General features: G+C 37.3%; 407 protein-coding genes and 8 tRNA genes (2 of these 415 only partly in view). 221 read left to right on the forward strand and 194 right to left on the reverse strand.

Annotated elements, in window-relative coordinates; translation table 11 throughout:
- Positions 1 to 1244 carry the 3' portion of a T9SS type A sorting domain-containing protein gene (locus tag IPH66_08570; protein ID MBK7129399.1) on the forward strand. It extends 1060 nt beyond the left edge of the window, so 1244 of the gene's 2304 nt are visible here — the last part of the coding sequence; its start codon lies beyond the left edge, outside the window; it ends in the stop codon at positions 1242 to 1244.
- A 9-nt stretch (positions 1245 to 1253) separates the two neighbouring features.
- Here IPH66_08570 and IPH66_08575 read toward each other — a convergent pair whose 3' ends face one another.
- Complete coding sequence (locus IPH66_08575; GenBank protein MBK7129400.1) at positions 1254 to 1958, reverse strand: hypothetical protein; 705 nt, start codon at positions 1956 to 1958, stop codon at positions 1254 to 1256.
- Positions 1959 to 2051: 93 nt separating this feature from the next.
- Positions 2052 to 2738: a hypothetical protein gene (locus IPH66_08580; GenBank protein MBK7129401.1), complete on the reverse strand. Its 687-nt coding sequence runs from the start codon at positions 2736 to 2738 to the stop codon at positions 2052 to 2054.
- 286 nt (positions 2739 to 3024) lie between these two features.
- On the opposite strand from IPH66_08580, the gene IPH66_08585 reads away from it, so the two are divergent.
- The 6 genes from IPH66_08585 (at position 3025) to ubiE (ending at position 9438) form a co-directional block, all read left to right on the forward strand.
- Complete coding sequence (locus IPH66_08585; GenBank protein MBK7129402.1) at positions 3025 to 3981, forward strand: arginase; 957 nt, start codon at positions 3025 to 3027, stop codon at positions 3979 to 3981.
- 3 nt (positions 3982 to 3984) lie between these two features.
- The gene (locus tag IPH66_08590) at positions 3985 to 5868 is read left to right on the forward strand and encodes an arginine--tRNA ligase (GenBank protein ID MBK7129403.1); all 1884 of its coding nucleotides are present in this window, start codon (positions 3985 to 3987) and stop codon (positions 5866 to 5868) included.
- Positions 5869 to 5925: 57 nt separating this feature from the next.
- Positions 5926 to 6381: a PaaI family thioesterase gene (locus tag IPH66_08595; protein ID MBK7129404.1), complete on the forward strand. Its 456-nt coding sequence runs from the start codon at positions 5926 to 5928 to the stop codon at positions 6379 to 6381.
- 122 nt (positions 6382 to 6503) lie between these two features.
- Positions 6504 to 7700 carry a pyridoxal phosphate-dependent aminotransferase gene (locus IPH66_08600; GenBank protein MBK7129405.1) on the forward strand — a complete coding sequence of 399 codons (1197 nt, stop codon included), beginning with the start codon at positions 6504 to 6506 and terminating at the stop codon, positions 7698 to 7700.
- On the forward strand, positions 7697 to 8683 hold the full coding sequence (locus IPH66_08605; protein ID MBK7129406.1) for a D-glycero-beta-D-manno-heptose-7-phosphate kinase: 987 nt from the start codon (positions 7697 to 7699) through the stop codon (positions 8681 to 8683). The genes IPH66_08600 and IPH66_08605 overlap by 4 nt, the downstream gene beginning before the upstream one ends.
- Positions 8684 to 8703: 20 nt before the next feature.
- Positions 8704 to 9438, forward strand: coding sequence for a bifunctional demethylmenaquinone methyltransferase/2-methoxy-6-polyprenyl-1,4-benzoquinol methylase UbiE (gene ubiE / locus IPH66_08610; GenBank protein MBK7129407.1), 735 nt, complete (start codon positions 8704 to 8706; stop codon positions 9436 to 9438).
- Positions 9439 to 9458: 20 nt separating this feature from the next.
- Here the strand turns inward: ubiE and IPH66_08615 are convergent, their stop codons facing one another.
- Positions 9459 to 10505 carry an acyl-CoA reductase gene (locus IPH66_08615; GenBank protein MBK7129408.1) on the reverse strand — a complete coding sequence of 349 codons (1047 nt, stop codon included), beginning with the start codon at positions 10503 to 10505 and terminating at the stop codon, positions 9459 to 9461.
- Positions 10506 to 10554: 49 nt separating this feature from the next.
- Between IPH66_08615 and IPH66_08620 the strand changes: the two genes are divergently transcribed.
- From IPH66_08620 to IPH66_08635, 4 genes are all read left to right on the forward strand, one after another.
- Positions 10555 to 10905: a 4Fe-4S dicluster domain-containing protein gene (locus tag IPH66_08620; GenBank protein MBK7129409.1), complete on the forward strand. Its 351-nt coding sequence runs from the start codon at positions 10555 to 10557 to the stop codon at positions 10903 to 10905.
- A gap of 63 nt (positions 10906 to 10968) precedes the next feature.
- On the forward strand, positions 10969 to 11733 hold the full coding sequence (locus IPH66_08625; protein MBK7129410.1) for a 2-phosphosulfolactate phosphatase: 765 nt from the start codon (positions 10969 to 10971) through the stop codon (positions 11731 to 11733).
- Positions 11734 to 11770: 37 nt separating this feature from the next.
- Entirely contained in the window at positions 11771 to 12553 is a 783-nt protein-coding gene (locus IPH66_08630) for a hypothetical protein (GenBank protein ID MBK7129411.1), read from the forward strand.
- A 53-nt stretch (positions 12554 to 12606) separates the two neighbouring features.
- Positions 12607 to 13425: a hypothetical protein gene (locus tag IPH66_08635; GenBank protein MBK7129412.1), complete on the forward strand. Its 819-nt coding sequence runs from the start codon at positions 12607 to 12609 to the stop codon at positions 13423 to 13425.
- Between the two features lie 60 nt (positions 13426 to 13485).
- Here the strand turns inward: IPH66_08635 and gyrB are convergent, their stop codons facing one another.
- The 3 genes from gyrB to IPH66_08650 form a co-directional block, all read right to left on the reverse strand.
- On the reverse strand, positions 13486 to 15438 hold the full coding sequence (gyrB, locus tag IPH66_08640; protein ID MBK7129413.1) for a DNA topoisomerase (ATP-hydrolyzing) subunit B: 1953 nt from the start codon (positions 15436 to 15438) through the stop codon (positions 13486 to 13488).
- A gap of 256 nt (positions 15439 to 15694) precedes the next feature.
- Positions 15695 to 17674 (reverse strand): DUF3857 domain-containing protein, encoded by a 1980-nt coding sequence (locus IPH66_08645; protein ID MBK7129414.1) that lies wholly within the window; start codon positions 17672 to 17674, stop codon positions 15695 to 15697.
- Between the two features lie 12 nt (positions 17675 to 17686).
- Positions 17687 to 19648, reverse strand: coding sequence for a DUF3857 domain-containing protein (locus IPH66_08650; protein MBK7129415.1), 1962 nt, complete (start codon positions 19646 to 19648; stop codon positions 17687 to 17689).
- A gap of 181 nt (positions 19649 to 19829) precedes the next feature.
- Between IPH66_08650 and IPH66_08655 the strand changes: the two genes are divergently transcribed.
- Genes IPH66_08655 through IPH66_08665 form a run of 3 tightly spaced genes read left to right on the forward strand, consistent with a single transcriptional unit; the run spans position 19830 to position 22244 of the window.
- Positions 19830 to 20897 (forward strand): 2Fe-2S iron-sulfur cluster binding domain-containing protein, encoded by a 1068-nt coding sequence (locus IPH66_08655; protein ID MBK7129416.1) that lies wholly within the window; start codon positions 19830 to 19832, stop codon positions 20895 to 20897.
- Positions 20898 to 20899: 2 nt separating this feature from the next.
- Entirely contained in the window at positions 20900 to 21595 is a 696-nt protein-coding gene (locus IPH66_08660) for an SDR family oxidoreductase (protein ID MBK7129417.1), read from the forward strand.
- 25 nt (positions 21596 to 21620) lie between these two features.
- A complete protein-coding gene (locus IPH66_08665; GenBank protein MBK7129418.1) occupies positions 21621 to 22244 on the forward strand; it encodes a hypothetical protein in 624 nt (207 codons plus the stop codon).
- A 23-nt stretch (positions 22245 to 22267) separates the two neighbouring features.
- Here the strand turns inward: IPH66_08665 and IPH66_08670 are convergent, their stop codons facing one another.
- The 5 genes from IPH66_08670 to IPH66_08690 all read right to left on the reverse strand — a co-directional run bounded on the left by IPH66_08670 (position 22268) and on the right by IPH66_08690 (position 28783).
- Positions 22268 to 22984: a LytTR family transcriptional regulator DNA-binding domain-containing protein gene (locus tag IPH66_08670; protein MBK7129419.1), complete on the reverse strand. Its 717-nt coding sequence runs from the start codon at positions 22982 to 22984 to the stop codon at positions 22268 to 22270.
- On the reverse strand, positions 22981 to 24039 hold the full coding sequence (locus IPH66_08675) for a histidine kinase (GenBank protein ID MBK7129420.1): 1059 nt from the start codon (positions 24037 to 24039) through the stop codon (positions 22981 to 22983). Before IPH66_08675 ends, IPH66_08670 begins: the two co-directional genes overlap by 4 nt.
- A 98-nt stretch (positions 24040 to 24137) precedes the next feature.
- Positions 24138 to 25238: a redox-regulated ATPase YchF gene (gene ychF / locus IPH66_08680; protein ID MBK7129421.1), complete on the reverse strand. Its 1101-nt coding sequence runs from the start codon at positions 25236 to 25238 to the stop codon at positions 24138 to 24140.
- Between the two features lie 126 nt (positions 25239 to 25364).
- The gene (locus IPH66_08685; protein MBK7129422.1) at positions 25365 to 28445 is read right to left on the reverse strand and encodes a gliding motility-associated C-terminal domain-containing protein; all 3081 of its coding nucleotides are present in this window, start codon (positions 28443 to 28445) and stop codon (positions 25365 to 25367) included.
- A 26-nt stretch (positions 28446 to 28471) separates the two neighbouring features.
- Positions 28472 to 28783, reverse strand: coding sequence for a hypothetical protein (locus IPH66_08690; protein ID MBK7129423.1), 312 nt, complete (start codon positions 28781 to 28783; stop codon positions 28472 to 28474).
- Between the two features lie 207 nt (positions 28784 to 28990).
- On the opposite strand from IPH66_08690, the gene IPH66_08695 reads away from it, so the two are divergent.
- The 7 genes from IPH66_08695 to IPH66_08725 all read left to right on the forward strand — a co-directional run bounded on the left by IPH66_08695 (position 28991) and on the right by IPH66_08725 (position 35152).
- Positions 28991 to 29833 carry a transketolase gene (locus IPH66_08695; GenBank protein MBK7129424.1) on the forward strand — a complete coding sequence of 281 codons (843 nt, stop codon included), beginning with the start codon at positions 28991 to 28993 and terminating at the stop codon, positions 29831 to 29833.
- Positions 29834 to 31192 (forward strand): VWA domain-containing protein, encoded by a 1359-nt coding sequence (locus IPH66_08700; GenBank protein MBK7129425.1) that lies wholly within the window; start codon positions 29834 to 29836, stop codon positions 31190 to 31192.
- Positions 31193 to 31194: 2 nt separating this feature from the next.
- Positions 31195 to 32148 carry a transketolase family protein gene (locus tag IPH66_08705; protein MBK7129426.1) on the forward strand — a complete coding sequence of 318 codons (954 nt, stop codon included), beginning with the start codon at positions 31195 to 31197 and terminating at the stop codon, positions 32146 to 32148.
- Positions 32149 to 32180: 32 nt separating this feature from the next.
- A complete protein-coding gene (locus tag IPH66_08710; GenBank protein MBK7129427.1) occupies positions 32181 to 32717 on the forward strand; it encodes a sigma-70 family RNA polymerase sigma factor in 537 nt (178 codons plus the stop codon).
- Positions 32718 to 32752: 35 nt separating this feature from the next.
- Positions 32753 to 33364, forward strand: a complete 612-nt coding sequence (locus IPH66_08715) for a hypothetical protein (GenBank protein ID MBK7129428.1) — start codon at positions 32753 to 32755, stop codon at positions 33362 to 33364.
- A 143-nt stretch (positions 33365 to 33507) separates the two neighbouring features.
- Entirely contained in the window at positions 33508 to 33981 is a 474-nt protein-coding gene (locus IPH66_08720; protein MBK7129429.1) for a hypothetical protein, read from the forward strand.
- The gene (locus tag IPH66_08725; GenBank protein MBK7129430.1) at positions 33959 to 35152 is read left to right on the forward strand and encodes an aspartate aminotransferase family protein; all 1194 of its coding nucleotides are present in this window, start codon (positions 33959 to 33961) and stop codon (positions 35150 to 35152) included. Before IPH66_08720 ends, IPH66_08725 begins: the two co-directional genes overlap by 23 nt.
- Before the next feature lie 9 nt (positions 35153 to 35161).
- On the opposite strand, the gene IPH66_08730 is transcribed toward IPH66_08725, so the two are convergent.
- Entirely contained in the window at positions 35162 to 35953 is a 792-nt protein-coding gene (locus IPH66_08730) for an RNA methyltransferase (GenBank protein MBK7129431.1), read from the reverse strand.
- A 94-nt stretch (positions 35954 to 36047) separates the two neighbouring features.
- On the opposite strand from IPH66_08730, the gene IPH66_08735 reads away from it, so the two are divergent.
- From IPH66_08735 to IPH66_08760, 6 genes are all read left to right on the forward strand, one after another.
- Positions 36048 to 36212, forward strand: a complete 165-nt coding sequence (locus tag IPH66_08735; GenBank protein MBK7129432.1) for a hypothetical protein — start codon at positions 36048 to 36050, stop codon at positions 36210 to 36212.
- Positions 36209 to 36799, forward strand: a complete 591-nt coding sequence (locus tag IPH66_08740) for an N-acetyltransferase (protein ID MBK7129433.1) — start codon at positions 36209 to 36211, stop codon at positions 36797 to 36799. Before IPH66_08735 ends, IPH66_08740 begins: the two co-directional genes overlap by 4 nt.
- Before the next feature lie 147 nt (positions 36800 to 36946).
- On the forward strand, positions 36947 to 37840 hold the full coding sequence (locus IPH66_08745) for a toxin-antitoxin system YwqK family antitoxin (GenBank protein ID MBK7129434.1): 894 nt from the start codon (positions 36947 to 36949) through the stop codon (positions 37838 to 37840).
- Positions 37841 to 37886: 46 nt separating this feature from the next.
- Complete coding sequence (gene bioB, locus IPH66_08750) at positions 37887 to 38981, forward strand: biotin synthase BioB (protein ID MBK7129435.1); 1095 nt, start codon at positions 37887 to 37889, stop codon at positions 38979 to 38981.
- Positions 38982 to 39062: 81 nt separating this feature from the next.
- The gene (recF, locus tag IPH66_08755; GenBank protein ID MBK7129436.1) at positions 39063 to 40169 is read left to right on the forward strand and encodes a DNA replication/repair protein RecF; all 1107 of its coding nucleotides are present in this window, start codon (positions 39063 to 39065) and stop codon (positions 40167 to 40169) included.
- Between the two features lie 19 nt (positions 40170 to 40188).
- Complete coding sequence (locus tag IPH66_08760) at positions 40189 to 40455, forward strand: DUF721 domain-containing protein (GenBank protein ID MBK7129437.1); 267 nt, start codon at positions 40189 to 40191, stop codon at positions 40453 to 40455.
- Positions 40456 to 40652: 197 nt separating this feature from the next.
- Here the strand turns inward: IPH66_08760 and IPH66_08765 are convergent, their stop codons facing one another.
- The 4 genes from IPH66_08765 to IPH66_08780 all read right to left on the reverse strand — a co-directional run bounded on the left by IPH66_08765 (position 40653) and on the right by IPH66_08780 (position 44634).
- Entirely contained in the window at positions 40653 to 41852 is a 1200-nt protein-coding gene (locus tag IPH66_08765) for a cation:proton antiporter (protein ID MBK7129438.1), read from the reverse strand.
- 132 nt (positions 41853 to 41984) lie between these two features.
- Positions 41985 to 42377 carry a hypothetical protein gene (locus IPH66_08770; GenBank protein ID MBK7129439.1) on the reverse strand — a complete coding sequence of 131 codons (393 nt, stop codon included), beginning with the start codon at positions 42375 to 42377 and terminating at the stop codon, positions 41985 to 41987.
- Complete coding sequence (locus tag IPH66_08775) at positions 42374 to 43873, reverse strand: DUF839 domain-containing protein (GenBank protein ID MBK7129440.1); 1500 nt, start codon at positions 43871 to 43873, stop codon at positions 42374 to 42376. Before IPH66_08775 ends, IPH66_08770 begins: the two co-directional genes overlap by 4 nt.
- A 383-nt stretch (positions 43874 to 44256) precedes the next feature.
- Entirely contained in the window at positions 44257 to 44634 is a 378-nt protein-coding gene (locus tag IPH66_08780) for a hypothetical protein (protein ID MBK7129441.1), read from the reverse strand.
- Positions 44635 to 44869: 235 nt separating this feature from the next.
- Between IPH66_08780 and IPH66_08785 the strand changes: the two genes are divergently transcribed.
- Complete coding sequence (locus tag IPH66_08785; protein ID MBK7129442.1) at positions 44870 to 46090, forward strand: T9SS type A sorting domain-containing protein; 1221 nt, start codon at positions 44870 to 44872, stop codon at positions 46088 to 46090.
- A 4-nt stretch (positions 46091 to 46094) separates the two neighbouring features.
- Here IPH66_08785 and IPH66_08790 read toward each other — a convergent pair whose 3' ends face one another.
- From IPH66_08790 to IPH66_08820, 7 genes are all read right to left on the reverse strand, one after another.
- Positions 46095 to 47114, reverse strand: a complete 1020-nt coding sequence (locus IPH66_08790; protein ID MBK7129443.1) for a toxin-antitoxin system YwqK family antitoxin — start codon at positions 47112 to 47114, stop codon at positions 46095 to 46097.
- Between the two features lie 134 nt (positions 47115 to 47248).
- Positions 47249 to 47653 (reverse strand): acyl-CoA thioesterase, encoded by a 405-nt coding sequence (locus IPH66_08795; protein ID MBK7129444.1) that lies wholly within the window; start codon positions 47651 to 47653, stop codon positions 47249 to 47251.
- Positions 47650 to 49524 carry a polysaccharide biosynthesis protein gene (locus tag IPH66_08800; protein MBK7129445.1) on the reverse strand — a complete coding sequence of 625 codons (1875 nt, stop codon included), beginning with the start codon at positions 49522 to 49524 and terminating at the stop codon, positions 47650 to 47652. The genes IPH66_08795 and IPH66_08800 overlap by 4 nt, the downstream gene beginning before the upstream one ends.
- 77 nt (positions 49525 to 49601) lie before the next feature.
- Positions 49602 to 50483, reverse strand: coding sequence for a hypothetical protein (locus IPH66_08805; GenBank protein MBK7129446.1), 882 nt, complete (start codon positions 50481 to 50483; stop codon positions 49602 to 49604).
- A 3-nt stretch (positions 50484 to 50486) separates the two neighbouring features.
- Positions 50487 to 51128, reverse strand: a complete 642-nt coding sequence (locus IPH66_08810; protein ID MBK7129447.1) for a hypothetical protein — start codon at positions 51126 to 51128, stop codon at positions 50487 to 50489.
- A gap of 37 nt (positions 51129 to 51165) precedes the next feature.
- Positions 51166 to 52632 (reverse strand): aminotransferase class V-fold PLP-dependent enzyme, encoded by a 1467-nt coding sequence (locus IPH66_08815; protein ID MBK7129448.1) that lies wholly within the window; start codon positions 52630 to 52632, stop codon positions 51166 to 51168.
- A 36-nt stretch (positions 52633 to 52668) separates the two neighbouring features.
- Complete coding sequence (locus IPH66_08820) at positions 52669 to 54171, reverse strand: sodium:solute symporter (GenBank protein MBK7129449.1); 1503 nt, start codon at positions 54169 to 54171, stop codon at positions 52669 to 52671.
- A 277-nt stretch (positions 54172 to 54448) separates the two neighbouring features.
- Between IPH66_08820 and trxA the strand changes: the two genes are divergently transcribed.
- Positions 54449 to 54766 (forward strand): thioredoxin, encoded by a 318-nt coding sequence (trxA, locus tag IPH66_08825; protein MBK7129450.1) that lies wholly within the window; start codon positions 54449 to 54451, stop codon positions 54764 to 54766.
- Positions 54767 to 54888: 122 nt separating this feature from the next.
- Here trxA and IPH66_08830 read toward each other — a convergent pair whose 3' ends face one another.
- From IPH66_08830 to IPH66_08840, 3 genes are all read right to left on the reverse strand, one after another.
- Positions 54889 to 55434 carry a hypothetical protein gene (locus IPH66_08830; GenBank protein MBK7129451.1) on the reverse strand — a complete coding sequence of 182 codons (546 nt, stop codon included), beginning with the start codon at positions 55432 to 55434 and terminating at the stop codon, positions 54889 to 54891.
- Between the two features lie 116 nt (positions 55435 to 55550).
- Complete coding sequence (gene dnaX / locus IPH66_08835) at positions 55551 to 56669, reverse strand: DNA polymerase III subunit gamma/tau (protein MBK7129452.1); 1119 nt, start codon at positions 56667 to 56669, stop codon at positions 55551 to 55553.
- Positions 56670 to 56836: 167 nt separating this feature from the next.
- Positions 56837 to 57208 carry a CoA-binding protein gene (locus tag IPH66_08840; GenBank protein MBK7129453.1) on the reverse strand — a complete coding sequence of 124 codons (372 nt, stop codon included), beginning with the start codon at positions 57206 to 57208 and terminating at the stop codon, positions 56837 to 56839.
- A gap of 230 nt (positions 57209 to 57438) precedes the next feature.
- Between IPH66_08840 and IPH66_08845 the strand changes: the two genes are divergently transcribed.
- The 11 genes from IPH66_08845 to IPH66_08895 all read left to right on the forward strand — a co-directional run bounded on the left by IPH66_08845 (position 57439) and on the right by IPH66_08895 (position 69434).
- Positions 57439 to 58677: an outer membrane protein transport protein gene (locus tag IPH66_08845; protein MBK7129454.1), complete on the forward strand. Its 1239-nt coding sequence runs from the start codon at positions 57439 to 57441 to the stop codon at positions 58675 to 58677.
- A 10-nt stretch (positions 58678 to 58687) separates the two neighbouring features.
- Positions 58688 to 60079: a hypothetical protein gene (locus IPH66_08850; protein MBK7129455.1), complete on the forward strand. Its 1392-nt coding sequence runs from the start codon at positions 58688 to 58690 to the stop codon at positions 60077 to 60079.
- A 116-nt stretch (positions 60080 to 60195) separates the two neighbouring features.
- Complete coding sequence (locus tag IPH66_08855; GenBank protein MBK7129456.1) at positions 60196 to 60777, forward strand: hypothetical protein; 582 nt, start codon at positions 60196 to 60198, stop codon at positions 60775 to 60777.
- A gap of 18 nt (positions 60778 to 60795) precedes the next feature.
- Positions 60796 to 61785, forward strand: coding sequence for a T9SS type A sorting domain-containing protein (locus IPH66_08860; protein MBK7129457.1), 990 nt, complete (start codon positions 60796 to 60798; stop codon positions 61783 to 61785).
- Positions 61786 to 61838: 53 nt separating this feature from the next.
- A complete protein-coding gene (locus IPH66_08865; protein MBK7129458.1) occupies positions 61839 to 62393 on the forward strand; it encodes a DUF998 domain-containing protein in 555 nt (184 codons plus the stop codon).
- Between the two features lie 2 nt (positions 62394 to 62395).
- The gene (locus IPH66_08870) at positions 62396 to 62896 is read left to right on the forward strand and encodes a hypothetical protein (GenBank protein ID MBK7129459.1); all 501 of its coding nucleotides are present in this window, start codon (positions 62396 to 62398) and stop codon (positions 62894 to 62896) included.
- Between the two features lie 227 nt (positions 62897 to 63123).
- On the forward strand, positions 63124 to 63939 hold the full coding sequence (gene panB, locus IPH66_08875) for a 3-methyl-2-oxobutanoate hydroxymethyltransferase (GenBank protein MBK7129460.1): 816 nt from the start codon (positions 63124 to 63126) through the stop codon (positions 63937 to 63939).
- 3 nt (positions 63940 to 63942) lie between these two features.
- Positions 63943 to 64641 carry an RNA pseudouridine synthase gene (locus IPH66_08880; protein ID MBK7129461.1) on the forward strand — a complete coding sequence of 233 codons (699 nt, stop codon included), beginning with the start codon at positions 63943 to 63945 and terminating at the stop codon, positions 64639 to 64641.
- Entirely contained in the window at positions 64641 to 66080 is a 1440-nt protein-coding gene (gene rlmD, locus IPH66_08885) for a 23S rRNA (uracil(1939)-C(5))-methyltransferase RlmD (GenBank protein ID MBK7129462.1), read from the forward strand. The genes IPH66_08880 and rlmD overlap by 1 nt, the downstream gene beginning before the upstream one ends.
- A 1367-nt stretch (positions 66081 to 67447) precedes the next feature.
- The gene (locus IPH66_08890) at positions 67448 to 68476 is read left to right on the forward strand and encodes an agmatinase family protein (GenBank protein ID MBK7129463.1); all 1029 of its coding nucleotides are present in this window, start codon (positions 67448 to 67450) and stop codon (positions 68474 to 68476) included.
- 55 nt (positions 68477 to 68531) lie between these two features.
- Complete coding sequence (locus IPH66_08895; GenBank protein ID MBK7129464.1) at positions 68532 to 69434, forward strand: hypothetical protein; 903 nt, start codon at positions 68532 to 68534, stop codon at positions 69432 to 69434.
- 6 nt (positions 69435 to 69440) lie between these two features.
- On the opposite strand, the gene IPH66_08900 is transcribed toward IPH66_08895, so the two are convergent.
- Together IPH66_08900 and IPH66_08905 are read right to left on the reverse strand one after the other, a co-directional pair.
- Positions 69441 to 70721, reverse strand: a complete 1281-nt coding sequence (locus tag IPH66_08900) for a replication-associated recombination protein A (protein MBK7129465.1) — start codon at positions 70719 to 70721, stop codon at positions 69441 to 69443.
- On the reverse strand, positions 70718 to 71587 hold the full coding sequence (locus IPH66_08905; GenBank protein ID MBK7129466.1) for a lysophospholipid acyltransferase family protein: 870 nt from the start codon (positions 71585 to 71587) through the stop codon (positions 70718 to 70720). Before IPH66_08905 ends, IPH66_08900 begins: the two co-directional genes overlap by 4 nt.
- 363 nt (positions 71588 to 71950) lie before the next feature.
- Between IPH66_08905 and IPH66_08910 the strand changes: the two genes are divergently transcribed.
- The 3 genes from IPH66_08910 (at position 71951) to IPH66_08920 (ending at position 75729) form a co-directional block, all read left to right on the forward strand.
- A complete protein-coding gene (locus IPH66_08910) occupies positions 71951 to 74062 on the forward strand; it encodes a WG repeat-containing protein (GenBank protein MBK7129467.1) in 2112 nt (703 codons plus the stop codon).
- 93 nt (positions 74063 to 74155) lie between these two features.
- On the forward strand, positions 74156 to 74833 hold the full coding sequence (locus IPH66_08915) for a hypothetical protein (protein MBK7129468.1): 678 nt from the start codon (positions 74156 to 74158) through the stop codon (positions 74831 to 74833).
- Positions 74830 to 75729, forward strand: coding sequence for an AAC(3) family N-acetyltransferase (locus IPH66_08920; GenBank protein ID MBK7129469.1), 900 nt, complete (start codon positions 74830 to 74832; stop codon positions 75727 to 75729). The genes IPH66_08915 and IPH66_08920 overlap by 4 nt, the downstream gene beginning before the upstream one ends.
- A gap of 34 nt (positions 75730 to 75763) precedes the next feature.
- Here the strand turns inward: IPH66_08920 and IPH66_08925 are convergent, their stop codons facing one another.
- Positions 75764 to 77320 (reverse strand): GH3 auxin-responsive promoter family protein, encoded by a 1557-nt coding sequence (locus IPH66_08925; protein ID MBK7129470.1) that lies wholly within the window; start codon positions 77318 to 77320, stop codon positions 75764 to 75766.
- 293 nt (positions 77321 to 77613) lie between these two features.
- Between IPH66_08925 and IPH66_08930 the strand changes: the two genes are divergently transcribed.
- Complete coding sequence (locus IPH66_08930; GenBank protein ID MBK7129471.1) at positions 77614 to 78633, forward strand: hypothetical protein; 1020 nt, start codon at positions 77614 to 77616, stop codon at positions 78631 to 78633.
- A gap of 192 nt (positions 78634 to 78825) precedes the next feature.
- On the opposite strand, the gene IPH66_08935 is transcribed toward IPH66_08930, so the two are convergent.
- From IPH66_08935 to xerD, 6 genes are all read right to left on the reverse strand, one after another.
- The gene (locus tag IPH66_08935) at positions 78826 to 79128 is read right to left on the reverse strand and encodes a hypothetical protein (protein MBK7129472.1); all 303 of its coding nucleotides are present in this window, start codon (positions 79126 to 79128) and stop codon (positions 78826 to 78828) included.
- A gap of 2 nt (positions 79129 to 79130) precedes the next feature.
- Positions 79131 to 79367, reverse strand: a complete 237-nt coding sequence (locus IPH66_08940; GenBank protein ID MBK7129473.1) for an addiction module protein — start codon at positions 79365 to 79367, stop codon at positions 79131 to 79133.
- A gap of 202 nt (positions 79368 to 79569) precedes the next feature.
- Positions 79570 to 80337, reverse strand: a complete 768-nt coding sequence (locus IPH66_08945) for a hypothetical protein (GenBank protein ID MBK7129474.1) — start codon at positions 80335 to 80337, stop codon at positions 79570 to 79572.
- Positions 80338 to 80340: 3 nt separating this feature from the next.
- Positions 80341 to 81207: a DMT family transporter gene (locus IPH66_08950; GenBank protein MBK7129475.1), complete on the reverse strand. Its 867-nt coding sequence runs from the start codon at positions 81205 to 81207 to the stop codon at positions 80341 to 80343.
- The gene (gene ribD / locus IPH66_08955) at positions 81200 to 82237 is read right to left on the reverse strand and encodes a bifunctional diaminohydroxyphosphoribosylaminopyrimidine deaminase/5-amino-6-(5-phosphoribosylamino)uracil reductase RibD (protein MBK7129476.1); all 1038 of its coding nucleotides are present in this window, start codon (positions 82235 to 82237) and stop codon (positions 81200 to 81202) included. The genes IPH66_08950 and ribD overlap by 8 nt, the downstream gene beginning before the upstream one ends.
- Before the next feature lie 34 nt (positions 82238 to 82271).
- Entirely contained in the window at positions 82272 to 83183 is a 912-nt protein-coding gene (xerD, locus tag IPH66_08960; GenBank protein ID MBK7129477.1) for a site-specific tyrosine recombinase XerD, read from the reverse strand.
- A gap of 69 nt (positions 83184 to 83252) precedes the next feature.
- Here xerD and aroQ point away from each other — a divergent pair, with 69 nt between their 5' ends.
- From aroQ to IPH66_08985, 5 genes are all read left to right on the forward strand, one after another.
- The gene (aroQ, locus tag IPH66_08965) at positions 83253 to 83666 is read left to right on the forward strand and encodes a type II 3-dehydroquinate dehydratase (protein MBK7129478.1); all 414 of its coding nucleotides are present in this window, start codon (positions 83253 to 83255) and stop codon (positions 83664 to 83666) included.
- A gap of 14 nt (positions 83667 to 83680) precedes the next feature.
- Positions 83681 to 84253 (forward strand): hypothetical protein, encoded by a 573-nt coding sequence (locus tag IPH66_08970; protein ID MBK7129479.1) that lies wholly within the window; start codon positions 83681 to 83683, stop codon positions 84251 to 84253.
- Positions 84254 to 84263: 10 nt separating this feature from the next.
- Positions 84264 to 85148, forward strand: a complete 885-nt coding sequence (locus tag IPH66_08975; protein MBK7129480.1) for a hypothetical protein — start codon at positions 84264 to 84266, stop codon at positions 85146 to 85148.
- A gap of 91 nt (positions 85149 to 85239) precedes the next feature.
- The gene (locus IPH66_08980) at positions 85240 to 85632 is read left to right on the forward strand and encodes a hypothetical protein (GenBank protein ID MBK7129481.1); all 393 of its coding nucleotides are present in this window, start codon (positions 85240 to 85242) and stop codon (positions 85630 to 85632) included.
- 28 nt (positions 85633 to 85660) lie between these two features.
- Positions 85661 to 86026 carry a hypothetical protein gene (locus tag IPH66_08985; protein ID MBK7129482.1) on the forward strand — a complete coding sequence of 122 codons (366 nt, stop codon included), beginning with the start codon at positions 85661 to 85663 and terminating at the stop codon, positions 86024 to 86026.
- Positions 86027 to 86061: 35 nt separating this feature from the next.
- Here IPH66_08985 and smpB read toward each other — a convergent pair whose 3' ends face one another.
- Positions 86062 to 86508, reverse strand: coding sequence for an SsrA-binding protein (smpB, locus tag IPH66_08990; GenBank protein ID MBK7129483.1), 447 nt, complete (start codon positions 86506 to 86508; stop codon positions 86062 to 86064).
- Between the two features lie 94 nt (positions 86509 to 86602).
- On the opposite strand from smpB, the gene IPH66_08995 reads away from it, so the two are divergent.
- Positions 86603 to 87193 carry a YqgE/AlgH family protein gene (locus IPH66_08995; GenBank protein MBK7129484.1) on the forward strand — a complete coding sequence of 197 codons (591 nt, stop codon included), beginning with the start codon at positions 86603 to 86605 and terminating at the stop codon, positions 87191 to 87193.
- Positions 87194 to 87398: 205 nt separating this feature from the next.
- Here the strand turns inward: IPH66_08995 and IPH66_09000 are convergent, their stop codons facing one another.
- The 5 genes from IPH66_09000 to IPH66_09020 all read right to left on the reverse strand — a co-directional run bounded on the left by IPH66_09000 (position 87399) and on the right by IPH66_09020 (position 90875).
- Entirely contained in the window at positions 87399 to 87599 is a 201-nt protein-coding gene (locus IPH66_09000) for a membrane or secreted protein (protein ID MBK7129485.1), read from the reverse strand.
- A gap of 205 nt (positions 87600 to 87804) precedes the next feature.
- Complete coding sequence (locus IPH66_09005) at positions 87805 to 88167, reverse strand: signal peptidase I (protein ID MBK7129486.1); 363 nt, start codon at positions 88165 to 88167, stop codon at positions 87805 to 87807.
- Between the two features lie 124 nt (positions 88168 to 88291).
- Positions 88292 to 88708 (reverse strand): hypothetical protein, encoded by a 417-nt coding sequence (locus tag IPH66_09010; protein MBK7129487.1) that lies wholly within the window; start codon positions 88706 to 88708, stop codon positions 88292 to 88294.
- Between the two features lie 69 nt (positions 88709 to 88777).
- Positions 88778 to 89590 carry a DUF2807 domain-containing protein gene (locus IPH66_09015; GenBank protein MBK7129488.1) on the reverse strand — a complete coding sequence of 271 codons (813 nt, stop codon included), beginning with the start codon at positions 89588 to 89590 and terminating at the stop codon, positions 88778 to 88780.
- Between the two features lie 196 nt (positions 89591 to 89786).
- A complete protein-coding gene (locus IPH66_09020; GenBank protein ID MBK7129489.1) occupies positions 89787 to 90875 on the reverse strand; it encodes an acyloxyacyl hydrolase in 1089 nt (362 codons plus the stop codon).
- A 44-nt stretch (positions 90876 to 90919) separates the two neighbouring features.
- Between IPH66_09020 and mazG the strand changes: the two genes are divergently transcribed.
- The 5 genes from mazG to IPH66_09045 all read left to right on the forward strand — a co-directional run bounded on the left by mazG (position 90920) and on the right by IPH66_09045 (position 97569).
- Positions 90920 to 91693, forward strand: a complete 774-nt coding sequence (gene mazG / locus IPH66_09025) for a nucleoside triphosphate pyrophosphohydrolase (GenBank protein MBK7129490.1) — start codon at positions 90920 to 90922, stop codon at positions 91691 to 91693.
- Positions 91694 to 92020: 327 nt separating this feature from the next.
- Entirely contained in the window at positions 92021 to 93643 is a 1623-nt protein-coding gene (locus IPH66_09030) for a CTP synthase (GenBank protein MBK7129491.1), read from the forward strand.
- Between the two features lie 135 nt (positions 93644 to 93778).
- Entirely contained in the window at positions 93779 to 95716 is a 1938-nt protein-coding gene (gene yidC, locus IPH66_09035; GenBank protein ID MBK7129492.1) for a membrane protein insertase YidC, read from the forward strand.
- Positions 95717 to 95832: 116 nt separating this feature from the next.
- Positions 95833 to 96939 (forward strand): fatty acid desaturase, encoded by a 1107-nt coding sequence (locus IPH66_09040; protein ID MBK7129493.1) that lies wholly within the window; start codon positions 95833 to 95835, stop codon positions 96937 to 96939.
- 72 nt (positions 96940 to 97011) lie between these two features.
- Complete coding sequence (locus IPH66_09045) at positions 97012 to 97569, forward strand: DUF4199 family protein (GenBank protein MBK7129494.1); 558 nt, start codon at positions 97012 to 97014, stop codon at positions 97567 to 97569.
- A gap of 53 nt (positions 97570 to 97622) precedes the next feature.
- Here the strand turns inward: IPH66_09045 and IPH66_09050 are convergent, their stop codons facing one another.
- Positions 97623 to 98981 (reverse strand): peptidoglycan synthetase, encoded by a 1359-nt coding sequence (locus IPH66_09050; protein MBK7129495.1) that lies wholly within the window; start codon positions 98979 to 98981, stop codon positions 97623 to 97625.
- A gap of 254 nt (positions 98982 to 99235) precedes the next feature.
- Between IPH66_09050 and IPH66_09055 the strand changes: the two genes are divergently transcribed.
- From IPH66_09055 to tnpA, 7 genes are all read left to right on the forward strand, one after another.
- Positions 99236 to 100363 (forward strand): acyloxyacyl hydrolase, encoded by a 1128-nt coding sequence (locus IPH66_09055; GenBank protein MBK7129496.1) that lies wholly within the window; start codon positions 99236 to 99238, stop codon positions 100361 to 100363.
- A gap of 148 nt (positions 100364 to 100511) precedes the next feature.
- The gene (locus IPH66_09060) at positions 100512 to 101459 is read left to right on the forward strand and encodes a hypothetical protein (protein ID MBK7129497.1); all 948 of its coding nucleotides are present in this window, start codon (positions 100512 to 100514) and stop codon (positions 101457 to 101459) included.
- 44 nt (positions 101460 to 101503) lie between these two features.
- The gene (locus IPH66_09065; GenBank protein MBK7129498.1) at positions 101504 to 102355 is read left to right on the forward strand and encodes an MBL fold metallo-hydrolase; all 852 of its coding nucleotides are present in this window, start codon (positions 101504 to 101506) and stop codon (positions 102353 to 102355) included.
- Positions 102356 to 102422: 67 nt separating this feature from the next.
- Complete coding sequence (locus IPH66_09070) at positions 102423 to 103937, forward strand: SPOR domain-containing protein (GenBank protein ID MBK7129499.1); 1515 nt, start codon at positions 102423 to 102425, stop codon at positions 103935 to 103937.
- Positions 103937 to 104530 carry a hypothetical protein gene (locus IPH66_09075; protein MBK7129500.1) on the forward strand — a complete coding sequence of 198 codons (594 nt, stop codon included), beginning with the start codon at positions 103937 to 103939 and terminating at the stop codon, positions 104528 to 104530. Before IPH66_09070 ends, IPH66_09075 begins: the two co-directional genes overlap by 1 nt.
- Before the next feature lie 19 nt (positions 104531 to 104549).
- Positions 104550 to 105095, forward strand: coding sequence for a hypothetical protein (locus IPH66_09080; GenBank protein MBK7129501.1), 546 nt, complete (start codon positions 104550 to 104552; stop codon positions 105093 to 105095).
- 279 nt (positions 105096 to 105374) lie between these two features.
- Entirely contained in the window at positions 105375 to 105836 is a 462-nt protein-coding gene (gene tnpA / locus IPH66_09085) for an IS200/IS605 family transposase (protein MBK7129502.1), read from the forward strand.
- A 445-nt stretch (positions 105837 to 106281) separates the two neighbouring features.
- Here tnpA and IPH66_09090 read toward each other — a convergent pair whose 3' ends face one another.
- The 5 genes from IPH66_09090 to IPH66_09110 form a co-directional block, all read right to left on the reverse strand.
- Complete coding sequence (locus IPH66_09090; protein MBK7129503.1) at positions 106282 to 106812, reverse strand: hypothetical protein; 531 nt, start codon at positions 106810 to 106812, stop codon at positions 106282 to 106284.
- Positions 106809 to 109166, reverse strand: coding sequence for a choice-of-anchor B family protein (locus IPH66_09095; protein ID MBK7129504.1), 2358 nt, complete (start codon positions 109164 to 109166; stop codon positions 106809 to 106811). The genes IPH66_09090 and IPH66_09095 overlap by 4 nt, the downstream gene beginning before the upstream one ends.
- Positions 109167 to 109246: 80 nt before the next feature.
- Positions 109247 to 109834: a transferase hexapeptide repeat family protein gene (locus IPH66_09100; protein ID MBK7129505.1), complete on the reverse strand. Its 588-nt coding sequence runs from the start codon at positions 109832 to 109834 to the stop codon at positions 109247 to 109249.
- 33 nt (positions 109835 to 109867) lie between these two features.
- A complete protein-coding gene (locus IPH66_09105) occupies positions 109868 to 110581 on the reverse strand; it encodes a hypothetical protein (protein ID MBK7129506.1) in 714 nt (237 codons plus the stop codon).
- 26 nt (positions 110582 to 110607) lie between these two features.
- Positions 110608 to 111567, reverse strand: a complete 960-nt coding sequence (locus IPH66_09110) for an acetyl-CoA carboxylase carboxyltransferase subunit alpha (protein ID MBK7129507.1) — start codon at positions 111565 to 111567, stop codon at positions 110608 to 110610.
- A 93-nt stretch (positions 111568 to 111660) separates the two neighbouring features.
- Between IPH66_09110 and IPH66_09115 the strand changes: the two genes are divergently transcribed.
- Both IPH66_09115 and IPH66_09120 read left to right on the forward strand, forming a co-directional pair.
- Positions 111661 to 112461, forward strand: a complete 801-nt coding sequence (locus tag IPH66_09115; protein ID MBK7129508.1) for a 4-(cytidine 5'-diphospho)-2-C-methyl-D-erythritol kinase — start codon at positions 111661 to 111663, stop codon at positions 112459 to 112461.
- Positions 112462 to 112463: 2 nt separating this feature from the next.
- Entirely contained in the window at positions 112464 to 113543 is a 1080-nt protein-coding gene (locus IPH66_09120) for a DNA alkylation repair protein (GenBank protein MBK7129509.1), read from the forward strand.
- A 2-nt stretch (positions 113544 to 113545) separates the two neighbouring features.
- Here the strand turns inward: IPH66_09120 and IPH66_09125 are convergent, their stop codons facing one another.
- Complete coding sequence (locus IPH66_09125; protein MBK7129510.1) at positions 113546 to 114610, reverse strand: glycosyltransferase family 2 protein; 1065 nt, start codon at positions 114608 to 114610, stop codon at positions 113546 to 113548.
- Positions 114611 to 114859: 249 nt separating this feature from the next.
- On the opposite strand from IPH66_09125, the gene IPH66_09130 reads away from it, so the two are divergent.
- The 4 genes from IPH66_09130 (at position 114860) to IPH66_09145 (ending at position 124293) form a co-directional block, all read left to right on the forward strand.
- A complete protein-coding gene (locus IPH66_09130; GenBank protein ID MBK7129511.1) occupies positions 114860 to 118624 on the forward strand; it encodes a gliding motility-associated C-terminal domain-containing protein in 3765 nt (1254 codons plus the stop codon).
- Between the two features lie 57 nt (positions 118625 to 118681).
- Positions 118682 to 120058, forward strand: coding sequence for a type IX secretion system membrane protein PorP/SprF (locus IPH66_09135; protein ID MBK7129512.1), 1377 nt, complete (start codon positions 118682 to 118684; stop codon positions 120056 to 120058).
- Positions 120059 to 120319: 261 nt separating this feature from the next.
- The gene (locus tag IPH66_09140) at positions 120320 to 123529 is read left to right on the forward strand and encodes a PD40 domain-containing protein (protein ID MBK7129513.1); all 3210 of its coding nucleotides are present in this window, start codon (positions 120320 to 120322) and stop codon (positions 123527 to 123529) included.
- 5 nt (positions 123530 to 123534) lie between these two features.
- Positions 123535 to 124293, forward strand: coding sequence for a leucine-rich repeat domain-containing protein (locus tag IPH66_09145; protein MBK7129514.1), 759 nt, complete (start codon positions 123535 to 123537; stop codon positions 124291 to 124293).
- On the opposite strand, the gene IPH66_09150 is transcribed toward IPH66_09145, so the two are convergent.
- From IPH66_09150 to IPH66_09160, 3 genes are all read right to left on the reverse strand, one after another.
- On the reverse strand, positions 124261 to 124824 hold the full coding sequence (locus tag IPH66_09150) for a lamin tail domain-containing protein (protein ID MBK7129515.1): 564 nt from the start codon (positions 124822 to 124824) through the stop codon (positions 124261 to 124263). The genes IPH66_09145 and IPH66_09150 overlap by 33 nt on opposite strands.
- 126 nt (positions 124825 to 124950) lie before the next feature.
- Complete coding sequence (locus IPH66_09155) at positions 124951 to 125577, reverse strand: hypothetical protein (protein ID MBK7129516.1); 627 nt, start codon at positions 125575 to 125577, stop codon at positions 124951 to 124953.
- Between the two features lie 129 nt (positions 125578 to 125706).
- Positions 125707 to 126348, reverse strand: a complete 642-nt coding sequence (locus tag IPH66_09160; GenBank protein ID MBK7129517.1) for a protein-L-isoaspartate(D-aspartate) O-methyltransferase — start codon at positions 126346 to 126348, stop codon at positions 125707 to 125709.
- Positions 126349 to 126547: 199 nt separating this feature from the next.
- Between IPH66_09160 and IPH66_09165 the strand changes: the two genes are divergently transcribed.
- Both IPH66_09165 and IPH66_09170 read left to right on the forward strand, forming a co-directional pair.
- Positions 126548 to 130129 carry a SpoIIE family protein phosphatase gene (locus IPH66_09165; GenBank protein ID MBK7129518.1) on the forward strand — a complete coding sequence of 1194 codons (3582 nt, stop codon included), beginning with the start codon at positions 126548 to 126550 and terminating at the stop codon, positions 130127 to 130129.
- A gap of 324 nt (positions 130130 to 130453) precedes the next feature.
- Positions 130454 to 131932 carry an oligosaccharide flippase family protein gene (locus IPH66_09170; protein ID MBK7129519.1) on the forward strand — a complete coding sequence of 493 codons (1479 nt, stop codon included), beginning with the start codon at positions 130454 to 130456 and terminating at the stop codon, positions 131930 to 131932.
- 12 nt (positions 131933 to 131944) lie between these two features.
- On the opposite strand, the gene IPH66_09175 is transcribed toward IPH66_09170, so the two are convergent.
- Together IPH66_09175 and IPH66_09180 are read right to left on the reverse strand one after the other, a co-directional pair.
- Entirely contained in the window at positions 131945 to 132481 is a 537-nt protein-coding gene (locus IPH66_09175; protein ID MBK7129520.1) for an ATP-binding protein, read from the reverse strand.
- Positions 132475 to 133077 (reverse strand): nicotinamide mononucleotide transporter, encoded by a 603-nt coding sequence (locus tag IPH66_09180; GenBank protein MBK7129521.1) that lies wholly within the window; start codon positions 133075 to 133077, stop codon positions 132475 to 132477. Before IPH66_09180 ends, IPH66_09175 begins: the two co-directional genes overlap by 7 nt.
- 260 nt (positions 133078 to 133337) lie before the next feature.
- On the opposite strand from IPH66_09180, the gene IPH66_09185 reads away from it, so the two are divergent.
- Positions 133338 to 133410 (forward strand) — tRNA-Gly (locus IPH66_09185).
- 140 nt (positions 133411 to 133550) lie between these two features.
- Positions 133551 to 133624, forward strand: a tRNA-Arg gene (locus IPH66_09190).
- A 647-nt stretch (positions 133625 to 134271) separates the two neighbouring features.
- Here IPH66_09190 and IPH66_09195 read toward each other — a convergent pair.
- From IPH66_09195 to IPH66_09210, 4 genes are all read right to left on the reverse strand, one after another.
- Positions 134272 to 134355: transfer RNA gene (locus IPH66_09195), tRNA-Leu, on the reverse strand.
- Positions 134356 to 135380: 1025 nt separating this feature from the next.
- Positions 135381 to 135453, reverse strand: a tRNA-Gly gene (locus tag IPH66_09200).
- Between the two features lie 521 nt (positions 135454 to 135974).
- Entirely contained in the window at positions 135975 to 136436 is a 462-nt protein-coding gene (locus IPH66_09205; GenBank protein MBK7129522.1) for a DinB family protein, read from the reverse strand.
- A gap of 299 nt (positions 136437 to 136735) precedes the next feature.
- The gene (locus IPH66_09210) at positions 136736 to 137185 is read right to left on the reverse strand and encodes a DUF2452 domain-containing protein (protein ID MBK7129523.1); all 450 of its coding nucleotides are present in this window, start codon (positions 137183 to 137185) and stop codon (positions 136736 to 136738) included.
- A gap of 92 nt (positions 137186 to 137277) precedes the next feature.
- Here IPH66_09210 and IPH66_09215 point away from each other — a divergent pair, with 92 nt between their 5' ends.
- A complete protein-coding gene (locus tag IPH66_09215; protein ID MBK7129524.1) occupies positions 137278 to 139482 on the forward strand; it encodes a TonB-dependent receptor in 2205 nt (734 codons plus the stop codon).
- A gap of 4 nt (positions 139483 to 139486) precedes the next feature.
- Here the strand turns inward: IPH66_09215 and IPH66_09220 are convergent, their stop codons facing one another.
- The 5 genes from IPH66_09220 to IPH66_09240 all read right to left on the reverse strand — a co-directional run bounded on the left by IPH66_09220 (position 139487) and on the right by IPH66_09240 (position 143647).
- Positions 139487 to 140731 carry a 50S ribosome-binding GTPase gene (locus tag IPH66_09220; protein MBK7129525.1) on the reverse strand — a complete coding sequence of 415 codons (1245 nt, stop codon included), beginning with the start codon at positions 140729 to 140731 and terminating at the stop codon, positions 139487 to 139489.
- A 331-nt stretch (positions 140732 to 141062) separates the two neighbouring features.
- Complete coding sequence (locus IPH66_09225; protein MBK7129526.1) at positions 141063 to 141953, reverse strand: sulfate adenylyltransferase subunit 2; 891 nt, start codon at positions 141951 to 141953, stop codon at positions 141063 to 141065.
- 51 nt (positions 141954 to 142004) lie between these two features.
- Positions 142005 to 142697 (reverse strand): phosphoadenylyl-sulfate reductase, encoded by a 693-nt coding sequence (locus tag IPH66_09230; protein MBK7129527.1) that lies wholly within the window; start codon positions 142695 to 142697, stop codon positions 142005 to 142007.
- A gap of 73 nt (positions 142698 to 142770) precedes the next feature.
- Positions 142771 to 143190 carry an Rrf2 family transcriptional regulator gene (locus IPH66_09235; protein ID MBK7129528.1) on the reverse strand — a complete coding sequence of 140 codons (420 nt, stop codon included), beginning with the start codon at positions 143188 to 143190 and terminating at the stop codon, positions 142771 to 142773.
- Between the two features lie 19 nt (positions 143191 to 143209).
- Positions 143210 to 143647: a GNAT family N-acetyltransferase gene (locus IPH66_09240; protein ID MBK7129529.1), complete on the reverse strand. Its 438-nt coding sequence runs from the start codon at positions 143645 to 143647 to the stop codon at positions 143210 to 143212.
- A gap of 219 nt (positions 143648 to 143866) precedes the next feature.
- On the opposite strand from IPH66_09240, the gene IPH66_09245 reads away from it, so the two are divergent.
- On the forward strand, positions 143867 to 144733 hold the full coding sequence (locus IPH66_09245; GenBank protein ID MBK7129530.1) for a sigma-70 family RNA polymerase sigma factor: 867 nt from the start codon (positions 143867 to 143869) through the stop codon (positions 144731 to 144733).
- Here the strand turns inward: IPH66_09245 and IPH66_09250 are convergent.
- Positions 144725 to 146527, reverse strand: a complete 1803-nt coding sequence (locus tag IPH66_09250) for an ATP-binding cassette domain-containing protein (protein MBK7129531.1) — start codon at positions 146525 to 146527, stop codon at positions 144725 to 144727. The genes IPH66_09245 and IPH66_09250 overlap by 9 nt on opposite strands.
- A 158-nt stretch (positions 146528 to 146685) precedes the next feature.
- Between IPH66_09250 and rpmH the strand changes: the two genes are divergently transcribed.
- Positions 146686 to 146847, forward strand: coding sequence for a 50S ribosomal protein L34 (gene rpmH, locus IPH66_09255; GenBank protein MBK7129532.1), 162 nt, complete (start codon positions 146686 to 146688; stop codon positions 146845 to 146847).
- 73 nt (positions 146848 to 146920) lie between these two features.
- Here rpmH and IPH66_09260 read toward each other — a convergent pair whose 3' ends face one another.
- A complete protein-coding gene (locus IPH66_09260; GenBank protein MBK7129533.1) occupies positions 146921 to 149566 on the reverse strand; it encodes a CHAT domain-containing protein in 2646 nt (881 codons plus the stop codon).
- 116 nt (positions 149567 to 149682) lie between these two features.
- Positions 149683 to 150156 (reverse strand): C40 family peptidase, encoded by a 474-nt coding sequence (locus IPH66_09265; protein ID MBK7129534.1) that lies wholly within the window; start codon positions 150154 to 150156, stop codon positions 149683 to 149685.
- 273 nt (positions 150157 to 150429) lie between these two features.
- On the opposite strand from IPH66_09265, the gene IPH66_09270 reads away from it, so the two are divergent.
- Positions 150430 to 150939, forward strand: a complete 510-nt coding sequence (locus tag IPH66_09270) for an efflux RND transporter permease subunit (GenBank protein ID MBK7129535.1) — start codon at positions 150430 to 150432, stop codon at positions 150937 to 150939.
- Between the two features lie 8 nt (positions 150940 to 150947).
- Here IPH66_09270 and IPH66_09275 read toward each other — a convergent pair whose 3' ends face one another.
- Positions 150948 to 151328, reverse strand: a complete 381-nt coding sequence (locus tag IPH66_09275) for a RidA family protein (GenBank protein ID MBK7129536.1) — start codon at positions 151326 to 151328, stop codon at positions 150948 to 150950.
- Between the two features lie 220 nt (positions 151329 to 151548).
- On the opposite strand from IPH66_09275, the gene IPH66_09280 reads away from it, so the two are divergent.
- The 4 genes from IPH66_09280 to IPH66_09295 all read left to right on the forward strand — a co-directional run bounded on the left by IPH66_09280 (position 151549) and on the right by IPH66_09295 (position 155019).
- Positions 151549 to 152121 carry an aminodeoxychorismate/anthranilate synthase component II gene (locus IPH66_09280; protein ID MBK7129537.1) on the forward strand — a complete coding sequence of 191 codons (573 nt, stop codon included), beginning with the start codon at positions 151549 to 151551 and terminating at the stop codon, positions 152119 to 152121.
- A 39-nt stretch (positions 152122 to 152160) separates the two neighbouring features.
- Positions 152161 to 152865 carry an outer membrane beta-barrel protein gene (locus IPH66_09285; protein MBK7129538.1) on the forward strand — a complete coding sequence of 235 codons (705 nt, stop codon included), beginning with the start codon at positions 152161 to 152163 and terminating at the stop codon, positions 152863 to 152865.
- Positions 152862 to 154436, forward strand: coding sequence for an FAD-binding protein (locus IPH66_09290; protein MBK7129539.1), 1575 nt, complete (start codon positions 152862 to 152864; stop codon positions 154434 to 154436). Before IPH66_09285 ends, IPH66_09290 begins: the two co-directional genes overlap by 4 nt.
- An 82-nt stretch (positions 154437 to 154518) precedes the next feature.
- Complete coding sequence (locus IPH66_09295; GenBank protein ID MBK7129540.1) at positions 154519 to 155019, forward strand: hypothetical protein; 501 nt, start codon at positions 154519 to 154521, stop codon at positions 155017 to 155019.
- A gap of 40 nt (positions 155020 to 155059) precedes the next feature.
- Here the strand turns inward: IPH66_09295 and IPH66_09300 are convergent, their stop codons facing one another.
- From IPH66_09300 to IPH66_09315, 4 genes are read right to left on the reverse strand one after another with little or no spacing between them, the layout of a single operon-like run.
- Complete coding sequence (locus IPH66_09300) at positions 155060 to 155380, reverse strand: antibiotic biosynthesis monooxygenase (protein ID MBK7129541.1); 321 nt, start codon at positions 155378 to 155380, stop codon at positions 155060 to 155062.
- A 6-nt stretch (positions 155381 to 155386) separates the two neighbouring features.
- On the reverse strand, positions 155387 to 155776 hold the full coding sequence (locus IPH66_09305; GenBank protein MBK7129542.1) for a hypothetical protein: 390 nt from the start codon (positions 155774 to 155776) through the stop codon (positions 155387 to 155389).
- Between the two features lie 42 nt (positions 155777 to 155818).
- Positions 155819 to 157291 carry an outer membrane protein transport protein gene (locus IPH66_09310; protein MBK7129543.1) on the reverse strand — a complete coding sequence of 491 codons (1473 nt, stop codon included), beginning with the start codon at positions 157289 to 157291 and terminating at the stop codon, positions 155819 to 155821.
- A gap of 2 nt (positions 157292 to 157293) precedes the next feature.
- Positions 157294 to 158586, reverse strand: a complete 1293-nt coding sequence (locus IPH66_09315; GenBank protein MBK7129544.1) for a hypothetical protein — start codon at positions 158584 to 158586, stop codon at positions 157294 to 157296.
- Positions 158587 to 158749: 163 nt separating this feature from the next.
- Here IPH66_09315 and IPH66_09320 point away from each other — a divergent pair, with 163 nt between their 5' ends.
- From IPH66_09320 to IPH66_09360, 9 genes are all read left to right on the forward strand, one after another.
- Entirely contained in the window at positions 158750 to 160222 is a 1473-nt protein-coding gene (locus IPH66_09320) for a proline--tRNA ligase (GenBank protein ID MBK7129545.1), read from the forward strand.
- A 6-nt stretch (positions 160223 to 160228) separates the two neighbouring features.
- Entirely contained in the window at positions 160229 to 160924 is a 696-nt protein-coding gene (locus tag IPH66_09325; GenBank protein MBK7129546.1) for a hypothetical protein, read from the forward strand.
- 234 nt (positions 160925 to 161158) lie between these two features.
- A tRNA-Glu gene (locus IPH66_09330) sits at positions 161159 to 161230 on the forward strand.
- Between the two features lie 114 nt (positions 161231 to 161344).
- A tRNA-Glu gene (locus IPH66_09335) sits at positions 161345 to 161416 on the forward strand.
- Positions 161417 to 161447: 31 nt separating this feature from the next.
- Positions 161448 to 161699, forward strand: a complete 252-nt coding sequence (locus tag IPH66_09340) for a 30S ribosomal protein S20 (GenBank protein ID MBK7129547.1) — start codon at positions 161448 to 161450, stop codon at positions 161697 to 161699.
- A 71-nt stretch (positions 161700 to 161770) separates the two neighbouring features.
- The gene (gene ung / locus IPH66_09345) at positions 161771 to 162436 is read left to right on the forward strand and encodes a uracil-DNA glycosylase (protein MBK7129548.1); all 666 of its coding nucleotides are present in this window, start codon (positions 161771 to 161773) and stop codon (positions 162434 to 162436) included.
- A gap of 13 nt (positions 162437 to 162449) precedes the next feature.
- Entirely contained in the window at positions 162450 to 163484 is a 1035-nt protein-coding gene (gene hemE / locus IPH66_09350; GenBank protein MBK7129549.1) for a uroporphyrinogen decarboxylase, read from the forward strand.
- A gap of 12 nt (positions 163485 to 163496) precedes the next feature.
- Positions 163497 to 164636, forward strand: a complete 1140-nt coding sequence (locus tag IPH66_09355) for an OmpA family protein (protein ID MBK7129550.1) — start codon at positions 163497 to 163499, stop codon at positions 164634 to 164636.
- A gap of 111 nt (positions 164637 to 164747) precedes the next feature.
- Entirely contained in the window at positions 164748 to 166067 is a 1320-nt protein-coding gene (locus IPH66_09360; protein MBK7129551.1) for an MFS transporter, read from the forward strand.
- Between the two features lie 142 nt (positions 166068 to 166209).
- On the opposite strand, the gene IPH66_09365 is transcribed toward IPH66_09360, so the two are convergent.
- Genes IPH66_09365 through rfbA form a run of 6 tightly spaced genes read right to left on the reverse strand, consistent with a single transcriptional unit; the run spans position 166210 to position 173952 of the window.
- Positions 166210 to 167202, reverse strand: a complete 993-nt coding sequence (locus tag IPH66_09365; protein ID MBK7129552.1) for a metallophosphoesterase — start codon at positions 167200 to 167202, stop codon at positions 166210 to 166212.
- 41 nt (positions 167203 to 167243) lie between these two features.
- Positions 167244 to 169670 (reverse strand): CotH kinase family protein, encoded by a 2427-nt coding sequence (locus IPH66_09370; protein ID MBK7129553.1) that lies wholly within the window; start codon positions 169668 to 169670, stop codon positions 167244 to 167246.
- A complete protein-coding gene (locus IPH66_09375) occupies positions 169667 to 171013 on the reverse strand; it encodes an O-antigen ligase family protein (protein ID MBK7129554.1) in 1347 nt (448 codons plus the stop codon). The genes IPH66_09370 and IPH66_09375 overlap by 4 nt, the downstream gene beginning before the upstream one ends.
- Positions 171010 to 172635 carry a CotH kinase family protein gene (locus IPH66_09380; protein ID MBK7129555.1) on the reverse strand — a complete coding sequence of 542 codons (1626 nt, stop codon included), beginning with the start codon at positions 172633 to 172635 and terminating at the stop codon, positions 171010 to 171012. The genes IPH66_09375 and IPH66_09380 overlap by 4 nt, the downstream gene beginning before the upstream one ends.
- A 4-nt stretch (positions 172636 to 172639) precedes the next feature.
- Positions 172640 to 173047 (reverse strand): hypothetical protein, encoded by a 408-nt coding sequence (locus IPH66_09385; GenBank protein ID MBK7129556.1) that lies wholly within the window; start codon positions 173045 to 173047, stop codon positions 172640 to 172642.
- A 23-nt stretch (positions 173048 to 173070) separates the two neighbouring features.
- Positions 173071 to 173952: a glucose-1-phosphate thymidylyltransferase RfbA gene (gene rfbA / locus IPH66_09390; GenBank protein ID MBK7129557.1), complete on the reverse strand. Its 882-nt coding sequence runs from the start codon at positions 173950 to 173952 to the stop codon at positions 173071 to 173073.
- A gap of 303 nt (positions 173953 to 174255) precedes the next feature.
- On the opposite strand from rfbA, the gene IPH66_09395 reads away from it, so the two are divergent.
- The 3 genes from IPH66_09395 to IPH66_09405 all read left to right on the forward strand — a co-directional run bounded on the left by IPH66_09395 (position 174256) and on the right by IPH66_09405 (position 177032).
- Positions 174256 to 175404 carry a toxin-antitoxin system YwqK family antitoxin gene (locus tag IPH66_09395; protein ID MBK7129558.1) on the forward strand — a complete coding sequence of 383 codons (1149 nt, stop codon included), beginning with the start codon at positions 174256 to 174258 and terminating at the stop codon, positions 175402 to 175404.
- Between the two features lie 127 nt (positions 175405 to 175531).
- On the forward strand, positions 175532 to 176371 hold the full coding sequence (locus IPH66_09400; protein MBK7129559.1) for a toxin-antitoxin system YwqK family antitoxin: 840 nt from the start codon (positions 175532 to 175534) through the stop codon (positions 176369 to 176371).
- Between the two features lie 139 nt (positions 176372 to 176510).
- Positions 176511 to 177032 carry an ATP-dependent zinc protease gene (locus IPH66_09405; GenBank protein MBK7129560.1) on the forward strand — a complete coding sequence of 174 codons (522 nt, stop codon included), beginning with the start codon at positions 176511 to 176513 and terminating at the stop codon, positions 177030 to 177032.
- A 23-nt stretch (positions 177033 to 177055) separates the two neighbouring features.
- Here IPH66_09405 and IPH66_09410 read toward each other — a convergent pair whose 3' ends face one another.
- Together IPH66_09410 and IPH66_09415 are read right to left on the reverse strand one after the other, a co-directional pair.
- Entirely contained in the window at positions 177056 to 177586 is a 531-nt protein-coding gene (locus IPH66_09410; protein MBK7129561.1) for a hypothetical protein, read from the reverse strand.
- Positions 177586 to 178980, reverse strand: a complete 1395-nt coding sequence (locus IPH66_09415; GenBank protein ID MBK7129562.1) for a hypothetical protein — start codon at positions 178978 to 178980, stop codon at positions 177586 to 177588. Before IPH66_09415 ends, IPH66_09410 begins: the two co-directional genes overlap by 1 nt.
- 90 nt (positions 178981 to 179070) lie before the next feature.
- Here IPH66_09415 and IPH66_09420 point away from each other — a divergent pair, with 90 nt between their 5' ends.
- Entirely contained in the window at positions 179071 to 179490 is a 420-nt protein-coding gene (locus IPH66_09420; protein ID MBK7129563.1) for a TerB family tellurite resistance protein, read from the forward strand.
- 28 nt (positions 179491 to 179518) lie between these two features.
- Here IPH66_09420 and IPH66_09425 read toward each other — a convergent pair whose 3' ends face one another.
- Positions 179519 to 180358: an arsenite methyltransferase gene (locus IPH66_09425; protein ID MBK7129564.1), complete on the reverse strand. Its 840-nt coding sequence runs from the start codon at positions 180356 to 180358 to the stop codon at positions 179519 to 179521.
- A gap of 375 nt (positions 180359 to 180733) precedes the next feature.
- Between IPH66_09425 and IPH66_09430 the strand changes: the two genes are divergently transcribed.
- The 3 genes from IPH66_09430 (at position 180734) to IPH66_09440 (ending at position 182276) form a co-directional block, all read left to right on the forward strand.
- Positions 180734 to 180901, forward strand: a complete 168-nt coding sequence (locus IPH66_09430; GenBank protein MBK7129565.1) for a hypothetical protein — start codon at positions 180734 to 180736, stop codon at positions 180899 to 180901.
- A 98-nt stretch (positions 180902 to 180999) separates the two neighbouring features.
- Positions 181000 to 181836, forward strand: coding sequence for a GntR family transcriptional regulator (locus tag IPH66_09435; GenBank protein ID MBK7129566.1), 837 nt, complete (start codon positions 181000 to 181002; stop codon positions 181834 to 181836).
- Complete coding sequence (locus tag IPH66_09440) at positions 181833 to 182276, forward strand: type I restriction enzyme HsdR N-terminal domain-containing protein (GenBank protein MBK7129567.1); 444 nt, start codon at positions 181833 to 181835, stop codon at positions 182274 to 182276. The genes IPH66_09435 and IPH66_09440 overlap by 4 nt, the downstream gene beginning before the upstream one ends.
- Here the strand turns inward: IPH66_09440 and IPH66_09445 are convergent.
- The gene (locus IPH66_09445; GenBank protein MBK7129568.1) at positions 182266 to 182916 is read right to left on the reverse strand and encodes a hypothetical protein; all 651 of its coding nucleotides are present in this window, start codon (positions 182914 to 182916) and stop codon (positions 182266 to 182268) included. The two genes, IPH66_09440 and IPH66_09445, sit on opposite strands and share 11 nt — an antisense overlap.
- A 139-nt stretch (positions 182917 to 183055) precedes the next feature.
- Between IPH66_09445 and guaB the strand changes: the two genes are divergently transcribed.
- The 4 genes from guaB to IPH66_09465 all read left to right on the forward strand — a co-directional run bounded on the left by guaB (position 183056) and on the right by IPH66_09465 (position 188922).
- Positions 183056 to 184528 carry an IMP dehydrogenase gene (gene guaB, locus IPH66_09450; GenBank protein ID MBK7129569.1) on the forward strand — a complete coding sequence of 491 codons (1473 nt, stop codon included), beginning with the start codon at positions 183056 to 183058 and terminating at the stop codon, positions 184526 to 184528.
- A gap of 58 nt (positions 184529 to 184586) precedes the next feature.
- Positions 184587 to 186629 carry a peptidylprolyl isomerase gene (locus IPH66_09455; protein MBK7129570.1) on the forward strand — a complete coding sequence of 681 codons (2043 nt, stop codon included), beginning with the start codon at positions 184587 to 184589 and terminating at the stop codon, positions 186627 to 186629.
- A gap of 72 nt (positions 186630 to 186701) precedes the next feature.
- Positions 186702 to 187547, forward strand: coding sequence for a hypothetical protein (locus IPH66_09460; protein ID MBK7129571.1), 846 nt, complete (start codon positions 186702 to 186704; stop codon positions 187545 to 187547).
- The gene (locus tag IPH66_09465; GenBank protein MBK7129572.1) at positions 187519 to 188922 is read left to right on the forward strand and encodes a peptidylprolyl isomerase; all 1404 of its coding nucleotides are present in this window, start codon (positions 187519 to 187521) and stop codon (positions 188920 to 188922) included. The genes IPH66_09460 and IPH66_09465 overlap by 29 nt, the downstream gene beginning before the upstream one ends.
- 147 nt (positions 188923 to 189069) lie before the next feature.
- Here the strand turns inward: IPH66_09465 and dnaE are convergent, their stop codons facing one another.
- The 5 genes from dnaE to IPH66_09490 all read right to left on the reverse strand — a co-directional run bounded on the left by dnaE (position 189070) and on the right by IPH66_09490 (position 196670).
- A complete protein-coding gene (gene dnaE, locus IPH66_09470; protein ID MBK7129573.1) occupies positions 189070 to 193437 on the reverse strand; it encodes a DNA polymerase III subunit alpha in 4368 nt (1455 codons plus the stop codon).
- Positions 193438 to 193560: 123 nt separating this feature from the next.
- Positions 193561 to 194322, reverse strand: coding sequence for a hypothetical protein (locus tag IPH66_09475; protein MBK7129574.1), 762 nt, complete (start codon positions 194320 to 194322; stop codon positions 193561 to 193563).
- A 143-nt stretch (positions 194323 to 194465) separates the two neighbouring features.
- On the reverse strand, positions 194466 to 195098 hold the full coding sequence (locus tag IPH66_09480; protein MBK7129575.1) for a peroxiredoxin: 633 nt from the start codon (positions 195096 to 195098) through the stop codon (positions 194466 to 194468).
- Positions 195099 to 195237: 139 nt separating this feature from the next.
- Positions 195238 to 195936: a ZIP family metal transporter gene (locus IPH66_09485; protein MBK7129576.1), complete on the reverse strand. Its 699-nt coding sequence runs from the start codon at positions 195934 to 195936 to the stop codon at positions 195238 to 195240.
- Positions 195933 to 196670, reverse strand: a complete 738-nt coding sequence (locus IPH66_09490; protein MBK7129577.1) for a class I SAM-dependent methyltransferase — start codon at positions 196668 to 196670, stop codon at positions 195933 to 195935. The genes IPH66_09485 and IPH66_09490 overlap by 4 nt, the downstream gene beginning before the upstream one ends.
- A 113-nt stretch (positions 196671 to 196783) precedes the next feature.
- Here IPH66_09490 and IPH66_09495 point away from each other — a divergent pair, with 113 nt between their 5' ends.
- From IPH66_09495 to IPH66_09510, 4 genes are all read left to right on the forward strand, one after another.
- Entirely contained in the window at positions 196784 to 197329 is a 546-nt protein-coding gene (locus tag IPH66_09495; protein ID MBK7129578.1) for a hypothetical protein, read from the forward strand.
- A gap of 13 nt (positions 197330 to 197342) precedes the next feature.
- Positions 197343 to 197726, forward strand: coding sequence for a DUF1987 domain-containing protein (locus tag IPH66_09500; GenBank protein ID MBK7129579.1), 384 nt, complete (start codon positions 197343 to 197345; stop codon positions 197724 to 197726).
- Positions 197727 to 197728: 2 nt separating this feature from the next.
- Entirely contained in the window at positions 197729 to 198331 is a 603-nt protein-coding gene (locus IPH66_09505) for a dephospho-CoA kinase (protein MBK7129580.1), read from the forward strand.
- A 77-nt stretch (positions 198332 to 198408) separates the two neighbouring features.
- On the forward strand, positions 198409 to 199869 hold the full coding sequence (locus IPH66_09510) for an NAD(P)H-hydrate dehydratase (GenBank protein MBK7129581.1): 1461 nt from the start codon (positions 198409 to 198411) through the stop codon (positions 199867 to 199869).
- Here IPH66_09510 and IPH66_09515 read toward each other — a convergent pair.
- A complete protein-coding gene (locus IPH66_09515) occupies positions 199866 to 200666 on the reverse strand; it encodes an outer membrane beta-barrel protein (GenBank protein MBK7129582.1) in 801 nt (266 codons plus the stop codon). The two genes, IPH66_09510 and IPH66_09515, sit on opposite strands and share 4 nt — an antisense overlap.
- Before the next feature lie 104 nt (positions 200667 to 200770).
- Here IPH66_09515 and IPH66_09520 point away from each other — a divergent pair, with 104 nt between their 5' ends.
- From IPH66_09520 to IPH66_09625, 22 genes are all read left to right on the forward strand, one after another.
- A complete protein-coding gene (locus IPH66_09520) occupies positions 200771 to 201322 on the forward strand; it encodes a rhomboid family intramembrane serine protease (GenBank protein MBK7129583.1) in 552 nt (183 codons plus the stop codon).
- A 74-nt stretch (positions 201323 to 201396) separates the two neighbouring features.
- The gene (locus IPH66_09525) at positions 201397 to 202362 is read left to right on the forward strand and encodes an AAA family ATPase (GenBank protein ID MBK7129584.1); all 966 of its coding nucleotides are present in this window, start codon (positions 201397 to 201399) and stop codon (positions 202360 to 202362) included.
- 277 nt (positions 202363 to 202639) lie between these two features.
- Positions 202640 to 204655, forward strand: a complete 2016-nt coding sequence (locus IPH66_09530; GenBank protein ID MBK7129585.1) for a 3-hydroxyacyl-CoA dehydrogenase/enoyl-CoA hydratase family protein — start codon at positions 202640 to 202642, stop codon at positions 204653 to 204655.
- A gap of 151 nt (positions 204656 to 204806) precedes the next feature.
- The gene (locus tag IPH66_09535) at positions 204807 to 206933 is read left to right on the forward strand and encodes a hydantoinase/oxoprolinase family protein (protein MBK7129586.1); all 2127 of its coding nucleotides are present in this window, start codon (positions 204807 to 204809) and stop codon (positions 206931 to 206933) included.
- A 66-nt stretch (positions 206934 to 206999) separates the two neighbouring features.
- Positions 207000 to 208685: a hydantoinase B/oxoprolinase family protein gene (locus IPH66_09540; GenBank protein MBK7129587.1), complete on the forward strand. Its 1686-nt coding sequence runs from the start codon at positions 207000 to 207002 to the stop codon at positions 208683 to 208685.
- A gap of 2 nt (positions 208686 to 208687) precedes the next feature.
- Positions 208688 to 209089: a RidA family protein gene (locus IPH66_09545; GenBank protein MBK7129588.1), complete on the forward strand. Its 402-nt coding sequence runs from the start codon at positions 208688 to 208690 to the stop codon at positions 209087 to 209089.
- A gap of 12 nt (positions 209090 to 209101) precedes the next feature.
- Positions 209102 to 210379, forward strand: a complete 1278-nt coding sequence (locus tag IPH66_09550; protein MBK7129589.1) for a pyridoxal phosphate-dependent aminotransferase — start codon at positions 209102 to 209104, stop codon at positions 210377 to 210379.
- 18 nt (positions 210380 to 210397) lie between these two features.
- Positions 210398 to 211528 (forward strand): acyl-CoA dehydrogenase family protein, encoded by a 1131-nt coding sequence (locus tag IPH66_09555; GenBank protein MBK7129590.1) that lies wholly within the window; start codon positions 210398 to 210400, stop codon positions 211526 to 211528.
- Positions 211525 to 212895, forward strand: a complete 1371-nt coding sequence (locus tag IPH66_09560) for a hypothetical protein (protein ID MBK7129591.1) — start codon at positions 211525 to 211527, stop codon at positions 212893 to 212895. Before IPH66_09555 ends, IPH66_09560 begins: the two co-directional genes overlap by 4 nt.
- Positions 212892 to 214064, forward strand: coding sequence for a hypothetical protein (locus IPH66_09565; GenBank protein ID MBK7129592.1), 1173 nt, complete (start codon positions 212892 to 212894; stop codon positions 214062 to 214064). The genes IPH66_09560 and IPH66_09565 overlap by 4 nt, the downstream gene beginning before the upstream one ends.
- Positions 214065 to 214099: 35 nt before the next feature.
- Complete coding sequence (locus IPH66_09570) at positions 214100 to 214498, forward strand: cobalamin-dependent protein (protein MBK7129593.1); 399 nt, start codon at positions 214100 to 214102, stop codon at positions 214496 to 214498.
- A gap of 44 nt (positions 214499 to 214542) precedes the next feature.
- Positions 214543 to 216177, forward strand: a complete 1635-nt coding sequence (locus IPH66_09575; protein MBK7129594.1) for an acyl-CoA mutase large subunit family protein — start codon at positions 214543 to 214545, stop codon at positions 216175 to 216177.
- Positions 216177 to 217382 carry a CoA transferase gene (locus IPH66_09580; protein ID MBK7129595.1) on the forward strand — a complete coding sequence of 402 codons (1206 nt, stop codon included), beginning with the start codon at positions 216177 to 216179 and terminating at the stop codon, positions 217380 to 217382. The genes IPH66_09575 and IPH66_09580 overlap by 1 nt, the downstream gene beginning before the upstream one ends.
- Complete coding sequence (locus IPH66_09585) at positions 217383 to 220778, forward strand: FAD-dependent oxidoreductase (protein MBK7129596.1); 3396 nt, start codon at positions 217383 to 217385, stop codon at positions 220776 to 220778.
- Positions 220775 to 221368 carry a 2-oxoacid:acceptor oxidoreductase family protein gene (locus IPH66_09590; GenBank protein MBK7129597.1) on the forward strand — a complete coding sequence of 198 codons (594 nt, stop codon included), beginning with the start codon at positions 220775 to 220777 and terminating at the stop codon, positions 221366 to 221368. The genes IPH66_09585 and IPH66_09590 overlap by 4 nt, the downstream gene beginning before the upstream one ends.
- A gap of 15 nt (positions 221369 to 221383) precedes the next feature.
- Positions 221384 to 222046 (forward strand): hypothetical protein, encoded by a 663-nt coding sequence (locus IPH66_09595; protein ID MBK7129598.1) that lies wholly within the window; start codon positions 221384 to 221386, stop codon positions 222044 to 222046.
- A complete protein-coding gene (locus tag IPH66_09600; protein MBK7129599.1) occupies positions 222034 to 222627 on the forward strand; it encodes a hypothetical protein in 594 nt (197 codons plus the stop codon). Before IPH66_09595 ends, IPH66_09600 begins: the two co-directional genes overlap by 13 nt.
- Before the next feature lie 2 nt (positions 222628 to 222629).
- Positions 222630 to 223139, forward strand: coding sequence for a (2Fe-2S)-binding protein (locus IPH66_09605; protein ID MBK7129600.1), 510 nt, complete (start codon positions 222630 to 222632; stop codon positions 223137 to 223139).
- Between the two features lie 202 nt (positions 223140 to 223341).
- Complete coding sequence (locus IPH66_09610; GenBank protein MBK7129601.1) at positions 223342 to 225645, forward strand: xanthine dehydrogenase family protein molybdopterin-binding subunit; 2304 nt, start codon at positions 223342 to 223344, stop codon at positions 225643 to 225645.
- Positions 225646 to 225649: 4 nt separating this feature from the next.
- The gene (locus tag IPH66_09615; GenBank protein ID MBK7129602.1) at positions 225650 to 226546 is read left to right on the forward strand and encodes an FAD binding domain-containing protein; all 897 of its coding nucleotides are present in this window, start codon (positions 225650 to 225652) and stop codon (positions 226544 to 226546) included.
- Positions 226547 to 226579: 33 nt separating this feature from the next.
- The gene (hisC, locus tag IPH66_09620; GenBank protein ID MBK7129603.1) at positions 226580 to 227581 is read left to right on the forward strand and encodes a histidinol-phosphate transaminase; all 1002 of its coding nucleotides are present in this window, start codon (positions 226580 to 226582) and stop codon (positions 227579 to 227581) included.
- A gap of 175 nt (positions 227582 to 227756) precedes the next feature.
- Entirely contained in the window at positions 227757 to 228302 is a 546-nt protein-coding gene (locus IPH66_09625; protein MBK7129604.1) for a four helix bundle protein, read from the forward strand.
- 746 nt (positions 228303 to 229048) lie between these two features.
- On the opposite strand, the gene IPH66_09630 is transcribed toward IPH66_09625, so the two are convergent.
- The 4 genes from IPH66_09630 to IPH66_09645 all read right to left on the reverse strand — a co-directional run bounded on the left by IPH66_09630 (position 229049) and on the right by IPH66_09645 (position 239254).
- A complete protein-coding gene (locus IPH66_09630) occupies positions 229049 to 231196 on the reverse strand; it encodes a tetratricopeptide repeat protein (GenBank protein ID MBK7129605.1) in 2148 nt (715 codons plus the stop codon).
- A gap of 218 nt (positions 231197 to 231414) precedes the next feature.
- A complete protein-coding gene (locus IPH66_09635) occupies positions 231415 to 232734 on the reverse strand; it encodes a hypothetical protein (protein MBK7129606.1) in 1320 nt (439 codons plus the stop codon).
- 25 nt (positions 232735 to 232759) lie between these two features.
- A complete protein-coding gene (locus tag IPH66_09640; protein ID MBK7129607.1) occupies positions 232760 to 233980 on the reverse strand; it encodes a VWA domain-containing protein in 1221 nt (406 codons plus the stop codon).
- 225 nt (positions 233981 to 234205) lie between these two features.
- Complete coding sequence (locus IPH66_09645; protein ID MBK7129608.1) at positions 234206 to 239254, reverse strand: gliding motility-associated C-terminal domain-containing protein; 5049 nt, start codon at positions 239252 to 239254, stop codon at positions 234206 to 234208.
- Between the two features lie 323 nt (positions 239255 to 239577).
- Between IPH66_09645 and IPH66_09650 the strand changes: the two genes are divergently transcribed.
- The 5 genes from IPH66_09650 (at position 239578) to purB (ending at position 242921) form a co-directional block, all read left to right on the forward strand.
- Complete coding sequence (locus IPH66_09650; GenBank protein MBK7129609.1) at positions 239578 to 239982, forward strand: DUF1987 domain-containing protein; 405 nt, start codon at positions 239578 to 239580, stop codon at positions 239980 to 239982.
- A 115-nt stretch (positions 239983 to 240097) separates the two neighbouring features.
- Positions 240098 to 240454, forward strand: a complete 357-nt coding sequence (locus tag IPH66_09655; protein MBK7129610.1) for a DUF1801 domain-containing protein — start codon at positions 240098 to 240100, stop codon at positions 240452 to 240454.
- A 27-nt stretch (positions 240455 to 240481) separates the two neighbouring features.
- The gene (locus IPH66_09660) at positions 240482 to 240985 is read left to right on the forward strand and encodes a hypothetical protein (protein MBK7129611.1); all 504 of its coding nucleotides are present in this window, start codon (positions 240482 to 240484) and stop codon (positions 240983 to 240985) included.
- A gap of 39 nt (positions 240986 to 241024) precedes the next feature.
- The gene (locus IPH66_09665; protein ID MBK7129612.1) at positions 241025 to 241465 is read left to right on the forward strand and encodes a hypothetical protein; all 441 of its coding nucleotides are present in this window, start codon (positions 241025 to 241027) and stop codon (positions 241463 to 241465) included.
- 106 nt (positions 241466 to 241571) lie between these two features.
- Positions 241572 to 242921, forward strand: coding sequence for an adenylosuccinate lyase (purB, locus tag IPH66_09670; GenBank protein ID MBK7129613.1), 1350 nt, complete (start codon positions 241572 to 241574; stop codon positions 242919 to 242921).
- Positions 242922 to 243063: 142 nt separating this feature from the next.
- Here the strand turns inward: purB and IPH66_09675 are convergent, their stop codons facing one another.
- The 3 genes from IPH66_09675 to nadA all read right to left on the reverse strand — a co-directional run bounded on the left by IPH66_09675 (position 243064) and on the right by nadA (position 247406).
- Complete coding sequence (locus IPH66_09675; GenBank protein MBK7129614.1) at positions 243064 to 243705, reverse strand: hypothetical protein; 642 nt, start codon at positions 243703 to 243705, stop codon at positions 243064 to 243066.
- A gap of 120 nt (positions 243706 to 243825) precedes the next feature.
- Positions 243826 to 246195 carry a TonB-dependent receptor gene (locus IPH66_09680; protein MBK7129615.1) on the reverse strand — a complete coding sequence of 790 codons (2370 nt, stop codon included), beginning with the start codon at positions 246193 to 246195 and terminating at the stop codon, positions 243826 to 243828.
- A gap of 215 nt (positions 246196 to 246410) precedes the next feature.
- Entirely contained in the window at positions 246411 to 247406 is a 996-nt protein-coding gene (gene nadA / locus IPH66_09685) for a quinolinate synthase NadA (protein MBK7129616.1), read from the reverse strand.
- Positions 247407 to 247612: 206 nt separating this feature from the next.
- On the opposite strand from nadA, the gene IPH66_09690 reads away from it, so the two are divergent.
- Entirely contained in the window at positions 247613 to 248710 is a 1098-nt protein-coding gene (locus IPH66_09690) for a hypothetical protein (GenBank protein ID MBK7129617.1), read from the forward strand.
- 93 nt (positions 248711 to 248803) lie between these two features.
- Here IPH66_09690 and IPH66_09695 read toward each other — a convergent pair whose 3' ends face one another.
- Complete coding sequence (locus tag IPH66_09695; GenBank protein ID MBK7129618.1) at positions 248804 to 250129, reverse strand: carboxypeptidase regulatory-like domain-containing protein; 1326 nt, start codon at positions 250127 to 250129, stop codon at positions 248804 to 248806.
- A gap of 259 nt (positions 250130 to 250388) precedes the next feature.
- Between IPH66_09695 and xseA the strand changes: the two genes are divergently transcribed.
- The 4 genes from xseA to IPH66_09715 all read left to right on the forward strand — a co-directional run bounded on the left by xseA (position 250389) and on the right by IPH66_09715 (position 259404).
- Positions 250389 to 251786 carry an exodeoxyribonuclease VII large subunit gene (gene xseA / locus IPH66_09700; protein ID MBK7129619.1) on the forward strand — a complete coding sequence of 466 codons (1398 nt, stop codon included), beginning with the start codon at positions 250389 to 250391 and terminating at the stop codon, positions 251784 to 251786.
- 105 nt (positions 251787 to 251891) lie between these two features.
- Positions 251892 to 252893, forward strand: coding sequence for a hypothetical protein (locus IPH66_09705; protein MBK7129620.1), 1002 nt, complete (start codon positions 251892 to 251894; stop codon positions 252891 to 252893).
- Positions 252894 to 253022: 129 nt separating this feature from the next.
- Positions 253023 to 253385: a hypothetical protein gene (locus IPH66_09710; GenBank protein ID MBK7129621.1), complete on the forward strand. Its 363-nt coding sequence runs from the start codon at positions 253023 to 253025 to the stop codon at positions 253383 to 253385.
- A 463-nt stretch (positions 253386 to 253848) separates the two neighbouring features.
- Positions 253849 to 259404, forward strand: a complete 5556-nt coding sequence (locus IPH66_09715) for a hypothetical protein (GenBank protein MBK7129622.1) — start codon at positions 253849 to 253851, stop codon at positions 259402 to 259404.
- A 105-nt stretch (positions 259405 to 259509) separates the two neighbouring features.
- Here IPH66_09715 and IPH66_09720 read toward each other — a convergent pair whose 3' ends face one another.
- Complete coding sequence (locus IPH66_09720) at positions 259510 to 260958, reverse strand: O-antigen ligase family protein (protein ID MBK7129623.1); 1449 nt, start codon at positions 260956 to 260958, stop codon at positions 259510 to 259512.
- A gap of 11 nt (positions 260959 to 260969) precedes the next feature.
- Positions 260970 to 261959 (reverse strand): hypothetical protein, encoded by a 990-nt coding sequence (locus tag IPH66_09725; protein ID MBK7129624.1) that lies wholly within the window; start codon positions 261957 to 261959, stop codon positions 260970 to 260972.
- 357 nt (positions 261960 to 262316) lie between these two features.
- Between IPH66_09725 and IPH66_09730 the strand changes: the two genes are divergently transcribed.
- The 4 genes from IPH66_09730 to IPH66_09745 are packed head-to-tail and all read left to right on the forward strand — an operon-like array spanning position 262317 to position 266260.
- Positions 262317 to 264887, forward strand: a complete 2571-nt coding sequence (locus tag IPH66_09730) for a T9SS type A sorting domain-containing protein (protein ID MBK7129625.1) — start codon at positions 262317 to 262319, stop codon at positions 264885 to 264887.
- Positions 264872 to 265276, forward strand: a complete 405-nt coding sequence (locus IPH66_09735) for a hypothetical protein (protein ID MBK7129626.1) — start codon at positions 264872 to 264874, stop codon at positions 265274 to 265276. The genes IPH66_09730 and IPH66_09735 overlap by 16 nt, the downstream gene beginning before the upstream one ends.
- Positions 265276 to 265740 (forward strand): cytochrome c, encoded by a 465-nt coding sequence (locus IPH66_09740; GenBank protein MBK7129627.1) that lies wholly within the window; start codon positions 265276 to 265278, stop codon positions 265738 to 265740. Before IPH66_09735 ends, IPH66_09740 begins: the two co-directional genes overlap by 1 nt.
- A 34-nt stretch (positions 265741 to 265774) precedes the next feature.
- Complete coding sequence (locus IPH66_09745) at positions 265775 to 266260, forward strand: hypothetical protein (protein MBK7129628.1); 486 nt, start codon at positions 265775 to 265777, stop codon at positions 266258 to 266260.
- A 111-nt stretch (positions 266261 to 266371) separates the two neighbouring features.
- On the opposite strand, the gene IPH66_09750 is transcribed toward IPH66_09745, so the two are convergent.
- Positions 266372 to 266869 carry a hypothetical protein gene (locus IPH66_09750; GenBank protein ID MBK7129629.1) on the reverse strand — a complete coding sequence of 166 codons (498 nt, stop codon included), beginning with the start codon at positions 266867 to 266869 and terminating at the stop codon, positions 266372 to 266374.
- Between the two features lie 498 nt (positions 266870 to 267367).
- Here IPH66_09750 and IPH66_09755 point away from each other — a divergent pair, with 498 nt between their 5' ends.
- Positions 267368 to 268783, forward strand: coding sequence for an AAA family ATPase (locus tag IPH66_09755; protein ID MBK7129630.1), 1416 nt, complete (start codon positions 267368 to 267370; stop codon positions 268781 to 268783).
- Positions 268784 to 268994: 211 nt separating this feature from the next.
- Here IPH66_09755 and IPH66_09760 read toward each other — a convergent pair whose 3' ends face one another.
- The 4 genes from IPH66_09760 to IPH66_09775 all read right to left on the reverse strand — a co-directional run bounded on the left by IPH66_09760 (position 268995) and on the right by IPH66_09775 (position 275459).
- Positions 268995 to 270359: a T9SS type A sorting domain-containing protein gene (locus IPH66_09760; GenBank protein MBK7129631.1), complete on the reverse strand. Its 1365-nt coding sequence runs from the start codon at positions 270357 to 270359 to the stop codon at positions 268995 to 268997.
- 55 nt (positions 270360 to 270414) lie between these two features.
- Positions 270415 to 271632 carry an OB-fold nucleic acid binding domain-containing protein gene (locus IPH66_09765; GenBank protein MBK7129632.1) on the reverse strand — a complete coding sequence of 406 codons (1218 nt, stop codon included), beginning with the start codon at positions 271630 to 271632 and terminating at the stop codon, positions 270415 to 270417.
- Between the two features lie 71 nt (positions 271633 to 271703).
- A complete protein-coding gene (locus tag IPH66_09770; GenBank protein MBK7129633.1) occupies positions 271704 to 272921 on the reverse strand; it encodes a choice-of-anchor J domain-containing protein in 1218 nt (405 codons plus the stop codon).
- 12 nt (positions 272922 to 272933) lie between these two features.
- On the reverse strand, positions 272934 to 275459 hold the full coding sequence (locus IPH66_09775) for a TonB-dependent receptor plug domain-containing protein (protein MBK7129634.1): 2526 nt from the start codon (positions 275457 to 275459) through the stop codon (positions 272934 to 272936).
- 208 nt (positions 275460 to 275667) lie between these two features.
- On the opposite strand from IPH66_09775, the gene IPH66_09780 reads away from it, so the two are divergent.
- Both IPH66_09780 and IPH66_09785 read left to right on the forward strand, forming a co-directional pair.
- Positions 275668 to 276720, forward strand: coding sequence for a hypothetical protein (locus IPH66_09780; GenBank protein MBK7129635.1), 1053 nt, complete (start codon positions 275668 to 275670; stop codon positions 276718 to 276720).
- Between the two features lie 6 nt (positions 276721 to 276726).
- Positions 276727 to 277494: a 5'-nucleotidase C-terminal domain-containing protein gene (locus tag IPH66_09785; GenBank protein ID MBK7129636.1), complete on the forward strand. Its 768-nt coding sequence runs from the start codon at positions 276727 to 276729 to the stop codon at positions 277492 to 277494.
- Between the two features lie 24 nt (positions 277495 to 277518).
- On the opposite strand, the gene IPH66_09790 is transcribed toward IPH66_09785, so the two are convergent.
- From IPH66_09790 to IPH66_09825, 8 genes are all read right to left on the reverse strand, one after another.
- Positions 277519 to 278448, reverse strand: coding sequence for a T9SS type A sorting domain-containing protein (locus IPH66_09790; protein ID MBK7129637.1), 930 nt, complete (start codon positions 278446 to 278448; stop codon positions 277519 to 277521).
- On the reverse strand, positions 278445 to 279959 hold the full coding sequence (locus IPH66_09795; protein ID MBK7129638.1) for an AhpC/TSA family protein: 1515 nt from the start codon (positions 279957 to 279959) through the stop codon (positions 278445 to 278447). The genes IPH66_09790 and IPH66_09795 overlap by 4 nt, the downstream gene beginning before the upstream one ends.
- A 15-nt stretch (positions 279960 to 279974) precedes the next feature.
- Positions 279975 to 280226, reverse strand: a complete 252-nt coding sequence (locus IPH66_09800) for a hypothetical protein (GenBank protein ID MBK7129639.1) — start codon at positions 280224 to 280226, stop codon at positions 279975 to 279977.
- A complete protein-coding gene (locus IPH66_09805; protein MBK7129640.1) occupies positions 280223 to 281707 on the reverse strand; it encodes a hypothetical protein in 1485 nt (494 codons plus the stop codon). Before IPH66_09805 ends, IPH66_09800 begins: the two co-directional genes overlap by 4 nt.
- Before the next feature lie 15 nt (positions 281708 to 281722).
- Positions 281723 to 281878 (reverse strand): hypothetical protein, encoded by a 156-nt coding sequence (locus IPH66_09810; GenBank protein ID MBK7129641.1) that lies wholly within the window; start codon positions 281876 to 281878, stop codon positions 281723 to 281725.
- Positions 281866 to 283170 (reverse strand): WG repeat-containing protein, encoded by a 1305-nt coding sequence (locus IPH66_09815; GenBank protein ID MBK7129642.1) that lies wholly within the window; start codon positions 283168 to 283170, stop codon positions 281866 to 281868. Before IPH66_09815 ends, IPH66_09810 begins: the two co-directional genes overlap by 13 nt.
- A 108-nt stretch (positions 283171 to 283278) precedes the next feature.
- On the reverse strand, positions 283279 to 285735 hold the full coding sequence (locus IPH66_09820) for a patatin-like phospholipase family protein (protein MBK7129643.1): 2457 nt from the start codon (positions 285733 to 285735) through the stop codon (positions 283279 to 283281).
- An 18-nt stretch (positions 285736 to 285753) separates the two neighbouring features.
- On the reverse strand, positions 285754 to 288756 hold the full coding sequence (locus tag IPH66_09825) for a hypothetical protein (GenBank protein MBK7129644.1): 3003 nt from the start codon (positions 288754 to 288756) through the stop codon (positions 285754 to 285756).
- A 678-nt stretch (positions 288757 to 289434) separates the two neighbouring features.
- Here IPH66_09825 and IPH66_09830 point away from each other — a divergent pair.
- The 3 genes from IPH66_09830 to IPH66_09840 all read left to right on the forward strand — a co-directional run bounded on the left by IPH66_09830 (position 289435) and on the right by IPH66_09840 (position 291577).
- Complete coding sequence (locus tag IPH66_09830; protein ID MBK7129645.1) at positions 289435 to 289635, forward strand: hypothetical protein; 201 nt, start codon at positions 289435 to 289437, stop codon at positions 289633 to 289635.
- 65 nt (positions 289636 to 289700) lie between these two features.
- Positions 289701 to 290621 (forward strand): metallophosphoesterase, encoded by a 921-nt coding sequence (locus IPH66_09835; GenBank protein ID MBK7129646.1) that lies wholly within the window; start codon positions 289701 to 289703, stop codon positions 290619 to 290621.
- A gap of 314 nt (positions 290622 to 290935) precedes the next feature.
- Positions 290936 to 291577, forward strand: coding sequence for an MOSC domain-containing protein (locus IPH66_09840; protein ID MBK7129647.1), 642 nt, complete (start codon positions 290936 to 290938; stop codon positions 291575 to 291577).
- A gap of 188 nt (positions 291578 to 291765) precedes the next feature.
- On the opposite strand, the gene IPH66_09845 is transcribed toward IPH66_09840, so the two are convergent.
- From IPH66_09845 to IPH66_09870, 6 genes are all read right to left on the reverse strand, one after another.
- Positions 291766 to 292077: a nucleotidyltransferase domain-containing protein gene (locus tag IPH66_09845; GenBank protein ID MBK7129648.1), complete on the reverse strand. Its 312-nt coding sequence runs from the start codon at positions 292075 to 292077 to the stop codon at positions 291766 to 291768.
- A complete protein-coding gene (locus tag IPH66_09850) occupies positions 292074 to 292475 on the reverse strand; it encodes a nucleotidyltransferase substrate binding protein (protein MBK7129649.1) in 402 nt (133 codons plus the stop codon). Before IPH66_09850 ends, IPH66_09845 begins: the two co-directional genes overlap by 4 nt.
- Positions 292476 to 292495: 20 nt before the next feature.
- Entirely contained in the window at positions 292496 to 294496 is a 2001-nt protein-coding gene (locus IPH66_09855; protein ID MBK7129650.1) for a dehydrogenase E1 component subunit alpha/beta, read from the reverse strand.
- An 84-nt stretch (positions 294497 to 294580) separates the two neighbouring features.
- Complete coding sequence (locus tag IPH66_09860) at positions 294581 to 296371, reverse strand: hypothetical protein (protein MBK7129651.1); 1791 nt, start codon at positions 296369 to 296371, stop codon at positions 294581 to 294583.
- 104 nt (positions 296372 to 296475) lie between these two features.
- The gene (locus IPH66_09865) at positions 296476 to 297189 is read right to left on the reverse strand and encodes a PspA/IM30 family protein (protein MBK7129652.1); all 714 of its coding nucleotides are present in this window, start codon (positions 297187 to 297189) and stop codon (positions 296476 to 296478) included.
- A 26-nt stretch (positions 297190 to 297215) separates the two neighbouring features.
- A complete protein-coding gene (locus IPH66_09870) occupies positions 297216 to 297611 on the reverse strand; it encodes a YbjN domain-containing protein (GenBank protein MBK7129653.1) in 396 nt (131 codons plus the stop codon).
- A 188-nt stretch (positions 297612 to 297799) separates the two neighbouring features.
- Between IPH66_09870 and IPH66_09875 the strand changes: the two genes are divergently transcribed.
- The 5 genes from IPH66_09875 to IPH66_09895 all read left to right on the forward strand — a co-directional run bounded on the left by IPH66_09875 (position 297800) and on the right by IPH66_09895 (position 303446).
- Positions 297800 to 298372 carry a TlpA family protein disulfide reductase gene (locus IPH66_09875; protein ID MBK7129654.1) on the forward strand — a complete coding sequence of 191 codons (573 nt, stop codon included), beginning with the start codon at positions 297800 to 297802 and terminating at the stop codon, positions 298370 to 298372.
- On the forward strand, positions 298369 to 299736 hold the full coding sequence (locus IPH66_09880; protein MBK7129655.1) for a 3'-5' exoribonuclease: 1368 nt from the start codon (positions 298369 to 298371) through the stop codon (positions 299734 to 299736). The genes IPH66_09875 and IPH66_09880 overlap by 4 nt, the downstream gene beginning before the upstream one ends.
- Positions 299737 to 299812: 76 nt before the next feature.
- Positions 299813 to 300883, forward strand: a complete 1071-nt coding sequence (locus tag IPH66_09885) for a bifunctional 3-deoxy-7-phosphoheptulonate synthase/chorismate mutase type II (protein MBK7129656.1) — start codon at positions 299813 to 299815, stop codon at positions 300881 to 300883.
- On the forward strand, positions 300873 to 302114 hold the full coding sequence (gene aroA, locus IPH66_09890) for a 3-phosphoshikimate 1-carboxyvinyltransferase (protein ID MBK7129657.1): 1242 nt from the start codon (positions 300873 to 300875) through the stop codon (positions 302112 to 302114). The genes IPH66_09885 and aroA overlap by 11 nt, the downstream gene beginning before the upstream one ends.
- Before the next feature lie 150 nt (positions 302115 to 302264).
- Positions 302265 to 303446, forward strand: coding sequence for a sensor histidine kinase (locus IPH66_09895; GenBank protein MBK7129658.1), 1182 nt, complete (start codon positions 302265 to 302267; stop codon positions 303444 to 303446).
- Here the strand turns inward: IPH66_09895 and IPH66_09900 are convergent.
- The 7 genes from IPH66_09900 to IPH66_09930 all read right to left on the reverse strand — a co-directional run bounded on the left by IPH66_09900 (position 303441) and on the right by IPH66_09930 (position 311807).
- The gene (locus tag IPH66_09900; GenBank protein MBK7129659.1) at positions 303441 to 304757 is read right to left on the reverse strand and encodes a glycosyltransferase family 2 protein; all 1317 of its coding nucleotides are present in this window, start codon (positions 304755 to 304757) and stop codon (positions 303441 to 303443) included. The two genes, IPH66_09895 and IPH66_09900, sit on opposite strands and share 6 nt — an antisense overlap.
- A complete protein-coding gene (locus IPH66_09905) occupies positions 304754 to 306178 on the reverse strand; it encodes a hypothetical protein (GenBank protein MBK7129660.1) in 1425 nt (474 codons plus the stop codon). Before IPH66_09905 ends, IPH66_09900 begins: the two co-directional genes overlap by 4 nt.
- Complete coding sequence (locus IPH66_09910) at positions 306178 to 307284, reverse strand: hypothetical protein (protein MBK7129661.1); 1107 nt, start codon at positions 307282 to 307284, stop codon at positions 306178 to 306180. The genes IPH66_09905 and IPH66_09910 overlap by 1 nt, the downstream gene beginning before the upstream one ends.
- Positions 307284 to 309275: a hypothetical protein gene (locus tag IPH66_09915; protein ID MBK7129662.1), complete on the reverse strand. Its 1992-nt coding sequence runs from the start codon at positions 309273 to 309275 to the stop codon at positions 307284 to 307286. The genes IPH66_09910 and IPH66_09915 overlap by 1 nt, the downstream gene beginning before the upstream one ends.
- Before the next feature lie 116 nt (positions 309276 to 309391).
- Positions 309392 to 310366: a glycosyltransferase family 9 protein gene (locus tag IPH66_09920; GenBank protein ID MBK7129663.1), complete on the reverse strand. Its 975-nt coding sequence runs from the start codon at positions 310364 to 310366 to the stop codon at positions 309392 to 309394.
- The gene (locus tag IPH66_09925) at positions 310363 to 310761 is read right to left on the reverse strand and encodes an acyl-CoA thioesterase (protein ID MBK7129664.1); all 399 of its coding nucleotides are present in this window, start codon (positions 310759 to 310761) and stop codon (positions 310363 to 310365) included. Before IPH66_09925 ends, IPH66_09920 begins: the two co-directional genes overlap by 4 nt.
- A 2-nt stretch (positions 310762 to 310763) precedes the next feature.
- Positions 310764 to 311807, reverse strand: coding sequence for a glycosyltransferase family 4 protein (locus tag IPH66_09930; GenBank protein MBK7129665.1), 1044 nt, complete (start codon positions 311805 to 311807; stop codon positions 310764 to 310766).
- Between the two features lie 39 nt (positions 311808 to 311846).
- Here IPH66_09930 and IPH66_09935 point away from each other — a divergent pair, with 39 nt between their 5' ends.
- The 4 genes from IPH66_09935 to IPH66_09950 all read left to right on the forward strand — a co-directional run bounded on the left by IPH66_09935 (position 311847) and on the right by IPH66_09950 (position 314713).
- Entirely contained in the window at positions 311847 to 312569 is a 723-nt protein-coding gene (locus IPH66_09935; protein ID MBK7129666.1) for a 16S rRNA (uracil(1498)-N(3))-methyltransferase, read from the forward strand.
- On the forward strand, positions 312530 to 313213 hold the full coding sequence (locus tag IPH66_09940) for a DUF4159 domain-containing protein (GenBank protein MBK7129667.1): 684 nt from the start codon (positions 312530 to 312532) through the stop codon (positions 313211 to 313213). Before IPH66_09935 ends, IPH66_09940 begins: the two co-directional genes overlap by 40 nt.
- Entirely contained in the window at positions 313191 to 314231 is a 1041-nt protein-coding gene (locus IPH66_09945) for a hypothetical protein (GenBank protein ID MBK7129668.1), read from the forward strand. Before IPH66_09940 ends, IPH66_09945 begins: the two co-directional genes overlap by 23 nt.
- Positions 314232 to 314338: 107 nt before the next feature.
- Positions 314339 to 314713, forward strand: coding sequence for a hypothetical protein (locus IPH66_09950; protein MBK7129669.1), 375 nt, complete (start codon positions 314339 to 314341; stop codon positions 314711 to 314713).
- Here the strand turns inward: IPH66_09950 and hemB are convergent.
- The gene (hemB, locus tag IPH66_09955; GenBank protein MBK7129670.1) at positions 314710 to 315690 is read right to left on the reverse strand and encodes a porphobilinogen synthase; all 981 of its coding nucleotides are present in this window, start codon (positions 315688 to 315690) and stop codon (positions 314710 to 314712) included. The genes IPH66_09950 and hemB overlap by 4 nt on opposite strands.
- A 202-nt stretch (positions 315691 to 315892) precedes the next feature.
- Here hemB and IPH66_09960 point away from each other — a divergent pair, with 202 nt between their 5' ends.
- The 4 genes from IPH66_09960 (at position 315893) to IPH66_09975 (ending at position 320617) form a co-directional block, all read left to right on the forward strand.
- Positions 315893 to 316810, forward strand: coding sequence for a hypothetical protein (locus IPH66_09960; GenBank protein ID MBK7129671.1), 918 nt, complete (start codon positions 315893 to 315895; stop codon positions 316808 to 316810).
- Between the two features lie 4 nt (positions 316811 to 316814).
- Positions 316815 to 317243, forward strand: a complete 429-nt coding sequence (locus tag IPH66_09965; GenBank protein ID MBK7129672.1) for a hypothetical protein — start codon at positions 316815 to 316817, stop codon at positions 317241 to 317243.
- A gap of 29 nt (positions 317244 to 317272) precedes the next feature.
- Positions 317273 to 320392, forward strand: a complete 3120-nt coding sequence (locus IPH66_09970; GenBank protein ID MBK7129673.1) for an ATP-binding cassette domain-containing protein — start codon at positions 317273 to 317275, stop codon at positions 320390 to 320392.
- Between the two features lie 151 nt (positions 320393 to 320543).
- Positions 320544 to 320617 (forward strand) — tRNA-His (locus IPH66_09975).
- Positions 320618 to 320786: 169 nt separating this feature from the next.
- Here IPH66_09975 and IPH66_09980 read toward each other — a convergent pair.
- Genes IPH66_09980 through IPH66_09995 form a run of 4 tightly spaced genes read right to left on the reverse strand, consistent with a single transcriptional unit; the run spans position 320787 to position 324097 of the window.
- The gene (locus IPH66_09980; protein ID MBK7129674.1) at positions 320787 to 321524 is read right to left on the reverse strand and encodes a hypothetical protein; all 738 of its coding nucleotides are present in this window, start codon (positions 321522 to 321524) and stop codon (positions 320787 to 320789) included.
- A gap of 3 nt (positions 321525 to 321527) precedes the next feature.
- On the reverse strand, positions 321528 to 322331 hold the full coding sequence (locus IPH66_09985) for an SDR family oxidoreductase (GenBank protein ID MBK7129675.1): 804 nt from the start codon (positions 322329 to 322331) through the stop codon (positions 321528 to 321530).
- Positions 322328 to 323077, reverse strand: a complete 750-nt coding sequence (locus IPH66_09990; GenBank protein ID MBK7129676.1) for a CPBP family intramembrane metalloprotease — start codon at positions 323075 to 323077, stop codon at positions 322328 to 322330. Before IPH66_09990 ends, IPH66_09985 begins: the two co-directional genes overlap by 4 nt.
- Positions 323078 to 323083: 6 nt before the next feature.
- A complete protein-coding gene (locus tag IPH66_09995; protein MBK7129677.1) occupies positions 323084 to 324097 on the reverse strand; it encodes an NAD-dependent epimerase/dehydratase family protein in 1014 nt (337 codons plus the stop codon).
- A 348-nt stretch (positions 324098 to 324445) separates the two neighbouring features.
- Here IPH66_09995 and IPH66_10000 point away from each other — a divergent pair, with 348 nt between their 5' ends.
- Positions 324446 to 324646: a hypothetical protein gene (locus IPH66_10000; protein MBK7129678.1), complete on the forward strand. Its 201-nt coding sequence runs from the start codon at positions 324446 to 324448 to the stop codon at positions 324644 to 324646.
- A gap of 17 nt (positions 324647 to 324663) precedes the next feature.
- Here the strand turns inward: IPH66_10000 and IPH66_10005 are convergent, their stop codons facing one another.
- The 5 genes from IPH66_10005 to IPH66_10025 form a co-directional block, all read right to left on the reverse strand.
- The gene (locus tag IPH66_10005) at positions 324664 to 326331 is read right to left on the reverse strand and encodes a T9SS type A sorting domain-containing protein (GenBank protein ID MBK7129679.1); all 1668 of its coding nucleotides are present in this window, start codon (positions 326329 to 326331) and stop codon (positions 324664 to 324666) included.
- Between the two features lie 11 nt (positions 326332 to 326342).
- Positions 326343 to 327323 (reverse strand): T9SS type A sorting domain-containing protein, encoded by a 981-nt coding sequence (locus IPH66_10010; GenBank protein MBK7129680.1) that lies wholly within the window; start codon positions 327321 to 327323, stop codon positions 326343 to 326345.
- Positions 327324 to 327349: 26 nt separating this feature from the next.
- Positions 327350 to 329245, reverse strand: a complete 1896-nt coding sequence (locus IPH66_10015; GenBank protein MBK7129681.1) for a T9SS type A sorting domain-containing protein — start codon at positions 329243 to 329245, stop codon at positions 327350 to 327352.
- 26 nt (positions 329246 to 329271) lie between these two features.
- The gene (locus tag IPH66_10020) at positions 329272 to 330612 is read right to left on the reverse strand and encodes a T9SS type A sorting domain-containing protein (GenBank protein ID MBK7129682.1); all 1341 of its coding nucleotides are present in this window, start codon (positions 330610 to 330612) and stop codon (positions 329272 to 329274) included.
- Positions 330613 to 330759: 147 nt separating this feature from the next.
- Positions 330760 to 331707 (reverse strand): hypothetical protein, encoded by a 948-nt coding sequence (locus tag IPH66_10025; protein ID MBK7129683.1) that lies wholly within the window; start codon positions 331705 to 331707, stop codon positions 330760 to 330762.
- Positions 331708 to 331949: 242 nt separating this feature from the next.
- Between IPH66_10025 and IPH66_10030 the strand changes: the two genes are divergently transcribed.
- On the forward strand, positions 331950 to 332477 hold the full coding sequence (locus IPH66_10030; GenBank protein ID MBK7129684.1) for a hypothetical protein: 528 nt from the start codon (positions 331950 to 331952) through the stop codon (positions 332475 to 332477).
- Complete coding sequence (locus tag IPH66_10035; GenBank protein ID MBK7129685.1) at positions 332474 to 332635, forward strand: hypothetical protein; 162 nt, start codon at positions 332474 to 332476, stop codon at positions 332633 to 332635. Before IPH66_10030 ends, IPH66_10035 begins: the two co-directional genes overlap by 4 nt.
- Before the next feature lie 199 nt (positions 332636 to 332834).
- Here the strand turns inward: IPH66_10035 and IPH66_10040 are convergent, their stop codons facing one another.
- The 12 genes from IPH66_10040 to IPH66_10095 form a co-directional block, all read right to left on the reverse strand.
- Positions 332835 to 333578 (reverse strand): response regulator transcription factor, encoded by a 744-nt coding sequence (locus IPH66_10040; GenBank protein ID MBK7129686.1) that lies wholly within the window; start codon positions 333576 to 333578, stop codon positions 332835 to 332837.
- 292 nt (positions 333579 to 333870) lie between these two features.
- Positions 333871 to 336744, reverse strand: coding sequence for a histidine kinase (locus tag IPH66_10045; GenBank protein MBK7129687.1), 2874 nt, complete (start codon positions 336742 to 336744; stop codon positions 333871 to 333873).
- A 197-nt stretch (positions 336745 to 336941) separates the two neighbouring features.
- Positions 336942 to 338126, reverse strand: coding sequence for an MvaI/BcnI restriction endonuclease family protein (locus tag IPH66_10050; protein ID MBK7129688.1), 1185 nt, complete (start codon positions 338124 to 338126; stop codon positions 336942 to 336944).
- Positions 338123 to 338425 (reverse strand): hypothetical protein, encoded by a 303-nt coding sequence (locus tag IPH66_10055; GenBank protein MBK7129689.1) that lies wholly within the window; start codon positions 338423 to 338425, stop codon positions 338123 to 338125. The genes IPH66_10050 and IPH66_10055 overlap by 4 nt, the downstream gene beginning before the upstream one ends.
- Before the next feature lie 337 nt (positions 338426 to 338762).
- A complete protein-coding gene (locus IPH66_10060; GenBank protein MBK7129690.1) occupies positions 338763 to 339197 on the reverse strand; it encodes a hypothetical protein in 435 nt (144 codons plus the stop codon).
- A gap of 3 nt (positions 339198 to 339200) precedes the next feature.
- Positions 339201 to 340331: a hypothetical protein gene (locus IPH66_10065; GenBank protein ID MBK7129691.1), complete on the reverse strand. Its 1131-nt coding sequence runs from the start codon at positions 340329 to 340331 to the stop codon at positions 339201 to 339203.
- Between the two features lie 6 nt (positions 340332 to 340337).
- Positions 340338 to 342563 carry a DNA cytosine methyltransferase gene (locus IPH66_10070; GenBank protein MBK7129692.1) on the reverse strand — a complete coding sequence of 742 codons (2226 nt, stop codon included), beginning with the start codon at positions 342561 to 342563 and terminating at the stop codon, positions 340338 to 340340.
- Positions 342564 to 342887: 324 nt separating this feature from the next.
- The gene (gene mltG / locus IPH66_10075) at positions 342888 to 343919 is read right to left on the reverse strand and encodes an endolytic transglycosylase MltG (GenBank protein MBK7129693.1); all 1032 of its coding nucleotides are present in this window, start codon (positions 343917 to 343919) and stop codon (positions 342888 to 342890) included.
- Between the two features lie 32 nt (positions 343920 to 343951).
- A complete protein-coding gene (locus tag IPH66_10080; GenBank protein ID MBK7129694.1) occupies positions 343952 to 344476 on the reverse strand; it encodes a GNAT family N-acetyltransferase in 525 nt (174 codons plus the stop codon).
- The gene (locus IPH66_10085) at positions 344451 to 344960 is read right to left on the reverse strand and encodes a hypothetical protein (protein MBK7129695.1); all 510 of its coding nucleotides are present in this window, start codon (positions 344958 to 344960) and stop codon (positions 344451 to 344453) included. Before IPH66_10085 ends, IPH66_10080 begins: the two co-directional genes overlap by 26 nt.
- A complete protein-coding gene (locus IPH66_10090) occupies positions 344944 to 345726 on the reverse strand; it encodes a diaminopimelate epimerase (protein ID MBK7129696.1) in 783 nt (260 codons plus the stop codon). Before IPH66_10090 ends, IPH66_10085 begins: the two co-directional genes overlap by 17 nt.
- Complete coding sequence (locus IPH66_10095) at positions 345719 to 346336, reverse strand: hypothetical protein (protein MBK7129697.1); 618 nt, start codon at positions 346334 to 346336, stop codon at positions 345719 to 345721. Before IPH66_10095 ends, IPH66_10090 begins: the two co-directional genes overlap by 8 nt.
- Before the next feature lie 200 nt (positions 346337 to 346536).
- Here IPH66_10095 and IPH66_10100 point away from each other — a divergent pair, with 200 nt between their 5' ends.
- The 4 genes from IPH66_10100 (at position 346537) to IPH66_10115 (ending at position 352188) form a co-directional block, all read left to right on the forward strand.
- A complete protein-coding gene (locus IPH66_10100; protein ID MBK7129698.1) occupies positions 346537 to 347328 on the forward strand; it encodes an enoyl-CoA hydratase/isomerase family protein in 792 nt (263 codons plus the stop codon).
- 2 nt (positions 347329 to 347330) lie between these two features.
- Positions 347331 to 348482, forward strand: a complete 1152-nt coding sequence (locus IPH66_10105; protein ID MBK7129699.1) for an NAD(P)-binding domain-containing protein — start codon at positions 347331 to 347333, stop codon at positions 348480 to 348482.
- Positions 348483 to 348595: 113 nt separating this feature from the next.
- Positions 348596 to 351511: a WG repeat-containing protein gene (locus IPH66_10110; GenBank protein MBK7129700.1), complete on the forward strand. Its 2916-nt coding sequence runs from the start codon at positions 348596 to 348598 to the stop codon at positions 351509 to 351511.
- A 113-nt stretch (positions 351512 to 351624) separates the two neighbouring features.
- Positions 351625 to 352188: a hypothetical protein gene (locus IPH66_10115; protein ID MBK7129701.1), complete on the forward strand. Its 564-nt coding sequence runs from the start codon at positions 351625 to 351627 to the stop codon at positions 352186 to 352188.
- 139 nt (positions 352189 to 352327) lie between these two features.
- On the opposite strand, the gene IPH66_10120 is transcribed toward IPH66_10115, so the two are convergent.
- The 4 genes from IPH66_10120 to IPH66_10135 form a co-directional block, all read right to left on the reverse strand.
- Positions 352328 to 352693, reverse strand: coding sequence for a hypothetical protein (locus tag IPH66_10120; protein MBK7129702.1), 366 nt, complete (start codon positions 352691 to 352693; stop codon positions 352328 to 352330).
- Positions 352694 to 352776: 83 nt separating this feature from the next.
- Positions 352777 to 353817: an o-succinylbenzoate synthase gene (locus IPH66_10125; protein MBK7129703.1), complete on the reverse strand. Its 1041-nt coding sequence runs from the start codon at positions 353815 to 353817 to the stop codon at positions 352777 to 352779.
- A 46-nt stretch (positions 353818 to 353863) separates the two neighbouring features.
- Positions 353864 to 354997 carry a glycosyltransferase family 4 protein gene (locus IPH66_10130; protein ID MBK7129704.1) on the reverse strand — a complete coding sequence of 378 codons (1134 nt, stop codon included), beginning with the start codon at positions 354995 to 354997 and terminating at the stop codon, positions 353864 to 353866.
- Positions 354998 to 355017: 20 nt separating this feature from the next.
- Complete coding sequence (locus IPH66_10135; GenBank protein ID MBK7129705.1) at positions 355018 to 355557, reverse strand: hypothetical protein; 540 nt, start codon at positions 355555 to 355557, stop codon at positions 355018 to 355020.
- 98 nt (positions 355558 to 355655) lie between these two features.
- On the opposite strand from IPH66_10135, the gene recR reads away from it, so the two are divergent.
- Positions 355656 to 356276 carry a recombination protein RecR gene (recR, locus tag IPH66_10140; protein MBK7129706.1) on the forward strand — a complete coding sequence of 207 codons (621 nt, stop codon included), beginning with the start codon at positions 355656 to 355658 and terminating at the stop codon, positions 356274 to 356276.
- Between the two features lie 13 nt (positions 356277 to 356289).
- On the opposite strand, the gene IPH66_10145 is transcribed toward recR, so the two are convergent.
- Positions 356290 to 357057, reverse strand: a complete 768-nt coding sequence (locus tag IPH66_10145; GenBank protein ID MBK7129707.1) for a YdcF family protein — start codon at positions 357055 to 357057, stop codon at positions 356290 to 356292.
- A gap of 146 nt (positions 357058 to 357203) precedes the next feature.
- Here IPH66_10145 and IPH66_10150 point away from each other — a divergent pair, with 146 nt between their 5' ends.
- From IPH66_10150 to IPH66_10160, 3 genes are all read left to right on the forward strand, one after another.
- Positions 357204 to 357611, forward strand: a complete 408-nt coding sequence (locus IPH66_10150) for a hypothetical protein (protein ID MBK7129708.1) — start codon at positions 357204 to 357206, stop codon at positions 357609 to 357611.
- A 35-nt stretch (positions 357612 to 357646) separates the two neighbouring features.
- A complete protein-coding gene (locus IPH66_10155; GenBank protein MBK7129709.1) occupies positions 357647 to 358204 on the forward strand; it encodes a hypothetical protein in 558 nt (185 codons plus the stop codon).
- Positions 358205 to 358579: 375 nt separating this feature from the next.
- Positions 358580 to 360478 (forward strand): von Willebrand factor type A domain-containing protein, encoded by a 1899-nt coding sequence (locus IPH66_10160; protein MBK7129710.1) that lies wholly within the window; start codon positions 358580 to 358582, stop codon positions 360476 to 360478.
- Between the two features lie 251 nt (positions 360479 to 360729).
- Here IPH66_10160 and IPH66_10165 read toward each other — a convergent pair whose 3' ends face one another.
- The 9 genes from IPH66_10165 to IPH66_10205 form a co-directional block, all read right to left on the reverse strand.
- A complete protein-coding gene (locus IPH66_10165) occupies positions 360730 to 361035 on the reverse strand; it encodes a hypothetical protein (GenBank protein MBK7129711.1) in 306 nt (101 codons plus the stop codon).
- Positions 361036 to 361200: 165 nt separating this feature from the next.
- Positions 361201 to 361800 (reverse strand): WbqC family protein, encoded by a 600-nt coding sequence (locus tag IPH66_10170; GenBank protein MBK7129712.1) that lies wholly within the window; start codon positions 361798 to 361800, stop codon positions 361201 to 361203.
- Between the two features lie 12 nt (positions 361801 to 361812).
- Positions 361813 to 362421: a TIGR04282 family arsenosugar biosynthesis glycosyltransferase gene (locus IPH66_10175; GenBank protein ID MBK7129713.1), complete on the reverse strand. Its 609-nt coding sequence runs from the start codon at positions 362419 to 362421 to the stop codon at positions 361813 to 361815.
- A 39-nt stretch (positions 362422 to 362460) separates the two neighbouring features.
- Complete coding sequence (locus IPH66_10180) at positions 362461 to 362793, reverse strand: carboxymuconolactone decarboxylase family protein (GenBank protein ID MBK7129714.1); 333 nt, start codon at positions 362791 to 362793, stop codon at positions 362461 to 362463.
- A 107-nt stretch (positions 362794 to 362900) separates the two neighbouring features.
- Positions 362901 to 364874 carry a SpoIIE family protein phosphatase gene (locus IPH66_10185; GenBank protein ID MBK7129715.1) on the reverse strand — a complete coding sequence of 658 codons (1974 nt, stop codon included), beginning with the start codon at positions 364872 to 364874 and terminating at the stop codon, positions 362901 to 362903.
- Between the two features lie 7 nt (positions 364875 to 364881).
- The gene (locus IPH66_10190) at positions 364882 to 368262 is read right to left on the reverse strand and encodes a methylmalonyl-CoA mutase family protein (GenBank protein ID MBK7129716.1); all 3381 of its coding nucleotides are present in this window, start codon (positions 368260 to 368262) and stop codon (positions 364882 to 364884) included.
- 314 nt (positions 368263 to 368576) lie between these two features.
- Entirely contained in the window at positions 368577 to 369110 is a 534-nt protein-coding gene (locus IPH66_10195; GenBank protein ID MBK7129717.1) for a methylated-DNA--[protein]-cysteine S-methyltransferase, read from the reverse strand.
- Positions 369110 to 369661 (reverse strand): HutD family protein, encoded by a 552-nt coding sequence (locus IPH66_10200; protein ID MBK7129718.1) that lies wholly within the window; start codon positions 369659 to 369661, stop codon positions 369110 to 369112. The genes IPH66_10195 and IPH66_10200 overlap by 1 nt, the downstream gene beginning before the upstream one ends.
- A 2-nt stretch (positions 369662 to 369663) precedes the next feature.
- Positions 369664 to 370422, reverse strand: coding sequence for an SDR family NAD(P)-dependent oxidoreductase (locus IPH66_10205; protein ID MBK7129719.1), 759 nt, complete (start codon positions 370420 to 370422; stop codon positions 369664 to 369666).
- A gap of 76 nt (positions 370423 to 370498) precedes the next feature.
- Here IPH66_10205 and IPH66_10210 point away from each other — a divergent pair, with 76 nt between their 5' ends.
- Both IPH66_10210 and IPH66_10215 read left to right on the forward strand, forming a co-directional pair.
- Positions 370499 to 371743 carry a permease gene (locus IPH66_10210; protein ID MBK7129720.1) on the forward strand — a complete coding sequence of 415 codons (1245 nt, stop codon included), beginning with the start codon at positions 370499 to 370501 and terminating at the stop codon, positions 371741 to 371743.
- A gap of 196 nt (positions 371744 to 371939) precedes the next feature.
- A complete protein-coding gene (locus IPH66_10215) occupies positions 371940 to 374153 on the forward strand; it encodes a T9SS type A sorting domain-containing protein (GenBank protein MBK7129721.1) in 2214 nt (737 codons plus the stop codon).
- A gap of 106 nt (positions 374154 to 374259) precedes the next feature.
- On the opposite strand, the gene IPH66_10220 is transcribed toward IPH66_10215, so the two are convergent.
- Complete coding sequence (locus tag IPH66_10220; protein MBK7129722.1) at positions 374260 to 375060, reverse strand: murein L,D-transpeptidase catalytic domain family protein; 801 nt, start codon at positions 375058 to 375060, stop codon at positions 374260 to 374262.
- A gap of 215 nt (positions 375061 to 375275) precedes the next feature.
- On the opposite strand from IPH66_10220, the gene IPH66_10225 reads away from it, so the two are divergent.
- A complete protein-coding gene (locus tag IPH66_10225; protein MBK7129723.1) occupies positions 375276 to 376871 on the forward strand; it encodes a peptide chain release factor 3 in 1596 nt (531 codons plus the stop codon).
- Positions 376872 to 376975: 104 nt separating this feature from the next.
- Here the strand turns inward: IPH66_10225 and IPH66_10230 are convergent, their stop codons facing one another.
- Positions 376976 to 377422, reverse strand: coding sequence for a hypothetical protein (locus tag IPH66_10230; GenBank protein ID MBK7129724.1), 447 nt, complete (start codon positions 377420 to 377422; stop codon positions 376976 to 376978).
- Positions 377423 to 377738: 316 nt separating this feature from the next.
- Positions 377739 to 377824: transfer RNA gene (locus tag IPH66_10235), tRNA-Ser, on the reverse strand.
- Positions 377825 to 377998: 174 nt separating this feature from the next.
- Here IPH66_10235 and IPH66_10240 point away from each other — a divergent pair.
- Positions 377999 to 379441: a GWxTD domain-containing protein gene (locus IPH66_10240; GenBank protein MBK7129725.1), complete on the forward strand. Its 1443-nt coding sequence runs from the start codon at positions 377999 to 378001 to the stop codon at positions 379439 to 379441.
- Positions 379442 to 379462: 21 nt separating this feature from the next.
- On the forward strand, positions 379463 to 380494 hold the full coding sequence (locus IPH66_10245; protein MBK7129726.1) for a glycosyltransferase family 2 protein: 1032 nt from the start codon (positions 379463 to 379465) through the stop codon (positions 380492 to 380494).
- A gap of 55 nt (positions 380495 to 380549) precedes the next feature.
- On the opposite strand, the gene lysA is transcribed toward IPH66_10245, so the two are convergent.
- The gene (gene lysA / locus IPH66_10250) at positions 380550 to 381716 is read right to left on the reverse strand and encodes a diaminopimelate decarboxylase (GenBank protein MBK7129727.1); all 1167 of its coding nucleotides are present in this window, start codon (positions 381714 to 381716) and stop codon (positions 380550 to 380552) included.
- Between the two features lie 88 nt (positions 381717 to 381804).
- Between lysA and IPH66_10255 the strand changes: the two genes are divergently transcribed.
- The 6 genes from IPH66_10255 to IPH66_10280 all read left to right on the forward strand — a co-directional run bounded on the left by IPH66_10255 (position 381805) and on the right by IPH66_10280 (position 387674).
- On the forward strand, positions 381805 to 382479 hold the full coding sequence (locus IPH66_10255; GenBank protein MBK7129728.1) for an aspartate kinase: 675 nt from the start codon (positions 381805 to 381807) through the stop codon (positions 382477 to 382479).
- Between the two features lie 91 nt (positions 382480 to 382570).
- Positions 382571 to 383509, forward strand: a complete 939-nt coding sequence (locus IPH66_10260) for a glycosyltransferase (protein ID MBK7129729.1) — start codon at positions 382571 to 382573, stop codon at positions 383507 to 383509.
- Between the two features lie 4 nt (positions 383510 to 383513).
- The gene (locus IPH66_10265) at positions 383514 to 384653 is read left to right on the forward strand and encodes a glycosyltransferase (protein ID MBK7129730.1); all 1140 of its coding nucleotides are present in this window, start codon (positions 383514 to 383516) and stop codon (positions 384651 to 384653) included.
- Positions 384654 to 384934: 281 nt separating this feature from the next.
- Positions 384935 to 385243, forward strand: a complete 309-nt coding sequence (locus tag IPH66_10270) for a helix-turn-helix transcriptional regulator (GenBank protein ID MBK7129731.1) — start codon at positions 384935 to 384937, stop codon at positions 385241 to 385243.
- 2 nt (positions 385244 to 385245) lie between these two features.
- Positions 385246 to 386607 (forward strand): DNA (cytosine-5-)-methyltransferase, encoded by a 1362-nt coding sequence (dcm, locus tag IPH66_10275; protein ID MBK7129732.1) that lies wholly within the window; start codon positions 385246 to 385248, stop codon positions 386605 to 386607.
- Between the two features lie 2 nt (positions 386608 to 386609).
- Positions 386610 to 387674, forward strand: coding sequence for a hypothetical protein (locus IPH66_10280; protein MBK7129733.1), 1065 nt, complete (start codon positions 386610 to 386612; stop codon positions 387672 to 387674).
- A 94-nt stretch (positions 387675 to 387768) separates the two neighbouring features.
- On the opposite strand, the gene IPH66_10285 is transcribed toward IPH66_10280, so the two are convergent.
- The 5 genes from IPH66_10285 to IPH66_10305 form a co-directional block, all read right to left on the reverse strand.
- On the reverse strand, positions 387769 to 388788 hold the full coding sequence (locus IPH66_10285; GenBank protein ID MBK7129734.1) for a hypothetical protein: 1020 nt from the start codon (positions 388786 to 388788) through the stop codon (positions 387769 to 387771).
- A 131-nt stretch (positions 388789 to 388919) separates the two neighbouring features.
- Positions 388920 to 389882 carry a glucosaminidase domain-containing protein gene (locus tag IPH66_10290; GenBank protein MBK7129735.1) on the reverse strand — a complete coding sequence of 321 codons (963 nt, stop codon included), beginning with the start codon at positions 389880 to 389882 and terminating at the stop codon, positions 388920 to 388922.
- Between the two features lie 128 nt (positions 389883 to 390010).
- Positions 390011 to 390466, reverse strand: a complete 456-nt coding sequence (locus tag IPH66_10295; GenBank protein MBK7129736.1) for a peroxide stress protein YaaA — start codon at positions 390464 to 390466, stop codon at positions 390011 to 390013.
- A complete protein-coding gene (gene yaaA, locus IPH66_10300) occupies positions 390439 to 390792 on the reverse strand; it encodes a peroxide stress protein YaaA (protein ID MBK7129737.1) in 354 nt (117 codons plus the stop codon). The genes IPH66_10295 and yaaA overlap by 28 nt, the downstream gene beginning before the upstream one ends.
- A gap of 40 nt (positions 390793 to 390832) precedes the next feature.
- The gene (locus IPH66_10305) at positions 390833 to 391813 is read right to left on the reverse strand and encodes a bifunctional methionine sulfoxide reductase B/A protein (protein MBK7129738.1); all 981 of its coding nucleotides are present in this window, start codon (positions 391811 to 391813) and stop codon (positions 390833 to 390835) included.
- Between the two features lie 179 nt (positions 391814 to 391992).
- Between IPH66_10305 and IPH66_10310 the strand changes: the two genes are divergently transcribed.
- From IPH66_10310 to IPH66_10320, 3 genes are all read left to right on the forward strand, one after another.
- Complete coding sequence (locus IPH66_10310) at positions 391993 to 393333, forward strand: DUF2157 domain-containing protein (GenBank protein MBK7129739.1); 1341 nt, start codon at positions 391993 to 391995, stop codon at positions 393331 to 393333.
- A 27-nt stretch (positions 393334 to 393360) separates the two neighbouring features.
- Positions 393361 to 395208, forward strand: coding sequence for an AAA family ATPase (locus IPH66_10315; protein ID MBK7129740.1), 1848 nt, complete (start codon positions 393361 to 393363; stop codon positions 395206 to 395208).
- Between the two features lie 259 nt (positions 395209 to 395467).
- The gene (locus tag IPH66_10320) at positions 395468 to 396661 is read left to right on the forward strand and encodes a hypothetical protein (protein ID MBK7129741.1); all 1194 of its coding nucleotides are present in this window, start codon (positions 395468 to 395470) and stop codon (positions 396659 to 396661) included.
- Here the strand turns inward: IPH66_10320 and IPH66_10325 are convergent.
- The 8 genes from IPH66_10325 to IPH66_10360 all read right to left on the reverse strand — a co-directional run bounded on the left by IPH66_10325 (position 396621) and on the right by IPH66_10360 (position 404535).
- Positions 396621 to 397409 carry an ABC transporter substrate-binding protein gene (locus tag IPH66_10325; GenBank protein ID MBK7129742.1) on the reverse strand — a complete coding sequence of 263 codons (789 nt, stop codon included), beginning with the start codon at positions 397407 to 397409 and terminating at the stop codon, positions 396621 to 396623. The two genes, IPH66_10320 and IPH66_10325, sit on opposite strands and share 41 nt — an antisense overlap.
- A 3-nt stretch (positions 397410 to 397412) precedes the next feature.
- Positions 397413 to 398774 (reverse strand): pyridoxal-phosphate dependent enzyme, encoded by a 1362-nt coding sequence (locus IPH66_10330; GenBank protein MBK7129743.1) that lies wholly within the window; start codon positions 398772 to 398774, stop codon positions 397413 to 397415.
- Positions 398775 to 398881: 107 nt separating this feature from the next.
- Positions 398882 to 399751 carry a hypothetical protein gene (locus tag IPH66_10335; protein MBK7129744.1) on the reverse strand — a complete coding sequence of 290 codons (870 nt, stop codon included), beginning with the start codon at positions 399749 to 399751 and terminating at the stop codon, positions 398882 to 398884.
- Between the two features lie 39 nt (positions 399752 to 399790).
- The gene (locus IPH66_10340; protein MBK7129745.1) at positions 399791 to 400285 is read right to left on the reverse strand and encodes a hypothetical protein; all 495 of its coding nucleotides are present in this window, start codon (positions 400283 to 400285) and stop codon (positions 399791 to 399793) included.
- Positions 400286 to 400424: 139 nt separating this feature from the next.
- Positions 400425 to 402113, reverse strand: a complete 1689-nt coding sequence (ettA, locus tag IPH66_10345; GenBank protein ID MBK7129746.1) for an energy-dependent translational throttle protein EttA — start codon at positions 402111 to 402113, stop codon at positions 400425 to 400427.
- A gap of 400 nt (positions 402114 to 402513) precedes the next feature.
- A complete protein-coding gene (locus IPH66_10350; GenBank protein MBK7129747.1) occupies positions 402514 to 403068 on the reverse strand; it encodes a hypothetical protein in 555 nt (184 codons plus the stop codon).
- Between the two features lie 164 nt (positions 403069 to 403232).
- On the reverse strand, positions 403233 to 403784 hold the full coding sequence (locus IPH66_10355) for a hypothetical protein (GenBank protein ID MBK7129748.1): 552 nt from the start codon (positions 403782 to 403784) through the stop codon (positions 403233 to 403235).
- Positions 403785 to 403908: 124 nt separating this feature from the next.
- The gene (locus tag IPH66_10360; GenBank protein MBK7129749.1) at positions 403909 to 404535 is read right to left on the reverse strand and encodes a hypothetical protein; all 627 of its coding nucleotides are present in this window, start codon (positions 404533 to 404535) and stop codon (positions 403909 to 403911) included.
- 177 nt (positions 404536 to 404712) lie between these two features.
- Between IPH66_10360 and dapB the strand changes: the two genes are divergently transcribed.
- From dapB to IPH66_10375, 3 genes are all read left to right on the forward strand, one after another.
- Positions 404713 to 405435 (forward strand): 4-hydroxy-tetrahydrodipicolinate reductase, encoded by a 723-nt coding sequence (gene dapB, locus IPH66_10365; protein ID MBK7129750.1) that lies wholly within the window; start codon positions 404713 to 404715, stop codon positions 405433 to 405435.
- 8 nt (positions 405436 to 405443) lie between these two features.
- Positions 405444 to 407105, forward strand: a complete 1662-nt coding sequence (gene lepB, locus IPH66_10370; GenBank protein MBK7129751.1) for a signal peptidase I — start codon at positions 405444 to 405446, stop codon at positions 407103 to 407105.
- Between the two features lie 423 nt (positions 407106 to 407528).
- Positions 407529 to 407906 carry a type II toxin-antitoxin system VapC family toxin gene (locus IPH66_10375; GenBank protein MBK7129752.1) on the forward strand — a complete coding sequence of 126 codons (378 nt, stop codon included), beginning with the start codon at positions 407529 to 407531 and terminating at the stop codon, positions 407904 to 407906.
- Positions 407907 to 408092: 186 nt separating this feature from the next.
- Here the strand turns inward: IPH66_10375 and lpdA are convergent, their stop codons facing one another.
- From lpdA to IPH66_10390, 3 genes are all read right to left on the reverse strand, one after another.
- Complete coding sequence (gene lpdA, locus IPH66_10380; protein ID MBK7129753.1) at positions 408093 to 409484, reverse strand: dihydrolipoyl dehydrogenase; 1392 nt, start codon at positions 409482 to 409484, stop codon at positions 408093 to 408095.
- Positions 409485 to 409582: 98 nt separating this feature from the next.
- Complete coding sequence (locus IPH66_10385) at positions 409583 to 411241, reverse strand: AarF/ABC1/UbiB kinase family protein (GenBank protein MBK7129754.1); 1659 nt, start codon at positions 411239 to 411241, stop codon at positions 409583 to 409585.
- A 62-nt stretch (positions 411242 to 411303) separates the two neighbouring features.
- The gene (locus IPH66_10390; GenBank protein MBK7129755.1) at positions 411304 to 411678 is read right to left on the reverse strand and encodes a hypothetical protein; all 375 of its coding nucleotides are present in this window, start codon (positions 411676 to 411678) and stop codon (positions 411304 to 411306) included.
- A gap of 157 nt (positions 411679 to 411835) precedes the next feature.
- Here IPH66_10390 and IPH66_10395 point away from each other — a divergent pair, with 157 nt between their 5' ends.
- The 6 genes from IPH66_10395 (at position 411836) to IPH66_10420 (ending at position 417277) form a co-directional block, all read left to right on the forward strand.
- On the forward strand, positions 411836 to 412246 hold the full coding sequence (locus tag IPH66_10395) for a CBS domain-containing protein (GenBank protein MBK7129756.1): 411 nt from the start codon (positions 411836 to 411838) through the stop codon (positions 412244 to 412246).
- A 112-nt stretch (positions 412247 to 412358) separates the two neighbouring features.
- Entirely contained in the window at positions 412359 to 412952 is a 594-nt protein-coding gene (locus IPH66_10400) for a hypothetical protein (GenBank protein ID MBK7129757.1), read from the forward strand.
- Entirely contained in the window at positions 412953 to 414014 is a 1062-nt protein-coding gene (meaB, locus tag IPH66_10405; GenBank protein ID MBK7129758.1) for a methylmalonyl Co-A mutase-associated GTPase MeaB, read from the forward strand. It begins immediately after the preceding gene.
- Positions 413995 to 414216, forward strand: a complete 222-nt coding sequence (locus IPH66_10410) for an RNA-binding S4 domain-containing protein (GenBank protein ID MBK7129759.1) — start codon at positions 413995 to 413997, stop codon at positions 414214 to 414216. The genes meaB and IPH66_10410 overlap by 20 nt, the downstream gene beginning before the upstream one ends.
- Before the next feature lie 24 nt (positions 414217 to 414240).
- Positions 414241 to 415266, forward strand: coding sequence for a LemA family protein (locus IPH66_10415; GenBank protein ID MBK7129760.1), 1026 nt, complete (start codon positions 414241 to 414243; stop codon positions 415264 to 415266).
- Entirely contained in the window at positions 415256 to 417277 is a 2022-nt protein-coding gene (locus IPH66_10420; GenBank protein ID MBK7129761.1) for a TPM domain-containing protein, read from the forward strand. The genes IPH66_10415 and IPH66_10420 overlap by 11 nt, the downstream gene beginning before the upstream one ends.
- Positions 417278 to 417328: 51 nt before the next feature.
- Here the strand turns inward: IPH66_10420 and IPH66_10425 are convergent, their stop codons facing one another.
- From IPH66_10425 to IPH66_10465, 9 genes are all read right to left on the reverse strand, one after another.
- The gene (locus IPH66_10425; protein ID MBK7129762.1) at positions 417329 to 418069 is read right to left on the reverse strand and encodes an SAM-dependent methyltransferase; all 741 of its coding nucleotides are present in this window, start codon (positions 418067 to 418069) and stop codon (positions 417329 to 417331) included.
- Positions 418029 to 418490: a low molecular weight phosphotyrosine protein phosphatase gene (locus IPH66_10430; protein ID MBK7129763.1), complete on the reverse strand. Its 462-nt coding sequence runs from the start codon at positions 418488 to 418490 to the stop codon at positions 418029 to 418031. Before IPH66_10430 ends, IPH66_10425 begins: the two co-directional genes overlap by 41 nt.
- 116 nt (positions 418491 to 418606) lie before the next feature.
- Positions 418607 to 419437, reverse strand: coding sequence for a DNA damage-inducible protein D (dinD, locus tag IPH66_10435; protein ID MBK7129764.1), 831 nt, complete (start codon positions 419435 to 419437; stop codon positions 418607 to 418609).
- Positions 419438 to 419490: 53 nt separating this feature from the next.
- The gene (locus IPH66_10440; GenBank protein ID MBK7129765.1) at positions 419491 to 420759 is read right to left on the reverse strand and encodes an asparagine synthetase B; all 1269 of its coding nucleotides are present in this window, start codon (positions 420757 to 420759) and stop codon (positions 419491 to 419493) included.
- Positions 420743 to 422287 carry a replicative DNA helicase gene (dnaB, locus tag IPH66_10445; GenBank protein MBK7129766.1) on the reverse strand — a complete coding sequence of 515 codons (1545 nt, stop codon included), beginning with the start codon at positions 422285 to 422287 and terminating at the stop codon, positions 420743 to 420745. Before dnaB ends, IPH66_10440 begins: the two co-directional genes overlap by 17 nt.
- 94 nt (positions 422288 to 422381) lie before the next feature.
- A complete protein-coding gene (locus tag IPH66_10450; GenBank protein MBK7129767.1) occupies positions 422382 to 423383 on the reverse strand; it encodes a hypothetical protein in 1002 nt (333 codons plus the stop codon).
- A gap of 170 nt (positions 423384 to 423553) precedes the next feature.
- A complete protein-coding gene (locus IPH66_10455) occupies positions 423554 to 423955 on the reverse strand; it encodes a hypothetical protein (protein MBK7129768.1) in 402 nt (133 codons plus the stop codon).
- Between the two features lie 117 nt (positions 423956 to 424072).
- The gene (locus tag IPH66_10460) at positions 424073 to 426205 is read right to left on the reverse strand and encodes an insulinase family protein (protein ID MBK7129769.1); all 2133 of its coding nucleotides are present in this window, start codon (positions 426203 to 426205) and stop codon (positions 424073 to 424075) included.
- Between the two features lie 44 nt (positions 426206 to 426249).
- On the reverse strand, positions 426250 to 427746 hold the full coding sequence (locus tag IPH66_10465; protein ID MBK7129770.1) for an insulinase family protein: 1497 nt from the start codon (positions 427744 to 427746) through the stop codon (positions 426250 to 426252).
- A gap of 316 nt (positions 427747 to 428062) precedes the next feature.
- Between IPH66_10465 and IPH66_10470 the strand changes: the two genes are divergently transcribed.
- From IPH66_10470 to IPH66_10485, 4 genes are all read left to right on the forward strand, one after another.
- Positions 428063 to 428902 (forward strand): nuclear transport factor 2 family protein, encoded by an 840-nt coding sequence (locus tag IPH66_10470; GenBank protein MBK7129771.1) that lies wholly within the window; start codon positions 428063 to 428065, stop codon positions 428900 to 428902.
- A gap of 20 nt (positions 428903 to 428922) precedes the next feature.
- Positions 428923 to 429921, forward strand: coding sequence for an amidohydrolase (locus IPH66_10475; protein ID MBK7129772.1), 999 nt, complete (start codon positions 428923 to 428925; stop codon positions 429919 to 429921).
- Between the two features lie 158 nt (positions 429922 to 430079).
- A complete protein-coding gene (locus tag IPH66_10480) occupies positions 430080 to 430505 on the forward strand; it encodes a VOC family protein (GenBank protein MBK7129773.1) in 426 nt (141 codons plus the stop codon).
- A gap of 12 nt (positions 430506 to 430517) precedes the next feature.
- On the forward strand, positions 430518 to 430826 hold the full coding sequence (locus tag IPH66_10485) for a hypothetical protein (GenBank protein MBK7129774.1): 309 nt from the start codon (positions 430518 to 430520) through the stop codon (positions 430824 to 430826).
- Here the strand turns inward: IPH66_10485 and dnaA are convergent.
- Positions 430823 to 432259, reverse strand: coding sequence for a chromosomal replication initiator protein DnaA (dnaA, locus tag IPH66_10490; protein MBK7129775.1), 1437 nt, complete (start codon positions 432257 to 432259; stop codon positions 430823 to 430825). The genes IPH66_10485 and dnaA overlap by 4 nt on opposite strands.
- Before the next feature lie 372 nt (positions 432260 to 432631).
- Here dnaA and IPH66_10495 point away from each other — a divergent pair, with 372 nt between their 5' ends.
- Entirely contained in the window at positions 432632 to 433036 is a 405-nt protein-coding gene (locus IPH66_10495; protein MBK7129776.1) for an acyl-CoA thioesterase, read from the forward strand.
- Between the two features lie 8 nt (positions 433037 to 433044).
- On the opposite strand, the gene IPH66_10500 is transcribed toward IPH66_10495, so the two are convergent.
- On the reverse strand, positions 433045 to 433344 hold the full coding sequence (locus IPH66_10500; GenBank protein ID MBK7129777.1) for a hypothetical protein: 300 nt from the start codon (positions 433342 to 433344) through the stop codon (positions 433045 to 433047).
- 31 nt (positions 433345 to 433375) lie between these two features.
- Here IPH66_10500 and mnmD point away from each other — a divergent pair, with 31 nt between their 5' ends.
- From mnmD to hemN, 16 genes are all read left to right on the forward strand, one after another.
- Positions 433376 to 434053: a tRNA (5-methylaminomethyl-2-thiouridine)(34)-methyltransferase MnmD gene (mnmD, locus tag IPH66_10505; GenBank protein ID MBK7129778.1), complete on the forward strand. Its 678-nt coding sequence runs from the start codon at positions 433376 to 433378 to the stop codon at positions 434051 to 434053.
- Between the two features lie 35 nt (positions 434054 to 434088).
- The gene (locus IPH66_10510; protein MBK7129779.1) at positions 434089 to 434838 is read left to right on the forward strand and encodes a TerC family protein; all 750 of its coding nucleotides are present in this window, start codon (positions 434089 to 434091) and stop codon (positions 434836 to 434838) included.
- The gene (ligA, locus tag IPH66_10515) at positions 434819 to 436831 is read left to right on the forward strand and encodes an NAD-dependent DNA ligase LigA (GenBank protein MBK7129780.1); all 2013 of its coding nucleotides are present in this window, start codon (positions 434819 to 434821) and stop codon (positions 436829 to 436831) included. The genes IPH66_10510 and ligA overlap by 20 nt, the downstream gene beginning before the upstream one ends.
- The gene (locus tag IPH66_10520; GenBank protein ID MBK7129781.1) at positions 436828 to 437343 is read left to right on the forward strand and encodes a hypothetical protein; all 516 of its coding nucleotides are present in this window, start codon (positions 436828 to 436830) and stop codon (positions 437341 to 437343) included. The genes ligA and IPH66_10520 overlap by 4 nt, the downstream gene beginning before the upstream one ends.
- Positions 437330 to 438244, forward strand: a complete 915-nt coding sequence (locus IPH66_10525) for a 4-hydroxy-tetrahydrodipicolinate synthase (GenBank protein MBK7129782.1) — start codon at positions 437330 to 437332, stop codon at positions 438242 to 438244. The genes IPH66_10520 and IPH66_10525 overlap by 14 nt, the downstream gene beginning before the upstream one ends.
- 159 nt (positions 438245 to 438403) lie before the next feature.
- Positions 438404 to 439291: a hypothetical protein gene (locus tag IPH66_10530; GenBank protein ID MBK7129783.1), complete on the forward strand. Its 888-nt coding sequence runs from the start codon at positions 438404 to 438406 to the stop codon at positions 439289 to 439291.
- A 6-nt stretch (positions 439292 to 439297) separates the two neighbouring features.
- Complete coding sequence (locus tag IPH66_10535) at positions 439298 to 439828, forward strand: hypothetical protein (GenBank protein ID MBK7129784.1); 531 nt, start codon at positions 439298 to 439300, stop codon at positions 439826 to 439828.
- A 78-nt stretch (positions 439829 to 439906) separates the two neighbouring features.
- On the forward strand, positions 439907 to 440944 hold the full coding sequence (locus tag IPH66_10540; GenBank protein ID MBK7129785.1) for a bifunctional oligoribonuclease/PAP phosphatase NrnA: 1038 nt from the start codon (positions 439907 to 439909) through the stop codon (positions 440942 to 440944).
- 17 nt (positions 440945 to 440961) lie between these two features.
- On the forward strand, positions 440962 to 441537 hold the full coding sequence (locus IPH66_10545) for an FKBP-type peptidyl-prolyl cis-trans isomerase (GenBank protein MBK7129786.1): 576 nt from the start codon (positions 440962 to 440964) through the stop codon (positions 441535 to 441537).
- Positions 441534 to 442406: an FKBP-type peptidyl-prolyl cis-trans isomerase gene (locus IPH66_10550; GenBank protein ID MBK7129787.1), complete on the forward strand. Its 873-nt coding sequence runs from the start codon at positions 441534 to 441536 to the stop codon at positions 442404 to 442406. The genes IPH66_10545 and IPH66_10550 overlap by 4 nt, the downstream gene beginning before the upstream one ends.
- A gap of 261 nt (positions 442407 to 442667) precedes the next feature.
- A complete protein-coding gene (locus IPH66_10555; protein MBK7129788.1) occupies positions 442668 to 442979 on the forward strand; it encodes a hypothetical protein in 312 nt (103 codons plus the stop codon).
- 40 nt (positions 442980 to 443019) lie between these two features.
- On the forward strand, positions 443020 to 443583 hold the full coding sequence (locus tag IPH66_10560) for an RNA polymerase sigma factor (protein ID MBK7129789.1): 564 nt from the start codon (positions 443020 to 443022) through the stop codon (positions 443581 to 443583).
- The gene (locus IPH66_10565; protein ID MBK7129790.1) at positions 443567 to 445063 is read left to right on the forward strand and encodes an outer membrane beta-barrel protein; all 1497 of its coding nucleotides are present in this window, start codon (positions 443567 to 443569) and stop codon (positions 445061 to 445063) included. The genes IPH66_10560 and IPH66_10565 overlap by 17 nt, the downstream gene beginning before the upstream one ends.
- Before the next feature lie 196 nt (positions 445064 to 445259).
- Positions 445260 to 446555, forward strand: coding sequence for a T9SS type A sorting domain-containing protein (locus IPH66_10570; protein ID MBK7129791.1), 1296 nt, complete (start codon positions 445260 to 445262; stop codon positions 446553 to 446555).
- A gap of 131 nt (positions 446556 to 446686) precedes the next feature.
- Positions 446687 to 447130, forward strand: coding sequence for a 6-carboxytetrahydropterin synthase (locus IPH66_10575; GenBank protein MBK7129792.1), 444 nt, complete (start codon positions 446687 to 446689; stop codon positions 447128 to 447130).
- Positions 447131 to 447132: 2 nt separating this feature from the next.
- Complete coding sequence (gene hemN, locus IPH66_10580; protein ID MBK7129793.1) at positions 447133 to 448497, forward strand: oxygen-independent coproporphyrinogen III oxidase; 1365 nt, start codon at positions 447133 to 447135, stop codon at positions 448495 to 448497.
- Positions 448498 to 448501: 4 nt separating this feature from the next.
- Here the strand turns inward: hemN and IPH66_10585 are convergent, their stop codons facing one another.
- On the reverse strand, positions 448502 to 449227 hold the full coding sequence (locus tag IPH66_10585; GenBank protein MBK7129794.1) for an FkbM family methyltransferase: 726 nt from the start codon (positions 449225 to 449227) through the stop codon (positions 448502 to 448504).
- A gap of 105 nt (positions 449228 to 449332) precedes the next feature.
- On the opposite strand from IPH66_10585, the gene IPH66_10590 reads away from it, so the two are divergent.
- Positions 449333 to 450454, forward strand: coding sequence for a glycosyltransferase family 4 protein (locus IPH66_10590; GenBank protein ID MBK7129795.1), 1122 nt, complete (start codon positions 449333 to 449335; stop codon positions 450452 to 450454).
- Position 450455: 1 nt separating this feature from the next.
- Here IPH66_10590 and aroB read toward each other — a convergent pair whose 3' ends face one another.
- The 4 genes from aroB to IPH66_10610 all read right to left on the reverse strand — a co-directional run bounded on the left by aroB (position 450456) and on the right by IPH66_10610 (position 456575).
- Positions 450456 to 451538, reverse strand: coding sequence for a 3-dehydroquinate synthase (gene aroB / locus IPH66_10595; GenBank protein ID MBK7129796.1), 1083 nt, complete (start codon positions 451536 to 451538; stop codon positions 450456 to 450458).
- A gap of 23 nt (positions 451539 to 451561) precedes the next feature.
- A complete protein-coding gene (locus IPH66_10600; protein ID MBK7129797.1) occupies positions 451562 to 454633 on the reverse strand; it encodes a gliding motility-associated C-terminal domain-containing protein in 3072 nt (1023 codons plus the stop codon).
- Positions 454630 to 454881: a hypothetical protein gene (locus IPH66_10605; GenBank protein MBK7129798.1), complete on the reverse strand. Its 252-nt coding sequence runs from the start codon at positions 454879 to 454881 to the stop codon at positions 454630 to 454632. Before IPH66_10605 ends, IPH66_10600 begins: the two co-directional genes overlap by 4 nt.
- Positions 454882 to 455222: 341 nt before the next feature.
- The gene (locus IPH66_10610) at positions 455223 to 456575 is read right to left on the reverse strand and encodes an AAA family ATPase (protein MBK7129799.1); all 1353 of its coding nucleotides are present in this window, start codon (positions 456573 to 456575) and stop codon (positions 455223 to 455225) included.
- A gap of 272 nt (positions 456576 to 456847) precedes the next feature.
- Here IPH66_10610 and IPH66_10615 point away from each other — a divergent pair, with 272 nt between their 5' ends.
- The 6 genes from IPH66_10615 to IPH66_10640 all read left to right on the forward strand — a co-directional run.
- Positions 456848 to 457771, forward strand: a complete 924-nt coding sequence (locus IPH66_10615) for a hypothetical protein (protein ID MBK7129800.1) — start codon at positions 456848 to 456850, stop codon at positions 457769 to 457771.
- A gap of 3 nt (positions 457772 to 457774) precedes the next feature.
- On the forward strand, positions 457775 to 458539 hold the full coding sequence (locus IPH66_10620) for a DUF3822 family protein (GenBank protein MBK7129801.1): 765 nt from the start codon (positions 457775 to 457777) through the stop codon (positions 458537 to 458539).
- Positions 458530 to 459066: a 16S rRNA (guanine(966)-N(2))-methyltransferase RsmD gene (rsmD, locus tag IPH66_10625; protein ID MBK7129802.1), complete on the forward strand. Its 537-nt coding sequence runs from the start codon at positions 458530 to 458532 to the stop codon at positions 459064 to 459066. Before IPH66_10620 ends, rsmD begins: the two co-directional genes overlap by 10 nt.
- Positions 459067 to 459086: 20 nt before the next feature.
- Positions 459087 to 459551, forward strand: coding sequence for a pantetheine-phosphate adenylyltransferase (gene coaD, locus IPH66_10630; protein MBK7129803.1), 465 nt, complete (start codon positions 459087 to 459089; stop codon positions 459549 to 459551).
- A 37-nt stretch (positions 459552 to 459588) separates the two neighbouring features.
- The gene (locus IPH66_10635; GenBank protein MBK7129804.1) at positions 459589 to 461025 is read left to right on the forward strand and encodes a TlpA family protein disulfide reductase; all 1437 of its coding nucleotides are present in this window, start codon (positions 459589 to 459591) and stop codon (positions 461023 to 461025) included.
- A 137-nt stretch (positions 461026 to 461162) separates the two neighbouring features.
- A protein-coding gene (locus IPH66_10640; GenBank protein ID MBK7129805.1) for a T9SS type A sorting domain-containing protein crosses the window boundary here: on the forward strand, positions 461163 to 461373 show its 5' portion. Its footprint extends 1082 nt past the window's final position; only the first 211 of its 1293 coding nucleotides appear in the window; it begins with the start codon at positions 461163 to 461165; the stop codon falls past the right edge of the window.

Consider the following 461373-nt stretch of genomic DNA (forward strand, 5'->3'; position numbering starts at 1 on the left):
CCTCATCAAAAGTAGGTTCTGAAAATAGAACGGCAACGTGGTACTACTTCAACACAGGCACTGATCTATCACCCGTATTCATTTATCAGCAAGATGATTTTATGCAAGATGGAATGATTGATGTCGGATCTCGTTCATTTCCTGTTTTTTTTGATCACAACGGAGACGGTTTGAAAGATTTAATTGTGAGCTCACAAGGCCATTTTGATTCAGGAACAGGAAATCAGATTTCATCTATTTATTATTATGAAAATACAGGTACGCTGGCTAATCCTGAATTCACTTTTGTTACTGATGATTATATGAATATTTCAACTATGGGCATAGGGCTGAGTCTCTACTTCTACCCTACGTTTGGTGATTTAGATAATGATGGTGATGAGGATATGGTGCTGGGTGAATATTCTGGATATTGTTATTACTTTGAAAACACGGGAGGTGCCGGTAACCCTGCAATCTTCAGTACATATATCATGTTGAATGATTACATGAGCAATCCGTTGGTTACACCTACTAATGCAGGCATTTATATTGTTCCGGTACTGGTTGATCTTGATCGTGATGACGATCTTGACTTGGTGCTTGGAAGAAGGAATGGGCAAATAAATTATTATGAAAATATTGGCAATGCATCAGCGTATAGTTTTATGTATCTTACCAATAATTTGGGAGGCATAAATGTTTCTGAATGGTGGTCTATTGAAGGCTTTGCTGTACCGCAGTTTGTTGATGTAAACGGAACGTACAAAATGATCATAGGTGCAAAAAATGGATATCTGCATTTATATGATTCTATTGAAGGAAATATTGGAAATTATTTTCACCTGGTTGATTCAACATTGGATAATATTCAAACCGGAACATACGCAGCGCCGGCAATTTATGATTTGAATAATGACGGGCGCTACGAAATGGTAGTAGGCAATGAACGGGGTGGTTTAGTTTTATTTAAATCTGCTGACACTTCAAATATTGGAGTGAAAGAAATTGCCTCGACCGGTGAAATAAAAGTATATCCAAACCCCGCTGAAAATTGTGTAACTATTGATTTCTCAAATGTCTATGCCAACAATAATCAAGCAATACACATTGAGGTAATTGATATCACCGGCAGAAAATTCATGGAATTACCCATATCAGAAAGCAAAGTTCAACTCAACATTTCTCAGTTGCCAAAGGGAACTTACATACTGAAAATTACCAGTGGTGATCTAGTATTCACAAAAAGAATAGTCAAGATATAGAGACTGATCTTAGTCTCCGGTTATGGTGTTGAACAAATCAGTTAATTTGGCATTGTAATCATCGTAATCAATTTGATCAAGTTCATTTGAACGTTCAAATTCTGAGTCTTTCACTTCACGCTCTTTAAATCCGCTGATCTCTAAATGCATGCGCACACCGTACTGGTCAATATCATAAATCAGCGGCACACCAACTACATTATTATAGTTAGAGAACCAGGTAATATTTTGTAATGAAAGATCTTCAGTGAACCATGATTCAAATTCAGGCACCGTATCACTGTCATATTTAACGGTATATTTTTTTGCCCACAAACCTTTTAAGCTATCAGCTGTTGATGTTGGAGTAACAGTATAGTTTGGCAAATTTTTTCTGAATGTATTCTGGTCATTTTGGTCAAGTACGGTGTAAAATAAATCAGAGCCAAAATCCAGTCTCATTTCTAATTCTTTCGTTGCTTCATCAGCGTAAATGTCTGTTCTGAACATTCTGCCGCGCTTAACAATGGTTAGCATTTTTGAACCTTTAAAAATAAGGGTTGCTTCTTTTGGTAAAATTGCCTTCATACCAATTGATAAATCTGTATTGTAGGGATAGGTAATATCAAATGTAATCTCACCCTCTTGGATATAACTTTTTCCACAACCGGTAATAACGAGAGTCAACGTCAGTATAACTGAAACGTGAAGAATAATTTTTTTCAGGGTTTTCATGGTTAATTTTTTTCGGTTGCACGCTTGTCAGTCAAAGAACAGGCGTTTAATATTTCTCGTTCAGATGTAGTAGCAAACTTTTTAGTGATGTTTCTATTCCATTAAAATATCAAATAACTCTTGCGCAATGGCTTCATATTCCTGAAAGCTCACTTCTTTCAATTCAGGATTTCTATCAAACTCTTTATCCTGCACTTCACGTTCAGAAAATTTCACGGCAGACAATCGCATAAGAACATCGTAGCGCTCAATATCATAAATCAAGGGCATCCCTTCAATGCCACTGTACGACGAAAACCAAAAAGGATCTTTTGGTGTCAAGGCAGTAGTAAACCAAGATGTCTCATGATTTGCACTATCTGTTTTGCAAGTCACAACATATTCTGAAGCCCATAATCCGGCAACACTGTCTTCATGATTGGCTTTCACCACATCGTATACTGGTTGAGAATTTTTTAATTGAGTAATTTCTTCAGCTGTCAGGATGGTGTATATAGCATGCTCACTTCCAAACTCCAACCGCATTTCTACTGACTTGGTTGATTCATCTGTAATGATTTGCGTACTAAATAATTTACCACGTTTAATTGATGTCATCACTTTAGTTCCCTTGAAAACACATGTCATTTCATCAGGCAACATGGATAGGGTGAATCCTGAAACCTGAATACCCGGATACGTTATGGTATACTCCAATTGTCCCTGTTCAATTTTGTCGGCACCACATGCAGTAAGCAATGATAGCGCAGGTAACAGGATGTAAAGAAGTCTTTTTTTCATGCTGATTCTCATGGTTTCTTATTCAATTGTTTTATTCTTTGCCTTATCCATGTTTTCATTTGGGCGCAGTGAAGTTTTTAAAACTGAATACTTGCAATTAATCAGACAAATATATCATTTTCCCTGAACGCAGTAACTTGTAAAACGTATTATACCTATCATATTTATAATTTAAGCCCTATTGCACTGAGGCATTAGCTATTCAGATCAATCTGTTTGATCATCTGCATGGATACTTTCTGTATTCCCATTGAAATTGATTAACTTTGCAGGCTCTTACAAGATTATGTCAGAAATAAAAATTATTGAAAATACGTCAGAAATTGCAGCAGGTACCAGAGGTGCTAGTCTTGGTGTGGCAGCATTAAAAGTTGCATCATTCAAAGCTGACAGCGATTATTTTGAACGTTATGAACGCTTTAAAGTAAATTCTGACAATGATGTGCTCTTTGAAGCCACGCCCTTTCGCACTGCAAAAAGAATAGATGCGCTCGTAAATATTTATCAAGATGTTTGTGATCAGGTATCCTTCATCCTATCCAACGGTGATTTCCCTATTGTTTTGGCAGGTGATCATGCAAGTGCCGGGGGAACCATTGCCGGAATTAAAAAAGCATTCCCTTCAAAAAAACTTGGCGTAATTTGGATTGATGCGCATGCTGATTTACATACTCCCTACACCACCCCATCAGGTAACCTGCATGGTATGCCGCTTGCAACAGCTTTAGGTATTGATAACCTTAAAGATAAAATCAATGAACCTCTTGCTGAAACTATTGAGTTTTGGAACACCCTTAAAAAAATAGGGAATATTTGTCCCAAGTTAACACCTGAAGACATTGTATTCATTGGGCTTAGGGATTTTGAAAAACCGGAAGAAAATTTAATTGCTGAAAATAATATTTCAGTATTTACCGTTGACGATGTCAGAAATCTCTCCCCGGATAAAGTTGCTGCAGCCATTGAAAAAAAATTCAGCAAGCATGATTTGGTCTATGTGTCTTTTGATGTAGACAGCATGGATCCTGAACTGGTATCAAAAGGAACAGGCACCCCGGCAGAGCACGGCCTCAGTCCTGAAGAAACTTCTCAATTGATTGATATTTTTGCCCGATGGGACAAAACCTGCTGCATTGAGGTGGTTGAAATTAATCCATGTCTTGACAACAAGATCAATAAAATGGCTGAAACCACTTTTGATATTTTGGAGAATTTCACTCACACCATTGAAAAACGAATTTAATTTATGAGCCCTGATTCACTGCTGCAACCTGCTATTGCAGGTATTGTAAATGATTTATACCATATTCAACCTGAAGCTTCTCTCATTCAATTACAAAAAACCAAAAAGGAATTTGAAGGAGATACCACGCTGGTTGTTTTTCCAATATCAAAAATTGCAAAGAAATCTCCGGCTGATACAGCAGAAGAAATTGGCCGCGCTTTGTGTGAAAAAATTGCCGAAGTAAAATCGTATAATGTTGTTCAGGGTTTTCTCAATATTTCTCTCAATGATAATTGGTGGCTCAATGTATTGAAGGATATTCAAAACCAGCCTGATTTTGGAATTTCTTCAGAAAAAAAATCACAAATCATGGTGGAATATTCTTCACCAAACACCAATAAACCTTTGCACCTTGGTCACTTGCGGAATAATTTTTTGGGATATTCGGTCAGCCAGATTTTATCAACTAACGGACATGATGTAATTAAAACACAAGTCATCAATGACCGCGGCATACACATTTGCAAAAGTATGCTTGCCTGGGAAAAATTTGGCAAAGGTGAAACGCCCGAAAGTTCAGGTTTGAAAGGTGATAAATTAGTAGGCAAATATTATGTTGAGTTTGACAAAGCCATGCGTGAACAATCAACGCAACTTCAACAGGCTTGGAATAGCGGAAATTTTACCGATACCCCTTCAGATATTGCGGCAGAATATCGCAGATTAAATCAGGCCTTGGAAGGTAAAGATGATAAAGCACGCAAAGGCATTGAAGGAAAAATAAAAGAGCTTGCAAATAGTCAAACACCCATCATGGCTGAAGTAAAAACCATGCTAAAAAAATGGGAAGATGGAGATGAACAAGTCACATCACTCTGGAAAAAAATGAATGGCTGGGTATATGACGGCTTTGCGCAAACCTATACCACCATGGGCGTTGATTTTCATAAATTGTATTACGAATCAGACACCTACATTTCAGGCAAAACCATGGTTGAAGAAGGCATTGCCAGAAAAATATTTTATAAAAAAGAAGACGGTTCAGTTTGGGTTGATCTCACCAAAGAAGGGTTAGATGAAAAAATTGTGCTGCGCTCAGACGGAACTGCGGTGTATATGACGCAAGACATTGGCACAGCACGTCAACGTTTTATTGATTTTCCTGATTTGAATGGCATTATTTACACCGTTGGTAACGAACAAGATTATCACTTCAAAGCCCTCTTTCTGATTCTGGAAAAACTGGGATTCAGTTGGGCAAAAAACTGTTATCATTTATCTTATGGCATGGTTGATTTGCCTTCAGGTAAAATGAAATCACGTGAAGGTACCGTGGTTGATGCAGATGATTTGATGCAGGAAGTCATTGACAAAGCCCGTGAAATAACCTGTGAACGCGGACATATTGAAGGCATGAGTGACGATGAGAAACAACATCTTTACCGCATCATTGGCTTAGGCGGATTAAAATATTATCTGCTCAAAGTAGATCCTAAAAAAAGAATGTTGTTTGATCCGGCTGAATCAGTTGACCTCAATGGTAACACCGGTCCGTTTATTCAATACGCACATGCACGCATTGCTTCTTTGTTGCGTAAAACTGATCATATTGAAATGCCATCTTCATTGTCAGAAATGCACAGCGCTGAAAAAGAATTGATCAAACAATTGATTCAATATCCTGATGTAGTTTCTGAAGCGGGCACCACCTTTTCTCCTGCGCTCATTGCTAACTACGCGTATGATTTGGTAAAACTATACAATCATTTTTACCAAAGTGTCAGTATTTTTAAAGAAGAAGACGAAGCTAAAAAACAATTCCGCCTGGTATTGAGCCAACAGGTAGCCGGGGTCATCAAATCAGCCATGTCATTGCTGGGCATTGAGGTGCCTGAGAGAATGTGATGGGCTTGCTGCTTTTTTATCTACAAAAGACATAATTTTACTTTTTAAAGAGTTTTCATGACTGATTTCAGATCCATCTTAATAAAAATTTACGAGCAAACCAATGAATACGGCAAGCTGCATGGTATGCAATTACAAAAATTTGAAGACGATGAAATTATATACCGGCTTGAAGTAAAAAAAGAACATCTGGCAACACCAACTACAGCGCACGGCGGACTCATTGCAGGGTATATGGATGGAGTACTTGGGCTTGCCGCATTGCACGCTTCATCAGCAAACGCTTGCCTGGTATCAACCGTTGAATTCAAAATCAATTATTTGAAACCCGTGAGGCTTGGAGATATTCTAATTGGGCGCGGTTACGTTATTTCAAACGGAAAACGCATCATCATTTCACAAGGAGAAATAACCTGTGAACAAACCGGTGAAAAAGTTGCTGTAGGCACTGGCACGTTTAACGCCTATCCTTACGAGAAGAGCGGAATGAACAGAGATTATTTTGGAATTTAGCTCAACAACCTCAGGTGAGCGGAATTGTTTAGATTTGTAAAACAGAATTTGCATAAAACATATAGGCTGATTTCAGCATTGAATTCAACCAACCCGAGAAAGAAAACTGAAAATATTGACACATGATCAAATTGTCTGACCGCGTTAACGCACTTGAAGAATCTGCAACACTAGCCATGGCAGCACGCAGCAGGGCTCTGAAAGCTGAAGGAAAAGATATCATCTCACTCAGCTTGGGTGAACCTGATTTCAATACGCCTGATTTTATTAAAGAAGCTGCCAAGAAAGCTATTGATGACAATTTCTCAACCTATATGCCGGTGCAAGGATATCAGGATTTGCGTGAAGCCATTTGTCTGAAATTTAAACGTGATAATGGCCTCACGTATACCCCTGACCAAATTGTAGTGTCAACCGGAGCCAAACAAAGTTTAATCAATGTAATTCTTTGTCTGGTTAATCCGGGTGACGAGGTAATTATTCCTGCACCTTACTGGGTAACATATTTTGAGCAAGTGCGCATGGCTGGCGGAATACCGGTTGTGATCAATACAACCATTGAAAGTGATTTTAAAATAACCGCGGCACAATTTGAGAAAGCTATTTCACCTAAAACCAAACTCATGGTTTTCAGTAATCCATGTAATCCAACCGGGTCACTTTATACCCGTGATGAATTGCGCGGACTGGCAGATGTAGTTGCAAAAAACCCTGGCATGTTTGTGATTTCTGATGAAATTTATGAGCACATCAATTTTGTTGGCAAGAATGAAAGCTTTGCTCAATTCCAAGATGTATATAACCAAACCATCACCGTGAATGGAGTTGCCAAAGCCTTTGCCATGACCGGTTGGCGCATTGGATACATTGGTGCACCAAAAGAAATTGCAGCAGCTTGCACAAAATTACAAGGTCAATATACCTCAGGTACCGGTTCAATTTCACAACGTGCTACCAAGGCAGCCATGGAGGCTGATCCGTCAAAAATAAAATTCATGGTTGACGCTTTTCATAAAAGACGTGATCTGGTAGTTGGTCTTTTGAAAGAAATAAAAGGTCTCAAAGTAAATCAACCACAAGGTGCGTTTTATGTTTTTCCTGATGTATCGTATTTCTTCGGTAAATCATACAACGGACGCACCATTAAAACAGCTGAAGACCTCACCATGTATTTATTAGATGAAGCGCTGGTTGCCCTTGTCACCGGAGAAGCATTTGGTGATGGAAACTGTGTGCGTATTTCCTACGCAACAGATGAGAACACCTTGAAATCTGCCATTGCAAGAATAAAAGCAGCACTTGAAAAATTAAACGGATGATTGATTTGCAAAATACCTTTGCTGATTTTTCAGAAAAAAAGATTTTAGTTCTGGGAGATGTGATGGTTGACACCTATCTCACAGGATCAGTTACGCGCATTTCACCTGAAGCACCTGTTCCGGTGGTGCGTTTTAAATCACGTGAAAGCAGATTGGGTGGCGCTGCCAACGTGGCAATGAACATCAAGGCGCTTGGTGCTGAAGCCATCATTTGTTCAGTGATAGGGCAAGATGAAGAGGGCGATAATTTTTTGCGTTTGCTTGACCAAAACAAGTTAAGACATGAAGGCATTTTGCGCTCAGCTGATTTGATGACTACTGTTAAAACGCGAATCATTGGAAACAACCAACAACTCCTGCGTATTGATCATGAAGAAATTATTCCGCTTAATGCAACCTTATCTAAACAATTAGTGGAGCGTATACGTTCTATTATTCAAAAAGAACAAATTGCTGCCATCATTTTTGAGGATTATAATAAGGGGGTACTGGTGCCTGATGTCATTCAGCATATTATTCAACTTGCTAATGAAAAAGGAATCATCACCACAGTTGATCCGAAAAAAGAAAACTTTTTTGAATATAAAAATGTGACCCTGTTTAAACCAAATTTAAAAGAGTTGAAAGAAGGAACAAATACAGAATTTTCAATCAAAGATAAATCCGCATTTCTTAACGCAGTTAGCTTGCTGAACACGAAACTGAATCCAAAACACACCTTTGTTACCTTGTCAGAACATGGGGTATATATCAATGATGAAAAGCAAGATCATTTTATACCTGCACATTACCGGTTGATTACTGATGTGTCTGGCGCAGGAGATACCGTGATAAGTGTAGCTACCCTATGTTTGGCATGCGGCTTAACAGCAAAATTATCAGCAGAAATTGCAAACCTGGCAGGAGGTTTAGTTTGTGAAAAAGTGGGAGTAGTTTCAGTAGATAAAGAACAACTCATGAATGAAGCATTAAACCTGCTTTAGTTTCATGTAACCAATTCAAGATGGGAACACCGGTAAAACCATACAACAAAGCAGATAGTACTAAGAAAGAAGAAGTAGCGGAAATGTTTGACAGCATTTCAAAACGCTATGATTTTCTGAACCATTTTCTTTCACTTGGAATTGATAAAGTGTGGAGAAAAAAAGCCATTCGCATTCTGTCTAAAGAACAACCCAAATCAATACTTGATATTGCAACCGGCACCGGAGATTTTGCGCTGGCCGCTTTAAAACTTAAACCCGCGAGAGTTGTTGGTCTAGATTTATCTGCAGGCATGCTTCAAGTAGGCAGAGAAAAAATGATCAAGAAAAAGGTTGATCACATTATTGAAATGATTCAAGGTGATTCTGAAAATTTGCCTTTTGATGATAATACATTTGATGCATTTACCGTTGGATTTGGAGTGCGCAATTTTGAAAATCTTGAACGTGGCTTGAGTGAAATGCTGCGCGTGTTGCGCCCGGGCGGAACAGGCATCATTCTGGAGTTTTCAAAACCAAAAAAATTTCCGGTGAAACAGTATTATAAATTTCATTCCAAATACATCATTCCAAAATTAGGTTCTGCTATCTCAAAGGACAAAGCTGCCTATAGTTATTTACCTGAATCAGTTGCCGCATTCCCTGAAGGAAAGGCGTTTTTAGATATACTGACCAAAGTAGGCTACGTGAAGTTGGAATCTAAATTAGTAAGCGGTGGAATTGCCACTATCTACGTTGGCAGGAAAAAGGATTAAGGATTGCTGACTAAGTACCTCTACAACTTCGCTAAAAATTTCATGGTATCAACACCATCTGCATAATCAGTAAGACCCGGTTTTTGTGACATGCCAAAGGGAATATAATTTTTACCCACAATCACTTGTATTCGATCTTTATTATCCGCTAAAAAATGTTCGGCATCAATTGAATCTTGATAACGCACATAGTGAATCATACCCAATGGAGAATTTAAATTAAAATCTTCTTTCAAGAGCAGAAAACCATTATCAAGCAAATTAGCTTTGTTCATCAAATACACTGCCTTGTTATAATCATAATTGTTAGCGTATTTGTTATGATGAATAATGGGATTGAATTGATAGATAGCTTCAAAAAAGCGGTTGAGATCAAAGTCAGTTGGCATCCATAGTTGAGATACATTTCTGCAACCCATACCAAAATAGGTAAAAATATCTTTGCCCAATTCAGTCAATTCTTCTTTGGTTTCAGACCCGTCAATAACAGCAACTGAAGTACGATTGCGTCGAATGATATGAGGATGTTTTCCAAAATATGATTCAAAATAACGTGCACTATTATCACTACCGGTTGCAATCACGGCATCAAATTCACCCAGAAAACGTTCTTTTATTTCAACAAGGCCTTTGATGCGTTCATCCATCACACCTAAGTAATGCATGATGGCTTTAAATAGATGTTGATCTGTTGAAGACAATTTAATGACTGAAATATGTCCGCTCAGGAATACTGATAAAAAATCATGAAAGCCCACCAGAGGGATATTTCCGGCCATTACAATAGCTACCCGCTTTGGATTTTGCGGTTGCAATAAATATTGATTTGTCCAAGCATTGAGTGCATCTTCAGTTAACCAAGCCGCAATACCTTTAAACGCCGTTTGAACAGATTCTTTGGTAAACCAGCCGTTGTGAACATGCACTCGTTCAATCAGCTTTTCAAATTCTTCATATTCAGTTTTACTCAAACCAACTTGAAAACCCGGCCAAGGTTTTGATTCAGCCAAATGATCTAGAATATTTCCCAGGCCTGACAATAATTTTATCTTTTCTTCAAGATTCATGTGACAGTATCTATCTTTGCAAAAGTAAATATTGTAAATTGAAGTAGCAATGGCAATTATTATCACTGACGAATGTATTAACTGCGGGGCATGTGAACCAGAATGCCCAAACAACGCAATTTATGAAGGAGGCGCAAACTGGAGATACTCAGACGGAACCTCGCTTACCGGTTTATTCAAACTGCTTGATGGCTCTGAACAGAACGCTGACAATGACAATGAACCTGTGAATATGGACAATTATTTCATTGTACCAAATAAATGCACTGAGTGTAAAGGATTTCATGATGAACCACAATGTGCGGCGGTATGTCCTGTTGATTGCTGTGTAGAAGATCCTGCTCATCGTGAGCCGGCTGAAACCCTGTTAGCAAAAAAAGATATCATGCACCTTGGCTAGTACCCGAGATCGTGAATGTTGCATTTTTTCAAGCATCAATGAAATTTTTGTTAATTTAGAGTTATGGAAGGAGGACCACTAATAGATCCGGAAGAGACCAGAAAACGGGTTGAAGTTTGTTTTTCACCTTATCTGTTCCCTCTTTACCGTGATGAGTTTGACATCATTGTTGTTATTGATGTATTGCGCGCAACCTCTGCTATTTGTGCGGCTTTTCATTATGGCGTGAAAGAAATTATTCCAGTTTCAACTATTGAAGAAGCTAAAGCATTTCAAGAAAAAGGATTTTTGGTTGGAGCTGAACGAGGCGGGCAAGTTGTTGAAGGTTTCAACTTTGGAAATTCACCTTACGCCTACATGGTTCCTGAAGTAAAAGATCAAACCGTTGTGCTAACAACTACCAATGGTACCAAGGCAATCAATTTGGCAAAAGAATGTGGTCAGGTAGTTATTGGTGCTTTGTCTAATCTTGAAGTGTTGCAACATTGGCTTGCCAAACAAGAAAAAAATATTCTCTGTCTTTGCTCTGGTTGGCAAAATAAATTTAATCTGGAAGACACCATTTGTGCAGGCGCAATTTGTGATCACTTATTATCTACCGGAAAATTTCACTCAGTTGAAGATGCATCTATTGCGGCAAAATATTTATTCCTCAGTGCAAAAGACAATATGCTTGGATATCTAAAAGCATCATCGCATCGCAGACGATTAAAAAATCTGAATCTCAATGTAGATATCAAATATTGTCTCAATCCTAATTTGGCGCCTGTTATTCCGGTATTACAAGGTGACCGCTTGGTAGCCATTGAGACAGATGTTTTGATTTGAACGTTTTCTGGTGAACAAGGTATTTAAACTAAAAACTATGAAATGTTCACACAGTAAAATCTCATTTTTCTTCCTTTCAGTTTTTGGTTTATTTTCATGTGCCGGCAGTGGTTTGATTGCTCCGCAAATTGATTTGCCTGAAAATCCTGATAAGATAATCATAGAATGGTATGAAGGAGGAGGCATGGAACCGGAATCAGAATGCATTTATCTTTCAGTTGACAGTTCATACTGGAGTCACTGGCGCAGCCCCGGAGAACAAAAAGTGTATTTCAACACTTCAACCGAAGAGCTCAAAAAATTGTATCAGACACTTGTGGAATTTAATTTCGCAAACATACGACTGATTGAAGAGCATGAGGTTTATGACCGTGGTGGTACCTCAATCAGACTTCAGGCAGATGGAAAATTCTATGATAAAAATAATTCAGGTATGACATTTATCCATCAAAGTGATGTGGATAATTATTTTGAAATTGAAACAGCCATTTATGATTTTGCCAAAAACAAAACCGCTTTATTGAAGAAGTCTTTTGAATTGGTCATTGCTGAAAATTTACTGCGCTCTAAATATAAATTTAATTTAATGATCAATGGTCAATCTGTTTTGTATGTCAAAGATTCAATATATCCTGGTTTAATTGATACCCTGCTTTACCCAGGATTTAATGAGTTCACTTTTGGTATTTATGATTCAGATACCGTAGATTACTACGGCTACCCTACCCGTATTCAAGAAATTTCAGCCGTTAGATTTGTATCTGATAGCATTTCAAAAATTAAATTCTCCATGAAATCAGGTACAATTATTGCTGAGTAAAATTTAGCGAATGATTAACCAATTTATTGTTTCACCCTATAAACAAAAAAGCTATGCCAACAAATTTTTCAAAACTGATATCATTGTATTGTGTGCTGTTTGTGCTGCAGTTTTCTTTCGCACAAGCAACAGACTACAGTAATCTGCAAGCTATACTCATTGTTGGGCATCAGGAGGATGGCACCCAAAGCGCCATTGAAGACATGGATGAAATTGCATCTGTATTTGAAGAGCATAAAATTGGCGTTCATAAATTTTATGATAATGAGGCCGTGTGGAGTGAAATTATAAAGGTGTCTCCTGAATGTAATTTTCTTGTTTATTCAGGACACGGCAGCACATTGGGTATTGATGGAAAAACAGGTGGAATTTGTGTTGAGCCCAACAGTGTTTCAACGGCGACAATTCTCAAAGAACTGAGGTTGAAAGAAAATTCGCTTGTACTTTTTAAATCAGTTTGCCGTGGTGCCGGATCATCAGCAAGTGACAATGATGACATTGGGATTAAAGTAGCAAAAGAACGAGTTACAGGTTATGCGTATCCATTTTTTGAAATTGGTGCTGTCGGTTATTACGCTAATAATTTTGGAAGTGGCGTTTATAATTTTTTGAAAGATTTTCTTGCCGGAAAAACCTTGAAAGAAGCGTATGTAAACTCAACCTCTCCCTGGACAACCATTGAATTTGAGGAACCATTCCCTAAAGACAGCACTAAGTCCTACAGTATTGCAAGTACTCCGGGGGGAGGAACATCAACCAGAACTACGTACACCAATGGGGTAAAAAAAGTTGAAAAAGTACCTACGCCAAAAGAATATGAAATAGCTTATGTGGGCAATACCACTTTTTCAATAAAAGATATGCCAAAGTAAAAAAGGAACTATGAAGCAAAAAAAAAACCGGATGTTTTCCGGTTTTTTTTTGTTAATTTTTTAAATATCAATGTTCGCGTATTTGGCGTTCTTTTCAATGAACTCTCTGCGAGGCGGAACTTCATCTCCCATCAACATGGAGAAGGTTCTGTCAGTAGCAATATCATCTTCAATTTTCACCTGACGTAATGTTCTTCCTTCAGGCGCCATAGTGGTTTCCCAAAGTTGTTCGGCGTTCATTTCACCTAAACCTTTATAGCGTTGAACCGTAACAGAAGAGTCAGCACCTGCGCCTTTCATTTCCATGATTAAACGATCACGCTGATCTTCATTCCATGCATATTCTGCACGTTTACCCTTTTTAACCTGATATAAAGGAGGCGTAGCAATATAAATATATCCATGTTCAATCAGCTTACGCATATGACGGAAGAAGAAAGTAAGAATCAACGTTTCAATGTGAGAACCGTCTACGTCGGCATCGCACATGATAATGATTTTGTGATATCTTAATTTTTCAATATTCAACGCACGATCATCTTCTTCAGTTCCAATGCGCACACCAAGAGCAGTGTAAATATTTTTGATCTCTTCGTTTTCAAAAATTTTGTGCTGCATAGCTTTTTCAACGTTCAGAATTTTTCCACGCAGCGGCATGATAGCTTGAAAATGTCTATCTCTACCTTGTTTTGCTGTACCACCCGCAGAATCACCCTCAACAAGATAAATTTCACTTTCAGCAGGATCTTTTGAAGAGCAATCAGCTAATTTACCAGGCAGGCCTGTACCGGTTAATACACTTTTTCTTTGAACCAATTCACGCGCCTTGTGTGCAGCATGACGTGCTTGTGCAGCCAAAATCACTTTCTCAACAATGAGTCGAGCATCTTTTGGATGTTCTTCAAGATAATTGGCAACCATTTCTCTCACCGCCTGAGAAACCGGGGCAGTAATTTCTTTATTTCCAAGTTTAGTTTTAGTTTGACCTTCAAACTGCGGTTCAGCAACTTTAACTGAAACCACCGCTGTTAGTCCTTCACGAAAATCATCTCCATTAATATCAAATTTCAACTTGCTCAACATGCCACTGTCCTCAGCATATTTTTTAAGCGTATCGGTAAGTCCGCGTCTGAAACCTGAAAGGTGCGTACCGCCCTCATGCGTGTTGATATTATTCACATAGGTATGTAAATTCTCAGCAAATGACGTATTGTATATCATGGCAACTTCAACAGGAACGCCATTTTTTTCACCTTCAATATGAATTACTTTTTCAATGAGGGGAATTCTATTTTCATCAAGAAATCTGACAAATTCACTTAATCCTTCTTTTGAGAAAAAAGTTTCTTTTCTGAAATTTCCCTCATCATCTTTACTGCGCTCATCAGTAATTGAAATGGTGAGACCTTTATTAAGATAAGCCAACTCGCGCATGCGTGATGCCAGAGTATCATAACTATATTCCAGATCTTCAAAAATTTGTGGATCAGGGAAGAAAGTCACTGTGGTACCATTTGAAGTTGCTGTTCCGTTTTCTTTCACCGGATACATTGCTTTACCACGTTCATATTCCTGAACATAGGCTTTTTTATCACGATAGACATCAGCTCTCAGATGTCTTGATAATGCATTCACTACAGATACCCCAACCCCGTGCAAACCACCAGATACTTTATAAGAATCTTTATCAAACTTACCACCTGCACCAATTTTAGTCATTACCACTTCAAGCGCTGATACACCTTCTTTTTTGTGCATATCAACCGGAATACCTCGCCCGTTGTCAACGACTTTAATTCCGTTACCTTCCAGAATAGCTACCTCAATATGGTTACAATGACCGGCCATTGCTTCATCAATGGAATTATCAACTACTTCATAAACCAGGTGGTGTAAACCTCTTAAACCAATGTCACCAATGTACATGGAGGGACGCATACGCACGTGTTCCATCCCTTCAAGTGCCTGAATACTGTCGGCTGAATACGCTTTACTTTTGTTTTCTTCGCTCATAATAAAATGATCAGATTTTTTTGGTAAATATTTTGCCCTTTTTATTGGGCTAACAAAGATACAAAAACGACTGCCTTTTCAGGCTATAATAGCTAGAAAGAAGGGTATTTTTTCAACATTCAAAATCATACGGAAAACCCAATAAAAACAAGGGTTTTCAATAAATTAAAAAGTATAGTCAACCAAAGATGTTGATAACCCCCGTAAAATTGAGATTTTTTAGCGCAATCAAATGAATAAAAAAGTGGCAAATAATCTACCCTTTTTGCAGCACAATATTCATTTTTTGCAAGCCGTTCCAGAATCGGAAAATATCCATCATGATATCTTTTGTTTCTATCGGATAGTGATTTGATTCAAAATATGATCCGTATATATATGTCACCTTGGTTCCTTCTTGTTTCATGTGAGAAGAAATCACAATGCCATCATGCGGACACAAATCATCAGATTCAACAACATTGGCAGGCAAGGTAATGATAGATCCGGTTGGGAAATTAATTTCAATTACTTCAACAGAATATAGTGCACTGCCAAAAGTGAAATCTGTTTTTTTCTTTTCAATTTCCTTCAACGCTGCATACTCACCAAATAAACTGCCCAGTTTAAATATCATCTTTTCACCTGCGTAATCAATGAGCGGAATATGAAGCTCTGTTACAATGCCTTTCACAATAAGTGGTTTGACGTAAGCATCTTCAGGATTAACGTTGGCAATGTAAGTCACTTTATAGGTTGAATTATCATTTAACACATTGAGCAGTGCCTCTGATTTTAATTCTTTTTTTGCCGCATTATACAAATGATAATACGACTGAAATTCTCCCGCTTCATATCCGGTGAGATGAACTTCAACTTCAATTTCAAACGTTGCATAATCATCCAATACATTTATTCTGATAATGGTACTGTCAGCATTGTCTTTGCCTGAAACTGCAGGCACAGGTTTTACTTTTCCTGTTGTTACAGGTGTTGGATATTGTTTCATCGTAAACAACAGGGCATTGTTTGGAATCCAGTCTTTATCCAGATATCCTAAACGGGTTGAAAAATCAAGTGGAGCGAGATACATCTCAATGTCAGGGAAATAAAAAATATAACTCTGCAAAAAGTACATTGATTCAATTTCATTGCTGAAATGTGTATCATACCGATCAGAAATAAAACCATATTCAAACCTGATATCATACTCATTAAATAAGGCCATATATAACAAGATACATCCGATAGATCCTGCGCGTTCAGTTTCAATTACGTCAGCCATTGGCGTTGACATTGGTATATCATTATTCAGCGCGATATTAGTTTTGATGAAATTTTCAACGAGGCGTACATTATCTTCAACCCGTTGACGAGGATTTAAGCCAAGACGCTCACCTAAGCCCTGAATACTTTTCAAATCTTTACCTTTCCATACTTTATTGTAAACTGAATTAAGATCAACTTCAAAATTATCGTAAGGAGAATAACTTCTGTCAGCTTCAGAACCAAAACCACGCAGGGTAACGTCCAATTTCATGGTCACGTTATTATACTCTGAAAAATACTCAGCTTTAAATGCAGGAATGGTGTCAAGATGCGAAGTCCATTGATGTCTATGAAGTATGGTATCAACTAAATCAGGTTCCGGAAAATTATTATGCGCAAGAAAATCAAAATACGCATCATTAGGTCCAATAAAATAAAAATCAAAATTATACACCGGATATTCTCCCTGGAAATAGAATTGATCACCATCAACTGCTGATTCCATTTTTAGTGTATAGAGAATTTCAATTTCATCACCCAGTTCAATCCCTTCAACCGGGAAATAATAATATTGTTCTGATTCTTCATCACTATAAAATTCTTCAACAGCGGGTTTGAAATCTACAACTTTGTCAGGTTTAATTACCCGAGCTTTTACGCTTTTAAGGTTTACTACATCTTCCATTGAAATGTAAATTTTGTTGAACTCTTCAATAGCTATATCTGAATTCAGTTTGATGCGATAATGTTCAGTTTTATATTTGAAGTAGCGCCCGTAATACTCATCATACTCATACTCAATTGCCATGGTATATTTGGTGTAATAATAGAGTGCATCATGTTCGTGAATATCACTCATTACAGGGCTTTTTTCCCATTTATAGTGTTCAAAGAAAGGATATTTTTGTGCATGGGATGTCAAGCAGAAAAACGCAAATAGTAAAGTCCAGAAATATTTCATGCGAATGTTTTTTAAAATCTGATTCATGATAGTACGCTATTAAATTTTTTGAAGAATAATATTTTGAGCATCGGATTTGTTCATTGCGTCAGAGAAGGCGTTCCATTCATCAAACAGATCAGGAGTAACTGCCAGCGTGCGATAGAGATAACCCGCCTTAATCACCAGTGTATTGCCTTCAAGTGCATACGAAGAGTGGAACTCAAACAAATCATGAACGTGATCAACGCCTTGCGGAATATATGTCAACTTAAATCCGGCAGGAATATTAAAGTGGTATTCATACTGTACCGTGCGGTGATGATTTTTTTTCCGTTCTTGTTTATAATCTTCTGCATTGAATTGAGTAACCCTAGGCTTGAATAATAAAGGATTCATGATGTAATCATTCTCGTGTTTAGTAAAAAGATTATCTACTGAAAAATCGTATCGTAGAATTAGTTCCTTGTTATTGTCATCAACATTTTCCATTTGATATTTCAACAAGGTATATCTGTTTCTTCCACCCAAGGTCATGTCTTTTATGTAATCGTATAAATCTTCTTGTTCCAGATTTTTGAGACTGTAACTTTCAGATTCACGTTCATAACCTCCGAGGTAATCCACACCACTTCCGCGCAATGAATCATTTTCATCAAAGGTGTAGGTGATGACCGTTTTGAAATAATTAGTTTCTGCAGCCACAGCAGGCACTTTATAGAGTTTGAATTTTCCGGGACCCATGTGAACCAGAATTTCTTTTTCCTGAATTCCTGAAGGTGGTAATTCATGTCCCATTTCAGAACCGGTAGCGTCTAAATAGTAATATGATCCATCCTCTTTTTCAACTACACAAATTACATGGTTACAGGTGAGCGGTGAAGGAATTTCACTCATTTGATAAGGAATATCACGTGTACCAACCCAAGCAATAAACGCATTTTTAACACCGGCAAACGTCAACATTTCAACCAACAGATTACTCATGTCTTTGCAATCACCGTAACGATTTTTCATCACCTCACTGCAAGCACGGGGCACATAACCATTGATACCATCTTCAAATGCAATGTATTTGATATTGTCTTGTACCCATTTATATATAGTATCAATTTTTTCTTCGTCAGTTTGTTTTTCTTCAATTAATTTGGTGGTTACTTCATTGATTTCTTTTCTGTTTGATTCATCGTCTTTCTGCAAAAGAAATTCTTCAAAAAAAGCATGTAGTTGTTCAACATTTCCTATGAGCTCTTTTGTTTGTCCATTAAATTGATAAGAAGTGATTTGCGCAAGAATATGCGGAATGTGATTGCTGATTGCCGTGCTGCCTTCTTCACTTTTATAGGCAGGAGTTTCGCCCATTTCCCAAACAACTGTGCGTATTCCCTTCACTGTTGTATCTGATTTTTTGATATTATACTTACCAAACGCACGCTCATAAAAATTGATATTCACTGACTGTGGAAAAGATATGCTGACTGTACTTTTTACAAGTGGAAATCCGGAAATAAGATGAAACGAATCAAAAAACTCAGGCTTTTTTAATTTTTTAGTATGGCTGATGATAGAACGATATCCGGCTCTTAACTCTACTAAATCAAAAATCATTTCTTTATCATCATCATGAAATACCCATGAACTTGGTTCTGAGTCAATGGTTCTGAAATCTTCAGGTTTTAGTTTTCGTGTTTTTCCTTCAGCAGTGATGACTGAAGCGCTCACTGAAATAACTGATTCAAAAAACTCAGATAAAGAAATACTCTCATTGGTATAAAATCGTGCTGAATTTTTCAAATACAAAATATCTTCATAATTAGTTTCAAGAATAATTAGTTCGCCTGTTTTTCCGACTGAAATTGAAACTGTCTGTGAGTGATCAAGAATAACTCCGAGATCATCCGGATATTTTTCTTGATAAGCGCTTACATTTATTACATCTTTGGCAAAACTAAGGTGTGCAAAAAATAAGGCGATAAAAACAAAGATTCCTTTGCGGATGTTAAGATTTGGGTAATTTCTCATAAAAATGTGCAATGCAAAAATCAAAAATAACCATTCTTTGATTCAATTCACTAAATAATACATGACATTTAAAAAGATTTATTCACAAAAGTCAAGGAGTGAAAAGCAACACAGAGATGATATTCACAAATAAACAGATAATTCGTATTTTTGCCCCTCAAATAAGCAGAATTGACAAACCATGAGCAATCAATTTTACCCGTTAACGGTGCAAGAAGTTCGCAGAGAAACTGCCGATACCGTTTCAGTATCATTCAATGTACCTTCAGCGCAGCTCAACCTCTTTGAGTTCAAAGCCGGACAATATCTCACATTAAAAAAAGATTTAAACGGAACTGACACTCGTCGCGCGTATTCAATTTGCAGTGCACCACATGAAAATGAATTGCGTGTAGCCATTAAAAAGGTACATGATGGCGTTTTCTCAACGTTTGCAACCACACAGCTTCAAGCGGGTGATACGCTTGATATCATGCCACCCAAAGGACATTTTTGCGTGACACCTGAAAGTCAAAGCATGAAAAATTATGTATTCTTTGCTGCCGGTTCAGGCATTACACCGGTCATTTCAATGGTCAAGGCCTTATTGCAAACTGAAACAGGAAGTACAGTATATCTTTATTATGTAAACAAAACAAAAGCTGATACAATTTTTCAAAAAGAATTAGATGAGCTTGCAGAAAAAAATCTCAATCTCAATTTGTTCTATTTGTTAACCCGAGAAGATTCAGGCAATGCGCTCACCAACGGAAGATTAGATCAAAACAAATTGAACACACTATTCAATACACATCTTGCACATTTTTCAATTGGCGCAATTTATTCATGCGGACCAAAAGAAATGGTTACTAACATCAAAGAATTTTTTATTACCAAAGGTGTTCCAACTGACCGCATTCATTTTGAATTATTCACAGCTACACCAATTTCAGATGAGAAAAAGGCTACTACCAATCAAAAAACTTTTACAGCAGATGTAACCGTAATCATTGATGACGAAAAATATAAATTCCAACTTGAATCAACAGGAAAATCAATTTTGCAAGCAGCTCAGGATGCCGGTGCTGATGTGCCATTCTCATGCAAAGGCGGTGTATGTTGTACCTGCAAAGCAAAAGTAATGGAAGGTTCTGCAAAAATGGATTTAAATTATGCTCTTGAACCGGATGAAGTTGATGCAGGTTTTATTCTCACCTGCCAATCTCATCCAACTTCAGAAAAAATTGTGGTCTCATTTGATGAGTATTGATTTTGCAAAACAGCCAAAAAAATATCATCATCACCGGAGCAAGCAAAGGAATTGGCTTTGCGCTGACAAAACACTTGAGCAAACATCATCGTGTTTTATCAATTGCAAGAAATACCAAATCATTGATATCCTTAGCCAACGAAAATGCGAATGTTACCGCCTTAAATTTGGATATAACGGATGAAAACCTGGTAAGTAAACTTGAGAAAGAAATAAAATCACATTTTAACTCCGTTGACATACTCATCAACAATGCGGGATTTTTGGTGAATAAACCTTTCACTCAAATTACCCGAAAAGAAATGATGGCTGTTTACTCCACTAACGTTTTTGGATTAATGGAGCTATGTCAGGCTGTTATTCCGTTTATGTCAAAAGGTGCACATATCGTGAATATTGGTTCAATGGGAGGTTTTCAGGGCAGTACCAAATTTTCGGGCTTAAGTGTTTATAGTTCATCAAAAGCTGCTGTTGCAGGTTTTACAGAATGTTTGGCTGAGGAATTAAAACAAGATCAAATTTCAGTTAATTGCTTAGCGCTTGGCGCTGTTCAAACTGAAATGCTTTCTGCTGCTTTTCCTGAATTCAAAGCACCTGTTACCGCAACAGAAATGGCAGCATTCATTGCAAATTTTGCCCTTACCGGCAATCAATATTTCAACGGAAAAGTTCTCCCAGTATCATCTACAACACCTTGATTATTTTTGAACTTTTCACCAGTTTATGTGTACAGAGATTAAACTTACCGGTATGCGTTTTAGTGTGATTCTTTCATTGGTCATGATACTTTTTCTAAGTAAAAGTATTTATGCACAAAAAGAAAATAAAGTCAGAAATAAAAAAGTGAAAACTGAAATAGTTCAGGATACATTGAAGATTGTAACTGAAGACACTATTACTGATGACTTCAATGTTTCTATCAAATTCATGCATTACTATCCTTACTGCGGAGGCGCTTATCCTGATGAATCAGAGCTAAACAATTACTTCATATTCACGAACACCACCTATAATTTGATCAACCTGACAGACAAAACAAAAATTCAAGTCAAAACAGATTCACTCGGCTATTTGAATATATTTCTTCCTCCGGGAAAATATGGTATTCAAGAATTATTCAAGGATTGTACGTTTGATGAATTTTATGAGCGATATAAGAGCAAAACTACAGATCAATACACAGAAGATCAAGGAACAATTTGTTATCGTTCATGGTGGTCATCTATGCTTGTGGAGTTTGAAATTACAGACAGCACCACAGTATTCACCTGGGAGGCCACAACTTTCTCAGCTTGTTTTACAGGAGAAAATCCTTGCCTAAATTATTTTGGACCTTATCCTCCGTAAAAAAAAATCAGAATAACAGTTGCTTAAATACTAAACTGGTCTTTGAAACGAATTGTCTGCCGACGTGAAATTTCAATTTTAGTACCACAGGTTAGTTCTACTTGTAATCCTCCGTTAAACCAACTTTCAATATTAACAATGTGTTGCAGATTGATGATGAATTTGCGATTTGCTCTGAAAAATAATTTTTCATCCAACCGCTCTTCCAAACTATTCAATGAACGCAAAATGAGCGGGCGGAATTTTTCAAAATGTACTTTTACATAATTTCCTTCAGACTCAAAATATCTCACATCATCAATTTTTATAAACCAAACTTTGTCACCGTCTTTAATTAAAATGCGATCACCTGAGCAAAGTTTATTGTTGTTTGCTACACTTTCAGGAGTTTTATTTTCTTCAGAAATTCTTTTGAAAACCTCAGCCAATCTTTCAGGATCAACCGGCTTCATCAAATAATCATACGCCTTCAATTCAAATGCCTTAATTGCATGTTCGTCATAGGCAGTTACAAAAACTGTGCGCGGTGGATTTTGAATCTTCTCTAATAATTCAAGTCCTGTTTCACCCGGCATTTGAATATCCATAAAAACAAGATCAGGTGCATCTCGCTCAATAGCAATTCTTGCTTCAGCCGTATTTTTATATTCTCCAATCAAATCAACATCTGAATAATTTGAGAGAAGACTTTTTAATTCTTCTCTTGCCAGCCGTTCGTCATCTACAATAATGGTTCTCATGAGTACGAGATATTTATTTTTACACTTACCAAATCACCTGGTTGTGAAATATCCAGATGCGCTTTATCACCAAAAAGCAATTTTAATCTTTTTCTTGAGTTCACTAAACCCACTCCATTTTTAGGTGGATTTTGAGCAGCCAGTTTCCCGGTGTTATTTATTATTAGTTCAAGTTTGTTATTCTGTTTGTTACTGATGATGATGATATCACCTCCCGAAACCGATTTTGAAATTCCATGTTTAATTGCATTCTCAACAATGGTTTGCAACATCAAGGGCGGAATTTCACAACCCAGTGCGCTTTCTGACACTTCAAATTTCACACTCAGCCGCTCTTCAAATCGCATTTGCTCCAATCTTAAATAATTCTTCACTAATTCAAGTTCATCGCGCAGCGGAACTAGTTTTTGTTTACCCAAATTGATAGAACTTCTGAGTAGAAAAGATAATTGCGTGATGGCATCCTTAGCTTGATCAGGATTTAAACCAACCAAAGCTCTGATAGAATTGAGTGAATTAAATAAAAAATGAGGATTTAATTGTGCGCGTAAATTTTTTAATTCAATTTCATTTTTAGATGCTTCCCACTGCAGGTTTAGCATTTCTTGCTTGCGTGATTTTTCAATGATAACAAAAACATAATATGAACCACTCCACAATAAAAACAAGATAACAGATCTTAAGATGGCGAGCAGAAATTCAGAAAAATTAAATTCAGTTGACCATGCCTCTTCCAGCGGAAAAAAATCTTGTGTAATACAAAATGTCATGAAATGCTGAAAGGTTTCCAAAAGCGTTGCGCTGATAAAAGAGAGTATGAGCGTATAAATAATGAGTAGGTGTAATTTTTTTGAAAGCAAATCACCACGAATGATAACCCAGCGCATACCATGAGACACAGCAACTGAAAAGAGCATCCAAGTGAAAAGCGACAGCCCAAGATTAAACGTAGGAAAAAAGATTTCACTGGAGATGAGCAACAAGGCAGAGAAACCGTAATAGGCACTCCAACCTACAAATTGCGCAATCCAATAGAGAATGACTTTTCTTTCCATGAATCAAACATACTAAATCTATAAGTTGCGTAGAAATTTATTGGATCGGTGGAAAGAAAACCGCTTGAATGAAAAAATTGCCTGATAGATGGACAGGCTCAGACATTGAAACGGAAATGCATGATGTCACCATCTTCAACCACATAGCCTTTTCCCTCAACACCAAGTTTTCCTGCTTCTTTCACTGCAGCTTCAGAACCAAGACGAATAAAATCTTGGAATTTCATAACCTCAGCACGAATAAATCCTTTCTCAAAATCAGAGTGAATCACACCGGCTGCCTGAGGGGCTGTTGCTCCAACGGGAATTGTCCAAGCGCGCACTTCTTTCACCCCGGCCGTAAAATAGGTTTGCAAATTCAGCAATTTATATGCAGCCCGTATGAGACGATTTACGCCTGCCTCTTCTAAGCCCAACTCTTCTAAAAATAACTGTCGCTCATCATACGTTTCTAACTCTGCAATGTCGGCTTCTATTTTTGTTCCTATTACTAATACTTCTGCATGCTCATCTTTCACGGCTTGTTTCACTGATTCAACGTAAGCATTACCGGTTTTAACAGATGACTCGTCCACATTACATAAATACAGTACCGGTTTAGAGGTTAGTAGTTGTAAATCTTTCAGAATTTTCTCTTCACTTTCATTTGAAGCCGGAACGGTACGTGCAGATTTCCCTTGCTCTAGTACTGTTTTAATTTTCTGACAATATTCTAGTTGTTTTAATACTTCTTTATCGCCTGATTTTGCTGCTTTGTTGAGCGAATGAATTTTACTTTCTACTGATTCAAGATCTTTCAATTGCAATTCAAAATCAACTACCTCTTTATCACGCACGGGATTTACACTGCCATCAACGTGTACAATATTTGGATCATCAAAACATCTCAATACATGAATAATTGCATCTGTTTCTCTGATATTTGCTAAAAATTTATTACCCAATCCTTCTCCTTTTGAAGCGCCTTTCACTAATCCGGCAATGTCAACAATTTCAATAGTTGTAGGAACAACCCGTTCAGGAATAACAATTTTTTCAAGTTCAGTCAAGCGGTTGTCCGGCACTGTGATCACCCCAATATTGGGTTCAATAGTGCAAAACGGAAAATTTGCAGCTTGCGCGCGTGCATTAGACAAACAATTAAAAAGTGTTGATTTTCCTACATTGGGTAAGCCAACTATTCCGCATTTCAATGACATCAGTATTTTTTTTTGTGGTGCAAAGATAATAGCAATTTGAAAGATTCAGCGCTTGCAAAATCAATAGGATATGATAACAAAAAGAGGCAACCTCTCGATTGCCTCTTTTCTTGTCAAATTTTTTATCTAGTTCCTTATCAAATGCACCGTACCTTGTCCTTCAAACTCAGTTCCGTTTGATGCTACTCCGTGATAAATGAAGAAGTAGACACCATCAGTTGCCGGTTTTCCGTTTTTGGTGGTGCCGTCCCATGCATCAGTGATACTAGTGAACTGGAACATCTCTTTACCCCAACGGTCAAATACTGTACACTCAAATTCAACAATTGCAGTTTGACGATTTTCAAAAGTGAATAAAGGGTTAGCTGCATCATTGCCCGGTGTGAACACGTTAGGTGCAACCAAAGTTGGGTAATCATAAATTGTCAACACCTTGCACGTTGTATCTGAACATCCGTTTTTATTTAATGCAACCAAACAAACTTCATATTGCCCTTCAGAATAATAACATGTATCAAATACTTCATTTACATCATGACTGATTTGCCAAGGCAAGCCATATCCCATTTCCCAGAAGAAGGTGGTATCAGCCAAAGGATCATATTCATTAGCAAAATATTGTGATGTATTTTCAAATTCAGTACATACAATTGCAGTTCCTGAAAGTGAAGGAATATCTAATGATGCATCAGCAGATAATACATTGAAATTGGCAATTGGATTAACTGAATCTAACTGAATAGTTTCAACCAAAGTACAACCTACATCATCAGTCACCGTCATTTGATATGTAGCAGGATTCAAGCCTCCCCATGTTGTAGCATTTGTAGTTGCTCCGGTTGATAAATTCACCCATTCATATTCATAATCAGGCACACCACCACTTGCTGATGCATACACAACACCATTACCTGATTGATATGAGAACATACGACAAAAAGCAGGGTGTGAACCAAATTCTGCAAACACGATTTCAGGATTTTGTGTCAAGGTAAATTCATATTGGTTGTAGCACATCGCATCTTGAATAGTTAAAACATAAGTACCAATTGGTAATCCATTTGCTACGTTTGACGTTGAAGGTGGATTTGGCACCACCCCTGAAAGATTCCAGAAATAGCTTACGGTTCCAACTTCATTCACCACATCATCAACAATAATTGCTCCTGTGCTGTCTCCGTAACACAAAACATCTTTCACGGTAAACACTCCATATAAAGAATCAGGTTGACCTAAATCAATCATCACAGAATCTTCACATCCGTTTTGGTCAGTAACATATGCCCAGTAAATTCCGGCTTCAAGGTTATTAAATGTATTTCCCGGAACGCCGTTAACAGGATTCCACGAGTATACAAGTCCACCTGATCCACCAGTTGATTGAACAGTGATTGAGCCATCAGAGTATGCATAACAGGTAGGTTGATTAGAATTTGAAACATATAAATCTAATGCTTGCGGAGAAGTTATTTCAATTGGAATACTTACTTCACAACCCAAATCATCTACAATAGTTACAATCCAGTTTCCTGGCTCCATGGCTGACTGACTATTATTAGCCGGTCCACCCGGATCACCGCCAGGATGTTGTCCTGATGGACCTGTCCAAGTGATGCTGGTAACATTTCCTGAAGGCGTTGGAATTGCACTGATTTGTGCTGATCCTTGGTTGTCTCCGTAACAATCTTCACCTGTTACGCTAATTATATCAACATCAATAAAGTGTCCGGCAGAAGTTATGGTCACCGTTGAATCAGAAATACAACCTTCATCATCAGCAATAACAATGTAAACCGCAGTACCAGCTCCATCAGAATAAGAATCCGTAGTTCCGGTAGTTGGAGGATCACCTGCCATGATGATAGTATAAGGAGCTCCATTTCCTGACGTTCCATTTACTGTAACATCCACCTGACCATTCGAAGCTGACGGACATGTTGGCGCTGGAGTAATAGTTATGTTCTGAAAAACAGGTGCAACAAATACACCAGATGCTGAAGTTGTGCAACCTTGTGCATCGGTGATATCAATTTCCCAACCTTCATTGTTTTCCAAATTATTGATATTTGCTGTTCCACCATTTGGAACAGAACCAGATACAAGATTTCCATCACCTTGATTCACTACAGTGTAATTCCCTGGTGCACCGCCTGTAATCTGAACGTCAATTCCGTTAATGGTAGTTGGAGGATTACAATCTAATGAAACCGTTGTTTGCATTTCGCAAGCGTAAGTCACCTGAATTGGTGTTCCCAACAAAAAGCAATCATTATTATTTTTATCCCAATGTAAACCACCGTTATCATTCACCCCATTGGCTACGTTATTATTTCCTCCAACACCGTCATCACCGGCAACAGGTACAAACCAATAAGTACCGCAACCTAACCCACTAACGATTGGACTTGTTCCATTATTAATATCAGACAAATCTTCACTTGGAATAATCATATTTAAAAATCCGGGGTCAGTTGCAGGATCACCACTAGTTGGAGCGGCATCATACACAAGCCACATAAGTTGAGCAGAGTAAACTCCGTCACCTACCGGCAAAGGAATAGTATCGTTTGGTAAAATATAATTTCCATCAGATATGGCTTCAAATGATTCACCTTGACACAAATAAACAGGGCTTGAACTTAGCGTCCCATTTTTTTCAACAGTATAAGTTCCGGGATCAGATACACATGGATCAGGCGTAATGATTGAACAATCTGTTGATCCGGTACCGCCTACTTGAGTCAATGTTACATCCTGAACAACGGATGCGTAGTTTGTAATCAGCATCACATACACATCACCGGTAACAGCACTTGGAATTGAAGGATACTCATCATTGGTACCGGAATAACTGCAATCAACTTCAGGTGCATTTGGACTCACTCCCATTTGACCACAGTAGGATTGAGCCTCAGCTAAATCATCAAACGGACCCCAAATAATGAAGTCAATATCAGATGGTGCCCAAAGGTTCATGTCAATATTTCCATCAGTTGCAATCTCAAAATAATACCAAGTTGGATTAGGTTGAGAAAATAGACAACCATAATCATTAGGATCAGGTCCAATGCTCACACCTGTTTGAGCTGTAAAACTCAAACCGGCATCAGTACAAATTGGTTCCATCTCTGAACACTCATCATTTGTCTGAGCCATTGCTCCTATTCCGGTCAGAAATAATCCTGAAATCAGAATTGTTTTTTTCATGTCTAAATACATAGTTCTGGTTTGTATTATTTAGATTCTAATTCTTCAATACGAGCTTTTAAATCAGCTCTGGTTTTCTCAGCATTTTCAAACCATCCCGAATCAATTGCTTTTTGCAATTCATCAGGATTTGATCTTATCCACGCTTCTTTTATATCCAATGCTTCCAGCAAATTTTTACAATTTTCAATTTCCTGCTCTTTGGTGAGTTCAGGCTTTTGTTCTGACTCAGGCATTTTATAAATTTTCATTGGAGAAACCTGATTGCCGTTTTGTTGGGCAAAACTGCTCATTCCGGCACCTACCAGGAATGAAATGCAAAGAAAAAGTCGTTTCATTATTTTTTGGTTTTATAGCTTTACAACGACCATGCAGACACATAAGTTGCATGATCAACCACAAATTTGTGATTTTTTTTTCAGACAGTCGCTACAACCGTTAATAAACCTATTAAATGTGCAAAACTTTGGGGATAACTATTTTCCCGAACCCCGTTATATACCTGCATTTTGCGCTAATTTCGCCGGCAAAATCAAATTTTTCCTATGGCCATTGCTAGTTCAGAAAAAATCAGTTCTCAAGTTAGGCGTGACATCATTCGTATGGTTACCGATGTACAATCAGGGCATCCGGGTGGATCATTGGGTTGTGCAGATTTTATGACACTGCTCTACTTTGAAATCATGGATATTAAACCTGAAAACTGGCAAATGGATGGCAAGGGCGAGGATATTTTTTTCTTGTCAAATGGACATATTTCACCCTGTTTATATAGCGTGCTGGCTCACAAAGGATATTTTGATATAAAGGAACTGAGTACATTTCGTAGATTAGGTTCAAGACTACAAGGTCATCCGACACCTGATAAAGGATTACCTGGCGTGCGCATTGCTACAGGTTCATTAGGTCAGGGATTATCTGTGGGAATAGGAACTGCATTAGCAAAAAAACTAAATGGTGATCAAAAGTTAGTATTCACACTGCATGGTGATGGAGAATTACAGGAAGGTCAAATATGGGAAGCAGCTATGTACGCAGCCGCTAATAAAGTTGACAACCTAATTGCCACCATAGATTACAACCATAAACAAATAGACGGTGATATTGATGATGTGCTGCCAATGGGTGATCTAAAACAAAAATGGCAGGCTTTTGGATGGGAGGTTCTTGAAATGAACGGACACGACTTTGCAACCATGCGTTCTGTCTTAAAATCTGCAAAGGATAAGACAGGAAAAGGCAAACCTGTAGTGATTGTGATGACTACCATTATGGGTAAAGGGGTTGATTTTATGGAAGGCACTCATAAGTGGCACGGTTCACCACCAAGCAAAGAACAGGCAGAAAAAGCATTGTCCGCAATAGTAGAAACAACAGGAGATTATTAATTGAAAAAGATTCTTTTTATATTATTACTTGGGGGCATATTTCAGCCTTTGTCAGCGCAACAACTTACACGCATTCTCTTTGTATTTGATGCTTCAAATTCAATGAATGGAAAATGGGAAGGGGCAACAAAAATTGAACATGCACGCCGGATTTTTGCTGAAACCATCAACAAATTGGAAGGCATTCCTAATCTTGAAATTGCCCTGCGCGTGTATGGACATCAATCACCTATCACGCCAACGTTTCAAGACTGCAATGACACAAAGCTTGAGGTGCCTTTTGGACCAGATAACTTTGCAGCCGTGAAAGGATTTGTGCAAACAGTAGAATGTAAAGGTACCACTCCCATTGCACGCTCTCTTGAAGCATCTGCAGATGATTTCCCGGATGCCAATGCTAGAAATGTAATCATATTAATTACCGATGGCTTAGAAGCGTGTGATGAATTCCCTTGCGAATCAGCACGCAAACTGAAAGAAAAAGATATCGCAGTGACGCCTTTTGTAGTTGGGCTGGGTATAGATCTTGCCTATCTTAACAATTTTGAATGTATCGGACGAGTTTACGAAGCATCCAACCTGCAGTCATTTGAAAAAGTAATGAACTCAGTAATCATTGATGCGCTATTTGCAACCTCAGTACAAATTGATTTAAACGATATTAACGGTGATCCCATACATACCAATTCAACTGTGTTTTTTTATGAAGCAGGAACAAAAAATCTGAAATATACTTTCATGCATACGCTAAATATCAAAGGCAATCCTGATACAATTGTGGTTATAGATCCAACCATGAAATACGACATTGTTGTAAATACCTTACCTAAAGTTGAGTTAAAAAACATTAGTATTACCAAAGGGATACACAATATTATTCCCGTTGATTGTCCACAGGGCATGATTGCAGTGCGCATTAAAGGTCCCACAAAAAGTTCAAATGTTCAGGTGAGAGTAACGCAAGATGGGGTATCAGTCACTTTGAATGTGCAACAATTAGATGAAATACAAAATTATTTGGTTGGGACATACGATCTTGAAATTCTCACATTGCCCCGCATTTATCAGAACGATGTCAAGGTGAGCCAGAGCGAATATACCTACATTGATATACCCGGTTCAGGTTTATTGAAATATACATCTGCAAAAGCTATTGTAGGGCAAATATTTGTTGTACATGAAGGAGAAAAAGATGCATGGGTTTGTGATCTTGATCCATTAAAAACAACTGACCAGTATTACCTACAACCTGGGAATTACAAAATAGTTTATCGTCTCAAAACAGCTGTTTCAACTGATTATACACTTGTTAAACCATTCCAGATATTATCAGGAGAAAATACCATTATTACCCTTTAACCATGACTGAAATAAAAATCATTGATGAAAAAGACACCCGCTCAGGCTTTGGAGCAGGACTTTCCGAACTTGGTAAAAAAAATCCAAATGTCGTAGCGCTTTGTGCTGATTTAACCGGCTCATTAAAAATGGATGAATTCCAAAAAAATCATCCTGATCGTTTTTTTCAAGTGGGTATTGCCGAGGCAAATATGATTGGAATTGCAGCGGGATTAACTATTGGGGGTAAAATTCCATTTACCGGAACGTTTGCGAATTTTTCTACCGGAAGGGTATATGATCAAATAAGACAATCAGTTGCCTACTCAGGTAAAAACGTAAAAATTTGCGCATCACATGCAGGTCTAACATTAGGAGAAGATGGAGCAACTCATCAAATTTTAGAGGACATTGGTTTGATGAAAATGTTGCCAAACATGACTGTTATTTCTCCTTGTGATTATAACCAAACTAAAGCAGCAACCATTGCAATAGCTGATTATAAAGGTCCGGTTTATTTGCGTTTTGGGCGTCCCAAAGTACCAAATTTTACTCCGGCTGACAAACCATTTGTAATTGGCAAGGCCGATATTCTTTCAGAAGGAACTGATGTGACAATTTTTGCAACCGGACATTTAGTTTGGAAATCTATAGAAGCAGCAAGGGTTTTGGAAGAAAAAGGAATACGTGCAGAAATAATAAATATTCACACTATTAAACCTTTGGATGAAACCGCAGTCTTAAAGTCAGTTGGAAAAACAAAATGCGTAGTAACAGCTGAAGAACACATGCGCCACGGTGGATTAGGAGACAGCATTGCACAAGTACTCAGTCTTCATCTGCCAACACCTATTGAAATGGTTGCGGTAGATGATAAATTTGGTGAAAGCGGACAAGGCGAAGAACTCTTGAGCAAATATCACATCAACACCGCAGATATAATTGCTGCAGCAGAAAAGGTTGTAAAACGAAAATAATGTTTATTCCAACTGATAAAACATGAACGCGCATGACATTATCAGACGAGGAAATTTTAGCTCATTACAAATCTAATCCTGAAAAGGGTTTTCAGATTTTGGTTGAACAATTTCAGGAGAGAGTTTACTGGCAAATCAGACGCTTGGTTAAAAATCATGATGACACCGCAGATGTCATGCAAAATGTATTTATCAAGGTATGGAAAGCCCTACCTGAATTCAGGGGTGATGCGGCTTTGTACACCTGGCTTTATCGGATTGCTTTTAATGAAACGCACACTTTTTTGAGTAAAGCTGCCAAACGGCAGACAGTAGATCTGGATCCTCCATTATTTGAAAATAGCATTGAAGTAGACGGAAAAAATTATTCTCCTCAAGAAATTGAAAACATCTTCAACAAAGCTATTGAGACCTTACCTGAAAAACAAAAACTGGTTTTTCAACTCAAATATTTTGACGAATTAAAATTTACCGAAATTGAATCAATGCTTGGAACCAGTGTGGGCGCATTAAAAGCCTCGTATCATCTGGCAGTAAAAAAAATAGAAGAATTCCTGAAAGCAGGTTAAACCTTGTTTGCGCTTTAGAGTCTAATAGATGTAAAATGGAAAATCAAGTGCATAACATATCAAACATCATCAAAAGAAAAAAACCGGACGTGCCTGTTGATTTTTTTCATGATTTCCCAAAAATTATCTTGGATAAAATTCAATTGGTATCATCTTCAACTAATGAAGATCAAAAACCAGGTGTACCTGCAGATTTTTTTAAAAATTTCTACCATCAGGTTGCTGATGAAATTGCCGCTGACGAAGTTTTTGAAAAATACGGAATTAAAAAATCAGTAAAACCTGAAGTCCCTGTTGAATATTTTGATCAAAATATTTCGTCTCCAGCAACAAGTCAACCCATCAGAAAATCAAGAGGTCGTGTATACAAAATCACGTTCTGGGCATCAGTTGCAGCTGCCGCCGCCGGATTATTACTCTTGCTTTTACCCGGCCAAAACACACCATCAATTGAGCCGGTAATACCAACAGAAACTGCAAAAACTGAAATATCTGATGAACATCTTGATACCTATGCTGACTTTATTGATGAAGAAAGTATGGTGGAATATATTGTTGAAAATGATGTTGATTTAGGAGAATCAGAGAATGATGAAGTGTATGATTTTGTCGAAAGTGAAATTGAAGAAACTTATCTTGATTTGTAGGGGTTAGGGGTTAGAACTTAGGGATTAGGGATTAGGGATTAGGAATTAGGGATTAGGGATTAGGGATTAGGACTTGGGGATGATAATTTTAGAGAAAAAATATAATTGAAAACATAGAATATTAAAAACTTAAATACGTATTTATGAAAACCCGCATTAGCATTTTTACTCTCACTTTGCTGGCATCCTTGCAGAGTTTTGCACAGCCTGACGACAAACCTAAACAAGATAAAGAGGAGTATATCAAAACGCAAAAAATTGCTTTTATCTCAACCCAGTTGGAATTAACAACTGAAGAGGCTGAAAAATTCTGGCCGGTGTACAATGAATATGATGCCAAAATGGAAGCCATCCGAGATGAAAAAAAAGGATATATGAAAGAGTTAAAAACCATCAATGATCTTTCAGAAGAGAAGGCATATGAATTGACTGAAAAGATTTTAGATGCTGACGTGCGAGAAGCCAACCTCAGAAAAGAGTATTTGAGTAAATTTGCAGATGTGATCGGCAAAAAGAAAGCAGCCAAAGTATTTTATGCTGAAGAAAAATTTAAACGTGAGCTGCTAAAAGAAATCCGTGATCATGAACCACATGATGGACCACCTCCGGGAAAATGATTTTCTAAAATTTCAGGGACAAACTAATCAGTCTCCTTACCTAATTGATATAGATAGCGCAGAAGGCATTTATATCTGGGACAAAACAGGAAAACGCTTCGCAGATATGATTGCAGGTGTTGCAGTTACCAATATTGGACACCGGCATCCACAAGTCATTGAGGCTATACAATCACAATTAGAAAAACATCTTCACGTCATGGTGTATGGAGAATATATTCAAGATTCTCAACTTGCACTTGCAAAAAATATTGCGTCATTACTACCTGATTCACTAAGTTGCACATACGTTGTGAATTCAGGAACTGAAGCAAATGAGGCCGCATTAAAACTAGCTAAACGCTGTACCGGACGACACGAACTGATTGCTTTCAAAGGATCATACCACGGCAATACACACGGGTCAATGAGCGTATCATGGAATGAAATCAAAAAAGCAAAATTCAGACCGCTGCTTCCCGGGGTGAAATTTATTGAGTTAAATAATTTTGATGATCTGCAAGAAATCACACATCAAACTGCAGGCGTTATTCTTGAAACTATACAAGCAGATGCAGGAGTAAGAAAACCAACGCAAGAATATCTCAATGCCTTGCGCAAACGATGCACTGAAGCAGGTGCTTTTCTTATTCTTGACGAAGTACAAGTTGGCATGGGACGCACCGGCACCTTCTTTGCGTTTGAACAATACAACATTGTACCTGACGTACTCACCGTTGGAAAGTCGTTAGGCGGAGGAATGCCTATTGGCGCTTTTATCTCTTCACATCAAAACATGCAGATGCTTACACAAGATCCAATTCTTGGACACATCACAACCTTTGGCGGACATCCTGTAATTTGCGCTGCTGCCAATGCTTGTGTTGATGTTTTAAAAACTGAAACCTGGATTCATGATACAGAAATGAAAGGCGCCTTGCTTGAATCTATTCTGGCGCAGCATGATGAAGTAATTGAAATTAGACGAGCAGGATTATTGTTTGCTATTGAAATGAAATCACCTGAACGTGTTCAGCGCGTTGTTGAAAAATGTCTTGAAAAAGGAATCATCACATTTTGGTTTTTATCTAATCCAGATAGTTTCAGGTTGTCTCCCCCACTCTGCATCACAGTGCAGGAAATTGAAATAATCGGAAATCAGATTTTAGATGCTATACGTGAAACTGAGTAAAGTACTTTTTTATTTCACACTTCTTTGCCGAATAGCTTCAAACAATAAAATTGCGGCTGCGTTTGACACGTTCATGGAATCAATTTTTCCTTTCATTGGAATTAATATTTGCTCGTCTGCCTGCTTCAGCCAAAATGTTGAAAGTCCTTCTGATTCTGATCCCATTAAGATGGCTGTGCTATTTATAAAATCAGCTTCATAACAAGATTTTTTTGCAGTTAATGCAGCTGCAAAAAGTTTGATTCCGCCCTGATGACACCAAGCTAATACTTCATCATTAGATGCCGCAGCTACCGGAACAGTAAACAAACATCCAACACTTGAACGCACTACATTAGGATTAAAAAAATCTGTTGATTGATCACAAATAATTACACCATCCAATCCTGCGGCATCTGCGGTGCGTAACATGGCGCCCATGTTGCCGGGTTTTTCAACTCGTTCCAGTATCAAATACAAACCATTTGACTTTGGTTTTATATCATCAAGTAACAGGGCTTTCATTTTTGCAACTGCGATAATTCCCCCTGAATTTTCACGATATGCAATATGGGCAAAAACATCTTCAGTCACATGTAAAATATCATCAGCTGTTAGCTCAATGGGATATTGTGCATCTGGCACATACACCGCTTCACAAACATAGATGGCAGTGAATTCATACCCGCTTTGTTGAGCCAGAGAAATTTCCCGTATTCCTTCAATCATGAAAGATTGACTCTCTTTTCTGTCTCTGGATTTTTCCAACGATTGGAGAAATTTAATTCGCGGATTTTTTATACTCGTTATTTCCAGCGCCATATTTGATTGGTGTAATAAGGGTCAAATTTACGCTTTGACTGAGATAGCGCACTATTGAGTACAAAGGTTTTTTTTTGTACCTTTGGATTTCAATATGGCAATTGAAATTAAACGAACACCGGTACTACATGATGAAGCAGCTCAGATTTTCCTAAAAAAAATCAGCAGCAAAAAATCGCGTGCCTCTTCAAAAAAGGTGAAAAATTCTATGAAAATAGCAGCAAAAATCCTTTTTTCATACAAGAGTGCAGAAGAATGATTAGTTTAGAAAGTGATTGCACTTTACACGTTATTTCTGCCAAGCACCCAATTAAAAAATTTGATTGCAGCAACCCTGATCTGAACGATTTTTTCTGCAATGAGGCACTAAAGTATCAAGACCAACTTTTGGGTGAAACCTATTTTTTCAGATTAAAAACTTCAAACAAAATTGTCTGTGCATTCACTATTGCAAATGATAGTATCAAAGTGTTTGATCTACCTAACAGCAGAAAGAAGAAGGTTAGTAAATCTGTTCCTCGTGAAAAAATAATGCGATCATTTCCAGCTTTGTTGATTGGGCGTCTGGGGGTTGACTCCGAATTCGCCTCGCAATCGGTCGGCACACAGTTATTGGATTTCATCAAATCATTTGCCCTCATTGAATTTAAAAACAGATGCAGGTTCTTGCTGGTGGATGCTTACAATAACGAAAAAGCATTAAATTTTTACATCAAAAATGAATTCTGGTTTGTGTTTTCAACTGAAGAACAAGAAAAAGAATATTACAGTCAAATAAATTCAGGAGAATTAAAAACCAGATTCATGTGTTTTGATCTTCTAACCTGGAAAAATGCATTAAAATAAGTTGCCTGAATTTTCAGTATTCATTGCATCATCAAAATAAATCTTGATTTTATTTAATTAAAAATCCTCTGAATCTCACTGAGATAATGCCTATTATCCCTCTTTCTCAGCAAATGATTAATTTTAGGCCGTAATATCAAACTTTCAATGCAGCAAGAAACCAAAAATAAAAAAACGTCAGTTCAACTTGTTTTTATTCTCATGATACTATTCATGATACAAGGTTGTGGTGACTCCAACAGGCATCCTGTGATTGGTGGAGGTTACGGCATTGGAGAAAAGGTGAATGAAAAACGTGAAGGCTACTGGAAATTTTATGGTGATAATGATTCGCTAAAGGCTGAAGGAAATTATATAAACAACTTGGCTCAAGGCGAATGGAAATTTTATCACTCCAACGGAACGCTGCAAGAACAAAGTATTTGGACCAATGATTTAGTCAATGGGCCTATCACCACTTGGCATGAAAATGGAAAAATTCATTACAAGGGCAAATTCATCATGAATAAAAAAGATGGTTATTGGGAATATTATTATACTGATGGAAGTTTGATGCAACAAGAATATTACGTAAACGGACGCGAAGATTCAACTTGGACGTGGTATTATCCAACCGGTGGTATTGAGCAAATTCAAACTTTCAGAGATAGCGCTGTCAGCGGACCCTTCGTAAAATATTTTGAAAATGGCAACAAGCAAATGGAAGGTAATTATTTTTTCAACCAGCAAGATGGTGACTGGTACACCTATTATGAAGACGGCACCCTGCAAGATCACTCAATTTATAAAAACGGAAAACTTAACGGGCACGCTATCGGATATCACGCCAACAGCATGACACGCTTTGAAGGCAATTATATCAATGATTTAGAAGAAGGAATTATCACCTGGTATTATGATAACGGAAAAAAACAAGTGGAAGGAAATTATACTAAAGGAATGGAAAACGGTACCTTTACCTACTACACCATAGAAGGTAAAGTGAATTATACCCGAACCTATGTAAACGGAACTGAATTACTTGATAATACCGTAGAGTAATTAAATTCCGCGTTAATTAGCATTAATAAAAAACAAGATACATCACATGAAAATCAATCGTGAATTTGCAACACAAGAGGCAGCGCTTAAATTATACCATAGCCCATTGATGGATTTAATATATCAGGCCGCTACCATTCACAGACAATATCACAACCCTAACGAGGTGCAAATGAGTTCACTCATTTCAATAAAAACCGGAGGCTGCGCTGAAGACTGCAGTTATTGTCCGCAATCAGCAAAATACCATACTGATTTAGATGTAAAACCACTCATGACAGTTGATGAGGTATTAGGTCTTGCTGCCAATGCCAAAGCCAACGGCTCATCCCGCGTATGCATGGGAGCCGCCTGGAGAAACGTGCGTGATAACCGCGATTTTGACCGTGTGCTTGACATGGTAAAAGGCATCAACACCATGGGCATGGAAGTGTGCGCAACCTTGGGTATGCTCACGGCACAACAAGCTGAAAAATTAAAAAACGCAGGCCTCTACGCTTACAATCACAACCTTGATTCATCGCGTGAATTTTATAAAGACATTATTTCAACGCGTGAATATGATGAGCGTATTGAAACCATTCATCACGTGCGCAAAGCAGGCATTGCAGTTTGCTCGGGCGGAATCATAGGCATGGGTGAGCGCGTTGAAGACCGCATCGGCTTATTACTTACCTATGTGTTAATGGAGCAGCCACCTGAATCAATTCCAATCAACGCACTGGTAGCTGTTGAGGGCACACCACTTGAAAATCAACAAGAGGTTCCGGTATGGGAAATGGTGCGCATGATTGCAACTGCACGCATCCTTTTTCCTCAATCCATTATTCGTTTATCAGCCGGTCGCACGCAAATGTCTAAAGAGGCGCAGGCACTCTGTTTTATGGCAGGTGCATCATCTGTTTTTGCAGGTGATAAATTGCTTACCACTCCTAATCCGTCGTTTAATGAAGACCAGGAACTCTTCACTATTTTAGGCATGAAACCCAAAGCACCTTTTGTTGATGGTGAACAACCTAAAATTATAGATGACAAAAATGAAAAAGAAAACGCCTGTGAACAAAAAATAAAAAGTTCTTCATCATCTGCTAACAAAGGTGAAAGCGGCAGTTTTCAGCCTCGCAAAATTGTTGTTGAGTAAATACCTCTATCAAACATTGTGTATCTTTGGTAAGCTTGTCGCTCATATTTATTTTGGCAGGTTTACTTTGAGTTATTATACATGCATCTTGCGCGCATTTCATTAGTTAATTTTAAAAATTATCTGCAGGCTGATTTAGAGTTTACAGATGGTATCAATGTATTTACCGGTGATAATGGCGCAGGCAAAACAAATTTGCTTGATGCTATTTATTATCTCTGCTTCTGTAAAAGTTTTCTCAATCCAATAGATAGTCAGAATATTCGCAACAGTGAAAAGTTTTTTTTAGTGCAAGGCCTATTCCAATCATCAGAAAAAGAAACTGAAATATCATGCAGTGTTCAGCACGGTCAGAAAAAAAAAGTAAAACGCAATAAAAAAGAATACGATAAACTGGCTGATCATATTGGTGCTTTTCCTGCGGTAGTTATTTCACCTTATGACACCAATTTAATCAGTGAAGGCAGTGATACCCGCCGCCGTTTTATTGACAGCATCATTTCACAATTTGACAAAACTTATCTTGACACCTTGTTGCGTTATAACAAGGTGCTTGATCAGCGCAACGCATTGCTCAAACAATTTTATGATCAGCGTTTGTTTGATGCTGAAAGTATTGATGTGTGGACCCATCAATTGGTTGAACTTGGTCAGGTCATTTATGAAAAACGACAACATTTTTTATCCGCTTTCATCCCTGTTTTTCAAAAATATTTTGATCTTATTTCCAATCACCGTGAAGAAATTCATATTGAATACCGCAGTCAGTTAAGTGATCATGATTTTACATCTGAATTAAAAAACAGTGAACGGCGTGATATGCAAAGTGGCTACACGTCTGTAGGCATTCATAAAGATGATCTTATCTTTCTTATTCACCAGCAACCCGTTAAAAAATTTGGTTCGCAAGGGCAGCAAAAATCTTTCTTAGTTGCACTTAAATTAGCCCAATTTGAACTCATCAGTCAACTCCTTGGTATGAAACCACTCTTGTTGCTTGATGATATTTTTGATAAATTAGATCATCAACGCGTAACACACCTCATGCAGTTAGTATCTGACCACGCATTTGGGCAAGTATTTGTAACTGATACTGACCTTGATCGCATTAAAAAAGTATTTTCATCCAGCGGCTTTACGCAGCGTATTTTTAAAGTAGAAGGAGGCAACATTGAGCAGACGATCTGATAAAGAAGACGGCGTTTCTATGAAAATAGCCATTGAACAATACCTCAAAGCCATGGGCATTGATCGTAAATTGTTTGAAACTTCCATACTTGCCAAATGGCCTCAATTAATGGGTGATGCCGTAGCACAGCGCACTGATTCAAAAGAAATTCGTGAAGGCATTCTTTACCTAAAAATAAATTCCTCTGTCATGCGCAATGAACTTTTTCAAATGCGTTCAGTCATCATCAAGCGGGTGAATGAGGCTGCAGGTTTTGAATTAATTACTGACGTATATTTCAGTTAATCAGGTTATTTTTAATTTGGGCGTGCCCCATCCCCAATGGGTATGGGTCGGGCTTTCCGCTACAAGTCCTCTGCTGCGCATGCGGGCTTTTCACTGCAATCCCTCACGCAGCAATTATACAACTTGAAATTTTGATGCTGTCATGCGTTGCGCAATACTAATCAACTTGGTAATATTGACCGTGATTAGCAAAAAACTCAGTGACTTTTCTTTTTCTCAGTTTCTGAAATATCTACATTTTTTCTTGCCACCATCAAACCAAACATCATAATAAGTGCTGTTAAAATAATCACCTGAATTATTACTGATCGGTTGACAATAGGTATTTGTTGTGCCTGGTCAATTGATAAAAAAAGTAAAATAGTAATTAAGCCTCTCGGCGAAATAAATAAGGCCGGGTTCAGCGGCATACCTGACAATTTGAGTTGAATCACCCTGATGGCAAAAATAATTCCAACAATACCAAACGACCACATAAGGGTTTCCATATTTAATATTTCAGCAGTTTCAATCAAATATCCAAACAGTAAAAAAAACAGGGCGCGCACCAAAAATGTTGCCTCACCGGTGAGCTCTTTAAACCGCTTAACCTCTTTGTTTAATTCTGCCGGGTCTAGCCTTTTAATCCATTTGAATTGTTTCAGTTCATCCAAATTGCCAATAAATAATCCAAACAACAAAATAAAAATCAGTGATGGTAAATGAAATGATTTTGCAATGGCATAAATTAATATCACCAATAATATAATGGGCACAAATTTAATGTGGTGTTCAATGCGCTTCAGCAATATTGCAAGCCCTAATGTTGCAATAAATGAAACAATACCCATAATCAACACCTCTAGTCCAAAATAACTAAAAGCAGCAAAATCATACACCTCATTCAGTGCAATAAAATTGAAAAGTAGTACACCAAAAATATCTGAGAAACTACTTTCATACACAATGAATTCACGCTGTTTTTTATCCAAATTGCGTACACTGGGAATTGCAATAGCACTGCTGATTACAGCAATAGGAATAGCATTTATCAAACTAAGTCTAAATGAAAAATTCCCGTAATAATAAAATAAAAATGCCATTAAAAAAGACATAGCAACCAGTGAAAGCAATGCACCAAAAACTGATTTACTCATCAATCTTAATTTAGATTTGTTCATCTCAACTTCCAATGATCCTTCCAACACAATTAAAATCAAACCAATAGTACCAAGCACAGGTAATACTTCAGTAAAATCAGGTAATTCTAAATAAAAAAATGAAGTAACCTGCCTAACAAACCAACCTAACAAAAGCAATAAAATAACTGACGGCACCTTAGTTTTTGATGCAGTTAAATCAAAAATATAAGCAATTAGCAGTAATGAACAAATGGCAATTATGATAGTCTGAGTCATTCAGTATTTCAGCATTCGTTTGAAAAAAAAAACAGGGATGAATTTTCAGAATTAACACCCAAACTGCGAGGTAAATTTACAGATAATAAGCAATGTAAAAATTGTGCTTAGTCAATTTATATTCACAGTGACTTATTCAAACACGTTGAGTTGGTAGGTGTCATAGGTGCCGTCACTCAAATAGAACTTGTACATGTAGGTACCGGCCGTGTCATGACTTATTGGGTAATATGATGAGTCCTCCTTGAATTCAAGATTACAACTGCAACCCTCATACATAAGTTTTACTTTTATTTCTGTCAAAGCGCCGGTTTCAACAGTTTCAAATTCAAGAAAATTGCCGCATGAATTTTCAATAATGTATTTAACTTTTAGCTCATGCATTACACCGGCCTGCAGGCTGTCCGGAAAATCACTCACCAGGGCTGACCCATATTTTTCTTCATCACATGCGTCATCAATTTGATCACAAGCCACTGCAACCAAAACTACCAGAAATATTATTGTCCAAATTTTAAATTTCATTTTCTGAATCCTTCAATCAATACGGTGCATGATCTGTTAAACGGTGCCGGGTTTGCTTTGTCCGGATGCATGATATTCAAAATCATAGATCCGTCAGGTAAAAATATCACCCCGGTTCCTTCAGTTCCTTTGGGCGTAACCGCAAAACGCATCAAATCATCAACCGTTGGATTTTCAATACTCATATCTAAAAAATACAACTCGTTGAAAAAAGTTTTGTTGTCAGCACCTGCCCTTCCTCTGTCAGCGCCATTGATATCTTCACAAAATACCAAATACGTTCTTCCTCCCAGAGTAACGGACGTAATGCAATCAGGGTTGGAAAAACAGCCGGAAGAATCAGAAAAAAATCCGCCTTCAAGATATGATCTCATGCTATTTGTCTGTGGGTCAAACGCTAAAATACGACCAAACGGATCATCAAATTCATTGCCTTGTCTATGTAAACCCGTCATCACATAATCTGGTACCGTACCTCCTTTGCTTATTCCATCTGTCCAGTCAAACATATCTTCACCTGTTTCAGTGATATAAATTTTACCATTCACTTCCTGCATCCATTCATGACGAATGAACATAGAAGCGCCTTTTTCCATGGCAATTTTTGTACAGTTAATAAGTGAAACGGTGTCCATTGGTAAGGCTATCCAATCTCCACCTTGCCCGTCAGCACTTTGTTTATAGGCATACAATTGCCCGTCTTCATATTGATTTGGTTTGGTTGCAATAAATTTCAAAAACACACCCGGGCTGTTGTCATCAGTCAAATAAACCGTTGTGCCATCACTCATAAACTGAATATCTTCATGTACGTAACGTCCCATTTTCCAATGTTTTTTAATTGCCTTACCGGTATGCGGATCCACTTCAACCACATATCCCATGTTTTGCCAAAGTGGTCTTCCGTTTTGAAATGAAGTATCGGTATGACCTTGTCCGTTTGACCAAAGCACACCGGTGTTTGGTGCCCACACCTCTTCACAGGTAAATACCGTTCCGTTGGGTGAAATACTTCCGCCGCAATTTCTATCTGTTCCTCCAACGCCTGAAAAATCAACATGTTTAAATTCACCGGTTACTTCCCAACTTCCATTTTTAAGTTCAATGTCAAAAACTGTTGCGCCTCCTCCATCTCCCAGATCAGCATTAGCGGCGCGTGTTTCATGTGATATGTATAATTTTCCTTTAGTATCAGGTGATGATTTATCCGGAATAAAAACTGACAAATCAAAACTTCCTTTAGCCGGGAATTGTTTTCCATCAGCGCGGGTAACCAAATCAAATTCTTCTCTGAATAAAATTTTATACCTGAATCCATCTGGTAATAAAAGTGAATCCGTTGTAAAATTTGATTCAAGCGACGTGAACTGCGGAACGGTGTCAACAGTTACAGTTACCGCAGACGTGGTATCTTGATTAGAATTATTGTTTACATTTTTTTCTCCGGCGCAGCCAAAAAATAAAACTACAATCAGACTTAAAATAAATTGTTGCATGGCTTTTTCTTTAGGGGATGTAAAGATAAAAAACTCTTTGGTGTGCGGTGTTAATAAACAGAGTATTGATATATAAGAAATATCCGCTTATTACAATTTAATGTAATATCACAGCTATCAGCCCAATACACTTTGATGAAAACACATGGACACTTGTTGAAGATTAGTTCAAGAGACAATCTGCTGTGGACATATCAATGTATTCAATCACAATGTTGCCAACTTCACCTACAACACAAACTTAATAGACACATTAAATCTGCATCTTGTCACTGCGCCTTCATGATACGCCGATGACCATTTTGGAAAAATTGAAACCAGTCTGATAGCCTCAGCATCCAAACTTGGTGACTAGATTTTTATATTAATCGTACTTAATAAACTTATTGCCTATACCCAATATATGCTGCGCTGTCTCCATCATGGGCATAAGTAAAGGTCAGTTTTTCAGTTTCGCCTTGATACAAGAATTCATAGAGGCCATCATACGATCCTACCAACTCAACATTCAAGCCATTGTTAGCAACAACTGGAGTAAAAGTAGAAAACAACGAGCCCATTACTTCAACCGTACTTTTATCTAATCGGGTAACAGAGACAACGTAACCAGAATTTATAATGGTATCATTTCCGTCAACTAAACCTTGAAAATTTCCACTGAAATTTCCCTCCATCAAAGTAGAAGGTTGATTTTTTTTACATGAGATCATCAAGCATGATCCGGCAAGCAATGCACCTAAAATAAATTTCATTTTTTTCATACAGAGATTCGTTTTTTTCAATTCATTATTACCAAAGCATTATCCTTTTTTTATCGTGAGATAATTCTTTGCGTACTTCTATTTACCGAGCTAAAGGTAGCGAATTTTAATTTTTCAGCCATTTGATCTATAAATGATTGATTTTAAAAGTTTATGCCATTCAATTTATAAAGAACTTTAAAGAGGCACAGGAATTGTAACAGCAGAGCAAAGAAAAAACAGGTAAATTTGACCTATGCGTAAATCAATTCTAACCCTCATCATCAGTTATCTATTTTCCATGAGTTTGTTCGCGCAGCTCACGGATACCTTGAGCGTGATGTCTTATAATCTATTGAATTTCCCAAGCGCTTCACCTGAACGAATTGATACATTAAAAGGAATTTTGCAATATGTTCAGCCCGATATTTTAATGGTTTGTGAACTCACCAGCGGAGCAGGCGGAGACGATATTTTATTTAACGCATTAAATGTTGGCGGCATCACCAGTTATGAATCAGCAAGTTTTTCAGACGGACCTGATACGGATAATCTGGTCTATTATAATTCAGACAAACTTGGATTGAAAGAGCAAAACGTAATTTCAACTGCCTTGCGTGACATCAATGAATATGTATTGTACTACAAAAGCACTGACATATCAACTACTACAGACACCACATTTTTTTACATTTACGTATGTCACCTTAAGGCAAGTTCAGGTTTTGAAGCAGAACGTAATGCAGAAGTACAGCAATTAAAAAATTATCTGTCAACACGCACAAACAGGCAAAATGTGTTAATTGCAGGTGATTTTAATTTTTACGGAAGCGATACTGAACCAGCGTGGAATACTTTGCTGAGCGGTTCAGGCGTTACGATTGTTGACCCTATTAACAGCCCGGGACACTGGAATTCTAATTCATCTTTTGCATCTATTCATACACAAAGCACGCGCACAGCAAGCTTTGGTGGTGGTAGCACCGGAGGTATGGATGATCGGTTTGATTTTATTTTCATTTCGCCTGATCTCACTAATTATGGCAATGATGCCAAATACGTAACAGGCACTTACAAACCTATTGGTCAGGATGGATTACACTACAACGATGCACTCATTGATGCTCCTCTTAACACAACAGTTCCCTTAAGTGTATTATATAATTTATACAACATGTCTGACCACCTACCCGTGTTTATGAAAATTTCTGTTGCAACAATTACCAATGATTTACCGGAATCATTGAACGGAATTAAAATATGGTATGATCAGTCAACCGATAAAATCAGATTTCAAACTGAACAGCAGCATGAACTCAATGGTCCTTTTTCAGTATGTGACCTGAGCGGAAAAATTGTTTTACAACAAGATTTTTTAAATGCTGATCAAACACTCAGCACTGAACTCCTTGATTCAGGATTATACATTTTACAAATGGAAAAATACCAATATCGCTTTAAGTTTTTGGTACCGTAAAAGTTTATTCTTTTTTCTTCTTTTTACCGCCATCCTGATTTTCTTCACCTTCACCGGTATCCGTCTTTTTTTCTTCTTCAGGCGCAGCAACTTCTTCACCAAACTCATTGTAATAATGCTCTTCAACTACCACACCTTTTTTATAGATAGCGCTGTATTTTAGCGTGTTTTTATCATCATCATAGTATTCTTCAAAAATTCCCCAGCGCACCCCTTTTTTATAATTTTCTACTGTCCATTTTCTGCCGGTCATGTAAAAGCGTTTGCACTCTCCTTCCAATACACCGTTTTCATGATTTTCAGTATAAAACAATACCCCTGTTTCATAGTAATAAGATGAGGGGCCGGTTTTTTTATCATTGATATATTGTTGTTCTGATTCTACCTTTCCATCCAAAAAATAGGTACGATACATGCCATCAAATTTTCCGTTTTTGTATTCAATTTCTTTTTTCAAAGCGCCGCCCGGATAAAACTCTTGTTTTTTTCCATTGAGCTGACCCATTTTCCACATTTCAATTTTTTCGATGGTGGAGTCAGCAAAATAATATCGTTGTTCACCATCAGCAGCACCCATTACAAAAGTTTTTTCCCATTTGAGAGAACCATCTTCGCGGTAAAATTTCCAGGTACCGTTTTCTTTTCCTAAACCTTCAGTATCATGGGCGCGAATCAGGTTAATATTGCCATTTTCATAGTACACGGTATCAATACCAAACGACCACCCATTTTTATATTCAAGATACATCCATACATTTCCATTGTTGTGACATACTTTACAACGACCACTATATACGGCCTGTGTCTTTTTATTATACACAATATCTTTGTCTTCACCGTTGATATTTACCTTGTCAACGTAGACCAAATTTTCACAATCAGGCACCATTCTGAAACGGGGATCTCGGCACAAAGGCGGTTTCACTTCATTGGTTTGTTTATTTTCACCAGAATCAGGCGTGAGATTCTGTGCAAAAGCAATTCCTGAAAAAAATATCCAGGCTAAAATTGAAATATGTTTCATACAACAAATTATAAATGAAAGAGACTACAATGCAAATATCATGAGGCATTCAGATTGGTAAAAATCAACACCAAAAATCTGCCGGCAAATAATTACAGGGCTTAAATTAATAAAAATGCTTTCAATTAGTGTGCCTAAGCTGAAATTCGGCGATGTTTGTTCAAAACTTCACGCACCTTTTCAGGCACGGGTATAGTTTTACCAATGGTGTAGTCAAGACAAACCACCACTGATTCTCCATAGGTTTTCAGCACATCATTCTGATCTTTCACCTCATACGAAAGGGTGAAACTTTTTTCACCAATGTGAGCACAACTCACTTCAATTCTGATTTGATCAGTGAGATAAACCGGCACATGATATTCAATGGTGTTTTTTTTCAAGATAAAACCAAATTTTTTCCAATCCCAATCAGTGCCTAAATCTGTGACAAAAAATGTCATGCGAGAAGATTCAAAATAATGAAGGTAAGCAGCGTTGTGTACGTGACCTCCCATATCGCAATCAGCATATCTGATTTGAATTTTTGTTGAAATCATTTGTCAAGGTTTTCGTAGATGGAGTTATTGCTTTTAAATTCAGGCACAATCTCTTTCATCAAACGCACAATTTCAGTATTGTTTTGTCCGTCAAAGAGACTGGTAAGTTTTTCAATGGATTTTGAAATTTCATTAAAGTCATATTCTCTGACACGTGCAATTAAAATTTGCGGATGGTGTGTTGGAATGGTATTCTCTTCATTAGTGAGTAATTCTTCATACAATTTTTCACCCGGGCGCAAGCCGGTAATTTTTATGTAAATGTCTTTATTTGGTTCAAATCCTGACAGCTTGATCATTTTAACTGCCAGATCATAAATGCGCACAGATTCTCCCATGTCAAACACAAAAATTTCTTTCCCCTGCCCCATCATGCCTGCCTCAAGCACCAGCTGACAAGCCTCAGGTATTGTCATAAAAAACCGGGTAATGTTTTTATCGGTAACCGTGATTGGTCCGCCTGATTCAATTTGTTTTTTGAAAAGCGGAATTACAGATCCGTTTGAACCCAGCACATTTCCAAAACGCGTGGTAATAAATTTTGTAGCACCAATTGCGTTGGCAGACTGTGCGTATATTTCAGCAATACGTTTTGAACAACCCATCACATTAGTTGGATTCACTGCTTTGTCAGTAGAGATGAGTACAAATTTTTCAACCTTATATTTCACCGCTAAATCAACCATGTTTTTTGAACCTAATACATTGGTTAAAATGGCTTCTGACGGATTATCTTCCATCAAAGGCACATGCTTGTATGCACCGGCATGAAAAACATACTGCGGTTTAAAAGTACGAAACACATTTTCAAGCCGATTGACATTTCTGATATCGGCAATAACAGATTCAGTAAACTGCTTTTGCCTTTTCTCGGTGAGCTCCATTTCTAATTCGTACAAAGGAGACTCAGCCTGATCAAGCATGATGATTCTTTTAGGGCTGTATTCAACTAATTGTCTCACTAACTCACTGCCAATCGAACCTGCTGCACCGGTCACCAAAATAATCTTACCAACAAACTCTTGTGTCAGCTGATCCTGATCTAATTTAATAGATTCACGTCCTAACAAATCTTCAATACGTATTGGTGTGATTTGTCCTGAAGTAAATTCACCATTCATCCATTTGCTTGGTGAGGGCACATTTAACACTTCTACATTATTTGCAAGACAAATATCTATGACGGCTCGTTTATTTCGGTTATCCGGATTTTTAATAGCAAGAATAATTTTGCGGATATTTTTTGTCTTGATCACCTGTTCTAATTTTGATGAATGAAAAATCGGAATTCCTTCCATCATACTTCTATCTTTCAATTTATCATCATCAATATAGCATACTACGTGTCCGTCTACATTTGCTTCTTTATCAAGTGTGTGTTTAGTGATCAAACCATATATACCGGCACCATACACCGCAACAGCAATTTCAGATTTTGAGCTTTTGATATCTTGTATGTATAATAGTTTTATTGCAAATCTGAATACCAAAAGAAAACTTATACTCACAAAAAATTCAACCACTAAAACAGAAATGGGGAATAAAAAAGTACCGGCAATCCAGTAGAATTTTATCACCGAATAAACAGCCAGCAAAAAAGTACCTGAGAGCATGGCATAAATCACCCGTTTGACATCTTGTGAACCCGTATGCCTTAAAATACTTGTATGAATTTTGAATGTGAAAAAACAGATGCCCCTAATTACTAAAAACACGGGTAAACCATTCAGAAAAATATCCAACTCTTCATCAAACGGGATATTCACCACATCAAACCGAATGAGGTAAGCAATGATCAGTGAAAAGAATACCAGTACAAGGTCAATACTTAAAATGACCCAGCGAGGAGTTATGCGTTGTGGAATATGAATCACGCTACAAAATTAGTGATTGTCTTGCATCATACGTAAAACAACAGAAAAGTAGACAAGATTTATGCCTTTTTTTTTCAGAATACATGAAAGCGCTCACGATTATGATCAAACTTAGCCATTATATCCTCTGCTTCTTTTCTAGTAATTGGAAAATTATTCAGTACAATATCCTGATGCTTATTGCCTTTGCCTTGTCCTTCAAAATAAACTTTTTCAGCAGTGAGGTATGCCTGTTCTTCTTGCTTCAAATAGAACAGATGAAATTTTGTGAACCTATTTCCTGTGCCTTTACCAATACTCTCAAGTGCCAACACCGGATTAATTCTGAGACTTTCAACCAAATCAGTGGTTACTACAATACTCTCAAAATCTCGGTGTAAGGTAAATTTTGGAAACCATTGATTGGTGTTTTCTGAAAAAGGATATTCTTTCGTTTTTAATGTGGCAATGACAGGACCACTTAACATAATTGCAGCTTCAATAATCCAAATTAACAGGAGTTGCCAACCATTGATAACGCTACCAAATACTGACCACATGCCGTAATCCAAAGCATATCCCATGGCGCTGAAAGACTCTTTAGGCTGTAGTATCCAAGGAACCATAGAAAGGTATGATGTAAAATCTTTATCACCTGGAAATAAAGCAATAGACAAATAAGCTGTCCAGGCAAAATAAACACCAAAAAAACCTATCACAAGGGCATGAATAATGCGTGCTTTTCTATTCCTGTTTTTAGCTAGCCTGGCAAGCAAAAGAATAATAATACCAATGATCAATGAATATCCAACACAAATAACAATATTCAGATAAACAACCGGAATGAGAAAAAGTAAAATGGCGTAAATAAACGCAAGAAACCAAATGACGACTAGGGCAATCAGCGTAGTGAGAACCAAGCCCGGTACGCTCACTTTACCTGATTCTCTGTAGTATCCGGTTTCAGTTAACAGCATATTTTATCCACGTCTGCGTTCAAGTAACACCATCATCATTAAGGCAAGTAGCATGCGTTCACCATCTCCCGGTTCAAGTTCTTGCAACTTATCTAATTTAAATCGGCGACCAAAAAATGATTTCATTTTTGACAATCGTGCCACAGTGGTACCGTCAGGTTTTACTACAATATAACGCGGATTGAACATGTAACCGCTGAACAAGCCAAGTAATGGTACTTCACAAAGCAATGCATCAAATACTTTGCTCCATGGATTTTCTTCACGAATAGAATATTCAATTTTTCCTTCGTTATCAAAAATATCATAATTCGCTTTCCAAAGAGACTTCATTCCCTTTCTTCCCAATTTACCAATCACTTGATCCTGATTATCTGTGAACGAATAACACGCGTTAAAATCAATAATTCTGTCAGCTGCAATTTTGTAAATGACGTTGGTTTTATCTTCATTGTCATAAATCTGAATTGCTTCTTTTAGTTTAAACATTTTTTGCCTCACGTAGGCCACAAGCGCACCGCTTGCATCATGTGCAAGAAAGTCATTTGAAAACGTAGAAATTTTGAAGGTAAATGTCAGCGGAAAATCGTATTCTTTAAATTCTCTTTTTGATTTAAATGAAGAGTCAATTGTTTCAATAGCCATGATTTTAATTTTTTATAAAGGTGATAAAATTATTGGGTTAAATTTCGTTGAAATATTTTTTTGTTTTGATTAGACAACGATCAATCATTGCAAGACAATCATCAATGGTTTTGCGCTTTGTTCTGAATGATAGAATTGCCATACGAATAACTTGTTTGCCATTAATTTTGGTAGAACTCAAAAATATTTTTCCGTCGGCATGAATCAGTTCCGTCAATTTTTGATTGAAAGCATCCACATCTGTTTTAGTTGATGGCCAATAAAAATAACTGACAGATAAATCAGGTTCAGGCCCAAGCCTAAAACCTCGCTCAGCCAGTTTTAATCTGAAATATTGTGTGAGAATTAATTTTTCATCTAAGCAGGCAATAAACGGTTCAATTCCGTGCATTTGCAACGGGAACCACATGCGTAATCCACGAAAATGTTTTGTCAATTCAGGTGAAACATCAGCCGGATTTAATGGTAAATCAGGATTTGTTGCATCCTGCATGTAGTTGGCGGTGTAGTGATGAGAATGAAACAAAGCATCTTTATCTTTCACCAACACAGCACCCAAACCATAAGGTAGAAACAACCCTTTGTGCGGATCAACAACTAAAGAATCAGCTTTTTCAATTCCCCTGAATTTATCTTTTACTTGATTTGAAAGAATAAAAAATCCACCATAAGCAGCATCTACATGAAACCACATTTGGTGTGAATGTGCAATATCTGCAATTTGATCAAGCGGGTCAACGGCACCGGTATCCGTTGTGCCGGCTGAAGCTATAATCATAAAGGGGTGCAAGCCTGATTTTTTATCTACTTCAATATGTTTTTTGAGTAGCTCAGCATCAATGCGAGAGAATTCATCCAGTTCAAGTTCTCGGATCACGATATCTTCAAGCCCTATAATCCTTAACGCCTTATGAATACAATGATGCACTTGCGGACTCAAATAAATGACTGCGTTCTCAATTTTTTCATTTTTAATTCCATGTTTATCTCTTGCCGCAGTAAGCGCAATAAGGTTGGCAATAGAACCACCGGATGTAAGATTACCAACAGCTGAAACCGGAAAGTGGAAAACATTTTTCAACCAGTTGATCAGTTCATTTTCAATAGTCACAGCGCCCGGTGAACCAAAATACATGCCCGCATATTCATTAGAAACAGCTGCCAAAAAATCACCCAGTGCAGCAGTGTACAAACCGCCGCCAGGTATATAACCAATGTGCCCTCCCGAAGCAGGAATCAAACCATGATCAACTACTTCATCAGAATAAATTTTCAAGAGTTGTTCAAGATTTTTTTTCTTGCCATCAATAGCCAACTTTTTTGCATTTGCTTTTGATTTAGAAAAAGTATTTCTTGAATCCAGTGATTGAATGAAATCACTGCTGTACTCATTCAACTGATTGAGATAAGCTGTGCGTTGGTTTTCTGTTGGCTCAAGTGCTGACGACGCCTGTTCAAGTGTTTCAAGCTTTGCCAGTAAATCATTCAAAGTATCTTGTTGCATGTGCAGTATAAAAAGGAATGATAAAATTAAGTAGGATTACGATAATTTTGCGGATGAATTTTTCAACTTATGTGTTGACGAAGAAAAAATAGTCAAACCAATAAACGTGAACAAACCATTCACCAGCAACAATTCATAACCAAACGTATATCCCATTAAAATTTCCGCTGAAAAATAGTGGAGCAAAAAAGTACATATAACAGAAATGATGCTGATAACCGGAACCAAATTATCACGGGTACGAAGCTTGGTGAATAGTCCAAAAACAAATAGTCCAAGCAAAGGCCCGTAGGTGTATGTCGCTGTTGTAAAAATTAAATCAATCACAGCAGTTTTTGGCAAAAGTTCAGACGCCAGAATGGTGAGAAGTAGCAATACAGCAAAAGAGATATGCACGATGATGCGAACCTTGGTTCTTTTCTTTTCATCATAATTTTTATTGTCATTTGTCCGTAAAAAATCCAAACAAAATGATGTAGTAAGAGTTGTCAGAACAGAATCAGCACTAGAAAAAGTTGCAGCTGTTAATCCAATAATAAAAATCACCGATGCAAAAATTCCCAAATGATTCAGTGCCAAAAAAGGGAAAACCTGATCTGTCACCACCTTCTGTGTTTCAGCATTAATGGGCAGTTGAATACCGGCCTGAGCAGAATAAATATAAAGCAAAGCACCTAAAGAAACAAAAAGTAAATTCACAAAAACAAGCACGATACTGAACCAGTATAAATTTTTCTGCGCCGATCTAAGATCAGGACAACTGAGACTTTTTTGCATCATGTTTTGATCAAGACCTGTCATAACAACAGCAATAAAAGCACCACTTAAAAACTGTTTTGGAAAAAATGATTTTTCTTGCCAATCCCAGAAAAATATTTTAGACATTTCAGATTGCTGAATTTCAGAGATAGCTTTTCCTAAACTCCAATCAAGTTGAGAAAGAATAGCTGTGATCGACAACACAACACCACCAAGCAGCAAAGCAGATTGCAAGGTATCAGTCCATACCAAAGTTTTTATTCCACCACGGTAAGTATATAACAGCATGAGTAAAATTATAATGGCCACCGTTAATGGAAACGGAACATTATAATGATCAAATAAAAAGAGTTGTAAAACAGCCGCAGCAAGATACAAGCGCAGAGCAGCGCCAATTAAACGAGAAATCAGAAAATAAAATGAGCCGGTCATTTGAGCGCTGCGTCCAAAACGCTCTAGTAAATATCCATAGATTGAAGTCAGATTCAACTTATAATACAGAGGCAATAAAACACGGGCAATTAAAAAATACCCCAGCAAATAACCCAGTACCATTTGCATGTAAGAAAACTTTGCGCCTTCAACTGTGCCCGGTAGAGAAATAAACGTAACTCCAGAAAGAGAGTCACCAATCATACCAAACGCCACAGCAAACCACGGCGATTTTTTATTCCCTAAAAAATAGGCGTCATTCCCTGCATTGCGTGATGTAAACAGCGAAATACCGAAGAGAATACCAAAGTATCCAAGTATGGTAAAACCGATGATGGCGGGACTCATAAGATTATTTTATTCGTGCATCAAAAAATACAATACAAAGTAAACGCAAAGCATGCTGGACTTTGCGCAAGCCCAGTAAAATCAATTAACAAACTTTGCACAATACAGGTAAACAATCAGGCCAATTGATATGAAAAATGCGTGCTTTGTCAAGAATGCGAAAAAGAAAAACTTGAAAAGCAGAAAAAAATAATGAACTTTGTATTCGCTTATGAATCTGTTTTAAGAAAACGTGAACATAAGCAAGAAAATAAATTGACAAGCAAAACAGACAATTATGGCATTAGAAGTAACAGATGCTAACTACGAAGAGGTAGTTGGAAAAGCAGACAAACCCGTTGTATTAGATTTTTGGGCAGCGTGGTGCGGACCATGTAAAATGATTGCACCTATCATTGATGAATTGCACAGTGAATACGCCGGTAAAGCAATTATTGGAAAAGTAGATGTTGATAACAATCCTGGCATTGCCGGAAAATTTGGTATCAGAAACATTCCTACCGTTGCATTTATCAAAGGTGGACAAGTAGTTGATAAATCTGTTGGTGCTGTTCCAAAAGCACAACTGGCATCTAAATTAGATGCTATATTATAAGGAAAATTATTTCATTTTGAAAAAGCCGAGCAGTTATTGTTCGGCTTTTTTTTTAATTTTTTAAAGAAGACTTCAATGACTGTAGAGACTTCATGCCAAAACAAAATGAATTAAATCATACCCTAAAAATCAATATCAAGGTTGAAGAGTTTTCTGAATTTATGGAGTGAAGGATTTTCCTCTGCCAGTTTTTCAAAAGTTGATTTAGTATCAGTTGAGAAGGATTGTTTTTTCTCTGAGATTTTATAGTTAAAACTTATTTTGTAATTCCGCAACTGACTTCTTAGATGCGCCAAAAGATTTACTTTTTCACGCTCAAGATCCAAGGCTTGCGCACTGTTTGCAATATCAAGCGTTATGGCAAATTCTGAATTGAGATGCGGTTCTGAACTGGTGAGCGTTGCGTACAAACTATCTTTTTTCTCGCGTCGAAGATTTAACGCGTAACCGTTCCATACCGCCATCAAGTCAGTATGCGTGAAGTGCTCAGCCAAATCAGGCAACAAAGCAGCTTCATTTTCCATCTGTTTATTTTTTGGCGGATTCAGAATGCTTTTTATTCCAATGGTACGTGCAACAATGTGTTGACCGTTTTGCGTTGTGTTTTTACGATCAATGCTTGCTTGCGTATTGATTGTTGTGCCAACATTCACTAAAGGTTTTTGCATTGTCTCAGTTGCTCCTATATCCGTATTGGAATTTACGGCTACAGTTTTCTCTGCAGGTTTATCTGCTACTTTAACCTGTTGCCCTTCATAAGGGAGAATTTCTATGTTTTTAAAATTTAAGATACTGCCTGTTTTTTTAATGAAGATAAGATGGATGTAAATTTCATCAGAGAAATTTCAACGATGAGTCGTTTGTTTTTTGCCGACTTGAATTGGATTTCAGCATCGCGCAGCAAATCTAAACCAACCAATAAAAATTCAGTTTCAGCAGCACTTGCCTGTGCCTGATATTGCGCTTTGATATCAGCCGGAACTTCAAGTAATGAAATAGTGGTATCATCTTTACACACCAATAAATTTCTTAGATGTTCAGCCAACCCAATTAAAAATTGTCCGCCGTCAAAACCTTTAGCAAGAATGTCATTATACACTAATAAATTGGCCGGAATATTTCCTGAAAGTGCTGCATCAACAATTTTGAAATAATATGCGTAATCCAACACATTCAGATTTTCTAAAACAGATTGGTAAGTAACATTTCTATTGCTGTAGGAGACAATCTGATCAAAAATGGAAAGTGCATCACGCATGGCGCCATCTGCCTTTTGCGCAATGATATGCAAAGCCTTTTCTTCTGCCTGAATATTTTCTTTTGACGCAATGCCCTGCAATTGTTTTACGATATCCGCAATCTGAATTCTATGAAAATCAAAAATCTGACAACGGGACAAAATGGTAGGAATAATTTTATGTTTCTCTGTAGTAGCTAAAATAAAAACAGCATGTGCCGGCGGCTCTTCCAACGTTTTTAAAAAAGCATTAAACGCCTGCGCTGAAAGCATGTGAACCTCGTCAATGATGAAGATTTTATGGTTACCAATTTGCGGCGCAATGCGCACCTGATCAATCAAATTCCGGATATCATCAACTGAGTTATTTGAAGCAGCATCTAATTCAAGAATATTAAATGAATGTCCTTCATTAAATGATTTGCACGATTCACAGGTATTGCATGGTTCAATATCAGTTGATAAATTCAAACAATTGATAGTTTTTGCCAGAATACGGGCGGTGGTAGTCTTACCCACTCCTCTTGAACCGAAAAATAAAAACGCCTGCGCAAGTTGTTTATTCCGGATAGCATTTTTAAGAGTCACCGTAACTGACCCTTGTCCAACTACAGATTCAAATGTTTGCGGCCGATACTTACGTGCTGATACAACAAAATTACTCATAACATGTGATGATCAACAAATATACATCAAAGGATGCAGTGATAGCGACATGAATTATTAACAAACAAGGGGTGTTATAAAGGGGACTTTTAAGTTAGGCACGGGACGCTTCCACCTTTCGGAAACTATACACAGCAATCTACCAAATTTAATTCAAAACATTTTTCTCAAAACACCCCCAACCGAAGCATTACCAATGTACACGCCTCTTCTGTTTGAATTTGATGCTCTCTGAGTAATTTTTCAAAAGCAGGATTTTCAGCTCCCGGATTGAAAACTACTCTGATCGGTTTGAGTGACATAATATAATCCATCCACTCCGTTTGATTTTTTGCGCTGAGATATAAAGTAACTGTATCCATTGATGTTGGATAAATTTTTTCCTTTGAAATTTCTACTCCTCTCACCTGCCCGGTTTTATTACCAATGGCAAATACTTCAAATCCGCAATCAAGTAATAAGTGAATGGCCTTATTGGAATATCTTTCAGGATTTGTGCTTGCGCCCAGTACGAGGACTTTTCTTGTTGATGGAATCATAGTTTGGTTAATTTTTTTTGCGTAGGCGCAGGTCGTGACCTGCGCCTACGCAATTCGTGGCCTGCACCTGCACAATTCGAATGTCTCAGGGTATATTTATTTCATGTTATAAATATTTTACTAAATTAGTGCAAACTCAATTAAATAGCAGAATTGTCTGGGAGAATAAAAACTTTACAAGAATTGATTAAGTCTCAAAATTCAGGTTATTTGCAAAAACATAAAACACAATGAAAAAATTATTAAGTTGTATTATGCTCACCTTCGGAGCCAGTCAGCTATTTGCCGGCGGTTTCCAGCTCAATGTTCAAAGCGCAAGATCACTAGGTTTGGGAGGTGCTAACACTGGGTTCTCGTGGGGAACAGAATCAGTATTTTTCAATCCCGGCGGAATGTGCAATCTCAAAGGGCATAATTTTACTTTTGGCGGCTCCTATATTATGCCTCTGGTTTCTTTACAAACTCCATCAACTGACAATATCAATCAAACCTCACCTAATTCTACCCCCATTCACTTTTATTATGGCGGAGAAATCATAGAAAATTTATACGCCGGTCTGAGCATCAACAATCAATTTGGCTCTTCATCATCTTTTGATGACGACTGGGAAGGACGATTTATTGTACAAAATATCTCATTGAAAACATTCACGTTTCAACCAACAGTAGCTTATAAAATTCATGACTACATCAGCATTGGCGCCGGCTTTATGTACACCACCGGAAATTTTGCGATTGAAAAAGCTGTACCCGTTGGTTCAACAGAATTTGATTACGGAAAAGCAAAATTATCAGGGAAAGGCACAACGTACGGATTCAATGTAGGTATCTTTTCAACCCTGCTTGACAATGATCATTACCGCATTACATTTGGCGCCTCATACCGCAGTGGACAAACCCTTTCACTAAAAAGTGGTCAAGCAGAATTTTCTGATATTCCGGTTTCATTACAAGGCACTTTCCCAACATCAACTGCTTTTACCGGTGAGTTGAAATTACCATCTGTAATCACAACAGGAATATCTGCACAATATAAAATCAATGATAAAAATAAACTAACTCTGGTGTATGATTTTAATTACACCGGATGGTCATCTTATGATACGCTTGCATTTGATTTTGACAATACAGACACGCCTGATTCAAAAACTACCAAAGCATGGAAAAATACACCAACACATCGTTTTGGACTTGAATACGCGTTGAATGACATGTTCTTTTTTCGCCTAGGTGGATACTACGATATCACTCCAATTCAAGATGGGTTCGTGAGTCCTGAACTGCCTGATCAAACTCAATTTGTACCAACTTTTGGATTTGGAATGATGATTAAAGATCACGTTGGTTTTGACATTGCATGGATACATCAGGATGCTGAGCGCGAATCAGATTTAACTGATGCAGGATTTACAGCAAAATATCACCGCGTTGCAGATGTAATAACTTTTAGTGCAACTATAAAATTTTAAAAAAACGACCATGAAAAATTCACACTATTTATTTATTGCGACAATCATTGCTGGCAGTGTATCATGTCGTAAAACAGAATTTGCAGAAGTAGAGCGCACAAACGGTGAAGCAGATTTCACCCATTATATTGCCGTTGGAAATTCGCTCACACAAGGATATCAAGACGGTGGTGTATTTGAAGAAGGGCAAGAAAATTCATACCCTGCTATTATAGCACGACAAATGAATTTGGTGCAAAATGACATGGATGATTTTGAGCAACCAATGTTAAATGCTAACGGTTCAGGCTATATGCATCTTGAATATATCAATGGAGAAATTGAAGTCATTTCACCGGGTGATACCCTTGGTACGCCAACTGAAGAAGACGCATCATGGGCTGACTGGGGCACTTCTATGAAATCAATCAAGTATAATAATTTGGGAATTTCAGGCATTACGTTGATGCAATGTGTTGCACTGAATGATGAAGAGATGATTGTAAACAACGGAATTTTGGGAGGATTTTCATTACAAATTCCACCGTTTATTGATTATGAAGTGCCGGGAAATCCGTTTGCGCGCTTTATGGATTTTGGTGGAAACCCACATATGCTCATTGGCGGAACACCTATTCAATACATTGATCATATACGCAACAGTGAAGCAACTTTTTTCACCAGCTGGCTTGGTGATAATGATGTGTTAGGCTACGCTACATCAGGCGGAATACCTACAGAAATTGACGGTACCCTTTTAGGACTTGGTGTAATTCAATATGGAAATCTTTCTGATCCGGTTGCATTTAGACAGAAATATGATTCTGTACTCACTGCATTCAGTTCAATTGGTGCACAAGGTGTTTGCGCAACAATTCCTGATGTAACGGTAATACCTTACTTCAATACATTTACCGTAGCAGGTATCAAAGAAGATTATGGTTATGCAGATGTTTGGATTGAAGAAGGAGATGGCAATGGAGGCGTTGTACAAACGCGTGTTGCAACTGATGAAGATTTGATTCTACTTACCGCATCTGATGATATTGAAGCAGGCGCAGGAAGCTCAGAAACCAATCCCCTGACCAATGGTCGTGTGCTTGATAAAAATGAAGTGATTGCTTGTCAAAACAGAACGATTGAATTCAATAATGCCATTAAAGCATCAGCAGCAAGTTTTGGATATCCTGTAGTTGACATGTATGATTTTCTTGACAGAATAAAACCCGGCATCATGCTTGAAGGCATAGGCATTTCACCTGAATATATTGGCGGTGGCGCTTTTTCATTAGATGGTGTACACCTGAATCCACGCGGGTATGCTATAGCAGCCAACGAATTTATCAAGGTGATCAACGAGCATTACGGATCTAACATTCCGCTTGCGCAGATTGGATCTTATCGTGGGGTGATTTTTCCGTGAGAAGTTGAGAGAAAAATAGAATCACCAAATGTATTTTTGTACTGGCAAAAAATACGTGTTGTGGTGTCGGTGAAATAGATTAATGCATTCTATAGGTTAATTTTTTAAGTGTACCCATGACTTCTGATACAACGCGGACAGGCAACAATCATTTACCGACTGACCCACTGCTTTTAGTCCGTACAGGAATAATTCTCTACATTGCAATAGCCGAAACCATTTGGACTTTCGGTATGTTTATGCGTGAAATTTATATTTCCGTCGGTACAGAACCTAAAAATATTGAGTTATACACACGATGCACTGAATTGCTTGTTCTACTAATCAGCGTTCCTTTTGTAGCGCGATTTGTAAAAAATAAAATTAAAAAAGCATCCAAAACCAGCATAGAAAAACTTCTGATGTATATAATCTTTGTTCTAGCCGGAACCGTGCTATTAACACTACTTCATAATCATTCTTTAATCTATTTATATCCAAAGAAATATTGGGATAATTTGACTGCTTACCAAACGCATCTTCAATCCATTAAAAATTCACCATGGTTACAATACTACTTTGAACTCGTGAAGTACATAATATGGGTATCCTGTTTATGCCAAGTCGAAATAAATCAACTTAAGACACGTTACAAAATAGAAATAATAAAATTATTGCGTTATTTTGGTGGTACTAATAATGGTTTCCGACATTCCTAACAATTAAAAATGATAAGAATGAAAAAGCATTTACTCATCTCAGCAATTTGTATTGGACTGACAACGGTTTTTAACTTGACAAATGCCCAGACGACAAATTATGTTTTAAACTTCAACGGTGGCAATAATTATGTTGATTTAGGCAATGCCTTTGGAAGTAATATCCGCAGTATTGAATTTTGGTTCAAGCCCAATATAAACACCTGGAACAGACCCTTAGTTATAAGAGCAATGAATATGGCTTATAAGAGGGGAATGGACAGGTTGGTTGGGGCAATTTATTTTGTGCGTGACCATGGTGTCCTTCACGAAATAAAAACCAATGACATTTTTTGGGATGCTGGCACCTGGTATCACGTTTGCGGAACAATTGATGAAAGCACAGGAATGAAACTTTACATAAACGGAATTTTACAAAGCCAAACCGACCCTACATGCACCAATCCAATCCCATCAAGCGGAGAAATTACCGCAATTGGAACTTGGGGTGATGCTTTTGTCCGCAATTACAATGGACAAATTGACGAACTCCGTTTTTGGAACCGCTCATTATCTCAGACAGAAATACAATCTAAAATGTGTTACTGGCTAACGCCTGCAAATGAAACTGGACTTGTCGGCTACTGGAAAATGAATGAGGGTAGCGGTTCTACAATTATTGATGCTACTTCTGGCTCTAACAATGGCACAGTAATAAGCGCAACTTTCATTCAAGACAGTCTTTGCTTTAGTGGATATTTTTCCGGCAATGAAGAAAATAATCAAACGAATACCTCCATTTTCCCTAACCCATTTTCCTTGCAGACAACTCTGTGGACATCGGACCAGTTGCAAAACGCAGCGCTCTATATAGTGAACGTTAACGGACAGACAGTAAAAGAAATAAAAAACATCAACGGGCAGACAGTCATTCTCTCTCGCGAAAATCTCGCAAGCGGGCTGTATTTCGCAAGGTTGACACAAGACAATCAGGTAATCGCAACATTCAAAATCGTAATCACCGACTGACAAATTGTAATTCGCACAGTGTAGAGTTGAGCGTATAAATATACAACAGAACTATGGATTATTTAAAAAGCAATTACAATATCATCTCAACAATAATGTTCTTGTTGGCAATTGTACTTGCTCACATTTTTGCAACCAATAACTACGACTGGACAAAAAATACAATCAGCGACTTGGGGTCGCAAGGTTATGACAGAAAGTATATCATGCAGTTTGGCTTTTTAGCTTTTGGACTGACATTATCAGCGGGTATTTTATTCAACGGATTGACATGGCGGACAGCCCCATTATTATTTTATGGACTTTGTATCGCCTTAACGGGTGTATTCTGTAGCAAACCATTTTCTGATCTTGATACTTATTCTGAAACACAATCAACAATCCATTCTATTCTTGCACAATCAGCCGGCGTGGCATTTAGTGTTGGCATTTTAACGCAAATAATTTTTTCGGCTGATAATAATTTAAAATATGTTCACCTTACCTTCTTTATCCTTGTAATTGCCCTTTCAGCAAGCTTTGGACTATTTAAAAATTACCAAGGAATTTCACAGCGATTTCTATATTTAATAAGTTTTATTTGGCTAATAAAATATTATAAACCTTGACGATGAAGCAAAGCTTATTCAAAAAATATTTGCTTAATTGTTTCCTGTTGACAATACCTATTTTAATTTGGAACATTGTCTTAACGAACAAACTACCCAAGGATTTTCAGCCTGAAGTATTTTGGAATGACATCCCAAATTATTTGACTTATGGAGAAAATATTTCAAGGATCATGGTGTTCATTCTAACATTTCTGATGCCTTTAAATATTTTAACTCATACACAGAAGAAGGGGTTGATATTATATTTAGTTGGGACAATCTTTTACTTTGCCTCTTGGATTTTCTTGATATATTTCCCTGAAAGTTGGTGGAGCAATCATATCATAGGTTTCATGGCTCCTGCATATACGCCAATATTATGGCTGGCGGGAATTGGATTAATTGGAAATTCCTATTTATTTAATTTGCCATTTAACCGCTGGATATTTTTTTCAGTAATAATTTTTTTCATGGCTTTTCATAATTATCATGCCCTGATCGTTTATTTGAGAACTCATTAATCAAGAGAATGAGTTTTAAATAAATAAAAAACAAGGCAATCACATTTGCAAAAAAATATCACAGCAAGCAGAGAACAAAAGCTCTTAAATCAACAATGGCAAACGCCAAGTACTTGGTGTGGGTTAATGATACTTAAGTAGCTTCCTCATCTTTATAGTACGAGCATACACCAAAAAAACACCCAATAATAAACCTGAATACCTACCTTTGGGCCAAAATCAATTTTATGTCAGTTCATAGTGATGTTAAAAAAGTGACCACGCACACCTTGCTTGAAATGAAATTCAAGGGTGAAAAAATTTCAATGCTCACAGGGTATGATTATTCCATGGCGCGCATTCTGGATGAAGCGGGTATTGATGTGATACTTGTTGGAGATTCAGCATCCAATGTGATGGCGGGTCATGAAACCACTTTGCCTATTACGCTGGATCAAATGATTTATCACGCGGCATCCGTTATCAGAGCAATTAACAGGGCACTAGTTGTGGTAGATCTTCCATTCGGATCATACCAGGGAAATTCGCGGTCAGCACTTGACAGTGCAATTCGCATCATGAAAGAAGCAGGAGCTCACGCTGTGAAATTAGAAGGCGGACGTGAAATCAAAGAATCCGTTGAGCGTATTCTTACAGCCGGTATTCCGGTAATGGGACATTTGGGATTAACGCCACAATCCATTTATAAATTTGGCACATACAGTGTTCGTGCGAAAGAGGAAGAAGAAGCGAGAGTATTAATTGAAGATGCAAAAATTTTAGAGGCAGCCGGATGTTTTGCCTTGGTGCTTGAAAAAATTCCTGCAAAACTTGCAGCTACTGTCTCACAGGAAATTAAAATTCCCGTGATTGGTATTGGTGCAGGTTCAGGTGTTGATGGTCAGGTATTGGTAAGTCATGATATGCTTGGTATCAACAATGAATTCAATCCCCGATTTTTGCGCAAATACAATAATCTGCACAATGAAATGCTCAAATCATTCAAACAATATATTGCAGATGTGCGCAGCCGTAATTTTCCAAATGAGAACGAACAGTATTAGCACATGTCATTGGAAATTCTTTACGAAGACAATCACATCATAGCAGTAAATAAAAAAGGCGGTGACATTGTACAAGGAGATAAAACCGGTGACCGCACGCTGGGTGATGATGTCAAAGCCTATATCAAAGAGAAATATAAAAAGCCGGGCGATGTTTTTCTCGGCACGGTGCATCGCATTGACCGGCCAACAACAGGTATTGTTCTGTTTGCACGCACCAGTAAAGCATTGGAGCGTTTGAATAAAATGTTTCAAACCAAAGAAATTCAAAAAACTTATTGGGCTGTTACTGAAAATCCACCACCTACGCAGCAAGGAACATTGATTCATTATCTCACACGCAACGAAAAACAGAACAAAAGTTATCCGCACGCCACAGAAATAAAAGACAGTAAAAAAGCTGAGTTGAATTATTATTACGAGGGAAAATCAAATCATTACTTTTTTATTCGTATTGAACCAATCACCGGCAGACATCATCAAATTAGAGTGCAATTATCAGCCATTGGATGCGTGATAAAAGGAGATTTAAAATACGGTGCACGACGCTCAAATCCAGATGGTTCAATTCATTTGCATGCACAAAAAGTTGTATTCATTCATCCGGTTTCTAAAGAAGAAATTGTGATAAACGCCCCGGCACCTAATGAACCAAACTGGAACGAATTTAACCGCGTGATGCATCAAAAAAATCTGAATTAATGAAAAGAGCAGATGTCATAGAAATTGAAATTACAGGCTATGCTTTTGGCGGTATGGGTATTGGTAAAGTTGAAACCGCTGAAGGTAATTTCATTGTGTTTGTAGAGAATGCTATTCCAGGTCAACTTGTTAAAACACGTATCGCAAAAAAAAGAAAAAATTTTGCCGAAGGAAAATTACTTGAAGTACTGCGTAAGTCTAAAGATGAACGCAGCGATTTACCTTATCAACCGGTATCAGGCGCACCATATATTTTTCTGCCCATTGAAAAGCAACGAGAGTACAAAAAAATTTCTACCCTTGATCAATACATCCGCATTGGCGGAATAAAAAATATTGATTCAATTTTTGATGAGTATATTGCCTCACCGGCTGATTTTAATTACCGGAATAAAATGGAATACTCCTTCTCTTCCATTCGGCAAGATTTAATTACCGGTGAAGAAGAAGATGATGCCTTTGCCTTGGGTTTTAAAACACGAGGCACCTGGTGGAAAGTAGAAAATCTTGACCAAGAATCTGGTCTTTTTGATCAAGAGCTTGAAACAAAACTGAAAGAAATCAGACTGTATTTATTCAACACAAAACTTCCTGCATGGCATCCACCAAAAAAACTTGGATTCTATAGACATTTAGTTGTGCGCAAATCGTTTGATCAAAATCAATTGCTAATAAATCTTGTCACCTCATCACAGGGTATTGAACAATTTGAGCGCGCGTCATTTTCACAATTCATGCAACAATTATTGGGTAGTCGTTTAGCAGGCTTACAGCATACAGTGAATGATGATGTTGCAGATCGGTCTAAAATTGAAAATGGAGAAAATCAATTATTATTTGGGAAACCTGTTGTAACAGAAAAAATTTTAGGACTTGAGTTTGAAATCAGCATGGAAAGTTTTTTTCAAACCAATCCCAAAAGTGCGGAATTATTATACAACAAGGCAATTGATTACGTGGTTGCACAATCTAAACCTGAAGGAAGTTTATTGCTTGATTTATTCTGTGGTACCGGCACCATTGGTCAGGTCATTGCATCGCGATTAGATCATGTGCATGTTGTTGGCGTTGATATAGTGGAGCAAGCCATAGAAGATGCAAAACGAAACGCAAAACGAAATAATATTCCGAACATTCGTTTTTTTGCTGAAGACGCCGGAAAATTTTTACAACACCATCCTGAGTTCAACGGTAAAATTCACACCATAGTGTTGGATCCTCCTCGCGCAGGAATTGCGCCTAAAACACTCAATCGCGTAATTGAATTGGGTGCTAATCAAATCGTCTACATCTCATGTAATCCATCAACCCAGGCACGTGATGCTAAAACTTTGCTTGATGCCGGATATCAATTAGAAAAAATTTCTCTGGTTGATCAGTTTCCACACACCGCTCACATTGAAGCAGTGGCTTTGTTTGCTAAGGACTTTAGGGGTTAGGACTTAGGGGTTAGGACTTAGGGGTTAGCTATTAGGGATTAGTTATTAGGACATAGAATTGAGGCATTGAATACATTGACCATTTTTTCCCTAACCCCTAAGTCCTAATCCCCAACACCTACGAACTAGCATGACGCCTGAAATACATTGACCATTTTTTTCCTAACCCCTAAGTCCTAATCCCCAACACCTACGAACTAGCATGACGCCTGAAATACATTGACCATTTTTCCCTAACCCCTAAGTCCTAATCCCCAACACCTACGAACTAGCATGACGCCTGAAATACATTGACCATTTTTCCCTAACCCCTAAGTCCTAATCCCCAACACCTACGAACTAGCATGACGCCTGAAATACGTTGACCATTTTTCCCTAACCCCTAAGTCCTAATCCCTAACACCTACGAACTAGCATGACGCCTGAAATACGTTGACCATTTTTCCCTAACCCCTAAGTCCTAATCCCCAACACATACGAACTAGCATGACGCCTGAAATACGTTGACCATTTTTCCCTAACACCTAAGTCCTAATCCCCAACACCTACGAACTAGCATGACGCCTGAAATACGTTGACCATTTTTCCCTAACCCCTAAGTCCTAATCCCCAACACCTACGAACTAGCATGACGCCTGAAATACATTGACCATTTTTCCCTAACCCCTAAGTCCTAATCCCCAACACCTACGAACTAGCATGACGCCTGAAATACATTGACCATTTTTTCCCTAACCCCTAAGTCCTAATCCCCAACACCTACGAACTAGCATGACGCCTGAAATACATTGACCATTTTTTCCCTAACACCCAGGTCCTAATCCCCAACACCTACGAACTAGCATGACGCCTGAAATACATTGACCATTTTTCCCCTAACACCTAAGTCCTAATCCCCAACACCTGCGAACTAGCATGACGCCTGAAATACGTTGACCATTTTTCCCTAACCCCTAAGTCCTAATCCCCAACACCTACGAACTAGCATGACGCCTGAAATACATTGACCATTTTTCCTAATCCCTAAGTCCTAATCCCCAACACCTACGAACTAGCATGACGCCTGAAATACATTGACCATTTTTCCCTAACCCCTAAGTCCTAATCCCCAACACCTACGAACTAGCATGACGCCTGAAATACATTGACCATTTTTTCCTAACACCAAGGTCCTAATCCCCAACACCTACGAACTAGCATGACGCCTGAAATACATTGACCATTTTTCCCCTAACACCTAAGTCCTAATCCCCAACACCTGCGAACTAGCATGACGCCTGAAATACGTTGACCATTTTTTCCCCTAACCCCTAAGTCCTAATCCCTAACACCTAAATCCTTACCTTTGCACCAACAAAACGAACCACATGTCAAACGAATTTAATCCTAACTCAGCGGCACTAGAATCTGCCGGTATTTTTGGTTTGCCTTTTTCGGCAGACGAATCTCAAATCATTATCATTCCCGTTCCGTGGGAAGTTACGGTAAGCTATGGAGGCGGAACAGCAGCCGGACCGCAAGCAGTATTTGATGCATCCATGCAAGTAGATTTATATCATCATGATTTTCCTGAATTATGGAAAAAAGGAATTTACATGGATGAAATTCCGCAAGACTTGATCACATTGAGTGAGTCACTTCGCCCTGAAGCTGAAAAAATAATTGAGGCCATTGGAAAAGGAATAGATGTTGAAAATGATCCCTCATTAAAAATTTCATACAAAGTGGTGAATATCGGATGTGAGAAAATGATTAGCTGGGTGAAAGAGCGTTCTGCCTATTGGAAAGAAAAAGGAAAAACAGTTGGCTTAATAGGTGGCGATCACAGCACACCACTCGGTTACTTGCAATATCTGGGAGAAAAAAACAGCGAATTTGGTGTACTGGTTTTAGATGCACATTATGATTTGCGCAAAGCTTACGAAGGCTTCACGTATTCACACGCTTCTATCTTTTACAATGCGTTGCAATTGGTTCCGCAAATAAAAAAATTAGTTCAGGTTGGCATCCGTGATTATTGTGAAGAAGAAAAAAACTATGCACTCAGTCAGGGAAACAGAGTTTTCACTTACTTTGATCGTGAAGTGAGAAAAAGTATTTTCAAAGGAAAAAATTGGGATCAATTATGTCATGAAATTGTTGCACAATTGCCTCAGAAAGTATTTGTTTCAGTAGACATTGACGGCTTTGATCCAAAACTTTGTCCAAATACCGGAACACCGGTTGCCGGCGGTTTGGAGTATGAAGAAGGCATGCATCTCTTCAATGTTTTAAAAGAGAGCGGTAAAGAAATTATTGGTTTTGATTTGAATGAAGTTGCCCCCGGAGAAAGTGATTGGAATGGAAATGTAGGTGCTCGTGTACTTTTTCACTTATGCGGTTTGGCAGCAAAATAATTTTCAAATAGATTCAACTTAATTAAATTGTATTTATAATTAAATATCTCATGGCATGAAAAAAATTTCCTTGCTCTTTATAATTCTTTTGTTTGCTGTCATTCATTTGCATGCACAAAACGACACCACCTATTTTGACAATGGAGACAAATACCTAGGTTCAGTTTCTGACGGGCTGATTAATGGTTATGGTATTTATATCTGGGCTGATGGAGATATTTACGAAGGACAGTGGCAAGATGGAATTCAACACGGTGAAGGGAAAATGAAATGGGTTGATGGTGCAGTTTATGAAGGTTTATGGGTAAAAGGACAACGCACCGGTCATGGAAAATATTGGTGGTCTGACGGAGCATATTATGAAGGTAATTGGGTGAATGGTGAGCGCACCGGAACAGGTACTTTAAATTTTGCCAAAGGAGATGTCTATGTTGGAGAATGGAAAAACGACCGCCGCAATGGTGAAGGCACTTATACCTGGACTGATGGTGGAATCTATAAAGGTGCTTGGGTTGAAGATAAAATGTGCGGTCTTGGAAGATACACCGATGCGTATGGCAATACTTATTACGGACAGTGGAAAGACGATGATAAAAATGGAAAAGGAACTTTTACTTGGACTGATGGGGCAAGGTATTATGGCCAGTGGGCAAATGACATGAGAAATGGAAAAGGTGAAATGAGATGGGGAACGGGAGAAGTTTATAAAGGAGAGTGGAAAGATGATAAAATGCACGGTAAAGGTGAACATTACTGGACCAATGGTGATTTTTACAAAGGAGATTGGGTTGAAGAAGTGCGCACAGGAAAAGGAAAATTCAAATGGGGTACCGGAGAAAAATACAAAGGCTATTTTAAAAATAATTTATGTGACGGATACGGTGTGATGGTTTACGCTGACGGTACTAAATCAAAAGGTATCTGGCGTGAAAACGCATTTTTGAGAAGCGGGAAATAGTTAACCTTATTTGTCAGCCTCGTACTTATCTCCCCAAAGATTTTTAATAGTTTGCCAAATTTCTTTTTCGCGCTGTGAGCTTCCACAGTTGTAAAAATTTTTTCCTTTTAATTCTTCCGGTAAAAATTCTTGTTGAATAAAATTATTGGCGTAGCTGTGAGAGTATTTGTATTCTGCTCCATAACCCAAATCTTTCATCAACTTGGTTGGCGCATTTCTCAAAGGTAATGGCACCGATAAATTTCCTGTTTTTCTCACGATATCCTGTGCTTGATTGATTGCCATGTAAGCTGCATTGCCTTTTGGAGAAGTAGCTAAATAAATGACACATTGCGCCAAAACAATTCTGCCTTCAGGCCAACCAATCACATCAATTGCCTGAAACGCCGCATTGGCCATCAGAATTCCATTTGGATTAGCAAGACCAATATCTTCAGCAGCCAGAATAACTAGACGTCGCGCAATAAATTTTGGATCTTCACCTCCTTCAATCATTCGTGCTAACCAATAAATGGCTGCATTAGGGTCTGAACCGCGAATAGATTTAATGAATGCAGAAATAATATCGTAATGCATCTCTCCATCCTTATCATAATTCGGCAAATTTTCCTGAATGGTTTTGGTCACCATTTCATTTGTAAGCACAATAGGTTCATCATGCTGTGATATCACCAAGTCAAGCGCGTTCAATAGTTTTCTGGCATCCCCACCTGATATCTGCAGCAAGGCAGATGTTTCATTCAATTCAATTTTCTTTTTGGAAAGAATCACATCTTGATCTAATGCACGCTGCATGAGTTGTATCAATTCATCTTTGGTATGATGCTGTAAGGTATACACTTGGCATCTCGATAAAAGCGCTGAAATAACTTCAAACGATGGGTTTTCAGTAGTTGCGCCAATCAAGGTAATCAAGCCTTTTTCAACGGCACCCAATAATGAATCCTGTTGTGATTTACTGAACCGATGAATTTCATCAATGAATAAAATGGCATTCCCGTTGCCAAATAAACCGGCGGTATTTACCTTCTCAATGATTTCACGAATATCTTTTACTCCTGAATTAATTGCACTCAGTGCGTAGAAAGGTCGCTTAACGGTATTGGCAATAATTTGTGCCAGGGTTGTTTTTCCTACACCGGGTGGGCCCCATAAAATCATGGAAGGAATATTTCCGGATGCTATTGCTTTGCGCAACCCGCTGTCAATTCCAAGAATATGTTGCTGACCGATATAATCCGCAAGCGTTTGCGGACGCATTCGTTCTGCTAACGGAATGGTGCTCATGATGCAATTTGCTGACTAACCACTACAGGTTTTTCATGCTTCAAAGGCTGTGGATGTTTCCATCTTTTGTGTGACCAAAGCCAGAATTGAGGTTTTTCAGTGATCAATTTTTCAAGAATTTGAGAGTAGACATCCGTAATTGCTCCTTCAGGCATAGCCGTTGGATTTTCAGAAAGAACTGAAAACTCTACTTCGTAAACTCCACGCCTAATTCTGCGTGAATAACCAAACAAAACAGCGTAGTCGTATTTGCGCGCCAGCTTTTCAGGTCCAATATTCCAGCCGGTTGGTTGGTTCAAAAAGGTATTCCAATGCGCTGTTTGAATATTTGAAGGTGACTGATCATTCACAATAACCACCATTCGGCGCTCAGTAGAAGGAACAGAGAAAAAAGGAATCAACTCTTTGGTGCGTATAAGCTTCATGCCGTTCCGCACCCGTGAATTGTACAGAATTTTATCGTAGAAAGTATTTTTTAATGGTTGATAAACTGAATAGGTTTTGTACTGTGTCATTCTTGGTAAACTCAATGCATAGAATTCCCAATTGTTATAATGCCCACAAGTAACCAGAATGTTTTTACCGGCTGCGTAGTATTTCTCAAGCAGTTCAGGATTTTTTATTGAAGTACGTTTTGATAATTGCCTTTCAGAAATGCTAATGGCTTTAATGCTTTCCATGATAAAATCAGTGAAGTGCAGATAAAATCCTTTTTCAATTGCAGTAATTTCTGCAATAGTTTTTTCAGGAAAAGCCGCTGTGAGATTGCGTCTGACCACTTTGCGACGGTATCTAACAAGATAATAAGTGAGAAAAGCAACCACCGACGACATAGCATACAATAGCCCCAAAGGCATGTATGACACAGGTTTCAAAATTAAATAAAACAGTATTCGATCGGCAATTTTAACCATTAACGGCTCAAAACAAAGGTTGCAAATTTACAAGTATAAGGTATTACAATAACATCCGCAATTCTAATTTATTGTGTAACCCCTTTATTTTTCTGCACTATTTTTTGATTGCACGGTGGTTATCAATCAAATAAAATTTTATGGCCACCGCAAAACCGGAGTAAAAACAGTTGTTTTACTTCACGACATGGATGTGAGTTAAGGCAATTTTCGTTTGGGCAGAAATGAAATCCATGTGACCATTGCAAAGTAAGGCAGAGAATTTGATTACAACTAAAAAAATTCTGAAACTGAATTTGGCTAATTTTGCACGTAATGAAGTCCATCTTGCTCAGTATATTTTTTATTATATTTTGTTCGTTGTCGGCATCAGCGGGCAAGATTGAAAAAGGTTTCGGGGCATTGGAGATATATAATTATTTTGAAGCCAAACAGATTTTTGAAAAATCAATTAAGAAAATGCCGGTACCGGCTGCCTATGGTCTAAGTATCATCTATTATAGACAAGACAACCCTTTTCACAATTTGGACTCTGCTTTTCGATACATCGTGATATCTGCAAATGGCTACTCATCTCTCACCGCCAAAGAAAAAGAGCGGTTCAATCTATTAGGGGCTGATAGTCTTTCTGTTTTACATCAGCGTGACTTGGTGTCTACTGCACTTTACAGAATTGCTTGTAAAATCAGAACAGCAGATGCTATGGATAATTTTATCGCAAATAATTATTGGAGTGAACATGTTGATTCGGCTGTTTATTTACGTGATAGTATTCGTTTCAGTCAGGCATGTAAATTCAATACCAGTGAACAATATCAAGAATTTGCAACCTCTTATCCAACCTCTGTTTTTACTGAATCAGCGCTAGCAAGATATGAACAGCAATTGTATCTAGAAAATACCGCATCCAATACCTTGATTTCCTATATTGATTTTGTGCGCAGATTCCCTAACAGCCCATATCGCACGGATGCAGAAGACAAAATTTTTGAACTATATACCGGCACAGGCTCAGTACAGGCGTATGAGAAATTCATTGAAGACAATCCGGACAATCACAATGTAGCTTCAGCATGGCGCAAGATGTACAATAGTCATGTTCAACAAAATTCTTATTCAACCACCAGTATAGAATCATTTGCAACCAATTTTCCTGAGTTCCCTTATATGGAAGAAATTGAACGTGAAATTCTACTTTCTAACACAACCTACTTCCCTTTCAAAACGACAGATGGTTGGGGCTATGTAAGTGAAGATGGCCAACATTTCATTGATCCAAAATTTGAAGATGCAGATGAATTTAGTGAAGGTCTTGCTGTGGTTAAAATAAACGGACAATACGGTTACATTAACAAGACCGGTCAAATTTTTATTCAGCCAATATTTGACGATGCCTTGCCATTTCATGAAGGACATGCCATTGTTGAGTTTAACGGCAAATTGGGAATGATTAATCGCAATGGAGAATTCATTATTGCAGCTCAATATGACGATCTGGGCAATTTAAATAATGGCCTCACATATTTTCTGAAAGATTCACTTTACGGATATTTTGACAACAAAGGGGTGGTTCGCATTCAGCCTAGATTCTCGGATGCAAATGATTTTATTAACGGTAAAGCTATTGTTGCACAGAATGAAAATTATGGTTTGATTGATCCCTTTGGTACCACGTTTATTCCCATGAAATATCAGGAATTGCGACAATATGAACATGACTGGTATCTTGCCATGTTTGATGACTACTACGGTATCATTTCAATACAAGGAGATACGCTGCTGAATTTTAGTTATGATTATGTTGGACCATTTTCAAACAATCGTGCAATTGTAGAAAAAGATGGTATGTACAATTACATTAACCGCGATGGAAATATTTTACTGCAAGTTTGGTTAAATCCTTTTTCAGAATATCGTCAACTTGCCATGTTCACGAATAATTACGCCTTAATACAGCAAGATGGAAAATATAATTTAATTGACACTACCGGTAAAAAATTATTTGCACAACCAAAAGAAAAATTGGGAGATTATGCAGCGGTCATGGCAGTTGAAAAATCAGGCAAATGGGGATATGTTTATCCAACAGGGGCACAAGCCATTCCGTTTACTTTTACGCATGCTTTTTCATTTAATGGCAATTACGCAATTGCAGGCAGCGAACCATTTTCAGGCATCATTAACAAGGCGGGGGTCTATGTAATCAACCCGGTATATGAAGAAATCACGTTTTTGAATGATACGTTAATTATTGCCAAAAGCCTTGGGAATTTTGGCTTAATGACTCTTCAAGGCGATACTTTGCTTAACTTTGTTTATATAAAAATTGAACCAATCAGCGCTTCAGTCGTAAAGTTAGAAAGAGGAAGTGATCTTTTTTATTACAACTTGAGTACTAATCAATTTTTGAAAAAAGAAGACGAATAAATGGTATTAAACTTTATTGAAAAATATAAGTTCGCTATACTGGGTACTGTGTTGCTGCATGTAGCCTTTGTCATTTATTCCAATTTTGTTACTGTGAAAAGACCGTTTCGTGTGGAGGAACCGGTATTACCTCTTGATATTCCAATAGAAGACATGCCGATTGATCCTGAGATCATGAAGATGTTGGAAGACAAACAAAATGCACAGAACCAGAATCAAGATGTTTATAACGTCACCAGTGATGCCAATGATTCAAGAGACAAATCATACGATAATTTTTCAACGCAGGATATGGATGAACAGGTGTACAACAACACCAAAGCACTAGAACAACAATATTTTGATGAATGGGCATCCACACATGGTGATGGTGGAAATAAATCCAATGAATCATCCTTAGACATTCAACAAAAAGACAAACAGCAGAACAAACAAAATCAAAATAACGTTGACAAATCAATAGATACTGACGGCAATAAATCATTTGCCGGAGATGTGATGGCATCTTTTGATTTGAAAGACAGAAAAGCCCATGCGCTTGAAAAACCGGGTTACACCTGTAATTCAGCCGGCACCGTGATGCTTGAAATTAAAGTGGATAAAAATGGCTCCGTGCGTGATGTTACGTATTTACCATCCGGTTCATCTAACGCAACAGAATGTATGATAGAGCAATCTATTAAATACGCAAAACGTTCACGCTTTAATTACAGTGATTCAGCTCCCGCAGTTCAAACCGGAACCATCACGTATAAGTTTGTCAGCAAATGAGTCTGAAAGATTTTGTTCGCAACATCACCCCTGCTCCATTGCTTGAATGGAATAGGAAAAGAAAAAAATTAAACCGCAACAAAACGCTTGCTGATAAGGCAAAATCAGGCAACATCATCACACAACAAAACTTGGAAAATGATTTGCACAAAGTCGGTATTAAAGCAGGTGATATTGTACTTGTTCATTCCAGTCTTAGTCGTATCGGATATCTTGAAAACGGAGCCAAAACTTTTGTTGATGCCTTGATGAGCGTAATCACAGAGGAAGGAACCTTGCTCATGCCAACCTCTCCCAACGCGGTGTTTCAATATGATTTTATCAAAGCGAACAAACAATTTGATGTACTGAAAACCCCGTCAGCCACCGGAAAAATTACAGAATATTTTAGAACTCTTCCCGGTGTTTTGCGCAGCTGGCATCCAACTGAACCCGTATCTGCATGGGGAAAAAATGCGCATTATTTTATCAAAGATCATTTCAATCAACTAACTCCATACAACAGCCAAAGCCCGTTTTACAGAGTATCTGATCAAAAAGGCAAACTTCTTTATGTTGGCGTTACTTTGACTATGGCCGGCACTAATTTACATACCCTTGAAGATGCAGTAGATTTCAAATTCCCAGTGTATGCAAATGAAATTTTTGAAGTTGAAATTACTGACCCGTCAGGAAAAAAACATGGTGTAAAAACAAAAGTGCATAATCCTGAATTTTCTAAAAAAAGAAAATGTGATGAATTAATTCCCCTGTTTGAAAAGGAAGGCGTTATGCAAAAAGTTAAAATCGGAGAAGCAGAATGTTTGCTTGCAGATGCGCACGGTTTTCTTGAAACAATGATCAATGCATACAATCAAAATGGAATTACCATGTATACACCCGGCGGGTCAAAATAATTTGAATACGGCTGCCATGTACCATCAAAATTTCTCAACCAATCAAAAACCATGGATGTCTTTTTGGTTCAAGTAAGGCGGTATATTCTGCCCAATCATCACCCATTTTACCTTTGAGCACACGCGGGAATTTATACTGTGAACCGTACATTCCCTTCATCTCCATAAAATCATAAAACACTTTTGACGGCAAACATTTCATGGTCACTTTATTGAGAGCATAACTGCGCTCTGTGCGATAATCATCATTCAGTTGGCACAAGTATTCATCTATGAGCGTTAGTAAATGTTCAGTATTAATTTTTTGATCACAGGCTATATACCAAATGTGTTCATTGCCACCTTCAGTTCTAACCCCACGAACCGCAAACTCTCTAATCTCAATTTGCTGTTCAAATGAAACTTTTGTCAACGCTTCAGTCATATTATCTACAGACAGATGTTCACCACAAATACTTAAAAAATGTTTCGTTCGTCCGGTTATTTTGAACTTAAATTTTTCTACATCTTTAAAGCGAATCGTATCACCAATTAAATATCTGAATGCTCCTGAACTGGTGGTGACCAGCAAGGCGTAATCAACATCTTCTACGACTTCATCAATGGTTAAACTGTGATTGTAATTGATCAGGTTGCCGTCACTGTCAAAACACTCTTCGTTGAATGGAATAAATTCATAATACACATCATTACTCAACAGCAATTCGAGCGAATCAGAATCAGCAGGTTGATAAGCAAAGAATCCTTCAGAAGCAAGATAAGTATCAAGATAAATCACCCGGTTATCAAACAATTTATTGAAGCGTGTCATATACGGTTCAAATGAAACACCGCCGTGTACAAATATTTTAAGGTTTGGCCAAATCTGAAAAATAGAATCTAAACCATAATGATCCATAATTCTTTCAAGCAGAATTTCAACCCAGGCGGGCACCCCACATATTGCACCCAAATCATATTCAGGAGCATGCTTTACAATTTCCTCAATTTTTTCTCCCCAATTATTCAGTGCACGAATTCTTTTCTCAGGTTTAGAAAAAGGACTGAACCATGCAGGCACTTTTCCGGTAATGATACCACTTAAATCACCTTCAAACTGTTCGTTGATTTTAGTTAGTTGTGTGCTACCTCCCAAAAATAAAATATCCTTTGCATAAAAATCTGAATCCAATTCAATTTTTGAAGTTGAGAGAATTTGTTTGATACTTGCCTTGCGAATACTTTGCACCATTTGAGATGAAACAGGTATACGCTTGCTTGATGCCCCTGTGGTTCCGGATGTCAAGGCAAAATTACGAATGAATCCGGGCCATGATACATTTGGTTGTCCGTTCAATGTTTTGTACCAGAATTTTTTAAACATATAATCATAATCAAAAACCGGTACTTGTTCTCTGAACTCATCCATCAAATGATTGCTTGCCAATATTTCATCAAACTTGTACATTTTTCCAAATTCAGTATTGCGAGCTTTTGTCAAAAGTTTTCTCAACTGCTTCTCTTGAGCAATGTGCCCCGGCTTACTCAATAAATTATTTAATTTATATGCGTATTTTGCCGTGGTTTTCAGAACTGTTCCTATTACTGCCATAACTTATTGGTTTGTTGAACCAAATGTACCCGAGTAGATTTACCTGAAATAAAACCCTATACTAAGGTTGTATCAAAACAATGTTAATGGGGTAATAAGGATAATGCAAAAACATGCGCAACATCACACTCTAAAGAAATTTAAAGATTCGTTAATCTATGACAGTCTCATTTTCACTTCACATCAATTTTTGAACTGTTAAATCAATGATACTCACCAAAGAATTTTATTGCGCAATGCGGTTTGATTTTTGTAACGGTATGATCATGATCGCAAAATCAACACGGGTGCTTATGATTGTTTTGATTACCTATGCCCGTGCACATGGGAGCATGAACCCGTATGTACAAACGGCTAAGGAATTTAATATTCATCCGCCGTCATTGACATACGGGTATCCCGTGTGGAACACCTTGAATTTAAAACCGGCAAACGGAATTATTTTTCTGCAATCTGAAATGACTCTTTTAGAAAAAATAAATGACAATACCTATGCCGGAAAGCCATCACAAGAAAACGCTGAAATCATCTACCATTTTACCCAAAACGAAAACGCACAACCACTTTATCACATCGTACCTGATAGCAATTTGACCTTATCCCAACTTTTTCAGTTTATGGAATGGATGACAACACTCTACCGGAAAGTTGACTTTTGTTTATGGTCTAATGAAGGGAAATTCACTCTGGTGCGTGCGGAGGATCGTTATCACACATTCTATGAGTGGCCGCCACAAAAAATACAAGCCGTTACAATTCTAAACAACTGCAGTGATGAATTCATGATCGAAGGTGAGTACAGTAATTTTTATAAAATTAAACAGATTATTTATGAAATTTACACCACTAATTTTCTACAAGAAAAAAATGCAAAGTGTTTTTTTTGGACGAGCTTGAACAAAAACAACCTTGAATCACTGTTGAAAGAAATGAATGAATCCTTTCAAAAATGCCTCGATCCAGACTCCTCTGTCACAGATTGTTTTACAGAAAAAATTGAGAGATGTGAAAAATATTTGAGCTTCATTGAAAAGCACAAAGAACTTTCAATTCTCAGCCCTACTCCCGTTATTCAAATAAAATTACAATGTCTGTTTTACCGGAAAATCCAAACCTATTACAACATCCTCAACGAAGTAAACAAAGGAGTTTATAAAAGCAGAGATTGGTATTCACAGCAGAAATTTGAGAGGCCTTATTTGAGTTTTCTCAAACCAAGATGGAGCAATTATCTGAATTATATTCACGAGCAGTTTCCGGATGTTGTTTGCTATCATTATTACAGTGAAACGCCGGATATGTTGGGATGGTAAAATCTGTTCTTTAAAATTCTACCCCTAAAACCCCAAACAATTTACTGCTATCAATGATTTTGAATGACTGATCATCATCTTAATAAAATACTGGTGAGTTATATTTGCGCTGATAGAATCAAGGTAGAAAGTTTATACAATTTCAGTAGATGAAAATTGGGTATGACGATTGCCGTTGAACTTTCACAATTATTATTTTTTTCTTTTGGTCTTTTTTCGTGGATGTCTCTTTACATGAAAGACAGCAGTCACAATTATTTGCTTTTCACAAACTTCATAGGTGATGACAAAAGGAAATCTGGTAACAACCGCCTCGTGAAAATTCACAAACTTAACGGGAAAAAGTAATGGGTTATCCTTTATTAATTCAAGTAGTTCAAAAACCTCATCTTCAAAGTCAAATCCCAGTCCCGGCACTCTTTTATTATAGTACAAACACGAGTCGGCAATCTCAGTGATGGCTTGTTCAAGAATGATAATCTTATAAGCAGGCACTTTTAATCAGAAATTTTTTGTTTCACACGTTTACGAGCCTCAGCAAGGGAGTGACCTTTAATTTTTCCGGATTTATATAAGGCTGATCTTCTCAAAACTTCTTTCTGCTGATCCTCTGTTAACAGGCTTGAATTGCTTTGACGATAGACTTCCAAAAGCTGGTAAACGACCTGAAGTACTTTAGTATCTGCTTCGTCAATATACTTGTGCACTTTAGTGCGAATAGCCGTTGTAGTCATAACTGGAAATATCTAAACATAAAGATAATGATATTCCGGCAAATATTCAACAGACCTAATAAACTCTAAAAAATTGAAAAGCTTAACCCAGATGAAAAATTGAAAACTAAAAGGAATACCTGCCAAAGATTTGCTTGATGAATTATGCCAACATTCCTGTCCCACAATTCAAGAACTAGTTGAAACGACAGTTAACAAGCCTTTAAAATTCCACCCCTAAAACCCAAAACAATTTACTGCTATCAATGATTTTGAATGACTGATCATCATCAATTAAAAAATCAGGTGGAGTCAAATTTGCCAAAAGACAACAACGGCTATAATAATCTTTTTTTGTAGGATGTTCAGCCTGACAAACATTAAAAATTCCATGCCCTATTTGATCATCCAAACAGGCGTCCAAAACCTGCATCAACTGATCAACATGAATAAGATTGATGCGACCATCAGGATTTTTTCTCACACTCTCAGCAAATGCAAATCTGACAGGATCTCTGTCATAACCGATCAATCCTCCGGCACGAAGAATAGTCAATTTCCCTTGAAATAATTCTTGCAAAAACAGCTCTGTTTTATAAATTGGACTTGTAATATTCAGTTTTTCAAGCGGAGCATTTTCATTTAATATTTCATTTGTTTCTCTATAGATTCCGGTTGAACTGATCAGAATTATTTTTGTTTTTTCAGGATCAATATACTGACAAAGACTGGCTAAAAAATCTTTTGAAATTTTTGATGATGGTATTGCAATCATGAACAAATCACAAGAAGTGAAAGATTTCAGTTCATCCAAAGGGGCATGGGTTTCATCTAAAACAAAGTGTTCAATACCTGATTCAATAAATTCATTTTTTTTAGCCGTAGAACGAGTTGAACCCTTTACCTGAAATCCTTTATTTGCCAATTGTTTTGCCCACTTTAATCCAAGCCAGCCACAACCTAAAATAGCTATTGTTTTTTTTTGTTGCATGGATTAAGAAAACATGAGCGCCGCAATGGACGCAACCGACAATAAAATTCCCAGCCAATTACTAAGTGCCAATTTCTCTTTGAAGAATAAAAAGCCAATAGCAGCTGACAAAATAACCACACCAATATTGTAAATAGGATTTACCTGTGACACCTCCAGTTCACCGCTCTCAAGCGATCTGAAATAAAACCACAGGGTGAGAAAATTAGGAATGCCCAACAATACACCCCAGGATAAATCTTTCACTTTGAGTTTTGTTTTTTTTGCAGCAACACGAAACGTCAACATACAAGTACCAACAAGGCCTGCCGACAAAAAAATCACCACAAAAAATATTCCGTTTAACGAAACATCTACATACCATTCTTTAGCACAATTAAATAAAACATCAGCAGCTCCTTGTCCAAAAAAAATCACCAAAATCAACCAAAGATACTTCACATCAAAATTGAGTTTTGTGCCTTTAGTAGTAGCAAAATATACACCGGCAAGTGCCAGAATAATTCCGATTATTTTTAAGAGAGAAATAGTTTCCCCTTCAAACAAAATCAAGGCTGCCAGAATAGGAATAACCAGAGACATTTTATTTGCAACGGTTGAAATAGCGACACCAATTACCTGTGATGCTTTTGCGAGCAAGTTAAAAACCAGAATAAACATCACCCCAACACCCACTGCATAAAAAAACCAAGGTGCTGTAAAAATTTCTTTGAATGAAGGAGTATTTTCAATCAGCGTAAAACTGAGCAAACCGGCTGTAATATAGTTTACGGCAATGGCTTGTAGATTATCAATTCGGAATTTATCCAGTAATTTGAAACAAATCAGGATGACATTAAAACAACAAATACCAAGGACAATATCAAGCATTTTCTATGTATTGGATATGATCATTTCCAAAAACAAAGGCGCCTGTTTTTTTTCCATTGATCAGCGGAGCTTGCACTCCATTTACAAATAATTTATTTCCGGTGATAACGCGTGCTTCATCCCAGATACCGGATTCAATAAAACGATCCAGCGTATTGCGTCCTCCCTCCACAATGACAGATGAAATATTGAGTTCAGCCAATTTTTTCAGCATACCTTCAATAGAAAAATCATCCGGTTGAATAAATTCTAGTGTACTGTTGCCAATTGCTTTTTTATTGGTAAGAATAATTGTTTTTGCATCTGCTTTGCCAACAAGAAATGCATTATAGTCAAGGTGCAAATCTTTGTCAATGATTACGCGAATCGGGTTTGTGCCACTGCTTTCACGACAGGTCAATTGTGGGTTGTCGTTTGCTATGGTATTTCTACCAACTAAAATAGCTGACTCTTCATGTCGCCAACGGTGCACAACAGATTTAGTTGGTGATGAGGTAATCCATGCAATTCCTTTTTCACCTTTACTACGATCAATATCCATGAAACCATCTTTGGTTTGTGCCCACTTCAAAATTACGTACGGGCGTTTTTTTTCATGAAAAGTGAAAAATCTTTTATTCAGTTCACGGCACTCTTTTTCAAGCACACCAAACCTCACCTTAACGCCTGCTTTTTCCAACTTTTCAATTCCTTTACCACCCACTTGCGGATTAGAATCTTTTGAACCAATCACCACTTCCGGAATTCCGCTTGCAATAATCAAATCAGCACATGGAGGTGTTTTACCAAAATGAGAACAAGGCTCAAGATTGACGTACAAAACGCATTGCTTTAACAAATTTTTATCTTGAATTTTTTTTATCGCGTTTACTTCAGCGTGTGCTTCTCCAAATCGTTCATGATAACCTTCTGAAATTATTTTATCATCATGAACAAAAACCGCACCCACCATAGGATTTGGAGCAACATATCCTATTGCTTTTCGGGCAAGTTGTATACAGCGATTCATTAGAATTTCATCAGTAAGCATGACGCAAATTTAGGCAAATCAATGAATTCAGTACCTATTTCCTGTTGCGTGGATGATAAGAAATTATTGCTTCTTTGAGTAAATCATCACTCAAATGCGTGTAGATTTCAGTAGTGCTTATTGATTCATGCCCAAGCATTTCCTGCACTGCGCGTAAATTTGCACCACCTTCAACCAAATGCGTAGCAAATGAATGTCTGAAGGTGTGAGGCGAAATACTTTTTTTTAAGCGAATAGCTTGTGCCAATTGCTGAATTATAGTGAAAATCATCACCCGAGTCAGTTTTGATCCGCGACGATTCAGAAATAAAACATCTTCATGACCGGCTTTGATATCTTGATGATTGCGGGTTGATTCAATATAAAGCCTTACTTCTTTTTCAACCGTTGGACTCACCGGCACCAATCGCTCTTTATTTCCCTTACCAATTACACGTATAAACCCTTCGTCAAAATAGAGATTCGTTATTTTGAGATTAACCAATTCACTCACACGCAAGCCGCAACTGTACAGCGTTTCAATGATTGCCCGGTTGCGGTGTCCTTCATTTTTTGAAACATCAATTGCCTGAATGAGCGCATCAATTTCTTCTTTATCTAAAACCTCAGGTAGTTTTTTGCCAATTTTTGGCATTTCTAATAATTCAGTTGGATCTTGCTTGATCTCTTCTTCCAAAACTAAAAATTCATAAAAGTTTCGGATACCAGAAATGATGCGTGCTTGTGAACGGGCGGCTATTCCCATTTCATGAATCCAACCCATCATTTCCTGCAAATCTTTCAAACCAATATCAGTAGCCTTTTTTTCAAGATTACGGTATTCAAGGAATTGACCAATTTTATCAAAATCACGCAGGTAAGCTTCAACACTATTTGATGATAAGGATTTCTCAATTTTGAGATAACTCTGATAATCCTTTCTATATTTGATCCACGATGAATGCATAGCTTCACATCAAAAATAAAATTGCACTGTTCAAATCGTATTCTTTTGAATGATAAATATTAGTTAATTATGAAAATTCTGATCATCAACGGACCAAATTTAAATTTACTTGGAAAACGTGAACCAAATGTATATGGCAATAAAAGTTTTGAAGAATATTTTGTGGAATTAGAACATATCTTTCCGGAAATAGAGTTCACGTATTTTCAATCAAATGTAGAAGGAGAACTCATCAATACCCTTCAAGCATCAAGTCATGATGGTATTCTGCTCAACGCCGGTGGTTATACGCATACCTCAGTTGCCATTCGTGATGCAATTGCAGCTATTCAAGTGCCGGTGGTTGAAGTGCATCTGAGCAATATAACAACCCGTGAATCATTCAGACATGAATCGCTATTAAGTCCGGTATGCGTTGGATGTATTTTTGGATTTGGCTTAAATTCATATCGCTTAGGTATTGCCTATTTTCAAATTAAATAATCTCTCACTGAAACATGCACAACATATTTTCACTTAACAAAACATCTATTTTTATTTACGTCAATCTTCTCTTCATCATCACTTCATGCAACCAGTCAGAAACCAATGATGCATGCAATGGTGAAAGCACACGAAGAGATATAAAAATAGCTACCGATATTGACGCTGTTTCAATTGATACACTGCCAATCATTTCTACTGTTGATTCAATAGGCAGCATTGTTGTTCCGGAAATTGACCGAAAATCACCCAGACAAGAAATAGAGAACAAAACCTTTACTATTACCGGCAAGGTTGAAAAAGTAAAAAAATATCACGACGGAGACTGGAAAGTAAAACTGATCAGTGCAGATGAAAAATATCTGAATTGTGAAATTCCAAATCCGGATTGTGAATTTGCCAAAAACTCTGTCTTCTATCAAAAATACTTGACGGCCTACCAATGGGTTGAAGATCATCATGAAACTTTAGAAGGTGATACGGTAACCATTACAGGCATTGCATTCATTGATATTGATCATCCGTATCCAAGGAACAGTTCTGAAAACAACCTGGAATTGCATCCGGTATTAACCATCAATTTTTAAATCATGTCTTATGAAAATTAATCTTCTTATTATTCCTGTTATTACTTATTTACTTGTTGCTTGCGCAGGTACAAATGAATCAACAAGTACTTCAACCACGTCAGTAGAAGCAGATACAACAACAGAAAAAATTTCAGGATATCCGGATTTTGAATTGTATATAGCTTCGTTGGAAACCACCGTAGAAAATACTGATTCAGCTTTTGCAAAATATGAGATTCTAAAAGAAAATTTTAGTCAGGATGAAAAAGATTCGGCCTTTTTTCTCATTCGCCAATTCTATCATAAATTTGAAATAAGTGAAGAAGAGATGGGAGATTACTCTGAAAAAACTCAGAAAGAAATTGAGAAAAAATATGGAAAATACGGTTTTGAAGTTTGGTGGGAAGAAGGCTATGCATTTCCAATGCCTGATTTAAAGTACATCAGAAAAAAAATGAAGCAAGATATTTCAGAACCTTTAACAGATTATATTGATTTGCTCATAGATGTAGACGGCCAAATTACAGGTGATGCTGCACTAGCTATTTCATGGGATGAACTGGCAAAACAAATACTCACGTGCGAAGATTTTATTGTAGATCACCAAGGTAATATCTTGTATGAAAAATATTATCAACACGCCTTGAGTTTGTACGCTGAACGACTCAACTTTTTAAAGTGGGGACTTGACAATACACCCGTTGTCAATATGTGGTCAGACACTGAAGTAAAACAATTGGATTCAGAAGTAGAAAAGGCATATCAGAAAGTAATCAATGACAAAAAACACAAAACATCTCAAATCATTCAGGAACATTTGGACTTTTTAGTTTCCATTCAATTTGAAAATGTATGGGATCACGCTGAGTATGTTGAAGCTGATGACATAGAAGAATTGCTGGAAATTAAATAAACTCTTGCGCTTTTTATATCGCTGACATAAATCAGTTGCTACGGTGACAGCGGTTACTGATGCTCATCTTGTTTTCATTTACATTTGTAACATGGAAACACCTAAAACATACGAGCAAGGCATTCATTATAATGATTTGCACGACGACCATAAAAACTGGATTGCAGAATTGGAATTCAATAAAGAAGAGATTCAATTTTTTCAAAAGCTTTTAGAAAAATCAGCTAATGATTTAGTTCAAAAAGGAAAGGCGGCTTTGGTTGAGCAATTTCAAAATCGCTTCATTTTAAAGCTGGAAAAAATTGATATTTATCAGCATGAGATTCGGGCGGCAGAAAATAAACTGACAGAATTTATTAAAACCCATGAAAACAATATTGCTTTTATTACCTTTAGTGATCACAAGAAGTGGAAAGATCAAATGGCGATTCACCGAAAAATTTATGCAGAATTGAAGCAAGAATTTTTCAAAATTGTCAGATAAGAAAATAAAATTTAATGAACTATTCAATATGAAAACAATACACATCAGCGATAATCAAAAACTGAAAGAAATCAAAGAAGCCTTCAGTAACGTATACCCACATTTGAAACTTGAATTTTTTTCAGAAGATCATAAGACAGGAGAAGCATCTGCAAGAAAAGCCATGTATGATGACTCACTTTGCCTGAAAGACATCCGCAAAAATCATCATGCCGGAGATTTAAGCGTTGATGGTCACCAAAAGACTAGTACGTTTGAACGCAGTTTTCATGATCACTTTGGTTTGAGTGTTCAAGTGTTCAGAAGATCAGGCAATATCTGGCTTCAAACTACAACTACAGATGATTGGACTTTAGCTCATCAAGAGGAAACCGGGAAAGAATTTGATAAATAAGATAGTTGAGCATTGTTGCCTTTTGATGCGTTGAATTATCGCTTCATCGCTCTGTCCAATTCTCTTTTAGTATCTTTTTCTTTGAGTGATTCTCGTTTGTCGTGTAATTTTTTTCCACGAGCCAAATGAATTTTGACTTTCACCAAATTTTTTTCATTCAAAAATGCATGAGAAGGAACAATGGTTAAGCCTTTATCTTTCAACTTGCGTTCCAATTTATTCAATTCTGTTTTGGTCAGCAATAATTTTCTATCACGCTTGGGTGCATGGTTATTGTAGGTTCCCTGCTCGTATTCGGCAATAAACATATTACGGATAAAGAGTTCTCCTTTAACGATAACACAAAATGATTCAGCAATACTTCCTTTACCCGTGCGCAATGATTTGATTTCAGTACCGGTCAGTACAATACCTGCCAGATAATTATCCAGCAATTCAAATTCAAATTTTGCCCGTTTATTTTTCAGGTCTATTCCTGCCATAGCGTGTGCAAAGTTCAGCATTTTTTCATGATTAATCATCAACCTGTCACAGCATAGTCAGACTTGAAACCATTTTTTTTGTATATTTGATAAGATGTTTGACTTGAACGTATATAACACCCTTGAGCCAAAAAAAGGAAGACTGCTGATAACAGAGCCTTTTATGGTGAATGAGTATTTTCATCGTTCGGTTATTCTGCTATGTGAACATAATGAAGACGGATCATTTGGTTTTGTTCTGAATAACTATACAGACATTCGGCTTTCACAATTTGAAAACATGGTTGAAATTGAACCTTATGATCAAGAATTCAGAATCAGCATTGGAGGTCCGGTAAGTTCAAAGAATTTATATTATATCCACACGCTTGGAGATAAATTGCCAAACAGCATTCATGTCACGCAAAATATTTATGCGGGAGGTGATTTTGATACATTAAAAACCTTGATGGCTGAAGGAAAAGTTTCACCTGATGAAGTGCGTTTTTTTCTTGGGTATTCAGGCTGGGTTGAAAAACAACTCAACGGTGAACTCAAACAAAATAGTTGGCTCGTAAGTGAAATTGATCATCAGGATGATATCATGGATGTCAACTATGACAATATCTGGAAAGACTACATGGAACGGCAAGGAGGTAAATACAAGGTGTTTGCTAATTTCCCTAAAGATCCGGCTATGAATTGATGCTTTTGTTTTTCGTAACATCCAATCACCGAAAACAAATTTTAAATCACACCTTCTGAAACATCATGCTTTCACACCGCATATTTTCTCTTTAGCATATAAAAGGCTACACCGAAACACACCACAAAGTAGAATTCAAACATAGAAATACAAATACGGTATGTTGGGTAAAATAAAAAGCGATGAACAATTATTCAATTATAGTCTACGACTCAACCTCATCTTTTTTACACTGTTCATCAGGGCGGGCGCCACAGAAACTACAAGTCTCTTGACCATCATTCAAAACCGGGTTATTGCTTGCACAAGTCCCGGCAAATTTTCCGCCTTTTTTTGCCCAGATTTTTATTGCAATACCCGCAAAGGCTAGAGCAAGTAATAGCATGGTGAGAAGGAATAATTTCATCTGTTGTCAGTTTATATTTTGTGACGATTCAATACGAATTCATCTCATTAATTTTTTAGCATAATATGAAAAGATATTCATCAAATTGTCAATCATGCTATTCAAAGAACAAAGTTAAGGAGGAATTGTTGAAGCCGGCGTAGCAAAAGTCACAAAAAAACCCGCTTACGAGGTAGGCGGGTTTTTGACAATGCTTTTTTATAGATTATGCATCAAGCACGCTATCACTGCTTTGTTTGTCACCGTAAATGTATTTAGCATCTCCAAAACCAAGGATTGGCCAAAATACAATGCCAAGGAAAATCAAACCAACAGTAAACCCTTCTGTTTTACCGAAAGCTTTTGAAATACCGTTAACCAACATAATTGCAAAAACTATATTCACAATTGGCACGAGTAAAATTAGGGCAATCCACCATGCTGGTTTTTTTGCAATCAAAGTAGCAACATAGATGTTGTAAATTGGAATAAAAATTGCCCAACCTGGTTGCCCGGCTTTAGCAAACACTTTCCAAACGCTGATCCATAAAAAGACCATCACTGCAAGATAAAAAATAATAATTCCCATAGGTTTTTTAGATTAGTTAAACATTAATTTGTGCTAAATATATAAAATAATCGATTTAATCATTTGAATTGTGCAAAAAAAAAAGCACCCATTTACGGATGCTTTTGCAATTGCACTATTTGTTTTATTTCAATTCATTTTTGATTGAATCTTTGGTTGGCATTTCAAATCCACCGTCACCTTTGATAACGAAAGGAATGGCCATTACACCAATACCCGCAAGAAGAGAAAGATAAACACCAAAACTTGCGAACTCAAAACCAATTCTTAAAAGTTCAATCAACATGAAAGCAGCAGCACCTGCTCCAACGCCTGCAACGGCTTTTTTCATTGTTCCTTCAAGAACTTTAGTTTTATCACCATTGGCAATGGCAAGCCCAGCAGCAACACCAAACAACCCAATAGATAACCAGCCATCTCCACCATCAATGCCATTCACTGAGGCTGAATAACCAAACATTGAAACACGCGCCCAAGGTAAAAAAGCTGAAATAATACCAACCGCCGCAGCGATAACTACAAATAATCTCTGTTTATGCATAAAATAGATTTTAGAATAATATGTGACCAAAGGTAAAAGATTCTACCAAGTACCACCAATTTTTAGTGATTATATTTTTATGAACGAACCACTGCCCGGATTTTGCAATGTGACATTGGCGGGTTCACCGGTATACTTTACATTGCCCGTGCCTTCAATGTTTACTGTTGCGAAAGAACTATCTAGGTTGATGATTAAATCACCCGTTGAATTGTTATAAACAAAAATATAAGGTGACTGAAATTCTGACGCATCAGCAAAACCATTGTTCTGAATTTTCACTTCAGCATTGTTGGCATGACCTTTTAAAATATAATCAGCCGTTCCGTATGATACATTGATGCGTAAAAAATTTACCTCAGTGCAAATGAATAAACTGCCTCCTCCTTGTCGCATTTCTACCATTAAGGTGTCTGCATAAATAGTGTCATGAAAATAAACTGAATCACTACTCTCAAAATAAAATTGTTTCAAATTAGGATAATGTATTTCTACAGTTGGAATGTCCTCACTCTTGCGAAAAAAATTACACTTGTTGCGGTTATTCACTGATACAATGCCTGACTCATTTGACACTTCAATAAACCCAACTACATTTTTACCTCCATGAATAATTATCTCTCTATCTGAATCCTGAAAAATCTCATAGCGGATATTTTTGTACAAACGGAATTCATAAACCGAGTCCAAAGGTATTGTATCAGAGGTCAACTCACCGGTTGATTTAATGCATGATCTTTCCTCTGATTTCTTGCATGACACAATTGCCAAAATCAGAATACAAATCAAACAGGGAATTAATCTGTCCGCGATATTTATTTTTATAACATTCATTTTTGTTCTTCCATTAATTTGTTCAATTGCCGCATAGGAATATTGCAAAACAATTTGCAATTAATAAACTAAACAAAATTTAAATCAAAAATCAAAACATTCTACAAAACCAACCACAAAATCCCACAAAAACCAATCACAAAAACCAATCACAAAAACCAATCACAAAAACCAATCACCTGTGGAGACGTGGCAGTGCCACGTCTCTACCCCGGTTGATCCGGGGTATCGGGGGGGGGGGGGGTTACCAAAAACGGTACCCAATACCAAATTCCAAATAATCGGCAATTCCGATATTGGCTTTTATGGCAATCATTGCATTAAATTGTTTGCTGAAATTGTAACGGTAACCAATTCGGTCATAAACCCATCCTGCCGGATTGATTGCATTGTAAACATACCCTCCTAATCCAAAAAATATTTGTGACTTATAAAAATTAATACAGGCACCTGCATACAATCCAATTTGCACTGTTTCAATAAATGTAAATGAAAGATCATCGTATTTGTATCTATTGGCACCATTATAACTAATATCTAATCCTGTTTCTATATCCCATTTAAAACCTAATCTCATTCTATAAAAACCTTGCAGGGCAATAACTGCATGATGGCTATCGTGATTGTATCCAGGTAAATTTTGTTTAACACCTGACAACAAATGGAATTGCAATTTATTTCCAGGTCGTGGTAAAATGGCAATAACCGGTAGGGTATCGGCAGAAAATATTTCTCTTGTCTTAACGGCATAACCGACTTTGAAATAACACATGGGTGTATTCAGTCCCAGATTAGGCATTGTAATAGCGGCGTTGGAATAGTGACTTATTTCCAAACCTACGCCCAGCACCATGTGACGGAATTGTTTTTCATACCCAAGCTGAAGGTTGATATAGGCATTCCATTTTGATCCAATAGCATTATTTTTTGGATTGCTGATTACATCATACTCTTTGGTAATAAATGCTAAACCAGACCCAATTCTGAAATCAATGCAACCAAATTTTTTATGCTGAAGGATATTGAATTTTGTAAATTGTAAACATCCAATGCCAATGCCTAATACATCACGATATCCGTAGTCATGATAAGACAAAGAAAAACCTCTTGAAGGAAAACGGTAAGCATTAGCAGTAGTATTTCTGCTATTATCTTGTTGTGAAAATTCTAATTCATAGGCCGTGTTATTATCTTTTACCAAATGAGACATGTATGGACGATGCGAGATAAGAAAACCGGTTTTTGGAAGAATAGAAATAGACCATGGAAGGCTGCGCTGTGCGTTGCTCCAGACAGAAAAAGAAAGCAAAATAAAAAAGAAACGTAACTTCACGGCAGATTAAACACAGCATTAGAGCCGCTTAAAAGTAGTAAAAAATGAACGAGAAATTAAAAGCCTTTGAACGATTACTCAACATCATGGATGATTTGCGTGCAAAATGTCCTTGGGATAAAAAACAAACTCTGGAATCGCTGCGTCATCTAACCATTGAAGAAACGTATGAATTGGCAGATGCTATCACGGCAAATGACATGAATGGAATCAAAGGTGAATTAGGCGATTTACTTTTACACATGGTCTTCTATGCCAAAATAGCAGATGAGCAAAAGTCATTTGATATTGCTGACGTGTTGAATGCAATCTGTGAAAAATTAATTCACCGACATCCGCATATTTATGGTGACGTAAAAGTTGAAAATGAAGAAGAGGTAAAAGCAAACTGGGAAAAATTAAAACTGAAAGAAGGTAAAAAATCAGTGCTCGAAGGGGTACCTAATTCCTTGCCCGCAATGGTTAAAGCCACCCGAATTCAAGACAAGGTAAAGGGCATTGGTTTTGACTGGAACAATGAAACCGAAGTATGGAAAAAAGTTGAAGAAGAAATTGATGAATTAAAGGTTGAAATTAAAAATCAGGATAAACAAAAAACCGAAGAAGAATTTGGTGATGTACTTTTTTCACTCATCAATTATGCCAGATGGATTGGTGTTAACCCTGAAGATGCACTGGCAAAAACCAATCAGAAATTTATACATCGTTTTCAAAAAATGGAATCAGCCATTGAGGCAGATGGAAAAAAATTGGAGGAGATGAACTTGTCTGAAATGGATGTTTACTGGGAGAAAGCGAAAGGAAAAAATGTTCAGTAGACTTTACATCAAAATTATCCTTTGAATAACTGAGCAACATGAATTTCTTTCTCATCATCTTAATCATCAGTTGTATTATATCATTGATCAGCGCATGGATATTAATGAGAAAAGGTTACCCGTTTTTGCGTACTTGGATTGGATCATTCATTGGCATTACAGCTTTGCTAACAATTATCTGGGGAATGTTGAAAAAATACCTATGAGTGCAAAAATTACTGTAATCACGCGATATTTATATCACCAGCATTTCAGAAAATAAAAAAATAACTTGGACAGATGTGAGTATTTATCTTACTTTTGCCTCCCGTAGTTACAATTCAATTTATGTCCAGTGCAACCAAGTACATTTTTGTAACCGGCGGGGTTACTTCATCTCTCGGTAAAGGAATCATTTCAGCATCTTTAGCAAAACTGTTACAAGGACGCGGGTATTCTGTCACCATTCAAAAGCTGGATCCTTATATCAATATTGATCCCGGAACCTTGAATCCATACGAACATGGAGAGTGTTATGTCACCAATGACGGCGCTGAAACTGACCTTGATTTGGGGCACTATGAGCGTTTTTTAAATGTGCCTACTTCTCAAGCAAACAATGTAACCACCGGACGCATTTATCAATCTGTAATTGAAAAAGAAAGACGGGGAGAATTCCTTGGAAAAACTGTTCAGATTATTCCCCACATCACAGACGAAATCAAATCACGAATTCAAATTTTAGGAAACTCAGGTCAGTTTGATTTTGTTATCACTGAAATTGGTGGTACTGTAGGTGATATTGAATCATTGCCTTATATTGAAGCGGTGCGTCAGATGGTTTGGGAATTTAAACGTAACTGTCTGGTGATTCACCTCACCTTAATTCCATATCTAAAAGCTGCCGGAGAACTTAAAACAAAACCTACGCAGCACTCAGTGAAAGCATTGCTTGAATTAGGTGTACAACCTGATATTCTTGTTTGTCGCACTGAATACCATATTGACCGTGCGATGCGGAAAAAAATTGCCCTGTTTTGTAACGTGGAAGCCAATGCTGTAATTGAATCAGCTGATGCTAACTCTATATACGAAGTTCCTTTGCTGATGCAGCAAGAAGAGTTGGATAAAGTGGTTTTGGAAAAACTCAATTTGCCTCATGATGGTGAAGCAAAACTCACTGAGTGGAAACAATTTCTGAGTCGTTTGACTAATCCAAAAAGCCAGGTGACCATTGGCTTGGTTGGTAAATATATTGAGTTGAAAGATTCGTATAAATCAATTATTGAAGCCTTTCATCACGCAGGTGCATCCAATGAATGTCAGGTAAACATTGAGTGGATTCATTCAGAAAAAATAAATGAAGAAAATGTTGCCTATAGGTTAAAAGAACTAGATGGCATTATTGTAGCACCGGGCTTTGGATCAAGAGGTATAGAAGGTAAAATACTTTCAATTCAGTATGCGCGTGAAAACAACATTCCATTCTTTGGTATTTGTTTAGGTATGCAATGTGCAGTAATTGAATTCGCTAGAAACGTGTTGGGATATCAAGATGCTCACACCACTGAAATTGACGAACAAACCAAACATCCGGTGATTGCCATTATGGCTGCACAAAAAGATATCACGCATAAAGGCGGCACTATGAGGCTTGGAGCTTATGCATGTGACTTACTTGATGGCAGCAAGGCTTCAGAAGCTTATGGAGATTTGCATATTTCTGAAAGACATCGTCATCGCTATGAATTCAACAATGATTATTTGGCAGAAATGGAAAAACACGGGATGAAAGCTACCGGAAAAAATCCTGAAACGGGCCTGGTTGAAATTGTTGAAATCCCTGATCATATCTGGTTTATTGGAGCACAGTTTCACCCTGAATATAAAAGTACGGTTGAAAAACCACATCCACTTTTTATCTCTTTTGTGAAAGCTGCTATCAGAAAAAAGAAAGAAGCCTTAGTTTAATCATTAATCTTCTTTAGCGGAAACAATAATTTGACCTGTAATCCGCTGTTCATCTCTAATCATGACAAATATGCCGTTAGTTCTGATGAAACAACGGAATATTACTAATTTTGCACATCATTTTTTGAAAATTCAATGGATAAAAGATCAATCATCGGTTTACTAGTCATCGGAACAATTCTGCTAATATTCAGCGTTTATAACGGATCACAGCAAAAAGAAAAACCGGCAGAAAACACCACAACTGAAACTAAAACTGAAAAATCAGACAAAGGAAATTCAGGTAATCAAACGCATGAAGGACCGGGAGGATCATATATTCCAAAAGTAGATTCAACCGGTGTTCAACTTGTTGATTCATTGAATAGATTAGTATATGTTGATACCCTGACCCAGGGTGATACCGCAATTGCAACCAATGAAAATCATATAACCGAAACTGACTCTGCAAAAATTAAATTGGGATCAACGCCTTATGTCAATGAAAAATTGGTTCGTCTTGAAAATGATTTACTCATCATAGATATTACCAACCGAGGCGGAATGATTCAAAATGTCTACCTGAAAAAATATAAAACGTATGATGCATTTGTAGCAAACCGTGAAGAACCGCTTCAGCTAATTGATACGGCATCATGGTATGGAATTGAATTTTTTGAAGGTGAGATTAAAAGAAATTCAAAAGACTACTCATTTGAATTTGAAAACAAAAATGATTCAAGCGTTGTAGTTGAAATGATGAACTCAACCGGCAGAAGAGTGTGTTATAAATACACCATGCACCCGGGCAGATATGATATTGGATTTCAAGTTTACTTCAAAGGCTTCAAGGCAGAAGAATCAAAAGACATCTCACTTAAATCAGAATTTAATTTGCTGGCAACTGAAAAACATTTACCCAATGAAAGACAAGTTGCTACTTTGTTCTTCAAATATAAAGATGAGGGTTATGATTACCTCATTGGTGACACCTGGCAACCTCTTGAACAAACAACGGATTGGGTTGCCTATAAGCAAAGTTATTTCTCAGCCATTCTTATGCATCCTGCCGGATTTCCGCGCACAGAAAAATCAAAAATTTCAGTAAAAACCTGCGCTGAAACAGATAGTGTTTATGTGAAAAGATTTCGCTCAACGTTAGATTTAGGAATCACATCCATGGACAATACCATTGACCTGAAATGGTACTTTGGTCCTAATGATTATGATATACTTTCAACCTATGAGAACGGATCTGAGGATATTGTGGATTTAGGCTGGGGACTTTTCAGATGGCTAAATGTGTATGCTTTCAAACCATTGTTCACAACATTTGTTGGATGGGGCATGGGTATTGGACTTGCAATCTTATTGCTGACTATCGTGGTGAAACTCATTTTAAGTCCGGTAAACTACAAGATGTACAAATCATCAGCCATGATGAAAGTAATTAAACCTGAAATTGATGAATTGAGTAAAAAGTTCCCGAAAAAAGAAGACGCGGTGAAAAAGCAACAAGCTATGATGACTTTGTATCGTGAAACGGGTGTGAGTCCTTTTGCGGGTTGTATTCCAATGCTGATTCAGATGCCTATTTTGTTTGCAATTTTCAGGTTGTTTCCTTCATCACTTGAATTGCGTCAGCGTTCATTTTTATGGGCTGAAGATTTATCATCGTATGATTCAATCATGAATTTTAGTTTTAACATTCCTTTCTATGGTGATCACATTTCATTGTTTACTTTATTGATGTCAGGTACTACTCTATTCTACACTTGGTACAACAGTGCAAACATGCAGCAACCAACGCAAGAAGGAATGCCGAACATGAAAGTGATCATGTACATTTTCCCTGTTTTGATGATTTTCTTCTTCAATAATTTTTCTGCGGGCTTGAGTTATTATTATTTTATTTCAACATTGATCACCATCTTGATTATGTGGGCAATTAAAAAATTCTTTATTAATGAAGAAAAAATTCATGCTCAAATTCAGGCAAACAAAGCTAATCCGGTGAAAAAAGAGAAATCAAAATTTGCCCAACGCCTTGAAGATGCGCAACGTTTACAAGCTGAAAAATCAAAGAAAAAATAGTTTGTTGAGCCAAACAGCTTTCCAATTCTGCTATTAAGATTTTATTAACCGTTCATAACCAATGAACATACTCATTTCATAAATGCGTATCTTTGCACCAGCAAGGCAAAACCCGAATGAGCACAATAGAAGAACTTCAACCAATTCGCTTTTCGCAAAAAAGCGGAGCTGACTTTAGCAACACTCTGAAAAAAAGAGTCAGAGATTATTTCAAAGAAAACAATATTTCAAAATACGCCAATGCAAGTATGGTGATTAAGACCATATTCATGATTGCTTTATATTTGGTGCCTTATTTTCTGATGATTACCGGTGTTATCACCAATGTATGGCTAATTGCATTGTGCTGGATGATCATGGGTACAGGCGTTGCTGGCATTGGTCTGTCTATCATGCATGATGCAAATCACGGTGCGTATTCTAAAAATGAAAAGGTAAATTTTTGGCTTGGCAGAATTCTCAATATTGTGGGCGGCTTTGCTCCAACTTGGAACATTCAGCATAATGTTTTGCATCACTCCTACACCAACGTGCTTGGATATGATGAAGATGTTTCTCCGCCAATCAGTATTCTGAGATTTTCACCCAAAGATGAATACCGCAAAATTCATAGGTTCCAATACATCTATGCTTGGTTTTTTTATGGCTTGATGACGCTTTCATGGATTACCAGTAAAGACTTTGCGCAATTGTACCGATATAAAAAAATGGGATTGACAAAAACTGAAAATGAAAAATTCAATCGCTTGCTTGTGGAATTAATCTTTACTAAAGTTTTTTATTACTTCTACATTCTGGTAATTCCGTTAATTTTTATGGATATTGCTTGGTGGCTGCTTCCTATATTTATTGTGGTAATGCATATTATTGCCGGTATAATACTTGCTATGATTTTTCAACCGGCACACGTGGTGAATGAAACAGAATTCCCGGTAGAAAATGCTGATCACACAATTGAAAATAATTGGAGCATTCATCAATTACAAACTACCAGCAATTTTGCCCCTAATAGTCGAATTTTTGCTTGGCTGATTGGTGGATTAAATTATCAGGTTGAACACCATTTGTTTCCTAATATCTGCCACGTGCATTATAAAAAAATTAGTCAAATAGTAAAACAAACTGCACATGAATTTGGCTTACCATATCACTCAGAACCGACTTTTGCAAGTGCATTGGCAAACCATAACCGCATGTTGAAAAAGCTGGGTAAATCTGCCTGATTATTTCGGGTGATATCTATCTTTACGCCAACAATTATATAGCTTTTTCAATTTTATTAAATAATCTGGTACATGAAAACAAGCGTGAAAGTTGCACTCGGAGTTAGCCTGATCTGGATTATTATTTCATTGACCATGTTTTTGCTTGGCTATTCCCGTGAGTTTTTTACCATGGGCATATTGCTGAATATTTTTCTACTTATGGCGGCCATCTCCTATGGTTATTACCTCACTAAAAAAGAGAAAGATTTTGCAAAAACAATTTTCCTGGATGATTTTAAAATTGCCATGCAAAGCGGATTGATGTATACCATCGTAGTCTCCGGTTTCACCTATCTATATCATGAAACCATTGACACCTCCATTAAAGATGCTTTAGTTGATTCACGTATTGAATTGCTTCATGAAACGTATCCTGATGAAGCAGCTTTTCAAAAACTACAAGAATCAGAAGCGCAGTGGAAGGACAAAAATTTCGATGTATATATTGAAGAACAAGAAGATTATATACGCGGCATCATCAGTTCATTCTCTGTTTTCATTTTTCATTTAATGGGATTATTCATCTTTGCCATGTTCTTTTCAATATTTGGCACAGTGATTATTCGCAAGGTGATATTGAGAGAATAACGGAAGAATTTTCAACCGCAAATTTTTACTCAATCCATGAACCCCTCCGTGCATCAGCTTTTAATCAATTCCTTCCCAAACGCATTTAGATCAACCCCGTCAAAATTTCCTGAACTCATGAGAAGTAAATTGGTTTGATGCCATTTTTTTTCTCGCAACAATTTTGTCAGTTCATTTGAATCAGTCAATACACGTACATTTTTAGTAGCAAAAGCATCACTCACCATTTGCGGGGTAATGGGGTCAAGTTTTTTATGGTGTACCACTTCAGGACTGAAGTAAACATATGCTTCATCAGCACCTGCCATGCAATTTTCATACTGAGGCAAAAAATCTTTTTTCAACGATGAAAATGTGTGCAGTTCCATGCAAGCAATTAATTTTCTATCAGGATACTGCTCTTTCACGGCAGCAACAGTTGCTTTTAATTTAGAAGGTGAATGGGCAAAGTCTTTATACGCAACGCAAGTATTATTCTCGGCAATTAATTCCAGTCGTTTAGCGGCACCTTTAAAATCCATCATGGCTGAATATACCTGATCATCGCTGAATCCAAGAGCATTGAGAATAGTGCGTGCCGCATTGATGTTCTGCAAATTGTGTTTACCAAAAATGCGCAAAGGGTATCGTCTGCGTTCTGAAAGAATGGTTGTGACTCCATTTGCAAGTTCAAATTCAGGACAATCATACGGTCTTAAAACAATATCGGGCCGAATTTCTGCAGCTAATTTTTTGAGTTCAGGATCATGAATATAATAAGCGAGCAATCCGTTTTTTTCAATTTTATTTGTGAAAATTTTGAACTGATCAACATACCTATCAAAAGTTGGAAATACATTGATATGATCCCAGGCAACGCCGCTGATAATGGCATAATGCGGGGCATACCAATGAAATTTTGGCGTGAGATCTATTGGAGAAGAAAGATACTCATCTCCCTCAATCACGATATATTTTGCATCCGACAACTGCACCATACAATCAAATCCTTCAAGCAAAGCGCCAACCAGAAAATCAGTTTTCACCTGAAGTTTTTTCATGGCATGTAAAAGCATGGATGTGATGGTAGTTTTTCCATGAGAACCACCCACTACTATTCTGATTTTATCTTTTGTTTGCGAGTAAATAAATTCAGGGTAAGAGTAGATTTTCAAACCAAGTTCCTGTGCGCGCACTAGTTCAGGATTATCTTTTCGGGCATGCATTCCCAATATGATGCTATCAATTTTATCAGAGATTAGATCAGGATTCCACCCTACCCGATCAGGCAAAATACCTTCCTTAGCAAGGCGTGATTTTGATGGTTCAAAAATTTCATCATCAGAACCCGTAACGTGAATTCCTTTTCTTTTGAGTGCAATAGCCAGATTGTGCATTGCGCTTCCTCCAATTGCAATAAAATGAACGTGCATAAAAACAGTTTGAGCGAAATTGGAGAAAATTACCCGAAATATAACCTGGCCCTGCAGGATGTTATCAACCGGTATAATTGAATAGAATAGACAATACTTTGAACCAATTGGACAAATAATCATCTTGAATTGATAAATTTGACAGCACTTTTCTGCTCATGAATAAAATAAAATTTACGTATTTACTGGTTTGCCTTTTTGCCGCGTCAGGCTCCTTTTTCGCGCAGGACAATCGTTCACAGATTCCTCCGTTGATGCAAAAATCATTTTTTGAAGTGAATCTGGGTTATATACAGTATCCATTTTCAGCTGATCAATTAGAGCCGGGTTATACACTTACCGGTGATGTAGAAATACCTCATCCTGCTGTTCGTCTTATTTTATTTGGCTACGAATTCAATAAATATCTTGCGGCTCAAATTACTTACATGCGCCCGGTTTCATGGATCAAATATCCTTTTGTAAATACCATTACGGGCATTAGTGAAAAACATTCGGTATGGATGAATGTTGGCGGTTTGACTTTGAAACCATCATTGCCATTGGGTGAAAAATTCAACCTGTATGGTGAAGCCGGCCTGGGTCTTATTACACGTCATGGCATTACTGACTATTACAACAATCAGGTAGTATCAGATGCTATGTATGGCTATTATCTTTTTGGTGGAGGAGTGCAATATAAAATCAGTAACCATTGGAAATTGCAAATCTGTTCTAACTATTCACCTGCAAATTCTAAACAAAAACAACCGGCTACTTTTTTTGCAGGTTTTGGATTTAATTATCGCTATGATCAATATTCTCCGGACAAATTAGAACACGCTAAAACGCTTGGATACATTCATCCGAAACAATGGGTAAAATTTGGATACACCAGCAATGTGGCAGGTTACGGCATCAATAATTTTCTTGAAAGAGCTTGCTTGTTCTGGGGAGGACACGTTGAAATAAAAAACGGATACACCCTGGCATATCATCGCAATATTTTTCATGGGGCAAAAGTATTTTCTCTTGATATTGGCGCTGATGCCGGATATTGGACTACTAAAGGTTCTGCTAAAAATCCTGGCATGGAAGAAAATTTCTGGTCGGTTTCTATTTATCCGGTTTTTAGATTGAATTTCCTTAGAACAAAACCGCTAGATGCATATTTCTTTTATTCTGTTGCCGGACCATCATACTTATCAAAAGTGATTATTGACGATTTTAATACCGGAGGACATTTTACGTTTCATGACACCATGGGAACAGGTTTGTTCTTTGGTAAAAAAAGAAATTTTAATGCTGAACTTAAGATCAGTCATTTTTCAAATGGTAACACATTCCCTCACAATGACTCGGTAAAAATTCCTATGAGTCTTGATTTTGGTGTTGTATTTTAACACTGGTTCTGCACTATTTATTAACCTATTGAGTTTTGTAGAGAGCAACCACCACACGCTTTTTATAAATTAGCCGTTAAGAGTATCAAAGAATACAACTTGCTTTATTAAATTTACACCGCTTTAGGCGCAAACACCTTCTTTATCCATGCAGAAAATTAGTTGCTTCACATTCTTATTTCTTCTGGTTCTTTCATCTGAAAGTATTGGTCAGGATGTGCGCTTTTCTACAAAATGGTTTGGTCCTAATGCGAATCCTGTCCCTGAATTCACTGATGCTACCATCCCATCAAAAACTGAAATATCTGTGATGAGTGATGTATATTTTGGTTATGGAGATTTTACCACCAATGAACGCATCAAAGTAGAGGTTCCGTTTTTTGCCAATCACTTTTCATTTGGATTTTGGACAACTGAAGCAGAATTTTATTTTGTAGATCCTCAGCTGGCTTTAAAAAGACATATGGATTCGGCTAAGCCAGGCTATGCACGTGGAGATTATTATGTCCAAACAAGGTTCAGAATACTGCAACAAAGCAGACACAAAATAGATATGATTTTAAACAGCACATTAAAAACAGCTTCAGGCACTGATGTGTTGAACAGAAGATATTTTGACAGCCCCGGTTATTATTTTGATTGTGAAATTGGAAAATCAATTTATTTACCTCATGTCTTTTTTAATGAATTGCGCTTCACAACTGATTTAGGATTTTTTTCATGGCAGGCTGGTGATGTATCACAAGATGATGCATTGATGTTTGGATTGAAAATCTCTTTAATGAACGAATATTTTACGTGGACTAATACCTTTTCAGGTTATTGGGGTTGGATGCACACACATCCGAGCTACGGACCTGAATACGGTGATCAGCCATTGGTGCTTTCCACCAAACTGACACACGCATTTAACCGCATTTCTTTGTTTGGACAATACCAAGCCGGTTTGCGCGATTTCCCTTATCATCAGGTGCGTTTTGGTATTACCATGCGCGCAGGCAGAATGACACCGCAATATGCCAAGTGGGATGAAGAACCTACTGTTGATGAAAAACTCACGGAAAAAAGAAATAAAAAAAACACGAGTGTTCAGTAGAAATATTTTTAACCGGATAACACGCTCAACCAATTCAAAACACCATGAATCTTTACCCCATTGAAACCGGAAAATTCAAACTAGACGGAGGCGCTATGTTTGGAGTGGTACCTAAAAGCATTTGGCAGAAAACAAATCCTGCGGACGAAAATAATATGTGCGGTTGGAGCCTGAGATGTCTTTTAGTTGAAAACGGAAATCAACTCATCTTGATTGATACCGGTATTGGTGATAAACAAACTGAAAAATTTTTCAGCCACTATTATCTTCATGGAAATGAAACCTTGAAGAACAGCATTGAAAAAGCAGGTTTCTCTATGGATGACATAACAGATGTGATATTAACACATTTGCATTTTGATCATTGTGGAGGAGCTATTGCACGCAATGCAGAAAATCAATTCAGACCGGTTTTCAAAAATGCAACTTATTGGAGCAGTGAGCGACATTGGAAATGGGCAACAGAACCAAATGCCAGAGAGCGCGCTTCTTTTTTGAAAGAAAATATTTTTCCCATTGAAGAGAGCGGACAATTAAAATTTGCCAACCGTCAAAGTGACTATACAAAAGGATTTTTACCTGATATGGATTTACTTTTTGTTGATGGTCATACTGACTCCATGATGTTACCTGTACTTCACTATAAAGGAAAACAAATTATTTTCATGGCTGATCTCTTGCCAAGCGTTGGGCACATTCCGCTGCCCTATGTAATGGGCTATGATACCCGTCCGCTCATCACGCTGGAAGAAAAAGGAAAATTTCTTCAAAAAGCGGCTGATGAAAAAATGATCCTCTTTTTTGAGCATGACTATGAAAATGAATGCTGCACACTAATCAATACAGACAAGGGCGTGCGCATGGATCAATCTTTTTTGCTGAAAGAAATCCTCTGATTTCTTCGTCATTCAATAGGATTTCATTATTTTAGGTCAATCTAACCCCTAATTTTCGAGGAATCCTATGAACAAATATATTATTGAACTTCTCAAACTTCAGACCTCAGTTATTATTCCGGGGTTTGGCTCCTTGATGATTACCAGTAACAAAAATGGTTCTGTTGTATTTAATGCGTTACTCAAATTCAATGATGGTGCCCTAGCAAAATATATTGCCGAAAAAGAAGGCATTGATCAGCAAAATGCGCAAAATCAAATTGCAAAATTTGTCAGAGAAATTGAAGCAGAAATTGCGAAAGGAAATGAGTTTGGCATTTTTCAATTAGGAAAATTTCAAAAAGATAAAAACGGAGACATTGTTTTCAGTCAAGATCAGGCTTCATTAGCAACGTTGAAAAAAGATGGAGAACCTACTGAGAAAAAAACTGAGCCAACTCCTACTGAGAAAAAAGAAGAAATCAAAAATACTGTGGTTGAAAAAATTGCAGAAAGTAAAGTGATTCCAACTACTACAGAGCAGACAAAAACACTTTCTGACACCTTAAACACAAGTGAAGCGGATTTAAAAAAGCAAGCTGATTCTGAAGTAAAAAAAGAAGAAATAAAAACTCATATTGAGAAAGAAATTCCTATCAAACAAGAGAAAAATATTTTTGTACCTGCAGATAAAGTTGATGACTTAGAAAAAAAGTCTGACGAAATTGCCAACAAAAAAATTGAATCAGTTAAAGCAGATATTTCAAAAAATATTCCCCTGGCCACCGCAAGTAAAAAAGAACCATTACAAGAGAAAAATGTTTTCAAACCTGCAGAAGATAAAAAAGCAGATCCAAAACCCGCGCAAACCACCCCTGAAAAACCGATAGAGACAACAACAGAAAACACCAAGAAGGTAGAAGCAGAACCGGTTAAAACTAATACAACAGATAAAGGTAAATCAGATAAAAAAGAAGAACCAAAAAAAGAATCTGTCAAAGAGAAATTCAGAAAAGACAAACCACAAAAAATAAAAAATCAACCCGTAGGAGAGAAAAAACCAAAAAAGAAAAAACGTACTTTGATGTGGATTATCATCATCATCATTCTGGGTGGTGGTGGATATGCGGGCTGGCATTTCAGAGATGATATAAATGCCTTCCTTCATACAGGTGTTAACCATGATGGTAATGACAGCACGCATGCAGAAACCACTACTGCGCATGATTCCACAACAACAGATCTACACACAGAAGTTATTGCAGAAGATACACTGATGACAGAAACTGAATCTGAAACAGAAATTGAAACAGAAACCGAAATTGAAACGCAATCTACAGAACACGAAACTACAACACAAACCAATCATTCTTCCAGTGGATCTTATCATATTATCGGTAACTGCTTTTCAAGTGAAACCAATGCAGATAATTATGTAAAAAAGATGCGTGAAAAAGGATATGATGCCACCAATCTTGGAAAACAATCAAACGGTTTGTACATGGTTTCACTGAGATCTTATGCAACCCGAGAAGAAGCAAAAGCAGGCCTTGATGCCGTGAAAGCAGATGCGTCAGGTGCATACGTTTATAAAGGCAGATAATGAAAAATAGAAAAAATTATTCCATCCAGGTGATCGCAGGTTTAGTTTGCGTTATTACTATTATTTCTGGTTGCTCCGGCAATTCAGGGCAAACTGAAAATCAAATGCCACCTGAAACATCAGAACCACTTTGTGATTACCCTTGCCTGGTGAGCGTCTACGACAATCAAGATCAACTGCTCATGCTAAATGAAAAAGGTGATACCATTGTGCCAGCTGGAAAATATGCTGAGGCATTTACTGACACCATTAAAACTTTTGGTACCGTGTATGATGCGAACAAAAAAGCATTTATCGCGTTAGATTTACAAGGTAAAGAAATGTATGAAGTATTCCCTTATGACAACGGGCCTGATTACCTGCAAGAAGGATATTTCAGAATTGTAAAAGAAAATAAAATTGGTTTCGCACGAGAAGATGGAAGCATAGCAATTGAACCACAATACGCTTGCGCTTATCCTTTTGAAAACGGAACTGCCATGGTAAGTTTTGAATGCACTGAAAGCATTGAATTTGAAATGATAAAATGGGAGAGTGATCAGTGGTTTTACATTGACACCACCGGAACCAAATTGAACGATGAGGAAAAGTAATAAAACTAAATTGCGCGAGATGGGAATAAGCATTCACTATAAAGGAGAATTTAATGATGCAACCAAGCTAGCTGAATTTGTGAATGAGGTTGCAGATATCTCAGAAGTGAATAAGTGGAAATTTAAAAAGTTCAGTCACACTTTTGAGCAAGGCACTTTTACCGCCTTCTCCCCATCAAGTGATATTTATGGCATTGTTTTTTCTCCGGCAGATTGTGAGCCAGTTATGCTCACGTTTACTTGCGATGGGCGCATGTGTAATCCGTGGTATTTTGAAATGGTGAGAGATTCACATGATCCTGAACAATATGAAGCAATGCGTATGCTATCAACCAAAACCCATTATGCCGGATTTGAAACCCATTGCCGTGTTGTTGATTTGTTAAAGTATATATCAGCCAAATACTTTAATAATTTCAAAGTAATTGATGAGACATCTTACTATGAAACTTCTGACGCTATAAAAGGTAAACAAGCGTTTGATGCCAGCGACACATTGATTTCTACCATGGCAAAAAAATTGCAGAATAATTTTCATGGAGAGAGTGAAGATGGAGTAGTTTGATCCATTCGACGACCTTTCCCAATTCCATGCAATTGTTTATCACCAGCACCAAATGATGTCTCAACATTCAAAAGAGACATTTTTTATTTTGATCTAATACTGCCAATCGAAAAACTAATTTTAACTGTCTGAAAAAAGAAAATTATTTGAAGATGAGACGAACAAAATTGAAACAAAGTGAGCACATTAAAATTATTGAAGCAAGCCCCAGCGGGGCGAAATAATAATAGCCCCAGCGGGGCGAAATAATAATAGCCCCAGCGGGGCGACAAAAAAGCAATGGCAAACACATATACCCAAATTTATTTACAAATTGTATTCTCAGTAAAGGGAAGACAAAATCTGATTCAAAAAAACTGGAAAGACGAATTACATAAATATATATGCGGTATTGTTAACGGTAAAGAACAAAAAGTATACGCCATAGGCGGGGTTGCGGATCACATACATATATTAGTTAGTATAAAACCCAATATTGCTATTTCTGATCTAGTTCGTGACATTAAGACAAATTCATCAAAATGGATTAACGAAAATGGATTTGTTAAAGTTAAATTTCAATGGCAAGAAGGATTTGGCGCATTCTCATATTCTCAATCTCAATTAGATAATATTATTGCATATATTAATAACCAAGAACAACATCATCAGAAGAAAACATTTAAAAATGAATACTTGGAATTGTTACAAAAATTTAATACAGAATATGATGACAAATATTTGTTTGAATGGATTGAATAATTTCGCTCCTATGGAGCTATGATGATTTCGCTCCTATGGAGCTATGATGATTTCGCTCCTATGGAGCTATGATGATTTCGCTCCTATGGAGCTATGATGATTTCGCTCCTATGGAGCTATGATAATTTCGCTCCTATGGAGCTATGATGATTTCGCTCCTATGGAGCTATGATGATTTCGCTCCTATGGAGCTTATAATTGGAGTGAAAATTCACAGTTAACTGCTCTTTCGAATTGATCGTAGAAGAGTGCGTAATGAGATTTAAAATATAGAAATACATGACGGAACGTTCCAAATATGTTCTATTGATTGAAAATCAATGTTGCTTCTTTACAAAAAGGAATGTTTGGCTGAATTAAAGAATGGGGGTATCAAAATCAATAATTTATGGCAACACAACCAACTACCAATCAGAGCAGCGATAGCCAAGCTGCATTTTCAGCCTTACTCCAATCTAATATTACTCTCCTTTGCAAATTTATCTTGCTCAATCATCACAGTATCAAACCAGGCTTTTTCCATTTTTACAAAATTGACATCATAGTCTTCAACTTTTTTTTCATCGGCTTTTGTCCAGGTTGTTTTTTTCAGCAGTTGAGCAATTTCACTAAACGAACCGGTTAATTCTTTCTGATAAAATAAAAGTAATTTTTGCATAGAGGTTAGAAATGCTTCTCCGTGCTCAGGAAATTTCATGTTGGATAAACTTTCTAAATTCAATTCAATTTCAAACAAAGTGTTTTCTAAATTGATGTCAACATTGGTAGAATCAGATTTAAAAAGGACATCAACCTGATCAAGAATTCCTTCTTGCATCAAGGTCATTTCATTATTAAAATCAACGGCGCTAAGGCGCTGCTCACTCACGGGCAAAGCATGGATGGAATCATTGGGTGTAAGATCCTGATTGTTTTGAGATGAATTATTGCCGCAAGCAAATGCCAAGGCTATAAATACAAGTGAGAAATATTTCATTCAATATAGATTTTTTTAGTTGTTATATACTGATTATGCTGATCGTAAATCACTACAAAATAAATTCCGGGGCTGAAATTATACAAGCCCTGCACATCAGCAATTGATTGTTCAGCAATCACCCGACCTGAAACATCACAAAGTACTAGTTTACCTGCAGTCAATCCATTCACAGTGAATTCTCCTGTGGTTGGATTTGGATAAATAGTAATGTCATCGTTCAACTCTTCATCTGAAATAGCAGCGAGTGAAAAATTTGTGATAGAAAAATTATCTAATCCGGCTTCAGTAATATTTTCACTTGCATAATCATCACGAATAGTCAAAATAATTTGCACAGCAGATGATAGGGGCATAAAATCCAGTACACGAATTGAATTAGGAACCCATTGACTCATTAGCGAGTTGCCCGCATATTTCTGCGAAATCAAAACCATATCAACACCATCAAAGAGATAAATATTTAATGTATCATTCACCGTTAACAAGCCATATTGATTGTAAAACCAACTTGTAAAGTTTAGATGAGGATCAGTATAAGAACTCAAATCAAAAACGGGAGAAATCAATACCACCTCGCCTCCATTCACTTCATCTGTATTGGATGATGCCGATCCATTGCCTGTGAGGTAAGCGAAGTCGCCACAATCCCAACCCACATCAGAATATGGATTTTGCACGATGCCTGAATTGCCTGCCACACCAACCGGAATTTCACGTTCCCAAAAACCTTTTGCTGCATCACCTGCACTCAACCAACCGTAGTCAAAACTAAAATCATCATAATATCCTTCATCAATCAATATGGTTATAATCCCTGTAGAAGAAGTGATCAGCGTATCAATAAAACAATTTGAAACATATCCCCATTTACCTGCAACCAAATCATAATTATCTTGATAATATAAACCCAAAGAAACCTGACCTGAAGCATTTGTAATACCTTCATGAGAAATATACGTGTGTTGCAATTTCACTTGACAACCAACAATCGGATTGAGTGTGCCTGCATCAAGTACCTGAATGGTTTGGCTAAACTGTGGAATTTTTTCAAGTACCACATCTTGCAATTCTACTACTCCGTTAGTGAATGATGTTGAAATTGTCTGCGGATAATAAAGTACTTTAAAGTAGGTTACATCATACGTTCCTGCTGTTGCAATGCCGGTTGCGTAATCACCAAATATTCCTGACAAATCACTGATGTTTTCATTTTCAACACTAACTGAAACATTGTTAATTGGATTACCGGTACCCAGCTCTGTGATATTTCCTTCAAGATAAGCACCGGGTTGGTAGTTGGGCGCAAAAATAAATAAGCCTTCTTCACGATCACTGGCAATTATATTACCCGATGGAAAATAAGGATACACACCCCAACAACCGGATGTATTCATAAGCTCATGCGGATTTGTGTCATGGTTACCAACCTGAATTAAATTATACGGATAGGTGATGTCATGAATAACTACTCCATCAGCATAGTATGATGTTACCAGATAATCACCAATCACGTGAGCGTTATGTGGAACAATTCCGTTGCCGGGTGATGATTGAATTTTATCCAAATATTGAATGGCAGCAGGATTTGACACATCAAAAGCACCAATGAATCCGCCTGAAACTTCATCTGTTGTGAAAGCAAAATTTCCATCATCCGATGTCCAGATATTATGACTGAAATTTGTGGGTGTAATTGCAGAACCTAAAAAAACTGGATTTGATTTATCAGTAATATCAAGAATACTAAAAAATCCATCATAGATATGCGCAAGATAAGCGGTGTCATCACGCACATAACAATCATGCACGTACCACATGTCAAATTCACCCAACTCAATAGGATTCATGGGGTCAGTTGTGACATCTAAAATAATTAATCCGCCATTTCCTCTACCTGATCCGTTGATGTAAACATACCCGTTGTCAGCATAAAGTGAGTGCGCTGTATTCCATTCATTTCCTGCTGGGCCAACATAATAATTTGTTGGTAAAACGGTACTTGATGGAAGCGGAGACAAATCAATGATCAGCAAACCTTCATCAGCTTCAGTTGTTACATAAGCATAATCACCATTCGTTTTAATTTCTCGCCAAATAGAATTTTCACCCGGTATAAAAACAATCTCTATTGGCGATGATGGCAGGCTGATATCAACAATAGAAACACCATCTTCTGTTCCTACCAAGGCGTATTCTTTTCCGGTTTCATCAGTGTATCCCCAAATTCCATTCAAACCGGTATCATGCAAAGTAGGAATATCAAGATAACCCAACTGAGTCATGTTGACTTGTGCATAGATGTATAAACCAAAGCACCAGAAGCAAAAACAAACGATTAGCTTTTTAGCCATAGCCTATCAAAGTTATGAATAATTAAGCTGAAATAGAAATGCGCAATGGCGCTATAAAAAAAACTAAAAACGAAAACGGGTTAACGATTTTTCCAATGTTTAAAAGATGAATCCTGTTTTAGTCTGTTGGGTTCAGGTTCACGCAGTGGTTCACAAGGTTTTAAAGATTCATGACAATCCTTAGGTAAACGCTGATACCATTTGGTCCCTTCCGTTTTCCAACCAATCATTTCATCAGAAACTTGTTTGATGATTTTAGCAGGATTTCCAACCACAACACTTCTATCAGGAATAATCATTTTTGCAGACACAAAAGCAAGCGCACCAATGATGCACTCATTGCCAACCACAACATCATCCATTAAAACGGCATTCATTCCTACCATAGAATTTTCACCAATAGTTGCACCGTGAATAATTGCACCATGACCGATGTGCGCAGATTTTTTTAGAAGAACAGTAACGCCGGGAAACATGTGTACCGTGCAATTTTCCTGCACATTACAACCGTCTTCAATAATAATTTGCCCCCAATCGCCGCGCAATGCAGCACCGGGTCCAATATAGACATCACGACCAATAATTACATTACCTGTAACTACAGCTTGCGGATGTACGAAAGAACTTTCATGAACTACCGGTATATATCCGTTGAATGAATAAATCATCTGACAATAATTTTGATAAAGGTACAAAGGAAATTAACGTGATTTAAAACCAGGCACAGCTTGTGATACCTTTTTTATCCCGACATAAAAGAAAATGATTCCGATGGTCATCAACACATGGCTCAAATCATTTTTATCAAACCAAGGATTCAAATTGATTTTTAATAGGAAAATAAACGCAATAGGTATAGTCAACAAAACACCAAAATAAAAGTACCTAAATGCATTACTTAAATTCACGGCATAATATTTTGCAAGTAATCCGGTAAACAAAAACACACCAAGCATAGTATTCAATGCAATAGGTAAAAACGGAACAGTTGTTTTATCGGATATTGGCACAACAAAATAGATCAAGAAAAAAAGGCTATATACAAGCATCATTTTTATTTTAGTAAGCCACTTCAATACATGCATTTTATTTTGGATAGGATAATTTGAAATCATGGCCTGTTCAAGACAATACACGGCAAGCGGTCCAATGAGCCAAGTTGGTAATTTGCCCGCAACACCAAAATAGAAATAAAAAGTATGGCCAATTGCACCGCCAATTGCACCAAATCCAAGCAAACCAAAAAACCATTTCCAATACGTGTAAAATGCCAAATTTGATTTTATACTTGAAATTCTGAATAAGATAAATAAAGCTACCAATGCCATTATTATGTTAGTGACAAATGCCGTAGGTTCAACTAAATTTAATCCGAGAAGTTCAAAATGGATTTTCTCAAAATCCGATCCAATCATGCAGTAATAATCAAAGAATACAAACTTTATTTACTGTTGTAAACGCCCATTTTGCAGAATTTATCAATGCGCTTTTTGCAGCGATCTTCAGCATCCATTGGCACTAATTTTTCAAGTGCTTTTTGAATTGCCTTTTTCACATTTAGGATAGCCTCATCATGATAACGGTGAGCACCGCCGATTGGTTCTTTGATCACTTCATCTACCAACTTCAAATCTTTCATATCCGTTGATGTGAGTTTCAAGGCTTCTGCCGCTTTCTCTTTAAAATCCCATGAACGCCATAAAATGGTTGAACAATTTTCAGGTGAAATTACAGAGTACCATGAATTTTCAAGCATCATTACTTTATCACCAACGCCAATGCCTAATGCTCCTCCAGAAGCACCTTCACCAAGAATAACACAAATTACCGGTACGCGCAATTTCATCATTTCATAAATATTGCGGGCAATTGCCTCACCCTGTCCTCGTTCCTCGGCTTCTAAACCGGGGTATGCTCCGGGTGTATCAATAAAAGTGACAATAGGTTTATTAAATTTTTCAGCCAATTTAAAAAGACGCAATGCTTTGCGGTATCCTTCAGGATTTGGCATACCGAAATTGCGGTACTGACGCATTTTTAAATTCACTCCTTTTTGCTGTCCAACAAACATAACAGTTTGCCCGTCAATTTGTCCAAAACCTCCAACCATTGCCTTGTCATCTCTCACGCTGCGGTCACCGTGCAATTCAATAAATGTATTGTCCGTAATGGTGTTGATGTACTGCAAGGTGTATGGCCGTTCAGGATGTCTTGATAACTGAACTCTTTGCCACGGAGTAAGCGATTCAAATATTTCTTTGGTAGTTTCTTTTAACTTTTTCTCAAGATCCTTCACCATTTTAGAGGTATCAACTCCACTGTTTGATTCAATATCTTTTGCTTTTTGAATCTCTTCTTCAATCTGATGTATAGGTTCTTCAAAAGGTAAATACGTTGCCATATTGTATTATTTAATGAGGGGTACAAAGTTAGAACTTTTTCATGAGTGCGCATATCCGGTTTAATTTCAATGTATATTAGCACTTTATATAGTATGATTTGCTTCCCTAATGCTAAAATTAATATTGGTTTGAGTGTCAAAGACAAACGGGCTGATGGTTATCATAATATTGAAAGTATTTTCTATCCGGTAAATTGGTGTGATATTCTTGAAATTGTTCCATCAAATTCGTTTGAATTTTTTCCTTCAGGATTGTGTATTGAAGGTGCTACTAAAAACAATCTCGTAGTCAAAGCATACGAGATATTGAAAGAGAAACATGGATTGCCACCTGTTCACATATTTTTACACAAGGTAATACCCATGGGTGCTGGTCTTGGTGGTGGCTCAGCAGATGGGGCGTTTGCATTGCGTCTTTTAAATGATTTGTTTGAACTTAACTTGGATACAACTCAACTTCAACAATTGGCTGCAACACTTGGAAGTGATTGTCCTTTTTTTATTCAGAATGTTGCGTGCAAAGTAACCGGACGCGGCGAAATAATTTCACCCATTCAATTCTCACTTGCAGGCAAATGGATCAAACTTGTCTATCCAGGCATTCATATCAATACAAAAACTGCGTTTGAACAATTAAATAAAAATGCTTTAAAAAGAAAACCTTTTGACAGAGATGCATCGCAAGATCCATTCTGGTTTTTTCAAAATGATTTCGAGGCCGGTGCAATTGAATTGTTTCCGACACTTGGCAACGTTCGCGAAAATCTACTTCAGCAAGGTGCTTACTACGTGAGCATGACCGGAAGCGGATCATGCTTTTACGGACTTTTTCATCAAAAACCAACTGATGAAAATCAAGATCACTATACTTCATTCGTTACTCAATTAGTATAACTATGGCTGAGGCATTACGTGATATGTTCTCACGTTCATTTTTAAATTCACTTGAGAAAAAATTTGTTTCCGTCAGCAAAGATTTTAACCAAAAAACATTTCAGAAATCTATCCTGAATTCAAACTATTCATCACTTGAATTAAAGCAGCGGGTTAGGGCAATCAGTCAGGCTATGTCTGATGCATTGCCGGTTTCATATAAAAAACAAATTCATATTTTGAAAGAAGTGGCTCCGCATGTTAACGGTTTTTGCGGAACAATTTTTCCTGATTTTGTAGAAAAAAATGGATTAAATGATTACAAAACTTCCATTGATGCACTGGAATTTTTCACACCGTTCTCTACGGCAGAATTTGCAATTCGGCCTTTCATAGTATCCTATCCTGAAACAATGGGTCAAATGCATCGATGGACAGATCATGAAAATCATCATGTACGCAGACTAGCTTCAGAAGGGTGCCGTCCATTATTGCCGTGGGGAATGAGGCTTCAGGTTTTTGTGGAAAACCCAATTCCTGTTTTACCAATTCTTGAAAAATTGAAAAATGATTCATCTGATTATGTTTATCGCAGTGTGGCAAATAATCTCAATGATATTTCAAAACATCATCCTGATCTTATCTTGAACATTGCAAAAAAATGGTACGGAAATTCTGACACAACAAATAAAGTAGTGAAGCACGCCTTGCGTACCCTATTGAAAAAGGGAAATCAAACCGCCATGCAGATAATAGGATTTGATGAAACCAAACTGCCTCTTGTCAAAAGTTTCACCTTGTCAGATATTGATATTGAGATTGGAAGTAAAATAATTTTGCACACAGAATTGATTGCAAATAAAAATGGCCGCATCAGACTGGAATATGAGGTAGAGTTTCCCAAAAAAAATAAAAGTCATGGAATAAAAGTATTTCAGTTGGGAGAAAAAACACTTAAAAAAGGTGAGCAAATATCTATTACAAAATCACATTCATTTGCTGATTTGAGTACGCGCAAACATTATTCAGGTGAGCATAAATTTACACTGAAGATGAATGGTATAAAAAGCAAATCAGTTAGTGTACTCTTACGAGATAAGTAAATTTAGAATACCCAAAGATTTTTACCAGGAATTAAATTTTTAGACTTGAGAAAATCAAGAATTTCTTTTTGTTTTTCAACTTCTCGTGGCCAATTGGTGAGAATAGCAGGCATGTCAGCTTGTAGTTGGTGAACTGATAGCACCGTTGACTCCGCTTTATCTTGAAATTCATACCAAATGAATGACCTATTTTGTTCAGTTAAAATCCTGCTTACTAATTTTCCTTTTTTGCCTTTCCCAATCAATTGAATTTGTGTTGAATTCTTGCTGCATTCATTTTGAATAAAGTAAATAGTTTTTAAGGTAAAAAAACTTTCCTGCTGGTAGTTATTATCGTGGTGTGATGTTCTTGACTCATGCTCTCTCCATAAATGAGTGAGCTGGTTGCAATGTTTAAAAATATAACCATGACAATGCCATTGAAAAACTAAATCATAATCTTCAGGATACTGAATTTCATCCCAACAAATATCTTGATCAAAGCAAGCCCTGTTTACCATCCAATTTGGAGAAGCAATAATACATTCACGATATATATTGGCAATATAGTCTTCATGATTAATCAGGGAATTTATCCATGCTTCATATCTTTGGTAACCCTCAGTGATGGGTGCTTCAGAAAAATATGAAACAAAGCCCGTTGCAATATATTTTTTGTTTTGCCTAGCCACTTCAAGCAAAAGTTCCAGTTTATTTTGCGGCATCAAATCATCCGCATCCATGCGGGTGATGAATTCACCTTTGGAGTTTTCAAACGCATGTTTTAATGCTGGTATAATTCCTTTGGTTTTATTTTGCAACAATATGATGCGATGATCATCTTGCGCAAATTTCCCGATTATATCATACGTATTGTCAGTTGAAAAATCATCCACTACAATTAATTCAAAATGCTGATATGATTGCGGTTGAATTGACAAAAGACATTCTCGAATGTATTTCTCAGCATTTCTGGCCGGCATTAAAATAGATATTAATGGAGTATCATTCATTTTGTATTGCAAGATATTGTGAAAAATGAATTCTTCTAGTTGAAACAATTCAATTTTCTGATTTTCAGAACACATACATTTCAACTATAATTTGTGTCATAAAATATGATTTCAGTTGAACGATTGGAAAATTTTATCGCAAAAAGAATGCCTTTAATTTTCACTGAAACACAGTATTTACGGCACTTTTTTACCAACTGAAAACTAGTTTAAAAAAAATTAATCTTAAAAAAAAGCAATCCTTTTTGAGCAATCTTACGTATATTGTTCAAACCCTACCTACCAATCATTAAAACCGTTTACTGAATTTACAAACTAATGCCTATGAAAAAATGGTTTACTGCTCTTGCTTTCTTTAGTACTTTACAAATTAGCTTTGGGCAAAACGATGCAGCACTTGCATCGCCACTTGGAATTATTCTTGCACCCACATCGGGCTGCTCACTTACCTCAACAGAAACAGTTTCAGTGCAGATTTACAACAATGGTCCCGGCACCATTAACGCACCGTTTGATGTTTCGTTTAGCGTAACCGGTCCAATATTATCGTCAGCAACAGAAACTGTAGCGGTAGGATCAATTCCTCCAAATACATCTTTCATTTACACCTTCACTGCTACTGCAGACATGAGTACAGCCGGAACTTACAGTCTGGATGCTACCGTGACAGTTGCCGGTGATCCAATTCCGGGTAACGACACATACACAGGTTGGTCAGTAGTCAACAGCGCTGCATCAAATGGTGGTACTGCCAGCGGAAGCACAACAGTATGTAATGGAACCAACAGTGGAAACATCACATTGGTTGGTAATGTTGGAAATGTATTGAACTGGGAATATTCAGATGACCTTGGTATTACTTGGTTTAACATTTCAAACACTACTACATCGCAATCTTATGATGATTTGACAACAGAAACGTGGTATCGTGCCAATGTGCAAAATGCAGGGTGTGTAGTTGCAACTTCAACTACAGCAATTGTTGATATTGATCCTGTTTCAGTGGGTGGTTCAACATCGGGCGGAACAACTCCGGCTTGTTCAGGCAGCAATAGCGGAACCATCACCTTGTCAGGTAAAGTTGGTAATGTTACTAAATGGCAATATTCGATTGATGGCGGAGTTACTTGGATAGATATAGCCAACGTCACTACTTCACAGACATATTTAAATCTTGTAACAACAACACGCTATCGCGCCGTTGTACAAAGCGGTGTATGTGCAGTAGCATATTCAAGCCCAAGAATTATCACCATTAACCCGGTTTCAGTTGGTGGAGCTGTTACCAGTGACGCCACAGAATGTTCTGGCGCAAACGGGGCTACATTGACACTTGCCGGCCATACAGGTACAGTTTCAAACTGGCAATCATCCACTGATGGTGGAACAACGTGGACAACTATCGTAAATACAACAACATCACAATCATACTCAAATTTAATTACAACTACTTTGTATCGTGCAACGGTGAAAAGCGGTGCATGTGCAGCAACAACCAGTGCGCCGGCAACTATTACCATTGTGCCGAATTCAGTTGGTGGTACTGTAAGTTCAAGCATGACAGTTTGTGACGGAGCCAATGATGATACACTTGCTTTATTAGGTTATACCGGATCAGTAGTTGACTGGGAATTCAGTACAGATGGTGGTTTAACATATAGCTCTGCCGCAAATACAAACGACTCTTTATTTTTTACTAACCTGACCGTTCCAACGGTATATAGAGCAATTGTTCAGGCAGGTGCTTGCCCAACTGCTACGTCAACTCCGGCAACGGTAAGTATTGATGCTGCATCAGTGGGTGGTACACTTACCGGTGATGCAACTGTATGTGCTTCCGGAAACTCAGGTTCAGTTGATTTATTAGGACAAACCGGTAGCGCAACATCATGGGAAATGTCTACTGATAATGGAACAACTTGGTCAAGCATTGCCAATATTACAACAAATCAAAATTATCTTGATTTAACAGATACAACACTTTATCGCGTGGTTGTGCAAAACGGCACGTGTGCAGCTACTTATTCTGATACGGCTACAATTAATGTTGATCCGATAACAGTTGGCGGAACAATCAATTCAAATACTACAGTGTGTGAAGGAAATAATTCAGGCACCGTGAATTTGACCGGTGAAACTGGAAGCGTGCTCAACTGGGAATCATCTACTGACGGAGGATTTACGTGGGTGAACATAGCAAACGCAACCACGTCACAATCTTATCTCAATATAACAGGAAACACATTATATAGAGCGGTTGTTCAGAGTGGAATTTGCCCAAGTTCACAATCTGGTATAGTCACTCTAACGGTTGATCAAGCCGCAAGTGCAGGCAATATTTTAGGTGCAACAACCGTGTGTGAAGGAACTAATTCAGGATCTCTGACTTTAGTTGGAACATCAGGAACTATCATGGATTGGGAAACATCTACTGACGGAGGCGCAACTTGGACACCTGTTGGAAACACTACCGTAATTGAAAACTATACAAACCTGTTGGCAACTACTGATTATCGTGCCATTGCAACATCAGGTGTTTGTCCAAATGATACCTCTGCAGTTGCAACCATCAGTGTTGATGCATTGACTGTAGGTGGGGCCGTAACAGCAGATGCTATTGTTTGCGAAATATCAAACAGCGGAATTTTAAATCTAAGCGGACATACCGGAGCGGTTCAAAGTTGGGAAATGTCAAATGACGGCGGAAGCACCTGGATTAGTCTCGCGAACACTACGATATTCCAAAATTATTTGGATCTTACTTCAACTACATCATACCGTGCCACAGTTAAAAATGGAGTGTGTGCAGCACAAACATCTGCACCGGCCATGATCAGTGTTCACCCAAAAACTGAAGGTGGTGCAGTAAGCGCAAGTGCAACTGTATGCGAAAATCTCAATTTTGGTGTTCTCACCTTAACAGGTTATGAAGGCTTAATTGTTGACTGGGAAATGTCATCTGATTTTGGAACAACTTGGTCAAGCCTAAGCAATTCAAATGAAACGCAAACTTACACTAACCTCGGTGATACAACATGGTATAGAGCCATTGTGCAAAACGGTATTTGCCCTGAAGACACATCTGCCATTGCCTACATCAACCTTTACCCGGCACCGGTTGCTGAATTTTTACAAGACACTGTTTGTAGCGGTGAAGCCATGAACTTTGTAAATAACTCAACTACTTCATCTGGATTTATCACGTTGCATTCATGGAATTTTGGAGATGGAAATACTTCAACACTTACTAATCCATCACATACGTATGCATCTGCAGGTTCATTTAGTGCTTCACTTTTTGTATTGAATAATTTTGGATGTTCTGATACCGTTACGTATGATATGCAAGTTGACGCTTCACCTGTACTCACTTTAGCAGCCGGTTCAGCAACCGAATTTTGTGAAGGTGATTCAGTTCAAATTGGAACATCAATAGATCCAAATTACACCTACTTGTGGAATAACGGAGCAACCACCAATGCTATCATTGTTGATAGTGCTTATATGTATCAGTTAACTGTCACAGATATTACCAATAATTGCTGGGCAACTGATTCAATTGAAGTAACTGTGTTCCCTTTACCGATTGCTGATGCAGGTTTAGATACTTCTGTAGATTTAGGATTTTCAGTTCCATTAAATGCAACCGGTGGACTCACCTATATCTGGACACCAACAACAGGTTTAGACAATCCAAACTCTGCAAGTCCTTTAGCTACACCGGCAGCAACCACAACCTACACGGTAACTGTTACAGATGCTAACGGATGTAATGCAAGTGACAGTGTTGTTGTATCTCTTTCAGGCGATGTGGTGCTTACTGTATACAACATCATTACACCAAACGGAGATAACCTGAATGATACGTGGTATATTGAGAACATTCTGAACTTCCCAAATAACAGTGTAAGTATTTTCAACCGCTACGGACAAGTTGTTTATGAAGCCACAAGTTATGCCAATGATTGGGACGGAACACGTGAAGGAGATCCGCTGCCGGATGGTGCGTACTACTACATTATTGAACTCACTGATTCAGGTGACACGTTCAAAGGTACTATCAACATTGTTCGTTCAAGCAAAGATTAATAATCAGATTACGTAGAAAAAATTCATCATATCATGAATAATAAAAAATTATATAGCATGAAAAAAATGATAGCAAGCCTTGCTTTTCTGGTTATTGCAACCGGTTTGAAGGCACAGCAACTTCCGTTGTTCAGTCAATATTTTTATAATAGGTTTATCTATAATCCTGCCTTTACAGGTGTTGAAACAAAAGCAAACGCATTTTTGATTCACCGTTCACAATGGAAAGATATTCCAGGGGCACCGGTAACTTATGCTCTAACATTGGATGGCCCTGTTTCAGCTAATAAAATTGGAATGGGATTGAGTTTATTCAATGACCGAATGGGAATTTTTAATCGCAGCGGTTTATATTCATCTTACTCTTATCGCTTCACCCTTGCAACTGATCATGATTTGGTGCTGGGACTTTCAGCGGGAGTAATTGATAACCGCATTGACTTTACCAATTCTATGGCGCATGATGTAAATGACCCTTTACTTTACAATACAAATCAGCGTAAAGTAACCGTTGATGCAAATTTTGGAATCGCTTATATCTGGAAAGATTTGAATATTGGAATAAGCATGCCACAGCTACTTGGTAACAAAATCAATTATCTTGAAACCAATACTAATGTTTATACAACACTGAAAAGACATTTCATTGCAAGTGCTTCTTATGATGTGGTGCTGAGTGAATCTGCAGATATTTCATTTTATCCTTCTGTGATGTTTCGTTATGTAAAAGGTGCACCCGTGCAATTTGATATCAATGCCATGTTCAGTTGGAAAGATATGGTTAGAGCCGGTTTCTCATACAGGTTTGGATATGCAGTTGGATTTAATATCGGCGCTAAATTGAACAATAATATCATTGCAGGTTATACTTATGAATACGTTCTTTCATCTATTGGAAATTATTCCGGTGGAGGGCATGAAGTAATGCTTGGATATACATTTGGCGGAGGTAATGGAGGTGCTAACAATGGCGACCTTTCAGATTTGAATGATCGTATCACGGCAACTGAAGAGGCCAACGACAGCCTAAGAAATGCTTTGACACAAAAAGATCAGGAACATGATGAAGAGCTTGAGAGATTGAATGAGGAAATTGAAATTCTGAAACTAGAAAATGAAAGTGGCATGAATGGAAATCCGGGTAATCAAGACAACAAAGAGGTGCGGATTGAAAACGCGGAGGATTTTGAAGATGAAAATGGAAACCCTTTGCAAACCGGCTTCTACGTGATCATGGGCGCATACAAAGTGAAAGATAATGCTATCAATGCCAAAAAAGCTTTTCAGGATAAATACCCTGCCGTGGTAATTTACAAAAAAGGTGAACTGCATTACGTGAATATTTATTACACCCAAAATGAAGCGGATGCGTTGAAATTCGCCGAAGAGAGAAGACAAGATCAACCGGATGTTTGGGTGTTCCAGCTAAAATAAATTTTCTTCATAAACTTTGAGAATCCCTCCCATTTCAGGAGGGATTTTTTTTTGATAGGCTTCCCCCCCAACCTGCGTAGGAGATTACTCATTTTGGAAAGAATTTCTAAATTTGATACTGGTTGCTGATTTATAAAAATGATTCATTAATAAAATAGGGATCTGAAAAATGATCAACAGAACCATATTTGAAAATAATAAAACGGATATATCAACGAACTGATGTATTCAAGAAGCACACTAAAACTCAATTATCTAGACATGAAATCACTGTTATCATTTGTTCTAATGCTTTCAGCTTACGGAACATTCGCACAAAATTTATGGATGCGTTATCCCTCTCTGTCGCCTGACGGGGCTAAAATAGCATTCAGTTATCAAGGTGACATTTTTGTTGTTGATGCAAAAGGCGGAACAGCACTGCAGATTACAGCGCATCAGGCACATGATTTCAGACCTGTATGGAGCAATGACAGCAAAAATATTGCGTTTGCATCTAACCGATATGGAAATTTTGATGTGTACTTGATAAGCGCTGAAGGTGGCACCCCTGCCCGACTTACATTTCATTCAGCTAACGATTTGCCGTATGAATTTACACCGGATGGAAAAAATGTCCTATACGTTTCTTCTAGATTGGATGCAACAAATTCTGTTCAATTCCCCTATGCCGGATTACCCGAAGTGTACAGCGTACCCACAACAGGGGGGCGTGAAAAACAATACATGACTATTCCCGCTGAAGATTTTCAATTCAGCCCTGACGGTAAAAAAATTCTGTTCCACAATAAAAAAGGATATGAAGACCCTTGGAGAAAACACCATACATCATCTGTAACAAGAGATGTTATTTTATATGATACCGAGACAAAGAAATTCACGCAAGTAACTGATTTCAGTGGAGAAGACAGAAATCCGGTTTGGATTGATGGCACTAGTTTTTATTTTTTGTCTGAAAAATCAGGCTGCTTTAATATCTGGAAAGGAACTAATGCTTCACCTTACTCACAACAAATAACTTCGTATACAAAACATCCGGTGCGTTTTCTTTCTTACTCATCAGTAACACAAACCTTATGCTTTGGATATGATGGTGAAATATACACATTCAAAGACGGACAAAGTCAAAAAGTAAATATTACCATTCATAAAGATGAAGTACAAAATGCGACCAAATATTTGCAGGTAACTTCAGCCAGCGAATTTGCGGTATCGCCAAATGGTAAAGAAATTGCTTTTGTATTCAGAGGAGAAGTTTTTGTTACATCTGTTGAATTTGGTACCACCAAACAAATCACATCAACACCTGAACAAGAACGCAGTATTAGCTTTAGCCCTGACGGAAAAAAAATTCTGTATGCCGGTGAGCGCAATGAGAGTTGGAATATCTATGAAATTTCAAGGGTAAACAAAGACGAGAAAAATTTTTACAACTCCACCCTATTGAAAGAAACCGAATTGGTGAATAATGGAGAAGAAACTTTTGATCCAAAATATTCACCTGACGGAAAAGAAGTAGCATTTTTAGAAAACCGTACAACGTTAAAAGTTCTCAATCTCGACACAAAAAAAGAACGCGTGGTACTGCCGGGCACATACAATTATTCTTATGCTGACGGAGATCAATACTTCACCTGGTCACCTGATTCAAAATGGTTATTGGTGCAATTTTTTGAGTTTGAAAGATGGACCAGTGATGTTGGTTTAGTCAATGTCAGCGGAAAAGAAAATCCCATCAACCTTACTCAAAGCGGCTACGGAAATGGTGCACCAAAATTTGCCATGAACGGTCAAATGGTATACTACACAACAGATAAATACGGATATCGTTCACACGGAAGCTGGGGATCAACTGAAGATGTTGAAGCTGTTTTTCTCACGGAAGATGCATACAATCAATTTACAATGTCTGAAGAAGAATATGCAAGCTGGAAAGAACAAAAACAAGATGAAAAAAGTGAGGATTCAGATGATTCAAAAAAATCAGAAAAGAAAGATTCATCTGACAGCGTTGAACCCTTGGTATTTGAAGCTGAAGGACTTGATGACAGACGAATCAGACTCACGATACATTCATCAGCCCTTGCAGATTTTGTTGTAGATAAAGATGGTGAAAACCTATACTACATGACCGTTTTTGAAGAAAAATATAATATCTGGAAAACCAATTTCAGAAAGAATGAAACTGCTATGTTGAGTAACACCAACAGTTCACCATCATCACTGCAATTCAATAAAGAGCAGAGCAAACTATATTACAATAACAATGGAAAAATCATGGAGCTTGACATCAACGCCGGAAGCTCAAAACCTATTTCATTTTCATCAGAGATGTTATTCAATGCATCAGCTGAACGCACTTACATGTTCAATCATGCCTGGAGACAATTGCGTGAGAAATTTTATGTAGAAGATTTGCATGGTGTTGACTGGGACATGTATAAAACAGAGTATCAAAAATTTCTTCCCTATATAAATAATGGATTTGATTTTGCTGAAATGCTGAGTGAATTACTTGGTGAAATCAATGCATCTCATACCGGCGCCAGATACAATGAAACAACGCCTGATGCTGACGCAACGGCGAGTTTGGGTTGTTACTATGATGAATCATTCTCAGGAAAAGGTTTGAAAATTCTTGAAATAATGGATAAAAGTCCGTTGAATACTGAATCAGATAAAATCATTGCCGGAGTAATCATTGAAAAAATTGACGGCATAGAAATTACTGAAAACATGAACTACTTGCCTTTACTCAACCGCAAGGCCGGAAACAAAATTTTAATTTCATTTTATAATCCGTCAACTAAAGAGAGATGGGAAGAAATAATTAAACCCATTTCGCTCTATGAAGAAAACCGGCTGGCCTATGAACGCTGGGTAAAACAGTGCGAAGCGACGGTAGAAAAACTTTCTGAAGGTAGACTGGGTTATGTTCATATTGAAGGAATGAACTCAGGCAGTTTTAGAGAACTATTTGATAAAGCACTCGGCAAATTACACAAAAAAGAAGCCTTGATTGTGGATACACGATTCAACGGCGGAGGCTGGTTGCATGATGATCTGGCAACTTTTCTAAGCGGTAAACTTTACATGAGTTTTGAACCACGAGGACAAAAAAATATGGGCGGTGAACCTATCTGGAAATGGCAAAAACCTTCATGCGTTTTGATGAGTGAAGGCAATTATTCTGATGCGCATTTATTTCCATACACATACAAATCATTGGGTATTGGAAAACTAATAGGCATGCCGGTTCCCGGAACAGGAACAGCCGTTTGGTGGGAGCGCATGATTGATGGAAAAACCGTATTTGGTATTCCGCAAATTGGAATGAGAAGTACGACTGAAGGATTTTTAGTGGAGAATCATGATTTGATGCCTGACATTCTGGTGAACAATGAATATGAAAAATTCATCTCCGGTGAAGATCAACAGTTGATTGCTGCTATCAAAGAGTTGCTGAAATAAAGCACATGACAAAAACAATGCAAGGCAGTATTCAGGTTGGAGCTTTTGCTGCCTTGCTTTTTCTTTTTCTATCCGGATGTAGTTTGATAAAAAGTACCGGGCATGTATCAGGTAAATTAAATTTGTCACACAGCCATCTAACTGAAATCCCTGCTTATGTTTTTAATCTCACCGGGCTGAAAGAATTAGATTTGCATCACAATCAAATTGATTCAATTCCTGATGAAATTGGGCAACTCGTAAATCTTGAAAGATTAATTGTCAGCAGAAATAATTTGAAATGGATTTCACCTGAAATTGGAAAGCTCAAAAATTTAAAAAAACTGTCTTTGAAAGCCAATGAGCTGGATGTAATTCCGGCTGAGATTGGACAATTGACAAACCTAAAAGAACTTTGGCTTGGTTTCAACCGAATCAATACCCTACCCGGTGAAATTGGTGATTTGCAAAATCTCACGCACCTCTATTTGGATTATAATCAATTGACATTTTTACCCAATCAAATTGGCAAATTGCAACAACTAGAACACCTTGTACTAACGCAAAATGACTTGGAAACATTACCCCCTGAATTTTATCTACTCACCGGTTTGATTACACTTGACATTGCCTACTGCGGCCCCATGATAAAATTAGACGAAGCCATTTGTGATTTCAGATTATTAGAAACACTTTATATTGATGAAGGTACTTTAACTTTTGCGCCTCGTTGCTTAACTATCAGAGCCAATTCACTCGACAGATTCAGCATAGTGATCAAATGAACGATTGGTAACACCCGGGCTAGGTTTGCTGAAAGTTGACCACTCGTTGCTTCCGTCAGATGTGCGACCGTAACTGTATGCTTTTTTTACATCCTGATCATACGTCACTTCATCTACTAAAACTTCGTGATGATAGAGTGAAATTCGTTCTCCGTTACCTGACAATTTAAATGGAGCATGATTAGTTCCGTTTTCAGGTAAACCATCACACCAAATCAATAAAAAATCACCCGGATTCAACATGGTATCAGGCAATACAAAACGGGTTGGATTATCTTTATCATCACTCAATGTCCACTCTTCATTGCTCAAGTGAATTGTTTCTGATGAAGCATTGTACAATTCAACCCAATCTGCACTTTCTCCATTTTCATTTTGCAAAATTCCCTTTGGGCTGTATTCATTAATGACAAGACTAAGTGATTCATCAGAATTTTCATCAGGCATAGAGACAAGATGCGATCGCTCACGCAATTCTTCACTGCATGAAACAATCAACAAAGACACCAAGACAACTATCAACGACTTCATACCTTTCAGTTTTGATACAAAGTTCACTCAATAGTCTCACTGAATTTTTATGATAAGGTTATCAAATTGTTGCTATTACAAAAAAATAAGACTTCTTTTTTGAGCCCAAAACATAGTTAAACTTGATTAATATTCTATCGTGTAGATGAATTCTTCTCCGGGTTGAAGGGTGATGGTGTCAAGATACTGGACAGAATTATAGTAAGAGTCAATTAGCCAGTAGGAGATGACATAATCAGTTGCAAAAACCTGACGAGGAGAAGAATTACTGTAGCAACCAGTAAATGCATCACCATTAAAATCTACTTCATCCTCGCCAAAGTGAGGATCTCCATAACTTGGATAATCAAGCATTTGGTGATTTACATCGTTGCATTGATAATTTCCCGGAGCCGTACAATCAAAATGATAGGTTAAAGTAGCGTACGGAATCACCTCAAACGTGAACTGGTTATTCTCTCCATTTAGTAAGGGTTGTTGATCATTAGCCAGCCAACCTGAAGACGATGCAACACCCACAGTCACATCACTTGAAACCGGATGAGAAATAATGGTATCAAAATAACCGAAAGCATTCGTTTGAAAATAACTCATTTGACCATCAATTCTAAAGTAAAACTTGCAGTTGGCAATAGAATCACCGGTGAAATAATTGGTTGATTTAATCTGAAATGATGTGGTCTGCATTTCCTCTTTTTTACAGGATACAAAAAACATGGACAACAACAGGGCAACGTAGGAATAAAATTTCATAAGGCAATTTTTAGTTTCTGTTTCTTCAGTAAATAAGATTACTGATTACACTTCAAAACTACGCAGATGAATAAGTGCAGAAAAATTGAATTCCGCACACCTGAAAAAAATTTGCAAAAATTGCAAAAACTATTTTGCGGTATCTTTCAACATGGGCACAAAACTGAAGGTTCCGAGTTGTTTTACTGAAACACCTTGTTGATTTTTTTCAATGAGTTGCATGATTTGATTTTTGCCCTCACCTACCGGAATAATCATGCGTCCACCGGGTTTTAATTGTTCAACCAAATCTTCAGGAATAAATGGTGCTCCGCAAGTTATGATGATTTTATCAAACGGTGCAAATGCAGGCCAGCCTTTGTAACCATCTCCAAACTTTAGTTTTGGGTTGAATCTGAAAAAATCAAAAATTGGTTTGGGTTTTAAATAAAGTTCTTTTTGTCTTTCTATAGAATAAACTTTTGCACCTAATTGGCAAAGAATAGCAGTTTGAAAACCTGAGCCGGTTCCAATTTCCAAAACCTGATCTCCCTTTTTTATTTCTAATAATTCAGTTTGAAACGCAACCGTATAAGGGTGTGAAATGGTTTGTCCTGCACCAATTTGAAAAGCAATATCAGTATACGCCTGTTCAGTGAATACTTTATCAAGAAACAAATGCCGGGGTATTGTATTCATGGAATCTAAAACATTTTCATCTTTAATACCTTTCAATTTCAGGCTCTCAATCAACTGCCGGCGCAGTCCTTTATGTCTGTATGTGTCTTGCATGATATTTTTTGAAAGCAGTTAATTCATTTTTTCTAACAGGATGCTTCACTCCTGAAAGAATTATAAAATTAGCATGTCTTACCTTGCGCTGAACCTACATCACCCAAAGAATATTAACAATGTACTATTGGTATTCAGCGTCATGCGCATGATTTGCAGTTGAATTGAATATTTTACTAAATTAGAGTCTTGTACACCAATGAAAAAAACTGCGCATTATATTCTTTATTTCGCTTGCTTTCTCATAGCAGGATGCGGTGAACCTGTGTCTGAAAAGAAAATTGACACATCAGAAGATGATCTCACAGAGGTAACTGAAAATTTAGACAGCATGCTCACCGGAAAACCGCTGAGTTGCCGGCCTCTCTTACTTTCGTCAGATACATTACCTCCACCAATAACTGTGAAGGCAGGCGTTGCTGAGCAAGATAGTGCAAATAAAAATGTTCATCCAATTAATCCGCCGGATATAAAATTATTGTCATCTCATTTAATTACTTATTATCCGGGAAAAGATACCTTGAAAGAACCTCTTATTACACAAGCCAATGGGCGTGTCAGACCATTCAGGCATACCCAGCCGCAGCCTGCACTTGCGCCGGCTTTCAAAGATGCTGCTACATACAATTTACAATACATGGATGTTGATCAGGGATTAGGCTCAAGCTATGTTATGAATATTGTTGAAGATTCTCGCGGCAATCTCTGGTTTGCAGATTGGGCATCCGGCGTATCTATGTTTGATGGAAAATCATTTATCCATTTTAAAGAATCTGAAGGATTTCTAAGCAACTATATATGGACTATGCATGAAGACAGACAAGGTAATATGTGGTTTGGTTCTGACGGTATTGGTATCTGCAAATTTGATGGTAAACTATTTACTGAGTTTAATAAAAGAGATGGACTGGCCAGTGATTTGGTTCTTGATATAGCTGAAGATGATTCAGGTAATCTTTGGTTTGCAACTAGTGAAGGCGTAAGTATGTTTGATGGAATTAATTTTACAACGTTTACTACTGAACAAGGACTTAGCAATAACTACGCTACCGGTTTGCTTTTTGATCATAACGGTGATTTATGGATTGCCACTGATGGCGGCGGACTAAATAAATATCATGGCACATCTGAAAAAGGATTTACTCATTATACAACCGGTGAAGGATTGCCTACTGATAATCTCTCTTCTCTTTTTGAAGACAGCTATGAAAATATCTGGATAGGAACCTTTGAATACGGTGCTTGTTTGTTTGACGGATATTCGTTTTTCACCTATTCAACTCAACAGGGAATGAGCAATAATTTGATTTATTCAATTGATGAAGATGCGTATGGAAATATTTGGTTTGGCACAGATGGCGGTGGTGCATGCATGTTCAACCGGTCAGCTTTTGTTTATTTTTCAGAAGCAGAAGGTTTAAGCAATAACATTGTTCGTTCTGTTCTAAAAGATTCTGACGGCAATATTTGGCTGGGCACTTTTGGATCAGGAGTAAATAAATACAATGAAAAATCTTTTGAAAATTTCACTGATCAACAAGGGCTGAGTAGTTCTATTGTAAGAGATATTGTGGAAGATAGGAATGGAAATTTATGGTTTGCGCAAAACACGGGGGTAAGTAAATATGACGGAAAATATTTCTACCATTATTCTACAGATAACGGATTAAACAACAATACCATCAGAGCCATTATTGAAGACCATGAAGGTAATTTATGGTTTGCTACGCACGGCGGTGGAGTTAATTTATTTGACGGAACCAATTTCACCTATTTCACCACCCGAGAAGGGCTTAGCAGTGATGAGGTGTTATGTCTTTATGAAGATTCAAAAAATAGATTGTGGTTTGGAACCAATGGAGGTGGCATCACCATGTATGATCACGAAAATTATTATCATATCACCACCGAACAAGGATTAGGAAATGATATTGTGCGGGCAATTATTGAAGATAAAAATGGGAATATCTGGTTTGGAACAAATGGCGGAGGTGCTGACTGTTATAACGGTGAAACCATTACACACTATACTCAGCGTGAAGGGTTGAGTGAAGATTACATACTTTGTTTTTTTGAAGATAGTCAAGACAGATTTTGGATTGGAACAGAAGGAGGAGGAATCAGCCTGATGGAAGATGATACCATCAAAAAAATTTCAGTGGGAGAAGGATTATCCAACAATATTGTTTGGTCAATTGTTGAAGATCTCAATCAAAAATTCTGGGTGAGTACTGAGCATGGATTAAACCTGATTTCATTTGATGAAAATGATGAAATTCAAATCACCCAATTTGGAAAACTTGATGGCCTCAAGGGAGTAGATTTTTACCCTGATGCAGTTTGTCTTGACAGCCAGAACAGGATATGGTGGGGAGGTGGAAAAGCTTTAGCCATGCTTGATTTGAACAAATATGAACAAATCACAGATCCACCAAATATCCATCTAACAGATATTAATCTGCAACAAACTTTTATTGATTTTAGAAAACTGCGTGATTCTGTTTCAGTAGGTAAAAGAGTTTATTTGAATGATGAATCTGATATTGTGCTGAACAAAATAAAATACAATGATGTTCAAATTTTTTCTAATGTACCTGTTGATCTTGAGTTACCTTATAATATCAACCACCTCACAATAAATTTTTCAGCCATTGATTGGTCAGCTCCACATAAGATAAGATATCAATATAAACTTGAGGGGTTAGAAGAAGAATGGAGTCCGGTTTTGGAAGAAAACAGAGCCATTTACAGTAATCTTCCATGGGGACATTACACCTTCAAAGTAAAAGCAATTGGCGAAGCGCAAGTATGGAGTGATGTATTGGAATATCCAATCATTATTCATCCACCGTGGTGGTTTACTTGGTGGGCGTACATTATTTATTTTGTAGCGGGTGTTGTTGCGTTGATACTGATCATTCAATGGCGAACAAAAAAACTGGTACAACATAAAAAAGAATTAGAAACGCTGGTATCTGAGCGCACAACAGAAGTAGTTCAACAAAAAGAACTTGTTGAGCAAAAAAATAAAGAGATTACAGATTCTATCACCTATGCAAAACGAATTCAAGAAGCTATTCTGCCACCGGGTAGTATGTTGCATAGCACCTTGAAAGATGCCTTTGTTTTATACAAACCAAAAGACATTGTTGCCGGAGATTTTTACTGGCTTGAAGAAAAAAATAATACCATTTTGCTGGCGGCTGCTGATTGCACCGGACATGGGGTACCGGGAGCTATGGTTAGTGTGGTTTGCAACAATGCACTAAACAGAGCAGTGCGTGAATTTGATTTGAATCAGCCGGCGCAAATTTTGAATAAAGTCAGAGATATTGTCATTGAAACTTTTAACAAATCAGGTGAAGATGTGAAAGACGGAATGGACATTGCGCTAGTTTCATTTTACTTCAACAACGACACAGCTGAAATACAATATGCCGGCGCAAATAATTCGCTTTTTGTTATGTCAGACGGAGCTTTAAAAATCATTCCCGCAGATAAGCAACCGATTGGAAAATACGCCTTGACAGAAAGTTTCACCAACCATGAACTTAAATTGAAAAAAGGTGACACCATTTATATTTTCACGGATGGATACATTGATCAGTTTGGTGGTGAAAAAGGAAAAAAATTAAAATTTCAAGGCTTCATTGATGTATTACAAAAAATACAAAATCAATCCATGAAACAACAGAAGAAACATCTGGATGATTTTTTCTCCAGCTGGAAAGGCCCACTAGAGCAAGTGGATGACGTCTGCGTTATTGGAGTCCGACTGTAAGGAGGACGAACAAAAACGCATTGACGTCATCCATCCCGACTGAAGTGAAACGGAACGTCGGGATTCGTTAAATGATCACATACCTTCGTCTGCGTTATTGGAGTCCGACTGTAAGGAGGACGAACAAAAACGCATTGACGTCATCCATCTGCAAGCGCCAGCCTTTTGCTCGTAAACCACCAACTAAAAAAAGTAACATGAAAAATTTTTAACTATTGTTAACTATTCAAATCTCAGCAAACGAAATAAGAGCATTACCTCTAATACATTGATTTTAATTTATGATCTTTACCCTAATTTTGTAATCACAATTAGAAAATCCCCGTGGGTATAATCCAACGACAAGCCTTGCGCAACAGCATCATTCAATTCGCCGGTTCCATAATTGGCGGAATTTCGCGCATGTTATTACCTATTGTTGTTCCCGGAAAGGCTGAGTTTGGTTTGCTGGGCGTGCTTGATTCAATTTCAGGAATTTTTGTAACAGTTTTTAGTTTAGGATACAATACCATTTTACATCAGCTTTTTCCAAAGTATCGCGACGATGAAAGAGGGCATCATGGTTTTTTCATGCTGGGTATTTTATTGTCATTGATTGGTATTGGAATCAGTTTTATCATCTATTATTTTTTCGGTCATCATCTATTAAACAGTGATACGGATTTGCAGTTATTTCAAAAATTTTCTCTGCTTGTCTTTCCCATGATTTTTTTCCGCATTCTATTTTTTAATGTGGACGGATACACCAAGATGTTGTACCAAACTTATATCGGAACTTTTCTAGATACTTTTCTTAGCAAAATCCTTATCGTTGCAGCCATTATCGCCTATGCTTTTCTGTGGATAGATTTTGAGCGATTTGTTTATTTGTACGCATTTACATTTTGTGTACCGGGCTTGCTGGTATTATGTTTTGCTGCGCTGAAAACAAAAAAAATCACCCTGCCTTCAAAAAAATTATTTGAACCTGCTGAGCGTAAAAAAGTACGAGAGTATATTTTGTTTGGTATACTCATTGGCGCATCAGGGTCTATTGTTATTTATATTGATCAGCTCATGCTCACTAAAATGATTTCACTGGAAATGGGCGGTGTATATACCCTATTCTTTTTTGCTGCGCGATTTATCTTGATTCCTGCTAACAGTATTCTTAAAATTGCTCAAGTAATTCTGGCCGAATCATGGAAAAACAATGACATGAAAAACATCGGTGATGTGTATGAAAAGAATTGTGTGAATCAATTGCTTATTGGTGCATTTCTGCTTGGTGTAGGTTGGGCCGTGCTTGATCCGATATTGCAATTACATCCAAAATTTCTGGAGTATGCGCCTTATCAGAATCTCTATCTCATTCTTGGAACCGGCATACTAATTGAAATGGCAACCGGTGTGAATACCGCAGTGATTGGCACATCATCCATTTATAAATACAATATGTATTTCAATCTAGTGCTGGCGGTATTAGTTATTATATTGAACTACTATTTTATCAAAGAATGGAATCTAACCGGAGCCGCCATGGCATCAGCTATTGCAATGACCATCATCAATTTTGCTCGCTGGTATCTGCTCTATCGCAAATACGGGTTACAACCTTTCAAATTACCTTTTGTGAAAGCGTTTATTTTTTCTGCTGTATTTATTATCCTTTGTATTTTACTCCGGTACGACATGAATCCGTATTGGAAAATTCTCATCAACGGAACAGTACTCACAACTGTTTTCTGGGTATTTGCAATTCTTTTCAATCTTTCAGATGACGTGAATAACTGGGTGAGAAAAATGAAGACGAAATATTTTTAATTATAACGGCGTCTACGGTAAATCATGATAATTTCCAGAGTCCAATAATCTGTCAATAATTTCCACTGCTTTTTTCAATCTGGTTTGATGATTTCCGCTCAAGAGAGTAAACGAATAATTCATTTGTTTTGTCTTGTCAAGATACAGTTTGAGTAGCTCATCTCTGTCATGTTCATTTTCACGCAGGGGATCAGGTTCCCATGGAATATCTGTATCACAAATAAAATAATGATCAAAATTTTGCTTTGACAAGGCTGACTGAATTTGAGATGATACAAAACCAAATTTCACTTCAGACCAGATACACATCACTAACATTTCAGTATCAGAAATCAAAAGATTTTTTTGATTTTTAGCAGCTAGTTCAATTGCATTGAATTGTCCATTTGCAATGACATCCAAATCAGTGGCAGTATAAATTCCTTTTTGATTTAGCAAATATTCTCTCGCAAATTCAGGAATAAAAGAGATGCGATAATGTTTGGCAATATCTTCTGCAAGACTTGTCTTTCCACATGATTCGGGTCCGGTGACTGCAATTTTCAACATGCGGATTTTTTTTGCTGATGATATTGTTTAGTCCAAGCAATCAAACCATAGATTGCCATCAACGAATAAATGATATAGAGGAATGCTGTGAGGTAAAGTTCTTGATATGCGAAAAGAAAAATGGCGGCAAAATCAACCACAATCCAATAAATCCAGTTTTCAATAATGCGGTGAGCAGTCATGAATGTTGCAATTAAACTAAACACGGTAATGGCTGCATCCAGGTACGAACTATTTTGCGTTGTAAAATTTTCAAACGTGTACCCTAACAAATACGTGACGATAATTCCAAGAGCGAGTAAATACAAGTGTTTACGATATCCCCACCAGATCACTTTCACGCGCTTTGTTTGATTATTTTTCCAATTGATCCAACCATACACACTCATGAAAATATAAAAAACCTGCAGACCGGTATCAATAAAAAAACCACTACTGAAACAAATAAACACAAACGTTGCGCTGGATATTAGGCCGAACAACCAGCACCAAATACTGCGCGCCGCTGCCAAAACCACATAGAGAATGCTGGTAAAAAAAGCCAGCCATTCAATGATTGAAGTTTGAATTGCTGCCTGAATAATCTGATCAAACATGATAAACTCAAAGATACATATTGTAACGCTTTCCGGCGCGAGAACATTATTACAGAACTAAATTACAACACCTACTTAATCTCAAACAAAGATTTTTTTACCTTTGTTCCCATCATTAAAGAATCAACGGATTTTTAATAGGCGGGAATAGCTCATCCCGATGTTCGCATCATTCACAAGTGAATGGCGCTCAATCGGGATCAATTTACTTGCCTTAGGGGCTTCGTAAATTGAGTTGCTGAAGATGATTTTATATTCAGGCGGGAATAGCTCAGTTGGTAGAGCATCAGCCTTCCAAGCTGAGGGTCGCGAGTTCGAGTCTCGTTTCCCGCTCAAACAGTCGACTTGGAGTCGGCTGTTTTTTTTTGCTTGAAAACTCTTTTCTACCAAGGGTTTTTGAATGATTCATGAAGATTTTTATAAAAATAAATTGCCAAATTTGTTTTGAATGTAGTAACTTTGCACCCGTTAATGGCTGCGTAGCTCAACTGAATAGAGCATCTGACTACGGATCAGAAGGTTTTAGGTTTGAATCCTAACGCGGTCACTCTGATAAGACGCTTCCCGAAAGGGCGGCGTTTTTTTTTTTTCAGGCTGAGCCGACTTATACAGTGCAGCTGTCAGTGGAACTTGAACCGGATTCAATCAGATTGATTTAAAGCAAGAATATTTCTGTGATTGATTATTTTAATTGAAGATAACAGCTAAGGTATTGGATGTAGATACATATCCGCAATTTGGGTTTGGGCTAAAGATAAATTTCCTTCCCAGCATATTACTCGTGATGCGCAGCAGGTGATTCGATTTCTCAAAAAACCAAGACACAGTGTGAGTTGGAGCGTGAGAGTGAGAAAAAAAAATCAGAGTTCGTGTTTCGCTCTCGCTCTCACACTGATTTTATTAAATAATGGATTTCGTTTTTGTCCTGAAATGGACTTGAGGATTCGTTTTCTCAAAAAACCAAGACACAGTGTGAGTTGGAGTGTGAGAGTGAGAAAAAAAATCAGAGTTCGTGTTTCGCTCTCGCTCTCACACTGATTTTATTAAATAATGGATTTCGTTTTTGTCCTGAAATGGACTTGAGGATTCGTTTTCTCAAAAAACCAAGACACAGTGTGAGTTGGAGTGTGAGAGTGAGAAAAAAAAATCAGAGTTCGTGTTTCGCTCTCGCTCTCACACTCACTCTGATTTTTGTACCCGAGACGGGACTTGAACCCGTACAGTATTGCTACCACAGGATTTTAAGTCCTGCGTGTCTACCAGTTCCACCACCCGGGCATCACTACTTGTGTAGTATTTCAAATTTCTTTTTTTCTTCCGTTGAAGAAACCCTCAGAGCGTGTCTACCTCCCGATAGTTATCGGGACCACCACCCGGGCATCACTACATGAGTAGTATTTCAAATTTCTTTTTTTCTTCCGTTGAAGAAACCCTTAAAGCGTGTCTACCTCCCGATAGTTATCGGGACCACCACCCGGGCATCACTACATGAGTAGTATTTCAAATTTCTTTTTTTCTTCCGTTGAAGAAACCCTCAGAGCGTGTCTACCTCCCGATAGTTATCGGGACCACCACCCGGGCATCACTACATGAGTAGTATTTCAAATTTCTTTTTTTCTTCCGTTGAAGAAACCCTTAAAGCGTGTCTACCTCCCGATAGTTATCGGGACCACCACCCGGGCATCACTACATGAGTAGTATTTCAAATTTCTTTTTTTCTTCCGTTGAAGAAACCCTCAGAGCGTGTCTACCTCCCGATAGTTATCGGGACCACCACCCGGGCATCACTACATGAGTAGTATTTCAAATTTCTTTTTTTCTTCCGTTGAAGAAACCCTCAGAGCGTGTCTACCTCCCGATAGTTATCGGGACCACCACCCGGGCATCACTACATGAGTAGTATTTCAAATTTCTTTTTCTTCCGTTGAAGAAACCCTTAAAGCGTGTCTACCTCCCGATAGTTATCGGGACCACCACCCGGGCATCACTACATGAGTAGTATTTCAAATTTCTTTTTTTCTTCCGTTGAAGAAACCCTTAAAGCGTGTCTACCTCCCGATAGTTATCGGGACCACCATCCGGGCATCACTACTTGTGTAGTATTTTATAGTTTGTTTTCATTTCTTCCGTTGAAGAAATAATCTATTGGTAATCTTGTTGGTATCCATTATTTTTTTCAATAATGGTTACTCGTTTGTAACTCCCACGTGAGGGATTTGTGGCTGCAAATTTACATACAAGTTTTATATGTAGCATCATAAAATAAAAAAAGGATGAGTGAAATTTCACTCATCCTTTTTTTGAGCGGGAAACGGGGCTCGAACCCGCGACCTCGACCTTGGCAAGGTCGCGCTCTACCAACTGAGCTATTCTCGCAATTCAATTTACGAAGCCCATAGGGCAAGTAAATTGATCCCGATTGAGTATCATTCAGCAATGAATGATGCGAATATCGGGATAAGCTATTCTCGCAACTCAATTTACGAAGCCCATAGGGCAAGTAAATTGATCCCGATTGAGTATCATTCAGCAATGAATGATGCGAATATCGGGATGAGCTATTCTCGCAATTCAATTTACGAAGCCCATAGGGCAAGTAAATTGATCCCGATTGAGTATCATTCAGCAATGAATGATGCGAATATCGGGATGAGCTATTCTCGCAATTTCAATACTTCAACACCTGAATCTGAACGTTTTCAGATTTTATTCAATCTCTTGAACCAGATTTCGTGCTGCAAATATAATACAGATTAATTTTTTTTACCAAATTCTTACCTGTATCTTTTTTTGTTCTTATGACAAAGATAAGAAAGTCAAGGCATTAAACCAAATATTAAATCAGGGCCTGCCTACCTGCTTTGTCGTGAATCGTGATTTTCTGTCTTAATCATGTCTTATTGCAATACTACGCGCTTCAATGCCATCACGTATCCAAGATGCAAACTTTCATGCACGTTGACAAAAAATAATGCTTGGTCAAAATTTTGTATCGTGTTGCCGTAACTGGTGGTATATTCAGAATAAGTCTTGAAAATTCCGGAATCCACATCTTTTTGCAACTGAATAATTTGTTGAACTAATGCTGATTTAATAAAATCAAATTCAGTTTGGTTAATCGGTGCTGAAGGAACCGATCCTTTTTTATACAGCTCAACAAAAGCGGCATCAAGATTTCCTGAGTGTCCACTTAAACGGTACAATAATCCCTGATTGGTTGCAACCATGTGTCCCAAGTGCCAAGCAATATTTCCTGAAAATCCGGTTGGAATTTTATTGACTTGATCAAGACTCAACCCCGCAATTGCGCTCAAGGTATTTTGTCTGGTAATTTGAAGTAAAGTGATTGGTGTTGTCATGTGCTAATTATTTGGAGTAAACTTAAAACTAAATTTTGTATCGGGGAAAATATTCTAATATCCATATTATCGCAATCGTGCAAAATCTTACCACGAGGGTTGCGATAGAAAATCGTTTCAGTAGGCGCAGGTCGCGACCTGCGCCTACTGATGGATGTATAATATGCAACCCAAACAACGCTCACGGAATTTATTTGATCCGGATAAAAAAAAGACGCAAGACAATTATTGAAAAAAATTAAAGCTCAAAAAAAAATCTGACAAAGTGAAATCAAAATTTGTTGTCAGATAGGTACACCTTATTCATTTGATGTTGACAGAATTTCCCACGTGTGGTCAGCCAGCAGACGAACAGTGGCTTGCCAGATGAAATCATCTTTTCTGGTTGATCTCCCCCATTCATGCGGTGCAATTACGGAAAGTACCTGGGTATTTTCTGCAGTTTGGTAAAGATGATATGTATGATTGATAATAGGCTCAAATCGAAATTCAGCCTGATAAATTTTTTCTGAGATTTCTTTGCGTAGATTAATTTTTTTTGCCTGTTCAGCAAGCAACTGCATTTGCTCATAAATTTGAGTTAATTGCTGATCAGTCTGATATTCCATGGCTGACAAGGCCCTGCCTTTTATTTTGCCTTTATCCTCCGGTTTAATCAGTGCACTGCCTACATGATGAGCATACTCCAGCGAGTGCGGATTTTCCGTAATCTTGTCTTTATCTATGGGATTTTGAAATTCGTCTGCCATACTGAATCGGATAACAAAGATAAGGATTAATGAATTGATTTTCTTTTGTTTTTTTGAGATGAATCTATCTTACCTTTGAAAAAAACAAGGCTATGAGATATTTGTTCACGCTGATTGGGTTTGCCATTTTTCAAATCGGTATTTCTCAACAGAATTTTACTTTCAAAATTTTGGATCATGGCACAGGTGAACCCATTCCCGGTGCTTTAATTAGTATACCTGAACTAAAAATCGGAACCGCTTCAGCAGCAGACGGAAATGCTTTACTTGAGAACATACCAAACGGAACTTATCACGTGAAAGTATCTTCAGTTGGCTACCTTGACACCTTGTTTGAAATGAGTTTTCCAACACGTCAGCAAGAACCAAAAATAATTTATCTGGTGTCAAATGAAATGCTGGATGAAATTATCATTGAAGGAACCCGAAGCAATAAATCTATTTCAGACACACCAACACGCACTGAGGCGTTGACTGATGAGATAGATGAAGCGGCATCTATGGAACCGGGCAAGGTAAGTCATTTATTAACGCATACAACAGGAGTTAATGTGCAAACAACATCTGCATCATCTAACGGTTCTGTAATTCGTATGCAAGGCATGAACGGACGATACACCCAGTTATTAAAAGATGGTTTTCCAATGTATGGCGGCTTCTCAGGTAGTTTTGATATCATGACTATTCCGCCGCTTGATTTGCGACAAGTCGAGTTTATAAAAGGACCGGCTTCAACCTTGTACGGTGGCGGAGCAATTGGTGGTATCGTGAATCTTTTATCCAAAACACCAGCTATGGATGAAACTATGTTGCACTTAAATTATTCTTCCATTGGATCAAGAGATTTTAACGCGTTTGTATCAAGAAAATTCGGCAGTTTTGGATTCACCAATTTAGCATCTTTTCACAATCACATGCCTTATGATGCAGATGGCGATGGGTTTTCAGATATCACAGAAGTTGGAAAATATAATTTCAATCCACGATTTTTTTACACCCCAAATAAATATTGGGATTTTTATGCCGGCTTTAACATGACCAATGATCATAGGCGTGGAGGTGATATGAATTTATTGTATGATGAACCTTTTTCTTTGCTAGATTTTTATTTGGATGAACAGAGGAGTCAACGCTATTCTACTCAGGCAAAAATTTCATGGAAAATTTCAGAATACTCAACAATTGAATGTAGAAATAGTGTGAGCTATTTTAAACGCTATCTGACTATTCAAGAAAACCCAAGTACACTCACCCGTTTCAAAGGAGAACAACTCAGTTCATTTTCAGAATTGAACTACGGTTTTAAAAAAAATAATCATACGCTTGTAGCCGGTGTTAACTACGTTACTGATGCTTTTGAAGAATTCAAATATGTGAATGATACGCTACGAGATCAGTGGTATAAAACAGCAGGCATTTTCATGAACGAAGTATGGGATCTACACAAAAAAATATCACTTGAAGGTGGTTTAAGAGCAGATTATGTTATGGCCGGTTCACAACGTTCAGACGCACCCGAAAACTATTTTATTCTCCCCCGATTGAGTTCTCTTTTTAAACTTGCAAAAGGATTCACCGTGCGCTTGGGAGGTGGAATGGGATACAGAATGCCAACTATTTTTAATGAAGATTCTGAACCCATTGGATACAAAAACATCAAGGCAATAGATTTTAATTCGGTCAAACCTGAAGAATCACTTGGTGGAAATTTAGACTTAAAATACACTACCAATTTAGGTTCAAAAAACTTATTGCTTTCTATCAATCACATGTTCTTTTACAACATCATTGATAACCCGATATTTTTATTAGCTGACTCAACCGGTTATCTGGAATATAAAAACTACGGAAACAAGATTCACAGCCGTGGCTTTGAAACTCAAATTAAATTTACTTTTTGGAAAATCACCTGGTTTTTAGGTTACACTTACAATGAAGCATTTCATGAAACTGATTCATCAAACATTTGGTTAACCCTTACACCAAAACACAGCATCAAAGGAGATTTTCTTTTTGTAGATGAAGGAAAATGGCGCATTGGAGTTGATTATGAATATAAATCAAGTCAATGGTTATCAACCGGAATTTCAACGCCTGCAATTTTTATGTCAGGGATTGTGATTGAACGCACTTTTGGTAATCTTACATTATTTGTCAATGCAGAAAATTATACTGACGTAAGACAAACACGTTATGAAAGTTTAGTATCATCTCCAAACAATACACCTCAACACACAGAAATTTGGGCGCCACTTGATGGACGATTTATCAACGGTGGAGCTAAATTGAAATTGTAATTTACTACTCTTTAAACCCTACTGCAACGGTTCCGTTAGTGCCCTCATCAATCAGAATGAAATAACCATTGTTGTGATTTGATTTATAGCCATCCAAAAACAAAGGTGATGCTGCTTTAATTTCAACTTGGTTAATAGAATTTGCACCAACATGTTCCGGAGATGCTTCAAACTGCAATGAATTAAAATCAAGCTGACTTTCTACTGCGCTCACTTTAACCGGCACAACCGCGGCTCCGTATTGCAATAAATATTTTTTGTTGACCACCAATTCATCTTTATCTAACCAACAGAGTTTGGAAGAAATATTTTTGTAGCCATCAAATTTTTCTGCAGATTTTGTTAAGACATCACCGCGTGAAATATCAATATCTCTTTCCAGTTCAATGGTAATGGATTCTCCGGCAGATACGGTTTTTAAGTCACGTGTAAATTTGTGAATGCGTTTAATTTTAGCTGATTGACCGCTGCTCAATACAACCAACTCATCACCTACGGACAAGGATCCGCTTTTCAATTTTCCTGCATAACCTCTGTAGTCATGAAACTCATCTGATTGCGGACGAATTACATATTGTACATTAAATCGAGCCGGCACATCAAGCTCCGTTTCAACTTGAACTGATTCAAGATATTCAAGTAAAGTAACACCCGTAAACCAAGGTGTATTTGTGGATTTGTTAACCACATTATCACCCAATTTTGCTGAGATTGGAATGAAGGTAAGATTTTTATTCAGCAAATTAAATTCTGTTTTGAGTGATTCAATTTCAGATTTAATTTTTTCATAAACTGTCTGATCAAAATTCACCAAATCAATTTTATTTACCACGATAACAATTTCTTTAATTTCCATCAAAGCGGCAACAAATAAATGCCTTTTGGTTTGTTCAATAATTCCCTGACGAGCATCAATGAGAATAACAAACACCTGAGAATTGGATGAACCTGTGATCATGTTGCGCGTGTATTCAACGTGTCCTGGCGTATCTGCGATAATGTACTTTCTTTTTTCAGTAGCAAAATAAATATGCGCTACGTCAATGGTAATTCCCTGCTCTCTTTCAGCCGTGAGACCATCAGTTATCAATGACAAATCCATTTCAGCCAAACCACGCTGAGCAGATATGCTGCGAATATTTTCCAATTTATCTTTAGACAATGATTGCGTATCAAACAATAAGCGACCAATCAAAGTACTTTTTCCGTCATCCACACTTCCGGCTGTTGATAATCTTAGTATTTCCATATTTTCCTTTTTTAAAGGGATTAGGTGTTAGGTGTTAGGTGTTAGGTGTTAGGTGTTAGGTGTTAGATGTTAGGTGTTAGGTGTTAGGTGTTAGGTGTTAGGTGTTAGGTGTTAGGTGTTAGGTGTTAGGTGTTAGGTGTTAGGTGTTAGGTGTTAGGTGTTAGGTGTTAGGTGTTAGATGTTAGGTGTTAGGTGTTAGGTGTTAGGTGTTAGGACTCAGGGTTTAGGGCTAATACTCAAAGTAAAACGTACCCTAATTCCTATGCCCTAATTCCTAATTCCCTAATTACTATGCCCTAATTCCTATGCCCTAATTACTAATCCCTAATCCCTAAAAATACCCCACCGACTTTCTTTTTTCCATGGCAGCTTCAGAACGTTTATCATCAATACGTGCTCCCCGTTCAGAAATTTCGGCAGCTTTAATTTCAGCAATGACAGATTCAAGATCATCAGCTTTAGAATCAACAGCAGCTGTACAAGTCATGTCACCTACAGTTCTGAAACGGACAATCATTTCAAAAACTTCTTCATCAGCATCGCGGTTAATATAAGCTGAGTCTGACCAGATAAGACCATCGCGGAGGAATACATTTCTCTTATGTGCAAAATAAACTGAAGGCAATTCAATTTTATTTTCGCGGATATAACTCCACACGTCTAATTCTGTCCAGTTTGAAATTGGAAAAGCTCTCACATTTTCACCTTTGTGAATGCGCCCGTTGAGAATGTCAAATAATTCAGGACGTTGATTACGTGCATTCCATTGCCCAAAATCATCACGTACAGAAAATACTCGTTCTTTAGCGCGAGCTTTTTCTTCATCACGACGTGCGCCACCAATACATGCATCAAATTTAAATTCTTCAATTGCGTCAAGCAGCGTAACAGTTTGCAAATTATTTCTGCTGGCATATCGTCCGGTTTCTTCTTTTGCTTTTTTTGCATCAATAGAATCTTGCACGTAACGCACAATGAGATTCAAATTAAATTTTTTCACCAGCCAGTCACGGTACTCAATAGTTTCCGGAAAATTGTGCCCGGTATCAATATGCAAAAGCGGGAACGGCACCGGCGCAGGATAAAATGCTCTGATAGCCAAATGCACCAAGGTGATGGAATCTTTTCCACCGGAAAATAATAGCACCGGTTTGTCAAATTGCGCTGCTACTTCTCTGATGATATAAATTGCTTCATCTTCTAGTTTTTCAAGATAACTCATACATTTCAAGTTGAAAAAATATTCTTTTTTTTATTTAATTCGCTAGTTGAATTAGCCGTGTAAGCCACATTCTTTTTTGCTGCTTTCCCACCACCATCTTCCTGCTCTGAAATCTTCTTCGGGTTGAATTGCGCGCGTACAAGGCGCACAACCGATGCTTGGAAAACCTTTTTTATGCAAGGCGTTTACAGGCACATTGTGTTGGTCGGTATATTCATCTACTTCCCGTTCTGTCCACTCAAAAATTGGATGCACTTTAATGATTTGATTAGCTTCATCCCACTCCACCATATCCATATCTGCTCTGTTTTCAGACTGCTCTCTGCGCAAACCGGTAATCCAAATTTGTTTACCTGCAAGAGCACGCTTGAGTGGTTCAATTTTTCTGATACGACAACACTCTTTGCGGTTTTCAACAGATTCATAAAAAGAATATGGTCCCTTTTGACTTAGCAACTTTTCTATCGCAGATTGATCAGGATAATAGGTTTGAATTTGCAATTTATATTTCTGAATGGTGCGCTGAAATACTTCATAAGTCTCTTCAAACAATCGTCCTGTATCAAGGGTGAAAATTTGAAAGTGATTTTGATTTTTAAAAATGCTATGCGTGATTACCTGATCTTCTTTACCAAACGAAGTAGAAAAAACAACATCAGCATACCCTGATGAAAGAGTATTTAGTACCTCATCCAGTGTTTTGCCTTTTAACGCTTGCAACAACTGTTCAGCCTGATTTTTCATTTTCTTTTTTGATTTTTCCGGCACAAATATACATATTCTATCGGATAAGTAGATTATTATGGCAAAAAAAATTTTATCCCTCCGCTTTTAAGATGTCTTTCAATGATTTATTGGCAAGAATTTTAAGCGTTTCATTGCGCACTTGTTTCATAATCTTATTCAATCCACACAAAGCTTCATCATGACATTCAATGCACGGCTCATAATAATTCAAACTAACGCAAGGCAGCAGGGCAATAGGACCGCTGAACATTCTGATCACATCTGCCAGTTTAATATCCTTAGGATCTTTGAGAAGATAGTAACCACCGCCTTTTCCCATCTTACTGGTTAGGTATCCGGCTTTTTTCATTTCTAATAATATGCTTTCAAGAAATTTTTTTGGTATTCTGGTGTGTTCTGCTACTTCACTAATTAATACCGGGTGAAGTCTCTCTTGCTTACCTAAATAAGTAAGTGCGTGAAATGCATATTTTGTTTTCTTGTTTAACATATTCTACTCCAAAAGTAGATTATTTCAGGAACTTGACAAAATGATACCCCTTTATTACATATCCCAGGTTATAATAAAATTTATGTGAAGCAGTATTTTGAACATACGCATTTAGTTCTGTTGCCTCATATCCATTCACGTTGGCGTAATTAAAAATCCACTCAAATAATAAATGCCCAATCCCCTGCCCTTGATAGTCAGGATGAATAATAACATGATCAGGTTCAATACTTCTGCCGCAATAATGTCGCGTCATAAACCACAAACCGCAAATACCAATAAGTTGATCTGCATGATAAATTCCAAGACACTTATAATTCTGCCCGGCCATTTCAACTACGCGTTTTTCTAAAATATCTGCCGGGGTATCCGTATTAATAATGCGCATGAGCGGCATAATAACATTTATATTTTCAGGTTCAATAAAAGAAAATAGTATTTCAGAAGATTGTTTCATAAGGCATCAAAATTAGCTATTTGAATGGGATAGATGTGCAGCAATTAAAACCAAAGACTAGCATAGAATTGAAAACTTATTTTGAGTCTTTAGGTCAGAATTAAAAAAAAATGACTAAACTTAAACGAAAAACAAAACGGACAGCCAACAGATAAGCCAACCCATACGAAGGTTTACCCGTCTTAACTAACAGGAGTACAAACCTAAAAAACTACAGACATGAGGCAGTTAAAAATTACCAAACAGGTTACTAACAGAGAAACAGCATCACTTGACAAATATTTGCAAGAAATTGGAAGAGTTGAATTGCTTACCCCGGATGAAGAAGTAGACCTGGCTCGCAGAATAAAGCAAGGAGATACCAAAGCATTAGACCGATTGACAAAAGCAAACCTTCGTTTTGTGGTTTCTGTTTCAAAACAATATCAAAATCAAGGATTATCACTGCCTGATTTAATCAATGAAGGAAATCTTGGATTAATTAAAGCAGCCCAACGATTTGATGAAACGCGCGGATTCAAATTTATTTCATACGCCGTGTGGTGGATTCGCCAATCTATCCTTCAAGCTTTAGCTGAGCAGGCACGTATTGTCAGACTACCTCTCAATAAAATTGGACTGATCAACAAAGTGAATAAAGCTTTTGCTGAATTAGAACAACAACTTGGGCGCACACCAACCATTGATGAACTTGCTGATGCCTTAGATATTTCTGACGCTGACGTGAAACAATCTTTGGCCGGTTCTACCCGACACATCAGTATGGATGCTCCATTGAAAGACGACGATGAAGGATCATCTACATTGCTTGATATCATGCAGGGTGACAACAATAATCCAGAGAAAGATCTGATTATTGAGTCTTTACGTGGTGAAATTCTGCGATCTTTAAATACCCTGAAACATCGTGAAGCAGATGTGATCCGATTGTATTATGGTTTAGACGGATCAGCCCCTATGACCCTGGCAGAAATTGGTGAGCGATTTGACCTTACCCGTGAACGTGTGCGTCAAATCAAAGAAAAAGGAATAAGAAAATTGAAGAACGCTTCACGCAGTAAAATTCTCAGAGCCTACTTAGGATAATAATTTTTCTTCAGTTACTTGAATTCTATGAAGACGGGCATAAGTCCCGTCTTTTTTTATGAGTTCTTCGTGCCGGCCGCTTTCAGTAATTTTTCCATTTTCTAAAACAAGAATCTGATCAGCATTTTGAATAGTTGATAAACGATGCGCAATGACAAACGACGTACAACCAACCATCAATTTATCTAATGCAGCCTGCACTAATTTTTCTGATTCAGAATCAAGAGCACTGGTAGCTTCATCAAGAATTAAAATGCGTGGTTTTTTTAATACTGCACGCGCAATGGCAATACGCTGTCTTTGCCCGCCTGAAAGTTGAATACCTCTTTCACCTACCAAGGTTTCAAATTGATGCGGAAAACTCATGATAAAATCATAGGCATTGGCTTGTCTTGCTGCTTCAATGACCTCTTCGTCTGTTGCGTCAGGCCGACCATATAAAATATTTTCTCGGATGGATCCACCAAAAAGAATAACCTCTTGCGGAACAACGGCAATTTTTTCTCGCAATGATTTGTTTGAAATGGAATTGTATGCAATACCGTCAACAGTGATTGTACCGCTTGCAGGCAAATAAAATTTTTGAAGCAATGCCGCAATGGTAGATTTGCCGCCACCTGAACCGCCCGCTAATGCAGTAATATGACCCGGTTTACACTGAAATGAAATATCTTGTAAAACAATATTTTCTTTTCGTTCAGGATAAAAAAAGTTCACCTTTTCAAAACTGATTTCGCCTTGGCATTGCACTATGTTTTGCCCTTCTATTCCTTCTTCTTCTACTTCATCTAAAATGCCAATGATATGTTCAGTAGATCCAATTGCCTTTTGAAGTTTTGCATACAAATCAGGTATAGATCCAAAACTGGTTCCAATGAAAATAGTATAGATAATAAAGGATGTAAATTCTGATCCCGTTATCTCTCCCCCGTTTTGCATTTCCTTTGCTTTCCAAATGATAAATGCAATTCCGCCGAACAGGCAAAAAATAATAAACGATACAAATAGCCCGCGCATTAAACCACTTTTAATATTGCTTTTCAATACTTCAGTAATAGATTTTGCATAACGATTTGATTCAAAATTTTCATTGGTATATGCTTTGACATTGAGAATACCGGTCAACGCTTCAGCCAAAATATTATTTGCATTAGCAGATTCAGTTTGCGCTTTTTTGGACAGAGAACGAATGTATCTTCCAAAAACTAAAGCAATAAGCGCAAGCACAGGAACCACTGCCAGCATCCACAGACAAAGTTTCCATGAAATAAAAAAGATGACCGTAACAGAAACAACAATCGTTAACAGTTGCCGAAAAAATTCTGCAATGGTAGTATTAAAAGTATCTTGTAACAATTGTACATCAGTAGCAATGCGAGAAGTGAGTTCACCCACCTGATTTCTGTTGTAGAAATTAACGGGTAAAAAAAGTAGTCTATTAAATGAAACCAGGCGAATATCACGCAAAACCTGTTCAGTAACCTGATTAAAAAGCACCACTCTGAAAAATGAAAAAATAGCCTGCGCTCCAAAAACAATCAACATGACAAGCAATACGTTATTGATATTATTAAAATCTAATCCGGGCAATTGCATGATAGGTTTTTCATTTGGATTGGCACCAAGTAATTGCCCCATCAGCGCAGGAAATAACATGGCTGTTGCGCTGCTTAGAACCAGAAAAAGCCAGCCGGTGAGATAGACAGAACGGTAAGGTTTGATGAAATAAAGTAAGCGCTTGAGCGTAATCTTTGCTGAGGCTGCCTTAATTTTGCGTGATGAATTTTTTTCCATTGGGTGCAAAAGTACCGTAATTACAGGTGTTTTTATAATAAATTCAAGGGCAAATTACAAAAAAAAGTAGGGACACCTTTGTATTATTGAGATTTGTTGTATCTTTGCGCTCCGATTTGAATCGGAAAATTGACATTAACAGCTAATACCAAAGCGCCATGAGCAAAAGAACATATCAACCATCAGTCAGAAAAAGAAGAAACAAACACGGTTTCAGAAGCCGTATGGCAACTGCTAACGGAAGACGCGTATTAGCGGCTCGCAGAAAAAAAGGAAGAAGTAGATTAACCGTTTCTGACGAAAAACTAGCAAAACAATAAGTTTTAACTTATCATACATTGGATAAACCTCTCCGTTTTGGAGAGGTTTTTTTTTGGAGAAAAGTTTTTGTTTTCACTGAATCAATACAAAAGCCGCCCAGTAATACGGATCATATTTTTGTTGCATTCCATGTTGAGCGTGCTGAAAAGCGTCAACAATATGATGATGCTTGAATAAATGAGTGTAGAACAGTTCCATAAACACCACAGTTTCGGCATCAGGCACTTGCCATAAACTCATGATAAGGAAATCAGATCCGGCAATTTTAAAGGCACGCTGTAAACCATATACGCCTTCTGTTTCATCAATATCGCCGAGCCCGGTTTCACAAGCTGACAAAACCATGAGCTTATTTTTTCTTAGGTTAAGATTAGAAACTTCAAATGCAGTCAACACGCCATCTGATCCCGCAGAGTCAGTATTTAGCCAACAATCATTGCCATTTGCAAAAACAAGTCCTGATCTCATTAACGGATTTTCATTGACAACAAATTGACCATACGCATGCTGGTAAGATGCGCCCCTAAACTCAGGTTTTTGCTGAGAACTAAGTGAAGTATCTGTTTCGAAATTAACTATCAACGGATAAAAAAATCCATGCGTTGCAATGTGCACCAATTCAAATTCAGGCGCCTCCACCGTGAAATTAGTTTCAGTTGCCCTATCTCCGGAATAATGTTTTGCGCTGATTTTTTTATTATTGGAAAGCTCGGTGATGGTATTAATTTCTGACAACGAACCGGGCAGATAAGCCCAAACTTCTTGTTGTTTATTTTTCCCTATAAATTGGATACCTCCAAACATCAACAAATTATTATGCTTATCAATTTGAGGATTTTTCATATCAGCAATTTGCGCAGTACTGCTAAGTTGTATTAAACTGAATTTAGCAGATAAATATTCCCCGTCAGCCGCGCGCATGGCAGCAAATGAAACCTTATGCAGCAATCCTGCAGGAGAGAAATAAATAGTTTTGATTCCGGTTAGTACTGATTCTATCGGTTGCCAAATAAGTTTATATAAATCAGCTTGCAGCATTTCATCTGTTCCATAAATTGAATTGATGTATTCCAAATTATTTCCGGGATATTTACCTAACACTTCCCCAAGTTCAATACCTGAGCACAAACTAATCAATAATGGTCTATTGCTTCCATTGAGGATTACCAATGCAAAATATCTAATTTCTCCTGCATCCTCATCACTATACCAATCTTTAAACGCAACAAATTCAATGGCGGCCTCACCGGGATTCAATTTGTTCATTACGTCAACAAAGTTGGTGGCGCCTGATGAATAATAATCAGTTCCGTCTAATTCATGCATGGCCATTTTTTTCTCCAATGAGTTGGCTTCTTTTTTTAAAGAATCAATCAATAAAATATTCTTTTGTTCAGCCATCTCCTTTTGAATTGATGTCCAATCAGCGTAATCTTTAATTAAAATACTATCTCCTGATGCTAGAATTCTATTCCTAAATTCAGAAACGGATTTGAGCAAAAATCCTTTATTCATCAATACGGTATTGTAAAAATGAATTGAGGCAGAATCAGTGTATTGATCAAGATGAATAAGTGCAGAAAAATAGAGTTCATAATCGTAGGCTAATGTTTGAAAGTACAATTCTTTCTCAGCCTCGGTGAGTAAATTGAAGTTGATTTCCATTGCCAGGTTATTGATAGCAATCACTTTTTCAAGACGCTGCAAAACTTGGGTAGAATCAGCCATTCTCATATCAACTGAATTACTCAATTTATATGCTTTAACAAGATGATCAGCATAATGTAAATCTTCAGCAAGTTCAAGATGTTGCTCTGCAAAATAATTTGCTGAATCAAGATTTCCGAAATCAACATATATTCTTGTCAAATGACTTAGAGCAGATATCTTGACGTCAGGGGCATTTCCGTCTTTACAAAACAATAACACGTTATTATAACAACTAACTGCTGAATCAATTTTATTGGTAAGTTGATACAATTCACCAAGATTCGTTAAAGTTCCGGTCATGCTGATGGTATCAAAAAGTGTTTCTTGTATAAGCAGCGCTTCTCTGAAATAGACAATGGCCTCATCAAATCTTTTTTGTTTGTTATACATAGCACCGACATTAGAAAGTGATATAGAAACTGTATGCGGATTTCCGTAAATTCTATTGAGTTCAATACTTTTAATCCCAGCCTGAATTGCTGCATCAAGATTTCCCTGTAAATAATAGAGATAGGATATATTGCTGTACGTAATTCCAATATTGGTAGAATCTCCAACTTCAATTGATTTGTTTATACTGGCTTCAAATTTTCTGATACTCTCAGTATAATTGCCAATTCTCAAATAATACAAGCCCAGATTTGAAAGAACAATTGCTTCACCTACTTTGTGACCTATTGACCTATAACAAATCAATGCTTTTTCAGAATAGTATTTGAATAGATCTAATTCACCATTTAACTCCACAATATAAGCCATCCATGCATAAGCTTCAGGTTTAATGGTAGAAAGATTATATTGTTCTGACATTGAAATTGTCTTTTCACACATCAGACGTGAACTATCTGCATCAAAATAGATATATTGCCCTATCAATGTCATATAACATGAGGTGCGCACAGAATCATCCTGAGTCACTTCAATCATTTTCCAAAGAGAATCTCTTATATCTTGTGCTCTGGAAAGAATTGAAAAATTAAATAAAATAACAATCGTGAAAAACCTCATTATCCGTCATTAATGAAGTAAATATAAAGAATGCAAGTGAAAACAGAATAGCTTGTTGCTTCTTAAAAATAATGAAACACTAAAATTGAAAGCAGAATTGCTGAAGTACTTTGTATCTATGAAAGCACATCCACCACTTTCACAAAGCGCTGGGTATAGTATCCATCAGAGAGTTTTGAGATTTTTACTCCGCCTCCGCGATAGGATGATGAGTGAATGAAAATCAAATCTTCTCCTCCATTATCAAAAACGATACCCACATGTCCAATGCTAGAACTTTGAGTGCCTTTGAATAAAATGATATCGCCGGTTTCAGCACATTCCTTTTCTTTTTTCACACCCAAATTACCCATAGCTGCACTAGAATGAGGTAATTTAATTCCGAATTTTTTGAATACATAAAGTACGAATCCTGAACAATCAAAACCATCTGTTGATTCTCCGCCCCACTTGTAGGGAGTTCCAACAAAATTTTCAGCATATACCACAATGCTATCACGCAGGTTATAGCTTACACAAAGTGAATCATTCTCATTGGAAAATCCAATAACCGAGAACAAAGCAATGCATGATGTGAGAAATAATTTCATAGTATAGATATTTCAGTTTGTTGGTGACAGCAATGAGTCGTGGTTCATTTATGCCGGTGCAAAAGTACCTCGTTCATGTGGTGTCACAAAATTTGAGGTGTGAAGAAATGTTAATTGCATTAATTGGTAGGGGCGAATGCGATTCGCTCCATGGTACAACGCCGTTAAATACACCTGATTTAAGATTTCATTCATTTCGAACATGAACTGCCTAAAACTGAAGTTATAGCAATTCAATACGGTTTCTGAATTGGTATTTATTACCTTTGCCTTATGCTTGAGAAAATTCAGAAAATAAATATTCTTCAACGAATTTGGATATTTATTATCGGCACAAAAAAACCAAATCTTTTGACACAAATTTCTGTGGCAATTGCCCTCTGCATCTGGTTCTATTTTTTCTCATGGAACCTGATGAGTTTTTTAAGTATGATTTTGATGGACACGCTTGATCATGCCAACGAACTAGAAATGGCTTTTAACCGTGTTGGCGGCAGGTATCAGTATTTTTTGCATGGCAATATTACCAATTGGATATTGATTCATGCCTTTATTCAGTTGATTCTTTCGGCAACATCACTCGTTGGTTTAATTCTAATCTGGCGACAAATAAAATCAGGATTCCTGCTCTACATTTTTTCTAACGCAGCAATCTACGTGGTCATGTTCTTTGTGATGGGACCAGCCTACATCTGGCATGAAACTTCATTGGTTGATTTTGTGCTTTTACTCATGATTACGCTCTACTTTCTAACCGGTTATTGGTTGTTTTACAGAAAATAGAACAGGACTTATTCAACCACCGCAATCATAGAAATTTCAACATTTACTCCCTTTGGTAAACCGCCAACTTCTACCGTTTCCCGAGCAGGAAAATCTTCATTGAAATAAGAAGCATACACTTCATTCACTGCTTGAAAATCTTTCATACTCTGCAAAAAAATACTGGTCTTCACTACATGACTAAAATCCACGCTTGCTTCTTCTAACAAGGCCTTCAAATTTTTCATCACTTGATGGGTTTCGTTTTGAATGGTATCCATCACCAGCTCTCCTGATTCAGGGTTGATAGCAATTTGTCCTGAGGTATATAAAAAGCCATTCACAAGAACAGCTTGACTATACGGACCAATAGCGCCGGGTGCTTTTTTTGTTGAGATAATTTTTTTCATATTTTTTCTTTCTGTTTTATTTTCAATTATTGATTCAGGTGTAGAGACACAATCCAGAGCAGACATAACAAAAGTACCCGCCACAAACATACTGGAATTTGCCAGAAATTTTCTGCGCGTTATCTTTGAACCGGATTTCTTGTCTTTCATGGAAATTTCCCGAATTCAAAAATAGCAATAATGCATAAACAATAACTTAAAACTTTACCACCACATTCTCATGCGCATTTTGCTTATAGATAACTACGATTCGTTCACCTTTAATTTGGTGCATTACCTTGAAGCCAACAATGCAGAAGTACTAGTAAAAAGAAATGATGAAGATTTTATAGCTCACATTCAATCATCAGATGCAATTGTTATTTCTCCGGGACCTGGTTTACCGAGTGAATCAGGACAATTAATGGAAATTCTTCAACGGGTTATTTCTCATAAACCGGTACTTGGAATCTGTCTTGGATTTCAAGCCATTGTTGAACATTTTGGCGGAACTTTATTCAATCAGAAAAAAGTCAAACATGGTGTATCTGAAAAAATAAATACAGAAAAAAACAGCATACTTTTTCAGAATTTACCTAGTGAAATGTATGTCGGACTTTATCATTCATGGGCAGCTGATGAAAATAATTTTCCATCTGAATTAACGATCACAGCGCGTTCTGAAAACAAGGTCATCATGGCTTTTGAACACAAGTTGTTACCTATTTTTGGCACGCAATTTCATCCGGAATCCATCATGACCGAACACGGAAAAAAAATGATTGCAAATTTTATTCAAACTATCCCCATTTGAAATAATTTTAATCAAGCGGCGTTTACCTGACAACGCGGCATGAAAAAATCCTGTAATATTTTAATACTCGTTCTTCTATCTATTCAGGCAAACAGCCAACGAAATGGGCGTAACTACCCCTATTTTGAATATAAAGATTTTCACTTTGGAACCATGCTGGGTATAACCATTTCAGATTTTAACTACCAACTCAACACGTCCACAAGTTCAAAAAATGGAATTTCTAATATCATCATTGAACAAGGTCCTGGCATGGGTATTCACATTCCGGTTGTATCATGGAATCCTCATCCTGTTTACAATGTGCGTCTGGTGCCATCACTGTCATTTCATGAAACTGCTGTTACCTATCAATACGTTGAAAATGATCAACAGAAATCAAAAACAACAAGAAACGAGCGCACGCTATTAAACTTTCCTTTGCTGATGAAATTCAATACACGTCGTCTGACCAATTTTTCAGCGTATGCCATAACCGGCTTATGTTATAGCTATGATTTGGCAAGTCAAAAAGATGTGGATCCAAAATTAAATGATCCAATTCTTCGTTTGAGAGAGCATGAATTTTCCTATCAAGTTGGCGGCGGATTTGATTTCTATCTCCCCTATTTTAAATTTGGCATTGACATAAAATTATCCAACGGCATAAATGATTTGTTGATACATGACCAAACATTTTTTAGTGATCCGCTGCGCTCATTGCGTTCACAAACCTGGTGGTTTTCTATTACCTTTGAGGGGTGATACAAATTATTGACATTAGCATTCCTTGGCAAGAGATTCAAAATGACCTATTCATACGTGAGCAGGTTTGTTTGCTGCTTAATATTGAGCAGAAAGATATTTCACACATAGAAATCAGAAAACGGTCTTTAGATGCGCGTAAAAAAAATATACGCTACAATTTACGCTGTGAAGTATACGTGAATGAAACGTATGAAGAAATAACATCATGGTTTTTTCCGGCGCCAATTAAATCAAATCATACAATACATATTATTGGTTGCGGTCCTGCCGGATTATTCACCGCCTTGCAAGCTCTTGAACTAGGCATAAAACCAGTGATTTTTGAACGCGGTAAAGATGTGAGATCAAGACGGCGAGATCTCGTAAATATTCATCGTGATCACATGGTAAATCCTGATTCTAATTATTGTTTTGGAGAAGGAGGCGCTGGCACATTCTCTGACGGTAAATTATATACCCGTTCAAAAAAAAGAGGAAACGTTCAGCGTGCGTTGGAATGGTTTGTACATTTTGGTGCTGACAAAGATATTCTGGTAAATGCACATCCGCATATTGGAACTAATCGTTTACCCAAAATAATTCAAGCCATGCGTGAAAAAATAATTGCCTGTGGCGGTGAGGTACATTTTAATTCCAAACTTACTGATATAACTGTTGAGAATAATCAAATTAAAGAGTTTACTATCAATGATGCACAACGCATTCCGTGCTCACATCTTGTTTTAGCAACCGGACATTCAGCCCGTGATATTTTTGAATTATTACATCGTAAACAAATTAAAATTGAAGCAAAACCTTTTGCACTTGGAGTGCGAATTGAACATCCTCAAAAATTGATTGATCATATTCAATATCACGGATTATCAAGTAATGATTTATTGCCACCTGCTGCCTATTCACTCGTTACTCAAATAGATGACATGGGTGTTTATTCATTCTGTATGTGCCCGGGTGGCATTGTTGCACCTTGTGCCACGGCATCTCACGAGGTAGTAACAAATGGATGGTCTCCGTCAAAAAGAAATAATGCATTTGCCAATTCAGGAATTGTTGTTCAAATTGAACCAAAACATCTGTTAAAAAACGCAGTAGATGATCCTTTTATTTGTCTGAATTTTCAGAAAAAGGTTGAATATGATTGTTGGGTAGCATCAGGTAAAACACAAGCCGTGCCTGCCCAACGACTCACTGATTTTATTGAAGAAAAAAAATCAGACACACTTCCTGAATCCAGCTATCAACCTGGAATTGTTTCAGTAAATCTGCATGAAATATTACCCTTGATGATTTCCAAAAGATTAAAAAAAGCCTTCATTGAATGGGGAAAAAAAATGCCGGGATTTATTACCTCTGAAGCAATACTACACGCACCTGAATCACGCACCTCGTCACCAGTTAAAATACCCCGGAGTGAACAGGGTTATGACCACATTGAAATATCGGGTCTTTACCCAATTGGAGAAGGAGCAGGTTATGCCGGCGGAATCATGTCATCAGCCGTAGATGGAATGAATTGCGCAACTTGGATAAATGAAAATAAATTCAAAATAAAGATGGAGCATAGTTAGTCTAAAACTTTTATCAGTTGGTCGATTTTAAGTTGATTGATTCTATTTTGGATTTATCTTTATCAAACTAAACTCATACCCTATGAAATCAAAATTACTCCTTGCAGGTGCACTATTTTTTGTTGTCAACTATTTAGCTGCACAAGTAAATCCACACGCCATTGGACTTCGCCTTAACGGTGACGGAAGAGGAAATGGCGCTGAAATATCTTACCAACATGGTTTTGGTGATGCTAATCGTCTTGAATTAGATTTTGGTGGCAGAAGTCATAAAGATTGGAGACATTTTGGAATTTATGCAGGATATCATTGGGTATGGAATCTCACCGGTGGATTAAACTGGTTTATCGGTCCGGGAGCTGCAATTGGATTTTACGATGGAAAATACAACCACAATGGTTGGGATGATGATGGATTGACTTTAGCAATTGGTGGACAGATTGGATTGGAATATGACTTTAATTCTGCCGGGGCTCCAATTCTACTTGGACTTGATGCTAGACCACTTTGGGAAGTATGGGATTATTGGGAATATAACTCATTTGGTTACGGTGCAGCCTTATCAATCCGCTACACATTCTAAGCAATAATATCGAGAGAGAGGTCAAGAGCCTCTCTTTTTTTTATCCTGCAATAAATTCGTAATCCCTCTCAACTTTGCAAATGCGTACTTTATATAATTGGTACCATTTTTCTTTGCCGAATTTTTGAGCAAGTTGATGTCGCGCATTTTCTTTCCACACTTTGATAGACTCCAAATCTTTCCAGTAAGAAACAGTAATTCCAATTTCAGTTCGGCTTGATTCCATTCCTAAAAAACCATCATAGTGTTGAACCAAATCAAACATCTCTTTACCCATTTCAGCATAACCTTGATCTCCATCAGTACGTGATGAAGTGAAAATTACAGCGTAATACGGTGCTTGCGGAGTTTTAGCAATCATAAATTTTCATTCGATAAAATGTAACATCAATTTTGTGGTGGCAGTTTTTTCTTCTGCATCTTTCAATTCAAAGTGAAGATAATAAACTGATTCAATACCGGTTGGAACAGTTATTGAGACAGAAAAATCAAACGACTTGTCGGAAATATTTTCTTCAAGTTGATATGGAAAATCAGGTGTTAATGTTCCGTCTTCTTCACCAATATATACTTTGTACCAACTGAGATTCTGATCATCTTTAAACGTTGCATCAACCTCTACGCTTGTGCCCATCACATGCTCGGAGTGATTTTCAGGATTGTGTATAATGATCTCCGGATCTTTCCGATCCTTGGTACAAGAAGAAAGCATGACTACAGTGATTACAACAAGGAAAATAGGTTTTGAAAAATGCATATCAGAAAATTTATACCATCAAAGATACAACCTTCTGCTCTATCATTCAAAACGCAAACCTAATGTCACAAGGAATGAAGAATTGTAATGAGTAAAATCAGCACGGCTTCCTGCCATTACCGGATCATACGCGTAATATTGAGTTTTTCTTTGCTGAAGCATAACCGCTGCATCAATATAAAAGATGCCAAAATTATATCCAATGCCTGAAGTAAAAATTCTCACCGGATCACTGGAAATATTTTTTTCAGGTTTAAAAGGTGAACCATACTGGGCATAACCTGCACGTAAATATATCTGGCTTTTCAACCTGATTTCACCTCCCGCTTTATAATTGAATGTTGTGCGGTAGATGTTTTCAATTTGCGCATTCTCAGCAAGAAATAAATACGGCGTCTCAGAAAATTTACTCGTTGATAAAATTGCACCAGAATAGTCAACCATTTCAACATCAAAACCTACCGATGCATTTTTTTTGAAAATATAACCGAATGAAAAATTTGCGCGCAAGGGTGTTTGAACACGGTAACTAAATTTACCTACCGGAATATTTTCATCACTCACATACTTTAATCCACTGTCGGTGTTGGTGTACATAGTTGCAGACCACACGTCAGACAATCTGTATAGCGTTGGACTTTGAACTGAAAAACCTATTCTGAGTTGATCAATTGGCATGTAAATTAATCCAAGTCGCGCACCATATCCGGCACCTTCAATATCTAAATTGTATACATAGCGAATATCCTTTAGCCAGAGCGAGGTGTCTGAAAAAGTTTCACGGTGCTCAAATTGTTCATGATATTTTACACGAGTGATATTGAATGAGCCACCAAGCAATAATTTGTTGTTGTAATTTCCACTGAGCGTGAAGCTATACTCCCCCATTCCACCTTTGCGATTAATGGTACGATGATGTGTGGTTGTACCGGATGTAAAATCTGTGACATACGTGTTATTTATTCCCGGATCCAAGGCATACGTATCATACGCTAAACCGGCATCAAAAGGGAAAGCACTGTAAATATTATCAGGTGAAGTTCCATTCGCCATTTTTATAAATGAATGTAAAATAGATGTGTCCTGCACTCCTTCATAATCAAGAGACTCATGAAAAGATAAGATGCGGTTGTATCCTAATCCCATTTGAACGCCATACCATTTATTGAATTTTTCAGGATCAAGATTATACGCTTTGATATAAGATAGATTTGAAATTTTGTACGTCCCACTAAAAGTTGACGTTTTATTCCCGTAATAATCAGATACTACATAAGGCATTTCAAATGCTTGCGTAAAAGAAAAATTATGTTTTTTAAATCGTCCTAAACCGGCGGGATTTGATGAGACCACGGAATAATCACCGCCAACCGCACTGAATGCTCCGGCCGTGCCTACATTGCGTGCTGAACCTCCAATTAATGTATAAGAATATCGCAACGCATCATCTTCATTTTGCGCACTCACCCATTGCCAAGCCAGCAATGAAATGAATAGTAAACCCAGGCGATTCATAATTATCTTCTGCTTGTTGTTGTAGTGCGTCCGCCTGATCCTGAAGAAGAATTACTTCCGCCTGATGAAGTTGTAGTAGTTGATGTGCGGTGGCCACCATATGAGTTTCCTGACGAATTATTGTCGCGTTGCTGATTGGTATTATAAGTACGTTGCTCAGTTTCTTGACGACTTGTTCCGTTTGTTGAACGATCACTCTCTGCATTCGTATCATCATCTGAAGTATAGGTGTACCTGGTTTGAGTATTGCTTGATGATGAATTTGTTTTTGCCTCTTGTTGTGTGGATTCACCACTATTTCTTGAATTCACTCCCGTTGGATCAAAAGGATTTGTTGCAATCACGCGATCTGAGTTGTCCACCTGATCACTCACGGTATTGGTTGCAGTATTGGCACTTATATCTGACCCTGCATTAATAGTGCCTCCATTTTCTTTTATATTTTTTGCGGGAGATACAACCGGTGTTTCATTATTTACCGGATCTATAAACATATCAGTTGAACTTGTTCCTCCAATATTTCTTCCATATGTGTCTTGATGATCTCCGTTTGACAATTCTACATCATCTGTATTATCGTTATTATTATTATTGCTGTTTTTTACCGTGTGATCATAAGCAGTTGTATTGGGTGATCCGGCAAAATTGTTTCCACGATGACCATAAATCACATTGGATGATGATGTATTACCCGAACCTGATGACCAGTTTTGATTGTTATTGTACCACCATCCTAAATTATTATTTGAGTTACCATAATAACCATAAAAGCCATTGTAATAATTATTATTCCAGTAATAACTGCTCATATAGTATGGGTCACCGTAACTGTAGAAATAACCATTATAAGGATTAAACATCCAGGGGTGATAGCCATGCCAAACACCCAAATGATCAAAATAACCGTAAGGAGAATAATAGCTATTTTGATTTTGCGAATAACCACAATTATTCATATTATAATAGCACGGACAATCATTTGATGAGAAAGGTTGATAAGAACCAAAATAGATGTAATCTGTACCCCATCTGTATTTGAAGGGACTATTGTAATTTCTACGGCAATCACAGTTGTTATCTATATCACCATAGTAGGCAGAATTATTTTGCTGCACCGGTTCATCAATCACCACTTTATGTTCTTTCTCGTTACCTTTTATGTAATCAGCATATCCATTTTGTTCTTCAGCTGTAAACGGATTTTCTGCCTGATCATACACGTCATCATAAACATATTTACCCGCCTGGCAAGATACCAGAAGGATAGCAGGAATCAAATAGTACATTTTTTTCATAACGGTTCGGTTTTTGGGGTCTGGTGATCCGACCGGTTATTACATTTTTTCTTCCTCAATGAATAATCAAAAGTTTAAATGCCCCACTCAACTAAACAGCGCTGAGAAATTTATACCTTTGCTTTTCCATTAACAAAATTTTAACAAAAACCATACCAAAACCATGGCAGAGAAAATTACCAAACGAGAAGCTGATTATTCTGAATGGTACTTAGACATCATCAAAATGGCTGATTTAGCTGAGCATTCAGACGTAAAGGGTTGTATGATTATCAAACCTTACGGCTATGCTATTTGGGAAAAAATGAAAGAAGTGTTGGATAAAAAATTTAAAGAAACAGGACATTCCAATGCCTATTTCCCACTTTTTATTCCAAAATCTTATTTGAGTAAAGAAGCAAGTCACGTTGAAGGCTTTGCAAAAGAATGTGCTGTTGTAACACATTACCGATTAAAGGTTGATGAAAACGGTGGCGGAATAGTTGTTGATCCGGAAGCAAAATTGAGTGAAGAACTTATTGTGCGCCCAACTTCTGAAACCATCATCTGGAGTAGTTATAAAAAATGGATACAATCATATCGTGATTTGCCTATACTGATTAATCAATGGGCAAATGTGGTGAGATGGGAAATGCGCACCAGATTATTTTTACGCACGGCAGAATTTTTATGGCAAGAAGGGCATACCGCTCACGCAACCAAAACTGAAGCAATTCAGGAAACTGAAAAAATGTTAGACGTTTACGCCTCATTCGCTGAAAACTATATGGCAATGCCGGTTATCAAAGGACTTAAAACAGAGAACGAACGTTTTGCAGGCGCTGATGAAACGTATTGTATTGAAGCAATGATGCAAGATGGTAAAGCACTTCAAGCCGGTACCTCACATTTTCTGGGACAAAATTTTGCCAAAGCATTTGATGTAAAATTTGCAGATAAAGAAGGTAAACAAGATTTTGTTTGGGCTACCTCATGGGGTGTTTCAACTCGGTTAATGGGGGCTCTCATCATGACGCATTCAGATGATCAGGGTTTGGTTTTGCCTCCTAAGCTTGCCCCAATTCATGTAGCTATAGTTCCTATCTTCAGAGGGAATGAAGAACTTGAGAAGATTAAAGCAAAATCACAACCATTAATTGATGAACTGAGAGCAAAAGGCTTGACGGTTAAACTAGATGATGACGATCAAAAACGCCCGGGTTGGAAATTCGCTGAATACGAAGTGAAGGGCGTACCTGTTCGCATTGCATTAGGTATGCGTGATTTGGAAAATAATCAAGCGGAAATTGCTCGCAGAGATACGCAAGAAAAAAAGCTAATATCACTGGATGGCTTATCTGATTACATCGTAAAATTACTGGATGAAATTCAGAACAATCTCTTTGAGCGGGCTCTCAAATTCAGAGATGCTTCTATTGAAAAAGTTGATAGTTATGACGATTTCAAAAAGAAAATTGATCAAGGTGGATTCTTCCTCGTTCACTGGGATGGAACAAAAGAAACTGAAGAAAAAATAAAAACAGAAACTAAAGCTACCATTCGTTGTATTCCGCTAGATTCAACAGAAGAAAATGGATTGTGCATGGTTACCGGAAAACCTTCAACACGAAGGGTTATTATGGCAAAAGCGTATTAACATATTATGGCAGAACATTCACGAAAAGAATACCTGATTCAGCTTTTAAAAAGTCGTTCAGTTCTTAAGCAAGATATTTATAAAAATACATTGAATTGGTTTGCTGTATTTAAAGAAGAAGTGCAACATTGCCTGAATTTACTTGCTAAAGAAATTGACGATCCACGGGTTAGACTGCGTTTTGTAGACCGGGGAGAAGCAGAGGCGCACTTGTATATTGGAAGTGACATTTTGATATTTCACATGCACAGCAACGTGTTCAGATTTTCAGAATTTGATTTCGCAACTAAAACTTCATACGTGAAAGAAAATCCTGAGAATGCATTTTGTGGTGTGATTCATATCTATGATTTTCTTGCAGATTCTTATGAATACAGTAGATTAAATGATACTGGTCTTTTGATCGGACGATTATTCATTAACCGTGATAATCATTTTCAACTTGAAGGTAAAGGACAATTAGGTATGTTATATCGTGACTTCATGAATAGTCAATTATCACGTGAAATAATTCAAGATGTCATTTATCACGCTGCCATTCACGCCATTGAATTTGATTTATTAAATCCACCGTACGACTCAATTAACCAAGTGAGCGTGGCCGAACTTCAAACATTGAGCAGCCACTCATTGCTGAAAACCGGCAAAACGTTGGGATTCAAATTCAAATCAGGTTCTGATATCAAGGCTGAAAAAAATTAAGCTTCAATTCTTGCTCTTCTGGCAGAAACTCGTATATTTGCACTCCTTTTTGGCAAAAGTGCCATTGGTTTGTTGCGTGAATTCAAGGTGTAACGCCAGATTCACGTAATCAAATGAGGTAAAAATATTTGCGAAGTTGATGGATTAAAAGTCGCTGTATAACAACTAATAATTCCTTGGTGCGTGAATACTTTTAAATGTATTGCTTTTTTAAACCAAACAAAATTTTAGTTTGGCCCGTTCGTCTAGGGGTTAGGACAGCAGATTTTCATTCTGTAAACAGGGGTTCGATTCCCCTACGGGCTACTATAGAGAGTGAGTGTGAGTGTGAGAGTGAGAGTGAGGGCGGAGAAATAGGGAAGAGAGAATGACTGAATCAAACGAGGTTCAGTGAAGGAGATAAAAAAGTAAATAAAATTTGGCCCGTTCGTCTAGGGGTTAGGACAGCAGATTTTCATTCTGTAAACAGGGGTTCGATTCCCCTACGGGCTACAAGAATAAAAGAACTTAATTAAAGTAGATTATGGCAAATCACAAGTCGGCAATTAAACGCATCCGCGCTAATAATGCAAAAAAACTGGTAAACAGATATCAGCATAAAACTGTGCGTAATGCAGTAAAATCACTCCGTGATACAAAAGATAAAAAGGCAGCCGCTGAAGCACTTCCAAAAGTTAGTGCCATGTTAGATAAACTTGCAAAACGCAACGTTATTCACAAAAACAAAGCTGCAAACCTGAAGTCAAGTTTATCTAAAAGAGTTAATTCTCTCTAGTAATTGACTGATTGAAACTACGCAAGGTCTTTTTCCGGCGAGGAAGAAGGCCTTTTTTTGGTTTATAGAATATGCAAGTCAACATTGAGCCCGGCTGGAAACAGAGATTGTCAGAAGAATTTGAAAAACCTTACTTCAGATTGCTGGTCAATAAAGTGCGTGATGCCTATGAACAACATGATATCTGGCCTAAAGGCTCAAACATCTTCAATGCCTTTGACAAATGCCCATTTGATCAAGTAAAGGTTGTAATTTTAGGTCAAGACCCCTACCCAACCCCGGGTCACGCTCACGGATTATGCTTTTCAGTGCCTGCGAATGTGAGGCCAATTCCTAAATCACTCATAAATATTTTTAAAGAAATTCAGCAAGATATTGGTACCCCGTTTCCTGCAGACGGCAACCTTGAACGCTGGGCAGAACAAGGCGTATTACTTTTAAATGCAACATTAACCGTGCAAGCACACGCTGCTAATTCACACAAAGATTTTGGCTGGGAAAAATTTACAGATGAAGTTATTCATATCATTTCAAGAGACAAGCAAGGCGTAGTATTTCTGCTTTGGGGAGCGCATGCCATTCAAAAGACAAAACTCATTGATGCTAAAAAACATACTATTCTAACTTCTGTACATCCATCACCTTTATCAGCACATCGAGGATTTTTAGGTTGCAAACATTTCAGCAAAACGAATGAAATACTAATTTCGCAACACCAAAAACCAATTATTTGGTAATTATACAAACATGATAAGCTACCAGAATGATATTTTGTTGCGCATGATCAAGGGTGAAAAAACGTCTCGTTTTCCCGTATGGATGATGCGTCAGGCAGGTAGAATATTGCCTGAATACAGAGCTGTGCGTAATGGCTTAAAAGATTTCAAAGAATTGGTTGAAACACCTGAACGCGCTGCTGAAGTAACCATTCAGCCGGTTGATATTTTAGGTGTAGATGCGGCAATCATTTTTTCTGATATTTTGGTTGTGCCTGAAGCAATGGGTTTAACTTATCAGATGCTTGAAAATAAAGGTCCCTGGTTTGAACAAACTATTCGCTCAGAAGAAGATTTGAAATTGATTTCATCATCAATTGATGTGCATGACAGGCTGGGTTATGTTTCGGAGGCAATAAAAATTACGGTAAAAGAATTAGATGGTCGGGTGCCGCTGATTGGATTTGCCGGAGCGCCGTGGACAATTTTCTGTTATATGGTAGAAGGAGAAGGCTCAAAAACCTTTTCAAAATCAAAAAAGGTAATGTTTACTCAGCCGCAACTTGCTCACCAAATGTTGCAGATGATCACAGACGTTACCATAAAATATTTAAAAATGCAAATTGAAGCCGGTGCAGCGGTGGTACAATTATTTGATTCATGGGCCGGAATCCTTGGTCCTGCTGAATATTCAGAGTTTGGAACAAAATATGTAAAGCAAATCTGTGAAGCAATAACTGAGGTACCTGTAACCGTTTTTGCAAAAGGTGCGTATTACGCACGAGCAGAGTTCGCAAAATTGAAATGCAGTACCATTGGTTTAGACTGGAATATGGATGTTGAAGAAAGCAGAAAAATCATTGGGGCAGAAAAAACACTGCAAGGTAATCTTGATCCCTGCGTATTATACGCTGACTTCAAGGTTATTGAAACAAAAACAAAAAACTTGCTAAATTCTTTTGGCAATCAACGGCATATAGCTAATTTAGGGCACGGTGTTTATCCGGATACAAACCCTGAAAAAGTGAAATGTTTTATTGAAACAGTAAAAGGGTTTGCAATTAATTAAAAAAACAAAGTCATGAAAAAAACAGGAATTTTATTACTCGCTCTGAGTCTGGGATGGTTGGTGAAAGCGCAAGACACGGAGAACCTGGTTGAGAATCCGAGTTTCGAAGCCATGGAAGGAAAAATTAAAAAAGGTGGCGCAATTGCCGTGGCTGTAGGCTGGATGTCTCCTACCCTTGCTGCCGCTGATTTATTCTCTTCCAAAGTAAAAGAAGGATTCAGTACCCCGGTTAACGTTATGGGAACTGAAGCCCCGATGGACGGAGATAATTACGTTGGTATCAGAACCTTTAGCTACGGTGATAAAGAACCGCGCAGTTATATTTCTGCAAAGCTTACGGTTCCGTTGACAAAAGATGCGAAGTATTGCGTGACATTTTATGTGAGTTTAGCTGAAGCTTCAAAATACGCATCAAACAATATTGGTCTGAATTTCTCTAAAAAGCAATATAATATTGATGAGAACAAAACCATCATTGCGCCAACACATATCATGCACAAAGACAATCCGGTTTTCAATGCACAGTTTGGATGGGATGAAGTATGTGGAGTTTATGTAGCTGAAGGTGGAGAAAAATTCATCACCATTGGAAACTTCTTTGCTAACGGAGAAACTAAAAACGAGCGCTTAAAAGGCAACAAAGAATTTACCGGCACGCAAGTGGTAAGCTCGTATTACTACGTTGACCACATCGTGATTCGTCGTATTGATGATGAATCAGAATGTGTATGCAAACAAGATGAAAATGAAGTGAAAACTTCTGTAATCTATGAAGAAGCACCAATCAATCCAGAAGGAATGAAAGACAATTTAGTGATGGAATATACCACTGTTTATTTTGGATACGGAGCTTCAGATCTTACCGCAAATGCAAACGCTCAACTGGATGTGATTGTTGGTGTAATGACAAATAATACAACATGTAAAATAAAATTAACCGCACACATGGATTCAGATGAATCAGAAGATACCGATGCAACCGGTATTGACGCAGCACGCGCTGAATCAGTAAAAGCGTATCTTGTCTCTAAAGGTATTGATGGTAATCGTATCAGCATTGAAACCGTTGGATCAACAAAACCAACTGACTCAAGTGCAACTGAAATTGGTCAGGCAAAAAATCGCCGTGTGACATTCACATATATACCATAAGGTTTGAAAGTTTTTAAATAAGGGGAGACTTAGTTCTCCCTTTTTTTATGCACTTTTGTTTAGAACAAGTGAAATGACTTCAAAATATTTTTCTGCACAAGAGAAAATAAAATGATAACAAAAGGAGACAAAAAAATTATACGCGCCTGGACATTTTATGACTGGGCTAACTCTGTTTATCCTCTGGTAATTACAACCGCTATTTTTCCTATTTTTTATGAAACGATTACAGGCGCCGGCCCATTGGGAATAGGTAAAGGACCAAACAGTGATCTCGTAACATTTTTCGGTGCAGAAATAAAAAATTCTGTATTGTATTCATTTGTAGTTGCTGCTTCTCTTCTTGTTGTTTGCATATTATCTCCACTTCTTTCTGGCATTGCTGATTTTTCAGGTAGTAAAAAAAGATTTCTTCAATTTTTTTGTTTGCTTGGATCAGTTGCTTGCGGCACATTGTACTTTTTTAATGCAAATCATTTGGAGTTGAGCATGCTTTCTGTATTTTTTGCAAGCATCGGTTTCTACAACAGCTTAGTTTTTTATAATGCATACTTACCTGATATTGCAGAACCGGCAGACCATGACCGCATTAGTGCACGCGGTTTCTCCATGGGTTATTTTGGAAGTGCAATTCTTCTGATTGCATGTCTTGTTTTATTAAGAGTATTTGAAATAATTAAACCTGCTGACTGCTTTTGGATCACCGGTATCTGGTGGTTAGGCTTTGCGCAACTAACATTTTTGAAATTACCGGCACCATCTCAAAAAGCTAAAATTACTGGAAAAATTTTAGGCAATGGATTTCGTGAATTGCTCAAGGTTGGTCATTTTGTGCGAAAAACTAGTCGCCTAAAAAGATTTCTTGTTTCATTTTTTCTGTTCAGCATGGGAGTTCAAACACTCATGTTAATGGCGGTTCTTTTTGCAAAAAAAGAAGTTTTTAAAGATGGCGATACCTCAGGACTAATTATTGCAGTTCTTCTCATTCAGTTCATTGCTATTCCGGGTGCATTGGTATTTAGCAAGGCTTCATCAAAATTTGGAAATCTCACTACCCTAGGAATTGCATTGGTCATTTGGGTTTTCTGTTGCACCTTTGCTTACTTTTTTGTTTATGATACTTTCAATTTTTACATTCTTGCATCTATTGTGGGATTTGTAATGGGCGGCACACAATCATTGTCAAGATCAACCTATTCAAAATTTTTACCTGAAACAGAAGACACCGCATCGTTCTTCTCATTTTATGATATCACCGAAAAAATGGGGATGGTTTTTGGTATGGTAATATTTGGATATGTTGAGGCAAGTTCAGGGGACATGCGCATGTCGGTACTTGCCCTTATCACATTTTTTGTGATGGGATTTATTGCACTGCTCTTTGTTCCCAAATTAGAAAATAAATCATTTGAAGAAACTCAAAAACATTAAATCCAACATATTTCAAGCGGTAAATAATATTGCCAGAATCAATACTTTTATTAAACCGTAAATCAACTTCGTCGCATCCATAACACCTCGTATTAAGTTCAACACTATGACCTGAACTTGTGGCGAAGGTTTAAAAATCAAATCAGCGATTTCTTATTCTGCGCAACAGCCAGATACTTCCTATAATCAGTAAGGCAAAGGTCGTGCCATACCAAAAATATCTTGAGAGAAAAGTATTTTTAATATAAAGAGGAATCAACCGGTAATTGAAGGGCTCTTCAGCCGAAGTTTGTTTCCAAAATGAAAGATCGTATGAAGAAAGATCATTCACATTTTGCATAGTAAGTGACTTGGTCTCAAAGCGCACCCCATCTTCACTCACATGAACCAAAAGTAGTGCATCACGCAACATAGCCCTGATTGCCGTTGCAATATAGGTAATGTCAGATTTCTGATCTTCAAAATAAAAAAATGAAGCCGGTGCATCACCTAAAGAACCGGCAAACCAATATACCTTAGTTGATGAGCTGATAGATAGTAAAAGAGGAAGTACTTCATCAGCAAAATTTGTCTTTGTTATAGATTGTGTGTTGTCTGCAAATAATCCTTCCATTTCAGGATAGTGATCTTTCCAAATAGTTCTATGAGCGTAGAAAAAAACTTCACGATACTTATTCTCCTTAATTTCTTCACATGTCGTTCTCAAAAATTCTAATTGTTCATCTGAAATATCACCGTCATTCAATTCAGTATCTAATATTACATGTAGCGAATTTTCAATTTGAAATTTATAGAACGTCTCACCGTAATTTTGCTGATAAATATTATCAGTCAAATCATGGTTTCCAACGGCATTATACAAAGGTATTTGAAGTGTTTTAAAAAGAGACATTTCATACTTTGGAATATCGTTTTTGATATCCATAAATAAATCACCAAGGCAAACCATAAAATCAGCATTTGATTCATGATTTATCCAGGATATATTTGCAAGGAGCGTATTTGCCGGATACCCGGATTTATTTGTTCCGTCACCATAAAAATGACCACTGACAATGAAGGTATAATTCCCGGTTGAATCAATAGAAGGGCTAAGCTTATTGAAAGGGGACACCTTGTTGCTAAAACACAACATGCTTTGCAAAAAGATACAGCATACTATGCACATCCATTTTATCATGGTCTCTTTTCAAGGATTGAAATATTACTCACTTCACTTCTGTATAGCAGGTATGTTGACTCACCCGGCAAATTATTTTTATCGTCAAGCAGAAAACCGATTCTTGCAGCAGATACAACACCACCCATCAAGGTCATATCAGAAGCATGATTCAGTACACCAATATAATCCTTACCTGAAAAATTTGAATTCCATGATCTCAAACTTGATGAATAATTTAACACAGCGCACACTGAAAAATTGGAGATATCACACCCAATTAAATCAATATCTGAGCCATTGGATTCTATGAATTGGTTACCGTTTTTAAAAAATGACTTACGCAATCTCACTAATGATTGTTCAAAATAGCCAAGCGAAGCCACTTTGCCACCTCCGCACTCATCAAAGTGTATTACAGATAATTTAGTTGACATGAAATTATTTTGCACATCACCAAAACTGCATTGCGTAAAATAAATTTCCGCCTCCGTTGCACTCAAGAAATTTTCTACTTCAAAAAATGAAACATTTGAGCAGATTAAATCACCATCCTGCAATAAAATTTTTGGCTTGGAATTTTTATCTTTTGGATTGATGGCTTCTGATGCATTTACCTCAATATTGCCGTCTTCTTCACTACTGCCTCTGAACTCAATTCTACCAGACGAAACAATACTCCCCTGCTCACCAAAATTCACTCTCTGCCCGGGAAAAAAAACTAATACATCTTGCGAATCTGCAAAAACCAGAGTTTGATCAATACTGATTTCCTCTGTATTAAAAAACCAGATAGAATCATGAAAATTTATTAATTCCGGATGTTGAATCATTGATGTTTGATCCAAATTACTTTCTGTATGATTGTTCACCTCTTCATCAAACTTCTTGGATGCGGGTAAGTCAGATACTTCTGTTTCAAAAATCCAACTGCTACCCGGAATTCTAGCTTTTAACACCAGGTTTTTTAATTTCAAATCAGGATGATTGAATGAGATATAAAAATAATGTGCGTAGGTATTTCTCGCCTTGGCAGGTAAAATAAAGGGTTGTGCGATTTGAATTTCATGTTTACCATTCACTACCAGAGAGAGAATTTCAATTGGAAAATCACTCACCGGACTAAGTTGAATTGCAATAGCAGAATCAGTTTTGGTTTCAATAAAAGCATGAAAAGGTTTTGGCAATTGCAAATTCTGTCTGATCAAATCTATATTTTCAAAATACGGAACGAAGGAGAATTTTTTGTAAGGATATTCCTTGGCGATAATTCCATTTTTTTGATCAAGTTCAGCTTGAATACTGACGATAAAATTGTTGAAATATTTTTCATCTGCGATTCGCTCCAACTCTTTTATATAGGCTTCAAAAAATAGTGGATCAGCAAACAACTGATCGTGATAATTGAAGCCGGGAGCGTCGTATACATCAGGGATACGCTGCCCACAAACTGATTCCGTTTTTCTAACAGAGAAACTTTCATAACCCACCGGTTCAATTTTGTCCGTTTTTGAATTGTAGAAAAATTTAACATCACTCCAATCAAGCGAATGATGTCCTCCCACCAAATCAATAATAGCATGAAATCGTGCCATCAAGGTAATGTCAAACACGTCAGATGTTTTCTTTTCACCTCTTCTGAATGCCTCAAGCAATGCTGCACCACGCATATAGGTATTGAGTAAAACAGAATCATCTTCTACCGTACCTTTCTCATAAGGTTCAACAAAAGATGAGCTATAATTAGAATATTGTTCATTGAGATAAGTGCCTTGTAATTCATCAATTCTCCATTCCCAATAAAGATTCGGATTCCATCTTAAAATTGCTCCCGAAGGACGATCATTATGATCAAGCACATGTTGCCCGAAGTGTTCTTCAATGGCGTAGATACCCAAATCTTTATCATTGAGCTGTAGATGGATAAAATCATAGTTCAGGTGAATGATTCCTTCTTGTTTGAGTAATTGATGATATACCCATTCGTAAGCGTAATTTCTGGTTCCGGGTTCTTGCAACGAAAAACGACGCATACCTAGCACTGGTTTTTTATCTGTTTTCACGCGGAAAGACCATTTATCCCCTTCAAGGTGATCGGTCATATGACCTTTTAATCTTAATTCGGCTTTAACAGTATCGCCATTTTGAATGATTTTACATGGCACGTAATTATCTTCACCATCGTTGATTTGTATACCCCGTTCAATTGCTTTATCTCGTCTCTTTTTCAGAAAATCATAGTCATCATCACTGAGTAAAATTTTCATTTCCACCGGCTCAACTTTAGAAGCAAGATTTTTATTGTGACGATAAACAGTAATAAAATCACCCAAGCCATCAAATCCATAACTCTGCACAAATTTATGCGCCACAAAGGCAGCCACGCAAGCCAGTAAGAGGATTGCGATGATTAGGCGTTTAAGGAGTTTAGATTTATTGATCATGCCATTGCCATATTATTTTGTTCTACTGGTTGTACCTCTTTCACACAGTCTCTAAGTTTGCTTTCAAAAATAGTGAGAATGGTAAGAAATAATAATGTGAATGGATTCAAGGAAGCAACCATCCATGATTCATAAGAGACGTTGAAAAAAATCGAAGTTGCAAAAGCAATGACAACATAAGAAAATTTCATGCGACTGAATACGATACCTATGAATGAAATGAAATACAACACTACACCAATGATACCAGAATCAAACCACATTGATAGATAAGAATTGTGTACGCCGCCGTTGTGACCTAACTTTTCAAGCCAATAATAATTTGGGCGCATCACATTTTCATCGTGGCCAAAGCCACCGCCAATAAAAAAGTTATGTTGAACAATTTCACCATAAGCAAACATCCATGCAATTTTACGACCTGACCCTTCTTCTATCGTATCCACCCTGAAATAATCTTGCAAATTGAAGAACTCAATTGTATTCAGAAAAAAGTCAAAGAAAACTTCTTCTAATGAAATGAATGTGAGAATAAAAATGATACCTACAAACCAATTAATTTTAACTGCGCGATAAACAATATAGAAAAGCAAAATACTCATCATACCATTTCGCGTACCACACCAAAAGAGAGAAAAAAGTAAAATAAAAATGATGTAAACTCGTTCTTTTCTGGTGAAAACAGCTAGTTTAAATTCTTCAATAATTACCCAAAGTATAAAGGTTAAGTATAGAAAAATTCCAAGTCCATTTGGATTACCCAGTACTCCCTTAAAACGACCATCAGACATCAAACCGATTTGAGGAGCGGCAAATCCCAAAACAACTCCAATAGTCAACATACCAATGATGAAAGTCAAAAAAGCTGTCCAGAAATATTCACCTTCATCACGGTGTAATTTTGCTACATATACCGGAATGGTAAAATACATTAGCAAATAGGAAATTGTTTTTTGAATACCCACATCAATTTTGAGAGAATAGTTGAGACTGTAGATCACCACTAAGAAGAAAGGAATGAAGTATAAAAATATCCGAGGAATAGGTGCAAAACTTCTCCAATCACGTAAGTAAAATAGAAACAAAATTAACGGAACCAATGCTTTGAGATCTTTTGCGAATTGCAGGTCATCATAGGTAGCATCTTTTACCGGAACATAATCTGACAACATGAGCAACCACAATGAAGTGATCAACAATTCAAAATAGCGTTTCCTTATTCCAAATAACAGCATGAATATTGGAAACATTGGATAAATAATAGGACCACCCCACACGCCGGATACATACATGATGGCAAGAATCATGATAAACTGAAAATGCTGTTTGTAGGCTATTATCATAGTAATTCAGCAACTTGTTTCAGGTAAACCTCACCCCTCTTCAAAAGAAAATTTAAATTTTTCTCACAATTATTTTCCCATTCTTCAACATGTTGAATCATTCTCCATCTTCTGCAATGTCTATCCATTTCATTTGCGTAAAGTGATTGCATGATTGCATAGGTTGATTGAATATATTCTGAATTGAAAATTGTTTGAATTTTATTCTCACAATTTTGCTTGAAGCTTTTATTAAAATCAGGTTGTTTAATCAGAAAATTAAATAAATCTGAAATTGCACCTGAAGTGTTTTTCAATTTATCAAAAAGATTGGATTCTACTGCGCCATCTCCTAAATAGGCAAGCCCATAATCAAGATCGTTCAAAATCCATTTCCACTTTTTTTCACCGGCTTTGTACCACATGCAGTTATTATATGGCCAATCAGAATTTGCATAAAATGTTTCAAAGAATATATAATCGCTGAATGAATTCAAATCTATCTGTTCTGAAAGTTCATTATAAAGTTCATCATGCCGGTTAAATCCATTCTGATTAATTTTTTCAATCAGCATTTTAAAATCTTCATGAACTGCCTCATCACCATCTTTCAATTGAATTGAACCACCTTCTAAAATAGTCACCTCTTCAGGTTTCACATCTTCTTTTTCTGCAATCAAAAATTCATCAATGCGCTCACGCATATTATAAATTCCCCAGTAATTGCCATTCAAATAAACTACTACCGGTATTCCTTGTTGCGTAGTCAAGTTTGACTCTGCTGCAAATTTCTGCATTAACAAATCGGCAAACAAGGTTTTATTGTTGTCATTTCCGCTGTTGCGCAACGTTAGGGATGAATATTTTTTAACGCCGTATTTACCAAAAAAGGGATATTCAAAAATCGCTGAACCGTCAGTGCGTGTGGCAATCAATTGCATTGATTTTTGCGGAAATCCACGGGTGGCATTACCACTTATTTTCATGGAACCATTTTGCTCAAACACAAGCGAACCCTGATTGAAATATTGTATTGTTGCATCACGTTCCCACGCATTTCCTCTATTTTGAAAATTTGCCGACCTATTCCACCAATTAACATAAAACCCTTCTTCATTCCAAGCTGATTGACCAAAAACAAAAATCCCCTTTTCATCACTAAACAAATCATCATGCCTTGATGAGAGACAAATAACCGGCATGTCATGTGCTGTAACATCAAAATAAGATAAAACCTTTTCGTTTGTGGCAACTTTTTTATCCGTTGATTCAGCTTTCAAGACAATACTTAATGCTTGAGGAAAATCACCGGTAGCTCGCTTCCAATGATAAGAAGTTGGCAAGAGTAAATTGTCTTTATTTTTCAATTTTTTAAAATCAATTACCTGATCTGCCTTCACAAAATGATCACCCCCATCAAGAGAATAATACATTACCATTCCGGGATGCAAATTCCAAATTGAAGCTTCAGTATCAAATTGCCCTTGTTGTGGAATATCAACAATATTTTCTAAAGCCACATATCGGATAATACTTGGTTTTTGATTCTCACCGAGCCCAATCACTTTAGTGCCAAATGCAAGAAATAGAAATGCATTACACAAAACCAGAAAAACAAAAAATATGTCAATTCTGAATCGCACGATACTACTTTGTTTTAATCGGCATGAAAACAATGATTAAGCAAATAACAACAAACCCAATCATAGTTTGAATGACAGAAGCTGAACCGCATCCGAATCCAACCAAAGCGAATAAGAGTAAAGCAATTGTTTGCAGCGGATTTCTCTCCTTATTTCTCGCAAAAAGTAAAATCAATGCTGCTCCAATAACTGAGAGTGCAACCGAATATTTTGCAAGTGAAGTAAGCAAGGTAATTCCCACTGTTAGCAACACGGCATATTCAACCGGATGTTCACCTGATTTTTTTTTGAGAAGAAAATCCAAAGCATACGCCATGAGCGCGGCTGAAAACAACTGAAACAAAAACAACGGAATCAAATCAAGCGATAAGCCATTGAGACTGTCAACGAATATTTGTTTAATGGAGTTCATATATTAGTTTGTGAATGGTTTGATTAAAAAGCTAAAAATCTTTTGTCAAGCAGGCGCAGTAAATATTCACCATATTGATTTTTTGACAAAGGTTCAGCCAATAGTCTGAGTTGTGCTTCATTGATAAATCCTTTTCTGAAAGCAATTTCTTCAAGGCAGGCAACTTTCAAGCCCTGACGTTGTTCAATGGATGCAATGAAAGTTGAGGCTTGAATGAGTGATTCATGGGTACCGGTATCCAACCAGGCCATGCCGCGTCCCAAAAGTTCGGTTTTTAATGTTCCTTCTTCAAGATATAATTTGTTCAGGTCAGTAATTTCAAGTTCTCCCCTTTTGGATGGTTTTAGTTTTTTTGCTTTAGAAACAACCGTATTATCATAAAAGTATAACCCGGTAACCGCATAATTTGATTTTGGATTTTGTGGTTTTTCTTCCAGACCTATTGCCTTTCTGTTTTCATCAAATTCAACAACACCATACCTTTCAGGATCATTCACATAATATCCAAAGACAACAGCGCCTTGTGTAGTTTTTGCCGCACTTTCTAATATTTTTGGCAAGCCATATCCGTAAAAAATATTATCGCCCAAAACCAAACAGGCGGGTTGTCCTTGCAAGAATTCTTCTCCAAGCAAAAAAGCTTGCGCAAGTCCATCAGGTGAAGGTTGAATTTTGTATTGAATTTTTAATCCAAGTTGTTCTCCGTTACCAAAGAGTTCTTCAAAAACAACAATATCTCGTGGAGTTGAAATGATCAATATTTCTCTTATTCCGGCCAACATCAGAACCGACATTGGGTAGTAAATCATTGGTTTGTCATAGATAGGCAGAATTTGCTTTGACACCGCTTTCGTGAGCGGATAAAGTCTGGTGCCGGAGCCTCCGGCAAGTATAATTCCTTTCATTACGCTATATTTATTCTTTATTAAGTACGTATTTTTCAGTAAACAGTTACGGTATTTGACATTCAACTAGCCAAGTCGACGACTGAACCTGTTTATTTCAAACTATTATCTGCCTGAATACGGCTAATATCAAGGAATTCTATATTCTGACTTATCAGTAAAAATGACTTATATTTACGATTTATAAAGGCTTAACTTATTATGCATTCAAAATTCTCAAATCCTCTTAGCGTACTGGTCGTTGTCTTATCGCTCACAATTCATATGCAAACGTACTCGCAATGCGACTCTACTGAGCGCGTCATGCAAGGACAGCTCATCACCAATACATCAAAAAATATTCAAGTAGAATTAGAATCAGGGTATGATATCCCAACAGTTGGTACTAAAGGAGATTTAACCAAATATTTTGAAACAAAATTATTTGGGTTTTTGTCAACCGGCTGGCTAGGTATTGGCTACGTTGAGGTAAGTGCCGTAAAAGGCAATATTGTCGTTCTTACACTTTTGTATGAAGAATCAGAGATGACAATCAATGGAGAAAAGAAAAATCATTTTGAGCAAGGAAAAAAAGTTCAATTAACCTGGAAAGAAGCTCCTCGCACTGAAACAATATATAAAATAGAAAACGGCGATACGCTTGCCGTTGGTGAAGTTTTTTGCAAAAATAAAACCGGTAAATGGACATTCTACTACCCGGGTGGAAAAATCAAAGAAGTAAATCACTACGAAAAAGGATTACTGCATGGCGAATATCAAGTGTGGAATGAAAAAGGTATTATCATTGAAAAGGGTGTATTCAACCACGGAAAAAAAGAAGGAGAATTCACGTATTATTATCAAAACGGACAACTGATGCAACGTGAAAATTTTCTTGATGACAAGTTGAATGGATTAGTTGAAAAATGGTATCCAAGTGGCTCAAAAGAATATGAAACAACCTATAAGAACGGGGTTGAAGATGGACCTTTCAAAGATTATTTTCCAAACGGGCAAACAAAAATAAACGGCAATTACCTCAATGGAGCGTATGATGGTGAAATCACTGCTTATTATGAAAATGGAAATGTAAAACATCAGGTCACTTTTGCTCAAGGGAAAAAAAATGGCAAGCATTTTGGATACTATGAAAATGGAAAGCCATTCATTGAAACTGTGTTTGTTGATGGTGAGATGCATGGAGCATATAAAGAATTTTATGAGTCTGGTCAATTGCACTTTGATACTAATTTTGAACACGGACAAAAGCATGGCGCATGGAAAGAATATTATCCAAATGGTCAATTGGCAAGTCAGGGCACGTTTGTGAATGGAAAACGAGATGGATTATGGGAAGCCTGGTTTGAAAACGGTAATCCGGCTGAGCAAGGATATTACGTGAATGATGTTAAAACCGGAAAATGGTTTACTTGGGATGAATCAGGCAAAAAGACTAAAACAAGTTATAAATAATTAAATTCGCAAAAGCGATGAATTAAGTACGCTGATCAATTGCCTTTCAGCGTTTGATGTTGTGAAATTTAGTTCAGAAAAATAGAATTAAAAAAAAATGCAGAATACCATAATAAAATTACTTCAGATGAAAACATTTTTTATTTTGACAATGATTACAATGATGCTTTCAATTGACAGCTACAGTTGTGATACCACAAAGTATGAAGAGACCTTCAAAAACGGATCCTATGTAAAAGGTTGGTTGGCATGTGACAAAAAAGTGGGGGTCTGGAATTATTATGAACGCTCAGGCAAATTATTAAAAGTGTCACACTACAATCAGGGACAATTGCATGGTGAACAATCCGTTTGGTATCCAAGCGGTCAGCAGAAATCACTAGAGTTTTATATTGGAGGTTTGTTAGACAGCGTGTTTCAATGCTGGACTGAAGAAGGGCAAATGCTGCAAGATTTAAAGTACACACACGGCCAACTAAATGGCTTGTGTCTTGAATGGTTTGCTGACGGAAAACAAAAATCTGTGATCAGTTATATTGACGGAAAAAAATCAGGAGAATATGAACTGTATTGGGAAAACGGAAACCTAAAAGAAAAAGGCACTTACCTCAACGGTGAACCTGACGGTGAAATTAAATCATTCTATCAAAATGGAAAAATCAGTTCTGAAATTCATTATGTGAATGGGGTACCTGATGGACGATATGTGACCTATTATGAAAATGGAAACATTTCATCAGAAGGAGATTATCAGGAAGGCAAACAAGTATTTCAGTGGAAAACATTTCATGAAAACGGACAGTTAAGCTCTCAAGGATCATACCTAGGCGGCAGCAAAGATGGCTTGTGGGAAGAATGGTATTTGAACGGCACACCAAAATCAAAAGGAAATTTTCAAAACGGTGAAAAAGTTGGCACTTGGGATGAATACTCTGAAACAGGTAAAAAAACAAAGGTGAAATACTAGTTTTTCACGCGGGTAAATACATTTCATCATGCATTTTAATTCAGCTTTTATTTTCATTTATTCTGAAAAATATTTCATGCGTGATTGAACAATTTTCTAGACAACTTTTTTTACCTAAGATACCTTTGAAATAATGGCAATGGATTTGAGAAAACTGATGATAGTAGGTAACGCCGAATGGTGTGGGCTACCTCATCTCAAAATCCCTGCTATCAGGGCGCGCATTGATTCAGGAGCAAAAACATCTGCCATTCACGCAGTAAATATTCAGGAATTTTATAAAGGCAGGCAACAGTGGGTTCGCTTTGAAGTGCATCCATTGCGGGTTCATACTGATGTTTCTGTGATTTGTGAAGCGCCGGTTTATGATCATCGCATGGTAAAAAGTTCAACCGGAGTTGCACTACCACGTTATGTAATTGAAACCACAATTGAAATGGGTGATGAACGCTGGACTATTCAAGTTACCTTGGCTAATCGCCGAAGCATGGGATTTCAGATGTTACTTGGCAGACAGGCAATGACTCATCGCATTTTAATTAATCCTTCTGAAGATTTCAGACTGACTAGATATTCAAGAAAACAAATCAAAGATTTCTACAATATCAAATCGTGGAAAACAAAAAAAGATAAGACCAGCAAAAAAGATTCTGAAGACTAACTGTTTCATTTCAGAATAGAGGTTTATTTCTTTTTCATATTGAAGTGGTCTTCAACAAATTTCCCTTCAAACATCCCTGATACAGTAGCCTGCAGAGAATCAACACCAATACGACGATATACTATTTTTGTGGGAAAATCATGCTCAGGATTTTCAAAAACAAATACTGAATCATTCATGGATGTCATGGTGAATGAAATTGGTAAACCTTGATTCTGATTTCTGACTGCAGGTATGTATTTCAATTTGCCAAACTGCTCTTCAATTTTAATTATTTCCAAGGTATCAATCAAATTTAAGTCTGATGATTCACCTGCAAGATAAGTTGCTGTCACGTATCCATTCATAGTGTGGTCATTTACTTTCTCCCAACGCTCAGTCATGATACCATTTTCATTGGCATTTTCCCAGGTTCCAATCAACCAATTCAGGGTGTCAATAAGTGGTGTTTTTTCTGCAACTATGTTGGTGTCAGATTTGTTTTCATTGACTTTCTCACCCGCGCAAGAAATGAATATGAATAACAGGCAAATCAAATAGAAAATCTTCTTCATTATCCTTCAGATTTTAGTTTTTTTATTTCTTTCCACATGTTTTTTTGATTTGGAAAAACAATGCCCATCTCCACGTATTTTTCATATTGATCTTTAATATGTTCTTTCACGGTGCGGTTATCTGAATCAAACAAGTCACCAAGTTTCATGCTAAAAGTGCTGATACATAAATTAAATTCACTTAAGCTCCATAATACAAATCCTTTGGAGATATAGAGATTTAAATAATCATCATTAGCTAATCGTACTTTGGCAAGCAAATCAAAATATGAAAGCGTACTTCTGCCAATTGAATCAATCTGAGCTTGCAAGGTATACACTGTCAGTAATTCAATAAGCCAGGAGGCATCGTTTGTATTGTTGAAAAATTTGATTTTATAGTGTAATAAATTAAATGCTTTATCAGGTTGCCCATTCGTCCATTTCCATTCAACATCGTTTCGTGTAATGCCTGATGCAAGCAGTTCAATTCTGAGCAAGGCTGAGTCTTTATATTCTTGTGTCAATGCTGAACCTAGAAAAGCTTCCCATGTATCAATGGTATTGTCTTTAATTGCAAGGGAATATAAATTTTTATCACTTGCCAAATTTTGTTCTTTGATTAGTTGTTCTTGAATGAAGATTATGGAATTTTCAGCATCGGGAATGAGAGAAGATTCTGGAAAATAAGCAATGAATTTTTTGTAATCATCAATTGTTTTACAGTGATTAAGCAAAGATTTTTCAGCAAGCGGAATAAATTCATCATCCGGAAACATTTTTACTAATATTTCATATTCCTGATACGATTCACACGATTCAAACTGTGCCTTGCGCTCCATTCTGAGCCTGTGCTGCTGAATACGCAGAGCTTCATCAACAGTAATACGATCGAAAACAAACGAGAAATAAATATCCAGAGAATAATCCGTGTTATATTCATTGTATTTATAAATAGATGTACTCGGATTTTTTTCAAGCCAGTTTTTTAATTCATTCTCGCCCACGTATTCTCTGAAAGCATCTTTCAACAAATCAATTTGCAACTGCTGATTCATAAATAAATTTACCCGCATGATGCAGTAATAATCTCCCATATCAAGATTCAAAAAAACGGAAGCGCCAATTTGTGTTGCATGCGCATTCACCTTAGCATCTTCTTTATGTAAAAGCACTGAAAGGAATTTTATCTCATAGGTAGTTTCATCTTTTTTTGAAATTATCACCGGCAATTCTTCATAAACATACCCTCCAAGCAAATCTTGATTGACCGGGATTTTTTTTGGTACCAATGGCCGAGTTGAGCGATAGCCGTAGTCTTGGATGGCTTCAAAAAAATCAATGATTTCCTGATTGCAAGATAAAAGCAAAAATGAAAAAAGGAAAAAGGGCAAGAAACGGCTGAGCTTGTTCATAAAGGCGTGGAATATCACAAATTTAGAAATTACCACTAATTCTGCTGTAGAAAAGGAATCAAATGCTACTTTTGCAAAAAAACAATAACTATGAGCATTGCAGACTTATTTGAATCAGGAGAGCGCAAGGCAGATCGCTGCCATTTCAGAAATATGGTGATGATTGCCAAAGCAGATGGAGAAATCAGCGAAGCAGAACAAAATCTGCTACACAAAATTGGAAAAAAACTCAGCCTGACAGATGAGCAACAAAAAGAATTGGTGCGTGATGCAAAATCATTTCATGTATCAACGCCTTATAATCGCGAGGAAAGATTTGAACAAATCATTAATCTGGTCATGATGGTTCAAGCTGACGGTAAAATTGCTGATGCGGAAATAAACACCCTTGAGCGTGTAGCCGTTGGTATTGGTTTCCGAAATTTAGACGAAGTAGATGTTGAAAGCATTCTTGCCCTCATCAACCGCGGTGAAGGTGTTGAAGGCATCATGGACGAATTACTCTACTAAAATTTATCTCTCAATTATTTATAAATCGTCAGCAGCATTTGCCTCCCGGGGTGCAGCACGCTTCAGGTTTTTGGGCAAATACCGTTATGCTGAAAATAATTTCAGGATGCGCTAAATAATGCTTAACCTCATCTTCACTTAAATAATTTGCAAGAATATCTGCCGGAATCAAAATTGGTTTTTCTTTCTGGATGATGATGTTTGAAAAGCCGGCATCTTGAATATATTGAAGATATTCTGCCTTTTGACTTGCGCCAGATACACATCCTGCATACATCTCAGCAGCAGATTGTATTTTCTCAGGCAATGAGCCCGTGAGTACAACATCAGATATACTGAAGTGTCCGCCCGGTTTTAGTACTCTGAATATTTCTGTAAATACTTGTTTCTTGTCAGGCACCAAATTTAATACACAGTTGCTAACCACCACGTTTGCCGTGTTTGCTGTGACCGGAATTTTTTCAATGTCTCCTTGTCTGAATTCAACGTTATTGAATCCCAATTTTTCAGCGTTAGCTCTTGCTTTTTCAATCATTGCCGGAGTGAAATCTATCCCAATTACTTTGCCTGTTTCACCGGTTGCAGCGCGGGCAACAAAACAATCATTGCCGGCACCACTTCCTAAATCTATCACCACATCTCCGGGTTTTATTTGTGCAAATTGGGTTGGCAAACCACAACCCAAACCCAAATCAGCGTCTGATGCATATCCTGAAAGGCTTGAATAATCATCACTCATGATATTATAAACTTCGGTTGAACAACCACCTGCTCCACAGCATGACGTCTGGTTGGTTTCTTTATCTTGTAATGCAATCTCACTGTATTTTTGTTTGACCATTGATTTTATCTCTTCACTTGTTGCCATAAATTGATATTTTGTTTATCGCAATATTACGATATTAATTCCGCATTCTTTAATTTCCTCCCCATAATTTCAACTGATTATTGTCATAGCCCTTGATCCTCAAGATGAATTATGTTAGACCCTATTATTTGTTCAAACACTCAATTCGTCAGGCTTTACAAACGGTTTGGTCTACAGTGAAAAATCTTTACCTATTGATTTTCATGTGTTTATATTTTGAATCAATCTAAAATATACCGATTGGTATTTTTTAATAAGAATAATCTATCCATTCATCCCCTTAAATCATAACTTAATCTAAAATTCTGAAAATCGGTGACCTAAATCACAACAATAATATGAATAAGATGTTATCTTAGATAAAAATTAGTTGTTATGGCACGGAAAAAGTCACCAGACAAAGTAGATAAAATAATCAATGAGATTAAAGCTTCTACACCAAAATTTAAACTGCAGTTAGATGCACGTACAACTATTACGTTGAAGACAAAAGAACAAATGCAAAAATGGATGGCATTATATCCAAAAGCGCAATTACTCTAACCTTTGATCTATAGTTGGTAAAAAAGAGTCTGCCTTATTGCAGACTCTTTTTTATTTTTTGTCCTCCAAAGCATCTATCTTTACACCAAATTAAAATCATGGTTAGTCCCGGACAAATCAATTCCCTCCGAGTAGTTAAAGAAGTAGATTTTGGCTTTTATCTTGACGGAGCTGAGTTTGGTGAGATACTTTTACCCTTGCGTTACATACCGCGCAACCTGAATGTTGACGACCAGGTTGATGTATTTCTCTACTACGACTCTGAAGACCGCCTGATTGCAACCACTGAAACTCCCCTTGCATTTGTTGGAGATTTTGCTTTTCTTAAAGTAAAACAACTTACCCAGGTTGGTGCGTTCTTAGATTGGGGACTAATGAAAGATTTGCTTGTTCCGTTTAAAGAACAAAAAAATGAAATGATTGGAGGGCAATCTTATTTGGTTAAAATTTATGTGGATGAAAAATCACAACGCATTGTGGCTTCAACAAAACTTGATCGTTTTTTAGACAATGTTCCTGCTGATTTTAATGAAGGTGACGAAGTTGATTTGCAGATTTGGGAAAAAACTAATCTTGGTTATAAAGTCATCATCAACAACACGCACAGTGGTTTACTTTATGCAAATGAAATTTTCAAACCTGTAAAACCCGGACAAAAATTAACCGGATATATCAAGCGTCTGCGTGAGGATGAAAAAATTGATCTCACCCTTCAAAAGCAAGGCTTTATTCACGTTGATGAAACATCTGCCGCTATTCTTGACAAATTAAAATTGCAGGGAGGTTACATTGAAGCAAATGATAGTACCTCACCTGAATCTATCAAACACATTTTCGGCGTTTCAAAAAAAGTATTCAAAAAAGCTATTGGTTCACTATACAAAGCACGTTTGATTGTTATTGAAGACAAAGGAATTCGTTTGGTAAAAAAATGAAACCGCTCAATTTTCCACCTGCAAAACTTACAATCAGGAATCAGCAGGTTTTTGATCCGCTGAGAAAAAAATTTGTTCCGCTCACACCTGAAGAATGGGTTAGACAAAACCTCATCCGATATCTGATTGATCATCTCCACTACCCCGCCGGACTGATGGCTTCAGAATATACTGTGAACTACAACGGCATGAACAAACGCGCAGATCTTGTACTATTCAATACAGCTGGAAACCCATACATGATTGTTGAATGTAAAGCACCTGAAGTAAAAATTACAGAAAACACCTTTTATCAATTAGCACGCTACGCGTCAAGTTTAAAAGCTACCATGTTAATCATGACCAACGGATTAGATCATTACTGTGCTGAAATTTCTATGGCAGAAGGAAAATTGAAATACTTTGAAAATATTCCTGAATACAAAAAATTTACGGACTGATGCGATAGCGTCCCGTACCCAAACCATTTACAAAATCAGCCCATGCCGAAGGGTTGAGCAAATTATTCTGAGGTCCTTGCCCACGCGTATATAAGTTTTGGTAATACCCTTGCTGATTTGCACTATACGCCATATCTGCGTCACCGCTAATTAATGCACCAACAAAAGCCATTTCCTGAGGGGTAAGGCGTTGTCTTGCCACTTCAATGTCATCATCCGGAATGTCCATGTTCACAAAATAATCTGCAAACTGTTCTTTAGAAGGCCATGGATAAACCTCTACCGGATCTGATGTCAGCGTATCCATTTTTAAAACCATGACCAATGAAAAATCATCCAATGTCATGGTATCTGGCACTACGTATGTTTTCTTTTTAAATCCAAGACAACTGAATTGCAAGGTATCACCAGGATGAACAACAATAGCATAATAACCATAATAATCAGCAATGACACCGCGGTTAGTTGTGAGATCTATAACCCGAGTAAACGGCACACGGTACATGCTATCACTGATTACTACCCCGGTCATTTGGATGTACTGCACACTGTCTTTCAGCGCCGCAGCAACTTTAGTCTGACTCTTCACAGTGCCCGGAAGCAGGGAGAAAAACAAAATGATCAGATATAGAAATCGCATACGCATAAGCAAATATCCCATTAAAAGATGAACCTTCAAAGCAGTTTAACAAAAATTAGACTTGGTCACTTTTTCCATAACGTAACAAATTTGATTTTATTAACTTTGCCAGAATTTATCAATGAAATAAATTCACGCTATGAGCATTCCAAATCTTGGCAACATCAAAGAAGGTTTAACTTATGATGATGTGCTACTGGTACCACGGTATTCTGAAGTACTGCCAAAAGACGTAAACCTGAAAACCAAATTCAGCCGCAATATTTCACTCAATGCACCAATTGTTTCTGCCGCCATGGATACCGTGACAGAATCACAACTGGCAATTGCACTGGCTCAGCAGGGTGGTATTGGAGTAATTCATAAAAACATGAGCATTGAAGCACAGGCAATGGAAGTGCGGAAGGTAAAAAGATCAGAGAGCGGAATGATCATTGACCCCATCACCCTGGATGAAAGCGCTACTCTTCAAGATGCATTGAATTTAATGGCTGAATACAAAATTGGCGGCATTCCGGTTATTGATAAATCAAGAAAATTAAAAGGCATTGTCACCAATCGTGATTTACGATTTGAAAAAAACACCAACAAATTGGTGAAAGATGTGATGACATCTGAAAATATTGTCACCGCAAGTGAAGGTACAACCTTGATGGATGCTGAGAAAACATTACAAGAACACAAAATTGAAAAACTACCGGTAGTTGACAAAAACAATAAATTGATTGGTCTAATCACTTTCCGAGACATCATTAAAGTAAAGGAGCATCCAAATTCATGCAAAGATTCGCTTGGACGATTGCGTGTTGCAGCTGCTGTTGGCGTCACTGACGACACCTTGCAACGTGTTGATGCCTTAGTTGAAGCAGGTGTTGATGCCATTGTAATTGACACCGCACACGGTCACACCAAAGGGGTGGTAGATAAATTAAAACAAGTAAAACAAAAACATCCACAACTTGATGTGGTAGTTGGAAACATAGCGACTGCAGAAGCTGCAAAATATTTGGTTGATGCCGGAGCAGATGCTGTAAAAGTAGGAATTGGACCCGGATCAATTTGCACAACACGTATCATTGCCGGCGTAGGTGTACCACAACTTTCAGCAGTAAATGATGTTGCCATGGCCATTGAAGGCAGTGGTGTACCTGTTATTGCAGACGGAGGAATTCGCTACACCGGTGATTTTGTAAAAGCCATTGCGGCCGGTGCTGATTCAATTATGGTTGGCAGTATGTTTGCCGGTACTGAGGAGTCACCCGGTGAAACAATTATTTTTCAAGGCAGAAAATTTAAATCCTATCGCGGCATGGGATCAGTTGAAGCCATGCAGCAAGGTTCTAAAGACCGTTATTTTCAATCAGCTGAAGATGATGCTAAAAAATTAGTACCGGAAGGAATTTCAGGTCGCGTACCTTTCAAAGGAAGTTTGTCTGAAGTTGTTCATCAAATCACGGGCGGTTTGCGTGCCGGTATGGGATACTGCGGGGCAAAAGATATTAATAACTTAAAAGGCGCACCGTTTATTAGAATATCTGCAGCCGGCGTGCAAGAAAGTCATCCACATGATGTAACGATCACACGTGAGGCACCCAACTATAGCATCAAGTAATATCGTAATCAACATTGTATCTTTGTAAAATAAAACACCTTACTTCTATCTTTAATCTATGAAACTAAATCTGAAATTAACAATGCTTGCATGGTGCGCAGCCATGTTCACCTTTGCGCAAGATCAGGCCAAAGATCCTGTCATTATGACTATTGATGGAAACCCTGTTTATCAATCAGAGTTCATCTACATTTACACAAAAAATAATCCGTGCGTATCCTACGCGAAAGAAGATTTGGATGAGTATATTGATTTATTTATCAATTATAAACTTAAAGTCAAAGAGGCAGAAAGATTAGGATATGACACCATTCCAAAATTAGTTGCTGAATTAAAACAGTATCGTCAGCAGCTCAGCTTGCCTTACATGATAGACAAAGAAAAAAACGAATCTCTTATTAAAGAGGCTTATGATCGCACCGTTACTGAAGTGCGTGCAAGTCATATCATGGTACGTTTGAAACCTGACGCTACTCCTGCTGATACATTGGCCGCTTATGAAAAAATCATGCTGTTCAGAAACCGCGTGATGGGTGGTGAAGATTTTACCGGTGTAGCAAAATCATCTTCAGAAGATCCTTCAGCGCAATATAATGGTGGAGATCTGGGATATTTCAGCGCTTTATATATGGTGTATCCGTTTGAAGATGCCGCTTATAAAATGAATGTCGGTGACGTATCAATGCCCGTGCGCACTGCATTTGGTTATCATATTATCAAGTTAACTGACAAGAGACCTGCCAAAGGTAAAATGAGTGTTGCCCACATCATGATCATGACAGACAAAAACATGAATGCCGATCAGTTGTCAACAGCAGAACAAAAAATTAAAGACATCTATACCAGATTACAAAATGGAGAATCATTTGAAGATCTTGCCATGAAATATTCTGAAGATATGTCTTCAAACAGCAAAGGCGGAAAACTGCCTGAGTTTGGACCAGGAACAAAACAACGCATGGTACCCCAATTTGAAGAGGCTGCTTATGCCATTACTGAAGACGGAAAATATTCTGAACCGTTCAAAACGCAATACGGATGGCATATTGTAAAAAGAATTTCTCTAACTCCAATTGGAACTTATGAAGAAATGTATCGTGAATTGAAACTAAAAGTTGAGCGTGATATGCGTGCTGAAACAACTAGAGAATCATTCATTGCTTCTCTCAAAGATCAGTACGGATTTTCTGACGGAAGCGGAAAATTGTTACCTATTTTCTACAATACCATCGGTGATGAAATCTTTGCAGGAAAATTTAAAGGACTGACAGATCACGCTAATCACCATGAAATTCTGTTCACTTTTGCTGACAAAAAATATACTGTTGAAGATTTTGAACAATACCTCATTAAAACCCAGACACCAGGGCGGGCTGAGAACATGGAATTATTCATCAGAAAAAAATATGATGCGTTTGTGAAACAAGAATTGATGGCTTATGAAGATTCAATGCTGGAATCAAAATATCCTGAATTCAAATCACTCATGCAGGAATACCGCGACGGAATTTTAGTTTTTGATGTAATGCAAAATGAAATATGGAATAAAGCTTCAAAAGATACAGCTGGCATTAGAGTATACTATGAATCACACCGGGGTGAATTTGTTTTTCCGGTAAGATATAAAGGCGAGTTGTACAAATGCGTTGACCGTGAAACAGCTGAAAAAGTGATTGCCTATATTCAGTCAGACACCATGGATTATTCAAAAATTCAAATGGCAATAAACACAAGTTCTGAATTAACCCTCATGATTAAACGCACCACATTCAATTCAGAAACTACTGAAGCTTTCCGTATTGAGAAAAAACAAAAAGCAGAAAGTTCTGATGCAGACCCTTGCAAAGAACCAAAAGCGGCGAAACCACCTAAATATCGTAAATTCAAGACCGGCTTGAATAAAATGTTTGAATACCGTGGAGAATACTATGTTTTCTTTGTTGAAGAAGTAATGCCTCCGCGTGAACGTGATTATTCTGAAGCAAAAGGATTAGTGACAGCCGCATACCAAAACCAGATGGAAGAAGACTGGTTAAAATCATTAAGAGAGAGATACGCCGTGGTTGTGAACTACGATGTTCTCTATGGTTTAGGAAATTAGGCTGATTAAGAATTGTTAAATAAGAGGCTGTATCACTTAGGTACAGCCTTTTTTATTTCTAAATTTGCCCGTATGACCATGCGTTATCTGGTGTTTGTTGTTTTAGTGATCAATCTCTTATCCTGTTCTGGTGACGGAGATAAAGGTAAACTGCTTGCCGTAGTTGGTGATGAAGAGTTGTACCAGGCTGATTTAAATCACCTGTTCACCCGCAGCAGATACTCTTATGACGACAGCATAGCTCTAGTTAAAACATACACTCAAAACTGGGTTGAAGAACAAATTCTTGTTCAGCAAGCAGAAGAAACAGAAGAAATTGATCAGGATATCATTGATGTTCGTGTTAAAAATTTCAGAAATGATTTGTTGATCCACGAATTAGAAAATCAGTTATTGTCTGAGCGCCTTGACACCCATGTCACCAGTGAAGAGATTCAGACATACTACCTCAACAATCAAAAAGAATTTCAATTGAATGATTATCTGGTAAAAGTACTTTACCTCAAAGTAACACCTGATGCTCCGGATCTTGAAAAAGTTGGTCAGTGGTACAAACTGGCTAAACCAGCCGACATTGACGAAATATCAGCCTACGCCAAAGTATATGCTTCTAATTTTTATTATGATATCAATAATTGGATTTACTTTGATGACTTACTTAAAGAAGTTCCGCTTCAAGACATTAATAAGGACAAGTTTATACTGAAACGCTCAAAAATACGTTTTGAAGAAGGCGGTTATTATTATTTTCTCAATATCATTGATTACAAATTGAAAAACAGTATTTCACCTTTGAGCTTTGAACGAGAAAATATCAAAGAGCGAATCATGAATATCCGCGTAAGAGATTTACGTGAAGAAATTAAAACAGAAATTATCAATCAGGCTTATGCTGAAAATAAAGTACAAATTTATTAGTGTTCTCACCCTTGTTGTGAGTTTAATATCAATGCAAGAAACGGCCAATGCACAGCCTGTTGGCACAAAAGTGATTGACAGAATCATTGCACAAATCGGTGATGAAATTATTTTGCTTTCAGATATACAAAATCGCCGGCTTGAACTAATACAAGAAGGTCAGACACCTGACATAGCAGCTGACTGTATGATTTTGGAAGAAATGTTATTTGAAAAACTTCTCGTAAATCAAGCCATGGTTGACAGTGTTGAAATTTCTGATGATATGGTAAATTATGAAATGGAAAACAGACTGAGATATATTGCTCAACAAATTGGAAGTATTGAAGAACTGGAGAAATTCTATGGCAAATCAGTTGCACAAATCAAAGCAGAATTTTTTACCATAATTAAAAAGAGAATGCTTGCAGAAAGACAACGAGAGATTATCACAGAAAATGTCACAGTTACGCCAAATGAAGTAAAAGAGTTTTATAACAGTTTACCAAAAGATAGTTTACCGTATATCAACGCAAAAATTTCAGTTGCGCAAATTGTTCTTTATCCAAAGATTACTGACGAAGACAAAGAAAAAAGCAAAAAAAATCTGGAGCAGCGCCGCACCCAAATTATTAATGGAGACCGCAGCTTTGAAGGTGTTGCAACGCTAGAGTCAAAAGACCCCGGAAGCAGAATGAATGGAGGAGATCTTGGATGGAATTCAAGAGGAACCATGGTACCTGAATTTGAAGCAGAACTTTTCAAATTAGAACCCGGAGGAATCAGTCCGGTGTTTGAAACACAATTTGGCTACCACATTGTACAACTCATTGAAAGAAAAGGAGACAATTATCATTGCAGACATATTTTATTTATGCCTGAAATAAGTGATAAAGCCTTGATGAAAGCAGCAAATACAATGGATAGTTTATATCAGCAAATTAAAAAAGGAACCATCTCTTTTGAAGATGCAGCAATCAGATTCAGTGATGATGAAAACTCTAAACAAAACGGTGGACGCATTGTAAACCCATATACCGGTGACTATTATTGGGACATTCAAAACATCAACGAAATTGATCCACAAATGTATCGTATCATCGGTAGTTTGAAAGAAGGTGATTTCTCATCGCCATCGCTATATGATAATTACATGGAACAAAAGCAAGGCATACGCATGGTGAAATTACTAGAGCGCACTAAACCCCACCTTGCAAATTTAAAAGATGATTATCAGCTAATTCAGATGGCTGCACTCAACGAGAAAAAACAAGCTGTAATTGACAAATGGATCAATGATAAAATTTCTTCTGCTTTCATACGCATCTTTGATCAAGAATATATCAATCAATGTACCTACAGATATAACTGGACAGGAACTGCGGTTAGTCAATAGGCGTTAGGGATTAGGACTTAGGGATTAGGACTTAGGGATTAGGGATTAGGACTTAGGGGAGAGCTAAAAAATACTCGTGAACTGCGCTTGCGGAGAGATTTGTGATTGCAACCCGATACACTCATTATTCAATTGCTTACGCTGAGCTTATTCTAACTTACATTCAAAAATACGCATGGCATCCACCTTGCGAATAAATTCTTGATCAGGCATTATTTTTAGAGAGCGCGAAGGCATACGCAGCGTTGTATTTGTTTTGTGATCTTTTACCAAAAATTTTACCTGACACGTTCCATGATGTGCCAACATAATTGCGTAGAGATCATCAATACCCTGATCAGTGATATCTGCGTATTCAGCCGAAAGCACCAAGGCACGTGTACGTTTTTCACGTATCTCTGCAAGCAATTCAATAGAATTAATTTTAAACTCTAAGCCATCACCAAATTTACGAGGTTGAACTTTTCCCGTTATAAAAACAAAATTTCCGGTACTCAAATGATGCCTGAATTTCATGTAAGAATCACTGAACACAAAAAGTTTGCATGTATCACTGTAATCTTCAATATCAAATGATCCAAAGGGAGCGCCATTTTTTGTATTGCGATGTTGAGCATCAGTGATAATACCTGCCACGCGGAATTCTTGTCCAACAAATTCATCCAGTTTATTCAAATCACCAATACTGCCTTTGCAAAAGCTATTCATTTCTAACCGATAATCATCTAACGGATGCCCTGAAATATAAATACCTACCACTTCTTTTTCTTTGTTCAACCGAGTCAATGTTGGCCACTCCTCTACCCTTGGAGGCTCAGGCACCGGCGTTTCAACAACGGATGATCCTCCAAAAAGTGATACCTGACTTGCATCCTGACCTTCTTGCACGCGTGAGCCAAAACGCAAAACACTTTCTAAAAATATTTTGTCATTTTGGTCTGCAGCAAAATATTGCGCACGATTAATATTCCCAAAAGAATCAAACGCCCCGGCAAGTGCCAAACTCTCAAAAACTCGTTTATTACAATTTCGCAAATTAACGCGTGAAGCAAAATCAAACACTGATTTGAATTCTCCATCTTTACGCGCATTGATAATATCTTCAACCGGTTTTGAGCCCACACCTTTGATAGCACCTAATCCAAAACGAATTGCGCCCACTTTGTTTACTGTAAATTTGTATTGAGATTCATTCACATCAGGTCCTAATACCGGAATTTGTGCCCGGCGACATTCTTCCATAAAAAATGAAACCGTTTTGATATCATTCATATTATTACTCAAAACCGAAGCCATGTATTCAGCTGGATAATGAGCTTTGAGGTAAGCCGTCTGATATGCTATCCATGCATAGCAGGTTGAGTGAGATTTATTAAACGCATAGGAAGCAAATGCTTCCCAGTCTGTCCACATTTTTTCCAACACTTTTCTTTCATGTCCTTTGGATGCGCCTTGATCTAAAAATTTTGGTTTCATTTTAGCCAGCGTATCAAAACTCTTTTTACCCATTGCTTTTCTCAAAGTATCCGCTTCACCTTTTGAGAAACCTGCAATACTTTGTGAAAGTAACATCACCTGCTCTTGATATACAGTAATTCCATACGTCTCTTCAAGATATTCACGACATGCGTCCAAGTCATAAACAATCGGTTCGGTTCCATGTTTTCTTCTGATAAAAGAAGGAATGTACTCCAGCGGTCCGGGACGATACAGTGCATTCATTGCAATCAAATCAGCAAATACAGTTGGCTTTAATTCACGCAGATATTTTTGCATTCCGGGTGACTCATACTGGAAAATACCAACCGTTTCACCGCGTTGAAAAAGTTCGTACGTTTTTTCATCATCAATAGGAAAATGATCAGGATCCAAATCAACTCCATGTCTCTCTTTAACTAAAATCACTGCATCTTTAATGAGTGTCAATGTTTTTAATCCAAGAAAGTCCATCTTCAACAGGCCTGCCTCTTCTGCAACCGAGTTGTCAAACTGCGTGCAGTACATGTCAGAATCTTTAGCCAGAGCAACCGGAACATAATTGGTAATATCACCCGGTGTAATAATGACACCACAAGCATGAATACCGGTATTGCGCATTGAACCTTCAAGCAGAACAGCTTGATTAATTACTTCTCCTTTTAAATCTTTTGCTTTAGCAAGTTCACGAAATTCAAGTGCCCGTTTAATATCATCCTGATTATTTTTTAATTTTTCAGATAATTCTACAGGCTCTAAATACAAGAGTTGTTGAAGAGAAACATCAGGAACCAATTTAGCTAAACGATCAGCCTCATGCAAGGGTAAATCAAGAACCCGAGCCGTATCACGAATAGAAGATTTGGCTGCCATGGTACCATAAGTTATGATTTGCGCCACCTGATTTGCACCATATTTTTGAATCACCCAATCAATTACTTTTTGTCTTCCTTCATCATCAAAGTCAATATCAATATCGGGCATTGAAATACGCTCAGGATTGAGGAAACGCTCAAAGAGCAAATCGTATTTGATGGGATCTACATTGGTTATTCCAATGCAATATGCAACAGCAGAACCGGCAGCTGAACCCCTACCCGGCCCAACAGCAACACCCATGTCTCGCGCAGCCTGACAAAAATCTTGAACAATCAAAAAGTAACCGGGATATCCGGTGTTGGCAATCGTCAATAATTCAAAATCCAATCGTTCACGCAATTCATCTGTAATCTCACCATATCTTTTTTGCGCACCCACGTAAGTAAGATGGCGCAGATAATTATTCTCACCTCTTTTGCCGCCATCTTCAACATCAGCTGCATCTTTAAATTCATCCGGAATATCAAAAGCAGGCAACAAGGTTTTGCGCGCAAGGGTATAGGCTTCACATTTATTTATAATTTCATTGGTATTCTCAATTGCTTCAGGCAAATCAGTGAATATTTTTTTCATCTCGTCAGGTGATTTGAAATAATATTCGTTATTCTTCAAACCAAAACGATAACCTCTTCCTGCGCCAACCGGAGTTGATTTTAATTCGCCATCTTTAATACACAACAAAATATCATGCGCATTCGCATCTTTTTTGTCTATATAATAATTGGCATTGGCCGCAACAATTTTTACCTGATGCTTTTCACTAAATTTCAATAAAGTTTCATTCACTCTTCTCTCTTCTTCAGATCCATGGCGATTTATTTCAAGATAGAAATCATCACCAAACTGATCTTTCCACCAAATCAACGCATCTTCTGCTTGTGATTCTCCAACGTTGAGAATGAGTGAAGGAATTTCTCCCGTGATACTGCCTGATAACACAATCAAATCAGATTTGTACTGTTCAATTACTTGTTTGTCTATGCGGGGAACATAATAAAATCCTTCAGTATAAGCTATGGATGCCAGCTTGGTGAGATGCTGATATCCGTTTTTATTTTTTGCAAGAAAGATTACCTGATACCCATTGTCTTTATTTGATTTATCATGCCTGTTACGACAAACATTAAACTCACAACCAACAATAGGAATGAGAGTTTTCTCATCACACGATTCGTTTTTTTCAGCGGCAAGTTTTTGTTTTGCTTCAACCGCCTCATTATGTTTATACACTTCTTTCACAAACTGGAAAGCCGCCATCATATTTCCGGAATCAGTGAGCGCAACTGCCGGGCATTTAAAATCAATAGCGCGCTTTACTAACAGCTTTACTTTGGTGGTTGATTGTAATACGCTGAATTGTGTGTGGCAATGAAGATGAGAAAATAATACATTTTGTAATCGTTCAGTATTGCCTGCCAAATCAATGAGTTTTGACTCACCACTTTTTTCACTATTTACTGATTTCAGTTTTGCAGATTCGTCGCGTAGATTGAGGTGAGTTAATCCATACAGTTGAATCAGGCCGGTATTTTTTTCACGATATGTGCGAATGTAATCAGCGTCACGCTGTAATTCTTGATCAGTAAAAAACCCCTGACGAATCAATTCAAAAAAGCAACGTGCAGTAGCTTCAACATCAGCCGTTGCATTATGCGCTTCTTCAAATGCTTGTTGAAAGAGTTTAAAATGTAATTCTGTTAAGGTGGGTAATTTAAATTTGCCACCACGCCCGCCCGGCAATTGACAGAGGTCTGCTGTTTTCTCAGTACAAGTATCTAAAACAGGCATTTGCGCAAGCCTAGACTCAATGCCGGCTCTGTGAAATTCACAACCAACAATATTGAGATCAAAGGCAAGATTTTGTCCAACCAAAAATTTTGCTTTGGCAAGTGCTGAATTAAATTCATTCAATACATCTTGCAATGCGACACCTAATTCATTGGCAAGTTCTGTTGAAATTCCGTGCACTTTTTCAGCGTCATACGGAATGTTATAACCATCGGGTTTGAGAATAAAGCTTCTGTGTTCAACCAATTGTCCCCATTCATCATGCAACTGCCATGCAATTTGTACACAGCGCGGCCAGTTGGAAGTATCAGTAACAGGCGCATTCCAATTTTTTGGAAGTCCGGTGGTTTCAGTGTCAAAAACTAAATACATGGTAAGGGATTCGGGACACTAAATTACAAAACCATGCTTGAGTTTTTAATAAAATTTATCAGCAGATATACACATAAAAAAAGCCGCCTGTTGGGGCGGCTTTCCTTCAAAATATTGAATGAATTATTTTGCAGTAAGGGTAATTGTCATTTGATCACTATCAGTAGTAGTAGAAGTGGTTGTTGTTCCTCCTGATGTAGTTGAACTCATGATGTTTGTTCCACCAGAAACCATTTTCCATGTCATTTCTTTACCTTTCAACATATCAATATCCATGATAGTTGAGTTCTCACCAATTTCATAGGTATTATCATATGTATCAGTGTCGCCAACATAGGTATCAGTTACACCACCACCTAGATCTGTAACCGTTGTGGTTTGGCTTGTATACACAGTATGAGTAGTATTAAGCGCTACGCGTTCTTTATTTTTGTACTCATCTTTTGCTTTACCAACAAAACTCCATGAACCCATTTCGGTTGAAGTTGATGTTTCAGTATCGGTGTAATCAAATCCACCCCAGTTAGTGCCTGTGCTAACAGTTACCATGTTCATGTGCATTTCATAAGTACCATCTTTATTGATGATAACATCATACAATGAAACGGTACGTGTTTCTGAATCGTTCCCACTTGTGGTAACACCACCAACTGTCTGCGACCAAGTTCCTGTAATTGTAGTACCATTGAAAGTCTCAGTACCTGTCCAAACATCACTTCCGTCATGATTTTCATAAGACGATTCATAACCAGAAACAGTCCACTCTCCTGAGATACGAGCTTTTCTAGAAGACAAACTTAAAAAAGGATCGTTCTCACCTTTTTTACACGAAGGAGTAGCTAATAAAAGCGCTCCTGCAGCAAGCATTACAATTGTTTTTTTCATAATCGAATAAATATTAATTTTAATGGTTAACACTTTTAATTACGCAAACTTAGGCAAAAGGTTTGGCATGAATATTAAAATAAGTTAAATAAAAAGCCACCACTCGTTGGAATGGCGGCTTAATATGATTGAGGTCATACTGCCTAGTGCGCAGCCAAATATTGGGCAACTCCTTCGTGCGTTGCTTTCATACCTTCAGAACCTTTGATCCAGTTTGCCGGACAAACTTCACCATTTTCTTCAACAAACTGCAAGGCATCAACCATGCGCAATGCTTCATCTACGTTACGTCCAAGTGGTAAATCATTTACTAATTGATGTCTTACTACGCCATTTTTATCAATAAGGAACAATCCACGGTAAGCTATCATGGTGTTTGTTGCAATGAGGGCACCGTTTTCATCATACTGATATTCGCCCAACAAAACATCATAAGCATCAGAGATAGTTTTGTTTGTGTCAGCCACAATTGGATACGTAATTCCTTTGATACCACCGGCTTTTTTATCCATTTGCAACCAACCCCAGTGTGACTCTTCTGTGTCTGTTGAGCAGGCAATCACCTGAACATTTCTTTTTTCAAATTCAGCCAATTTTTCTTGAAATGCATGCAATTCACTTGGACACACAAAAGTAAAATCCTTTGGATAGAAAAATAATAACACATATTTTTTTCCTAAAAATTGATCCAGAGTAAAATCTTTTACCACTTCAATTCCTCTTAATACCGCAGGTGCAGTGAATGCAGGTGCTTTTTTTCCAACTAATACAGCCATTTTTTATTTTTTTATTTGTTTATTACTATTTCGATAACTCAAAAGTAGATACAATTGTTCAACTGAAAAAATTGATAATTTTTATGATGTGATAGAATAAACTTATCAATGTTAGATAAGCACTGAAGCTAATGGGTGCCTAACTTACCATTAAACCAACGCCAAAACCAAGCAGAATGGAAATCAGTTTCATCATATTCATTTTATGACCTTCGCTTGATTCAAAGATAATAGTGGTTGAAATATGCAAAAACATACCAATGGCTATTCCAAGTATCCATGATGGATCAAGACCTAATGAATTAAGCACAAATTCACCTGATATCAACCCTAATGGTGCCATCAAACTAAAGAGAAAGACAAAAAACCATGATTTAGTTTTAGAAATTCCTGATGCATTGAATATTGTTTTTAATGCAATGGCTTCCGGAATTTTATGAAGAATAACACCCCAGTACAAATCACCTGCATGATGATGGTCATGCACATTTACCGGAATTACTTCAATAAAAGCATGCAAAGAAAGACTAATGAAAATTGCTACCGGAAAAAATTGATGTTCGCCCGGATGTACATGAGTATGCCCATGCTCAGCACCCTGAGAAAAATACTCAAGCAGCAATTGAAGCAGAAAACCTGCCAGTATGAAATAACCAATAGTATAACCTTTCAATTCATAAGATTCAGGTAATACATGCGTAAAGATGATCGTGAGTAAAAATCCACCACTGAAAGAAAGCAATAGTTTGAAGTTTGCCTTTTTTCTGAACAAATCAACCAAAACAGCACCTACTAATACTGATGCTAAAAGCAATGTTACCTGAAGATAAATGTTCATGCCTGATTTGTTTTCCTAGCGACAAGAATAAGTCGGTCAGATTTTTCGGGTGCAAATGTACCAAGATTATAATCACCAAACACCGATTCTATTTTAAAACCACTCCTATTGAGCATATTTGTGAAAGCCTCCAAGTCAAATAAGCTCACTGATTCATTGAAAGAATAATGCTCTGTGTCGGCAATGAACTGAATGGTTTTGACGATTTTCCCATTAATTACCTGTCTTGTAATATTAAAGTGAATATCACCACGCACAACGGTTTCACCTTGAACCATACCCTGAACCACTTTTTGTGCATTGAAAAAATCAATAATAAATAATCCATTCTCGTCAAGCATCTGCCAGACACTATTTATCACGCTTAAATTATCACCGGCATCTTCAAAATAACCTAAACTGGTAAAGAGATTAAACACGGCTTGAAATTTTTTTTCTTCAATAGGCTGCCGCATATCATGTACTATAAATTCTGCTTTGCCTTCTGAGGCTTGATTTGCGCACGCAATAGAAGCAGGAGATAAATCAGCACCGGTGACTTTTAATCCTGCTGATGCCAGCACCATCGCGTGGCGTCCTTTACCGCAGGCAAGGTCAAGCACTGCACTCCCCTTGGGTAAATTCAAATGCAATACCAGCTTAGTAATAAACAATTTTGCCTCCTCTTCATTCCGGTGTGCATACAATAGATGATAATATTTACTGTCAAACCAGGATTCAAACCAATCACTCATGTATTCTGATATTTACCGCAAAATTAAGCTCTATTTCGTTTAAATTCGAAAAATAACATGCAAAAAGAAGTGGCAAAATATTATTTTATATATTTGTCTTGCTCAAAAACCAGGTGAACCAGATTTACGAGATATATAAGAAACTTGAAGAACGGAACGTATTGTTATCCTTCAAAGGAATGATTACGTCTGAGCTGCTCACCACCATTCTCCAAATTATGGAGTCCAAAATGGACCATATTGATGAGAATCCTAAGGTGAAGAAAAAAGTTTTCAATATTCTGGTAGAATGTCTTCAAAATCTTTATCACCATATTGATCAAGAAGACATGGTACACGTGCCTGCTGAAGAGCGGTCAGCCTTGTTGATGATAGCAAAAAACAGCAATTCATATCAGATAACTACCGGAAACTACATGAAAACTTCTGATGTAGCCACGTTGAAAGATAAGCTTGACCTAGTTAATGGGATGGATAAGGAAGAACTGAAAGCCTATTATAAACAAGTACTCAATGAAGGCTCTATGTCTGAAAAAGGTACTGCAGGTTTGGGAATGATTGACATTGCAAGAAAATCAGGTGAGAAACTTGAATATGAATTTCTCACTATTAATGATAGAACAAGTTTTTTTAGTTTAACAGTAAAAATAGCAGAATAACACAGAGTGATATATGGAAAATCTAATTCTTGAAGGATCAGCTAAAACGCCAACAGTAAAATTCGACGCCTCTAACGGTGTACTCGAGTTGAAAGGAAGATCAATTCCTGAAAACTCAATTGAGTTTTACAAACCGTTAAACGACTGGATTGAAGCTTATGGTCAAAACCCTAAGCCAAATACCATTGTTGAAGTAAAACTTGAGTATTTCAATACTTCGTCGTCGAAATGTATCCTTGACCTTTTCAAACAACTTGAAAAACTCAACAGCGGAAACACTGAGGTGAAAGTGAATTGGTATTTTGAAGAGGACGATGAAGACATGGAAGAAGCTGGTGAAGATTACCAAGCTATCATCGATCTTCCGTTCAAGATGATCGAAGTAGAAGAAATTTAAATTTGAGATCTCAGATAACAGTCGGGATAACCGGTGGTATTGGTGCGGGCAAATCTATCGTTTGCCGTATCCTCTCTATCATGGGTTATCCCGTTTTTTATGCTGACATCATAGCTAAAGAATTGCTCCTAGAAAACGAAGTGGCAATTCAGGTAAAAGCCATTTTTGGCAATCAATCTTACACCGGAGAAACACCCAATCGCGCTTTCATTGCTCAGGAAATTTTTTCTGATGCCGTTAAAAAAAATAAACTCACTGCTATTATTCATCCATTGGTGAAAGACCGGTTTGAAAGCTGGAGAAGTGCACAAAATACATCTATTGTTTTTAATGAAGCTGCCATTCTTTTTGAAACAGGTAGATATCGTGACTTCACAAAAAACATTTTGGTCACCGCACCTGAAGATATTAAAATAAAACGGGTGCATGCCAGAGATGGTTTACCTGAAAGTCAGATAAAACAACGCATGGCGAATCAATGGGCTGATGAACAAAAAATGACGCTGACTGATTTTATTATCATGAATGATGATCATCATGCACTTATTCCGCAAGTGCTTAACATGATCCAGACTTTGACCCCTAAAAATAATTTGAATGAATAGTGGCAGATAAATTTTTATCCGCAAAAAAAATGAGCAGGAAAGTCATCTGCAATAAATCACAATAAAATAATGGACAGATGAAAATTTATACCGAATCTCAAATCCAAGCATGGGATGCATTTACCATAGCGCATGAACCCATTTCATCTGTAGATTTGATGGACAGAGCTGCCACAGCATTCACTCGTCAGTTGCTGGCTACCCATGTTTTTGAATCGGCAATCATATTTTGCGGACCCGGTAACAACGGGGGCGATGGATTGGTGTGTGCACGATTATTGGTTGAGAAAAAAATATCTGTACGCATTGTCATCATCAACATCAACAATAAATTCTCAGATGATTTTTTAATACAAAGGAATAGATTACCCAAAACAGAAAACCTTGTCCAACTAGAAGAAAATAATAGTACAATCAATATCACCGAAGACCTTGTAGTTGATGCAATTTTTGGTTCAGGTTTAAATAAAAGTATCAGTGGATGGTTGGGTGAAATTATTGAATCAATAAATCAATCAGGCAAACCCATTTGTTCTATTGATATACCGAGCGGACTCTTCTGCACAGATAATCGGAATAACAATTTAAATTTTGTTATCAATGCAAACCAAACTATCACATTTCAATCACCCAAAATGTCTTTCTTGTATGGAACTTATGCAAAATATTGCGGTGATTTAAGATTGGCTGATATTGGCTTGTCTGAAGAATTTAACGAAGAGCCTTTTGCTGAATTCATCACCCGTGCTGAAGTGTGTATCAAACAGCGCAACAAGTTTTCACATAAAGGCAATCATGGATATTTATTTATTGCCGCAGGGTTTGAATATTATGCCGGTGCTGCTGTTTTAGCAAGTTCTGCGGCCATGAGAACAGGTTGCGGTTATGCTGCTGTACATTGCAGTGAACAGAACAGAAATATTTTACTCAGCGCAGTTCCTGAATCTCTTTTCATTGCATCAATTGCTGATGGTATACCAAAAAAGGCAAGCGCGGTTGCTGTGGGCCCTGGACTTGGAACAGATGAACATGCATTGAATACTTTGTCAAGATTAATCAAAACAAATTTACCTCTGGTATTGGATGCTGACGCAATTACTTTGCTGGCATCAAACAGAACATTGATTTCACAACTTCATGAAAACACAATTCTGACGCCGCATCCACTAGAGTTAGAGAGATTGATTGGAAAATATTCTTCACCTGAGGAGACATTGGAGCAGCAAAAAAAATTCTCCATAGAACATCGTGTATATATTTTACAGAAAGGAGCCTATTCAAAAATCACGACACCTGATGGAAAGATATATATCAATAGCAGTGGTAACGCGGGCATGGCGACGGCCGGCATGGGAGATGTTCTCACAGGTATTATTGGTTCATTGCTGGCGCAAGGCTACAGTGCGCATGATGCAGTAGTTTTTGGTACGTATATTCATGGATATGCCGGTGATTTAGTGAGACGTAAACAAGGTGAAACCGGTATGCTGGCAAGTGATGTGGTGAAAGAACTTCCTCATGCTATCAACTCACTTTAGAACCTGATAAACATTCCGGCATTTACTCCAAGTGAAAATAGATTGTGTCGTAATGAAATAATATTGTCGGCGTATGTGTTAAACAAATGTCTGCGATATTCTGGCATCACAAAAAAACCAACATACTTATTCACGTATTGAAAACCAAGTCCACACGTGATCATGGCATTGAAAGTTCTAAATCCCTGAGTAATTTCTTCGGGCTCATTTTCAATAAAATTTCCGTTTTCTCTCGTGTATTCACTGCTGTATACAATTTTCAAAATATTCAAAGGAGCAATACCGGCGAATGCAAAAAACTGAAACTTATTTCCATAAACGTATTTAATTCTTACCGGTAAGGCAAACTGTTTATAATTACTGGTGTACGCATACGTACTATCAGTGAGTGAATCTTGAAAAAAATACTTCTCACTGTTGCCATAATAAGCAATACCAATGTCAAGATGAAAATGGTCAGACAATTCCATCAACATGCCTAAACCTGTTCCGCCATTTAATCCATACGTTTCTTCTTCACGTTCACGATAATAATTTGCAGCTGACTGATCTTCAAAATGACGGTATGAGTATTGAAAAGTGCCGTTAAAATAAAAATTGGTTCCGCTTAAAGAATCTTCATTGAATTCACTTTTTTCTTCAGGTGCTTTTTCTTTTTTCTCCTTTTTTTGCTTCTCCTTCTCAGGTTCAGTATTTCCATTGGTTATTTGAGAAAAGGCACCGGATGAAAGGCAAAGTGTGAAAACCAGCACAACGGGCAGAAAGGAATTCAATTTTATAATATCTTTGAATGACATGATGCAAAAATAGCAAAACGCTCAAACTTATATTATTTATTCATGCCAGGTGTTAACTTGAATGATTGAATGGTAGTGAGAAAAGAAATACAACAAAATATTTTATGAAGATAACTTTTAATTCTCCGGTCATACTCAGTTTCTCCATTGTATGTGCATTGGTTTATGTAATCACAATACCCGGCGGTATGCTGAGTGATTTATTTGTATTGGTGCCTGAATGGAATTTCACCAGCGCTGCATGGTATATGCGCCTCTTTTCACATACTGTTGGTCACGCCAGCACAGAGCACTTGATGGGGAATCTTGCGTTCATCCTTTTAATCGGACCGATTGCTGAAGAAAAATATGGAGCAAAAAACCTGCTGATCATGATGTTTTCTACTGCGCTCATTACTTCCTTATTGCATCTGATGTTTTTTGATATTGGTTTATTGGGTGCCAGTGGCATTGTCTTTATGCTGATTCTTATAGTATCATTGGTGAATTTTAAAAACAAAGAAATTCCAATCACCTTCATTCTGGTAGTTTTAATTTTTATTGGTAAAGAGATTTTAGGCAGCTTTGAGAACGACGGTATATCTCACTTTGCACATATTGTGGGCGGTATAGTAGGAGCAATTTTCGGCTTTGCGCTTGGCAGTAAAAAAGCGTAGGCTACTATTGTTGTGAATCTTTAACAAACCAGACACAAGTCTTTTTACTATTTTTGATACATTACAATTTTATTATGGACAAGCTTTCAGACAAAGACGGAGTAGATTTATTAGTAAAAAAATACGCCACCCTCAAAAATGAAATTCACAAAGTAATTGTTGGGCAAGATGCGGTGGTGGATCAGGTATTGAAATCAATTTTTTCTAACGGACACAGTTTATTGGTAGGTGTACCCGGACTTGCTAAAACGCTACTCATTCAAACTATTTCTGATTCGCTTGGGCTGAGTTTTAAACGCATTCAGTTTACACCTGACTTGATGCCATCAGACATTATTGGCGCAGAAATTTTGGATGAATCAAGAAATTTCAAATTCATCAAAGGACCTATTTTTGCGAATATCATTCTGGCAGATGAGATCAACCGAACACCACCAAAAACACAAGCCGCCCTGCTTGAAGCAATGCAAGAAAAAAATGTTACGGCTGCAGGTCACAAATACACCCTTGACAAACCTTTCTTTGTATTGGCTACGCAAAATCCTATTGAGCAAGAAGGTACATACCCATTGCCTGAAGCGCAGTTGGACCGTTTCATGTTTAATATCTGGGTTGATTATCCAACTTTTGAAGAAGAAATTTCTATTGTAAAAAACACCACTTCAGATTTTGTTGCCAAACCAAGTCCTGTAATTTCAGGTGAAGAAATTTTATATTTTCAAGGTTTGGTAAGGCGCGTTCCTGTGCCTGATGCGGTATATGATTATGCTGTAAAACTGGTGGGTAAAACCAGATTGAGCGGCCCCAACACACATGAACTTGCAAAAAAATATCTTGATTGGGGAGCAGGACCTCGCGCATCTCAATACCTTATCATTGGTGCTAAATGTCATGCCGCAGTGAACGGTAAATATTCACCCGACATTGAAGATGTAAAAGCATTAGCAAAACCTATTCTTAGACATCGCATCGTGCGCAACTACAAAGCTGAAGCTGAAGGATACACAGTTGATCGCATTATTGAGGAGATGATGGGGTGATGCATGCACAAGCCTGATATTACTTACAGGTTTTCCATTCTCAGCATTTCATAGTCCCCAAAGATCATGGTTACGCCACACAATTTTTTTAATCACATCCCCGATGTCAGCTTGTTAGGTTAACATTAGGTTCAATCCAACTGCCCCCCACCCCACATTACCACTCATTTTCAAGCCTTTTTATAATTTATGATTTATATCACATTATGATTCTGCTCATATTTTGTGCTGACGAAACTTAAGACCTTACGCCAACTAAACATTAGCGTATCGTTTTATGAAATTTTACAAGAATAATGAACTGGTAAAAGTAGCCGTAATTGGCGCCGGTCAAATTGGACCGGATATTGCCCTGCACTTCGCAAAATCTCTTTCATCTTCAGGGGTGAAGGTAATCAACATTGATATTTCAGATGCAGCTCTGGAAAAAGCCAAAGAAAAGGCCTTTAAAAAAATTCAAAAAGGAGTTGATACCGGTGCGTTCAAGCCTGAACAAGCTGAGCGAATTAAAAATGCGCTGACTTTCAGTAGTGATTATGAAAATGTGCGCGGTTGCCAATTGGTTGTTGAAGCAGCAACCGAAGATGAAAACATCAAGGACAAAATTTTTAAACAAGTTGAAGCCATGACAGATGACAATTGTGTGTATCTGTCTAACTCATCACATATGCAGCCTGAAGTTATTTTCAGAAACATGAAAAATAAAACCCGCTGTCTGGTGGCACATTATTTTTTTCCGGCTGAAATTAATCCTGCCGTTGAAATTGTACCGGGCAAAGAAACTTCTGCTGAACTGGCAAATTATCTCTTGAAATTTTATGAGGAAATTGGCAAGGTGCCTGTCCTGGTTAAAAGTTCTTACGGATATGCCGTTGACCCTGTTTTTGAAGGTATTTGCCAAACAGCCATCATGTGTCTTGAACGTGGTTGGGGTAATGAAAAAGAAATTGATAAAGCAGCCGTGAAAGCATTGGGCTTAGGTGTTGGACCTTTCACTGCATTAAATCTTACCGGCGGAAATCCTATCACCGGACATGGATTAGATGAAATGGGAAAACTCACCATGCCTTGGTTTAAAACACCGGCCATTCTGCATGAAAAAGTAAAAGATAAATCTGCATGGAATACAGCACAGCGTGGTGAAGTGGTTGAACTTGCCGCTGACAAAGAAGAAAAATTAGTGAATGAATTCCGTGGTGCTTATTTTGCTCTTACTTCATTCATTTTTGATATTGGCATCATTGATATTCATGATTACAACATGATTTGTGAAATTTCATTGGTGATGAAAGCTCCATTCACATATATGAATCAGCTTGGTATTGAAAAGTCATATAATCTGGTGAAAGAGTTCTGTAAAAATCACCCAACATTTCCATTCCCTAAAGTACTTGAAAAAGCAAAATCTGATGGCGGTTGGAAAATTCGCGACATCGTTACACAAAAAGAAAATGGTTCATTGGTTGTGACTATTCGTCGTCCAAAAGTATTAAACGCCTTAAATCTTGAAGTACTAAAACAAATCAGAGAAGCGCTTGAAGAAGTAAAAAATGATGCGTCGGTGAAATCAGCCGTGATCACAGGTTTTGGAACCAAAGCATTTGTTTCAGGGGCAGATTTAAATATGCTTGCTTCATTAAAAACGCCGGAAGAAGGGTATGATAATTCTCGTACATTCCAATCAGTACTTGATTATATTGAGAGCTATCCCAAACCTATTGTATGCGCAATGAACGGATTTGCTTTTGGCGGCGGAAACGAATTAGCCATGGCATGTACCACCCGCATCTGCAAAAAAGGACTTTCTGTTTTGGTTTGTCAACCTGAAGTAAATCTTGGATTTATTCCGGGTGCCGGCGGAACACAAAGGTTGCCGCGTATTGTTGGAGTCGAAAAAGCTTCAGAAATTTTGCGTACTGCAAGAAATGTTTCTGCTAAGGAAGCTGAAGAAATTGGTTTGGTTCACGCTGCTGTTGACGGAAACATTGTTGCGTATGCCATTCAACTTGCTAACCAAATTGCATCAGGTGAAGTGAAAGTAAAAACCATGGTGAAAGAACCTATTTCAGCAAACGGAAATCCAAAGCCGGTTGAGTTAGGACATCTAAGTAAAAAAATAGATGAAATTCTCACACGAGCAATTTATGAAGGTTCACGTCTAAGTTTGAAAGATGGACTTGATCTTGAATCGCGCATGTTTGGTGAATGTCTGAAAACACAAGACATGAAAATTGGATTGGATAATTTCAAAACCAACGGACCAAAAGTGAAAGCAAATTTTATTCATGAATAACGGTAGCCCGGGTCATTGATCCGGGCTTCATTTTATAGCATTATACATAGGTAATGAGCAAGGTGGTTTTTGAAATATGATGCGGAGTAGAAGAATTGACCACTCCACAAATTTTGGCAACCACATCATTCATATAAAAAACTAAGAGCAGATGAAATTTAAAGTAGGCATTGATATCGGCGGTACGTTTACTGATTTGATTGCCATTTCAGAAACAGGAGATACCACGGTACACAAAACCTTATCTACTCCGTTAGATCCTTCAGTCGGATTTATAAACGGACTGCGTGAAATTGCAGAGATGCGCAAAACAAATTTTGCAGATTTTATTGCTTCCATTGACACCATTGTGCACGGAACCACGGTTGCAACCAACGCGTTGCTTACTTTGCGCGGAGCAAAAACTGCCTTAGTCACAACAAAAGGTTTTCGTGATGCGCTTGAAATGCGTCGGGGAATCAGGGAAGAACAATTCAATAATCATTTCAAAAATGTAAGTCCGCTGGTGCCTCGGTATCTTAGATATAGCATAGATGAGCGTGTTGATGCGGAAGGCAATGTCTTAAAAAAAATCAAAGAAACTGAACTCCAATCCTTAGTTAAAAAAATTAAAGCAGAAAAAATTGAATCGGTTGCAATCTGCTTTATGAATTCATACAAAAACAATGCGCATGAGAAAAAAGCATTGTCTTATTTGCGCAAGAATTTGAAAGGTGTTTTTGTCACAGCATCATTTGAAGTGCTGCCATCTATTCGCTTCTATGAACGTGTGAGTACAACGGCAGTTAGCGCATTTGTGGGACCAATTGTCGAAAAATATCTAAACAATCTTCAGCAAAAATTAAAAGACATTACATACAAAGGTACCTTGTTGATCATGCAATCAAATGGCGGAGTAGTATTACCTGCGCAAGTGAAAAGAAATCCGGCCGTAACAGTATTGTCTGGTCCTGCCGCTGCACCAACTGCCGGGGCATTTTATTCTGAATTATTAGGATACAAAAATTGTATCACCGTTGATATGGGCGGCACCAGTTTTGACGCAGCACTTGTAATCAACAACCAATGTGTTACGGGCACTGAAGGTTCAATTGACAGATATCGTATTGCGTTACCATCACTTGACATCATCACCATTGGCGCAGGCGGTGGTTCTATTGGCTGGATTGATAACGGAGGTTTATTGCGCATGGGACCACAAAGTGCAGGATCATTACCCGGTCCGGTATGCTATGATAGAGGTGGTGAATTACCTGCTTGTACTGATGCAGATTTGATTCTTGGTTATTTGAATCCTGATTTTTTTGCCGGTGGAAAATTAAAACTCAACCGCTCAAAAGCAGTGAAAGCAATTCAAGATAAACTTGCTTCAAAATTAGGTTTATCCGTGATGGAAACTGCTGCCGGAATGTATCGCATCATAAATAGCAATATGGCGCAAGGGGTAAGACAGGTTTCTGTTGAGCGTGGGTATGATCCGCGTGAATTTTTATTCATTGTTGCCGGTGGTGCAGGTTCAATCCACTCTTCTGAAATTTGTAAAGAGCTTGAAATTCCAATGTTCCTGGTTCCTAACGTATCTTCAATTTTCTGCGCTGCAGGTATGTTGCTGGGTGATCTTAAACATGATTACATCCGGTCTTACATGACGACATTCAACGAACTTGACCGCAAAAAATTCATTGCCTTGTTTAATGAAATGAAAGCTGAAGGTGTACACGCCTTAGTAAAAGAAGAAGGGGTGCCTGAAAAAAGAATCAGCTTCCACCCGGTACTGGATATGAGATACATGGGACAATATCACGAAGTGCCGCTGGAAGTAAATTGGGATGATGTGATGAATTTTAAAACTGATAAAATATTTGACGCATTTCATAAAGAACATAACAGACAGTTTGGATATTCACTCAAAGATGAAGGAACAGATATGGAATTGATCAATATCCGCTTGAGGGTAATTGGTCAGAATGAGAAACCAAAATTCATGTCACACCGACAAAAAAGGGTAAGTGCTGAGTCTGCAATTAAAGAGTATCGTGAAGTATATATTCCTGAACTAGAAAAAATGAAAAACGTTCCGGTGTATGACGGAGACATGCCTATCTATGGCAGTACACTTGCCGGTCCGTGCATCATTGAAAAAATTACTACATCCGTTTTTGTAAGTGAAAATTACGATTGTCTTACAGATGATTTTGGTTCTTTCATTGTGTATGAGCGTGAAAAATTTCCTGAAGGTTTTTCCAAAACAGAAAAAAAATCAAAAGCCCTGAATTAAAATGTTCAGATGTGATGCAAGAAAAAAAATGTCAGACATCTGATTTAACTGAATAAAAAAATTAAAATGAAAGTTGATAAAATTCTGATCACCATTTTTCAGCGAGCGTTTAAATCCATCACAGATGAGATGAGTATATCGCTGACAAAAACAACTCGTTCACCCATTTTATGTGAGGCAAAAGATTTTGTTACCGGTTTGTACGATGCCGAAGGGCAAATGCTGGAACAAACAGAAAATCTACCCATACTTTCTTTTTCACTTGGACCGGTTTGCAGGGTGATTCTGAAACAATATGGAAAAGATATTCATCCGGGTGATGTGATTATTCACAATGATGTGTTCTCAATGGGTAATCAGAATAATGACGTGGCCATTTTTAAACCAATCTTTTACAAAAACACACTCGTTGGTTGGTCAGCTGCAAAAGGGCATCAAGCCGATATTGGCGGAGCAGTTCAGGGTGGATACAACCCAAATGCTACTGAAGTTTGGCAGGAAGCAATTCGGATTCCTGCAACAAAATTGTATGAAAAAGGAGAACTTCGTAAAGATGTCTGGAATCTGATTTTTGCAAACATCCGTTTACAGATGGTTCAAGAAGATATCAAAGCACAAATCGGAGCGTGCACTTTGGGTGAACGTCGTCTGCAGGCATTTGTTGAGAAATATGGTCTTGAATCATTCGAACTGCATAAACAAGCGCTTTTTGATTCAACAGAAAAAATGATGCGTGCTGAAATCAAAGCCATTCCCAACGGAGTATATAAAGGCGCTTCCATGGTTTATTATGACGGAAAACACAAGGGAACCAAATTTCCAATTCGCACAGAAATAACCGTGAAGAATGAAGATATCACCTTTGATTTTTCAAAATCATCACCCCAAACCAAAGGCTTTGTCAACGGCACTTACACATCAACCTGTTCAGCCATCACACTTACTTTTTTACAAATGGTGAATCCTGACATTCCGCATAATGAAGGAATGATAAAACCACTTAAATACATTGTACCTGAGGGAACCATTTTGAACGCATCATATCCGGCTGCCACTACATTTGGAAATCACTTGTGCCCGCAGGTAGCTGATGCCATTTTCAAAGCATTGGGTCCTGCAGTGCCAGAACGCATTACAGCAGGATGGAATCATTTACTCTGCTCACTTTTCACGGGCAATCATCCGCGCACCGGAAAAAAATATGTTGACATCTGCTTTCTCGGAATGAAAGGTGGCAGCGGTGCTTTAAAAGGTGATGATGGGTATGATCACATTGGAATGATTGATGCATCAGGTGGAGTATTGGATCAGGATTATGAAATGTATGAACAACAAACACCACATATTATTCTGAAACATGAATACCTATGTGATTCAGGTGGCGCCGGTCAATGGCGTGGTGGATTAGGAACAGAAACTGAAATTCTGTTGCGCGGTGGTGACACAACCATGGTAGTTTTTGGTGATGGAGATGTAGAACCTAATTACGGATTGTTCGGCGGTAAAGGATCTGTGTTAAATAAAATTGAACTCACCTACCCTAAAAATTATAAAGGGAAAAAGAAACTCATTCCTATGAGTAAAGATATGATTCACGGTATTCCAAACAACACGCATTATTACCAGATTGCCGGAGGCGGCGGCGGTTACGGAAATCCAAAAAAACGAGACAAGGACAAAGTGCGCACTGATTTAAAAAACGAAGTCATCTCAAAAAAAGCAGCAGAAAAAATTTACGGATTAAAAAAATAATCATGTCACACGAAATTATTTTACCAGATGGTTGGCTAAAACCCAAAGGATACTCCAACGGAATATTAGCAGAAAAAGGCCGCGTACTATTTATGGCCGGACAAGTTGGTTGGTCAGCTGAAGAAAAATTTGCCAGTGAAAAATTAGTTCCACAATTTGAGCAGGCGCTGAAAAACATTGTCGCCATCGTTGAAAAAGCCGGTGGTCAAGCAAGTGATATATGCAAGATGACCTGCTTCTGCAAAGACCGAAATCAATATCTGGAAACAAGAAAAGAATTAGGTGCAATCTGGAAAAATATTATGGGATCACATTACCCTTGTATGTCTATGATTTTTGTTGTTGACCTATTGGATCACCCAGCACTGATTGAAATTGAAGCCATGGCAGTAGTACCTGATTAAAATAAATTACGCATGAAAAAAGGAATAAATAAAAACACCAACGCGTTTCGTGAAGTTCCCTACATGGGCGTTATCTGGGTGGTAGCAGAAGCCATGAAACGAGGATTCTACAACGGAAACCCTGAATGGTCAAATCTTGGACAAGGTCAACCTGAAATTGGTGAGATGGAAGGAGCACCCAAACGTATTACTTCATTCAGCATTGAGCCAGGTGATCAGGCTTATGGCCCCTTGAGTGGGTCACAAGGTTTGAGAGAAATGATAGCCGATCATTACAACCGACTCTATCGCAAAAAAAATAAATCAAAATATACTGCTGATAACGTAAGTGTATGTATGGGTGGAAGACTTGCTCTCACACGCATATTTGCTGCACTTGGCAAAGTAAAACTTGGTTATAAAAATCCTGAGTACACCGCATATCAGGATACCATGGCCTACCATCAGTCCAAAATAACCTGTGTTGAAATTCCGGTAACTGAAAAAAATGGATTCAACATTCCGGCTAATAAATTGTCATCTGTTATCACAAAAAACAAACTTGGAGCACTACTCATTTCCAATCCTTGCAATCCAACCGGATATGTAATACAAGGTAAAGAACTTGCGACATGGGTTAAAACTGCACGCCAGAAAAATTGCGCATTAATACTGGATGAATTTTATTCTCATTTTATTTACGAAGGAAAAAATGCAGCCAAGGCAGGAATATCAGGAGCTGAATTTATAGATGATGTGGACAAAGATCCTGTTTTATTAATAGACGGATTAACAAAATCATTCCGCTATCCCGGTTGGCGAGTTGGCTGGATAGTAGGCCCAAAAAACATCATTGAAAACATCAACCGTGCAGCCAGCGCAGTTGACGGTGGCCCAAGCCAACCCATGACACGTGCGACCATGAAAGTGCTTGAAAAAAATTACGCTGATCAAGAAACGAAAGCAGTGCGAAACATGTTCAGCCGCAAGAAAAATTTCATGGTTGAATCACTCACCAAAGCGGGTATCAATATTTTACCATCCAACGGTACATTCTATTTATGGGGAGACATTTCAAAATTACCGACACCAATTAATAAGGCCGAACGATTTTTCTTTGAAGCATTAAACCACAAAGTGATGACAGTGCCGGGTTACTTTTTTGACGTGCAACCCAAACCGGTTAAAAAACAAAACTTTCAGCAATGGATCAGGTTCTCATTTGGACCAGATGAAAAAAACATGAAAGCAGGTCTAACCCGACTCAACGAAATGATTGATTCGTTCAGAAAAAAATCAAAAAAAAAATAAACCGACACCATCGCAAACATGAATTTTGAATTAACTGACATACAAAAACAAGTGCAGGCCACATTCAGAGAGTTTGCTGATAAACGCATTCGCCCACAAGCTGCAAAACTTGACGAAGAAAAAAAATTCCCCTCTGAGCTTTTCAAAGAAGCAGCCGACCTGGGATTTTTTGGTATGCGATATCCTGAATCAGCCGGAGGTACCGGAATGGATGTTGTGTCCTATTCGCTTGCCGTAATGGAAATAGCACGCGGATCGCTGAGTGTTGCGGCGGCATGCACTATGCAATCACTCATGGGTACTTATTTTCTTTATCGGTTCGGTAATGATGAAATTCGTGAACAATATTTTGCTGCCGCTTTGAGAGGTGAAAAAATTGGTGGTATCTGTATGACAGAACCCAATGCAGGAAGTGATTTGATGAGCATTCAAACTACAGCAAAAATTACTACTGATGGTTTTGTTCTCAATGGACAAAAAACCTGGGTAACTTCAGCACCAGTTGCTGATTTTTTTACCGTGCTTGCTAAAACAGATAATCATGATCAGCTTTCTATCTTTTTTGTTCCTGCAAATCTGAAAGGTGTAATGGTTGGTAAGAGTATTGAAAAAATGGGAGTGCGCGCATCTCTCACCAGCGAAGTAGCTTTTGATGGCGTTGTATTATCTCAAAAAAATATTCTGGGTAAAATAGGTGAAGGCACAAAATGTTTAAAAGAAATATTGGCAGAAATCAGAATCATGACTGCCGCACTTGCCATTGGAGTAGCGCAAGCAGCATTTGAAGAAGCCATGGAATATGCAAAAACTCGTGTTCAGTTTGGAAAACCCATTGGAAAATTTCAGGCTGTTCAAATGAAATTTGCAGACATGGCTTTAAAACTTGAAATGGCAAAACACTATACACTCTATGCTGCACAGTTAAGTGATGAGAATAAACCACGACAAAAAGAATCCATGATGGCTAAACTGTATGCATCAGAAATTTCAAATGAAATATGTGATGAAGCATGTCGGGTATTAGCATCTTACGGTTACGCGGTGGAATATCATTTGGAAAGATATCTGCGTGATGCACGCTTTACCTTGATTGGTGGCGGAACATCAGAAATTCTTAAAATAAATATTGCTAAAGAAATTGGATTATGAGTTTTATTCACGCATACGGCACTTGTATTCCTGCCTTCAGAATTGAAGATCGGATGCTGAATCCGAAAGGGAAAAAGAACGCCGCACGAGCTGTATGTTATACCGATGAAGATGTCATCACCTTAGCATACGAAGCATCCAAAGAATGTTTAGTCAATTCAAAAAATCAACCTGAAGCAATTCTTTTTGCAAATTCATCACCGGTATTTTTCAATCGCTATCATGCTTCATTTCTTGGTGATTTACTTGGATTACCCTCTACTCTTTATTCGCTTGATTTAGTCAATTCATTAAAAAGTGGAACTGATGCAATCATACTTGCCAACTCACTCATCAACGCAGGTCAATTCAAAAACATACTGGTGATTTGTTCAGATGTTCACTATACAGGTATTGGCAATGAATTATATACTAATCATGGTCACGGGGCATGCGCCTTGCTCTTATCAAATCAAAACGGAAATTCAGAAATAGTCAATGCAATTTCTTATGGTTCGCATCCGGCTGAAGAATATGATTATAAAAACCAGCATCTGAAAATGGATGCTCGCTACGGGCGTGATGCAGGATTTAAAAATTGTATGTTTGATTTAGTGAAACAACATGCAAAAGATTTTCCGGGAACAGATAAAATTATTCTCAATTCGCCTTACGCAAAACTTGCCGGGCCTGTATTCATGAAAGCCGGATGCGGTGAAAATCAATTCTCACGAGATAGCTTGACATCCATGATTGGAAATACAGGATGCGTGCATGCCGTATTACAAATTATATCTGAAATTGAAAACGGAACAAAAAATATCATGGCAGTTGATTATGCAAACGGAACAAATTTCCTTCAGATAAGTACTAAACAAAACGACTCAAAAAGCTGGACAGAAAAATTAAATCAGTTTAATCTCATTCAGTCTTATCAAGATTATCTCACCTTAAGAAAAGAAGGCAATTTCAACTCACGTCAATATAAAACGCGTGAAATGTTCTCTTCAGAGATGATGAATGATCGTGAGCAAGAAGCATACATCAGACTCAAGGCGCAAAAATGCGTGTCTTGCGGAACGGCCTACCTGATCAAAACCTTGCGGTGTAAAAAGTGTCATTCAGAAAATTTTGAAACAGTTCAACTGGCAAATCACGGACAAGTTTATTCCTGCACGAAAGAACATTATTTTCCGGTTTCATTTCCACCGGTAAGCATGCTGGTGATTGATTTGGAAGGTGGTGGCAGAATTACTGTTCAACAAACAGACACCATGTATCCTGATCAAAATGACGTTGAAATTGGATCATCAGTCAAATTGGTTTTACGCAAAATGGTAGAGCATGATGAAAAACCAAATTACTTTTTAAAAGCAATTAAGGCATGAAAGATATCGCGATTATAGGAATTGGCGTTACAAAATTTGGTGAGTTGTTTCATCAGAGTTATGATGATCTGGTGCGTGATGCAGCAACACAAGCCGTGAAAGATGCCGGAGTACAATTAGATGAAATTGATGCAGCATGGTTGTCAACCGCATTTCCTGAAATAGGAGTTTTTAAAGGACGCAGCGGAATGGATTTAGCAGAACCTTTGAATCTTTACAACATACCCGTAACCCGTGTTTCTAATTTTTGTGCATCAGGTGCTGATGCTATCAGAAATGCGGTAAATGCTTTGCGCGCCGGCGAATGCAATGTTGCCATGGCTTTGGGAGTTGAAAAACTCCGCGACCGACAACCACAAGACAGCATCGTGAAAATGATGGTTGAATACGGACATCCGTTTTTGCAAAAAGGATTTACCGCTGCCGGTACATTTTCAATTTATGCGAAAAGAATGCAACATGAATTTGGCATTACCCGTGAAGATATTGCAGGTGTATCTGTAAAAAATCATTTTCATGGATCAATGAATGATAAGGCGCATCACCGCAAAGCTTGTACTGTAAATGATGTACTATGTTCACCCATGGTTGCTGACCCGCTCACAGTAATGGATAGCTGTCCTACAACAGATGGTGCTGCTTGTGTGATTTTGGTGCGGGCTGAAGATTTGGATAAAAAGAAACATCGCCCGGTTTATATTCAGGGTATCGGACTTTCCATTTCAACCGGATGGGATTTACCTTTTTTTGATACCAATCATGATTTTTTATCATTTGAAGCGACACGCACTGCTGCATCAAAAGCATACAAACAAGCCGGTATTACAAATCCTGCAGATGAACTTGATTTGATTGAAGTGCATGATTGTTTTTCCATTGTTGAATTACTCACTTACGAAGATTTAGGTCTCTGCAAAAAAGGAGAAGCAAAAGATATGATACGCAGTGGAGCAACAAAACTGGGCGGAAAAATTCCGGTAAATGTAAGTGGTGGATTATTATCCTGCGGGCATCCGGTGGGTGCTACCGGCGTGCGCATGGTGACTGAAGTTGTCAACCATTTACGCAATGATGCAGGCGCAAGACAAGTTGCCAATGCTAAAAGAGGATTGACACATAATATTGGAGGACCCGGAGCTATTGCTTCAGTGATTGTGCTGGGAACGTGAAAAATTTATAAGAATTAAAACTAAAAAATAAACCTATGAAAGTACTACTAAGTAAACCAGGCCTTGATGGTCATGACGTAGGAGTGAAAGTGCTTGCGCACGGATTAAAAGATGCCGGCTATGAAGTGGTATATACCGGCTTGAGAAAAACAATTACAGAAATTATTGATCAAGCCATTGCTTGCAAAGCAGACATCATTGGTATGTCCATTCTTTCAGGCACTCACTTGGTGATAGCGCAAAAAATGAAAGAAGAAATGTCAGCAAGAAAACTAAACATGCCTTGGTTTGTTGGCGGCAATATTCCTTCAAAAGATGTAAATGAATTGAAAAAGATTGGAGCATCAGAAGCATTTGCTACCGGCACCAAAGTGAGCGAGGTGGTAAACTATTTCAGTTCAATGAAAGCAACTGTAAAAACAAACGCAGCCTGATAGAAGTTCACGAGCAGCTTTGTTGAATAAATAAAAATTGTGTGATGAGTTCAAAAGAAACAAAAACAGCAACGGGAAAAACAGCAAAAGATCTCAATGTAAAACCTGTTCATATAGAATCAGGTTTTGAAGTTAATCCGGTTTACACGGCAGATGATATTGCTGAATCATCTATTAAAAATGAGATGCCGGGTGAGTATCCTTTTACCAGAGGAATACATCCTACCATGTATAGAAACAAGCCATTTACGATCAGACAGTACGCCGGATTTGCTTCACCTGAAGAGACGAATGAACGTTTTCATTTCCTGATTAAAAACGGACAATCAGGTTTGAATGTGGCATTTGATTTGCCAACCCAATGCGGACTTGATTCAGATGATCCAAGAGCTTTTGGTGAAGTAGGACGTGTAGGAATGTCAATTGATACGCTGGAAGATTTTGAAATTGCATTCCGCAATATTGATCTTGATAAAATTACCGTATCACTTACCATCAACGGAACAGCCATAATATTGATTGCCATGTATGTTGCCATGGCTGAAAAATTAGGGTATGATATTGCCAACTTGCGAGGGACAGCTCAAAACGATATTCTCAAAGAATTCATTGGCAGAGGTACCTGGATTTTTCCGGTTGACAAATCGGTAAAATTGGTTGTTGACACCATTGAGTACTGTGCTAAGCATGTTCCTAAATACAGCCCTGTGAGTGTGTGTGGATATCATATACGTGAGAGCGGAGCAAACCCTGTACAAGAAATGGCATACGCATTTTGCATTGCCAAAGCTTACAGTGACGGAGCATTAGAAAGAGGAATTACCATTGATGATTTTGCATCACGCCTTTCATTCAATTTTGATATTTATGGAAACCTGTTTGAACAAATTGCAAAATTCAGAGGTGGAAGAAGATTGTGGGCTAAAATTATTCGTGAAGAATACGGAGCTAAAAAAGATTCATCCTGCTGGTTGCGCATGATTGCCGGCGGAGGAGGAGGAGGCTTAACCAAGGAGCAACCCGAAAACAACATTGTGCGCAGTGCATACTACGCCTTAATCAGCGCTTTGTCAGGCACACAAACCATGGCCTTGTGCAGTTATGATGAAGCCTACACTATTCCGACAGAACATTCAGCAGAAATTTCCTTGCGCACCATGCAAATCATGATTCACGAAATGGGAATTTGTGATACGGTAGATCCACTTGGAGGTTCATATTATGTTGAAGCGCTCACAGATCGGTTTGAGAAAGAAATTCGCGAAGAAATGAAAACCGTTGAGAAATGGAACGGTATTGTTGAAGCAGTTGCAACGGGTAAAATTCAAGAGTCGGTTTCAAAGCAGGCATACGAAAGAGAGATGGGTGTGCAGCGTGGTGAAATTCCAAAAGTTGGTGTAAATATTTTCACTCGTGATGAAGAAGCAAAAGATGTAGAATTTCACCCGTACAATCAAAAAGCTGTAGATGCACAAATAGAAAAATTGAAACGCATCAAATCAACTCGTGATAATATTCAGGTACAAACTTGCCTTGAAACAATTAAAAAAGATGCGCAGGAAAATAAAAATCTGATGCCATCTATCATTGCTGCAGTAAAGGTATATTGTACGGTGGGTGAAATTGTGCAAGTGATGAAAGAAGTTTACGGAGAATATAAAGAACCAATTTTCTTCTGATGAGCAAACCAATTACAGTCATAAGTCTTGAACAAGCGTTAGCTCTGCCCTACGCAACGCAACGCATGGTACACATGGGCTGGCGTGTCATTCGTTTAGAAACACCTGCTGAAGAAGGCGGTGGAAATGCAGGTGACCCCAATCGCTACATCGGGGCTGATTTAGGATACCATGATTTGCATTCATACTATATTGCACCTAATATTGGCAAAGAGGCTATCACCATCAATCTGAAAAAGAAAGAAGGACAAGAACTATTATTGCGTTTGATTAAAGAATTGGAAGTAGATGTTTTTCTATGCAATACCTTGCCCAAACGTTACAAACAATTAGGTATTGATTTTGAGACATTATCTAAAGCAAATCCAAAATTAATCTGGTGTTCAATCTCTGCAATGGGACCAAAGTATCCTGATGCAGCAGGTTATGATCCTGCCTTGCAATCTTTGATGGGATATACTTTTTTAACCGGAGAAACCAATGGAAAACCTGTACCGTGCGGAATACCCATCATTGATTTGAAAGCAGGTGATGAAGCATTCACACAAGTATTGCAGGCATTATTGGAACAACGAGATAACGCAAACGGAAAAGAGATTCATGTATCCATGGCCCAATGCGCAGCAAGTTGGCTTATCACTGCCTTGCCGCAATTAAGTTTTGTACAAAGCGACAGTGAACTTTTTCAGCGCAGTGGAAATGAACACCGCAGCTTTATCCCATGTAATGTTTATCAAACAAAAGATGGCATGGTTTATCTGGCAATTGGGAATGATATACAATGGGCAAAATTCACTTCACAACCCGGCTTTGAAAGTCTTGCCTCTGATAAAAGAAAAACCAACGCCGGACGCATGCTAGAAAAAGACAAACTGTATATCGAAATTGGTGAACTGACAAAAAATTTCACCACCGCTGCCTTTGTTGATCATTGCAGAAAATTGAGTTTGTCTGTTGCGCCGGTAAACACAATTAAAGATGTTGCACAATTAGAATTCATACAACCTGCCATGCTTCAAACTACCTTACCAAATGGAAAAGATGTGAGTTTGTTTCCTCCTGCAGGTGATACTGAATTTCTTAAAAAGAATAAAAATCACTTACCTTGTTCACCTCGTTTAGGTGAGAATAATGCTGAAATATTTCAAGAGGCAGGCATAGAAGAAAATGAACTATCGAGATTAAAAAACGAAAACACAATCTAGATGCAAAAACGGACAATTAATATCATCACACCGCGTAAACAGCCGCATAAAGTATGCGCTATGGGAAATGAAGCAATTGTCCGCGGTGCAGTAGAATCAGGTGTTGACGGCGTGTTCTCCTATCCCGGTACGCCATCAACTGAGATATCTGAAATATTTAATCACATCTATAATTTTCAGCACGAAGTACAAAACCAAATTGATTTTCCGGAACTCACAACTGAAAAAATTTATTTTGAATACAGCATCAATGAAAAAATAGCCCTTGAAAAAGCAATTGCATTTTCAGTGGGTAACAAAAGTGCATTGTGCGTGATGAAAAATGTAGGCATGAACGTGGCTAGTGATCCGCTCATGTCTGTAACATATCAAACCATTGGCGCTCCTTTAGTCATCATTGTATGTGATGATCCTGGATGTCACTCCAGTTCTAATGAACAGGACTCACGATATTGGGGACCTATGGCATCAGTACCGGTATTCAATCCGGCAAATCCGCATGAGGCGTATGAAATGACGCGCATGGCTTTTCAGTTATCTGCACAAATAAAATTACCGGTTATTGTACGCACAACAACCCGCGTATCACACACCAGAGGAAATTTATTTTATCATGACTTTACTCCTGTTCATCGTGATCCAAAATTTGAACGATTGCCTGAACACATTAATATTCCGGCCCGCACCTCTGCTGCACATGCCAGGCTATTAGATAAACTTGCTTCAGAGCCTGTAAAAAATCTACTTACAACAAATTGCAAATTGCTCTTCGATAATGCACAAGCAGATAGTGCAATTATTACCAGTGGAGTTTCAGCAGAATATCTGAAAGAACTAATTTTTGAAAATAATCTGCAAAACCAATTCAACGTATTGAATGTAGGAATTGTTCATCCATTTGCAGAGCAAGATGTGCTCAAATTTTTGCAACGAGGATTTAAAAAAATTCTCATACTTGAAGAGCTTGATGCCTTTATTGAAACAAAAGTTCGCACACTGGTTCAGGAAAATAAATTACCTGTAGAAATTCTGGGTAAAGGATTTTCCAGATTATTACCAACCGGCGAATTTTCAATTGATATTTTGCGTGATGTTTTGCAGGATTTTTCAGAAGGAAAAGTTCAATTCAAAAAAAATATCCCGCTTGATCATGCAGCTCAAATGGTAGAAAATTTACCACCACGACCTCCGGCATTATGCGCAGGCTGCCCGCACAGAGCAACATTCTATTTACTCAAACTGGCAGTAACACGTGAGCAGGGAGAACTCATCATGTGTGGTGATATCGGATGTTTTGGTTTGGGTGCTTTACCTCCACTGAAAATGATTGATACGGTAAACCACATGGGCATGAGTATTTCCATGGCGCAAGGATTGTATGAATCATTTCACGGCACAGAAAAAGAGAAAAAAGTTGCTGCCTTGTTGGGTGATGGTACTTTTTTTCACTCAGGATTAACTTCATTGGTGAACGCGGTTTACACAAGGGCAAATATTCTGGTGGTAATTTTTGACAATAGAACTACCGGCATGACAGGTCATCAAGATCATCCCGGCGCTTCACGTCTTTCACGTTATCATGAAATTGAAATAGAACCTTTGTTGAAAGGGATGGGAATTGAAGTAGTTGAAAACATCAATCCATTTAATATTACTGACAGTTTTGAAAAGCTGAATAGAGCCATGGCACACAAAGGTGTTTCAGTATTGATTTCAAAGGCACCTTGTATTTTCTTACCTGATTATAAAGAAAAAGTTGAGAAGAATTTGCGCATCTATATTGATCCAAATAAATGTAATACCTGCGCAAATCATGAAGACAAAAGCCTTGCCTGTTCAAGATGTTATTCCCCATTGAGTAATTTGTCACGTGCAAAAGCAAAATTCACCGCTGAGGTTTCGATTCCCGGGTTAACACAGTCATGTCCGGCAAATATTTGCAACCATGGATTCTTCAATTCAATTCGTGAAGGACATTATAAAGATGCTGTGGAAATTGTGCGTGATAAGATGCTTTTCTCAAAAACATGCGGAGATATTTGTCATCGTCCTTGTGAATTATTTTCAGGCCAGGCCAATCCGGTACCAATCAAATATCTGAAAAAAGTAGTTTCAGGTATAGATGAAATATTTGATGATTTTTCAGCACCTATAAAAAGAGTTGAAAACGCGAAACAAAAAAACAAAAAAGTTGCCGTTGTTGGCAGTGGTCCGGCAGGTTTAAGTTCAGCTTATGACTTGGTGCAGCAAGGATACACAGTGACAATTTTTGAAAAAGAACAAAAAGCCGGAGGCATGATAAGCCATGTCATTCCAAAATTCAGAATGAATAAAGATTCGTATTTATTTGAAGCAATGCAGCTTGAAAAAATGGGAGTCAGTTTCAGATTTGGCATGCGCATAGGAACAGATATTACGCTTGATCAGTTGAGCAAAGAATTTGATGCGGTGATTCTGGCAACGGGTTTATCTAAATCAAAATCATTGAAGAACATTCAGGATGCTATTCCTCCAAATCAGCAAGAAGATGCCATTTCATTTTTGAAAAAATACAATGAAGATCAGATCACATTTGTTGAGAATTCTACCGTATTTATTTTAGGTGGAGGCAATAGTGCAATAGATTCAGCGCGTGCGGCAAAGCGCTGCGGTAAAAACATTCAGGTAGTTTTGGCATGTCTTGAAACTGAAGAAAAAATGCCTGCATTTGATGAGGAAATCTTGCACGCCAAAGCAGAAGGTATCATTATTTATGCCGGCACAAAAATTCAAACACTCAACCTGAATTCAAGTCAAAAAATCGAAATTGATTTATACGATGCTGAAACCGGTAATCAAAAAATACAGAGCGTAAATACAGATTATCTGATCACAGCTATTGGGCAAGAAGCAGATCATAATGACTTCATTAAGGTATCATTGCGTTGTGATGAAAAAGGAAGAGTCATGAAAATGACCTCAGAAGAACATCGTGACAATATATTTATAGCTGGTGATGTTCAATCAGGCAATCACATGAGTTTGATTGGTGCAATTGGAAGTGGCAAGCTCGCAGCGGTTGAAGTGCGTCACCTGCTTGAAAATTATTTATTCCCGTATGAAGGGCAGAAAGCACTGAATAATCTCAACACCTCAACTTTGAATCTGAAAAAACAGAGCATGCATTCAACAATGGATGGATTGATAGATTTTGAAAAATATAATCTGCATCAACCATGTCAAAAATGTAATCACTGCATTGACAACTTTGGTTGTCCGGCCATGGTGAAAATAAACGGCAAGGTGCAAATAGATCAAAGCAGGTGTACGCTTTGTGGTTTATGTATTGATGTTTGTCCAAACGGAGCAATACAATGGGTTGAAGCGAGTCAGATAACCAATTCAACAATGGCATGAGCAGAGAAAATAAAAAAATAATTGTTGCCGGTGTAGGTGGACAGGGTGTCGTTTTTCTCACCAACATTCTGGTTGAAGCAGCAATGATTGATGACATACCGGTGAATGTAAGTGAAATTCACGGCTTGTCACAGCGCGGCGGCGTAGTCACTTCAGGTATCGGGCTGGGTGAACATGTCACCGGTTTTACAGGCAATGCCAACGTTGATTTGCTGATTGGACTTGAACCACTTGAAACGCAACGATGTCTTTTGTTTTTGCATAAAAACTCTGATGTAGTTTTTGGTAATTACCGCATTGCGCCTTATTCAGTAAATGCTGAAGTGGCAGAATATCCTGATGTAACTATTCTTGTAAATTATTTGAAAGAACAATGTCGTGAAGTACTTTTTGTTGAACAGTACCCGAATGATTTGATGGCCGTTCATTACAATATTTATTTGCTAGGGCGTGCTGTGAAGATGAAAAATTTTCCATTTAGTGAAAACACCATTGAAAAAGCAATTGAAAAAACCGTGAGCAGTTACCAGTTACCAAAATCACTGCAGGCATTCAGATTAGCAAAAGATGAAAATATAATGACAGAATAAATAAGATAACGCTGCATGAAATATCTTAAGAACATAACTGTATTAATTGGTTGTTATTTGCTTACCGGAGCTGTTGCGTATGCGCAAAAAACTAACGGGGTCTATGATAACAAATCAGGGTATCTCTCTCTGGGTGTAAGAAACACACTTGGATTATTTATATCTGAAGGAAAAACTTATTTTGGAAAAAGCTCAGGCGGAAATTTTGGTTTGCGCTTTGGTGACTCTTATCATTCGCGCTGGTTCGGAGATTATATCACCACCAATTTTAATGACCTCGCCAGCCGAATGGATGTACACGGAGGTTTTTCATTCATGCCCGAATTTGCTATCAATAAGTCAGCAGAAAATCCGGTGATGTTTTATCCACTTGCCGGCTTTTGCATTGACTATACAAAAATAATGGTGAACCCGGCAAAGGCTGTTGCAACCGGCGCAAGCTCTGATGAACGATATAGTTTTGCAACACAATTTGGATTAGGAGTTAGAATTCCACTTTCAGCCAGATTGGATTTTGCTTTTGATGCCCATTATATGTTGCACATCGGAACTGACATTGATGTGCACATTCACGGCAATGAGGTTGAACTCATTCACCATAAAGGAAGTAATCTGGAAGGTCATTTGCTTTTTGCAGCAACCCTTGAATATAAAATGTTCAAATTATGGGGCAGATAAAAATTTACATATTCTCACTTTGTCTTGTCAGCTTGCAACATGCACTTGCACAAGCTGAAGGGCCAGACTTTTCACGCAAGGGATTGTTTATTTCTCAAACAACTATCTCACCCGGTTATCTTTTTGCAGAAAAATTAATGAGTGCTTATTTTCATCCATCGGTAGAATATTTTTTTGAAGATCGTGTATCCATTCGCACTGACGGATATTATTTTTTCACTACACAAGGAGATACAAAACCATTGCGCATGAATCACAATATTCTGCTTGGAGCATCGTATCATTTCAATAGAGAAAAATCAGATTTTTATATTGCATGGCAACCGGGTATTTCATTCGCGAAACTAAATGATTATACAGAAGAAGATTCTCTCATTACTAACCCTCGCATGAAGATAGCTCCGGTCTTCACTATCACTACCGGATACAATTATTATTTTCTAAAATATCTGAATTTTTTTGTCTCTGTAAAATATTTACACGGTACCCATGTACCAGATTTTGGATCAGCACATCCTTTAGATGAAATAAGATTTTCAGCCGGACTGGGTTGGAATTTACACTTTGAAAAAAAGAAATGATTATGAAGCATACACAACACCACATTCAATTTAAACTGAATGGCAACAACACTGAATTAGCAGTACATGCATCAGACACCTTACTCACCGTTTTGCGTGATCGTTTAGAATTAAAAGGTACCAAACCCGGATGCCATGAAGGCGAATGCGGAGCCTGCACCGTGTTAATTGATGGAGCTCCGGTAAATTCATGCCTCTACCTGGCTGTGAATGCAAACGGAAAAGAAGTAACAACTATTGAAGGGCTGCAACATGCAGATGGCAAATTAGATCCCGTTCAAGAATCACTAGTGAATAACGGAGCAGTGCAATGTGGATTCTGCACCAGCGGAATGGCTATGGCAATCAAAGGTCTGGTTAATGAATATGAACACAAACATCAAGTGCCGGGCACACGCAAATTTGAAAATCCATCTCGTGATGAAATTAAAAAATGGTTAGAGGGAAATTTGTGCCGGTGCACGGGGTATGTGAAAATTATTGATGCGGCAGAAACGTTGTTTAGGGATTAGGTTTTAGGGGTTAGGGATTTGATAAACGTTGTAGGTGCGAATTGCATTCGCCCTAACGTAAACGATGAATGAAAAAATGGCGAATTGCATTCGCCCTAACGTAAACGATGAATGAAAAAATGGCGAATTGCATTCGCCCTAAAGCAAACGATGAATGAAAAAAATAAATTTTAAAAAAATATCCTGAATAATAAAACAGAACATGGTCATGAAGAAAAAACTTAAAGTAATAGGAACCCCGGTGCCAAAGCAGGATGCCGGAATGCGTGTTACAGGGAAAGCGGTGTATGGGCATGACATTAAATTACCGGGCATGTTGCATGGAGCTATTCTGAGAACACAGCATCCTTGCGCAGAATTTACGGTTGATGTGAGTGCGGCAAAAAAATTACCCGGAGTAATTTGTATTATAACGGCAGATGATGTGGACACCAACAACATCAGTTATAAACGTGATCACCCGATTCTGAAAAAAGGAGAAGTGAATTGTATCCGCGACGAAATAGCTGCTGTAGCCGCTGAAACAAAAGAAATTGCTGAACAGGCATTAAAACTGATCAAGGTAAAATACAAAATTAAAAAAGGAGTTTACGATCCGTTTGAGGCATTAAAAAGTTCTTCACCTCAAATCAACCAGTTCATAACCGGAAAATTCAGCAATAAAAATATCGCAGAAATTTTTCACTATGAACACGGAGATCTTGTCAAAGAAAAAAAACGAAGCAAAGTAATTGTCAAACGCCGTTTCACCTTGCCACGCATGACACACGCGTGCATGGGTACAAGCAATATCACAGCTGATTATGACAGAAATACAGGTAAACTATTATTATATAGTTCTACACAAGTTCCGTTTTTATATCAGCGTGACATGGCACATGCACTGAAAATGAATCCATCAGATATTCGGATCATTCAACCAATTATTGGTGGGGGATTTGGAAGTAAATTAGATATGTATCCATTTGAACCTATTTGTGCTTTGTTATCAATGAAATGTGGGCGTCCGGTGCAAATACTTTATTCGCGTGAAGAGGAATTTATTGCCTCCCCTACCCGCCAGCCGATGATTATTGATCTGGAAGCAGGTGCTGACGAAAAAGGAAATTTTACGTTCAGAGAAATTAATATTGTGAAAGACAATGGCGCATACACTTCATGGGGTGCAACAACGCCGTTTGTAATCATGCAAGCGTTTTCATCATTGTACAAAATACCGGCATGTAAATTTGATGCCACTGCGGTTTATACCAATAACGTGTTTGCCGGATCTTTCAGAGGATATGGAAATCCACAGGCAACTTTTGCACTTGAACGTGTGATTGATTTAATGGCTGATGAATTAGGCATGAGCAAATCAGCCATCAGAATGTTAAACGCAAATGAAAAAGGAGAAATCACAGGACAAGGTTTGCACTTCGAAACATGCGGACATAAAGAATGTTTAGAGACGGTGATAAAAAATTCTGCCAAAACCAGCAAAGCAAATGCAGTCACAAAACCGTCGCGCTATAAAAGAGGAATTGGTTATGCATCCATGCTTCACGTAGGTGGAGGCGCAAAGATTTATCGTTCGGATGGATGCGGCACTACACTAAAAATTGATCCGTATGGATACTGCACCATCATTACCGGTTCGAATGAAATTGGTCAGGGTTCAGAAACCGTACTGGCCATGATGGCGAGTGAAGAATTAGGAATTGATCTCAACAAAATAAAAGTAATTAATACTGACACCGATGTTAAGCCATGGGATGTTGGCGTGCATGCATCACGTACCAGTTTTGTTGCAGGGAATTCTCTGTTGGGTGCTATTAAAATTCTGAAAGAAAAACTGAATAAAAAAGCAGCAGAATTACTCAAAGTAAAATCTGCAGACTTCAATTATGAAAAAGGGCAAATCACAACAGTTGGTGATAAAATTGCACTTGATAAAGTAGTTCGTGAAATGCATTTTACACCGCCGAATGAATTGGCAGTAGCATCTTATTTTTATGAACCATCAAGTAAATTTCAGGACAAAGATTTCAAAGGAAATGTATCAGGCACCTACGCGTTTGCCTCGCAAGCAATTGAAGTAGAAGTTGACACATACACCGGAAATGTTCAGGTCATTGACATACACGTTGCACAAGATGTTGGAAAAGTTTTAAATCCGCTCTTACTTGACGGACAAATTCACGGTGGTGTTTTGCAAGGTGTTGGTTATGCCATTTCAGAAGAATTAGTGATGGAAGAAGGACGCATACTCAATCCAAATTTCCACAACTATAAAATGCTCACGGCTGCAGACATTCCTAACATTCATTTTTATCCTGTTGAAACAGATGATAAAGAAGGGCCTTATGGGGCAAAAGGTGTAGGTGAAGCACCTCTAATACCAACAGCGGCGGCTATTGCCAATGCCGTTTGTGATGCGCTTGATGTAGATATGGTAGAATTACCACTCAGCCCTGAGCGCGTGTTGAAAGCAATTAGTGATAAAAGAATGACCATTAAAAAATGAGGATATGAATTTTGAAATTATCAATCCGTCCAATACAACAGAATTATTATCTGCCGTTACCAAATTATCCAAAAAGAATTATCGATTTGCAGCCGGTTGTACTGATCTTTTACTTGATTTGAAAAGAAAACCGGTAAAAGATCTTACTGTGATTAATCTTCAAACGGTGAAAGATAATCGCTTGACCGGAATTAAAAAAATGGCCAAGGTAATTCGCATAGGTGCAGGTACAACGGCTCATGCACTTGTTACAGATGAAGACATTCGTACCTGGTTTCCAACTTTACATGAGGCAGCATTGAATCTGGCATCAACACAAATCAGACAAGTTGCAACCGTTGGTGGGAATTTATGCACTGCGTCTCCATCAGGCGATATTGCATGCGCACTGATGGCATTAAACGCAACATGCGAAATTTTAAATACACGTGGCAAAAGAAGATCAGTTTCTATTCGTGAATTTTTTACCGGCGTGCGCACAACGGTTTTAAAAAATAATGAACTGCTATACTCTATCACCATTCCGCTCAATGAAGCAAGTCCAAAAACGGCAGCAGGAAAAAAACTCTATTCCGGTTTTATTAAAATAGGAACAAGAAAATCCATGGAGTGCTCAGTGGTATCACTTGCTTATCATATTCAATCAGACAATAAAGGCAGAGTTACAAAAGCAGGAATTGCAATTGGAGCAGCAGCGCCAACGATTAAATTCACTGAAACTGCTACTGATTTTTTACAAGGAGTAAAACCCGGAGAGTTGAGTGCAATAGATCGCAAAAAATTTGCTGATTTGATTTTGGAATATGCTTCACCTATTTCTGATGTGCGCGCTACGGCATGGTATCGGAAAGAGGTTTTGTTTAATATCAGTAAAGGGTTGTTGGAGGCTATGCCCGCTTGATCGTGGGATGATGCGGAATTAAAAATGAAAATCATGACCGGAAAAAAACAAATCATCCGATTGAACACCAACGAAAATTACTACGGTTGCTCAGGTGCTGTTATTCCGGTGATGGAAAAAAAATTGGAGCTGGTAAATCAGTATCCTGATATGTCATTTCGCTTAGAGAAAAGACTGGCAGAAAAATACGGACTCTCTGAAGAGCAAGTAATCACCGGAGCCGGTTCAGTACGAATCATTGACGGCATCATCCAAAGTCTGGTAAAACCAGATGAAGAAATTCTTTCATTTGATCGCAGTTTTATTGCATATGAGCAACTGGCAGATGCGCATTACCGAAAACTTATCAAAGTAAAACAAACGGATTTTATTTGTTGGCCAGAAAATTTAAGTACACATATCAGTCCAAAAACACGCGTCATTTTTTTAGCGAATCCTAACAATCCAACAGGCACTATTATCAGTCATGAGGAACTTGATTTGTTCATGCAAAAACTTTCACCTGAAATTTATTTAGTTTTGGATGAAGCCTATTGCGAATATGTGAGTGACTCCAGTTATCCGGATGCGCTAGCACTACTCAAAAAATATAAGAATCTGATTGTATTGAGATCCTTCTCAAAAATTTATGGCCTCGCCGGACTGCGCATTGGATATGGGTTTATGAACGCTAACCTGGCGAATCAAATGAAAGCTAAACGCATTCCGTTTTTCCTAAATTATCTTGCTGAAGACGCTGCACTTGCCGCACTTGAAGATGAAAAATTCATTCAGATTTGCGCAGAAAAAAATGCAATTGAACGAGTCTGGCTGACGGATGCTTTGCAAAAAAAAGGATATCACGTGATAAGCTCACAGGCAAATTTTCTGTTCGTCTATTTTGAAGATGAAGACCAAAAAGATAAAATCCATCAAAAACTAAGTTCAGAAGGTTTGATTACGTGCAACCTTACCAGCTTCAACCAAAATAATTCTATCCGCATTGGTCTGGCTGACCGCGAGGTTAATGAGATGGTGGTGCGGGTTTTGGTGTGAGTTTTTTATTTAATCTAAGATAAAAATATACTCAGTGAGTCACGTGGGAATTTTATGAGATTGTCATCAATCTGGAAAAAGTCTATGGAAAATAATAACATAAATCTATAAATTCGCCACTCAAATCTTTGACATCAAACCAAATGCACTCTAAGGAAAAAAAACCGAGGGCTTCATACCTCTTCATGGCGGTTATCGCAACCTTTTCAGTTACCAAAAAGCGGAAATTATATATGACGGCACCGTGTATTTTACCAATCGTTTTTTTAATAAATACGACCGTACGATTGGGCAAATGGTGCAGGCGGCTCGCAGTGGCAAACAGAATATTGCAGAAGCAAGTATGGCATCCGCCACATCCAAAGAAATGGAAATTAAACTTACCAATGTAGCGCGCGCCAGTTTGGAAGAATTGCTGATAGACTATGAAGATTTTCTTAGGACCAATAAACTAATTCTCTGGAACAAAGAGCACAAGCTGGTTGCTCGTCTGCGTGAGCTAAACAAATGCAAACCACAGCCAACCTACGAAACTTTTAAAAAAGCTATTGAGCACGAAAGTCCTGAAATTTGTGCCAATACAATGATTACATTAATAAAGATTTGCACCTATCTACTCAAACAACAGATAAGACAATTAGAAAATATCTTTATCAAAGAGGGTGGATTACGAGAAAGAATGACCGCTGCAAGATTGGATGAGAGAAATAAAAATAAATAAACCACAATGGGACTTTTGAGACAGTTAGGACAATGTCCTGCATGTCCCAAAAGTCCCACCACACATAATAAGACACACCCACACTCATACAATCACTTACTGAAATGAAGAGAATTAGATAGGAGGAGTGAGCGAATTAACCCAATATTTTCCCCTTCGTCCTCGCTACACTCGGACTCCGACAACACAGACGTTACGCTTTTTCAATCATTAAACGATCCCGACATTACGCTGCGCTGCAGTCGGGATGGATGACGTCAATGTGTTCTCGTTCGTCCTCGCTACACTCGGACTCCGACAACACAGATTTTACGCTTTTTTCAATCATTAAACGATCCCGACATTACGCTGCGCTGCAGTCGGGATGGATGACGTCAATGTGTTCTCGTTCGTCCTCGCTACACTCGGACTCCGACAACACAGACGTTACGCTTTTTCAATCATTAAACGATCCCGACATTACGCTGCGCTGCAGTCGGGATGGATGACGTCAATGTGTTCTCGTTCGTCCTCGCTACACTCGGACTCCGACAACACAGATTTTACGCTTTTTCAATCATTAAACGATCCCGACATTACGCTGCGCTGCAGTCGGGATGGATGACGTCAATGTGTTCTCGTTCGTCCTCGCTATACTCGGACTCCGACAACACAGATTTTACGCTTTTTCAATCATTAAACGATCCCGACATTACGCTGCGCTGCAGTCGGGATGGATGACGTCAATGTGTTCTCGTTCGTCCTCGCTATACTCGGACTCCGACAACACAGACGTCATCCACCTGCTCTAAAGTTCCTCTCCACGACTCAAGGTTTTCTGCTAACAATTGTTTTTGAATATCCATTGGTTGGTTAGCAATTGAAAGCAATAAATTTTTAAAGTTAGCTGACTTATACTTTTTTCCCTTTTCACCACCGAATTGATCTTGAAATCCATCGGTAAAAATATACAAAGTATCTCCAGTGCACACCTCAAGTGTATGCGTTGTGAAAGGTGTTCCGGCTGAGAATTTTCCGATGGGTTGTTTATCTGCTTTAATTTCTTCTATCTCTTCTTTTTCTTTTCTGAAAATCCAAAGTGGATTATTGGCACCAGCCCACTTTAAAAGATAGCGCTGATCTTTTATATCGTCTTGCGCAATTGGATTTTTTTGAAGTACCACCAATGAAATATCCATACCATCCTTTACTTCATCATCACTTTTCTCAAATTCACAAATAATAATTTCTCTTGTCTTATCTAAAATTTTACCCGGGTCAGTAATCTTGTGTTCACGCACGCTTCTGTTGAGTCCGTTGTTACAAATCACGGATACCATGGCTCCCGGCACACCATGTCCGGTACAATCAGCCGCAGCAAAAAAAATCAAATCCTCTCTTTTTTCAAGCCAGTAAAAATCTCCTGCTACAATATCTTTAGGTTTATATAAAATAAAACTCTGAGGTAAATTTTCTGCAATAATTCGTGTTGATGGCAGAATGGCATTCTGGATTCGCTTTGCGTAATTAATAGAATCCATGATTTCTTTATTCTTCTCCTCCACAATTTCTTTTTGGAGTTGCACCTCAGTATTTGTTTTTTTAAGTAAAGTGTTGGCTAAATTTTTTGCGCGAACGGTGCGAAAAAGTGAAATCCCCAAAATAGTTACTACCAGAATTACCACAACCGATCCAATGAGGTAAAACATCATGACACGGGTTTTTGCACGCGCTTGTTCCGCTTCTAATTGAGATAATCTGTTAGATGTATTTAACAATTCAATTTCTTTTTGTTTTTGTTCAAGATCATATTTCGTTCTCAATTCGCTAAGATTTTGATTGTATAATGACTTTTGAACAGAATCTTTCAATTCAATCAAAGTGCTCAACATCTCACAGCCTTTTTTATAATCACCGGTTACCTGATAGAGATCTGCTAACAATTCAAATGCATGTGACTGATAGAGCACAGAAGAACAATCAATAGCGTAATTAAGCGACTGTTCAGCATAAAAAATGGCCGAGAGATAATTTTTTTTCTTGTAATAAATGGTCCCCATATCCAGGTATGATTTACTCAGCGTTTCTTTGCTTATGCCTTCAAGGGTTTCTTTTGTTTCCAGAGCCTTTAGGTAATAAGACAAGGCCAAATCAAATTCATTGAGTTTAAAATACAGTGCACCAAGATCAGTATAGGTATATGAAGCGCCATAGACGTCATTATTTTTTAATTTTATCTCTAATGATTTTTCAAAAAAGAAAATAGCAGAATCATACTCACCCAACTCAGTCATTGCAGTAGCAAGATTATTCATTGACCACGATGCATATATTTCACTTAATTCAAGTAAATTCTGGTAGCTGCGTCTGAAATATATTTTAGCCTCATCATGCTGCCCGGTTGTTGTGTAGATATTTCCGATACCCATTTGTGCCAATCCAATGCCGTGTTTATAATTATTGACCTGATATTGTTCTTCAGCTTTTAAGTATGCCTCTAGTGCCTTTTGATAGTCAGACTGTATATCATAGACATTACCTATAGATATATAACATGCTGCAATTTCGTTTGCAAAGTCAGATGTGTTGTAATTGGCAATTGCATATTCAAGATAGTACAGAGCAGAATCATATCTGCCTTGCTCCGTATAATATCTTCCAAAACTCTCATGACTCAGAATGATGCCGCTGATATTTTTTTCTTCACGCGCCAAAGAAAGTGCAGTAGCCGACCATTGTTTTGATGCAAGCGTATCTGTACGTAAATAATATGACGACAAGGATAACATAGCTTTGAGTTGTGCATTCACATCTGATGAATTGATGGCAACTTGCCTAATACTATCAACATTTACGCAGAGCGCACGTTGAGTCAAAAGAAAAAAAATCAGTGCTAAAAAAACAGGAACGCGCATGATGTTTTGACAAGAGTTGTTTGAATGAATTTCGATATTGTGTTACTAAATGTAATGAAAAAGAACATTCATACAAGAGGTAGGATATGAAAATGCGGCAAATAGCAAGACAAAAATTATTGACATCATCACTATTTTTGATAACCGTCAGAATCCAAAATCTTTGAAAAAAGAGAAGAAGTTATAAAGGTTGAGACAAGTAGCTATTAAGCCCTCAGCTACAAACTAATTTGCCAACGCACAGCTCCCGAATTCAAATCAATACAGAGCATTTGTAATTGCCAGATGATGATCAGATTTTTATCTGCATAATCAGCCCAGATGTAATCAAAACTGGGATCTCCGTCAGACATCACGGTTTCAAAAGCGCCCATATTATCTGCTTTATCCGGGTCGCGGAATAAACCTTGAGGCATTGTTTTCCAAATTTCTTTAAACGAATTTTCAGAGCAGAAAACATAACTGATTTGCAAATGAGAAGTATCACTCACATTTGAGCCGTGCATTAAAAGAATATGGTAAGGTTCAGGTGAAAGTGGAACTCTGTCATAAGCAAAGCCGGAGCCTTCTTTGATGTGATCAATGTGTCTCTGAAGATCATCAATTTGGCTTTGATAATCTTCATATTCAAATCGCGTGTGGTAGTCAACTTTTGCTTCAGGATTCATAGATCCATCTTCGGTTTTCAATAGCGGAAATTTTTCTTCCAACGATGCACAGGAATCCTTGTATAGGTTCATGGTAGCCTGCAAATCTTGTACTTGTTGGGTGCGCATTTTTTCAACGCGGTTATGATTTACATCCAAAATAATTTCACCGTCTAAAAAACTGAGTTGATTCGCTGCCTCTTCGTAATGCCAGGTGAGTTTATTTCGACCATCGCCTTGAATGCTCACGTAATTATCTTCATCAAAATAGGCGCAGTTATTTAGCGCATCCATTCCAAAATCAACATCCTTGATGTCAATATCTGTTTGCGTAAGTGTATTTTTATCGGGATTATATAGATAATGATAATCTTGCATGTCAGACAATAAAATTTCACCGGTTTCAAAATGAAAACCATATTGTTGATTGATCAACATCCATTCAGGTCGTGCAAAAGCAAATCCATTGAGTGGGGCAGTTGCTGCTAAATCTTTCTCCGTTTGCAAAACTTCAAGTGTTTTTGGATTTCTGCAATGAAAACCCAATTCAGCATTGACACTATAAAGCCACAATTTACCGGGAGTATAACCTAAAATATAAAAGGCATCTTCTTGACCCTCGCCCATTTCAATGCGTGAAATTTGTTCACCCGTATTAATATCATACGATGTAAGCCGATACTCAGCATAACCAGAAATATGCGTTACACCACCACCGGATTCTTTACTTGTTGCTTGAAATATTTCTTCTTTCGTAATGATAAATGTTCCTTCATCACCCGTGTAAATAAAAGATTGTTCAACATTATCTGCCGCATCATTCATCACGTCTTTGTGAAAACAACCGAAGAACGGTAAAACGAGAAATAAAATCAGGAGGTTCTTTTTCATTAGACTAAGATAGGAAAAAAGCCTATCAATCTACATCAAACACGAATCCCTTGCGTATTGCCTGTTGTTTAACTGCACTGATTATGGCATCCTCAAAACTATCCTGACCAGAATCTGCCATTTCTTTTTTCTTTTCCTGAATGTATTTCTCACGTTTATCTGCAAGTGTTCTGATTTCTTCCTGAATTTCTTCTCGTTTTAATTTCATTTTCTCAAGATATTTTTCTCTCTCAGGATAAGACATTTCTCGCATTACCTTTGGCAATTCTTCTACTTCGATATCAGAAAGTTTAAACCCGGGTTGTTCACTTGCATCAACTAAATCCCAACTTGAATTTTTGTAAAGATTTTTATTCCCTTTTACGATAACGCGCTCTGTAGAATTTGAACTACCATAATAGGATGCGTTTACATCTTCTGATTGCATGATATTCATTTTATTGAATCCTTTGGTGCCAATAGGAATATACGTTTCATTCAATGATTCATTCAGGGCATTGATTTCTTCATCGAAGGGAGTCTCAATATAGATTGTAGCTTCATCCATATCAATATTACCATAATAACCTTCAGCCAGATCAGCCCCATCTTTCCATTTTGTTTCAATTCCTTCTTCCATATCTCCGCAAAAAATCGTATTGATAAAAACTCCATTCGAAATTGCTGTTTCACATGAGTTTTGGTAGTTGGTTTTTCCTTGAGAAAAAGGTTCATTTCCAGCAATCACGATGACTTGCAAACATTGTGTATCGTCAGCCCAAATTAACTGTTCAAGTGATTGTTCTATTACTTCACCGCAATATTCTTCTCCCCCATTTGTAGTTAAGGCAAACAATTCATGCGACAACGTATCAAGGTCAGTAGTGAAAGGTAACACTTGTCTTACGTAACCTTCTCTTGCTTCCAAATCATCATTGCCGTATTCATACAATGCAATTTCAAGTGTTGCAAACTCATCATCTTTTTTTGCTTCAGACAAAGCGTTTACAATTTTCCATAGTTGAGATTTTGCTTGCTCAATGAGCCCGTCCATGCTATTGCTTGTATCAAGAAGCAGTGCTAGTTTGATGGTGTTTTTACTGGCCGCCGAGACATGATGAGCTGTCTTGGCTTCTACCGTATCTTTAATAATAGTATTTTCATTTTCTTCTGATACTAAATCATTCCCTGTACATGAGAATAATACGATAGACAAAAAAGAAAACAAAATTTTTTGTTGAGTTTGTTTAGTTATCATAACTGTCATGAAATTAATTAATACTGATACACTTCACACAAGTCATGTTTACCAGAAACATGAAATGGATATGCTCAAAGAAACTTGAATGAATTCGTAATTTTTGTTAATGGCTAGTCTTTCAAAAAATAATTAAATCATTTTAACATGACCTCAATTTTTTGAAACTGATAAGAAAATAATTCACATTCGCCAAATAATAGATGTACGTTAACTATCGGGTTATTTACTTTGTCAATTCCTGATCAACGTAACAGTACCCTGACCTTGAAATTCGGTGCCATTGAAACCTACCCCACGATAGACATAAAAATAGACACCATCGGTGCATTGATCTCCGTTTCGGTCAGTGCCGTCCCAACTGTCATTGACATTATAGAACTCACGCACGGTAACTCCCCAGCGGTTTACTACAATGCATTCAACCGTTTCAATTCCGATGGATTTATAGTAAAAAGTAAATTCGTCATTGATACCATCACCATCAGGTGTGAACACATTTGGCGGTGCAATATCAACTGAATCATACACAATCAACTCACGACAAAGTGTATCTGCGCATCCATTTTTATTCACTGCCGTGAGACAAATAGTATACACACCGGTGGTATAAACTGTATCAAATGTTTCATTGATATCATGAGAAATTACCCATGGAATATTGTCGTAATCAAAATTCCAGTAAAAGGTTGTATCAGCAAATGGATCATTAGGATTTGCGTAATAGAGCGAGAGATTATCAAAGTGCACTTCAAGCGGAGAATTTCCTGAATACCCTGAAATGAAATACAACGAACTCATGTCAAAATCAGCAATTGGATTTAGTGAATCAACATGTACAATTTCAGTGAGCGTGCAGCCGTTTTCATCAGTAACTAAAATTTGATAATCACCCGGATTTAAACCACCCCAAGTAGAAAAAATCACGCTAGCACCGGTCTGTAAATTGGTCCATTCATACGTATAATCAGGCGTACCACCAGACACTGCGGCATACACAACTCCATTACCTGACTGGTAAGAAAATGTTCTGCAGTACGCCGGATCAGATCCAAGTTCAACAAAGATGAGTGAGTCTGGTTGCGTGATAATAAAATCAATCACATTAGAACAACCATGGTCATCATTCACGGTCAGTACATAAGTTCCGGCCGGCATATTGAATGAACTATCTGCCCAAATTCCACCAACTCCACCCGGGTTTGGATTCCAGATAAAACTAATATTAGCATAATCACCTTGCCAGTTATACACCGTATCAACAATAGCTGAACCTGTACCACCATAACACAATGCGTGTGTCAAATTCAGATCAGCATCAATGGCCGCAGGATCAGGAATAAAAACAGAATCAGTCAAGGTGCAACCAGGGCCCAGGGCAACAAAATAATAGTACCATCCTGCGTTCAAATTATTTGCCGTATTGCTACCTGTGCTATTAACTTGTGCACCCAAATCATCTTCAATTAAAAATGTTTCTCCACCAACACCATCAATCAAAAATAAAGTCAATGATGCATCAGAAAATTGATGACAGGTTGGATCATTAAACACCGCATTAATTGATTGCCCATAAACCGTCACCTGTTGTGCTGTTGAATCTTCAAAACCACAAACTGGGTCAGTTGTTACCAATGAAATTGTGTATGTATTATTTGAAGGATACGTGTGATTTGCAACTGAACCCGATGCATTTGTATTATCTCCAAAATACCAATAGTATGACAAACCGGACGTGCCTGTATTTTGCACCTGCACACTGAGAGAGCCGCATGTATCCAGAATATTAAAATCTGATACTACATTATCATTAAACAAAATAATACTTGCCGTATCAGGTAAGCTTTCACAAAAAGCATCACTGTTTGTAACAAAATAATTTACATTACTCAACACGTTAGTTACGGGAAGAAATGTTCCGGCTGAAATAAAATTTCCGGAAGCTGAATACCAGGTGATACTGCCTGAACCAACTGCATTCAACAGCGCATCAGTGCCCGGACAAATTGTTGTATCACTAGCTACCGGAGGATTTGGCAACTGGTGATATTCAACCTGCAATGTGTCTGAAAAATCTTCACAACCATTGATATCAATTACGTGTAAATAATAATCGCCTGAATCTAAAACTTGAAAACTGTTTGTGCCGATAATGCCATTCCAATAATATTCAGAAAAACCTGCAGGCGCATTTATTGTTAACGTATCGTAAGGACAAATAGTAGTATCATTTGGCATACTCCATCCGCTGAGTGGGAAACTCATATCAACAAATACGCTGTCTGTTTTAGTAATTCCGCAATACTGAGTTTCACAATAATACCAACCTTCAGCATACGCATATTCAACAAAAGAAGAACCGCCCAACGGAGCAAGCCAGTTAATAACGGTGTTACCCGGACCCAGCACTTGAATCATGGCACTATCGCCTGCACAAATTACCGGATCCCATAAATATAAAGTTGGAGAACTATATGCAACTGTAGATTCAAATTCAGAATTCACCACGCAACCATCAGCAGTTGTTACGTAACAAAAATATTCTCCAATATCAGATGCATATTGTGTAGGATTTGTTCCTAAGGAGTCTCCGGTTGGACCAATCCATTGCCAAGCTACACCTCCTGTAACAGTGAGTAAAACAGAATCACCCGGACACACCACCCCATCAATTGGGTCAACTGTAATTTGCGGAACAGGAATAGCAGGAAAACCATACGCGGCAGAATTAGTACACGTGATACCTTGCACTGTAGTGTCAACATTTGCAAATACATTAATGCCCGTTGTTGGACTAAATACAGCGAGCACAGAATCACCATAATTTGCTATGATCTGAGTACCGGTCCAAGTCACATCAGCAGTGTTGTAAACTGCTGTAATCATAACGGTATCACCCGGACAAGCACTTGCGGGACCATCAACAACAACAATAGGTTGCGGAATAGTATCAACATAAAAACTATCTACCAATTCGTAAAAAACGGTATCACCACAATCATTAAAAAGTTGTGCCATTACCTCATGCCAACCGGTGGTGTTTACACAAACATTTTGCGTTGTGGGTGACTGCACTAATAAGGTATCATCTGAATTATGTTGAAGGGTATCTAAAAACACTCCATCAACAAACCAGACAGAATAAAGATTAGGTAAAGTACCCCATTGATTAGTAAAAGCGCTGTCAACCAAAAATACATTCACACAATATGGCAAGATGCATGAGAGAGTAGAATCATCATCTAAAATATTGCCGTCGTCATACGAAATTTGAGGATCAAGCGTGTCATGCAAAGCAAAATTATTGATCACAACCACAACAGAATTACTACCAGAAACGCATCCATATTCATTGACGGCATACACACTATACGTTCCGGAATTGTCAACGAGAATAGTTGAATCATTTACTCCGTTAACATTACCTTCCCATACAATGGAATCATTTGAACCACCTGATGGACTTGCCCAAATAAAAACAGAATCTGCATCACACGTGTCAATTGGATTGGTAATAGCATTGTAATCATTAAAATTCCAGCTATCAGAAATGAGCGGAGGATCAGGTTCAGGTAGAACAACAATATATACGGAGTCTTTCCATGTATAACAATTATCTTGTGTTGTTGTGGTTGCCCAAGCATATCCGTTTGAAGAATACGCTGATGACATTCCACCACCACCATTGCTCCAAACAGTAAAATAAAGCGGGTGTATATCACCGAGCATAAAATCATGCAAAGTTGCCGTAACCGGTGCGCAGCCTTCAAGTGTATCAAGACATTGATTAAAAACTATTTCATCACCTATGCACGGTTCGTATGTTAGAAGATCACATGATATTCCGGGATTTTTTTCATAATAGTCAAAAGGATCACGATTGGGATCGTAGGGACTTGTCCAAAAAATATCACGTTGACCTGCATTGTTTGTTTTAGCAAAATTTCCGTAGTTGGCATCACTGCAATTGGTGAAAGAAAAATTTACTTGTTGACCAGGTAGAAAAGAAAAAGTTGAACCGGCAGGTACGTAAAATACACCTTCAAAATACCCAACTAGAACCGGTTTGTCAACAGTTTTTACAGTAATTGCTTCACAATAATCTGCCTGGTTGCTTGCTACTTGTCTTGCCCACTGAAATACACCTGACGAGTTGTATTTGATATAATGCACATCTTCAAAACCAACAGATAAAAAAGTGGAAGCACCATACACATCATTCATTTCAGTAAACGTACACATGAAATCACCGGTGATATAAATATTATTTGACGCATCTAACGTTAATTGATTTGAGTGCAATTCAGACGCAGAATAATTTGCGGACAACCAGTTGAATTCACCTGAGGTTGAAATCTGAGCTGTAAAAATATTGTATTGATCAGCGGCTGAAAAACTTTGGATCCCACTTACGTCTTCAACAAGCAAGGTATTTTGATAATCACCTGTCACGTATAAATTACCTCCACCAAATTTTATATCAGCAAGTAATATTTGCCCGCCCCACATTTTGTCAAACCAAAGTTCGGTTCCGGCACTACTGTATGCTACTATAAATCCTGCATTGAGTAATGTTGACGAATGTGTGGTTTGAAAAGTAATGTCTTCAGAAAATTGACCAATGACATAAATATTATTTGCTGCATCGGTTGTTACTTCCAATCCTCTGTCATCTTGATTTGCATTGCCATCTTCAGTCCAAACAAAATTTCCACTGCTATTTAGTTTGGTAATGAAAACATCATACGTGGGAGTACCAGTTGTAGAATTATTCATGCTGGTAAGTACATCAGGACCAAACGTTGCGGTGCCCTTATATTCACCAACACAAACAACGTTGCCTGCATTGTCAACAGTGATACCGTGCCCTATATCACCATAAGCACCACCAAAGGTTGTGACCCAAATAAAATTTCCGTTCTGATCTATTTTTGCAACAAAAGCTTCATACCCTGCCCCACTCACATTGATACTGCCAAACGTTGCATTACTTTGAAAATAGCCTGTGATATACGTGTTACCTGCATTATCTTCAGCAATGGCATTTGCTTTATCAACGCCTGTTCCGCCAGCTTGCACAGCCCAGATTGGATCACCGGCATCATCCGTTTTCATGATGAAAATATCTGTATTACCTAAAGAAGTCAGAGTTGAAACACCGGTATTAAATGTTCCGTTGAAGAAACCGGTCATCACCAAATCTCCGTTTGAATCAAATACAGCATCTTTGGTTTCTTCTCCCATATTATTACCGGCAGAACGCAGCCAATTACCTTGACTCATAGCGGTACAACATGAGAATATTAAAAAAGTTAGGACAAGCTGCTTATAATTCATTGGATCAGGTATCTGTTGATTGAGACGAAAGCTACAAATAAAAGGTTGAGATTGAGTGAGAAACTTTGATTAGATTTTGAAATTATACCTTTCAAACAGCACGACATTGGGCAGAATAGTGCATTATTTTTACTCATCTTAATATCCTGATCAGATAAAATTTAGCTGATATTCTACAATTCCAGAAAATAAAAAACGAACATTTATGCAACCTCTGCCGTATAATTGACGTAATTTTGTAGTGCGTAATTCATTAACCCATGAGTGAAATTGAAGACTTGATATTAAAGGCCAGCACAAAAACACCTGAAATTAATTTCAAAGGTGAATCAGGTCAGTTAGAATTATCAGGCAGATCTATTCCGGAAATTTCATTTGAGTTTTATCAACCAGTTATTGATTGGGTAGATGCGTACGGCAAAAATCCACAAGAAGAAACCATGGTGCATGCCAAGTTTGAATATTTCAACACCAGCTCATCAAAACAAATTTTAGACGTCTTCAAAAAATTGGAGAATATTCATTTAAATGGTAAATCTCGTGTGAAAGTAAAATGGTTTGTATCAGAAGAAGATGAAGCCATGCAAGAAGCCGGCGAAGAATATAAAATGCTTTTGAAATTACCTTTTGAAATTGTTCCGGTTCCTGACAGTGATCAAGAGAAGAGGGGTTAGGGATTAGGGATTAGGACTTAGGTTTTAGGGGTAAAGCCATTTGCTTATTCTGAATTTAGTCCGTCTAAAAAAATATCTTCGCAGCCAATAACATATCTGCAACCCTAAACAGAATATGAAAAAGGAAATTCAAGAGGATGTATTCAATTATTTTGTCCGGTTTCCAGAATCGGTTCAAAAAAGATTCATGCAAATTCGTTCAATCATCTACAAGGTTTGCCCAGATTGTGAAGAGCTCATTTCATATGGCATGCCTGCATATATATTGAATAAAAAACCATTGGTATATTACGCCGCTTATGAAAATCATATCGGATTCTACGCAACACCAACCGGACACGTAAAATTTAAAAAAGAATTAGCAGGTTATAAACAAGGGAAAGGGTCTGTCCAGTTCCCGCTTAAGGAAAAACTACCGCTTGATTTAATTGAACGCATTGTGCAGTTCAGAAAAGAAGAAAATACGAACTAACTTCAGGTAAAAACTAAACCAAAACTTATGAATACAACAACACCCATAAACCCAACAAGCGGCAAAGCAACCGTACAACTCATTTTGATTGGACTCATGCTTTGGTTGTGTGCTACACAGGTCAGCTCATTATTAGGTCAATCCTTGTTTGATTTATCTTTCCATATTGAAATGAAACCTTTATTGCGGTTTGTATTAGATTGTATACTGCCTCTTGCGTTCTTTCTCTTGTTTATTGTCTTTGCTATTAATCTTTACGCCAAACAAAAATCAACAGAGGATAAAAACAAATCTTTTCTAACTATACTGATTGTGATATTTGTTATTGTATATGCCTTCGTATTTATCACAACTATGTACCTGCATCCGGTATATACTGATGTGAACATGGAAATTGTCTTTGAATACTACGATGTTTTGGGCGAATCATTCATTGACGAAATTTGGGGAGTTTTACATTATTTATTGCGTATTGGGGTGTTCATTTTGATCATCTATATGAGTGAGAAAAAATTGAGAGCAGCGGCGTAATTATCATTCGTACTCACTAATTAAAACCCATTAATTAACATGATGACACGAGCAGAATATGTAGCCATTTGCGAAACTTGTCTGAAACGAAAAAATAATTTGAAGAAAGGACTGATATGCTCTCTGACTAACGAATATGCAAATTTCAACACCGTTTGTTCTGAATACGCACAAGATGCCGTAATTATTCAACAACAAAAAGATGCCGCGGCCGGTGGGCAGGCTAAAGTTCCGGTTTTTGAAACAGAAAGTAGTTTGATGAAAAGCGGATTCGGTGGAGGCATTGCTATGTTAATCGGCGGTGTTATTTGGATTGTACTTGGATATGCATTTCTCAATCGAATCTTCTATTACCCTATTTTTCTTATCATTGCCGGAATAATAGTTATCGTGAGAGAATCAGCCAAAAAGGCAAAACAAATGAACCGACCTGATACCAGCGGAATTTTGGATGATAAAAATGATTTGGAGATAACCTGATACCCAATCTTTACTGAGCAGTTAATGAAAATGACAACAGTAAGCAGCAAGTCATTCATAGAGCCCTGTGTGAAAATCCTTATCTTTGCTTTTTGAATTCTCATTTATGAATAAACTCAGGGCAATATCTCCAATTGATGGAAGATACCGTGACAAGGTTGAAAAACTTGCTGATTATTTTTCTGAATTCGCTTTGATACGTTACCGCGTATTGGTAGAGGTTGAATATTTTATTGCATTAACCGAACTAGATATTAAAATGCTCAAAGATTTTCCAAAAAAATCAGTAGCAGAGTTAAGAAAAGTTTATCAGGAATTTTCAGAGTCAGATGCGCAGAAAATTAAAGACACTGAAAAAATCACCAATCATGATGTAAAAGCGGTTGAATATTTCATCAAAGAAAAATTCAGCAAATTGGGCTTGTCAAAATATGAAGAGTTTGTTCATTTTGGACTCACCTCACAAGACATTAACAATACTGCCATCCCCATGTCATTGAAAGATGCCGTGTATGAAGAGTTTCTTCCACTGCTTGATCATTTGATTCACACGTTGAATGATTATGCACAAGAATGGAAAGACATTCCAATGCTTGCCCGCACACATGGACAACCGGCTTCACCAACCCGACTTGGTAAAGAGATTTATGTTTTTGTTGAGCGCTTAGATGTGCAAAAAAGACAATTGCTTGCGGTACCTTTCTCAGCAAAATTCGGCGGTGCCACCGGAAATATGAATGCTCACTTTGTAGCGTTCCCTGAAATTGACTGGGTTCGCTTTGCCAATAATTTTGTAAATAACACCTTACAAATTGAACGCAGTCAAACCACTACGCAAATTGAACACTATGATAACGCTGCATCTTTGTTTGATGCCTTAAAGCGAATCAATAATATTTTGTTAGATCTTGACCGTGATATGTGGACTTATATTTCCATGGATTACTTCAAGCAAAAAATAAAAAAAGGAGAAATTGGTTCATCTGCCATGCCTCACAAAGTAAATCCAATTGACTTTGAAAATTCAGAAGGAAATATTGGAATTGCCAATGCACTATTTGAACATCTTGCAGCCAAATTACCGGTATCAAGACTTCAACGCGATCTCACTGACAGCACAGTATTGCGGAATGTAGGCATGCCAATAGCTCACTCGCTTATTGCGCTCCAATCTACCTTGAAAGGTATGAGTAAATTGGTATTGAATGAGCAAAAATTGCAAGCGGACTTGGACTCAAATTGGGCAGTGGTAGCTGAAGCAATTCAAACCATTTTGCGTCGTGAAGGATATCCAAAACCTTATGAAGCATTGAAAGATTTAACCAGGACAAATACGGTGATCAACAAAGAGAGTATTTCAATATTCATTGAAGAACTCAATGTTTCAGAAAAAGTAAAAAAAGAACTTCGCAAAATCAGTCCACATAATTTTACCGGAATAAACATGGTTGATTAAATCAAACCGGGCAAAAGAAAAAACTTGATTTAATTTTAGTGCGAAAAGATGTTATCACTAGATTTTCAGTACAATTAAAATAAAAAACAAAGGCACAAAAAAACCCGCACTCAGGCGGGTTTCTAAAATAATCTGGTCGTTCTTAGTGACCACTATTTTTCATGTCCTCTTCAACCAACGCGTCAGCATCAATTGTTTCACCACTTAACTCAAAATTATTCGCTGCCGCAAATTCATATTGAAAATCTACCCAGCGTCCATCAACTTCTATATACTTATCATACGCTTCAGCATATTTTTCATACAATTTCATGTCTTTGTCTGACCAATCTTCATCAGGGGTAGACATGGGTACAGCTAAATCACGCAAGTAATTATCAACCAAATCCTGAACTCCATTAAGCCATTCAATTGTTAATTCCTGCAATTCCTTTTGCTTAGGCCAGCCTTTACCATTATATAAATCCATGGCTTTTTTGCAATCTGCAATCATGACAACCATGGAGTCATAGATTGCATAAAATTCTTCAGGTGCTGCATCTTGCTCATCTAACACATCAACTTCACGAAATTTCACATCAATTTCAACCACTTCAGCTTGAACGCCAAAAAAGTATTCTTCACCGTTGGTAGCTCCACCGTCTTCAAAGCTCACAGTTGCTTCCTGAAAATCCTCGTTGGTTTCCATTACAGTATTCAACGCATCATTGTTTACTGTTGTTCCGCTGCCACAAGCAACCATCAAGGCTGCAACTGCAGGATAGATAAATAGTTTTTTCTTCATGTAGATTTATTATAAAAGTTTAGTTTCAGATTTGATTCCAATATGCTTTACCAATTGGCAAATCAAAAATGAACGGGTGAATTTACTAATTTTTTATTTTCAACCGATTGGTCTTGATAACTAAAACTGTACCCGGTAATTAAATATCGGCACAAAGCCAAGCTGGTAAATGGTTTCTATCGTCTGCTCTTCAGGTGAATAATATTGTGCAAATACATTTTTATGATTTGTCAGATTCTGAATATCCAGAAAAAGATGGTGCGTAGACTTAGATCCGTTTTTGCGATAACCAATTTTAAAATCAATCCTGAAATAGTCAGATGATTGTTCTTCGTATCTATGATCTAAATCAAACACGGTTTTGCCTTGAGCAATAGATTCATCCAAAAGAATGGGTGTTAAAGGCGCTCCGCCTGACCACATGAGTTTAATGTCGGTGACAATAAAATTTGTTTTGGTTTTGCCAACCGGAAATTCTTTTCCTCCCAAAAAATTACAGATAAAATTATTATTGAAGCGCGTGTTTCGTTCAACACCATCCAGAGCAACATATTTTGATTCGTAGAGCGATGCAGTGACAAGGAAATAATAATGATTAGTGAAGAATTTTTCCAATGTAAATTCAACCCCGTAATTGGTTCCGGTTCCTTTATTTACAAAAGGTACATCGGCTTGATTATCTATCACAGATAAAAAAGACACACTATAATTCAACACAGAAAAACCACTGCTACTATCAGCTTCAACCGGAACATCATACAAGTGCTGATAATAAGTTTCAATTCGTATCCGCAGGTTTTCAGTGATTCTAAAATCATAGCCCAACACCGCGTGCAGCGCTTTAGTAGGTTTTAAGTTTTGATTGGGGTAATATACATTTCCAAAAGCATCTGTTTTCTCTACAAAATAAAATGTCAGCGGTTCAGTGCGACTATGTTTACCTGCGCTGATTGATATGCTATGACGTCTGCTAATATCCCATACAAAGCCAAGCCGGGGTTCAGCCACCGGCGCATCAGATAAAGCAAAATAATGCGCGTGAATTCCGGTATTAAGCGTTATTTTTTCAGTGAAGCGATGTTTCCATTGCAAGTACAGTTGAGACATTGAAGTTGTACCGTCACCAGAAAGAAATACAATATTCTGCACAAAATTTTCTGCATGCAAATCAAAACCGGTCACGCTGTAAATACCTCCAAGGCGAATGGTGTTTTTTGCATTTACTTTACAATTCCAAGTAGTTGAAATTCGAAAAGCATATTCAATAAATGATGATTTGCTCACCGGCTGCAATTGATACACATTGTCAAGTGAATCATTTCTATCACCTAATCTGCTGGCTGAAAATGAGACGTAGGAATTAAGATAAGATCTTTTGCCAAGCAGAATTTTATGTATTAGCCCAGTTGCTGTCATATCAGAATTCATGAACTGATCAAAGCGATCATCCCGACTATTCCATTGCAGAGAATCTTTTACTGCAGGTACACCCACGTGACTTAATCCGCCAATTCCAAAAAAGGTAAACACGCCTGCTTTTTGCGTTGGAAAATTAAATTTCATGGTGAGATCATGCACAACCGGTAAAGTGTTTCCGCCAACATCTAATCCAATGGCTTCAAAAATTCCGGTAGTTGAATAACGATAATTGATCAAGTAAGATGATTTGGATTTTTTTGAAAAGGGTCCTTCAGTATTTGCTTCAACGCCGATAAAACCAAATTGTATTGAATATTCTCGTTGCTCATCATTTCCTGTTCTGAGTTTTACATCAAATACACCTGATAAAGCATTGCCATATTCAGCCGGAAAAGCACCGGTATAAAAATCAGAATTCTTGAGTACGTTTACACTTAAAATACTGAATCCTCCACCTGAACTTCCGTTGCTTGAAAGGTGATTGAGATTAGGCACTTCAATGCCTTCCAATCTCCACAACAAACCTTTGGATGAATTTCCGCGAATAATTAATTCATTTGAAAAACTACCTCCTGAAACACCGGCATACGATTGTGCAAGACGAGAAATATCACCATTAAAACTACCTGAAAAACGCCCGGCTTCATCAACTGTAAACGAACGAACACTGTTGCCGGCCATTTCGTTGATGGGTTTTCCTTTTTCATTGTCAGCTACAATTTCAACTTCACCTAATTGACTCAAGGCTTCAGTGAGCTCAATCGTTAGAATCACCTCTTTACCTGCACTCACAATCAATTCAGGTAAAATTAAATCTTCATATCCAACAAATGTAATTCGTAAGGTATGCCGTCCAATAGGTACGTTGTCTATTCTGAAATTCCCGTTGTGATCCGAAATTGCACCTAACAACGGTTCAGTATTCATAACAACCACCTTTGCACCTATCAGCGGATTTTTTGAATCACGATCAATCACACTTCCCCTGATAACTTGTGTTTGCTGCGCAATCAGTTCTGTCGAAAACACCACCAGAAATAACAATATGGTCAAATAGAAAAATGCACGCATGCAGCTAAGATAGTAAATTCAATAGGTTAATTATCCTGAGACAATCTCGGATTAAGCAATAGAATTGGAAAGATGTATCTTCAGGTTGCAAAATTAGATTCTCCACGTAGGCACGGGTCGCGACCTGTGCCTACAGAATGTTTTTTTTATTTTGCAACCCCAGTGGGTGTGTAATTCTATTGCGTAATCCGGTATAATGTAAAGACAGGTTCTGATCACTTTGAAATATCCAGCATCCGCTCAATTGGAAGCAGGGCTCTTTTGCGCACATCTTCAGGTACATGAATATCGGGCAATTCATATTTCATGCAGAGATAAAGTTTTTCTAAGCTATTCAATTTCATGTATGGGCATTCAGAACATGCGCATGTAACATTTTGATGAATGGGTGCAGGAATCAAACTTTTATGCGGTACATCTTTTTTCATTTTGTGAAGAATACCTGCTTCAGTTGCCACAATAAATTCTTTGCCATCACTTTTTTTCACGTAATCAATCATGCCTGAAGTAGAACCAACATAGTTTGCGATTTTTAGAATATGAGATTCAGATTCAGGATGCGCGATGATTTCAGCTTTTGGATACTGACGATGCAAATCCAGAATTTTATCAATGGAAAATGCTTCATGCACTATGCAGGCACCATCCCACAACAACATTTCACGGCCTGTTTGAGACATGATATATTTTCCCAAATTTTTATCCGGTGCAAAAATAATGGGCGTTTCTTTATGTACTGATGCCACAATTTTTTCGGCGTTAGATGAAGTACAAACTAAATCACTGAGTGCTTTGATTTCAGCCGAACAATTGATATACGTGATGACAACATGATCAGGATGTGCTTTGACAAAAGGTTCAAATGCCGATGCGGGGCATGAATCAGCGAGTGAACAACCTGCTTTTAAATCAGGTAAAACTACTTTTTTATCCGGATTTAAAATTTTCGCTGTCTCAGCCATGAAATGTACTCCGGCAAACACAATCATGTCTGCATTCACCTTTGCTGCTTGTTGAGATAAACCTAAACTGTCTCCTACATAATCTGCCAAATCCTGGATTGCGCCATCTTGATAATAATGGGCAAGAATCACCGCATTTTTTTCTTGTTTAAGTTTTTTAATTTCTGCAACCAAATCAATGCCTGCCGGTATTTTCAAATCAAGATAACCAGTTTCATTCAATTGTTTTCGTGCCTCTTCAAATTCCATAATAACTGAATTGAAATACAAATTTACCTTAAATAATGACACTACATCTGTTTTCATTTTGCACTCGGACGTATCCATAAGATCATTTCTGCGTACAATCTCAAGGGCAGTAGCAAAGTTTGAATCTATGGTATTATTTCCCTAACTTTGTTTGTTACGTTTTGAATGCTCCGCGTTATCTTTTAAAACTGATAGATCAGAACAATATGAAAAAATGGATTCTCATAGCGCTTTTTATTCCTGCCATAGCTGGGGCTAAAGGCATTGAGAACGATACTTTTCTGATACGCAAAGAAGGTGAAATTGCAGAAATTCTTACCAATTTGCGCAAAGCGCAGACTGACATGGACCGCGAAATAATCAACATGACGCTGGTTGATGAGATAAAAAATCTGCTTGTTTATCCCGGAGTACTTAACTACCCTTTTTCTAGTTGGACAACGATGTCTACCATTGCAGCTCCGGATGGTGCATTTAGGTTATTCAACTGGAACATTGAAGATGAAATCGGAATGCACAGTCATTTTTGTTTTTTGGTTAAGCCACTAAACGATGAAAGCAATCACGTGATTCAACTTACTGAAGATCGTTTAACTATACCGCCAAGGCCTGACAATACTCTAACTGCTGATCATTGGTATGGAGCCTTGTACTACAATATTGTTCCGGTAAAAAAGGGAAGCAAAACACTCTACACCATATTTGGGTACAACGGAAATGATCAAACAACAAACAGAAAAATATTGGACGTATTTTATTTCAAAGGAAAAACTCTTCGCATGGGCTATCCGCTTTTTCAAGAGGCACCCGGATCACAACATTTATTGCGCCGTGTGTTTTTTGAATATTCTGAAAAAGCAATTATCACGGTGCGCATGAATGATAATTTAGGGGCCATTGTTTTTGATCACTTAGTACCTGAAACTCCTCAATTGGAAGGTTTGTATGATTATTATATTCCTGACATGACCTACGACGGATACAAATGGGAAAACGGTATTTGGGTTTATGTTGAAGATGTAATTGCTTATAATGATCCTGAAGAAGAAATTAAAAGATATTATCCGGATGGTGAAGGTGATTCATCATACAGAACAGAAGATGGAAAATGGATTAACCCGGTTGATCCTAATGCACCAAATGGCGGAACCAGTGCTATTGCTCCCATTGAAAACGTAAATCAAAAAACTAAAAAGAACGGCAAGGTTAGAAAAATTCAATTTCAATTTACCAACCGTTTCAAAGGACCTCGCTCAGCAATTACCGGTGATCGGGTTAAACAGAAAAGAGGAAAAAGAAAGTAGTTGATTTTACAAGAACACACAGTAAAAAATTGCTCTTTACAACAATTCAAAATTGATATTCCCTAATTGTTTATGATAATCAACCTGCACAATTCAAGTTGTGCTCACCAATTTTTCACGATAGATATATTTTTTTTGAATAGATTCAAACGGACGATAGATGTAAAATACTTCCCCGTTTCTGATTTTAATGCGCTCAGGATATTTGAAATACAACTTGAATGATGCTTTCACTGAACCATCCTGCGCGTTGATTTCATGCAGGTAAGTGAAGCCGCCTCTGCTGAAAATAGCGTAAACTTTACCGGTCACTTCATCTTGGATGAGCGGTTGCTCCCAACCTGATTTGCGCGCATCATGATGATAGTTGATGATTACACTATCTGTTTTTCCAATGCCCGGACGATAATGAAAAAGTTGATCGGTATAATGATCAAAAATGAGAATAGTATCTTCACCATACCTGAATAACGGCGCATATAAAGGAGTATAATAAATAGAGTTGGTAAAAACGGTTGCCCCTACCCAAATTTCTTTATCAATGCCCGTTTCAATTTGTTTTTGATGTGCCCATATTTTGGTGCGTGCATCTACATATTTATATTCAGAACGATACAATTCCATCATCAGAGAATCTTCAATTTTCAGCATGGGTGTGTATACAGAATCATCTCGGTTAAACTCATAATAATCAAACGCCGGAAAAATTTCAGAATAATTGGAGAAATAAATGTTTGGCCCAATAGTGTCAAGCACCGGCACAACATAGCGAAAAAAATAATCACGGTCTTCCAGAAAAATTTCAAACTGCTGATTGACAATTGTCACCAGAAAGATTCTTTCATCAGTGACCAGGTGAATATTGTTTCTGAAATCTAGACGCAATTCTGATGCAATTCCGTCAATGTAAAACACATCAAGCTCTTCATTACCTGATCCAATCAATCTAAGTTTACAACCGCTTTGAATATTTTTTTCATAGGTAAGAAGGACTAAATTGCCATGTTTATCAAATTCAAAATCTTCAACAGAATAATCTTGTGTGCCAAAAACGGTATCAGGAGTATTAGCGTAAACAACAATATCAGGAAACGTGCGCACGGAAAGAACAATATCTAAAAACAAGGTATCCCGTTTCAGGCGCTTTTCAGTTTTATAGGTGATTATTTTTTTATACGTTTCAAATGCTACATGCTGAACATAGAGCGTATCCTGACTGATACTTTTTTTATTCAGATAGAATTTTCCTGAAGCATTTGTTTTAACGATTTCATTTTTGTCTGAGTAAACAAAACAGCGCGCACCGGGAATAGGGTCTCCGTCAATATCAGTTACTGTTCCTGATATCACATAAGTTTGCCCCAGCGAATTTAATCCTGCAAAAATTAAAATTATGGATATTAGATTTTGAAACTTCATGTAAAGTATAGATGCACAAACGTACAAAATTCCATAAATGAAATTGAAATATTTGTGATCGTAAGAATTTTAAATTACCACGTACTAAACCTATTAAACCATATTAATCTTTATACTCCTTAAGGTATTTTGGTGTGCAAATTAAATTCCTCTATGCGTTGAGAGCAGCGACCTGTAACAAAGTAAGCGCAACTTTACGCAATGAGTGAATACATTATTTTCAAGTATAAAAAATCAAATAAAAATGTATCTTTAACCAATGCCTGAATCCATTGACAATAGAAAAATATTCAGCTTAACAGAAGTAGCCAACAGCATAAGAAAGACCATTGCTGAAAGGTATACTACCGCTTTTTGGGTAAAGGCAGAGATCAATAAGTTAAATGCGTATGCCAAAAGCGGGCATTGTTTTCCTGAATTAGTCGAAAAAAAAGAGAGTCAAATAACCTGTGAAATGCGTGCTACCATTTGGAAAAATGATGTAGATAGAATTAACAGGAATTTCAAAACCACCTTGAATGAAACCCTGAAAGACGGCATTAAAGTACTTATGCTTGTTACCATTGTGTACGAACCAAAATACGGTTTGTCACTGGTGATTAAAGATATTGATCCATCCTACTCGCTGGGTGAGTTGGAACGTGAGAAAAAAGAAACCATTGAAAAACTTAAGAAAGAAAATCTATTTGACAAAAATAAAAAACTGGAGATTGCCTTATTACCGCAACGCATTGCTGTGATTTCAATTGAAACCAGCAAAGGTTATCAGGATTTTATTAAAGTGATTGATAAAAACATATTTGGATACAGATTTTTCCACATGCTCTTTCCGGCAGTATTGCAAGGTGATGCCAGTATACGCACCATTCAAAATCAACTGAAACGAATTGCCGGTGTAAAAAAACATTTTGATGCCGTTGCTATTATTCGCGGCGGCGGTGGTGATGTTGGATTATCTTCATTCAATAATTATGAATTAGCGAAAGAAATCTGCAATTTTACCTTGCCTGTTTTTACCGGCATTGGTCATTCAACCAACCTTACCGTGTGTGAAATGGTGGCGTTTCAAAGCGCAATTACCCCAACTGAACTTGGAGATTATTTTCTGCAGAGATTCCATGATGTTGCCGTTCCGGTGCAGCGTGCTCAGGATATGTTGATTCAACAAATTCCAAAACTGATTGAATTTGAAAAGCGTCAATTTTCACACAGTATTCAACTTTTCAAATCAAGCGTTAAAAATATTTTGCAAGAGCAAAAGCATCAACTGAAATCAATTACCACTGAGGCCATTCATGAATCTAAAATCAGGCTAAGTTCTGAACGGGAAAATATTTCACAAAGCATGCAACTGCTTAAAAAATCAGTAACCACTTTCAAGCGATTGGAAATAGAAGATATTCAAGCGCAGCATGACTTACTGAACAAATACAATCAACGATTTCTCAAAACCAAATCAGAAGAAATCAATCAAATTGAAAAAATGGTTCGTTTAGTTGATCCGGTACATGTGCTTAAGCGCGGTTACACAATTACTACGGTAAATGGTAAACTTCTAAAATCATCTGTTGACGTGCAAAATGGAGATAAATTGGTAACTAAAACATCTGACGGCATTATTATCAGTGAGGCTGAAGAAATAAAAAAGGCTGAATAAATTTTACTGCCTATTCATTGTACTTCAGGGGCAAGTAGCATAAGATTTAACTTTTGTTGTTATCCATAAAAGGTTCAGAAAATAAAATCTCATTAAATTTGAGCAATGGCTGAAATCAAAGATCAACATACAGCATCTGCTCCGGAAAAAAAGGAGAATGAATCACACTCAGACAAGCATCACGGATATGCAGTTGTTATTCTGGGTTTGGTAGCAGCTTTGCTAACCATGCCGCTATTCATGTTGCTCTATAAATACATTCCCGCACTGGAAATTAATATTGGAGCAAACGGAATACGTTTAGATCATATCATTCTCTTTTTGCTGATTTTTTTTGTAGCATATTATTTGTTGCGAAAGTTCAGAACTGTAGTATACATCATTATGATTGCAGGATTAGTGGTACTGACCATTACTAATTTTTCAGGCATCTATACCTTAGATCATCTCTATCATGATTACTCTGAATTTCTTTATAACCTCTCAGAAAATTCGCTTGAAAATGAATTCAGTTACAGCAACACTACTTTTTCAAGAGAACAAGAATTGCGCAATGCCATTGATTATGATAAGCCCGAAGTAAGAAATTACGCCGCCAGCATTGCGGTTAAACACTTTGAAGCTGAATCTTATTTATCAAAGAATAAAAAATGGGTACAATTTTTCAGCATATTTAAAGAGATATATGGACATTGGAAATACGTGTATGATCCGGTAGGTGAAGAATATTATTCCAAGGCAAGTGAAACACTCACACAATTGAATTATGATGACAATTTTAAAGGAGACTGTGATGATTATTCCATCTTCATGGCGTCGTGTATCAAAGCGGTTGGTGGTGAAGTACGCCTGATACGCACCGTAGTTGAGCGCAATGGACAACGTGGAGGACACATGTATCCTGAAGTGAAATTTGGTAATTCCAAAGATCTTGAAACGGTGGTATACTTGATAAAAAATGTATTCTTCATTGAAGAAGCCAAAGGAAAATCCATCTATTATTACGAAGATGCTAAAGGATTTATCTGGCTTAACTTTGATTACAATGACGCTTATCCCGGAAATAAATTTCAAAGCGACATTCGCGAAACTGAGATTCTGATCTAAAAGTTTAAATCCTGTAAAACGTTTTAGGTAAATAACTGCGGTTTATCTGTCAATTTAATGCATTCGTCTAAAAGATTTGCGATTCAAGGCAAACCTTGGTACATTTTATTGACTTTGAACCCAAACCCTATGGACATCCGAAACTGCAACTTTCATTGCCCGCACTGCACACACCAACTTAATTCAGAAGGATTTATTTCACTTTCTACTAAACGATCTAATGGAGAAGAAGGCACTATCAGATTAGCTACCTCTTTTGGCAATTATGAATACTCACATGAACCGGAAGTTAAATTTACCGATGGAGAATTGGTTGCATTTGCTTGCCCTTCATGCCGCAATCAGGTACATTCAGATAAGTATAAAGATTATGCCATGATCAAAATGCAAGTCAACGATAAAATTGTATTTGATATTTTGTTTTCACGTGAAGCCGGTAAACGTAAAACGTATATTGTCACTGAAGACGGCATTGAATCCTACTCAGAGTAAAGGAGGGAGGAAATTTGCCAGTTTTTGTTGACCCTCGTGTTTTTTTTCCTCTCTTCTCATTCCTCTCTCCGGGAGAGAGAGGAAGTGACGTTTGTTCGCACTTTTTGGTAACCCTCGTGTTTTTTTTTCCTCTCTTCTCATTCCTCTCTCCGGGAGAAAGAGGAAGTGACCTTAGTTCGCACTTTTTGTTAACCCTCGTGTTTTTTTTCTCTCTTCTCATTCCTCTCACCGGGAGAGAGAGGAAGTGACGTTAGTTCGCACTTTTTGGAAACTCGTGTGTACTGGTCTTCTTCTACTTTGGAGAGAGTATTGAGTGGAGGATACAGCCTCTGACTCAATGGTTTTAACAAATAATCAAATTTGGATTACGGATAATAATTACCTTTATTAATAAGGTGAGTGTCTATTGTCTTGTATCTTCACCTCAATTACATTTGACTCCATCAACCTCATCTCAAGCCGTATGAAAAAATTATTGATTTACTCGCTGCCCCTTCTGCTTTTTGCTTGTGGCACCGGAAAAGTGGAAGACGCTGAACTTGTTCAGATCAATCCTGAATATTCACGATACGTATCTGCATTTACCGGCGGCACCATCTCATCAGACGGTATAGTTAGAGTGAAACTCAAAGATCCGGTCTCACCTGAAAAAAAAGAAACCGATCCTTCTGATATTTTTTCCCTTACTCCAAACGCTGAAGGAATTGTAAGTTGGGCTGATGATCAAACCCTAGAGTTTGATCCCGTTACCCCATTGCACAGCGGTGTGCGCTATAAAGGTTCTCTTGACCTTGAAAGTCTTATGGAAGTTGAACCGGGATTTGAATTGTTTGAGTTTAATTTCAGAACAATTAAAAAAGATTTCAGAGTTGAACTTGATCAGTTCTCTCCTTATAATACTGCTGATTTTTCAAGACAACGTTTACATGGCAAAATTCATTTCAATGATTTGGTTGATTCAACGCATGTATTAAATATTATTCACGCAACACAAGATGGAAACAACCTGGATGTTGATTTAAAAAAAGAAAACAAGTTTACCTGGAGTTTTACAGTGAATGATATTCAACGTAAAAATGATCGTTCAAATCTTTCATTGAATTGGAACGGTGAAGGCGCAGGCATTGAAACAACCGGTGAAAAAAAATTGAACATTCCTGCACTTGATGAATTTGTGGTGGTAGATGTTGAAGTAGTGCATGCGCCGCATCAGTATATTAAAATTCACTTTTCAGATCCACTTAATAAATCTCAGTTATTTGATGGTTTAATTTATTTGAATGATCATGATGTAACAATGATTGTTGAAGATCAGGCAGTCATCCTCTACCCTACTGAGCGCATTGTAGGTTCAGAGTACGTAAATATTGATGCGGGTATAGAAAATGTCCGCGGACAAAAACTCCAATCACGCGAAGCGTACAGAGTATATTTTGAAGATATTGCTCCGCAGATTGAATTGCTGGGAGAAGGAACCATTGTGCCGCGATCAAACGATTCTCACTTCCCTTTCAAGGCAGTTAATCTCAGCGCTGTGGATGTTACTATTATAAAAATTTATGAAGACAATGTATTGCAATTTTTTCAATCCAATTCGTATGACGGAACCTATCAGCTCAGACGAGTTGGGCGTGAAGTTTACCAGCAGCGTGTTGAATTGAATCCTGACGGTGATCTCAATTTACGTGACTGGAATAATTTCTCCATTGATCTAAGAAAATATACTGACCTTGAACCTGGCGCCATCTACCGCATCAAATTATCTGCTAAAAAAGAATACTCTATTTATGAATGTACTGATCAACCTAACATTGATGAATCACTAACCGCTTTTGCATTTACCGGTTCAGATGAAGAATGGACTGAGGCAGATTGGTACGGATCATACGATGATGATTACTACTACGATTATGATTATTATGAAGGTGATTATTATAACTACGATTATGATTACGATGAAATGAGACGCCAACGCAAGGATCCTTGCCATGATCGCTTTTATGAAAATCTTTATAAAGAACGCAATGTACTTGTTTCAGATATTGGAATAATTGCCAAAGCAGGCGGTGATAAAACCATGCACATTTTCACCACAGATCTAATTACTACCGATCCATTGAGTGAGGTAAAATTAAAATTCTATGATTTTCAACAACAACTTTTAGGTGAGACAAGTACTGATGCCGAAGGAATGGGAGAACTTCGTATGGACAGAAAACCATTCGTTGTGGTTGCTGAACACAAAGGACAAAAAGGCTATCTAAAACTGAATGATGGAGAAAGTTTATCTCTCAGTAAATTTGATGTGAGTGGCGAGACAGTTCAAAATGGAATCAAGGGATTCATTTATACTGAGCGAGGTGTATGGCGACCTGGCGACAGCTTGTTCCTTTCATTCATGCTAGAAGATAAAAGTGATGTATTGCCGGCATCACATCCGGTTAAAATGGAACTCATCAATCCAAAAGGAAATATTATCTATGAAAAAATCAGAACTACATCAGTCAATGGATTATATGATTTCAGATTAAAAACTAAAGACAATGCCCTTACCGGAAATTACACAGCAAAAGTAACGGTAGGTAATCGTGTCTATTTCAAACAACTTAAAATTGAAACGGTAAAACCAAATCGCCTAAAAATCAATCTAAAATTTGCCGGTGAAAAGCTCAATCAAAAATCCGGCAGAAATGTAAATCTAGATGTAACATGGCTACACGGTGCAGTTGCAGGCGGACTAAAAACAAAAGTAGATGTTCACCTCACTGCAACTACTACATCATTTAAAAAATTTGATCGTTTTATTTTTGATGATCCGCTGAAAGAATTTGCTTCAGAAGACAGAACGATATTTGAAGGGAATTTGGATGCAAATGGCAAACTGAATTTTGATCATGGCATTCAGCTCACTGATGCTGCACCCGGAATGTTGAAAGCATATTTCACCACAAAAGTTTTTGAAAACGGAGGTGAATTCAGTATTGACCGCACCTCAGTTACTTATTCGCCCTACACTGAATATGCGGGTATTCGTGTACCAGAAGGTGACATGTATGGTGGTACCCTGGTTACCGGAAAAGATCATCCGATTGAAATAGTAACCCTCAATGAAAACGGAGGATTTGTTTCAAGTTCAGTCAACGTAAAAGTGTATAAATTAGAATGGCGTTGGTGGTGGGATAGCTATGACAATGATCTGGCAAGTTATATCTCGCGCGTTTCTACCATTCCGGTTGATGAAAAAAATCTAACCACGGCAGGCGGAAAAGCAATCTACAAATTCAGAGTCAACCAACCTGAATGGGGACGCTATCTCATATTAGTTGAAGACGAAGCCTCAGGTCACACCACCGGAAAAATAGTTTATGTTGACTGGCCTTATGAATATCGCTCGTCACGCAGCAATTCAGAAAATGCCACCATGCTCACTTTTTCAACAGATAAAGAAGTGTATTCAAAAGGAGAGTTTGTGCAGCTAACCATTCCTACACCTGAAGAAGGGCGAGCTTTGATCAGTATTGAAAGCGGAACAAAAATTGTGGACAAATTCTGGATTGAAACAACAAAAGGAGAAACAAAATGTGAATTTGCAACAACTGAAGAAATGGATCCGAATGTTTATATCCATGTCACACTTGTTCAACCTTACGCAACTACTAAAAATGATCTTCCAATTCGCATGTACGGTGTGATGCCAATTACGGTAGAAGATCCTCTTTCACACCTAGAACCCGTAATTCAAATGCCGGATGTTCTCAAACCAGAAACTACAACAACCATTAAAGTAGGAGAAAAAAATGGCAGAAAAATGACCTATACTTTGGCAATTGTCGATGAAGGATTATTGGATTTGACCAGTTTCAAAACGCCTGATCCATGGACACATTTTTATGCACGTGAAGCATTGGGTGTGAAAACTTGGGACATGTATGATTATGTACTTGGAACCTACGCTGAAGAAATGGATAAACTATTAGCTATTGGTGGTGATGAAGATGGACTCAACAGAAAATCAGTCAAGGCAAATCGCTTTGAACCTATGGTGCGCTTTCTAGGTCCGTTTGAAACTGATGGAAAAATTAATTCACACACTATTCAAATTCCAAACTACGTTGGGTCAGTGAGAGTAATGGTTGTTGCCGGGCAAGAAACAGCGTATGGCAGAACAGAAAAAACCGTTCCGGTAAGAAATCCTTTGATGGTGTTAGCTACACTGCCGAGAGTTGTTGGACCGGGTGAAACAGTGACTTTACCGGTGAACGTTTTTGCCATGGAAAAAAATATCAGTCAGGTAAGTGTATCAGTAACCACTAATGAGTTTTTCAAAATTGATGGAGAAAAAACTCAGACACTCAGCTTCTCTGAAATTGGAGACAAGCTGGCAAATTTCAAATTGCAGGTATCAGAAAAAACCGGAATTGGAACAGTGAGTATTGTTGCCACCAGCGGGTCAGAGAAAGCCCGATTTGAAATTGAAATTGATGTGCGCACACCAAATGCTGAACAAACTGTAACGGTTGATCAGGTATTGAATCCGGAAGAAACTTTCACCGGCAATGTAAATTATTTTGGAGTTGAAGGAACAAACCGTGCATTTCTTGAAGTGTCAAATTTCCCTGCTATTGATTTGGGTAAGCGTCTTGATTATCTGATTCATTATCCGCACGGATGCATTGAGCAAACTACATCAGCCGTTTTTCCACAATTATTCCTCGCAGATATTATGGAACTTGACAATACAAAAAAATTGCAGATACAAAATAATATCAATGCGGGCATTGAGCGTATTCGTTCATTCCAAACATCCAATGGAGGATTTGCATATTGGCCGGGTGAAACTTATGACAGTGAGTGGGGAACAAACTACGCCGGTCACTTTTTAATTGAAGCAGAGAAAAAGGGATACACCGTGCCTGCCGGAATGAAAAATCAATGGTTGAATTACCAGAAAAAGCAAGCAAAGAATTGGAACAAAGCAAACGAAAGTGTACAAGGATATTACTACGATGATTTAACCCAGGCCTATCGTTTATATACCCTTGCCTTAGCCGGCAAAGCTGAACTTGGTTTGATGAATCGGTTACGTGAGCGCACTGATCTTTCTTTACCTGCGCGCTGGAGACTTGCTGCTGCATATAAAATTGCAGGACAACGTGAAGTAGCAATTGAACTCATCAAAGGATTTGGAAAATCTGTTCCTAAATACACTGAACTATCTTACACCTTTGGTTCTGACGTAAGAGATCAAGCCATGATAGTTGAAACATTAGTGTTACTCAACATGAAAAATGATGCGGCAGAATTGGCAAAAGATCTGGCAGATAAATTGAATGATGAAACCTGGATGAGCACACAAACCACGGCATATAGTTTATTGGCTGTTAGTAAATATTTAGGCGCATACAAAGGAGCAACCAAATTGACTTTTGCTTTTGACATTGACGGAAATAAAGGAACGCGCAATTCAGATTTAAGTATGATTAGTTTTGAATTGAATGAAAAAGCAGATGAGGTTATGGTTAAAAATACCAGCACCGGCGTAATTTATATCAGGTTGATCACAAAAGGAATTCCGGTTGCGGGCAATGAACAGCCACAAGCCAATAATATTTCACTCAGTGTAGAATATTTTGACATGAAAAACAATAAAATTGATATCGCCAACATGAAACAAGGCACAGATTTTATTGCAGAGATCAAGGTAAAAAACACGGGGTTACGAGGTAATCTGAAAGAATTGGCACTGACACAAATTGTACCGTCAGGCTGGGAAATTCACAATAGCCGAATGGATGAATATAATTCTAATAACTCATCTTATTTTACTTATCAGGATATTCGTGATGATCGTATTCAAACGTATTTTGATTTGGATGTAAACTCAACTAAAGTATTCAGAGTGCAACTCAACTCAAGCTATCTTGGAAAATTCTATTTGCCGGGCATCGCGGTGGAAGCTATGTATGACAATACGGTGTACAGCAGAGTGAAAGGACAATGGGTAAACGTGGTGCAATAAAAAATTGAAGGCGCTTTTCGTAGGGTTGATTAGCCTAACCAAATGGTGAGTAAAATGTTGCCAGTTGGTTTAATCCCTCCGGATTTATTTTCGGGGGGATTTTTTTTAATTGATTTTATTTATTTCAGAAGACGCAGATTTTTTATACTTCAAATCCAACATCACAATAATAGCTGTGAAACCCCAAACCGGAATCGTTGCTTTGTCAGTATCTAGATAATTATTCAAGATACCATGCACAAAATAAGTAACCAAACCCAGTGTGATCAATAGCACTGTCAAACGAAGATCACCACTTGGCATACGAATATACAGCGTGATGGCTGTGTAAAAAATATATCCTACCAGAATGAGCATAAGAATTAAACCGGGCAAACCTTGTTCAGCCAGCGGACCAAGATATTCTGAATGCGCATTACCTCGGTTACCTGAATTGGTTGAAATAATTGTTTTGAATGATTCAAGCTGAAATGGTGCGTATACCATGGCATAGGTGCCGGGGCCCCAACCTAAAAATGGTCTTTCCTCCCACAAGCGCACAGCACAATACCACCGGTTAAGACGCTCAAGATTGGATGCATCTGTGGTGATATTGGTCATTGACTCAAGGCGTTCATCCATGTTTTCTGTTGCGTGTTCAGCATTGTTTTTTTCAAGTGAATGCATGATTTGTGTCCATGAAATAGCAACATACACGGCGCCACAAAATCCAAGCATTATGAGGTATTTGAATTTGATTTTAAATCTGATCAACAAATAAACCACTGCTGCTACAAACAAACTGAGCCAAGCTGCCCGAGTATATGACATGATGATGGCAAATCCAAACAATATCAGCAGCGAAATCAAACTTGCCTGAACCAAAGGACCATTTTTTCGTCCAATCAAGAAACCAAAAATGATTGGAAAAACCAAAGCAAGAATTGCCCCATAAGAGGTGTGATCTTTAAAAAACGGGAACATCACCCAGTGACCGGTCTCTTCATCAAACCCATACACAGCGTGATTTGAAAGGGTATATAGTACAACAACACTAAGTGATCCGATGTAAAACCAGATGAAGCGCTGAATGTTTTTTTCATTCTTGAAAAAGAGATATCCGTAAAAATAAATAGGAATAATAAACCAGAGTTTAGTAAGCAAAAATTTGAATGAAACCAGAGGAAGTTCGCTCGTAATGCAAGTCAAAAAAATCCAGCACAATTGTAGAATAAAAACAATTGTCACCGGGTGTGTGAGAAATGCTTTATCAAACCAACGCGAAATAAATTGCATGGCAACCACCAAAATTAAAATGCCAAACAACAAAGGTTCAGTGGGTAAAAACAAACCTATTTCACCGCCAACAAATTCTTCAATATTGACGGATAACGGTGTAAAAATTACGATGAATAAAAAGAGTTTATCCATGTGATACACTCCGGCATAAATCATCAACAACGCGGCCGGTATGGCTGAAAGGAAAAATTCTTCACGACAGGTATAATAAATATTCATTCCCAGAAAGAGAAAACCCAAAAGGTAAAACCACTTTGTTCTGAGAATTTCCTGCATGAAACACTTAATTAACTGATGCGTTTGATCTCTTTGAATTTTTCAATTCCCAACAGCAGGAAAACAGCAAATAAAAAAGTACTGAAGGTGGCAAATAATACAATGATAGCACGTTTTGGTTTTGCCTTTTTATCAGGCACCTCAGCCATAGAGTGGCGAATAGTTTGTTGAATATTGGTGCTCGCATATTGAGTTGATTGATCATTTACATCCAAAATATTTGAATAACGCAGGGCAAAAAATTCACTCAGATTTGAATAGATATCATAATCTGAACCATACTTCTGAGTTGCGTCCAGCTTGCGTTTCATTTCAGCAGCAAACGCTTGATCACCTGATTTTTTTGCTTCAAGATAAGCCGTGCTCAAATTTTGACGCTCATCTTTACTCACCACACCTGAATCACTTAGCGCACGCAAACGATCACTATAATCTCCCATCTCAGTTTTTATCAATGACACTTCATGCTGTACGGCATACATTGGACCAACAGAGCGTTGCCTGATCATTCTGTTCATCACAGTATCCACAAGCCTTACAATATCATTGGCAATTTCTGCTGCCAGCATTGGATCAGTATCATACACATCAATGTTGATTGAATTATACCTGGTACGTTCAAATTTTATATTGCCCTCATACACCTTTTGAAATTCATAGCGCGCGTGGGTTTGGGTACAATCAATTTCATAGTGCGAATACAAATTGTGTTTAATAGTTAAACTATCTCTGATTTCAGGAGAAATCAACACTTGCAGCAAACGCTCAGCATCTGCTTCATCACCAAACTCAACCACTGAATTGCGTGAATTGGTATTGTAATCTACCGAATTTGATTTGGTAGGAAACACAATTGCTCTAGCCATATAATACGGCGTAAGCAACATTGAAGCTCCAATAGAAAGCACAAATGCTGAAGCAGTAATAATCATTAAGGGTTTGCGCTTTTTCCACAAAAATGAAATCAACTGCCCTGAGTTTAATGCGGGTTCTTTGCTCATGAATAAATATTTAATTGCGTGTTATGATTAGTTAAACATCTTGTTCTTTTCAATATTAATTTGCTTTTAGATAGAGTCAACCTAGTCGGTATCCTGCAAAAAAGCTGCAAAGATACAACTGATTGCGATTCCATTTCAGAGCAATCTGCTGAAAATAAAATTTGATCTATGTTAGGGTTCATGCCTGTCATTCTGTTGAATTGCCTGAATTCAGAACAATTTTTACGTGAAAAACATGAAAAAGGTTAAGCGGGATTTCAAGGGATTCATGAAATTGAGAAACGTGATAACAAGGCTTTTCGTATTTTTAGTCTCTGATTCTTTTCAGAATTTACTATAACTCAAAAAATAAACAGGATGAAATTGAACTTCAAAACATTTGGAATTCTCGCGTTGACAGCAGGAACAGGCATATATTTTCTTGCCGATTCAGAAGAACAACAGCAACTGAACCCCAATCAAGGTGACAGCAAACAAATTCCCATACCTGCAACAGTATATGAACACATGCAAGATGAAAAGGAGTTTGGTGAACGCAAGCGGAATTATTTTGACCATATTCATGGTAATTATCCTAATTGGAGAGAAATCAACCAAGCAAATTTTAATTCCATTTATGAGCAAAGGGCTTTACAGCGCAGTATGAAAATTCCTGAAGTATTTGCTGACGGAGCATTGAGTGGTGAATGGGTAGAACGCGGAAGTAACGATCAGGCAGGTAATGTGCAAATTTCAGACTACCATATATCAACTGGAAATGTTTACGCAATTTCAGACGGTGGTACTTTATGGAAAGGTGACCTCAACGATGGTGCTTGGACACCCATGAATGAAGACATTCAATTTGGTAGTCGTGTATTGAAAGTATTTGATCTACCAGGTGGAGGCACAAGAATTTTAGCCGTAAGAGGACATGGTGTTTTCTACTCAGATGATGATGGCGCAAGCTGGACTCAATCAACGGGTTTCACCTCTGATTGGGATTACGGTGCAGGTATTGATTTAGCAAGATTGAATGACGCACAAAACACACTGGTGTACGTTTATCTGGCTTATGATTTTGGTTTGTCAAGTTATGAAAATCGGCTTGCTTATTCTGTGAATGACGGTACTTCATGGACTGTTGTAACAGATTTCAACACATACAGCAGTCATTTTATTTCTATGGATGTGCCATATAACTCAGCTACCGCCTACATTGTGAATGGTGCTGATGAAACGTATATTTTTGAAAGCGGATCACTGACACAAATATCTTCTTCACCCGGATTATCTGGAACTGAAAGCTGTTATCTGGCAACTAATATGACTTCAACCGATACCACACTTTGGGTGTTAATGGACAATCATGACCTCTACAAATCAACTGATGGCGGCGCAAATTACACCTACATTAGCACTACTCCGGTTGACTCATGGGATGCTGGTATTGAAGTTTCAATTGATGATCCTGACATTCTTTATTTAGGTGAAATGGAATTATATCAATCAACAGATGGTGGATTAAATTTTAATCTGGTAAATAATTGGTGGGAATATTACGGAGACGTTGCCGGAAAAATTCATGCAGACATCATGAGCATTACCTCATTTAAAAATTCCGGCGGGCAAGAATTTACGCTAATACCAAACCATGGCGGTATTAGTGTTTCGTATGATAATTTGGCGACTACAGAAAACATAGGAATGCTCAATCTAAATGTGGGTCAATTTTATGATGTAATCACAAGCCCTGTCAATTCAAATTTTGTTTTTGGCGGAACACAAGATCAGGGATATCAGCGGTCTACAACAGGAAACAGCATGAGCAGCTCATCATTTGATCAAGTGATTTCAGGTGATTATGGTCAAATGCAATTTTCAAATAACGGACAAGGAATTTGGATTCAATATCCGGGAGCAGATTTTTCATATTATTCATCTGCTATGACAGACAACTGGTCTGATTTCAGTTATAACTTAGAAGGATCAGACATGCCAAATTATGATTGGATTGTGCCAACATCTCCTGCACCTGATGCTGATGATGATTACATTCTGGTTGGCGGTGGAGAAATTACCGGTGGTGCAGGATCGTATTTAATCAAGGTTGAAAATGTTGGTCTGAATGCTATTCCAACACAGTATGATTATGATTTTAGTGCAGCTTCAGGCGGTGGTTTAATTTCAGCCATTGGTGTAACACCGTTTGATCAAGACAAATGGTATGTTGCAACAGACAACGGTAAATTTTTTCATTCTGAAGACGCTGGAACAAACTGGACTGAAACAGCTTCATTTAACGGACCGGAAGGAGATTGGATTTATGGTGCATGCATTTACGCTTCCCGTAAAACTGATGGTTTGGTATTTGTCGGAGGCGCTGGTTATAGTGTAGATGCCGTATTTATGTCAACCGATGGTGGTGTAACTTTTAACGGAATATGGTCAAGTCCATTACCTGAAACTGCAGTGCATGAAATGGTGATGGATCCAATGGAGCAATTCCTTTTTGCAGCAACCGACGCAGGACCTTATGTTTATGTTGTTGCTGAAGGTGAATGGTACAGTCTGCTTGGATTAAGTGCACCTGTTCAGGAATATATGTGTGTTGAATATGTAGAGGCAGAACACATCGTGCGTTTTGGAACATGGGGTCGTGGTATCTGGGATTTATTTTTGCCATACGAAGCAGGCATAAAACCGGCTGATGAATTAGCCATGTTCTCTATCTACCCTAACCCAAGTATTGACGGTAAAGTAACTATTGAAACTGATCAACCCGCTGTGCTGGTAATTGTTGATGAAACAGGTAGAAAAGTATTCAATACGCCGCTCACGCAAGACATCAATCATGTTGATTTATCATCACTGCCAAAAGGTGTTTACATCAGTGCAATCATTAGTGCAGATGGAAAAATAAATCGTGCAAAGTGGATCAGACAATGATAAAAAAAACAAGTTTATTTTTACTACTCAGCATCCTGATAATTTCTTGTAAAAAAGAAACCGTTCAGGATGCTGCACCCTCATTAATTGGAAACTGGAAACATTACTCTGCTCAAAGTGATTGGCACATCATTCACATCAACGCAGACGGCACAGGCACTATGGAGTGGTATGCCAATGGAGAACTGCTTGAAATAACCAAATCCAGAACATGGTATTTTAAAGACAACACCATTTACTTTGGTAAAATTGCATGGAATGGCGAACTGTATGAGGTATTAGATTTTCCTTCAACAAGTATTGCTGAAAGCATTCAACTTTTTGACACATTGAAAGCAGGTAAGCGCTTCATGAAATTAGACAAAGGGTATTATACAGAATTTGAATAATGCAAAGCAGAAAAAATATGTATAGCATCAGTGGGTCAATGTTCACATTGCTATTTTTAGCATCATGTAATATAAGTACAAGTCAATCTGGTAAAGAGTCAGAACCTTCAAGTCACGTTGAAACGAGTGAAGAAACAAAAAACAAATTTGCCCGTGGAGAAGAAATTTATTCGGCTCAGTGTGCTGCTTGCCATCAACCTGATGGAAAGGGAATAGAAGGAACTTTTCCTCCCTTGGCTAATTCAGATTATTTGATGGCAGATAAAACACGAGCCATAAAACAAATCATCCATGGATCAAGTGGTGAAATGATTGTAAATGGAAAAACGTATAACGGCATTATGCCTGCTCCGCAATTGACTGATGAAGAAGTTCAGTTTGTCACCTACTACATTTTGAACGCATGGGGAAATGAAGGTGGAGACGTGAGTGCAGATGACGTCAAAAAGGCAAAGACAGAATAATTTTTTTATACCTGTTCTCTTGCAATAATTGATTATGAAAAATTTTATATTTCCACTTCTTGTTATTGTACTTTCAGCTTGTCAGACAAATTCCAATACTGAACAGACAGAGCAAGAAATACTAGTCACAGAAGAAAAAACGACGTGTGAAAACATGACTGACGCGGCATTGAATTTCATGAATGATTATGTTGATTATTGCCTTAATCCGCAACCTGAGACCGGACTCACCGCATGGATTGATCAACGAAAAGATGTAACAACCCATTTCAAAGATGAATTGAACACGATACTTCGTGAAGCCATTGAAAATGATCCCGAAATGGGACTTGGTTTTGATCCGCTGCTCAACGCACAAGACTGTCCTGAAAAAGGATTTGAATTATTTTCATGTGATTCAACATCCAAATTGGTAGAAGTAAGTGGTATTGATTATCCGGAATTCAAAGTCAACATTTCGCTTCTTCAAGAAAATAATATTTGGAAAATTGAGGGATGTGGTGTGGTAAATATTTTTTGATTTTCAGATTCACATGAGATTCAGTGAAGATGTTTTTAATCTGAATTTAGCAGTAGAATAACTATTGAACCAAAAGGCTGTCCAACCAAAAACATTGCTGCGCAATAGCTATTAGTTTGGAATTGTTGATGAATTAGTGCCTCGTCTACTTGAACGAAAAACAGGAATCAGAATTAGTGGCGCTAAAATTGAGACAACTATTATTAAATAATTGATTAATCCGACTCTTTCTGCAAAGGTTTGCTCAGAATACTTTTGGACCAATTCACCTTTGCTAATCTGCTTGAAATTTATGGGACTCACTCTATCGGCAGGAAAATTCTCATGGCTGCGCATATCAATCAGAAGCCATTCCATCTGACTTTTATTCCGAATATCCTGAACTCTCAATAACAAATAATTCTCGTCTGGATCAATGAGCGATACATCTATAAACCAATCTCCAGAGTTATACTTGGTGTTGATGAAATAAGTACCCACTTCCGTGGCGCTCAAACGGAATTGGGCACCATTAATTAAATATTGTACAGGAACATTTATGAACCCAATGATAAACAATACAATTGTAACAGACAGCATTAAGAAATATCGTTTCAAATTAGCTCTCATTAGAAAGTAAAAACTTAACAACCATTCAAAGATAGAAGTATTAAAGATTAATGGTAATTATCAGTCGTCCATATGCGCAGGATAAAACTTATCCGTTGCTGCGCATCTTTCACTGTCTTAACAAATGATTCGCATCAAGAATGAGTATTTGAGTCGCTATTTTTGCCATATCAATTCTGCATCTTTCAGTAATATCACAAATTTTGATACCTTGCTTTTTTATTCTTTAGGATGCCAAATTGGCATCTCAACTTTTAATATCTGGATGACATTATTATACTGCTTTCCTCGCTCCAAAACCTCTATTCACCCTAGGCTTGTAAAGGTGATATCTACATTTTTAAACCAAAATGACTGTTAATTATTACTTCCCATAAATATACATATTTAATACTTATGGGAAGTTATTAATTCGATTATTATTCAAAATAAAATAATTATTTACTTCCCATAACTAATATTTATTACTACTTTTGGGAAGCATATAATGTATTTCTTATGATAGGTAGAAAGTATGAAATCAAAAGACTGAATGAAAGCCTAAAGTCTAAAAAATCTGAACTCATAGCTGTTTATGGCAGAAGACGAGTGGGAAAGACTTATCTAATTCGCAAAGTCTACGAGAAACACATTAAGTTTGAAGTGACCGGGCTGTACGGTGGCAACCATGAAAAACAACTTGACATTTTTTTTTATGAACTTAAAAAGCTTTCCAAAAAAATAAAAAAAAGCGATAAACCCAAAAACTGGAAAGATGCCTTTGAACTCTTGAAAACATATATCAACAGTCTAAGAGGTAAAAGTAAAAAAGTAATATTCATAGATGAAATGCCCTGGCTTGACACTCATAAGTCAGACTTTAGAATGTACTTCGGTCATTTCTGGAATACCTATTGCGAAAAACGAAATGATATTGTAATCGTATTGTGTGGTTCAGCTGCATCCTATATGGTTCAAAATGTAATATCAAACCAAGGAAGTTTGCATGCACGACTTACTTATAAACTTCAGATAAAACCTTTCACATTATTTGAAACTAAAGAATTTTTAAAAACCAAAAATATAAGCTGGGGCCACTATCATATACTCCATTTATATTTGGCAATAGGTGGAATTCCACACTATCTTAATAAAATCAAGAAAGGAGAGAGCGTTGTACAATCTATCCAGAGACTCTGCTTTGACACCAATGGAGATTTGGTAAATGAATTTAATGAAATTTTTGAGTCATTATTTACCCACTCTTCATCACACATATCAATTGTAAGAGCGCTTGGAAAATCAGGCAAAGGAATTCCAAGGGATGAATTAATAACAAAATCGAAGCATGCGGGTGGTGGTGCTTTCACAAGAGCTCTTGAAGAGTTGATAGCATCTGGTTTTGTGACGAAATATCCAGCATTTGATAAAAAAGTTAGAAAAATGTTATATCGCTTAACTGATGAATATTCAAAATTCTACTTAAAATATATAGAACCTAATAAGAATCAGGGAGAGAACTTTTGGAAAACCATGTTTCAACAACAGACCTACCTGTCTTGGGCTGGATTTAATTTTGAAACAATTTGTCTCAAACATGTGCCCCTGATAAAAAAAGCTCTTAAGATAGAAGGGATACACTCAAATAACTCAAGTTGGTCAGTGAAAGGAGCTCAAGTTGACTTGGTGATAAAAAGAGCAGACAATTGGGTAAACTTATGTGAAATGAAATTCTACAGTGCACCTTTAAAAATAGGCAAGAAAGAACTAATCAGTCTGAGAAATAAAGTCTCAAAATTTAAAGCCGATACTAGAACAAAAGATGTTGTGGTAATTACCATGATAACAACTTATGGTGTTGTTGAAGATAACAATTCACATGAAATAGTAGAAAATTCTTTTACGATGGACATTCTATTTGAGGACTTTCAATGAACCATAAACCGAACAGTATTTTTCCCATGTTCATGAGGTTTTTTAAACAATTGTACCATTTGAATAATTGGGAAATTACAAGAAAAATTTAGCAATAGAATAAATTTTGCAATCCGTTTGGTTCACTCTTAGTTTTAAATTCAATCACGCATAAAAAAAATCCCGTAGCACACTGTACTACGGGATTTTTTATAGTTGAATTATCACGGAATTACTCCACAATCAAACGCAAGGTGGTTAGTTCATCATTACGTGTTATCTGAACCAAGTAAATACCTGCTTCAAGATTTGAAATGTCAATTTGTTGATCTCCATTTGAAGTTACAACCAATTCACCTGCGATGTTGAAAATTGAAACCAAGTCATCAGTCTGTACATTCAGATTAATGAATGTTGATGCAGGATTAGGATACATTTCAAAAGAATTATTTTCTTCAATTGAAGCAAAGCCCTGCACGGTAATATCTGCAGAAATTCGAGGATAAATTTTCACCTCACTAAATGACAACATGGTAACACCGGTAACAGCATATACATTATTCAGTGTTGGAGTATAAGCATAAATCTGATCATCAATCAACCTATCACCTGAACCGTCATTCACAGTCCATTGACCAAAACCGGCATCAGCATTGTTGCAGGTGGCATTTGTTACTTGAACTAAAACACTTTCATATTGTTCTTCAGCCGCTGCCAGCGTTGTCACAACAACCGGTGTTGGTTGCGCATTGCCAGAATTCACAACAGTCACATCGGTAACAAATCCAATTTCAGTTAATCCAAAATATTCCTGAACAGTTCCGGTAACTTCAACGCTATCACCTAAAGCTAAAGTGTAACCATCTTCATAAACGTAGATTCCATTCCAAGCTCCGTTTCCATCTTGAATGAAAAAATTTCCTGAATCTACACCTAATTCAACGATACCGGTAACAATACCATAGGTGGTAACAACATTTCCGTTTTCAGGTGAATCACCAGATGAATCTAAGGTGTATTGAATATCATAGATAGAAGTTACTGTAGGAACAACAGGTACAGATTGTTTAATACAAATAGAATCTACAAGAATACCGATAAAAAAAGGCGCACCATCCGTAGCCATATCAGTTTCTTTAATAGATAAAATAAATTGCGCTGAAGTACAACCGGCAGGCGCAACGACAGTTTGAGTGAGATATACTAATGTGCCAGCTGATTCTACAGACATATCCAAATAGGTATTGTACGTATTGTAAGCATCGTTAGTCACATCATACAATCCTGTTCTGAGATCACCGGTTGTAGCTCTCACCCACATTTCAATTTCATAAGTTTCACCTGGCACAACAGTAACATTTTGAGTTGTAAAACGCTCATGAGAAGTTTGAGTATTGATTAATGATGCGATGCTGGTGCCATACGTAACACCAACTGTTTGTTCTACCACGCTGTCAGCAGGAATGCTGGTCTTAGTACCCATAAAGTCAGTTGGAACTCCACCTGACCATGAACTTAAATCACTTTGAAAAACCACTTGTGAAGAAGCAGAAAATCCCAAAGCGAGCATTGTAAAAAGTGTAATTGTTTTTTTCATATTATTTGTTTTTGTTGTTCGTGTTTAAACTTAGTGAAAGCATTTTGCCTTCATGTTAACCTTTAATTTTGATATTGTCAATTTCCCATGTACTGCCATCACTGCTAGATCCGGTATAGATAAAAGCAAAATGCACATTGGTGCCAATGTAAGATGTTAATGCCAGTTCACCAGAGTTTATCCAAGCCCAAGAACCTCCTGAAAGAGCTGGACTCAACGTAGTCCAAGTTCCGGTTGACGGATCTCCACTAACATAATCTGTAGAAACTTTTACTTGCAATACAGGGCCTGAATAATTTTTAGCATTGTCAAACGATAATGTTGGAGCTGAATAAGGCGTAAGATCAATAGATGGTGAAATCAACCAATTTTCTGTATCCACATTTGCACTGCCATTCCAGTTTGAAATAGATGCGTAAGGCGTTGCAGCACCACCTGCGGTTGATGTTTCCCAAGCGGTAGTTCCAATCACTTTTACTTCTGTCCAGCCGCCTGATGAAATGAGGTCATCATCAAAATCTTTATTCATCACGATACCCGGACAACGCGTACCCGTCATGTTAATTTCATCATACGCACGAATGTACAATTGCAATTCATCATAATTAAAATGACTTACAATAACCGTAATATCACCATTACCTTGTGCTATTTGTTCATCCGCAAAACTTGAGTATCCACTTGTCCGCACAATAATGGTATTTCCACTGCAATCTTCTAAAAGAATGTTTACTGATTCCAAGTTCTCTTCATCAGCATAAGTATTGTTAAGTTCATAAGCAACAAACTGAACATTTTCAATTTTTACCAACTGAGATTCCAGCGCAGGTGTAATTTGGTCAATAGTTTTTACCACCGGTTCAAATTCAACACCGCTGTCTAACTTTAAAACATTATTATCTACGTCCACAGAATCCAATTGCAAAACACCATTGTATTTACTCACGATGGTACCTTTCAAATAAATACGAACTGAATCTCCCTGATACAAACCGCCGCCACTTAAAATGCGAACATTGATAGCTCCGGTAGCATCTTGCATGTAAACATTTTTGTAGATATTCCCGTCTGTTTCATCCATGGTAATTACACCAACTACAGAAACTTCGTCTGTAATGGAAACTTTGGTTCCGGCTGCTGCTTGCCAGTTGCGTAAACTGTCAATAGTTATCAGCGGTGTTTCAGGAATGCTATCCAAAGGAGGAGTATCGTATTCTTTTTTACACGCAGTCAACGAAACTAAAACTGATATTGCTAAAATTATTTTTTTCATTCTACTTTTCTTTATTTCTTTCAAAGCATCTTTTCAGATTACCTTTTTTACTTTACTATAATTCAAACACACTATCCGTTTACAACGATGTCATCTAGTTCCCATGTTTTTCCGCTTGAAGTATTACCGGTGTACTTGAATGCAATGCGCACGCCACTTGTCAGATAAGCTGATAAATCAATCACGCCAGAATTCACCCATGCCCATGATCCGGTTGACCAAGTAGCTGTGAGAGGTGTCCAAGTATAACCATTCGGGTCTCCGGTTCCGGGATAATCTGTTGAAATCAACAAAGCAAGTGCATCACCGGTATAGTTGCATGCATTTTCAAATGACAAATCAGCTGATGTTGAATTACTCAAATCAAGTGCTGGAGAAATGAGCCAGCTTTCAGTTTGTTCATTGGCTGAACCATTCCAATTTGAACACATACCATAAGGTTCAGGTGCTCCACCTAAATCACTGGTAGCCCATGTTAATGTACCGGTTACTTGTTGCACTATCCAACCTCCTGAGGTAATGCTGTTATCATCAAAATCTTTCATGATTAATTGGCCGGGACAACGAGCACCGCTCAGTGTAATTTCATTGTATGATCTCAAGATGAGTTGAATTTCTCCGTTGTATTGATTCACAATGCAGGTGATAGATCCATTTCCTGTTGGCAAACTTGTGCCGGCATAACTGGCATAACCACTTGTGCGCACAATAATGGTATTTCCACTGCAATCTTCAATCATTCTGTTTTCAGAACTCTGATTTGCGGCATCAGCAAATGTTTGTCCCAATTCAGCATATTGAAATTGTACATTTTCTAATTTCACAAGTAATCCTTCATCTTCTAGTGTAATTTGATCAATTGTTTTTACCGCAGCATCAAAAGTATTGTCTGAAGATTGTTTGATAATTGCTTTGTCAGGATCAATAGAATCTAATTGAATCACTCCGGCATAATCTGAAAGATATGCACCTTTCAATGCAATTCTTACGCTGTCTCCTGCTCTAAAATCACATGAAGAAGTTAAACGAACATTAATACCTGCAGTATGATCTTGTACATAAAGTTGCTTATATATATTTCCGCTTGATTCATCCATAGTCACAACACCGTAAACTGAAAGTTCTTCAGTAATAGAAAGCGGACCACTTTGTGTTTCCCAATTTCGTAAACTATCAATCGTTACAATTTGTGATGCAACAATGGTATCAATTGGCGGCGTATCGGGTTCTTTTTTACATGATAAAATAATCAGTGATGATAAGAGGAGTGTATATTTTATATTTTTCATTTTTCAAAAATTTTAAAAGCGCAACGTTGCCATTACAAAATAATTCAGCCCATACATATATCCCAACTTAGGAGGAAATTTACCGATGTTCTGTGTATCATAGCGCAATTGTTCAAATCCGCCGGTGACAAAAGTTTGATTGTTGGTCAGGTTATTAATATTGACGTTGATGTTTAAAAAGTAGTTGGAAATTTTGAAAGATTTTCCGGCAAACAAACTGATTGAATATCCATTTTCCAATTTAGTTTGATCCAGAATTTCACTTACCTGCGGATCAGTTTCAACATAACCTTCCAGCGCTTCTTCAGTACGACGATCAGGATTTGGATCAAGATAGATATCTGCATAGTAATTAATATTTGCCCCGGCAAACCAATATTTTTTACCTGAATATTTTATACCAAAAGAATAAGCTGATTGTGGCATTCCACCAATTTTATAATTCTGCAAATAGATCAATCTTCCTTCTGCTAAAACTTCTGATGAATTGTCCACCGTAATAGTTGCCGTTGGGCGTGAATTGTATAAATGTTGACCGTAAGCAGCAACAGCGTTAACAGAAAATCCTCCCCAAATATTGGCGTCAATACCAAATTCAATTCCCTGATCCAGATAATTTACACCCTGCATGTGATAGTTTACCATAGCATTAAATTCATCATGATAAAATTGTTTAAGCAGAATAGCATTTTTGCGCTCAGTATAATAATACGTCAAGCGCATTTTCAATTTAGGATAGCGCAAAATATAACTCACATCACCGGTATAAATAGTTTCATTTTCAAGATTGCCTGCAACAAAATCACGGGTGCGCGGTGATATGTAGGCATTGCGTGAGGTAGGTGCCTGTGTGAGGTATGCGCCGTTTACGGTAATAAATTGACGCCCGCTTATTTTGTATACTGCACCTGCTTTCACTGCGTAGTTAAAAAAGTCATGGGTCTCTGATTTTCCAAATGAGTTATCAGGGAATCGTCCGGTTTGATATAATCCATCACGCCAAAATAATTTTTCAGACAATTCAATTGCACCATAGAAATCAATTTTATTCGTTGTGTATTCTGCCTGTGCAAAAAGTTCAGTTTTTAAATTCCAGATATAATAATTGTACCCAAAAACATCCCCTACTTCAACTAGTTTGTTTTGATTTTGCAAATCATTTTGTGAGGCTGTTGGATCAACAAAATCTTGTTCGGCAAATTGATCAACATCCAGCCAAAAATCTGCTCCCATCAAATCTTCAATAGTTTTGAAATAATGGTTGCGTTGAGTTTGCAAGAACAAACCTGTGGTGATAGATAATTTATCCATGGTGCGGTTATAAGTAGAACCAAAACCACCACACAACTGGTTGTTCCATTGATTTTCTACAATATATTTTGCACGGTTCCCTTCAACGGTATTTCCACTTGTTCCATTTGCATTTTCAACCGTGTATAAATTTTTTGAATTCGCAAAATAGAGTTGATCCCAGTCCACTTGTCTGCCATCAACAGTTTGCCAATTATTATACATGCTCAATTCATTAATGCTATCACCGGTTGCAGCGTAATAAGATGGGAGATATTTATAGTAATCAGGGCGCGGGTCTTTATCATCATTCCAGTTCAACGCAGTTTGTCCAGATTTTCCAAATGTTCCGTAAACAGAAGTTGACAATTTTGAATTGTTGTCAATTTTCCAATCATGTGTAAAAATAAAAACCGGCATGTGAGTATTTTGCACGCGTGAATTTCTTTTAATGCGTGTTCCGTCTGCCAATGTTTGATATCCCCAATAAGAATTATAATAGATATCACCAGACAAATCATAGGTCTCTTGTGTTGAGATAGATTGTTTTCCTTGTCGGGTTGGTGCACCTAAAATAGAGAATGATAGCGTGTGATTATCATTTATTTTTTTCTCAGCAGCGGCAAAATAACTGAAGGCCTCGTAAAATGTTCCTTCAATATATCCTTCATAAGCATAACGACCAGAAAGAGAAAGAGCAAATGTCCAACCATTCTTCAACTCTCCGGTTCCATACGTGTACATTAACCGATGTCTGTACGCACGATTAGTTACCGCATAAGATAATCGTGATCCGGCGCGAATATTGGATGCACGCAAATTTACATTGGTATATCCTCCAATGCCTCCAAAATGATAAGGATTGCTTGTTAACCAATTTTTGGTTTCTGAATAACGGGTTACATCATTTAATCCGCCCCACAAATACCATTCGCCCCAACCGCTCTCAGGGTCATTGATTGGCATTCCGTTGATCAGAATTGCGGTTTGATCCGAATTGTATCCGCGAATTTTAAAACGTGCCGCACTGAAATTAAATCCTGCTGCTGATGCAAAAACATCACGCGATGATTGCAATAAACCACTGGTGTTTTGGTCACCGCCGTTATTATCCAATTCTTCTAATGAAGTAACAAAAACGGCTTCGTTTGGATTTAAGGTATCGTCCTTCGGTTCGTTTTCATTTGTTGTTTGCGCGTAAATGCCTGTTGACAGAATTATTGCGCCTGCCAGAAAATATTTTTGCATGTAAAATTTCAAGGTGTATTTTTAGTCTAAAGTTTTTTCAAAAAAAAACCTGCCAAAACTACGTATTTTAGCTGGCGCATCACTTAAAGAAAATGAGATTTGTGGAAAACTTGATTTTTTGTTAACATTGTCATGATTCGTGAAGGGCACAGGCTTTGATATTTCTCTCTACATTTGGCATCCAATCATCTTGAAACACGGTATTTGCATGAACATACAGCACATTAAATCAATTTTTACTCCGCTTGTTTTTTTCTTAACGACAAGCGCTATTTTTTCTCAAGAATCTGCGCAATACAAAATTGCTTGCATTGGTTTTTACAATTTGGAAAATTTATTTGACACCGTTGACGACCCTAAAACCAATGATGCTGATTTTTTACCTGACGGAAGTTATGTTTGGGATTCTACAAAATACGCCAATAAATTACTCAACATGTCCACCGTAATTGCAGATTTGGGAACCGATATCACCCCGGATGGAGTTGCTGTGCTTGGTGTATCTGAAATTGAAAACAGAAAAGTACTTGAAGATTTGGTTGCTATGCCGTTAATCAAAGACCGCAAATACCAAATTGTTCATTACGATTCACCAGACAGAAGAGGGATTGATGTGGGATTATTATACCAGGAAAAATATTTCAAGCTTCAAAACTCCGTCTCATACAAACTTACTTTTCCGTGGGATACCAGTTATTATACCAGAGACCAGTTGGTAGTAACCGGCAATATGGATGGTGAAGATGTGAGCATCATTGTTGGGCATTGGCCTTCACGCCGTGGTGGACAACAAGCATCAGAACAAAACAGAATTGAAGCAGCAAAATTAGGTAGACGCATCATTGATTCTTTGCTCACCATAAATCCATCTGCTAAAATTATTCTGATGGGTGATTTGAATGATGACCCCGTGAATGTAAGTGTGACAGAATATATAAGAGCCAAAGGAAAAATGAATAAAATGGAAACCGGTGATATGTTCAATGTCATGTACGCACACTACAAATCAGGCAACGGCACCTTGGCGTGGAATGATGCATGGAATCTATTTGATCAGATGATAATAAGCGAAGGTTTACTTGAAAAAAATACCACCACTTACTCATTCTATAAATCATACGTGTATAACAAAGAATACATCAAACAACAAGATGGAAATTATGCCGGATACCCAAAACGCACCCATGCCGGAGGCGTTTATCTCAACGGATATTCTGATCACTTTCCTGTTTATATGATTCTAAAAAAACCGGTTCAGTAAGTTGAAATGAATAAATTTAAGTACGCACAATTTATTCTGCCCCTATTCATAGGCTTGCTGATTTCAGCTTGCGGTGCTTCTACCTTATCCTACTACGAATCATCAGGAGAAAAAATTTCAGAACAGCAAAATTCTCCGCGCATTGATTCCATGGTTCAGCCATATAAAGTTGAAATGGAAAAGATGATGAATGAAGTGATAGGATTTACTGATTCAGCGCTTACATCTTTTAAACCTGAAAGTCCGCTCAGTAATTTTATTGCAGACGTGATTTTTGAAACCGGCTATCAGTTTGCACAAAACAACAAAATTGCCCAAACTGAATCTGACTTTTTTTGCCTTCTGAATTTTGGCGGAATACGCACTTCATTAAATCAAGGAAATATTACCCGTGGCGATATTTTTGAAATTATGCCATTTGATAATACCCTTGTTATTGTAGAAATAAAAACAGAAAAAATGACTGACCTCATGATGTATTTAGACACCATGATGGGGCAACCTGTTTCTCATATTCACTTCTTTTTATCAGATACTTTGCGCACGTTTGAATTTCAAAATGAATCAGAAAAAATTCAAGCTATTCGCCAATCAAGTTACTATGTCATCACATCAGATTATTTAGCAAACGGCGGTGATAAAATGAATTTTCTGACTGAACCAATTCACCGCTGGGACACCGGAATTCTGGTCCGTGATGCGCTGATTAACTGGATTGAAAAAAACAAAACGATACCTTATTTAATTGAGGAAGGGAGGATGGAGATTGAGTGATGGGGTTTAAGCAAACCTTCTCATTCAAATTTTCATCAACCGCCCCACCATCACTTTTCCTTCGTAAGTCTCGATAAAAATCTGATACACCCCAGATTTTAAAAACTCTATATCGAGGCTATTGTCCAACAAAGATTCTTGCTGATAAACTAAGGTACCATCACTTGATATTATTCGGACACTTTGAATGTTGCCATTAATATTTGTGAAATTGACTATTGAAGATGAAGGATTTGGGTACATTTCTAATGCTGCAAAATTTATTTCATTAACACCCCAAGCTGACATATCAAATATTACCAACTCATCAAATAATAATCCATCCCTCAATTCCGAAACATTGTCAGAAATAAACGTGAATTTGAAAAGAACTGTATCTCCAGTTGTAATGTTAAATATTTCGTAGGTCAAACCAAGATCAATTTCAAATAGTTCTTGACCTGCAGAAGTTCCGGTGAATTTGCAATTATAAATAAACGTAGGCCAAGGTGCCGAATTATATAAAAGTGTGTCTTGAGAAATTAAAACCCAGTTCACTCCATTATCTGGTGAGAACTCGATCTTTCCAAAATCATTGAGTGAATCAGTATCGACTTGATACATACCAGAAATGGAACACATACCTCCACTCCCTCCTATGCCTTCACAAGCGACGTGTTTTACAATGAAAGAAGAAGTATCATTTGCGGGATATGGGTTTAAGGTATCAGTAACTATTGAATTTTCACCAGGTAAAGACGAAAAAATACTTTTTTGCGGTGCTCCGATCTGCCAAATGTTTGATGGGTTTGATATTGTATCAATTGTAATGTGAATGGAGTCCTGATCATTTTCAAAATCTATGGTATAAATACAATCCCACTGAGCAATTAAATTTAGATTTGAGATTGAGAATAGTACAAACCAAACTATTTTATTCATAAGAGCATGTATTAACGATTTATAAAAATTCATGGCTTTTCTACCGGCACGTCACTATAAAACCAATTGGAAATCCATTTGTATTTGCACACTTTTAAACCTTTTTTATTGTAAACAATATAGCCTACTATTTTTTCTTTATCAATGCCTTTCTTGTCCAGGTATTCGGCTCTAATCATATTATAAGGATAATAATAATCATCTAAATAATACTGGGTTTGAGGCTCAGAAATCTCCCACAATACTTCACCGGTTTTTATATCAAATATTTTAAATGTCTCCTGATAGTTTTCTTGTATTTCATGATATACAAGGCCATCTCTATTCCATGTTTTTCCAAAAACTAAATTATCAGTTGGCGACCGCTCATTCAAAAAATACCCATACGCTGTATCGCTGAAAGAATATATAATCTGTCCGGCTGAATCTGTGATAAACATTGCTCCACGTATCGTCCCGTCTCCTGATGAATTATATTCACATGTCCATGGCCTTGCTCCGTTTACCTGCAACCTAAAACCATCATTATAATATAAAGAACCATCACGGTGAGAAGGACCGGGCGGATGGGGCGCCCGGAATATCTCAGGTATAAAATATGAAGTGTCAACTATTAAATCACTCCCATCAGCATAATGAAAATTTATCTCTTTTGAACCATAATCAATATAAATTTTAAATGGTTTACCGTGTTGAATCACTACTACAACGGGTGATCCCAAGTCAAGATCTTTTATATAAAATTCATCTTTGTTAGTAAACGCATAGGGAGTGCTTAGAACAAAATTATTTGCCTCACCAAGCCGCCACCCTAACTCACCTGTCCAATGAATAAATAAAATAGCAAATTTACCATCCTTCCATACGTAGTCCTTGTGTTTTATAGGATCGTATGTAACACTATCCCACAAACAGGGAAGTTCACAATTAGTTTCGTAGTGTAGATACTGCAATCCAATTTTATTATTATTTCTATATACTAAACGGTAAATTGTGTCATAATCTCTCCTGTCAACCGTTGCTGAAAAGTAAAGCGTATCGTAACTGTTTTTTGACGCATAATAGTTTATGATGCACCACGATTTATCAGTTCGATGAGCCCGATAGGGATTCCAGATTACCTCAAAATCAAAACTTAAAAACTCATATCTTCCATTTCTTTTTTTAACTAGATAATTAGAATATGCGTCCCATTCGTAGAAGTTTTTGAAATATACTGTATCATAAATTAATTCAGTAATTTCCCAATGATATTCCCACATTTGCTCATCAAAAATAAGGAGGGCATATCCATATTTATCATCTTTTTTGAAGCTGTAAACAGTTTGTGATTCAGTATGATTTACAACGGTATCGTAATCAATGGGTAATACAGTATTCCCTGATTTATTTTCAACCAATCCATATTTACCTTCATGTGAAACAATAGTTGAAAATATCTGATCAATTTCCATGTTACGCTTCAAATAATCATGATCTTGTGATACACAATTTAGTTTTATAAAAAAGGTTAGAAAACAAAATAAAAGCATGCGTTGGTTCATAAAAATACAGGTAAATTATAATTGGACATCAAAGTATTCATTCACTGTTTTTTCTGCAATATTTTGGGCAATTTTTGCCAACACGTCAACTTCTTTAAGTGCAAAGTCATACGTTGTTACGCCGTAATCATAAAGTGAAACAATGTTTCTGTGGTCGGTCATGTTTCTTATTTGACCACGCTTTGCACCGTATGCATAGCCGGTAAATGCAATGTCTAAAATTTGGCGGGGTTCTTCCCAGGGTTTAATGTTGTTACAAAAATTCATGGCTTTTCTACCGGCACGTCACTATAAAACCAATTGGAAATCCATTTGTATTTGCAAACTTTTAAGCCTTTTTTGTTGTAAACAATATAGCCTACTATTTTTTCTTTATCAATGCCTTTCTTGTCCAGATATTCTGCTCTAATCATATTATAAGGATAATAAAAATCATCTAAATAATACCGGGTTTGAGGCTCAGAAATCTCCCACAATACTTCACCGGTTTTTATATCAAATATTTTAAATGTCTCCTGGTAGTTTTCTTGTATTTGATCAGCTCCAAGACCATCCCTATTCCATGTTTTTCCAAAAACTAAATTATCACTTGGCGGCCCCCCATTCAAAAAATACCCATACGCTGTATCGCTGAAAGAATATATTATCTGTCCGGCTGAATCTGTGATAAACATCGCTCCACGTGTCACGCCTCTTGATTTATCATATTCATATGTCCATGGTCTTGCCCCGTTTACCTGCAACCTAAAACCATCATTATAATATAAAGAACCATCACGGTGAGAAGCGCTGGGCGGAAAGGGCGCCCGGAATATCTCAGGTATAAAATATGAAGTGTCAACTATTAAATCACTCCCATCAGCATAATGAAAATTTATCTCTTTTGAACCATAATCAATATAAATTTTAAATGGTTTACCGTGTTGAATTACCACCACAACGGGTGATCCCAAGTCAAGATATTCTATATAAAATTCATCTTTGTTAGTGAAAATATAAGGAGTTGTTAGAATATAATTGCTACTTTCAGCAATTCTCTGGGGTTCTCCATAATCCCCCCAATCAGTAAAAAGAATTGCAAATTTTCCATCCTTCCATGCGTAATCACAAAAAGTATTTACATACACTAGGCTATCCCATTGACATGGCGTTTCAATACTTACATCATCTTTAATTAGATGAAAGCCTACTTGATTGTTTTCTCTAAAAACAATTTTTGCAGGTATATATGATGACACTTCATCTTTCATAAATCGTGTCTTGCCCATGGATAGGAATATTGTATCGTATGAATGAGCTGAAGTAAACTTAGTGGTTAAAATTCGGTATTTATTGTTGCGCCAGCTTACTTCAGGATCTCGATACGGGCTCCATAAAACTTCATCCCACATACACAGGAAATCGTAGCGATTATCTTTTTTTCTAATCAGGTAACCATGAAGCGGAGAATAAATAGTGTCATAATCAAGTTCTGAAATTTCCCAGTGATATTCCCACTCATCCTTATCAAAAAACAAAAGCGCATAGCCATGTTTATGATTTTTGTAGAAACTAAATATTATATGCGCACTTGTGTAACTGATAACGCTATCATATTCTATTGGTAATACAGTATTCCCTGATTTATTTTCAACCAACCCATATTTTCCTTCATGTGAAACAATAGTTGAAAATATCTGATCTTGTGATACAGAATTGAGTTTTATAAAAAAGGTTAGAAAAAAAAATAATAGTATGCGTTGGTTCATAAAATTATTTGTAAATTATAGTTGAACATCAAAGTATTCGTTTACAGTTTTTTCAGCAAATTTTTGGGCAATTTTGGCCAACACGTCAACTTCTTTAAGTGCAAAGTCATACGTTGTTACGCCGTAATCGTAGAGTGAAACAATGTTTCTGCCCCAAATCAACGTAACCATCGATATCTAACGAACTTAATTTCTCCAGTACGATCATTGAATTTAACGTATCCGACAACTTTTTGGTTATCATGTTCCCTGTATTCTCCAAAATCAAAATACCTTTCTTCATCGATTTTATTAATCTTTGAACGATAAAGTATTGATCTACTACCATCAATTTGAAAAAGCATACCCTTTCTATCAAATTTTTTTATCAAGACGCCGCTATCAGCATAGTACACGTTTAATATTACACTATTTGTTGGTTCATCTATCAGATATTCAAACATAAGATTATTGTCTAACCACCTTGTGTCATAAACACAATTTGGAGTATTGTAACTAATAACAAAACCACTATCAATAGTATTTAGGTAAACCTGTGAAAAATAAGGCCCATTCATCAGTTCATATGTTAGTGAGCTATCGGTACCAAGGTCATACACGCCCTTATGTGAAGGCAAACTGGTAACAAAATACCGTTCATTTTTTTCAACGTTAGACTTATAAATCAATACCTCATTGCCGGGTTCAAAGTATTTAGGTACCCGCATTGAAGTAAATATCGAATCAGATATAATTAAACTTCCATTTTGATCTTTAAATTCCATAATAAAATACAGCGAATCAGCATCAAATATTTTAATTGGTTGATCAGGATAGAAAGTAATAAAATATTGATCTCCAGTGTGAGTGGTGTAAGAATACGGTTCAGATTCAAAAAGATACTCAGTACATGCTCTGTAATGCGTACTAAAAAAAGCCATTCTACCATCTTTCCACACTGAGAAATACCCATCAGGGCTCAAGTTTGTAATGCTGTCCCATTGGGGTTCAAATAGATAAAGACTTTGTTTATCTATACTATACACACTCATCTCAACTTTTTGGATGCCGTACAAATTATTCTTTTTTATTATTAATAGCACAGAAAAACCTGGATAAAGATATAGTGAGTCGTACTCATCAATAGAATTATGGAAAAATTTTGATGTTCCATCTACAGTGACACCTTTGAATACCCCCGGGCTGTCCCAAAAAATCTCTATAATTCTATAACTGTATTTTGAATCCTTCTCGAATATCAAGGCCTCACTCCCATATTTTTTTCGAGTGGGTTCACCCAAAAAGTATATAGAATCATAGACGCATTCTGAAACATCCCAAAAAAATTGGTTATAAGCTTCAAGTTTAATAGCATATCCATACTTGTCATGGTCTCTATATCTAAAGATATTGGAGTTTTCAGCTAATTCAACAATGGTATCGTACTGCGGTTCCAATATTACTTCACCATCCTGATCAATCAATCCCTGTTGTTTATTTTGCTCAAATATTATTTGAGCAACAGATTGAAAGTTAATGATACAAATACATATTGAAAAAAATAAAAATTTAATTGTGCGCCTCATTTCTAATTATTTAAAATATTCTTCAATTGCCTTATACGCCTCCTTTTGAGCTAACTGAGCAAGAACATCAACTTTATGTAAAGCGAAGTCGTAAGTATCAACTCCGTAGTCATATAGGGGAATTATATGACTGTGATCAGTAATATCACGAATTTGTCCCCTTTTTGCGCCATAGGCATAGCCGGTAAATGCAATTTCAAGGATATTACGAGGAATTTCCCACGGCTTTATATTATTGTGCTGCCCATAATGTTGATGCCATGCTTTAACGATTCTGTGTATAGCACTTTTCTTAAACTTAATGACCTCTTTATTATCCGATTTCTCAAGTTTAGAATAAACGAATTCTTGAAACATAATTTCAATCTTTTTCTCTATTAATTCTAATTCAATTTCAGGGGAACTGAAATCTACAGTTTCTGGTAGCCTCGTGTCTATTTTAGATAAAAAAAACTCCCTATCAAGTCTATCCAAAAGTTCAGCTTCTTTCTGCTTTAGTTTAGGAATTTTCATATCAAGATCGTTCAAAAATGTTGGCGGGTAATCTCCATCCAACTTAATAGCCAATACACTATCAATTTTGCCCCCAACGCCCTTGTCTCTGAAATAATTAAACGGTATGTTATTGAAATACCCACCATCCAGTAATAAGCCCTTGAACTGCGCATTATAAAAGAATTTTATCAGGTTTATGTCAACAATAATTTCATCATCATTCAACATCACGGTTTGATTTTCCCATATTACCAACTTGAATTTTCCCTTTTCGTCAACTCCCACGAGTATTTTTTGCATTTCATCTAAAAAAGTATTTAGTTCAAGTAGATTATTAGTATCAACAAAAGCCATATTGTCTGGACTTTTCAATAAATGCTGTTGTAAAGCTTTTTTTACGGCGTATTCATATAAATCATAATCCGATTTTTTAAATTTTGCTCGAATTGTCTTTTTGCCATCAGACTTATTGTAGTTAACAACAGTAACAAATGGTTTTGGTTTGCCATTAACTATAACATCAATTTCTGCTAACTTCGACCAGGGCAGTAAATTTATAGTATCGCCTCGTTTCAAAGAATCTGTATGCGGTTCAAAAACGACATCGGAGGCATTAAAAACCGGACGTATGGCCGGAGGAATTGACATGGAAGATCCAACAGCCTCAAGCACTCTGAAATTAGGGGTATATTTATCAGAGAAGTATAATGGAGAATTTGTTGTAAAGTTTGAAACCGCAGCAGCGTATTCAACTTTTAAAATCATCCATAATTCTCTAAAAGTGATGTTTTGTAGATGTTCAAAAAGTTTTTTGGCTTTATCGTTAAATTCAGTTTTGTGCCGGCTACCAATTTCAAATAAAGGGTAAGTCAGCTCTGCCTTGGTAATTCCATTAAATTTTGAAAAATCCGGTTTGCTGCCTTTATACTTGTCAGCATCAGGTATATTATTAAAATAAATGATCAGTCGTTTTTGAAAATACGTATCACGTGTGGCGGCAAACAGCATCATGTCATAAAAAAATTCGCGCACCTGAAAACCTGAAAACATTCCACGGTCTTTGAAAATTGCGGCGAGAGTATTACCGGTTACTTTTATTTCACCACTTTTTTTATTTAAAAAAAGATAAGTACCCAGTGTTAATCCAGCCGCATAAGCAGACCTTGAAACCATCAAACTTGTTGTTTGCGATGTCAAATCATTTTTGGATAGTATTCCGAATATTTTAGAAAGAAACTTATCATACCAATTATTCTTTGAGTTAGATTGAATGATTTTTAAAACTTGACTCACATTGTGTAAAATCCCGTCTATGATCACCTTGATTGACAAACCAACGAATAATTCTCTCTTCACATATTTTAACCTGTTACCGTGTATTTCAGTTTTCTGGTTTTCCAAGGAATATATGAAAATATTTTCTTTCAAACCTAGCGCATTACCACCCCGAAAATTTAAAATTTCATTCTGTTTCCTGGTTAAATTATCGTCTTCACCAATTGATAGTTCAGATGTCTCGTTTATCATACGATATTTTCCGGCATCAATTTCACGTAAAAAATTTGTAAAATCAAACTTCAATACTTCGTCAATCTCATCAGAATTCAACCCTAATGCCAAACCAAAGGTTGTAATAGCACCGGCTGATGCACCGGCAACACCTTCTATGATTGGTATATAGGTGTCTTCAGTAGGTTTAGTGGGGTCTTTTTTTAAAAAATCCAATACACCCGGTTTTCTTTTTTGATTGCCGGTATTAGTGATTGACGCAATCTTTTCAATACCATCTGGTTCATTCTCAGGATTAATTTTGCTAACTCGTATTGATAATTGATTCTCCAACGCCCTGATAGCACCAAGGTAGGTATTACCTCGTGCTCCACCACCTTCCATAACAATGTACTTGAGTTGATCAATGGACATTTTAGGTTTTTCAGGCTCCTTAGTATTTTCCTGTTGATTTGCCATTTGGTTTTAACTGTTCAATTAAACAATAGGGTCACACGTATCAGCAATAATTGCCGGAGAGAATTGTTTTGGAATAACAACATCACTGGTTGGTTCATCAGTACCTTGTGGATACCCAATAGGTTTGATGCCGTTAGAATTGCCACACTCAAGCATTACCAAATTAGTTGGTATTTTAAATATACCCAAATCTATTACATCAATTGGTGCAGGTAGTTCATTTCCGTTAATGTCATGAGTAAATAATGTTGGTTGATTATCACGTAGCTCATCAAGTAACGCACTCATACCTTCAGGCACCACTTCATAATTAGCTATGGAGTTAAACTGAAGAAAATTGACTGCGGCCAGTTCTTTCAATTCATCTCTGAAAACCGGAACCCGAACTGTTGCATAAGAAGCCTTTAAGAAAGATTCAAAATGCGGATTGTCATCAGACAGATCAAGCAGCTCTTTCCAATTATTTTTATCAGAATAGAAATAAGGGTGCAACACGTAAGTTAAATTTTTCCAATCAAAAACAGTTTCAATGAATTTCACTTTTTCAGCATTCATTGAATCAGCACAGCATTTTGGATTATACTCTTTTCCTACCACAAAATTATCTTTGATCCAAAACGGATTACATCTGAACATTTTACGAATGGTTTCGCGTTTAATTTCATCTAAAACCATTTCAAGTTTGCGTGCCGGATTTACACCCGGTCTGTTAGGATCAAAAGATTGCATCTGAGTTTCAGCATCTGAACGAAGTTTTTCATATGCTTTCACAATTTCATTATACGCCTTTATTTTCCATGCTTTGTACGCATCTTGCTTCAAGTGACATTCTATTTGAAAATTTACAAAAAATCCTTGATTCTGGGCAATAACTGACAATGCCAGTTGAGATACTTCACCGGTGAACCAGAAATCTGTTGGTGTCCAGAAATTACTACCATCACCCCAAAATGCGAAAGAAAGATTACCTAATGAACAAACAATGCTGTTCCAATAATCCCACCCATTTACATAATAGCTGTTCGCAGTTGCTTTAACGCATTTATAATTTTCAGGAATCTGAATTACCTTTCCAACAAAGGTTTTTTCCGCACCATTAAATTCTTCAGCAATGATAATTTTACTTGCAGGCGGCTGTTCGATATCTGCCTTATAAACGGTTGCCCATGCTAAATAATTATCACGCGTGATATTATCAATTGTGAGAACTGGAACTCCTTCTATACTCACCTCTCGCGGATCAGCCGGAATTGAAATTGAAGGAATATCTTTAATACTTCTGCTCAGATAATAATGTGCAGGATGTGCAATATCAAATTCAAATATCAGTCGTTTACCGTAATTCTTCAGACGTCCTCTAATGAGTTTATCTAACCAGCGATATACATAAGACTTTGTTGCTTGCGCTGTGTTGTCAATTTCATGCGTTACGGTTTCTTCATATTCCTCAATCAAATTAACGCTTCGTTCGCTTCGCGTTCTGTGACTGGCTCTGTCAACAATTCGAGTAATTACTTCTTTTGCTTCAGTTTGGGATGAGCTGTTGGAACTAAACGACGAATTAGAGTTGGTGTATCCGGCATCAAGACTTGCCGAAACAGGCCCATACGTTGCCGCCGCTGATGCGTAAACTGAAAATGAGTTTGCGCTTGTTTGTGCTTCATATGCTGCATTTTCGATGCTATATTTTTCTGTTGATTGGGTATCGGTTTCTCTGAAAGTTTCATCCTCTACCAAAATTGACTCAAATGTTTCAGAGCGTTTTAAACGTCTTGTTACTCTTGTGTTTTTTTCTCCGGACTGCGTATTGTTTATGTGGGCAATTTCACCAGGTAAATAACCAACAATTTCTTGTTCTACAACTCTCAAATCAGCAATTTGATAAGGGAATTTATAATCACAATCAAGGCCACTTTGTAGAATGTTGTTACCTGAAGACTCTTCAGTATAAGCGTGATCAAATTTAGACGTCTCTACCCATGAGGTGCCAATATAACTGTAAGTTTTCTTTTCAATGAGTGAGCTTACTTCTTTGTTAATTTCAACCATCCGCGTATTTATCATCTTCAACGCGTCTTTTGTTGTCAGGTTTGTCACTTTGAGAATTGACAATACCTGATCATACTCAGTTGTACTTAAATTTGACGTTCTCGATATTGTAAGTGTTCCTTCGGTTTCCAATTTAGTGACTAACCTCAAAAAATCATTTAACTGGTCACCCATTTCAATATTACCTGATGGATTCTGATCTAATTCATCGTTGATCTTAGAGCGCATATTATCAGCGCCAACCCGGTTGAAAATTTTATTCTCACTTCTCTCAGCCACCACGGTAGAAAGGTGAGTCTGGATGGTAGTTTTTGCAACACTAACTGCAATACTATCTGTATGCAAGTAGTTTAACAAGGCTGTGAATTCAGCATTCATTACTACTACCTGTCCTACACTGATGAATTCTACCACGTTTTCAATTATGGCTTGATTCACTGCTTCTTCAGCGAGGGCAAGCTGATTCAGTTCGTCCAAAACTGCAGGTTCACCGCCTGGTTCTCCTGACCCTCCTTCGTTTACACCAATATACTTAATGAAAGAAGGCGTAATACTTTGCGGAACAATTATTAAAATTTTGTCCGTCCCCGGATTCAAAGCCTTGTAAACTGTTATAAAGGTGTCAACAATTATTTTGTAAACCTGATTTGTATTGCTCTTGGTTAGGGTTCGTATTACTATATTGTCATATAATTGTTGCAAACCGGCTAAGGTGGGTGTTGCAATCAAATCTGTTTGAAATTGTAACGCAGCAGATTTTGTTTTCAAAAATGACGCGCTATCAACATACGCCTGTAAAGTATCATTATAATCCGCAAGTTTTACAGCCGGAGTATCACTACCTGCAACAATTGTTGCTAAGTCTTGTATAAGTTGTGTGTCGTACTGAACTTCAACGTCATCTTGCGTTGACTCTGATAAACTAGGATTGCGCAATGATGCGAATTTAAAAACTGGAATTTGTTGAGACATAATTTTTTGTTTTAGGGTAATTATTTTTGATTTTTATATTGGGACAAATCGCCGGACAACCTGTATCTACGAATCTAGTGTAACTGTGTTTTATATGGTTCAGCTTTTGGGTAGCAAGCCTGCCGTACAACGTTACTATACCAAATTTGGAATTTTTATTGAATGGAAAACGTTAATTGCAAACAGACTAACCAATAATTTTTTCATAGAACAACATTTAGTTTAGATAGATGAATGATAACGAAATTTAAATTTTTTCGAAGTGACCAAAATATCAAACTTAATTTACAACCACAATAAGCAAACTACAGTAAGACAAGCTTTTGTATATTCCCCGATAGCGTAAACCGTTTTAATTCTATGTTCTTTTTTCGCCATCAGTAATTTTTTTTAGGAATATCTTTCTTCACAATTTCCGTCATGTCGGGAAACCGTCATATTAAGATTGTTTTTGTGTCGGGAAACCGCCATTTATTGATCAAAATGATGTCTGGAAACCGCCAAACGTTAATTCAATTTTCTTAAGATATCTTCACTATAAAGTTTGAAAATCAATGGTCGTGACACGTTCATTGTGAATTAAAGCCCAAGCAAACATTTATTAACCCATTCTTTAATATTTCAATTCACCAATATTTTCAACACATTTATCTGTATCTTCACTAAAATTTCAGCCGCATGAAATCTTCCATTTACCGATTGAAAAAAATGATTAAAATTGAAAATTTATTGGGAGTTCAGTATGAAATACTTCTCATGAGAGAAGAATCAGACGTTTACCAAAATTTCAATTCAGTTCATTCAAATGGTATAATACTCGTCAGAAAAAAATCACTGAACGTGTTGAAATTTCAAATAAACAAATCAGTAGAGGGCTAAACGTTGCACAACTTGATTTAAAGAGCCAATAAAATAATTTATCATCTGAAAAATCAAACCACCCCATGAACCGCAGAAAATTCATACAACAAACAGCCTTAGGCACAGCAGGTTTGATCATGCTGCCTTCTTTGACTTTTGCTAAAAAAAGCGGAACAAAAATTACCATTCTTCACACCAATGATACACACTCACGCATTGATCCTTTTCCTGATGACGATGCAAAATTTCCGGGCTTGGGTGGTGTGAGCAAACGCATGACATTAATTCAAAATATTCGTGATGCAGAAGAGCATGTAATTTTATTAGATGCGGGTGATATTTTTCAAGGTACCCCCTATTTTAATTTATATGGTGGAAAACTTGAAATGAAACTGATGTCAGAAATGAAATACGATGCCGCCACCATGGGAAATCACGATTTTGATGGCGGAATGGATGGATTCGTAAAGGCGCTGACTCATGCAAATTTCCCTTTCCTTTGTTCAAATTATGACTTTTCAAATACTCCGTTAAATAGCATCACGCAAGAAAGAAAAATAATTAACGCCGGAGGAAAAAAAATTGGAATTTTTGGAATTGGCGTTGAACTTAGTGGTCTTGTTCCCCAAAACTTATATGGAGAAACGCAGTACCTTGATCCTGTCAGTACAGCCCAAAAGCAAGCTGATATTTTGAAACACGATGAAAAATGTGATCTCGTGATTTGTCTTTCACATCTTGGATACAAAGCAAAATTAAACCGCATGTGTGATCCGTTACTGGCAGCAGAAACCGACAATATAAACCTCATCATTGGCGGACACTCTCACACCTTCATGGAAAAACCGGAAGAACACAAAAACAAATCAGGAAAAAAAGTCCTCATCAATCAGGTAGGTTGGGCAGGTTTGGTTTTAGGTAGAATTGATTTTTATTTTGACAAAAAACCGCAAGCGAATGATTGGGCTTGTTATGGTATTGGTGCAAATGAGGTTGTTGGGTGATTGGGGTTAGGAGTTAGCGGTTAGGAGTTAGCGATTAGGAGTTAGCGATTAGGGCAAAGGAAATAGGGCAAAAGAAATAGGGCAAAGGAAATAGGGCAAAGGAAATAGGGCAAAGGAAATAGGGCAAAGGAAATAGGGCAAAAGAAATAGGGCAAAGGAAATAGGGCAAAGGAAATAGGGCAAAAGAAATAGGGCAAAGGAAATAGGGCAAAGCCCAATTGAAAATGAAATAAGGGCAAAGCCCTTATAAATACAAAACGTCTTTCCCCTTTCCTTCGGAGAGGGGCCAGGGGAGAGGAAAAAAAAACACGCACATGCAAATCAAATCCCTTAACACCGGTCAACCAACCACCATTGAATGGAAAGGAAAAAAAGTTGAAACGGGAATTTTCAAATACCCCGTTGAAGGAGGTATTTTCCTTGGTAAAACAGATGTTGAAAATGATCATGTGATGGACAGAATTCATCACGGAGGAAATGATAAAGCTTGTTATTTATTTTCTGCTGATCATTATGAGGTATGGAAAAAAATGTATCCTGATCTGAATTGGCAATATGGAATGTTTGGAGAAAATATTACAATTAGCGGGTTAGATGAACGCGATTATTACATTGGTGATGTCCTGCGCATAGGCGCTGTCACAGTTCAGGTTTCTCAACCAAGACAACCCTGTTTCAAACTGGGTATTCGATTTAATACTCAAACAGTAATTCAGAAATTTATTGAAATGAATGAACCCGGAATTTATATTCGGGTATTGGATCCCGGCAGTGTTTATGTAAATGATCCTGTTGATTTGATAGAACGACAACACAATAGCATAAGTCTGCTTGAAGTGTGGAAACTTTTATATGGACAAAATCCTGATGCTGAACTTTTGCAAGTTGCATTAAATAATCCATGGCTTGGTGAAGGGGCTAAAAGAACTTTGCGTTTGCGGCAAGGGGGGAAATAATCAAATCCTAATCGAGATATCTCGTTCGTTAATAATAATTGTTGAAACTCAGATTTTGAACGTGATCCTATTAACCAAGATAAAGCGAAGCGTAAACTAAACTTGATTAGACCAAAGGCGTGGAAATTTTTATTGATCTCATCAGAAGGCTGTTTTCTAGAACTTAATACGGAGTGACAGGTAAATCATCATGACATCCGCTTGTAAATCTCAATTCCAATACGATCAATATGTTCACGAAGATCAGTTGAAAGTTCCTGATCATAAAGAACAAGATCAACCTTATACGGTATCGGAAGTTGTTCATTTAGTAAAACTGATAACGCAATCAAATCGTGTTGATTCAAATTACCAAAAACTGCCAGATCAATGTCGCTACCAGATTTGTAATTTCCTTTAGCTCTGCTACCAAATAATTTTACCGTGCTAATATTTGATTTAGACTTAAGGGCAGCCAAAATTTCACTAAATGAATTCTCTGAAATTCCATACATGTTCATAAATACGATTTCATTAAATCATAGAAAATTTTGATAGATTGAAAGTATTTGTCAACGATTAAATGATAGGCAATATCTGAAGTTTTCTCATCGTAGGTATGTGCCATTAAATTTCTTTTTTCCAACATGTCCATCCAATCATCACCGTTTGAAATCAATTCGTATCGAAATGCTTCCTTAATTGTATCACGAGGGAATTTACACTCCAGACTTTTTGATTCCAGAAAATCTTTCATTGTTTTCCAAGCCAGCTCAAAAGTGAACTCATAAAATTGAATAAGCCCTGCCTTCTCAACTTTTGAAGGATTCTTAAGACTCACAGCAAATTCAAGGTTAAGAAAGGCTTTTTCAAAATTACTGAAACGCTGTTTCCACCGGATGTCATTCTCTTGTCTCATCTTCAGTAAATACTAATCTACTAATAATTCACCAACTCAAGCAATTTCTTTTCAAACCTATCTTTAGGCATAAAGTTTTTCTCAAGATCAGCATCAAATGGAACAGGAGAATCTAAGGCGCCTTCACGCATTACGGGTGCATCAAGATAGGTAAAACAATGTTCAGAAATCAGAGCAGAAATTTCTCCGCCAATACCACCGGTTAAACAATCTTCATGTAATACACATACGCGTCCTGTTTTTTTGGCTGTGGTATAAACGGCATCCATATCTAGCGGAAGCAAAGTACGCAAATCAAGAATATCTGCATCAATCTGATGTTTTTCACAAATTTCTTTTGCCCAATGCACTCCCATTCCGTACGTGATAATTGAAACGACAGTTCCTTCTTTCACTAAATTTGCCTTGCCAATTTCTATTGTATAATAGTCGTCGTAGACATCTTCTTTAATACTGCGATACAACCCTTTATGTTCAAAGAAAATTACCGGATTAGGATCAGCAATTGATGCAAGAAGTAGCCCTTTTGCTTCAGCTGCACTTGAAGGATAAACCACTTTTAAACCCGGTGTATGCGTAAACCATGCCTCATTGCTTTGAGAGTGAAAAGGACCTGCTGCTGAACCACCGCCCGTTGGCATGCGTATTACTACATCTGCTTTTTCACCCCAACGATAATGTAACTTTGCAAGATTATTCACTATCTGATTAAACCCAACAGAAACGAAATCTGCAAACTGCATTTCCATAATTGCTTTCATTCCGTTAATTGATAATCCAAGTGCTGAGCCAACAATTGCGGATTCACAAAGCGGAGTATTTCTAATTCTGTCTTTACCAAATTCATCAACCAAACCTTCAGTTACTTTAAAAGCACCTCCGTATTCAGCAATATCTTGCCCCATGATTACCAGATTTTCATGTTTTCTCAATGCCAGGCGCAAGGCATCTGTGATTGCATCAATATGACGACGTTCTGTTTTTGAATCACTCACCGGATGTATTGGTTGATTATCAAATGGCGCATAAATATCTGCAAGTTCATAAGCCGTGTCAACCTTTACTTTGGGTTCAGCATAAGCTATTTCCAACTCATCATTGATTTCTTTTTTAATTGCTTCACGTATGCGTTCAATTTCTTCAGCACTCAATATTCCTTCACTTTTCAAGTAGAGTTCATAATTGGCAACCGGATCTTTTTTTGCCCATTCATCCTGCATGCCTTCAGGATAATATTTTGTGCCGGATGCTTCTTCATGTCCGCGCATGCGGAATGAAATGCATTCCAATAAAAATGGTCTCGGTTTTTTACGCAATGATTCTGAAATTTGTCTTACCGCATTATATACTTCAAGAATATTATTGCCGTCTATCTGATAAGCATCCATGCCATACCCTACCCCTTTATCAATAAATTGTTTACAGCGGAATTGTTCTGTTGATGGTGTTGACAAACCCCATTGATTATTTTCTACACAAAAAATAATAGGTAAATCCCAAACAGCAGCTACGTTGAGTGCTTCATGAAAATCACCTTCACTTGCTCCTCCATCACCGGTGATTGCCAGCGCAACTTTTCTTTCACCGCGCAATTTGTGAGCCAATGCAATTCCATCACCCACTGCAAGCTGCGGACCTAAGTGTGAAATCATACCTACCAAATGATGCTCTTGTGAACCGAAATGAAAAGAGCGATCACGCCCTTTTGTAAATCCTTTTATTTTACCTTGAAATTGGGCGAACAAGCGGTGCAGTGGAATTTCACGCGCAGTAAAAATTCCAAGATTGCGATGCATAGGTAGTATGTATTCATCTTTTTCAAGACCAAGTGTAACACCTACTGAAATTCCTTCTTGTCCCCAACCGGAAAACCATTTAGAAATTTTTCCCTGACGAAGCAAAATGAGCATTTTTTCTTCGATCAGTCTTGGCTTAACCAGCGCTTTATAAATTCTCACCAGCTCAGGATCAGTAAGACCCTTGCGATCATATTTAATGTAAAGTTTATCAAGTACCTCCATAGTGTGCAGTTTCTAAAAACCACACAAAGTTAGGTGATATAAACGGCAAGGCAACAGCCTTTCTCAGAAATTATCAACGTAAAATCAACCTCCAACTTTGAGGTTCAGACTAGCACCAACCTGAATATAAGGAGATCCGAAACTGGTTTTTGTAAAATCTTTCATTTTTCCATCCAGTTTCCAATATTTACCTGAAACGTCAAATGCCCATCCGCTTTTTATATTGAAACTAATGATTGGTAACGTGAGTCTAAACTCAAGATTAGGGTCAAGTACAAAAACATCATTGCGGTAAATATTTACATTCTGTCCACTGTTTTGTATCAGATTAGGCACCGTGTTATCTGTTTGTTCCGTCATTTGCATTCTACCGTAACCCCAATCTAAACCTACTGCTCCCATCACATATTTGTTTCCAAAAGGATAATATGAACCAATAGTTGCAAGATATCCGTCAAGGGTGAAGCCATCATTATTAGAAATTTCAGGCATCCAAGAATATGAAAAGCGGCTGCCAACCACATTCATTTCAAAATAATCAAAGGCAATTGTATAGGTTAAAAACTTATCGGTGAAACCGGTTGATCCAAAATCTGTCAATGCAGTATTTAATTTTTTAATGCGTGTAAAATAATGATATCCGTAATAGAATCCGGCATGATATTCTTCCAGTGGAATTTGCCAGGTGAAATACGTATCCTCGTATCCATCCGGTTCTTCATTACAAATTACGATAAATGGCAATAGCTCAAAAAATCCGGAGATAGAATGTCTGCCTCCCTTGTATTCCATATCAATGATGTATGTGGTGCCATCATAGAGAAATTTTTCACGCAGATCAAGTCCTTCAATTACCTCACCATCCATCTGTTTATTGGTTGAGTAGAAAATTGGAATTACCAATACGGCATCTTTGAGCGATTTATCTATTTCAGTTATACGGCTTGCAACAGAGTTCATATAATAATCATAACAGTTGCGTGAGCCTTTGTCTTTATGAATATGACAACGGCCGAATTGTCCATAAAATTTTCCTGTAGGATCCTCGCGATAAATACGCTCAAACTCATCACACATAAACCGTTCACGTATAATTGGAGATTTCACATCACCTGCTCTTTCGGCTAAATACCATTCACGTCCAACCTCTAAACTGTTGATGATGGCAAAATAGATAGGGCCATCTTCACCCAGATGACGCATCAACGTATCTTTTAAAAAATTTGAATCATCAATGATAGATTTAAGAGATGACCAAGCGTGTACTTGGGCAAACTCAAAATCAAATGCAAAATCAGGCTCATCATAATAAGTACCTACATTATAATCCTCATAATTTGCACTGGATAAAGCTTTGATTTGTTCAAAAATTTCACCTCCAAAAAAACGGGTATCCAGCGTATCAACTATAGCATTCAATGCATAGATAGAGAAGTACGGGAATCTTTCAGCATCAATACCATGCACGTGAATTTTTTCAGCATCAGGCAATGAGTCGTTATATCTTTTTAAGCCTTTCACTAATCCGTAATAAGGAGAGTAAAACATATCAGAGAGATAATTCTGGAAAGATTTTTTTCCGTCCACAACAATTTTATCAATGATATACCCAACAGCGGGACTTTGTTCAAAAAGGAAATGTTTTACACCTTGAGTTTGGTGAAGATATTTGAGAAACCGCAACTCAAAGCGGCAATTGAATTCAGAATACGTATGATTTTCACCGGTGAAAAAAATCCGGTAATCATCTAATGTATCACCAAGAATTTCAAAATCAGAGAGGTCATCATCATAAACATCAACTTTTGAATATTTGTTTTGACTATAAGCACAAAGCGTGAAGAAGGAAAAAAATACAATGAGGGTTTGTCGCATAAAAAATTTACTTGTTATAACTGCAAAGCACGTGCATGTTTCAATGGTTTATAAAAAAACCCCAAACCGGATAAGCAGTTTGGGGTTTCTGAAAAATCAATTCATTATTGTTTAGCACCGGCCATTTTCGCCTTCAGTGCAGCCAGGCTGTCTGATGCTTTAACCTGTGATGATCCGCTTTCAAGTACCTTATCAATTTCTTGATCTACGGATTTATTTTCGTTGGCAATTTCGCCGTAAGATTCAGCCAAAGCTTCTTCTTGAGCAACTTTTTCTTTCATACGCTCAAGCATAGAAACCGTGCTTGAAGAATCAATGTCAGCTAACTGTTTATTGATATTAGATGTTGCTTTTGACACTTTTGCACGAGCGCGCAATGTTTTAAGCTCAACTTCAAATTTCTGAATATTTGATTTCAGATGTTTGATATTACCATCTAGTTTAGCAACACTGGCATCAAATTTTTCCTGATCTTTTTTACATGATTCAGCGCTAGCCATGTTTTGGTCTTTTTGAACAAGACACTCACTGGCAAGACGGTCAGCTTCTTCAGCAGTGATTTCACCGGCTTCAGCTTTTTTCAACAATAGCATGGCTTTACGTTCATATTCATTAGCACGCTCAGTGTGTGTTGCCGCATCATTTTTGGCACGAATAGCCAATGCTTTCACTTCAGCCATTGCTTGTAAAGCTTTGCTCAGATCTTCTTTCAAATCACGAATTCCCTGTTCAGACATTTTGATAGGATCTTCCAATTTATCAACCAGAGAATTTGCCTCCGCTGATCCAATTTTAAAAAGTCGTTTAAAAATATTCATTGCTCTAATTTTTTCAGGTTAGTAAATTAATTTTTTGAAAAACTGATTATTTCATCAGTGTACTCACTCAATAAAAGACTCAAAGAAGAAAGTGTTCCTTCCAGCTCATTGAGATCAAGTGTTTCAATTTGCAAGGTATCTCTGAAGATAACGCGTTTGCCATCCTCATCCAATACGAAAGCTCCATGCACAATCTGACGATTTTTCTTCAAAAGCTCTTTCGTTACCTCAGCCGCATTTTTTGGCTGCAAATCAAATAAATATTGCTCCATGATAATAATCGGATCTGCAATTCCAATTAGCATATTGGATATTCCGTCTTCTTGTGCTTCAATGATGAATATCTCTTTCTCTTTGTCCTCTTTCAGGATGGTTACACCCAAATCCATCAGGTAGTCTTTTACTTTATCAAAATTACTCATATTCGGTTTAGTATTAATGTTGTATCAAATATAGGAAATATTCAATATCAGCATCGTTAATATCATATAAATTAAATAAGAATTCACTTGATACGAATCTAATGCCGTCAATTAACCACGCATGGTTCATCTTTTATTGAGAGATGACTGAATAAAACATGCTAACTTTGTAAGTACACGCTAATGCAATGAAACTGACGCGAAAAAAAATATTTGACTATTCATTGAATGCCTTGCTGGTGCTAATCATTCTCATTTTATTTATTCCATCATGGAGAGTAGGGTTTCAAGGTTGGTTTCAGGGTTTATTTATGGGTGATGCTGAATTTAAAAAAGAAATTCGCCAAGAAATTCCCGACAAAGCCAAAAACTGGGCAATCTTTGATATGCAGAAAAAACTGGTCAACTTTGCTGAACTTGAAGGGAAACCCATTGTATTAAGTTTCTGGGCAACCTGGTGTGGGCCATGCAGAGCAGAATTACCAGAACTTCACGAACTCTATATTGCCTTAAAAAATACTGCGCATGTATTGGCGGTATCAGAAGAATCACATGAAATAATTGAAAAAACCGGACTTCAGAATACCTATCCTTTTTTATATAATACCCCGGGCATACCTGCTTTCTTTGATGTTTCAGCCTACCCTACACTTCTCATTATTGACAAACACATGCATATTGTTTATAGAAATAAAGGAGCAGCCGGACTCAATACGGAAGAAAACATTCAATTCATTCAATCACTTGCCGCCGAAGCATGAAATTTGCCGTTGTTGACATAGAGACCACGGGTGATAAACCTAAAAATTTCAAAGTAATTGAAATTGCCATCATTGTGCATGACGGAGTGAATGAATTGGAAACATTTCACTCCTTTGTTGATCCTCAAGAAAAAATAAATCCTTTTGTATCAAGACTAACAGGCATTACTGAAAATGATTTGCGCGGTGCACCCAAATTTTTTGAAATTGCTAAAGACATTATTGAAATAACTCAAGACACAGTGTTTGTTGCGCATAATGTCAGTTTTGATTATGGAGTGCTCAGAAATGAATACCGCCGGCTAGGTTATGATTACCGCATGGATCATTTGGATACTGTGCAAACTGCTAAAATTCTTTTTCCGGGATATGCATCTTATGGTTTAAAAAATATTACCAAAGAACTTGGTATCGCTTTGCCAAAACATCACCGTGCAATTGAAGATACCCGGGCTACAGCAAAATTATTCGGCATGCTGTTTGAGCGTGACAATCAAGGTTTACAAAAGTTTATTCGCCGAGAAATTGACACACGTTTTCTCAATCCAAAACTTCAATTGGAGCAGTACGATGACGTTCCAAATAAAACCGGAATCTACAAGTTTTTTAATGAAGGAGGAGAACTCATATACATTGGTAAGAGTATTCACATCAAAAAACGAATTGAACAACATTTCAAGAACAATAAAACTGAAAAAGCCAATGAAATGAGACGAGCAATTGCAGGCATTGAACATGAACTTACCGGAAGTGAACTTATAGCCTTGCTACGCGAATCAGAAGAGATTAAAAAGAATAAACCACCATTTAACCGGGCGCAGCGCAACTCAGTTTTCTCACACGGCCTCTACACCATGATAGATCAAGCCGGATACAAACAATTGTACATTAAAAAAATAGCCGGCAATGAACCGCCTGTTACGTCTTTCACTTCTCAGGCAAGCGCCAAATCTACCCTTGAAACATGGGTAAAAAACTATCAGCTCTGCCAAAAATTATGTCATCTATATGATGGCTCAACTGCCTGTTTTAATTATCAGATTAAAGAATGTTCAGGAGCTTGTGTTGGGGAAGAATCCATTGAGACCTACAATGAACGAGTTGAAAATTTGCTGAGTTATTTAAACTTTAATCGCCAAAGTTTTTTGTTGCTTGACAAAGGGAGATCAAGTAAAGAGTGTAGTTTTATTTGGGTAAATCAAGGTGAATACAGAGGTTATGGTTTCGCATTGAAATATCTGATCAGACGCCAACCATCTAATTTTAAAAAATTTCTCGTTCCGCAAACAACTAACCGAGATTTTCAAAGCATCATACGCATGCAACTTGAGCGGGATAATTCACTAGAATTGATTGAACTTTAAACAGGATTAACTGTTATTGTTATAGCATTAAGCATACACATGCCCAATCCCTTCAAACCATTAAATTTGTATCATCATGCAATTCATACGAACCATTGAACGCCCAGTTATTATTGCCGGCCCATGCAGTGCTGAGACTGAAGAACAAGTAAGGGAAACAGCGGGACAACTCAAGTCAACCGGCAAAGTTCATTTATTCAGAGCCGGAATATGGAAACCCCGCACCCGACCAGATTCATTTGAAGGGATTGGTGAAAAGGGCTTGGCCTGGGTGGTGAATGCAGGTAAAGAATTTGGTTTACCGGTGATCACTGAAGTGGCTAATTCACAACACGTGGAAAAAGCACTCAAAGCCGGTTTTACAAAATTTTGGATAGGTGCACGCACAACGGTAAACCCTTTCACTGTACAAGAAATTGCAGACAGTATGAAAAATGTTCCCGATCTGGAAATCATGGTAAAAAATCCAATTCACCCGGATGTTAATTTATGGATAGGAGCCATTGAACGATTCAAAAAATCAGGTATCTCAGAGGTGCATGCAATACATCGCGGATTTTATTCATTCAACAGCAAAGTATATCGCAATGAACCCATGTGGGAAATTCCCATTGCGTTGAAAGCCGCTTTTAGTGACGTAAAACTTTTGTGTGACCCAAGCCATATTTGTGGCAGACGTGATTTACTGGCAGACATTTCACAACGCGCCATGGATTTAATTTATGACGGTCTGATGATTGAAACGCATCCCAATCCGGACAAAGCATGGAGTGATGCTGCGCAACAAATTACACCGCAGCAATTAAATGAAATGCTTGCAGGTTTAATTGTGCGAAATGAAAATTCTGGTGATGATGCATTCAGAAAAAATCTTGAATCATTGCGCAGAGAAATCAACGGCATTGATGATGAGCTCATGCACATGTTGATGAAACGCATGCAAATTGTAAAACAAATTGGCAAATTCAAAGAAGAAAACAAAATCACCATTCTTCAACCACGGCGCTGGGATGAAATTAGAGCGCACTACTTGAAAATGGCTGAAGAATCAGGTTTATCACAAGAATTTATTGAAAAATATCTTGAAGCCATTCACCTTGAATCAATCAGGTTGCAGACTAATATCATGAATCAGCATGGAGGTTAAAATTCACAAATCACATCTACCAAAAGAGGTTGCAATTCCACCATCAAAAAGTTTAGCTCAACGGTATATTCTTGCCGCAGCTTTGTCTGAAACCACATGTCAGTTATTCAACACGGGTAATGCTGACGATGTAAAAAATCTGACGCATGCGCTTCAACTTGGAGGAGCATCAATTCAGCAAACAGAAGTTGGGCTAGTAATAAATGGAAAAGGATTGCTGCATGATGGTATTCTGAATTGTGGAGAATCAGGTTTGGCAACACGCTTGATTATTCCTGTGATGGCAGCGAGAGGAGGAAAATATAATGCCCGAGGTGAAGGAAGTATTCTGAAAAGATCAATGTCAGATATCATTTCTCTTTTGAAAAATCACGGCGTACATGTAATGCATGAAAATGAATTTTTACCATTTCAATTTGATGGAAAATTGGTAGCAGGAAATTATACCTTGGATGGATCAGCCGGATCACAATATCTAAGTGGATTATTGATGGCCTTGCCATTGCTTGAAAATGAATCTATTGTTGATGTGATCAATCCAACAAGCACACCTTATATTGATCTCACATTACACGTGCTGCATGATTTTGGAATTGAAATTTCTAAAAATAATTATACGCAATTCACCATACGCGGAAAACAAAAATATCAACCAATTAAATCAGAAATATTTGTTGAAGGAGATTACAGCGGTGCATCATTCTGGATCACTGCCGGTGCATTGTCAGCAGAAGGTATTTCAATTTATAATCTCAAAAAAAACAGTTTGCAAGGTGATCGCATTCTGGTAGATGTAGCTCAAAAGTCCGGTGCAAAAATTGAATGGAAAAATGACGAGCTATTTGTACAGCAGAATAAAAATAATCCGTTTGAATTTGATGCAACCGATGTGCCTGATTTATTTCCGCCCTTGGTAGTTTTAGCCGCTGCCGCTCAGGGAGAATCAAAAATACATGGCATTAAAAGACTCTTCAATAAAGAGAGTAACCGGGCTTTAGTTTTGCAAAAAGAATTTTTGAAATGTGGATTACAAATTAATCTTAGTGATAATACAATGCACATCATAGGCACAGGCAAATTGCAATCAGCAACTATTGATGCCAATCATGATCACCGCATCGCTATGTCAGCCGCCGTTGCCTCACTGCTATCAGAACAAGATATTACTGTCACCGGCGCTGAAGCAGTGAACAAAAGTTATCCTGATTTTTGGAATTGCTGGAAAAAATAATTCACATACCGGCAGGTTATTTCCATCTAAAAACAAAAAATCAATTTAGTTCATTAGCTAGATATTGAGAATGTTACGCCTGTCAATCGGTTTAAAATTTGTGTATTCGCTTACATTAGTTAAGTTTGTTGAAACATTGCGAAAGGATAATTGAAAAAAATAATCACATATCAAAGTCATTTTGATAAGGCAAAATTTATTGTGACCAGAAATCTCACTGTTCTGCTTACAGCATTGTTACTGTCACTTGGAATGGCGAACTTGTTGATGAATGACAGTAACTGGATTCCAATCACAGCCGGAGGAATAGCCGCCGGTTTGGTTTGGCTAACCGTTGTCCTCACAAAAAATCATAGAACAGGATCATTTATTGCCGCAGTGCTGATGACATTGCTGAACACATACAACATGATGGTTACTTCAGAATTTGGTCATTTCATTGATTTTTTCTGGTTGACAACTATTTGTGTTTTTGTTTTCTTCACTCTGGGAAGTCTGGTTGGTACCATTAATTTATTTGTAAATGTTTATCTGGTTGTGACCATTTATTTATTGGAACGATTTGATCTGATTACTCCCATGCCTAAAGCAATTACATCATTTGGAGAGGTGAATTTTGTCATCAACATTACCGTGGCGGCCGGTATTTTCAGCTATCTTTTTTTCTTGATGCTGCGAGAACAAAAACGTGCCGAAATAAAATATATTCAAGCCAATAATGAGCTTCATGATATCAATGAAGAAAAAACCGTGATGATGAAAGAAATACATCACCGGGTGAAAAATAATTTACAGGTTGTAATGAGTCTACTGCGTTTGCAGGCAAATGAAGTTGATGATCTTCTCGCAAAAAAACATTTTGAAGATTCAGTAAACCGCATTTCAGCCATGGCTCTCATTCATGAAAAAATGTATCAAAGTGAAAGTTTGGTAAAAATTGATTTGAAAGCCTATTTATACCAACTGATTGATGATTTAATTCGCTCCTACTCGAGCAAAACAGAGGTAGAAGTAGAAATCAAATCAGATGTAGAACATATTGAACCAAAATCTATTGTACCCGTTGCGCTTATTTTCAACGAGTTGGTTTCAAACACACTCAAACACGCATTTGGAGATAAAAACCGTGGCTGCATAAAAATTCAAATAAACCGAAATTCTGAAAAAATTACGGTCTCTTATCATGATAACGGCACGTGGAAATCAAGCCAATCAGAGAATGGATTTGGACTTGAAATGATTGAAATTTTCACTGAACAATTAGATGGATTAGTAAAACGTACAGTTGAAAACGGAACCACCTATCAGTTTGAATTCCCTACACGCTTATAATTTTAAACGTCGCGCATGTACAGATGTTTTCTCAGGATTCCAGGGATCTTTATAAGAGAGTTTAAAGAAAAATTCCTGCAAATAAGCAACGGTACGTACAATGCGAAGATAATATCCAAAGTAAAAAACCATACACGGAATGTACACAAGAAAATAAGAATAGTTGGTATGACTGCGCTTGCGATAAAGAGAATACAAAACGAATTTCACAAAATTAGTCAGCGTGTACAACAAAATATTGGTGATCAAAATATTTACAATGGTTGATGGATAATTGAGTATCATGTCAAATAGATAGAAATACCATTTGAAATTTAAAATCAGATTGTACGTAATATTCTCAACAAAGGCAATGAAGTTTGCAAACTTGAAAGCTTGGTTCGGATAAAGTACATCACGGTGTTTGCGCACCCTGAAACGGATGAGTGATTTGTCCCAACGCAAGCGTTGTTTTGTCAGTTTTTTAAATGTATTAGGAACACTGGTGAGGCAAACCGCATCTTGTTCAAATTTGATTTTATATCCAAGTTTTCTGATTTTTACGGTGATATCACCATCTAATCCCGGTCCTATATCCCAACCTTTAACCTGATCAAGTACATCAGCCCTGAACGCTCCGAAGGCACCTGAAATAATTCTGTAAATTCCTAAATAAGATGTAACTGCACGCCCAATACTGATGGTATCATAATATTCAATAGCCTGCAATGAGGTAACTAAACTCTCTTTATAATTGCGCACCTGAACATTCCCTCCAACACCACCTACCTCTTTATCAACATAAAAAGGAATAATAATTTTTTCAATTGCATCATTGTCATACGAGCAGTCTGCATCCATGTGAATGATGAATTTTCCTTTGGTGAAACGCAGTCCAAAATTTGCTGCTGATGCTTTACCACCACGTATGTCATTGCGAATAAATAAATCTATCAGTCCGGCTTTTTCCAAATCACGTCCAATGGTAACTGTATCATCATCTGAACCATCATCAATTACAATAACCTGGATGTTTTTATAGGTTTGCTCTTTTAGAGAATTGATGAGTTTATAAATGTGTTTTCCTTCATTTTTACCGGGAATGATGACCGACACCAAGGGATTTTCAAACAGAAATTCTTCCCGTGCTTTCTGGTATGCAGAACGATTTAATCTTTTACTTAATTTCCAAAGATTGAGAATGACAAATTCAATCAGAAAATACCGAATGAATTCAAAAAAAATGAAGAACCAAAACAACCTGATAAAGTGGTCAACGGTCAGGCTTGATAAAAACCGCAGATAATTATCTAACAGTTCTTCAAACACTATTTAAAGTCTTTAGTGAGCATTTGAATGTGCAGTTCAGGAGATAATTTATAGTCAAGCGACATGACATTGGTTTCAAAATGCACTTCAATGTTTTTGAATGCCGTACTCATTAATCTGCGCAGCATCACGATAATTTCTTCTAAAATTCTTTTGGCAATTCGCAACGGAATTTCGTTCATGGAAAGCACAATAGTTGAAGAACTTTGAAAAGTAATCACATCAGAAGAACGGATATTACTTCGAATAACTTTTACCAAATCTTTGAGTAATCCTTTTTGTACTTCACTTCCAATTTTAGAATAAACCTGAGATGGATTGGTAATGTGAATGGCACAAATATTACTTGATCCTTCAGTTTGTTTCAAGCGCTCAATTTCATATTTGAGCATTGTTTTGAAGGTGTCAAATTTTACTGTTCCTATAATTTCTTCAATATCTTTTGATGTAGATACAAAACCATTGATTGCGGCAAGTTCTCCTTTTTTTGTAAGACGATATCTTCTGATTTCTCGTCCTTTCAATACCTCAACACCATTATCTGTCAGACAATTCAGACAACGCGCCTTTACGTTATAATCTTGAAACTTGTGTGCGCAGTTTTTACACTCATGCAACACGGATGGTTTATCATAATCAACTCCAATATGTCTAAGTCTTTTATCACATTTTGGGCAATCCAGCTGATCATCAATTTCATTTTTAAAATCACTTAAGGGGCCAACATATCCGCATGGAAAGTGATGAATAATATCTTCAGTACTTGAATTGGAGCTGCCGCACTTTGGACATACCTCTCTATATGTCATGTGTCCGTTTGAACAATTTGAACACAAATAAATTCTATCATAATACTCAGATTCAAATATTCCTTCTTTCTCTGCCAATTCAAGAATATCAAGTACCGTATGCTCTTCTGTATGTCTGAAATTCACGGATAGAATTGGATACGCGTAGTTAATACCTGAATAAACATAAGGTACAGGTTCCAATTCATAATTATCACAGGTATACATGAAAGAGATAGTTTTTTCAATCATCTGCGCTTCAAATGAAATAGAATTGGTAAACCTTAAATCATTGGCTTTAGTCAGAATTTTTTCAACGGTTGGAACAATAAATTCAATTTGTTCAAGAGTGAAAATAGTACCATCAACCAAGCGATTTACAAAGGGATCAATGATGTTAATTCCTTTTAAAATGAATACCGGTTTGAGGTAAATATCAGGTGAATTATTTGATCTAATGCGTCGCACAAGTTGCCTTATAAAATCAGGATCTTTACCATCAATGATTACGGCGTTATGATATTGCACTTTGTCAACATTCAAACTATCCAACGCATCAATAAGTAAAAAAGTGAAGCCCGAGTATTCAATAACTGAATCGGTAATTTTAATATTTGACTGTTCAGGGCTTTCCATCAGAACGTGCGTTTAGTAATTTTTACACTGAGTTTGTAATATTTTTTCCATTTCTCCAAATCATCCGGCGTGATTGGCAAAATGTCTGCCGCCAGTGTTCGCGTGGTTGGTTCAAATTTTTTCTGAAACTCTTCAGGTAAAATATAGGTGGCAGAGTAAAACCGGTCAACATAACCAATAGAAGTGGTTCCGTCAGCAAACTCAATATCTACAACATCTCCTTCATGCAAATGCCGTAAATCTTCCTGCTCAAAAAATCCTTTGATGTGCACAAAATTCGGTTGGTGAATTGATAGAATTGTTTCAGTTTTCAATGCCACCTCAAATGGTTGTTTATCAATGTGCGTAATGCTGCCTTCAATGGGTGAAGTAAATACTTTAAACGTAGAATCATTTTCAGCACCGGTAAGCATAACATGGCCTGACTGATTAATCTCAATGCGTTTTTGTTCATCATCTTTTTTGAGTAAATCCATGAGATAGCCAATCTGTTTGCGGTAAATTCTATTTTGCTCAGTAAGAAGATTATTATCTGCCTCAAGGCGGGTAATCTGATACTCTAAATTTTCAAGATTGGTGTGAGAAACGGCGTCGAGAATTACCTCATTGCGCACCCGTTCCAAATCCATTCGGTAAATTTCAAGCAATTTGTTATTATCACTTATTTTCACCGTGTTCAGGTCAATGCTTTTTCTGAGTTGAAAAATTTCACGTTCAATCCATGAATAATCATCGCCATTTGCGTCAGAAATACTCACGGCATTGCCACCGCCTCCACCACCATTTCCATACACATCTTCATCCAGAAAATAAGTAAACAAGGTGTCCCCTATTTTTACATCATCTCCTTCTTTTTTAAAGAATTTGTAAATGCGAATATCGTCAGTATGCCTGATATCAACACTTTCAAAAAGTACTTGTCCGTTACCTTCAATATAGAGATATCGGTTTATTAAAAATTTTCCAACAAAGAAAAGAGTCAAAAAGAGTAGAAACAGGTATATCACCCGATCCCAATTAAACGGTTTTTTAACGGTGCGCTTCTGCGTCTCGTCAAAATACCGGAGATAACTATCTTCCTTGCGTTTAAAATTTAAACTCTTCATTATTCAATACTCTTCTTATCAAACTCAATCATGCGTCTCAGGTCGTGATACGCAAAATGTTTGATTGCGGTTTGGGTTTCCAGTTCACTTATCTTTTCTTCCATTAAAATCCTGCTGGCAAAATCTTCAGTTCTCAACGCAATAACCATTTTATCTTTTCCACTGTCTGTAAAGGTTGTCAGTTTTTTAACCAGATAGTCTGTGTTTACATTTTCATAACACATAAAAAATATCTGATCACACAAATCAATCAGTTGATCAACAATGGTTGGATTGTAATGTGGCGGAATTGAAACTGCCAATTCCAAATCTCTATTTTTACACCATGTACTTACTTTGCCAACAAATTCAAGGTACTGATTCACGATGCGCTGTTGCTCTGTTCCCCATTCAGGCATGGTGTGCGGTTCAATGTCTAAATGAATTCCTTTTGGCTGAATGTCCGGATATGCATTCAAGATTTTATTCAATTTAATTTCAGGTTCTTTATCAAACATAAAATCATTGTTGCCCAGCATAAAATACACATCACCGGTTTCAGCAGCGTACGTCATGAATTGTTTTTTAGCTTCAAGCAAGGTATCTTGGTCATCTACTGCAACAATCACATTGTCAAACTCGTTGTAGATTGCATATTCTGCCAAAAATGCCGGAGAATTATCAACAAAAGTTTTACTCCAAACATAAACATATCGCTCTTTTTGATCAAGATATGAACTGAGTGTTTCAGTAGTTTGCGGTACAATGATATTCCGCATTTCTGTTTGCGGCAATCGTGAGTGAATTTTTAAAGCCTTCAGATAGAGATTCTGCAAAAGATCTACCAATTCAATATCAATTTGCAGCAAGTCGTCATACAAGTCTAAACCACCCATTGGATCAATGTTTTCATCTCCAAGTTTCACTTTCACTTTTTCAACGCGCAGGCGTTCCATAAATAATTTTCGCTTCTGATAAAACCCAATGAACTGCTTCAATTTATATCTGAATTCGTAGCCAATATTAAGTATATTTTCTTGCAAATCAATACGTTGTTGAACAAGTTTTTCATTTTCATATTTCCATTTTTCTGATTCAATTTCGTTGATCAGCTTATGGTTAAACGGTATGGGCACTGACACATTAAAACCTGCCGTGAAAAAACTACGGTACCCTGTTCCTATCAAATCATAGTAATTGTAGCGAACAAAGGGACTTAGATTTATTTGGTGATACCAACTATAATAATCTTGATATTGATTTGTTGTCAGCAAACTGTCTGTTTGCATTTCAAGCCGGTCAAAAATAAAATCATAATTCAAATCAATCAACGGAAGATTGCCATAATCAAAACTCATACTATCATCTGCAACTTGCAAATAATCATTGTATGATTGGTACACCCTGATCAAACTCTCAACTTCAGCCAAACGGCTTTCAAGATTTATTACTTCTTCTTTTCTTAATTTCTTTTGCAAAACCAAATCAGCAATGATTTTGTACTGGCTCTCCAATTGCGATTTTCGCTTGTTCAGAATATGAATTTTAACCTTATTAAATAGGTAAATGGTATAGTCAAAACGCTCAAGAAAATGATATGATTCAGCTGTTGCCTCATTGATCATGTGGGTGCGTGCAATTTTATCCTCAAAAATACGGGCCTGCACTCGGTTTTCAAAATATCCGTCATTTAGCACATTCCACTCAACGCCAGCGCCAAATTTTCTACTGTAAATTAAATTGTCTTCTAAATCACCTAACGATGGATTAATATTTTCAAGATAGTTGCCATTAATTGAAATGCCATAGTCACGTTCAACTAATTCTTTTTGTTTTTCAAGATATTGAGAACGACTGATTGAATTACCTGATCGCTCACGAACAGAAATTTGATCAATGATACTCAATGATGTATCATTAAAGTATACCGGCTCATAATTGGTATTTGAAAATAGTTGTTGCAGCAATTTTACTCCTTCAAAAAAAGCAGTATCAGACTGTGCATAAACCACACCGGTAGCAAAATAAAATATGACAAATAGTTTTTTCAGATAAAGCAGTACATCTCATTAAGCGAGCGTTCATTTTATATTAATGCACCCGATTAATTTTAGTTCATTGCCTTGTTCTACGGGTTTATAACGATTTGGTTACCACAGGCAAAGTGACCTTTAGGGCAAGCCCTGTAACCATGCACCCCACAAGGTCGGCAATCAAGTGGTGTATCAACCTCAACAATCAATGAACTATCAGCCAGCGGACCAAACCCAAAAGAGGGAACCGTTGAACAAAAAAATGCCGTTACAGGCGCATTCATTGCACTGGTTAAATGCAGCGGGGCAGAGTCATTTACGTAATTCATTTCTGCACCTTGCATTAATAATGCCGTGGCATTGAGTGATAATTTCCCGGCAAGGTTGATTACTTTTTGCCGGTTTGATTTTTTAATAATTTCATCTATAAGCTGACAATCACCGGGCGCCCCAACTAACAATATTTGTCTTGGTTCAGATTGTTTCTGAATCAATTCAACCCATTTGCTCACGGGCAATTGTTTTGTAAACCATACTGATGACGGCGCCATAACCACATAGGGTTTGTCTTGCAAAAATGGTGCTGCTGATAATGCATCGTCAGGACTTGGAAATAATTTTGGTTTATGTAAAGTGAGCTCAGGCAAACTCAATTTAGCTAAATTTAAATTGCGTTCAATTTCATGAATGCCTGAATGCAAATCATGTTTTATTTTTTTTGAAAAACAAAAACTCAACGGATTATTGCTATATCCAATCTTTTGATTCGCCCTACTGCGCAACACCATAAAGCCTGATGAAGCGTAACGCTGCAAATTTATCACTAGGTCATAACGTTGCTGTCTAATTTCTCTTATGGTATGAATAAGGCTTTTGTATTTGCCTCGCTGCTTATCCCAAATAATGATTTTATCAAGATGAGGATTATTGGCAAGCAAAGACTCATTCCCTTTTCTCAATACAAAATCAATTTTAACATCAGGTAAACATGCGCGCACTGACTCAATTAAGGCTGTTGCCAGAATGACATCCCCAATAAATGCAGTTTGTATGATGAGAATGCGTTTCAGACTTTTGGTAAATGATGATATTGTTTACGAATACTTTCTTCAATCGGAATGGCAGATCCGGCGTCGTCTATACGCACAAACGTAAAGTAGGTTGAACTTACAATTTTCTCTTCGCCGGTATAAAAATTCACATGACGCGCTTCAACATAAACGATAATGGAAGAATTGCCAATACCTTTCACCTCACCATAAATATTGACTTGTTGTCCGTTTTTTACAGGTCGTTGAAAAATCATTTCATCAATTTTTACGGTAACCATATTGGGGTTTTTACACACGCTACAAGCCCATGTTGCTGCAGCTTCGTCTAACCAAGCTAGCATGTGTCCGCCAAATAAATTGCCATGCACACCAATATCTTTGGTCATACATAATTTGATTGCCAGTTTTTCCATTTTTATTTTTGTATGAGGGTTAGTACTTGATTTGCCCATAATGCAGGCGTTACGCTCATTCCTAGTGCATGACTTTCTTCAGCCATTTGAATTAAATCTGCATCTGAACTTGAGATTATTTTTTTCATGGCGTTTTTCAATTGCTCTTTATTGCCGGGTTCAAACTCAAAGCCATTTTTTTCAAGATACTTTGTACGGGCTCCAACTGCCGTGCTCAGCAACAATGGAAAGCCTGCAACTGCAAACTCTTGCACAGTTACGCCCCAAGGTTCAAATTTGCTTGGCAGAATATAAACTCCACTTTGAGTAATATATTTTTCTAACTCTGCCGGTTGAACAAAACCAATATGCTTTATGCGCTCATGCATCATTCTATTTTCCCACTGATCTCCAGTTCCTATACACAACAACTCCCAGTCACTATTTGTTTCCAGCACCAATTCTGCGAATGCCTGCCATAACTCAAAAATGCCCTTGTGTTCAACGTATCGCGCAACGTATAAAAATTTATGCGGGAAGTTTTTTCGCTTTGTCTCAAATGTTTTGTCAAATATCTCATTGAAGAGATTTATATCAGCACAATAATAATTGAGCAGAATATTTTTGCCAAAACCAAGCTTAGCTGCATATACCGCCTGAGGTTTACCGGGTACCCAGGCATGCGTGAAAATTCTTTTCAAATAAAAAGGTGATATCATGCAAGCAATATGCTGTTTCAAAGTACCATTCCAATGATTATCCAAACTCAATACAATGGGTATTTTTTTTCTGAATGATTTTGCAACGGCAAGATACCCTTTATCCATCCACCCTGAACAAACAATGAGATCAGGATTAAATTCATGTATTTTTTTTATGAGTTGCTGCTCATTGAAATCATGTCTGTTAAGCAGTGTTAATCCGGTATTGTCAAATTGAAACGGAGCCTCTTTATTTACAGGCCAGCGCACAACTAAAACATCAGCTGATTGACTCAAAGATTTTGCGCAGGCTAAAAAATATCCGGCAATTTCAGTGTATAAAAAAACTATTTTTGCAGAGTTCATGCAATTAATTAATGAACAGGGCAAAAGTACAGTTTGTTTATGAATCAACCCAGACATCGTTTTTTTTGCATTCATCCTGAACAGGGCAAGCTTGATGAAGATGAAGCTGTGCATGCGATGAAGGTACTAAGACTCACAACCGGAAATCACATTGAAATTATTGACGGAAAAGGAAATGCATATCACTGTACCATCACAGAAATTTCAAAAAATCATGTTGGCTTTACCATTGACAAAAAAACAAGTATAAAAACAGCTGAATACACCATCTCCATTGCCATTGCCCCAACTAAGAACATTGATCGGTTTGAATTTTTTATTGAGAAGACTACTGAACTTGGCATTGCGCAAATCATTCCAATCATCTGTCAAAATTCAGAAAGACGAGAAGTGAAAACAGAGAAGCTGAACAAACAAATCATTGCAGCAGTCAAGCAATCAGGAAATCTTTTTAAACCTGAAATCACAGAAGCAACACCCATAAAAAAATTGATTTCTGATTCCGGCTTTAGTGACTATCAGAAATTTATTGCCCATTGCAGAACAGACGAAGAAAAAAATCATCTGCTCAAACAGGTGATACCCGGCAAAAAAGTACTAATTTTGATTGGACCAGAAGGAGATTTCACAACGGATGAAATTGCCCTTGCACAACAAAACGGATTCTGTCCGGTTAGTTTGGGTGAATCAAGATTACGAACTGAAACAGCAGGAATAGTAGCATGTCATACCATATTATTAAAAAATCAGTACTCGTTTTAACCTTACTTGCAGGTTTCTGGATTACTCTTGCTGCCCAAGAAAGTTCGTCACTGCAAATAGCCCTGTTGAAATACAATGGCGGTGGTGATTGGTATGCTAATCCCACTTCATTGCCTAATCTTGTTAAGTTTTGTAATGCAAATTTGGGAACTAATATTTCAGAAAAGGTTGAAACTGTTTCTGCCGATGATCATGCCATTTTTAATTATCCCTTCATTCACATGACAGGTCACGGCAACGTAGTTTTCTCAGCAGAAGAAGTTGAAAATTTACGTAACTACATGATTGGTGGCGGATTTTTACATGTTGATGATAATTATGGAATGGATCAATTCATCAGACCTGAACTATTGAAAATTTTTCCGGAAACTGAGTTGGTTGAACTGCCACACACCCACCCCATTTTTCATCAGAAATATGATTTTCCAAACGGTTTGCCAAAAATTCATGAACATGATGGTAAAAGGAGTCAAGCATTCGGCATCATATATGAAGGCAGACTAGTTTGTTTATACACTTATGAATGCGATTTGGGAGATGGTTGGGAAGATGCAGAAGTGCACGGAGACAGCCCTGAAAAAAGACAAGAAGCATTAAAGATGGGTGCCAATATTATTCAGTATGTTTTTACGGCTGTGCATTAATATCACCCTTATACTTTCACTCAACCCAATCATGGCTCAGGGTGATTCTCAGCCGGAAAAAGTTGACTCACCCTATCGTTCAGAGTACAATCCATGGTTCAAATTTGGAACCTTTCAGCGTGGATACAAAGACAGAAACCTGCGACCGGTGCTTGACTCACTAGAAGCCAAACCCCGAAAGTTATGGACCAGAAAAGACAGCCTCACCTTTGCCCAGGTCACTAAACAAACCGGTAATCTTGATTTGTCAGCCTATTACTATGATAATTTAAATCTTAAATACATAGTTGATTCTGCTTATTGGTGGGATCGGTTGGTCATCCATTATGTTCATCATGAATTTAATACTTGTTTAAGAGTAATCAGAGAAGCTGAACCCGGACTGGTTGAGCACAGTAAACTTTGGTTTTTGAAAAAAATGTGCGATGCCAATTTGCGAAAACTAAAAGATGAAAAATGGTTTAAAAAAGAATCTGTTCTGCAATGGAAAGTTGATTCTACCTTAATCAACATGGATAAAAACTCGCCTGAATTCAGAGAAAAAGTTATTGTTCCGCTTGAAAATTTATCCTTTATACTTGAATTGTTGATTAGACATATTTATGAAGAAGATGAGGTGATAGCGCGCACCTGTCTTGAAATGGGATGGATTGTAAAGGCCTACATCTCACCAACACAAGCGTATATTGCAATGAGCCTTGGCCGAAACTATGACAACTGGGATAAAGAAATTCTCAAAAACATCAAAGAGGTTAAAGCTATTATCATGGAGAAAAAATATCGGATTCCTATTTTCAGAAAAAATTTCCCCCGAATTGAATACTGGCGTTTTGATTATGAAGTACTGAAAGAACAAATTATTTACGCAAGACAAGACACAACGCCTAAAACACCACCCGTTTTATACAAAGAAGAAGAAAAAGAAGATCCCACTTTTAACCCGGGGCTAATCCTGTTGGTTGGATTATCAATCATCTTCTTTTCAACGCTGATTTTTTTGCGAACCCGCAGAAAGTAGTTGGTATGTTTTTTGAAATACGAACTTATAAAGTGCTTATGAAAACAATCGGATATATAATAGCATTGGCAGGTGTCACGGTGTTGAGTGCATGCAAAAATGCGGAAATGAAAAATAAAAGTCAGCAACAGGTTGTTTATCCTCAGGCTGTCTTGGTTGAAAATCCTGACGCGTATGCTGAATCAGCTGATTTTAGTATAATGGCAGTAAGTATTGAAGGCAATGTAATGTCCATTTCAGTTGAATACAGCGGTGGATGTGAAAAACATAGTTGGGAATTGGTTGGTTCAGAAAGTATCCAAAAATCATTACCACCTAAGCGCGGAGTGCGTCTCATTCACCAGAATAATGGTGACAGTTGCCGAAGCATCGTTGAAGAAAATTTAAAATTTGATATTTCTGTCTTGGCCTATGAAGGCGGAGAAATAATTCTCAACCTGCAAGGATGGGCCAATGCGCTGTCCTATACAAAAGCAAACTAGTAAGCCAATTTTTTGTAAAGTTTTCCAAAATCCTTTGCAAAATATGAAAGAATAATATCAGCACCTGCCCGGCGAATACTGAGTAATTGTTCAAACATAGCAGATTCATAATTCAGCCAGCCATTAGCACAGGCGGCTTTCAGCATAGCGTATTCACCACTTACGTTGTAAGCTGCAATTGGCAAAGTTGAATTTTCTTTCAGCAAATGAATGATATCAAGATAACATAATGCTGGTTTCACCATGAGAAAATCAGCTCCCTCTTCAGTATCTAACATAGCTTCACGCAGGGCTTCCATTTTATTTGCCGGATTCATTTGATATGTTTTTTTATCACCTGACTTTGGCGCAGAATCTAATGCGTCACGAAAAGGACCATAGTATGCACTGGCATATTTGGCAGTGTAAGACATGATTGAAACATTTGTATGTCCGGCTTTGTCAAGCGCTTCACGTATAAAGCGTACCCTGCCGTCCATCATATCTGAAGGACCAACAATATCAATACCTGCATCAGCCTGCGCAACAGCCATTTTGGCAAGGATTGGCAAAGTGATATCATTCACAATTTCTCCATTTGATACATAGCCATCATGACCATCTGAACTGTACGGGTCCATAGCGACATCACTCATCAGGCAAGCGTCCGGAAAACGCTCTTTTAATGTTCTGATAGCTTTGAGATAAAAGTTTTTTGCAGCATAACTGTACGTTGCTTTTTTATCTTTTAATTTATCTGATACTGCAGGAAACAGAACAAATGAACGAATACCCAAGGCCAAACAAACTTCAACTTCTTTACAAACATCATCTAAACACAGTCTGCTTATACCGGGCAATGATTTGATTGGTTCAGGCTTCACCTTACCTTCAACAAGAAATAAAGGATATATTAAATTAGACGGACGTATCACCGTTTCTTCAACCATGGCGCGGATGGTAGCCGTTTTTCTATTGCGTCTTGGACGTTCTAACATGATCTTGTTTTTTATTTGCAAAGGTAGTTCAAATTCAATAACAACGGCAGGTATGATAATCCATTGGGAAAAAACTGAATGTTGTAATAAACTACATTGATGCGCTAAATTGAGAGATTTGTTGTAAAAAAATTAGGTTTCATCTGATTTTATACAGTGTTCAATTGAATAATTTTTTTAGTTTTACAGCAAAATAGCAGCTATGAATTTTTTTAAGTGGTCTTTTTTAACCCTGATTTCGTCTCTTGTCCTTATTTCATGCGGCGGAGACAACCCTCAAACCGGTGAAGGTGATGAAGGAGAAGATGATGATGTGCAAGTGATTTCTCAGCAAGTGCTTGACTCTGCTTCATCATTGAATGCATCCATCAATGGAAAAATGTTCAGTATCCCATCTCCAATTCAGATGGCAACCCTAATCAAATCAAAGGTTGGCATATATAACGAAAAATTGTTGACTGATCCTGAAAAAGTATCCAGCTTCACTACCAATTTTAAGCGTGCCATCAATATGGGCGTTTATGGGGCTGACCTTGGCTACGCTACCATTTATGAAAATAATACCAAAGCGGTTTCATATCTGTCATCTATTGAAAAACTTTCTGATGAGCTGGGTATTGCAGGCGCATTCAATGAAACCTTGCTTGAACGCTTTATTGAAAACGGAAATAACCCTGACTCCATGCTTACCATCATGTCAGAAGGATACCGTGAAGGAGATAAATTTTTAAAAGACAACGAACAGCATGATATTGCAACGTTGATTTTAACCGGAGGATGGATTGAAGGTTTATATTTTGCCGCTATCAGCTATGAAACTTCTAAAGACCAAGCACTGGCTGATCGTATCGGCGAACAAAAAACGGCTCTTAAAACTATTATTGAACTATTAACTGATTTCAATACTGATGAACATTATTCACAACTCATTGCTGATTTAACTGATTTGGAAACAGATTTCAATAAAATCAAATTCAATTATACCTTCATTGAACCGGTTCATGATGTACAAAATCATCAAACCAATATCAAAAGTAAATCATCTGTTAGTATTGATGAAGCAGTGCTTACCAGCATCATCAGCAAAATAAAAAACATCCGTAACAGCCTAATTGGTTAATATTATGAAGAAATTAATTTTCATTTCACTGCTTTTTTTTGCAGGATTATCTTTTGGTCAGGAATGCGATTCACTGGTCAATGTATGTTATCGTCATTTGGCTGCGGATTCAAAATCAGGCAAAACATTTATTTCAGACGGACAAGTTTATCAAGCCTTTGTTGATGCAGAACAAGCAGCAGAGTTTAAAGTTACACTCTACGGAGGATCACTTTATCGTATTGCTTCAAGCGCAGGCTCAGATGATAATTATGTCATCTTTAATGTATATGATCAAGAGAGAAATTTACTATTCAGCAATCAAGATCAGAAAAATCACCCATACTGGGATTTTAAAGTTGACAATACCTTAGATTGCTATATTGAAGCATACCTTGATATAGATAAAAAAGTATCCGGCTGCCTTGTGCTATTAATCGGATTTCAAAAATAAAAACTGCATTTAATTCTCTTTCCTGACAAATGAGTGAACGGATACTAAAAGCCCTGATGCAACTCTTTGCAATTATCGCGAGAGTTGATGAAGAAATTGACAGCACCAAACCTATTACCTCAGGTGCAGGTCGCACCATTGTTGAAGCATTTTTAAGACAAGAGTTGGGTTCTGCTGCGGTTGAAGAATATTTGAATTTGTTTGATGAATTCCTGATTTCTCATCAAGGTGCATCAAGTAAAAAAGATGGTCAGCGCAAAAAAACATCGGTACACTCTGTAAAAGTGTTGCGCATTTGTACGCAAATTAATGAAGAACTTGCACAAAGACAAAAAATCATTGTACTTGTCAGAATACTTGAATTTATCAATGCCAACGAAGTTGTAGCTGATCAAGAACTTGAATTTGCACAAACGGTAGCTGATACATTTAATGTTGAAATGGATGAGTACAATCGTATTCGTGCATTTGTTGAGGCTCCGCTTACAAGACGTGAAGATGATTCAAACTGGCTTTATGTTACCAGCGGAAAATCTGAAGGATTTCAACATGCAAAACATATCTACTCTGAGGGTATTGAAGGAGAAATTCGAGTACTGAAAATTGCCAGTGTAAATTTTTATTTCTTTAAATACCTTGGTAACTCTGACTTGAGCCTTAATGGTCAGCCGTTAATGCCGGGCAGACACATCATTTTGAATCAAGGTAGCTCTATCAGATCATCCAGAGTTCAGCCAATTTATTATAGTGACATCATTGCTCGTTTCTTGAGTGATGAAGCCAAAACAAAAATTGTTTTCAAGGCAGACAATATTGAGTACCAGTTCAAAGGAGGAAAAATTGGATTGCACAAATTTAATTTTGCTGAAGAGTCAGGTTCACTTCTCGGAATCATGGGTGGTTCAGGTGCAGGTAAATCTACTTTGCTCAATATTTTGAATGGTAATTATCCGCCAACATCAGGTAAGGTAACTATCAATGGAGTAGATATACATCGCAGTAAAAATCAGATTGAAGGGGTTATTGGATATGTATCTCAAGATGATTTGCTGATTGAAGAATTAACCGTTTTTCAAAATCTTTTTTACAATGCCAAATTATGTTTCGGCGGATTGAGTGATAAACAAATTGCAAAAAAAGTATTACGCACCCTTTCAGCACTTGGTTTATATGAGACCAAAGATCTGAAGGTTGGAAGTCCGCTTGAAAAAACCATTTCAGGTGGTCAGCGCAAGCGTTTGAATATTGGTTTAGAATTGATCAGAGAACCATCTGTTATGTTTGTTGATGAACCTACATCAGGGCTTTCATCACGTGACTCTGAAAATATCATGGACTTGCTGAAAGAGCTTGCTTTAAAAGGCAAACTCATCTTTGTTGTAATTCACCAACCATCGTCAGATATTTTCAAAATGTTTGACAAATTGTTGATTCTTGACCAAGGAGGATTTCCAATTTATAACGGAAACCCGGTTGACGCTATCATGTATTTCAAAAAACGCATCAATCACGTAAAAAGTGATGAGAGCGAATGTCATACTTGTGGTAACGTAAATCCTGAGCAAATTTTTAACATCATTGAATCTAAGGTGGTAGATGAGTACGGTAATCAAACTCAGCATCGCAAAATAGCACCAAAGGAATGGAACAATCACTATCTTGAATTATTAGAAAAACCGACCACCGCGGTGGTAGATGTGCATGAAGTTCCTGAAAGCACATTTAAAAAACCGGGCTTTTTCAAACAGCTTGGTATTTTCTTCATTCGTGATGTATTATCTAAATTGACCAACCGTCAATACATACTCATCAACATGTTGGAGGCGCCTGCACTGGCTTTCATTTTGGCATTCTTTGTTAAATTTTATAATCTTGAATCAGGCACTGAGTATGTTTTCAGTGAGAACCAAAACATTCCACAATTCCTGTTTATTTCTGTAATTGTTGCCTTGTTTATTGGACTAACTGTTGCGGCAGAAGAGATTATTAAAGATCAGAAAATCTTGAAACGTGAGTCATTCCTGAATCTGAGTAAGGGATCTTATCTCATGTCTAAAATTTCCATCATGTTTGTTATCTCGGCTATTCAGATGCTGACCTTTGTACTGATTGGAAACTGGATACTTGAAATTCAGGGCATGTGGCTAGAATACTGGGTGATCTTGTTCTCTTTATCATGTTTTGCAAATCTGTTGGGCTTGAATATTTCTGCAAGTTTCAATTCAGTGAAAGTTATTTACATTCTCATTCCTATTCTTATCATTCCTCAACTTTTATTTAGCGGTGTCATTGTAAAATTTGATAAACTGAATCCATTATTTGGTAATGAAAGTGGGGTGCCGCTGATTGGTAACGTGATGGCGTCACGATGGGCTTATGAAGCCATGGCTGTTACTCAATTTAAAGAGAACGCATACAGTGAAATTTTTTATAAATACGAAAAGAAAAAAAGTTTTGGTACCTGGAAAAAAGATTACTGGCTACAGGAATTAATTACCAATCTTGATTATCTGAAAACTAATCATGATGCCACTGATTCAGCATCAGTTGAACATTGTATCAACTATTATGAAGTTTTGGCCAATGAAATAGAACGAGAAGAAAATTTCATCAAAAATGAAGATGTCAAATGTGTTAACTGTGTAGTTGAATTCAGAAATAAACAATATTCAGATACATTGTATGACAAAACTCGCGCATATTTTGATATCTTGAAAGGACACTACAAAGCACTGGCTGATTCAAACCGAGTGAAAATTGACAGAAAAACACGAGAAATAATTGAAACGCAGGGAGAAGAAGCGTATCACAAACTGCGTGATGAAAACGTGAACGAAGCCCTTGTTGATTTTGCTACCAACAAAACAGACTTGGCAAAATTAGTGGAGTCAGAAGGTTATTTGGTACAAAAGTCTGATCCAATCTATTTAGATCCATACGACAAAGGATTTTTTGAAGCACAATTCTATGCTCCGCAAAAGCGCTTATTTGGTATGTATATTGGAACATTTGCTGCCAACGTTATGGTGATTTGGTTAATGACCTTATTGCTCACTATAACCTTGTATTTTGACCTGCTCAAGAAGTTTCTTGATGGCATGGAGAAATTTTTCGGTCGCATAAAATTCAGAAAGAAAGCAGCCGCATAGTTTGGTATTGCACTGCTGCTGATCAACGATTATTTGTTCTGATGCGTAATTTACTTGAAAAAACTCATGGAAGTGAAGTTTGCTCTATTACTAAAATCTCCTTATATTTGCACCACTTTTAAAATCAAATTTAGATTTAAAAAAGTAAATGGTGGTTGTAGCTCAGCTGGTTAGAGCATCGGTTTGTGGTACCGAGGGTCGTGGGTTCGAACCCCATCATCCACCCGTTAAAACAGAGTGAGAAACAGAGCGAAAAGCGAGTTTTGAACTCTGTTTTTTTTTGTCTAGATATTGGTAAAACAACGAGGACAGACGGGATTAGAATTAGGTATGCAAATCAGATAGGCAACATTTTGATTGAAACAAAACGCCTTAGATATCTTGTACTGGAAAGTTATCTACCTCCGCCCACAACCTCAGACTTCACTTTTAATAAGTAACCTCTCACCGCCTGATAGTATAAAATAAGGGAGAAAAAAAGAAATACATGACTTGCGTCACTGCGGTCAAATAAAGGGTGAAAATTAATTTTAAATACTTGAAAAATTGTGGTTGGAATCAGAATGAGCACACTCATCCAGAAATATTTGAATGAAGTTGCGTGTGTTTTTTCATATACTCTGGCCAAATATCCCAATGCAAAAAGCAAACCAATGGTAGAATTAACCAACGGAATCATCAAGCCTTTGGAAGGGTCATCATGTATATCAATCAATGATAAAATAATTGTTTCTGCAGTGATAGCTAACAATAATTTCACGATAGAAATGCGTTGAAACATTTTTACAAATTCTGCTTTTGGATGTATGCTGAGCATTGCCCACTCAATTAAAAAGGTGGCAAAAAAACCAAGATACCAAGCTGTGTATTTGCCCTCAAGCCCCCAATAATTATAGAAAGAATGACCCAAGCCACCTGCCATAAAGCTCACGCCAAAAATGATAAAAAACCATTTCCACGTGAATGAGAATTGATTATTCCGATAGCTATCGGTAGAAAGACGAATGACACGATACGCCAAAAAAAGAGAAACCAAAAAAAGAAAAGTATCTCCGATTAATGCATTTGGTTCAACTAAATGAAAGCCGAATAAATCAAATTCAACTTTTTCAAAATCCTTGCCTATCAACATCTATTATTCACTTTTTTCTGCGAATTTATGCAATGATTTTAAAATGATTTTTTCTACCAGCATAGGATAACGCGGCTGTAAAAATTTATTCAATTTGCCAATTCCGGTTAGCGTGGTAATGAATTTACGACGTACAATATTCTTCCGCACCGCTTCAGCCACCTGCTGTGTGGATTGCACTTTTGATTTAGCACGATCTTTTAAAATTTTCATAGAACCATCAGCAGCTATGGTTTCTTTATTGTGTTCAATTTCTGTTACTCCAACAAAAATTAAACCTACATGAATTCCATTGGCATGCTCTTCAATACGAATAGATTCAGCAATTGCTCTCAAAGCCATTTTAGAAGAACAATAAGCCGATAAAAACGGTAAGCCCCTGATGCCGGCAAGACTCGAAATAAAAACAATACTCCCTTTAGTTTTTCGCAGATGTGGGATAGCAGGAATAGTTGGATTTACAACGCCGTACACATTACTTTCAAACACGGTTTTAAAAACTTCAGGATTTAAATCGGCAACATTTCCACGCATAGAAACCCCCACGTTGTTCACCAAAATATCTAATCGTCCAAATTTATCAATCGCTGCATCAATGAGTCGTTTGCCCTCAGCAACAATTGAAACATCACAACACATACTGATTACATGCTCATGAATTTTTTTTATTTCAGCCATTGTTTCATCTAAACGTTGCTGGTTACGCCCGTTAAGAACAATGAATGCACCCTGCTTAGCCAAATCAATGGCAATAGCCTTTCCAATGCCTCTGCTGGAACCTGTTATTACAGCAACTTTTCCGTTCATTTTCTTTTGTAATTAGTCGCCGGATTATATTTCAGCGAGGTAAAACAATTGGTCCATGCCATTGCAACGTGTACTAAAATTGCAATCCACAATGTTCCGGATGCCAGTGTCAGCAAACATAACACCAGGCCAAGCGGTGCTGCCCCAATCGTTTCGTCAAGCCCTTTAGGAATATGCGTTGCAGAATAAAGTGCAATATTCACTCCAATGGCCGGCCACAAACCAATGACCTCAACCAAGGGAAAAAATAAAATTCCTCTGAATAAAAATTCATAACCGAATAAATAAACGAACCAACCAACAGCGGCCATAATCACGGTTCGGCGTGTCCAAATTTTTGATCTGATTTGCGGATAATTAGGCCAGTTTTTTTCTTTTTTTGCACTGAAAAAAGCCAATGGAACAACAAGTAAGCATAGGCCACAAATCCATACCAGAGAGAAAAAAGCAGTGTCACCATTCCATCCTAAACCATACATTTCTAGATTGTATTCAGGAACCAAAATCAAACAAGTTACCGCAGCAAGCACGCCCATAGAGAAAAAGCCAAACACTTTTGAAAAGAAAATATGTCTGAGAGATGCTTCATCTGCCTCATACTTGGTGTAGAACCATTTTTTAATGCGTGGTGATGCAGCAACAAACCAATACAAGGTGAAGGTTACTAAACTGACAATCACGGACACAAATACTTTCATATCTGAAGAAGAAAATGAAAGATCTAAAGCAATATATTCAAATGACATAGTAAATTATTTTTTTGTCAGATAACCATTTTCTCTGAACCAGGCAATGGCATCTTGAAAGGCAATATCAATATTGGTTTGAGGCATATTCAATTCACGAACGGCTTTTGCAGATGAGTAATAGTGATCACCCACTGAAAGGCGCGCAATTTGATAAGTAATTGCTGGGCGATATTTGAAAATTTTAGCACCAAAAGAATTCAATGCTCCTACCCCAACAACTACAAATTTTGGCATGCGAATACGGGGTGGTTTTACACCAAGGATGGATGCAATTTTTCTAAACGCATCACCATAATTTAAATTTTCATGTCCGAGAATGTATGACTCACCGCTTTTACCCATGGTAATTGCATTGGCAATAGCAACAGCAACATCTTTTACATAGACATAATTTTTTCCGCCGTTAGTATATCCCGGTACTTTACCATTGTACACTCCAAGAATAAGTGCGCCAGAACTTGGTCTTGAATCATAAGGTCCAATCATGAAAGTAGGATTACCAATCACTGCATTCAAACCATGATCACGCACGGCTTCAAGAATTAGATCACTGGCACGTTTTTTTGAATCCATATAATCTAAGCCGAACTGATCACCGGTGTATGGATTTTTTTCAGTCCCCGGTTGATCAATTGGACCCGGTGCAAATGAGTTTGCCGTACCAACCGCAATTAATTTTTTAACCTTGTTGGCAAGACAGGCGTCAATGATATTTTTAGTACCATCTATATTTACTTTATTGATTATTTCAGCACGCGGTGGATATACACTGGTGTTTGCGGCACAGTGTATCACAACATCAGCACCTGCAATAATTTCTTTCAACTTTGCTGGTTCCAACAGATTTCCCTGAACAAATTTTGCCGGAAGGGAACTAATTGTTGGGGCCACTTTGTCGGTCTCAGTCATGGCAGTAATCTCATATCCTCTGGCAATTAACTCACGTAGTAAATTACTGCCCAGTAATCCATCAGGACCAGTGACAAATACCTTAGCATTCTCGGGTTTATTGGTCATAGCTTGCACGTAACGAGCTGAAAATAATTTCCAGCAAAGCTGTAAAGATAGTGCAAAACTAATTTTCGGGTTGAATTGCCCTCAATTCATTTGAGAAAGAAGTTCCTCTTTTACTGGAATTGTGCTGATATCAGGGAGTTGACAGTCAGTAGACACCCGCTGAAAGAGTAGCAAGAAGCTGTGACACAAAAAACTTTAGTTGATATTTCTTCCAATGCGAATTTCAGCGGTGTGATAAGGAATCTGAAAAATGCACCCAGAAGATGTTTGCAGATAACACATTACATACTAAAATTCATTATTGATCTATGATTAAATAATAGATTTCTGAAGGTAAATAAAAGTGGGTTGCAAGTTAAACGCCATAACGCAGGCGCAGGTCTCATTAACGTAGGCGCAGGTCTCATTAGCGTAGGCGCAGGTCGCATTAGCGTAGGCGCAGGTCGCATTAGCGTAGGCGCAGGTCGCATTAGCGTAGGCGCAGGTCGCATTAGCGTAGGCGCAGGTCTCATTAGCGTAGGCGCAGGTCGCGACCTGCGCCTACGTTAATTTTGAAAAACACTCAATTATTCAATCACGAATTTCACGCGGCTTTTTATACCGTTCGCAATTATTTCAGCGATATACATGCCTGAAGAAAGTTCAGCGATATAAATTTTATCATCACCGGTTAAAATTAACTCACCTGTTAATGAATAAATTTTTACAGACTCAATATGATAATTTGATTGAATGGTGATGTAATCATTGGCAGGATTTGGATAAACATGAACTACTGAATTAATTTCTTGTTCAAAACCCAAACCAGAAAAGGTGAAACAATCAGATGTATCAATACATAAACCATCAGTAATTACCACTTTGTAGTCACCATCAACAGTTGGAGTATAGGTTTGATTTGTTTCTCCGACAATTGCGTTGCCTGATGCGCAATCAATCCATTGGTATGATGTACCGGTTTGGTTTGTCTCAAGCACCATTCCATTTTGAATGACAGAGGCATCAACCAAACAACCATTGTATTTAAAAAGTTCTTCTCCAACAACTCCGTCATTTGCGGCAAAATATAAACTGCCATTGAACACGGCCATTCTTTTTGTTGCGCTTAGATTCCAATCTTCAGATGAATGTGCAGTACCTGGATTTATATCTTCAATCATAACCGGGTCAGTAGTTCCATTCCATCCCCAAAGTTCTCTTCCGTGTAATTCATCTGTTGCTCTGAAATAAAGTATGCCGTTGTATTCAATAAAATGTTTAGGATGACTGCTCTCCAAACCAACAGAAGGATTAGTATTAATATCAAAAACCATCGTTGGAGTATTAACTCCGTCATATTGCCAAAGCTCTGCACCCAATGTTGCATCAATTCCGCTAAAGATTAATTTATTTTGATAGACATAAAAGTTTTTTGGATTAAAACTTGCCGCACCAATTCCCATATCAATAACCATGGAAGGCAAGTTGGTTCCATCATACATCCAAAGTTCAACGCCATTAACACCATCCGTTGCACCGAAATAAAGTTTGCTGTTGAATTCCGTTACATAATATTTATCCCAAGGAGAATTAGAGTTATTCACACCCGGGTTAATATCCATGATCATACTTGGAGGATTTATTCCATCGTACTCCCAAAGCTCAATACCATTGACCCCATTATCAGCAGAAAAAATCAATTTATCATTTAATACAACCAAATCTCCGGGATACGAACTTGCGGCAGCGTTGATATTTGCAACCAATGATGGAGGATTAACACCATCATAAACATAGAGTTCATAATCATTCCCCGGCCCAGAAGCTGAAAAGTAGAGTTTACCATCAAACACAGTTAACGATCTGGGTATTGAATTGGCTCCACCCGGATTGATATCAGATACTCTGATTGGTGCGCTGATACCATCATACTCATACAATTCAGTGCCATAAGTGCCTTCATAAGCTGAGAAATAAATTTTTCCTCCATACTCAATAAAATTAGCCGCATTATCTGACCCCCCTGAAGTATTAACTTCATAATTTAATATCACGCTACCAGGTATATTCAGTTGCCACACCTCAATTCCGAATGTTGAGTGATCAGCCGTAAAGAATAAATAGTCAGAGCTTGCATACAAGAAATCAGGAGTTGAACTCGATGCACCGGAATAAATATCACTGACCAGTGAAACTTGAGAATTGGCAAAAAAGGATGCAATGACAGAAGCTAAAATAAATGATGTTTTTTTCATACTTGTATAATTCAATTTTTAATCAATTTTTTTGTTTGATATCCATCTTCAGTATTGATTTGAACAAAATAAACACCTACAGGTAAATCAGCAATTGAAATTATTTTTTCATTGGTTGTTATGAGCGTTTCACCAACCATATTGATGATTTCAATAGACTGAATTATTTCATTGGTTTGTACCGTGATAAAATCATTAGCCGGGTTAGGAATAACAGAAAAATCAATTTTTTCAGTTTGATTTAAATCCAAGGTATTTCCAACACAATCAAAAACACCATCAACTAAAAGGCTTACATCAAAACCGGTAACTGATCCATCATTTCCATTTGCTGTTTGATCTTCAATGGTTGCTGTGGTTTGACCTTCAAAACTATAATAAGCCATCAGACCAGATTCATTTCCTGAAAGACAAAGATTTTTTGTATTTGCAATTTGAGATTGCGTACGCGCCACATTCCAAATTCTCACTTCATCAATTTGAATTGGTTGCCATATATTGGCATCATCACCCCGCGCACCAATACGTAAATTATCATTGGTGTTTGAAGTTGTTAAGGCACATGCCGATGTACCGTCAAGTACTCCGTTGAGATAAAGACTCAGTGTTGAGTTAGCATGATTAAAAGTTGCCGCCACATGGTTCCATTCTCCTAAATTCACCGTGGTACTTCCATTCACTGCCACTGAGGTAGAAGGGCTTGCAATTTGATATGCCTGAAGGGTAAAATTGCTGTTAATTCTGAGAAGAAAACCTCCTGTTGCAGTATATCCATAGGTTTCAATTACAAACATTTGCTGACTCATAGGAGAAGCCGGAACAAATACCCACGCTTCCAATGTCCAACTACCACCACTCAATCTAAGATTAGAGCCATCAGGTGTTGGGATCAAACCATATTTGGTTGATTGAATAACAAGTGATGTACTGTCTTGCGCAAATGAAAATTGTGTCACCAAAGCAATACAGATGAGAGATAAAATTTTCTTCATAATTAGTAGGTTAAATGGATAACAAATTAATTTTTAATAAAGCGAGATTGCCATGTATTATCAGCAGATGAAATCACGACATAATAGATGCCTGAAGGCAATTCGTTTACAGAAATAATTTGTTCAGTGGTAGTTAAAATCAGTTGGCCGTTGGCATTGAAAATTGAAATGAGTTCAACTTGAACATCTGTTTTTATTTGAATGTTTTCAGTTGCCGGGTTTGGGGTGATAATAATATTTGATGCATTCCCTTCATCAATTCCTACTCCTGAGATTGTGGTACATGTTGAAGTATCTACACAAGAACCATACATGATTTTACAAGCGTAGTCACCATCAGAAGTTGGAGTAAAATTTTGAGATGTGGCACCAAGTACTTCCGTCATAGTTCCACAATTCAACCATTGATAGTTTGCCCCGTTTTGAACAGCACTTAAGGTAATTCCTGATTGAGTAACTGTTAAGTCCAAATTATAACTACAAGGTCCGTACTTTGCAACATAACTGTCAATACCTCCTTGCGCAGTGAGTACAAAAGGTGTGAGGCTAGAAGAAAAATCAGCTCCATCAGAAAATTGACCACCAATATAGTAATCCTCTTGTGCGTTGAAATATATTGCGTTTGCACCATCTTCATTTATTGAGCCGTAAGAATTTGCCCACAAGAAATTTCCTGAACCGTCTAATTGTACAACAAAGATGTCATTATTTCCGTGAGAAGTTTTGTTTACCACTCCGGCACCTGGATCAAAGTCAGGAGTATTTGAAAAACCACCAGTAGAATAAATGTATTGGTCCTCGTCTAATGCCAAAGCTTCAATCTTGTTATTTCCATCAACAAAAGTTTTAACCCAAACATATTCACCTGACCAATCAAGTTTCAATAAGTAAGAATATTCTGAAGTTCCGGCAGAATGCATCTGAATTCCGGCACCAGGATCAAAGTCAACATCTTGTCTGAATGAGCCCCCAATATAAACATCAAAATCGGCATTTTTCGAAATGATAGCCGTTGCTGATTCACCCCATATTCCACCGAATGATTTTGCCCACAGAAAAGTTCCATCACTCATTAATTTGAGTACAAATGAGTCATCATATCCATTTGAAACTGCGCTTTGTGTGCCTGCGGTTGGATCTAAATCCATTGTTCCACCAAAAGTACCTGACAGATATACGCTGTAGTCAAACCCGATAGAAACATCCCCGGGAAAATTGTTACCACTGGTACCTGACAATTGATGCGCCCACTGATAGCCACCGGCATTATCATAACGAGCAATAAAAATATCTCCCAAAGAGTTAACAGCAGTCATATTAGCAGTACCTACCGAAGGATCAAAATCAACGGGACCGATAAAATTTCCGGTTATCACAGAAGCCCCTGTGTACTCAACGGCAATATCCAAACCTTGACAATGACCAGTAACGCTTTCCAAGTGATTTATCCATTCAAATTCTCCATCGGAATTTAATTTTAATAAGAAAATCTGATAAAGACTTGATCCCGAAGACCCGACATTATAAACGTTAGCGCTAGGGTCAAAATCTACTTCATAGCTGAATAGGCCTGTGATGTAAATATTATTTGCATTATCAACTCCAACAGAATAACCAACATCGTAATAATAATCTCCAAAATTATGAGCCCAGAGTAAGTTTCCATCAGGATCTTGTTTCATGACAAAAATATCAAAGTTTCCATTACTGGTTAAGCTATGCGTGCCTGTGCCATTATCAAAATCAATCGTATTTGAAAATTGTCCAACGGAAATAATATTCCCACTTCCGTCAACAATTAAATCCCTAGTAATTTCTGTATCACTGCTTCCCCGACCTTGTGCCCAAATCAATTCATTGTCTTGCGCAAATGAAAATTGCGTCACCAAAACAAAACAAATGAGAAATAATATTTTCTTCATAATTAGAAGGTTAAATGGATAAAAAATTAATTTTTAATAAAGCGAGATTGCCATGTATTATCAGCAGATAAAAGCACGACATAATAGATGCCTGAAGGCAAATCATTGACAGGAATAATTTGTTCAGTGGTAGTTAAAATCAGTTGACCGTTGGCATTGAAAATTGAAATGAGTTCAACTTGTACATCTGTTTTTATTTGAATGTTTTCAGTTGCCGGGTTTGGGGTGATAATAAATGGACTTGCGCTATTTTCTTCTACAGAACTTAACTGACCTGTAATTACAATATCAGTTGACGCAGAAAGATTTGTGCCATCCATTGTCATTGCTCCAACGGTCACCGTGCCATTGTTAGTTGCAGTAAGTACACCGCTTGCATCAATAGTTGCATAAGAACTACCTGTTACAATACCCCACATCACTGACTGACTAGCGGTTGAAGGTAAAACGGTTGCTTCCATTTGAAGAGTTCCACCGGCGGCAGTGATTGTTGAAACACCTCCTTGTCCTTGAACTGTTATTGAACTTGCGAGTGAGCTTGAAGAACTGCAGTCAAGAGAAAAAACAACACCGGGATCAACATCTGAACTCCAAACTGCATTAGCAAAAGATACATTGTCAACTTGAACACAAGTTAGCGCAGGGCAATCAGTTGCAGAAAACCAACCCGGAGCCACATTCATATTGTTGCCGTTTTGCATGTTGATTTCTGTTATATAATCACTGTAATCACAATCCAAATAAACTAATGACGAAAATGCACTTAGATCCAAAACACCAATAAGATTAGAACCAAAGGCTCCAAAACTTTCTAATCCGGTAGCACCGGAAAGATCAATTGATGTCAGCGCCGTACTGGAAATATTTATCGTATTGATTGTTGGATTATTTCCAATAGTTAATGAAGTCAAATTATAACAATTCATTGCATACAAATTGGTCATCGTTTGAAGTGAGGATACATCAAGAGAAGTCATTGGATTGTTATTAATATGCACCAACGTAACGAAGCATGTAGCCGGAAAAATCACGGATGTTAATTGATTATAATCAATATGTAAGATTCCTGTAAGACCAGTATTTGCACTTAAATCAAGCGTTGTGATTAGATTACCTGCACAATTCAAATAGATAGTTCCTGTGAAAGCTTCAATACCGGTTAAATCAGTGATGCCTAGGTTTGAAACATCAATTGTACCATTGTAAGAAGATGCTTCCCAATTAGATATTTCTGTATTCATATCATCATTGATAGTTGGATCAGCGAGAAGAGCATTTTTAAAATTCGCATCCGGAATATTCACATTTTGCGTGAAAGCGAAAGATGTAAAAAGTAAACCAATTGGGATGAGTAATTTTTTTGTCATAGACTCAGTTTTTTTACGTGAAGATAATAGCACTGCCCCTTGAATCATTTTTACAATTCAGCAATAGCCAAAAAAAGTTCAGGAATGGAAAAAACAAAAGCCGACCTCAGCAAGAGATCGGCTTTTTTCATTGATTTTGGGTTGAATCTATTTTGGCAATAAGGCCAGTGTTTCATTCATCTTTGCCTCGGTAATGTATTGAATAGTTGAATTGCCGGTCATGTGTAATCCTCTTTCCGTTGCGACACCATCAGCAGTAAAGGTTTCTTCCTCTCTTGAAATACCGATAGCATAATAATAACAAAGTTTTGTATTAGGATCTTGAAATATCATGATGGCTGTTACTTCATCAGAAAAAGCAACTCTTGATCCGCTTAAAACTTTTCCATACTGAACAGTTCCCCAATCATTGCTATGAATATAACAAGCAACAAAATTAGCCGGGTCTCGTGATTCAGCCCATTTTACTTTCATCAACTCAGCTGAGCGGTTCACCAAATCTTTGTCTTGAGTTAGTTTTCCAATGGAAGGCAAATTCGTTTTTTCAGCTAACCGAAGCGTATTGTGAATTTCAGACATGGTTCCTTTTTCACCGATAATTCTCACCGCATCTTGATAGGTATATTTTGATTTGAGCGTTTCATCTTTAACAAGTATGACCGGCTTCATTTTAACGGTATCTGCAATCATCATTCCACTCACATAACCCGGATAATCTTCAGGTGCCCATTGGTATGCGCCTAAAATTAAAACACCGGGTTCAACAGTAAAAACATCAAAATCACCGGCAGTGAATTGACTAACACCAAAATTATCATGAGCGTATTTTCTATATTCATTCATATAAAAAACAGTTGGATCCGTCTCTCCTTTCATAGCAAACATAGTAAGTGAGCTTTCTGATGCATTATAATTTAATTTCACCAAACTGCACACTTTTTTAGTACCTGCGTAAGGCAAAGTAGACGTTGGATAATACGTACCGGATATACCTGTAGGATCAGAGTATTCACCTTCAGGTGGTGGCACTGCTTTTTGGGCAATTGCCATGGTTGATAAACATGTAGCGAACATGAAGAGCGCAGTAAATTTCATATATTTATTTTTAGATAGTTGATGCAAACATAGCTTGTTGTTGACCATCATCTAACGTAAGTTCATGAATGGCAAATATTATTCAGTAATGGAAAATTCAGAGAAAAAAACCAACTACAAGTAACATGGCGTTAAAATGTATTAGAATATTCAACACATTTCACAAATATTCAGCCTGCTTAGTAGTTAAGAATTATTGGACAAGGCTTGGATCTCATTCATATTATTTGTAATTTTAACCAATGAGAAAAGTGTCACAAACAGGGCTAGATTTTTTCGTTGACAAACTTACCAACTCAATTGAAAATGTGGTGACGGGTGATAGTTTTGCAACTTCGGTTACCATCGTAACACCAACAGATTTAAAAAAAATCACGAAAAATAATCAATGGAAATTTGACTGGAATTTTGAATATTCTCAACCACACAGGGAAATATACAAACTTACGATAATAAATAATCAAAACATTTTGCAGGGTCTTGTAAGTCTTGAAATAAAGGAAGATCATGTATATATGCACCTTGTCGAAAGTGCCCCATTCAACAGAGGCAAAGGTAAAATGTACGCCGGTGTTCCGGGCAATCTGGTCGCATTCGCCTGCAAACTTTCCTTTCAGCGCGGACACGAAGGTAACGTATCGTTTATTTCTAAGGCAAAACTTGTCCAACATTACATAGATAGCTTAGGTGCGTTGCACGTTGGCGGACGAATCATGATTATAGACACTGTTGCTGCATTAAAATTGATAAATAAATACTTTCAACTATGAAAACTAAACTAAAAAAAATTGAAGTAGATTTTATTGGTGAACAAAATAGACCACTCTCTGAAGAGGAACAACGTTCAATAAGCGCGTTCATCAAAAAATTAAAAGCTAAGCAAAAAGATAAACGCAAGTCACTCAAAAAGCTTAATCAACGTGCCTAACTCTCTGTAAATAGTTACGTACCAATTTTTCCCAAGGTATATGCACCGTGAAAACCAATACCCACTAAATCACTCGATAACCAAAATAAAATGGTGAAATTTGACTAAGTCGTTTCGCGAAATTTGAAACTCAAACACATACCTTCAATATTCTGTCCTTAATCAGAATTAATAAATAAGTCATCTACAATCTTCCTTATCAAGCAAGAAACTGATCAAATTCTTCTTTCCTATATTTACTCAATCTTGCTTCAATATTACCATTTAAAGTGATTGAATTGTCTGAATTTGAGAAGGAGATCAAATGTTTTTTATTGACAATCCACGATTTATGTGTTCTGAAAAAATTAGGATGATCTTGCAGAATATTTTCAAAATGACGCAAATTTTTACTGACCAGAAATTTTTTACTGCCGGTGTATAAAAAGCAATATGATTCCTGCGCTTCAATGGCTATGATTTGATCTATGTCAACCACGTGTTGAATGCCTTTTTCAGCAATAAGTATATTGGAGATATGTTTGTTTTTGATGGTTTTTTCTAATACGTTCAAATTTTCATCCAGAGAACTTTTTCCAATGCGAGACTTAGCGCGTTGAACTGCATTTTTCAAGCGTTCAATATCAATTGGTTTCAGCAGGTAATCCAGCGCAGCAACTTCAAACGCCTTCACCGCGTACGAATCATACGCAGTTATAAAGATGATTTCAAAATCAATGGTATCAAAAAAGCGAACAATTTCATAACCGGCATAATTGGGCATTTCAATATCCAGAAAAACAAGATCAGGCTTATGCTCTTTAATTGCCTGCACCGCGTTTTCTAAATTCTCATACTTACCCACTAATTCAATATCAGGACAAAATCTCTTCAATAGATTTTCCAAAACGTCTCTTGCGCTTTCTTCGTCATCGGCTAATATGGCTTTGATTTTACCACTCATCAAATTTTTCTCTTGTACTACTAAAGTACTTTTTATTTGTGAAAAAAACGGGAATTCACTTGGCGAATTCCCGGAATTATAGTTTAGTTTTTATCTAATGAATTCCCCGTTTATAATATCGTTAAGCACAAGTTATATAACTAGTTGAATGCACCTTACTTTAATTGAAAAAAAGAAAAAATATGTATTCTTAATCACGTGAAGTAACATAAATTGTTCGGTAAAAATAGGACAGTAAGCACTATGGTTCAAGAAAATTTTAGCAATGGAAAAATTAATTCATGAATGGAATTTAAAACCTTCGTTTGCACGGAATTCTAATCTCAACCCGTGTGCCTTTTACATCACCATTTTCAATCAAATCAATATACCTGAAGCCACCATTGGCATGTTGCGTAGCATTTAATATTTCAAATCGCTTTTCAATTGCCTTGAGTGAGAACGATTCAAATTGATTTGTTTTGCGTGATTTAATTTCCTTTGCTTTTGTACGACCAATGCCATTGTCTTCAACCGTACAAATTAATTCGTCATTCAAATGAAATGATATGATGATTTTTTTATCTCCTTTTTTATGCAGTAAACCATGAATCAAGGCGTTCTCAATGAATGGCTGAATAAGCATAGGCGGTAATACAATATCAGATATTTCTGCGGTATTCAACTCATAAGTAAAATCATTTTTAAATCGTAATTTTTCAAGTGAGAGATATAATTCTAATAATTTAATTTCCTGATCAAAATCAATAAATTCTTTGTCAGAATAATTAAGCGTGCGTCTTACCAAATTAGAAAAAGTAGTGATATAAGTATAAGAATTTTCTACATCACCTTTCAAAACTAAATCTTGAATAGAATTCAGCGAATTGAAAATAAAATGCGGATTCATTTGCGACCGGATTGCCGTTAGTTTTGATGCGTACAACTCATTTTCCTGTTTTGTTTTTTTGCGCAGGGCATCTAACTGATAACGATAAACAAAATACACCAGTAAAATAAAAACTATCACTGCAGAAAGAATAAACCATGCCGTGGCATAGAATGGTGCAGCAATAGAAAATGGATAGGTTACCATATTGCCAAATTGATGATTGAGCATTGGTTTTGCTTGAAACTCATAATCACCGGATGACAAGGCATTGAAGGTAATTTCATTCAGTTTATACGGTTGATTGATCCAGGTTGAATCATATCCAAGCAAGCGATATTGGTATTGTACATTGTTTTTATTTTTCAGGGTTGGGCAATGCAACACAAAACTTATCTTCCGTTGAGAAGATGAAAAATCACCTTTACTCTCCTTGTTAATTTTCTGATCATTCACCAAAATTTCGGTAATGCTAAGAGCTGGAATAATTGCATGCTCATTCCCGCGCAAAAGTGACATTCGCTGAAACCCATCTGCATTGCTTATCCACAAGGTGTCGTTTAGTACAACAAAATCAGTCACACGCTTCAGGTTTTGTCCTGTGCGGTTTTCAGTTAAATCCAAAAAATTTCCGTCCAAATCAAACTCCAGCATGCCTGATGAGGTGAGTGCATATATTTTTTCTCCTATTAGTTCAAAATGAAAAATGATCTGAGATACATTTTCATACCTGAAATCAAGTTTTCTAAGTTTTTCTTGTTCATCCCAAATCATCATTCCGCCTTCATTCAAAGAAGCATACAGTTTATTTTTATCCCAAATTAAGTTAGATGAAAAAATCGGCTGGCTTAGATCTCCTATGGTGTAAACCGAATCATCTTGCATGCCAAATAAACCATTTGCTGTTGCAATAAAAATATGATCATTGATTGAGTCATACGCTACTGAATAATTTCTGAATTGCAATTCCGGAATCCATAAAGGATGTGGCAAAGCAGTTGTAAAGTCAATTTTCACAAGCCCAATATTAGTAGCTAGGTACGCATTATTTTGCTGATCAAATACGCCATCTTTCAGTGATGCAAGAAGCAAATTTGTAACATTGCCATTTTTAAAATTATAATCTCTGATTTGTCCGTCATCAAAAATAAAATGATCAATTCCATTTTTTGCCACAATAACTTCAATGGGTCGCTTACCACTCTCATGAATAAAATCAAACTGCCCATTGCGATACACAGCAATCCGCCCTTTAGATGTGCCAATCAATAAACCACGGTCGTCAAGCCATTCAATGCAGGTTACATGATCACCTTTAAATTCTGCAAATGCGTCATCTACATTCAAATCAGGAATTACCAAAACACCTTTATCAAAAGTTCCGAGTAAAATATTCCCTTCAAAATCCTGATAAACATCTGAGATAAAATAATCATTATAAAATGGTACCGCTTGATTACTTTGTTCAAGTGAAATCATTTGAAAAATGCCGGGTAAAGTACCAGCAACCCAAACATAATTACCTTCATGATAAAACCTTACTGATTCGCTGCGATTAAATGATTCAGGTGTTTCAATGATTGATAATTCCTGCGTTTGTGTATTGAATTCATAACATGTTTTAGTAGCATTATTCATAGCGTACACTTGCTTTCCGCAATTAAAAAAAAATAACACTCCCTGTTCAGGATTTGTTGAATTTAAATAATGGATAGGTTTACATTGAATTTCAGAATTTGCAAAAATCAAAACAGAATCGGCATCCAATGCTGAAACAAAAATCTCATTCTGTTGATGTAAAAACGGATATCCGATGTAGGATTTTGTATTGGCAAATCTCTTTTTTATTTTTCCGGTATGATCCATCAATATGAGATATTTTCCACCAACAAGCAGGTCATTCTGTGGCGTAATCATCAGCCGCAAATCAGCTCTGCTTTCGCCATTATCCAGCGTATAAAAAAGTTCACATGATTGATTTCTCAGAACAAAAATCTGATTATTTAAATTGTTGCAATAAATATCACCCTGTTGATTAATGACAAAATTGAAATAGGACAAACTGCGAGAATCAGCGCATGAAACTTTTTGAAAAGAATAATGATCATAAAAGACCAGCCCTTCATTGGTAGAAAACCAAAAGTTCAAATCACGATCTTGAATGATATCATAAATCTGTGCTCCCTTGAATTCCTCTTCACCAAATATGAAATAGGCGGGCTGAACATCTTGAGCAAACACTGACTTTAAACAGAAGGTGATTCCGAAAATTGTTGCGTATGTTTTAAGCCAGTTCACCTTTTCATTTAAATTTTAGGAACACAATGATAAGGAATATATGGAATTTACATGCAGCCCTTACAGACCGACAGTAAATAAATGAACAACAAACGACATAAAAGCCAACCACATATTTGCTTTTTCTCGTCAAACAAGCATACTCTTCGCAAAACCAAGAGAGCTAATATTTTCCTGCTGCGCTTGAGCGGAGACAATTATTTCGACAATAACGAATAAGATTGACTTGGTGGAAACAGCAAATCCAAAGCATTTGGTTTTATTTTAAAGATGGGCCCTTTCTCGACAACGCTTCCAGTTGGCTTTCTTTTTATTAAATGGTCAAGGGTAATGATTCCTTGCTCTAATAATATATCGAACTGCGAGACAATCGGTTTTTTCGTGTGCTCGACTTTTTTATATTGGAAATGTTCTTTTCCTCCAAACGTAACAGAATCGGCAGCAATCCAAAAAGTTTCATTGTGCTTTTCAAGTAGACGTTTATGTAAAGTTTCTAAACCCCAGACTACAAAATCTCCAACGTTGGATTTATCTGAATTTTCAATCAGCTGACTAATTTCGCTATCCATTTTCAATTTCAATCCTTGTGAATTTCTGACAAGTGTTGATACGGTGCAATACAATTTAAAATCATCTCCACGACTATATCCAAAAGCGTTTAAGATTTCGGCGGAACTTTTGAATTTGCTTAAATGCCAGTCAGGAACTTGTGCAAAAAGGTTTTTCCGATTTCCTCGTTTATCACGATATGACTTCAATTCAATCCCTTTGTAATCTGGTTTCTTTGACGAATTTATATCAATTCCTAAAAGTGTTTCAAGCGTTCTACCGATTGCCGTATCAGCTTTTAGCATTGCAGGAACCGGGCCTTTTGCTGCAATTTTATTGAGGAGTATCAACAACTCATCTGCAACTTCATTAGAAATTTGATTTATTTCATTGACCAACTCCTGAAGCGGATTTGTTATTTTACTTTCAATTAGTTTGTGTAAATCCAGTTGAGTAATATTCAAAATATATAGCCTTTTTTCAAAGGCAATTATGCCCAGAATGTCATTTGCTTTCGAGTATGCTCCTAAACCTTTAAACCATATTCGTGGGTCACCTTTTTTAGTATTAGGACGATACAAAGATGCTAAAGAATTTGTCAACTCATTCTTACCAATCAAGTATGAAGCTATTTGAATTTTATTTTCCTGACCTTGTTTCTGTAATTCAAAATCATTGATATTCTTAGATTTCAAATAGGCTCTTACCGAACCAGTAGCATCCATTATCGACTTTTCAAGTCCAGTTCCAGTTGGTTCAATTAAACAAATTTCTACCGATTTTTCAGTTAGAAGTTTTATTCTGCTTATTTCAAGGGTTGTTAATTGCCTCATTTTTTAAAAAATTGGATTAGTACTTCTTTAAGCAAAGGTTCACCAAAATCAACTATGAAATTTTCATCATTCCAAGATAAGTGATACTCTCCAATCTTATTATGCGCAATACTACACCTTATACGATATATCCAATAAGCAGTAACATTAATAATAAATTTATTATAATCTGAAGTTGCCGGTACTTTAATTGCTTGTAAATTTGCTTGTGAAAATGAACCAGAAGAAACTACAGATTGAAATTTTATAAGATTTGTTAGATGAATATCACTTTTAGATTTTCCAAAGTGAATAAACATATCCTCTCCTATTACTGGAAAAGACTGAATTTTTTCAAGTTTTGAAGCAAGAGAATTTATATCTGAACATTTATTTTCCAGTAAATCAGTTAATCGTTCTAATTCTTTGTTTGAATATTCATTTAAAATTTTACCTATTACATTTGAATCAGCTGGAATGTTTAGTGCTTTTATTTTACTTATTACAGCATAGTCAAATTGAAGCTCCAGAAGATGATATAATTTTAAAAATCTCTCAAAGGCATATGGTTGTTCTATTGCTCTTACGCAACATTCAAATGAATACTCGTCTAAATCATTTAATTTATCCCCAAGTTCAATATTAAATAAATTTGATTTATAGCGAGAAGTTGGAGCCCCAGCAGGAAGAAGATGTGCAAAGCCACCCCATAATAATGAACTTTTTTAGATAATCTTTGTTATAGTCCAAAAAGAAATCAGATTTGATTAATAAAAAATCTGTTTCAAATTTATAAGAAATGTTATTATAGTCGGAATGTTGGGCTGTTGCAAGAAATGAAATGAATTCAAATTCCGTCATTTGTGAAATTTGCACATCTCCTTTTTCTTTTAAAAAAATTAAATACCCTTGAATAATTCCATTATGAGAAATTGAAACTGGATTACTTGTATTAAAAGAATTTGAAACTCTTTCAACCTTTATGGGAACGTAATCATTAATAACGAAATAGTCATAAAGCTCAAATACACTATTAATATTAACTGGTGCTTGACTATCATTTTTTATTTGCTCTATTTCTGCTAATTGCATATCCTAACTAGCACTAGTTTTCCAACATTCTAAAAATGACTCTTCGCCCTCCCCAATAAAGAATTCTCTAAAACCATCCATTATTAATTTCCTAGTACCGACTCCAACATTTACTTTTTTAGAATCTATCCCACTTTTGATTGTCTTAAATTCTTCTAAAAAAATTGGGTCATCGGTAGAACTAGATTCTTTTAATAAGTTAACTAATTTCTCAATTGAATTATCGACTCTATGAATTTTTTTTGCATCAGAAGAGAATTTACCAACAGAGGCAAAGAAGGCTTTAATAGTATTTTCCTCCGCTAGCCAATTCTTAAAAATCCCTAGAGTATTATGACCATTATAAATTCGATAAAATTCAAAATCTAAATCACAGTATAATTTTAAATATTTTACAAAGAGAGAGTATGATTCATTAAGTTCATCTTCTTCCGATGAAAGAATTTCATCTTCATTCATTTTTTTTACAACCAAATTATCTCTTTCAACTTCTGGACTTTTGGTTAAAAAGCTATAGTATCCATTAACAATTCTATCAAAAGGAAATTTCTTCGGATGACTCCGAATAGTTCCATCTCTTTCCAAATAAATTTCTAAACCGTTAATTCCCTTTTCCAAATCATTTTTTAATGTCATAAATAGCAGTTCAACTTGGTGCCTCATTGACATTGGCTTTTGTCCCGAGTTTAAAACAATTAATCTATATATAAGATGATTTATTTCTTTTTCGAACCATATTTCTAGCAATAATTTTTGATCAGGATTAAAATTAAACTTCTCCTCAATTAAATCTTTAATGATATAACTTCTTTGCAAGCCATCCAAAATATAAATGTCACTTGCCCCCAATAATGCCGCCTCTAATTCTTTTTGTTTTCTGCTTTCCAATAAAGGTAAATAACTCTGCACTTTTAAGTGGTCAATCGCTAAAGTAATTCCTGGTAACAAAGCTCCTTTTTTAATATCTTCTTTTAACCTAGTATATTTTTTGGGGTCAACTCGTTTTCTTTGAATTTCAAATTTGTCTATATCTGTTCCTACAAGAGTAAGATAATCTTTAATAAAAATTTCCGCATAAACAACTGGTGTGTTTGTCCTACAGTCCCTAGTGTATCCAATAATATTTAAACTCATATTAATTTATTTTATATTTTTTAAAATCTCCAACGCCACTGCACGTGCCATTAATGGTGGAACTGCATTACCTACTAATGTAAATTGTGGCACTTCAAATTTACGTTTATTTCCGCCAGTTGATCGTTTTCCCTGAAACACAAATGAATCATCAAAGGACTGCAATCTTGCCATTTCTCGAACCGTTAATGCTCGTGGACTTGAAAAATGTATGTAATCATCTGGTATTGTCATAACAGTAGGGCTTTGCGAATCTGGTTTTAACACATTGTAATTGCGTTTTTCAGAATCAAGACCAATTTTTTTGAGTTCCTTTTTTGCCATATCATAATCACCGGTATTCAAAATGACTTCTAACCTTTTTACAACATCATCATTTTGCTTACTTGTCTTATGATTATGCAATGGAGCGACTATGTGCGTTAAAGTATTTTCAAGTTCTTCGAAACTCCTTACATAAAATGGGTTTTTGGCATTTGAAAACCTTCCATTTAAACGGCCTTTTTTTGACCATTCAGCATATGTTAATCCTTTATTATCATCTGGCTTTCCATCAATATTTCTTTTCTTTATTAATGCTTTCATTTTTTCAGTTGTACCATTGTATCTTGACTTTAAATCAATCGTTTCATAACTGAATTTTTCATCATCGTTCCCCACAAAATCTAAATCATACAATGCTTCAAAAACTGTTACTTTTTCATTTTCACAAACCGTTGGTGGGACATTTTTAATTAAATTTTGGTCTTTACGACAACCGATAAATAAAACACGTTCACGATTTTGTGGAACACCGTAATTTGAAGCCAACGCAACAAATGGCTGGTCAATATTATACAATCTTATGTGAGATAATATTTCTTCGAATTCGTTTTCTGCATTTAATGCTTTCACAAACGGTTTAAGACCTTGGATGCATTCTTCAAACGAAAAATTGTAAATTTCTAGTGCTGAAATAATTTCAGCGATTTCAGCTTGATATTCTTTTGAAGGTTTTAATTTTTTAAACGCATCGTGTATTTGTTCAATAATAGAATCTGATTCAATTGCTGTCAAAAACGAATCAAATTTTTCAGCAAAGAAATCATTGTCCAAATCGCTGTGTGCTTTTTCTAAAATGACTTTCTTTCTTACATAAGCCAACTCCTTACTTCGTTTCAATAGGTTGAAACCGTGTCGAATTGTATTAATATTTACATCAGTTTTACTTGTTTTGTAATCAGCAATTTTTGGAGTTAGTAAACGAAACTTATTCTCAATAATCTGAATATAATTCTCTCTATATTTTTCCAACTCCTTTTCATTCGCTGATTCAAATTGCATTCGTAAGTTATAGCAGTCAAGCGTAAATATTTTCTCCTTTTCAGCTTTTCGTAGTTTCGACAAGAAGTAAATTAATTGATGAAATTCTTTTAAATCAATAATTGATTTGATTTCTTGTAAAATCATTTCCTTTATTTTTCCACCTTCTTTTGTAAGTATGCCTTTTACATTTTCCATTACAAAATACTTCGGCCGTAGCACACGAATTACATTTAAGTAGTGAGCAAACAAATCATCCTTCTTGTCAAACTTTTTACGCTTACCAGCTAAACTAAAACTTTGACACGGTGGACCACCACAAACGACGTCAACTTGATGACCTTTCAATTTCTTTAGTAAATTATCTAAAAAATCTGGTTCGGTTATATCTTGTCGCAAAAACTCTGCATCCATTCCAAGTTGATAGTTATATCGGGCAAGATGAGTTAATTCGCAATTCTCGTTTATATCGCTTCCTAATAAAAAATCATAATATCTATTTCCGTATTCGGCTTGTAAAAAGCCTTCACTAAATCCTCCAGCACCTGCAAATAAATCAACAAATGTTGTTTTTGTTTTTCCTTCATATTCTGCTAAATTCTCGCAAACCATTTTCACATCGGTATTAACTTTTCGGCTGTTTACTAATGACAAAATCTTTTCTTTCACCTTTCGATCTGTAAAGTGAGTATGTGAGACTGAATTAAAATATTTTTCAACTTCTTGCATCAAAAACGATAAGAACTTGTTTATTGATTTATGATTGTATTCAGAATCCTTGACGACCTGATTTTTATTGTCCCAATCTTTTTTTAATATTTTTTCGCCAGTTGCAACTTTGACTTGGACATCCTTTTGCCTGATAACAAGGTGTATTGGAAACCTTTTACTTTTATCGGCTTTATCTAGGTAAAACTTCACATTTATCATATAGCGGACATTTTTACGGACACGGACAAATTTACGGACAAACATGACGCTGGCAAGAAAAAAGTGAATTAATTTCCAACAACGCACGGTACGCACTCAGACAGTGCTACAAATCGAAAGTTCAAGAAATGACAAAAAGAAGGGCAACTTGAAATACGGGTTTGGCAAAAGTGGCGGTTCAGCGCATCACAAGCCAATTTTTAGTAATATTGAAGTACGGTTGTTCATATGAAGATAAGTGGTTAAAAAACCACTATACAAAGACGCAAAACATTGCCAATGATTGAGAAAATCCAGATTACCAGCGTCACCAAAAATTTCCCATCACTTAGAATCCATATACTCCCAAAATTTTCTGGCATTTACCAGATGTTGTTCGTATGTTTCAGCAAATGCATGCAACCCACTGTTATCTGGCTTTGCACAGAAATATAAATAATCATGTGACTCAGCGTTAAGCACCGCATCAATAGCTTTTTTTGAAGGAATACGAATTGGTCCCGGAGGTAATCCTGCATAGAGGTAAGTATTATACGGACAATCTTTTTGCATGTGCATTTCAAGCAGGCGCTGCACTCCGTCCAGTTCATCACCCCAGCAAAATTTCGCGGTTGGATCAGCTTGTAATTTCATTCCTAAACGCAGCCTGTTGAGATATAAGCCGGCAATTGTTTTCCACTCTTGAGAATGTATACCTTGCTCAGCTTCAAGAATAGAAGCTAAAGTTGCAATTTCTGATTCAGACAAATTAAGTTCTTTTCTTTTTTTGGTTCGCTCTTCATTCCAGAAAGTTTTCCATTGCTCAGCCATGAAGTCAACAAACTCTTCAGCACTCATATCCCACTCTCCTACTTCATAAGTATCCGGCAGAAAAAGTGACATGATAGTTTCATTTCTGAATCCATATTTTTCAATTGTTTTTGGAGACATGATATAGGTGATCAGTTGGGTAGAATCTGCTTCAATAGCCGGTGCCACCTTACCCGCCAGCTCATACAAATCATCACAATTATTAAATGTGATGGTGACATCTTTCAATTCTTGATTTCCATTTTTTAAACCGTACACCAGATTTTTAATTTTCATGCCGGCAGTGACTTGATATTTTCCGGGTTCAATTTTTGCATCATCAAATTCAAAATACGATGCAAAATCTGAGAATGTATTGGCATCAACAATTCCTTCTGTTTCTAACTGCTTTGATAGCACATCCATGGTGGTTCCGGTTTCAATGTACAGCAATTTATTTTCAGTATTTTTTACTTTAGAAAAATGCATGCTGTATACAGGCCATCCCCAAATATAAGCGCTGGCACCAGCAGCCAGAATGAGTACTATGATGATTACTTTTTTCATGTTCTACCAATTGAAGAATTGTCTAAAATGATCTACACTAATTTACATTGATAAATAAATTCATCCATCCAAATACCTTGATGACTATGCCATTTTTCAAGTACACCTACACGTTTAAATCCGTTGTGTTCAAACAGCCTGATGCTTGCCAGATTATCTTCATGAATGCGAGCCGTGAGATTTCTAATACCGATAACATCTCGTGCATAGGTCTTAAGTAAATTAAGTGCGCTTGTTGCTGCACCGTTTTTTCTATGAAGTGTATCAATTAGAATTCCGGTACCGGCGTGTTGATGTCTAGGATCAAAATCAAATAAATCAATTGCACCAATAGTTTTTTGAATGGCTGTATCATCAATCATCAAACGCACCTGTTTGACCGCAAAAATATCTTGCGCCGCATTAACGTATTGTTGAATAATATCTTTAGAAAATGGTGTGAGCGTATTACTTACGCGCCAATATTCAGGATTATTTTCCCAATGCAGAATAAGATCAAGATCATCAGGTTCAAGCGCCCTGAGTTTAATATTACCGTTTTGCAAGCAGTTTTTCATTCAAGGCCTGAATGTACGCAAAAATGGTTTCTTTGGAATATTCACGCAGGGTAAAATAATTCTGATCTTTGAAATCAGGTTCCATGTTCAAGTGATAAACTTGTTGAATACGTTCTTTCTGCTGTAATTCGCTGATGAGTTCAAAAACAAATTCTGCTTTGCTGTCAGGTGCAATGCATTCTTTCACCGGCTGTAAACAGGTAAGTCCCGTGCCATGTAGCTTTTCATATTTGCTAAACACAGACCATGGATTTTGTTGAGAAGTATCTAATTCAACAAATATCATTTTGCGTTTGCTGCGCACCAAAGTATGTAAATAGATACTAAAATCCTTGGCGTTTTCACACTCTTTATAGGTGAGTGAATAATACAAACCATTATGAATCAAACACAGGTGAGGTATAGATTCAGGAGAGATAAGTAAAAGATAGGTTTTATTTTTTTCAGCGCCCGGAAAAGGCACTACATTATGCAATTTCGTCATGGATGATTCCCTGATATACAAATTGGGCCGGCCCTTCCAGCCAGATGTTGCGATAGCCATTCTCATATCGTTCAAATTTTACGCTGAGACTACCTCCCTTCACATGAACAGTGATTGTGCCAAAATTTAATTCATTTCTGAACGCATAAGCCAATGCACAAGCTGTAACCCCGGTTCCACATGAGAAAGTCTCATCTTCTACTCCCCTCTCATACGTTTTAACCGCAATATAGTTACATGATAGTGTTTTTACCAAATTCACATTGGTGCCTTCTTCTTTAAACCGATCTGAATACCTTATTTCTTTACCAAATGAAATGATGTCTTTTTTATTCTGCTCATCAAAACAAACATAATGAGGTGAACCGGTTTGTATCAAAAGATCAGTGCCTAAGTGCTGAAATTTTTCTACATCTTTCATTTTAATGGATATCTTTTCTTCAGAATAATCAGCTACATGTATACCATCAATAGCGGTAAAACTTACACGGGCATTTTGAAATATACCCAAGCGGTGCGCATAACTTACCGCACAGCGTGAACCGTTACCACAAAAACTCTGGCTGCCGTCAGGATTGTAAAAATCCATAGCAAAATCTGCCATGTCTGCTTTTTCAATAAAGATTAAACCATCAGACCCAACACCAAATCTGCGTTTACACCACTTGCGTGCAAATTTTTTTTTGTCGTGCTCAAAATGACCGGAACGGTTGTCAATGAGAATAAAATCATTGCCGGTGCCATGGTATTTGACAAATTCAATCATTGAATACTTCCGTTTTGGATACCTCACTGAAAGGCAGAAAATCTTGTGTCTCTTTCATTTTATAGTACACATTCTGATAAGAGAAAAAATAGTCTCCGCCATCACGGTAAATTTTATAATCAAATTGTGGACTCAAGCCGTAAACCACCAATTTTTTACGAGACAATTTATACCCTTCAAAATTTAGTGGTGACTCCCAGAATTCAACAAACATATTGGTATTCTGCACTTCTTCAATACCAAGTAAATTTTGCATGGTAGTATCAGCTGATGCCACTTCTGTGAGGTCATTGATAGGAAGATTCACAGAGCGTATGAGTTTTTCAGTGGAGATATTTTCATCCATTAAGGTTGAATCCATCATCATGGCAGCCATCAACGAATCTTCAGAATTTATGTATGAAGAATCCGTCATATCATCATCATCATCTTCATCTTGATTGTGGTGATCAGATTCATCGTGATCATCTACGTTGGAATTAAGTGCGGTAGAATTTGTATGTTCATTATCTAAGGTACTGTCAATTGCAGTCAATGAAAAATGTGTACCGGCAATGTAGCCAATGGTGATTCCAAGAATAAAAACACCGGTAATAATTAAATACTTCATACAGTTTTTTCTACAAACTCAGACGATGAGAAAATGATCAGGTTGACTGGTTGCCAGCCAAAATCATAAACAAAGGTAAACAGATTCATGTTATCGTGCATGAGTTTATAAAAGAATAATGAGCAACGAACTGTTATTAATCCTGCAAAAGCCCATGCATAATTGCTGAACAATTGCTTACTTTGGACAAAATTTAACCTATGAGTTCATCTACATCAAACACCCTTGTGCATGAAATTGAATCAGGCGTTGGCATTATCAGACTTAATCGTCCTGAAGTATTCAACAGCTTTAACCGTGAAATGGCAATTGCCTTGCAAGATATTTTAGATATTTATGAAGAGACGCATGCGGTGCGCGCCATATATATAACCGGTACCGGTAAGGCATTTTGCGCCGGGCAAGATTTAGTTGAGGCAACCGACAGCAAAGGCCCTAAATTGCAAACCATCGTGCGGCAGCATTATAATCCGATAATTGAACGAATCAGACATATTGAAAAACCCATTATTTCAGCAGTGAATGGTGTTGCAGCAGGTGCAGGTGCAAATATTGCCTTGGCTTGTGATATATGTGTAGCAACAGAATCAGCAGGATTTATTCAGGCCTTTAGTAAAATTGGTTTGATACCTGATTCAGGCGGAACCTTTATGCTGCCTCGTTTGATAGGTTTTCAAAAAGCCACGGCACTCATGATGTTAGGTGATAAAGTAATGGCAAAAGAAGCTGAAGCCATGGGTATGATTTATAAATGGTATGCTGATGCAAGTTTTGCGGACGAGTCAATGCAACTTGCCAAAACACTGGCGCAAATGCCAACCAAAGCGTTGGGCTTAACCAAACGAGCGCTCAATTTGTCTATGATATCTGACCTAAATACACAACTTGAGACAGAAGAAGAAATGCAAACCATGGCAGGCTCAAGCTATGATTACAAAGAAGGAGTAGCTGCGTTTCTGGAAAAAAGAAAACCTGTATTTAAAGGAGAATAAACATGAAAATTGGTGTACTAGGGGCAGGCTCCATGGGTTCAGGTATTGCCCAAGTTGCAGCGCAGTGCGGACATGAAGTAATACTTTGTGATACCAACGATGCACAATTAAAAAAAGCAGAAGATGCTTTGAATAAAACTTTTTCTACTCTTGTTGAAAAAGGTAAAATCAACCATGACGAAGCTCAGACAGTTCTTGCACGCATAAACTATTCTTCTTCCATTGAAAATTTTGCGCCATGCGGCTTGATCATTGAAGCCATCATTGAAAACTTGGATATAAAAAAAACCGTGTTTGCGCAGCTTGAATCCATTGTTTCTGATGAATGTTTGCTTGCGTCTAACACCTCTTCATTGAGCATTGCATCTATTGCATCAGCGTGTAAAAATGCTTCACGCGTAATAGGAATTCACTTTTTCAATCCTGCTCCACTCATGCCGCTGGTTGAAATTATTCCGGCCGTACAAACTGCTGTACACACTACACGTGCCGCAAAAGACTTAATTGACGGGTGGAAAAAAATAACCGTCATTACCAAAGACACGCCGGGCTTTATTGTCAACCGCGTTGCCAGACCTTTTTATGGTGAAGCATTGCGTATTTATGAAGAAGGCATAGCTGATTTTGCTACCATTGATTTTGCAATGACATCAGTGGGAGGTTTCAAAATGGGACCTTTCACACTCATGGATTATATTGGCAATGATGTGAACTATGCCGTTACAGAATCAGTATTTGCCTCTTTTTATTTTGATCCCCGGTATAAACCTGCTCTTACACAAAAAAGACATGTAGAAGCCGGTTGGTATGGACGCAAAAGTGGACGCGGTTATTATGATTACAGCAAAGATGCAGCTACTGCTACACCTATTCAGAATGAACATTTGCATCGTCAAATAGTTGATAGAATTTTAGCGATGCTGATCAATGAAGCCGCCGATGCAGTGCATTTGAATATTGCCTCAGTAAAAGATATAGATCTTGCCATGACCAAAGGAGTGAATTACCCTAAAGGGCTGCTTACCTGGGCTAATGAATTGGGGTTGGATAAAGTTCTTAACACTCTTGATAATTTATATAATGAATATCGTGAAGACCGCTACAGAGCAAGTGTTTTGCTTCGCAGAAAAGTAAATGAGGGCAAGGCATTCTGAAGTTTTTATCATCTTTTTATTATTCGCAGTAACTAAATGACCTGAATGGGTTATTTTTGTCCGATAATCAACCTGTTTATTTATGCAATGTAAATAAACTCAAACCTAACACTATGAAATTTTTATTATTAAAGATGACTGTACTAGCATTTGTAGTCACATTCTCATCTCAAGTATCTGCGCAAAGTTTGGTAGATAAAATCTTTTCAGACAAACCGGCTGATTTTAAAAGTCAGATTGAAATTTTAGACACGCTCGTGTACGAGTATTATACATGGGATGAGAATTATTATTATTCCTACGAAACCCGTTTTGGATTAAAAGACTTTGAACATTTTCTGATTTATAAAAACAAATCAACCAATAAAAAAGGCTTGATTGTGTATGGATCTGAAAACAGCTTCTATACACCGGCTGTGGCAGACAGTATTTATTTCTTATCTGCTGAAGATTTAGAATTCAATGAGTACTATGATGATTTAGGGAACTACTACTCATTCATGCAAGCCAAAAAATTACATTTTTATTTTGATCAGAATACGGGTGAAGATGAACTGTGGGCAATAACATGTGATACAAAATACAACGGGCAAAAAGACGGCAACGTAAAATCAGCAACCTTGCGCGCGGTGAAATTCACTGAGGTAATAGATGCTGATGGATATTCTCATATCTACGCAGTATTTGCCAATCTTGATAACAACAGTATTTTCACATCGTCAGTATTAAATGAAACGTTGGTGAGAAGTGAAGTTTACGCCTACCACTACGATTCATATTACGGAGAATATGATTACTACTACAATTATGAGGCACCTGAATCTGACTACTCTGTTCCAACTTTTGAATCACGCATGAACTATGAAACAGTAACGGTAAATTATATTGAAAAAAATGATACTATTCACCAACTAGTTAATTACACGTTTTGTGAGGTTGATCAATACGCATACACCCGCAAATCACTGAGTGATGACTACAGTGGCGTATGGGGAACACCATCCGTTCAAACTGCTGATTATGACGGGGAGTACACTACTTCACCAGAAGATCCTACCATGTATATCATTGACGGGGATGATATATGGACAGGTTATGGTGTCTATCTTACTTCAGTTGATACCTATAAAAACAGTTACAAAGCCGGAATGTATAGCTTGTCAGAAATTTCAAAACGCATTGGTTTAGGATCAGAATTAGACAGCAAATGGAAAGGGTCAAAAGAGAATGTGCACTTCATTGAACTCTATACCTGGACAAAACTTTCACGCTATAAAGATTTTTTCATTTACAATGATCAAGTGATGGCTCACGTGGCTTATGACCTTGATGAAAATGGAAATAAAAAAGTGACTGTTGAATTTTTTGATAAACAAAAAGTGTATGAAAAATACGCTATTGCAAAATATGACAACTATTATTACACCACTGTTTTAGTTGATGAAAACGGAAACAATATTTCTCTTTCAGATCATGGTATTGAATACTACTACAACTATAATTTGGCAGTAGCAGACCGCAATATTGACAAAGAAGGAAATTTAGTATTAACAGATGAAAGCCTAGGAAGCATAAGTTTCAAAGCATACAATGCCGGAAGCAATTATTTGGGTAAAGTAAAAGTACAATGGATTGAAAACGCAGATTTAAATGAAGGCGGAACAATTGTCACCATTAAATCTATGCCATACAAAATAGTTGATCAGCAAGGGACTTCTTATTGTGATGATATTGCCGCGATGGCAGTTGTAAATGTTGCAGGCTTTAATGTTTACCAAATTTATAACAGTCAGAACAAAGCAGGTTTGCTTGGGCCTGATGGTAAATGGTTAGTTAAACCTGAGTGGGATGGTGTAAATGTTGTTGGACCACCTTCAGCAGGATCATATTATTATGACAGCTATTCATATACAATTAATCTACCGGTATTTTTTACTGTATTGAATGGTGAAAAATGGGGCGCCTTAGATTCAAAAGGAAACATGATTATTCCTGCTGTCTATGAATATATTGAAGTGTGCGGAAATCAAATTCTGGCAACTAAAGACAGTAAGCTCACTATTTATTCATTTGACGGAAAAATGTTACTTGATAATTTAGACGGTATAGCCAGTTCATATTATGGATACGCCAATGATTGCTATTCGTTTGATTATACAGCAAATGGTGATCGCGTGTTGGTGAAAGATGGTAAATACGGTATTGTGAATTCAAAATTTGAGCAAATAATTCCTTTCTCTTACGCCTACATTCAACAAACAAGCAATGGAAATTTTATTGCATCAGAAGATGGTACTTATTACGGAATGATTGACGGAAAAGGAAATAAAATTCTTGAATTTGAATATGATTTCATTGCACAGTTTGACTACCAAACTAATCGTTTTGTAGCCAGTAAAGACGGCAACCAAGGAGTAGTGAATGAAAAAGGTGAGACCATCATTCCGTTCCAATATTATTCAATTTCAACAGGTTCAGATTGGGCTTCTAATATGATTTATATTTCAGATCCTGATTATCGTACGAATATCATTGACACTAATGGAAAATCAATTATCAGTGCTGAATGTACGTATGTATATTATTATCCGGGATATGAGATTTTTTACTGCTCAACCAATGATGGGCAATTCCAATATTATGACAGATCAGGCAATTTGATGTACTCAAAAGTAATGTTCTACATTGACCCTTATTCAGCGTATGATGCTATTCAAATTGCGCAAATGGGAGATTATGATGATCCACGTTATGGCGCATTTGACCTAACTACAGGTAATGATATGATGCCATACGAGTTTGAATCACTCTACCCTTTCTGGATTGACGACGTGATGTTTTTTGCAGGAACAAAAAATTCAAAAATTGGAATTTACACTATTGACGGAGTAGAGCTGGTGAAACCAAAAGGCATGTATCTTGAAAACTATTATTACAATTCAGGATATTACGATGACTCAGAAGAAGGATACTTCGTTGAAATATCGAACAAAAAAGGAAAAATCAAAAAGATTAAACTGAACTTTTAACGCTGATTTTTTTAACAAGAAAACGCCTCCCAATTGGGGGGCGTTTTTTTTTGTCAACTCTTGTCTTGTGACTTTTTTCACCATCTGTATTATATCCTTATCAAACCGCTACTATGCGCATTTTAATGGTATTTCTATTTCTGAAGACCTCCGGTGTTGTCGCATCAGACACCATGTTTGTTCATCCCATTTATCCACCTATTGTTTTTGAAAACGGCGAATATAATTTCTACAAATACACACCAAAATATATCCCTGAAAATTTGTTGCACTGCTTTAAAATACTTTCCACTTCAGGCGATGTTTCTCTTGAACGCTTTATAAAAAGAAACACAAATGAAGTAGTTGAGCGCGGTATATTTGACCGAGGTTATCGCATCAGAAAAGATTTTTGTTTGGAGGGATATTCAAGCTTTGCCCATTTTTTTCATCAACGAGGTATTTATTACCCATTTGCCATGGAATCATACATACTGCTTTGTTTTCACGACTATTTAAATCAAAAAAAAATTAAGTGGATTCAAAATAAAAATACAGCACTTGAAGGATTGCGTGATCAAAACAAAGCATGGAAAAAAAGAACCCGTCAACTTTTCAAAACTCAAAAACCCTCCGAGGCAGAAATTATCTCCCCTGAACCTGAATGGAGCGTTGAGGAATTGATGAATTGGTATTAATAATCAGATTTTGGATCAGCATCAGACTGCCCGCTGGCGCAAACGTCTCGTGCATGCCTAACAACCAACTAAAATCGGCAACATGAAAATACAAGTTATTTTATTGTAGTATGAATATCGTGTATTTACTTTTTATTGATCATTTTGAATTTGGATAATCAACATGGAATTCTCCACCATTTAACATGATGGTGATTGTATCTAATTCCATCATTCCATTTGTGAAATAACCAAAATGGTGATATAACCAATCGTTAGCTTCAGGCGTTTTATGTCCAATCAGAAAACTGCCATCACCCTTGACTTGTTCTAAATTGACTTGAAACACTTCCGCTGATGCTGCATGAATATTTACATATTTTCTTGATTCATTCGAATTCCTAATTTCAATAAAACAAGAATCAATTTGATATGAGTTCTCATTCACTACTTTTATTACTGCCAGATCAGTATAATGATCACATGAATTCAACATGAAAAGCGCATAGAACAGAGATACAGTCATTAATATCGGCAACATTTTAAAATTGTCGAATTGAAACTCCGTTTGCTTTTTTAAGGCTTCGTTACAGGACATATTTACGACGATTACGAATATTCAATAGAGCTCTTCCCCCAAAGTTCACCATGTCTAATTTCTAAATCTGATGAAAAATTATTCGTAAACAACTGCCCGGTTCCCAATCCCTGATGCATACTTACGTTTTTGGTATACGTGTACTGAGCAATGGCAGAAAGCCCAATATTACTTTCCAGCGCAGAAGTTATCCACCAGCCTGAAAGATTTTTTTCTGCCGCCGCAATCCACTCATCACAACTTAAAAAACCACCCAGCAGACTTGGTTTCAAAATAATAAATTGCGGTTTGATGAACCGGAGCAATTCATTTTTTTCTTTCACATCATGAATTCCAATCAACTCTTCATCCAGCGCAATGGGTAAGGGTGTATTCAAACAAATTTTTTGCATTAATTCTGTTTGCCCTGCCTTTACAGGTTGCTCAATAGAATGAATATCCAGAGCGGCAAGATGATCCAATTTCTGCATCACATCTTTTTCTGAAAAAGCACCGTTAGCATCAACGCGCAAGATAATTTCATTTTTTGAATAGCGTTTGCGAATAGATTTTAATACTTCCAATTCCGTTTCAAAATCAATAGCACCCACTTTCATTTTAATACACGTGTAGCTTGCTTTGAGCTTTTCTTCAATTTGATTTTGCATGTAGGTTTGGTCTCCCATCCAAACTAATCCATTGATTGGAATGGATGCCCTGCCCTCAGTAAAATCAGACGGAAAGCAAATACCGTTGCCCCCATTTTTTAAATCAAGAAAAGCGCTCTCTAATGCAAATCTTAAGGAAGGAATTTCTCTAAACTGCGAAAATGATTCAAGCGAATCAGGAATTTCTGCCGAACATATTTTTTCCAGCTGACGCTCGTATTCCTCATTCCAATCCGGTGATAAATTTTCTATGATAGAAGCCTCTCCTGTTCCGCGCACCGCTCTGCAATTGGCTTCAAACAATTGAATAATCCATGAATTTTTGGAATGCAAAACACCTCGTGAAGTGCCTCCAGGAGTTTTAAACGTGAGGGTATGTTTAGAAAGTTTAGCCTGTAGCTTCATCATCTCTCAATAAAAATCAATTCAATAATTTACGTATTTAAAAATCTTACTCATTCAACAATTCAGCAATTTTATCTGCCTCATTTTTGGTTGTATACAAGCGGGCAAATTTTTCTTTTTGTGAATTTGCTTTCAGCTTAGATTGAGATAAATCACCAATTATTTTTTCCACTGCTGCTTTCAATTCGGTGTAGTTTTCATAGTGATATAATTCACCTGCTGTGCCTTGTTCAAGAATTTCGGAGGTGCCACCTGAAGTTGTTGCAATAACGGGCAAACCTGAGCACAAGGCTTCAAGCGTTACCATGCCATACGTTTCACTATGCGAGGCCAAGACAAAAATATCGGATGCGGCGTAAAATAATTCCGTATCTGACCGGTGCGGAACAAAGAAGACTTGTTGCTGCAATTTATTTTCTTCTACGAACTGATGTAATTTCTGATCATAAACAACGCAATCTGGATCATTGATAGTAGCAGATCCAAAAATCAACAAATTGACTCTAATTCCATTTTCATTTATTTTTTTGACTGATTCAGCCAGAAATAATTGTCCTTTTTTTTCTGAGATTCTACCAATAATTCCTAATAACGGAAAAGACGTATTGATGCCTAAAATTGATCTAGCCTCTTGTTGTGAAATAGCATTGTTTGCAAATCGTGCAGTATCCAGGCCAATAGGTATCACCCTCACCCGTGCAACCGGGAATTTTGTGCGCAAGGCAACTTCATCTTTCAAATATTGAAGCGGACTAATCCAAGTATGAATACTTTTATACCGCAGCGTATGAAAAAAACTCTTTTTGTTGATGCCAATTTGCATGTGTTGTTGATACACAATTTTCAGTTTATTAAAATAGCATCGTTTTGCCCAGGATAGTACATCCAAGTCACGATTATCAAAAACCACAATCTGACTAATTGACTTCTTTTTTAATTCGGTTGCAATCTGCTTGGCTGTTTTGAAATCAAAATATTTTTTTCTAAAACTAATGAGCAGGGTATCATCAAATACATTTTCTTTGCGCTGGTAGATAGTTGATTTTTCTTGAGAGATCAAGAGAATAGAAAAACCGCGTTGCTTGAGTTCAGTACCTAATTTTAATACGTTCATTTCTAAACCTCCCCAACCGGTAGAGGTAATTAAAAAAGCAAGGCGTTGTGTAGATGAACTTTTCATTGCAACAGGTTTGTTACGATTTATCTCTCCAAATCTCTGAGATATTTTTCAAAATCAAGATCAATCTGGTAAAATACTTTGGACACACTGCGGCGAAGAATTATGTAAAAAATTGAGAAAAGGATTACCGCATGTCCGGCCAGAAAGGCAAAAGGTATCAAACCCCATTCTTTAAATGCCGTACTAAAGCATAAAAATAAAAAACCTATCAAATAGCAACAAGCCAGCATCACGGCAAAAAATTTCATGATCCCGTTAAAAGATGAAATATTGAAAATTACCCGGGTTGATTCACCTTCATGAAAATAACGTCCTTCAATCAAAGCCAGGTTGGATAATGAATCAAAAAACCGTTTCTTTTTTCTGATGGTAAAACTTTGCTCATCAAATCTTCCATAATACTCTTGTTGAGAAGATAAAAAGATATCTCTGAGTCCACCGCTCATACCCGGGCTTCGCAAGCTGACACGCTGAACCAGCGCCTGATGAAATGCATCAACTTTCACCGGATACTTTCGTTCAAGGCTTTCAGTAAGATTCAATTTCTCAGACAAACTCATGGTGGCATCACGTTGGTTTATAAAATTACCAATCTGTTGTTAAAATTAAATTTAATTCTGCTTCATATAGCCGGAATAATATCTATAAATTTGAATGAATGAATATTCCCTCAAAATATTTAGAAGATTTGGTAGACCACTTTGCCTCACTGCCGGGCATTGGCAGAAAAACGGCACTGCGTCTGGTATTGAATATTTTGAAACGAAAAGAAGAGGAAATTGTCTCCTTTTCTAAGGCTCTGAGTGAAATAAAAACTAAAATCATCACCTGTAAACAATGTGGTAATATTTCAGATCATGAAATTTGTCATATATGCTCACAACCCGGCAGAAATCAGAGAATCGTTTGTGTTGTTGAAGATATTCGGGATATCATGGCCATTGAAAACACACAACAGTATTTTGGAATTTATCATGTATTGGGTGGTGTCATTTCACCTATGGAAGGCATTGGGCCAAATGATCTCAACATTTTACCCCTGACTGATAAAGTGAATAATGGAGAAGTAGATGAAGTAATACTTGCACTCAACGCAACTATGGAAGGTGACACAACAAACTTTTTTCTCTACAGAAAACTAGCTGACAGCGGCATCAACATCACTACCCTTTCACGCGGAGTTTCTATTGGAACTGAATTGCATTATACAGATGAACTTACCCTTGGTCGTTCAATCCTTAACCGCACGCCATTTGAATTTGCGCCGGTAAAAAAGTAGGTTTGATTTTTTTCTACAAATAACCCTTCATGGCATACACTGCATACCCAACCCATTCATGAATTAATCTATTCCAATCAGCAAGAACACTTTCATTGGGCAAAATCCATTGATCAAATTGGTAATTTCGTTCAGCACCGGTATAGTGATCTGTTGTAAAGGTGGTGATATTTTCAAATCCGGCTTGCTTGTAACAACCTTCAGCACGAGGCATGTGAATGGCAGAGGTCACCAGCAAAAAACGCTTCAATTCAGGATGAGCATCAACAATTTTTTTTGACTCAACCGCGTTTTGCCAGGTATTTTTTGAAAGAGAATCAACCAAGATATCTTGCGCCGGAATTCCATTGTCAATTAATACAGATCTGAATTGTCTGGCTTCGTCTAAGCCTTTATTCACTAGATCACCATTAGCGCCTGAAATTAATATCTTGTCAACTTTTCCAAGATGATACAAATGAATTGCTTGCCATATTCGATCACTACCGCGGCGCATACTTAATCTTCCCAGTGTATTATCAAATTCTGCCATGCCACCCAAAACGATAGCGCAGTCATGATGTGGTATCTCTTCAATTTTTTTCCCATCAGGTTCCCATAACCTGGCAAATTCACAAAATATCACCGTATTTGTAAAAAATATGGTGCAGATAATTCCCGCTCTGAATGTCCATTTTTTTAATCGCTCACGTTTGGTAAACCAAGCTATTACAAACAATATGATGATCCAATAAAATGGGTGCGCAAGAAAATCAAGTATTTTAGAGAGAATAAAAAACATAGATTCAAAGATAAGAGTTCATGTGAAGATTGCGTGTGAGTCGGGTTTAAATCTGTTTGGAGAGAATTTGAACCGGTAAAAAGGGTAACGAATTGCATCTCAATCACAAAATCACCTTATATTCGTTTAACAAAAAATGAATTGACATGAAAAAATATGCACCCATCTTTGCACGTATCGGAGCTGCACTATCTATTGTTTGGGCGCTGGTTGTTTTGTATTTAACATACAAAGAATTAACAGAGCCGGTAAGTCGAAACGAGTTTGAAGCTTTACACAATTTTGCCCAAGGCGTGTCATGTCTCCTATTAGTAGGCATTCAACTTGCCATTCTCATTACTTCATTCTTTGTTTTTGGTTTTAGAAAAGGAGCATGGATTACCTTAATGATTCTCATTTTAATGGCTTCATTAATTCTACCCTTTTCAGGGGTACAAGGCATAGTATTTGAACTTCAAGCCGGTGCTCCAATTTCTGTTGTCAATGAAATATCACCTGCGCTAATTGGTCTTTTACTTATTTTATCTTGGCCGGTTTACTTTAGGAAACTGTGATTTTATGTGATTGTTATAAGTAATTCGATTGCATCATGAAAATTCTGATACTTGCGAGCACTTTTGTTTTTGCCTCGACTATTTTGTGTCAAGACAATGAAATGCTGATAAGGAACAAACATGGTATTGAATTTAGTACGTCAGCGTCATTAAGTTCGATAAATCTTACGCCTACTTATGTTCTTTCATTTGGAAAAAAGAGTAAATTTTTGGCAGGAATCGGAATCAATTTATTTAACCAATGGCAGTTCCCTGGGAATCCGCTGAACTCATTTGAATTAAGTTCGGGTTATAAATTCTTCCCAGTAGGTGAATCGAACAAATTAAATTTTTATTTCCACGCACTAACAAAGTACTATTTGTACAACTTACAATATACCTTTTCTGGCGAACCTAAATTTAATCATTACTTCGAAAGCTTTATAGGATATGGTTTTGAAGTGCCAATCGGAACCAAATGCTACTTTCTTCATGATATAGGAATCGGAGGATTGTTATCTTGGCGCACATATGCCACTCTGCCTTCGAAAGTTGATTGGTTTAGTTTAAACGGGTATCTCAGAATTGGAATCGGAATTAAGTTGGGTAATTAAAACTTTTACATAGGGTCTAGAAGTAATAGCGCTTCGGTTCTCCAATTTTAAGTGTTTCATGGCAGCAGCGCCGCACAAAAATTTTTATACACTCCCGATGGCTATCGGGATTATTAAAAAAGTTTTTGCGCAGCTGAGTGGGTTAGCATTAAGTTCAGTACTTTTAATCAAGGTTGCACTTCTGCTTTTATACATAGTCCGTTTCATTCAAAAAAGACAATCTACCCAATCAATCCCTTCCATTATTTTTTTTGAACCTATTTGTCATTCGCTTGTACAGATGCTTGAATGTTTGATGCAGTACCGATTTCAGACCAAAACAAATTCTGATTAGGAAAATCTGACATCATCTGCATCTTCTAAAAAAATACACGTATGAAAACAGGTACTCAAAAATTTTTACTCCTATTCATTTTGGTTTTTGGAATAGTTTTTTTCAAATCCAATTTGGCATTATCACAAGACAAACCCGGAAGTATAGATGGCTATGCCGTTGACACTAAAACCGGCGATACCTTAACCTTTGTTTCATTGATTCTGCGTGATGCAGCCGGTCAGGCAACAACCCAAGTGTCAGACGTTGATGGTCATTTTTTATTCAAGAATTTGTTGCCCGGCACTTATTCATTAGAAGCCAGATATGTTGCTTACGAATCTATCACGATGAAAGATATTCACGTGATGCCTGAAATGACAGAATACATCACCATTAAAATGAAGCAAGCTGAAGTTGAAGTAGAAATGAATCTCATTACCACTGAATCTGAAGAATTGCATAAAGAATATAAAAGCTCAGCACCCAAAAGAGATTTGAGTTACAGTTACGGAAGTGGAACAGTTTTATACGATGATTTTGGTGGCAATACAGAATCATACAATGCAGTAAATGAAAACGGATATAAAAACGTACAAGCAAATCCGCTTTCTACTTTTTCAGTGGATGTTGATGCAGCATCTTATTCTAATGTCCGTCGTTATCTGATGTCAGGTACAAAGCCTCCGGTTGATGCTGTGCGCGTTGAAGAATTCATTAATTATTTTGATTATGATTATCCTGATCCAATAGATGAGCACCCTTTCTCAATCACTACTGAAGTTGGTGATTGTCCGTGGAATCCAACCAATAAATTAGTGCATATTGGCTTGCAAGGTGAAAGATTAAACACCAAAGACTTACCGGCAAATAATTTGGTTTTTCTACTCGATGTTTCCGGGTCAATGAGTGCAGAAAATAAATTACCGCTGCTTAAAAAATCATTCCGCATGCTGATTGATGAATTGCGCCCTGAAGACAAAGTGGCCATAGTGGTATACGCAGGTGCCGCAGGGGTAGTGCTTGAATCAACTTCAACTACCAAAGAAAATAAAATTAAAATTCTGGAATCACTTGATGCGCTGCAATCAGGTGGATCAACCGCTGGTGGGCAGGGAATACAATTAGCGTATAAAGTAGCAGAATCAAATTTCATTGAAGGCGGAAATAACCGTGTCATACTTGCAACAGACGGAGATTTTAATGTAGGCATGAGCAGTGATGGAGAAATGCAACGCTTGATTGAAGATAAAAGAAACTCCGGAATTTACCTTACCTGCCTTGGTTTTGGAATGGGCAATTATAAAGATTCAAAACTTGAAGTACTGGCTGACAAAGGGAATGGAAATTACGCCTACATTGATAACTTGCTTGAGGCTAAAAAAGTTTTGGTCACTGAAATTGGTGGTACGCTATTAACCCTTGCCAAAGATGTAAAAGTGCAAGTTGAATTTAATCCAATGGTAGTTGAATCATATCGTTTGGTTGGCTATGAAAATAGATTATTGAATGAAGAGGATTTTAATGATGACAAAGTTGATGCAGGTGAAATTGGAGCCGGTCATTCTGTAACTGCGCTTTACGAAATTGTTCTGAAAGGTCAGGGCTCAGCACCAACTGTTGATCCTTTGAGATATCAGCAACCTGATCATAGCCAGTCTGCCCTCAGTAACGAAATGCTTACCGTTAAATTCCGCTACAAAAAGCCTGATGGTGATAACTCAATTCTCATTGTAAAAAATCTGGATAATAAAATCACTGCTTGGTCTGAATTGAGTCATGACTTCAAGTTTTCATCGGCGGTTGCAGCATTTGCTATGTTGTTGCGCAATTCAGATTACCGCGGTGTTGCAACCTATGATGATGTGTTGACCTGGTCAAAAGATGGCAAGGGAGATGATAAAAACGGATACCGCTCAGAATTCATGCGATTGGTTGAATTGACAAAAGAAATTCAATAACTCAAAGAATAATATCTTGTAACTGTCAATCATTTGAGCAGTGTTTAAGATTGGACCATAAAAAAAGATCGAACCTCCGGGTCCGATCTTTTTTTATTGAGTAAGATATTATTTTTTTGTCTTTTTTGCTTTTGGTTTTTCAGACTTTACTTTTGCTGCCTTTTTCAATTCTTTCATCGCTTTGCGTTCTGCCTTTGCTTTTTTCTTGGCTTCTTTCTCAGCTTTTTTTCTCAGCTTTTTTTCTTCCTTTTTTAATTTCTTTTCAGCCTTTTTGTTTGCCTTATCAGTCTGCTTTTTATCGTCTGAATTCTTTTTGATTTGCCTGTAGGCTTCAATTTTTCAACAGGCTTAGCTGTTACTTTTTTCTTCTTCACCGCAGATTTTTTTACTGTCTTTTTCTTAGGGCTTGCGGTAGTTTTCTTTTTAGCCGGACTAGCAGATGACTTCTTCTTAACCGTTGTTTTTTTCGCTCTTGGTTTTTTTACTGGCTTTGCTTTCACCTCGTTTTTTGAATCGTCTGCCGCTGGCTCCTGCCCAATCTGATCTTGTGTTTTCATAGTTATATGCCGGTTTTTGATTGTTGCATTTCAGTGCGTGAACTCTTTTTATATATCCTCAACCGTTCGAGGACATTCATTTATCACTAATTTGATGTAAACGTAGTCAATATTTGGTAACCTTGTGTTAAGACAGTATTAATTATGAAAAAGACCTGCATCCCTTTAAATACGGGAGGATAGAATAGAAATAGAATTTGGTCCTTCATTCATGAGCAAATCAAGTATGCTCAAATTTGGAACAAATCCATACCGCTCTGTAAATGTCTGAAGGTATGCTTTACCCGAATATTCGTTTTGCTTTTTAGGGTCAGCTAATTCGCGGGCAGACCTATCAAGAGGGGCATCTGAAGCAACATATTCCACTTGGCATGATAACCCGATTTTATCAACAAGAAAATTCAATAATTGCAAATTTAATTCTGACAAGAACTCGAATTTTGTATGATAAATGCGTTGAAGTGAATCAATATAATACTCATAATATGGTGTGCGCCTGTATGCACTTTCAATTGAACGCACATGGTTGGTAACCCAATCTTCAGCATAACTTACCTTCACATCACACGTCATTGTTTCATGACCCTTGGGTTTCTCAACAGGCACAATCAAATTCTGCGTTCCGTTTGCATTGAGAATAACACACCGATTGCGAAAAGTTTGTTTTGGAAAAATCTCATCACCTGAAATAATCACCTTGTCTTCTGAATAGATTGCTGAGAAGAATGAAATGTTAGGAAGGTATGCCGTTGCAAGGTTGCGCATAATCTGATCAATTCACAATAAACCAACCAGGGCGGGATACCGCAACAAGTCATCAAATGTATCTATATCACCCAATTCAGGCAACAATGCAAAGTCAATACCAACATCTTTCATTCGTTGTTGGGTAGCAGGCAAAACATCCGGTGTGCTCCATGCTATTTGATCAAATATTTTGGCATCATACTTTTCTGTAAATCCAATGAGATAATATCCGCCATCTTTAGCAGGGCCAATAACAGCTTGGTGTCTGCTAAGTTCAAAAAATGCTTGTGTGAGATGATGACTTTCTAATTCGTAACAATCACTTCCAACCAAAATAACCTGATTGTATCCACGAATAAATGCAGATCTGAAGGCGTTCACCATGCGCTCACCCAAATCATTTCCTTGTTGTAAATTTTGTTTGAATCCGGCACGGGTAAATTCATCTGAAGCGGGAATAAAATCAGTGTAATAAACCGCCTTGTCATGCTGCAAGGTTTCACATTGTCTGATCGTATGATCTTTCAGCAACTGATAAATTTTAAGAGCCTTGCTATCTCCAATCATCGTTGCAAGGCGCGTTTTAACTCTGCCGGCACGCACATTTCTGGCAAAAACTATCACAAGGGTTTCAGTCATATTATATCAAAGATAACAGACAAAACAGTTCTGCAAAAATTACATTGAAACATCTTTATATTTATTCATCATTTGCACACCATGAACCAGTGAAGCTCCACCGCGAATAGCAGCAGCAACATGAACTGCTTCCATCATCTGAGCAGAATCACAGCCTTTTTCAAGCGTATCTGTTGTATATGCGTCAATGCAATATGGACACTGAACCGCATGTGCAACCGCCAGCGCAATGAGCGATTTTTCACGAGCTGTCAAGGCGCCGTCTTTAAAAACTTCACCATAATAATCAAAGAATTTTTTTGCCAGACCGGGCTCAAATTCCCCAATTTGTCCAAACTTTTTTAGGTCTTCAGGATTGTAATAGGTTTTCATTTGATCTTTTTTTTTGTGATAACTTAATTGATTCCTAATTTTTTCAACGAATAAAAACTTAGATATATAAAATAATATAAGCTTAGCCGTCGGTTCTTTAAAAAACCTTACACCCTCACACCCATCACACAAATATCATCTACTTGTTCAAAATCACCTTTCCAAGTATCAAAGAGAGATATAATCATTTCTTGCTGCTCTTTCATGGTGAAATTTTGAATGTTCAATAGTTTTTCTTTGAAATTTTTACTCTTGATTTTTTTGCCTTTGTCACCGCCAAACTGATCAAAGTATCCATCACTTGAAAGATATATTACATCGCCTTTTTCAAGTTGAACCGTTTGATTCAGGAACACTTGTTTTTTCTCAAAGTAACCAATTGGCTGCCGGTTACCACGTATCTCTATCAATACTTTGTCTTCAGACGCAAGTAAATTTTTTGGAGACACCGTGCCTAAATTTTCAGAGTGTATTGACTTCATAATCCAAACCGGATTGTTGGCACCCGCAAATTGTAAAGTAAAATTGTTTTTGTCAAATGCACACAATGCAATATCCATCCCATCTTTTACTTCACGATCACTTTTTACAAAAGTTTCTACCACAAGTTCAGATGTTTTTTCAAGTATTTCAGATGGTTTTGAAAATCCAAACTCTTTCAAAGAACGATTGAGTGCATTATGACAAATCACGCTGACCATAGCACCGGGTACACCATGTCCGGTGCAATCTGCAACAGCAAAGTATATTTTATCAGCGGTTTGTTCTATCCAATAAAAATCTCCGGCAACAACATCTTTCGGACGATAAAAAATAAAATTATCAGGCAAAATTTCAGAAACATAACGCACCGGTGGCAAAATGGCATCTTGTATTTGTTTTGCGTAATGAATTGAGTCCATTATCTCTTTGTTCCTTTGCTCAAGAATGGTCTTACTCAGTGCAATTGCCTTGTTCAATTTTGATGTCTGCAAATAAATATAAACGGTGAAAACCAAGATTAATACAACCAAAACAAGCACAAAGTATAGCAGCATATTCTGATTTTTTGCTTCTGCTGATTTCAACTTTTCTGCATTAATCACATTTTCTTTTTCAGCCAACTCTTTTTCTTTTACTGTAAGACTCAATTTATATTCATCTTCTTTGAGTTGCTGAACCTTCTCAATTTTATTGATGCGCTCTTCAACCTCAATTAGTCTGCCTCTGAAATCAAAAGCACGTTGATAATTTTCTTGCGCTTCATATACTTTTACCAATTGAATTACTGCATCTTCTTCTTCAAAAATGAGTTTATTATCTACTGCAATCTGATAACTTTCCAAAGCAAATTTCTCCGCCTCATTAAGCATATTTAAAGCAAGATAAGATTCTGCCAGACGAGCACAAATGGTTGCTTTGCTGTCCGTCATTTTTTGCTGATCAGCCACCAACCAAGCGCGGTTGAAATAATAAACAGCTTTCGTATAATCTTCAGTCAAATGATAATAAAGTCCAAGATTTTGTTCAAGAAAATATCGGTCACGCTCATCCATGGATGATTGCAGTGCTTCCAACAACAAGAGATAATGATACGCTGAATCTGCATAATTCCTCTCAATAAAATCAAGTGAAAGATTAATCAACCTACCAATCTCACCATCACGGTCACCGTGGTTTTTACTGATAAAATACGCTTCACGCAACATATTTGTTGATGCATCAGGTTCTCCGATACGATCAAGCAAAATACTTTTTAGCGAATAAGCCCTAGATAGTTTAGGATAATTTTTTTGCTGTTCAAAAATTTGAATCGCAAAATTTATTTCAGTTGCCGACAAATCATAATCAGTAACCAGCAAATGATAACGGGCCTTGCAATGAGCAATATCTCCCATGAATTGCGTATTGCCATAATACTGCGATTTTTTTTCTGCTTCACAACAAAGCCTGTATGAGCTATCAGGATTTTCATAATAGATCTCATTACTTTTTTTAATCAAATCAGCAATGATCAAAGAATCTTCAGTGGCAGCAAAAAGATTATGCCCGACTAGAAGGACTGCAATAACTAACGATAACCGAAGAAATTTTCTGCGCATCTCACGGTTACATATTTCGTCTATATTGTCCGCCAACTTCAAACATGGCTGATGTGAGTTGTCCCAGTGAGCAATGTTTTGCTGCTTCCATCATTTCATTAAAAATATTTTTATTCTGAATGGCCGCATGCTGTATAAGTTCCACAGCTTGTTTCGCTTTATCGGCTTTAGCTTTGTGCAAATTATTCAGCATTTCAATCTGGTATTTTTTCTCTTCTTCTGTTGCGCGAATTACTTCAGCAGGAATAATGGTAGGCGAACCTTTTGAACTCAAAAAAGTATTAACTCCAATGATAGGAAATTCTCCGGTGTGTTTCAGCGTTTCATAGTACAATGATTCTTCTTGAATTTTGCTGCGCTGATACATAGTTTCCATTGCCCCTAATACACCTCCTCGCTCTGTAATACGATCAAATTCAGAAAGCACTGCTTCTTCAACCAAATCTGTCAACTCTTCAATGATGAATGAACCCTGCATTGGATTTTCATTTTTTGCTAAGCCTAACTCACGGTTAATGATTAATTGAATAGCCATTGCCCTTCGCACTGATTCTTCTGTAGGTGTTGTGATGGCTTCATCATACGCGTTGGTATGAAGAGAATTGCAATTATCATAAATTGCATACAAGGCCTGCAGGGTTGTGCGGATATCATTGAAATCAATTTCCTGCGCGTGCAATGAACGACCTGACGTTTGAATGTGGTATTTCAACATTTGTGTGCGTTCATCAGCACCGTATTTTTTTGCCATGGCTTTTGCCCAAATTCGGCGAGCAACACGTCCAATCACCGCATACTCAGGATCAATTCCGTTGGAGAAAAAGAATGAAAGATTAGGCCCAAATTTATTGATATCCATTCCTCTACTCAAATAATATTCTACATAGGTGAATCCATTCGCCAGAGTGAATGCCAACTGTGAAATTGGATTTGCGCCCGCCTCTGCAATATGATATCCTGAAATGGAAACTGAATAAAAATTGCGTACACCATTTGTAATAAAATATTCTTGCACATCTCCCATTAAACGTAAGGCAAATTCTGTCGAAAAAATACAAGTATTCTGCGCCTGATCTTCTTTGAGAATATCTGCCTGAACGGTTCCTCTAACTTTTTTTAGTGTTTCTGCTTTGATTGTTGCATAGATATCTGCCGGCAAAACTTGATCACCTGTTAAACCAAGTAACATCAAACCTAATCCATTATTCCCCTCAGGCAACTCGCCTTGATACGCAGGACGCACTAATCCTTTTGAATCGTAAAGTTCTTTGTATTTGTCTTCAACCTGTTTTTCTAGCTTATGTTGACGAATATATAATTCACATTCCTGATCAATTGCGGCATTCATAAAGTAACTTAACATTACCGGAGCAGGTCCGTTAATAGTCATACTCACAGACGTTTTAGGATCAGTAAGATGAAAACCTGAGTACAATTTTTTAGCGTCATCAAGACAACAGATTGATACGCCTGAATTTCCAATTTTTCCGTAAATATCAGGTCGCAAATCCGGATCATTTCCATACAAAGTCACTGAATCAAATGCAGTAGATAAACGTTTGGCGGGCATACCCAAACTCACGTAGTGAAAACGCTTGTTTGTTCTTTCAGGTCCACCTTCTCCGGCAAACATTCTGGTTGGATCTTCTCCCTCACGCTTGAATGGAAACAAGCCCGCAGTAAATGGAAATTCACCCGGAACATTTTCTTGCAACGACCAATTTAAAATATCTCCCCAACCTTTGTACTTAGGTAGAATGACTTTAGGAATTTTTAAATGTGACAATGATTCAGTATGTGTTTCAATGCAAATTTCTTTGTCACGAACAATGTATTTATATACGGGTGATTTATAGCGTGCTACTTTTTCATTCCACGCTTCAATTATTTTCCAGTTTTTTGGATCAAGATTCATTTTGATGGTTTCAAAACTTTCTTGCAATGCTTTAATAAGTCTGTCTTTATCATCCAATTTTGAATTGCGCAACGTTTCAATTGATTTTTGTAAACCATGTAATTGATCTGCTACGTCAACCTGTTGTTTTACCCAACTGTCATAGTTGCGGTTGTTCTCTGAAATTTCTGAAAGATACCGTGTACGTGAAGGCGGAATCACAAAAACTTTTTCAGACATTTCTTTACTGATTGCAAAAGCTGAGTTCAGAGGAGTACCTGTTTTTTCAGCTATCTTCTGCATCACCGCTTTGTACAATGTATTCATTCCCGGATCATTGAATTGTGATGCAATGGTTCCAAAAACCGGAATATCTTCATCTTTTGCATCCCACAAATTATGATTTCTCTTGTATTGTTTTTTCACATCACGTAAAGCATCCAGCGCACCGCGTTTGTCAAATTTATTGAGCGCAACAATGTCTGCAAAATCTAGCATGTCAATTTTTTCAAGTTGCGTTGCTGCACCAAATTCAGGTGTCATTACGTAGAGAGATGCATGTGAATGATCAAGTATCTCCGTGTCGCTTTGCCCAATTCCTGAAGTTTCAAGAATGATCAAATCATAATTAGCTGCTTTGAGAATCTGAATAGCCTCAGCTACATATTTTGACAAGGCAAGATTACTTTGACGCGTTGCAAGAGAACGCATATAAACACGTTTGTTGCGTATTGCATTCATGCGAATACGATCACCCAACAAAGCACCCCCGGTTTTTCTTTTAGAAGGATCAACCGAAACAATGGCAATATTTTTATCCGGGAAATCAAGAAGAAACCTGCGTACAAGTTCATCAACTAAAGACGATTTTCCCGCGCCACCTGTACCGGTAATACCCAGCACCGGAGTTTTGGATTTTTCAGCAAGTGATTTAATTTTATCTAATTCAGCTTTTGCTTTATCCGGAAAATTTTCTGCAGCAGAAATCAATCGGGCAATGCTCAACATATTTTTTTCAGCCAGATGATTGACTTCACCATTCAGTTGATCACCCACCGGAAAATCAGATTTTTGAACCAGATCATTGATCATACCCTGCAAGCCCAACGCACGACCATCATCTGGGTGATAAATACGTGTAATGCCGTAATCTTGTAATTCTTTTATTTCAGACGGAAGAATGGTTCCACCGCCTCCAGCAAATATTTTAATGTGACCCGCTCCTTTTTGTTTGAGTAAATCATACATGTATTTCAAATATTCTGTATGCCCACCTTGGTAAGATGTCATGGCAATTGCCTGTGCATCTTCTTGAATGGCGCAATCCACCACCTCTTCCACACTGCGATCATGCCCCAGGTGAATCACTTCACAACCGGTTGACTGAATAATGCGACGCATGATATTGATGGCGGCATCATGCCCATCAAAAAGTGATGCAGCAGTAACTACTCTGACGTTATGTTTTGGTTTGTAAGGTTGTACTTGTTCCATAGTTTATTGAGCGTGATTTGGAAGAGGTACAAATATAGGGAAAAGTGAGGGAAAGATAAGGGCTTGTTTTTTAGCTATAAAGAGCAAGTAATGGGCAATGGAATACAAACAGTTTAGCATTTCTAGGCATTGCGTTGTGACTTTTATGATCCGAAGAGGTTAGATTCAATTTTGCCCCGTATCTTTCCTCCCTTGAGGGTGACAGCATGACTTCATTTAAAAACAATGCTTTAGGGTTTATTCTCGATATACGGTCACCCTCCTCTGTCCTCCCTCAAGGGAGGAGGTTTTTTTTACAGAGACCAATTTGCACCCTACTCACTAAACAAATCCCTTTCACCCAACGCTTGTCTTTCGAGGTTGAGAAGAAACCTTTTGCGGTCAATACCGCCTGCGTAGCCTGAAAGTTTTCCGTCAGACGCAACTACACGGTGACAGGGAATTGCTATCATAATTTTATTGAGTCCGTTTGCCCTACCCACAGCGCGAACTGATTTGATGTCTCTGAACTTCAAAGTCTGAGCTTTGTAACTTACCTGTTTGCCATAAGGTATTGCACGGGTAATAGTCCATACTTCATTTTGAAAAGCGGTTCCAATTAATTGAAGCGGAACAGAAAAACGCTGTCTGGCACCGGAAAAATATTCGCGCAACTGTTTTTTAAATTCAAGAGTATGACGATTTTCTCCAATGATTAATTCTGCTTTTAATTTTTTTATCAGGCGTGAAATTTCTTTTGTTGTTTGTTCTGAATCTTCAAAAAGTGCTATTACAATGCCACGCTCTGAAGCCACAATATCAAGCTGACCAATTGGACTTTCTGCTTTTGTATGAACCAGTTTCAACATCACTCAACAACTACATAAATGAATACGGCGTTAGACACACCACTGAGATTAATTTCATCCTGACCATTGAAATAAATACAATCTCCTCTACTTAGCGTAGTAGAATCATTGAGTAAAACGGTACCGCGATAGATATAAATAAAGTGATGTGCCGTTGCCGTAAAGGTGATCTTGCTTTTTTTGCTCACTTGCATGTGCCTCACAAAACCTTTCATGCTTGGATTAAGCACCATGAGATTAAAATCTTCAGCCATTCCTCCACTCACTGTTTCCCAATCGCCTGAAAATTCATCTTTTTCAAATCGCTCAAGTATTGTTTGATGATGCCCTTTATGTTGCAATTCTAAAGATCCTTCAAGCACCATTAGTGTTCTTTTTACTCCGGGCAGTTGTGTAAACTTCGATGTTTGCACTTCAATGGTTGCCGTTGAAATTCTGAAATCAAAATTGAGTTGCTTATACGAACTATTTCTTGGCCAAATAAAAAGTTGAGTTGTTGTTCCACCTGACCATTCTGCTGTCTCAAGCTCACTTGCAAAAATAATTTCCATGCTCAGGCTTTATGAAAATAAAAACTATTCGCCTGAGCCAGAGATGTCACAACCAAATCATTGATGCAGAGATGTGCAGGTAGGGTTGTTGAATAATAAATCAGTTCTGCGATGTCTTGTGCTGACATAGGCTGATATCCATTATAAACAGCGTTTGCTTTCTCTTTATCACCATGAAAACGAACTGTAGCGAACTCAGTATTAGCTGCACCCGGTGCAATTTGAGTCACTTTAATTCCATGCGGCAACAAATCAATGCGCATTCCTTTAGTGATAGCGTCTACTGCGTATTTTGAAGCACAATACACATTGCCATTAGCATACACTTCTTTACCTGCGGTAGAACCAATGTTAATGATGTGTCCATTTTTTCTGGCAACCATCAATGGCATAATTTCTTTTGAAACATAAAGAAGACCTTTCACATTGGTGTCAATCATTTTTTCCCAATCTTCTGTATCGCCACTTTGAATTGGATCAAGACCACTGGCTAAGCCGGCATTATTAACCAGCACATCAATTTTCCTCCATTCATCAGGCAGAGATGCAACTGCTTTTTTCACGGCAACCTGATCACGCACATCAAAATTCAGGATGATAACCTGAGTGTGAAATTCTTTCTCAATTTTTAACTTTAACTTTTCAAGACGATCAGCTCGTCGTCCGGTAATGATCAGTTTGTGACCTTCTTTTGCAAATCGCATCGCGGTTGCTTCTCCAAATCCCGACGTCGCGCCGGTAACTACTATTATTTTATGCATATCTTGATTTTGCAAGACTAAATTAATCAGATTTTTTTACAGCAAGATGAATTTGTATTTGTACTAACTTTGTGTCATGGAATTGTTGCTGAAGATACTATACACCGCCTTTGACCTTTTGCTGGAAATGGCACCGTATCTTTTGCTTGGATTTTTGTTTGCCGGTGTTTTAAATGTTCTGGTTAGTGCATCACGGTTGAGCAATTTTGTCGGTTCAAAAAAAGTTGTTTCATCCATTCGTGCTGCGCTTATTGGCATACCACTTCCTCTATGTTCTTGCGGTGTTATACCAACAGGTGTTTCTCTTTTCAGAAGCGGAGCAAGCAGAGGGGCTACTACTTCATTCTTGATTTCTACCCCACAAACAGGTGTTGATTCCATCACGTTAACTTGGTTTGCAATGGGTCCGGCATGGGCTATACTACGACCATTGGTTGCTTTGATTACAGGTGTTGCAGGAGGTGTGACCACAGATATTTTAGTCACTGAGCCCCTACCCATATCTGCAGAGATCAGCACTTCAAAAAAGAAAAAAACATCAGCTTTCATTCGTGTTTTCAAATATGCATTCGTTGATTTTCTGGCTGATATCTCAAGGCCATTATTAGCCGGAATTGCCCTTGCAGTTGCTATCACACTGCTTTTACCGCCAACTGTTTTCACCACATATCTTGACTATCCACTGCTCAATATGCTGATCATTTTGCTTGCCAGTGTTCCGTTGTATGTGTGTGCTACCGGTTCTATTCCGGTTGCTGTAGCATTGCTTGCTAGTGGTGTATCACCGGGTGCAATTCTGGTTTTTTTAATGGCTGGTCCGGCGACAAATGCTGCAACTATCACTGTTTTATGGAAAACTATTGGAAAAAAATCAACCATTATCTACCTTGTGACTATCGTTACGTTTGCTATATTTTTTGGTCTTTTGATAGATTATGTGTTGCCTGCTAATTGGTTTATTACAGATGCCATTGCAAATCATCAACACGCACATCAACACGACGATATCAGTTGGATTTCTCTAAGCTCGGCTATCTTGCTTAGCCTATTTATTTTGTTTGCAGAAATTAAAAAAATAATTCCATCAAAATTTATTTCAAAATCAACCAGTATGTCTGATCAATATATCGTAGAAGGAATGACTTGCAATCACTGTAAATCATCCGTTGAAAAAGCTGTGTGCGCAATAGATGGTGTATCTAGCGCTAACGCAATTCCCGCAGAAAACAAACTCATCATTGAAGGTAAAATTGATGAAAAAAAATTGGAAGAAACCATTGACCAGCTTGGCTATCAATTCAAAGGAAAAATGACTTCCTGAAGGTTGCCTTCCTTCGAATTTCTGCACAACTAGTTTTAGTATAATAAAATTTCAGCGCTAATCAATTGTTTTAGATAGACTTCATTTAAAATTCTCATTGCCTTTAGGTTAAAATATCCGTAATTTTGGCTTACTCATTTGTCATGCAAACTTTTTGATGTTGATGAAGTGAATGAGAAAATCTATTTTGAAAAAGATGAAGAGGATAAAAACTGCACTATTATTTATAATCTCTTTCGTTTTTTATTTGAGTGGCATCAGTCAAACTATGACTGAAAAAGTGAACAATTATAACACCTTCACGTCTACCACAACAGATATTACGAAAGAATTATTAAATCTTGTTCCGGAAGAATTTCACAATCATCCGGAATTTGGCATGCTACCTTATAATGCGCCATGTACAAATTGTATTGAGTTGATTCATTTGCGTACTGATTCTACCCGCATGTTTGTAGAAAAAGGAAGTGAAGGAACTCAATTTTACAGTCAGGCATCATACGGCTACATTCACTATAAAGATGAACAAGGATATCTAAGAACCTACGATCAACGCATGATGCCGGATGCACATCATCCAGGAAGATTTCTTTCACTTCATCAAGATTTTCCGATGATCATTGATACAGAAAATAAACTGACTTCTTTTGTTCTACCTTCCGGAGAAATTATTTCAATGAACCGCAATCTAAAGCTCTATCATGACTCAGGTACAGGAACCATTACACAACTTGGCAACGCAAATTGGTCAGATTACACTGCCGGTGATGATGGTGTTTATATTAAAAATGCTTGGCCAGGTATTGATATTGAAATCAAATCAGGACATGGAGAATTGAAAACCAGTTATATTCTGAATTCAAATCCAGGCTTTACTACCGGACATTTGGTCATTGAAGATGAATTTCAGGGAGGGTCTGATTACTCATTGGTGATGGATGAAATTTGGTCTGTTGAATCGGGTACAGGTGCACAAACAGGAACAGCAAAATATCTCAATACGAATGGTGAAGGCGTATATATTTCTGCCGCATTTGGTTATGATCATTCTGGTATCAGAGACAATTCAACCACTTTTGGATACAAAATAAATTCAAACAAATTACAAATTTATGTTCCTGAAACTTGGATGAACAATCCCGCTGTGCAATATCCATTGGTGATTGACCCTGTGGTAACTTCTTCTGCAACTTATACCGCAGGAGATATGAGATTCAGAATTAACGGCTCATTCTGCGGAGGACCGGGTGCTGATTGTGCTTACACGCTTTCTGTTCCAAGACCTGCCAATTCAACCTTAACAGCGGCAGACTTCAGTATTGTACATGAAACGCTCGTAGGTTCTTGTTTTTTTTCTTGCTGGATGAGTGATGCCGGTTTTTACTTTCAAACTACTTGTGGAATTGACGGTTACTGGGGCTGCAACGTAAACAATCCAGGAACCTGTACCGGAACCAACCTTGACTTTTCTGGATTGATTGCATGTCTTGGCCCGGCTTGCAATGGAAATGTTGACTTTACTATTTACAATTCATACTGCTACTGCAATACAGGTGGTAATTGTGGTACAAGCTGCCAGCGCATCAACAACAATACTTGGATAGTCACACTAACCGGTAGTACCATTGAGACATTAGGAAACACAGCTACAGGCAACGGCTCCCAAACATTAAATGATCCTGATTGCGTAGGTTCTTTTACTTTAGATCCAACTACTGCTAACGGAGTTCCCGGTTACACGTACACATGGAGCACAGGAGCAACAACACCAACAATTAGTGTGGGTGTTACACCTGCGGTTTACACATGTACGGTAACAGATGCTTGTGGAGTAAGTGTGCTTGCCACATTTAATATTGGTTGCCCTTTGCCTCTGCGCTTTGAAAATTTCACTGCGGCACAACAAAATCAAGAAATAATTATCAATTGGAATACCTTGTCAGAGGCAGGAATACAAAAGATAAATCTTCAACGTGCTGGCGCTGATGGAGTTTATAAAACTATCGCCAGCTTTTTATCTGACGGAACAGAGACAGGAAAAGAATATTCATTCACTGATTTGAATCCTTCTCAAGGCAATAATTATTATCGTCTGGTTGCTTATTTTGAAAGTGGTGAAAGCTCTACAGAAGAACCCATTTCTGTTTTTTATAGCACAGAAAAATCCTTGTTAGTTGTTCCAAATCCGGCAACTGATGACGTGCGAATATCATTTGAATCTGTGTCTGGTCAAAGCTATACCATCATCATCTCAGATTCATTTGGACGAACTGTGAAAGAGTATCTGATCACGGCAAATGCCAACTCGACAGAAATTCTATTGGATATTTCAAGTTGGACAAAAGGAAACTATGTGATACAACTTAAAAGTCAAAGCAAAACTTTGTCTGAACGGCTGGTTGTATTTTGAAATGTTTTGACTGGATAGAATGTTAGTCTATTGGCTTCAAACCATTATTATTCTCGTACTAGAAAAGCGAACAAAGAATCAATTTCTACAGGCTAAAAAATAATGCCTACTCAGTACATGCCATGTCCTCCGGCATAACAACAAAATCTTCCAAATAATTTCTTCTGTTCAGATATTTAGAATGACGTTGATATGATCTGCTTGGATAATAGATGAAGAAACAAGTTCCTCCTTTGATCCATTCAACTACCTGATTAAAATTTTCAAATGGCAAGGCAGGACAACCATATGATCTGCCTAAAGTACAGGCATTCTGATCTAAAAACTCATACGTTGCATATTTTGCGGCATGAATAACCACCCCTCTGCTGCTTGCGTGAGAATTTGAATGCTCCATACCATCAATGCGAAGCGCCAAATCATACTTGCCGGTATACGTAGTTGTTGTCACATAAAAACCTAGACTACTTTGATGTGAGTTTTCTTCATTGGAAAAATGCCGCGCATAGAGTCCGCCGCTATTCACACCATGGGCGCACAATGAGCGATGAATGATTTTGTTTTTACAGAGATCAATGATATAAAGACGCTCTTCATTAGAAGGTTTAGAGAAATCAACCACGGTTAAAATATCCTTTCGGGGAAGTTCACCCCGTTTTTCCAGATTCCAATAACCCGTTAATCCTTGAAGAAAAGCTTCATAAGACAATGAGGTATCATCAATTTCATGATATACCGTCTGCGCGTAATTTTCGAATTCCGTTTTCGCCCTTGTATAGATAGAATCCACATTCAGCAACTCTGAAACGTTTACTTCTTCCGCACGACCAGAAAAAGAAACCAGCGTTGTGACCAGCGAAACCAAAACGAAAAAAACGGGCGTTTTTTTACGTTTCCTTGCACACATATATCGTAAAAATATGAAAAGTGCCTATTTTTGCCGCCTTTAAGAATGTTAAGAAAGCTTAATTTTAGCCCATCAGGGAAATTTGCCTGATCAAAACCGATTCAAAACCAGACCAAAAAAACCTCAACAGATCACTTTAACAGGCGATTTAGGATAAATAAAAACGATAACAACTATACAAGCTGAATAAAAAGCGAGATAAATAAATTAGCTACATGAAATTTGATACAGAAATAGAAAAACGCAGAACCTTCGCCATTATCTCACACCCTGATGCAGGTAAAACCACGCTGACAGAGAAATTGCTGCTCTTTGGAGGCGCTATTCAAACTGCAGGTGCCGTAAAAAGTAACAAGATTAAAAAAACGGCTACTTCAGATTTTATGGAAATTGAAAAACAAAGAGGAATTTCCGTAGCAACCTCTGTGATGGCATTTCAATACAATGGTAAACAAGTGAATATTCTGGATACTCCCGGTCACAAAGATTTTGCTGAAGACACCTATCGCACCCTCACTGCTGTTGACAGCGTTATTCTGGTCATAGACTGTGCCAATGGTGTTGAAGCACAAACCGAACGATTAATGGAAGTATGCCGTATGCGCAAAACTCCGGTAATTATTTTTATCAATAAGATGGACCGCGAGGGACGTGATCCATTTGACTTGTTGGATGAATTGGAAAACATGCTGAAAATTCGCGTACGTCCACTTTCATGGCCTATTGGCATTGGCGCAACCTTTAAAGGAGTTTACAATATTTTCCGCAAAGAACTCAACCTGTTTGCTGCCAACAAAACTAAAATTGCAGAAGAAGTCATTTCCATTCAAGATGTGAAGAGTAATGAAATTGATCAATTGGTCGGTGAAGATGCTGCGGCTTTACTGCGTGAAGAACTCAAATTGATTGAAGGCGTGTATGATCCATTTGACAAAGCAAATTATTTGACCGGAGATTTAGCACCGGTATTTTTTGGAAGTGCAATTAATAATTTTGGTGTGAAAGAATTGCTTGAAGCCTTTCTTGAAGTTTCTCCATCGCCGCGCGGACGCGAAACTGACGCAGGTTTTATTGAGCCACAAAGAGAAGAATTCAGCGGATTTGTTTTTAAAATTCACGCCAATTTGGATCCTAAACATCGTGACCGTATTGCGTTCCTCAGAGTAGTGTCAGGCAAATTTGAGCGCAACAAATTTTATCACCATGTAAGACTGGACAAAAATTTCAAGTTCGCTAATCCAACCTCCTTTATGGCGCAAGACAAAAGCGTTATTGATGAAGCCTTTCCGGGTGATGTTGTTGGATTATATGATACCGGAAGTTTTAAAATTGGTGATACCATGACTGAAACATCCAACTACTCTTTCAAAGGAATTCCCAGCTTTTCACCTGAAATATTCATGGAATTGGAAAACCGTGATCCACTGAAATCAAAACAACTTGAAAAAGGAATTGAGCAATTAACCGATGAAGGCGTTGCGCAATTATTCACACAACAACCCGGAAACAGAAAGATTGTTGGCACTGTAGGTCAGCTTCAGTTTGAAGTAATCAAATACCGACTTGAGCATGAATATGGCGCAACTTGCGAATTCACACCAAAGCGATTTTACAAAGCTTGTTGGATGACCACAACGAATCAACAACAACTAGATCAATTCATTCGTGCAAAAACTATTTACATAGCACAAGATAAAGACAAGAACCCCGTATTTCTTGCGGAAACTCCTTTCCTTCTGCAAATGGCACAGCAAGACTACAAGGACATCACGTTCCATTTTACCTCAGATTTTAAAGTGGGGAAAAATTGATTAGGGAGCGAGCATTTTTTTAAATGAGAACCAGATTAGCCCATTGCAACATCTTTAAGAATGTTTCATTGGAGCACTTTAATAACAGGCAACTTTCAGCTTGCTTATTGAGGTAAACTCAATTTTTTAGCAGAAAGGAAAACTATACCAGTAGTCAAAACAAAAAATGAATACATGACAATTTCATGAAGAACAATAATTTGAATATTCATGAATACCTCAGGATTCAGAAGTACCAAATTGTGCATGACGATAAAAGCCGCAAAAACAAAAAAAGTCCCTTGCCAAATCTTTACAGTTTTTGTGATTGTGTGTAGTGAAATTATAAATAGTGCAGTAGAAATTACACGTGACAGAGAACCAAGATTAAAATACTCTGGAAACGGAATTGGGTGATTGATGACCCACATTGTAACGCTTGCAGCAAGTATGCTTAAAACCACACTCAATATTGAACTAACCTGTGCTTTGAACAAGAAAAATAACACCGCAAAACCAATAATCTGAGGCACAATCCCAAAGATTTTTTTAACTAAATTAAATTGGTTCATTTTATCAAAATCACTGTTAATCTCATTCAACAATTCAGGCGAATAATTATTTGATTTCATTTCATCAATTATCGTTTCACACGTGCTGATCATAAATTGTCTTCCTAATTCATCATATACCAGAACCGAGCTTGAGAGGATAATTGAAATTATCAGAAAAGATTTATGAAATTTGGACATTGGTATTAAGAGTAGTTGAAAACATCTGACGCAAAGGTAATCGGTAAAGGCAATATCAGGTATATAAATTTAAATTAACTGTCTTCGATTCCCACCAAAAAAAAAACGAGACCCATTTAGAATCTCGTTTTCAATCTGGCGGAGAAAGAGGGATTCGAACCCCCGGACCTTTCAGTCAACAGTTTTCAAGACTGCCGCATTCGACCGCTCTGCCATTTCTCCGCTGCAAAAGTAGCTATATTTTCTTATAAACAAATTTTTTGAAGAAATTTTGGATAAAGTTGAATTTGGGATCACTCGCCCTCCCCCCCAAACTAACCAATTACTACCTCTGAATCAATTCACCCAATGCATTGGTGCAGTTTTTGTACCTTTACAGAGTAAATTATTTTTTTTATGGTTCGACTTCTGACCATTTTTGCCTTAACGTGGACACTTTATGCTGCGGCCGTACCGCAAGCATTTTTCAATTATAAAATTTATTATACGCCTGAACAGCAACCTTATGTTGTGACCAGTCTGCAATTTTCAGCAGGAACATTGAAATATAAAAATGAAGGTAACGGACTTATGGCTCAGCTAGAAATTACGCAAATTTTCAGATGGAAAGACAGCGTGGTTTTTGTTGATAAATACTTGCTCTCGTCTCCTCTGATGGCTGATTCTATTGTTGAAGACTTTTATGATGTGCAGCATTACGGCATTGGTCCCGGTATTTATAATTATGAATTGATATTGAAAGATGTAATCTCAGGTCAAACCGTAAGTGGTCAGCAATCTATCATCATCAATGAGTATAAAAAGGACGATGTTTTTATTTCAGATGTAGAATTCATTGAAGATGCTCGCAAAACTGAAGCAACGGGCAATTTTGTGCGCAACGGAATTTTTATGTTACCGTACCTTACCAATTATTTTCCGCCTGAAATAAATAAAATTGCATTCTATTTTGAAGTGTATAATGCAAACTTGCTTGGAGAAGATACTGACTATCTATTGACATACAGCATTAATGGTTTCACAACAGGTAAACCGGTTGACGGAATTTTTAAAGTGCAACGCCAGAAAACTCAAACCATTGCTCCTGTAATTGGTTATTTACCTATTGATGCCTTGCCTTCCGGTGAGTATGATCTGGTGATTAATTTGGTAGATAAAAATAATGATACCCTACTTTCAAAAAACGTGTTCTTTCAGCGGCGAAATGATCAACAAGATTTAGCTGACCTCTCACTTGAAACCATACAAATAGATCCAACCTTTTTGAATGATATACCTTGGGATTCGGTTCCGTATTTTTTAGGTAGCATCATGCCAATTTCACCAAACTACGAATATGAGAGCATCAGAAAATTATTGAAGAGTACAGACACCACGCTGATGCAAAAATATTTTTACGCTTTTTGGTTTACTACCAGTCCAAACGACACATATTTTGCATGGCTTAAATACAAAGAGCAAGTCTATTATTGTCAGCGCGCTTTTGGTACACAGATCAAAGCGGGATATGAAACTGACCGCGGCAGAGTTTATCTCAAATACGGGGCACCTGATGTAGTGATGGACAGACCAAATGAACCAAGTGCTTACCCTTATCAAATTTGGCAATATTACCGAATTGGTCAGCGCTCAAATATCCGATTTGTATTCTATAATCCTGATCTGGTTACCAATGATTATCCATTACTGCATTCTGAAATGCAGGGCGAACTTCAGAACTACCGCTGGGAACATGACCTTCATAAAAGAGATTCACCTTTCACTAACGTGGATGATCCAAACGACGGAAATTATCTGCATTACGGCGGAAACAGCAATACGTATTACATAAATCCTTAGTATGTTTGCTGAGGATTGTTTATGGATAAGCTTGCAGTAGTAATTCTCAATTACAACGGAAAAAACTTTCTTGAAAAGTTTCTGCCTTCGGTGATGAAATATTCATCAGGTTATACTGTGGTTGTTGCTGACAACGCTTCTACAGATGATTCAGTTCAATTTGTAAAAACACACTATCCTGAAATTAAAATCATCATCAACAATGAAAACGGTGGCTTTGCAAAAGGCTACAATGATGCCTTAAAACACGTTTCAGCAGAATATTATGTTTTATTGAACTCAGATATTGAAGTAACACCCAACTGGATAGAACCTTGTCTTAGCTTACTTGAAACGGAAAAAGAAATATCTGCGGTACAACCCAAAATTATTGCCTGGCATGATCAGACAAAATTTGAACATGCAGGTGCAGCCGGAGGATTTTTGGATAAAAATTTTTATCCATTTTGTCAAGGTCGCATTTTTGAAATTACAGAAACAGACGAGGGACAATATAACCGTACGCGTGAAATTTTCTGGGCTACCGGTGCCTGCATGTTTATTCGGTCTAAAGATTACCACGAAGCTGGTGGACTAGATGCCGATTTTTTTGCTCACATGGAAGAAATTGATCTGTGCTGGCGACTTAAGTTAAAAGGTAAACGCATCTTTTATTGTGCACAATCTAAAATTTATCATGTTGGCGGAGGCACACTCAATTATATGAATCCCAAAAAAACGTATCTGAATTTCAGAAACAGTTTGTACATGATGAGTAAAAATTATCAGGGGTTTCTACCGGTAAAAATTTTTATGCGTCTCTGCCTTGATGGTGTTGCTGGCTTGGTATTTATTTTGAAAGGACAATTCAAACATTGCTTTGCCGTGATCAAGGCGCACTTCAGTTTTTACGGACATCTAGGAACCTTACTGAAACAACGCAGAGCAATCAGAAAAACGGTGAGCAATCCAAATTTCTCCGGACAGTATAAACGAAATATTGTTGTCAGAAAATTTGTAGGCGGATTGAAATTTTTTACTCAACTAAAAGAGCAAGATTTCTTTACTCGATAAAAAAAAACAGCGACTATTTGACGCTGTTCTTCAGAATACTCCCTTTGAATTTTTTTCAGGCTGATTTGATAATTCTAAATTGGGTCAATACATGATCGCTGGTAATGCTGTTGATTCTTGAACGCCCGTTATAATTTAATGACATTGATTCAGCATATGCTCCACAACTGCGAATGGTTAAAATATCACCACGTTGAATTTGTGGTAATTCCACATTTTTTCCAAAACAATCACTTGATTCACAAAGAGGCCCAACTACGTCATACGTCAAAGCCGGCGCGAGATTTAAGGTATCATTATATTTTTCAATTTTATGATATGCACCGTACATGGCAGGTCTCAAAAGTTCAGTCATGCCTGCATCCACAACGGCAAAATTTCTTTCACCAGATCTTTTAATAAATAAAACTTTTGTGCGCAATGAACCACATTGACCAACTAATGAACGGCCAAGTTCAAAATGTACCGGCACACTCACCTGTAAGGTTTGTCTGAACGCGTTAAAATATCCATTAAAATCAGCAATTGGATTTAGCTCAGGATTATGATAATCTATTCCTAAACCACCACCAACATTAAGATATTGCAATGATCCAAAATATTTTTCATACACCGGAACCAACTCATTGATGCGTTGAGCAAGGCGGGTAAAAACATCTAAATTGGTAATTTGAGAACCAACATGAAAATGAAGACCAACAATATTTACATGAGAAAATTTGGAATGCATTTGGGTTAACTCAGCAAATTCTTCAGGTGAAAAACCGAATTTATTTTCATAACGTCCGGTAGAAATTTTTTCATGCGTTTCGGCATTTACATCCGGATTGAGTCTCAATGCAACACGCGGTACCCTGTTCAAACGCTCAGCAATTTCATTAATCACATGAATTTCTTCAAGGCCTTCACAATGAATCATACCAATGTTGTTCAACAAAGCGTATTCAATTTCTTCATCTGTTTTACCTACACCGGCAAATACAATATCATCAGCTCTGAAACCACATTCAAGAGCCAGCATAATTTCACCGGCGCTTACACAGTCAGCTCCAAAATTTCTTTTTGCTATAAAAGAAACAATCTTCTTATTATTATTAGCCTTGATTGCATAGTGAACGCGGTATGAAGTGTTGCGAATATTAAGTTCAACTTCATTTAAAGTCCGATTGAGTAAATCGAGGTCGTAAAAATAATAAGGTGTGTTTTGCATATAATTCAACATTTTTTCTCAAATTTAGCTTGTATCTGCATTACATTGTTAAAAGAATTATATTTGTAATCAAATATTAACTAACTGTTATTTAATTAACATGGATAGATTGAGTAAAATAATTGATAAACTGGTGAATCAGTCGCCGTTTATCCAAGAAGCCATCGCTGAAGGCTTGATAAACATTAGTTCACTTGCGCGCAAGTTTAATCCTGATGTACAAAAAATTTTAGGAAAAGAGGTTTCGGACAGCGCCATTATCATGGCAATTAAGCGCATGCCTCCGGGGCCTAATCAAAAGATAGAACTCAAGATTAAAAATTTCATGCGTGATCTAGGCGACTTGATTGTGCGCAGTAATCTGGTTAAATACACATTCAAAAATTATATTGGTATCTCACAAGATCAAGCAAAATTTTTGTCTCAGATCAAAGATATTAGTGATAATTTCTACACAGTATCACGTGGCGTTTCAGAAACAACTATTATCACCAACGCCCAATTCACTGAGAAAATAGACAAGATGTTTCAGAAAGAAAGTTTGATTTCAGAGATGAGTAATTTGTCTGCAATCACGATGAAACTTCCACCTGCCAACACAGAAATTTCAGGCGTCTATTATTATCTATTGAAAAAAATTGCGTGGGAAGGCATCAATCTGGCTGAGGTAATTTCAACAACTAATGAGTTCACTGTTGTTGTTGATACAAAATTTGTAAGCCAGACATTCACTGTGTTAATGGATCTGAAGAGTGAAACCAGCGGAGCTCATTAACAAGTCAATTTGTATATCATTAACAAATCTTATCAAACGGCGTATAAGACTTCATTAACTTTGACGTCAATTAGTAATCATGTCTAACGGTATCCAGATAAGTGTTGTCATTCCACTCTTCAATGAAGATGAATCTCTCCCTGAATTGCATCAGTGGATTGTCCGTGTGATGAATGACAACCATTTCAGTTATGAAATTATTTTCGTTGATGACGGTAGTACGGATCAATCATGGCAAGTAATTGAAAAAATTAAAGAAGAAAATGACTGCGTGCGCGCAATTAAATTTCAGCGCAACTATGGTAAATCGGCTGCATTGCATGTAGCTTTTCAAGCCACCAAAGGAAACGTTGTGATTACCATGGATGCAGATTTGCAAGACAGCCCTGATGAAATTCCTGACCTGTATTCTATGATCACAGCACAGAAATTTGATTTGGTTTCCGGATGGAAGAAAAAAAGATACGACCCTATTTCAAAAACCATTCCTACCAAAATATATAACGGCGTCAACCGCATGATCAGCGGTATCAAGTTACATGACATGAATTGCGGGTTAAAAGCATATCGCAAAGAGGTTGTAAAATCTGTGGAGATATTTGGTGAAATGCATCGCTACATTCCTGTTATTGCCAAAGCAGCCGGTTTTCCAAAAATTGGTGAAAAAGTTGTTCAACATCAAGAACGAAAATACGGCGTATCAAAATTTGGCCTGAACAGATTCATCAATGGATTTTTGGATTTGTTTACCATCACCTTTATTACCCGGTTTGGTAAAAAGCCCATGCATTTTTTTGGTTTATTGGGTACCCTTTCCTTTGTGTTGGGGTTTGGATTAACCCTTTGGATGATCATCAATAAATTGTGGATTGACACAGGTTCACGCCTGATTGCTGACCGTGCAGAATTTTATATTGCGCTTGCAGCCATGATCATTGGCTCACAACTTTTTCTTGCCGGATTTATTGCTGAACTTATTTCACGCAACTCAAGTATCCGCAACAGTTATCTGATTGAAAAAGAAATTTAATCACTTGGAAAAAAATCAGAAAAAGAAAATTATTCTGCTGGGAACTGCGCATCCTTTCCGCGGTGGACTTGCGTCATACAATGAGCGACTGGCTCTGCAATTACAACAAGAAGGGCATGATGTAGAAATATTCACTTTTACAGTTCAATATCCCGGATTTCTTTTCCCCGGAAAATCACAATTCTCAGAAGAACCTGCGCCGGCAAATCTTAAAATTTGCAGAAAAGTAAATTCAATAAACCCATTCAATTGGTGTAAAATTGGCAACGAAATAAAAAAATTAAAACCGGATATCCTCCTGTTCAAATTCTGGTTACCTTTTATGGGGCCATGTTTTGGAACTATTGCACGCAGAGTAAAAAAGAACAAACATACCCGAATTATTACCATTCTGGACAATGTCATTCCACACGAACATAGATTTGGAGACCAAGCATTCACAAAATATTTTCTTAAACCGGTTGATGCATTTATTTCTATGTCAAAAAGTGTTGAAGATGATTTGAAAAAATTTGACACAAAAAAGCCAAGAGATTTTAATCCTCATCCCTTGTTTGATAATTTTGGTCAATCCATGACAAGAGATGAAGCGAAGAAATTACTTGGTCTTGATCCGGCATTTCAATACATTTTATTTTTTGGAATTATTCGTGACTACAAAGGCTTGGATCTTCTGCTTGATGCGTATGCAAAAATAAAATCAAGAAAAAAGAATGTGCGCTTGCTGGTTGCGGGTGAATATTATTCCAATGAAGAAAAATATCAGGCACAAATCAAATCACTGGGTATTGAAAATGAAATAACAGTGGTCAATTCCTTCATTAAAGATTCAGAGGTAGGACACTATTTTTGCGCTGCAGATATAGTTGCACAACCGTATAAAAATGCAACACAAAGCGGCGTAACACAAATAGCCTATCATTTTGAAGTTCCCATGCTGGTAACGCAAGTGGGCGGTTTGCCTGAAATGGTTCCGCACGGTAAAGTGGGTTACGTAGTTCAGCCTGAAAGTACAGAAATTGCAAATGCCCTGGATCAATTTTTTAATTCAGAAGATGCGTTTATTTTTCGTCAAAATCTGAAAGAGGAAAAACAAAAATATACTTGGGATAAATTGACGGCAAAAATCATGGGGTTGAATTGAAATTGTAATCTCATTGATCAGATTACGATCACCATAAAAGATCGACTCGATCGACAACAAATGAACTGAAAAAATGCTACCGCACCTCAAAATAAAAAGAGGTGTTTTACCAAAGAACTTGCCAACGCAGAAACACCACATTTAATTTAGCCCAACCACACCCAAGGTCCACCAAATTCGTGACACTAAAACCGAACTGTTAATAAATAATCTACCATATGATAGTAAATATCCAATTGACAGATTATTTTTGACAATTGATGTCAAGTAAAATAATTCATATGGAAACCGTTGGACAAATTATCAGAGCAAAAAGGGAAAGTTTAGGCTTGTTGCTGAGACAAGTAGCGTCTCATCTAGACATAGACCAAGCTATTTTAAGCAAAATCGAAAGAAATGAACGTAAGCCAACTAAGAACAACATTATTAAACTTGCTGAAATACTAAAGCTTGATAAAGAGGACTTGCTCGTTCAATTTATAAGTGAGAAAATTGCATACGAAATTGTTGATGAAGCTTGTGCTAGTAAGGTTTTGAAAGCAGCAGAGCAAAAAGTAAAATATTTGAAGTCTAATCTTGTAAAAAATTAGCTATGCGAACAGTAACAATAGAAGAAGAAATAAGCGTAGTAGAAGAGCCACAATTGAATATTTTATACTATCCTAAAACTTTTTTAAAAACATCTAAAGCAGCAAAGAAAGAGACATTAAATATGCTTTCTCTTTTTTCGGGATGTGGCGGAATGGATTTAGGTTTTGAAGGAGGCTTTTCTGTTTTGCAATCATCCATCAATGAAATTCTTACGCCTCATTTTATCGACAAGAAACTTAAAAACGGTTTTGTTCAACTAAAGAAAACAAAATTTAAAACTGTGTTTGCAAATGATATATTTATTGATGCCCGCAATGCTTGGGTAAATTATTTTTCAAAAAGAGGGCACAATGCAGAAGATTTTTACAGGGAAAGTATTGTTGACCTCGTGAAAATGTACCGCAATGGAGTAAACGTTTTTCCTGAAGATATTGACGTTGTGACAGGTGGCTTTCCTTGTCAAGACTTTAGTGTTGCAGGAAAACGAAACGGATTTAATTCACATAAAAATCATAAAGGGGAATTAATTGAAAACAAAACAGCTTCAATTGAAACTCGAGGACAACTTTATATGTGGATGAAAGAAGTTATTGAAATAACCCAACCTAAAATTTTCATTGCAGAAAACGTGAAAGGTCTCGTAAACCTTGGGGACGTAAAATCAATTATTCAAAATGACTTTTCATCGGCAAACGGCAACGGATATATCGTCCTTGACCCACAAGTTTTACACTCTGCTGATTTTGGAGTTCCTCAATCGCGAGAAAGAGTAATTTTTATTGGTATAAAAAAATCTGCGTTGAAGAAATCGGCTTTAGTTGAATTGGAAAAAGCAGCGATTTCAGAACAATTTAATCCTTATCCAAACCCAACACATTCGTATACAGTTGAAGGTGAAAATTTAAAGCATTACGTTCAATTAAAAGATGTATTCAAACATTTGGATGAACCCGAAAATACGCAAGATTTATCTCAAAAATTTTACTCAAAAGCAAAGTTTATGGGGAAACATTGTCAAGGACAAACTGAAATAAAACTTTCAAGTGTATCACCAACTATACGTTCTGAACATCACGGAAACATTGAGTTCAGGCGACTATCTAAAATGAATGGAGGACAAATTGAAAATGAATTATCTAAGGGATTAAAAGAACGGAGATTAACAGTGCGAGAATGTGCTTTAATTCAGACTTTCCCACCCGATTACGATTTTGTAATAGAAAACAAAAACGGAAGAAAAGGTACTTTCTTAGTTAGCCCTTCACAAGCATATAAAATTATTGGTAACGCAGTTCCTCCACTTTTAGCTTACAATGTGGCAAAAAGAATTGAAGAAGTTTGGGACTTATATTTTAAAAAGTAATAATGATAGTTTCAGTTAATCCAGACCCCCAAAGGAAAGAATTTGATTTGTTGCTCAGCTCAACAATTTCAGAATTAAACGTTCACGCTAAAAATTCATCTAAAAAAGTAGCAACACTCTTAGGTAGAAATCTAGAACCTTATGTAAAGGACGTGATGACTGATTTAGCTGTCGGAACAGCTTTTGAAAATTCAATAGAACTTATCGGTGGTCAGAAGTTTCCCGATATAGTTGCAAAGAAATACTACGGTATCGAGGTAAAAACAACAACACAAAATCATTGGAAAACAACAGGTAACAGCGTTTTAGAAAGTACAAGAGTTGATGATGTTGAAAGAATTTTTATGTTATTTGCTAAGTTGGCAAGCCCAATAGAATTTCGTTGCCGACCATATGAAGAAGTTTTGTCAGAAGTTGTAGTAACACATTCTCCACGCTATTTGATTGATATGAATTTGGAAGAAGGGAAAACCATTTTCGATAAAATCAAAATGCCTTATGACACTTTACGAAAAAAGGAAAACCCAATCAGACCTATTGTTGATTATTACAAAAGTAAGCTAAACGCAGGCGAAGAACTTTGGTGGATGGATGCTGAAAACAATAGCAAGCCAAGTAGTATTGTCATCAGAATTTGGAATAATTTATCGCTTAAAGAAAAACAAGAACTGAAAAATAGAGCAATGGCTTATTTCCCCGAACTCTTCGGAAATAGTAGTGATAAATTCGGACGACTTGCAATATGGTTAGTCACTCGTGAAGCAGTTGTTTGTCCTAATGTTCGTGACTTATATACAGCAGGAGGGAAAAGTGATTATTTAATTGGTAAAAAGACTTATCGTAAAGTGCCTAGAATATTTTTGAATTTATTTGACAATGTTCCAAGTATCGTGGAGACTATTATTAACACATCTGCTTTTGAACTATCAGAATATTGGGAAACAAAGACTACTGAGAAAAATAAACTTTTTGATTGGATTGAATTAGTGGCTAATCATTCAAAAAAAATCCAAGACGCAAAACATTTAAAAATTAAGAAAATATTGAAAGATATATCAATGAAATAACCTACGCTCTTCTTGGCACATTTGTGTTTAATCAAAGTTTGGTATTTGTGGTGACGTCAGCTTCGCTAAGGCCGAAACCGATACCAACACCATCTCAATACTCAATATCAAACTCCTCAACCAATACAGAAAACACATCACCGGGGGCTCCATCGTAACCGCGTTGTCCGGGTGTACCATCTCCTCCGTTTGTGCCGGCGGTTTGTCCTTCAAGTGGTCGTCCGCCTCTTCCGCCTGAACCGCCTTTGCCGCCATATCCACCGGGACCACCATAATTATAACATGAAATTTTTTGTCTAAAATCTTCTGCATTTGGATGTATGAAAACATATACATTTCCACCTTTTCCACCGGTGCCACCTACGCCCCCCATGCCTCCTCTACCGCCGTTGCCAGGCAATTTTATTTTATTATTATTGTTTGATCCGTCTTTACCTTCACCTCCGCTTCCGCCGTCACCACCTGAACCACCTTGCCCACCGCTCACATTTAAACGAAACGGGTATCCTGAACTTTTCATTTTATACATGTATGAAACGGAAGTTGTGAGATTATTTACTTTGATGAAATAAAAATCTCCACTGTCTTTCCAGACGTAAACCGTCAAATTATCTCCGGTAAATCCATCACCTCCAATTCCACCTGTTCCACCATCTTTGCCATCTCTGAACAAAAGTGCCGTGCCGCCGTTCTCTCCTTGAATTCCGGTACTGCCTTGTTTACCTCTAAAATCTAATTCTATCTCACCTTTATAATTAAACGGAATCTCAATGTCCTGAACAAAATTTACTTCATCTTTTTTGTAGGTTGCATGCACGCGAATGAGATTGGATGAAAGTTTTCTGGGATATTTATCAATAGTAATTCTTCCGTAAGAATAATATGCGCCTTCTACTTTTATCTCTGTTTCATCTTTGGTTGTTACCTCTTTTTCTTTGCCGTTATTATAAATTAATACGGCCTCCAGATTGAAACTGTACCCATAGTTGATATAGGCATTCTGATCATAACGCAATTCAAGAGCTACCGGTTTTTTACCACCACCGAAAATGGCGCATCCATTGAATAAAAAGATTAGACCGCATAATAAGAATAGTAGTTTTAACTTATTCATGAATCAAAAATAATCAATTTTATGCAGGTAGTTTGTACTGACTAATTCAACATAAAAATGAGAAAGGGGACCCAAAAGTCCCCTTTCCAACAACAAACCAAAAACCCTCCAGTCTATCCACGACGATGACTTTAACGGAGGATTACCTTTGTGCCTTTCGGCAATATCTCATCAGGGTTGTCGCTGAAATTGTATTCTAATAATTTATCCAATTTAATTCCTACGAGTTGAGATACTTCTCTCAGACTCATATCACGTTCACACACGTGAACATTATTTCCTTTTCCTGCGCGTGAACTTTTTGGTGAGAGATAAATGATTTCACCTTCACGAAGCACGTCACGCTGCCCAAGTTCATTGTACTTGTACAATTGCCACATGCCCAGGTTAAATTCTTCTGCTATGCGATAATAAGTATCACCTTTTTGAACAACAATATAATGTACACGTTTGTGATTTTGGTATACTTTGTGTCCGGTTTCGCTCAACGATATTTCTTCTGCTGAAACGGGTGTCTCAACTTCGTCAATTGTTGTTACAGGCTCTTCACTTACTGCTACTAGATCTTCTTTTTTCTCAGGTTTTGGAATGAGATCATATTGATCCAAATCGTATTTTTCAATAAGCTCAATCAGCAAAGAAGCATACTTTGGATTGGTTGCATATCCGGCAGATTTTAAACCATGCGCCCATCCTTTATAATCAGTCACTGAAAGCGTGAACAAATTTGAATAGCGTGGACGATTTTTCAAAAACTCAGAATGATCAAGGTATGATTCATTGGCTTGTGAGTAGCTTCTGAAACATTCATTGGCTTCGTCATCGTCTTGGTAAAAAGTTCCGCCTGACCAATTTTCGTGACATTTAATTCCAAAGTGATTATTGGCATGTCTTGCCAGTTTACTGTTGCCATTGCCGCTCTCCAGAATTCCCTGAGCAAGCGTAATACTTGCCGGAATGTTGTACTGGTGCATTTGTTCAATGGCCGTGCTCTTCCACATTTCAATGTAGTCTTCTGTCGTGTGATTTTGGTACTCAGCCTTCACAGACAGAGCTGAAATGAGCAGAACGGATAATATCCAGATTCGTTTCATATCGTGTTTTTTTTATTGGTTGTTGTGCCCTCTGTTACGGGAGAAAATTAAAAGAGGTTACAACCGACAATCACTTTTTTTTTCTTGCAAGTATATATTACAAGAAGATGATTGCCTACATAACGCAACTACTGCGCTTTGTCACGTAAAAATACGAATTCTGTTTTGTTTGATGAAACGGGATCAAAATAATATCCCTTGCTGTCAAATGCCCTGAGATCTCCGGCTTTTTTTATGTCGTGTTGAATGATAAAGCGAGTCATCATGCCTCTGGCGTGTTTTGCAAAGGTCATATTCATGCGGTAATCTCCGGTTTTTGTGCGGTCTTTAAAGCTGCACGTAATTACCGGGAATTTTAATTTTTCAAGTTGTGCCGCCTTAAAATATTCAGCTGAAGCAAGGTTAACCAGCAGAGGATGCTTTTCTTCTGACAAATCTTTTTCCAGATAAATTCTGATTTTATCATCCCAGTATTGATATAAATTTTTCTGTTTGGCTGAAATACTCAGGGATGTTCCCATTTCTAATCTGTATGGCAAGATGAGATCAAGTGGTTTCAGCACTCCGTACATGCCTGACAAAATGCGAAGATTTTTTTGTGCCCTAGTCTGCTCTTTTTGTTTAGTGTGGTAAAATCAAGACCCTGATAAGCCGCCCCGGTGAAAATATATCCGGCAAGTTTTCCTATTTTTTTATGTGATGCAATACTCCATTTTTGAAAACGATCATGATTCAAAACCGCTAGATCAGTGCTGATATCCATCAATTTTTCTAACTGAGCAGCACTGAGTTTTTTTATCTTTTCATGAATCTGACCGGCTTCATTCAAATATTCCGGAATAGAACTTTCAATGCCTGATACCTTTATTTTTTCATTGATAGATTTGGCAGGAGACAGAATGATTTTCACTGGATAATTTTTTTATACTCGTTGCTTTTTCTAACTCTGCTTAAAACCTTTTGGTATAAGCATGGCAATAAGGTGTTGTGCCTTTTGTTGCATAATAATGCTCATGATAATCTTCTGCTTCCCAAAATTTAGTTGCTTTGGTTAGTTGAGTCGCCACTTTGATTCCTTTACCTTCTAGCAAAGCGATTAACTTTTCTGCAATTTGCTTTTGCTCATCATTCATATAAAATATTTCAGTGCGGTATTGTTCGCCAATGTCTGGACCCTGACGATTTATTTGGGTTGGATCATGTGTTTCAAAAAACAGTTTACACAGAGTTTCATAATTAGTTTTGGTTGGATCAAACACCACCATCACCGCTTCAGCGTGACCGGTTAGATTGTCACAAACTTCTTTGTAAGTAGGATTTTCTTTGTGTCCGCCGATGTATCCAACCTGAGTTGATATTACACCTTCAGCCTTTTCAAAAAAATACTCGGTGCCCCAAAAACATCCTGATGCAAAAATTGCTGTATCCATAGTAGTAGATTCTGTTTGAATTGTATCAGCTATAAAGGTAAGTGAAATTGAGTTTACACAATGCCGGGTATTATTTTCTGTGAACCGTTCACCTCTAAAAACATGTCCCAAATGCCCATCACAACGAGCACAAACTATTTCAGTGCGGTATCCGTCAGGGTCAGCAATTTCTTTCACTGCGCCGGGTATCGCATCATCAAAAGCCGGCCATCCACTGCCTGAATCAAATTTGGTATTGGAATCAAAAAGCGGTAAGGCACATCGTCTGCATTGATAAATTCCTTCTTCATGATTGTCTGTATAAATTCCTCTGAACGCCGGTTCAGTTCCTTTGTTTACAATGACACGCTCTTCTTCAGGTGTCAGTTTTTTCCATAAAGCAGTATCACTCATAGATTGATTTTGTGTGGTTAGTGTTTCATTTTGTTGCGCATGAGAACAGCCTGAGAATATCATTGGAAAGATAATCCAGCCTGTTGAAATAATTGTGCGTATTTTCATATATAAATTCTCCTTTTAAAATATTTTTATTTGCCCCTATTTTTAAATCCTAAAGCATTTTTGTGTATAACCAAATCAGTGATGCGATTCACTGCTTTTTAATTCATCATCATAACTAACTCTGAGAATCATAAATTATTTTTAACTTCTCGCAAAATTTACTACTTAACGCCCTCATTATGACAACCGGAAGCCTCATTCAATTTCTCAATGCCAGTCAGCAAAGGGGATTATTATCACCTGAGCTGAATAAGCGCATTCAAGGTTTACTTGATTACTCTAACAAATCAAGTGGCAAATTGTTTCTGTCAATTATATCTATTTCCGCCTTACTATTTATTGTGGCAGGGGTGTTCACTTTGCTAGAAATTTTCTGGACAGATATCCCAAAAAACGTGAGAGGTGTACTGAGTTTATTACCAGCAATGGGTGCAGCCTGGTTTTTTTACAAAAAAGTAATTCAAGAGAAAACCTCAGCGTCGTGGAATGAGGCAGCATCGCTGTTTCTGATGTTGATGATTGGGGCAAGTATTGCGCTGTTTGCAGATACTTATCACATGGATCAAGATTTTGACAGGTTTGTAATTGTATGGCTTTGTCTTACTTTACCCATTTTTTACATCAGCAAATCTACGGGTCTTGCAATATTATATCTTGCCTTATCCTGTAATTTTATTATACCTCATCTTTCTTTCACTTTTTTTATTCCCAATGGATATGATCTGAATGAAAAGTATTATTTGTTCTGGTGCTTTTTTATTGCCTACCTACCCTATTTATTTCTGCGTTTGCGAGCGGGAAAATCAAAACAAGGACTAAGAACAATTTATCTCGGGTGGGTTACAGCCATTACGTTTATTGCAGCGCTGCCACTTGCTGTGCAAGCAGGTTACCTGTGGTGGGCAGTAGGAGCTATTATGGGCTTTTATCTGATTGGAAAAAAATTTTACGCACAAAATCTCTCTGCACTTGGCAGACCATTTCAAACCATTGCACTTTTTTTTCTATTTGTAAATCTTCTCAATTTTTCTGATGATTTTATGAATGAAAATCTTTTCAGATTAGACCAGCTTAAAAATGCGGCAAGCTGGACAGCAGAGCAAACTACATTCTACATACTGGGAGTACTTTTTGTCTTATTTCTCACTGCGACCGGTTTTGTGCAACTGAAAAAAAACAAATCACTCAACCGATTATTCTTATTCACGCCGATATTATTTGTTATGCTCTATGGTATTCATTGTCTTGATGAATTTGCCGGAGTAGATATTCACTGGCTTGGCTATCTTGTTTTAAATTTATTCACCGTAACATTCGGTATTCACGCAATCATTCAAGGGCATAAATCAGGCAATATAATCTACATGATTTATGGTTTGTTGCTGGTGACATTTTTACTCTGGATGCGTTTTTCAGACACAGATATCTGGCCTTGGTTAAAAGCAGTTTTCTTTATTGGTGTAGGCGGAATTTATCTGGTTATGCACTATATTGCATCTGATGAATATGAATTGGATTAATGAATTTTTAGCTACTCTATCCTACGCATGAAAAAAGATCTTGCCCTGCACTTCAGTCAGCTGAAAACTGAATTGCATGCAGAAATGAAATTTGAAACTGAAGCATACCGCTCATTAACAGATGAACGCGCCATGCCGGATAGAATATCAGAAGGTGTTACGCTTTATCCAATTGAATTCATTAATCATCGGTACAATTCATTTGGAGATTCATTGCTTGATTTTAAAATAAACCCTGATCAAAATGGAAAAATGTTTGGCACCAATGGCAAGTGTCAACTATTCTCTACCGGGGAATCTGAGATTATACAAGGAATTATTTTGCGCAAAACAGATTATGAACTGACATTGCAGATTTCTGATGATGAAATACCTGAATGGATACGCAACGGAAAATTAGGTTTGAACGCAGTGTGTGACACCCGCACATATGAAATTCAAATTAAAGCGCTGGATGAATTAATGGATTCTCAACGTGGTTTAGCATTTGATTTTTACCATAAAGAATTTACAGGATATCCTCCGGATGATTTCGCTGAAAATGAAAAACTAAACGCCTCACAGAACAAAGCAGTAAAAAACATTTTATCAGACCTTGCCCTGCATGTGGTGCATGGTCCTCCGGGTACGGGTAAAACCTATACGCTTACTGATGCCATTGCAAGATTGAGTAAAGAGAATAAAAAAATATTAGTTGCTACGCCAACAAATACCGCTGCAGATCACATCACAGCACAGTTGCAGAAGGCAGGTGTCAATGTGCTGCGCTATGGGAATTCCTTCAAAATAAGTGAGACGGCATTGCCCTATACTTTGTTGACTAAAATGATGAATCACCCTGAAATGCAAGTGGTAGAAAGATTATCTAAAGAGGCTGATGCCATAAGAAAAAAAGCATTTCGGTTTGTGAGAAATTTCAACCAAGAAGCGCAGGCTGAGCGCAAACAATTAAAACAAGATCTAAAATCCATTCAAAAAGATGCAAGGCAATATGAAAAACAAATTCGCCAACACCTGCTTGAAAGTGCAAGCGTTATAACCGGCACGCTCATTGGTTTGCAACACGATGAAATTTTGAATATGCAATTTGATCAGCTGTTTGTTGATGAAGCCGGACAAGCACTCGAACCGGCAATTTGGTCACTTGCCAGACATGTTGATCAATTGGTACTGGCCGGTGACCCATGGCAACTGCCTCCGGTTTTGTTTTCTGCAAATGCTCAAAAATCTCTACTCTCTGTTTCATTAATAGAAAGTGCTATTAAATTAAATCACCCCACAACACTGCTTGACACCCAATACCGGATGAATGACCTCATCATGCAATTTTCTAACCAATGGTTTTATGAAAATAAATTGCAAAGTGGAAAAGAAAATGCGGAGCAGATATTACCCAACGACCCCTATAAGGCAATTGAATTCATTGATACCGCAGGATGCAGTTTTGATGAAGTGACTGACGATGCAGGCGGAATATCAAATCCCGGTGAAATGCGCATTCTTACTCAACGACTGGCTGAACTGAAATCAAATCAATTCAATACCGGAATCATTTCACCATATAGAAAACAAGTGCTCCTTTTACAGGAACAACAAGCAACCTTTGACTGTTATGTGCAAACCATTGATAGTTTTCAAGGTCAGGAAAGAGATATCATTCTCATCAGCTTGGTCAGATCAAATGCTGATCAGCAACTGGGATTTCTCAAAGATTACCGCAGAATGAATGTAGCCATGACCCGCGCCAAATTCAAACTGGTAATTATTGGTGACTCAGCCACGCTGGGCTCTGATCCATTTTATGAAAAACTGCTTTCTTATATTGAAACCCACGGATCATACCGCACGGCGTGGGAATATTCAGAAGTGATATAAACAAGGGCTGATTTTCACAAAAAAAAATCTAATTTTACTCCATGCAAAAGGTAAAAAAATATCTCTCTCTGGCAGTGCTGCTTGTTGCTTTGCCCATTGCGGCTTTTATTGCAACGCATTTTGTTATTGATCCCGATAAAAAATATACCAGTTTATCCCTGAGGAAAGTGATGTAATCATTGAAATAAATACCCGCAATTTTATTTCTGAAATTATTTATCAACGTTTATTTCATGAATCATACTTCCATGAAAAAATTGTGCGTGAAGACGGTGAAGAGCCTCTGAAAGATATTGGATTTGACCCCTTCACCAATGTGATTTTATTTAGAGAACAATGGTCAGAACATAATTTGTGGATGGTATTGGCAGGCTACCGTGATCGGGATAAGTTTTCTAACTACCTCAAGGAGGAATTTGAGGGAGCAAATTATAAATTCAATGATCAATACGTATTAATTCAACTTACTCCATACAGTGACCAGCAAAAAATAGCTGAGCACATGCAAAACATTATGGATGGAAAAGTGAAATCATTTAATTCACGTGTTAATCTGGAACAAACTTTTGATCATACCAAAGAAATTAATTGTTACATCATTCCGCAAAACACAAAGGCAGATAATAAATTATTGGATGGTCATATCACGATGGATTTTGTTCAGGGAAAAATTCTGGTAGACGGAGAATTTACACCTGCATCAGGTTTTTCAGAGAATGCGCCTATTGCTTATCAGGCTGATACTACCATAGCATTTAGTTTGCGTAGTTCATTGAATCTGCTTAGCAATTTATATTGGTTTAATGATGACAAAGTGCAAGGAGTTCCTGAGTACAATCAAATGGCTTTTGACTATAATGGTGTCAATCTTTTTTTAGTTCATAAAAATTTAGGATATACCATTCCGTTTAAACAGTATCCAATTATGCAAGCGCATTTTGATTTTAACAACACCAAAGAATGGTTTGGTTTTTTAGATGATTTGCATGAATCAAATACGTTTCGTTTTGACACAGTTTCGCATATTATGTCATCACCAATTGGAACATTTCTTAATTACAGGCTCACTGAAAATTCTTTTGAAATGATGCGTAATGAAGTGAATCTAATAGCTAATGATGATCCTGCATTGTACTTTGTATTGTCTATGAATATTCAAACATTATGTGAGAATACCAAATTTGCTGTTGATGAAAATAATCCACCTGAGAAAGTTGAACAAGAAATTGGTCTTCTGCTTGCTGAAGAAATGATGGCTGAAATACAAGACATGGCAAATATTGCAGGTATTTATTTTGAATTGCGTTTGCAAGATGAAACACATGTAAAAGCCAACGGAGAAATCAACATGCTGAATGCTGATGGGAATTCAATTATTGAAAGTATGGCATTTGGAAAATCTGCGTTAGTTTTTATTGCAAATTATGTTGAAGACGCTGTTTCAGCTGAGTAAGATAATCAGGTATTTTCAACATTCTTGAACCATACCATGAAAAAATTTCGCCGTCAACCAATTCAGTTCGGATACCCGTTTCAGCTTGCAAGGCGGTGGCATGATTTTCTTTAAATGGAAAAGGTTCTGAACTGAGAAATAAAACATCAGGTTTCAGTTCTTTTATTTTTTCAATGCTGATTTCAGGATAGCGTTGATCAGCGCCGTTGACAACATTCACCAAGCCACATTGCGTTAACACATCACTGATAAATGTGTGATTTCCTGCAAGCATCCAGGGTTTTGTCCAAATAAAATACAACACGCGCAAATTCACTTTCTCTATCTGATCAAAATTAAATTTGATTTGGTTCACCAGTTTATCAGCCTGCTCAGCACGATTACATATTTTTCCAACGTGGTCAATCATCTCCAAAGCATCCTGAACGGTGTAAATATCGCTGATGTAAACCGGATATATTTTTTGCAATTGTTCAATATCATGCAATGTATTCTCTTCTTTATTGGCTATTATCAGATCAGGTTGTAGGGCAGATATTTTTTCAATGCTCACATTTTTAGTGCCACCAACCCGCTGTTTTGAATCAAACCAATGTTGCGGGTGAATACAAAATTTGGTGATACCAATCACCTCTTGATCTAAGCCAAGTTCAAATAATAATTCAGTTTGAGATGGCACTAAAGAAACAATCCGCTGAGGAAATTTTTCCAAGCGGATTGTACGTTTCATCTGATCAGTAAATATCATGCCTTATGCATACGCATTGATGATATCATGACGAGTGACAATATGATGTTTTCCTTCACCCAAATCAACCAATACGGCAGGAATTTGTTTATTGATTTTTTTTGCAATTTCATCAATTGCAGTATTTTTTGCAACAACCGGTAAGGCAGGCAACATAACTTGTCCCAGCGGTTTATTAATTAAATCACTGTTCTCAATAATTTGCTGATATAAGGTGGTGTCATCAACAAAACCAACAAATTGATTGTCTTTAGTAACCGGTATCTGAGAGATGTTAAATTTTTTCATTTTTGCCACGGCGTGAGAAACCAATTCTTCAGTACCGCAAGTGATCAATTCTTTATCTGCATGTTTTGCAACCATATCAGCTGCATTTTTTAATCCTTCATCCAGAAAACCTCTTTCACGCATCCAATCATCATTAAACATTTTGCCAACATATCTGCTGCCGTGGTCATGGAATAAAACAACAACCAGATCACCTTCTTTGAATTTATCTTTTAACTGAAGAACACCGGCCAGCGCTGCACCAGCAGAATTCCCTACAAAAATTCCTTCTTCACGTGCTAGTCTGCGTGTCATGATGGCGGCATCTTTGTCTGTTACTTTTTCAAACAAATCTATCACATCAAAATTTACATTTTTTGGCAAGATATCTTCTCCAATTCCCTCTGTGATATAAGGATAAATTTCATTCTCATCAAAAATACCGGTCTCTTTGTATTTTTTAAAGACAGATCCATACGTGTCAATACCATAACATTTCACATTAGGATTTTTTTCTTTCAAATATTTTCCAATGCCTGAAATGGTTCCGCCGGTACCAACACCAACAATAAAATGCGTTATTTTACCATCTGTCTGATCCCATAATTCAGGTCCGGTTTGCTCATAATGTGCCTGGGTGTTAGACAAATTATCATATTGATTTACGTACCATGAGTTAGGAATTTCTTTAGCCAGTCTGCGTGAAACAGAATAATATGAGCGTGGATCATCAGGCGCAACTGCAGTTGGGCACACAATAACTTCTGCTCCCACCGCACGAAGGATATCCATTTTTTCTTTGCTCTGTTTATCATTCAACACGCAAATGAGTTTATACCCTTTGATAATGCAAGCCAAAGCTAACCCCATTCCGGTATTTCCAGATGTGCCTTCAATCACGGTTCCACCCGGTTTGATTAAACCTGCTGCTTCAGCATCTTCAACCATTTTAAGTGCCATGCGGTCTTTCACTGAATTGCCCGGGTTAGTAGTTTCAACTTTAGCCAACACAGTTGCTTTAATGCCTTTAGTGATTTTATTCAACTTGATGAGTGGAGTATTACCAATAGTCTCCAGTACATTATTAAAAACTCTCATGAAAATATTTTTGTTGAACAAATGTACGAAATATCCCATCCAATGGGAGAGGGACAAAAAAAAGAGGCTCGTTTTACGGAGCCTCTTTCAGTGAGAATGACTAATACTTAGAAGTAGAACATCATATAAAGTGAACCACCAAAGTTGTCAGTATCAATAGTTAAACCTTTACTACCGGCAATGGTAGTTTCTTCAGTACGTGTTGTACCAAGACCAAGGTCAAATAATTCTACAGTTGAAACACGCTCGCTGGTTGCGCCATACAAAGCACCCCAACCGAACTCAGTTCCAAGACAAATTTTTGGTAATATGTAGTACTCAACACCGATGAAAGCACGGATACCAGCACCACTGTAGTTTCCACCTTTATCAGAGATGATACGTGTTCCTTCAGGATTTTCTGAAGCCACACCACCCCAAGGGAACCATACAGTAGATGTAGGAGCCATGTTGCCAATGCCGTAACCATTACCATAGGCATATTCAGCAGAAATACCACGTTGGAAAGTATACATTACTTCACCACCGTAAATTCCGCGAAGACGGTTTTTACCTCTTCTGAATTCATACCCTGCAGCAATTGTATAATACGATGACTGAGTTGAATACGTGTCCATTACCAATGAATCAGGTGATGTTGCACGGTCATTATATACATAGTTGTTGTAAGTGTAATTGTACTGACCGATGCGCAATTGACCACGCACCGCGTTATCATCAGACAACATATATTTTCCAAACAGCGTGTTAGCTGCCCAGTAGTCAACAAATTTATTTCCGCCAATGAAGGTGTTACTGTTGTTGCCATTGAATGCGTTTCCGACAAAATATAATACCGGAAGAGCATTCATACCAACACCCCATTCACCTGAAACGGGAATCATATCTACTCCGTTTTTATTCTGAATCTGCTCATTTTGTGCAAATGATGCAGCAGAAAAAACCAGAGCAAGGGATACTCCAATTATTTTTTTCATACTGAATTTTTATTGAATTGATGAATATTTTGTAATCTCTTACCAGTTATAATCGTAATCGTTGATAACCATAGCACCTTTGTAAATTGTAACGGTGTCATTAGGTAAAGTATAGATATAACGCTCTTTATCAACAGTAGCTGGACCTGTTATTTGATCGTATGAAAAATCATTAAACATTAAAACTACATCAATTGGAGTGTTATAACATTGTACGTTTGACAATGTGTAAACACCACCTGAACCAATAGTGGTAGTATAGATAATATCCGGATAATCATAACCAGCATCTGGAGTTGGATCTAAATCAGCGCCATCAATAACAGCAGTTACAACTGTACCTGATGGAGCAAACTCAGGATTCCACTGATAACCACCTGAAGAGTTAGTGTCATTATAAACATCTAAATCTGCTGTAATAATACCTGTTAGGGTAGCGGTTCCTGGTTCAGAAGGAGCAACAGGCTCTTCTTTTTTACAACTTACAAACGCAATAGCGCTTATAGCAAGCGCGGCAAAAATCTTTCTTTTCATAACAAAAATTTAAGTTAATACAAGGGCAAATGTACGATTAATAAGGAACTTGTCAAGACCAAGTTGGCATTTTATGGGACAAATAATGTTGAAAACACCCTGAAATGCCTGTCAATTCTATGCGTGCAGAAGATGAAAATTAATCTGCAATGAGTTTCTTAAATCTAACACGTTTAGGTTCGGTATCACCCAATCGTTTTTTACGGTTTTCTTCATACTCAGTATATGAACCTTCAAACCAGTATACTTGAGAATCATTTTCAAAAGCTAGAATATGCGTGCAGATACGATCAAGAAACCAACGGTCGTGAGAAATGATTACGGCGCATCCGGCAAAACTTTCAATACCTTCTTCTAATGCGCGAATGGTGTTTACATCTAAATCATTCGTTGGCTCATCAAGTAATAACACATTGGCCTCCGTTTTCAGTGTCATAGCAAGATGCAAGCGATTGCGTTCACCGCCTGAAAGCACACCGATTTTTTTATTCTGATCAGCTCCATTGAAATTAAAGCGACTTAGGTAGGCGCGTGAATTTATTTTCTGTTTACCAATTTCCATAAATTCTGTTCCGCCGGTTACCACTTCAAATACTGTTTTTTCAGGATCCATGGATTTGTGATCTTGATCAACATACCCAATTTGTACAGTCTCTCCTACTTTGAATTCTCCTTTATCAGGTTTCAATTCATTCATGATCATTTTGAAGATGGTGGTTTTACCTGCCCCGTTAGGCCCAATGATTCCAACAATGCCGTTAGGAGGTAAAGTAAAATTCAAATCATCATACAATACTTTATGTTCAAATGCTTTGGCAACATGAACGGCTTCAATCACATTTGTTCCAAGACGTGGACCATTTGGAATTGGTAGTTCCAGTTTTTCTTCTTTTGTTTTAGAATCTTCACTGAGCAATTTATCATAATTAGCCAAACGAGCTTTATTTCTAGAGCGGCGAGCAGATGGATTTGTTCTCACCCACTCCAACTCACGCTCCAATACCTTTCTTCGTTTGCTTTCTTGTTTTTCTTCTTGTGCAAGGCGTTTTGTTTTTTGCTCAAGCCATGATGAGTAGTTCCCTTTCCACGGAATGCCTTCACCGCGATCTAGTTCAAGAATCCACCCTGCAACATTGTCAAGAAAATATCTGTCGTGGGTAATAGCAATGACCGTACCGGGATAATTCTGAAGGAAATTTTCAAGCCATTCAACTGATTCTGCATCTAAGTGGTTAGTGGGCTCATCTAATAAAAGAATATCAGGATTTTTCAGCAATAAGCGACACAAAGCAACCCGGCGTTTTTCACCACCAGATAAAGTACTGATCAATTGTTCTTCCGGCGGACAACGCAAGGCATCCATCGCTCTTTCCAATTTGGTATCTAAATTCCATGCGTCTATCTGATCAATGCGCTCTTGCACGCGGGCTTGTCTTTCAATGAGTTTATCCATTTTATCTGCGTCATTCATGATGGCTTCATCCATGAATGCATTGTTAATGTCTTCAAATTCTTTGAGCAAATCAACTGTTTCCTGCACGCCTTCTTGAACAATATCTTTTACCGTTTTGGTGCCATCCAGTTCAGGTTCTTGCGGTAAATATCCGATACTGTAATCTTGATTAAAAACTACATCTCCTTGATAAGATTTATCCAATCCTGCAATAATTTTTAACACGGTAGATTTACCTGAACCGTTCATCCCAATGATACCAATTTTTGCACCGTAGAAAAAGGACAGATAGATATCTTTGATAATAGGTTTTCCGGTTGGTGTTAATTTGGAAACACCCACCATAGAGAAAATAATTTTTTTGTCGTCAGACATAGTATTGATATTGAATTAGATTTTGGCTAAAAGATTTTTCAAAGTTAGCAATAGCGGTGGTTTATCATGCAATCAGGTTAGAAATTATTCTGATGAGGTTTGAAGATATTTGGTGAATCACGCTTGTCAATAATTTATAAAAATAAAATTTCACAATTCTTTTATCTCAAATTTAAGCAATAGAATCTTGACTTCAATTTGGCGCAGGTCGTGACCTGCGCCAACAGAACGATCATATATTGCAACCCATCTTGTTCAATATTCATCCAATTATTTAATTTGAGTTTATGGCAAGACATCTTACAAGCAAGCGAAGAAATTATAAAATTAGGGATTTGCAACATTTACAGCAAAAAAAAAGGGAGACAAACGCCTCCCTGTTGGACTAAGAAAAAAAAACTTATTTTGTTTCTTTGAATGAGTTGATGATGTGATCCATCTGAGGTTTGAACTCATCTTTTTGATCTTTGATTGTCCAGGTAAGCACTTGATAAAATGCTTTTTCACCTTCAAATACACCAAGTTCATAGTAAACACCTACAACTCCGTTAGAGCCATCCATTTGATATCTCACGCAATCCATTCCGTTAATTTTTTCAATTTTTGGCGCTTTGGTAAGAATGTTATATTCAATTAAACCACTTCCAATAGATTCAACTGAAAGCTCAGAATAAGACAATGCATCAAACATTCCTTCAAGACCATAAGAAGCAATTTCTTCTTTAGTTTCCATCAAAACGATAACGTAATGTTCTTTAGTAACACTGCCTTCAGCACTTACCCATTCATATTGGGTTGAAGCTTCATCATTCAACTCTGAAGTAATTTCCATGTGTTCTGGAATGTCAATTTCATAGAATCCAGAATTTTTGTCGGTTTTGTATTTAATTTCACCCGAACAAGACGTAAGGCCAAGCGCAACTAAAGCAAGACCGGCAAAAAACATTTTTTTCATTTTGGTTGATTTTTAATTTATCTGACAAATGTAGAAAAATAGAATTAACTTCAAAATACTATGTCAATATTAATATCTATAGGTTGTTAAATATCAAATCAATAGGCTGACATGATTCCAACTTGAAAAATTGAATGGACTTGTGATTATTTATTGATTGGAGTTTATTTCTTTTCTTTCAGCGACAAAATCATCTGTTCCATATCTGTATTGAATTGGCTGAATTGTTCTGCAATGGTCCAGCTTAAAACTTGGTAGAATGCCCTTTTACCTTCATACACCGCAAGTTTATAATAAACATTGACTTCACCAAATGCACCACGCATAGCGTATTTTACACAATCCATTCCGTTTACTTCTATCACAACAGGATTTTTAGTGAGAATTTCATAGGAATCTAGTCCATCACCAATTGACTTTACAGATAATTCAGAATAATTCATTGCGTCAAACTCAGTGTCTAAATTATAAGATGCAATTTCTTCTTTGGTTTCATAGAGCACAATGAGATACATTTCTTTGACCTCACCATCAACCTCTTTTACATACTCATATTCAATCGCAGCCTCCTCGTTCAGTCCGGTTGCAGAACTCATGTATGCCGGCACTTTAATTGTAAAATAATCTGACTGATCAATGGTTTTCCATGCGCCTTTTCCACTGAGTATTGGTAAAGCAAAAAACATCAGTAGCGGAATAAAAAATATCTTTTTCATAAATTTTGTGATGGTATAATGAATATTGAAGTTACTCATAAATTAATACAGTACAAACTCTTTTCATCGGGTAAAAAAAAAGCTGCCAGTAATTGACAGCTTCTTCATTGAAAATAAATTCAGTCTATTTTTCTTTAAATGAATTGATGATTTTATCCATGTCAGCTTTGAACTCAGCTTTTTGTTCAGTCAATGTCCAAGTCAATACCTGATAGAAAGCTTTTTCACCTTCAAAAACGCCTAATCTGTAATACACGTTTACCTCACCCATTGAGCCTTCCATTTCATATTTTACGCAATCCAAGCCATTCACTTGAACTACTTCAGGATTTTTAGTTAGAATTTCAAAAGAATCAAGCCCATCACCTAAAGAAGTTGAAGAAATTTCACCGTAAGACAATGCGTCAAATTCTTCATCTAAATCATAGGATTCAATTTCTTCTTTAGTTTCCATTAATACGATTACATAATGCTCTTTTACCGTGGTACCAACTTGTTCAACATATTGATACTGGATACTTGCATCACCATTCAAACCGCTTGCAGCCTCCATGTGACCAGGGATATCAATATCAAAATAACTGTTTGTACTTACTGTTCTGAAATCTGAAGAACCGCTTGTTTCAGTTGTTTCATCTGAGGTTGACTCAGTAGTAGAAGTAGTAGATGTAGAGTTGGCATCAGAAGAGTTGCCACACGCAAAGAACCCTAAAGAGATAATGGCCAATGCGCTGATTTTAATAAGTTTCATTTATCGGAGAGTTTAAAATTACGGGCAAATGTAATTAAAAAAGAGGACGTTAAATTCAATCAAATACAATTTAGTACGTGCAGCTTACCAAAGTCATCAAACAATTTTGAGTACTTTCGCAACGCAGAGTCAAGATAAACTGTCTGCAATAATAAAACTCAAGATCACACAACAGGTATGAGAATAGCACTTTTTGGCTACGGTAAAATGGGAAAAGAAATTGAGATGATTGCCTTGGAACGCGGTCATCAAATTACCCAACGCATCAACAGCAAAAACCCGAAAGAAAACCTCAATTGCGCCGATACCGATGTAGTGATTGAATTTACTGCACCTGAACATGCCTTAGAAAATATTCGCTTTTGTATTGATCATCAAATGCCGGTTGTTGTTGGAACGACAGGTTGGTATCATGCATTTGATGAAATTAAAAAACTCAATGTGCAAAAAAACGGAAGTCTGCTTTACGCTACCAATTTCAGTTTGGGAGTGAATTTATTTTTTGCACTGAATAAATATCTTGCCGGATTAATGAAAAATTATCCGGAATACAGCGCCGGCATGACAGAAATTCATCACACCCAAAAATTAGACGCACCTAGCGGAACCGGTATTACCCTAGCTGAACAGTTGATTGAAATTCACCCTAAATACACCAAGTGGGAAAACGTTAAAAAAAGTCAAATCAATCAAACTGATGCACTTTCTATAGAGTCATTACGTTTACCCGACGTGCCCGGCACACATGAAGTAAAATATGAATCACCTATTGACACAATTGAAATAAAACATACTGCACACAACAGAAAAGGATTTGCATTGGGCAGCGTAATTGCCGCTGAATGGCTTGCCGGAAAAAAAGGTATTTTTACCATGCAGGATGTACTAAACTTAAAATAAATTATTGAATGAGCTATCTTGGTTTTATCATTGGATATTTAGTAATCTGGCTTACTCCGGTAGCCGGACTTTGGCATAAAGGTTTTGGAAGAATTGAAAGAAAAAGTACCGATGCTTTCATTCCGTTCTACAACTATTTCAGTTTGCTGCGCGCGGTGAAATTACCTTGGTATTGGGCGATCTTTCTAGCATTCCCCGGCATTCAGTTTATCATGTGGGCTTCACTCAATGTTACTTATATCCGCAAGTTTGGAAAGTTCAGTGTAAAAGATACTATTCTTGGTATCATTTTTCCGTTCCCTGTTTTCTGGAAAATTGCCAAAGATGAAAAATGCACCGCACAACCTGAAACCAATTGGGACGTTGCAAAACAAGTTGACGCGCGCACACCGAGTGATCACGTAGCTTTATTTTTTGCTTTACCGGTTATCGGCCATCTTATTGTATACCCGCTTTCACTTGCCGGTTTCAAGCGCAAGGCCGGAAAAAAATCTATGATCAAAGAATGGGGTGATGCCATACTTTTTGCCGTTGTGGCAGCCAGCGCAATTCGTACTTATGTTTTTGAACCTTACAAAATTCCTACCGGTTCAATGGAAAAAACATTGCTCATTGGTGATCATCTTTTTGTAGATAAATTTGTTTACGGGCCACGTCTGCCAATGACGCCTTTTTCTTATCCAATCGTGCATAATAGTTTTGCTCCATTGCTCAATGTAAAATCGTATGTTGAGTTTCAAAAAATACCTTATACTCGCATGCCGGGAATCAGATTTGTTGAGCGTTATGATGTAGTTGTTTTCAATTTTCCGGCGGGTGATACTGCAATCAATGATCCTCGCATGCCTAATGGATTGATTGGACATACGTATGAACAAATTTTGCGCAATGAAGCTTTCCTGATTTCAGCACAAGAAGGTCGCAGTGTGAATTACTTTGAAGAACACTACGAAGCATATCTTGACGCGGCCAGAAAGCGATTCACAGAAAAGAATAAAGTTTTATCTGCCATTGTTGATGAAGAAGATATCAAACGCGGTTACACGAAAATCGGAGGTTTGCTTGAGCGTCCGGTAGACAAGCGTGAAAACTATATTAAGCGTTGTGTGGGTATGCCGGGTGATGTGATTGAAGTTGTGAATCAAGTTTTATATGTAAACTCTCAACCGGCTAAAATATTTGAAGGATTGCAAACAAGCGGAGATCCAAAAAACAAGGGGTTTTATCAGACCGTGATTAATTCCGGAATGCCTGACGTGCATCGTTTCACTTACTATCCTATCTTCCCAAACAACCCACAATATGATTGGACAGAAGATAATTTTGGTCCATTACAAATACCAAAGGCGGGAGATGTGGTGCAACTTGATCATAAAACATTGCCTATTTATCGTAGAATTATTACGGCTTATGAAGGGCACACCCTTGCAGAAAAAGCAGATGGAATTTATATTGACGGTGTAAAAACAAGTACCTATACCATTCAACAAAATTACTACTGGATGATGGGTGACAACCGCAACAACTCAGCTGATTCACGCTTTTGGGGATTTGTGCCTGAAGATCATATTGTAGGACACGCCTCATTTGTATGGTTATCTGTTGATCAAACCAAAGGAATGTTTGGCGGCGGCATGCGCTGGAGCAGAATGTTCAGTGGTATTGAATAGATCATTGACATTTGTTTGATTGGTTAAACATTTTGATAGTTTGAATTACTGAGACTTATCGTTACTGAAAATGTTAGTTGGATTTGTAGGATGGACAGAGTTCATTTATTGCATAATAATCAGTTCAAGTCTATTTTTGATGACTCACATTTAATAGGAAAATTGCTCAATTTCTTTTATCTTTGATAATGTTATTGCTATGGAACTAAGAGTTAACCTCACATATACCCAAATTCTAAGTCTTATTGAACAATTGCCACAACAAGAAATTTCAAGACTTAGAAAAATTCTGTTGTCAGAAAAAAAGAAAATTCGGAAATCGAGTTCACTAAAACAACTCATTCTGGATGCGCCCACTTGGACTAGTAAAAATGTTAAAGCATATAAAGAGGTACGAGAACAAATAAACAAATCAAGACTTGCGTGATACTGCTAGATTCATCCGTTCTGATTGAATTATTCCGCAAAAAAAATAAGGAACAAACTCTATTTTTTAATCTTTTACAAGACCACGATCAATTGGCTATTTCAGTAATTACTCACTATGAAATAGGAATTGGAAATCAACCTGGACATTTGGAGTACTGGAAAAAACTCTGCAATAATCTTACTATCATTCCATTTGATGAATCATGTACAGAAACCGCTATTAAAATTTATAGATCTCTGATTAAGATTAACAAGAAAATTGATTTAGCGGATATTCTAATTGGTGCTACTGCCCTTGCGTATGATTTACCCATTGCAACTCTCAACATCAAAGATTTTGAACGCATTCAAGGTTTGCACATAGTGAAATAACTCAATAAATACTTTCCTCAATAGGCATCAGACCTTATTAAAACATAAAACAAGAAATCAATATTGAAGCTATACCTTTAACTTTTTCATAATATTGGTTTTCGAGATTAGAATCATCAATAGTCCAAAACACAAAAAAAACCGGACAATAAATTGCCCGGTTTCATGTAAAAAATTTCAATTCAGTTATAAGTGTATCACCTCACCGTAAGCAGCAGCGGCGGCTTCCATGATGGCTTCACTCAAAGTTGGATGTGGGTGCACAGTTTTAATTAATTCATGGCCCGTAGTTTCTAATTTGCGTATGGCAACAATTTCAGCAATCATTTCAGTCACATTCATTCCAATCATGTGTGCGCCTAAAAGTTCACCATATTTTGCATCAAAAATCAATTTGATAAATCCATCATTTGCACCTGCTGCACTTGCTTTTCCGGATGCTGAGAATGGGAATTTTCCAATCTTCAATTCGTGGCCGGCAGCTTTTGCAGCTTTTTCGGTCATGCCTACTGAAGCAACTTCAGGCGAACAATAAGTACAACCCGGTATATTGCCATAATCAAGCGGTTCAACATGCATACCAGCAATTTTTTCAACGCAAATAATTCCTTCAGCTGATGCAACGTGTGCCAGGGCCGGACCTTTTACAATATCACCAATGGCATAATATCCAGGTATATTGGTTTGATAATAATCATTGACAATTACTTTGCCTTTATCTGTAGCAATACCAACATCTTCTAATCCTATTCCCTGAAGATTGGTTTCAATACCTACTGCTGACAATACAATATCGCATTCAATTTTTTCTTCACCTTTCGCTGTTTTTACTTTTACAACACAGCCTTTACCTTTTGTATCAACAGACTCAACAGAAGATTCAGTCATGATTTTTATGCCTTGTTTTTTGAATGATCTTTCTAATTGTTTTGATACTTCTTCATCTTCAACCGGCACAATGTTTGGCATAAATTCAACAATGGTTACCTCAACACCCAACGTGTTGTAGAAATAAGCAAACTCAACACCAATTGCACCTGAACCAACTACTACCATTTTCTTTGGTAATTCAGGCAAAACAAGTGCCTCACGATAACCAATAACTTTTTTACCATCCTGCGGAAGATTTGGCAATTGGCGTGAACGGGCACCGGTTGCAATGATCACCGCTTTAGAAGCAGATAATTCTGATTTAGCACCTTTCTCATCAGTGACCTCTACTTTTTTTCCTGCTTTTACTTTTCCGGTTCCTTTGATGACATCAATTTTATTTTTCTTCATCAGAAAAGTTACTCCACCACTCATTTTATCAGCAACACCCCGACTGCGTTTTACAATTGATGCAAAATCAGGTGTGGCATCTTTCACCATGATACCATAGTCTGAAGCATGTTTCATATACTCAAACACATTGGCACTTTTCAATAATGCTTTGGTTGGTATGCAGCCCCAGTTAAGACAAATACCACCCAGTTCAGCTTTTTCAACAACAGCTACTTTCATTCCAAGTTGTGAAGCTCTGATTGCAGTAACATAACCGCCAGGCCCACTTCCGATAACAATAATATCGTATGACATAGTTTGAGTTTATTAATAATTGAGCTACGAAATTAAGCATTCCTATTTAAAAAGGAACACAGGCAGATAAAACAAGTAAACAAGGGAAGTCCTTGAGATTATTCGTCTTTCCATCCTTGCCATGGGTCATGGTCTCCTTTGCGTATATCACGCAACATACCAAGGGCAACAATGCCCGCAATGATGAATGCAATAATTGACCACGCGGAAGTTTCTCCCCAAAGCGGATGCGTTTCATAAACCAGTGTGAGTGATCCACCAATAACTAATGATGCTACCACCATGGCTGATACAATTTGTTTGGTGACACGGTTGATGGTGTGAATTAAGGGATCAATTCCCTTGTGCCGCAAATCAACTTTAATTTCTCCGGTATTAATTTTTCTGATTGCATTTTTAAGGTCTCGCGGAAATTCCTCCATGTAATTTCCAAATTCAAATATTCCGTTAAGAACCTTTTTACCCATTTGTAAAGGAGACCATTTTTTGGTGATTGTTTTTACCAGGTAAGGTCTTGATAGTTCCAACATATCCAATTCAGGATCCAGATTCCTGATAACTCCTTCAATAGTAACTAATGATCTCGCCAGTAAAAAGAAATGAGGTGGAATTTTTAAATCATGTTTTACAATAACGTCTTTCAACTGCAGCAGCACCGTACTCATTTCATTGGCGTGCACCCCTGCAATGGAATAGCTTTCAACAAATTCATTGATATCAAACTCTAACTGGCGCATGTGTTTGATGCTCACCTGATCAGACAATTGCATGAGTGAGTTAATAATTTTTTTGACATCTTTATTTTTTACGGATAAAAACAAGTGCCCAAAAATTTCAACATCACGGGGTAAAATACTACCCATCATACCAAAATCAAGATAACATATTTCACCTGTTTCAAGCAATAATAAATTACCCGGATGTGGATCAGCATGAAAAAATCCATGTTCAAAAACCTGTTTCAGATAGGAGATTGCAAGCTTGCGAGCAATAAGTTTTCGGTCATGTTTGTTTGCATCAATCTGATCAAGTTTTGAAATTTTATATCCTTTGATAAATTCAAGCACCAAAACACGCGGCGTGGTATATTCACGATACACTTTTGGAGCATGAATAAAACGTGAATCCTGATCAGTGCCTGAAAAGTTATTATAGAAACGTTGAGCAGAAACTGACTCATGTATAAAATCAAGTTCTTTGAGAATACTTTCTTCAAAATTTCTCACTAAGCCAACGGGGTCAAAGCTGCGCACCGAAGGCACACGGCGGTTAAGAATTTCAGCCACGGTGTACATCACTTTAATGTCTTCAATAATAATTTCAGTAATACCCGGCCGCTGAATTTTAATAGCAACACGTTCACCCGTTTTCAATGTAGCTTTATGCACTTGCGCCATGGATGCTGAAGCAAAAGGCTCAGGCTCAAACCAGGCAAACATTTCATCTGTACTTTTTTTGAGTTCTTTCTCTACTACTTTTCGCGCAATTTCACCTGACAAAGGAGGCACATTATCTTGTAATTTTTCAAACTGCGTAATCAAATCCAATGGTAATAAGTCAGGACGGTTACTTAATATTTGACCAAACTTTACAAAGGTGGGACCCAACTCTTCACACACCAAACGCATTTTCTCATACTTGGTATAATGAGTGGCTGATTTGATAAATGATTTGGGGATGAGTTTTCGTATCCAGGAGAATCGTTTTTGCTCTTCCATGTACGAAACTAAATCATCAAACCCATACTTAACAAACACGCGGAGTATTTGATTGTATCGTTTAACTGACCTGTAACGGCGGGCTATGGATGAAAATAAACTCACTGTTCTTGTTCGTACCGGTTTAGACGTGCTTCAAGCAAAGCAATTTGTTTTGCTAGATCTTCAATTTTAGTATTGAGTTTTGCAATTTCATCTGTGTGAGCAATGTTTACTTTTTCATAAAACTTGGTAACCATCTCACCAATTTTTGCTTCCATCTCTTCTTTCACTTCATGCGCTTTAATGGCAATTTTTTGCAAAAATTCTACCTCATTTCCATCTTCATCGCGGGTGGTTGAACTCATGAAAGAATTGATTTTGTCTTTCCCTTTATCTGCCATGTTGTGCAGTTTTTCCATCAACTCTTTATCTTTTGACATCATGTAGAGATTTGACGAAAGTGTCAATAACTCTACCAGCGTTCTGGCTTTCATAAGCTTATTTTTTATTAATACCTAACAAAGATACGTTTCAAGATGCCTTGTGCAGCCACACATGAGAATAATCATCAGAGTTGCAAACAAATGTTACCTTTGTGCCCTTACGGTTTGTACGAAGAACCATTAATTTTGTTAAGATTTCTGCACGATTATGAAATTAGACGCTCCTGTTTCAGGTATCATGACCACCAAGGTAAACACGGTACAACCTGATCAAAAATTAGTTGACATCAAACATTTGTATGAAAAAACACCATTTCATCACCATATTCCGGTTGTAGAAAACAAAAAACTGGTTGGTATGGTGAGTCTGGTTGATTTCATGCGTGCTATTGGTAATGCCGGTTTGAATGATGAAGAACAAGTGTATCAAACCCTCAGGGTAAAAGATATTATGTCAACCAAACCAACCACTGTCAAAGCAGACACCCCTATTGGAAAAGTTGCAAAAAGTTTGGTAAAAGGTGAAGTACATGCTTTTGCCGTAACCGAAAGAGGCGCGTTGAAAGGGATTGTCTCTTATACAGACATCATCAAATACTTGCTCAGGGTGCTTGACTAATACCGCTTTAAAATTCCCTTATTTGCTGAATAGCACGGATTTTGTACCTTTATTCATAGAGTAGCGCTGATAAGCTCTGCTTTTTTTGAATACAAGTTTTGGTTTACTAATCATGCGTTGCATTTACATTTTACTTTTTTTCTTTTCTATCAACTTGACATCCGTTGCTCAATCAACCGGTAAGAAAATGTATTTTGCGGTGGGCTTATTCACTAGTGCGCATTCTCAGTTACTAACTTATGCTATTGTCACATTTCGTGATGGAGTATGCACCGGAGCACAAATACTTTCTGAACAGCAGTTCATGTATCAGGCAATGGGTTATTATCCTAGTCTTGCAAATCCAGAAAAAATTAATTTGTTTGAAATAAACGGAGTTGATTCCTGCTTTTTGTTGCACAACGATTTAAATAAAATTTGCGGATACTACGCAAAACCTTTTACCTTACTCTGGAAATTAAGATTTTATGAACATCCCATGCTATTTGATTCTCCCGGTTGGAGTCAGGGACAATACAAGCCTTCTAAATATCAAATGAAAATATTGACAGAAGAATATGGTGTTGGTAATGTACTTACTGATTATTTTTACGGCGATTCATTATACAAAATTTTGCGTGATGTTCAAGATGCAGCGTGGATTGAATCTTATAAATACGCGGTACCCGATACAACTTCACAAGTAAACAGCAACGGACAACCCTGAATGGCGCAGACAAAAAATCCAGATAAAAAAACCATTGACCGCCTGGTGAGCATAAGGCGCAAACATCATGATCAACGATCAATGGATGAATTATTCCGCATGATTCGTAAAGGAGATAAAACAGCCTTGTCAACAGCCATTACCATTTCAGAAAGTGAGCGTGAAAAAGATCAGCAATTATCTGACGACTTGCTGAGAAAGTGTTTGAAATATACAGGCAAATCTGTTAGAATAGGAATTACCGGAGTGCCCGGTGTTGGCAAAAGTACATTCATTGATTCATTTGGATCCTATTTAATCAGCATCGGAAAAAAAGTAGCGGTACTTGCCGTTGATCCAAGCAGTGAAAAGTCTGGCGGCAGCATTTTGGGTGATAAAACTCGCATGAACAATTTATCAGTAAATGAGCGCGCATTTATTAGACCAAGTGCAAGCAGAGGTTCATTGGGTGGTGTTGCACATCATACCCGTGAAAGTATTTTATTGTGTGAAGCAGCAGGGTATGATGTAATTCTGGTTGAAACAGTAGGTGTAGGACAATCAGAAACGGTGGTAAAATCAATGACTGATTTTTTTCTCTTGTTGATGCTATCAGGTGCGGGTGATGAATTGCAAGGAATAAAAAAAGGCATCATGGAGATGGCCGATGCAATTATTATCACAAAAGCAGATGGTGATAATGTAAAAAAAGCCAATCTTGCTCGCAGTGAATACATGAATGCTTTGCATTTGGCAAGACCCAATGCCAATCAATGGACACCGCGCGTTGAAACTAGTAGCGCACTCACAAGTAAAGGCATGGACACGTGTTGGAATATCATTTCAAAATTTATTGAAACTACTTCAGGCAACGGATATTTTGATAAGACAAGAGAAGAACAGAATAAATATTGGATGCATGATGCCGTAAAAGATATCATTGTACATTCATTTTATGCAAATAAAAAAATTAATTCCGCAATTGCCAAATTTGAAAAAGCACTGATCAGCGGAAAAATCACATCAAAACAAGCCGCAATCAAGCTGGCTGAAATATTTCTCAATGGAAAAAAGAACATTTAAATTAAAGAAAGACAGTCCGTTTATTGAACTGGTTAAATTATTAAAAATTGAAGGCATTGCCGGCACCGGTGGCGAAGGTAAAGTGCAAATTGAAGAAGGTACTGTATCCGTCAACGGACAAGAAGAATTTCGGATACGCCGCAAATTATACGCGGGAGATATTGTACAAACCGGACCCGTAGAAATAGAAATTGTTTCTTAATTTCACCTGACAATTCAATATCACATGGATAGCAACGAAGAAAGATTTGCCGCACAAATTAAAGCCATCGTATCAGCCGGAGAAACGAATGACACTTTAGAAGAACGACCACTCACCCTGTCAGAGTTGAAAGAATTAGCCATCAGCATGGGCTTGAATGAAGAGCAATGGCAGGCACTTTTAGTGAAAGCACAAAAGCATCTCAAATTGGCAGACGATCATCTCAAAGCCAGAAATTATAAAGATGCCGTGCTTGAAGGTGAGCAGGCAGTAGCCATTAATCCCTACCTGACAAACTGCAATGCCATACTTGCCAAAGCCTATATGATGATGTGGCTTGAAGACCATAATCCATCAACACGTGAAAAAGCAGAATACTACGCACGTAAAGAATTGTTGGTTGATCCTCGTGATCAGCAGGCCGTGATGGTATTGAGTACTATTCAAAAAAAATCAGGCGTGCTGGAAAAAGACAATAAATCACGCAAGAAATTTTACATTCTACTTGGCGTTGTTGCAGTTGTTCTATTGATCATCATTTTTTTTTTAGTTAGTGCAGCCAATAAAAACAATCAAGAGGCTGAACAAAATCAACAAACCTCAGAGTACAATCAAATTCGCGATCAGTTAATTGAAGCAGAAGAAGATGTTGCTTCCAAACTTGATTTAGTGCAGGTTGCCATTGATCAACGCAACAGCATGCTGCCTGATTTATTCAGTGCTGTTCAACAATCTCCGGCTGAACTTACAGTGTTAGATTCCACCATTCAAACTTTACAACAGCAAATTAAAAACAGTGAAGGTGAAGAAAAATTTCAACTTGAAAATTCACTTTCAGCTAAAGTTGATGAAGCAAAAAATATCGTGAGTCAGCTTGGTGAAAAATCTGCCGTTGAAAAACTTTTGGTACAAATTGAAGGTTCAGAAAACCGGATAGCTTTTGAGAAAAAAAATTACAATGAAGCGGTAAAAAAATATAATATCCTGGTGAAAAAACATCATGATCAATTTCCTCAGTACGAAATAAAACCTTATTACAATGAACAATAAAATACATGTCCGATTATTTTCACGAATTTGGTTACTGATAGTTTTCATATCAGCATTCAGCCAACATGGTTTCAGTAAAGATAAAACGTATGCACCGGAAGATCTTCCTCAACCGGTTTTTGATTCAGTGGGATTTATCATTGATCCGGCAAAAAAAATAATTGAAGAATGGTATCTAGAAATAATCAACACGCGCGAAACCTATTATTTTCCGCGATACATTGAACCGGTTTGTGTAAGAGTTGATTATATAAAATCTCCTGAAGACCCTGAAGCTTATGCTGACCGTTTAATTGAATTATGGGATCTTGAAAATAAAACCAACGGACGTTTTGTTTTTCAATTGCAATGTAAATCCAAACAAGCAGTTGTTTATCGCATAGGTTCACGATTAAAGTCATTTTTCAAGACTGATTTTCTCAGTGAAACAGCGGCAGACATTATTGAAACACATTTAGCAGGCAAAGCAACCGGCACCGGAGATTTTGTATCAATTCAAAAATTGGGTGAGCATATATTTGAAGAAATTGCTTTTGATGCAAAAATTCTCAATTATGACGGAAATACCGGTGTTCATTCACAATATCCCAACAAAGTTGAACGCTCTTATGGAGAGCTAAAGACCATGAAAAAATCATTCTATCAGGATGATGATCCCATTTTCACCGGAGAAGTTTCAACTGCATTCAGCAACAATAGCACAGATGAAACCATCACCTATTCTGACAAAAATTATTTTGATGGATTAGTAGATAAACGCGTGAACATGAATTATGCCCGCATCAACACCGACGGTGTAATTTCAGATTATAAACAAGTAGAAAATCCAAGAGAAAAAGACAATGGTTCAGTGACTGATCCGCACTTTATGCTGGACACCTTTGCCATTAACATGATTAATGATTTATTGGATACGCTTGAGTTGAAAACCGGCTTTCAAGTGGCAGTTGTATGTCTCAATTCAATTGGTGATAATGATCCGCATGGATGGGGAACAGACTTGTTCAACCACTGGGGAATTGGTCAGAAAGATCTTGATAATGGTTTACTCATATTGGTAATTAATGATCAACATGCTGTAGAATTTATCACCGGTCGTGGCACTGAAACCATTTTGACAGATGGAGATTGTTATGACATTCAGCAAAATGAAATGGTACCTTATTACAAATTGAATGACTATGTAACGGGCACCATACGTGGCGTGCAGGCAACATGTGATTTTCTTTACGGCACTCCTCCACTCTATTCTTCTGACACAGGATATGATGATAGTGATTACACCTTTGATGAGTATGAATATGTTTCAGAGCCTTTCCAATTTTTTGAATCAGGATTTTTTTATTTTTTACTCTGGTCAGGTGGATTGATGACAGCAGCCTGGATCATTGCCATTATATTTTCTTTCTCGGTGCGTGACCCATACAAACGCTATCATATCATGAAATTTTTCTCTTTGGGAATTTGGCCATTTGTAATTCCAATACCATTTGTTGTGCTATATTTTTTGACTAAAAGTATCATGGAACGCTGGAGAAATACCGTTCGCTTCAATAGTGAAACCGGAGAAGAGATGCATAAACTGGGAGATCATGAAGAAGATAAACATCTAAGCCAAGGACAGGAAGTTGAAGAGAAAGTAAAATCAATTGATTATGATGTTTGGGTAACAGCTGACTCAAAACGTGTAATGATTTTGTCATACAAAAAATGGTTCACCAAGTATAATAAATGCCCAAGCTGTTCATTCAAAACATATTTTAAAGAATATGACAGAACGATAACACCGGCAACTTATACATCTAGCGGAACAGGAGAAAAAAAATATAAATGTGAAAATTGCGGACACTCAAAAATAACTACCTATGTGATTCCTAAAAAAACGAAGTCATCATCAGGAGGCAGTTCATACGGCGGTGGCGGAGGCTATAGTAGAAGTTACAGTAGTGGCGGAGGCTCATCATTTGGCGGTGGAAGTTCGCGCGGTGGTGGAGCGGGTAGCAGATGGTAATGGGGATTCAAATCATACCTATTTAAATTCCTGCGAAGGTATCGACCTGTTCTACCGGCCTAAAATAAAAACGCAAGGCCACTTTTCAAATTGAAATGGTTCTTTCTTCCATGCGTGCAATGGACGTGTGATGATTTTCTGATGTTCTCCTGTAATATCATACGCAATGGTGAGTTGCATATCACCCGGAATATTTTTCAAAATTTCTGCAAAGATAGCTTGGTTGCGATAAGGTGTTTCAATAAAAATTTGCGCATATCCGCTTTTAGAAATTTGTTGTGTAATGTTTTTCAACGTCTGGTGTAAATCATTTTCTTTTTTGGGAAGATAACCGTGAAAAGTAAATCCCTGACCATTGAGTCCGCTTGCGGCAAGCGCCATAAATACTGAGCCGGGTCCAACAAGCGGAATAACCTCTACACCTAAACGATGTGCCAATTGAACCACCGTTGTTCCGGGATCAGCAACACCCGGGTATCCTGATTCAGACATCAAGCCAATATCTTGTCCACTGAGTAAAACCGTTTTCAATTCATTATCTGCAGTATAATTTGCATGCTTATCTAATTCAAAAAAAACAGAATCATCAATTGGAAAATCTGAAATCAATCCGCGTAAAAATTGTCTTGCAGTTTTGAGTTTTTCTACAACAAAACAACGCATGTTTGCAATCAATTCACGATTATAATCAGGAATAACTTTGTGCAGTGTATCATCACTTATTGGCACAGGGATAATATATAATTTTCCCTTACTCAACATATCGTGCAATGATTTGATCAGTAGCTTCATCAAGCATATCAAACACATCTTGAAAACCATCATCACCGCCGTAATAAGGATCAGGTACTTCACGATTTTCACCGGGATACACTTCGTCCAAAATAAGCTTAACTTTTTTTATATCATCTTCATTCCTTGCCAGTGAGAGAATATCTTTTTTATTATTTAAATCCATGGCATAGATCAAATCAAAATCGTCAAAATCATCTACACAAAATTGCCGTGCGCGTAAATCAGAAATATCCATTCCATTTCTCACCGCTGTCATTCGCATGCGGGTATCAGGTGCTTCACCAATATGGAAGTTTGATGTTCCGGCAGAATCAGTAAGGATGTCTGTATTTTTCATTTGTCTGAGTTTATGCCGCAAAATACCTTCAGCAATTGGTGAGCGACAAATATTGCCCAGACAGACCGTTAGAATTTTCATGCTTAATTTTTTTAACTCGAATCATTAGTCTTGCTATTTATTTTCTAAGGATAAGTGAATAATCAGAACTTTTCAGAGTGCAACACAAATCCGCGTAACTATATGGTGTGATACTCTTATTTTTTTTTATTCTTCAAAATTTTCTTTCCATCACTATCCAGTTTTCGTTGTAATTTTTTCACGTCCTCTGCCGGACGGAGATTTTCAGGTATAATACCTCTTTTGGTTAGCATTTCACGTACAGCTTTGCTATTGTCGATATGTTCCTTCTCAATGGGAATATGACTCTTCAGGTCTTTACTCTGTACATTGAGGCTGGTCATTTCTGCGGCAAGGTCTTTAGCTTTTATCCCAATCGTTGGAAGAAAGTCAGCAACAGGACGATTATCCGGAACGCCCATTTTTTTCTTTAACTGCAAAGTTGTAAGTCTAAAAAGTGCCTGATCACCTTTGGATCGAATTACAGCAAACCCCTTGTCATCAACACCTCTTTCGTAAAGTATCCCCGAAAGATTTTTTTCCGTCACGCTAAGTTTCTCCCGCGCTTTAACTCTTTCAAAGTCCAAGATGCGTTGTTCAACTATTTCTGCTTTGCGAGTCTGCACTGCAAAATAGTTCTGTGCAAATGCAATTTCTTCTTTCCGGCTATCGCCATTTTGTGCAATCAGATAACAGGCGTACCGTGTAAGTATGATATCATCTATTTCCTTTTCTGCTCCTTTTCCCAATGAGATCATTTTCCTGACGTCAGGAAAATGATCTGAAACCTTTTCACCAGCGTGTTTGCATGATTCCTTGGCTTTGTCAATTACATTTTCAAAATTTTCCCATTTTGCATACCCAAGTAAGGATTGAAGTTCTCTGGCACTCCAGCATTCAACACCTTCTATCTCTGAGGCAGCAACCTCAAACCTTTCAAAGAGTTCAAGTATTTGTTCTTTTTTCATTACACAGTCGAAAGTTATTTTTTTTTTCGAATTCAATTCGGACTAGAGGTTTACTAAGTTTTCCTTTTCTTTTTCTTAGCAGCAGGGAATAAGATATTGTTGAGAATAAGCCGATACCCCGGTGAATTTGGATGCAAGCTCAAATCAGTTGGCGGATCACCAACAAAATGCTGATAATCTTCGGGGTCATGTCCGCCGTAATAGGTCCATGTTCCTTCACCAAATTCTCCATGCAGATAGCGAGCTGTACCAAGCGCTTTATTATCGCCCATAATCAGAACATCAGGTCTGATAAATTCAGTTCTAAAATCTGTTGTTTGCCCCATGAATCCATTGATTTCAAGGGTGTGATTCTGACACAACATAGTAGGCACGATATCCCATTTAGCAGAAAATTCAAACAGAAAAAATTTATCAAGACTTTCACCCAAAGCACGATGATCATCAGATCCGTCAATATCAGAATACTCATATTCTAAAGGATCTTTCACGATGGTGTAGTTATGGAAAGCAAATCCTTGATAGTAATCCAGTTTTGACTGATAATCAGGTTCAGCCGCATCATAATCATAAATCACATCACAAATATCTGTATTGTAAGCAGCCAATGCGATATCATAGCTGTCAGTTCCTGAACACATGGTAAAAAGAAAACCTCCGCCGGCAACAAACTCTTTTATTTTAATTGCCACGCTTAATTTCATGGCACTCACTTTAGCATAGCCCAACATTTTTGCAGAAGCTTCTGACTCTCTCACTTGTTTTTGATACCAGCCAGCAGTGTGATAATTTTTATAGAATTTTCCGTATTGTCCTGTGAAATCTTCATGATGTAAATGCAGCCAATCATATTCAGGCAATACCCCCATCACAACAGCTGAGTCATAAATCTCAGTATACGGAATTTCAGCATACGTTAAGACAAGCGTCACTGCATCATCCCAAGGTTGTTTACCACCCGGGGTATACACGGCAATTTTTGGTGCTTTTTCTAATTGCACCACTTCCATGTTGACTTCAGGTTGTGCAATTTCAGATTTGATTTGCTCTACTTTAGAATCAGGTATAATTTTATACGAAACACGAGACAGAATTAAATCTTCTTCAATACCCATATCTTGAGGGAATAAAAAACTTCCGCCGCGATAATTGAGTAACCATTCCATGATAAAACCTTTATCCAATGCACGGTATGCAACCCCATAAGCCCTGAGGTGATCAGTTTGGGTTTCATCCATTGGCACAAGAATGGTGGCAGAGAAAGCGCCTTTTCCGAAGAACAGAAAAACGAGGAGCAGCCCTTTACTAAAAAGGCGGATCATCTTGAGATGTTGTAAGAAAATCATCGTCATCCTGATTCATTTTACTTTTAACGGTGATGGTAGCAACATTGTTGCTTTCAAAACCGGTATTTGGTTTAAAGGTACCGTAAACTCCGTTATCAAATGCGTCTAGGTTATCAAATTTAGTAAGTTCCTTCACAAATTTTAACCGCACAGTATCTAACGAACCGTTTCGGTGTTTAGCTACAATAATCTCGCCAATTCCTTCCGTTGGCATTCCGTTTTCATCTTCAATGAGACCGTAATACTCAGGGCGATAAATAAAACAAACCATATCGGCATCTTGTTCAATTGCGCCTGATTCACGTAAGTCAGACAACAAAGGTCGTTTATCACCTCCGCGTGTTTCAACTGAACGACTCAACTGAGACAGCGCAATAATTGGTACGTTCAACTCTTTTGCAATTTCTTTGATAGAGCGTGAGATGGTAGAAATTTCTTGTTCACGATTTCCGCCTTTGCTACCGGCAGACATCAATTGCAAATAGTCAATGATAACGAGTTGAATGTCGTGTTGCATTTTCATTCGACGACATTTTGCGCGCAATTCAAAAATTGATAATGCAGGCGTGTCATCAATATAGATAGGCGCTTCAGTTAATGCGCTGATGCGTGAATGTAACTGGTCCCAATCTTCTTTAGCTGAAAAACCTTTGCGCAATTTTTCTGACGCAATGCCGGTTTCCATTGCCATGAATCTTTTTACCAATTGCACGCTTGACATCTCAAGAGAAAATATGGCCACCGGTTGTTTAAACTGCACCGCGGTATTGCGTGCCATAGAAAGTACGAAGGCCGTTTTCCCCATTCCGGGACGAGCCGCCAACACAATCATATCTGAGCGCTGCCAGCCTGATGTTATTCTATCTAAATCAGTAAACCCTGACGGAACACCGCTGACACCATCTTTATTCTCGCTTGCTTTTTCAATTTCCTGAATGGCCTGATGCACGAGATCATTTACATTCTGATAACTTTTTTTCAGGTTACCTTCTGCAATTTTGAATAGTCCGCCTTCCGCATCTGACAAAACATTGAATACATCTTTTGTTTCGTCATACGAATTTTTGATCACTTCAGTAGATACTTCAATGAGAGACCGCAAGATAAATTTTTCAGAAATGATGCGGGCGTGATATTCAACGTGTGCTGCAGAAGCGACTTTATTTGTTAGTCGGGCAATATAACCCGGTCCGCCAACTAATTGCAATTCGGCTTTTTTTCTCAGCCGTTCAGTTACGCTGAGGATATCAATATTTTCAGAGCTGGCAAATAATTCAAGAATGACAGCAAAGATTTTCTGGTGTTCAATTTTGTAAAAACTTTCCGGTTTGAGAATGTCAATAGCATCGTTGACTGCATTTTTCTCAAGCAGCATGGCACCCAGCACTGCCTCTTCCACATCAACAGCTTGCGGAGGCAACTTGCCCAACTCATTCACAGCCTGAATACTTTGGCTTACCAATGAACGACGTGGCGCAGGTTTTACCGGTTTGTTTTCTTCCATATCTCACAAATATAGGGAAATGGGAAGGGGGATGCCAGAAGAAAGAGACTTAATTTTTTAAACAGCTAACATGAGGATAACATGTTGAAAAGACTTAGAGACCCACAATTTTACAACGAAGTCCTCTATTTGGGAGAGAAACAAACATCAGCCCGTTGTAATTAACGATAGCTTCACCAACGTTATCAATTAAAGGTATTGAACAAATCAACTTACCGGCATAATCATAAACCAATGCCACATCATCAGCTGAAATGTCATCTCCTAAATTAATGCGGATTATTCCTTCTTCATACAAAACAAATGCTGGTGTATAATCCACTTGTATGATTTTAGTTTCAGTCAATTGTCCATCATTATCATAAGCATTCAATTTGTAGTAGATGGTGCCAAACATTGGGACTTCCGTGTCAATGATATCGTATTTGTAACTTTGAGAATTATTACCTAAGGCATTTACAACAACAACATCTTCATAATTAATTCCATCAACACTTCTAAAAATCTTAAAATAATCAGAATTCAATTCTGACCCTGTGAGCCAACTCAACTGAATGTATCTATCTTTCTGAATACCCTCAAAATCACTAATACCTAAAGGCAAAATACTACCACAAGCATTACAATAGACACCGGAATAGGTGGTTGAATATGTGATAATTTCATCTGCTCTGTTTGCAGTTCCGGACACCCGAATTGTTGCCGGTCCAGCAAGCGTATAGCTATCCGTGAGTGTTGCATTAGAAGCTCCCGTTTGAAAGGGCTTTGGTCCACCGGGAATATCTACTTTTAGTTGATCACCTGCGTCTGCTCCTGAAGCAGTACAACCAGGTCTATTCTGCATTACAGCGGTAACTGTAAACGTGCAACCGTCTGGAACAACAATATCAACTGACATTGGTAACTCCCCTGCGGTACAATTCCCAGAAACACCACTACCACAATTAGGGCCACCGAATGAAGTTAAATCGCAACTAGCTAAACAACCACACCCTGCACCTGTTACACCAAGTGTTCCTTCTGGACATTGCCCCTTCACCTCTTTTGTTAAAACCAACATGAAGCAAACCAATATGATATTGCAAATGCGTTTCATAATTAAATTAATAATTTGCAAAATTTCAGCTAAGCGGTTTCGGATTATCCCGCACAGAACGGGACTCTTATAGGGTGTTCGCTTAATTCAGTACAAAACAGATATCAATTGTACAAAACAAAGTTATGAAAAAACTGGGCAGACCTAATTACTAGAATGTTAACAATCAATCAACGTTCAATGGCGTGAATGCAAACATACTTTCCAATGCGACTTTGCACGTTTGGATCGTCAGAATCCCATTGACCTTCACGTTCTGTCAGAGAAAATTTTGCTGTTTGATCAATCAACGGTTTGAGATCACCCGGATCAGCGCCATCTGAGCAGTCAAATTTCACAAACCACTCACTATTTTCATACACCAAAAAATAATCACCAACCCCTTCAATCAATCGGCCGGCTTTGTTTTCAAAAGGCACATAAATCACTTTTGCTTCAACTTGCTTTTGAGCACTTGGATCTGATGCGTTTGATTCAGTGGGTGTCATTTCTTCACTTGTTTCTGCTGACTTTCTTGTATGGCATGCGCTCAAACCAAACATGAACAAACTCATTATCAAAATTATTTTCATCACCTGAATTTAAGAACATTCTTTGCTTTACTACAACCTTATCTTGATAAAGTTCTTCTGCAAGATAAAAAAAACCGCCCTGGTGAGGACGGTTTTCTGTTATTTGAATAATTATTACTAATCAAACGTACCAATAAATGCTTTAGATTTTGCTTTTTTCTTAACTACACAACCTTGCACTACAAAAGGTAACACCTGTCCACCTACCGACATTTTCATTGAGTGGGCAATGATCAATCCTTTACCCATGTCACGGTAATCACCATACGCAATTACTATAGTCATCACTCCTTCTTCTGTTGTGGTAAATGTTTCTTTCATATCAAGCATGCCGGTTTCAACATTGTAATACTCGTATGAAAACTCATTTACATTGTTCACTTGCGTAATTTTCACTTTATAATATTCTTTACCGTCAACTACATCAATTCCTAATAATTCAACTTTAATTGAATCATCTTGCAAATAATATAGTTGAACAAAAGGGAACGATGATTTCTGACGTTTTGCAATTTCATTTTCATCATATTTTGTTGAACCTTGACCCATGGCAAATGTACCTCCTTCAGTTCCGTTAAACCATTCTTTTTGTTGGGTGCCGTTCATCATCGGACTGCTAACCTTCATTATAAATGCTGACATGTTTGGTTTTCCTTCATAAGTGACTAAAGTCAGTGACCCACCAATCTCAGGTAAATCAGCAAGGTACGATGTTTGAATAAAACCAATACGGGCAAGTTTTGCGTCAAAACCGGCTTGATCATTTACCATAAAGCAATTGAAAGCAAATTGATTAAAAATAGTTTCTAAGGTAACGCCATCCGGAACTTGTTTCAACTGTGCTTTGTCATTGCCATAATAATCTTTGTAATGAATAGCATTAGATGCATCAAATACTTTTAATTTTTCAGCTATCTCTTGATTACCTACTACCAGAATATTCAAATTTTCAGGGCGCAGGTATTTTTGTGCAACGCGCAATACATCTTCTTTTGTTACCTTTTCAAGATTCATCAGATAATTTGAATAATAATCTTTAGGTAAATTATAACGGATAGTATTCAGCGCAAAACGAGCAACCGTTTCAGGACTTTCCAAAGATCTTGCAAAAGCACCGGTCATTGAGCTTTTCACCAGGCTGAGTTCTTCATCTGTTACCCCATTGGTAAACATATTTTGTATTTCATAAATAATTTGGACAATAGCACTGTCAGTAACTTCATTTCTGAAACTTCCGCCGGCTGAAAAAATTCCAATAATTTCATCTGGTGCTATAGAAGAATAACAACCATAGGTGTATGCTTTGTCTTCACGCAAATTGGCCATTAATCTGGCTGAAAAACTTCCTCCACCCAAAATGCCATTCATAACGCTCAGCGCAATTGCATCAGGATGTCCCGGTTTTAATTCTACCGTGTGCGAAATATCAATAACACTTTGAACTGCCCCCGGTTTATCAACAAAAAACACATTGTTTCCTTTCAATACAGGCAATGGATAAACCGGACGTTTCAATTCAGCTCCTTTTTGCCATTTTGCAAAATATTTATCTACATACGATTTTGCCTCAGCTTGTGAAATATCTCCCACAATTACTAGATAGGCGTAATTAGGAATAAAATTTCTTTTGTAGAAATCTTTCACATCATCAACCGTAATATTATTCACCGTAGTTTCAGTAGCTACTTCACCATAAGGGTGAGCAGCGCCATAATTTACCACGCCGCTGACAATACCAGAAATTGAATTTGGGTCAGAAGGAATAGAAGATAAATTAGATAATGTTTGAGAAATAATGCGGTCAAAATCTTCTTGCGGGAAAGCCGGATTAAAAATCATATCACTCAATAATTCCAATAACTGAGGTGTATGTTTCTTCAATGATGAAGCAAAAAATCCTCTTGGAGTAGTGAATAAAGAAGCTCCGATATAATCAATTTTCTGATCAAAAACATCTTTAGTCATAGACGTGGTACCACAAGCCATCAACTCACCAAAAATCTGGTTAAGTCCGGCTTTATCACCCATGGCTACCGTTGGATAATCTATATATAACTGAAAGGATACTTTAGGTAATTTATGATTTTCTACTACAATAACTTTCAACCCGTTTTCAAGCGTGATGGCATCCGGAATATTGAATTTTATTTCAGGATTAGGTTGCGCCTTTGGTGCTGTTGAACGATCAACCTGAGCAAATGATAACATGCCGGCGATACAGAGAACAACGAATGCAAAATATTTTTTCATCTTTTATCTTTTTTAATACAATACTGAGAACATTTTTTCATTAACTATTCTCCTTGTTTTGGTAAATAATAGAGCACTACTCTATTTGATTTGGTGAAATATGTTTTAGCAACGCGCTGAATATCTTCACGCGTTACGGCCATGTATTTATCAATTTCAGTATTGATCAGGTTTGCGCTTTTTTTGTAGACATGATAATCAGCCAGCGTTTCTGCTATACCTGCCATGGTTGAATTGCGCGTGATAAAATCACTTTCAATCATGTTGCGTAATTTACCTAATTCATCTTCTGAAATTAATTCATTTTGCAATCTCTCAACCTCAGCCTGAATTGCGGCCTCCAAATCTTTTAAATCACCCCCCATTGGCGGAATAGCAAGCATGATAGCCACACCCGGATCTTCTAACGGATAAGGAAAAGAAAGTGCGAATAATGCTTTTTCTTTTTCAACCAAATTTTTATTCAAACGAGAACTGTTACCTTGTGATAAAATCATAGACATCATTTCAACCGCATAATGATCAGCATGTATCAATTCAGGTGTACGATATGCAATTGCAATTGCCGGTAACTGAATATTATCGTACACGGTATCGCGCACTTCAGCTTTCAACAGTCCCTCTTTGATAGTTGGGCGTGGAATTTCTCTTGGTTTGTCCGATACATTCGGAAAATATTTTTTAATGAAATCTTCCGTAGACAAATCACGTTCATAATCACCAATAAAATCTTTTGAAGTTTCACGACCTTTCAGTTGCTCACCGTATTTTGCCTGAAATTTTTCGAGCGTTAAAAATTCTTTGTCACGATACACGTCTAATTTATCACCGTTAGGTATTGATCCAAAATAAGTGGCAATCCATTTTTTAGTTTGTTCAATATTCAAATCACCGGCAATAGAAAGTGTTGCGTTGTGAGGAACATAAAACGTGCGATAAAAATTCACGTAATCATCTTCCTGTGCAGCATCCAAGTCTTCCATGCTTCCGATTGGTTGCCATTTATATGGATGCTCACTATAAGCTCTTCTGAAAATTTCATACATTAAACCACCGTACGGTTGATTATCCATACGTTGACGCTTTTCTTCCTTTACAACTTCACGTTGCGTTTCAATTCCTATATTCTCAACTTTGGCATGCAATAATCTTTCTGATTCAAGCCAGATACCTAATTCCAGTTGATTTGAAGGCAATATTTCATAATAAAAAGTGCGATCTTGTGTGGTATTGGCATTCAGTGTACCGCCTGCACCCTCAACATATTTATCAAATTGATGTCTGTCAATATTTTCAGTACCCTCAAACATGAGATGTTCAAAAAAGTGTGCAAACCCTGTGCGGCCCTCTTTTTCATTTTTTGACCCCACGTGATACATAATAGTAACCGCAGTAATGGGCGTTGAATGATCTTCATGCAAAATAACATGAAGGCCGTTTGGCAGATCGTATTCAACAAATTCAATTTTTTTTCGATCCTGTGCAAAGGTTGACAAAACAACAAACATCAGCGCACAAGTCATAAGGAATTTAAACTTCATCTGATCTCTTTTTAGTGAAGAACAAAAATAAGAACTGTTTCTCAATAAATACCTCTCGGTTGATGATTGGTAAAAAATGACCGTAAAAGGTATTTTTCAAAGGCTCAGCTTGTATCGTGAGCCCTTGTTAACAGAGATTTAAACACCTCATCAGCACTAAATCAAATGTAATGTGTCGGTAGTATTTATCAGGATGACATCGTGTTTTTTTTACTAATGCTGCATAATTCACTTATTAAGCACTATTTTTAGCCTGCAGCGGAATCATCAAAAAAAAACAACTGACAAGAAACGCTTTGTAAAAATTGACATTTGCATGAAAAAACTAGTCCTGATTTTTTTGTTATCATCATCATTGCACGCCTTCAATCATGAAGTGTATTCACTTACAGAAGATTTACATACTAAACTCAACGCAGGAGATTCTTCCGGATTTTTTAATTTTTTCACCAAAGATGCGCTACTGCATAATTTGAGTGAAACCGGACTAGAAACTATCACACTTGAAGCTTTTGCAGGTGTTCTCACTAAATTCAGATCAGGCGAATACAAAGAAGATTTTACCCAAATTGAAGTTCGTGATCTTGAAACCGGATTGGTATACGCCGATGTGAGTTTCAGTTTTTTTATTAATGAGAAACTCGCTTTCACAGGCATTGATCATGTTTTATGGATCAAAGAAAACAATCAATGGAAAATTACCACCTTATATACAGGAGCATTAAAACCAAAATTTACCACATCAGGAGGAAATGGAATTCTTACCCAGCAATTGGATTCATCCATGAATCAATGGCATTTGGATGTGGCTGAATTCAGGTTAGAACAATATTTTAATTTCATGGCTGATGAGTTTATTTTTTTAGGAACTGATCCTTCAGAACGATGGACAAAAAAAGAATTCTACCAATTTTGTGAACCATACTTTGAAAAAAAATCAACCTGGAATTTTAAAACAAACCAACGCTATTGGTATCTCAACAGTAGTGAAGATGTTGCCTGGTTTGAAGAATCACTGGATACTTGGATGGAAGAATGTCGCGGATCAGGCGTATTAGTGAAACAAAATAATGAATGGAAAATAGCGCACTATAATTTAAGTGTGTTGATTGAAAACGAGAAAGTAGATAAATTTATCAAACTGAGAAAAAAATAAATCGCATGCTTAAAATAGATATGCATACTCATATTCTTCCGGCTGAAATGCCTAACTGGACAAACAAGTTTGGTTATGGAGATTTCATCTGGCTGAAACAAACTGAAAATGCAGGATTTGCTGACATGATGAAAGGAAACCAATTCTTCAGGCGCATTGAAGAAAATTGCTGGAATGAAACGATGCGCATTCACGATTATGAAAAATTTCAAACTCAAGTGCAGGTTGTTTGCACAGTACCTGTAATGTTTTCATATTGGGCAAAACCAAATGACACGCTTGCACTGAGCCAGTTTTTAAATGATCATATTGCTGATTTACAAGCACGATTTCCAAAAAATTATTTAGGTCTTGGAACTGTACCAATGCAAGATCCGCAATTAGCAATTCAGGAACTTTACAGACTGAAATCTGAACTACATATGCCGGGCATACAAATTGGTTCAAACATCCATGATGAAAATTTGAGTGATCCTAAATACTTTGAATTTTTTAAAGAAGCAGAAAAGTTGAACATGGCCATTATGATTCATCCGTGGGAAATGATGGGTGAAAAGAGCATGCAGAAATACTGGCTACCGTGGTTAGTTGGCATGCCTGCTGAAACAGCGCGCGCCGCAGCAAGTTTGATTTTTGGCGGAATTCTTGAACGCTTGCCTCAACTGCGAGTACTTTTTTCACATGCCGGTGGATCTTTCATTCCAACCATTGGCAGACTAGAGCATGGTTTCAATTGCCGACCGGATTTGGTGGCTGTTGACAATAAAAAAAATCCTCGCACCTATCTCGGAAAATTTTGGGTTGATTCCATTACCCATGATTTAGATTTATTAAAATACATTTTGAAAATTCAAGGTTCAAAAAAAGTGTGCCTGGGTTCTGACTATCCTTTTCCCTTAGGTGATTTAGAGATTGGAAAATTCATTGAAGAAAGTGATTTACCAGCTGAAGTAATCGAAGACATTTTCTGCAATTCTACACTTGAATGGCTTCAGTTAGAGAAAGAAAAATTCTTGTGAACGTGAACATATTAAACTAACTTCTCATGAAAATGAAATCAGGTTTGGTCATGTTATTGGTGTATATTTTACCTTGTATATTTTTATCATGCCTTGCAACAAAAAATAAAAAAGAGTCACTTGAACTCACTGAAAAAAATGCCGCACCAGAATATGAGATTGAAGACACAACACCGCGTGTAACGGGCATAGGCGGTATTTTTTTTAGGTCAGAAAATCCTTCCAACCTCAATGCATGGTACGGAAAACATTTGGGATTAGCTATTGATGATTACGGCTCACCCTTTGAATTCAGAAACGCCAATCAGCCTGATCAAATTAATTATTTGCGCTGGAGTCCTTTTGAAAAAAACACCAAATATCTTCAACCTTCAGAAAAAGACTTCATGATCAATTATCGCGTGTACAATTTAGAAGGCTTGGTCAGGAATATGAAAAACGACAGCATTGAGTTTTTAGATGAGATCACTAATTACGATTACGGAAAATTTATTCATCTCATAGATCCTGAAGGAAATAAATTGGAATTATGGGAACCTAACGATGCTTTTCTGACAACATTGGGTGGTAAAACAACAAAATAATTCGTGGGGTATATGTTTTACAAAGGCTTAAATTTTATTGGATTTATTCGCATCATGTTTTCACCGGTACTGATTTTTACTTTGCTTGGAGGCATTATCTACTATACTTTGCTTCACGACACATTCGCAGGTAAATTAACTTGGACTTTATTGATCATACTCGGATTTATCCTTGGAGTTTTGTGGGCAATGAAAATTGCAAAACGACAAGATCCGCAATCTTATCTTTCAAAAATGAGTTCATCAGAAGACATTGGTAGCGGAATTAAAAAAGATGCAAAAAAAAAATCCCCCGGCGTAGCGGAGGATTTTAACTATTAATTCACGTTGAGTTTCTTTTCTAGATCTTCAAGATATCCTTTGAATTGTTTATCTGTTTCAGCAAGGTTATTCACCGTGCGACAAGCATGTAAAACCGTTGCGTGATCTTTACCTCCGCATTGTGCACCAATACTTGCCAGAGACCATTTAGTCATTTTCTTAGCGAAATACATTGCAATTTGTCTTGCCTGCACAACTTCACGTTTGCGCGTTTTAGATTTCAATAATTCAATTGGCAGGTTGAAATAATCACATACAATTTTGTGAATGTAATCCATGGACACTTCACGTGCAGTGTTTTTCACAAACTTGTCAATCATTTTTTTGGCAAGTTCAAGATTGATGGCTTTTTTATTCAATGAAGCATGAGCAATCAAAGAAGTAAGCGCACCTTCCATTTCACGGATATTGGTATTAATGCTGTATGCAAGATATTCCAACACATCATCAGAAATTTCAACACCATTACCATAAATTTTTCTTTGCAGAATGGCAATTCTTGTTTCAAGACCCGGAGCTTGAACATCAGCAGAGAGCCCCCATTTGAAACGAGACAGGAGTCTTTGCTCAATACCTTTCATTTCAACCGGTGGTTTATCAGCAGTAAGCACAATTTGTTTACCTGACTGGTGAAGGTGATTGAAAATATGGAAGAAAGCGTCTTGTGTTTTTTCTTTCCCTGCAAAAAATTCTACATCATCCAAAATCAAAACGTCCATCAGTTTATAAAAATTGATGAAGTCATTGGTTGTATTGTTTTTGATTGAATCAATAAACTGTCTGGTGAATGTTTCAGCTTGTGTATATAAAACTGTTTTGTTTGGGAATTGATTTTTAATTCCAATTCCAATTGCATGAGCAAGATGCGTTTTACCTAAACCAACACCTCCATATATAAGGAGTGGGTTAAATGCGGTACCACCAGGTTTATTTGCTACAGCATAAGCAGCAGATCTGGCCAGACGATTGCAATCTCCTTCAATAAAATTGTCAAACGAGTAAGTAGGATTCAGGTTAGACTCAACATTAACTTTTTTCAGTCCGGGAATAACAAACGGGTTTCTAATTGGATTATCACCAATATTCAGTGGCATATTCACTGGTGTATTGGTAACATCTTGTTTGCTATTGGTTGGAAGCTTAACCGTGTACGGAGTTTTTTTGTCCGAACTCCGATCCATAATGATGGAGTACTCCAGTTTAGCATCGGGACCAATTTCTTTTTTAATCACCTTTTTCAGGAGATCAATATAATGTTCTTCTAACCACTCGTAAAAAAAATGAGAAGGAACCTGCAATGTCAAAACCTTATTCTTGAATTTCACCGGAACAATTGGCTCAAACCAGGTTTTAAAGCTTTGTAGGCTGATATTATCCTTTATAACTTTGAGGCAATCTTCCCAAATTGATTCATGGTTTTTTTTGTCTTTCATTCAGGTAAGGGGTTAGTATTAATTTCTTTCGCCGGTTGATTCTTTGTTGAAAAAATCAGTGAACAAATATTCACATAAAAAAGTTATAAAAAAAATTTTTTGGAGGTTGTTTTTTAAAAAAATTTTACTTCGTGTTAATGTAAAATTTCACAGACTTTTTTTTGGGTTTTCTTTGGATTAATTATAAATATTACTATGTAGAGTACTTTCCTATACATTCATTTAGTATGATGCAAACCATATCAGGCGCTGACATTCATCAGGCAGATCAATTTGAACCAAAAAGTGTCAACTGAAATTGCTTTGAAAAATCTACCATGTTGGTATAACTAATATATTTGATACCCATACCTTTCACAAGATACAAATATAATGTACACATACAACACACAAATCAGAATTCGTTACAGTGAAACTGATCGCATGGGTTACTGTTACTACGGAAACTACGCTCAGTTTTTTGAAATTGGCAGAGTTGAAACCTTGCGTTCGCTTGGTATAAGTTATAAAGAATTAGAAGATCAAGGTATCATGTTACCTGTTTTAGATTATCAGGTGCGCTTTTTAAAACCGGCATTTTATGATGATTTGTTGACAATCAAAACAACGATTTCAAAATTGCCCTCAGCACGCATTGTATTTGATTATGAAATTTTGAATGAAAACAACGTGCTAATTTCAACTGCACAAACTACATTGGTTTTTATTCAGGATAAAACGATGAAACCATGCATGGTTCCTCAACATCTGCTTGAAAAAATCAAGCCGTTTTTTTGAAAGTTAGATTAGATGTCTGTGCAGGTGAAGGTAAAATTGTCTAGACTGGTCGTGTCTTTTTTGTTCTGATAATGCTGCTCAATGGTGAACTCCTCATCATCTGATGGTTTGATACACTGGCTTTCCATCTTCACCGTATCATCTACATACAATATCTGGTTTGAATAGGTAGTTGTAACTTCTTGTTCTCCATTTAATGTTTGCTCAATGGTAGTGACAGTAAAACTATAAGAGCATTTTTTGCACTTTTCGCAAGAAGGTAAAAGAAAAATAAAAGCGAGTATAAAAAAGGCAGACTGACGTCGCATAGTTTTAAATTTGTTCAAAGATATAAAACTAATGATTCGAAAAATTATTGTAACAGACGATAATTCAAAATCAATTTACGTTGAATCACTGAATGAAACGTATCACTCAACACACGGCGCATTGCAAGAGGCGCAGCATGTTTTTATTGAACATGGTCTAAAATCTACCCAATTAAAAAAGAATGTTAAAATATTTGAAATGGGATTTGGCACCGGCCTCAACGCCATACTCACCATCATCTACTGTTTAGAAAATAATTTACCGCTATATTATATAGGCGTAGAAAAATATCCGTTGAGTCAAATTGAAATTGAGCAAGTCAATTCAACCCATTTACCAGAATTGAAAAAATTTTCCGCGCTTTACAAACTGATTCACGCCTCACCCTATAACCAGGATGTTGAACTTGCTCCTAATATCATCTTAAAAAAAATTCATGCTGATGTTCGTTCTATTGAATTGCCCCTAAATTTTTTCACGCTTATATATTATGATGCATTCGGACCAAAAATTCAACCTGACTTATGGAGTGCCGAATTGATGAAAAAAATGTATGAGTCATTAGCGTCACAAGGAAAGTTAGTCACCTACTGCGCCCAAGGACAATTCAGACGCAACCTCAAAGAAGCGGGATTCATGGTTGAAAGGTTAGCCGGGCCAATAGGGAAAAGAGAAATAACCTCTGCCACCAAATCATCTGAACTTTAATTTATACTTTTACACCAACAAACCAAACCTGTATCATGGAATTTGAAGCACTCCTCACCGTTGACGGATTAATTGGATTATTCACACTTACTCTACTTGAACTTGTTTTAGGTATTGACAATATTGTATTTATTTCCATTATTGCTTCAAGACTTCCTGAGAAAGAACAACCCAAAGCAAGAAACATTGGCTTACTGCTGGCTATGTTCATGCGCATTGGTTTATTGTTTGGCATCACGTGGGTAATTGGTTTGAAAGAGCCTTTCTTTACTTTATTTGAGCATGGTTTTTCTGGCAGAGACCTTATATTAATATGCGGTGGATTATTCCTCATGTATAAAAGCACCACTGAAATTCACAAAAAAATTACCGTACTGGAAGATGAAGAACAAGAGGTGAAAAAGAAAAAAGGAAATTTGGTTTCCATTGTTCTGCAGATTGTTTTAATTGACATAGTTTTTTCTTTTGATTCTGTTTTGACTGCTGTTGGACTTACTGATATCATTCTGGTCATGATTCTTGCTGTCATTATTTCAATCATAATCATGATGTTGTTTGCAAGCAAAATTGCCGGTTTTGTAAATAAATATCCTGCCATTAAAATGCTTGCTCTTTCATTCTTACTCATGATTGGTTTAATGCTCATTATTGAAGGCATCAATGATCCTAATATTCACATTCCAAAAGGATATATTTATTTTGGTATGGCTTATGCCCTTGGTGTAGAATTACTCAATATGCGTGCCCGCAAAAAAAGAGGTGATCATGGACAGGGACATCATTAAAAAAAGAATTGAAGAACTTTCCGCAAGTATCAATGAGCACAATTATCTTTATTATGTAAAAAGTGCTCCGGTCATTAGTGACTATGACTTTGATATGCTACTCAAAGAATTGGAGCAACTTGAACGTGGGTATCCAGAATTCGCTCATGACAACAGTCCGACAAAACGAGTTGGTGGTGATATCACAAAAAAATTTGAAACGGTTGCGCACCGCTTCCCAATGCTTTCTCTTTCCAATACGTATTCTATGGAAGAAATTCTGGATTGGGAACAGCGCATTAAAAAAATTTCAGGACATACAATACGATATGTGTGTGAGTTAAAATATGATGGAGTTGCCATTGGAATTCGCTACATAAATGGAGAACTACACAAAGCCGTTACACGCGGTGATGGCACCGTGGGTGAAGACATCACAACCAATGTGCGCACCATTAAAACAATACCCCTCCACTTGCGGGGTGATTTTCCGGATGATTTTGAAATACGCGGTGAAATTTTTTTTCCACTCATCAACTTCAACAAAGTTAATGAAGAGCGCATGGCAAAAGGCGAACCTCTTTTTGCCAATCCAAGAAATTCAGCATCAGGTACACTTAAATCACAAGACTCATCTGTTGTAGCAAAACGTGGATTAGATTGTTACCTCTATGGTGTCTACGGAAATAATTTAAACCTGAAATCACATTCAGAAGCAGTAAAAAAAGCTGGCACTTGGGGATTTAAAATTCCGGATGAAAAAAAGAACATGATTCATCTTGCACATTCAGTTGAAGAAATTATGGAGTTCATCAATTATTGGGAAAATGAACGAGATAATCTACCCTTTGAAATTGACGGATGTGTAATTAAAGTAGATGAGTATAGCGTACAAGACGAATTAGGATTTACCGCCAAAAGTCCGCGTTGGGCAATTGCATATAAATATAAAGCAGAAAAAGCAGAAACTTTGTTGCGTGAAATTACTTACCAAGTTGGGCGTACAGGCGCAATTACACCTGTAGCTAATCTTGAACCTGTTTTGCTTGCAGGTACCACGGTAAAACGCGCCTCATTGCATAATGCTGATCAAGTTCAAAAACTTGATTTGCATGAAGGGGATTATGTCTATGTAGAAAAAGGCGGTGAAATCATTCCAAAAATTGTTGGCGTAAATTTTGAAAAAAGAAAATCAGGTGCGGATGTAGTCAACTACATTGAACAATGCCCCGAGTGCGGAACACCCCTTGTGAGAAATGAAGGAGAAGCCCAACATTATTGTCCAAATGAACATGGTTGCCCACCCCAGATTAAAGGAAAAATTGAACACTTCATCAGTCGTAAAGCCATGAACATTGATGGTTTGGGACCAGAAACCATTGAACTGTTATACAACAAAGGGCTCATAAAAAATTATGCTGATTTATACTCCTTAACCTTTGATCAAGTAGTTGACCTTGACAGAATGGCTGACAAATCTGCATCCAATTTAGTACTTGGAATTAAGGCTTCGTGCGCTGTTCCGTTTGATCGTGTTTTATTTGCACTAGGAATTAGACACGTAGGTGAAACGGTTGCAAAAAAATTGGCCAGACATTTCAAGTCAATTCAAAATCTGCAACAAGCCGGCCTTGAAGAATTAATTGCTGTAGATGAAATTGGTGAAAAAATTGCACAGAGCATTCAGAGTTTTTTTGCCATAGAAAGCAACCGGCAGATCATTGATAAACTTAGACAGGCAGGAGTTCAACTTGAATTAGATCAAATTGAACCAACAGGTAACCTACTTGATGGAAAGACCTTTGTTATATCAGGAGTATTTCAAAAAGTGAGCCGTGAAAAACTAGCCGTATTAATAGAACAAAACGGCGGAAAAAATACAGGATCAGTATCTGCCAAAACAAATTATTTGGTGGCAGGCGCCAATATGGGTCCGGCAAAATTAGCCAAGGCACAACAACTAGGTATCACCATCATTTCTGAAGATGAATTTTTACACATGATTTCCGCATGAGCCTAACAGATTCTTTTAAACAAAATTTCCTCAAGAAAAAAATTAAACCAACGGATCGTCGGTCGCAAATTATTTTGAAAAAACCTGAAGCCTTTTCAAAAATTCTCATCATCGCAGAAAAACTTGATGAAGAAATGATGCAACAAATTGGCAAGGTGTTTTCACATGCTGAAATAAATTGCTGTTCATTGAGAAAAGAGAAAGAAGATCAATCAGGCAAATTCAGATATACCGTTCATCCCTCAGACTTTAATTTAACAGGGAGATTAAAAAATGATAAATTAACAAAATTGCAATCCATTCAGTTTGATTTGACCATAGATTTGTCGGGTGATTCAGATTTGTTGAAATATTTCCTCTGCACAACAAAATCAAGTTTGATCATTGGAAAGATGGAGCATTTTGAGTCAGCATTGTATGATATTTTTCTGGATGCCGGTCAAAACAATCTGCAATTTATTGCCAATATTGAAAAACAATTAAACCAACTGCAACAGTATGCAAACAAGTAAATTCAAAGGATTAGGAGTAGCAATGATTACTCCCTTTAAATCAGACACCAGCATTGATTTCAGCGCACTGGAAAAGTTAACTGCTTTTTTAATTGAAGGCGGTGTAGATTATTTAGTTGTTCAAGGCACTACCGGAGAATCTCCCGTGCTATCTAAAGAAGAAAAGAAAGATGTTTTGGCTTGCGTTGCTGCAGTGAATGCGAAAAAATTACCTATAGTATACGGCGTTGGCGGCAATAATACAGCAGCCGTTGCTGAAACTTTATGTCAAGTAGACAACAAGGTTGTTGATGGTATTTTATCTGTATCACCTTACTATAATAAACCAACTCAAGAAGGAATTTACCAGCATTATAAAATAGTAGCCGGTGCAACCTCGCTGCCTATTATACTATATAATGTACCCGGACGAACTTCATCCAATGTCTTGCCTGACACTACGCTTCGTTTGGCAAATGACTTTAAAAACATCATTGCCGTAAAAGAAGCATCAGGAAACATGGAACAAATTATGGATATCATACGCCGTAAACCTTCAGATTTCCTTGTAATTTCAGGAGATGACGGAATCACCTTGCCTATTATATCATCCGGAGGAGATGGTGTTATCTCTGTTATTGGAAATGCTTTTCCACACTCATTCAGTGCAATGGTACATGCAGCAATGAAAGATGATATGGAAACCGCCCGCAAACTTCATTATTTATTGTTCCCCATGGTTCCACTGCTTTTCTGTGAAGGAAATCCTGCCGGAATCAAAGAAGCGACAAAAGCGCTAGGCATTACTGAAAACACTGTAAGAATGCCACTTGTGAACGTTTCAGAATCAACCCAAAGCAAGATTCATGAACTGACAAGTAACATTTGTAAGGCTTTCCCGTATGACCTTGTAAAAAAATAGTATATTTGCTCAAATACAAACACAATCAGCATTTAGTGATACATTCCTGCAATAGTCAATGCAGCAATCAAAACTAAAATGTAACCAATAAAAAAAGGGTGATTAACTGAGCGTGTTTGTGCATGGTGATTCATCTTAAAAAAAATAAATTAAGACAAAATGAAAAAGAGACATGTATTCGTAGGATTTGCTGCTGTAGTTTTTGCAGGTACTCTTGTTGGGTGCGGCGGAAGTGATGATAGTGATGAAAACGTAATTGTGAAAGACACAACCCAAACCGTGGTAGAACCTGATCAACCAAAAGTTGAGTATGCCGTACCTACTCCAAACGAACTTTTTGAAATCATTAAAATTCAAGGCGGTGAACAACGTCCGGGTTTGGTTAATCCACTTGATAATCGCAGCAAATATGTTGACCTGAAATCAAAATCACTCAATTTTGGTGTATACTCAGCTGACCTTGCCTACATGAGTTGTTTTGGTGTTGGTACTGAATTCTTAAAATATTTCAAAGCCATAGAAGAAATTGGAACAGAGCTTGGAATTGAAGGTGCATTTGATCAAGATTTGATGGACCGCATTGAAAATAACGAAGGTGATACTGATTCATTGTTCGCTATTTCTAATGAGAGTTATTATGACAGCTATTTATACCTTGAAGAAAATGATAAAGGTGTTGAGTTGAGTTTAATTATGGCTGGTGGATACATTGAATCACTTTATATTGTATGTAGCCTGGTTGAAAAATTTGAAGAGGGAGATCCGGTAATTGAAAAAATTGGTGACCAAAAATTAGTTTTGGAAAATTTATTGGATTTTATTCTTGAATATTCTGATGACCAAATGGTATCTGAAGTAATGGATGACCTCATTTCACTTAGTGAGGTATTTGAGACCAGCATGGAGTTTGAAGAGTCTGGTACAAGTATTGATAATAAGGAAGGAAAATTGATTTTGTCAGGTGGCGGATCATACAAAATGACAAAAAACGCACTTGAGAAAATCAAAGCTAAAGCTAAAGAACTGAGAGAAAAAATTATTAAATAGTGTATTATGAAAAGAGCAATTGTATTAGGATCGGCGCTGGTGACATTCATAGTTTTTCAGGCGTATTCACAATGCCAGAAAACACATTATTTCTGCACCGCTAAATTGTCTAAAGAAGAACAAGCTGAATACTGGAACCTCAACAACCAATCTCAAAGTGCGGTGTTTGCAAAAGGTGAAGTATATGAAATGAGTTTTATCGCTTACAAAGGATATGATTATCGTTTGACTGTGTGTACTGATATTGCTGAAGGAGGTGACGCTGTTATGTTTGAACTTCTGCAAGATGAAGTGGTGCGCGTAAAAGATGATTATGGTAATACAAACATCAAAAAAACCAAAGAATCAATCTACAAAAATGCAGATGATGGAAGCAAACCAAGCATTTCTTTTACTACAGATAAAACAAAAAAAATCTATGTAAAAGTGAACGTACCATCTACCGGCACAAGCAAAGACAAAACGCTGGGAAAAACTGAGAATGTATGCGTTGGCGTGCTCATTGAGCATAAAGAAGCTGCTGACCTTGGGTTTTAATTCACAGACTAAAATTTTTGAGAACCGTTTCGGAAAAAATCCGGAGCGGTTTTTCATTTTATAAGAGAGCAACAAACCATGACAGATATTTATAAAAAAGAATTGCTTGAAACGCTTGAACTTGAAATGCGCAATGCAAAACTCATTGTCATTACATCTCATAAATCTCCTGACGGTGACTCAATGGGATCTTCATTAGGCATGTTTCACTTTTTGAAAGCAAAAGGGCATCATGCTGTGATTTGTCATCCTGATATTTCTCCATCATTTTTGCATTGGATGCCCGGCAGTGAAGACATTAAATTGCTTGAGCGTGAGCCTGACATGGTCAAATCATTACTTGAATCAGCTGATCTGATTTTCTGTCTTGATTATCATCACCCAAACCGAACCGGTAAAATGGAAGATCTGCTCGTCAAAGCTAAAGGAAAAAAAATCATCATTGATCATCATCGTGATCCTGACCTCACATTCGCTGATTATCTGTTTAGCGATATCTCTGCAAGCAGCACGTCACAATTGGTCTATGATTTTATTTGTGCGCAGCATCTTGAACATCACGTAAACGAAGCCTGCGGAATTTGTTTGTACACAGGTATTGTAACCGATACCGGATCATTCCGATTCTCCTCTACCTCACCACGCACGCATCAAATTGCAGGTGAAATGATGAAGAAAGGAATTAAAACTTGGGAAGTACATGAAAATTTATTTGACAGCAACTCGCTGAATAAACTTCAATTAGTTAGTTATGCCTTGTTAGAAAAACTGGTCATCATTCCGGAGTATCAAACCGCTTACGTTTGGCTTACAGCAGCTGAACAAGAAAGATTTAACATCGTTAAAGGAGATACTGAAGGGTTGGTGAATCAAGTGCTGTCTATCGAAGGCATTGAATTAGCAGGATTCTTTAAGGAAACTGATCAAATAATAAAAATTTCATTCAGATCAAAAGGAAGTATCCCTACCAATCTTCTATGCAAACAACATTTTGAAGGAGGCGGGCACCTCAATGCATCCGGTGGAAAATTTCAAGGTAAAATTCAAGATGCCCTGACTAAATTTGTAACTATTCTTCCTCAATTCGTTGAAGAAAATAAACAAGCATTCTCGTAGGACAATAATATTTAACGATGATGAGAAAAGATATGCTGAATCTTTTACAAATAAAAACGCTTATTATTCCTTCGGTTCTCACGTGGCTTATGTTTTTTATTTCATCATGCAGTGAACCAAAAGATGAGCAGGTGTACAAACCAGATCCTGAATGGTCACAAGATCAATCGTCAGATATGAATCAAGTTTTTGCTGCAGAAGAAAATGATGAGATTGAACTATACGTAAAAAGACATGAAGATTGGAATGTGACAAAAACAGGCACAGGTTTGCGTTATTTTATTTACCAAAAAAGTGAGCTTAATGACACCGCTCATGTTGGAGATTTGGTCACGGTTGATTTTGAAATTTCTCTCTTAGATGGAACCATTTGTTATTCGTCATCTGAAAACGGACCAGAAAGTTTTATTGTAGAAAAGGCTGACATAGAAAGTGGATTACATGAAGCCATGCAATTAATGTGCACCGGAGACCGCGCCAAATTTATTCTTCCAAGTCACATGGCGCACGGACTCATTGGCGATGAAGAAAAAATTCCACCGCTATCCCCTGTTGTCTATGATATACAACTTTTAAAAATTGAACGACCATGAAGTATATAACCATTTTTTGTCTTTGCCTAGTTGCATTGGTGTCATGTGAATTGAAGGGAGTGGATACAGGTGATGATGTTGACCATAATGATACAATGGTGATGAATGATGACAACCAACTACATCTTGCTGACAACGGACTGATGCTGGCTGACACTGTGATCGGAAAACCAAATGAAAATGTTTACAACCGTGAAGATGGTTTGCGGATAGAATGGTCAAAAAAAACCAACGGCAAACAAATTCAGTTGAATGATGTGGTGATGATTAATTATAAAGCACGCGTAGCAGGTGGAGAACGCTATGATTCTAATGACGAAATTGGAGAGCCCGTACCGGTTAAAACAAATATTGGCATGTTGATCAAAGGGTGGGAAGAAGGTTTATTGTACATGCATGAAGGTGATAAAGGAAGAATCATGATTCCTAACGCACTGGCATACGGTGAAAATGGCTATATAGACAAAGTGCCTCCCATGGCTGATATCATTGTAGATATTGAAATCATTGACATTATAGAACCAATCGAACTGGAAGAAGGTGTGAAAGTTTATAAATGGAAAACAGTGAATGAAGGCAATACACCGCTAAAAAATCAACTCATCACGTTTGACTATTTTGCTTACCTGAAAGGAGAAAGTGCACATGGCTACGACAATTCCTATCAAAACGGAGTGCCATTCAGTTTTAAATTTGAAAATGCCGGTGTGGTTGATGGCCTTCACCAAGGCATGAGTGTGATGAAACCAGGTGAAAACGCTTTTATAGAAATTCCTTACTCACTTGCCTATGGTAAAAAAGGTCTTTTAGATCTTGTGCCGTCTAATACGGATATTGTTTATGATGTTCGTGTGATTTCTATTGAATAGGATAAAATCAATTTACCAATATCGTTTCGTATTTGTGAGACTTGCAGTGAAAAATCATTTTGGTTTACACAAATCGCACGCAGTTCTTCATTAGGGAATTTAATCCTCAATCATACGTTTTTGTTCTTTGGATCAAGTTTTTACAAAAACAAAATCCCTTATGTGCCAAGACATTTCATCTTTTTTTGTTTTTTTTTAGTTTCCGGACAACCATCGTAAATCAGCTTTGTAATTAGAGCAGAACTGATAAAAAACTAAATTATGAAAACTAGAAATTTGATTATTGCAACAATAGTAGCAGGAAGCATCTCACTAATTTTTCCGTCATGTCAACCTGAAACACCAACACCTTCAGATCCGGCATTGATGGATTCAATTTGGAGTGATCCTAACGACACAACAGACAATGGAGGCAGCACAGATGATTCAACTTTTTGGAATAATGACTCAACCTATTATGATGGAGGCACAGATTCAACAGGAGGATGGACTGATCCCGGAGATTCAACTTGGTATGGCGGCGGCGGAACAGACACCACAGGTTGGGGTGATTCAACCAACTTTGGAGGCTAGTTTAACGTCATAAAGTAACATCATCTTAGCGCAAAGAAATTTGGAAAAAGAAGAACTGAAACAGCAATTCATGAAGGGCAGCAAAGCAGCCTTTGATCTAATCTATGCCAGTTATTCTAAAGGTATGTATTCTATTTGCCTGCGCTATACAAAAAATCAAGATGAAGCCGCAGATATTTTGCAAGAATCATTCATCAAAGTGTATGAAAAAAGAGCCTTGTTTAATCCTCAATATGAAATTGGACCTTGGATTAAACGCATAGTCATCAATGAAGCAATCAATCATTTCAGAGTGAATAAACGATTTGATTTGAAAGATGACGAAACAGTATTTGAAGCCGTTGATGAGCAAATTGAAATTGAAGATGTAAGCAGAATAAAAGATATCCTGATTGAAATTTTGCGTGAATTACCTGAAGGGTATCGAACGGTGTTCAACATGTATGTAATTGATAACCTCACTCACCAAGAAATTGCAGAATACCTTGGGGTTTCAGTCAATACATCAAAAACACAATTGCTAAAAGCCCGCAAATTGATCAGACAAAAATTAGAAGAAAAAAATATAACCCGGACAAAAATTAACGATGAGCAAGGAATTTGAAAATATGGACGATCTGTTTCAATCTGCCTTTGCAGATGAATCAGCACAAGTGCCGGCATTTGTCAAAGAGAGCATTGATAAACGTCTGGGATTTACTAAAAGAAAAAAAGGCTGGATGTTCTGGACCGGAGGCGTCATGCTGTTGACCATTGCCGCTATTTTCATCTTCAATAAGCAAGATGATGCGCTTGATCAAAATCAAGCATCACAAATGGAATCAAGCGATGATAAATCTGATCAACACATGCTATCCGGTACTTACGCGAATGAAACACAAAACGCACAAAAAAATAATGATCCGATAAATGAAAATATAAATTCTCAAAACGAAAAATTGAATCCATCAACTTCAGAACAAAATGAAAAAAATGAGCAGAAGGTAAATACAGAAAACAGAGACACTAATTCCAAGAAAAAAACGGGAGGAAATATTAGTGAATCTTATCTGAACACTGATTATTCATCTGAAGGCGCAACGATTGCTAAAACAGAAACAGGTTCAACCAGTAAAACTGATGGTGAAGAAAAAACAAACAAATTAAATGGAACTTCGGGTGGGGCAAAAAGTGGAGAAGATGGATATGGATACGCAAATAATCCGGTTATTAATTTGAGAAAAAATAGTCTGTTTACAAGCAAGCAAGTTAATCCATTTGTATCGGCATCTCATTTAAAAATTAGTCAACCGCAGGGAAATAAAATCGTTACCGCAAATCATCCATCAGCCATAACTATTGATTCAGAAGAAACAATAATTCCCTGGATGATCACCTTTACCGGCGGATTGGATTTTTCAAAATCTACTTATAGCTCACCCATCACAGATGAAGCTGATATGTACAACAACACTACAACAGCAAAACCGGGGTATCATCTGAATATTGGTACAACGTACTCCCTCAAAAATGGAATTCAGTTGGGTTCAGGAGCAGGAATATCTATTTTCTCAGAAAACTATCATTATGAAAAATCAGAAAATCTCATAGATACTACTTACACCTGGTTGATAGAAGATATTTATGAATACGATTCTTTGCTTGACACCACTATTTGGGTGGGCGTTGATTCAACATTGAATACAAATTATGACACTACATTCATTCAATTATACGATGAAACCGGTGAGACAAAAGCTACTTATCTTCAAATACCACTTTCAGTAGGTTATCAATTTAGGTATAAAAAATTTCTGTTTGATATTGCTTTTGCGGGCCGTTTCAATTACTTGCTGAAGGGTTCAGGTGCTTATATTGCCAATGATCTTGTTCAAAAATTTGACAATACAAGCGGGCAGATTTATAAAAAGATGTACTTTGATTTCATTATTCAAACCACTGTGCATTACCGGTTAACAGAACATCTCTATATCAGTGGTTCGTTCAAATACCGTCCGGCGGTTGGGAACATTTATCAAAATGTAGGCTTTAACCGCACACTGCAGTCATTTCAACTTGGTGCGGGCTTAAGTTGGAAATTTTGAGATTTTATACCAGTCAATGCATGTGTTAGATCCTAAAAACTCAATAAACGCAATACCTTGCAAAGTTTTTCAATGCTATCATGTTGAAATAATTTGCAGTAACTAAACCTATTAGCCCGACACATCATAATACAAGTATTTTATTTTTTGTAATATTGCCTAGTTTTTTAATTGAACTCAACATTACAAGATGCTTATGAAAAAAATTTACTCTATCCTGTTCACGCTAGTGGCGGCAATTTCTGTTCAGGTTGGTTATAGCCAGTGCTCTGACAGCTTTAACTCATTTTCAACTACCGTGTGTGACACGTATACCGTACCAAGTGGTGATGAAACTTACACTAACAGCGGTGTTTACAATGACACAATTCCAAATTTCGGCGGCTGTGATAGTATTCTCACCATTACGCTTACTGTAAACTATAGCGATGATGTGAATTATGTTGTTACGGCGTGTGATTCTTACACCTGGAACATGATGAATCTTACAACAACCGGCACATACATTGCAAATTTCACCAATATGAGTGGTTGTGATTCTACTGAAACACTTGATTTAACCATTTTAAATTCTACCGCAGCAACTATAAATGAAACAGCTTGTGCATCCTATACTGTACCAAGCGGTGATGAAACCTATACCAGCAACGGAACCTACATGGACACCATACCTAACATGGTTGGATGCGACAGCGTACTAACTATTAACCTAACCATTCTTGGACCTACCTATTCAGCTTTCACAATTGATGAGTGTGATTCATATACAGTGCCAAGCGGTGATGAATCATACACTGTTAGCGGAACATACACTGACACTATTCCAAATTATTTAGGTTGTGACAGCATCATGACCATTACGTTGAACTTAAATTATTCAACCGGATCAACCCACACGGCTACTGCATGTATCAGCTATACCTACAATTCTCAAACCTATACCAGCAGCGGAACTTACTATCAAACATACACTAACAGCGTAGGTTGTGATTCAATTATTACACTTGAATTAACTATTCATGAAGTTGATATTGATGTAACACAAAACGGTGGAACATTCTCAGCCGGACCAACCGGAGTTTGGTTCCAATGGCTAGATTGCAATGATGGAATGGCTGCTATTCCGGGCGAATATTATATTGATTTTACTCCGGCTGTTAACGGAAGTTATGCAGTTGAAGTGATGACACTTTATTGCAAAGACACATCAGCTTGTTATGACATTGATAATGTTGGCTTAGATCAGAACAGTGCAACATCGTTTGTGCTCTATCCAAATCCGGCTAACACCCATGTGACCATCCTATTTGAGCAAGCTGTGAGTAATGCAGTAATTCAAATTGTAAATGTTTCCGGCGCTGTGGTAAGCACACAAAATAATGCTAACGGAACAAGCTTTACATTTGATTTATCATCACAACCGGCAGGAATTTATTTTGTTGAGTTCTATCACAATGGTTTGATTGAACGAGCCAAAATCAGTAAGCTTTGATTAACAAACTGAATTTATTTTCAAACTCCGCACAGGTTTTTCTGATGCGGAGTTTTTTTTATAATTGACAAAAAGCCGATGTCTGCCCTCTCCACTAAAATTAGTACCTTTGCCACAAATTCAACAGGACTATGAACCTGAGGGTAACCAAACAATTTGATTTTGAAACAGCGCATGCCCTTTGGGGATATGACGGTAAGTGCAAAGACATTCACGGGCATTCATACAAATTGACTGTTTCAATTTCCGGAAAACAAATCAGTGATGCCACCAATCCCAAGTATGGTATGATCATAGATTTTGGGGATTTGAAAACAATCGTGTATAAACACATTGTTGATGTTTTTGACCATTGTCTGCTGGTGAACGGGAATACTCCACACAGCAAATATGCAGAAGTAGAAAATGGTTTTGCCAAGATTATGCTCTGCAATTACCAACCCACTTGTGAAAATATGCTGGCAGATATGGTGGATCGCCTGCTTAAAAATTTACCTCAACATATTGTTCTGAAACGCGTTGTTTTGCAAGAAACAGCAAGCAGCTATGCTGAATGGTATGCATCAGATAATTGATCATGTCAACTACATTAATTCAAAAATACAACATACCCGGCCCGCGGTACACCAGCTACCCAACAGTACCATTTTGGGATGAACAAGGAATTTCTCTTGAAGACTGGAAAAAATCATTTATTCAGGCATTCAATGAGAGTAATGACAGTGAAGGCATCAGTGTTTATATTCACCTGCCTTTCTGCGAAAATCTTTGCACTTTTTGCGGCTGTCATAAACGCATCACCAAAAGACATGATGTTGAAGAACCCTATCTTGAAACGGTAATCACAGAATGGAATCTATACTGTGATTTACTAGGCACAAAACCAAAAATAAAAGAACTACATTTGGGGGGTGGAACACCTACTTTTTTTAGTCCACAAAATCTTCAGAAATTAATGGAAGGAATTTTAGCCAGAGCAGAAAAATTTTCTGACTATGAATTCAGTTTTGAAGCACATCCCAATCACACCAGCAAAGAGCATCTACAAATGCTTTACAACTTAGGTTTTAGAAGAAATAGTTTTGGTGTTCAAGATTATGATTTGAAAGTACAGAAAACAATAAACCGACTTCAACCCTTTGAAAAAGTTGCCGATGTTACCAATTGGTCAAGAGAAATTGGGTACACCAGTATTAGTCATGATTTAGTTTTTGGCTTGCCTTTTCAAACAAAGCAGAGCATTATTGATACTATTGAAAAAACAAAATCACTGAAACCTGATCGCATTGCATTTTACAGTTATGCACACGTGCCTTGGGTAAAAGGAGTTGGGCAACGCGGCTATGATGAAAATGATTTGCCAAAAGAAAATGAGAAGCGAGAACTCTACGAAACCGGTAAAAATCTTCTGCGACAATTAGGGTATATTGAAATTGGAATGGATCATTTTGCCCTACCTGAAGACAGCCTGTATAAAGCCGTTGAGCATAAAACACTGCACCGTAATTTTATGGGATACACCGCAGGAAAAACTAAACTGATGATTGGTTTAGGCATGAGCTCCATCTCTGATTCATGGTATAGTTTTGCTCAGAATGTAAAGACAGTTGAAGAATATCAAGAGATAGTGAATAAGGGAGAAATTCCAATTTTCAAAGGTCATTTATTATCAACTGAAGATTTGGTAATTCGTGAACACATTCTCAATATCATGTGTCACTTTGAAACGTCATGGAAAACATCACATCTTCAATTTCCTGAATTACCTGAATGTATTGAACGGTTAAGAGAAATGGAATCTGACGGATTAGTCATTCTGCGTGAAGATGGATTGTCTGTTCCTGAGAAGGCACGTCCATTTGTCAGAAATATCTGCATGGCTTTTGATCTCAGACTCATCAGAAATAAACCGGCTACACGAATTTTTTCAATGACGATTTAATTTCCTATTCTACCTTGAAAATAAAATTCTGCTTTTTATGGATGGCAGGATTATACAAAACCAGAGAACCATTTTCATTAACCCAGGCTTTGAAACCTAATTCTTCTAAAAGATTAAAACAATTTGTGCGATTTTCATTATCCCACAATTCAAGGTAGACAACGGGCTTATCACGCACCAGAATTTTTGTTGCACCTTTCAGCGCATAATATTCAAAATTCTCAATATCCATTTTTATTCCGGACACACGAGTGGTAGCTGCGATATGATCAATAGTATCACAAGACACTGTTACAATTTCACCTTGATTCCATTCTTTGATACTATCATGCACCACGTGGGCTAGCCCTTGCATGCGCACTTTTCTGTCAACCGGTAAAACCATGTCTAGTTCTTTGCGGGTTTCACCAACAGCTAGCGGAATAAGCTCAACATTGTTCAGCTGAAATTTTTCACAGATTTTTTTCAGGACAACAAAATTAGATGGCATAGGTTCAATGGCCAGAACCTTTTTTTGTGGAAATTTTTTTGACAAATGATAGGTCATAATGCCAATGTTTGCGCCAATATCTAGTATATCACCATCACCCTGAATGGAATTCATAAACATAAAAAAATCTTTTTCCTTCCGATCACGATGCAAGGTTTTGATTTTGTACCGCGCAAAAACATAGAGGTAATTGCGATACCCCATCATTTTTTGCAATATTAATTTTGTTTGGTTTTTCATTCTTTTTTCAATCCCAGGAATAATTTGTAGAAAACAGATATTGTTCTGCAACTCATTTCCACCAGATTTTTGCAAAAATACGAAGAATCCGTTACTTTAGCGGAAATGAGAATTGCGGTAAATGTACGTTTCTTGCTCCGGCACAAGATGGAAGGTTTTGGCTGGTATACCTATGAAACCATTTCTCGCATGGTGAAGGCGCATCCTGAACATGAATTTATTTTTTTCTTTGACAGACCTTTTGATCAAAAATTTGTTTTTGGCCCCAATGTAAAGCCGGTGATTCTAAGACCACCTGCTCGGCATCCCCTTCTGTTTAAAATTTGGTTCAATTATTCTGTTACCCGTGCGTTGAAAAAATATAAGGTTGATTTATTTTTCTCACCTGATGGTTATCTCTCTCTTAAATCGGATATACCTCAGATTGGAGTCATACATGATTTGAATTTTGAACATTATCCACAAGATTTGCCTGCATCGGCATTAACATATCTGAGGCATCATTTCCCACTCTTTGCGCACAAGGCAAAACATTTACTCACCGTTTCAGAATATTCAAAGCAAGACATTATTGATACATATAAAATTCAGGCAGAGAAGATCACGGTTGCTCATAACGGCGCAAGTCATCATTTCAAACCAATATCCATGGTTGAAAAACATGTCATCATGGATGAATTTACGCAAGGTGAACAGTTCATTGTTTTTGTAGGCGCATTGCATCCGCGCAAAAATGTTGTACGACTCATTGAAGCTTTTGACAAGTTCAAACAAAAATCAGGCTCTACTACAAAATTGCTGATTGTAGGTGAAAATTTATGGCGATCAAAAAAACTCATTCTGCCAAAAATCAATTCAAAAGATGAAATTGTTTTTACGGGACATCAACCCATTGAAAAGCTTGCAAAAATTGTTGCCTCAGCCAAATTTCTGGCTTTTGTTTCCTACTTTGAGGGATTTGGAATTCCACTGGTTGAAGCCATGCAGGCAGGCTGCCCGCTGCTTGCCGGTGATAAAACATCACTACCTGAAGTAGCCGGAGATGCAGCAGTTTATTGTAATCCTTTTCAGATTGATTCTATTGTTGACGGATTGATTCAGTTAGATTCCAATGCTGAGCTAAGAGAAGATCTTATTCAAAAAGGATTTGAACGAGCTAAATTATTTTCTTGGGATTTCACAGCAGAAAAAATTTGGACAGTCATTGAGAATCAACTGAAAAAATAATTCAGTTTTTATCTCCATTTTTCTGAATGAATTCTATTGCATCTTTCACCAAATCATTTGCAGGATACTGATCAATCTCAGCAGAACCAATAGAAGTCAACAAAGTGAAATTAACAGATTCAGATCTGTTTTTTTTATCATTTTGCAGATACCCTTTCAATTCATCATAAGACGGAATATCAACCATGAATTTTCTAAAATAATGTGAAATAACTTCTACAATTTCATTCAAATCTTTTTCACTCAGTAATCCGGTTTTCTGCGAAATATACGCTTCGCCAATCATACCCATAGCAACTGCAATACCGTGCAATACGGGTTTATTATTTAAAAGATAATAACCTTCTATGGCGTGTCCCAATGTATGCCCAAAATTCAACTTTTTTCTTAGACCTTGTTCTTTAAAATCTTTGGTAACAAAGTTATTTTTTATTTTCACTGAGTTGAAGACATGCGTCGCAAATTCATCGTCACTAAACGATGAGATTTTGTTGAGTGATTTCCAATAATTTTGATCTGCAATGAGAGCATGTTTCAACATTTCAGCAAAGCCGGATAATTTTTGTTGCTCATCTAGGGTAGAAAAAAATTCAGCTGAAATAAAAACTAAATCAGGTTCAGCAAACAAACCAATTTGGTTTTTATATCCATCCAGGTCAATTCCCGTTTTTCCACCAACACTTGCATCAACCTGAGCAAGCAAAGTGGTTGGAATATTGATAAAATGTAATCCTCGTTTGAAGGTTGAGGCTACAAAGCCACCCAAATCAGTAACGACACCTCCGCCCAAATTGATGATCACATCATTCCGGTTAATTTTATATTCAGATAATGCTGACCATAATCCTTGACATATTTCAAGATTTTTATTTTCTTCACCTGAAGGTATTTCAAGAATATCAGCCTTAGATAAAACATCAAAACGAGTAACAAGAGATTGAGACCAGAGTGAGGAAACTTGCTCGTCCGTAATGATGATAAATTTTGATTCGGGAAATTTTTGACGAAGAATTTCAATAAAATTTACTTCTTCAAGTAAACCAAAAATGACTTGTGTTTTTCCTGATTGAATAGTGGAATCCATGAGGCAAAGTTAAACTGAAAAAATCAGCGCACCAGCGAAATATTTCCACTTTTGCTCACTTTATCTCCAGTGATCAGATATCCTTCAAGTACATAAACAAAAACACCTGTGTTCACCGGTTTGCCCTTGTATGTGCCATCCCAACATATATTTTGATCTGAGCATTCAAAAACTTTTTCTCCCCATCGATCATAAATTCTGAAAGTCATTACTTCCATACAATTACTGTACACACAAAGTATATCGTTTTCATCATCATTATTCGGTGAGAACGCATTTGGTACAAAAATATCACCGCAAACAATTTCAACTCGTACTACAGTGCAAGCAGAAGCCTGACAACCATTTGCATCAGTAACAGTAACACAATATACGGTGGTATCAAGCGGATCAGCCACCGGATTAGCGCAGTCATCACAAGATAAATCTGTGAATGGTGTCCACACGTAAGTTCCTCCTCCTATTACCCAGAGTTGTGCTTCACCTCCGTTGAGTATCGTAGTGTCCGAACTAATGGTAACCACCGGCGCAGGATATACAATCACCAAAACAGAGTCAGTAGCTGTGCAACCGGAAGCGTCAGTAACAAGTACAGTTTGCATTGCACTATCCAAATCATTTGCGGCATTAGACGTACTTGATGAATTGTTCCAAACATAAGTATAAGATCCCGTGCCTCCAGTTGCCTGCACTGAGGCTGATCCTAAACCGGGCGAACATGCGCTGGTTGAATCCATGTCCAAAACAATTTGTGCAGGTTCAATGATGGTCACATCAGCAGAAACAGAACAACCTGCAATCAGATCAGTAACGGTTACGGTATAGGTGCCTGACGGTAAATTGGTTGCCGTTGCAGTAGTTTGAACCGGCATTGAATTCCAACTATAACTATAGCTGCCAGAACCATTGGATACGACTACCGTTGCTGATCCATTTGTTTGACCATAACATGAAATATTTGTTGCAGTAATATTCAAGGTTGGATTTGAAATAGTAATATTCTGAGTCAGCGCTTCAGTGCATGCCCCTGATGTAATAGTATAAGTTATTGCTTGTGTTCCAACCGAAGGATCAAAAACTGAACCGCTCACTCCGGTTCCACTCCATGTTCCACCGGGTGTTCCACTTATCAAACTATTCAAATTAACATCAGGACCAAATTGACAAACTGTAACTGTGCTCCAAGATGGATCAGGTGCGTTGTCAACATTGATTGTAAGCGTGAGCGTTTCTTGACAAGGTACTGTGCCAACCGAATACGTGATGCTTTGACTTCCGGATGAAGGATTGAATGTACTTCCGGAAATTCCGGTACCCGACCAAGTTCCTCCGGTTGTTCCTGTGATAAAAGTTGTGAGATCAACAGGCGCTGCAGTGTTACATAAATTGGTTGGAACCGTCCATGCCGGGTTTACATCTGCACTCACTGTAATATCTTGCGTTGTTGTACTGACACAAGGTGCAAGACCAACTGAGTATGTAATTGAAATAGGACCGCTCAATGCGGATGGATCAAAATTTGTTCCTGTCACTCCCGTGCCTGACCAAGTTCCTCCGGCATCACCGGTGATTAAAGGAGTTAAATTGATGATGCCTCCATTGGCGCAAATAGTTCCGGGACTTGTCCAGGCAGAACTTAAACCAGGAGTTACGTTGATAGTTTGTGAAGATGTTTCAATGCATGGTGCAGCACCAACGGTATATGTTATAGTTTGCGTACCCATTGCAGGATCAAAATTTGTTCCACTAATACCAGTACCAGACCAAGTACCGCCGGGTGTTCCGGTGATATAGGTTGACAAATCAACAGTTGGTGAGCCGGTACACAAACTAAGGGGAACATTCCATGAAGGATCAACATCAGAAATCACCGTAATATTTTGGGGAAGAGTTCCAATGCAAGGTGCTGTACCCACAGTATATGTCATTGCAATTGCACCACTCAATCCTGTGGGATCAAATGTTGAACCTGTTACACCGGAACCACTCCAAATTCCTCCTGCAGTGCCACTGATAGTGGCATCAAGATTAATGCTGCCTGAAGATTCACAAATTGTGCCAGGGCTTGTCCATGCTGGATCAGAGGATGGAGTTACTGTTATGATTTCTGTCGAGACATCTTGACAAGGTGCAGTTCCAACAGTATAGGTAATTGATTGTGTTCCGGCAGATGGATCAAAAAGATTACCACTTACCCCTATTCCGCTCCAAGTTCCACCAGATGTTCCGGTAATCAAACTTGTCAAATCAACATCAGCAGCGTTAGAACATAGAGTCGCAGGTGGATTCCATGCTGCGTTTCCTGCCGTGGTAACGGTTATAGTTTGCGTTACTGCGCTTCCGCATGGCGCTGTATACGTGATGCTTTGTGTACCCACAGACGGATCAAACATGTTCCCTGTTACTCCGGTGCCTGACCATGTTCCGCCGGCATCGCCGGTTATCAATGCTGCAAGATTTATATCGGCATCATCAGAACAAACCGGGGTTGGCACTGTCCATGAACCATCACAGGGTGATGAACATAGGTCAGCTTCAAAATCATCAAACCAAATTGAATATTGCGCAGCACCTCCTGAAAGAATATAAAATGTATGTGCACCTGCTGTCATGGTGACGGTTAATGTATGTTGTGTCCATGGTGTATTGGTAGGCACCAGTACGTCAGGCCCTACTTGTACACCATCAATACCAAATGAAAAATGTGAGTTAGCTGTATTTTGACCCGGAGGCCCTGAACCTTGTGGCCCGCAATACCAAACTGAAAGACAAATTTCTTCTCCACCTACAAAATTGATTGCCGTGCTATGTCTGAAATTATCTGCCCCTGCATAAAAATACATGTATCCACTGCCACTGTGAGCGCCCAAACTATTACAATAGTTGGTTGGCATGGTTACACATCCCTGATTACCTACAGCGTACACCGGATGAGTTCCGTCTACTACCCTACCTGCATCATTATTGCATGTAAAGCTGGTGGCACATGCACAGCCTGCACCACTACCTAGTTCAAAATCACCGTTTGGAAATAATTGACCAAACCCAATTTGAGGAAGAAAAATAATTATCAGTACGTGCAAAAACTTTTTCATTTTTTCGCTTCTCTATTTTTCAAATAAATGGCAATCTCATCTTCATTTAAAAAAAGATCATCATTCGTATCAATCAATTTAAAATTTTTCAAAAGTTCATCCGCGCATTCCATTTGACATAAGACACCATCGCCATCAAGATCTTTTTCTGCAATAATTGATTTACTTTTTTCAATAAAAGGATCAGATGATGAAAGAAGATTTCCCGAACAAAAGAAGATGCTTAAAACAATCGTTTGCAGTATCATACCGATTTAATTTATGAGAAATGTACACGATTTTCAGCAAATTGAACACGATTCTTAAAAATAATAGACAAGAATCTTTTGCTTTGTTCAGTACTAAACACTTGTTAATTCCGGTAATAAAGAGAATTTGTAAGTCTGCACATGATTAAATAAACATCTTCAAAGTCAGCACCTGACAACAATTAAGCAGTATTTGCGGTCTCATGTGTTGTAGTGCTGTGTGTTGTGAACTGTGGTGCTGTCTGCAGTGTAGATGTGGATACGCGATTAATCGCGTATCCACATCTACACTGCAGAATTTATGGAAAAGATTTTACCAAAAAGTGAAAGCCACTCTATACTCATTCATTTGTACCCACAAATCCTCTATCAAAATTGACAAGATACAACTGTAAGCTTGCCCTGGTGACGGCAGTGTACAACCATCTCATATATTCAATATTCCACATATCTTCAACAAAATATCCATGATCAACAAATACGGCTGACCATTGTCCACCTTGTGCTTTGTGGCACGTCACTGCATAACCAAATTTTACTTGCAAAGCCTGAAAGTGTGGATTGGTTACCATTTTTCTATTGCGCACGCGTTTGTTCATTTCATACGGATATTCTTGCTGCACGATATTATAAAACAATGTTTTTTGTTGATCGCGAGTTAACGATGGGGCTTCAACGCCAATGGCATCCAGAATAATTTTTAAGTCAACAGAAGGCATCTCAGGATAATCAATAAATCGCACGTTGACATCAGCAAACCTGAAGCCATATTGTTCTTCACGGCGAATAACTTTTGTGATTTCTAGAAGTTCACCGTTGGCTATAAATCCGGCAGGTGATTTTGGTTCTAACCAGAAATAATTATTCTTCACCGCCATGATCACATCACCGGCATTTAAATCTTCTTCTTGCCATAAAATTCTGCGGCGAATTTGTTCATTGAAAAGGTTAGCACGTTTGTTTGAACGCGTTACAACCATCACTTCATCGCTACCATATTTTGCAATGCAGCTCTCCAATTCTTCCTGTAGTTCCATACCGGTAATACTGCGGGCATCTTTATTATTATGAGGTAGCAAAGGAAGTTCTTGAGTAAATTCTCTCAGTTTTGTTGCAATATCAAGTATACCTGATTGTTTTTTCTGTCTAACAATTTCATCAAGTTTAGCAGTTTTAACAGGCATTGAATAATTTGATTTGAGATAATTTGCATCTAAAGCCGGACTAGCTTCCATACCCACCGGAGGCAACTGACCATGATCACCCACAAAAACAAGTTTACAATTTTCAGCAGAGTAAACAAATTCAATCAAATCATCCAGCAAATTGCGTGGGGTAAAGTGATTGTCACCCTGAATACCTGAATCAATAGCAATCATTGAAGCTTCATCAATGATAAACAAGGTATCTTTGTTCCGGTTTTTGGAAAGATAAAACCCTCCCTGTTCATCTGATTCATTGGAATAATAAATATGCCTATGAATGGTACTTGCTTTTTGATTACTATAGCCGGACAATACCTTAGCCGCGCGACCGGTAGGTGCAAGTAAAACAGTTTTTACATGAAAAATGTGCAAGGTGTTCACTAATGCGGCAACCAAACTGGTTTTTCCGGTACCGGCGTATCCGCTTAAAATGAAAAGTTCAAGTTCTTCACGGTTCATGACATAATCTGTGAGGTCATGAATAGCCATCTCCTGATCATGAGTTGGAGAAAAGCCCAACTTCTCATGAAAAGCCTGTATAAAAGTTGATTTGCTGGGTCTGTCTGACACGATGTAAATGTAGTTTGATTTTTATTAACATAAGCTGAAGCCAGAATTCATGCATCAAAGCACCATCTTGATCTTAGCCCCGGTATTAACCGTTGATTGAATCGTATAAAAAATATATTCTGCGGACACACGCCTAATTATAAAAAATTGTAGCTTTGTCAACTGAGTTATCACCTATAAACTGAACAGTAATGAGTATCTTCGAAAGCATAGACAACGTAAAATACCAAATCAGCCGTTTTCTTTGGCCAACAATTTTCTTTGTATCCGGTATTCTTTTATTGAGAATGGCTATGATACCTGTTGAGCATGAACTCAATAACGGAGACATTCTTGTTGTGAAGCAAGATTCACTTTTCCTTTATGGAGCGTTGTTTTTTATTGTGGGAAGTATTATTTGGTACTTGTATTTGTTTGGCGTACTCAATAACTTGATTGGTTTTATTGTGATGGGTATTATGGGAATTGCCAGCGCCTATTTACTTTATCAGGATTATTATGTGATTAAAAAAGATGTTGATTATATTGCCCGTTATAATATGATTGACACCGATATCAAAGCACGCATGCTGGATATTAAAGCCGCTGAATCAGCGTACAAAGAATTCTATAAAAAATACACCAGCAACTTAGATACCTTGATTTGGTTTGTAAAAAATGGTAAAAAAATGACTGTGCCTAACGTTGGTAAATTGCCAGAAAGACGTTTAACTACTGAAGAAATTGCGTATATCTATGGGGATAATCGCCCGGCAGATAAATTGATGACAGATCAAGAGGCAAATGCGCTTGCAAACAGCCCAAATCCTCCGGCTGACTTGATTGACTTCTCAAGAGATACTGTTTATCGTCCGGTGCTTGACGCTATTTTCTATGATCAAAAATATATTGCAAACCGGAATAAATTTGAAGCTTCATTAGATTTTCACCCTGACTCTTTGCGCTATGTTCCACATACTAACATCTTAGTAAAATTAGATACAGGTTCAGTAAGCAAAGGAGATTTCAAAGTACCAACCTTGCAGATTCAAATGATTCACCCAATGGATAGCCTGAAAGTTTATCAAATAGGTGATCTATACGACAATCACCTGCGCGATAACTGGTCTAAATAATTCATGAGTTTTAATTCAGCACTTGCGTACAAGCATGTTTTGTGTATGCATGTCACCTCAACTGAAGTGCATGCAGCAGCTGTTGAAAGAGCATCAAAAAAAATTGCTGAATACCGCTATTTTCCCTTGAATAAATATGAACGTGCAGAAACTGACCTTGTATTCAGTGATCCATTTTTCAAACACGCATACGAAGACATTGTTACAACCGCAGGCACAAAAAGAAGTACCTTAATTCCTACCGGAATTTTCAACGTGTCAAAACCGGCTGAAATTTTTTCCTTGAATTATTCAGCACCGCATGAAAATCTAGATTACAATCGCTTACCGGAATTAGATATTGTAAATATTTTTGAAATTCCGCTATGGTTAAAAACATCTTTAGTGATGAAATTTCCACGTGTGCGAGTTCTTCATCCGGCAACGGTGATGTTGAAAGGAATTTTTGACCAACCCGCTTTCCACCCGCGCATTCATGTTTACGTGCAACAAGATTTTTTCTGGATGTTTATCACGTCAAAAAACAAATTGGAATTTTTTAACCGGTTTGATTTTGGAGCCTTAAGTGATATTGTTTACCACATGTTATTTGTGATGGAACAAAAAGGGATTGAAGCAGAAGCGGCAAAGATTCACGTTTATGGTGTTGAAACTAATTGGAAAGATTTGAATGAATTCAGTAGCTTCTTCAAATCACCGGTAACCATATCAGACCAAGCAGAAAACGGACAACATTTCATTTTAGCAAAACAACTATTGTGCGTGTAATCAGCGGTAAATACAAAGGGAGACGCTTCAGCCCGCCGCGCAATTTTCCTTCGAGGCCTACTACTGATTTTGCAAAATCTGCTCTCTTTAATATCCTCAATAACCAATTTGATTTTGAAACTTGTAAGGTACTTGATTTATTTTCAGGTACCGGAAGCATTGCTCTTGAATGTATCTCACGCGGTGCATTAAACGTTACCAGTGTTGACAATCATACCGTGTCAGTGAAGTTTCTCAATAAAATGAGAGCTGAGTTGAATGAAAAAAACTGGCACATCCATAAAGGAGATGCATTTGAATTTTTGAAGCATGAATCAAACAAGTACGATATCATTTTTGCTGATCCTCCTTTTGCTATGCAAGGACAGCAGCTCATTGCCGCCATGGTATTTGAAAAACAACTCCTGAATCCTGATGGCTTACTAATTATTGAACACGGACGGGAGAATTCATTTGAAAACATAACCCAATTCAAAGAAATGCGTAATTATGGAGGAGTTCAGTTTTCATTCTTTGAATCAACCTGAATATCCTTTACCTTTGTTCTATGAGCAGGATAGCAGTATTCCCCGGTTCTTTTGACCCCTTTACCAAAGGACATGAAGCCTTGGTGAGACGATTTGCCGTTTTTTTTGATCAAGTAATCATTGGAATGGGTGTTAATTCTACTAAAAAATATTTTTTCACTACTGAAAGCAGATTGGAGCACCTCAATAGCTTGTTTAACGACATGCCACAAGTGAGCATTGAAACGTATGCCGGATTAACCATTGAATTCTGTCAGAAAAAAAAGGCGCAGTATTTGATTAGAGGGTTGAGAAACACCACTGATTTTGAACTAGAAAAATCCATTGCACAAATGAATAAAGACATGTCAGGAATAGAAACTGTATTTCTTATCAGTGATCCTGAATGGCATGCCGTAAATTCTACCATTGTGCGTGAAATAAAAAAGAACAACGGAGACATCAGCAAATTTGTAACCAAGCCTGAGCTGTTGGTTATAGCATAAAGCAAAGATTCTCAACATTATTTTTTAGTATTAGTACATGAAAAATATCCTGATCATACTTAGTTTGATGTCTGTTTTATCAATGAACGGACAGCAACCACTCTATGAGGTTACAGGATACGCACCGGGTTTTGTGGGAAAAAAAATGATCCTCTACACTTACCAAGATTATATTACCATGACACGGATCAAACTTGGAGAATGCATCGTGAGTTCTGATGACAGTTTGTTTCATATTCCGGTAAAAAACAAAACTACCATTAAAGCAATTCTACATTGTGACAAAACAGAAACTGAGTTTTACCTTGCACCTCAAACTACGTATGATGTGTATTTTTCAGAAATACCAAATCAGGCAGATGGATTTCAAACTAAGGAGGCAGATTTATTCTTTTTCGGATTAGATTCAACTGACATTAATTATCGCATTATTCAATACAATAACTGGTTTGATACTTACGTGGCTTATTACGCAGACAGCATCAATCCGGCAAATTTTCATGAATATCTTGACACGTTTAAAACCTACGCAGCTGAGGCATATAAAAACATAGAAGACGTTTACTTTCTTACTTACGTGCGTTACAATATTGCTGAAATGGATCAGGCATTCAATACCAAAGGTGAATCTCGTATCAATATTTTTCTCAATTATATTCATCCGTTTCCGGTTTACTATGAGAATGATCAATACATGCAATTTGTCAAACGGTTTTTTTATGAAGAGTTTTCAAACTATGTGCCGGATGTTGAAAATGCAATTTTTCTCTCGCTTGCAAATTCTAGTCCTACCCAACTGATGAAAGCCCTTAAAGGAGATTTATTTTTAGCCAACCCTGAATTGCGCGAACTGATGATGATTGAAAAATTAGGCAAGGCATTTTATAAAGAGACCGATTTCAGAATGAACATTCTCACCATACTTGATTCAGTTTCAAAGTATGCCGCATTCCCTCACAGCGCAGTGGTTGCAAAAAATATCACAAACTATCTGACAAGTATTGAGCAAGGATTTCCTGCACCGCATATTTCACTTAGCGGAACAAATGGAGAAATCATAACTTGGGATAAATATCGCGGCAAATTTGTTTACTTCACTTTTTTTGAAACATGGAATGAGCGCTCATTGGCCGAACTAAAAATCATAGCTGAGCTAAAGAAAAAATATGATGAAGATATTGCTTTTCTCAGTGTGTGTACTGATGACACCCGAGAGGGCTTTGATGCGTTCATGAAAGCAAATCCTGATTTAAACTGGGATATTATTTATGTTGGAAATGATGAAGCCTTACTCAATAAATTTAGAGTGGCATCAGTACCGGCTTATTACCTCATTGATCAAGATGGATTCATTGCATTAGCACCAGCACCTGGTCCTTCTCCGGATGGCGAGTATGAATCCATTGATAAAACCTTTTTTATCATTCATGAAGCCTTGCATCCAAATCAGCCCATCAAGGTTGGAGAGAAATAAGGTTTCAGCTATAAAGGATAAACCATTTAGCGTGAAGTCGGAGTGTGAACATTTTGACTCTTTCCCCTTTGTTTCTTCTCTTCTCAGCGCTTGACGTGAACCAGAACTTTCGTATATTAGCTTAAATCCTTTTTTTTATGAAAAAACTTATACCAATTTTTGCTATTTCAACTTTATCAGCATTTTCTTACGGACAGTGCACGCAGAATGCAGGCATTGACTACTATTTAGGCTCTACCAGCAGTCATACACCAAACTATTTACTAGGATCTGCAATTACGTTGACAAGTTCATTCAACTTAATTGAACTTGGATTTCTTTCTATTAATTCTGGTCAGAATTTTAAAG

It is taken from the genome of Crocinitomicaceae bacterium, from assembly GCA_016708105.1.
Lineage (GTDB): Bacteria > Bacteroidota > Bacteroidia > Flavobacteriales_D > Crocinitomicaceae > JADJGJ01.

Coding starts and splice junctions, on each gene's coding strand:
- IPH66_08575 (MBK7129400.1), bottom strand. CDS start 1,958: ATGAAAACCCTGAAAAAAATTATTCTTCACGTTTCAGTTATACTGACG.
- IPH66_08580 (MBK7129401.1), bottom strand. CDS start 2,738: ATGAAAAAAAGACTTCTTTACATCCTGTTACCTGCGCTATCATTGCTT.
- IPH66_08585 (MBK7129402.1), top strand. CDS start 3,025: ATGTCAGAAATAAAAATTATTGAAAATACGTCAGAAATTGCAGCAGGT.
- IPH66_08590 (MBK7129403.1), top strand. CDS start 3,985: ATGAGCCCTGATTCACTGCTGCAACCTGCTATTGCAGGTATTGTAAAT.
- IPH66_08595 (MBK7129404.1), top strand. CDS start 5,926: ATGACTGATTTCAGATCCATCTTAATAAAAATTTACGAGCAAACCAAT.
- IPH66_08600 (MBK7129405.1), top strand. CDS start 6,504: ATGATCAAATTGTCTGACCGCGTTAACGCACTTGAAGAATCTGCAACA.
- IPH66_08605 (MBK7129406.1), top strand. CDS start 7,697: ATGATTGATTTGCAAAATACCTTTGCTGATTTTTCAGAAAAAAAGATT.
- ubiE (MBK7129407.1), top strand. CDS start 8,704: ATGGGAACACCGGTAAAACCATACAACAAAGCAGATAGTACTAAGAAA.
- IPH66_08615 (MBK7129408.1), bottom strand. CDS start 10,505: ATGAATCTTGAAGAAAAGATAAAATTATTGTCAGGCCTGGGAAATATT.
- IPH66_08620 (MBK7129409.1), top strand. CDS start 10,555: ATGGCAATTATTATCACTGACGAATGTATTAACTGCGGGGCATGTGAA.
- IPH66_08625 (MBK7129410.1), top strand. CDS start 10,969: ATGGAAGGAGGACCACTAATAGATCCGGAAGAGACCAGAAAACGGGTT.
- IPH66_08630 (MBK7129411.1), top strand. CDS start 11,771: ATGAAATGTTCACACAGTAAAATCTCATTTTTCTTCCTTTCAGTTTTT.
- IPH66_08635 (MBK7129412.1), top strand. CDS start 12,607: ATGCCAACAAATTTTTCAAAACTGATATCATTGTATTGTGTGCTGTTT.
- gyrB (MBK7129413.1), bottom strand. CDS start 15,438: ATGAGCGAAGAAAACAAAAGTAAAGCGTATTCAGCCGACAGTATTCAG.
- IPH66_08645 (MBK7129414.1), bottom strand. CDS start 17,674: ATGAATCAGATTTTAAAAAACATTCGCATGAAATATTTCTGGACTTTA.
- IPH66_08650 (MBK7129415.1), bottom strand. CDS start 19,648: ATGAGAAATTACCCAAATCTTAACATCCGCAAAGGAATCTTTGTTTTT.
- IPH66_08655 (MBK7129416.1), top strand. CDS start 19,830: ATGAGCAATCAATTTTACCCGTTAACGGTGCAAGAAGTTCGCAGAGAA.
- IPH66_08665 (MBK7129418.1), top strand. CDS start 21,621: ATGTGTACAGAGATTAAACTTACCGGTATGCGTTTTAGTGTGATTCTT.
- IPH66_08670 (MBK7129419.1), bottom strand. CDS start 22,984: ATGAGAACCATTATTGTAGATGACGAACGGCTGGCAAGAGAAGAATTA.
- IPH66_08675 (MBK7129420.1), bottom strand. CDS start 24,039: ATGGAAAGAAAAGTCATTCTCTATTGGATTGCGCAATTTGTAGGTTGG.
- ychF (MBK7129421.1), bottom strand. CDS start 25,238: ATGTCATTGAAATGCGGAATAGTTGGCTTACCCAATGTAGGAAAATCA.
- IPH66_08685 (MBK7129422.1), bottom strand. CDS start 28,445: ATGAAAAAAACAATTCTGATTTCAGGATTATTTCTGACCGGAATAGGA.
- IPH66_08690 (MBK7129423.1), bottom strand. CDS start 28,783: ATGAAACGACTTTTTCTTTGCATTTCATTCCTGGTAGGTGCCGGAATG.
- IPH66_08695 (MBK7129424.1), top strand. CDS start 28,991: ATGGCCATTGCTAGTTCAGAAAAAATCAGTTCTCAAGTTAGGCGTGAC.
- IPH66_08705 (MBK7129426.1), top strand. CDS start 31,195: ATGACTGAAATAAAAATCATTGATGAAAAAGACACCCGCTCAGGCTTT.
- IPH66_08710 (MBK7129427.1), top strand. CDS start 32,181: ATGACATTATCAGACGAGGAAATTTTAGCTCATTACAAATCTAATCCT.
- IPH66_08715 (MBK7129428.1), top strand. CDS start 32,753: ATGGAAAATCAAGTGCATAACATATCAAACATCATCAAAAGAAAAAAA.
- IPH66_08720 (MBK7129429.1), top strand. CDS start 33,508: ATGAAAACCCGCATTAGCATTTTTACTCTCACTTTGCTGGCATCCTTG.
- IPH66_08725 (MBK7129430.1), top strand. CDS start 33,959: ATGGACCACCTCCGGGAAAATGATTTTCTAAAATTTCAGGGACAAACT.
- IPH66_08730 (MBK7129431.1), bottom strand. CDS start 35,953: ATGGCGCTGGAAATAACGAGTATAAAAAATCCGCGAATTAAATTTCTC.
- IPH66_08735 (MBK7129432.1), top strand. CDS start 36,048: ATGGCAATTGAAATTAAACGAACACCGGTACTACATGATGAAGCAGCT.
- IPH66_08740 (MBK7129433.1), top strand. CDS start 36,209: ATGATTAGTTTAGAAAGTGATTGCACTTTACACGTTATTTCTGCCAAG.
- IPH66_08745 (MBK7129434.1), top strand. CDS start 36,947: ATGCAGCAAGAAACCAAAAATAAAAAAACGTCAGTTCAACTTGTTTTT.
- bioB (MBK7129435.1), top strand. CDS start 37,887: ATGAAAATCAATCGTGAATTTGCAACACAAGAGGCAGCGCTTAAATTA.
- recF (MBK7129436.1), top strand. CDS start 39,063: ATGCATCTTGCGCGCATTTCATTAGTTAATTTTAAAAATTATCTGCAG.
- IPH66_08760 (MBK7129437.1), top strand. CDS start 40,189: ATGAAAATAGCCATTGAACAATACCTCAAAGCCATGGGCATTGATCGT.
- IPH66_08765 (MBK7129438.1), bottom strand. CDS start 41,852: ATGACTCAGACTATCATAATTGCCATTTGTTCATTACTGCTAATTGCT.
- IPH66_08770 (MBK7129439.1), bottom strand. CDS start 42,377: ATGAAATTTAAAATTTGGACAATAATATTTCTGGTAGTTTTGGTTGCA.
- IPH66_08775 (MBK7129440.1), bottom strand. CDS start 43,873: ATGCAACAATTTATTTTAAGTCTGATTGTAGTTTTATTTTTTGGCTGC.
- IPH66_08780 (MBK7129441.1), bottom strand. CDS start 44,634: ATGAAAAAAATGAAATTTATTTTAGGTGCATTGCTTGCCGGATCATGC.
- IPH66_08785 (MBK7129442.1), top strand. CDS start 44,870: ATGCGTAAATCAATTCTAACCCTCATCATCAGTTATCTATTTTCCATG.
- IPH66_08790 (MBK7129443.1), bottom strand. CDS start 47,114: ATGAAACATATTTCAATTTTAGCCTGGATATTTTTTTCAGGAATTGCT.
- IPH66_08795 (MBK7129444.1), bottom strand. CDS start 47,653: ATGATTTCAACAAAAATTCAAATCAGATATGCTGATTGCGATATGGGA.
- IPH66_08805 (MBK7129446.1), bottom strand. CDS start 50,483: ATGCTGTTAACTGAAACCGGATACTACAGAGAATCAGGTAAAGTGAGC.
- IPH66_08810 (MBK7129447.1), bottom strand. CDS start 51,128: ATGGCTATTGAAACAATTGACTCTTCATTTAAATCAAAAAGAGAATTT.
- IPH66_08815 (MBK7129448.1), bottom strand. CDS start 52,632: ATGCAACAAGATACTTTGAATGATTTACTGGCAAAGCTTGAAACACTT.
- IPH66_08820 (MBK7129449.1), bottom strand. CDS start 54,171: ATGAGTCCCGCCATCATCGGTTTTACCATACTTGGATACTTTGGTATT.
- trxA (MBK7129450.1), top strand. CDS start 54,449: ATGGCATTAGAAGTAACAGATGCTAACTACGAAGAGGTAGTTGGAAAA.
- IPH66_08830 (MBK7129451.1), bottom strand. CDS start 55,434: ATGCAAAAACCTTTAGTGAATGTTGGCACAACAATCAATACGCAAGCA.
- dnaX (MBK7129452.1), bottom strand. CDS start 56,669: ATGAGTAATTTTGTTGTATCAGCACGTAAGTATCGGCCGCAAACATTT.
- IPH66_08840 (MBK7129453.1), bottom strand. CDS start 57,208: ATGATTCCATCAACAAGAAAAGTCCTCGTACTGGGCGCAAGCACAAAT.
- IPH66_08845 (MBK7129454.1), top strand. CDS start 57,439: ATGAAAAAATTATTAAGTTGTATTATGCTCACCTTCGGAGCCAGTCAG.
- IPH66_08850 (MBK7129455.1), top strand. CDS start 58,688: ATGAAAAATTCACACTATTTATTTATTGCGACAATCATTGCTGGCAGT.
- IPH66_08855 (MBK7129456.1), top strand. CDS start 60,196: ATGACTTCTGATACAACGCGGACAGGCAACAATCATTTACCGACTGAC.
- IPH66_08860 (MBK7129457.1), top strand. CDS start 60,796: ATGAAAAAGCATTTACTCATCTCAGCAATTTGTATTGGACTGACAACG.
- IPH66_08865 (MBK7129458.1), top strand. CDS start 61,839: ATGGATTATTTAAAAAGCAATTACAATATCATCTCAACAATAATGTTC.
- IPH66_08870 (MBK7129459.1), top strand. CDS start 62,396: ATGAAGCAAAGCTTATTCAAAAAATATTTGCTTAATTGTTTCCTGTTG.
- panB (MBK7129460.1), top strand. CDS start 63,124: ATGTCAGTTCATAGTGATGTTAAAAAAGTGACCACGCACACCTTGCTT.
- IPH66_08880 (MBK7129461.1), top strand. CDS start 63,943: ATGTCATTGGAAATTCTTTACGAAGACAATCACATCATAGCAGTAAAT.
- rlmD (MBK7129462.1), top strand. CDS start 64,641: ATGAAAAGAGCAGATGTCATAGAAATTGAAATTACAGGCTATGCTTTT.
- IPH66_08890 (MBK7129463.1), top strand. CDS start 67,448: ATGTCAAACGAATTTAATCCTAACTCAGCGGCACTAGAATCTGCCGGT.
- IPH66_08895 (MBK7129464.1), top strand. CDS start 68,532: ATGAAAAAAATTTCCTTGCTCTTTATAATTCTTTTGTTTGCTGTCATT.
- IPH66_08900 (MBK7129465.1), bottom strand. CDS start 70,721: ATGAGCACCATTCCGTTAGCAGAACGAATGCGTCCGCAAACGCTTGCG.
- IPH66_08910 (MBK7129467.1), top strand. CDS start 71,951: ATGAAGTCCATCTTGCTCAGTATATTTTTTATTATATTTTGTTCGTTG.
- IPH66_08920 (MBK7129469.1), top strand. CDS start 74,830: ATGAGTCTGAAAGATTTTGTTCGCAACATCACCCCTGCTCCATTGCTT.
- IPH66_08925 (MBK7129470.1), bottom strand. CDS start 77,320: ATGGCAGTAATAGGAACAGTTCTGAAAACCACGGCAAAATACGCATAT.
- IPH66_08930 (MBK7129471.1), top strand. CDS start 77,614: ATGATTGTTTTGATTACCTATGCCCGTGCACATGGGAGCATGAACCCG.
- IPH66_08940 (MBK7129473.1), bottom strand. CDS start 79,367: ATGACTACAACGGCTATTCGCACTAAAGTGCACAAGTATATTGACGAA.
- IPH66_08945 (MBK7129474.1), bottom strand. CDS start 80,337: ATGCAACAAAAAAAAACAATAGCTATTTTAGGTTGTGGCTGGCTTGGA.
- IPH66_08950 (MBK7129475.1), bottom strand. CDS start 81,207: ATGCTTGATATTGTCCTTGGTATTTGTTGTTTTAATGTCATCCTGATT.
- ribD (MBK7129476.1), bottom strand. CDS start 82,237: ATGCTTACTGATGAAATTCTAATGAATCGCTGTATACAACTTGCCCGA.
- xerD (MBK7129477.1), bottom strand. CDS start 83,183: ATGCATTCATCGTGGATCAAATATAGAAAGGATTATCAGAGTTATCTC.
- aroQ (MBK7129478.1), top strand. CDS start 83,253: ATGAAAATTCTGATCATCAACGGACCAAATTTAAATTTACTTGGAAAA.
- IPH66_08970 (MBK7129479.1), top strand. CDS start 83,681: ATGCACAACATATTTTCACTTAACAAAACATCTATTTTTATTTACGTC.
- IPH66_08975 (MBK7129480.1), top strand. CDS start 84,264: ATGAAAATTAATCTTCTTATTATTCCTGTTATTACTTATTTACTTGTT.
- IPH66_08980 (MBK7129481.1), top strand. CDS start 85,240: ATGGAAACACCTAAAACATACGAGCAAGGCATTCATTATAATGATTTG.
- IPH66_08985 (MBK7129482.1), top strand. CDS start 85,661: ATGAAAACAATACACATCAGCGATAATCAAAAACTGAAAGAAATCAAA.
- smpB (MBK7129483.1), bottom strand. CDS start 86,508: ATGGCAGGAATAGACCTGAAAAATAAACGGGCAAAATTTGAATTTGAA.
- IPH66_08995 (MBK7129484.1), top strand. CDS start 86,603: ATGTTTGACTTGAACGTATATAACACCCTTGAGCCAAAAAAAGGAAGA.
- IPH66_09000 (MBK7129485.1), bottom strand. CDS start 87,599: ATGAAATTATTCCTTCTCACCATGCTATTACTTGCTCTAGCCTTTGCG.
- IPH66_09005 (MBK7129486.1), bottom strand. CDS start 88,167: ATGGGAATTATTATTTTTTATCTTGCAGTGATGGTCTTTTTATGGATC.
- IPH66_09010 (MBK7129487.1), bottom strand. CDS start 88,708: ATGCATAAACAGAGATTATTTGTAGTTATCGCTGCGGCGGTTGGTATT.
- mazG (MBK7129490.1), top strand. CDS start 90,920: ATGAACGAGAAATTAAAAGCCTTTGAACGATTACTCAACATCATGGAT.
- IPH66_09030 (MBK7129491.1), top strand. CDS start 92,021: ATGTCCAGTGCAACCAAGTACATTTTTGTAACCGGCGGGGTTACTTCA.
- yidC (MBK7129492.1), top strand. CDS start 93,779: ATGGATAAAAGATCAATCATCGGTTTACTAGTCATCGGAACAATTCTG.
- IPH66_09040 (MBK7129493.1), top strand. CDS start 95,833: ATGAGCACAATAGAAGAACTTCAACCAATTCGCTTTTCGCAAAAAAGC.
- IPH66_09045 (MBK7129494.1), top strand. CDS start 97,012: ATGAAAACAAGCGTGAAAGTTGCACTCGGAGTTAGCCTGATCTGGATT.
- IPH66_09050 (MBK7129495.1), bottom strand. CDS start 98,981: ATGCACGTTCATTTTATTGCAATTGGAGGAAGCGCAATGCACAATCTG.
- IPH66_09055 (MBK7129496.1), top strand. CDS start 99,236: ATGCAAAAATCATTTTTTGAAGTGAATCTGGGTTATATACAGTATCCA.
- IPH66_09060 (MBK7129497.1), top strand. CDS start 100,512: ATGCAGAAAATTAGTTGCTTCACATTCTTATTTCTTCTGGTTCTTTCA.
- IPH66_09065 (MBK7129498.1), top strand. CDS start 101,504: ATGAATCTTTACCCCATTGAAACCGGAAAATTCAAACTAGACGGAGGC.
- IPH66_09070 (MBK7129499.1), top strand. CDS start 102,423: ATGAACAAATATATTATTGAACTTCTCAAACTTCAGACCTCAGTTATT.
- IPH66_09075 (MBK7129500.1), top strand. CDS start 103,937: ATGAAAAATAGAAAAAATTATTCCATCCAGGTGATCGCAGGTTTAGTT.
- IPH66_09080 (MBK7129501.1), top strand. CDS start 104,550: ATGGGAATAAGCATTCACTATAAAGGAGAATTTAATGATGCAACCAAG.
- tnpA (MBK7129502.1), top strand. CDS start 105,375: ATGGCAAACACATATACCCAAATTTATTTACAAATTGTATTCTCAGTA.
- IPH66_09090 (MBK7129503.1), bottom strand. CDS start 106,812: ATGAAATATTTCTCACTTGTATTTATAGCCTTGGCATTTGCTTGCGGC.
- IPH66_09095 (MBK7129504.1), bottom strand. CDS start 109,166: ATGGCTAAAAAGCTAATCGTTTGTTTTTGCTTCTGGTGCTTTGGTTTA.
- IPH66_09100 (MBK7129505.1), bottom strand. CDS start 109,834: ATGATTTATTCATTCAACGGATATATACCGGTAGTTCATGAAAGTTCT.
- IPH66_09105 (MBK7129506.1), bottom strand. CDS start 110,581: ATGATTGGATCGGATTTTGAGAAAATCCATTTTGAACTTCTCGGATTA.
- IPH66_09110 (MBK7129507.1), bottom strand. CDS start 111,567: ATGGCAACGTATTTACCTTTTGAAGAACCTATACATCAGATTGAAGAA.
- IPH66_09115 (MBK7129508.1), top strand. CDS start 111,661: ATGATTTGCTTCCCTAATGCTAAAATTAATATTGGTTTGAGTGTCAAA.
- IPH66_09120 (MBK7129509.1), top strand. CDS start 112,464: ATGGCTGAGGCATTACGTGATATGTTCTCACGTTCATTTTTAAATTCA.
- IPH66_09125 (MBK7129510.1), bottom strand. CDS start 114,610: ATGTGTTCTGAAAATCAGAAAATTGAATTGTTTCAACTAGAAGAATTC.
- IPH66_09130 (MBK7129511.1), top strand. CDS start 114,860: ATGAAAAAATGGTTTACTGCTCTTGCTTTCTTTAGTACTTTACAAATT.
- IPH66_09135 (MBK7129512.1), top strand. CDS start 118,682: ATGAAAAAAATGATAGCAAGCCTTGCTTTTCTGGTTATTGCAACCGGT.
- IPH66_09140 (MBK7129513.1), top strand. CDS start 120,320: ATGAAATCACTGTTATCATTTGTTCTAATGCTTTCAGCTTACGGAACA.
- IPH66_09145 (MBK7129514.1), top strand. CDS start 123,535: ATGACAAAAACAATGCAAGGCAGTATTCAGGTTGGAGCTTTTGCTGCC.
- IPH66_09150 (MBK7129515.1), bottom strand. CDS start 124,824: ATGAAGTCGTTGATAGTTGTCTTGGTGTCTTTGTTGATTGTTTCATGC.
- IPH66_09155 (MBK7129516.1), bottom strand. CDS start 125,577: ATGAAATTTTATTCCTACGTTGCCCTGTTGTTGTCCATGTTTTTTGTA.
- IPH66_09160 (MBK7129517.1), bottom strand. CDS start 126,348: ATGCAAGACACATACAGACATAAAGGACTGCGCCGGCAGTTGATTGAG.
- IPH66_09165 (MBK7129518.1), top strand. CDS start 126,548: ATGAAAAAAACTGCGCATTATATTCTTTATTTCGCTTGCTTTCTCATA.
- IPH66_09175 (MBK7129520.1), bottom strand. CDS start 132,481: ATGTTGAAAATTGCAGTCACCGGACCCGAATCATGTGGAAAGACAAGT.
- IPH66_09180 (MBK7129521.1), bottom strand. CDS start 133,077: ATGTTTGATCAGATTATTCAGGCAGCAATTCAAACTTCAATCATTGAA.
- IPH66_09205 (MBK7129522.1), bottom strand. CDS start 136,436: ATGACAACACCAATCACTTTACTTCAAATTACCAGACAAAATACCTTG.
- IPH66_09210 (MBK7129523.1), bottom strand. CDS start 137,185: ATGGCAGACGAATTTCAAAATCCCATAGATAAAGACAAGATTACGGAA.
- IPH66_09215 (MBK7129524.1), top strand. CDS start 137,278: ATGAGATATTTGTTCACGCTGATTGGGTTTGCCATTTTTCAAATCGGT.
- IPH66_09220 (MBK7129525.1), bottom strand. CDS start 140,731: ATGGAAATACTAAGATTATCAACAGCCGGAAGTGTGGATGACGGAAAA.
- IPH66_09225 (MBK7129526.1), bottom strand. CDS start 141,953: ATGAGTTATCTTGAAAAACTAGAAGATGAAGCAATTTATATCATCAGA.
- IPH66_09230 (MBK7129527.1), bottom strand. CDS start 142,697: ATGAAAAATCAGGCTGAACAGTTGTTGCAAGCGTTAAAAGGCAAAACA.
- IPH66_09235 (MBK7129528.1), bottom strand. CDS start 143,190: ATGTTAAACAAGAAAACAAAATATGCATTTCACGCACTTACTTATTTA.
- IPH66_09240 (MBK7129529.1), bottom strand. CDS start 143,647: ATGAAACAATCTTCTGAAATACTATTTTCTTTTATTGAACCTGAAAAT.
- IPH66_09245 (MBK7129530.1), top strand. CDS start 143,867: ATGAGGCAGTTAAAAATTACCAAACAGGTTACTAACAGAGAAACAGCA.
- IPH66_09250 (MBK7129531.1), bottom strand. CDS start 146,527: ATGGAAAAAAATTCATCACGCAAAATTAAGGCAGCCTCAGCAAAGATT.
- rpmH (MBK7129532.1), top strand. CDS start 146,686: ATGAGCAAAAGAACATATCAACCATCAGTCAGAAAAAGAAGAAACAAA.
- IPH66_09260 (MBK7129533.1), bottom strand. CDS start 149,566: ATGAGGTTTTTCACGATTGTTATTTTATTTAATTTTTCAATTCTTTCC.
- IPH66_09265 (MBK7129534.1), bottom strand. CDS start 150,156: ATGAAATTATTTCTCACATCATGCATTGCTTTGTTCTCGGTTATTGGA.
- IPH66_09270 (MBK7129535.1), top strand. CDS start 150,430: ATGCTTGAGAAAATTCAGAAAATAAATATTCTTCAACGAATTTGGATA.
- IPH66_09275 (MBK7129536.1), bottom strand. CDS start 151,328: ATGAAAAAAATTATCTCAACAAAAAAAGCACCCGGCGCTATTGGTCCG.
- IPH66_09280 (MBK7129537.1), top strand. CDS start 151,549: ATGCGCATTTTGCTTATAGATAACTACGATTCGTTCACCTTTAATTTG.
- IPH66_09285 (MBK7129538.1), top strand. CDS start 152,161: ATGAAAAAATCCTGTAATATTTTAATACTCGTTCTTCTATCTATTCAG.
- IPH66_09295 (MBK7129540.1), top strand. CDS start 154,519: ATGAAATCAAAATTACTCCTTGCAGGTGCACTATTTTTTGTTGTCAAC.
- IPH66_09300 (MBK7129541.1), bottom strand. CDS start 155,380: ATGATTGCTAAAACTCCGCAAGCACCGTATTACGCTGTAATTTTCACT.
- IPH66_09305 (MBK7129542.1), bottom strand. CDS start 155,776: ATGCATTTTTCAAAACCTATTTTCCTTGTTGTAATCACTGTAGTCATG.
- IPH66_09310 (MBK7129543.1), bottom strand. CDS start 157,291: ATGAATCGCCTGGGTTTACTATTCATTTCATTGCTGGCTTGGCAATGG.
- IPH66_09315 (MBK7129544.1), bottom strand. CDS start 158,586: ATGAAAAAAATGTACTATTTGATTCCTGCTATCCTTCTGGTATCTTGC.
- IPH66_09320 (MBK7129545.1), top strand. CDS start 158,750: ATGGCAGAGAAAATTACCAAACGAGAAGCTGATTATTCTGAATGGTAC.
- IPH66_09325 (MBK7129546.1), top strand. CDS start 160,229: ATGGCAGAACATTCACGAAAAGAATACCTGATTCAGCTTTTAAAAAGT.
- IPH66_09340 (MBK7129547.1), top strand. CDS start 161,448: ATGGCAAATCACAAGTCGGCAATTAAACGCATCCGCGCTAATAATGCA.
- ung (MBK7129548.1), top strand. CDS start 161,771: ATGCAAGTCAACATTGAGCCCGGCTGGAAACAGAGATTGTCAGAAGAA.
- IPH66_09355 (MBK7129550.1), top strand. CDS start 163,497: ATGAAAAAAACAGGAATTTTATTACTCGCTCTGAGTCTGGGATGGTTG.
- IPH66_09360 (MBK7129551.1), top strand. CDS start 164,748: ATGATAACAAAAGGAGACAAAAAAATTATACGCGCCTGGACATTTTAT.
- IPH66_09365 (MBK7129552.1), bottom strand. CDS start 167,202: ATGTTGTGTTTTAGCAACAAGGTGTCCCCTTTCAATAAGCTTAGCCCT.
- IPH66_09370 (MBK7129553.1), bottom strand. CDS start 169,670: ATGATCAATAAATCTAAACTCCTTAAACGCCTAATCATCGCAATCCTC.
- IPH66_09375 (MBK7129554.1), bottom strand. CDS start 171,013: ATGATAATAGCCTACAAACAGCATTTTCAGTTTATCATGATTCTTGCC.
- IPH66_09385 (MBK7129556.1), bottom strand. CDS start 173,047: ATGAACTCCATTAAACAAATATTCGTTGACAGTCTCAATGGCTTATCG.
- rfbA (MBK7129557.1), bottom strand. CDS start 173,952: ATGAAAGGAATTATACTTGCCGGAGGCTCCGGCACCAGACTTTATCCG.
- IPH66_09395 (MBK7129558.1), top strand. CDS start 174,256: ATGCAAGGACAGCTCATCACCAATACATCAAAAAATATTCAAGTAGAA.
- IPH66_09400 (MBK7129559.1), top strand. CDS start 175,532: ATGAAAACATTTTTTATTTTGACAATGATTACAATGATGCTTTCAATT.
- IPH66_09405 (MBK7129560.1), top strand. CDS start 176,511: ATGGATTTGAGAAAACTGATGATAGTAGGTAACGCCGAATGGTGTGGG.
- IPH66_09410 (MBK7129561.1), bottom strand. CDS start 177,586: ATGAAGAAGATTTTCTATTTGATTTGCCTGTTATTCATATTCATTTCT.
- IPH66_09415 (MBK7129562.1), bottom strand. CDS start 178,980: ATGAACAAGCTCAGCCGTTTCTTGCCCTTTTTCCTTTTTTCATTTTTG.
- IPH66_09420 (MBK7129563.1), top strand. CDS start 179,071: ATGAGCATTGCAGACTTATTTGAATCAGGAGAGCGCAAGGCAGATCGC.
- IPH66_09425 (MBK7129564.1), bottom strand. CDS start 180,358: ATGGCAACAAGTGAAGAGATAAAATCAATGGTCAAACAAAAATACAGT.
- IPH66_09430 (MBK7129565.1), top strand. CDS start 180,734: ATGGCACGGAAAAAGTCACCAGACAAAGTAGATAAAATAATCAATGAG.
- IPH66_09435 (MBK7129566.1), top strand. CDS start 181,000: ATGGTTAGTCCCGGACAAATCAATTCCCTCCGAGTAGTTAAAGAAGTA.
- IPH66_09440 (MBK7129567.1), top strand. CDS start 181,833: ATGAAACCGCTCAATTTTCCACCTGCAAAACTTACAATCAGGAATCAG.
- IPH66_09445 (MBK7129568.1), bottom strand. CDS start 182,916: ATGCGATTTCTATATCTGATCATTTTGTTTTTCTCCCTGCTTCCGGGC.
- guaB (MBK7129569.1), top strand. CDS start 183,056: ATGAGCATTCCAAATCTTGGCAACATCAAAGAAGGTTTAACTTATGAT.
- IPH66_09455 (MBK7129570.1), top strand. CDS start 184,587: ATGAAACTAAATCTGAAATTAACAATGCTTGCATGGTGCGCAGCCATG.
- IPH66_09460 (MBK7129571.1), top strand. CDS start 186,702: ATGACCATGCGTTATCTGGTGTTTGTTGTTTTAGTGATCAATCTCTTA.
- IPH66_09465 (MBK7129572.1), top strand. CDS start 187,519: ATGCTGAAAATAAAGTACAAATTTATTAGTGTTCTCACCCTTGTTGTG.
- dnaE (MBK7129573.1), bottom strand. CDS start 193,437: ATGTATTTAGTTTTTGACACTGAAACCACCGGACTTCCAAAAAATTGG.
- IPH66_09475 (MBK7129574.1), bottom strand. CDS start 194,322: ATGAAAAAAACAATTGTAATGCTTGCTGCAGGAGCGCTTTTATTAGCT.
- IPH66_09480 (MBK7129575.1), bottom strand. CDS start 195,098: ATGGCTGTATTAGTTGGAAAAAAAGCACCTGCATTCACTGCACCTGCG.
- IPH66_09485 (MBK7129576.1), bottom strand. CDS start 195,936: ATGAACATTTATCTTCAGGTAACATTGCTTTTAGCATCAGTATTAGTA.
- IPH66_09490 (MBK7129577.1), bottom strand. CDS start 196,670: ATGAGTGATTGGTTTGAATCCTGGTTTGACAGTAAATATTATCATCTA.
- IPH66_09500 (MBK7129579.1), top strand. CDS start 197,343: ATGGAAAATCTAATTCTTGAAGGATCAGCTAAAACGCCAACAGTAAAA.
- IPH66_09510 (MBK7129581.1), top strand. CDS start 198,409: ATGAAAATTTATACCGAATCTCAAATCCAAGCATGGGATGCATTTACC.
- IPH66_09515 (MBK7129582.1), bottom strand. CDS start 200,666: ATGTCATTCAAAGATATTATAAAATTGAATTCCTTTCTGCCCGTTGTG.
- IPH66_09520 (MBK7129583.1), top strand. CDS start 200,771: ATGAAGATAACTTTTAATTCTCCGGTCATACTCAGTTTCTCCATTGTA.
- IPH66_09525 (MBK7129584.1), top strand. CDS start 201,397: ATGGACAAGCTTTCAGACAAAGACGGAGTAGATTTATTAGTAAAAAAA.
- IPH66_09530 (MBK7129585.1), top strand. CDS start 202,640: ATGAAATTTTACAAGAATAATGAACTGGTAAAAGTAGCCGTAATTGGC.
- IPH66_09535 (MBK7129586.1), top strand. CDS start 204,807: ATGAAATTTAAAGTAGGCATTGATATCGGCGGTACGTTTACTGATTTG.
- IPH66_09540 (MBK7129587.1), top strand. CDS start 207,000: ATGAAAGTTGATAAAATTCTGATCACCATTTTTCAGCGAGCGTTTAAA.
- IPH66_09545 (MBK7129588.1), top strand. CDS start 208,688: ATGTCACACGAAATTATTTTACCAGATGGTTGGCTAAAACCCAAAGGA.
- IPH66_09550 (MBK7129589.1), top strand. CDS start 209,102: ATGAAAAAAGGAATAAATAAAAACACCAACGCGTTTCGTGAAGTTCCC.
- IPH66_09555 (MBK7129590.1), top strand. CDS start 210,398: ATGAATTTTGAATTAACTGACATACAAAAACAAGTGCAGGCCACATTC.
- IPH66_09560 (MBK7129591.1), top strand. CDS start 211,525: ATGAGTTTTATTCACGCATACGGCACTTGTATTCCTGCCTTCAGAATT.
- IPH66_09565 (MBK7129592.1), top strand. CDS start 212,892: ATGAAAGATATCGCGATTATAGGAATTGGCGTTACAAAATTTGGTGAG.
- IPH66_09570 (MBK7129593.1), top strand. CDS start 214,100: ATGAAAGTACTACTAAGTAAACCAGGCCTTGATGGTCATGACGTAGGA.
- IPH66_09575 (MBK7129594.1), top strand. CDS start 214,543: ATGAGTTCAAAAGAAACAAAAACAGCAACGGGAAAAACAGCAAAAGAT.
- IPH66_09580 (MBK7129595.1), top strand. CDS start 216,177: ATGAGCAAACCAATTACAGTCATAAGTCTTGAACAAGCGTTAGCTCTG.
- IPH66_09585 (MBK7129596.1), top strand. CDS start 217,383: ATGCAAAAACGGACAATTAATATCATCACACCGCGTAAACAGCCGCAT.
- IPH66_09590 (MBK7129597.1), top strand. CDS start 220,775: ATGAGCAGAGAAAATAAAAAAATAATTGTTGCCGGTGTAGGTGGACAG.
- IPH66_09595 (MBK7129598.1), top strand. CDS start 221,384: ATGAAATATCTTAAGAACATAACTGTATTAATTGGTTGTTATTTGCTT.
- IPH66_09600 (MBK7129599.1), top strand. CDS start 222,034: ATGGGGCAGATAAAAATTTACATATTCTCACTTTGTCTTGTCAGCTTG.
- IPH66_09605 (MBK7129600.1), top strand. CDS start 222,630: ATGAAGCATACACAACACCACATTCAATTTAAACTGAATGGCAACAAC.
- IPH66_09610 (MBK7129601.1), top strand. CDS start 223,342: ATGGTCATGAAGAAAAAACTTAAAGTAATAGGAACCCCGGTGCCAAAG.
- IPH66_09615 (MBK7129602.1), top strand. CDS start 225,650: ATGAATTTTGAAATTATCAATCCGTCCAATACAACAGAATTATTATCT.
- hisC (MBK7129603.1), top strand. CDS start 226,580: ATGACCGGAAAAAAACAAATCATCCGATTGAACACCAACGAAAATTAC.
- IPH66_09630 (MBK7129605.1), bottom strand. CDS start 231,196: ATGCGCGTTCCTGTTTTTTTAGCACTGATTTTTTTTCTTTTGACTCAA.
- IPH66_09635 (MBK7129606.1), bottom strand. CDS start 232,734: ATGAAAAAGAACCTCCTGATTTTATTTCTCGTTTTACCGTTCTTCGGT.
- IPH66_09640 (MBK7129607.1), bottom strand. CDS start 233,980: ATGACAGTTATGATAACTAAACAAACTCAACAAAAAATTTTGTTTTCT.
- IPH66_09645 (MBK7129608.1), bottom strand. CDS start 239,254: ATGAGTCAAGGTAATTGGCTGCGTTCTGCCGGTAATAATATGGGAGAA.
- IPH66_09655 (MBK7129610.1), top strand. CDS start 240,098: ATGAAAAAGGAAATTCAAGAGGATGTATTCAATTATTTTGTCCGGTTT.
- IPH66_09660 (MBK7129611.1), top strand. CDS start 240,482: ATGAATACAACAACACCCATAAACCCAACAAGCGGCAAAGCAACCGTA.
- IPH66_09665 (MBK7129612.1), top strand. CDS start 241,025: ATGATGACACGAGCAGAATATGTAGCCATTTGCGAAACTTGTCTGAAA.
- purB (MBK7129613.1), top strand. CDS start 241,572: ATGAATAAACTCAGGGCAATATCTCCAATTGATGGAAGATACCGTGAC.
- IPH66_09675 (MBK7129614.1), bottom strand. CDS start 243,705: ATGAAGAAAAAACTATTTATCTATCCTGCAGTTGCAGCCTTGATGGTT.
- IPH66_09680 (MBK7129615.1), bottom strand. CDS start 246,195: ATGCGTGCATTTTTCTATTTGACCATATTGTTATTTCTGGTGGTGTTT.
- nadA (MBK7129616.1), bottom strand. CDS start 247,406: ATGGAATTTGAAGAGGCACGAAAACAATTGAATGAAACTGGTTATCTT.
- IPH66_09690 (MBK7129617.1), top strand. CDS start 247,613: ATGAAAAAATGGATTCTCATAGCGCTTTTTATTCCTGCCATAGCTGGG.
- IPH66_09695 (MBK7129618.1), bottom strand. CDS start 250,129: ATGAAGTTTCAAAATCTAATATCCATAATTTTAATTTTTGCAGGATTA.
- xseA (MBK7129619.1), top strand. CDS start 250,389: ATGCCTGAATCCATTGACAATAGAAAAATATTCAGCTTAACAGAAGTA.
- IPH66_09705 (MBK7129620.1), top strand. CDS start 251,892: ATGGCTGAAATCAAAGATCAACATACAGCATCTGCTCCGGAAAAAAAG.
- IPH66_09710 (MBK7129621.1), top strand. CDS start 253,023: ATGGACATCCGAAACTGCAACTTTCATTGCCCGCACTGCACACACCAA.
- IPH66_09715 (MBK7129622.1), top strand. CDS start 253,849: ATGAAAAAATTATTGATTTACTCGCTGCCCCTTCTGCTTTTTGCTTGT.
- IPH66_09720 (MBK7129623.1), bottom strand. CDS start 260,958: ATGCAGGAAATTCTCAGAACAAAGTGGTTTTACCTTTTGGGTTTTCTC.
- IPH66_09725 (MBK7129624.1), bottom strand. CDS start 261,959: ATGAGCAAAGAACCCGCATTAAACTCAGGGCAGTTGATTTCATTTTTG.
- IPH66_09730 (MBK7129625.1), top strand. CDS start 262,317: ATGAAATTGAACTTCAAAACATTTGGAATTCTCGCGTTGACAGCAGGA.
- IPH66_09740 (MBK7129627.1), top strand. CDS start 265,276: ATGCAAAGCAGAAAAAATATGTATAGCATCAGTGGGTCAATGTTCACA.
- IPH66_09745 (MBK7129628.1), top strand. CDS start 265,775: ATGAAAAATTTTATATTTCCACTTCTTGTTATTGTACTTTCAGCTTGT.
- IPH66_09750 (MBK7129629.1), bottom strand. CDS start 266,869: ATGAGAGCTAATTTGAAACGATATTTCTTAATGCTGTCTGTTACAATT.
- IPH66_09755 (MBK7129630.1), top strand. CDS start 267,368: ATGATAGGTAGAAAGTATGAAATCAAAAGACTGAATGAAAGCCTAAAG.
- IPH66_09760 (MBK7129631.1), bottom strand. CDS start 270,359: ATGAAAAAAACAATTACACTTTTTACAATGCTCGCTTTGGGATTTTCT.
- IPH66_09765 (MBK7129632.1), bottom strand. CDS start 271,632: ATGAAAAAAATAATTTTAGCAATATCAGTTTTAGTTTCGTTGACTGCG.
- IPH66_09770 (MBK7129633.1), bottom strand. CDS start 272,921: ATGAAAAATATAAAATATACACTCCTCTTATCATCACTGATTATTTTA.
- IPH66_09775 (MBK7129634.1), bottom strand. CDS start 275,459: ATGCAAAAATATTTTCTGGCAGGCGCAATAATTCTGTCAACAGGCATT.
- IPH66_09780 (MBK7129635.1), top strand. CDS start 275,668: ATGAACATACAGCACATTAAATCAATTTTTACTCCGCTTGTTTTTTTC.
- IPH66_09785 (MBK7129636.1), top strand. CDS start 276,727: ATGAATAAATTTAAGTACGCACAATTTATTCTGCCCCTATTCATAGGC.
- IPH66_09790 (MBK7129637.1), bottom strand. CDS start 278,448: ATGAATTTTTATAAATCGTTAATACATGCTCTTATGAATAAAATAGTT.
- IPH66_09795 (MBK7129638.1), bottom strand. CDS start 279,959: ATGAACCAACGCATGCTTTTATTTTGTTTTCTAACCTTTTTTATAAAA.
- IPH66_09800 (MBK7129639.1), bottom strand. CDS start 280,226: ATGAATTTTTGTAACAACATTAAACCCTGGGAAGAACCCCGCCAAATT.
- IPH66_09805 (MBK7129640.1), bottom strand. CDS start 281,707: ATGAACCAACGCATACTATTATTTTTTTTTCTAACCTTTTTTATAAAA.
- IPH66_09810 (MBK7129641.1), bottom strand. CDS start 281,878: ATGGTTACGTTGATTTGGGGCAGAAACATTGTTTCACTCTACGATTAC.
- IPH66_09820 (MBK7129643.1), bottom strand. CDS start 285,735: ATGGCAAATCAACAGGAAAATACTAAGGAGCCTGAAAAACCTAAAATG.
- IPH66_09825 (MBK7129644.1), bottom strand. CDS start 288,756: ATGTCTCAACAAATTCCAGTTTTTAAATTCGCATCATTGCGCAATCCT.
- IPH66_09830 (MBK7129645.1), top strand. CDS start 289,435: ATGAAATCTTCCATTTACCGATTGAAAAAAATGATTAAAATTGAAAAT.
- IPH66_09835 (MBK7129646.1), top strand. CDS start 289,701: ATGAACCGCAGAAAATTCATACAACAAACAGCCTTAGGCACAGCAGGT.
- IPH66_09840 (MBK7129647.1), top strand. CDS start 290,936: ATGCAAATCAAATCCCTTAACACCGGTCAACCAACCACCATTGAATGG.
- IPH66_09845 (MBK7129648.1), bottom strand. CDS start 292,077: ATGAACATGTATGGAATTTCAGAGAATTCATTTAGTGAAATTTTGGCT.
- IPH66_09850 (MBK7129649.1), bottom strand. CDS start 292,475: ATGAGACAAGAGAATGACATCCGGTGGAAACAGCGTTTCAGTAATTTT.
- IPH66_09855 (MBK7129650.1), bottom strand. CDS start 294,496: ATGGAGGTACTTGATAAACTTTACATTAAATATGATCGCAAGGGTCTT.
- IPH66_09860 (MBK7129651.1), bottom strand. CDS start 296,371: ATGCGACAAACCCTCATTGTATTTTTTTCCTTCTTCACGCTTTGTGCT.
- IPH66_09865 (MBK7129652.1), bottom strand. CDS start 297,189: ATGAATATTTTTAAACGACTTTTTAAAATTGGATCAGCGGAGGCAAAT.
- IPH66_09870 (MBK7129653.1), bottom strand. CDS start 297,611: ATGAGTAATTTTGATAAAGTAAAAGACTACCTGATGGATTTGGGTGTA.
- IPH66_09875 (MBK7129654.1), top strand. CDS start 297,800: ATGAAACTGACGCGAAAAAAAATATTTGACTATTCATTGAATGCCTTG.
- IPH66_09880 (MBK7129655.1), top strand. CDS start 298,369: ATGAAATTTGCCGTTGTTGACATAGAGACCACGGGTGATAAACCTAAA.
- IPH66_09885 (MBK7129656.1), top strand. CDS start 299,813: ATGCAATTCATACGAACCATTGAACGCCCAGTTATTATTGCCGGCCCA.
- aroA (MBK7129657.1), top strand. CDS start 300,873: ATGGAGGTTAAAATTCACAAATCACATCTACCAAAAGAGGTTGCAATT.
- IPH66_09905 (MBK7129660.1), bottom strand. CDS start 306,178: ATGGAAAGCCCTGAACAGTCAAATATTAAAATTACCGATTCAGTTATT.
- IPH66_09910 (MBK7129661.1), bottom strand. CDS start 307,284: ATGAAGAGTTTAAATTTTAAACGCAAGGAAGATAGTTATCTCCGGTAT.
- IPH66_09925 (MBK7129664.1), bottom strand. CDS start 310,761: ATGGAAAAACTGGCAATCAAATTATGTATGACCAAAGATATTGGTGTG.
- IPH66_09930 (MBK7129665.1), bottom strand. CDS start 311,807: ATGAACTCTGCAAAAATAGTTTTTTTATACACTGAAATTGCCGGATAT.
- IPH66_09935 (MBK7129666.1), top strand. CDS start 311,847: ATGAATCAACCCAGACATCGTTTTTTTTGCATTCATCCTGAACAGGGC.
- IPH66_09940 (MBK7129667.1), top strand. CDS start 312,530: ATGTCATACCATATTATTAAAAAATCAGTACTCGTTTTAACCTTACTT.
- IPH66_09945 (MBK7129668.1), top strand. CDS start 313,191: ATGTTTTTACGGCTGTGCATTAATATCACCCTTATACTTTCACTCAAC.
- IPH66_09950 (MBK7129669.1), top strand. CDS start 314,339: ATGAAAAATAAAAGTCAGCAACAGGTTGTTTATCCTCAGGCTGTCTTG.
- hemB (MBK7129670.1), bottom strand. CDS start 315,690: ATGTTAGAACGTCCAAGACGCAATAGAAAAACGGCTACCATCCGCGCC.
- IPH66_09960 (MBK7129671.1), top strand. CDS start 315,893: ATGAATTTTTTTAAGTGGTCTTTTTTAACCCTGATTTCGTCTCTTGTC.
- IPH66_09965 (MBK7129672.1), top strand. CDS start 316,815: ATGAAGAAATTAATTTTCATTTCACTGCTTTTTTTTGCAGGATTATCT.
- IPH66_09970 (MBK7129673.1), top strand. CDS start 317,273: ATGAGTGAACGGATACTAAAAGCCCTGATGCAACTCTTTGCAATTATC.
- IPH66_09980 (MBK7129674.1), bottom strand. CDS start 321,524: ATGTTGATAGGCAAGGATTTTGAAAAAGTTGAATTTGATTTATTCGGC.
- IPH66_09985 (MBK7129675.1), bottom strand. CDS start 322,331: ATGAACGGAAAAGTTGCTGTAATAACAGGTTCCAGCAGAGGCATTGGA.
- IPH66_09990 (MBK7129676.1), bottom strand. CDS start 323,077: ATGTCATTTGAATATATTGCTTTAGATCTTTCATTTTCTTCTTCAGAT.
- IPH66_09995 (MBK7129677.1), bottom strand. CDS start 324,097: ATGACCAATAAACCCGAGAATGCTAAGGTATTTGTCACTGGTCCTGAT.
- IPH66_10005 (MBK7129679.1), bottom strand. CDS start 326,331: ATGAAAAAAACATCATTTATTTTAGCTTCTGTCATTGCATCCTTTTTT.
- IPH66_10010 (MBK7129680.1), bottom strand. CDS start 327,323: ATGAAGAAAATTTTATCTCTCATCTGTATTGCTTTGGTGACACAATTT.
- IPH66_10015 (MBK7129681.1), bottom strand. CDS start 329,245: ATGAAGAAAATATTATTTCTCATTTGTTTTGTTTTGGTGACGCAATTT.
- IPH66_10020 (MBK7129682.1), bottom strand. CDS start 330,612: ATGACAAAAAAATTACTCATCCCAATTGGTTTACTTTTTACATCTTTC.
- IPH66_10025 (MBK7129683.1), bottom strand. CDS start 331,707: ATGAAATTTACTGCGCTCTTCATGTTCGCTACATGTTTATCAACCATG.
- IPH66_10030 (MBK7129684.1), top strand. CDS start 331,950: ATGAGAAAAGTGTCACAAACAGGGCTAGATTTTTTCGTTGACAAACTT.
- IPH66_10035 (MBK7129685.1), top strand. CDS start 332,474: ATGAAAACTAAACTAAAAAAAATTGAAGTAGATTTTATTGGTGAACAA.
- IPH66_10040 (MBK7129686.1), bottom strand. CDS start 333,578: ATGAGTGGTAAAATCAAAGCCATATTAGCCGATGACGAAGAAAGCGCA.
- IPH66_10050 (MBK7129688.1), bottom strand. CDS start 338,126: ATGAGGCAATTAACAACCCTTGAAATAAGCAGAATAAAACTTCTAACT.
- IPH66_10055 (MBK7129689.1), bottom strand. CDS start 338,425: ATGTTTATTCACTTTGGAAAATCTAAAAGTGATATTCATCTAACAAAT.
- IPH66_10060 (MBK7129690.1), bottom strand. CDS start 339,197: ATGCAATTAGCAGAAATAGAGCAAATAAAAAATGATAGTCAAGCACCA.
- IPH66_10065 (MBK7129691.1), bottom strand. CDS start 340,331: ATGAGTTTAAATATTATTGGATACACTAGGGACTGTAGGACAAACACA.
- IPH66_10070 (MBK7129692.1), bottom strand. CDS start 342,563: ATGATAAATGTGAAGTTTTACCTAGATAAAGCCGATAAAAGTAAAAGG.
- mltG (MBK7129693.1), bottom strand. CDS start 343,919: ATGAAAAAAGTAATCATCATAGTACTCATTCTGGCTGCTGGTGCCAGC.
- IPH66_10080 (MBK7129694.1), bottom strand. CDS start 344,476: ATGAAAAACTGCTTGCAAAACGGTAATATTAAACTCAGGGCGCTTGAA.
- IPH66_10085 (MBK7129695.1), bottom strand. CDS start 344,960: ATGACGAAATTGCATAATGTAGTGCCTTTTCCGGGCGCTGAAAAAAAT.
- IPH66_10090 (MBK7129696.1), bottom strand. CDS start 345,726: ATGATTGAATTTGTCAAATACCATGGCACCGGCAATGATTTTATTCTC.
- IPH66_10095 (MBK7129697.1), bottom strand. CDS start 346,336: ATGAAGTATTTAATTATTACCGGTGTTTTTATTCTTGGAATCACCATT.
- IPH66_10100 (MBK7129698.1), top strand. CDS start 346,537: ATGAGTTCATCTACATCAAACACCCTTGTGCATGAAATTGAATCAGGC.
- IPH66_10105 (MBK7129699.1), top strand. CDS start 347,331: ATGAAAATTGGTGTACTAGGGGCAGGCTCCATGGGTTCAGGTATTGCC.
- IPH66_10110 (MBK7129700.1), top strand. CDS start 348,596: ATGAAATTTTTATTATTAAAGATGACTGTACTAGCATTTGTAGTCACA.
- IPH66_10115 (MBK7129701.1), top strand. CDS start 351,625: ATGCGCATTTTAATGGTATTTCTATTTCTGAAGACCTCCGGTGTTGTC.
- IPH66_10120 (MBK7129702.1), bottom strand. CDS start 352,693: ATGACTGTATCTCTGTTCTATGCGCTTTTCATGTTGAATTCATGTGAT.
- IPH66_10125 (MBK7129703.1), bottom strand. CDS start 353,817: ATGAAGCTACAGGCTAAACTTTCTAAACATACCCTCACGTTTAAAACT.
- IPH66_10130 (MBK7129704.1), bottom strand. CDS start 354,997: ATGAAAAGTTCATCTACACAACGCCTTGCTTTTTTAATTACCTCTACC.
- IPH66_10135 (MBK7129705.1), bottom strand. CDS start 355,557: ATGAGTTTGTCTGAGAAATTGAATCTTACTGAAAGCCTTGAACGAAAG.
- recR (MBK7129706.1), top strand. CDS start 355,656: ATGAATATTCCCTCAAAATATTTAGAAGATTTGGTAGACCACTTTGCC.
- IPH66_10145 (MBK7129707.1), bottom strand. CDS start 357,057: ATGTTTTTTATTCTCTCTAAAATACTTGATTTTCTTGCGCACCCATTT.
- IPH66_10150 (MBK7129708.1), top strand. CDS start 357,204: ATGAAAAAATATGCACCCATCTTTGCACGTATCGGAGCTGCACTATCT.
- IPH66_10155 (MBK7129709.1), top strand. CDS start 357,647: ATGAAAATTCTGATACTTGCGAGCACTTTTGTTTTTGCCTCGACTATT.
- IPH66_10160 (MBK7129710.1), top strand. CDS start 358,580: ATGAAAACAGGTACTCAAAAATTTTTACTCCTATTCATTTTGGTTTTT.
- IPH66_10165 (MBK7129711.1), bottom strand. CDS start 361,035: ATGAAAACACAAGATCAGATTGGGCAGGAGCCAGCGGCAGACGATTCA.
- IPH66_10170 (MBK7129712.1), bottom strand. CDS start 361,800: ATGCGCAACCTTGCAACGGCATACCTTCCTAACATTTCATTCTTCTCA.
- IPH66_10175 (MBK7129713.1), bottom strand. CDS start 362,421: ATGACTGAAACCCTTGTGATAGTTTTTGCCAGAAATGTGCGTGCCGGC.
- IPH66_10180 (MBK7129714.1), bottom strand. CDS start 362,793: ATGAAAACCTATTACAATCCTGAAGACCTAAAAAAGTTTGGACAAATT.
- IPH66_10185 (MBK7129715.1), bottom strand. CDS start 364,874: ATGCGCAGAAAATTTCTTCGGTTATCGTTAGTTATTGCAGTCCTTCTA.
- IPH66_10190 (MBK7129716.1), bottom strand. CDS start 368,262: ATGGAACAAGTACAACCTTACAAACCAAAACATAACGTCAGAGTAGTT.
- IPH66_10195 (MBK7129717.1), bottom strand. CDS start 369,110: ATGTTGAAACTGGTTCATACAAAAGCAGAAAGTCCAATTGGTCAGCTT.
- IPH66_10200 (MBK7129718.1), bottom strand. CDS start 369,661: ATGGAAATTATTTTTGCAAGTGAGCTTGAGACAGCAGAATGGTCAGGT.
- IPH66_10205 (MBK7129719.1), bottom strand. CDS start 370,422: ATGCATAAAATAATAGTAGTTACCGGCGCGACGTCGGGATTTGGAGAA.
- IPH66_10210 (MBK7129720.1), top strand. CDS start 370,499: ATGGAATTGTTGCTGAAGATACTATACACCGCCTTTGACCTTTTGCTG.
- IPH66_10215 (MBK7129721.1), top strand. CDS start 371,940: ATGAAGAGGATAAAAACTGCACTATTATTTATAATCTCTTTCGTTTTT.
- IPH66_10220 (MBK7129722.1), bottom strand. CDS start 375,060: ATGTGTGCAAGGAAACGTAAAAAAACGCCCGTTTTTTTCGTTTTGGTT.
- IPH66_10225 (MBK7129723.1), top strand. CDS start 375,276: ATGAAATTTGATACAGAAATAGAAAAACGCAGAACCTTCGCCATTATC.
- IPH66_10230 (MBK7129724.1), bottom strand. CDS start 377,422: ATGAACCAATTTAATTTAGTTAAAAAAATCTTTGGGATTGTGCCTCAG.
- IPH66_10240 (MBK7129725.1), top strand. CDS start 377,999: ATGGTTCGACTTCTGACCATTTTTGCCTTAACGTGGACACTTTATGCT.
- IPH66_10245 (MBK7129726.1), top strand. CDS start 379,463: ATGGATAAGCTTGCAGTAGTAATTCTCAATTACAACGGAAAAAACTTT.
- lysA (MBK7129727.1), bottom strand. CDS start 381,716: ATGTTGAATTATATGCAAAACACACCTTATTATTTTTACGACCTCGAT.
- IPH66_10255 (MBK7129728.1), top strand. CDS start 381,805: ATGGATAGATTGAGTAAAATAATTGATAAACTGGTGAATCAGTCGCCG.
- IPH66_10270 (MBK7129731.1), top strand. CDS start 384,935: ATGGAAACCGTTGGACAAATTATCAGAGCAAAAAGGGAAAGTTTAGGC.
- dcm (MBK7129732.1), top strand. CDS start 385,246: ATGCGAACAGTAACAATAGAAGAAGAAATAAGCGTAGTAGAAGAGCCA.
- IPH66_10280 (MBK7129733.1), top strand. CDS start 386,610: ATGATAGTTTCAGTTAATCCAGACCCCCAAAGGAAAGAATTTGATTTG.
- IPH66_10285 (MBK7129734.1), bottom strand. CDS start 388,788: ATGAATAAGTTAAAACTACTATTCTTATTATGCGGTCTAATCTTTTTA.
- IPH66_10290 (MBK7129735.1), bottom strand. CDS start 389,882: ATGAAACGAATCTGGATATTATCCGTTCTGCTCATTTCAGCTCTGTCT.
- IPH66_10305 (MBK7129738.1), bottom strand. CDS start 391,813: ATGAAAATACGCACAATTATTTCAACAGGCTGGATTATCTTTCCAATG.
- IPH66_10310 (MBK7129739.1), top strand. CDS start 391,993: ATGACAACCGGAAGCCTCATTCAATTTCTCAATGCCAGTCAGCAAAGG.
- IPH66_10315 (MBK7129740.1), top strand. CDS start 393,361: ATGAAAAAAGATCTTGCCCTGCACTTCAGTCAGCTGAAAACTGAATTG.
- IPH66_10325 (MBK7129742.1), bottom strand. CDS start 397,409: ATGATATTTACTGATCAGATGAAACGTACAATCCGCTTGGAAAAATTT.
- IPH66_10330 (MBK7129743.1), bottom strand. CDS start 398,774: ATGAGAGTTTTTAATAATGTACTGGAGACTATTGGTAATACTCCACTC.
- IPH66_10335 (MBK7129744.1), bottom strand. CDS start 399,751: ATGAAAAAAATAATTGGAGTATCCCTTGCTCTGGTTTTTTCTGCTGCA.
- IPH66_10340 (MBK7129745.1), bottom strand. CDS start 400,285: ATGAAAAGAAAGATTTTTGCCGCGCTTGCTATAAGCGCTATTGCGTTT.
- ettA (MBK7129746.1), bottom strand. CDS start 402,113: ATGTCTGACGACAAAAAAATTATTTTCTCTATGGTGGGTGTTTCCAAA.
- IPH66_10350 (MBK7129747.1), bottom strand. CDS start 403,068: ATGAAAAAAATGTTTTTTGCCGGTCTTGCTTTAGTTGCGCTTGGCCTT.
- IPH66_10355 (MBK7129748.1), bottom strand. CDS start 403,784: ATGAAAAAGATATTTTTTATTCCGCTACTGATGTTTTTTGCTTTACCA.
- IPH66_10360 (MBK7129749.1), bottom strand. CDS start 404,535: ATGAAACTTATTAAAATCAGCGCATTGGCCATTATCTCTTTAGGGTTC.
- dapB (MBK7129750.1), top strand. CDS start 404,713: ATGAGAATAGCACTTTTTGGCTACGGTAAAATGGGAAAAGAAATTGAG.
- lepB (MBK7129751.1), top strand. CDS start 405,444: ATGAGCTATCTTGGTTTTATCATTGGATATTTAGTAATCTGGCTTACT.
- lpdA (MBK7129753.1), bottom strand. CDS start 409,484: ATGTCATACGATATTATTGTTATCGGAAGTGGGCCTGGCGGTTATGTT.
- IPH66_10390 (MBK7129755.1), bottom strand. CDS start 411,678: ATGAAAGCCAGAACGCTGGTAGAGTTATTGACACTTTCGTCAAATCTC.
- IPH66_10395 (MBK7129756.1), top strand. CDS start 411,836: ATGAAATTAGACGCTCCTGTTTCAGGTATCATGACCACCAAGGTAAAC.
- IPH66_10400 (MBK7129757.1), top strand. CDS start 412,359: ATGCGTTGCATTTACATTTTACTTTTTTTCTTTTCTATCAACTTGACA.
- meaB (MBK7129758.1), top strand. CDS start 412,953: ATGGCGCAGACAAAAAATCCAGATAAAAAAACCATTGACCGCCTGGTG.
- IPH66_10410 (MBK7129759.1), top strand. CDS start 413,995: ATGGAAAAAAGAACATTTAAATTAAAGAAAGACAGTCCGTTTATTGAA.
- IPH66_10415 (MBK7129760.1), top strand. CDS start 414,241: ATGGATAGCAACGAAGAAAGATTTGCCGCACAAATTAAAGCCATCGTA.
- IPH66_10420 (MBK7129761.1), top strand. CDS start 415,256: ATGAACAATAAAATACATGTCCGATTATTTTCACGAATTTGGTTACTG.
- IPH66_10425 (MBK7129762.1), bottom strand. CDS start 418,069: ATGAAGCTACTGATCAAATCATTGCACGATATGTTGAGTAAGGGAAAA.
- IPH66_10430 (MBK7129763.1), bottom strand. CDS start 418,490: ATGAAAATTCTAACGGTCTGTCTGGGCAATATTTGTCGCTCACCAATT.
- dinD (MBK7129764.1), bottom strand. CDS start 419,437: ATGAAAAAAGAACAAATACTTGAACTCTTTGAAAGGTTTGAGGTTGCT.
- IPH66_10440 (MBK7129765.1), bottom strand. CDS start 420,759: ATGATCCGCCTTTTTAGTAAAGGGCTGCTCCTCGTTTTTCTGTTCTTC.
- dnaB (MBK7129766.1), bottom strand. CDS start 422,287: ATGGAAGAAAACAAACCGGTAAAACCTGCGCCACGTCGTTCATTGGTA.
- IPH66_10450 (MBK7129767.1), bottom strand. CDS start 423,383: ATGAAACGCATTTGCAATATCATATTGGTTTGCTTCATGTTGGTTTTA.
- IPH66_10455 (MBK7129768.1), bottom strand. CDS start 423,955: ATGAAAATAATTTTGATAATGAGTTTGTTCATGTTTGGTTTGAGCGCA.
- IPH66_10460 (MBK7129769.1), bottom strand. CDS start 426,205: ATGAAAAAATATTTTGCATTCGTTGTTCTCTGTATCGCCGGCATGTTA.
- IPH66_10465 (MBK7129770.1), bottom strand. CDS start 427,746: ATGAAGTTTAAATTCCTTATGACTTGTGCGCTGATGTTTGTTGTTTTG.
- IPH66_10470 (MBK7129771.1), top strand. CDS start 428,063: ATGAAAAAACTAGTCCTGATTTTTTTGTTATCATCATCATTGCACGCC.
- IPH66_10475 (MBK7129772.1), top strand. CDS start 428,923: ATGCATACTCATATTCTTCCGGCTGAAATGCCTAACTGGACAAACAAG.
- IPH66_10485 (MBK7129774.1), top strand. CDS start 430,518: ATGTTTTACAAAGGCTTAAATTTTATTGGATTTATTCGCATCATGTTT.
- dnaA (MBK7129775.1), bottom strand. CDS start 432,259: ATGAAAGACAAAAAAAACCATGAATCAATTTGGGAAGATTGCCTCAAA.
- IPH66_10495 (MBK7129776.1), top strand. CDS start 432,632: ATGTACACATACAACACACAAATCAGAATTCGTTACAGTGAAACTGAT.
- IPH66_10500 (MBK7129777.1), bottom strand. CDS start 433,344: ATGCGACGTCAGTCTGCCTTTTTTATACTCGCTTTTATTTTTCTTTTA.
- mnmD (MBK7129778.1), top strand. CDS start 433,376: ATGATTCGAAAAATTATTGTAACAGACGATAATTCAAAATCAATTTAC.
- IPH66_10510 (MBK7129779.1), top strand. CDS start 434,089: ATGGAATTTGAAGCACTCCTCACCGTTGACGGATTAATTGGATTATTC.
- ligA (MBK7129780.1), top strand. CDS start 434,819: ATGGACAGGGACATCATTAAAAAAAGAATTGAAGAACTTTCCGCAAGT.
- IPH66_10520 (MBK7129781.1), top strand. CDS start 436,828: ATGAGCCTAACAGATTCTTTTAAACAAAATTTCCTCAAGAAAAAAATT.
- IPH66_10525 (MBK7129782.1), top strand. CDS start 437,330: ATGCAAACAAGTAAATTCAAAGGATTAGGAGTAGCAATGATTACTCCC.
- IPH66_10530 (MBK7129783.1), top strand. CDS start 438,404: ATGAAAAAGAGACATGTATTCGTAGGATTTGCTGCTGTAGTTTTTGCA.
- IPH66_10535 (MBK7129784.1), top strand. CDS start 439,298: ATGAAAAGAGCAATTGTATTAGGATCGGCGCTGGTGACATTCATAGTT.
- IPH66_10540 (MBK7129785.1), top strand. CDS start 439,907: ATGACAGATATTTATAAAAAAGAATTGCTTGAAACGCTTGAACTTGAA.
- IPH66_10545 (MBK7129786.1), top strand. CDS start 440,962: ATGATGAGAAAAGATATGCTGAATCTTTTACAAATAAAAACGCTTATT.
- IPH66_10550 (MBK7129787.1), top strand. CDS start 441,534: ATGAAGTATATAACCATTTTTTGTCTTTGCCTAGTTGCATTGGTGTCA.
- IPH66_10555 (MBK7129788.1), top strand. CDS start 442,668: ATGAAAACTAGAAATTTGATTATTGCAACAATAGTAGCAGGAAGCATC.
- IPH66_10565 (MBK7129790.1), top strand. CDS start 443,567: ATGAGCAAGGAATTTGAAAATATGGACGATCTGTTTCAATCTGCCTTT.
- IPH66_10570 (MBK7129791.1), top strand. CDS start 445,260: ATGAAAAAAATTTACTCTATCCTGTTCACGCTAGTGGCGGCAATTTCT.
- IPH66_10575 (MBK7129792.1), top strand. CDS start 446,687: ATGAACCTGAGGGTAACCAAACAATTTGATTTTGAAACAGCGCATGCC.
- hemN (MBK7129793.1), top strand. CDS start 447,133: ATGTCAACTACATTAATTCAAAAATACAACATACCCGGCCCGCGGTAC.
- IPH66_10585 (MBK7129794.1), bottom strand. CDS start 449,227: ATGAAAAACCAAACAAAATTAATATTGCAAAAAATGATGGGGTATCGC.
- IPH66_10590 (MBK7129795.1), top strand. CDS start 449,333: ATGAGAATTGCGGTAAATGTACGTTTCTTGCTCCGGCACAAGATGGAA.
- aroB (MBK7129796.1), bottom strand. CDS start 451,538: ATGGATTCCACTATTCAATCAGGAAAAACACAAGTCATTTTTGGTTTA.
- IPH66_10600 (MBK7129797.1), bottom strand. CDS start 454,633: ATGAAAAAGTTTTTGCACGTACTGATAATTATTTTTCTTCCTCAAATT.
- IPH66_10605 (MBK7129798.1), bottom strand. CDS start 454,881: ATGATACTGCAAACGATTGTTTTAAGCATCTTCTTTTGTTCGGGAAAT.
- IPH66_10610 (MBK7129799.1), bottom strand. CDS start 456,575: ATGGCTATTCATGACCTCACAGATTATGTCATGAACCGTGAAGAACTT.
- IPH66_10615 (MBK7129800.1), top strand. CDS start 456,848: ATGAGTATCTTCGAAAGCATAGACAACGTAAAATACCAAATCAGCCGT.
- IPH66_10620 (MBK7129801.1), top strand. CDS start 457,775: ATGAGTTTTAATTCAGCACTTGCGTACAAGCATGTTTTGTGTATGCAT.
- coaD (MBK7129803.1), top strand. CDS start 459,087: ATGAGCAGGATAGCAGTATTCCCCGGTTCTTTTGACCCCTTTACCAAA.
- IPH66_10635 (MBK7129804.1), top strand. CDS start 459,589: ATGAAAAATATCCTGATCATACTTAGTTTGATGTCTGTTTTATCAATG.